This window comes from Devosia sp. MDV22-iso42 (assembly GCF_058629155.1).
On sequence record NZ_JBZVWR010000006.1, the window covers coordinates 846,572 to 1,208,476 of the forward strand.

338 protein-coding genes, 2 tRNA genes and 1 pseudogene (1 of these 341 running past the window's edge) are annotated in these 361,905 nt (G+C 65.0%); 144 read left to right on the forward strand and 197 right to left on the reverse strand.

The features are described 5' to 3' along the window. A protein-coding gene (gene dapA / locus AC4NN3_RS05785) for a 4-hydroxy-tetrahydrodipicolinate synthase (protein ID WP_491926132.1) crosses the window boundary here: on the reverse strand, nt 1-210 show its 5' portion. The gene continues 666 nt to the left of window position 1, outside the view; only the first 210 of its 876 coding nucleotides appear in the window; it begins with the start codon at nt 208-210; its stop codon lies beyond the left edge, outside the window. A gap of 256 nt (nt 211-466) precedes the next feature. On the opposite strand from dapA, the gene AC4NN3_RS05790 reads away from it, so the two are divergent. Then, nucleotides 467-1,399: an alpha/beta hydrolase gene (locus tag AC4NN3_RS05790; RefSeq protein WP_491926133.1), complete on the forward strand. Its 933-nt coding sequence runs from the start codon at nt 467-469 to the stop codon at nt 1,397-1,399. 28 nt (nt 1,400-1,427) lie between these two features. Here the strand turns inward: AC4NN3_RS05790 and AC4NN3_RS05795 are convergent, their stop codons facing one another. From AC4NN3_RS05795 to AC4NN3_RS05805, 3 genes are all read right to left on the reverse strand, one after another. Beyond that, a complete protein-coding gene (locus tag AC4NN3_RS05795) occupies nt 1,428-1,979 on the reverse strand; it encodes a helix-hairpin-helix domain-containing protein (protein ID WP_491926134.1) in 552 nt (183 codons plus the stop codon). A gap of 151 nt (nt 1,980-2,130) precedes the next feature. Then, complete coding sequence (locus AC4NN3_RS05800; RefSeq protein WP_491926135.1) at nt 2,131-5,082, reverse strand: OmpA family protein; 2,952 nt, start codon at nt 5,080-5,082, stop codon at nt 2,131-2,133. A gap of 246 nt (nt 5,083-5,328) precedes the next feature. Then, nucleotides 5,329-6,735, reverse strand: a complete 1,407-nt coding sequence (locus AC4NN3_RS05805) for a hypothetical protein (RefSeq protein ID WP_491926136.1) — start codon at nt 6,733-6,735, stop codon at nt 5,329-5,331. Between the two features lie 437 nt (nt 6,736-7,172). Between AC4NN3_RS05805 and AC4NN3_RS05810 the strand changes: the two genes are divergently transcribed. Beyond that, the gene (locus AC4NN3_RS05810; RefSeq protein ID WP_491926137.1) at nt 7,173-7,916 is read left to right on the forward strand and encodes an SDR family oxidoreductase; all 744 of its coding nucleotides are present in this window, start codon (nt 7,173-7,175) and stop codon (nt 7,914-7,916) included. Nucleotides 7,917-7,987: 71 nt separating this feature from the next. Here the strand turns inward: AC4NN3_RS05810 and nagA are convergent, their stop codons facing one another. From nagA to AC4NN3_RS05825, 3 genes are read right to left on the reverse strand one after another with little or no spacing between them, the layout of a single operon-like run. Next, nucleotides 7,988-9,148, reverse strand: coding sequence for an N-acetylglucosamine-6-phosphate deacetylase (gene nagA, locus AC4NN3_RS05815; protein WP_491926138.1), 1,161 nt, complete (start codon nt 9,146-9,148; stop codon nt 7,988-7,990). Further along, nucleotides 9,145-10,173, reverse strand: coding sequence for an SIS domain-containing protein (locus tag AC4NN3_RS05820; protein ID WP_491926139.1), 1,029 nt, complete (start codon nt 10,171-10,173; stop codon nt 9,145-9,147). Before AC4NN3_RS05820 ends, nagA begins: the two co-directional genes overlap by 4 nt. Beyond that, on the reverse strand, nt 10,170-10,958 hold the full coding sequence (locus AC4NN3_RS05825) for a GntR family transcriptional regulator (protein ID WP_491926140.1): 789 nt from the start codon (nt 10,956-10,958) through the stop codon (nt 10,170-10,172). The genes AC4NN3_RS05820 and AC4NN3_RS05825 overlap by 4 nt, the downstream gene beginning before the upstream one ends. A 261-nt stretch (nt 10,959-11,219) precedes the next feature. Here AC4NN3_RS05825 and AC4NN3_RS05830 point away from each other — a divergent pair, with 261 nt between their 5' ends. The 3 genes from AC4NN3_RS05830 (at nt 11,220) to AC4NN3_RS05840 (ending at nt 14,724) form a co-directional block, all read left to right on the forward strand. Then, entirely contained in the window at nt 11,220-12,122 is a 903-nt protein-coding gene (locus AC4NN3_RS05830; protein WP_491926141.1) for an N-acetylmuramic acid 6-phosphate etherase, read from the forward strand. A gap of 128 nt (nt 12,123-12,250) precedes the next feature. After that, entirely contained in the window at nt 12,251-12,454 is a 204-nt protein-coding gene (locus AC4NN3_RS05835) for a DUF2934 domain-containing protein (RefSeq protein WP_491926142.1), read from the forward strand. 155 nt (nt 12,455-12,609) lie between these two features. Then, nucleotides 12,610-14,724 carry a catalase gene (locus AC4NN3_RS05840; protein ID WP_491926143.1) on the forward strand — a complete coding sequence of 705 codons (2,115 nt, stop codon included), beginning with the start codon at nt 12,610-12,612 and terminating at the stop codon, nt 14,722-14,724. A gap of 66 nt (nt 14,725-14,790) precedes the next feature. On the opposite strand, the gene AC4NN3_RS05845 is transcribed toward AC4NN3_RS05840, so the two are convergent. Then, nucleotides 14,791-16,041 (reverse strand): MFS transporter, encoded by a 1,251-nt coding sequence (locus AC4NN3_RS05845; RefSeq protein ID WP_491926144.1) that lies wholly within the window; start codon nt 16,039-16,041, stop codon nt 14,791-14,793. A gap of 69 nt (nt 16,042-16,110) precedes the next feature. Between AC4NN3_RS05845 and AC4NN3_RS05850 the strand changes: the two genes are divergently transcribed. Further along, nucleotides 16,111-16,554 carry a helix-turn-helix domain-containing protein gene (locus tag AC4NN3_RS05850; RefSeq protein ID WP_491926145.1) on the forward strand — a complete coding sequence of 148 codons (444 nt, stop codon included), beginning with the start codon at nt 16,111-16,113 and terminating at the stop codon, nt 16,552-16,554. A gap of 47 nt (nt 16,555-16,601) precedes the next feature. On the opposite strand, the gene AC4NN3_RS05855 is transcribed toward AC4NN3_RS05850, so the two are convergent. From AC4NN3_RS05855 to AC4NN3_RS05865, 3 genes are all read right to left on the reverse strand, one after another. Then, nucleotides 16,602-16,692: transfer RNA gene (locus AC4NN3_RS05855), tRNA-Ser, on the reverse strand. Nucleotides 16,693-16,907: 215 nt separating this feature from the next. After that, the gene (locus tag AC4NN3_RS05860) at nt 16,908-17,606 is read right to left on the reverse strand and encodes a glutathione S-transferase family protein (RefSeq protein ID WP_491926146.1); all 699 of its coding nucleotides are present in this window, start codon (nt 17,604-17,606) and stop codon (nt 16,908-16,910) included. A 91-nt stretch (nt 17,607-17,697) separates the two neighbouring features. Continuing rightward, complete coding sequence (locus tag AC4NN3_RS05865) at nt 17,698-18,138, reverse strand: glyoxalase superfamily protein (RefSeq protein ID WP_491926147.1); 441 nt, start codon at nt 18,136-18,138, stop codon at nt 17,698-17,700. Nucleotides 18,139-18,469: 331 nt separating this feature from the next. Between AC4NN3_RS05865 and AC4NN3_RS05870 the strand changes: the two genes are divergently transcribed. Next, nucleotides 18,470-19,240, forward strand: a complete 771-nt coding sequence (locus tag AC4NN3_RS05870; protein WP_491926469.1) for a sulfite exporter TauE/SafE family protein — start codon at nt 18,470-18,472, stop codon at nt 19,238-19,240. Between the two features lie 133 nt (nt 19,241-19,373). On the opposite strand, the gene AC4NN3_RS05875 is transcribed toward AC4NN3_RS05870, so the two are convergent. Beyond that, a complete protein-coding gene (locus tag AC4NN3_RS05875; protein ID WP_491926148.1) occupies nt 19,374-21,473 on the reverse strand; it encodes a molybdopterin-containing oxidoreductase family protein in 2,100 nt (699 codons plus the stop codon). A gap of 192 nt (nt 21,474-21,665) precedes the next feature. Between AC4NN3_RS05875 and AC4NN3_RS05880 the strand changes: the two genes are divergently transcribed. Beyond that, nucleotides 21,666-22,139: a hypothetical protein gene (locus tag AC4NN3_RS05880; RefSeq protein ID WP_491926149.1), complete on the forward strand. Its 474-nt coding sequence runs from the start codon at nt 21,666-21,668 to the stop codon at nt 22,137-22,139. A gap of 43 nt (nt 22,140-22,182) precedes the next feature. On the opposite strand, the gene AC4NN3_RS05885 is transcribed toward AC4NN3_RS05880, so the two are convergent. After that, entirely contained in the window at nt 22,183-22,782 is a 600-nt protein-coding gene (locus AC4NN3_RS05885; protein ID WP_491926150.1) for a hypothetical protein, read from the reverse strand. A gap of 343 nt (nt 22,783-23,125) precedes the next feature. Here AC4NN3_RS05885 and AC4NN3_RS05890 point away from each other — a divergent pair, with 343 nt between their 5' ends. Next, nucleotides 23,126-23,530 carry a DUF1801 domain-containing protein gene (locus AC4NN3_RS05890; protein WP_491926151.1) on the forward strand — a complete coding sequence of 135 codons (405 nt, stop codon included), beginning with the start codon at nt 23,126-23,128 and terminating at the stop codon, nt 23,528-23,530. 50 nt (nt 23,531-23,580) lie between these two features. Here AC4NN3_RS05890 and AC4NN3_RS05895 read toward each other — a convergent pair whose 3' ends face one another. The 3 genes from AC4NN3_RS05895 to AC4NN3_RS05905 form a co-directional block, all read right to left on the reverse strand. After that, a complete protein-coding gene (locus AC4NN3_RS05895) occupies nt 23,581-25,527 on the reverse strand; it encodes a DEAD/DEAH box helicase (protein WP_491926152.1) in 1,947 nt (648 codons plus the stop codon). A 246-nt stretch (nt 25,528-25,773) separates the two neighbouring features. Continuing rightward, nucleotides 25,774-26,196: a nucleoside-diphosphate kinase gene (ndk, locus tag AC4NN3_RS05900; RefSeq protein ID WP_491926153.1), complete on the reverse strand. Its 423-nt coding sequence runs from the start codon at nt 26,194-26,196 to the stop codon at nt 25,774-25,776. A gap of 105 nt (nt 26,197-26,301) precedes the next feature. After that, on the reverse strand, nt 26,302-26,670 hold the full coding sequence (locus AC4NN3_RS05905) for a hypothetical protein (protein WP_491926154.1): 369 nt from the start codon (nt 26,668-26,670) through the stop codon (nt 26,302-26,304). A gap of 205 nt (nt 26,671-26,875) precedes the next feature. Between AC4NN3_RS05905 and AC4NN3_RS05910 the strand changes: the two genes are divergently transcribed. The 3 genes from AC4NN3_RS05910 to AC4NN3_RS05920 all read left to right on the forward strand — a co-directional run bounded on the left by AC4NN3_RS05910 (nt 26,876) and on the right by AC4NN3_RS05920 (nt 30,197). Next, nucleotides 26,876-28,738, forward strand: a complete 1,863-nt coding sequence (locus tag AC4NN3_RS05910) for an ABC-F family ATP-binding cassette domain-containing protein (RefSeq protein WP_491926155.1) — start codon at nt 26,876-26,878, stop codon at nt 28,736-28,738. Continuing rightward, nucleotides 28,735-29,166, forward strand: a complete 432-nt coding sequence (locus AC4NN3_RS05915; protein ID WP_491926156.1) for a cupin domain-containing protein — start codon at nt 28,735-28,737, stop codon at nt 29,164-29,166. The genes AC4NN3_RS05910 and AC4NN3_RS05915 overlap by 4 nt, the downstream gene beginning before the upstream one ends. A gap of 113 nt (nt 29,167-29,279) precedes the next feature. After that, on the forward strand, nt 29,280-30,197 hold the full coding sequence (locus tag AC4NN3_RS05920; protein ID WP_491926157.1) for a DUF4344 domain-containing metallopeptidase: 918 nt from the start codon (nt 29,280-29,282) through the stop codon (nt 30,195-30,197). Here the strand turns inward: AC4NN3_RS05920 and AC4NN3_RS05925 are convergent. From AC4NN3_RS05925 to AC4NN3_RS05935, 3 genes are read right to left on the reverse strand one after another with little or no spacing between them, the layout of a single operon-like run. Beyond that, nucleotides 30,190-30,807, reverse strand: a complete 618-nt coding sequence (locus tag AC4NN3_RS05925; RefSeq protein WP_491926158.1) for a YitT family protein — start codon at nt 30,805-30,807, stop codon at nt 30,190-30,192. The two genes, AC4NN3_RS05920 and AC4NN3_RS05925, sit on opposite strands and share 8 nt — an antisense overlap. Then, nucleotides 30,804-31,250 (reverse strand): DNA polymerase III subunit chi, encoded by a 447-nt coding sequence (locus AC4NN3_RS05930; protein WP_491926159.1) that lies wholly within the window; start codon nt 31,248-31,250, stop codon nt 30,804-30,806. The genes AC4NN3_RS05925 and AC4NN3_RS05930 overlap by 4 nt, the downstream gene beginning before the upstream one ends. A gap of 8 nt (nt 31,251-31,258) precedes the next feature. Beyond that, nucleotides 31,259-32,740 carry a leucyl aminopeptidase gene (locus AC4NN3_RS05935; RefSeq protein ID WP_491926160.1) on the reverse strand — a complete coding sequence of 494 codons (1,482 nt, stop codon included), beginning with the start codon at nt 32,738-32,740 and terminating at the stop codon, nt 31,259-31,261. 208 nt (nt 32,741-32,948) lie between these two features. Here AC4NN3_RS05935 and AC4NN3_RS05940 point away from each other — a divergent pair, with 208 nt between their 5' ends. From AC4NN3_RS05940 to rsmA, 6 genes are all read left to right on the forward strand, one after another. Beyond that, on the forward strand, nt 32,949-34,016 hold the full coding sequence (locus AC4NN3_RS05940; RefSeq protein ID WP_491926161.1) for an LptF/LptG family permease: 1,068 nt from the start codon (nt 32,949-32,951) through the stop codon (nt 34,014-34,016). Next, nucleotides 34,013-35,083, forward strand: coding sequence for an LptF/LptG family permease (locus AC4NN3_RS05945; protein ID WP_491926162.1), 1,071 nt, complete (start codon nt 34,013-34,015; stop codon nt 35,081-35,083). The genes AC4NN3_RS05940 and AC4NN3_RS05945 overlap by 4 nt, the downstream gene beginning before the upstream one ends. Before the next feature lie 23 nt (nt 35,084-35,106). Further along, nucleotides 35,107-37,380: an LPS-assembly protein LptD gene (locus tag AC4NN3_RS05950; protein WP_491926163.1), complete on the forward strand. Its 2,274-nt coding sequence runs from the start codon at nt 35,107-35,109 to the stop codon at nt 37,378-37,380. Between the two features lie 159 nt (nt 37,381-37,539). Continuing rightward, complete coding sequence (locus tag AC4NN3_RS05955; RefSeq protein ID WP_491926164.1) at nt 37,540-38,379, forward strand: peptidylprolyl isomerase; 840 nt, start codon at nt 37,540-37,542, stop codon at nt 38,377-38,379. A 50-nt stretch (nt 38,380-38,429) separates the two neighbouring features. After that, nucleotides 38,430-39,428 carry a 4-hydroxythreonine-4-phosphate dehydrogenase PdxA gene (pdxA, locus tag AC4NN3_RS05960; protein WP_491926165.1) on the forward strand — a complete coding sequence of 333 codons (999 nt, stop codon included), beginning with the start codon at nt 38,430-38,432 and terminating at the stop codon, nt 39,426-39,428. Next, nucleotides 39,425-40,285, forward strand: coding sequence for a 16S rRNA (adenine(1518)-N(6)/adenine(1519)-N(6))-dimethyltransferase RsmA (rsmA, locus tag AC4NN3_RS05965; RefSeq protein WP_193336355.1), 861 nt, complete (start codon nt 39,425-39,427; stop codon nt 40,283-40,285). The genes pdxA and rsmA overlap by 4 nt, the downstream gene beginning before the upstream one ends. A 20-nt stretch (nt 40,286-40,305) precedes the next feature. On the opposite strand, the gene gmk is transcribed toward rsmA, so the two are convergent. From gmk to fabD, 7 genes are all read right to left on the reverse strand, one after another. Next, nucleotides 40,306-40,944 carry a guanylate kinase gene (gmk, locus tag AC4NN3_RS05970; RefSeq protein WP_491926166.1) on the reverse strand — a complete coding sequence of 213 codons (639 nt, stop codon included), beginning with the start codon at nt 40,942-40,944 and terminating at the stop codon, nt 40,306-40,308. Between the two features lie 10 nt (nt 40,945-40,954). After that, entirely contained in the window at nt 40,955-41,845 is an 891-nt protein-coding gene (locus AC4NN3_RS05975; RefSeq protein ID WP_491926167.1) for a YicC/YloC family endoribonuclease, read from the reverse strand. Then, nucleotides 41,842-42,942 (reverse strand): endolytic transglycosylase MltG, encoded by a 1,101-nt coding sequence (gene mltG / locus AC4NN3_RS05980; RefSeq protein ID WP_491926168.1) that lies wholly within the window; start codon nt 42,940-42,942, stop codon nt 41,842-41,844. The genes AC4NN3_RS05975 and mltG overlap by 4 nt, the downstream gene beginning before the upstream one ends. A gap of 157 nt (nt 42,943-43,099) precedes the next feature. Next, the gene (fabF, locus tag AC4NN3_RS05985; protein WP_491926470.1) at nt 43,100-44,362 is read right to left on the reverse strand and encodes a beta-ketoacyl-ACP synthase II; all 1,263 of its coding nucleotides are present in this window, start codon (nt 44,360-44,362) and stop codon (nt 43,100-43,102) included. 28 nt (nt 44,363-44,390) lie between these two features. Then, nucleotides 44,391-44,627, reverse strand: a complete 237-nt coding sequence (locus AC4NN3_RS05990; RefSeq protein WP_046138081.1) for an acyl carrier protein — start codon at nt 44,625-44,627, stop codon at nt 44,391-44,393. Nucleotides 44,628-44,844: 217 nt separating this feature from the next. Further along, entirely contained in the window at nt 44,845-45,582 is a 738-nt protein-coding gene (fabG, locus tag AC4NN3_RS05995) for a 3-oxoacyl-[acyl-carrier-protein] reductase (protein ID WP_491926169.1), read from the reverse strand. 52 nt (nt 45,583-45,634) lie between these two features. Then, nucleotides 45,635-46,585: an ACP S-malonyltransferase gene (gene fabD, locus AC4NN3_RS06000; protein WP_491926170.1), complete on the reverse strand. Its 951-nt coding sequence runs from the start codon at nt 46,583-46,585 to the stop codon at nt 45,635-45,637. Nucleotides 46,586-46,910: 325 nt separating this feature from the next. Between fabD and rpsF the strand changes: the two genes are divergently transcribed. The 10 genes from rpsF to AC4NN3_RS06050 all read left to right on the forward strand — a co-directional run bounded on the left by rpsF (nt 46,911) and on the right by AC4NN3_RS06050 (nt 56,452). Beyond that, the gene (gene rpsF / locus AC4NN3_RS06005) at nt 46,911-47,309 is read left to right on the forward strand and encodes a 30S ribosomal protein S6 (protein ID WP_491926171.1); all 399 of its coding nucleotides are present in this window, start codon (nt 46,911-46,913) and stop codon (nt 47,307-47,309) included. An 18-nt stretch (nt 47,310-47,327) separates the two neighbouring features. Further along, nucleotides 47,328-47,582, forward strand: coding sequence for a 30S ribosomal protein S18 (rpsR, locus tag AC4NN3_RS06010; protein WP_408639777.1), 255 nt, complete (start codon nt 47,328-47,330; stop codon nt 47,580-47,582). 129 nt (nt 47,583-47,711) lie between these two features. Then, entirely contained in the window at nt 47,712-48,284 is a 573-nt protein-coding gene (rplI, locus tag AC4NN3_RS06015; RefSeq protein ID WP_491926172.1) for a 50S ribosomal protein L9, read from the forward strand. A 250-nt stretch (nt 48,285-48,534) separates the two neighbouring features. Beyond that, the gene (locus AC4NN3_RS06020) at nt 48,535-50,019 is read left to right on the forward strand and encodes a replicative DNA helicase (RefSeq protein WP_491926173.1); all 1,485 of its coding nucleotides are present in this window, start codon (nt 48,535-48,537) and stop codon (nt 50,017-50,019) included. Nucleotides 50,020-50,021: 2 nt separating this feature from the next. After that, entirely contained in the window at nt 50,022-51,152 is a 1,131-nt protein-coding gene (gene alr / locus AC4NN3_RS06025; protein ID WP_491926174.1) for an alanine racemase, read from the forward strand. 100 nt (nt 51,153-51,252) lie between these two features. Next, nucleotides 51,253-52,653 (forward strand): DNA repair protein RadA, encoded by a 1,401-nt coding sequence (radA, locus tag AC4NN3_RS06030; RefSeq protein WP_193336363.1) that lies wholly within the window; start codon nt 51,253-51,255, stop codon nt 52,651-52,653. Nucleotides 52,654-52,784: 131 nt separating this feature from the next. After that, complete coding sequence (locus tag AC4NN3_RS06035; RefSeq protein WP_491926175.1) at nt 52,785-53,423, forward strand: CvpA family protein; 639 nt, start codon at nt 52,785-52,787, stop codon at nt 53,421-53,423. Nucleotides 53,424-53,588: 165 nt separating this feature from the next. After that, the gene (purF, locus tag AC4NN3_RS06040) at nt 53,589-55,091 is read left to right on the forward strand and encodes an amidophosphoribosyltransferase (protein ID WP_491926176.1); all 1,503 of its coding nucleotides are present in this window, start codon (nt 53,589-53,591) and stop codon (nt 55,089-55,091) included. Then, nucleotides 55,091-55,840 carry an SDR family NAD(P)-dependent oxidoreductase gene (locus tag AC4NN3_RS06045; RefSeq protein WP_491926177.1) on the forward strand — a complete coding sequence of 250 codons (750 nt, stop codon included), beginning with the start codon at nt 55,091-55,093 and terminating at the stop codon, nt 55,838-55,840. Before purF ends, AC4NN3_RS06045 begins: the two co-directional genes overlap by 1 nt. 9 nt (nt 55,841-55,849) lie before the next feature. Next, entirely contained in the window at nt 55,850-56,452 is a 603-nt protein-coding gene (locus AC4NN3_RS06050; protein WP_491926178.1) for a GNAT family N-acetyltransferase, read from the forward strand. Here AC4NN3_RS06050 and AC4NN3_RS06055 read toward each other — a convergent pair. The 4 genes from AC4NN3_RS06055 to guaA form a co-directional block, all read right to left on the reverse strand. Further along, nucleotides 56,449-57,714 (reverse strand): hemolysin family protein, encoded by a 1,266-nt coding sequence (locus AC4NN3_RS06055; protein ID WP_491926471.1) that lies wholly within the window; start codon nt 57,712-57,714, stop codon nt 56,449-56,451. The genes AC4NN3_RS06050 and AC4NN3_RS06055 overlap by 4 nt on opposite strands. Before the next feature lie 193 nt (nt 57,715-57,907). Continuing rightward, nucleotides 57,908-59,359: a ribosome biogenesis GTPase Der gene (der, locus tag AC4NN3_RS06060; protein WP_491926179.1), complete on the reverse strand. Its 1,452-nt coding sequence runs from the start codon at nt 59,357-59,359 to the stop codon at nt 57,908-57,910. A 36-nt stretch (nt 59,360-59,395) separates the two neighbouring features. Next, a complete protein-coding gene (locus AC4NN3_RS06065; protein ID WP_491926180.1) occupies nt 59,396-60,208 on the reverse strand; it encodes a tetratricopeptide repeat protein in 813 nt (270 codons plus the stop codon). Between the two features lie 129 nt (nt 60,209-60,337). Continuing rightward, nucleotides 60,338-61,909 (reverse strand): glutamine-hydrolyzing GMP synthase, encoded by a 1,572-nt coding sequence (gene guaA / locus AC4NN3_RS06070; protein WP_491926181.1) that lies wholly within the window; start codon nt 61,907-61,909, stop codon nt 60,338-60,340. A gap of 149 nt (nt 61,910-62,058) precedes the next feature. On the opposite strand from guaA, the gene AC4NN3_RS06075 reads away from it, so the two are divergent. Then, the gene (locus AC4NN3_RS06075) at nt 62,059-63,285 is read left to right on the forward strand and encodes an acyltransferase family protein (protein WP_491926182.1); all 1,227 of its coding nucleotides are present in this window, start codon (nt 62,059-62,061) and stop codon (nt 63,283-63,285) included. On the opposite strand, the gene AC4NN3_RS06080 is transcribed toward AC4NN3_RS06075, so the two are convergent. The 5 genes from AC4NN3_RS06080 to guaB all read right to left on the reverse strand — a co-directional run bounded on the left by AC4NN3_RS06080 (nt 63,266) and on the right by guaB (nt 67,903). Further along, nucleotides 63,266-63,751 (reverse strand): TspO/MBR family protein, encoded by a 486-nt coding sequence (locus tag AC4NN3_RS06080; protein ID WP_491926183.1) that lies wholly within the window; start codon nt 63,749-63,751, stop codon nt 63,266-63,268. The genes AC4NN3_RS06075 and AC4NN3_RS06080 overlap by 20 nt on opposite strands. Before the next feature lie 57 nt (nt 63,752-63,808). Next, the gene (locus tag AC4NN3_RS06085) at nt 63,809-64,231 is read right to left on the reverse strand and encodes a hypothetical protein (RefSeq protein WP_193336375.1); all 423 of its coding nucleotides are present in this window, start codon (nt 64,229-64,231) and stop codon (nt 63,809-63,811) included. Then, nucleotides 64,228-65,520: an RsmB/NOP family class I SAM-dependent RNA methyltransferase gene (locus tag AC4NN3_RS06090; protein WP_193336376.1), complete on the reverse strand. Its 1,293-nt coding sequence runs from the start codon at nt 65,518-65,520 to the stop codon at nt 64,228-64,230. The genes AC4NN3_RS06085 and AC4NN3_RS06090 overlap by 4 nt, the downstream gene beginning before the upstream one ends. A 9-nt stretch (nt 65,521-65,529) precedes the next feature. Further along, the gene (locus AC4NN3_RS06095; RefSeq protein WP_193336377.1) at nt 65,530-65,955 is read right to left on the reverse strand and encodes an MAPEG family protein; all 426 of its coding nucleotides are present in this window, start codon (nt 65,953-65,955) and stop codon (nt 65,530-65,532) included. 445 nt (nt 65,956-66,400) lie between these two features. Further along, nucleotides 66,401-67,903: an IMP dehydrogenase gene (gene guaB / locus AC4NN3_RS06100; RefSeq protein WP_193336378.1), complete on the reverse strand. Its 1,503-nt coding sequence runs from the start codon at nt 67,901-67,903 to the stop codon at nt 66,401-66,403. A gap of 304 nt (nt 67,904-68,207) precedes the next feature. On the opposite strand from guaB, the gene AC4NN3_RS06105 reads away from it, so the two are divergent. Together AC4NN3_RS06105 and AC4NN3_RS06110 are read left to right on the forward strand one after the other, a co-directional pair. Next, a complete protein-coding gene (locus AC4NN3_RS06105; protein ID WP_491926184.1) occupies nt 68,208-69,620 on the forward strand; it encodes an MFS transporter in 1,413 nt (470 codons plus the stop codon). Nucleotides 69,621-69,622: 2 nt separating this feature from the next. Continuing rightward, complete coding sequence (locus AC4NN3_RS06110; protein ID WP_491926185.1) at nt 69,623-71,014, forward strand: MFS transporter; 1,392 nt, start codon at nt 69,623-69,625, stop codon at nt 71,012-71,014. Nucleotides 71,015-71,134: 120 nt separating this feature from the next. Here AC4NN3_RS06110 and AC4NN3_RS06115 read toward each other — a convergent pair whose 3' ends face one another. Together AC4NN3_RS06115 and AC4NN3_RS06120 are read right to left on the reverse strand one after the other, a co-directional pair. Next, on the reverse strand, nt 71,135-71,875 hold the full coding sequence (locus tag AC4NN3_RS06115; RefSeq protein WP_193336380.1) for an RlmE family RNA methyltransferase: 741 nt from the start codon (nt 71,873-71,875) through the stop codon (nt 71,135-71,137). Then, entirely contained in the window at nt 71,865-73,052 is a 1,188-nt protein-coding gene (locus AC4NN3_RS06120) for a Ppx/GppA phosphatase family protein (protein WP_491926186.1), read from the reverse strand. Before AC4NN3_RS06120 ends, AC4NN3_RS06115 begins: the two co-directional genes overlap by 11 nt. Nucleotides 73,053-73,525: 473 nt before the next feature. On the opposite strand from AC4NN3_RS06120, the gene nirB reads away from it, so the two are divergent. Together nirB and nirD are read left to right on the forward strand one after the other, a co-directional pair. After that, nucleotides 73,526-75,970, forward strand: coding sequence for a nitrite reductase large subunit NirB (nirB, locus tag AC4NN3_RS06125; RefSeq protein WP_491926187.1), 2,445 nt, complete (start codon nt 73,526-73,528; stop codon nt 75,968-75,970). Between the two features lie 8 nt (nt 75,971-75,978). Next, a complete protein-coding gene (nirD, locus tag AC4NN3_RS06130; protein WP_491926472.1) occupies nt 75,979-76,314 on the forward strand; it encodes a nitrite reductase small subunit NirD in 336 nt (111 codons plus the stop codon). Between the two features lie 21 nt (nt 76,315-76,335). On the opposite strand, the gene AC4NN3_RS06135 is transcribed toward nirD, so the two are convergent. Next, nucleotides 76,336-76,500 carry a hypothetical protein gene (locus AC4NN3_RS06135; RefSeq protein WP_491926188.1) on the reverse strand — a complete coding sequence of 55 codons (165 nt, stop codon included), beginning with the start codon at nt 76,498-76,500 and terminating at the stop codon, nt 76,336-76,338. A gap of 347 nt (nt 76,501-76,847) precedes the next feature. On the opposite strand from AC4NN3_RS06135, the gene AC4NN3_RS06140 reads away from it, so the two are divergent. Genes AC4NN3_RS06140 through AC4NN3_RS06150 form a run of 3 tightly spaced genes read left to right on the forward strand, consistent with a single transcriptional unit; the run spans nt 76,848 to nt 79,376 of the window. Beyond that, nucleotides 76,848-78,272 carry a cytochrome ubiquinol oxidase subunit I gene (locus AC4NN3_RS06140; RefSeq protein WP_491926189.1) on the forward strand — a complete coding sequence of 475 codons (1,425 nt, stop codon included), beginning with the start codon at nt 76,848-76,850 and terminating at the stop codon, nt 78,270-78,272. Next, complete coding sequence (gene cydB, locus AC4NN3_RS06145) at nt 78,262-79,266, forward strand: cytochrome d ubiquinol oxidase subunit II (protein WP_491926190.1); 1,005 nt, start codon at nt 78,262-78,264, stop codon at nt 79,264-79,266. Before AC4NN3_RS06140 ends, cydB (AC4NN3_RS06145) begins: the two co-directional genes overlap by 11 nt. Next, complete coding sequence (locus tag AC4NN3_RS06150; protein WP_491926191.1) at nt 79,266-79,376, forward strand: DUF2474 family protein; 111 nt, start codon at nt 79,266-79,268, stop codon at nt 79,374-79,376. Before cydB (AC4NN3_RS06145) ends, AC4NN3_RS06150 begins: the two co-directional genes overlap by 1 nt. Before the next feature lie 28 nt (nt 79,377-79,404). On the opposite strand, the gene AC4NN3_RS06155 is transcribed toward AC4NN3_RS06150, so the two are convergent. The 11 genes from AC4NN3_RS06155 to AC4NN3_RS06205 are packed head-to-tail and all read right to left on the reverse strand — an operon-like array spanning nt 79,405 to nt 94,267. After that, nucleotides 79,405-79,959, reverse strand: a complete 555-nt coding sequence (locus AC4NN3_RS06155; RefSeq protein WP_491926192.1) for a sarcosine oxidase subunit gamma — start codon at nt 79,957-79,959, stop codon at nt 79,405-79,407. Next, the gene (locus AC4NN3_RS06160; RefSeq protein ID WP_491926193.1) at nt 79,952-82,912 is read right to left on the reverse strand and encodes a sarcosine oxidase subunit alpha family protein; all 2,961 of its coding nucleotides are present in this window, start codon (nt 82,910-82,912) and stop codon (nt 79,952-79,954) included. The genes AC4NN3_RS06155 and AC4NN3_RS06160 overlap by 8 nt, the downstream gene beginning before the upstream one ends. Next, nucleotides 82,909-83,193 (reverse strand): sarcosine oxidase subunit delta, encoded by a 285-nt coding sequence (locus AC4NN3_RS06165; RefSeq protein ID WP_491926194.1) that lies wholly within the window; start codon nt 83,191-83,193, stop codon nt 82,909-82,911. Before AC4NN3_RS06165 ends, AC4NN3_RS06160 begins: the two co-directional genes overlap by 4 nt. 11 nt (nt 83,194-83,204) lie before the next feature. Further along, nucleotides 83,205-84,455, reverse strand: coding sequence for a sarcosine oxidase subunit beta family protein (locus tag AC4NN3_RS06170; RefSeq protein WP_491926473.1), 1,251 nt, complete (start codon nt 84,453-84,455; stop codon nt 83,205-83,207). Nucleotides 84,456-84,463: 8 nt separating this feature from the next. Continuing rightward, the gene (locus AC4NN3_RS06175; protein WP_491926195.1) at nt 84,464-86,401 is read right to left on the reverse strand and encodes an FAD-binding protein; all 1,938 of its coding nucleotides are present in this window, start codon (nt 86,399-86,401) and stop codon (nt 84,464-84,466) included. Beyond that, nucleotides 86,398-88,287, reverse strand: a complete 1,890-nt coding sequence (locus AC4NN3_RS06180) for a (Fe-S)-binding protein (protein WP_491926196.1) — start codon at nt 88,285-88,287, stop codon at nt 86,398-86,400. Before AC4NN3_RS06180 ends, AC4NN3_RS06175 begins: the two co-directional genes overlap by 4 nt. A gap of 3 nt (nt 88,288-88,290) precedes the next feature. Continuing rightward, a complete protein-coding gene (locus AC4NN3_RS06185) occupies nt 88,291-90,357 on the reverse strand; it encodes an oxidoreductase (protein ID WP_491926197.1) in 2,067 nt (688 codons plus the stop codon). Further along, complete coding sequence (locus tag AC4NN3_RS06190) at nt 90,357-90,881, reverse strand: DUF5943 domain-containing protein (protein ID WP_491926198.1); 525 nt, start codon at nt 90,879-90,881, stop codon at nt 90,357-90,359. The genes AC4NN3_RS06185 and AC4NN3_RS06190 overlap by 1 nt, the downstream gene beginning before the upstream one ends. After that, nucleotides 90,881-91,852: a dipeptidase gene (locus tag AC4NN3_RS06195; RefSeq protein WP_491926199.1), complete on the reverse strand. Its 972-nt coding sequence runs from the start codon at nt 91,850-91,852 to the stop codon at nt 90,881-90,883. The genes AC4NN3_RS06190 and AC4NN3_RS06195 overlap by 1 nt, the downstream gene beginning before the upstream one ends. Nucleotides 91,853-91,880: 28 nt before the next feature. Next, nucleotides 91,881-93,014, reverse strand: a complete 1,134-nt coding sequence (locus AC4NN3_RS06200) for an FAD-binding oxidoreductase (protein ID WP_491926200.1) — start codon at nt 93,012-93,014, stop codon at nt 91,881-91,883. Next, nucleotides 93,011-94,267, reverse strand: a complete 1,257-nt coding sequence (locus tag AC4NN3_RS06205) for an aromatic ring-hydroxylating oxygenase subunit alpha (protein WP_491926201.1) — start codon at nt 94,265-94,267, stop codon at nt 93,011-93,013. Before AC4NN3_RS06205 ends, AC4NN3_RS06200 begins: the two co-directional genes overlap by 4 nt. 138 nt (nt 94,268-94,405) lie before the next feature. Between AC4NN3_RS06205 and AC4NN3_RS06210 the strand changes: the two genes are divergently transcribed. Then, nucleotides 94,406-95,371 (forward strand): GlxA family transcriptional regulator, encoded by a 966-nt coding sequence (locus AC4NN3_RS06210; protein ID WP_491926202.1) that lies wholly within the window; start codon nt 94,406-94,408, stop codon nt 95,369-95,371. Here AC4NN3_RS06210 and AC4NN3_RS06215 read toward each other — a convergent pair. The 5 genes from AC4NN3_RS06215 to betI all read right to left on the reverse strand — a co-directional run bounded on the left by AC4NN3_RS06215 (nt 95,368) and on the right by betI (nt 100,904). Next, nucleotides 95,368-95,556, reverse strand: a complete 189-nt coding sequence (locus AC4NN3_RS06215; protein ID WP_491926203.1) for a hypothetical protein — start codon at nt 95,554-95,556, stop codon at nt 95,368-95,370. The two genes, AC4NN3_RS06210 and AC4NN3_RS06215, sit on opposite strands and share 4 nt — an antisense overlap. 108 nt (nt 95,557-95,664) lie before the next feature. Next, nucleotides 95,665-97,326, reverse strand: a complete 1,662-nt coding sequence (gene betA / locus AC4NN3_RS06220; RefSeq protein ID WP_491926204.1) for a choline dehydrogenase — start codon at nt 97,324-97,326, stop codon at nt 95,665-95,667. Nucleotides 97,327-97,337: 11 nt separating this feature from the next. After that, the gene (betB, locus tag AC4NN3_RS06225; protein WP_491926205.1) at nt 97,338-98,801 is read right to left on the reverse strand and encodes a betaine-aldehyde dehydrogenase; all 1,464 of its coding nucleotides are present in this window, start codon (nt 98,799-98,801) and stop codon (nt 97,338-97,340) included. Beyond that, the gene (betC, locus tag AC4NN3_RS06230; RefSeq protein WP_491926206.1) at nt 98,801-100,318 is read right to left on the reverse strand and encodes a choline-sulfatase; all 1,518 of its coding nucleotides are present in this window, start codon (nt 100,316-100,318) and stop codon (nt 98,801-98,803) included. The genes betB and betC overlap by 1 nt, the downstream gene beginning before the upstream one ends. Next, complete coding sequence (gene betI / locus AC4NN3_RS06235) at nt 100,302-100,904, reverse strand: transcriptional regulator BetI (RefSeq protein ID WP_491926207.1); 603 nt, start codon at nt 100,902-100,904, stop codon at nt 100,302-100,304. The genes betC and betI overlap by 17 nt, the downstream gene beginning before the upstream one ends. Nucleotides 100,905-101,019: 115 nt before the next feature. On the opposite strand from betI, the gene choX reads away from it, so the two are divergent. The 4 genes from choX to AC4NN3_RS06255 are packed head-to-tail and all read left to right on the forward strand — an operon-like array spanning nt 101,020 to nt 104,443. After that, nucleotides 101,020-101,946: a choline ABC transporter substrate-binding protein gene (gene choX, locus AC4NN3_RS06240; RefSeq protein WP_491926208.1), complete on the forward strand. Its 927-nt coding sequence runs from the start codon at nt 101,020-101,022 to the stop codon at nt 101,944-101,946. A gap of 60 nt (nt 101,947-102,006) precedes the next feature. Then, nucleotides 102,007-102,840 carry a choline ABC transporter permease subunit gene (choW, locus tag AC4NN3_RS06245; protein ID WP_491926209.1) on the forward strand — a complete coding sequence of 278 codons (834 nt, stop codon included), beginning with the start codon at nt 102,007-102,009 and terminating at the stop codon, nt 102,838-102,840. A 4-nt stretch (nt 102,841-102,844) separates the two neighbouring features. After that, on the forward strand, nt 102,845-103,894 hold the full coding sequence (gene choV, locus AC4NN3_RS06250; protein ID WP_491926210.1) for a choline ABC transporter ATP-binding protein: 1,050 nt from the start codon (nt 102,845-102,847) through the stop codon (nt 103,892-103,894). Between the two features lie 30 nt (nt 103,895-103,924). Beyond that, nucleotides 103,925-104,443, forward strand: a complete 519-nt coding sequence (locus AC4NN3_RS06255) for a prolyl-tRNA synthetase associated domain-containing protein (RefSeq protein WP_491926211.1) — start codon at nt 103,925-103,927, stop codon at nt 104,441-104,443. A gap of 35 nt (nt 104,444-104,478) precedes the next feature. Here AC4NN3_RS06255 and AC4NN3_RS06260 read toward each other — a convergent pair whose 3' ends face one another. From AC4NN3_RS06260 to AC4NN3_RS06280, 5 genes are all read right to left on the reverse strand, one after another. Then, complete coding sequence (locus AC4NN3_RS06260; RefSeq protein WP_491926212.1) at nt 104,479-105,363, reverse strand: carbohydrate ABC transporter permease; 885 nt, start codon at nt 105,361-105,363, stop codon at nt 104,479-104,481. After that, entirely contained in the window at nt 105,360-106,238 is an 879-nt protein-coding gene (locus tag AC4NN3_RS06265; RefSeq protein ID WP_491926213.1) for a carbohydrate ABC transporter permease, read from the reverse strand. The genes AC4NN3_RS06260 and AC4NN3_RS06265 overlap by 4 nt, the downstream gene beginning before the upstream one ends. Nucleotides 106,239-106,300: 62 nt before the next feature. After that, nucleotides 106,301-107,578: an extracellular solute-binding protein gene (locus AC4NN3_RS06270; RefSeq protein ID WP_491926214.1), complete on the reverse strand. Its 1,278-nt coding sequence runs from the start codon at nt 107,576-107,578 to the stop codon at nt 106,301-106,303. A gap of 161 nt (nt 107,579-107,739) precedes the next feature. Next, nucleotides 107,740-108,825: an ABC transporter ATP-binding protein gene (locus tag AC4NN3_RS06275; RefSeq protein ID WP_491926215.1), complete on the reverse strand. Its 1,086-nt coding sequence runs from the start codon at nt 108,823-108,825 to the stop codon at nt 107,740-107,742. Nucleotides 108,826-109,015: 190 nt separating this feature from the next. Further along, nucleotides 109,016-110,869, reverse strand: a complete 1,854-nt coding sequence (locus AC4NN3_RS06280) for a glycoside hydrolase family 2 protein (protein WP_491926216.1) — start codon at nt 110,867-110,869, stop codon at nt 109,016-109,018. 130 nt (nt 110,870-110,999) lie between these two features. Here AC4NN3_RS06280 and AC4NN3_RS06285 point away from each other — a divergent pair, with 130 nt between their 5' ends. The 5 genes from AC4NN3_RS06285 (at nt 111,000) to AC4NN3_RS06305 (ending at nt 118,286) form a co-directional block, all read left to right on the forward strand. Continuing rightward, nucleotides 111,000-112,004, forward strand: a complete 1,005-nt coding sequence (locus tag AC4NN3_RS06285; protein WP_491926217.1) for a LacI family DNA-binding transcriptional regulator — start codon at nt 111,000-111,002, stop codon at nt 112,002-112,004. Nucleotides 112,005-112,188: 184 nt separating this feature from the next. Continuing rightward, the gene (gene arfA / locus AC4NN3_RS06290) at nt 112,189-113,703 is read left to right on the forward strand and encodes an arabinosylfuranosidase ArfA (protein WP_491926218.1); all 1,515 of its coding nucleotides are present in this window, start codon (nt 112,189-112,191) and stop codon (nt 113,701-113,703) included. A gap of 362 nt (nt 113,704-114,065) precedes the next feature. Continuing rightward, nucleotides 114,066-115,835, forward strand: coding sequence for a DUF6538 domain-containing protein (locus AC4NN3_RS06295; RefSeq protein ID WP_491926219.1), 1,770 nt, complete (start codon nt 114,066-114,068; stop codon nt 115,833-115,835). A 392-nt stretch (nt 115,836-116,227) separates the two neighbouring features. Continuing rightward, complete coding sequence (locus AC4NN3_RS06300; protein ID WP_491926220.1) at nt 116,228-116,761, forward strand: hypothetical protein; 534 nt, start codon at nt 116,228-116,230, stop codon at nt 116,759-116,761. A 466-nt stretch (nt 116,762-117,227) separates the two neighbouring features. Continuing rightward, nucleotides 117,228-118,286 carry a reverse transcriptase domain-containing protein gene (locus AC4NN3_RS06305; protein WP_491926221.1) on the forward strand — a complete coding sequence of 353 codons (1,059 nt, stop codon included), beginning with the start codon at nt 117,228-117,230 and terminating at the stop codon, nt 118,284-118,286. 66 nt (nt 118,287-118,352) lie between these two features. On the opposite strand, the gene AC4NN3_RS06310 is transcribed toward AC4NN3_RS06305, so the two are convergent. Together AC4NN3_RS06310 and AC4NN3_RS06315 are read right to left on the reverse strand one after the other, a co-directional pair. Further along, a complete protein-coding gene (locus tag AC4NN3_RS06310) occupies nt 118,353-119,657 on the reverse strand; it encodes a HipA domain-containing protein (protein WP_491926222.1) in 1,305 nt (434 codons plus the stop codon). Continuing rightward, complete coding sequence (locus AC4NN3_RS06315) at nt 119,657-119,893, reverse strand: helix-turn-helix transcriptional regulator (RefSeq protein WP_491926223.1); 237 nt, start codon at nt 119,891-119,893, stop codon at nt 119,657-119,659. The genes AC4NN3_RS06310 and AC4NN3_RS06315 overlap by 1 nt, the downstream gene beginning before the upstream one ends. 250 nt (nt 119,894-120,143) lie before the next feature. Here AC4NN3_RS06315 and AC4NN3_RS06320 point away from each other — a divergent pair, with 250 nt between their 5' ends. The 4 genes from AC4NN3_RS06320 (at nt 120,144) to AC4NN3_RS06335 (ending at nt 122,825) form a co-directional block, all read left to right on the forward strand. Then, on the forward strand, nt 120,144-120,548 hold the full coding sequence (locus AC4NN3_RS06320; protein ID WP_491926224.1) for a helix-turn-helix domain-containing protein: 405 nt from the start codon (nt 120,144-120,146) through the stop codon (nt 120,546-120,548). A gap of 3 nt (nt 120,549-120,551) precedes the next feature. Then, entirely contained in the window at nt 120,552-120,740 is a 189-nt protein-coding gene (locus AC4NN3_RS06325; RefSeq protein WP_491926225.1) for a hypothetical protein, read from the forward strand. Beyond that, nucleotides 120,730-121,497, forward strand: a complete 768-nt coding sequence (locus AC4NN3_RS06330; protein WP_491926226.1) for an NYN domain-containing protein — start codon at nt 120,730-120,732, stop codon at nt 121,495-121,497. The genes AC4NN3_RS06325 and AC4NN3_RS06330 overlap by 11 nt, the downstream gene beginning before the upstream one ends. A gap of 812 nt (nt 121,498-122,309) precedes the next feature. Next, a complete protein-coding gene (locus AC4NN3_RS06335) occupies nt 122,310-122,825 on the forward strand; it encodes a hypothetical protein (protein WP_491926227.1) in 516 nt (171 codons plus the stop codon). A gap of 198 nt (nt 122,826-123,023) precedes the next feature. Here the strand turns inward: AC4NN3_RS06335 and AC4NN3_RS06340 are convergent, their stop codons facing one another. Genes AC4NN3_RS06340 through AC4NN3_RS06355 form a run of 4 tightly spaced genes read right to left on the reverse strand, consistent with a single transcriptional unit; the run spans nt 123,024 to nt 129,850 of the window. Next, nucleotides 123,024-126,458: a DEAD/DEAH box helicase family protein gene (locus AC4NN3_RS06340; RefSeq protein ID WP_491926228.1), complete on the reverse strand. Its 3,435-nt coding sequence runs from the start codon at nt 126,456-126,458 to the stop codon at nt 123,024-123,026. Nucleotides 126,459-126,478: 20 nt separating this feature from the next. Continuing rightward, nucleotides 126,479-127,627, reverse strand: a complete 1,149-nt coding sequence (locus tag AC4NN3_RS06345; RefSeq protein WP_491926229.1) for a restriction endonuclease subunit S — start codon at nt 127,625-127,627, stop codon at nt 126,479-126,481. Further along, nucleotides 127,624-129,159 (reverse strand): type I restriction-modification system subunit M, encoded by a 1,536-nt coding sequence (locus AC4NN3_RS06350; RefSeq protein WP_491926230.1) that lies wholly within the window; start codon nt 129,157-129,159, stop codon nt 127,624-127,626. Before AC4NN3_RS06350 ends, AC4NN3_RS06345 begins: the two co-directional genes overlap by 4 nt. 19 nt (nt 129,160-129,178) lie before the next feature. Then, the gene (locus tag AC4NN3_RS06355; RefSeq protein ID WP_491926231.1) at nt 129,179-129,850 is read right to left on the reverse strand and encodes a hypothetical protein; all 672 of its coding nucleotides are present in this window, start codon (nt 129,848-129,850) and stop codon (nt 129,179-129,181) included. Between the two features lie 106 nt (nt 129,851-129,956). Between AC4NN3_RS06355 and AC4NN3_RS06360 the strand changes: the two genes are divergently transcribed. Both AC4NN3_RS06360 and AC4NN3_RS06365 read left to right on the forward strand, forming a co-directional pair. Then, nucleotides 129,957-130,940 carry a restriction endonuclease gene (locus AC4NN3_RS06360; RefSeq protein WP_491926232.1) on the forward strand — a complete coding sequence of 328 codons (984 nt, stop codon included), beginning with the start codon at nt 129,957-129,959 and terminating at the stop codon, nt 130,938-130,940. A gap of 132 nt (nt 130,941-131,072) precedes the next feature. Next, nucleotides 131,073-131,819 (forward strand): hypothetical protein, encoded by a 747-nt coding sequence (locus tag AC4NN3_RS06365; RefSeq protein WP_491926233.1) that lies wholly within the window; start codon nt 131,073-131,075, stop codon nt 131,817-131,819. Between the two features lie 238 nt (nt 131,820-132,057). On the opposite strand, the gene AC4NN3_RS06370 is transcribed toward AC4NN3_RS06365, so the two are convergent. Both AC4NN3_RS06370 and AC4NN3_RS06375 read right to left on the reverse strand, forming a co-directional pair. Continuing rightward, a complete protein-coding gene (locus AC4NN3_RS06370; protein ID WP_491926234.1) occupies nt 132,058-132,441 on the reverse strand; it encodes a hypothetical protein in 384 nt (127 codons plus the stop codon). Between the two features lie 139 nt (nt 132,442-132,580). Then, nucleotides 132,581-132,654, reverse strand: a tRNA-Gln gene (locus AC4NN3_RS06375). Between the two features lie 278 nt (nt 132,655-132,932). Here AC4NN3_RS06375 and AC4NN3_RS06380 point away from each other — a divergent pair. Next, nucleotides 132,933-133,862: an ArsR/SmtB family transcription factor gene (locus tag AC4NN3_RS06380; RefSeq protein ID WP_491926235.1), complete on the forward strand. Its 930-nt coding sequence runs from the start codon at nt 132,933-132,935 to the stop codon at nt 133,860-133,862. Nucleotides 133,863-134,010: 148 nt separating this feature from the next. On the opposite strand, the gene AC4NN3_RS06385 is transcribed toward AC4NN3_RS06380, so the two are convergent. The 4 genes from AC4NN3_RS06385 to AC4NN3_RS06400 form a co-directional block, all read right to left on the reverse strand. Further along, nucleotides 134,011-135,111 carry a M24 family metallopeptidase gene (locus AC4NN3_RS06385; protein WP_491926236.1) on the reverse strand — a complete coding sequence of 367 codons (1,101 nt, stop codon included), beginning with the start codon at nt 135,109-135,111 and terminating at the stop codon, nt 134,011-134,013. Nucleotides 135,112-135,163: 52 nt separating this feature from the next. After that, nucleotides 135,164-135,592 (reverse strand): hypothetical protein, encoded by a 429-nt coding sequence (locus tag AC4NN3_RS06390; RefSeq protein ID WP_491926237.1) that lies wholly within the window; start codon nt 135,590-135,592, stop codon nt 135,164-135,166. 196 nt (nt 135,593-135,788) lie between these two features. Continuing rightward, nucleotides 135,789-137,375, reverse strand: coding sequence for an ABC transporter substrate-binding protein (locus AC4NN3_RS06395; protein WP_491926238.1), 1,587 nt, complete (start codon nt 137,373-137,375; stop codon nt 135,789-135,791). A gap of 69 nt (nt 137,376-137,444) precedes the next feature. Beyond that, on the reverse strand, nt 137,445-138,107 hold the full coding sequence (locus AC4NN3_RS06400; RefSeq protein WP_491926239.1) for a helix-turn-helix domain-containing protein: 663 nt from the start codon (nt 138,105-138,107) through the stop codon (nt 137,445-137,447). A gap of 202 nt (nt 138,108-138,309) precedes the next feature. On the opposite strand from AC4NN3_RS06400, the gene AC4NN3_RS06405 reads away from it, so the two are divergent. The 6 genes from AC4NN3_RS06405 (at nt 138,310) to AC4NN3_RS06430 (ending at nt 143,215) form a co-directional block, all read left to right on the forward strand. Further along, a complete protein-coding gene (locus tag AC4NN3_RS06405; protein ID WP_491926474.1) occupies nt 138,310-139,311 on the forward strand; it encodes an ABC transporter permease in 1,002 nt (333 codons plus the stop codon). After that, nucleotides 139,311-140,210 (forward strand): ABC transporter permease, encoded by a 900-nt coding sequence (locus tag AC4NN3_RS06410; RefSeq protein ID WP_491926240.1) that lies wholly within the window; start codon nt 139,311-139,313, stop codon nt 140,208-140,210. Before AC4NN3_RS06405 ends, AC4NN3_RS06410 begins: the two co-directional genes overlap by 1 nt. Nucleotides 140,211-140,285: 75 nt before the next feature. Continuing rightward, nucleotides 140,286-141,110 carry an ABC transporter ATP-binding protein gene (locus AC4NN3_RS06415; protein WP_491926241.1) on the forward strand — a complete coding sequence of 275 codons (825 nt, stop codon included), beginning with the start codon at nt 140,286-140,288 and terminating at the stop codon, nt 141,108-141,110. Continuing rightward, nucleotides 141,107-141,850, forward strand: a complete 744-nt coding sequence (locus AC4NN3_RS06420) for an ABC transporter ATP-binding protein (protein ID WP_491926242.1) — start codon at nt 141,107-141,109, stop codon at nt 141,848-141,850. Before AC4NN3_RS06415 ends, AC4NN3_RS06420 begins: the two co-directional genes overlap by 4 nt. Nucleotides 141,851-141,877: 27 nt before the next feature. Further along, nucleotides 141,878-142,369 (forward strand): GAF domain-containing protein, encoded by a 492-nt coding sequence (locus tag AC4NN3_RS06425; RefSeq protein ID WP_491926243.1) that lies wholly within the window; start codon nt 141,878-141,880, stop codon nt 142,367-142,369. Nucleotides 142,370-142,525: 156 nt separating this feature from the next. Continuing rightward, a complete protein-coding gene (locus tag AC4NN3_RS06430; protein ID WP_491926244.1) occupies nt 142,526-143,215 on the forward strand; it encodes a L,D-transpeptidase in 690 nt (229 codons plus the stop codon). A 26-nt stretch (nt 143,216-143,241) separates the two neighbouring features. Here the strand turns inward: AC4NN3_RS06430 and putA are convergent, their stop codons facing one another. After that, nucleotides 143,242-146,733 carry a bifunctional proline dehydrogenase/L-glutamate gamma-semialdehyde dehydrogenase PutA gene (gene putA, locus AC4NN3_RS06435; protein WP_491926245.1) on the reverse strand — a complete coding sequence of 1,164 codons (3,492 nt, stop codon included), beginning with the start codon at nt 146,731-146,733 and terminating at the stop codon, nt 143,242-143,244. Nucleotides 146,734-146,900: 167 nt separating this feature from the next. Between putA and AC4NN3_RS06440 the strand changes: the two genes are divergently transcribed. Further along, nucleotides 146,901-147,368 (forward strand): Lrp/AsnC family transcriptional regulator, encoded by a 468-nt coding sequence (locus tag AC4NN3_RS06440; RefSeq protein WP_491926246.1) that lies wholly within the window; start codon nt 146,901-146,903, stop codon nt 147,366-147,368. Between the two features lie 18 nt (nt 147,369-147,386). Here AC4NN3_RS06440 and AC4NN3_RS06445 read toward each other — a convergent pair whose 3' ends face one another. The 3 genes from AC4NN3_RS06445 to AC4NN3_RS06455 all read right to left on the reverse strand — a co-directional run bounded on the left by AC4NN3_RS06445 (nt 147,387) and on the right by AC4NN3_RS06455 (nt 149,760). Further along, the gene (locus AC4NN3_RS06445; RefSeq protein ID WP_491926247.1) at nt 147,387-148,496 is read right to left on the reverse strand and encodes a hypothetical protein; all 1,110 of its coding nucleotides are present in this window, start codon (nt 148,494-148,496) and stop codon (nt 147,387-147,389) included. A gap of 108 nt (nt 148,497-148,604) precedes the next feature. Further along, nucleotides 148,605-149,096 (reverse strand): group III truncated hemoglobin, encoded by a 492-nt coding sequence (locus tag AC4NN3_RS06450; RefSeq protein WP_491926248.1) that lies wholly within the window; start codon nt 149,094-149,096, stop codon nt 148,605-148,607. 4 nt (nt 149,097-149,100) lie between these two features. Beyond that, nucleotides 149,101-149,760 (reverse strand): helix-turn-helix transcriptional regulator, encoded by a 660-nt coding sequence (locus tag AC4NN3_RS06455; protein WP_491926249.1) that lies wholly within the window; start codon nt 149,758-149,760, stop codon nt 149,101-149,103. Between the two features lie 96 nt (nt 149,761-149,856). Between AC4NN3_RS06455 and AC4NN3_RS06460 the strand changes: the two genes are divergently transcribed. The 12 genes from AC4NN3_RS06460 to AC4NN3_RS06515 all read left to right on the forward strand — a co-directional run bounded on the left by AC4NN3_RS06460 (nt 149,857) and on the right by AC4NN3_RS06515 (nt 168,418). Beyond that, a complete protein-coding gene (locus tag AC4NN3_RS06460) occupies nt 149,857-150,459 on the forward strand; it encodes a superoxide dismutase (RefSeq protein ID WP_491926250.1) in 603 nt (200 codons plus the stop codon). A gap of 157 nt (nt 150,460-150,616) precedes the next feature. Continuing rightward, nucleotides 150,617-151,168: a flavin reductase family protein gene (locus AC4NN3_RS06465; RefSeq protein WP_491926251.1), complete on the forward strand. Its 552-nt coding sequence runs from the start codon at nt 150,617-150,619 to the stop codon at nt 151,166-151,168. A gap of 89 nt (nt 151,169-151,257) precedes the next feature. After that, the gene (locus tag AC4NN3_RS06470; RefSeq protein ID WP_491926252.1) at nt 151,258-151,539 is read left to right on the forward strand and encodes a DUF6894 family protein; all 282 of its coding nucleotides are present in this window, start codon (nt 151,258-151,260) and stop codon (nt 151,537-151,539) included. Nucleotides 151,540-151,962: 423 nt separating this feature from the next. Beyond that, the gene (locus tag AC4NN3_RS06475) at nt 151,963-156,642 is read left to right on the forward strand and encodes an NAD-glutamate dehydrogenase (RefSeq protein ID WP_491926253.1); all 4,680 of its coding nucleotides are present in this window, start codon (nt 151,963-151,965) and stop codon (nt 156,640-156,642) included. A gap of 112 nt (nt 156,643-156,754) precedes the next feature. Further along, nucleotides 156,755-158,821, forward strand: a complete 2,067-nt coding sequence (locus AC4NN3_RS06480) for an ATP-dependent helicase (protein ID WP_491926254.1) — start codon at nt 156,755-156,757, stop codon at nt 158,819-158,821. Between the two features lie 79 nt (nt 158,822-158,900). Further along, nucleotides 158,901-159,848 carry a class 1 fructose-bisphosphatase gene (locus AC4NN3_RS06485; RefSeq protein ID WP_491926255.1) on the forward strand — a complete coding sequence of 316 codons (948 nt, stop codon included), beginning with the start codon at nt 158,901-158,903 and terminating at the stop codon, nt 159,846-159,848. 196 nt (nt 159,849-160,044) lie between these two features. Next, nucleotides 160,045-161,316, forward strand: a complete 1,272-nt coding sequence (locus AC4NN3_RS06490; protein ID WP_491926256.1) for an AGE family epimerase/isomerase — start codon at nt 160,045-160,047, stop codon at nt 161,314-161,316. 107 nt (nt 161,317-161,423) lie between these two features. Continuing rightward, the gene (nadC, locus tag AC4NN3_RS06495; RefSeq protein WP_491926257.1) at nt 161,424-162,302 is read left to right on the forward strand and encodes a carboxylating nicotinate-nucleotide diphosphorylase; all 879 of its coding nucleotides are present in this window, start codon (nt 161,424-161,426) and stop codon (nt 162,300-162,302) included. Next, the gene (cysQ, locus tag AC4NN3_RS06500; protein ID WP_491926258.1) at nt 162,299-163,153 is read left to right on the forward strand and encodes a 3'(2'),5'-bisphosphate nucleotidase CysQ; all 855 of its coding nucleotides are present in this window, start codon (nt 162,299-162,301) and stop codon (nt 163,151-163,153) included. The genes nadC and cysQ overlap by 4 nt, the downstream gene beginning before the upstream one ends. Nucleotides 163,154-163,255: 102 nt before the next feature. Continuing rightward, the gene (locus AC4NN3_RS06505; protein ID WP_491926259.1) at nt 163,256-163,804 is read left to right on the forward strand and encodes a PadR family transcriptional regulator; all 549 of its coding nucleotides are present in this window, start codon (nt 163,256-163,258) and stop codon (nt 163,802-163,804) included. A gap of 48 nt (nt 163,805-163,852) precedes the next feature. Further along, a complete protein-coding gene (locus tag AC4NN3_RS06510) occupies nt 163,853-165,070 on the forward strand; it encodes an efflux RND transporter periplasmic adaptor subunit (protein WP_491926260.1) in 1,218 nt (405 codons plus the stop codon). 3 nt (nt 165,071-165,073) lie between these two features. After that, nucleotides 165,074-168,418: an efflux RND transporter permease subunit gene (locus AC4NN3_RS06515; protein ID WP_491926261.1), complete on the forward strand. Its 3,345-nt coding sequence runs from the start codon at nt 165,074-165,076 to the stop codon at nt 168,416-168,418. 59 nt (nt 168,419-168,477) lie between these two features. Here the strand turns inward: AC4NN3_RS06515 and AC4NN3_RS06520 are convergent, their stop codons facing one another. The 10 genes from AC4NN3_RS06520 to AC4NN3_RS06565 all read right to left on the reverse strand — a co-directional run bounded on the left by AC4NN3_RS06520 (nt 168,478) and on the right by AC4NN3_RS06565 (nt 178,965). Next, nucleotides 168,478-169,059, reverse strand: coding sequence for a GNAT family N-acetyltransferase (locus AC4NN3_RS06520; protein ID WP_491926262.1), 582 nt, complete (start codon nt 169,057-169,059; stop codon nt 168,478-168,480). A gap of 33 nt (nt 169,060-169,092) precedes the next feature. Next, the gene (locus AC4NN3_RS06525; protein WP_491926263.1) at nt 169,093-170,988 is read right to left on the reverse strand and encodes an ABCB family ABC transporter ATP-binding protein/permease; all 1,896 of its coding nucleotides are present in this window, start codon (nt 170,986-170,988) and stop codon (nt 169,093-169,095) included. Next, entirely contained in the window at nt 170,988-171,308 is a 321-nt protein-coding gene (locus tag AC4NN3_RS06530) for an ArsR/SmtB family transcription factor (RefSeq protein WP_491926264.1), read from the reverse strand. The genes AC4NN3_RS06525 and AC4NN3_RS06530 overlap by 1 nt, the downstream gene beginning before the upstream one ends. A gap of 90 nt (nt 171,309-171,398) precedes the next feature. Then, nucleotides 171,399-172,970, reverse strand: a complete 1,572-nt coding sequence (locus tag AC4NN3_RS06535) for a LysM peptidoglycan-binding domain-containing protein (RefSeq protein ID WP_491926265.1) — start codon at nt 172,968-172,970, stop codon at nt 171,399-171,401. A 144-nt stretch (nt 172,971-173,114) separates the two neighbouring features. Continuing rightward, on the reverse strand, nt 173,115-174,716 hold the full coding sequence (gene cimA / locus AC4NN3_RS06540; RefSeq protein WP_491926266.1) for a citramalate synthase: 1,602 nt from the start codon (nt 174,714-174,716) through the stop codon (nt 173,115-173,117). A 16-nt stretch (nt 174,717-174,732) separates the two neighbouring features. Then, complete coding sequence (locus tag AC4NN3_RS06545) at nt 174,733-175,230, reverse strand: GFA family protein (protein WP_491926267.1); 498 nt, start codon at nt 175,228-175,230, stop codon at nt 174,733-174,735. After that, nucleotides 175,227-175,706 (reverse strand): GFA family protein, encoded by a 480-nt coding sequence (locus tag AC4NN3_RS06550; RefSeq protein ID WP_491926268.1) that lies wholly within the window; start codon nt 175,704-175,706, stop codon nt 175,227-175,229. Before AC4NN3_RS06550 ends, AC4NN3_RS06545 begins: the two co-directional genes overlap by 4 nt. After that, nucleotides 175,703-177,181, reverse strand: a complete 1,479-nt coding sequence (gene cysS / locus AC4NN3_RS06555) for a cysteine--tRNA ligase (RefSeq protein ID WP_491926269.1) — start codon at nt 177,179-177,181, stop codon at nt 175,703-175,705. Before cysS ends, AC4NN3_RS06550 begins: the two co-directional genes overlap by 4 nt. Before the next feature lie 241 nt (nt 177,182-177,422). Continuing rightward, the gene (locus AC4NN3_RS06560; RefSeq protein ID WP_491926270.1) at nt 177,423-177,872 is read right to left on the reverse strand and encodes a c-type cytochrome; all 450 of its coding nucleotides are present in this window, start codon (nt 177,870-177,872) and stop codon (nt 177,423-177,425) included. A gap of 79 nt (nt 177,873-177,951) precedes the next feature. Then, nucleotides 177,952-178,965, reverse strand: coding sequence for a fumarylacetoacetate hydrolase family protein (locus AC4NN3_RS06565; RefSeq protein ID WP_491926271.1), 1,014 nt, complete (start codon nt 178,963-178,965; stop codon nt 177,952-177,954). 131 nt (nt 178,966-179,096) lie between these two features. Here AC4NN3_RS06565 and AC4NN3_RS06570 point away from each other — a divergent pair, with 131 nt between their 5' ends. Then, a complete protein-coding gene (locus AC4NN3_RS06570) occupies nt 179,097-180,263 on the forward strand; it encodes a DUF2865 domain-containing protein (RefSeq protein WP_491926272.1) in 1,167 nt (388 codons plus the stop codon). Here AC4NN3_RS06570 and gltX read toward each other — a convergent pair. The 3 genes from gltX to AC4NN3_RS06585 all read right to left on the reverse strand — a co-directional run bounded on the left by gltX (nt 180,208) and on the right by AC4NN3_RS06585 (nt 184,301). After that, entirely contained in the window at nt 180,208-181,533 is a 1,326-nt protein-coding gene (gene gltX, locus AC4NN3_RS06575; RefSeq protein WP_491926273.1) for a glutamate--tRNA ligase, read from the reverse strand. The genes AC4NN3_RS06570 and gltX overlap by 56 nt on opposite strands. After that, nucleotides 181,530-183,197 carry an NAD+ synthase gene (locus tag AC4NN3_RS06580; protein ID WP_491926274.1) on the reverse strand — a complete coding sequence of 556 codons (1,668 nt, stop codon included), beginning with the start codon at nt 183,195-183,197 and terminating at the stop codon, nt 181,530-181,532. Before AC4NN3_RS06580 ends, gltX begins: the two co-directional genes overlap by 4 nt. 126 nt (nt 183,198-183,323) lie before the next feature. Beyond that, a complete protein-coding gene (locus tag AC4NN3_RS06585; RefSeq protein WP_491926275.1) occupies nt 183,324-184,301 on the reverse strand; it encodes a hypothetical protein in 978 nt (325 codons plus the stop codon). 197 nt (nt 184,302-184,498) lie between these two features. Here AC4NN3_RS06585 and AC4NN3_RS06590 point away from each other — a divergent pair. Further along, a pseudogene (locus AC4NN3_RS06590) lies at nt 184,499-184,936 on the forward strand (response regulator); the annotation flags it as partial. On the opposite strand, the gene AC4NN3_RS06595 reads toward AC4NN3_RS06590, so the two are convergent. The 5 genes from AC4NN3_RS06595 to rpiA all read right to left on the reverse strand — a co-directional run bounded on the left by AC4NN3_RS06595 (nt 184,933) and on the right by rpiA (nt 191,323). Continuing rightward, nucleotides 184,933-186,834 carry a PAS domain-containing sensor histidine kinase gene (locus tag AC4NN3_RS06595; RefSeq protein ID WP_491926276.1) on the reverse strand — a complete coding sequence of 634 codons (1,902 nt, stop codon included), beginning with the start codon at nt 186,832-186,834 and terminating at the stop codon, nt 184,933-184,935. The pseudogene AC4NN3_RS06590 and the gene AC4NN3_RS06595 sit on opposite strands and share 4 nt — an antisense overlap. 103 nt (nt 186,835-186,937) lie before the next feature. Further along, complete coding sequence (locus tag AC4NN3_RS06600) at nt 186,938-188,314, reverse strand: class II 3-deoxy-7-phosphoheptulonate synthase (RefSeq protein ID WP_491926277.1); 1,377 nt, start codon at nt 188,312-188,314, stop codon at nt 186,938-186,940. A 267-nt stretch (nt 188,315-188,581) separates the two neighbouring features. Beyond that, a complete protein-coding gene (gene gor, locus AC4NN3_RS06605; protein WP_491926278.1) occupies nt 188,582-189,961 on the reverse strand; it encodes a glutathione-disulfide reductase in 1,380 nt (459 codons plus the stop codon). Between the two features lie 115 nt (nt 189,962-190,076). After that, entirely contained in the window at nt 190,077-190,589 is a 513-nt protein-coding gene (locus AC4NN3_RS06610; RefSeq protein WP_491926279.1) for a DUF2059 domain-containing protein, read from the reverse strand. Nucleotides 190,590-190,621: 32 nt separating this feature from the next. Then, the gene (rpiA, locus tag AC4NN3_RS06615) at nt 190,622-191,323 is read right to left on the reverse strand and encodes a ribose-5-phosphate isomerase RpiA (protein ID WP_491926280.1); all 702 of its coding nucleotides are present in this window, start codon (nt 191,321-191,323) and stop codon (nt 190,622-190,624) included. 251 nt (nt 191,324-191,574) lie between these two features. On the opposite strand from rpiA, the gene AC4NN3_RS06620 reads away from it, so the two are divergent. From AC4NN3_RS06620 to AC4NN3_RS06635, 4 genes are all read left to right on the forward strand, one after another. Continuing rightward, nucleotides 191,575-192,168, forward strand: a complete 594-nt coding sequence (locus AC4NN3_RS06620; RefSeq protein WP_491926281.1) for a L,D-transpeptidase — start codon at nt 191,575-191,577, stop codon at nt 192,166-192,168. Nucleotides 192,169-192,272: 104 nt separating this feature from the next. After that, nucleotides 192,273-193,286: a GTP 3',8-cyclase MoaA gene (gene moaA, locus AC4NN3_RS06625; RefSeq protein ID WP_491926282.1), complete on the forward strand. Its 1,014-nt coding sequence runs from the start codon at nt 192,273-192,275 to the stop codon at nt 193,284-193,286. Nucleotides 193,287-193,326: 40 nt separating this feature from the next. Then, nucleotides 193,327-194,001 (forward strand): dienelactone hydrolase family protein, encoded by a 675-nt coding sequence (locus AC4NN3_RS06630; RefSeq protein ID WP_491926283.1) that lies wholly within the window; start codon nt 193,327-193,329, stop codon nt 193,999-194,001. Between the two features lie 2 nt (nt 194,002-194,003). After that, nucleotides 194,004-194,432 (forward strand): hypothetical protein, encoded by a 429-nt coding sequence (locus AC4NN3_RS06635; protein ID WP_491926284.1) that lies wholly within the window; start codon nt 194,004-194,006, stop codon nt 194,430-194,432. On the opposite strand, the gene AC4NN3_RS06640 is transcribed toward AC4NN3_RS06635, so the two are convergent. The 3 genes from AC4NN3_RS06640 to AC4NN3_RS06650 all read right to left on the reverse strand — a co-directional run bounded on the left by AC4NN3_RS06640 (nt 194,429) and on the right by AC4NN3_RS06650 (nt 195,980). Then, entirely contained in the window at nt 194,429-194,824 is a 396-nt protein-coding gene (locus AC4NN3_RS06640) for a VOC family protein (protein WP_491926285.1), read from the reverse strand. The two genes, AC4NN3_RS06635 and AC4NN3_RS06640, sit on opposite strands and share 4 nt — an antisense overlap. Then, nucleotides 194,821-195,300, reverse strand: coding sequence for an Lrp/AsnC family transcriptional regulator (locus AC4NN3_RS06645; protein ID WP_491926475.1), 480 nt, complete (start codon nt 195,298-195,300; stop codon nt 194,821-194,823). Before AC4NN3_RS06645 ends, AC4NN3_RS06640 begins: the two co-directional genes overlap by 4 nt. 143 nt (nt 195,301-195,443) lie before the next feature. Then, entirely contained in the window at nt 195,444-195,980 is a 537-nt protein-coding gene (locus tag AC4NN3_RS06650) for a thermonuclease family protein (RefSeq protein WP_491926286.1), read from the reverse strand. A 115-nt stretch (nt 195,981-196,095) separates the two neighbouring features. Here AC4NN3_RS06650 and AC4NN3_RS06655 point away from each other — a divergent pair, with 115 nt between their 5' ends. Then, nucleotides 196,096-197,622 (forward strand): sensor histidine kinase, encoded by a 1,527-nt coding sequence (locus tag AC4NN3_RS06655; protein ID WP_491926287.1) that lies wholly within the window; start codon nt 196,096-196,098, stop codon nt 197,620-197,622. A gap of 92 nt (nt 197,623-197,714) precedes the next feature. Continuing rightward, nucleotides 197,715-198,800, forward strand: a complete 1,086-nt coding sequence (locus AC4NN3_RS06660) for an HD-GYP domain-containing protein (protein WP_491926288.1) — start codon at nt 197,715-197,717, stop codon at nt 198,798-198,800. Here the strand turns inward: AC4NN3_RS06660 and cobT are convergent. After that, on the reverse strand, nt 198,797-199,819 hold the full coding sequence (cobT, locus tag AC4NN3_RS06665) for a nicotinate-nucleotide--dimethylbenzimidazole phosphoribosyltransferase (protein WP_491926289.1): 1,023 nt from the start codon (nt 199,817-199,819) through the stop codon (nt 198,797-198,799). The two genes, AC4NN3_RS06660 and cobT, sit on opposite strands and share 4 nt — an antisense overlap. Before the next feature lie 58 nt (nt 199,820-199,877). On the opposite strand from cobT, the gene AC4NN3_RS06670 reads away from it, so the two are divergent. Both AC4NN3_RS06670 and AC4NN3_RS06675 read left to right on the forward strand, forming a co-directional pair. Further along, nucleotides 199,878-200,726, forward strand: a complete 849-nt coding sequence (locus tag AC4NN3_RS06670; RefSeq protein ID WP_491926290.1) for an adenosylcobinamide-GDP ribazoletransferase — start codon at nt 199,878-199,880, stop codon at nt 200,724-200,726. A gap of 78 nt (nt 200,727-200,804) precedes the next feature. After that, complete coding sequence (locus tag AC4NN3_RS06675) at nt 200,805-201,491, forward strand: retropepsin-like aspartic protease family protein (RefSeq protein ID WP_491926291.1); 687 nt, start codon at nt 200,805-200,807, stop codon at nt 201,489-201,491. 2 nt (nt 201,492-201,493) lie between these two features. Here AC4NN3_RS06675 and dusA read toward each other — a convergent pair whose 3' ends face one another. Next, complete coding sequence (gene dusA / locus AC4NN3_RS06680; RefSeq protein ID WP_491926292.1) at nt 201,494-202,492, reverse strand: tRNA dihydrouridine(20/20a) synthase DusA; 999 nt, start codon at nt 202,490-202,492, stop codon at nt 201,494-201,496. 143 nt (nt 202,493-202,635) lie between these two features. On the opposite strand from dusA, the gene AC4NN3_RS06685 reads away from it, so the two are divergent. After that, nucleotides 202,636-203,997 carry an FGGY-family carbohydrate kinase gene (locus AC4NN3_RS06685; RefSeq protein WP_491926293.1) on the forward strand — a complete coding sequence of 454 codons (1,362 nt, stop codon included), beginning with the start codon at nt 202,636-202,638 and terminating at the stop codon, nt 203,995-203,997. Between the two features lie 76 nt (nt 203,998-204,073). After that, a complete protein-coding gene (locus tag AC4NN3_RS06690) occupies nt 204,074-205,366 on the forward strand; it encodes an NAD(P)/FAD-dependent oxidoreductase (protein WP_491926294.1) in 1,293 nt (430 codons plus the stop codon). Here AC4NN3_RS06690 and AC4NN3_RS06695 read toward each other — a convergent pair. The 3 genes from AC4NN3_RS06695 to AC4NN3_RS06705 all read right to left on the reverse strand — a co-directional run bounded on the left by AC4NN3_RS06695 (nt 205,363) and on the right by AC4NN3_RS06705 (nt 209,895). Next, nucleotides 205,363-206,280 (reverse strand): DMT family transporter, encoded by a 918-nt coding sequence (locus AC4NN3_RS06695; protein ID WP_491926295.1) that lies wholly within the window; start codon nt 206,278-206,280, stop codon nt 205,363-205,365. The two genes, AC4NN3_RS06690 and AC4NN3_RS06695, sit on opposite strands and share 4 nt — an antisense overlap. Next, entirely contained in the window at nt 206,280-207,194 is a 915-nt protein-coding gene (locus AC4NN3_RS06700) for a DMT family transporter (RefSeq protein ID WP_491926296.1), read from the reverse strand. The genes AC4NN3_RS06695 and AC4NN3_RS06700 overlap by 1 nt, the downstream gene beginning before the upstream one ends. Before the next feature lie 181 nt (nt 207,195-207,375). After that, entirely contained in the window at nt 207,376-209,895 is a 2,520-nt protein-coding gene (locus AC4NN3_RS06705; RefSeq protein ID WP_491926297.1) for a beta-mannosidase, read from the reverse strand. A 251-nt stretch (nt 209,896-210,146) separates the two neighbouring features. Between AC4NN3_RS06705 and AC4NN3_RS06710 the strand changes: the two genes are divergently transcribed. Next, complete coding sequence (locus tag AC4NN3_RS06710; protein WP_491926298.1) at nt 210,147-212,126, forward strand: putative bifunctional diguanylate cyclase/phosphodiesterase; 1,980 nt, start codon at nt 210,147-210,149, stop codon at nt 212,124-212,126. Nucleotides 212,127-212,147: 21 nt separating this feature from the next. Here AC4NN3_RS06710 and AC4NN3_RS06715 read toward each other — a convergent pair whose 3' ends face one another. Continuing rightward, the gene (locus AC4NN3_RS06715; protein WP_491926299.1) at nt 212,148-214,001 is read right to left on the reverse strand and encodes an ABC transporter ATP-binding protein; all 1,854 of its coding nucleotides are present in this window, start codon (nt 213,999-214,001) and stop codon (nt 212,148-212,150) included. A gap of 225 nt (nt 214,002-214,226) precedes the next feature. Beyond that, on the reverse strand, nt 214,227-216,080 hold the full coding sequence (locus AC4NN3_RS06720; protein WP_491926300.1) for an ABC transporter ATP-binding protein: 1,854 nt from the start codon (nt 216,078-216,080) through the stop codon (nt 214,227-214,229). 319 nt (nt 216,081-216,399) lie between these two features. Between AC4NN3_RS06720 and pepN the strand changes: the two genes are divergently transcribed. Both pepN and AC4NN3_RS06730 read left to right on the forward strand, forming a co-directional pair. Beyond that, on the forward strand, nt 216,400-219,042 hold the full coding sequence (pepN, locus tag AC4NN3_RS06725; protein WP_491926301.1) for an aminopeptidase N: 2,643 nt from the start codon (nt 216,400-216,402) through the stop codon (nt 219,040-219,042). Between the two features lie 181 nt (nt 219,043-219,223). Next, complete coding sequence (locus AC4NN3_RS06730) at nt 219,224-220,876, forward strand: sensor histidine kinase (protein ID WP_491926302.1); 1,653 nt, start codon at nt 219,224-219,226, stop codon at nt 220,874-220,876. A gap of 16 nt (nt 220,877-220,892) precedes the next feature. Here AC4NN3_RS06730 and AC4NN3_RS06735 read toward each other — a convergent pair whose 3' ends face one another. The 8 genes from AC4NN3_RS06735 to ccmI form a co-directional block, all read right to left on the reverse strand. Continuing rightward, nucleotides 220,893-223,775 carry a bifunctional [glutamine synthetase] adenylyltransferase/[glutamine synthetase]-adenylyl-L-tyrosine phosphorylase gene (locus AC4NN3_RS06735; RefSeq protein WP_491926303.1) on the reverse strand — a complete coding sequence of 961 codons (2,883 nt, stop codon included), beginning with the start codon at nt 223,773-223,775 and terminating at the stop codon, nt 220,893-220,895. Between the two features lie 75 nt (nt 223,776-223,850). After that, the gene (locus AC4NN3_RS06740) at nt 223,851-225,293 is read right to left on the reverse strand and encodes a sensor histidine kinase (RefSeq protein WP_491926304.1); all 1,443 of its coding nucleotides are present in this window, start codon (nt 225,291-225,293) and stop codon (nt 223,851-223,853) included. A gap of 4 nt (nt 225,294-225,297) precedes the next feature. Then, a complete protein-coding gene (locus AC4NN3_RS06745) occupies nt 225,298-225,969 on the reverse strand; it encodes a response regulator transcription factor (RefSeq protein ID WP_491926305.1) in 672 nt (223 codons plus the stop codon). A gap of 61 nt (nt 225,970-226,030) precedes the next feature. Beyond that, complete coding sequence (locus AC4NN3_RS06750; RefSeq protein ID WP_491926306.1) at nt 226,031-227,560, reverse strand: Do family serine endopeptidase; 1,530 nt, start codon at nt 227,558-227,560, stop codon at nt 226,031-226,033. A 130-nt stretch (nt 227,561-227,690) separates the two neighbouring features. Beyond that, entirely contained in the window at nt 227,691-228,152 is a 462-nt protein-coding gene (locus tag AC4NN3_RS06755) for a cytochrome c-type biogenesis protein (RefSeq protein WP_491926307.1), read from the reverse strand. After that, on the reverse strand, nt 228,149-230,119 hold the full coding sequence (locus tag AC4NN3_RS06760) for a heme lyase CcmF/NrfE family subunit (protein ID WP_491926308.1): 1,971 nt from the start codon (nt 230,117-230,119) through the stop codon (nt 228,149-228,151). The genes AC4NN3_RS06755 and AC4NN3_RS06760 overlap by 4 nt, the downstream gene beginning before the upstream one ends. Then, nucleotides 230,116-230,592 (reverse strand): cytochrome c maturation protein CcmE, encoded by a 477-nt coding sequence (gene ccmE, locus AC4NN3_RS06765; RefSeq protein ID WP_491926309.1) that lies wholly within the window; start codon nt 230,590-230,592, stop codon nt 230,116-230,118. Before ccmE ends, AC4NN3_RS06760 begins: the two co-directional genes overlap by 4 nt. Continuing rightward, nucleotides 230,589-231,713, reverse strand: coding sequence for a c-type cytochrome biogenesis protein CcmI (gene ccmI / locus AC4NN3_RS06770; RefSeq protein ID WP_491926310.1), 1,125 nt, complete (start codon nt 231,711-231,713; stop codon nt 230,589-230,591). The genes ccmE and ccmI overlap by 4 nt, the downstream gene beginning before the upstream one ends. A gap of 123 nt (nt 231,714-231,836) precedes the next feature. Here ccmI and AC4NN3_RS06775 point away from each other — a divergent pair, with 123 nt between their 5' ends. Both AC4NN3_RS06775 and AC4NN3_RS06780 read left to right on the forward strand, forming a co-directional pair. Next, nucleotides 231,837-232,901: a hypothetical protein gene (locus AC4NN3_RS06775; RefSeq protein ID WP_491926311.1), complete on the forward strand. Its 1,065-nt coding sequence runs from the start codon at nt 231,837-231,839 to the stop codon at nt 232,899-232,901. Continuing rightward, a complete protein-coding gene (locus tag AC4NN3_RS06780; protein WP_491926312.1) occupies nt 232,898-234,919 on the forward strand; it encodes an FAD-dependent oxidoreductase in 2,022 nt (673 codons plus the stop codon). The genes AC4NN3_RS06775 and AC4NN3_RS06780 overlap by 4 nt, the downstream gene beginning before the upstream one ends. Here the strand turns inward: AC4NN3_RS06780 and AC4NN3_RS06785 are convergent. The 23 genes from AC4NN3_RS06785 to AC4NN3_RS06895 form a co-directional block, all read right to left on the reverse strand. Then, complete coding sequence (locus AC4NN3_RS06785) at nt 234,916-236,040, reverse strand: hypothetical protein (protein WP_491926313.1); 1,125 nt, start codon at nt 236,038-236,040, stop codon at nt 234,916-234,918. The genes AC4NN3_RS06780 and AC4NN3_RS06785 overlap by 4 nt on opposite strands. A gap of 180 nt (nt 236,041-236,220) precedes the next feature. Next, nucleotides 236,221-236,697, reverse strand: coding sequence for a hypothetical protein (locus tag AC4NN3_RS06790; RefSeq protein ID WP_491926314.1), 477 nt, complete (start codon nt 236,695-236,697; stop codon nt 236,221-236,223). A gap of 57 nt (nt 236,698-236,754) precedes the next feature. Beyond that, the gene (locus tag AC4NN3_RS06795) at nt 236,755-238,128 is read right to left on the reverse strand and encodes an ATP-binding protein (RefSeq protein WP_491926315.1); all 1,374 of its coding nucleotides are present in this window, start codon (nt 238,126-238,128) and stop codon (nt 236,755-236,757) included. Between the two features lie 226 nt (nt 238,129-238,354). Continuing rightward, the gene (locus AC4NN3_RS06800; protein WP_491926316.1) at nt 238,355-239,014 is read right to left on the reverse strand and encodes a response regulator transcription factor; all 660 of its coding nucleotides are present in this window, start codon (nt 239,012-239,014) and stop codon (nt 238,355-238,357) included. A gap of 25 nt (nt 239,015-239,039) precedes the next feature. Then, complete coding sequence (locus AC4NN3_RS06805) at nt 239,040-239,333, reverse strand: hypothetical protein (RefSeq protein ID WP_491926317.1); 294 nt, start codon at nt 239,331-239,333, stop codon at nt 239,040-239,042. Nucleotides 239,334-239,412: 79 nt separating this feature from the next. Further along, nucleotides 239,413-239,724: a hypothetical protein gene (locus tag AC4NN3_RS06810; protein ID WP_491926318.1), complete on the reverse strand. Its 312-nt coding sequence runs from the start codon at nt 239,722-239,724 to the stop codon at nt 239,413-239,415. Beyond that, on the reverse strand, nt 239,717-239,938 hold the full coding sequence (locus AC4NN3_RS06815) for a hypothetical protein (protein ID WP_491926319.1): 222 nt from the start codon (nt 239,936-239,938) through the stop codon (nt 239,717-239,719). The genes AC4NN3_RS06810 and AC4NN3_RS06815 overlap by 8 nt, the downstream gene beginning before the upstream one ends. A 161-nt stretch (nt 239,939-240,099) precedes the next feature. Next, entirely contained in the window at nt 240,100-240,864 is a 765-nt protein-coding gene (locus AC4NN3_RS06820; protein ID WP_491926320.1) for a glycoside hydrolase family 108 protein, read from the reverse strand. Continuing rightward, nucleotides 240,857-244,609 carry a baseplate multidomain protein megatron gene (locus AC4NN3_RS06825; protein WP_491926321.1) on the reverse strand — a complete coding sequence of 1,251 codons (3,753 nt, stop codon included), beginning with the start codon at nt 244,607-244,609 and terminating at the stop codon, nt 240,857-240,859. Before AC4NN3_RS06825 ends, AC4NN3_RS06820 begins: the two co-directional genes overlap by 8 nt. A 33-nt stretch (nt 244,610-244,642) precedes the next feature. After that, complete coding sequence (locus tag AC4NN3_RS06830) at nt 244,643-245,074, reverse strand: NlpC/P60 family protein (RefSeq protein ID WP_491926322.1); 432 nt, start codon at nt 245,072-245,074, stop codon at nt 244,643-244,645. Next, nucleotides 245,071-245,961: a phage/gene transfer agent baseplate hub protein gene (locus AC4NN3_RS06835; protein WP_491926323.1), complete on the reverse strand. Its 891-nt coding sequence runs from the start codon at nt 245,959-245,961 to the stop codon at nt 245,071-245,073. The genes AC4NN3_RS06830 and AC4NN3_RS06835 overlap by 4 nt, the downstream gene beginning before the upstream one ends. Next, nucleotides 245,958-246,578: a phage distal tail protein, Rcc01695 family gene (locus AC4NN3_RS06840; protein ID WP_491926324.1), complete on the reverse strand. Its 621-nt coding sequence runs from the start codon at nt 246,576-246,578 to the stop codon at nt 245,958-245,960. The genes AC4NN3_RS06835 and AC4NN3_RS06840 overlap by 4 nt, the downstream gene beginning before the upstream one ends. Nucleotides 246,579-246,614: 36 nt before the next feature. Beyond that, nucleotides 246,615-247,166 carry a phage tail tape measure protein gene (locus AC4NN3_RS06845; protein ID WP_491926325.1) on the reverse strand — a complete coding sequence of 184 codons (552 nt, stop codon included), beginning with the start codon at nt 247,164-247,166 and terminating at the stop codon, nt 246,615-246,617. Continuing rightward, the gene (locus tag AC4NN3_RS06850; RefSeq protein WP_491926326.1) at nt 247,156-247,347 is read right to left on the reverse strand and encodes a rcc01693 family protein; all 192 of its coding nucleotides are present in this window, start codon (nt 247,345-247,347) and stop codon (nt 247,156-247,158) included. The genes AC4NN3_RS06845 and AC4NN3_RS06850 overlap by 11 nt, the downstream gene beginning before the upstream one ends. Then, entirely contained in the window at nt 247,344-247,658 is a 315-nt protein-coding gene (locus AC4NN3_RS06855; protein ID WP_491926327.1) for a gene transfer agent family protein, read from the reverse strand. Before AC4NN3_RS06855 ends, AC4NN3_RS06850 begins: the two co-directional genes overlap by 4 nt. Nucleotides 247,659-247,689: 31 nt before the next feature. Further along, entirely contained in the window at nt 247,690-248,103 is a 414-nt protein-coding gene (locus tag AC4NN3_RS06860) for a phage major tail protein, TP901-1 family (protein WP_491926328.1), read from the reverse strand. Between the two features lie 135 nt (nt 248,104-248,238). After that, nucleotides 248,239-248,637, reverse strand: coding sequence for a DUF3168 domain-containing protein (locus tag AC4NN3_RS06865; protein WP_491926329.1), 399 nt, complete (start codon nt 248,635-248,637; stop codon nt 248,239-248,241). A gap of 3 nt (nt 248,638-248,640) precedes the next feature. After that, nucleotides 248,641-248,982, reverse strand: a complete 342-nt coding sequence (locus AC4NN3_RS06870) for a phage head closure protein (RefSeq protein ID WP_491926330.1) — start codon at nt 248,980-248,982, stop codon at nt 248,641-248,643. Continuing rightward, a complete protein-coding gene (locus AC4NN3_RS06875; protein ID WP_491926331.1) occupies nt 248,979-249,545 on the reverse strand; it encodes a head-tail connector protein in 567 nt (188 codons plus the stop codon). The genes AC4NN3_RS06870 and AC4NN3_RS06875 overlap by 4 nt, the downstream gene beginning before the upstream one ends. A 217-nt stretch (nt 249,546-249,762) precedes the next feature. Then, a complete protein-coding gene (locus AC4NN3_RS06880; RefSeq protein ID WP_491926332.1) occupies nt 249,763-250,983 on the reverse strand; it encodes a phage major capsid protein in 1,221 nt (406 codons plus the stop codon). Between the two features lie 10 nt (nt 250,984-250,993). Continuing rightward, nucleotides 250,994-251,482, reverse strand: a complete 489-nt coding sequence (locus tag AC4NN3_RS06885) for an HK97 family phage prohead protease (protein ID WP_491926333.1) — start codon at nt 251,480-251,482, stop codon at nt 250,994-250,996. Continuing rightward, nucleotides 251,482-251,610: a hypothetical protein gene (locus tag AC4NN3_RS06890; protein WP_491926334.1), complete on the reverse strand. Its 129-nt coding sequence runs from the start codon at nt 251,608-251,610 to the stop codon at nt 251,482-251,484. The genes AC4NN3_RS06885 and AC4NN3_RS06890 overlap by 1 nt, the downstream gene beginning before the upstream one ends. Before the next feature lie 4 nt (nt 251,611-251,614). Next, nucleotides 251,615-251,803 (reverse strand): hypothetical protein, encoded by a 189-nt coding sequence (locus AC4NN3_RS06895; RefSeq protein ID WP_046170283.1) that lies wholly within the window; start codon nt 251,801-251,803, stop codon nt 251,615-251,617. Nucleotides 251,804-251,848: 45 nt separating this feature from the next. Here AC4NN3_RS06895 and AC4NN3_RS06900 point away from each other — a divergent pair, with 45 nt between their 5' ends. From AC4NN3_RS06900 to AC4NN3_RS06910, 3 genes are read left to right on the forward strand one after another with little or no spacing between them, the layout of a single operon-like run. Next, nucleotides 251,849-252,091 carry a DUF4160 domain-containing protein gene (locus AC4NN3_RS06900; RefSeq protein WP_491926335.1) on the forward strand — a complete coding sequence of 81 codons (243 nt, stop codon included), beginning with the start codon at nt 251,849-251,851 and terminating at the stop codon, nt 252,089-252,091. Then, a complete protein-coding gene (locus AC4NN3_RS06905; RefSeq protein WP_491926336.1) occupies nt 252,066-252,326 on the forward strand; it encodes a DUF2442 domain-containing protein in 261 nt (86 codons plus the stop codon). The genes AC4NN3_RS06900 and AC4NN3_RS06905 overlap by 26 nt, the downstream gene beginning before the upstream one ends. 7 nt (nt 252,327-252,333) lie before the next feature. After that, a complete protein-coding gene (locus tag AC4NN3_RS06910; protein WP_491926337.1) occupies nt 252,334-252,510 on the forward strand; it encodes a hypothetical protein in 177 nt (58 codons plus the stop codon). On the opposite strand, the gene AC4NN3_RS06915 is transcribed toward AC4NN3_RS06910, so the two are convergent. From AC4NN3_RS06915 to AC4NN3_RS06935, 5 genes are all read right to left on the reverse strand, one after another. Then, nucleotides 252,507-253,661, reverse strand: coding sequence for a phage portal protein (locus AC4NN3_RS06915; RefSeq protein WP_491926338.1), 1,155 nt, complete (start codon nt 253,659-253,661; stop codon nt 252,507-252,509). The two genes, AC4NN3_RS06910 and AC4NN3_RS06915, sit on opposite strands and share 4 nt — an antisense overlap. A gap of 69 nt (nt 253,662-253,730) precedes the next feature. Continuing rightward, nucleotides 253,731-253,856 carry a hypothetical protein gene (locus tag AC4NN3_RS06920; protein WP_491926339.1) on the reverse strand — a complete coding sequence of 42 codons (126 nt, stop codon included), beginning with the start codon at nt 253,854-253,856 and terminating at the stop codon, nt 253,731-253,733. Beyond that, nucleotides 253,853-254,083, reverse strand: coding sequence for a hypothetical protein (locus AC4NN3_RS06925; RefSeq protein ID WP_491926340.1), 231 nt, complete (start codon nt 254,081-254,083; stop codon nt 253,853-253,855). The genes AC4NN3_RS06920 and AC4NN3_RS06925 overlap by 4 nt, the downstream gene beginning before the upstream one ends. Before the next feature lie 73 nt (nt 254,084-254,156). Further along, a complete protein-coding gene (locus AC4NN3_RS06930) occupies nt 254,157-255,431 on the reverse strand; it encodes a DNA-packaging protein (RefSeq protein ID WP_491926341.1) in 1,275 nt (424 codons plus the stop codon). Continuing rightward, nucleotides 255,406-255,819 (reverse strand): hypothetical protein, encoded by a 414-nt coding sequence (locus AC4NN3_RS06935; RefSeq protein WP_491926342.1) that lies wholly within the window; start codon nt 255,817-255,819, stop codon nt 255,406-255,408. The genes AC4NN3_RS06930 and AC4NN3_RS06935 overlap by 26 nt, the downstream gene beginning before the upstream one ends. 99 nt (nt 255,820-255,918) lie before the next feature. Between AC4NN3_RS06935 and AC4NN3_RS06940 the strand changes: the two genes are divergently transcribed. Together AC4NN3_RS06940 and AC4NN3_RS06945 are read left to right on the forward strand one after the other, a co-directional pair. Next, nucleotides 255,919-256,194 carry a KTSC domain-containing protein gene (locus AC4NN3_RS06940; protein ID WP_491926343.1) on the forward strand — a complete coding sequence of 92 codons (276 nt, stop codon included), beginning with the start codon at nt 255,919-255,921 and terminating at the stop codon, nt 256,192-256,194. Nucleotides 256,195-256,421: 227 nt separating this feature from the next. Then, nucleotides 256,422-256,739, forward strand: a complete 318-nt coding sequence (locus AC4NN3_RS06945; RefSeq protein WP_491926344.1) for a hypothetical protein — start codon at nt 256,422-256,424, stop codon at nt 256,737-256,739. 111 nt (nt 256,740-256,850) lie between these two features. Here the strand turns inward: AC4NN3_RS06945 and AC4NN3_RS06950 are convergent, their stop codons facing one another. From AC4NN3_RS06950 to AC4NN3_RS06960, 3 genes are all read right to left on the reverse strand, one after another. Beyond that, nucleotides 256,851-258,152, reverse strand: coding sequence for an IS1182 family transposase (locus AC4NN3_RS06950; RefSeq protein WP_491926345.1), 1,302 nt, complete (start codon nt 258,150-258,152; stop codon nt 256,851-256,853). A 149-nt stretch (nt 258,153-258,301) separates the two neighbouring features. After that, nucleotides 258,302-259,627, reverse strand: coding sequence for an MFS transporter (locus AC4NN3_RS06955; RefSeq protein WP_491926346.1), 1,326 nt, complete (start codon nt 259,625-259,627; stop codon nt 258,302-258,304). Next, nucleotides 259,624-260,361, reverse strand: coding sequence for an MBL fold metallo-hydrolase (locus AC4NN3_RS06960; RefSeq protein WP_491926347.1), 738 nt, complete (start codon nt 260,359-260,361; stop codon nt 259,624-259,626). Before AC4NN3_RS06960 ends, AC4NN3_RS06955 begins: the two co-directional genes overlap by 4 nt. Nucleotides 260,362-260,447: 86 nt before the next feature. On the opposite strand from AC4NN3_RS06960, the gene AC4NN3_RS06965 reads away from it, so the two are divergent. Beyond that, nucleotides 260,448-261,107 (forward strand): ArsR/SmtB family transcription factor, encoded by a 660-nt coding sequence (locus AC4NN3_RS06965; protein ID WP_491926348.1) that lies wholly within the window; start codon nt 260,448-260,450, stop codon nt 261,105-261,107. Next, complete coding sequence (locus tag AC4NN3_RS06970; protein WP_491926349.1) at nt 261,074-262,318, forward strand: MFS transporter; 1,245 nt, start codon at nt 261,074-261,076, stop codon at nt 262,316-262,318. Before AC4NN3_RS06965 ends, AC4NN3_RS06970 begins: the two co-directional genes overlap by 34 nt. Before the next feature lie 99 nt (nt 262,319-262,417). On the opposite strand, the gene AC4NN3_RS06975 is transcribed toward AC4NN3_RS06970, so the two are convergent. Then, nucleotides 262,418-263,653, reverse strand: coding sequence for a DUF2254 domain-containing protein (locus tag AC4NN3_RS06975; RefSeq protein ID WP_491926350.1), 1,236 nt, complete (start codon nt 263,651-263,653; stop codon nt 262,418-262,420). 57 nt (nt 263,654-263,710) lie between these two features. Continuing rightward, nucleotides 263,711-264,097, reverse strand: coding sequence for a DUF2147 domain-containing protein (locus AC4NN3_RS06980; RefSeq protein WP_491926351.1), 387 nt, complete (start codon nt 264,095-264,097; stop codon nt 263,711-263,713). Between the two features lie 449 nt (nt 264,098-264,546). Here AC4NN3_RS06980 and AC4NN3_RS06985 point away from each other — a divergent pair, with 449 nt between their 5' ends. Then, entirely contained in the window at nt 264,547-265,167 is a 621-nt protein-coding gene (locus AC4NN3_RS06985; RefSeq protein ID WP_491926352.1) for a TetR/AcrR family transcriptional regulator, read from the forward strand. A gap of 29 nt (nt 265,168-265,196) precedes the next feature. Next, complete coding sequence (gene fabA, locus AC4NN3_RS06990; RefSeq protein WP_491926353.1) at nt 265,197-265,727, forward strand: bifunctional 3-hydroxydecanoyl-ACP dehydratase/trans-2-decenoyl-ACP isomerase; 531 nt, start codon at nt 265,197-265,199, stop codon at nt 265,725-265,727. 10 nt (nt 265,728-265,737) lie between these two features. Here fabA and AC4NN3_RS06995 read toward each other — a convergent pair whose 3' ends face one another. The 3 genes from AC4NN3_RS06995 to AC4NN3_RS07005 form a co-directional block, all read right to left on the reverse strand. Then, the gene (locus tag AC4NN3_RS06995; RefSeq protein ID WP_491926354.1) at nt 265,738-267,006 is read right to left on the reverse strand and encodes an Hsp70 family protein; all 1,269 of its coding nucleotides are present in this window, start codon (nt 267,004-267,006) and stop codon (nt 265,738-265,740) included. Nucleotides 267,007-267,108: 102 nt separating this feature from the next. Continuing rightward, nucleotides 267,109-267,765: a diguanylate cyclase domain-containing protein gene (locus AC4NN3_RS07000; protein ID WP_491926355.1), complete on the reverse strand. Its 657-nt coding sequence runs from the start codon at nt 267,763-267,765 to the stop codon at nt 267,109-267,111. 234 nt (nt 267,766-267,999) lie between these two features. Beyond that, nucleotides 268,000-268,455: a YcgN family cysteine cluster protein gene (locus AC4NN3_RS07005; RefSeq protein WP_491926356.1), complete on the reverse strand. Its 456-nt coding sequence runs from the start codon at nt 268,453-268,455 to the stop codon at nt 268,000-268,002. Nucleotides 268,456-268,564: 109 nt separating this feature from the next. Here AC4NN3_RS07005 and AC4NN3_RS07010 point away from each other — a divergent pair, with 109 nt between their 5' ends. The 7 genes from AC4NN3_RS07010 (at nt 268,565) to AC4NN3_RS07040 (ending at nt 273,359) form a co-directional block, all read left to right on the forward strand. Then, the gene (locus AC4NN3_RS07010) at nt 268,565-270,751 is read left to right on the forward strand and encodes a transglycosylase domain-containing protein (RefSeq protein WP_491926357.1); all 2,187 of its coding nucleotides are present in this window, start codon (nt 268,565-268,567) and stop codon (nt 270,749-270,751) included. 65 nt (nt 270,752-270,816) lie between these two features. Next, nucleotides 270,817-271,104 (forward strand): type II toxin-antitoxin system RelE/ParE family toxin, encoded by a 288-nt coding sequence (locus AC4NN3_RS07015; protein ID WP_491926358.1) that lies wholly within the window; start codon nt 270,817-270,819, stop codon nt 271,102-271,104. Next, nucleotides 271,105-271,407, forward strand: a complete 303-nt coding sequence (locus tag AC4NN3_RS07020) for an addiction module antidote protein (RefSeq protein WP_491926359.1) — start codon at nt 271,105-271,107, stop codon at nt 271,405-271,407. A 42-nt stretch (nt 271,408-271,449) separates the two neighbouring features. Next, on the forward strand, nt 271,450-271,791 hold the full coding sequence (locus AC4NN3_RS07025; protein WP_491926360.1) for a helix-turn-helix transcriptional regulator: 342 nt from the start codon (nt 271,450-271,452) through the stop codon (nt 271,789-271,791). 57 nt (nt 271,792-271,848) lie between these two features. Beyond that, on the forward strand, nt 271,849-272,106 hold the full coding sequence (locus AC4NN3_RS07030; protein ID WP_491926361.1) for a BrnA antitoxin family protein: 258 nt from the start codon (nt 271,849-271,851) through the stop codon (nt 272,104-272,106). Nucleotides 272,107-272,244: 138 nt separating this feature from the next. Continuing rightward, nucleotides 272,245-272,817: a DUF1214 domain-containing protein gene (locus tag AC4NN3_RS07035; protein WP_491926362.1), complete on the forward strand. Its 573-nt coding sequence runs from the start codon at nt 272,245-272,247 to the stop codon at nt 272,815-272,817. After that, the gene (locus tag AC4NN3_RS07040) at nt 272,814-273,359 is read left to right on the forward strand and encodes a DUF1254 domain-containing protein (RefSeq protein WP_491926363.1); all 546 of its coding nucleotides are present in this window, start codon (nt 272,814-272,816) and stop codon (nt 273,357-273,359) included. Before AC4NN3_RS07035 ends, AC4NN3_RS07040 begins: the two co-directional genes overlap by 4 nt. A 95-nt stretch (nt 273,360-273,454) precedes the next feature. Here AC4NN3_RS07040 and AC4NN3_RS07045 read toward each other — a convergent pair whose 3' ends face one another. After that, the gene (locus AC4NN3_RS07045; RefSeq protein WP_491926364.1) at nt 273,455-273,835 is read right to left on the reverse strand and encodes a GFA family protein; all 381 of its coding nucleotides are present in this window, start codon (nt 273,833-273,835) and stop codon (nt 273,455-273,457) included. A gap of 143 nt (nt 273,836-273,978) precedes the next feature. Between AC4NN3_RS07045 and AC4NN3_RS07050 the strand changes: the two genes are divergently transcribed. Then, complete coding sequence (locus AC4NN3_RS07050) at nt 273,979-274,164, forward strand: hypothetical protein (RefSeq protein WP_491926365.1); 186 nt, start codon at nt 273,979-273,981, stop codon at nt 274,162-274,164. A 7-nt stretch (nt 274,165-274,171) separates the two neighbouring features. Here the strand turns inward: AC4NN3_RS07050 and AC4NN3_RS07055 are convergent, their stop codons facing one another. Beyond that, on the reverse strand, nt 274,172-274,477 hold the full coding sequence (locus tag AC4NN3_RS07055; protein WP_491926366.1) for a YciI family protein: 306 nt from the start codon (nt 274,475-274,477) through the stop codon (nt 274,172-274,174). A gap of 110 nt (nt 274,478-274,587) precedes the next feature. Here AC4NN3_RS07055 and AC4NN3_RS07060 point away from each other — a divergent pair, with 110 nt between their 5' ends. Further along, nucleotides 274,588-275,202: a TetR/AcrR family transcriptional regulator gene (locus AC4NN3_RS07060; protein WP_491926367.1), complete on the forward strand. Its 615-nt coding sequence runs from the start codon at nt 274,588-274,590 to the stop codon at nt 275,200-275,202. Nucleotides 275,203-275,280: 78 nt separating this feature from the next. On the opposite strand, the gene AC4NN3_RS07065 is transcribed toward AC4NN3_RS07060, so the two are convergent. From AC4NN3_RS07065 to AC4NN3_RS07090, 6 genes are all read right to left on the reverse strand, one after another. After that, nucleotides 275,281-276,270, reverse strand: a complete 990-nt coding sequence (locus tag AC4NN3_RS07065; protein ID WP_491926368.1) for an NAD-dependent epimerase/dehydratase family protein — start codon at nt 276,268-276,270, stop codon at nt 275,281-275,283. Between the two features lie 86 nt (nt 276,271-276,356). After that, nucleotides 276,357-276,944 carry a TetR/AcrR family transcriptional regulator gene (locus tag AC4NN3_RS07070; RefSeq protein WP_491926369.1) on the reverse strand — a complete coding sequence of 196 codons (588 nt, stop codon included), beginning with the start codon at nt 276,942-276,944 and terminating at the stop codon, nt 276,357-276,359. A gap of 117 nt (nt 276,945-277,061) precedes the next feature. Continuing rightward, nucleotides 277,062-277,535, reverse strand: coding sequence for a VOC family protein (locus AC4NN3_RS07075; protein ID WP_491926476.1), 474 nt, complete (start codon nt 277,533-277,535; stop codon nt 277,062-277,064). An 82-nt stretch (nt 277,536-277,617) separates the two neighbouring features. Beyond that, a complete protein-coding gene (locus AC4NN3_RS07080; RefSeq protein WP_491926370.1) occupies nt 277,618-278,775 on the reverse strand; it encodes an MFS transporter in 1,158 nt (385 codons plus the stop codon). Between the two features lie 93 nt (nt 278,776-278,868). Beyond that, nucleotides 278,869-279,219, reverse strand: coding sequence for an ArsR/SmtB family transcription factor (locus AC4NN3_RS07085; RefSeq protein ID WP_491926371.1), 351 nt, complete (start codon nt 279,217-279,219; stop codon nt 278,869-278,871). Between the two features lie 131 nt (nt 279,220-279,350). Continuing rightward, nucleotides 279,351-280,112 (reverse strand): SDR family oxidoreductase, encoded by a 762-nt coding sequence (locus AC4NN3_RS07090; RefSeq protein WP_491926372.1) that lies wholly within the window; start codon nt 280,110-280,112, stop codon nt 279,351-279,353. A 100-nt stretch (nt 280,113-280,212) separates the two neighbouring features. On the opposite strand from AC4NN3_RS07090, the gene AC4NN3_RS07095 reads away from it, so the two are divergent. Next, on the forward strand, nt 280,213-281,115 hold the full coding sequence (locus AC4NN3_RS07095) for an AraC family transcriptional regulator (protein ID WP_491926373.1): 903 nt from the start codon (nt 280,213-280,215) through the stop codon (nt 281,113-281,115). Nucleotides 281,116-281,124: 9 nt separating this feature from the next. On the opposite strand, the gene chrA is transcribed toward AC4NN3_RS07095, so the two are convergent. Together chrA and AC4NN3_RS07105 are read right to left on the reverse strand one after the other, a co-directional pair. Beyond that, the gene (chrA, locus tag AC4NN3_RS07100; RefSeq protein ID WP_491926374.1) at nt 281,125-282,333 is read right to left on the reverse strand and encodes a chromate efflux transporter; all 1,209 of its coding nucleotides are present in this window, start codon (nt 282,331-282,333) and stop codon (nt 281,125-281,127) included. A gap of 23 nt (nt 282,334-282,356) precedes the next feature. After that, on the reverse strand, nt 282,357-283,181 hold the full coding sequence (locus tag AC4NN3_RS07105) for a hypothetical protein (RefSeq protein WP_491926375.1): 825 nt from the start codon (nt 283,179-283,181) through the stop codon (nt 282,357-282,359). 352 nt (nt 283,182-283,533) lie between these two features. On the opposite strand from AC4NN3_RS07105, the gene AC4NN3_RS07110 reads away from it, so the two are divergent. Continuing rightward, the gene (locus AC4NN3_RS07110) at nt 283,534-284,679 is read left to right on the forward strand and encodes a DUF2336 domain-containing protein (protein WP_491926376.1); all 1,146 of its coding nucleotides are present in this window, start codon (nt 283,534-283,536) and stop codon (nt 284,677-284,679) included. 39 nt (nt 284,680-284,718) lie between these two features. On the opposite strand, the gene AC4NN3_RS07115 is transcribed toward AC4NN3_RS07110, so the two are convergent. Genes AC4NN3_RS07115 through AC4NN3_RS07125 form a run of 3 tightly spaced genes read right to left on the reverse strand, consistent with a single transcriptional unit; the run spans nt 284,719 to nt 288,008 of the window. Then, a complete protein-coding gene (locus AC4NN3_RS07115; protein WP_491926377.1) occupies nt 284,719-285,057 on the reverse strand; it encodes a DUF1491 family protein in 339 nt (112 codons plus the stop codon). Next, a complete protein-coding gene (locus AC4NN3_RS07120; RefSeq protein WP_491926378.1) occupies nt 285,058-286,239 on the reverse strand; it encodes a peptidoglycan-binding domain-containing protein in 1,182 nt (393 codons plus the stop codon). Then, nucleotides 286,236-288,008 (reverse strand): PAS domain-containing sensor histidine kinase, encoded by a 1,773-nt coding sequence (locus tag AC4NN3_RS07125; RefSeq protein WP_491926379.1) that lies wholly within the window; start codon nt 288,006-288,008, stop codon nt 286,236-286,238. The genes AC4NN3_RS07120 and AC4NN3_RS07125 overlap by 4 nt, the downstream gene beginning before the upstream one ends. A gap of 374 nt (nt 288,009-288,382) precedes the next feature. On the opposite strand from AC4NN3_RS07125, the gene AC4NN3_RS07130 reads away from it, so the two are divergent. Continuing rightward, nucleotides 288,383-288,676 carry a hypothetical protein gene (locus AC4NN3_RS07130; RefSeq protein ID WP_491926380.1) on the forward strand — a complete coding sequence of 98 codons (294 nt, stop codon included), beginning with the start codon at nt 288,383-288,385 and terminating at the stop codon, nt 288,674-288,676. Nucleotides 288,677-288,870: 194 nt separating this feature from the next. Then, nucleotides 288,871-289,296, forward strand: coding sequence for a SufE family protein (locus AC4NN3_RS07135; protein WP_491926381.1), 426 nt, complete (start codon nt 288,871-288,873; stop codon nt 289,294-289,296). Between the two features lies 1 nt (nt 289,297). Here the strand turns inward: AC4NN3_RS07135 and AC4NN3_RS07140 are convergent, their stop codons facing one another. From AC4NN3_RS07140 to mbhE, 11 genes are all read right to left on the reverse strand, one after another. Next, complete coding sequence (locus tag AC4NN3_RS07140) at nt 289,298-290,368, reverse strand: acyltransferase family protein (protein ID WP_491926382.1); 1,071 nt, start codon at nt 290,366-290,368, stop codon at nt 289,298-289,300. A gap of 54 nt (nt 290,369-290,422) precedes the next feature. Further along, nucleotides 290,423-290,917, reverse strand: coding sequence for a DUF6456 domain-containing protein (locus AC4NN3_RS07145; RefSeq protein ID WP_491926383.1), 495 nt, complete (start codon nt 290,915-290,917; stop codon nt 290,423-290,425). Beyond that, complete coding sequence (locus AC4NN3_RS07150) at nt 290,907-291,269, reverse strand: helix-turn-helix domain-containing protein (protein ID WP_491926384.1); 363 nt, start codon at nt 291,267-291,269, stop codon at nt 290,907-290,909. Before AC4NN3_RS07150 ends, AC4NN3_RS07145 begins: the two co-directional genes overlap by 11 nt. A 217-nt stretch (nt 291,270-291,486) precedes the next feature. Further along, nucleotides 291,487-291,909, reverse strand: a complete 423-nt coding sequence (locus AC4NN3_RS07155) for a Ros/MucR family transcriptional regulator (RefSeq protein ID WP_193336539.1) — start codon at nt 291,907-291,909, stop codon at nt 291,487-291,489. A 126-nt stretch (nt 291,910-292,035) separates the two neighbouring features. Then, nucleotides 292,036-292,389 carry a monovalent cation/H(+) antiporter subunit G gene (gene mnhG / locus AC4NN3_RS07160; RefSeq protein WP_491926385.1) on the reverse strand — a complete coding sequence of 118 codons (354 nt, stop codon included), beginning with the start codon at nt 292,387-292,389 and terminating at the stop codon, nt 292,036-292,038. Next, a complete protein-coding gene (locus AC4NN3_RS07165; protein ID WP_491926386.1) occupies nt 292,386-292,682 on the reverse strand; it encodes a cation:proton antiporter in 297 nt (98 codons plus the stop codon). Before AC4NN3_RS07165 ends, mnhG begins: the two co-directional genes overlap by 4 nt. Then, nucleotides 292,679-293,158 (reverse strand): Na+/H+ antiporter subunit E, encoded by a 480-nt coding sequence (locus tag AC4NN3_RS07170; RefSeq protein ID WP_491926387.1) that lies wholly within the window; start codon nt 293,156-293,158, stop codon nt 292,679-292,681. Before AC4NN3_RS07170 ends, AC4NN3_RS07165 begins: the two co-directional genes overlap by 4 nt. Beyond that, complete coding sequence (locus tag AC4NN3_RS07175; protein ID WP_491926388.1) at nt 293,155-294,681, reverse strand: proton-conducting transporter transmembrane domain-containing protein; 1,527 nt, start codon at nt 294,679-294,681, stop codon at nt 293,155-293,157. The genes AC4NN3_RS07170 and AC4NN3_RS07175 overlap by 4 nt, the downstream gene beginning before the upstream one ends. 25 nt (nt 294,682-294,706) lie before the next feature. Next, nucleotides 294,707-295,084, reverse strand: coding sequence for a Na+/H+ antiporter subunit C (locus AC4NN3_RS07180; RefSeq protein ID WP_491926389.1), 378 nt, complete (start codon nt 295,082-295,084; stop codon nt 294,707-294,709). Next, nucleotides 295,084-295,509, reverse strand: coding sequence for an MnhB domain-containing protein (locus AC4NN3_RS07185; RefSeq protein WP_491926390.1), 426 nt, complete (start codon nt 295,507-295,509; stop codon nt 295,084-295,086). Before AC4NN3_RS07185 ends, AC4NN3_RS07180 begins: the two co-directional genes overlap by 1 nt. After that, nucleotides 295,506-298,091 (reverse strand): hydrogen gas-evolving membrane-bound hydrogenase subunit E, encoded by a 2,586-nt coding sequence (gene mbhE, locus AC4NN3_RS07190; protein WP_491926477.1) that lies wholly within the window; start codon nt 298,089-298,091, stop codon nt 295,506-295,508. Before mbhE ends, AC4NN3_RS07185 begins: the two co-directional genes overlap by 4 nt. Nucleotides 298,092-298,327: 236 nt before the next feature. On the opposite strand from mbhE, the gene AC4NN3_RS07195 reads away from it, so the two are divergent. The 5 genes from AC4NN3_RS07195 (at nt 298,328) to AC4NN3_RS07215 (ending at nt 304,141) form a co-directional block, all read left to right on the forward strand. After that, nucleotides 298,328-300,412, forward strand: a complete 2,085-nt coding sequence (locus AC4NN3_RS07195) for a S9 family peptidase (RefSeq protein WP_491926391.1) — start codon at nt 298,328-298,330, stop codon at nt 300,410-300,412. Between the two features lie 40 nt (nt 300,413-300,452). After that, nucleotides 300,453-301,442, forward strand: coding sequence for an AraC family transcriptional regulator (locus tag AC4NN3_RS07200; protein WP_491926392.1), 990 nt, complete (start codon nt 300,453-300,455; stop codon nt 301,440-301,442). Nucleotides 301,443-301,501: 59 nt separating this feature from the next. Beyond that, on the forward strand, nt 301,502-302,695 hold the full coding sequence (locus AC4NN3_RS07205; protein WP_491926393.1) for an MFS transporter: 1,194 nt from the start codon (nt 301,502-301,504) through the stop codon (nt 302,693-302,695). A 129-nt stretch (nt 302,696-302,824) separates the two neighbouring features. Continuing rightward, nucleotides 302,825-303,430, forward strand: coding sequence for a superoxide dismutase (locus AC4NN3_RS07210; protein WP_491926394.1), 606 nt, complete (start codon nt 302,825-302,827; stop codon nt 303,428-303,430). Nucleotides 303,431-303,595: 165 nt separating this feature from the next. After that, the gene (locus AC4NN3_RS07215) at nt 303,596-304,141 is read left to right on the forward strand and encodes a response regulator (RefSeq protein WP_491926395.1); all 546 of its coding nucleotides are present in this window, start codon (nt 303,596-303,598) and stop codon (nt 304,139-304,141) included. A gap of 175 nt (nt 304,142-304,316) precedes the next feature. Here the strand turns inward: AC4NN3_RS07215 and AC4NN3_RS07220 are convergent, their stop codons facing one another. Both AC4NN3_RS07220 and AC4NN3_RS07225 read right to left on the reverse strand, forming a co-directional pair. After that, the gene (locus AC4NN3_RS07220; protein ID WP_491926396.1) at nt 304,317-304,874 is read right to left on the reverse strand and encodes an LOG family protein; all 558 of its coding nucleotides are present in this window, start codon (nt 304,872-304,874) and stop codon (nt 304,317-304,319) included. Between the two features lie 2 nt (nt 304,875-304,876). Continuing rightward, nucleotides 304,877-306,367, reverse strand: coding sequence for a helicase HerA-like domain-containing protein (locus tag AC4NN3_RS07225; RefSeq protein ID WP_491926397.1), 1,491 nt, complete (start codon nt 306,365-306,367; stop codon nt 304,877-304,879). Nucleotides 306,368-306,678: 311 nt separating this feature from the next. Between AC4NN3_RS07225 and AC4NN3_RS07230 the strand changes: the two genes are divergently transcribed. Both AC4NN3_RS07230 and AC4NN3_RS07235 read left to right on the forward strand, forming a co-directional pair. Then, nucleotides 306,679-307,131: a PTS sugar transporter subunit IIA gene (locus tag AC4NN3_RS07230; RefSeq protein WP_491926398.1), complete on the forward strand. Its 453-nt coding sequence runs from the start codon at nt 306,679-306,681 to the stop codon at nt 307,129-307,131. A 23-nt stretch (nt 307,132-307,154) separates the two neighbouring features. After that, on the forward strand, nt 307,155-308,927 hold the full coding sequence (locus tag AC4NN3_RS07235) for a potassium/proton antiporter (RefSeq protein WP_491926478.1): 1,773 nt from the start codon (nt 307,155-307,157) through the stop codon (nt 308,925-308,927). A 9-nt stretch (nt 308,928-308,936) separates the two neighbouring features. Here AC4NN3_RS07235 and AC4NN3_RS07240 read toward each other — a convergent pair whose 3' ends face one another. Further along, a complete protein-coding gene (locus AC4NN3_RS07240; RefSeq protein WP_491926399.1) occupies nt 308,937-309,944 on the reverse strand; it encodes an asparaginase in 1,008 nt (335 codons plus the stop codon). 220 nt (nt 309,945-310,164) lie between these two features. Between AC4NN3_RS07240 and AC4NN3_RS07245 the strand changes: the two genes are divergently transcribed. The 8 genes from AC4NN3_RS07245 (at nt 310,165) to cysG (ending at nt 320,351) form a co-directional block, all read left to right on the forward strand. After that, nucleotides 310,165-311,037: an NAD-dependent epimerase/dehydratase family protein gene (locus AC4NN3_RS07245; RefSeq protein ID WP_491926400.1), complete on the forward strand. Its 873-nt coding sequence runs from the start codon at nt 310,165-310,167 to the stop codon at nt 311,035-311,037. A 57-nt stretch (nt 311,038-311,094) separates the two neighbouring features. Beyond that, the gene (locus tag AC4NN3_RS07250) at nt 311,095-311,685 is read left to right on the forward strand and encodes an ANTAR domain-containing response regulator (RefSeq protein ID WP_491926401.1); all 591 of its coding nucleotides are present in this window, start codon (nt 311,095-311,097) and stop codon (nt 311,683-311,685) included. Between the two features lie 10 nt (nt 311,686-311,695). Continuing rightward, nucleotides 311,696-312,907, forward strand: a complete 1,212-nt coding sequence (locus tag AC4NN3_RS07255; RefSeq protein WP_491926402.1) for a CmpA/NrtA family ABC transporter substrate-binding protein — start codon at nt 311,696-311,698, stop codon at nt 312,905-312,907. A 337-nt stretch (nt 312,908-313,244) separates the two neighbouring features. Further along, nucleotides 313,245-314,534 carry a CmpA/NrtA family ABC transporter substrate-binding protein gene (locus tag AC4NN3_RS07260; RefSeq protein ID WP_491926403.1) on the forward strand — a complete coding sequence of 430 codons (1,290 nt, stop codon included), beginning with the start codon at nt 313,245-313,247 and terminating at the stop codon, nt 314,532-314,534. Nucleotides 314,535-314,601: 67 nt separating this feature from the next. Next, entirely contained in the window at nt 314,602-315,495 is an 894-nt protein-coding gene (ntrB, locus tag AC4NN3_RS07265; protein ID WP_491926404.1) for a nitrate ABC transporter permease, read from the forward strand. Between the two features lie 11 nt (nt 315,496-315,506). Then, nucleotides 315,507-316,298, forward strand: coding sequence for an ABC transporter ATP-binding protein (locus tag AC4NN3_RS07270; RefSeq protein WP_491926405.1), 792 nt, complete (start codon nt 315,507-315,509; stop codon nt 316,296-316,298). Nucleotides 316,299-316,303: 5 nt separating this feature from the next. After that, the gene (locus AC4NN3_RS07275) at nt 316,304-318,943 is read left to right on the forward strand and encodes a molybdopterin-dependent oxidoreductase (RefSeq protein ID WP_491926406.1); all 2,640 of its coding nucleotides are present in this window, start codon (nt 316,304-316,306) and stop codon (nt 318,941-318,943) included. Beyond that, nucleotides 318,915-320,351, forward strand: a complete 1,437-nt coding sequence (gene cysG, locus AC4NN3_RS07280; RefSeq protein WP_491926407.1) for a siroheme synthase CysG — start codon at nt 318,915-318,917, stop codon at nt 320,349-320,351. Before AC4NN3_RS07275 ends, cysG begins: the two co-directional genes overlap by 29 nt. Nucleotides 320,352-320,353: 2 nt before the next feature. Here the strand turns inward: cysG and AC4NN3_RS07285 are convergent, their stop codons facing one another. The 10 genes from AC4NN3_RS07285 to AC4NN3_RS07330 form a co-directional block, all read right to left on the reverse strand. Beyond that, the gene (locus AC4NN3_RS07285; RefSeq protein ID WP_491926408.1) at nt 320,354-321,106 is read right to left on the reverse strand and encodes an ABC transporter permease; all 753 of its coding nucleotides are present in this window, start codon (nt 321,104-321,106) and stop codon (nt 320,354-320,356) included. Then, nucleotides 321,103-322,038, reverse strand: a complete 936-nt coding sequence (locus tag AC4NN3_RS07290; RefSeq protein ID WP_491926409.1) for an ABC transporter ATP-binding protein — start codon at nt 322,036-322,038, stop codon at nt 321,103-321,105. Before AC4NN3_RS07290 ends, AC4NN3_RS07285 begins: the two co-directional genes overlap by 4 nt. Continuing rightward, complete coding sequence (locus tag AC4NN3_RS07295; protein ID WP_491926410.1) at nt 322,035-323,228, reverse strand: ABC transporter permease; 1,194 nt, start codon at nt 323,226-323,228, stop codon at nt 322,035-322,037. The genes AC4NN3_RS07290 and AC4NN3_RS07295 overlap by 4 nt, the downstream gene beginning before the upstream one ends. Before the next feature lie 62 nt (nt 323,229-323,290). Next, nucleotides 323,291-324,202 (reverse strand): glycine betaine ABC transporter substrate-binding protein OsmF, encoded by a 912-nt coding sequence (gene osmF / locus AC4NN3_RS07300; protein ID WP_491926411.1) that lies wholly within the window; start codon nt 324,200-324,202, stop codon nt 323,291-323,293. Nucleotides 324,203-324,489: 287 nt separating this feature from the next. Continuing rightward, nucleotides 324,490-324,825 carry an L-rhamnose mutarotase gene (rhaM, locus tag AC4NN3_RS07305; protein WP_491926412.1) on the reverse strand — a complete coding sequence of 112 codons (336 nt, stop codon included), beginning with the start codon at nt 324,823-324,825 and terminating at the stop codon, nt 324,490-324,492. Then, nucleotides 324,822-325,820 carry an ABC transporter permease gene (locus AC4NN3_RS07310; protein ID WP_491926413.1) on the reverse strand — a complete coding sequence of 333 codons (999 nt, stop codon included), beginning with the start codon at nt 325,818-325,820 and terminating at the stop codon, nt 324,822-324,824. Before AC4NN3_RS07310 ends, rhaM begins: the two co-directional genes overlap by 4 nt. Then, nucleotides 325,817-326,794, reverse strand: a complete 978-nt coding sequence (locus AC4NN3_RS07315; protein ID WP_491926414.1) for an ABC transporter permease — start codon at nt 326,792-326,794, stop codon at nt 325,817-325,819. The genes AC4NN3_RS07310 and AC4NN3_RS07315 overlap by 4 nt, the downstream gene beginning before the upstream one ends. Continuing rightward, the gene (locus AC4NN3_RS07320) at nt 326,791-328,296 is read right to left on the reverse strand and encodes a sugar ABC transporter ATP-binding protein (protein ID WP_491926415.1); all 1,506 of its coding nucleotides are present in this window, start codon (nt 328,294-328,296) and stop codon (nt 326,791-326,793) included. The genes AC4NN3_RS07315 and AC4NN3_RS07320 overlap by 4 nt, the downstream gene beginning before the upstream one ends. Nucleotides 328,297-328,524: 228 nt before the next feature. Next, complete coding sequence (gene rhaS, locus AC4NN3_RS07325; protein ID WP_491926416.1) at nt 328,525-329,511, reverse strand: rhamnose ABC transporter substrate-binding protein; 987 nt, start codon at nt 329,509-329,511, stop codon at nt 328,525-328,527. Between the two features lie 39 nt (nt 329,512-329,550). Then, nucleotides 329,551-330,357 (reverse strand): DeoR/GlpR family DNA-binding transcription regulator, encoded by an 807-nt coding sequence (locus AC4NN3_RS07330; protein ID WP_491926417.1) that lies wholly within the window; start codon nt 330,355-330,357, stop codon nt 329,551-329,553. 182 nt (nt 330,358-330,539) lie between these two features. Between AC4NN3_RS07330 and AC4NN3_RS07335 the strand changes: the two genes are divergently transcribed. Then, entirely contained in the window at nt 330,540-332,639 is a 2,100-nt protein-coding gene (locus AC4NN3_RS07335) for a bifunctional rhamnulose-1-phosphate aldolase/short-chain dehydrogenase (RefSeq protein ID WP_491926418.1), read from the forward strand. Nucleotides 332,640-332,649: 10 nt separating this feature from the next. Beyond that, nucleotides 332,650-333,939, forward strand: a complete 1,290-nt coding sequence (gene rhaI, locus AC4NN3_RS07340) for an L-rhamnose catabolism isomerase (protein ID WP_491926419.1) — start codon at nt 332,650-332,652, stop codon at nt 333,937-333,939. Between the two features lie 63 nt (nt 333,940-334,002). Here the strand turns inward: rhaI and AC4NN3_RS07345 are convergent, their stop codons facing one another. Beyond that, the gene (locus AC4NN3_RS07345; RefSeq protein ID WP_491926420.1) at nt 334,003-335,499 is read right to left on the reverse strand and encodes a CoA-acylating methylmalonate-semialdehyde dehydrogenase; all 1,497 of its coding nucleotides are present in this window, start codon (nt 335,497-335,499) and stop codon (nt 334,003-334,005) included. A gap of 94 nt (nt 335,500-335,593) precedes the next feature. On the opposite strand from AC4NN3_RS07345, the gene AC4NN3_RS07350 reads away from it, so the two are divergent. Next, nucleotides 335,594-336,469, forward strand: a complete 876-nt coding sequence (locus tag AC4NN3_RS07350; protein ID WP_491926421.1) for a LysR family transcriptional regulator — start codon at nt 335,594-335,596, stop codon at nt 336,467-336,469. Here the strand turns inward: AC4NN3_RS07350 and AC4NN3_RS07355 are convergent. Then, the gene (locus tag AC4NN3_RS07355) at nt 336,466-337,365 is read right to left on the reverse strand and encodes a LysR substrate-binding domain-containing protein (protein ID WP_491926422.1); all 900 of its coding nucleotides are present in this window, start codon (nt 337,363-337,365) and stop codon (nt 336,466-336,468) included. The genes AC4NN3_RS07350 and AC4NN3_RS07355 overlap by 4 nt on opposite strands. 118 nt (nt 337,366-337,483) lie before the next feature. Here AC4NN3_RS07355 and AC4NN3_RS07360 point away from each other — a divergent pair, with 118 nt between their 5' ends. Continuing rightward, nucleotides 337,484-337,681 (forward strand): hypothetical protein, encoded by a 198-nt coding sequence (locus tag AC4NN3_RS07360; protein WP_491926423.1) that lies wholly within the window; start codon nt 337,484-337,486, stop codon nt 337,679-337,681. 111 nt (nt 337,682-337,792) lie between these two features. Continuing rightward, on the forward strand, nt 337,793-338,266 hold the full coding sequence (gene ybaK, locus AC4NN3_RS07365) for a Cys-tRNA(Pro) deacylase (protein ID WP_491926424.1): 474 nt from the start codon (nt 337,793-337,795) through the stop codon (nt 338,264-338,266). A 328-nt stretch (nt 338,267-338,594) separates the two neighbouring features. Here ybaK and AC4NN3_RS07370 read toward each other — a convergent pair whose 3' ends face one another. From AC4NN3_RS07370 to AC4NN3_RS07385, 4 genes are all read right to left on the reverse strand, one after another. Beyond that, nucleotides 338,595-338,741: a DUF1127 domain-containing protein gene (locus AC4NN3_RS07370; RefSeq protein WP_491926425.1), complete on the reverse strand. Its 147-nt coding sequence runs from the start codon at nt 338,739-338,741 to the stop codon at nt 338,595-338,597. Between the two features lie 266 nt (nt 338,742-339,007). Further along, nucleotides 339,008-339,136: a cytochrome bd-I oxidase subunit CydX gene (gene cydX / locus AC4NN3_RS07375; RefSeq protein WP_491926426.1), complete on the reverse strand. Its 129-nt coding sequence runs from the start codon at nt 339,134-339,136 to the stop codon at nt 339,008-339,010. A gap of 10 nt (nt 339,137-339,146) precedes the next feature. Continuing rightward, nucleotides 339,147-340,295 carry a cytochrome d ubiquinol oxidase subunit II gene (cydB, locus tag AC4NN3_RS07380; protein ID WP_491926427.1) on the reverse strand — a complete coding sequence of 383 codons (1,149 nt, stop codon included), beginning with the start codon at nt 340,293-340,295 and terminating at the stop codon, nt 339,147-339,149. Next, on the reverse strand, nt 340,292-341,899 hold the full coding sequence (locus tag AC4NN3_RS07385) for a cytochrome ubiquinol oxidase subunit I (RefSeq protein WP_491926428.1): 1,608 nt from the start codon (nt 341,897-341,899) through the stop codon (nt 340,292-340,294). Before AC4NN3_RS07385 ends, cydB (AC4NN3_RS07380) begins: the two co-directional genes overlap by 4 nt. Nucleotides 341,900-342,025: 126 nt before the next feature. Between AC4NN3_RS07385 and cydD the strand changes: the two genes are divergently transcribed. The 5 genes from cydD to AC4NN3_RS07410 all read left to right on the forward strand — a co-directional run bounded on the left by cydD (nt 342,026) and on the right by AC4NN3_RS07410 (nt 348,422). Next, on the forward strand, nt 342,026-343,810 hold the full coding sequence (gene cydD / locus AC4NN3_RS07390; protein ID WP_491926429.1) for a thiol reductant ABC exporter subunit CydD: 1,785 nt from the start codon (nt 342,026-342,028) through the stop codon (nt 343,808-343,810). After that, nucleotides 343,807-345,489 carry a thiol reductant ABC exporter subunit CydC gene (gene cydC / locus AC4NN3_RS07395; protein WP_491926430.1) on the forward strand — a complete coding sequence of 561 codons (1,683 nt, stop codon included), beginning with the start codon at nt 343,807-343,809 and terminating at the stop codon, nt 345,487-345,489. Before cydD ends, cydC begins: the two co-directional genes overlap by 4 nt. A 71-nt stretch (nt 345,490-345,560) precedes the next feature. Continuing rightward, nucleotides 345,561-347,813: a heavy metal translocating P-type ATPase gene (locus AC4NN3_RS07400; RefSeq protein WP_491926431.1), complete on the forward strand. Its 2,253-nt coding sequence runs from the start codon at nt 345,561-345,563 to the stop codon at nt 347,811-347,813. Then, nucleotides 347,810-348,220 carry a Cu(I)-responsive transcriptional regulator gene (cueR, locus tag AC4NN3_RS07405; RefSeq protein ID WP_491926432.1) on the forward strand — a complete coding sequence of 137 codons (411 nt, stop codon included), beginning with the start codon at nt 347,810-347,812 and terminating at the stop codon, nt 348,218-348,220. Before AC4NN3_RS07400 ends, cueR begins: the two co-directional genes overlap by 4 nt. Nucleotide 348,221: 1 nt before the next feature. After that, nucleotides 348,222-348,422 carry a heavy-metal-associated domain-containing protein gene (locus tag AC4NN3_RS07410; protein WP_491926433.1) on the forward strand — a complete coding sequence of 67 codons (201 nt, stop codon included), beginning with the start codon at nt 348,222-348,224 and terminating at the stop codon, nt 348,420-348,422. Between the two features lie 378 nt (nt 348,423-348,800). Here AC4NN3_RS07410 and AC4NN3_RS07415 read toward each other — a convergent pair whose 3' ends face one another. From AC4NN3_RS07415 to AC4NN3_RS07425, 3 genes are all read right to left on the reverse strand, one after another. Then, entirely contained in the window at nt 348,801-349,748 is a 948-nt protein-coding gene (locus tag AC4NN3_RS07415; RefSeq protein WP_491926434.1) for a substrate-binding domain-containing protein, read from the reverse strand. 67 nt (nt 349,749-349,815) lie between these two features. Further along, the gene (locus AC4NN3_RS07420) at nt 349,816-350,835 is read right to left on the reverse strand and encodes an ABC transporter permease (protein WP_491926435.1); all 1,020 of its coding nucleotides are present in this window, start codon (nt 350,833-350,835) and stop codon (nt 349,816-349,818) included. After that, the gene (locus AC4NN3_RS07425; RefSeq protein WP_491926436.1) at nt 350,816-352,357 is read right to left on the reverse strand and encodes a sugar ABC transporter ATP-binding protein; all 1,542 of its coding nucleotides are present in this window, start codon (nt 352,355-352,357) and stop codon (nt 350,816-350,818) included. The genes AC4NN3_RS07420 and AC4NN3_RS07425 overlap by 20 nt, the downstream gene beginning before the upstream one ends. A gap of 196 nt (nt 352,358-352,553) precedes the next feature. Here AC4NN3_RS07425 and AC4NN3_RS07430 point away from each other — a divergent pair, with 196 nt between their 5' ends. Further along, the gene (locus AC4NN3_RS07430; protein WP_491926437.1) at nt 352,554-353,579 is read left to right on the forward strand and encodes a LacI family DNA-binding transcriptional regulator; all 1,026 of its coding nucleotides are present in this window, start codon (nt 352,554-352,556) and stop codon (nt 353,577-353,579) included. 12 nt (nt 353,580-353,591) lie between these two features. On the opposite strand, the gene copM is transcribed toward AC4NN3_RS07430, so the two are convergent. The 3 genes from copM to AC4NN3_RS07445 form a co-directional block, all read right to left on the reverse strand. Beyond that, nucleotides 353,592-353,942, reverse strand: coding sequence for a CopM family metallochaperone (gene copM, locus AC4NN3_RS07435; protein WP_491926438.1), 351 nt, complete (start codon nt 353,940-353,942; stop codon nt 353,592-353,594). A 119-nt stretch (nt 353,943-354,061) separates the two neighbouring features. Beyond that, nucleotides 354,062-354,562, reverse strand: a complete 501-nt coding sequence (locus AC4NN3_RS07440) for an SRPBCC domain-containing protein (protein WP_491926439.1) — start codon at nt 354,560-354,562, stop codon at nt 354,062-354,064. An 18-nt stretch (nt 354,563-354,580) separates the two neighbouring features. After that, nucleotides 354,581-354,922 (reverse strand): ArsR/SmtB family transcription factor, encoded by a 342-nt coding sequence (locus AC4NN3_RS07445; RefSeq protein ID WP_491926440.1) that lies wholly within the window; start codon nt 354,920-354,922, stop codon nt 354,581-354,583. A gap of 92 nt (nt 354,923-355,014) precedes the next feature. On the opposite strand from AC4NN3_RS07445, the gene cobF reads away from it, so the two are divergent. Genes cobF through cobM form a run of 7 tightly spaced genes read left to right on the forward strand, consistent with a single transcriptional unit; the run spans nt 355,015 to nt 361,057 of the window. After that, entirely contained in the window at nt 355,015-355,749 is a 735-nt protein-coding gene (gene cobF, locus AC4NN3_RS07450; protein ID WP_491926441.1) for a precorrin-6A synthase (deacetylating), read from the forward strand. A gap of 51 nt (nt 355,750-355,800) precedes the next feature. Further along, the gene (cobG, locus tag AC4NN3_RS07455; RefSeq protein ID WP_491926442.1) at nt 355,801-356,961 is read left to right on the forward strand and encodes a precorrin-3B synthase; all 1,161 of its coding nucleotides are present in this window, start codon (nt 355,801-355,803) and stop codon (nt 356,959-356,961) included. Nucleotides 356,962-356,963: 2 nt separating this feature from the next. Continuing rightward, nucleotides 356,964-357,596 (forward strand): precorrin-8X methylmutase, encoded by a 633-nt coding sequence (locus AC4NN3_RS07460; RefSeq protein ID WP_491926443.1) that lies wholly within the window; start codon nt 356,964-356,966, stop codon nt 357,594-357,596. Continuing rightward, complete coding sequence (locus AC4NN3_RS07465) at nt 357,593-358,333, forward strand: precorrin-2 C(20)-methyltransferase (RefSeq protein WP_491926444.1); 741 nt, start codon at nt 357,593-357,595, stop codon at nt 358,331-358,333. Before AC4NN3_RS07460 ends, AC4NN3_RS07465 begins: the two co-directional genes overlap by 4 nt. Beyond that, on the forward strand, nt 358,330-359,091 hold the full coding sequence (locus AC4NN3_RS07470; RefSeq protein WP_491926445.1) for a precorrin-3B C(17)-methyltransferase: 762 nt from the start codon (nt 358,330-358,332) through the stop codon (nt 359,089-359,091). The genes AC4NN3_RS07465 and AC4NN3_RS07470 overlap by 4 nt, the downstream gene beginning before the upstream one ends. Beyond that, nucleotides 359,088-360,293: a precorrin-6y C5,15-methyltransferase (decarboxylating) subunit CbiE gene (gene cbiE / locus AC4NN3_RS07475; RefSeq protein WP_491926446.1), complete on the forward strand. Its 1,206-nt coding sequence runs from the start codon at nt 359,088-359,090 to the stop codon at nt 360,291-360,293. Before AC4NN3_RS07470 ends, cbiE begins: the two co-directional genes overlap by 4 nt. Further along, nucleotides 360,290-361,057, forward strand: coding sequence for a precorrin-4 C(11)-methyltransferase (cobM, locus tag AC4NN3_RS07480; protein WP_491926447.1), 768 nt, complete (start codon nt 360,290-360,292; stop codon nt 361,055-361,057). Before cbiE ends, cobM begins: the two co-directional genes overlap by 4 nt. Here the strand turns inward: cobM and AC4NN3_RS07485 are convergent. Further along, nucleotides 361,021-361,905, reverse strand: an 885-nt coding sequence (locus AC4NN3_RS07485) for a putative bifunctional diguanylate cyclase/phosphodiesterase (protein ID WP_491926448.1), incomplete at its 5' end; no start/stop codon positions are given. The genes cobM and AC4NN3_RS07485 overlap by 37 nt on opposite strands.

The following is a 361,905-nucleotide window of genomic DNA, read 5'->3' on the forward strand; positions in this document are numbered from 1 at the left end:
GACGCGCTTGTTGGCGACCTCGACGCAGATCTCGACCACGCGCCGGTGTTCTTCATGACTGACAGTCGGGCTTTCGCCCGTCGTGCCCACCGGCACCAGACCATGGGTACCTTCGGCAAGCTGCCACTCGACAAAGCTGGCGAAGGCTTTCTCATCGACGATCCCATTGGCCATGGGAGTGATGAGCGCCGTAATCGATCCTGCCAGCATTTGTCGAAATTTCCTCGGTTTGGGGTGCCCCGGAAGCGCCGGGGCCGATGGTTTGATCCGGCTATTGCGCCGGTTTTTGGACGCCGCACCATAGTTTTTATCGCGTGGGTCCACAACGGCTAGTTGCGCGCGGCGCTATCGGGAATGGCCTTTTTCGTGGCCTGGCGGCCTCACGAACTGGCGCATCGAAGCCGAAACCGCTTGAGCTGACGCGAGCGCTGCCGCACCATGGGCGAAAGTCAAAGGTGCCCTGACCATGCCTCGACCGAGAGTCGTGCCCGCCGATCATGCGGCCTTTTCCGGCCTGCCGACCACCTCCATCTGCCTGACCGAGGGAATTGCTGCCGCAGTGCATGTCGTCGGCACGCTGGCGTCGAACCGGCTGCCGGTCGTCTGCATTCCCGGCTACCAGCGCAATATGAGCGATTTTGCTGCCTTTGCCGGCTATTTTCCCCATGTCGGCGACGGGGCGGTGGTGCTGCTCGATCTGCCAGGGCGTGGCAGGGCTGACAATCGGCGCCGCGCTGAGGATTACAACACGCTTACCGACGCGCGCGATGTCGCCGCCATCCTGATGGCGCTGGGAATCGCGCGGGCGGTGGTGCTCGGCCAAGGCCAGGGCGGACAGGTCGCCATGGCGCTGGCAGCGGCGCATCCCCTGCTGGTGGCGGGCACGGTGCTGCTCGATGCCGGGCCAGTGACCGATCCGCGCGGCATCGTGCGGTTGCGCAACAACCTGGCCCATGTCGAGGGGCTGCGCGGCAGCAAGGCGGTGACAGCGGGATTCCGGCGCATCCTGGGCGGCGACTATCCGGGCCTGCCCGATGCGCAGCTCGATGCCCTGGTGGGGCGCAGCCATTTCCTCGACAAGGGCGGACGCGCCCGGCCGCTCTACGATCCGCGGCTGATAGAGGCGCTGGCCGAGATCAACTTCGATGATGTGCTGATGGCCCCGTGGCCGCTGTTTGACGCCCTCAGCTGCGCGCCGCTGCTGCTATTGCGCACGCAACTCACCGACCAGCTGCGCCGCGAGACCTTTGACGAGATGATCCGCCGTCGCCCCGATGCGCTGGCCTTGACCATTGCCGGACAGGGCTCCCCTGCCCTGTTCGACCAGCGCGAGGAGATCGCCGCGGTGGCCGCTTTCGTCGCGCGCGCCAGCGCCAAGGTGCTGGGCCGGGCGGCCTAGAGGCCGTGCGGGCCGCCGGAATGAACGCTCAGGCGCTCAGCCGGGTGACATTGACGATCGCCTTGGCCTGCTCCACCCAGCGCTCCCGCGTGATCCGTCCCTTGAGGGCCAGTTGCCCGTCGACCCAATCGACATTGGCCGCGGACCAGCTCGCGACCTGATCGAGGTGATAGACACCCAGGGCGTTGAGCGCGGCCTCGAGCTTGGGGCCGATGCCCTTGATCCGCTTGAGATCATCGGCGCCACCAGCACGCGGCCTGCCCATGGCGTCCGGCCGGGGACCGGCGGCAGACCTGGCCGGCGTCGCCGGTTCAGCCCGAGAGGACTGCGCCGGCGCATTGCGCGAGACCGGGTCGTCAGATACGGCGGAAGCCAGGCGCGCCGCCGGGGTCATCGTCCGGCGGGCTCGCGGCGCGGCAGAGGTCGGGGTGAGCGACACGGGGATAGTGGCCGCTGGAACCTGTCGCGTCCCCCGCGCCGCATAAAGCACGCGATGGACGAGATAGCCGATGCTGCAGCCCAGCAGGTAGGCGAGCAGCACCAGCAGGGTCGTTTCCAGGATATGGGTCAAACTGGGCATGGCTGGCCGCTCACGATTTGGGTGGGCTGAAGCTGCGCCAGCCGACCAGCAGGCCGATCACCGCCACGGCCAGCAGATAGGGCCAGTCATATGCCATCAGGAAGCCAATCGACGCCCAGCTCATCGCCCGTCTCCGCCCTGCGCCGCCTGCCTAGAAGTGCGCATCGCTCACCGTTACCACAATACGCCGATTCTGGCGCTTGCCTGCCGCAGTGGCGTTGTCGGCAATGGGCCTGGTCTCGCCATAGCCGACGGCGTAGAGGCGGGCCGGATTGGCGCCGCGCGCCGTCAGGGCGTTGACCACGGCTTCGGCGCGCGCGACCGACAGACCCAGATTTTGCCGGGCATCGCCGTCGGCGTCGGTGTGGCCTTCAACATAGATTACCGCTTCGGGACAGGCATTGAGCAGGATCATCAGTTCATCAAGCGCCAGCTCCGACGCATCGGCGATCAGTGCGGCGCCGGACTGGAACAGGATGGCATTGCGGCCGGAAAAATCGGCGATCGGGCCGGCGCAGGCGGAGACATCGACCTTGGCAGTGGACTGCTCGGCAAGCGGGGGTGCGGCAACCGGCGCCGCCACTGCGGGCGCGGGCATTTCAAGGTTCACGGACCAGGCGGCGGCCGTGTCAGTGGCCACTGCCGCCGTGACGGCGTCGCGGACGGCGGCGTCGGGGGCGATGCCGGTCAGCTGCCAGGCACTATCGGCAAAGTTGAGCTCGCCGGCGCCCAGCTGCCGAAGGGCCAGCAGGCCGGTTTCGGCACTGGCAAGGAAGGTGTCCGGCGCTCCAGTGGCGATGCTCACCGCGGCCGTATCGCCATCGGCAATTGCCAGGAGGCTCTGCAGGGCGGCGTCGCTCGGCACCTGGCCGCTGAAGATCAGGCTACCGTCCGCGGACAGGCGGACGGAAAAGGCATAGGCCGGATCGACCGCCATTGGCGTTGCCGGTGGCTCAACGGCCGAGGCCACGACCAAGGGCGCCGCAGGGGCCGGCTCGGGCACGACGGGATCGGGGGCGGCCGGCGCCGGTTCGGGCGTCGCGGGGGGCGGCAGCAGCGTCAGGCGCCAGTCGGCCAGAGGCGTTGCGGCGCCCGCCAAGGCGGTGTCGATGGCGGCAGCACTGCGCGCCTCGACCAGATTGCCGTCGATGCGCCAGCGGTCACCATCAAAACTGGTCAGACCATCGCTGACATTGGCCAAGGCCTTCATGGCCGCGAGCGCATCCTGGGTAAAGCCGTCAGGGGCGGCAGGATCGATGATGGTCTCGTCGGTAACCGCGTCCCCTGCCCGCTCGGCCAGGATGCGCTTGAGCGTCGCTGCCGGCACGCGACCGGTCAGAGTGATGGCGCCGTTCGGCAGCTTGGTCGCCGACCAGCGATAGGCCGCTCCCGGCGCGGCGGCCGGTGCAGCGACGGTGGCAACAGCGGGCGGCGGGCTGGCGACCGCCATGGACCAGCCCGAAGCGGCCAGTTGGCGCGAGGCAAAGTCGGCCTCGAGGGCCGCCTTGTCGATGGCGGATTTTGCCGATCCCGTCACGGTCCAGCCGGTGCCGTCAAAGACCACCCGCCCGTCAGAGAGCCAGCGCAGCAGCGCGATACCTGTCTGGGCCGTGGCGAGGAAGTTGCGCGGCTCACCGGAGGCGTAGGCCAGGGCGTCGGTCGCCGAGGGGCCGGCCGACGCCAGAAGCGCCAGTTTGGCATCAGGCTGCGGCACCATACCGGAGAGGGTAATAGGGCCGGTGGCAGGCTTGGTGGCGGACCATTGATAGGGCGTCGCCGCGGGGGCCAGGATTTCCGAGGGCGCCAGGCTAAAGCCCTGCGGCACCTCGGACGACAAGGCCGCCAGCAGGCCTTGATAATCATCACCGGACAGGGCGATGCCGCTGAGCGTGAGCCGATCTTCCTGCAAGGCAAAGCGGCCTTCGCTCATGCGGGCGAGTGCGGAAAGACCGAAATCCATTGCCGACTGGTAGCGCTCCGGCGCGCCGCGCCCCAGCTGCAGATATTGGGTGTCGGCGCCCGGCCGCTGCTGCAGGCCGTCGCGGGTTGCGGCATCGGGGGCGTAGCCATCAAAAACCAGCGCGCCGCCGGCCTGCAAGGTGGCGCTGACCCAATAATCATCGATCCGCGGAGGCTCGAGCACGACGATGGAACCGGATGGCTGCAGGGCCTCGGTGACGGCCTGTGCGATTTCGAGTGTCCGAGGGGCGCCGGCCAAAGTGCTTTGACCATCAATGATGCTCGCCTTGCCGTATTCAAGACGTGAGAGTTGTTCGACAAGCGTCTGGGACAGCTCGGCAAAACCGGTCGGTTCACCAGAGCCCAGCGACAGGCCGGTGGCGACTTGCAGGCCGCCGGTCGCGGCCGTCCGGTAGCGCTCGGCCAGCAGGTGATTGGGTATGTAGCCCGTGATCTCGATACGCGACCCATCCGAGCTGGCGCTCCACTGATAGGGCGATATCAGCGCCGGAACGATCTCGACCTTGCCCAGCGTGACGCCAGCGGGCGGACCGGCGCGCATGACGACCAGCAGATCGCGATAGGCGCGTTCGGAGCTGGCGCGGCCGGCGATGTCGACGGTCAGGTCGGCCAGCGTGGTTGTGCCCTGGTCGAAATAGCGCAGCTGGTCGATGGCGAACTGGGCGCCGGCAATCCAGGCGCGGCGGTCGGGCATGCCGGAGCGCAGTTCAAGCGCGCCCTGCTGCAGGTTGGCGCGGGCAAGCAGCCCTTTTCGGGTCTTCTCGTCCGGCACGCCGCCGGAAAGCGTAATGGCGCCGTCGCTCAACGCGGCGTCGAGACGAAAAGGCGACAAGGGCGGGGCCAGGGTGGCCTCGGCCTGCACACTGCGTATGCCGGGAATGAGCGCAAGGCGCTTCACGGCTGCATCGACATAGGCTTGATCGGTCGTGGTGCCAGACAGGGTGACATCGCGCGTGGCGAAGGACAGCTCGGCCCAATCAAAGCCGGCGCGCTGCACCATGGCAGTGGATTGGAAAGCCACATCCCCGGCTATCCGGGCGGAAGTCATTGCGAGGGTCAGCGTCGAACCGCCCAGGACGATGGCGAGCCCCGGCACAATCCACTTAAGGAGATCCCTAATCATAGCTATTCCGATGAGCTGCCCGCATTGGCCGCAAGGCTAGAGCATTTCGGCAGGCGAGGGAATGAAAAATGGGGGCGCAAGCCCTTGGAAGACAACGGTTTTATGTCGCCCGTCGCCGATGCGCCGAGCACCCGGGGTGGTTTGGACAGAATCAGGAGCCGGTCGGCAGGCGGCCCTGAAGAACGAGGGCAAAAGCAGAAAGGCCCGGCGTGAGCCGGGCCTTTCCAATCCGATAAGCGGTAAGGCTTACTTGAAAGCCTTGGCGGCCTTGAAGGTAACCTTGTAAGCGCCGTTCTGCTGAACCTTGGCGCCGATCGAGGAGGTGAAACCACCGCCGGGAGCCCAAGCCAGTTCGGTCGAACCGTAGAAGTCCGAATATGCGCCACCAACTGGAGCAACGGTGTTTTCGCCACGACCATAGACACCGATTTCGCCGGTGACCTTGAGGGTCTCGGTGACAGCAGCAACGAGCTGAACTGCAACCTGGTAGCCATCGCCGATGCCAGCAGTGCCGTCGTTGAAGTAACGGCCGCCGAGGTTGATCGAGACGCCTTCGGTTACAGTCGCACCAACCGATGCGCCGAGACCGAAGTCGGTACCTGCGTCAGCGCCGCCAGCGAGCGTGCCACCGGCAACTTCACCCGACAGAGCAACCTTGAACATGTCGAAATTGCCTTCGGCCGAAGCCAGGCCATTCCAGTACGACCAGTTGCCGGCTGGGTTGTAGCCGCCGCCAGCTGCGAGAGCCGCACGGAGCTTGAACGCGTCGAACGTGCCGGTTGCGCCGGCATGAACGGCATAGGTGTCGCCAACGTTCTGCACGCCGTCGAGAATGCCACCGAGCGAGCCGCTGATGTGTGCAGTGACGGAGTCACCAGCATAGTTCAGCACGCCGATCAGGCTGCCAGCCTGGTTGTCGGTACGGTCGAGAGCTTCGAGAGCGATGCCACCGGCCAGGCCGTTGCCGAATGACGATTCGAGCTGGATGACATGACCACCCTTGCGGACTGGACCTTCCCAAACGCCGACGTCAGCGTCCTTGGACATGAACAGGCCAGTGAAGTTGAATGGCTCGTCGTCGCCTTCGTTGAAGATCGAACCCTTCTTACCGGCGGACAGCACGGTGCCGTCGCCGACCTGAACATAGGCGTCCTGAGCGCGGAGACCATGGTAATCAGGATGTGCCCCGACTGGGTTGCCGTTGGCGGCTGCGATGAACACAGCATCACGCGAACGGTAGTAGTCGCGCTGGCGCAGGTTGATCACGACGCGAGCAGGACCGAAGTCGCTGGCCTGGGTACCGACAAACTTGAGGAAGGTCTCGACCTTCGAGTCCCAATCCTGATTGGAACCAGCGATCGAGCTAGGAGCGTCGACGGAGACGTTGCCGTCGGCGTTCACGCCACCGAACGAACCGGAGAACGGTGTGGCAGCGATAACGGTGCCGGCACCATTCCAGTTGCCATATTCAAACGTGTAGGCAACGCTACCCGAAATCTGCAGGCAGTTTTCGTCGGACGAGATCGTCAGGCCCGAAAGGCCCAGGTCGTCGCAAACGTCCAGCGAGGTGAGGACGCCGAGATCGGCAGCAAAGCCAGCGGTCGAGAGACCGGCAGCAGCAACAGAACCGAGGATAAGGCTCTTGAGTTTCATAGGTTGACCTCCAAAGTCAGTCATTCTTGGTGCCGGTTGCCCGGCTGGTTTGTCGAAACGCGACCACACTATTCGTGGTGCAGTGTGTTGCCGTCGCGTTGCGACCGACAAACGATCCCATGCATGGATTCGCAAGACCCACTCTACGCATGGGCAAAGCCGACGCAATCACGCAAAGGCCGTTTTGCATGGCAGCAATGTGGTTGGGAGGCGGATGTTGCAGATTCAGCACACAGGCCGAAACCCTTCGTTAACCAAACTGAACGCGGCGTTAAGATTGCCGGTTTTGTGGGGGTTTGGCGGCGGACACTGGCGCTGCGGCCGAATTGGGGGCATCAAATGCCCGGAAACGGTCCGCCAATGGGTGTGGCCACAGCGTGGATGGAATCAGGCAAGGAAAAGGCGCGTCAGGCGGCGCTGCCTTAATTGGAGGATGCATGACTGAACACAAGAAGGTCGCTGTGGTGACCGGCGGCGGATCGGGGATCGGCAAAGCGGTGGCACTGGGATTTGCGGCACAGGGCTATGATGTCGCCATTTGCGGCCGTCGCCGCGACGCGCTTGAACCGGTACGCCATGATACCGGTGGCTATGCCGCGGCCTGCGACGTCACCGACCCGGACGCGGTCGCCGATTTCTTCGCCGGCGTCCGGCGCACCTATGGCCGCCTCGACGTGGTGTTCAACAATGCGGGGCGGTTCGCACCGGCCACGTCGTTCGGTGACCTGGATGTAAAAGTCTGGCGCGAGATGATCGATACCAACCTCAACGGCGCCTTCTATGTCGCGCGCGAGGCCTTCCGCATCATGCGGGACCAGGCGCCGCAAGGCGGGCGGATCATCAACAATGGCTCGATCTCGGCGCATGCCCCCCGCCCCGAGGCCGCCTCCTATACGACGTCCAAGCACGCCATTACCGGGCTGACCAAGGCCATCTCGCTGGATGGACGCGCATTCGGCATTGCCTGCGGCCAGATCGATATCGGCAATGCGGCCACCGACATGACCAGCCAGATGAACAGCGGCTCGCTGCAGGCCAATGGCACGATGATGCCCGAGCCGACCTTCGACGTGCAGCATGTGGTGGATGGGGTACTCTATATGGCTGGGCTGCCGCCCAGTGCCAATGTGCAGTTCCTGACGGTCATGGCGACCAACATGCCCTATATCGGCCGCGGCTAGCCATTCGAGCACAACTCTCATGGCGTTCTCCCCTCAGATCGCTGCACCGGAGCAATTTGAGGGGCCTGCTGTCAGGCGCGCCAGACTTCGGCGCCGGCGATCCAGGTGGCGCGCATGGCGTGGCTGCCGGACAGATGCACGAAGCTGGCGACCGCGCCGGGGGCCAGGTGGCCATGGGTATCGGCAATGCCCAGGGCCTGGGCCGGATAGAGCGAAGCCATGCGGATGGCTTCCTCGAAGTCCAGCCCGATGACCTTATGCATGAAGGTGACGGCATCGATCATGTCGAGGTCGGCGCCGGCCAAGGTTCCGTCGGCCAGGCGCAGAGCACCGCCGGAGCGTGTGATGGTGCGACCGTTCAAGGTGAATTCGGTGATGTCGGTGCCGGTCTGCGACATGGCGTCGGTGACGAGGAAAAGCGGTCCCTGGCTGGCCTTGGCGCGCAGGGCCAGTTCGATAACGGCGGGATGGACGTGGATGCCGTCGGCGATGAGGCCGGCGGAAATGGCGCCATTGTGCAGGGCCGCGCCGACCAGGCCGGGCTCGCGATTGCCCAGTTGGCTCATGGCGTTGAACAGATGGGTGACCATGCTGGCGCCAGCATCAAAGGCGGCGGTGGCCACAGCATAGCTGGCATCGGAATGCCCCAGGCTGACGACGATGCCCGCCTTAGCCAACGTGGTGATCTGGGCGGGAGTAACCGTTTCAGCCGCAACGGTCAGCAGCAGGTTGGGCAAAGCGGCGCGGGCCGCCAACAGGCGGTGCAGATCGGCGTCGTCCATGGGTCGGATGAGGGCCGGATCGTGCGTACCCTTGCGGGCCAGCGACAGGTGGGGACCCTCGAGATGGAGGCCGAGAAAGCCTGGAACGGCTTGCGCCGCAGCGCTCTGGCCGGCGGCGATGGCGGCCTCGGTCACCGGCACCGTGTCTGTAATCAGGGTGGGCAGCAGGGCCGTGGTGCCGAAACGGGCATGGGCGGCGCAGATGGTGCGGATGGCCGCGACAGATGGATCGTTGTTGAACAGCACGCCGCCGCCGCCATTGGCCTGGAGGTCAATGAAGCCCGGCACCACCATTCCGTCACCAGTATGAACGACTGATGAATGGGCTGGGACCGCTGCCGCGGGCACGATGGCCGAGACCATGCCGAACTCGATCAGCAGGGCGGCATCATCGTGCCAGAGGTGACCGTCGAATATGCGGGGGCCGACAATGGCCAGCAGATCGCTCATAGCGTTTCGGTGACCTTCTTGAGCGCCACCGGCAGATCGGGATTGAAGCCGCGGTGACGCGAGAGTGCTTCGACAAAGCCATAGAAGGACACGATGAGCGCCAGCGGATCGGTGAGCGGGTGACCGGTAGCGGCAAAGGGCAGTGGCATGGCGGCGCCCGCACGAGAGCTGGTGAGGAAGGCCAAGGCGCCCTGCCCGGCCAGCTTGTGCGTCATGTCGGCCACCGAGGCTTCGGCGGCGTCGCGGGCGGCCAGACCGAGCACGGGATAGCCCTTGGTGACGATGGCGACCGGGCCGTGCATGACTTCGGCGGCACTATAGGACTCGGCCTGGATGTTGCAGGTTTCCTTGAACTTGAGCGCCGCCTCGTTGGCGATCGCGAAGCCGGGACCGCGACCCAGTACGTAGAGGGCATTGTGGCCATCAAGGGCGCCGATCATGCCGGACCAGTCGCATTCCACCGCCTTGGCCAGCGAGTTGGGCAGGGCATTGACGGCGGCACCCAGTGCTTCGTCGCCGCTCCAGCGGGCAACCAAAGCCAGGCCGGCGACGACCGAGGTGACAAAGGTCTTGGTGGCGGCGACCGACTGTTCGACGCCGGCATGCAGATCAATGGTGAAATCGGAGGACTCAGACAGCGGCGAGCCGGCGGTATTGGTGATGGCAATGGCCATAGCGCCGGAACGGCGGGCCGATTGGGCCATGGCGACAATGTCGGGGCTCTTGCCGGACTGGGAAATGGCGATGGTGGCGGCGCGGTCAAGCCGCAGCTCCTTGCCATAGATGGAGGCGATGGAGGGCCCGATCGAGGCGACGGGCAGGCCCAGGGTCAGCTCGATGGCATATTTGAGATAGGCGCTGGCGTGGTCGGACGAGCCGCGCGCCACCGTGGCGACCAGCAGCGGGTCTTTCTCGCGCAAGGCGGCGGCAGTGGCGTCAAGGACAGGACCGCTGCGCTCGAGAAAGGTCGCGACGACCGCAGGAATTTCCTCGATCTCGCGGCGCATATGGGTCTGTTCGGTCATGGCGTCTTGCCTCCTTTGGCGGGCGCATCGCCGAGGCGCAGTTCGGCAACAAAGTCATAGGTATCGCCCCGATAGATGGAGCGGGTGAATTCGATGACGCGGCCGGACGCCAGGTAGGAGGTGCGCTCGATATTGAGGCCGGCCGAGCCGGTGGGCACCTGCAGCAGGCGGGCATTGTCCTCGTCGAGATTGGCGGCGCGAATGCGCTGGATGGCGCGAACCGGGCGATTGCCTGACTTGTCGAGGTGTCGGTACAGCGAGTCGGCGATCGCCAGGGGGTCGGGCAGGACGCGGGAGGAGAGACTGGCGCGCTCGATGGCCAAGGGCGTATCGCCCGTCAGGCGCAGGCGGGAGATGCGCGCCACCTGATCGCCGGAGGAGAGACCCAGAATGACGGTCTCCTCGGGGGACGGCAGATAAAGACCACGCTCCAGCCATTGGGCATGCACATCCATGCCGCGGCGGGCCATGTCCTCGGTGAAGGAGGTGAGCTGGGACAGAGACTGTTCGACGCGCTGCGTAGGCTGGGCAACGAAGGTGCCCGAGCCATGACGCTGCACCAGCACGCCATCCTGCACCAGCTGCAGCACGGCCTTGCGCACGGTTACGCGCGACACGTCCACCCGGGCCGCCAGGTCGCGCTCGGAAGGCAGGGCATCGCCCGGATTGATGGCGCCGCGATGGATGGCGTCCTCGATCCAGCGTTTGAGCTGGAGATAAAGCGGGCCACCCGACGGCAAGGCCACCGGCCCCTCGGCAAAGAAGCTGTTCGACAGATCTGTCACGTATCCCCCCGCCCCGGTTGGCTTTGCCCCTGGCAATGACTATCACGCGCCCGGCGGCGATTTGCCAAGCGCGCCCTTTGTTTCACAATACCAATAAAATACCATTTTCCAACAGGCAATCCATCTCTGCCGCCAATCCACTGCATGGGACTGAAGGCATTGGCTTTTCAGGGGCTAAACCGCGCCTGGCCGTCGTGCGGCGCATGGCTTTGTAGACAAGTGGTATTTTTTTGGCATTATCGCGGCTGACTGGAGAACAGCATGACCACGACGCAAACCGAGATGATCCATGCCAGCGCCGCCGGCTTTGACGCCAGAGCCGCCAGCGAGGCGCTAACGATTCTGGCGGCAGCGCAGCTCGAGGCAGCGCAGGTGGTGCAGGGCGCGGTGGCCGAGATTGCCGTCGCTGCCGAGATGGCGGCGGCAAGCCTCGTGGCTGGGGGCCGGCTGATCTATGCGGCGGCAGGCAGTTCGGGGTTGATGGCGCTGGCCGACGCGGTGGAACTGCCGGGTACGTTCGGCCTGGCGCCGGACCGCATCATCATGCTGCTGGCGGGCGGGGTAAGCGCCTTGCCGGCGCTCCCCGGCGGACCCGAGGACGATGCAGGGGCGGCGCGGGCCGACATGGCCGCAGCCGGCGTGGGACCGGGCGATTGCCTGATTGCCCTGACGGCCAGCGGCTATACCCCCTACCCCATGGCGGCGGCAATGGCGGCCCGGGCCGCTGGCGCACGCAGCATCGGCATCTGCAACAATGCCGGCGCGGCCTTGTTCGCGCAGGTCGATATCGGCATTTGCCTGCCCACCCCGCCCGAAGTGATTGCCGGATCGACGCGCATGGGTGCCGGCACGGCACAAAAGATCGCGCTCAACATGTTCTCGACCATGGTGGCGGTGCATCTGGGTCATGTGCATGACGGCTTCATGGTCAACCTGATCGCCGACAATACCAAGCTGCGCGGACGGGCGCAGCGGATCGTGACCGGCATTACCGGGGTGAGCGAGGCAGAGGCAGCGCGTTGCCTTGAGGTGGCGGGCGGCGCGGTGAAGGTGGCCATCGTGCTGGCGGCCGGCGCCGCCGATGTGGAAACCGCCCGGGGCCTGCTGGGGGCACATCAGGAGCGGCTGCGCCCGGTGTTGGACGCATTGGCGCGACAGCCGTGACCGGCAATGGAAGCGCAGCACCCATGATTAATCTGCGTTAACGGCTGTCATGGTTGTGCGCTAGAGTTTGCTGACGCGGCGCCGCCGTGGCGTCGTGGCCGCCCCTGCCGGGCAAGGAGGATATGGATATGCATACCCCAAGTGACGACGCCATTCGTGACCGCGCCTATGCCTTGTGGATCGAAGCCGGATCGCCCGAAGGCAATGACCTGTATTTCTGGCACGCGGCCGAGCAGGAACTGGCCGGCAGCGAGGAAGAGGCGCCGCTGGACGAGATGAGCCCGGTCGAAACCGTCGAGAGCGAAACGCCGGACCAGCCGACGCAACACTGACATTGCCCCGGGCGCCTGGCCTTGCGGCCGGCGCCCGTTTGCGGCTGCTTTGGGGCTTATCGTTCCAGCAGTGCACAAAAATTACTGCCGGCCGGCGCGGGAACGATTGTCCTGCGACCCGTATTATTCCGCGAGCTATCAGCCCGGAGGCAATCATGGCCCGCAGCAAGAAACCCGACAGTTCAACCAATGTCGTCTATGGCGACCAGACCATTCAGCGTGGCCCAGGCGGCGAAACGCACCAGACGGCCGAAGAGGGCTATGATGTCCTCACCACCCAGCACGGCATGCCGGTGGCGGACGACCAGAACTCGCTCAAACAGGGCGATCGCGGCCCGGTGCTGATCGAGGATGGGCATTTTCGCGAGAAAATCTTCCACTTCGACCATGAGCGGATTCCTGAACGCGTGGTGCATGCGCGCGGCTATGCGGCGCATGGCTTTTTTGAGACCTATAACTCGCTGAGTGCGGTGACCAAGGCCGACATCTTCCAGCGCAAGGGCGAGCGCACCCCGGTCTTTGTGCGGTTTTCCACCGTGGCCGGCTCGGAAGGCTCGTTCGACCTAGCGCGCGACGTGCGCGGCTTTGCGGTGAAATTCTATACGAAGCAGGGTAACTGGGACCTGGTGGGCAACAATATTCCGGTGTTCTTCATCCAGGACGCGATCAAGTTTCCCGACGTGATCCATGCGGTCAAGCCCGAGCCCGACAAGGGCTTTCCGCAGGCGCAGAGCGCGCATGACAATTTCTGGGACTTCATCTCGCTGACGCCCGAAGCCATGCACATGATCATGTGGGTGATGTCGGACCGGGCGATTCCGCGCTCGTTTCGCTTCATGCAGGGCTTTGGGGTGCATACGTTCCAGCTGGTCAATGCCGCGGGGGAAGCGCGCTTCGTCAAATTCCACTGGAAGCCGAAGCTGGGCATGCAGTCGGTGGTGTGGAACGAGGCGGTCAAGATCAACGGCGCCGACCCGGATTTCCACCGCCGCGACCTCTATGATGCGATCCAGGCCGGCAATTTTCCGGAATGGGAATTGTGCCTGCAAGTCTTTGACCAAGGCTTTGCCGACAGCTTTGACTTCGACGTGCTCGACCCGACCAAGCTCATTCCCGAGGAGCTGCTGCCAGCCACGCCGGTGGGCCGCATGGTGCTCGACCGCATGCCGGACAATTTCTTTGCCGAGACCGAGCAGGTGGCGTTCATGACGCAGAACATCGTGCCCGGCGTGGAATTTTCCAACGATCCGCTGCTGCAGGGGCGCAATTTCTCTTATCTCGACACCCAGCTCAAACGGCTGGGCAGCCCCAACTTTGCGCAGTTGCCGATCAATGCGCCCAAATGCCCGATGCATCACTTCCAGCAGGACGGCCATATGGCCTTCAACAATCCGCGCGGACGGGCCAATTACGAGCCCAATTCGTGGGGCACCGAAGCCGGTGGCCCGCGCGAATCCAGGGAACTGGGTTTCCAGACCGTGCCGCAGGCGGCCGAAGGCCCCAAGGTGCGGCTGCGGCCGGAGAGCTTTGCCGACCATTACAGCCAGGCACGGCAGTTCTTCATCAGCCAGGACCTGATCGAACAGCGCCATATCGGCGAAGCGCTGGTGTTCGAGCTCAGCAAATGCGCCTTCCCTTCCATTCGCGAACGCATGGTGGCGCACCTGCTCAATATCGATGCCGATCTGGCGCAGACCGTGGCCGATGGCCTGGGGATGAAGGCCCTGCCCAAGGCGGCCAGTGCGGCGCGGCCGACCAAGATGGACCTGCCGGCTTCGGACCTGCTCAGCATTCTCAAGAACCCGCCGGAGAGCTTTGCCGGGCGCAAACTGGGGATCCTGATTACCGATGGCACCGATGCCAAACTGCTGGCGGCGCTGCTGGCGGCGGCGGCGGCCGAAGGCACGGCGGTGGAGCTGGTCGCGCCGGCGGTCGGCGGGGTGACGCTGAGCGATGGCACGGTGCAGGCGGCGCATCACAAGATCGATGGCGGGCCATCCGTGCTGTTCGACGCGGTGGCACTGCTGCCGGCCGAAGAGGGCATCCTGTCGCTGCTCAAGCTCCCCCCGGCCCGCGACTTCGTCAGCGATGCCTATGCGCATTACAAGTTCATCGGCTTCACCGCCCCGGCGGCCAAGCTCTTCGCCAAGGTCGGCCTGCCCGAGGACCTCGACGAGGGCTTCATCACGCTGGACGGGGCGGAGGATGCCGAGGAACTGATCGCCGCCTGCCGCGCGCTGCGGTTCTGGGACCGGCCCGACGGGGCGTAGGCCGCTTTGATTGAATGAAAATGGGCAAGCGGTGTGGAGACACCGCCTGCCCATTTGCTTTGTCGATCAAGCCTGAGGCGTGACAGGCGGGCGGTGGGCGAAGGCCACGCCGATCGCGACCAGTATCAGGGCACCGGCGAGCAGAAAGGTCAGCCGCAGGCCGGCGCCCAGCGCTGCTACGGTCGCGCTGTCGAAATCTTCCGTGCCGGTGCCCCAGGCGAAGACGGCGCCCATCCAGGAAGCCCCGGCGATCAGGCCGATATTGCGCGACAGGCCGAGCAGGCCCGATACGGTACCCCGGCGGTCCGGGGGAACATCGAGCAGGGCTGCGGTATTGTTGGCGGCCTGGAAGAGCTGATAGCCGGGCGTCAGGACGATGATGGCCATGACATAGCCCCAGACACCCAGCATCTCGGGCAGGACGGCCAGAAGCAGAGCGCCCACCGCCAGCAGGACCAATCCGCCCGCCAGCACGCGGTTGGCACCCCAGAAATCGACCAACCGGCCAGACGGCACGCCGCTGACCATGGAGACCACGGGGCCGATAGCCATGACCATGCCCACCCACGCCGCTGTCAGACCCAGGCCGAGGCTGAGATAGAAGGGGCCGACTACCAGCGTTGTCATCATGACGGCGGCAACCAGAACATTGACGAGGAGGCTGGACGCAAGCTGACGGTTCAGTACCGACACGAGGCCGATGGCCGGCGCCCTGCCCCGCCCCGGCGTCGCGGGCAGTGTGGCCAGAGCGAGCAGCATGGCCATGACGGCCAGCGGCAGCTGCACAAAGAAGATGCCGCGCCACCCCGTCAGCGGCAGCAGGAGCCCACCCAGCGAGGGGCCAAGGGCGGTGCCGAGCGCCGAGACGGTGCCCAGCAGGCCCATGGCCCGCCCGAGATGGGCCGCGCCGGCCGTCTGGCGCATGAACACCATGGACAGCGTCATCAGGAAGGCGGCGCCCACGCCCTGCAGCACCCGGGCGCCGATCAGCAGCCACAGGGTCGGCGCCAGGGCGCAGAGCAGTGAGGCGCTGGCGAACAGCGCCAGACCGGCGACCAGCATGGGCTTGAGCCCAAAGCGATCGCCGAGCCGGCCGGCGATAACCACCGAAACCGTCAGCGCCGCGAGATAGGCGACGACGACCAGCTGTACCTGGGAAAAGGGTACCGCGAAGGCCTGGGCCAGCATCGGCAAGGCAATATTGGCAATGCTGGTCCCCAGTGAGGCCAGCAATGCCGAGAGGGCCAGCGTCACGGTAATGGCCGTCCGAGGGCCTTCCGCCCGAGGGCCTTCCACGCGCGCATCGATAGGATTCATGGTTATTTCCTCTTGCCTGAACCTGGTTTCGACCGCAGGCTACGACTTCAAGTCAACTTGAGGTCAAGCATGAAATTCCTGGATATCGGGGAGGTCGCGGCGCGCAGCGGATTCACGCCGTCGGCGCTGCGCTACTATGAGGAGACGGGGCTGATTGCCTCGGTCTACCGGCACGGCCTGCGCCGGCAGTTTGGCCCCGAAGTGCTGTTGCAGCTCAAGCTGGTGGCGATGGGGAAAGTTGCCGGGTTCTCGCTGGAGGAGATCGGCGGCATGTTCGGCAGCACTGGCATGCCGGACCTGCCCCGCGCGGTGCTCGCCGACAAGGCCGATGCGCTCGACCGGCAGATCCGCGACCTGGCCACGCTGCGCGACCTGCTCCGGCATGTCGCCGAATGCCCCGCGCCGTCGCATCTGGAATGTCCGCGGTTTCGGCGGCTGGTGACCCTGGCAGGCAAGCGCGGCAAAGCGCGCGGGACAGCGTCGAAACGGACAGCACGGGCCAAGGCTGGATGACGGCAAACGCTGCTGCCGGTGACCTATCTCAACAATGTCGTGGGAAGTGGCGGAGAGGATGGGATTCGAACCCACGAGACCCTTTTGAGATCTGCGCCCTTAGCAGGGGCGTGCCTTCGGCCACTCGGCCACCTCTCCGTCGCGGGCTGGATAGCGGGCGGGATGCGCCAAGGCAAGTGGTTTTTGCCCGCAGGGGCCGCGAGCCCACAGGTGGGGCGGTGCTCGGGCAGATTGCGGCGGCGCCCAGACCTCGCCAGTGGCTGCGGCGGGTGCCGTCGAATCAATTCAGCCGCCTGCCCTGCCTGGGCGGCGCGCCGAACCCGAGCAGAGCCGGGCCCGGCGCGCTGTGTCGCTCAGCGCTGGTTGAACAGCACCTTATGGGCTTCCTTGTCGTCGGCCAGGCTCTTCTGGGTGGCGTCCTTGCCGATCTCGAGGCCCTTGGCGACGGCCGGACGGGCGTTGAGGCGCTCGATCCAGGCCAGGGCGTTGGGGTATTCGGCCTTGGTGATGCCATAGCGCTCCCAGGACTGAGCCCAGCCGATGGAGGCGATATCGGCGATGGAATAGGTGCCGGTGATGAAATCCTTGCCGGCGAGCTGGGTGTTCAGCACGCGGAACAGGCGATGGGTTTCATCAGTGTAGCGCTTCTGGGCATAGGGGATTTTTTCGGGGGCATAGACGTTGAAGTGGTTGTTCTGCCCCAGCATGGGCCCGAAGCCACCGACCTGCCAGAACAGCCATTCGTCGACCTTGACCTGCTCGCGCGGGTCGATGGGGTAGAACTGGCCGAACTTGAGGCCGAGATATTTGAGGATCGCGCCGGATTCAAAGATCGAGATCGGTTCGCCGCCCGGACCTTCCGGATCGACGATGGCGGGAATCTTGTTATTGGGGGAAATGGCCAGGAATTCGGGGGTGAACTGCTCGCCCTTGCCGATATCGATGCGGTGATAGGTCCACGGCACGCCCAGCTCTTCGAGCATGATATGGACCTTCTGCCCGTTGGGCGTGGGCAGCGAGAAGGCATCGATAGGCTTGGTCTGGGCGGTCATGAGGGGTCCATCCTGGTTGGAAGTTGCCCCACTTATATCGGCGTTTTACGATGAAGGGCAAGGCGCGCGCGCCCTGCCCTCCAAGGATCAATCAGGCCCGCCTGACGCTCATCTGCGGCTCGCCATTGCCGCGCAGAGCCGGTGTGTTGCCGTGGGCGTCCACCGTGGCGGTGACGCGGTGGCGCAGCGTGGCGAACATGAAGTCGGGCGTGACGTTGACCGGTGTGTCGAACTGCACGGTCAACTTGGCGTGGCCGCCATTGCCGAGCAACTGGACACCGAGCAGGAGCCCGGTGAAGGGCTGGCCAAGATAGCGCCCGCTGACGCGGCGACCGACCTGGAAAGGCGTCGGCAGCTGGCCCGGCAGGGCGGCGCGGGCGGTGTTCCAGTCGCGATAGCCATGGGCGCGGGCCACCTGTTCGAGGGCGGCGCCATGGGTGAGCGGCGTGCCGGCGGCGGCGCGGCTGTCGCGCAAGGCCTTGGCTTCAGACTTGAGGGTCTGGATGGAGGGGGAATCGAGGGAAAACGACATTGCAGGATCTCTCATTTGCATGAGGCGTCTGGTGCATGGGAGCCCGCATTGCCATGAAGCGCCTCGCAAAGATGAACCTGGATTCGCTCTTGCAGAAGGGCTGGACTTCACCATCGGAATTGCTTCCGGCGAGCGGCAGGTGCCAGCGACCGAAGCGGGATATGGGGCTGGCGGCCGGGTTTGTCAACGGGCGGGGCCGCGGGCGATCAGCGGCAGTGATGGGGGCGATCAGCGATTTATGTTGGGCGAACCGGGCTGAGCAGCGTATGTGCCCAGACCAAGACCACCACCCGACCTCCCCCTGAAGGGGGAGGAGAAGAGGCCCGTGACAATGCTTGAAACGCTGTTCCTGCTGCTGGCCGGCCTTGTTGGCGGCGCACTCAATTCGCTGGCGGGGGGCGGGTCGTTCATCGTATTCCCGGCGCTGCTGCTGGTGGGCGTGCCGCCGGTGATGGCCAATGCGTCCAACACCTTTGCCGCCCTGCCCGGCTATGCCAGCGGCGCCTTCGGCTATTGGCACGCCATGGGGGCGCACAAGCATCTGCTGGTGCTCTATGGCGCGATGGCAGCGGTATTCGGCTATATCGGGGCGGAACTGCTGCTGGTCGTGAGCGACGAGCAGTTCGGGCTGGTGGTGCCCTGGCTGATGGGCTTTGCCGTGCTGCTGTTTGCCTTTGGCACGAGGCTCAATGGCTTTGTCGCGGCGCGCAGCGGCGGCGGGCGCGGCATGAAGCTGGTGGGGAGCGGGCTGCTGCTGGCGTTCCTGGCCGGGGTCTGCGTCTATGGCGGCTTTTTCAATGCCGGGCTGGGCATCCTGCTGCTGGCGTTTCTGGCCACGGCCGGGATGACCGATATCCACGCCATGAACGGGCTCAAGCTCTATGTGTCGTCGATCGTGGCGCTGGTGGCGGTGGCGCGCTTTGCCGTCAGCGGCTCGATCGACTGGTATCACGGCTCGATTGCCCTGGTGGGCGTGGTGGTCGGCGGGTACCTGGCGGCGAAGAATGCGCATCACATTCCGACGCTGTGGATCCGGGTGGCGGTGATCGTCTATGGCGTGTTCATGACCGGGTATTTCTTCTGGGGCGCGTATCTGGCCTAGGGCGCGCGCTAACCGTCGGCCCTCTACCTAGCAGACTGCATCTTGTCTGCGCTGCAAGTATAGGGCCCTCGGGTCAAGCCCGAGGGTGACGGGCGGTGGATGACGGGCGGTGGGTGGCCCTACCGCGCCTGCCCTATTGCATTTCTGCTGGCCTCAGCCACACCGCCGCGTCGTGATAGGTGGTGCCGCCGAAGGGGGGCGCGGGAGCCGCGCTGGTGAGGGTATTGATGCCCTTGCCGGTGCGATGGGACTTGTTCTTGTGCAGGCCTTCGGCGATCAGCACGCCGGTGGGCAGGCCGGGGCGGATGCGGGCAGTGAGATCAACCGCACCGCGGTGGTTGCCGACGGTGACGAACTGGCCATCAATAATGCCGAGCCGCAGGGCGTCCTCGGGATGGATGAAGACCGAGGGCACGCCCTCGCGCTTCTGGCTGCCCGGGGTTTCGTTGAAGGTTGAATTGAGGAAGCCGCGCGCCGGGCTGGTGGCGAGGCGGAACGGGTGTTCCGGTGTGGCGGCCTCGGTAATGGCCCAGTGGTCGGCAAAGCGCGGCATGTCGGCCGAATCGCAGGCCCATTGATAGCCCTTCTTGGCCGCGGTGCCGGCCCAGTTGGGGGCGAAGCGGAAGCGCTTGTCGGGCCAGGCGAAGCCGTCCGCAAAGCGGGCGACGGCGTCGGGGCGTTCGCGATCGACGAAGCCGGTTTGTTCGACGGTTTCGAGGCTGGGATAGTTGGAGCGCGCGAAGGTGTCGGCGATGACCTCGCGGTCGGTGGCGTGAAAGCTCGGATCTGTCAGCCCGAGGCGCAAGGCCAGGGCGTTGATGACCTCGTGGTTGGAGCGCGTTTCGCCGGGGCGGGTAATGACGGCCGGGCCATAGAGCACGCGGGTATGGCCACCGCGGGTGTAGTAGTCATTGTGTTCGAGGAACATGGTGGCGGGCAGGACGATATCGGCCAGTTCGGCGGTTTCGGTCATGAACTGCTCATGCACGACCAGGAACAGGTCCTCGCGCGCCAGACCCTGTCGCACCAGAGCCTGTTCGGGCGCGACCGAGGCGGGATTGGTGTTCTGCACGATCATGGCCTTGACCGGACCGCCCTGCTTGAGGGCCTTGGCATCGCCGGTGAGGACGGGGCCGATTTCGGACATGTCGAGCCAGCGCGGCTCGCCCTTTTGCAGCAGCGCCCCGGTGAGGCGGGATTTGTCGAGCGCCCAGGTGCCGGAATTGGAATGGAAGGCGCCGCCGCCGCGATGCTGCCAGGCGCCGGTCATGGCCGGGATGCAAAGCGCAGCGTGCATGGCGGTAGCGCCGTTGCGCTGGCGGGTAAAGCCATAGCCGAGGCGGAAATAGGAGCGCGGCGTGGTGCCGACGAGATGGGCGAAGGCGGTGATCTCGGCCACGGTGAGCCCGGTAATGTCGGCGGCCCATTCGGGGGTCTTGCTGGCGAGGTGTGCTTCGAAGTCGGGGCCGAAATCGGTGTATTTATCCATATAGGCGCGGTCGGCCAGGCCATCGCGCAGCAGGATATGCATGACCGCGACGGCCAGCGCGCCATCGGTGCCGGGGCGCAGCACGAGGCCGAGATCGGCCTGGGCCATGGTGGCGGTCTGGTAGATGTCGATGACGACCACCTTGGCGCCGCGTTCCTTGCGGGCGCGCATGGCGTGGGTCATGACATTGACCTGAGTATGAACCGCATTGGTGCCCCAGATGACGACGCAATCGCTCTCGGCCATCTGCTCGGGATTGACGCCGCCCAGCATGCCGGTGCCGGCGATATAGCCGGGCCAGGCAGTGCCGGTGCAGATGGTGTCATATTGGCGTGAATAGCCCTTGGCGGCGCGCAGGCGATCGATACCGTCGCGCTGCACATGGCCCATGGTGCCGGCATAGTAATAGGGCCAGATGGCTTCGGCGCCGTGTTCGGCTTCGACCTGGGCGAAACGGGCGGCGATCTCGTCGAGTGCCTCGTCCCAGGAGATCGGGGCGAACTGGCCGCTGCCCTTGGGGCCTATCCGCCGCAGCGGCTGGGTCAGGCGCTCGGGATGATGCACGCGCTCGGCATAGCGGGCGACCTTTTCGCAGATGACGCCGGCCGTGTAGGGGTCATCCTTGGCGCCGCGCACGCGGCCGATGGTGTGGTTGTCGATGATGTCGACATCGAGCGCACAGGCGGAGGGGCAATCATGCGGGCAGACCGAACGGACAGTGCGAAGGGCGATGGGCTGGTTCATGGCGACAGGATAGCGGAGGCGCAGACCGGGCTCAATTGAATTGGGGTGATGGCCACCATCTGCGGCGTGAATGGCGTGCCGCCAGTCCTGCCGACCCGGCCAGGATGGTCATTAACGACGATCGCATCGCCATTATGGTAAACACTTCGTAAACGTGTCAGTATGCTGTTGTCATTGCTTGGGGAACTGTAAATGGCAGACCTGAACGCTCAGCTTGCGCGCGCGGTAAAGACCAGCGCGATCTATGATCTTGCCACCTGCCTGCCACTGGCCTTGCCGGGTGTTGCCTGGCTCTATCTGGTCGTGCTCGACACGCTCAACGGCGCCGTCGGCCTGGGCGGCCAGGTCGGGGAACTATCGCCCCTGGCGATGATGTTCGTCAATTTTCTCGGCTCGCTGATCTCGATCTGGGCCGTGATGCGGCTGATCAATCCGAGCTGGGCCAACGGGCTCACCGACATAGCGGTGCGGACCCTGTTCTCGATCGCCATGCTCAATGCCATCTTCAATGGCGTGCCGGGGCTGATCAGCGTGCTCTGGGTATGCGAGATGACGCTGCTGCTGGTGCAGGCCTATTTCGTCCATCGGGTGTGGAGCACGCAGCATGCGGCCAGCGTCCGCTCGCTGCGCGTGCCCGGCTTCCAGGGTCAGGTTCCCGCCGAGTAATCGGCTGGGTCACCCGGCCCGCGCGCTGCAGCCCGACGCCGCGCTACAGCGTGGCGAAGGCCTTTGTCGCGGTCTCGGCATTACGCCGGGCGCGGTTGCTGGCATGCAGCGCAAGCTGGGCGGCGCCGGCATGGAACTGGGAAAAGGTGACGCGGCGGGAATCGTGGGTGGCGATGGTGATGCCGCGCCAGTTGGGACGCACCGCGCGCACATCCGACCAGGCCAGGCTGGTGACGCGGCCCAGCGCCGAGCGGTGCTCCACCAGTTGGTGGTTCCAGCGTACCCGGGTGAACAAGCCGCCCAGGCCGATGCCGAGCGCTCCGCCCCCGAGCAGTAGCGCCGCGAGGAAGCTGGCAATCATCTGCGTGGCCGGGACATGCTTGCTGCTGCCGATGACGATCACCGCCGACATGAGCACGATCGCCAGGGCCGCAGCGCCGTAGCAGGCGAAATATTCAACCGGGGCCGGGCGGAGTTCGGACCAGCCGTCGACATGCACCGCCTCCTCGCTCTGCAACAGGCGCAGCGCCAGAAAGGCAGCGTAGCCAAAAGCGACTACGCCGGCGGCGCGGGCCAGCGGCAGGCCGGCGGCAAAGGGGACATATTTGAGAAGAAGAAGAAGTCCGATAATCGTCAGTGGCACAGCCACTTCCTGCCAGCGCAAAGGCACTACTGCTCTCCAATATCTGCGGCCGGTGACGCGGGACGGCGATGTGGATGCACGAATCTTAGCAAGGTAAAGTGATTTGGCTATTGAGAATTTCGCGCCGCTCGCCAATCGGTGTGCTGCCGCGGCGCAAAAGGCACAATGGCAATGCTGCCGGCCACGTGGCATGTTGAGTCAGCTACCGGCCTCAAGTATCTGAAAATCATACTGAAACGACGTCATGCCCAGGGGCGGCGCTTCCCGAAATGCCCGATCCTGCTGACACCGGCTGTCATGGCATTGTGATGGCCTGGGCCATCCAGAGGTGGAGACCACAGCCATGACGCCTGCCATTGCCGAGGCATTTGCCCGCTATCCGGACGCGACGAAAGCGGAATTGCTGAGCCTGCGGACGCTGATCCTCGACACGGCGGCGGGCATGCCGGGCGTTGGCGCACTGGAAGAGACGCTGAAATGGGGCCAGGTGAGCTACCTGACGACCCAGAGCGGCAGCGGCACGACGATCCGCATCGATCACGACCGGCTCAGCGGACGGCCTGCCCTCTATGTGAACTGCAAGACCGATCTGGTGAGCCGCTACCGGGCGCTCTATCCGGACGCGTTCGGCTACCAGGGCGATCGGGCCGTGGTCTTGTCCGCCGGGGCCGATGCCGACGCGTTGCGACATGTGGTGGCGCTGGCGCTAACCTATCATGCGGCCAAGAAGACCGGCGGGCGGCCATAAAAAAACGGGGCGGCCTGAGCCACCCCGTTCGCCTCAAAACTGTCGCCGCGTCAGATCTGCGGCTTGCGCTTGGCCTTATGGTCCTTCTTGACCGGCTTGCTGCCGTCAGCAGGCTTGGCGGCCCATTTGGGCTTGCCCTTGTCCTTGCTCGGCGGCGCCTTGGTCACCTTGGGCGCGCGCGGCTTGTCATAGTCGGGCTTGGGCGGGCGCGGCTTGTCGGCATCTGGGCTCCAGCCAGTGCTTGGCGGGGCCTCGAGATCGTCGGGCCGCAGGCCTGCCGAACCGTAGCGCGCCTGGCGATCGGCCCGCTCCGGACGCGGCGCATCGGGATCGTAGCGTTCCACCGGACCGGGCGGGCGGCGCTGCGAGGGCGGTGGGCCAGCCGGACGCTCGCCGGGGCCATCGACCGCGGTGATGGTGACACCGCGTTCGCCAGAACCATTCTTGGTGATGCTGCGCAGGAAGGCGTCGGCCTTGGGCGCGGCCACCTCGAAGATGGATTCGGTGTCAAAGATGCGGATCGAGCCGATGGCCGTCTTGGTGACGTCGCCGGCCTTGCACAGCATGGGCAGGATCCAGCGCGGTTCGGCGCGCTGCTTGCGGCCGACATTGACCTTGAACCAGGTGCCGCCTTCGAAGCGTTCGCGGCTGCGGGGGTCGCTGTCGCCGGGCTTGCCGGCAACCGGGTTCTCGGTGACGTCCTCAGGGGAGGGACGCGAGGCCAGCTGCTGGCGCAGATAGGCGGCGGCAATGGCTTCGACCGAATGGCGCGCCATCAGCTGTGCGACGAATTCGATCTCTTCCTCGCCCGCAGGCGGGGCCAGCGCGGCTGCGCTCAGAATGCCTTCGCGATAACGGGCATCGATCTCTGCAGCGGTGGGCGGCGCCATATTGGTGACGTCGAGCTTGGCGGTGCGCAGGATGCGCTGGGCCACGGCGCGGCGGTGCATCGGGGTGATGATGACGCAGGTGCCCTTGCGCCCTGCCCGGCCGGTGCGGCCAGAACGGTGCAGCAGCGTATCGGGATTGGTGGGCAGATCGGCGTGGATCACCAGATCAAGATTGGGCAGATCGATGCCGCGGGCGGCAACGTCTGTGGCGACGCAGATGCGGGCACGGCCATCACGCATGGACTGCAGCGCATTGGTGCGCTCGGCCTGGCTGAGTTCACCCGATAGGGTCACCACGTCGAAGCCGCGATTGTGCAGCCGGGCGGAGAGATGCTTGACGCCTTCACGGGTCGAGGCAAAGACGATCGTATTGGCAGCTTCAAAGAACAGCAGCGTGTTGATGATGGCGTTCTCGCGCTCATTGGCGGGCACCAGCATCAGCTTGTAATCGATATCGGCATGCTGCTCGCCACCGCTGGTGGCGGCGACGCGCAGGGCATTGCGCTGGAAGGTCTTGGCCAGCTGGGCGATGGGCTTGGGGACGGTCGCGGAGAACAGCAGGGTGCGGCGATCCTCGGGGGCGGCGTCGAGGATGAATTCGAGATCCTCGCGGAAGCCCAGATCGAGCATTTCGTCGGCCTCGTCGAGCACGACGGCACGGAGCGCCGACATGTCGAGCGCGCCACGGGTGATGTGATCGCGCAGGCGGCCCGGGGTGCCGACGACAAAGTGCACGCCCCGCTCAAGCGCGCGACGCTCGGTGCGGGCATCCATGCCGCCGACGCAGGTGGCCATGCGGGCGCCGGTTTCGGCGTAGAGCCATTCGAGCTCGCGCTGGACCTGGAGGGCCAGCTCACGGGTCGGGGCGATGAGCAGTGCCAGCGGGGCGCCGGTTTCGGTGAAGCGTTCGGCGTCGCCCAGCAGGGTGGCGGCGATGGCCATGCCGAAGGCGACGGTCTTGCCGGAGCCGGTCTGGGCGGAGACGAGCAGGTCGCGGCCGGCGGTCTCATCTTCGATGATGGCCGACTGCACGGGGGTCAGGGTCTCGTAACCCTTGGCGGCGAGGGCACGAGCGAGCGGGGGAGAAATGGTTTCAGGCAGGGACAATGGGTATCTTTCGGATGGGGTGAGAACCCCCACCCGGGCCTCCCCTTGATCGTCGGGAGGGCGGCAAGGAGTTCTGAAGTCGGTGCAGTATAGCACAAACAAGCAAAAAAGGCCGCCCGGCGGGCGACCCAAGGATTAGTGCGCGTTGCGAGGCCGGTCCGGCCCGTCGCAAGGCTCAGGGCGTTCGCCCCTCAAATCGCTCCACCGGAGCGATCAGCCGGCTGGCAGAGCGCCAGCCGTCGGGCCTTAGCCAACGATTTCGTCGTCGTTGAAGAAGTACTTGATCTCTTCGGCAGCGGTCTCGGGGGCGTCGGAGCCGTGCACCGAGTTCTCGCCGATCGAGAGGGCGAATTCCTTGCGGATGGTGCCGACAGCGGCATTTTCCGGGTTGGTAGCGCCCATGACTTCACGGTTCTTGAGAATGGCGTTTTCGCCCTCGAGCACCTGAACGACGACGGGCGAAGCGATCATCTGCTCGACCAGTTCGCCAAAGAAGGGGCGTTCCTTATGGACAGCGTAGAAGCCTTCGGCCTGGGCGCGCGTCATGTGGATCTTCTTGAGGGCGATCGGGCGGAGACCGGCTTCCTCGAACTTAGCGACGATCTTGCCGATCAGGTTGCGACGGACGGCATCGGGCTTGATAATGGAGAAGGTGCGTTCGAGCGCCATGGGTAGATCCTTGAATGGGTCTGGGAGGGAATTCTGGCGCCTTGTAACGGGAGAGTCTGACGGAGGCAAGACGGGCAGTTCGTCCCGCTGCCCCGTAAAGGCGGGTCAGTTGTCGACGCGTTCGCTCTGGCTGGCGATGGTCGTGCCATCCGGACCCACCAGGGTTACCGTCACATGAGTGACCGTTTCGTCGGCAGAGACGGCCTGGTCGACTTCGATTTCCTTGGCCTGCATGGTGCAGACTTCGGCAGTGCTGGTTACCGAGAAGGTGAGGGCCAAATTGCCGTCGACGACTTCACCCAGTCCCGCCGGTCCTACGGTTTCGCAGGCGCCACCGGTATATTCAAACCCGATAAGCACCTGATTGGCGTTGAGCCGGTCAGCGTCGAGATCGTCAAACTGCTGGCTGGCTTGGGCGAGCGCAGCAGCGGGCAGCAGAAACAAGGTGGCGAGGGCTAGTCTAGTCTGGCGCATGGTTATCCCTTTGGCTGTCTCCAAAGTAGCGCACGAATGCCCAAATGGTTGCATGCAGGGCCAGGCCAGAGCAGCCATGCCGGAATGCCGGTTGCCTTCGCGGTCACATGACCTTATCCAGCGACAAAGACTTTTTGTTGCGGGTACGGGTGCGGCTTGAGCCGAGCGAACGCTTGCCCTGCCCTTTCCATAGATTGCCGCTGCCATGCTCTCGATCAACAACCTTACCTATCGCATTCAGGGTCGCGAACTGTTCGAGGACGCCTCGGTGGTGTTGCCGACCGGTTCCAAGACCGGTTTTGTGGGCAAGAACGGCACGGGCAAGACCACGCTGTTCCACCTGATCCAGGAGCATATCCATCCGGATGCGGGCAATATCGAACTGGTCAAGAAGGCGCGGATCGGCGCGGTGGCGCAGGAAGCGCCCGCCGGCAACGAGACCGTGCTCGAAGTGGTGATGTCGGCCGACAAGGAGCGCACGGCGCTGATGGCCGAGGCCGAGACGGCCACCGACCCGGACCGGATCGGCGAGATCTATATTCGCCTGGCCGATATCGACGCCTATACGGCCGAGGCGCGCGCTGCCACGATCCTGCAGGGCCTGGGCTTCGAACAGGACCGGCAGAACTCGCCGACGCACGAACTCAGCGGGGGCTGGCGCATGCGCGTGGCGCTGGCCGGCGTGCTGTTCAGCCAGCCCGACCTGCTGCTGCTCGACGAGCCGACCAACTATCTCGATCTGGAAGGCACGCTGTGGCTGGAGCGGTATCTGGCGACCTATCCCTATACCGTGTTCATGATCAGCCATGATCGCGACCTGCTCAACAAGTCGGTGAACTCGATCATCCATCTCGAGCATCGCAAGCTGACATTCTACAAGGGCAATTACGACACGTTCGAAAGTACGCGTCGCATGCAGATGGAACTCAACAACAAGGGCCGCGAGAAATCGCTGGACCAGATCGCCCATATGCAGAAGTTCGTCGACCGCTTCGGCGCCTCGGCGACCAAGGCCAAGCAGGCCCAGGCGCGCATGAAGATGATCGCCAAGCTCAAGCCGCCGGCGGCGATGTTCGACGAATATTCGGCGCCCTTCACCTTCCAGCAGCCCAAGACCGAGCAGGCGACGCCGATGATCTCGATGGATGGGGCGTCGGCGGGCTATGGCGACAAGACCATTCTGCGCCACATGAACATGCGCATCGACCCAGGCGACCGCATCGCGCTGATCGGCGTCAACGGCAATGGCAAGTCGACCTTTGCCAAGCTGCTGGCCGGCGACATCAAGCCGATGAGCGGCAGCGTCAACAAGGGCAAGAAGCTGGAAATCGCGCATTTCGCGCAGCACCAGATGGACAAGCTCAAGCCGGAATGGACACCGTTCGAGCATATCGTCGACATCATGCCGACCGACAGCGAATCCAAGCGGCGCTCGCGGCTGAGCCAGATGGGCCTCACCAAATCGCGCATGGATACGCTGGCCAAGAATTTGAGCGGCGGCGAACGCGCCCGCCTGCTGATGGGCCTGATCACCTTTTCGGGCCCGGGCATGATGATCCTGGACGAGCCGACCAACCATCTCGACATCGACAGCCGCGATGCGCTGGTGCATGCGCTCAACGATTATGAAGGCGCCGTGCTGATCATCAGCCATGACCGCCACCTGATCGAGGCGACCTGCGACACGCTGTGGATCGCGGAGGGCGGCACCATTCGCGTGCTGGACGAGGATCTGGACAGCTACCAGAACTCGATCACCTCGGCCAAGGAAGGCAAGGGCGGCACCAAGGCCGAGCGCAAGGCCAACAAGCAGGAAGCCGCCGCGCGCCGCGCCGAGATTGCACCGATCAAGAGCGCCATTAAGGATGCGGAAACCAAGATTGCCCGTTTGAAGCGGGAAATCGACAAAATTGATGCCCAGCTCGCCGACCCAAAAGTCTACAACGGCGATCCAGGCCAGGTGATCACCCTGGGCAAGGACAAGGCACGCTATGGCACCGACCTTGAGCGCACCGAAGAAGAGTGGCTGGCGCTGAGCGCCGAGCTGGAGACCGCTGAACAGGCATGATCAAGCTGACCGCCCAGGATGTCATCTTTACCCTCGGCTTGCAGCGGCATCCCGAAGGCGGCTGGTACGCGCAGACCTTCGAAGACGCCGCCGAGGTCGACGGTAGGGCACGCTCGACGGCGATCTATTACCTGCTCGAAGCGGGCGAGGTTTCGGCCTGGCATCGCGTCGATGCCGTGGAGGTCTGGCACTTCTATACCGGCGCGCCGCTCAAGCTGCGAATTTCCGATGGCGCCAACGTGGATTCCTTCGTGCTGGGCGCCGACATCGAGGCCGGCCAGAGGCCGCAGCTGGTGGTGCCACCGGCGGCCTGGCAATCGGGCCAGAGCATGGGCGCGTGGACACTGGTGGGCTGCACCGTGACCCCGGGCTTCCAGTTCGCCGGCTTCGAGCTGGCGCCTCCCGGCTGGGAACCCGGCCAGCCCTAGAGCGGCGGGGCGCCCTGCCCCGGATCGTAACGACAATCAGACATCCGCGCGGACAAATGGCGCCAATACTGATACCACGCACCAGCCGCCATGCTGGCGCGGGGGAAATCAAGATGACGACGCCGACTGCATTGTTGATCGCGACCGCCATGGCCGCCTTGTTGAGCCTGCCGGTGCAGGCGCAAGATCTGGATGACACGCAGATTGCCGAGGCCATGGACTTTGCCATGCATGATGCGGTGTTCACGATGTATCACGAGATCGGCCACATGCTGGTGGGCGAACTGAGCCTGCCGGTGCTGGGCAAGGAAGAGGATGCCGCCGACGCGCTGGCCACGATCATGCTGCTGCTCGATGACACCGATGAAGACAGCTACAATGCCCTGATCGACAGTGCCGACGGCTGGTACTTCAATGCGGTCAAATCCACCGGCGAGGGCGTGGACGCGCTGTCCTACTATTCGGACCATAGCCTGGATATCCAGCGCGCCTATGCCATGGTTTGCATGATGGTGGGCAAGGACCCGGAGGCTTTTGCCCAGACGGCGGACGCCTATGAGCTGGATGCCGATCGGCGCGAAAGCTGCGGCTATACCTTTGCGCAGGCGGCGTCGGCCTGGGCAACGCTGCTAGCCCCGCACGAAGTGACCGACGCGCCGGGGGCCGAGATTACGGTGACCTATGAGGACGCCGGAGACTATGAGGTGTTTGCCGAAGCGCTCAAGGAGCGACAGGTGCTGGAACGCGCCGCCGCGCTGATCCGCGAGAGCTATGTGCTGCCGGGCCCGGTGACCTTCACCGCCACGCTATGCGGTGAGGCCAATGCCTATTACAGCCCGAGCGAAAGCGCGGTTACCTATTGCTACGAGCTGGCCGATTCCATGTTCGCGCTCTACGTCAACGACATCCTGCCCCTGGCGGAGTCCGAGGCTGACGCGGAAACGGCTGACAGCACGGTGCGGGCAGAAGGCGACGCGCCGCTGCAGGACCTGGTCGGCCGCTGGAGCGATGCCAAGCCGGCGGCTAACTGAAGCCGACATAGCGGCCGGGCTTGTGGTTGAAGCCGATGATCAGGTTGAGCACCAGGGCGCCCAGGATGGAATAGAGCACCCGATCGAGCGGCAGCACGAAGAAGGCAGCGAGCAGGATGACGGCGTCCACGGCGAGCTGGAAATAGCCGGCCCGGATGCCGAAATTGTCCTGCAGATAGAGCGCCAGGATGTTGATGCCGCCCACGCTGGCCTTATGGCGAAACAGCGAGAGAATGCCCAGACCCATCAGGCCACCGCCGAGCAGCGCCGCATAGAGCGGCTGGATGGACGCGATATCGAGCCAGTCGGGGATATGCGCCGTGAAGAACGAGACCAGGCCGACACAGGCAAAGGTCTTGATGGCGAAGGGCCAGCCCATGCGCAGCACAGCCAGCACGTAGAAGGGCAGATTGATGGCAAAGAACAGCCAGCCAAACGGGATGCCGGTGCCATATTGCAGCAGCAGGGCCAGACCAGCCGTGCTGCCGGTGGTGAGCGTGGCCTCGGCGTAGAGGACGATGCCCAGCGAGACCAGCATGGTGCCGATCAGCATGGCAAAGAGGTCCTCGTGCAGCAGGTGGCGGCTGGGAGTCGAGAGGTCGGGGGTCATGCCTTCTTGTTCCAGCGGCCGTCGGCCTCCTGCTGCCAATAGGTCAGGTTGCCGCTGTCCTTGAGGGCGCGCCAGGCGAGGCGGGCCTCGGCGACGGCGTCGGGATCGTGGCCCGAGAACATATAGACCACGCGCTCATAGCCTTCGGTCGATTGCGGCACGGCGCGGTCGACAAAGAAGCGACAGGCGGCGCCATTGGGATTGTCGGTGGCGGTGGTGATCAGGATGGGCTGGAGGGGATCGGTTTCGGAACCGGCCAGGCCATGGGGCAGAAAGCTGTCATCGCGCCAGGTCCAGAGCTGGGCATCGAGCAGTTCGGCCCGCTCGGTGGAGCCGACTTCGACGACGGCCCGCCAGCCGCGCTCAAGCGTCTTTTCCAGCAATTGCGGCAAGACCGCTTCGAGCGGGCGAGTTTCGAGATGGTAAAACAAGACGTCAGTCATGACGTACCCTAGCGCTCGTAATTGTCCCGCACCAGCCGATCGAGCAGCGCGACGCCGAAGCCGGGGGCCCAGGAGGTGTTAACCTCATTGGCCTTGGTGCCGAAGGCGGTGCCGGCGATATCGAGATGGGCCCAGGGCACATCGTTGACGAAGCGCTGCAGGAACTGGGCGGCGGTGATGGAGCCGGCGGGACGACCGACGGAATTGCGGATATCGGCGAACTTGGATTCGATGAGCTTGTCATAGGCCGGCGAGAGCGGCATGCGCCAGAGCTTTTCATTGGCGCTGAGACCGGCGGCTAGCAGCCTTGTGGCCAGCTCGTCATTGTTGGAAAACAGGCCGGCATGCTCGTGGCCGAGCGCGACAATGATGGCGCCGGTGAGCGTCGCCAGATTGATCATGAATTTGGGCTTGAAGCGGTCCTGCGTGTACCAGAGCGCATCGGCCAGGACGAGACGGCCCTCGGCATCGGTATTGATGACCTCGATGGTGGTGCCGCTCATGGCCTTGACGATATCGCCGGGACGCACGGCCCCGCCCGAGGGCATGTTTTCCACCAGGCCGATGACGCCGACGACGTTGACCGGGGCCTTGCGAGTGGCCAAAGCACACATCAGGCCCGTGACGGCAGCGGCGCCACCCATGTCACCCTTCATGTCTTCCATATTGGCGGCCGGCTTGATGGAAATGCCACCAGTGTCGAAGACCACGCCCTTGCCGACAAAGGCCAGCGGCGCCGCATCTGGATCGCCGCCGCGCCACTGCATGACCACCACACGGGCCGGCCGGTCGGATCCCTGGGCGACGCAGAGCAGCGAGCCCATGCCGAGCGCTTCCAATGCTGCGGGTTCAAGAATTTCGATCTCGACGCCCAAAGCGGCGAGTTCGGCAGCGCGGGCGGCAAATTCCACCGGGCCCAGCACATTGGCCGGCTCATTGATCAGGTCGCGGGCGAGCAATGTGCCATCAACCGTGGCGCCCCGGTCGGCAATGGCCAGATCGACGGCGGCCGGATCGGCAACATGCAGGGTGATGGCGAGATTGGCAGGGCCGTCATCGGACCGCACGGATTTGTATTTGTCGAAGCGATAGTGGCGCAGGCGCAGGCCGGCGGCCAGTTCGGCCACGGCTGCCGGCGTGGCGCCAGCTTCGTCGAGCACGACGGCGACGCTGTCAGCCTTGGTGGCGGCGATCTTGGCGAATAGCGAACCGCCCCGATCGGTCCAGCCATTCAGCGGCACCTCGTCCTGGGCATTGCCGCTGCCGAGCACCAGCACATGCATACCGCCCTGCCCGATGATATCGAGCGCCTGTCCCTGGCGTCCCTTGAAGGCGCCGGCAGCGCTGGCCTGCTTCCAGTCGAGGCCGGTGGCGGCCCAGGTAGTGGCAGCGGCCCCGGCAGGGGCGGCGGCTTCGGCAGCGTAGAGAACGATCAGCGGGGCGGAAACGCCCGAATGGGCAGAAGTGCGAATCTGGAGGGTCTGAGACATGAGGGCCTTGATGGGCGAGGAGGCGCGTAGGGCGCGAAAAATGCTGAGCCTACATTGATTTGTTTGGGCGGCGCGTCAATCCCGCAACAGGCTGGCGGGCAAATCGCACGGGGCCGTTTGAGCGCTTGTCTGGCCCGCCGAACTACCCCAAGGTCCAACCCATTGATCGGGACATAATTGCGGCACCTGGAGACGCTAGCCAGACGGTATGAAACGACTGACGGCTTATCTTGCGCGCCTGTTCGTCATCGATGCGGCGATCCTGTTCGGCGTGGTGTGTTTCCTGCTCTGGCTGGTCAACTGCCTGCGCTCGTTCGACGTTGTGTCGGTGAAGGGCCAGGGCGTCGTCACGCTGGCGCTGCAGGGACTGCTGACCCTGCCGCCGCTGGCGGTGTCGTTCTTCTATGTCTGCATCGGCATTGGCCTGGTACGGGCGCTGCAGGCCCTGCAAAGCAATCGCGAACTGCACATCATCCATACCAGCGGCGGCCTGAGTTCGCTCTGGAAAGCCACGGCAATCGTGGCCGGCGCGGGCGTGGTGGGGGTGCTGCTGCTGTCCAACTTCATCGAACCGGAAGCCAATCGCCGCCTCAACGTGCTGAGCGCCAGCGTGGCAGCCGACGTGGTGAGTTCCACGCTGAAGCCGCAACGATTTACCCAAGTGACACCCGGCGTGGTGATGCTGATCGGCGGCCGGTCGGGCGACGGGGAAATCCAGCAGTTCTTCGCCGACGACCGGCGCGATCCGGCAACCCGGCGCACCTATGTTGCCGAGTCGGCGCGGGTATCGACCGATGGCGACAACTATATCCTCGAGTTGCGCGACGGTTCGCTGCAAAACACGGCCGCGGATGGCCGGTTCTCCGAGGTCACCTTTGCCCGCTATGACGTCAATGTGGATCGTTTTTCGCAGCCGGTCGGCCAAAGCGACGGGCTTTATCAAACAGACAGCCTGACGCTGGTGCGCGCCGCGATGGCGACCGGCGTCTGGTCGCCGGAACTGCTGATGGTGCTGGGCAACCGCGCTGCAGAGGGCCTGCGCGTCATCGGTATCTGCATGCTGGTACTGGCCATGGCCGGCTTTCCGAACGGCCGCCGACCGCGCTTCAACCTTCCCCTGGAAGCGGTGGTGCTGCTGATCGCGTTCGGCGAGCGGGGCCTCAGCGCCTATAGTCCGCTGGGTCCGTCGACCGGCGCCCTGGCCATGATCATGATCGGCGGCGGTGCGCTGCTGATACTGAGCTGGCCGCGCCGGCTGCAGGGAGTGGCGGCATGACCCGGATCGACTGGCTGGTGCTGAACCGACTGGGCAGCCGGATCGGGGTCACGGTGCTGATCTTTTACGGCATCATCATGCTGGCGGAATCGCTGGACACCTGGCGCTTCAACTTCGTCGCTGACAATTACGGACTGCCGATGGCGGCGCTGATGGTGGCCATGAGCGCGGTACGCTGGACGATCAAAACGCTGCCGGTCACCGTGTTGATGGGCGCAATCCTGGGTTTTCTCGACCTCAAGGCGCGCCATGAGCTGACCGTGATCCAGTCGAGTGGGATCTCGATCTGGCGGGCGGTACGGGCGCCGACGATTGCCCTGGCCGTGCTGAGCCTGGCGATTGCGCTGGGCGGGGAAACCGCCAGCACGATGGTCAATCGCGGGCTCTATCCGACCCCGCCGGGCCAGGCGAGCCTGCAGACACCGGCAGGGGAAATCTGGCTGGAGCAGCGCAGCGGCGATACGCATTACCTGATGATGGCGACAGGCATGCAGCCGGGCGGCGCGCTGCTGGGCAATGTCACCGTCTTTCCGCTCAGTGGCGGGGACGATACCCGCATCGAGGCGCCCGAGGCGCAGTTGCAGGCGGGCGAATGGCTGTTGCCGACGGCCGTGATCCGCAATGCCCACCAGGCGGCGCGAACGGTCTACAATTATCGCCTGCCAACCACCTCGAGCCCGGCCGAAATCAGCCTCAAGCTGGCCTCCACCGAAGACATGACGTTTTTCGAGCTGGCCGCCCTGCTGCGTGCCGGCGTGGCGGACGAATCGATCCGCAATGCGGCGACCATGCGCACGATAAAATTGCTAGCCCTGCCGCTGGTGCTGACGGGTTCGCTGTTCATTGCCTTTGCGTTTACCGCAGGTTATCGAAGGTCATCTAGTTATGGTCCGGCGGTCCTTTACGGGATCGTGCTGGGGTTTGTCGTGTTCGTGATTACCGAGATGGCCGACCGGGCTGGGTCGACCGGCGTTCTCGACCCTACGTTTGCGGCAGTCGGACCAGCATTTGTGGCCATCGTCATTGGCGTGACGGTACTGCTGCACAAGGAAGACGGGCGCGCGTGAGAAAATTGGGCTGGAGCGATTTATTGACGTCGGCGCTCCGCCTGGCCAGTGCCAGTGCGGTGGTGGCGATGCTCGCCGTCTCCGGCGTGGCTGCGCAGGGTCTGATTCCGGCAGACTTCTTCAACGCGCCGATCGACCCCAGTGCCCCTTCGGAAATTGCCGCCAATACGCTGAGTTTTGATCCGGAAGCCGATGTCATCCGGGCCAATGGCGATGTCGTGCTCAAGCGCGGCGGCTATACGCTGACGGGGCAGGATCTGGTCTATCAGCGCGCCAGCGGCGAACTGAAATTCACCGGCGCGGTGACCATTGAAGACCCTTCGGGCAATCTGACCGAAACCACTGACCTGCAGGTCAATGGCGGGATGAAACAGGCCTTTTTGGAGGCCATGACGATCACGACCTATGACGGCGCCCGGATCACGGCCGACAGCACCGACTATGACGAGGCGCTCGAGACCCTGCTGATCAATGCGACCTATGCGCCCTGCGGCGAATGCATCGACAGCAAGGGACGCCGCATCGGCTGGTCGATGCAGGCCAAACGGGTGATCTCGTCTTCGGATGGCTCGCTCTACATGGATCAACCCAACCTGTCGCTGCTGGGCGTACCGGTGGCGTGGCTGCCGTTTTTCTACATGCCCGATACCAGCGAGAGCGCCCTGTCGCGGATTCCCAAGCCCAGCTATGTCTATACCGAGAAGACCGGTCACACCCTAGCCTTCAACACAACCGTCTACTCCACCCCGTGGACCGATGTGGTGCTGACGCCGGCGCTGATGAGCCGGCAGGGGCTGCTGCTGGGCGCCGGCTGGGTGCAGCGGTTCGATGGCGGCTCGATCAGCGTCAAGGCGTCGGGGATCAATCAGCGCGATCCCGGCGCCTTCACCTTCAGCGAAGCGCAGCGCGCCTGGCGCGGGGCGATACAGACCAGCGCGAGCTTCCAGCCCATCGAGGACTGGACCGTGGGCATGAGCTATTCGGTATTTTCCGATGCGGCCTATCTGCCGGACTATACGCGGACAGACGACAAATCGTCGGTCAACGAGATCTATGCGACCAACCTGACCGACGACACCTATATCGACGCGCGGGTGCAGAGCTTTACCCAGCTGGGCGATGTCACGGCAGCCAGCCAGGGGCAACAGGGCGAGGCCCTGCCGACGGTGCGGTTCAACCACATCGAAGAGCTGGCTCCGGGTCAGGGCCGCATCGAGGTCAAGGGCAAGTTGCTCGGTGTGCATCGTGCCGTGAAGTCGACCACAAGCGCGGGCGGCGTGCCATATACCTTCGGGCAGGATGGCACCAAGCAGCACGCCAATGTCGAGATTGCCTGGCAGAACCAGTATATCGGCGGCGGCGGCTTCGTCTTTACGCCCTATATGGGTGTTCGCACCGATATGGCCTATTACGAAGACAGCAGCGCGGGCGGCCCGGGGCCAACAAGCCTGTTCAGCGCGACGCCCATTGCAGCGATGGATGTGCGCTACCCGATGGTGGCCAGCGATGGACAGACCGTGCATCTGATCGAACCGATCGCGCAACTGGTCTATCGCGGCAACAATACGACGGCGGTGGGCATCACCAATGATGACGCCCAGAGCTTTGTCTTCGATGACACCAACCTGTTCAGCTACAACCGGTTTTCCGGCGGCGACCGGCAGGAGACCGGGCTGCGCGCCAATGTGGGCGGCCGCTACCAGGTCAATTTCACGGGCGACAGCTATCTGGAGCTGATCGCCGGCCAGTCGCTCCAGCTGGCTGGACCGAATGCCTTTGCCGCGGCTGATGCGGCGCAGACGGCGGTGGGCAGCGGGCTGGACAGCAACGCCTCCTATACCGTGCTGGGCGCCTATGGCGCCTTCTCCCCGGGCATCAAGCTGGGCGGCAAGCTGCAGGTCGACACGGCCAAGCCGCGGGTGGCCCGGGCAGGTCTTGGGGCGAGCTTCGCCCTGGACGGCTATTCGGCCCTAGTCGACTACACCTATCTGGCTGCCAATCCGGCAGCGGGGGTGGTCAATGACCAGCACGAGATCGGTGCCGGGGTCGGTGTGCCGGTGGCCGATTACTGGACCATCAGCGCCAGCAGCTACTGGGACCTCAAGGCCAATAGCCTCGCCTCGATCGGCGGCGGCATCCAGTATGACGACGGTTATCTGATGATCGGCGCCAATGCCAACCGCACCGGACCGACCCATACCTCACCCAATGCGACCACGGTCACAGCCAGCTTTGCCATCAAGGCGCCGGCGGGTCTCAATCTGGGCTATACCCGCGACGTCACGCCGGGCCTCTAGCCGCCAAACCGGATTTTGGCCGCAATGTGCGGGCAATTGACAGCGAGGGTTTCCCGCCGCATGGAAGGCGGGCACAAGATTTCGAGGCAGAAGACGATGATGGCAAATGGTTTGTGGGGACGCGCAGTCGGCGCCCTAGTCGTTGGGATCGTACTCAGCGTGGCTGCCGCGATGCCGAGCCTGGCGCAAAGCGTCAAGGTTACCGTCAATGGCACACCGATCACCGACCTACAGATCTCGCAGCGGGTGAAGCTGTTTGCCCTTGAGGGCAATGGCGGCGGCACCAAGGGCGCCACCGAGCAGCTGATCGACGAGGCCATGCAGCTGAGCGAGGCCAAACGGCTGGGCATTTCGGTGTCCAATGCGCAGATCGACGATGCCTTCCTGCAGATCGCCCGCAACCTCAAGATGAATACCGACAATCTGCGGCAGCTGCTGCAGCAGCGCGGCATCAATATCGACACCCTCAAGGACCGGTTGCGGGCCGCCATTGCCTGGAATGCCGTGACCGAAATGGCCATCATGCCACAGGTGCAGATTTCCGAGCTGGACCTCGACCAGCAGGCCGCCAGCAAGGTGCAGGGCTATCAGGGCTTTGATTATATCCTCAAAGAAATCATCTTTGTTGGCCAGGGCTCAAGCGGCCGGACCGGCCAGGCCAACCAGTATCGCGGCGGCTTTGCCGGCTGCGACACCGCGGTCGACCTGTCGCTGAACTTCACCGATGCGGCCGTGGTCGATGTCGGTCGCCGCCACGCCACGCAGCTGCCCGAGGCCATCGCCAAGGAGCTGGCCGGGCTCAATGTCGGTGGCATCACCAAGCCGCGGGTCGTCGAAAACGGCGTATCCATGCTGGCGGTATGCGAGAAGACCCAGGCCGAAGACCTGACCTTCATCAAGAGCGAGCTGCGCTCGGAAGCCGGCGACAGCGCGCTGGGCGGCCAGACGGCCACCTATCTTGAAGACCTGCGCAAGCGCACCAAAATCATCTACAATTAAGCTGCGGGCCCGCCAGTCGGGCCTGCATCCGATCCGCCGTGGGGGCCGATATGCACAAGCCGCTGGCCATCAGCATGGGCGAGCCGGCCGGCGTCGGCCCTGATATCGCGCTGCAGCTCTATGCGCGGCGCGCTGAACTCAAGCTTCCCGCCTTCTGCCTGTTTGGCCATGCCGACTTCCTGGCGGCGCGGGCGGCCCGTCTGGGCCTCGACATCGCCTTCGCCCCCGTCGGGCCCGAAGGCGCCGTGGCGGCCTTTGCCGAGGCGCTGCCGATAGCGGCCATTGACGGCAATGTGCCCGACCAGCCCGGGCAAACGTCGGCCCTATCGGGCCATGTGGTCATTGCCAGTATCGAAGCGGCCGTGGCGGCGACCCTCAGGGGGAGTTGCCGGGCGCTGGTAACCGGCCCCATTCACAAGGCCGCGCTCTACCAGGCCGGCTTCAAGCATCCCGGCCATACCGAATTCCTGGCGGCGCTCTGCGCCCAGGGCGGCAAAGCCAGGCTGCCGGTGATGATGCTGGCGCATGGCGGGCTGCGCGCGGTGCCGGTGACCATCCATGTGCCGATCCGCGACGTGCCGGGCCTGCTCACCAAGACGCTGATCGTGGAGACGGTGCGCGTGGTGGCGCATGACCTGCGGCAGCGCTTCGGCATTGCCAATCCGCAGATCGCGGTGGCCGGGCTCAACCCGCATGCAGGCGAAGGCGGCAGCATTGGCCGCGAGGATCTCGAGATCGTCGGACCGGCCGTGGTGCAGCTGCAGTTCGAGGGCCTGGGGGTAACCGGGCCGGTGCCGGCCGATACGCTGTTCTACCCGCCGCACTGGGCGCAATATGATGCCGTGGTGGCGATGTATCACGACCAGGCGCTGATCCCGATCAAGACGGTGGCCTTCGAAGATGCCGTCAATGTCACGCTGGGCCTGCCCATCGTGCGCACCTCTCCGGACCACGGCACGGCCTTCGACCTGGCCGGTACCGGGCGGGCCTCCCCCAAGAGTTTCCTCGCCGCCATCGAAATGGCGGACGCAATGACGGCGAACCAATGAGCCAAATCGACAATCTGCCGCCGCTCCGCGAGGTCATCGCGGAGCATGGCCTGCGTGCCAAGAAGGAACTGGGGCAGAACTTCCTGCTCGACCTGAACCTGACGGCGCGGATCGCGCGCGTGGGCGGCTCGCTGGAGGGCGTTCGCGTCATCGAGGTGGGTCCGGGCCCAGGCGGCCTGACCCGTGCGCTGCTGGCCGAGGGGGCGCGCGAGGTGATTGCCATCGAGCGCGATGCGCGCGCCCTGCCCGCGCTGGCGCAGATTGCCGAAGCCTATCCGGGCCGGCTGACCGTGATCAGCGGCGATGCGCTGGAGATGGACTACCGGACGCTGGCAGACGGGCCGACGCGGATCATTGCCAACCTGCCTTACAATATCGCCACGCCGCTGCTGACGGGCTGGCTGACGCTGGACCCGTGGCCGTCTTTCTTCGAGAGCCTGACGCTGATGTTCCAGCGCGAAGTGGCCGAGCGCATCTGTGCCCAGCCGAGCGAGGATCCCTATGGCCGGCTCGGGGTGCTGGCGGGCTGGCGCAGCGACGCGCGCATGGCGTTCAATGTCAGCCGCGAGGCCTTCGTCCCCTCCCCCAATGTCACCTCCACCGTGGTGCACCTGGTGCCCAAGGCGGTCGATGCGGACATTGCGGTCAAGCATGTCGAGCAGATCACCAAGGCCGCGTTCGGCCAGCGGCGCAAGATGGTGCGGCAGAGCCTGAAAGCCACCGGCGTGCCGGTGGAGGGACTGCTGGCCGCGGCCGGCATTACCGGCAGCGAGCGGGCCGAAGACCTGCCGATCGCGGTGTTTTTGGCGATGGCGCGCGCCCTGCCCGAGCTGCGGCGGGCGCAGGGCCAGGGCTGACCTATAGAGTCAAGACGCTATCAGAATGAGTCGATCTGGCTCTGCAAGTCACTGACAAAGCTAGTCAAATTCAGCTGGCGCTGGCGCTGCAGGCGGGCCGAGGCGAGAATGGTGCGGACGCGCTGGGTGGAGACTTCCAGGTCCTCATTGACGAGGACATAGTCATATTCGGAGAAGTGCTCCATCTCGATGCGGGCATTGCGCAAACGGGTCTCGATGGTGCCGACGCTGTCCTGGGCGCGGCGTTCCAGCCGGGCGCGCAGCTCCTTGATCGAGGGCGGCAGAATGAACACGGTGACCATGTCCTTACGGCTGTTGCGATAGAGCTGCAGCGTGCCCTGATAGTCGACATCGAACAGGATATCGTTGCCGGCAGCCAGCTGTTCTTCGACATGGGCGCGCGGCGTACCGTAGAAGTTGCCGTGCACTTCGGCCGATTCCAGCATTTCGCCATCGGCCTGCATGCGCTTGAAGGTAGCGACGTCGACGAAGTGATAGTGCTTGCCATCGACCTCGTCGGTGCGGCGCGCCCTTGTGGTGGCCGAGACCGACAGGCGAATATTGGGATCGGCACCGAACAGGGCGCGGGAAATAGACGATTTGCCGGCGCCCGAAGGCGAGGCAATCACCAGCATGACGCCACGACGCTGAAACTCCATCAGCCGATTCCTATTCGATGTTCTGCACTTGCTCGCGTAGTTGATCGATCGCCGCCTTGAGGTCAAGACCGATGGCGGTCAGCTCCACCGCATTGGATTTGCTGCACAGGGTATTGGCTTCGCGATTGAATTCCTGGGACAGGAAATCAAGCCGCCGCCCAACGGCCCCGCCCCCGGCAATCAGCTGGCGCGCGCTGCCGAGATGGGCGCCCAGCCGGTCGAGCTCTTCGCGGATATCGGCCTTGGTGGCGAGCAGCAGCGCCTCCTGGGCCAGGCGGTCCTCGGACAGGGTGACGTCAACGGCGAGATCTGCAATCTGCTGGCGCAGGCGGGCCAAGATGACTTCGCGGCTGCGGGCAGGATGGGTTTCGGCTTGGGCGATCAGGTCTTCGATTTCGGTCAGCCGTTCGAGCAGGAAAGCGGCGATGCGGGTGCCCTCCTGGCGCCGGGACAACACAAGATCGACCAGCGCCTGGGAGACGGCGTCGATGATGGCGATGCCCAGGCCGTCCTCGGCGGCAGCGGTGAGCGGCTGATCGCGCTGTTCGAGGACGCCCGGCAGGGCCAGGATACCATCGAGGCTGGGCGGCGCGGCCACAAGCCTGGCGCCGAGTTCGGCGATCGCCGCCAGCACCGTCTCCAGAGCCTGCTGGTTGAGACGGACATGGCCGCCGGCGCCTTCGCGCTCGATGGCAAGATTGCAGGTGATGGACCCGCGCGAGACCATCCTGCCGATCAGCTGGCGGATTTCGCTCTCGAGGACGTCAAAGCCGGGCGGCAGGCGCATGCGGATATCGAGACCGCGCGAATTCACCGACTTGATCTCGCAGGTGAAACTGGCACCCGGCACCGCGCCGGTGGCGCGGGCATAGCCGGTCATGCTGGCCAGGGCGTGGCTCACTGGGCAGCCGGTGCGTCGGCCTCTTCCCCTGCCTCTTCATCCTCCAGCGCCTGGCGCGCTGCCTCGGCCTCGTCGGCCAGCTTGCGGTACTGGGCAACGTTCCGGCGGTGCTCGGCATAGGTCTCGGCAAAGACGTGACCTTCGCTGGGCGAGGCCCCCTTGGCGACGAAATAGAGATAATCGTGGCTGTCGGGATTGGCCACGGCCTGCAGCGATTCGATGCCGGGATTGGCGATCGGCGTGGGGGGCAGACCGTCGATCTGGTAGGTATTGTAGTCGGTCTTGGCTTCGATCTCGGAGCGACGCAGGCCGCGGCCGAGCGGCGCCTCGCCCTTGGTAATGCCATAGATGATGGTGGGATCGGACTGCAGGCGCATGCCTTCGCGCAGCCGATTGACGAAGACCGCCGCAACCTGGGGCCGCTCGGAAGCGACGCCGGTCTCCCGTTCGACGATCGAGGCGAGGACCAGCAGCTCTTCGGGCGTTTCGATGGGCAGGTCGGCCTGACGGCCGGCCCAGACTTCAGCCAGGGCCGTGGTCATGGCCGTCTGCATGCGGTCGATGACAGACTGGCGGGTATCGCCGGGGACGTAATCATAGCTGCCGGGCAGGACGGAACCTTCGGGCGGCAGGCTGGCCACTTCGCCGATCAGGTTCTCATTGGCGTTAACGCGCTGCAGCACTTCGAAGGTGGACCAGCCTTCGGGAATGGTCACGGCATAACGGATGGGATTGCCTTCGGTCAGCTCGATCAGGATATCGTCCATGCTGGCGCCAGCAGGAATGCGGAAATCGCCCGCCTTGAGCGCCGCGGCGCGCTCAAGGGCGCGACCGCCGAGCTGGAAGACGTAGCGGTTGGAAATCAGCCCCTGCTCCTCGAGGCGGGTGGCGATCGAGCCCAGGCCCGAGCCTGATTCGACGCGGAAGACCGTCTCCTCGGTCAGCGGGCCATCGCCATAGAACTGGGAAGCACCGTAGAGGAAGGCACCGCCGGCCAGCAGCAGACCGAGCACCAGCAGGGTCAGCAGGCCGTTGAGGATATCGACAAAGCCATTGCGCGAACGGCGGCGCGGGCGCCGGGCCTTTGAATCATTCATGGTGCAATTCAACCTTGCTGCGCGATCGCGCCAGCGGCGCGGAAATGGGGATGCAAATCAGCGGCGCGCCGCGACAGCATGGCGGTCATTGTCGGCAGGACGCGTGGCAAAAACAAGAGGCACATCGCATCCGGCGTGATGCACAGGCGTTGAAAATTCAGTGAACCTTGCGCATGACGAGGGTCGCATTGGTGCCGCCAAAGCCGAAGCTGTTGGACAAGGCCACGTTGATTTCCTTCTTGAACGCCGTCTTGGGTACCAGATTGATGACGGTTTCGACCGAGGGATTATCGAGATTGAGCGTGGGCGGGGCGATGTTGTCGCGCATGGCCAGCAGCGAGAAAATGGCCTCGACGGAGCCGGCGGCGCCCAGCAGGTGGCCAACGGCCGACTTGGTCGAACTCATGGCCACGTTCGGGGCGGCGTTGCCCAGCATACGGGTGACCGAGCCCAGTTCGATCTCGTCGCCCAGTGGGGTCGAGGTGCCGTGGGCGTTGATGTAGTCGATGTCGGCCGGGGTGATGCCGGCGCGCTTGATGGCGGCCTGCATGCAGCGGAAACCGCCATCGCCATCCTCGGAGGGCGCCGTGATGTGATAGGCATCGCCCGACAGGCCATAGCCGATGATTTCGCCATAGATCTTGGCGCCGCGGGCCTTGGCGCGCTCGTAATCCTCGAGCACGACGATGCCGGCGCCCTCACCCATGACGAAGCCGTCGCGATCCTTGTCATAGGGGCGCGAGGCGGCGGTGGGATTGTCGTTGAAGCCCGTGGAGAGAGCACGGCACGCGGCAAAGCCGGCCAGGGCCAGGCGATTGACGCAGCTTTCGGCGCCGCCGGCCACCATGACGTCGGCATCGCCCAGGGCGATCAAGCGGGCGGCGTCGCCAATGGCATGGGCGCCGGTCGAGCAAGCCGTGACGACGGAATGATTGGGACCCTTGAGGCCGAAGCGGATCGACACCTGGCCGGAGGCGAGGTTGATCAGGCGGCCGGGAATGAAGAAGGGACTGATGCGACGCGGCCCCTTCTCATGCAGGATGATGGAGGCGTCGTAGATGCCGCCGACACCGCCAATGCCCGAGCCGATCAAAACGCCGGTGCGTTCCTGATCTTCCTGGGTCTTGGGTTCGACGCCGGCATCCTGAATAGCCTGGGTCGCCGCCGCCATCGCGTAGATGATGAAAGGGTCGACCTTGCGCTGTTCCTTGGTGTCCATCCACTCATCTGGATTGTACTTGCCGTCGGCGTAGTCGCCGAGCGGCAAGCGATGAGCGATCTGGCAGGCGATATCGTCAACCTGGAATTCATCGATGCGTCTGGCCCCACTCTTGCCGGCCAATATATTGGCCCAAGTGGCTTCAACTCCGCATCCGAGGGGCGTTACCAGCCCCATGCCGGATACGACAACGCGACGCAATTCCATGTTGAACTATCCCCGCCGGTAGTTAGCCGACAGCCTTGGTGAGAAAGGAAACGGCATCGCCGAAGGTCTGAATGCCTTCTGCAGCGTCGTCCGGAATCTCGACCGAGAATTCTTCTTCAAAGGCCATCACCAGCTCGACCTGGTCGAGAGAGTCAGCACCCAGATCGTCGATAAAGGAGGCCTTCTCGACAACCTTCTCGGCATCCACATTAAGGTGTTCCACAACGATCTTGCGGACCCGATCAGCGACATCGCTCATAGTTTGACTTCCCTTTTCGAAATCGACGTTTCGTTTCGCTTCTATTGGCGCAGTGCCAAATCTTCAAGCACCCTATTGGCTGATTAACCGGCAATGTAGGCGCGCTTTCGGGCGCCCGCAAGGCGATGTGCCAGTGATGCAATCGGGGCCGATTAGCACACTTGTCAAAGCTGCGCCATAAGCCAATGCCCCGGTTTCAGGCGGGTGAACGCCCTTTTTATATCATTGCCATGCCGCCGTTGACGTTGAGCGTATGGCCGGTGATGTAGCCCGCTGCGTCGCTGGCCAGAAAAACCGCGCAGGCGGCCACTTCCCGGGCGGTGCCCAGGCGATTGGCGGGAATCGTCGAGAGGATTCCCTCGCGCTGCTTGTCGTTGAGTTCGTCGGTCATGGCCGAGGCAATAAAGCCGGGGGCAATGGAATTGACGGTGATGTTGCGCGAGGCCACTTCGTGGGCCAGGGCCTTGTTCATGCCGATCAGGCCGGCCTTGGAAGCGGCATAGTTGCCCTGCCCCGGATTGCCCATGACGCCCACGACCGAGGAAATGCCGATGATGCGGCCGAAGCGCTGCTTCATCATCCCGCGCAGCACGGCGCGATTGAGATGGAAGGCGGCGGTCAGATTGACGGCGATGACCTCGTCCCACTCCTCGTCCTTCATGCGCATGAACAGGTTGTCGCGGGTCATGCCGGCATTGTTGACGAGGATGTCGAGGCCACCCAGAGCGGCCTCTGCCGCCGGCACCAGCTTGTCGACCTCGCCGAGCTTGGACAGGTTGCAGGGCAGAATCGGGCAATCCTTGCCGATGGCGGCGGCGGTGTCTTCGAGCGCGCCGACCCGGGTGCCGCTGAGTGCCACGGTGGCGCCGGCATCGGCCAGGGCCTTGGCAATTTCCCGGCCAATGCCGCCGCTGGCGCCGGTGACGAGGGCGCGCTTACCAGTCAGATCAAACATTTAGTGGTCTCCGGTGGAGAAGTGATTCAGGTCGCGGGACCCGGAACAGGGATCAGGCCGAGAGCTCGGCCACGAAGGCATCGATATCGGCCGGGGTCGAGACGGCAGTGGCAACGGCTTCAGCATTGATACGTTTGGCGAGGCCGGTGAGCACCTTGCCGGTGCCCAGTTCGGCCAGATGGGTGACGCCGCCAGGGCCGGTGAGCCAGGTGACGCTCTCGGTCCAGCGCACGACGCCCGTCACCTGCTCTACCAGGCGCCGGCGGATGTCGTCGGGATCGGTGATCGGGGCGGCGAGCACATTGGCGACCAGGGGCACGACCGGGGCATTGACGGTGACGTCAGCCAGGGCGGCCCGCATGGCCTCGGCGGCCGGCTGCATCAGGGCGCAATGAAACGGAGCACTGACGGGCAGCAGCAAAGCGCGCTTGGCACCCCTGGCCTTGGCGATCTCGACCGCGCGCTCGACGGCAGCGGTGGCGCCGGAGATGACGACCTGGCCCGGGGCATTGTCATTGGCGACATCGCAGACGTCGTCACCGGCGGCTTCGGCCGCAACTTCGCGGGCGACGTCCAGATCAAGGCCGAGCAGCGCCGCCATGGTGCCGTGACCGACGGGAACGGCCTTCTGCATGGCCAGGCCACGAATGCGCAGCAGGCGCGCCGCATCGGCCAGGGAGAATGAGCCGGCCGCGCAGAGCGCCGAATATTCGCCCAGCGAGTGCCCGGCAACGAAGGCAGCGTGATCGACGAGGCGAATGCCTTTGGCCTGCAGTACCCGCATGATGGCGAGGCTGACGGCCATCAGCGCCGGCTGGGCGTTCTCGGTCAGACGCAGGATATCGTCGGAGCCCTCGAACATGATGGCCGAGAGGCGCTGGCCCAGGGCCTCGTCGACCTCCTGAAATACGGCGCGGGCCTCGGGATAGGCCGCGGCCAGATCCTTGCCCATGCCGACGGCCTGACTGCCCTGTCCGGGAAATGTGAATGCGCGCTTGGTCATGAAAGCCCTCCAGGATAGCAATTAGACAGTCGGCACTGCCCCTGTCCAGTTGCCCGGCGTTTGCCTTGAGGGTGTGGCGGAGTCAAGGCGCGCGCCGGGTTTCGCCCAGTTTAGCCTTGCTTCGCCGTGCCGGTTATCTTATAGCCGCGCCAGCAATTCGTTTGGCCGGGGGCTGAACGGAGGGTTTGTGCTTTGCACAGATAGGGTTCGTACCCGGCCTCCCGTGTTCCCGCTCTTTGCAAGACTGCTTTGACGCCCTTCCCGGCTTCAAGGAGGCTCCGCGCCAAGCGACTGCAGTGTGTAAACCACGAAGGAAGGCGCATTCATGGCCCTTTACGAGCATATCTACCTGGCTCGCCAGGACGTTTCCCAGCAGCAGGTCGAAGAGCTGACCACGGCGCTGTCCGAGATCCTCGCCACCGGCGGCGGCAAGGTCACCAAGAACGAATATTGGGGCCTCAAGGGTCTCTCCTACCGCATCCGCAAGAACCGCAAGGCGCATTACACCCTGCTCAACATCGAGGCATCGCCCGCAGCGGTCGCCGAAATGGAACGCCAGATGCGCATCAATGAAGACATCCTGCGCTTCATGACCGTCCGCGTGGACGAGCATGAAGAAGGCCCGTCTGCCATGATGGCAAAGCGCGACCGCGACGATACCCGCCCCGACCGCGGTGGCGAGCGTGGCGGTTTCACCGCCGAACGCCGCCCGCGCCGTTTCTAAGACAAGGACCCCAAAGCTATGGCAATCAAAGACCTTACAACCGCCCAGGCCCGCCGTCCTTTCCAGCGTCGCCGCAAGACCTGCCCGTTCTCGGGCGAAGGCGCGCCAAAGATCGACTACAAGGACGTGCGCCTGCTCTCGCGCTACGTTTCCGAGCGCGGCAAGATCGTCCCAAGCCGCATCACTGCCGTTTCGGCACTGAAGCAGCGTGAACTGGCCCGCGCCATCAAGCGCGCCCGCTTCATCGGCATCATGCCCTACGCCGTCGCCTAATCCGGTCGGGCTGGCTGCGGCCAGCCCCTCCACCCTATCGGTGCCTTAACGGGCACATCGCTGGGGCGTGCGGAATGGTCCGACGCTCCTAACCGTCCACGAGACGGGACAGCCACAAGGAATTCCCCCATGAAAGTCATTCTTCTCGAGCGTATCGCCCGTACGGGTTCGATCGGCGACGAAGTCACAGTGAAGGACGGCTTTGCCCGTAACTTCCTGCTGCCCCAGGGCAAGGCGCTGCGCGCCACCGAGAACAACCGCAAGAAGTTCGAAGGCGAACGCGCCAATATCGAAAAGCGCAATGAAGACCGTCGCAACGCTGCCTCAGGCATTGCTGAAGGCCTGAACGGCGCCACCGTGACGATGATCCGCCAGGCCGGCGAAACCGGCCAGCTCTACGGTTCGGTCGCCTCGCGCGATATCGTCGAGGCGCTGGGCGCTTCGGGCTTCAGCGTGCAGCGCAGCCAGGTTGACCTGGTCGATCCGATCAAGTCGGTCGGCCTGCACACCGTTTCGCTGAACCTGCATGCCGAAGTTGCCGTGACCATCACCGTCAACGTCGCCCGTTCGGCCGACGAAGCCGCCCGCCAGGTTGCCGGCGAAGACGTGACCGTCACGGTCTATGAAGACGATGTCGATGGCGATTTCGCCGCCGGCCAGAAGGATGCCAAGCAGGACGACCGCTTCGACGACGAAGCCTAGGCCTCGCAACGCCCCTCAGGAATTGAAAGGCCGGGCGGTTTGCCCGGCCTTTTTATTTGGGCCGCCGCGCCGACTCGGCGCATTATTGCCGCCTTGTCCAATGCAAGCTCGAGCAGTCACAATCCCCGTTGTTCACAGAGTTAACCGTCGCCGGTTATCGGGCTTAACCAATCGCTCACCGGCTGGCCGTTAGGAATCGACTCCGGCCACGTGACGGTTAAGACACGTTAACGTTTGACTCGAGGACCCCATGGCAGAGATCGCACGGCTTCATCCGACCGAAGACAAGTCGTTCCGGCTCGCCCCGCACAATGTGGAGGCCGAGCAGGCGCTGCTGGGCGCCATTCTGATCAACAATGACGCGTTCTACCGGGTGTCGGACTTTCTCGAACCGCTGCATTTCTACGAGCCCATCCATCGCGACATCTATGAGCTGGTGGGCAAGATCATCCGCGCCGGCAAGTCGGCCGACCCGACCACGATCAAGACCCACCTGCCCGAGCAATTGCTGCCCGATGTGACCATGGCGCAGTATCTGGCGCGACTGGCGGCCGAGGCCACCACCGTGATCAATGCCGCCGATTACGGCCAGGCCATCTATGACCTGGCGATCCGGCGCAACCTGATCCTGGTGGGCGAGGAAATGGTGCAGGTCGCCTACGAATCGGACGTCGAGCTGACGCCCAACAAGCAGATCGAGAAGGTGGAAGGCGAGCTGTTCCAGCTGGCCGAAAAGGGCCGCTATGACGGCGGCTTCCTCAATTTCTCGACAGCGCTGAGCGCCTCGATCCAGATGGCCGGCGAAGCCTATCAGCGCGATGGCGGGCTTTCGGGCGTGGCCACGCTGCTCGATGACCTCGACCGGCAGATGGGCGGGTTGCAGCGTTCCGACTTGATCGTCCTGGCCGGACGCCCGGCCATGGGCAAGACCTCGCTGGCGACCAATATCGCCTTCAACGTCGCCAAGTCCTACAAGTCAGAGGTGCAGCCGGACGGCCACCTCAAGACGGTCAATGGGGGCATTGTCGGCTTCTTCAGCCTGGAAATGAGTTCGGAGCAGCTGGCGACGCGTATCCTTGCCGAGCAGGCGGAAATCTCGTCGTCCGACATCCGGCGCGGGCGAATCCATGACAGCCAATTTTCCAAGCTGGTCGATGTCAGCAACATGATGAGCGCCCTGCCGCTCTATATCGACGATACCGGTGGCATCAGCGTGGCACAGCTCGCGGCCCGGGCGCGCCGGCTGAAGCGACAGAAGGGTCTCGATTTCCTGGTGGTGGACTACCTGCAGCTGCTGACCGGCTCGAGCAAGGCATCAAGCCAGAACCGCGTGCAGGAGCTGACCGAAATCACCACCACGCTGAAGGCGCTGGCCAAGGAGCTCGAGGTGCCCATCGTGGCGCTGTCGCAGCTGTCGCGTCAGGTTGAATCGCGCGATGACAAGCATCCGCAGCTTTCCGATCTGCGCGAATCGGGTTCTATCGAGCAGGACGCCGACGTGGTGCTGTTCGTTTACCGCGAAGAATACTATCTCAAGAACAAAGAGCCCAAAGAGGGCACGCCAGAGCACATGACCTGGCAGGGGGAAATGGAACAGGTGCACGGTAAGGCGGAAGTCATCATTGCCAAGCAACGTCACGGCCCGACGGGCACCGTGCAGCTGAGCTTTGAGGCGCAGTTCACGCGCTTCGGCAATCTGGCGCGGGCCGACTATCTGCCGGAGCGTATGGAATAGGCATGGCGTTGACGTCGGGCCTTGGCGGGCAACTCAGCATCGATCTCGGGGCACTGGCCCGAAACTGGCGGGCCCTCGACAAGGTCAGCGCCGGCGCGCTGACGGGCGCCGTGGTCAAGGCGGACGCCTATGGCACCGGTATTACCTTGGCCAGCAAAGCGCTGCATGCCGCCGGCGCCCGGTTCTTCTTCGTAGCCACGCCCGATGAAGGCATCGCAGTGCGCGCCGCCGTGCCGGAAGCCCATATCTTCGTGATGAACGGGCTCTATCCGGGCGCGGCCAATCTCTACATTCGCCAGAATCTGATGCCGGTGCTCAGTTCGGTGGAGATGCTGGAGGAATGGCTGGCCAAATGCCTCGAGCGCAACGAGGCCTATCCTTCCGCCTTTCATTTCGACACCGGCATCAACCGGCTGGGCTTCCGCCTCAACGAGGCCGGCTTCGTGCGCGAGCGCATCGAGACGCTGGGCTATGCGCCGCAGATGCTGATGAGCCACCTGGCCTGTGCCGACCAGCCCAACCACGAGAAGAACCGCACGCAACTGGCGCTGTTCGGCTCGGTGATGACGCAGTTTCCCGGCATTCCGGCATCGCTGGCCAATTCGGCTGGGCTGATGAGCGGGCGCGACTACCATTTCCAGATGGTGCGGCCGGGAATCGCACTCTATGGCGGGCGAGCGGTGAGCGGGCGCAAGAACCCGATGGCGACCGTGGTGACGCTGCATGTGCCGATCCTGCAGGTCAAGGAAGCCCGAACCGGCGAGACCGTCGGCTATGGCGCCAGCTACAGCCTGTCGCGCGACAGCCGGCTGGCCATTGTCAGCCATGGCTATGCCGACGGGTTTTTCCGGAGTCTTTCCGGGACCAATTCGCGCCCGGGCGGCAAGGTGGCGATCCGTGGCAAGCTGTGCCCGGTGATCGGCAAGGTGTCGATGGACCAGATCGTGGTGGACATTACCGAACTGGGCGCCGATATCCCCAGCCCCGGGGAAGGCGCCGAGGTGCTCGGCCCCAATATCAGTGTCGATGACCAGGCCGATGCCGCGGGCACGATCGGCTATGAGGTGCTGACCGCCCTCAAAGGTCGCTATAACCGCAATTATGTGGGCGACGGCAAGCTGCCACCGGAATAAGTTCGCGCTTTGTTCTTGTGCATCAAGCTCGATGCAGTATGATCGCGCGCGATGACGGGCGGCGCGATGGCGCGGCCGTCCGCCTCGTGAAAGGTTTGTCTTGGCCAAATCCCGTTCGTCCTTCGTCTGCCAATCCTGCGGCGCGACCACGACCCGCTGGCAGGGGCGCTGCGATGCGTGTGGCGAGTGGAATACCATTGTCGAGGAGATGACCGATTCAGGGGTCGGCGCCGGGCCGAAGTCGGCCAAGGCCGGCAGCCGGCCGGCCAATCTGGTGCCGCTGTCCGGCGAGACGGAAAGCGCTGCCCGCGTGGTCAGCGGCATTGCCGAGCTGGACCGGGTGACCGGCGGCGGCTTCGTGATGGGTTCGGCCCTGCTGGTGGGTGGCGATCCGGGCATCGGTAAATCGACGCTGCTGCTGCAGGCGGCGGCCGCGCTGGCCAATCTGGGGCGGCGCGTCGTCTATGTCTCCGGCGAGGAGGCGGTGGCACAAGTCCGCCTGCGGGCCCAGCGGCTCGGCCTGGGCGAGGCGCCGGTGCTGCTGGCAGCCGAGACCAATGTCGAGATCATCCTGGCGACGCTGGAAAGCGGCCCGCCGCCCGACCTGGTAATCATCGATTCCATCCAGACGCTGTGGACCGACCGGGTGGACAGCGCGCCAGGTACGGTTACACAGGTGCGCACCTCGGCCCAGGCGCTGACGCGCTTTGCCAAAAAGAGCGGCGCGGCGGTGGTGCTGGTGGGGCATGTCACCAAGGACGGGCAGATTGCCGGGCCGCGCGTGGTCGAGCACATGGTCGATGCGGTGCTGTATTTCGAGGGCGACACCAGCCACACGTTCCGGATTTTGCGCGGGGTGAAGAATCGCTATGGCGCGACCGACGAGATCGGGGTGTTCGCCATGACCGAACTGGGACTCGAAGAGGTCGCCAATCCGTCGGCCCTGTTCCTCGACCAGCGCGACGAAGGCGCGGCGGGCTCGGCGGTGTTTGCCGGCATGGAGGGGACGCGACCGATTCTGATCGAGATCCAGGCGCTGGTATCCCCCTCCCCGCTGGGCACGCCGCGCCGGGCCGTGGTGGGCTGGGATGCGTCGCGGCTGTCCATGGTGGTGGCAGTGCTCGAAACCCGCTGCGGGGTGCGGATCGGGGCCAATGACATCTATCTCAACGTCGCGGGCGGCCTCAAGATCAACGAGCCGGCGGCCGACCTGGCGGTGGCGGCGGCGCTGATCTCGTCGCTGACCAGTTCGCCCCTGCCCTCGGATTCGGTCTATTTCGGCGAGATTTCGCTGGCCGGCGGGGTTAGGCCGGTGGTGCATGGTTCGCTGCGGCTGCGCGAGGCGCAGAAGCTGGGCTTCAAATCGGTGTCAACCGGCCGGCTGGGCAGTGCTGATCGCAATAGCGGGCTGGACGTATCGGAGTATACCAACCTGCAGGAACTGGTGGGGCGCATCGCTGCCAATGGCAAGCCGCGTGAGCCAGACCGCGAGGAGTGGTAAAGCAATGACAGCGCGCCCGATTGTTAGCAGATCGTGCGTGAAGGCGCGGGCAACCCTTGGCAGCGGCATGCAAAGCCGCTAAACGAGGCCCGACACAGCCGGGGACGGCGACAGGAGCTTGGCGAACAAAGATGCTGACAGCGTTCGACGTTGGTGTGGGTGTGCTGGTGCTGATTTCAGCAATCCTGGCAACCGCCCGTGGCTTGACCCGTGAAGTGCTGTCGCTGGCAACATGGGCCGGCTCGGCTGCCATTGCCATCTATATGTGGCAGTATCATCCTGAAATCGCGCGCGGCTATATTGCGGAGCCGCTGGTGGCCGATATCGCCACCGTCGTGGTGACCTTCATCATCGCGCTGATCGTGCTGCATCTGCTGACCATGCGCATTGCCGATTTCGTGGTGGACAGCCGCGTCGGGCCGATCGACCGGACGCTGGGCTTTGTCTTCGGCGTGCTGCGCGGCGTTCTGATCGCCATCGTGATCACGATTTTCGGCACCTGGCTGCTGCCCAACAATCTGCCGCCATGGGCTGCCAACTCGCAGTCGCTGCCGCATCTGCAGACGATGGGCAATACGCTGATTTCCATGCTGCCGCCCGAACTTGAGCAGCAGGTGACGCAGATTCTCAAGGGCGGCACCGGCCTGACCGACGAAAATGCAGCAGGCCCGGCCGCGCCGGTCGAAGATGGCACCGACGCCATTGAAGACAGCACGCCACCATCGACAATCACGCCGCCAGCGGCAATCACGCCGGCGCCAGGCGCCTGACGCCAGAACACTTTTTGGCGAGGGCATAGCGCTCGCCACAACCCTGACCGCCGTGCAAGGCAATGGTCGGGACCCGGAAAATGGTCTAGGGATTGGGAATGTTTCCAGCTCTGGCCCGCTCGCGAAGCGCGACCCCGCGGTAACCGCGGTTGAGGCAGCATTGGCATGGAGAGCCCGTTGAACCATCCCAGCGATGACCGTTTTGATATTGATGGCGACACGCTGCATGAAGAGTGCGGCGTGTTTGGCATTTTGGGGCATAGCGACGCGGCGGCGCTGACCGCACTGGGGCTGCATGCGCTGCAGCACCGCGGCCAGGAAGCGGCCGGCATCGTCAGTTTCGATGGCCGCCAGTTCTATGCCGAAAAGCGCATGGGGCTGGTCGGCGACCACTATACCGACCCCGTGCTGCTGGCCAAGCTGCCTGGCGCCATGGCGATGGGCCATACGCGCTATTCGACCACCGGCGAAGTGGCGCTGCGCAATGTGCAGCCACTGTTTGCCGAACTGGGCGACGGCGGCATTGCCATTGCCCATAATGGCAATTTCACCAATGGATTGACGCTGCGGCGGCAGATCATCGCCACCGGTGCCATCTGCCAGTCGACCTCAGACACCGAGGTGGTGCTGCACCTGGTGGCACGGTCGCGCCACAGCTCCTCGACTGATCGCTTCATCGACGCCATCCGGCAGATGGAGGGCGGTTACGCCATGCTGGCGATGACCCGGACCAAGTTGATCGCAGCGCGCGACCCGATCGGCATCAGGCCGCTGGTGATGGGCGAGCTCGACGGCAAGCCGATCTTCTGCTCTGAGACCTGTGCACTCGACATGATCGGCGCCAAATATATCCGCGATGTCGAGAATGGCGAAGTGGTGATCTGCGAAGTCCAGCCCGACGGCTCGATCAGCATCGAGGCGCGCAAGGCAGCACGCGCCGTGCCCGAGCGCCCCTGCCTGTTCGAATATGTCTACTTTGCCCGACCCGATTCGGTGGTCTCGGGCCGCAGTGTCTATGGCGCCCGCAAGCGCATGGGCATCAACCTAGCCAAGGAGGCACCAGTCGAGGCAGACGTGGTCGTCCCCGTTCCCGATGGCGGCACGCCAGCGGCAATCGGCTTCGCTCAGGCGAGCGGTATTCCGTTCGAGCTGGGCATCATCCGCAACCACTATGTCGGCCGCACCTTCATCGAGCCGACCCAGTCGATCCGGGCCTTCGGGGTCAAGCTCAAGCATTCGGCCAACCGGGCCGAGATTGCCGGCAAGCGCGTGGTGCTGATCGATGACTCGATCGTGCGCGGCACGACGTCACTTAAGATCGTGCAGATGATCCGTGATGCCGGCGCGACCGAGGTGCATATCCGCGTGGCGAGCCCGATGATCTCCTATTCGGACTATTACGGCATCGACACGCCCGACCCCGAAATGCTGCTGGCCAACCAGCACGCGACGCTGGAATCGATGTGCAAGTTCATCGGTGCGGATTCGCTGGCTTTCCTGTCGATCGACGGGCTCTACGAGGCCGTGGGCGGCGAAAAGCGCAATAACAAGACGCCACAGTTCACCGACCATTATTTTACGGGTGACTACCCCACGCCGCTGACCGACCTCGACGGGCGTGGCCGGAATGACCCCAAACATGTTTCCATGCTGAAAGAGGCCGGTTGATGGCTCAGACTTCGGATCAGGCCCGCCAGGACCTGGCAGGCAAGGTCATCCTGGTAACCGGCGCTTCGCGCGGGATCGGCTATGCGGCCGCTCTCGAGGCGGCGCGGCGCGGCGCGCATGTGGTTGCCGTTGCGCGCACCGTGGGCGGCCTTGAGGAACTGGACGATGAGATCCAGGACCTGGGATCGTCGGCGACGCTGGTGCCACTGGACCTGCGCGATGGCGATGCCATCGACAGGCTCGGCGCGGCCATTTTCGAGCGCTGGGGTGCTCTGGACGGGTTGATCGCCAATGCCGGACAGCTGGGCGTGCTCAGCCCCCTGCCCCATGTAAAGCCCGAGGACTTCGACAAGGTGATGGCGGTCAATGTGACAGCCAATTACCGGCTGATCCGCTCGACAGACCTGCTGTTGCGGCAGGCCGAGGCGGGGCGGGCGGTGTTCGTGTCATCCTCGTCGGCCAGGTCGGCGCGGCCGTTCTGGGGGCTCTATGCCGCCAGCAAGGCCGCCGTCGACGCCATGGTGAAGTCCTATGCGGCCGAGCTCGAGCAGTCCAAGGTCAAGGTGAACGTGTTCTATCCCGGCGCTGTGCGCACGGCGATGCGCGCCAAGGCAATGCCGGGGGAAGATCCGGCGACGCTGCCCAAGCCAGCCGACATTGCGCCCAAGCTGGTCGACATGATCAGCCCCGCGTTCAAGCTGAGCGGCAAGCTCTATGACGCCGGCAGCGGCACCACCAGCGATCTCTAGGCGGGCGGCATGGTGACGATCCGCGGCTATCGGCCAGACGACCTGCCGGCGCTTTACGATATCTGCCTGACGACGGGCGCGTCCGGCCAGGACGCGTCTGCCCTGCACAGCGATCCCGAGCTCATCGGACAGCTCTATGCGGCGCCCTATGGGGTGCTGGAGCCCGAACGGGTGCTGCTGGCCGAAGATGACCTGGGCGTCGCCGGCTATATTGTCGGCACGTTCGATACCGACGGCTTTGCCGCACTCCAGGAGCGCGACTGGTGGCCGGCCCTGCGGCAACGCTATGCCGAAGCCTCACCGGCCTTGACGGCGGCCGACCGGCAGCGGATTGCGGCGATCCGCACGCCCGAGCGCAACCCCGCCGCGATCGTGGCGGACTATCCCGCCCATATCCACATGAACCTGCGCAGCCGGCTGCGCGGCCAAGGCGTGGGCACCATGCTGCTGCAGCGCTGGGTGGCCATGGCGCGGGATGCCGGCGTGAAGGGCATCCACCTGGGCGCCAATGCGGGCAATGTCGGCGGCGTGGCCTTCTGGCAGCGCAGCGGCTTCGTGCCGCTCCAGACCATCGGACGGACGATCTGGATGGGCATGAAGCTGGCGAGTTAGGCGGGCAGACGCGTCATCAGGATCTTGTCGATGCGACGGCCATCCAGATCGACCACTTCGAACTTGAAGCCATCATGCTCAAAGGTCTCGCCAACCGCCGGCAGACGATTGATGATGGAGAGCACGTAGCCGGCGACCGTCTCGAACTTGGCGTCGCGCGGGATGGCAATCTTGAGCTTGTCGCCGAACTCGTCCACCGGCATCCAACCGGCGACCAGCCAGGAGCCGTCCTCGCGCCTGACAATGGCCGGGTCATCGCCGGTTTCTTCTTGGAAGACGCCGGTGATGACCTCGAGAATGTCGGCCGAGGTGACGATGCCCTCGAAGTGGCCGTATTCATCGACCACCAGGGCCATGTGCACGGTGGAATTGCGGATGGCGCGCACCACGTCCAAGGCATCGGCATGGTCCATGACCACGGGCACAGGCTGCACGAAGCGGCGCAGTTCTAGCGGCAGGCCATTGGCGAAGACGCCGATAATGTCCTTGATGGCCACCACGCCGATGATGGAATCGGCGTCGCCATCCTGCACCAGCAGGCGCGAGCGGCTGGTACTCAGAATGGTGCGGCGGATGTCCTCGCTCTCGTCGGAGAGGTCGAGCACGTCGACATCGAGGCGCGGCGTCATCAGGCCGCGGGCCGAGCGGTCAGCGAGGCGCATGACGCCCGAGATCATCGAATGCTCGTCGCTTTCGATCACGCCGGCGGTGGTGGCCTCGGCGATCATGGTCTTGACCTCCTCCTCGGTCACCCGCTCCTCGGACTGGCCGGCCTGGCCCAGCAGAGCCAGCACGGCCTTGCCCGAGACGTCGAGCAGCCAGACGACGGGCGAACCCACCGCGGCGATCAGCTTCATGGCGGGGGCGACACGAGCGGCAACGCCTTCGGCATCGCGCAGGGCGATCTGCTTGGGCACCAGTTCGCCCAGGATCAGAGAAATATAGGTGATGGCCACGACAACCACGCCAACGCCGACGATATCGGCGACATTGTCGGCAACGCCGACGGATTCGAGCCAGTCGGTGAGACGGAGGCCCAGGGTGGCGCCGGAAAATGCGCCCGACAGGATACCGACAAGGGTAATGCCGATCTGTACCGAGGAGAGGAACTTGCCCGGGTCCTCGGCAAGCGTGATGGCGATGGCGGCGCCGTGATTGCCCTGGTCGGCCATGGCGCGCAGGCGCGCGGGTCGGGCTGAGACGACGGCCAGTTCCGACATGGCCAGGAGGCCGTTGACGATGGTCAGAACGACGACGATCAGAATTTCTACGAACAAGGGACTATCAAATCATGCGGCCCCGCACTCGGTATCGGGTCGCTTCGGCGGCAATATAGGGGCAAAGCATGGCTTTGCACCATGGCCTGGACGAATAAGTCGCGGGACAAGCGCAGACGCTGCTGAAAAGAAGCGGGGCCCACGATGGGGCCCCACAGAAACGGTTCGGACGACGGGATCAGCCCAGCCGGCGCTTGGTCTTGTCGTCATAGGGATTATTGCTGCCGGCGCGCACCCACAGACGGATGGGCGAGCCCTTGATGTCGAAGGCCTCGCGCATGCCGTTGACCAGGTAGCGCTGGTAGGAGGTCGGCAACACGTCGGGGCGCGAAGCAAAGAGGATAAAGCTGGGCGGCCTGGTCTTGGCCTGCGTCATGTAGCGCAGCTTGAGACGGCGGCCCGACACGGCCGGAGGCGGATGTCCATCGACCATGCCCTGCAGCCAGCGATTGAGACGGGCGGTGGAGATATGGGTGTTCCAGGTGCGCTCGATCTTGAAGATCGCGGCCATCAGCTTGTCGATATTCTTGCCGGTGAGGCCGGACAGGGTCACCAGAGGAACGCCGCGCAACTGCGGCAGCAGGCGCTCGCAGGCTTCCTTCAAGTGCGCCAGAGCGGCGTTCTTGTCCTCAATGAGGTCCCACTTGTTGACGGCGATGACGAGCGCCCTGCCCTCGCGTTCCACCAGATCGGCCAGCGCCAGATCCTGCTTTTCAAAGGGCACCGTCGCGTCGAGCATCAGCACGACGACTTCGGCATACTGGATCGAGCGCAGGCTGTCGCCAACGGCCAGCTTCTCCAGCTTTTCGGTGACGCGGGCGCGGCGGCGGATACCGGCAGTGTCGACCAGGTTGATAACGCGGCCTTCCCATTCCCAGGGGACCAGGATGGAATCGCGGGTGATGCCGGCCTCGGGGCCGACCAGCACGCGCTCTTCGCCGACCATGCGGTTGATCAGCGTCGACTTGCCGGCATTGGGACGCCCGACAATGGCGACGTTGAGGTAGCGGTTGGGATTCCAGCGCAGCGTGGCTTCGTCGCCCTCGCCCTCAAGCATGTCGGGGGTGATGTCGACATCGACAGCCGGCATCAGATCCATGTCGGCGATCTCTTCGGCACCGCGCTCAAGCGCCGCCTTGTCGATGGCCGCCGAGACGATGGAATAGAGTTCGGACAGGCCCAGGCCGTGCTCGGCAGAGAGCGCGATGGCCTCGCCAAAGCCGAGCTTGAAGGCTTCGACCAGGCCCGCTTCGGCGGCGCCGCTCTCGGCCTTGTTGCCAACCAGATGCACCGTCTTGCCGGCCTTGCGCAGCACCTGAGCAAAACGCTGATCAAGCGGCACGACGCCAGCGCGGGCGTCGATCATGAACAGGATGACATCGGCTTCGCGAATGGCCATCTCGGTCTGCTGGCGCATGCGGTCTTCAAGGCTGCCATCGGTGACATCCTCATAGCCGGCCGTATCGAGAATGCGGAAGGTCAGGTCGGCGATGCGGCCCTCGGCCTCGCGGCGGTCGCGCGTGACGCCGGGGGTATCGTCGACCAGGGCGATCTTGCGACCGACCAGGCGATTGAAGAGCGTGGACTTACCAACGTTGGGGCGACCGACAATGGCGACGGTGACGGTCATGAAACTTGCTTCCGATCAGGCGGGAGACGGCAGTCGCTATTGCGCGGCTGGAGCGGTCTCGGTGGGGGCGGCCGATGCATCGGTTGCCGGTGTTGCAGGCGTAGTGGCGGCGTCGGCTTCAGGCGCCTCGTCGTCGACAATGGCGTCAATGGCGATAGCCGCCGCATCGGCATCGGTCTCGACCTCTGGCGCAACCGCGCCCTGGGCGAGCAACTGTGCCAGATAATAGCCCATGCGGTTGCGCGTGCTGGTCTGGGTCAGCGGGTCGTTGATGACCGCATTGAAGCTGGCTTGGGCAGCGGTGAAGTCGCCGGCCTTGTACTGGGCCAGGCCAAGCGCTTCGCGCGCCGCGTTGCGCAGCGGGCTGGCATCGGTAGCGACGCTGCCGACGCGCGCCTCGACATCGGCCAGCGTACCGGCATCGACCATGAGCGTGCCGCCCAGGACGAGAGCGAGCTCGCGCAGGCGGGTGTTGGACTGGCTATTGGCCAGGGCGTCATAGGCAGCGACGGCCTCGGCGACCTTGCCGTCCTTGGCCAGAACGCCCGCCTTGCGGAACTCGGCCAGGACGGGATAATTGCCGGTACCATCGGCGATCACCAGATCAAGCTGGGTCTGGGCCGCGGCCAGATCACCGCCGTCAACCAGCGCAAAGGCGGCGTAAAGCTGGTCAGAAGACTGCGCAGCGTTGTTTGAGTTGTACCAGGACCAACCCTCGTTGACGGCAACGATAGCCACGACGCCAACAGCAGCACCGATCACATAGGGCGCAAACCGACGCCAGAGCGCGCGCATGCGGTCGCTGCGCAGCTCCTCGTCAACTTCGCGGAAAATATTGTCTTCGGCCATGGTCTGCCTAATCGTCGGGTTCGAATTGGAGCGCACGTTTAGCACTTTGCCGGGGGAATGCAAATGTAGCGGGCACGGCGTTACCGCCGTGATCGCTGCAATTCTAACCGCGACGGCAGTGCCCGGGAATTATTCCCACTCGATGGTGCCGGGGGGCTTGCTGGTGACGTCATAAACGACGCGGTTGATGCCGCGGACTTCGTTGATGATGCGGGTCGCGGTCTTGCCGAGGAAGTTCATGTCGAACTGGTAGAAATCGGCGGTCATGCCATCGACCGAGGTCACGGCGCGCAGGGCGCAGACGAATTCATAGGTGCGGCCATCGCCCATGACGCCGACGGTCTGCACCGGAAGCAGCACGGCAAAGGCCTGCCAGATCTTGTCGTACTGGCCGGACTTGCGGATCTCGTCGAGATAGATGGCATCGGCCTGGCGCAGGATGTCGAGCTTTTCCGGGGTAATGCCGCCGGGGCAGCGGATGGCCAGACCGGGACCGGGGAACGGGTGGCGACCGATGAAGCTTTCGGGCAGGCCCAGTTCGCGGCCGAGGACGCGCACTTCATCCTTGAACAGTTCGCGCAGCGGCTCGACGAGCTGCATGTTCATGCGCTCGGGCAGGCCGCCGACATTGTGGTGGCTCTTGATGGTGACCGAGGGGCCGCCGGTGAAGGACACCGATTCGATGACGTCGGGATAGAGCGTGCCCTGGGCAAGGAAGTCGGCGCCGCCGAGCTTTCTGGCTTCTTCCTCGAAGGTCTCGATGAAGAGGCGACCGATGATCTTGCGCTTGGTCTCGGGATCGGAGACGCCATCGAGTTCGCGCAGGAACACCTGCGAGACGTCGACATGGACGAGCGGGATATTATACTCGTCGCGGAACATGGTGACGACCTGTTCGCTCTCGTTGAGGCGCATCAGGCCATGGTCGACATAGATGCAGGTGAGCTGATCGCCGATGGCTTCGTGGATGAGCACGGCGGCCACCGAGGAATCGACGCCCCCGGACAGGCCGCAGATGACCTTTGACGTGCCGACTTGGGCGCGGATCTTTTCGATCATCTTGGCGCGGTAGGTGGCCATGTTCCATTCGGATTTGAGGCCAACGATGTTGTGCACGAAATTAGCCAGCAGCTTGCCGCCATCGGGCGTGTGCACCACTTCGGGGTGGAACATGGTGGTGTAGCGCTTGCGGGATTCATCGCCGGCAATGGCGAAGGGCGCGTTGGGCGAGGTCGCCATGACCGTAAAGCCCTCGGGCAGTTCGGTGACGCGATCGCCATGGCTCATCCAGACCGGATATTTGCCACCGACTTCCCAAACACCGTCGAACAGCGCGCTGGGCTGCAGGATTTCCACATCGGCCCGACCGAATTCGCGGTGATGACCGCCTTCCACCTTGCCGCCCAGTTGCAGGCAGAAGGTCTGCTGGCCATAGCAGATGGCCAGGATCGGCAGGCCTGAATCGATGATCGACTGCGGCGCGCGCGGGCTGCCTGCGTCGGTGACCGAAGCGGGTCCCCCCGAAAAGATCACGCCCTTGGGTTGCAGCGCCGCGAAGGCCTCCGCCGCCTTGTTGAAGGGATGGATTTCGCAATAGACCCCGGTCTCGCGAATGCGGCGCGCGATCAACTGGGTGACTTGCGAGCCGAAGTCGACGATGAGGATCGATTGCTGGTTGTCTGTGGGGTCTGGCGTTTTCATGGCAAGCCCTTAGCTGTGCTGGCGAGATTCCGCAAGATGGTGGCGTGCAGGACGGCCGTGCCGGAGCGAGGATAGCAGTGCGCCGGGCAACCAAATGCGATAGGGAACGTTCCGCGCCATGCGCGTCCTGTTCCAGCCAGAGTTCTCCCGTGTCCCCTCACCGATTGTCCGGCGCCGACTTTCTGCGCGCCGCCGCCTGCATGCTAGTGCTGTTGCACCATGTGGCGTTCCGCCTCGACCTCAACAAGGCGCCCGAGGGCATTCGGCCGGTGCTGGATTTCCTGGTCATGGGCAGCTTTGGCGTGGCGGTATTTTTCGTGCTCAGCGGCTTCCTGCTGGCCCGGCCGTTCTGGCTGGCGCTGGACCGGGGCGAGGCCATGCCTGACCTGGGCGTGTTCGCGCTGCGCCGCGCCGCCCGCATCCTGCCCGGCTTCTGGCTGGCGCTGGTGGTGAGCCTGGTGCTGAGCATCACGGTGAGCGGCAGCGACCTCGATGGCGAGCACGTTATCCGGTTTCTGGCCGGGTTTTTCCTGGTCAGTGACTGGCACTGGCTGACGCTGTTTCCCGTCGACAATAACGGCCCGCTGTGGTCGATCGGCTTTGAGGTCACGTCCTATGCGCTGCTGCCGCTGTGCCTGGCGGGGTTGTTCCTGCTCGGCAAAGGCGGATGGACCGCCCGGCTGGCCTGGCTGGGCGTGATCGGGCTGGTGCTGGTGGCGCATGCGGCGGTGGTCCAATGGGCGCCGATCGACGAGGTCGGGCGCGGCTGGAATCACGGGCTGATCGGCGGGGCCAAGGCCTGGATGCCGCGTTTCAATCCGATCGGCTTTTTTGCCATTTTTGCCCTGGGCGCGCTGGCCGCCGGGGTGCAGGTGCAGGTAGGCCATCTGCGGCACTGGGCCTTCGACGTGCTCGGCGTGCTGGCAGTGCTGGCGGCCGGCTGGGTGATGGCCAGCCATATTGGCGGGCTCAACGAGGGCTTTGGCTGGCTGGGCGTTCCCTATGGCTTCCCGGCCATGCCGCTGGCCATCGGGGCGGCGCTCGTCGCCCTGCCCTCCTCGGTCATGGCCGGACGGCTGCTGGACAACCGCCTGTCGCGCTATGTCGCCGAGATTTCGTTCGGCATCTATATCTGGCACTTCCTGGTGATTGGGCTTTTGGCGCGGCTGGTGCCGCCGGCCTTTGACTCGCGTGGGGACGATGCCTGGACGGTCTGGCTGTGGTCGACCGCGGTGACCCTGGTCATCAGCTTTGCCGTGGCGACGGCGAGCTTCTACCTGCTCGAACGCCCGGCCGTGCGCTGGGCTCGCGGGCTCGAGGGCCGAGTGGGCAAAAAGCCCCTCGTCGCCCGCCCTGTCAGTTCAGCAGGGCAATAGACAGGTTGAGCAACGACGCAAAACCGACCCATGCTGCGTAGGGAACAAACAACCAGGCCGAAAGCCGGTCGACACGCCGTGCCACCAGGATGAAGGCAATGATCAGCCCGAGGATAACCAGGATCACGGCAAAGGCGGGCCAGAGCATCTGCCCGATGAACCAGATGGGCGACCAGATCCAGTTGAAACCCATCTGGGCGAACCAGACCTTCATCGCGGTACTGCTGGGCGCCAGCATCCAGATGCGCCAGCCGGCCACCGCGATCATGACGTAGAGCGTGGTCCAGACCGGTCCGAAGATCCAGTTTGGCGGATTAAAGGGTGGCTTGGTCAACCCCTCGTACCAGGCGCCAGGAATGGATTGGGTGCCGATCAGGCCGCCGACGCCGATGACCACGACGAGGAAGACCGCCAGGGTGACCCAGGTGCGGGGGGCGCCGTAGTCGATGGTTGGTGCAGCGGTCATATCGGGCAGTTCCGTAAACTGGTTCTGGTCTGGTTACGCTGGCGGCAGGGCTACGGTTCACTGCCCCTCGGGCAGGATGCAGTCGGCCAGCACGATGGTCATGGTACCCGATGCCCCCTCATCGGGGGTAAAATCCACGCTGACGCTATCCTCGCCGGCCGACCAGCGGCCCGTAACGGTGGCAAAGAGCGGCGTCGTCTCGGCGCGCTGCGGCAGGCAGCCGCTGCGCCGGTGGCTGCCATCGGGCTGGATGATGTCGGCAATGGTGACGCGCTGGCAGCCCATGGGCGTGCAGCGCTCGGACAGCTCGACAGACCGGTTTCCCGAGGGCGCGGCAAGCACGTGCCTGGTATCGGGGGCCGGCATGGCAAACCAGAGCGCCGCCGCAGCGCTGGCGACCAGGGCCACGCCCGCAATGATGAAGATGCGGATGGTGATGAGCGCGCGCCGTTTTTCGGCCTCGGGCTGCTCCTGCGTCATGCGGCGCGGCGCAGGATGTTGACGTAGAAGCCATCGGTGGCGGTCAGACGCGGGGTCAGGGCGATGCCGCCGCCGGCCGTCAGGGTGCCGGCGGGCGCGGCACTGCCGAAGGCGGTCTGCCAGAGGGCACTCGCATCGGCCGAGCCGAAGCCGGGATGGGCGGCGATGAAGGTGGCAACCTGATCATCATTCTCTTCGGGCAGGATGGAGCAGGTGATGTAGACCAGCGCCCCGCCCGGCTTGAGGAAACGCTGGCCCTCGGCGAGAATGGCGGCCTGTTCGGCGACGCGCTGCGCCAGCAGCTCGGGCGAGAGCTTCCACTTGGTATCGGGGCGGCGCCGCCAGGTCCCGGTGCCGGTACAGGGGGCGTCGATGATGACGCGATCCATCTTGCCGACGAGGTCGTCGAGCGCGCCGGGCAGCGGGGCGCGGACCTGGACATTGCGGGCGCCATTGCGCTTGAGCCGGTCATAGATCGGCGCCAGGCGGTTGCGGTCGCTGTCATAGGCAAAGATCTGGCCCTTGTTGCCCATGGCCGCGGCCAAAGCCAGGGTCTTGCCGCCCGCGCCGGCGCACAGATCGAGCACCTGGTCGCCCGGCGCGGCGCCAGCGAGCGCAGCGACGATCTGGCTGCCCTGGTCCTGCACCTCGAACCAGCCCTTGAGGTAGCCCTCATCGGTGGTGACATTGGGGGTGCGGGCATCGCCCGGGCCGGCCGGCATGGTGACGCCAAGCGCGGCAATGGCGGTGGGCACGGGGTGAAACCGGTCAAGCGACTTGAGCACGCGGTCGCGCTGGGCCTTGAGGGCATTGGTACGCAGATCGAGCGAGGGGCGGCCGGCCATGGCCCCGCCCTCGGCGATCCAGTTTTCGCCAAAGGCGCGTTCGAGCGAGGCGGCGAGCCATTCGGGCACGTCGGCGCGGATATAGGCCGGAGTGTCCTCGGGCAAGGGGCCGGTGACGCGGGCGATTTCTTCGACGCTCAAGGGCGCGGGCGCGTGATCGTCGGTGGCGAAGCTCTCATTGAGGGCGGCGGGGTCCATGGCCCAATCGCGGATAGCGACGGCCAGCACCAGCGCGCGCGGGCTGTCATCGGCCATCAGGGCGGCATGCGAAGCGCGGCGGCGCAGGGCGTCATAGACCAGGTTGCCGATGGCGGCGCGATCACCGGCCCCGGCAAAGCGGTTGGCGATGCCCCAGGCCTTGAGCGCTTCGGAGACCGGGCGCTTGCGCGTCTCGACATCGGTCAACACGGCAATAGCGGCAGAGAGGCGGCCTGGAAGGCGCATGGGGCAAGCTCAGGTAAGGAAGACGCGAAAGAGGACCATTAGCCAGAGGATGACCAGAACCGCAAGGCCGGCGCTGTAGACAGTGAAGCGCCGCAGGACGTGATTGGTGGTGACATGGATGATGGCGTGGACGTAGCGCAGGGCCACGAAGAGCCAGGCAGCGACGACTTCGAGCCAGGTGACGCCGCCCAGCAGAAGGGCCAGCAGGGCCGCGACGTAGAACAGCACCGGCAGCTGGAACTGGTTGTCGAAGCTGTTGGAGAGCAGCCGCGCCCGGAGGGGATAGGCGGTGCGCTCGACGGCAATGTCGGCCATGGGAATTTCGCCCGACATGACGCGCGGCACGCGCTCGCGGCCCATCAGCACAAGGATGGCCACGGTCAGCAAGGCCTGGGCGGCGATGGACAGGATCAGGAGCTTGGCGACGAGGGGCATGAGTGCAGCTCCGCTAAAGTGTCCTATACGCGCGGCAAGGGCTTCTGGATGCATGGCATTTCTGGCAGGGGAAGGATCCGCGCGGCGATAACCGGGCGGTTGGAGGCAGGTGGACGGACCCCGAGGCGGCGATCGCCTCTGGTAAATTTAAAAAATGAGACGACGCTCGCCTCGGGGTGCCGGTTTTTGGGACTGTCCGGTCCTAGGGGTCGCTCGCCCTGTCGCAACCGAACTTGGAACCTGTGGAAGAGGCAAAACCTCCACCCGGCTCACCGCGCCACTGTTCGCCTGCAGGCCGCCCATGCGGGGTGATGGGCCTGATTATGGCACGGGGTCGGGACGCGAGGATAAACGGCACAATGTGACCGACTTTCGGCAAGTGTAGAGCCCTCGGGTCAAGCCCGAGGGTGACGGTCTACAGGTGGAGAAGTCCCCCTGCCCCGGCCTAGCGGCCGGAGCGGTAGTTGGGGGATTCGCGGGTGATGGTCACGTCGTGGACGTGGCTTTCGCTGAGGGCAGCGCCGGAAATCTTGACGAAGACCGCATTGTCGCGGAAGTCCTTGAGATTGTGGGCGCCGGTATAACCCATGGAGGCGCGCAGGCCACCGGCGAGCTGGTGCAACACGGCGCCGGCAGCGCCCTTATAGGGCACCTGGCCTTCAATGCCTTCGGGGACCAGCTTCATCTGATCGCGCACATCCTGCTGGAAGTAGCGATCAGCCGAGCCCGAGCCCATGGCGCCGACCGAACCCATGCCGCGATAGGATTTGTACGAGCGCCCCTGGTGCAGATAGACCTCGCCGGGGCTTTCATCGGTGCCGGCGAGCAGCGAGCCGACCATGACGCAGGACGCGCCGCCGGCCAGGGCCTTGGCCATGTCGCCGGAGAACTTGATGCCGCCATCGGCGATGACCGGAATGCCGTGCCGGTCGCCCTCTTCGGCGCAGGCCATGACGGCCGCCAGCTGGGGAACGCCGACGCCCGCGACGATGCGGGTGGTGCAGATCGAGCCGGGGCCAATGCCCACCTTGATGGAATCGGCGCCGGCATCGATCAGCGCCTTGACCGCCTCGGCGGTGGCGACATTGCCGGCGACGATGCGCACGCCATTGCTCTCGCGCTTGACGCGCTCGACGGCTTCGGCAACGCGGACGGAATGGCCATGGGCGGTATCGATGACCAGCAGGTCAACGCCGGCATCGATCAGCTGCAGCGAGCGCTCGAAGCCGGCATCGCCGACGGTGGAGGCAGCGGCAACGCGCAGGCGGCCGTGCTCATCCTTTACGGCGTTTGGATTGAGCTGGGCCTTTTCGATGTCCTTGACGGTGATCAAGCCGGTGCAGCGGTAATCGGCATCCACAACCAGCAGCTTTTCGATGCGGTGGGTATGCAGCAGAACCTTGGCCTCTTCCTTGGAGATGCCGTCGCGCACGGTGACGAGCTTTTCAAAGGTCATCAGTTCGCGGATCGGCTGGGCCGGATGGGAGGCAAAGCGCACGTCGCGATTGGTCAGGATGCCGACCAGCTTGCCGGTGGCGCGGCCGCCCTTGCCGCCATTCTCGACGACCGGAATGCCAGAAATACGATTGGACTGCATCAGCGACAGCGCATCGGCCAGGGTGGCGTCCGGGCCGATGGTGATGGGATTGATGACCATGCCGCTTTCAAACGACTTGACCATGCGGACCTGCTCGGCCTGCTGCTCGGCGGTGAGGTTCTTGTGAATGACGCCCATGCCGCCGGCCTGGGCCATGGCGATGGCCATGGCGCTTTCGGTGACCGTGTCCATGGCCGAGGAGAGGATCGGCAGGTTGAGCGCGATATCCTTGGTCACAAAAGTGGAAATGTCGGTTTCGGTCGGCAGGATGTCGGACCGGGCGGGCTGCAGCAGCACGTCGTCAAACGTCAAAGCCGCGTCGCCAGTGATCGTTGTAATAATCTTCGCCAAGGCCAGACCTTTCCGGACTTCTGAATGGATCAGAACATGAAGGATGTTGAACCGGGCGGAAGTGGTTTCGTCGGGTTCAGGTTGGCGAGGGTCAATAGCACCGGCCGCGGGGCTTGCATAGGGGGCGCGCCCGCATGACAGTTTTGACATGAAGGCAGCGCTGGCGGATGAGCCAAGCGCATGGTCGCAAAGAGAATAATTCTACCATACAAGATGGCATTGAGGCTTCTCAGGAACGGGTCGCGCGTTCATAGTGCGGGGGTCGCATTCGCGATGTTTCCGATTCCTCCCCGGTTCAACTGTCGTGATCCGCGCCACACCCCTCATCCTGGCGGTCGCCCTGTTCATGGAACAGATGGATTCGACCGTGATCGCCACCTCGCTGCCGGCCATTGCCAGCGATATCGGCAGCGAACCGATTGCGCTCAAGCTGGCGCTGACGGCCTATTTCGTGGCGCTGGCGATCTTCATTCCGATCAGCGGCTGGATGGCCGACCGCTTCGGGGCCAAGAACGTGTTCCGGGCGGCCATTATCGTGTTCATGCTGGGCTCGCTGGCCTGCTCGTTTTCGTTTTCGCTCGAGAGCTTTGTGGGATCGCGCTTCCTGCAGGGCATTGGCAGCTCGATGATGACGCCGGTGGGCCGGCTGCTGCTGGTGCGCTCGACGCCGCGCAACGAACTGGTATCGGCCATGGCGTGGCTGACCATTCCGGCGCTGCTGGGGCCGCTGACCGGGCCGTTGATCGGCGGGTTCCTGACCACCTATCTTAGCTGGCACTGGATCTTCTGGATCAATATCCCGATCGGCATTGCCGGCATCATCCTGGTCAGCATCTATCTGCAGGTGCCCGAGGAGCATGCGCCGCGCAAGCTCGACTTCAAGGGTTTCCTGATCGCGGCCGTGGCGTTTTCCGGCACGGTCTTCGGGCTGTCGGTGGTCAGCCTGCCGGCGCTGCCGATCGCCTATGGCTATGCCACGCTGGCGATCGGGGTGGGTGCCGGGGTGCTGTATTTCTGGCATGCGCGGCGCACCGAGCATCCGCTGCTTGATCCCGCCCTGTTCCGGCACCGGCTGTTCCGCTCGGCGATCATCGGCGGCTCGTTCTTCCGGGTCGGGGTCGGCGCCGTGCCATTCCTGCTGCCGCTGATGCTGCAGCTGGGCTTCGGGCTGACGCCGTTCCAATCGGGCGCCATCACCTTCGTCTCGGCCATCGGCGCCATCATGAGCAAGTTCCTGGCGGAGCGGGTCTATGCGAAATTCGGCTTTCCGCGCACGCTGGGCTTTGCCGCCTTCTTTGGCGGCGGGCTGATCGCGGCGCAGGGGCTGTTCGAGGCCGATACGCCGGTGCCGCTGATGATGGCCATCCTGCTGGCGGGCGGGGTGCTGCGCTCGGTGTTCTTTACCGGCGCCAATGCGCTGGGCTATGCCGATGTCAGCGATGCCGAGGCCAGCCAGGCCACCGCCATCGTCGCCGTGGCGCAGCAGCTGAGCGTAGCCTTCGGCGTGGCGGTGGCCGGCGCCATTCTCGAGATCAGCACGCAGATGCGCGGCAGCGCACTGCAGCTGGTCGACTTCCAGATCGCCTTCTTCGTGGTCGGGGCGCTGAGCGCGCTGGCCAGCTATATCTACTGGCGGCTTCCCGTGGATGCCGGCAGCGACGTTTCCGGCCACATCGCCCTCAAGCGGCGTGACCGGGCGCCAGATTCGGCAGATTGACCTTGTCCCGTATCACCCCCCTCATCCTGGCGACGGCGCTGTTCATGGAAAACATGGACTCCACGGTCATTGCCACCTCGCTGGCGGCCATTGCCGAGGATATCGGCAGCGACCCGATTTCGCTCAAGCTGGCGCTGACCGCCTATCTGGTGGCGCTGGCCATCTTCATCCCGATCTCGAGCTGGATGGCGGACCGGTTCGGCGCGCGCAACGTGTTCCGCGTCGCCATGGCGGTGTTCGTGCTCGGCTCGATCGCCTGTGCCTTTGCCGACTCGCTGACGACCTTTGTCGGCGCTCGGTTCCTGCAGGGCATGGGCGGGGCGCTGATGACGCCGGTGGCGCGGCTGGTGCTGGTGCGATCGACGCCGCGGCATGACCTGGTCAATGCCATGGCCTGGCTGACCATTCCCGGGCTGATCGGGCCGATTGTCGGGCCGCCCTTTGGCGGGTTCCTGACCACCTATTTTTCCTGGCACTGGATCTTCCTGATCAATGTGCCGATCGGCATTCTGGGCATTGCGCTGGTGAGCAAGTTCCTGCCCGATACGGTGCGGGTGGCGCCGCGGGCCATCGACTTCAAGGGATTTAGCCTGGCGGCGCCGGCCTTTGCGCTGTTCGCCTTTGGCACCTCGGTGATCAGCCTGCCGGCGCTGCCGCCCATGGTGGGGGTCGGCGCCACGATCATCGGGCTGGTGCTGGCTTTTCTCTATACCCGCCATGCGCTGGCCACCGACAATCCGCTGTTTGACCTGCGGCTGCTGCGCTTTCCGTTCTTCCGCAGTGCGGTGGTGGCGGGCACCTTCTTCCGGCTCGGCCAGGGCGCCATCCCGTTCCTGTTTCCGCTGATGCTGCAGCTGAGCTTTGGCTATACGCCGTTCGAATCCGGCATGATCACCTTTGCCGGCGCCATCGGGGCGATCGTCGCCAAATTCGTCGCCAATGGCATATTCATGCGCGTGGGCTTTCGGCTGGCGCTGGCGCTGTCGACGGCGATCTCGGCGCTGGGCCTGCTGGCGATGGGGCTCTACACGCCCGAGACCGCCGTGCTGCTGATCGTGGCCATGCTGGTGTTTGTCGGCTTCTGGCAATCGATCTTCTGGACGGGCAGCAATGCCTTCGTCTTTGCCGATATCGAGGACAAGGATGCCGGCCAGGCCAATGTGATCAGCCAGGTCTCGACGCAGCTGTCGATTGCCCTGGGCGTGGCGCTGGGCGGGGGCATGCTGGAGGCCAGCCAGGCGCTGCGCGGCGGCGAACTACTGCTGGCGGACTTCCACTTCGCCTTCATGGTGCTGGCGGCGGTATGCCTGATCTCGACGGTGATGTTCCTGCGGCTGCCCAGGAATGCCGGCCACCAGCTGACGAGCGGGCCGCATGGCGGCGGGGAGCATTAAGGCGCCCCGCCGACTGTCTAGAGCATTTCACCGTTTCTCCGAAACGGCTCAATAGCTCCAGCACTTTGGTTTGTCGCGTTTTCGAACCGGAAAAGCGGAGCCACTTTTCCTGAAAACGCTCTAGCGGTCGTATTCACCCGCGCCGGGGACGGTGTCGTTGCTGCCCTTGAAGCCCTTGGCGATGAGATAGGCCTCGGCGGAATCCGAGCGGCTCGCGGGGGGCTTGGCGTGATGGGTGGTCTTGAAGTGGCGCTTGAGCATGTGCAGCAGCTCATGCTCGGTGCCGCCCTGGAACACCTTGGCGATGAAGACGCCATTGGGCGCCAGCACGTCGAGGGCGAAGGCGGCGGCAATCTCGATGAGCTGGACGATGCGCAGATGGTCGGTGGGGCGATGGCCGGTGGTCGGCCAGGCCATGTCGCTCATCACCAGGTCGGCCTTCTTGCCGCCCATGGCCTCGATCAGCATGGCGGGGGCGTCGTCATCGGTGAAATCCTTCATCAGCAGCTTCACGCCGGGAATGGGATCCATTTCGAGATAGTCGATGCCGACGATCAGGGGATTGGCATCGGTGGAGCCGATGGCACGGGCGGCCACCTGCGACCAGCCGCCGGGCGCGGCGCCCAGATCGACGATGCGCATGCCGGGGCGGAACAGGTGGTGCCGCTCGTCCATTTCCTTGATCTTGAAGGCCGCACGCGAGCGGTAGCCGGCGGCGCGGGCCTTGGCGACATAGGGGTCGTTGAGCTGGCGCTCGAGCCATTTGGTCGAGCCGGTCTTGCGACCCTTGGCCGTCTTGAGCCGGATCTTGAGGTCCTTTTCGGACTTGCGTCCGCCGGTGCCGAGAGCTTTATCCACCATTGGGTGTTCTCCGAGGATAGCGCGAGGCACGCGACCGGGCACGGTCGGCATCCATCAGCGAAATGAGTATGCCTTCGCGCAGGCCACGATCGGCGACGCGGACGCGGTCGGTGGGCCATTCGCGGCGAATGGCTTCAAAGATGGCGCAGCCGGGCAATACCAGATCGGCGCGGTCGCGGCCAATGCAGGGATGGGCGACGCGGCGTTCGAAGGGCATGGCCAGCAGCACCTTCATGGTCTCGTCGACCTGGCCGCGCTGCATCCACAGGCCATCGACCTTCTGGCGCTCATAGCGCTCAAGGCCCAGATGCAGGCCCGCCAGGGTGGTCACCGTGCCCGAAGTGCCGATCAGGTGCACATCGTGGCTGGCGATCATCTGGCGCAGTTTTTCGCGGCCGCGGAACTGGCGCAGGTGCTCGCTGACATGGGCCACCATGGCCTCGAAGATCGCCGGGGTGACGTCGACACCTCCGAACTTTTCGGCAATGGAAACAACGCCGACCGGCAGCGACTGCCAGGAGCGGATGGAGGCCGCCATGCGGCCCTGCGACTTGGGACGGCCGCCGCGGAAATCGAGCCAGGCCAGTTCGGACGAGCCACCGCCAATGTCGAACATCAGGGCGCCGGACGTCTCCATGTCGATGAGGTCGGCGCAGCCGGTGACGGCCAGTTCGGCCTCGGTCCGGCGATCGACGATCTCGAGATCAAGCCCGATCTCCTCCTTGACGCGGGCCAGGAAGGCGGGGCCGTTTTCGGCAATGCGGCAGGCTTCGGTGGCGATCAGGCGCATGCGGGCGGGCTGGTGCTCGCGCAGCTTGTTGCGGCACTGGCGCAGCGCCTCCATGGTGCGTTCCATGGCGGCATCGCCGAGGCGCCCGGTCACCGACACGCCCTCGCCCAGCCGGACAATGCGGGTGAAGCCATCGAGCACGCGGAAGCCGTGATCGTGCGGGCGGGCAATCAGCAGGCGACAGTTATTGGTACCCAGGTCGAGCGCCGCATAAAGCGGCCCGCGATGCTTGCGAGTCGGATTGGGGGCGGGCGCTGTCCGCGTGTCCGTCTGGGCGGGAGGCCTGATGGTCCCTGCCCTCCCCGCCTGGTCAGGACCAGTGGGGGTACGGAGTGCCGGCTCGTCCGAGGACCGAGGTACGGCGGCGGACCGATCGGAATCGGTCACTGTGATCTCCTGATGTGCGCGGTCGCTGGTCCCGGACTGGCCGGTAGCGCCCGATCGCACTTAATTGCGTGTCGGGATCAACGGTAGAGCAAGGGGCGGCCAAGCGCAATGCAATGCATTGCCGGCAGCATGCAGTGGCGGCAGGGCCCTGATGCAGAAGACGGCAAATGCAGCAGCTGCAAACAGAATAGGCAGATTGCTGCAGGAATGGGCGACGCGTCGCCGACGCGCTGGCCATATCGATTCAGCTCTCTCAGGTAACCCATTGCGTTTGCAATTCTTTTCTGGACGAGGAGGCTTGGCACGGTTTGTGCAGTTGGAGCAGCAGGGCTTGATGTGAGCCCGACATATTGGCGTCCAGCGTTGGGCGCCCCCGCATGGCAAAGCTGCCAATCGTTTCGCGACCGGTTCTTCCGGCGCGCCTCGATTGGCAGCTTTTTTTGTTTTGTGCCGCGCCGAACAGGAGAGCACCTATGAGCGAGAGACTGGTCATTATCGGCAACGGCATGGCGCCAGGACGGATGCTGGAGCATCTGTTCGAAACGGCGCCGGGGCGGTTTGCCGTCACCATTTTCAATGCCGAGCCGCGGGTGAACTACAACCGACTGATGCTGTCGCCGGTGCTGTCGGGCGAAAAGACCTATGAAGAGATCATCACCCATGGCGATGACTGGTATGCGCAAAACGGCGTGACGCTGCACAAAAGCGCGCCGGTGACGCTGATCGACCGGGTGGCGAGGCGGGTGGTCTCGGCCAATGGCATCGTCGCCGAATATGACCACCTGGTGATCGCCACCGGATCGAGCCCGTTCATTCCCCCGGTGCCGGGGCACCAGCTGCCGGGTGTGGTCACCTATCGCGACCTCGACGATGTCGACAAGATGCTGGCGGCCGGCAGCGGCTGCAAGGTGGTGGTGATCGGCGGCGGGCTGCTGGGGCTGGAAGCGGCGGCCGGGCTCAAGATGCAGGGCATGGACGTCACCGTGCTGCATCTGGGGCCGACGCTGATGGAGCGCCAGCTCGATCCGGCGGCTGGCTACCTGTTGGAAAAGGCCTTCACCGATCGCGGCATCAGGGTGATCACCCAGGCCAATACAAAGCAGGTGCTGGGAAGCGACCGCGTCGAGGGCGTGGAACTGGCCGACGGCACGGTGATCGACTGCGCCATGGTGGTAATGGCGGTGGGCATCCGCCCGGCCACGGCGCTGGCCAAGAATGCGGGCCTGGCGGTCAATCGCGGCATCGTGGTGGACGACCAGATGCGCACCGAGGATCCGCATGTGTTTGCCCTGGGCGAATGCGCCGAGCATCGCGGCACCTGCTATGGCCTCGTCGCGCCGCTCTACGAGATGGGCAAGGTGCTGGCGGACACGCTGATCGGGCAGAAGGCGGACTACCAGGGTTCGGTGACCTCGACCAAGCTCAAGGTCACCGGGATCGACCTGTTCTCGGCCGGCGACTTCGGTGAGGGTGAAGACCGCGAGGAAATCGTGCTGCGCGACGCCAGCGCCGGCGTCTACAAGCGGCTGGTGCTCAAGAATGACCGCATCATCGGCGCGGTGCTCTATGGCGAGACCTCGGACGGACCCTGGTTCTTCGACCTGCTGAAACGCGGAGTGGATACGCGCGAGATGCGCGACACCCTCGTATTCGGCCAGGCGTATCAGGGGGGCGCCCCCCTGGACCCTATGGCGGCCGTTGCAGCCTTGCCGGATGAGGCAGAGATCTGTGGCTGTAACGGCGTGTGCAAGGGCAAGATCACCCAGACGATTACCAGCAAGGGCCTGACCGGGCTCGATGGCGTGCGCGCCTTCACCAAGGCGTCGGCCTCGTGCGGCTCGTGCACGCATCTGGTCGAGCAGTTGCTGCACCTGACACTGGGTGCGGGCTACAACCCCGCGGCGGTGCAGCCGATGTGCGGCTGCACCGAATACGGGCATGACGATGTGCGGCGGCTGATCATCGCCAAGGGACTCAAATCGATCCCCGCGGTGATGCAGGAGCTGGAGTGGAAGACCAGCTGCGGCTGCGCCAAGTGCCGGCCGGCGCTGAACTACTATCTCGTGTCCGACTGGCCCGGTGAATACGAGGACGACGGGCAGAGCCGCTTCATCAATGAGCGGGTGCACGCCAATATCCAGAAGGACGGCACCTATTCGGTGGTGCCGCGCATGTGGGGCGGCATGACCAGCCCCAAGGAGCTGCGCGCCATTGCCGACGTGGCCGACAAGTTCGCCATTCCGGCCGTCAAGGTGACCGGCGGGCAGCGCATCGATCTGCTGGGGGTCAAGAAAGAGGATCTGCCCGGCGTCTGGGCCGACCTCAATGCTGCCGGCATGGTGTCGGGCGCCGCCTATGCCAAGGGGTTGCGCACGGTCAAGACCTGCGTCGGCTCGGACTGGTGCCGCTTCGGCACGCAGGATTCGACCGGCCTTGGCATCCGCATCGAAAAATTCATGTGGGGCGCCTGGACGCCGGCCAAGCTCAAGCTTGCCGTGTCGGGCTGCCCGCGCAACTGCGCCGAGGCGACCTGCAAGGATATCGGGGTGATCTGCGTGGACAGTGGCTACGACATCCACTTTGCCGGCGCGGCCGGGCTCGATATCAAGGGCACCGAACTGCTGTGCCACGCCGACAGCGAGGACGAGGCGCTCGAGATCATCGTGGCGCTGACCCAGCTCTATCGCGAACAGGGGCGCTATCTCGAACGCATCTACAAATGGGCCAAACGGGTGGGTACGCCATCGATCCTGGCCAATGTGGTCGATGATCGCGACAAGCGCCGGGCCTATTACGAGCGCTTTGTCTATTCGCAGACCTTTGCCCAGATCGACCCCTGGGAAGAACGTGTCAACGGCAAGGATGCGCATGAATTCGCGGCCCTGGCCGAGTTCGGCATGCCGGTGGCGGCAGAGTGATGGAGCAGATCATGAACGGCTGGATCGACATTGGGGCGGTGGACGCCATCCCGCGGCGCGGGGCGCGCTGCGTCAATATACCGGGCGGCAAGATCGCGGTGTTCCGCACGCAGGAGGACCAGATCTTTGCCATGGACAATAGCTGTCCGCACAGAGCGGGGCCGCTGAGCGAGGGAATCGTGCATGGCGCGGCGGTCACCTGCCCGCTGCACAGCTGGGTGTTCGACCTGGCCACCGGAAAGGCGCAGGGCGCAGACGAGGGCGCGGTGCGCATTTATGCCGTCAGCGTGGTGGACGGGCGCATCCTGATGGCGCCCGAACTGGTACTGGCGGCGGCCGAATAGCAGAACCTCCGAGGGCCGGCCTCAGTCCTCGTGACCGGGGCGGGTGATCTTCGGCGGATCGCTGGCGGGAAAAGAGTCGGCGAGCTCGCGGTCGAGTTCGGCATCAAGCTCCTCGTGGGTGCGCTCGCGATGCTCGCTGTCCGTGGCAGGCTTTGGCGTGGCTGGTACAGGCTTGTCGGTGGCCATGAATTGTCTCCTGTGGGTCGGCGATGGTCGTACAACAGGTGATGTCCCGTGACGTCCAATACAACCACCTGCGCCGCCCTGCCCCCGGGCATGGGTGTCGATCTTGCAGGTCGGCCGGCGCCCTTTCCAGGGCCGGCGCCGAGCATGGCCGACTGCGACAACGCTGCAGGCGGCTGCGGCAACAGCGTCGCCGGGGTCGGTTATATCGTTCACTCCCAACTGTTTAACCGGACGACCTGAGGGCCGGGTCGCTGCGTCATCTTGCAGGTTGGAATGGCGGGCATGGCTGCGCATAATGCAGGCAATCCGGAGAACCGCGTTTCATCGGGCAGCATACAGGACGAACCATGACCTTTGGCCTGACCGCAGAACTGCTGGCGCGCATCCAGTTCGCCTTCACCATTTCGTTCCACTTCATCTTTCCGGCCTTTTCGATCGGCACGGCCAGCTATCTGGCGGTACTGAACGGGCTGTGGCTGTGGAAGCGCGACCCGGCCTATCTCAAGCTGTTCGAATACTGGAAGACCATCTTTGCCGTGACCTTCGGCATGGGCGTGGTGTCCGGCATCGTCATGAGCTACCAGTTCGGCACCAACTGGTCGGTGTTTTCGCAGCGGGCCGGCGCGGTGATCGGGCCGCTGATGGGCTATGAGGTGCTGACCGCCTTTTTCCTCGAGGCGGGGTTCCTGGGCATTGCCCTGTTCGGGCGCAAACGCGTGGGCGACGGGCTGCACATGGTGGCCGTGGTGGTGGTGGCGGTCGGCACGCTGATCTCGGCGACCTGGATCCTGTCGGTCAACAGCTGGATGCACACGCCGCAGGGCTTTTCCATCGACGCCAGCGGCAATTTCGTGCCGGAAGACTGGTGGGCGATCGTCTTCAACCCCTCCTTCCCCTATCGGCTGGTGCATACGGTACTGGCGGCGTTCCTCACCACCGCCTTCGCGGTGGGCGCCGTGGGCGCCTGGCACCTGCTCAGGGATCGCAGCAACCGGCAGGCGCAGATCATGTTCTCCATGGCCATGTGGATGGCGGCCATCGTGACGCCGCTGCAGATCGTGGCGGGCGACATGCATGGCATCAATACGCTGGAATACCAGCCGGCCAAGATCGCCGCCATGGAGGGCCATTATGAAAGCCATCCCGACGGCGCGCCGCTGATCCTGTTCGGCATTCCCAACGAGGCGGAGCAGCGCATGGACTATGCGGTGCAGATTCCCAAGCTGGGCTCGCTCATTCTTGAGCACGATCTCAATGCGCCGATGCGAGGGCTGGACGCCTTTCCGGAGGCCGACCGGCCGCCGGTGACGATCCCGTTCTTTGCCTTCCGCATCATGGTGGGTATCGGCTTTGCCATGCTGGGCGTCGGCCTGTGGTCGCTGTGGTCGCGCTATCGCAAGACGCTGTTCACCAACACCTGGCTGCATCGCGCGGCGCTGGTCATGGGGCCATCGGGCTTCGTGGCGGTGCTGGCGGGCTGGTTCACCACCGAAGTGGGGCGGCAGCCGTTCACGGTCTATGGGCTGATGCGGACCTCCGAGAGCCTGTCGCCGGTCGATGCGCCGGCCGTGGGCGCCTCGCTGGTGGCCTTTGTCGTGGTATATTTCCTCGTCTTCGGCGCGGGCGTCTTCTACCTGTTCCGCCTGTTCCGCCGCCCGCCGGTGCTGGACGACGACCACGAGCTCGACAAGGGTCCGACCCGGGCCGCCGGCATCATGCCGGGACCCGCGCAGGAAGACAGCATTCGCGAAGGAGCTGATCGTGGCCATTGATCTGCCGACAGTCTGGGCTGGCATCATCGCCTTTGCGGTGCTCGCCTATGTGGTGCTGGACGGGTTCGACCTGGGGGTGGGTATCCTCTTCCCGTTCTTTCCCGAGCGGCATGATCGCGACATCATGACCAATTCGATCGCCCCGGTCTGGGACGGCAACGAGACCTGGCTGGTGCTGGGCGGCGGCGGGCTGATGGCGGTGTTTCCGGTGGTCTATGCCACGGTGCTGCCGGCGCTCTACATGCCCATTATCCTGATGTTGCTGGGCCTGGTGTTTCGCGGCGTGGCCTTTGAGTTTCGCCACCGTACCATCCGCGGTTCGATCTGGTGGGATGTCGGGTTCTGGCTGGGGTCGACCATTGCCGCCTTCTGCCAGGGCATTGCCCTGGGGGCGCTGGTGCAGGGCATCACCATTGTCGACAATGCCTATGCCGGCGACTGGTGGGAGTGGCTGACGCCGTTCTCGCTGGTGACGGGCTGCGCGGTGACGGTGGGTTATGCGCTGCTGGGGGCCACCTGGCTCAACCTCAAGACCAGCGGCGACCTGCAGGCGACGGCGCGGCGGCTGGCCATGGTCACCGGGGTCGGCACGGTGGTGCTGATCGGCGTGGTCTCGCTGTGGAGCCCGTTCATCGACGCGGTCTATTTCGAGCGCTGGTTCGGGTGGCCGACGGCCTTTTTCTCGGCCTTCGTGCCCATGCTGCTGGCGGTCTGCGTCTTCGCGCTGTGGCAGGGCCTGACCACCGACAAGCACCTGCAGCCGTTCCTGGCGGCGCTGGGGCTGTTCGTGCTCAGCTTTGTCGGGCTGGGGATCAGCTTTTATCCCTATATGGTGCCGGGGGCGCTGACCATTGCTGGGTCCGCGGCGCCGGAAAGCTCGATGATCTTCCTTTTGGTGGGCGCCAGCGTGCTGATCCCGGTGATCCTGATCTATACCGGCTACGCCTATTGGGTGTTCCGCGGCAAGATCGACCCCGAGGAGGGCTACCACTGATGGCGGTCAAGCCGGTGTTGTCCCGGCTCGGCTGGTTCGTCGGCCTGTGGCTGGCAGGGGTGCTGAGCCTGACCGCGGTGGGGCTGGTGATCAGGGCGTTCCTGAGCTGACCCCTGCCCCGCAGCGCGACCTGCCCGATCAGGGCGCGTCGCGGTCGGCCGCTTGCAGCAAAGCCAGCACATAGGGGGCAAAGGAGCGCCAGACCTCGAGGCGGAAGGCGTCGGGGCCGGTGCGCCAAAGCACGATCTCGGCCTTTTCGAAGATGGTGCGGGTGACCATGCCGACGGGAAATGCCGCCAGCGACAGGTCCAGCGGCACGCCCGCATTGAGTACGGCGGCGGCTTTGGCGCCCCCGATCAGCAAGGCCGTCTGGCGGTGCGAGATATCCACCAGCGCCCCGGCAAGGCCGTCGAGCGCCGCCGTCAGGGCCTGATAGAGCGCGGCGGTTTCCGCGGAAGGGGCCAGCAGCAACCATTCATCCGGACCCAGCCAGAGGGCCGAGCGGTCCCCTGACGTGGCGGAGGTGAGCGGGTGGGTGGGCATGGCCACGCCGAAGGCGGCGCCCACCGCTGCCATGGCATCGCTGCCGCGCAGCACGAAGCGGGCGGCAGGTGCAGCTGGGGTCAGGGTCACATTGATGGCCGGGATGGCGATGGGCAGGCTGCCGGTGCGGGCTGAGCTGAGGTCAAGCATTGATGCGGCCCCCTTCCTTGTCGAAGAAGATCGGTTCGGTAACGGTGACGGCGATGCCGCCATGGGGCATGGGGACATGCAGGGTGGTGCCCAGGCGTTCCCTGCCGCTGGCGACCAGCGCCATGGCGATCGAGCGGCCCAGCGTCTCGCTCCAATAGGAGGAGGTGACGTGGCCCAGAGCCGGCGTGCCGGTCTTGGGTGAGGCTTCGAGCGTGATCTGGGCCCCCTCCTCCAGCACGACCTTTGGATCGGCAGTGAGCAGGCCGACCAGGTGCTTGCGGTCGGGCTTCAGCATGTCCGGTCGGCGCAGCGAGCGCTTGCCGACAAAGTCCGCCTTGGTCTTGCCGATGGCCCAGTCGAGCGCCAGGTCGGACGGCGTCACCGTGCCGTCGGTCTCCTGGCCGATGATGATGTAACCCTTTTCGGCGCGCAGGACGTGCATGATCTCGGTGCCATAGGGCGTGAGGCCATGCGGGGCGCCGGCGGCGTGGATGGCCTCCCAGACAGCGCGGCCGTAATCGGCCGGGACGTTGACCTCAAAACCCAGCTCGCCAGTGAAGCTGACGCGGAACAGCCGCATCGGCACACCCAGAATGGTGCCCTCGCGCAGGCTCATATGCGGCAGGGCCTCGTTGGACATGTCGATGCCCTCGACGAGCGGCGCCAGGATGTCGCGGGCCTTGGGGCCCTGGATGGCGATGACGGCCCATTGCTCGGTGGTTGAAGTCAGCCAGACCTTGAGCTCGGGGAACTCGGTCTGCAGGTAATCCTCCATATGCGCCAGCACGCGCGGCGCGCCGCCGGTGGTGGTGGTGACGTGGAAGCGGTCGGCGGCAAGGCGGCCGATGACGCCGTCGTCCATGACAAAGCCGGCCTCGGTGAGCATCAGGCCATAGCGGCAGCGGCCCACGCCCAGCTTTTGCCAGGGATTGGTATAGAGCTTTTCCATGAAGGTGGCCGCGTCGGGGCCGACGACCTCGATCTTGCCCAGGGTGGTGGCGTCGAAGAGGCCTGCGGCATTGCGGGCGGCGCGGCATTCGCGGTTGACGGCGGCGTGCATGTCCTCGCCGTCTTTCGGGAAATACCAGGCGCGTTTCCACTGCCCGACATCCTCGAACACGGCGCCATTGGCGGCGGCCCAGGGATGGATCGGGGTCTGGCGAACCGGATCAAGCAGTTGGCCACGGGCATGGCCGGCCAGGGTGCCGAAGGTGACCGGGGTGAAGGGCGGGCGGAAGGTGGTGAGGCCAATGTCCGGGATGGGCTTGTCGAGTTCGGCCGAGGCAATGGCGAGACCGTTCATATTGCTGGTCTTGCCCTGGTCGGTGGCCATGCCGGTGGTGGTATAGCGCTTGATATGCTCGATCGAATGCATGCCCTCGCGCACGGCCAGCTTGATGTCCTTGGCGGTGACGTCGTTCTGGAAATCGACGAAGGCCTTGATTTTGGTAAGGTCCTGGGTGGTGGGCACAGCGCCGTGGAAGCCGCCGGACGGGGCGATAGCATCGGTGGCGACGTATTGCCTGCTGCCACCGGCACCCTCGTTGAGCGCGGCGGTGAGATCGAAAGTGCCGTTGCAGGCGCCGGCCGAGCGGGCCGCCTGGGCATAGGCACCGGGGAGGTAGATCTGCCGGGCGGCATCATAGGCCAGCTTGCCGCGCGACTGGGAGAAGAGGTGCACGGCCGGGGTCCAGCCGCCGGCCATCAGCACCAGATCGCAGTCGACCTGGTGAAGATTGGTTAGCAGACTGTCAGCATCGAGGGTCCCCAACTGCACGCCGGTGACGCGCTGGCGGCCCGAAACGGCATTGACGACCATGCCATTGGCCATGGGGAGGCCGGCCGCCTTGGCGGCAGCACGGCCTGGGCCATCCGCGGCAGGACGCAGGTCAGCGATCATGGCGATGGCGACGCCGGCCTGATGCAGATCGAGCGCGGCGGCATAGCCGGTATCGTCGGCGGTAAAGACCACGGCGCGTCTGCCGGGCAGGACGCCGTAGCGGTTAGCATAGGTCCGTGCGGCCGAGGCGAGCATGACGCCGGGCCGGTCATTGTCGGGAAAGACCAACGGGCGCTCGATAGCGCCGGTGGCCAGCACGACCTGTTTGGCGCGCACCTTCCATAGGCGCTCGCGCGGCTGACCGGCGGAAGGCGCGGCCAGGTGATCGGTGAGGCGCTCGGCGAGACCGAGCAGGTTCTGCGCGTAGTAGCCGAAGGCCTGGGTGCGCGGCAGCAGCGTCACATTGATCATCGACGCCAGGCGGGCCAGTGTCATCGCCAGCCAGTCGGCAGCGGGCACGCCGTCGATCAAAGCATGGCGCTCGTCGAGCAGGCCACCGCCGAGTTCGGCCTGTTCATCGGCCAGCATGACCGCGGCGCCGGTTTCGGCAGCGGCCAGGGCTGCGGCGAGGCCAGCCGCGCCCGCGCCGACGACCAGCACGTCGCAATGGGCATATTGCTGGGCATAGTGGTCGGGGTCGGCGACCTTGGGCGCCTTGCCGAGGCCGGCGGTGCGCCGGATGGCCGGCTCGTAGAGCCGGTGCCAGAGGCTGAAGGGCCACATAAAGGTCTTGTAGTAAAAGCCTGCGCCGAGCAGGCCGGCGGGGGCCAGGTCGTTGACCTCGAGCAGGTCGAAGCCCAGCGAGGGCCAATGGTTCTGGCTGGTCGCGACGAGGCCCTCATAGAGCTCGACCTGGGTGGCGCGCTGATTGGGCGCCGAGCGGCCCTTGCCGCGATCGATGTCGACCAGGGCATTGGGCTCTTCCGAACCGGCGGCGAGGAAGCCGCGCGGGCGGTGATATTTGAAGGAGCGGCCGACGAGATGGACGCCATTGGCGAGCAGCGCCGAGGCGAGCGTATCGCCCTCGACACCCTGGAGGGCTTTGCCATCAAAGGTGAAGTTGATGGTCTTGCCGCGATTGATGCGGCCGCCGGAAGGGATCCGCATGGTCATTTCGCGCTCTCCGGGCGGGGTTCACCGGCCTTGTAGGTGGTGACGATCTTGTCGGAAATGGTGTCGCGCACGCAGTTGAAGAAGCGGCCGCAGCCATTGGTATGGCGCCAGCGCTCGGCATGCAGGCCCTTGGGATTGGATCGCAGGTAGAGGAAGTGGCTCCAGTCCTCGTCGCCGATGGCCTCCGGATCGGTGGCGCGGACGACATGGGCCTCGCCGGCATAGCGGAACTCCAGCTCGGGCCGTTCCATCTCGCAGTAAGGGCAGTGAATGAGCAGCATTGGTATGGTCCTTAATGCGCGACGGCGGCGGCGGCGGCTTCGTCGATCAGCCGGCCGGTACGGAAGCGGTCGAGCGTGAATGGCGCAGCGATCTTGTGGGGTTCGCCGGTGGCGACGGTATGGGCAAAGACATTGCCCGAGCCCGGGGTGGCCTTGAAGCCGCCGGTGCCCCAGCCGCAATTGACGAAGAGGCCCGGCACCGGCGTCTTGCCGATGATCGGCGAGCGATCTGGGGTGACGTCGACAATGCCGCCCCAGTTGCGCAGCATGCGCAGGCGGCGGACCGTGGGGAACAGTTCGCAGATGGCTTCGAGCGTGTGGGTAGCGATGTGCAGGCCGCCGGTCTGCGAATAGGAGGTATAGGCGTCGGTGCCGGCGCCGATGACCAGCTCGCCCTTGTCGGACTGGGACATATAGGCGTGGATGGTATTGCTCATCACCACGCAGGGCATGATGGGCTTGATCGGCTCGGAGACGAGCGCCTGCAGCGGGTAGCTTTCGAGCGGCATGGAGACGCCAGCCATTGCCATCAGCACGCTGGTATGGCCAGCGGCGACAACGCCGACGCGCCTGGTGGCGACCGGGCCGCGCGTCGTTTCGAGCCCGGTGACGGCGCCATCCAGGCCGCGGGTAATGCCCTTGACCTCGCAGTTCTGGATGATGTCGACGCCCATGGCCGAGGCGGCGCGGGCATAGCCCCAGGCCACGGCATCGTGCCGGGCGGTGCCGCCGCGGCGCTGCAGGGCGGCGCCGATGATGGGATAGCGCACATCGGGGTCGATATTAAGGATCGGGCAGAAGTCCTGCGCCTGCTGCGCCGTCAGCCATTCATTGTCGATGCCGGCGAGGCGATTGGCATGGACGTGGCGCTTGAACACCTGCACGTCATGGATGTTGTGCGCCAGCATCATGACGCCGCGCGGGGAATACATGACGTTGTAGTTGAGCTCGAGGCTGAGATTTTCCCACAGCTTGAGCGCGTGCTCGTAGAGTGCCTCGGACTCTTCCCAGAGGTAGTTGGAGCGGATGATGGTGGTATTGCGCCCGGTATTGCCGCCACCCAGCCAGCCCTTTTCCAGCACGGCGATGTTTCTCATCCCGTGTTCCTTGGCCATGTAATAGGCGGTGGCCAGGCCATGGCCGCCGGCGCCGACAATGATGGCGTCGTAGCTGGGCTTAAGTTCGGGCTGGCGCCATTGCTCGGGCCAGCCGCCATTGCCGGTCAGCGCTTGCTTGAGCAGGTTGGGGAAGGAAAAGCGCATGTTGGGGGTCACCAGTCGATCAGGTTATGGGTGCGAAGATAGGCCAGGATGGCCTGGGCCTTGTCGGCGGGCGAGCCGGTCGTCATGACCGCCCCGCCCCTGGTTTCGGCCACGATGGCCGAGAGCATGCGGGCATGGCCGGTCTTTTGGTCTTTGGCCTTGAATTTTACCGGGCGTTTGGCCGGCTCCAGGCGCCAGGCGGTGTCGAGCGCCGGTGTGGCCGTCGCCTCGCGCCGGGTCACCTGTCCCGCCATGCGGCGGGAAAAAGCATAGAACGGGGTCACCGTCGCCCTTGGATCAACGGCGATCAGTGCCGGCAGGCGGACGCGAACGTGGCGACGCTGGCCCTTGGGCAAGGCCTGGGTGATGTCGGCATGGCCGTCACTGACGGTCACGGCGATGGCCTGGCTGACGACGGGCCAGCCGAGGCGTTCGGCCACCAGATAGGGCACGAGGCCGGAGCCCTCGCCGCCTTCGGCACGGGTGCCGGTGAGGATGAGATCATGGCCGGAGGCCTGGGCGGCGAGGGCCTCGCCAATGTCCTGGCCGGGGACAGCCGGCACGACATCAAGCGTGGCGGCGCCATAGGCCAGATAGTCGCCGAGCGCGGCTTCGTCCGGATTGCCGGCATGCAGCACGCTGGTCTCGCCCAGGCCGCGCGCCATTTCCAGCGCCAGCAGGTCATCGCGATTGGGGCGGGCGGCGCCATTGATCGGGTTGCGGCCGAGGGATGCGAGAACGAGGACGCGCGGGCCAGCCAGGTCGGGTGCCGGTGCAGACCCCCTCCTAACCTCCCGCTGCAAGGGGGAGGGACCGGCCGGTGTCGGGGGCTGAATAGCGCCAGCGTCGCCGTCAAAATTGCGGCTGCGCGTGGCCGCCAGCAGTTCGGTCATCACCGCCTGGGCATCGTCGACCAGGGTGAGGTCGGCGCGGCCGGCTATGGGGGCGCTGGCATCGGTGTTGATGGCGATGACGTGGCGCACCGCCTTGATGCCCTGCAGGTGCTGCACGGCGCCGGAAATGCCCAGGGCCAGGTAGACGCTGGCGCTGACGGTCTTGCCGGTGGCGCCGACCTGCTGGTCGCGGCTGAAGCGGCCATCGTCGACGGCGACGCGGCTGGCGCCGATGGCGGCGTCGAAGCTTTGGGCCAAGGCCCGCACGGTGGGCACGTCGGTGACGCCATTACCGGCGGCGACGATGAAATCGGCCTCTTCGAGACCCAGACGGGCGGCATCGACCGGCGGGGTGCCGCGATCGGCATAGGGGCTAGTGGTCGGTGCCGGGGTATCAATCTGGGTGAGTGCGCCGGCGCCGCGGAAGGGCAAAGAGGTGTCGGTGGTATCGGCATCGAGCAGGATGAGGCGCGGCAGATCGCGCCGCGCCAGTTGCGCGCCGCCCTGGCGATAGGTGGCGACGGCGTCGGGACGGAGCTCGACAACATGGGCGGCTGTCGCGGCGCCGAGCCGCGCGGCGAGGCGCCGGCCGAGATCGCCGGTGCCGCTGGCATTGTCGGGCAGGATGACGTGGCGCGGGTCGAGACGGGCGATGAGGTCGGCTGCCACGACCAGGTCGCGGTCGGGCTGGAACAGGGTGCGGTCGCATGCTGGGGCGACGTGGACCTGGTCGGCGCCCAGCGGGCCCAGATCTTCGGTCAGCGCGCCGAGGACGAGGACAGTGACAGCGGTGGATGAATCGGCCAGCAGAGCCGCGGCGGCAATGGCCTGCTGCGCCTGGGCGTCGAGGCTGCCACGGCTGCTGTGGGCGATGACAAGGATATGGGCCTGTGGCGGGCCGAGGAGGCGCAGGGGCTTGGGGGCGTCAGCGCGATGGGTAGCGAGGTGGACGGCGCCGCCCTGCCCTTCCTCGCCCAGCACGATGCGTTTGAGGCCCTCGGCGGTGACACTGAAGGGGCGGCGCGGATTGATGCGGGCCATTGTGTCGCTCATGCCGGCACCGGCAGGCTGGCGGCGACAAGTTCGGCAATGTCGAGCACTTCGGGGCGCTCGCCCACAACGCCTTCGAGCATGGCGGTGCATTGCGGGCAGCCGACGGCGACGATGCTCGCGCCGGTGGCTTTGGCGTCAGCCATGCGGATGTCGGGGATGCGCTGGCGGCCGGGAATGTCGGTCAGCGGGGCGCCACCGCCGCCACCGCAGCAGCGGCCGCGCAGGCCGGAGCGTTCCATTTCTCGCACTTCGATGCCTATGCCCTTGAGCAGGTCGCGCGGGGCTGCGATCTCGCCATTGTAGCGGCCGAGATAGCAGGGATCGTGCCAGGTCACGGCGCGCCGGTCGGGCGTCGGCCCGAGCTTGAGCTGGCCGGATTTGGCGAGCTGGGCCAGCAGCGTCGAATGATGCAGCACGGTGAAGTGGCCACCCAAAGCCGGATAGTCGTTCTTGAGGCTGTTGAGTACATGCGGATCGGGGGTGACGATGCGCGTGAAGCTGAAGCGGGCCAGATTGGCGATCATGCGCTGCGCCAGGGACTGGAAGGTGGCCTCGTCGCCCAGGCGCCTTGCGGTGTCGCCGGTGTCGAATTCGCTGTCGGCCAGCACGGCAAAGTCTATATTGGCGGCGCGCAGGGATTTGACCAGAGCCCGCAGCGTGCGCTGGTAGCGCAGGTCGAAGGCGCCCTCGCCGGCGACAAGAAGGACGTCGAAGGCCTGGCCCGACAGGGCATGCGGCACGTCGAGGTCCACGGCCCAGTGCTGGCGGGTGGCGATGTCATGGCCGCCCACGGTGGCGGTTTCGCGCAGATTGGCCAGGGTTTCCGGCGCCTTGCCGGGTAGCGCGCCGGTGGTGAGGGTGACGTTGCGGCGCAAGTCGACAATGGCGTCGACATGCTCGATCAGCATCGGGCATTCCTCGACGCAGGCGCGGCAGGTGGTGCAGGAGAAGAGGGTTTCCGGCTCGATGAGGAAGGGCACGATGGGCTGGTCCGGCGCGCCGGCATGGATGCCGAGGGGAATGCCGGGATAGGGGCTGCCGGCGAAATGGGCATCGCTGCCGGTTGCCATGCCGACCACGAGGTCCTGGATCAGCTTTTTCGGGTTGAGCGGCTGGCGGGCGGCGAAGGCCGGGCACGCGTCCTCGCACTTGCCGCATTGCACGCAGGCGTCAAAGCTCAGCAGCTGGTTCCAGCGAAAGTCCTGCGGCTTGGCGACGCCAAAGTCGGTGGCTTCGAGATCGAGCGGCCGCAGACCGACGGAGCGCTCGACGAAACGCTGCTGGCGCGGGTGGAAGCCCAGATGCAGCAGGCCGGCCACGGCATGCTTCATCGGACCGCCGGCGCCGATGCCCAAAGCCAGCTCGGCCGACCCGATGATGAGGAGCAGCAGTAGCGGCAAAGCAAAGGCGGCCGTGATGGCTGAGGCCGGGACCATGGCCACCAGGCTGAGACCGACCAAAGCCAGGGCGAAGGCGGCCAGCGTATAGGGCAGCCGCGACCAGGGGCCCTTTGAGAGGCGGGTCGGCGGGGTATGGCGGCGCAGCCAGATGAAGAAGCTGCCGGCGAGCATGACAAAGGCCGCGGCGAGGATCAGCGCATCGAGCCAAGGCTGGTAGAGCATGAAGCCGTAGTTAAGCGCGACCAGCGCCAAAGCGGCCACGGCGCCGCCGGCAACGGCCATATGGGTATTGGCGATATAGGAATCGCGGGCGACGACGTGGTGGATGTCGACCAGGTAGCGTTTGGGAATGGAAAGCAGCCCGGCCCAGTCGGTCGGGGCATCACGGCCATTGCGCCAGAGGGCCACACGCCGGAACAGCCCGACGCCCAGAGTGGCGATGGCCAGCCAGAACACGAGCGTGATGGCGAGCTGGACCCAGAGCATGGCTCAGAAATCCTTGCAGAGGCGCAGGGCGTCATAGATGGCGCCGTGGATATTGTGCTGGGAGATGCAGTCGCCGACGCGGAAGAGCAGGAACCTGTCGCCCGAAAGATCTTCGCTCAGGGATGGCTGCGGCTCGGCAGCAAACAGGCTGGCATTGTCGGTCTGGCCGAAATTGACAGCGCGTTCCTTGAGGTCCCAGTAGAGGCCGTCATTGGGCAGGATGCCGTTTTCGATCACCACCTGGTCGACAACGCGCTCTTCGAGCGCCTCGGTATATTCGTTGCGCAGCACCGCGATCAGCTTGTCGCCCTCGCGATAGACGCGGTCGAGCCAGTGGTTGGGCGTCATCACTACATCCATAGCGTAGAGGCGGCGGTAGAAGATCGGGAAGGTGGTGCCGCCGACGTCGTCGGCGACCTTGACGTCGGGGGTGACGATTTCGACCGTGCTGCCACGGGTGGCGAGGAAGTCGGCGGTGCCGGAGCCGGAATGGGCACTCATCACGTCATAGACCAGCACGTTCTGGCCGGGGGCGACCTTGCCGGAGAGAATGTCCCAGGCGCTGACCGAGAGGCCCTGGTCAAAGCCCCAGCCGGCCACCTGCCCCATATTCGAGCTGCCGCCGGTGGCGAGCACGACAATGTCGGGTTGTTCGGCCAGGATCATATCCGCGGTCGCCTCGGTGCCGAGGCGGCGATCGACACCGAGACGTTTGGTCTCCATGTCGAACCAGCGGACGATGCCGGCCATCTGTTCGCGCTGCGGGGCTTTTGCGGCGAGGTTGATCTGGCCGCCGACAACATCGCCCTTTTCGAACAGCACCACGTCATGGCCCCGACTGCGGGCGACGCGGGCGGCTTCCAGGCCCCCCGGCCCGCCGCCGACCACGACGACCTTGCGCTTCGGCCCGGTCGAGGGAGTGATGATATGCGGCATGGTGGCTTCGCGCGAGGTGGCGGCGTTCTGCACGCAGAGCACGTCGAGGCCGTTATACTGGCGGTCGATGCAGTAATTGGCGCCGACGCATTGCTTGATCTCGTCCTCGCGGCCGTCGCGGATCTTTGCCACCATGTGCGGATCTGCGATCTGGGCGCGGGTCATGCCGACGAGGTCGATCATGCCGGCGGCCAGAAGGCGCTCGGCCTGGCCGGCGTCGCGGATCGACTGGGCGTGCATGACCGGGATATCGAGCACGGACTTGATGCCGGCGGCCAGGTGCACGAAGGGTTCGGGCGGCAGCGCCATGGGCGGCATGCAATTGGCCAAGGTATTGTGCGTATCGGCCCCCGAGCCAACGACGGAGATGTAGTCGATCAGTCTGGTCTCGCCCATGGCATGGGCGATTTCCTTGAGCGTCTCGTGGTCGAGCCCGTCCTCGTGGAACTCGTCGCCGCACATGCGCAGGCCAACGACGAAGTCGGGGCCGACGGCCGCGCGCACTTCATGGAGCACTTCGCGGCCAAAGCGCATGCGGTTTTCCAGACTCCCGCCCCATTCATCGGTGCGAAAATTGGAGCGCGGGCTCCAGAACTGGTCGATCAGATGCTGATGCGCCGCCGAGATCTCGATGCCATCCATGCCGGCGGCCTGGACGCGTTTGGCGGCAATGCCGAAGTCCTTGATAATGCGCCGGATTTCCTCGATCTCGATGATCTTGGCATTGCCGCGATGCACCGGCTCGCGAATGCCCGAGGGGGTCATCAGATGGGGCCAGTTTTCGCCATGAAAGGCATTGCGGCGCCCCATATGGGTGGCCTGGATCATGATCTTGGCGCCATGGCGATGCATGGTCTCGGCCAGGCGCGCCAGCGGGTCGATGATGCGGTCATTGCTCAAATTGACCGATTTCCACCAGCCTTGGGGGCTGTCGATGGAGACCGGGCTCGAGCCGCCGCAGATGGCGAGGCCCACGCCGCCCTTGGCCTTTTCCTCGTAATAGCGGATGTAGCGCTCCCCGGGCAGGCCACCGGGCTCGGCATAGACCTCGGCATGCGCCGTCGAGACGACGCGGTTGCGCAGGGTCAGCTTGTTGAGCGTGATGGGGGCGAGCAGATGGGGATAGGATGCCATCACGCCGCCTTGGGACTGACGCTGAAAATGCAGTGGTCGTGGCCTTCGGCGGCGCACTGGGTTTCGCGGCTCACCGTGTGGTAGGTATGGCCGGTATCCTGGCCGACCCAATCCATGGCGCCGGCGAACCAGCCCTCGAACATGTAGCAGAGCTTGCCCGCGACCCCGGGCTGCTGCAGCACGAAGGAGGAGTGGCGAAGCGCAATCTGGGCGTTACCGGTCTCGACATCGGCCGAGACGAAGCTGAACAGGCCCCAGCCGCGCTGCGACAGGCGTTTGAGATAATGCTCGAAGACGGCGAGGCCCTTGAGGCCATGGGTTGCCGCTTCCTTATCGCACCAGAAATAAGCGGACTTGTAGCCGGCCGGGTAGAGGATCTCGGCATATCTGTCGCGGCCCAGAGCGGCTTCCACCGCGATGTGGTTATTGGTGAAGAAGTGCCGCGGCACATAGAGCATGGGCAGGCCGTCAGTGGTCCAGACCCCGGTTTCGTCATCGACCGCGATGGGCAGTTGCGGACCCATTACGCGCCCCACACGGTCTTGAAGGTGCGCAGCCAATTGCCGCCAATGGTCTTCTGGATTTTCTCGGTGCTCCAGCCGGCCGCTTCCATGGCCGCAGTCAGGTTCGGCCAGTCGTCGATCTTGCGCATGCCTTCGGGGTTCTGCACGGTGCCGAAATCGGTCAGGCGGCGATGGCGGCCCTTGTCATGGGTGATCCAGTCGAAGAACGGCCGGTCATAGCCCTGGGTGAAATCGGTGCCGACGCCGACATTGTCCCAGCCGACGATATTGCCGATGTAATCAAGCGCCTCGACATAATCGACGACGGTGGCGTCGGTGCCGCGCTTGAGGAAGGGCGGGAACATGGTGACGCCGACAAAGCCGCCATGGTCGGCGATGAACTTGAGCTGGTCGTCGGTCTTGTTGCGCGGATGTTCCTTGAGCCCCATGGGCAGGCAGTGCGAATAGGTGACGGGCTTTTTCGACGCGAGGATGGTCTCTTCGGAGGTTTTGGGGCCGACATGGCTGAGATCGACGAGGATGCCGGTGCGGTTCATTTCGGCGACGACCTCGTGGCCATAGCCGGACAGGCCCCCGTCCCGCTCGTAGCAGCCCGTGCCGATCAGGTTCTGCGTATTGTAGCAGAGCTGAACGACGCGCACGCCCATGTCCCAGAAGGCTTCGATATAGCCCAGATTGTCCTCGAAGGCGGCGGCATTCTGGAAGCCCAGGATGATGCCGGTCTTGTTGTCCTGCTTGGCCTGCTCGATGTCGGCCGTGGTGCGGATCAGGGTCAGGATATCGCTGTTGTCGCGAATGGCCTGCTTCATGGTGGCGATATTGTCGACAGTGGCCTGGAAGCCCTCCCAGACCGAGACGGTGCAGTTGGCGGCTGAAATGCCACCCTTGCGCATGTCCTCGAAGACCGAGCGGTCCCATTTGGAAATGATGAGGCCGTCGATGACCAGGCTTTGACTGTGGAGCGCGCTCAAGAGATATCCCCCGTTTTCAGACAGACAATTAGCGTTCGATCACCAGGTCGCTGGTGGGCTTGGAGCAGCACAGCAGCACCATGCCGGCGTCGATTTCGCGCTGGCGGATGCCGCCCTGGTGGCTCATGTCCACCGTGCCGGAGAGCTTTTTGCTCTTGCAGGTGCCGCACATGCCCTGGGTGCAGGACGAGGGCAGCCGCATGCCGGCGCGCTTGGCCGCCTCGAGCACGGTCATGTTCTCGGGCACGTCGATGGCGCGGCGCGTCCGGGTGAACTCGACCTTGAAGGTCCTGATGTCGGGGGCGGCCTCAAGCATGGCCTCGCCGATGACGACATCAGCCTTGTCGGCGGCCGGCAGGGCTTCGAAGTTGAAGCTTTCCTCGTGATAGTGGCTCATGTCGAAGCCGAGCCGGGCCAGCATGTCGCGCATGGCGGCCATATAGGGCGCCGGACCGCAGACGAAGATCTCGCGCGTCAGGAAATCCGGCGCGACGGTTTCCAGCATGGCGGCCGAAACGCGGCCGCGCAGGCCGGAAAATGCGGCCAGCGGGCTGACGGATTCCACCACCGGGACGAAACGAAATTTGTCGCTGAGCCGGCTCATCAGCTCGAGCTCTTCGCGGAAGATGATGTCCGCTGGGCTGCGGGCGGCGTGGACGAAGACGATGTCTTCCTGCTCACCCAGATCGTGGAAGGTGCGGGCCATCGACATCAATGGAGTGATGCCGCTGCCGCCGGACAGGAACAGGTAGCGCGGCGCGGGATGGGCGTAGCAGGTAAAGGCCCCCATGGGGCCGAGCGCCTTGAGCTGCATGCCGGGGCGCAGATTGTCGTGCAGCCAGTTGGAGACCGGGCCGCCGGGCACGCGCTTGACGGTGATCGAGATGGTGTCGGGGCGCGTGGGGGCCGAGGAAATGGTGTAGCAGCGGTTGATGGTCTCGCCGCCAATATCGAAGGCATAGGTCATGAACTGACCCGGCTGATAGCGCATGCGGCGCGGGATCACCGGGCGCAGCACGAAGGTCTTGACGTCCGCGGTCTCGTCGCGCACGGCCTGGCAGATCAGCGCGTCGTCATTCTCGCTGTCCCACAGTTCGTCGGGCAGCCGCAAAGCGGGCGCGGTCTCGTCGCTCGGGCCGAAGCCGCCTTCGAGAACCTTCATGCGCCGACATGCTCGGCCATGCGGCCGATATACCAACGGACAAATTTTTCGACCAGCATCTCGGTATTGGGCGAATAGGGACCGGGCTCATAGGCCGGGTTTTCCGCACCGCGCTGGCACATTTCCACCAGCGCCGCGTCCTGCAGGTTGGTGGCGGTCCAGACCTCAATGAGGTTGGCGAGGTCGTAATCGACGCCCTCGACGGCATTCTTGTTGACCAGCCATTTGGTGCGCACCAGGGTGCGGCCGGCATCGAGCGGAAAGACGGCAAAAGTGACGATGTGGTCGCCCAGGAAATGGTGCCAGGAATTGGGCTGGGTCCAGAAGCTGAGGCCCCCCAGCTTGGCATTGGTGAAGGCGCCCAGCGGCAGGCGACAGGCGGCGCGGGTATCCATGGTGTGGCTTTCGCCATTGCCATCAAGCGGCAGGCGCTCGGTGCGGAAGCCGGTGACGCGGCTGTCGAGCTCATCGATCTCGCGCGATGGCAGGCCCATGCCCTCCCATTCGGCATGGCTGACCTGGCGCAAAGCCTCGTAGCGCTGGGCATTGGCGAGGTCGATAGGGTCCATCTCTTCAGGGGCAAAGCCGAAGCCATAGGCAAACAGCGGCACCGTCAACTCGGGATGGTTGGCCTCGCAGTGATAGCACTCGCGGTTGTTCTCGAGCGTCAGCTTCCAGTTACCCATCTCGATCAGGTCGCTCTGATAGGCGATCCTGGTCTCGCGCACCTTGTGCGGGGCGATATAGGGCCCCATGCGGGCGGCCATGTCGTCGAAGTCCTCGGGCGGATCATCGGAAAGGCAGATGAACAGCAGGCCTTCGAGCGAGCGCAGGTTGACCGGCTTGAGACCCTTGCAGGAGCGGTCGAAATCAGCGCCCATATGGGGCGCATGCACCAGGTCGCCGTCGAGATTGTAGGTCCAGGAGTGATAGCGGCAGACCAGGTTACCCACCGTGGTCTTTTCCTCGTCGATCAGCCTGGCGCCGCGATGGCGGCAGACATTGTGGAAGGCTTTGACGGCGTTGTCGTCGTCGCGGACGATGAGGATGGAACTTGGACCGATATCGATGGTCATGACATCGCCCGGCTCAGGCACGTCGGGCTCGACGCCAACATAGATCCAGTGGCGGGAGAAGATCGCGTCCATATCCGCCGCGAAGACTTCGGGCGAGGTATAGAAAGGGGCATCGAGACTATGCCCCGGCTGGCGGCCCTGCAGCAGCGCATGAAGATACGAAGCCTTGTCCAGCATAGACGCCTCTCCTCAACAGAGACACGAGGCATGATCGACCTCGACTGGCCTGACAGTTGACTGGATTTCAGCGATCCACTTGAACCGGAACGACAATGGCTTTAGGTTTTCCGACATTGTTCGGTGGCGGGGGCACACATGGCAGGCAGTGCGCAAAATATTGGCTTCATGCTGACCGAGCAGTTCTCGATGATTGCCTTCACCGCCGCGATCGAACCGCTGCGCCTGGCCAATCGGGTGAGCGGCAAGACGCTCTATCAATGGCAGCTGCACTCGGTGGATGGCATTACCGCCCAGGCGTCTAACGGCGTCGAGGTCAAGGTCGACCGGGCCTTCCGCGACGCCAGTTCAATGGATGCCGTGGTCGTGTGCTCGGGCGTCGAGGTCAAGCGGATCGACCACCGCGCGCTGCTGGCGGTGCTGCGCCGCCTGACCAAGTCCGGCGCGGCCGCCGGCGCCGTCTGCACCGGCGCCTATGTGCTGGCCAAGGCCGGCCTGCTCGACGGCTACCGCTCGACCATCCACTGGGAAAACCGGCCTGGCATGCAGCTGGACTTCCCCGATCTCGAGATCGGCGAAGACCTGTTCGAGATCGACCGCGACCGCTTTACCTGCGCCGGCGGCGTGGCGGCGGCCGACATGATGCTCAGCCTGATCAAGCGCGACCATGGCGAGCAGGTGTCGCGGGCCGTCACGGACCAGCTCATCCATCACCGCATCCGCGAGGCCGGCGAGCGGCAGCGCATGGACCTACGCACGCGCCTCGGGGTGGCCCATCCCAAGCTGCTGCGCGTGGTCATCCTGATGGAGCAGACCATCGACCGGCCGCTGACCATGAGCCAGTTTGCCAAAAGCGTGGGGCTGTCCAACCGCCAGCTGGAGCGATTGTTCTGGAAGCATGTCGGGCATCCGCCGAGCCGGCATTATCTCAAACTGCGGCTCGACCATGCCTGCCAGCTGCTGCGGCATACGGCGATACCGGTGCTGGAGGTGGCGGTGGCCTGTGGCTTCAACTCGGCGTCGTATTTCTCACAGAGCTATACAGAGTTTTTCGGGCACAGCCCGAGCGTGGAACGCAGGGGCGCGGCGGCGGCGGCGGCCTAGCGGGTCACGTCGCGCAGCTTCTGCATGATGGCCCAGCGCAGCGCCGATTCACCGCGCGGCCGGGCTGCCAGGCGAATGCTGGAGACCACGGTGGTCAGGCAGGCACCGATACGGGCCGTCGCATCGAAATGCAGCAGCATGGTCACCGGGTCAAAGTGGGCACGCGAAATCCTGATCAATCCCATTGCTAGCCTCCATGCTCTAGCAACGCAGGAAATCAGGCGAGAGTTGTACGCAAACTGAACGGTGAGCGGTCGCGGCCGTCACGTTCGGGTGAGGAGATCGGTGGCTGACTAGCGGTCCGAGCTTTCCCAGCGCGGATTGATCCAGGGGACGTCATTGTCCGCCGGCAGCATGGGCTTGCCCAGGATGTGGTCGGAAGCCTTTTCGCCCACCATGATGGAGGGGCCGTTGAGGTTGCCATTGGTGATGCGCGGGAAGATCGAGCTGTCGGCCACCCGCAGGCCATCGACGCCGATGACGCGCAGTTCGGGATCAACAACGGCCATGGGATCGCTGGCTCTGCCCATCCTGCAGGTGCCGCAGGGGTGATAGGCGCTTTCGGCGTGGCGGCGGATATGGTCGTCGAGCTCGTCGTCGGTCTGGTAGGCCGCGCCGGGCAGGATTTCCTTGCCGCGATAGGGGTCGAAGGCGGGCTGGCCAAAAATCTCGCGGGTGATGCGGATGCAGTGGCGGAAATCGGCCCAGTCCTGCGGCGCGGACATGTAGTTGAACTGGATGCGCGGCGCGTCCTTGGGATCTGAGGAGCGCAGCGTCACCGCGCCGCGCGAAGCCGAGCGCATGGGGCCGACATGGGCCTGGAAGCCATGGCCCTCGGCGGCGGCCTGGCCGTCATAGCGCACGGCGATGGGGATGAAGTGGAACTGGATGTCGGGATATTTGACCCCGGCCTTGGAGCGGATGAAGGCAGCGCTCTCGAACTGGTTGGAGGCGCCCAGGCCATTCTTGAAGAACAGCCATTGCGCACCGATCAGTGCCTTGCCGAGCAGATTCCAGTGCTTGTAGAGCGTGATGGGCTGGGTGGAGGCCTGCTGGATATAGAGCTCCATGTGGTCCTGCAGGTTGGCGCCGACGCCGGGGCGGTCGGCTACCAGTGGAATGCCATGCGCGGCCAGCTGGGCGGCGGGGCCGATGCCCGATAGCAGCAGGAGTTTTGGGGAATTGATCGAAGACGCCGCGACGATGACCTCGCGCCGGGCCCTGACCACCTCGACCTGGCCGCCGCGCTCGATCTCGACGCCCACGGCACGGCCCTGCTCGATCACTATCCTGCGCGCAAAGCATTTGAGCAGCGTGAGGTTGGCTCTTTTCAGGGCGGGCTTGAGATAGGCATTGGCGACCGACCAGCGCCGGCCCTGCCAGACCGTCTGCTCCATCGGGCCGAAGCCCTCCTGCTTTTCGCCATTATAGTCGTCGGTCAGCTCGAAACCGGCCTGTTTTCCGGCCTCGACAAAGGTCTTGAACAGCGGGTTGTCACGCTTGCCGCGCGTTACATGCAGCGGGCCAGCCTTGCCGCGGCGGTCCGGATCGCCGCCATGGCTGCCGGGGTGCCAGTGTTCCATGCGCTTGAAATAGGGAACCACGTCGGCATAGCCCCAGCCGGTGGCGCCGCTTTGGGCCCAGTGGTCATAGTCCTCGGCATGACCGCGCACATAGACCATGCCATTGATCGAGGACGAGCCGCCGATCACCTTGCCGCGCGGCACGCCGAGGGTGCGTCCGCCCAGATGCGGCTCAGGCTCGGTGCGGAAGCCCCAGTCATAGCGCGGCATGTTCATCGGATAGCTCAAGGCGGCCGGCATCTGGATCAGCGGGCCGATATCGGAGCCGCCGAATTCGAGCACGATGACGGAATGCTTGCCGTCTTCGCTAAGCCGCGCCGCTATGGCGCCGCCGGCCGAGCCCGACCCGATGATGACGAAATCAGCTTCCATGCCGAACGCTCCTAATAGGCGGCCGCAACGGGATTGCTGGCGACATAGACCGATTTGATCTGGCTGTAGTGATAGAGCGCGGCGCGCGAATTCTCGCGGCCGACGCCGGACAGCTTGACGCCCCCGAAGGGCGCCTCGACCGGGGTGATATTGTAGGTATTGATCCAGCAGGTGCCGGCCTCGAGCTGGGCGATGACGCGGTGCGCCCTGGCCAGATCGGCGGTGAACACGCCGGCTGCGAGGCCGAATTCGGTGGCGTTGGCGCGGGCGATGACATCGGCCTCGTCGGCAAAGCCGAGCACGGCCATTACGGGCCCGAAGATTTCCTCCCGGGCAATGGTCATGTCGTCGGTGACCTCGGCAAAGACCGTCGGCTCGACATAGAAGCCCTCATTCTGGCTGGGCGGTACCCTGCCCCCGATGAGCAGCTTGGCGCCCTCGGCCTTGCCGGCTTCGATGAAGCCGAGCACCTTGTTGCGCTGGGCCTCCGAAACCAGCGGCCCGACCTGGGTTGCCGCGTCGAGCGGATCGCCGATAATGGCCGTGGCGGTGCGCGCGACCAGGCGTTCGAGGAAGGTCGGGCGGATGGCATCGTGCACGAAGACGCGGGTGCCGTTGGAGCAGACCTGGCCGGACGAATAGAAATTGGCATTGATGGCGGCGCTGACGGCGCTGTCGAGATCGGCGTCGTCGAAAATGATCAGGGGCGACTTGCCGCCCAGTTCCATGGTGACGTACTTCATGCCGGCGGCGGCGGCGGCATAGACCTTCCTGCCGGTCGGCACCGAGCCGGTCAGCGAGACCTTGGCCACGCGCGGGTCGGTCACCAGCGCCGCACCCACATCGCCATAGCCCTGCACGACGTTGAACAGGCCGGCCGGAGCGCCGGCCTCAATGAGGATTTCGGCCAGCTTGAGGGCGCCCAGCGGCGTCAGCTCGGACGGCTTGAAGATCATGGCATTGCCGGCGGCAAGCGCCGGGGCCGCCTTCCAGCAGGCGATCTGGGTGGGGTAGTTCCAGGCGCCGATGCCGACGCAGACGCCGAGCGGCTCGCGGATGGTATAGACGAAGTCGCCGTCACCGACGGGGATGGTCTCCCCCGTCATGGTGGCGGCAAGACCGGCGAAATATTCCAGCGCATCGGCGCCCGAGGCAGCGTCGGCCACCAGGGTTTCCTGGATGGGCTTGCCGGTATCGAGCGTCTCGATCTCGGAGAGCTCCTGGTTGCGAGCGCGGATGATGTCCGCGGCTTTACGCAGAACCCGGCCGCGCATGACGGGCTTGAGCGCGCCCCATTCCTTCTGTGCGCGCACGGCCGAGGCCAGCGCCGCTTCAATGATCGATGGGGTGGCGGAATGGAGTCGCGCTATGACAACATTTTTGGCCGGAAAGATGCTCAGGATCGACTGTCCTGCGACGTCTTCCACATAGCGTCCGTCGATGAAATGGCTGGCGGTCGGCTGTACGTCGCGCATCATTCGCCCCTCGGGAAACGCTTGCTCTCTTCGAGCACATTGAGGTCCATGTGATTGCGCATGTAGCGCTCGGATGCCTGCTGCAAGGGCTGGAAATCCCAAGGATAATAGGCGCCATTGCGCAGGGCGGCATAGACGACATGGCGCCGCGCCTGGCTGGCGCGCACGTCGGCGTCAAAGGCATCCAGATCCCAGATCTCTCGGGCCCTGGCCGCGAAACCGGCAAGCGTTTCGGCATAGGCCGGATCGCTGGCCAGATTGGTCAGCTCGTGCGGATCACGTGACAGATCAAACAGTTGGGTCGGATCGGCCGGGCATTCAATGTATTTCCACTTTCCCTGGCGCAGGCACACCAGGGGGGCGATCGAGCCCTCGGCTGCATATTCCAGCAGCACGGGCGAGGTCCGCGCCACGCCCCTGGCCAGCGGCAGCAGGGTTTCCCCATCGGTCCAGGGGGCGATCTTGTCGAGCGAAATGCCGGCCAGATCGCAGAGCGTGGGCGTCAGATCCATGGTGCTGACCGGGGTGTCGACGCGACCTGCCGGCAGGCCGGGCGCGGCGATCATCAGCGGCACGCGCGCCGAGCCCTCGAGGAAGTTCATCTTGAACCACAGCCCGCGCTCGCCGAGCATGTCGCCATGGTCGGAGACGAAGACCACAATGGTATTGTCGGCCTGGCGCGTGCCCTCCAGCGCGGCAAGAATTTCGCCAATCTTGTCATCGACATAGGATATGTTGGCAAAATAGGCGCGGCGCGAGCGGCGCACATCGTCGGCGCTGATGTCGAGCCCGCGGAAGTCGCAGGCATCCATCAGCCGCTGCGCATGCGGGTCCTGATCTTCATAGGCGATGGGCGCCGTTTCCGGGTCGAGATGCGCACAGTCCTCATAGAGATCCCAGTATTTCCGGCGGGCGACATAGGGATCGTGCGGATGGGTGAAGCTGACCGTCAGCATCCAGGGCCGCTCCTCGAGCCGGCGGCCGAGGTCGTAGATCTTGCGCGTGGCGTTGAAGGCGACCTCGTCGTCATATTCGAGCTGGTTGGTGATCTCGGCTATTCCGGCGCCCTTGACCGAGCCGAGATTGTGATACCACCAGTCGATGCGCTCGCCGGGCTTGTCATAGTCCGGGGTCCAGCCGAAATCGGCCGGATAGATGTCGGTGGTCAGTCGCTCTTCGAAGCCATGCAACTGGTCCGGGCCGACGAAATGCATCTTGCCCGACAGGGTGGTGGCATAGCCGGCGGCGCGCAGGTGATGGGCATAGGTCGGGATGTCGGAGCCGAACTCGGCGGCATTGTCATAGACCCGGGTGCGATGTGGCAATTGCCCGGACATGAAGCTGGCCCGGCCCGGCGCGCAGAGCGGGGAGGCCGTATAGGTATTGGCGAAGCGGGCGGAGCGCCGCGCCAGCGCCTTGAGATGGGGCGCATGCAGCCAGTCGGCCGGGCCATCGGGAAACAGCGTGCCGCTGAGCTGATCGACCATGATGATGAGGATGTTAGGCTGCGCGGACATGGATACCTTTCCGGGCGAGGCTGAGCTCGAGATAATCAAAAACCATGGCGCGCACATCGGCCCGGGCGGGGGCAAAATCCTGCAGTGCGTGGCGGATGTAGAAGCCGTCGATCAATGCGGCGAGCCCCTGCGCCAATGACTCGGCCGTCGCCGGGTCAACGAGCTGGCGCAGGTTGTATACCAGATTGGAGTGCAGCCGGCGGGCATAGACTTGCAGCAGCCGGCTGGCTTCGGGCGATTGCAGCGCCCGGACATAGAAGGTCAACCAGGCGGCCACCACGTCGCGGTGGAACTGGTCGGGCGCAAAGCTGGCTTCGATAATGGCGTCGATGCGCCCGATCGGCGAATCGACGCCGGCGCTGCGGCGGCGGACGCTGGCGCCATAAAGGCGCAGGATATGGCGCATGGCGGCCAGAAACATCTGGTCCTTGCTGCCAAAATAGTGATGCGCCAGAGCCGGCGACATGCCGGCGCGCCGGGCGATCTGGCTCACCGTGACGTCGAGGCTGCCGGCTTCGCCGATCTCGCTGATGGCCGCTTCCACCATGGCTTTTCGCCGTATTGCCTCTGCACCGATTTTTGGCATTTCAGGGGGCTGCCCATAATTTAAGTTTACATTTGCGATTGTCTCGCTTTTGATTGAGCCGTCAATCAAGAAAAAGACTTCGCCTCACTTACCCGCAAACAGGAGACGACGGATTATGAGAAAGACCACCCTTACTCTGACCAGTGCCTTGGCGCTGTCGCTGCTGGCGGGAACCGCTTTTGCAGCCGACTGCGATACCGTGATTTTTTCCGATGTGGGCTGGACCGACATCACCACCACCACCGCAACCACCAAGCACGTGCTCGAAGCGCTGGGCTACAAGGTGAACGTGAAGGTGCTGTCGGTGCCGGTGACCTATGCGTCGCTTGAAAGCGACGACGTCGACGTGTTCCTGGGGACGTGGCTGCCGGCGCAGCAGGGCGCCATCGGCCCCTATCTGGAGACCGGCGAAGTCGAGAAGGTGGCCACCAATCTCGAAGGCACAAAGTACACGCTGGCCGTGCCGAGCTATACCTATGACAAGGGCCTGACCGACTATTCCAAGATCGCCGAATTTGCCGAGGCGCTCAACAGCACCATCTACGGCATCGAGCCCGGCAATGAGGGCAATGGCTACCTGATCGGCCTGGTGGATGCCGATACGCATGGCCTGGGCGGCTTCAAGGTGGTGGAAAGCTCCGAGCAGGGGATGCTGGCCGAAGTTGACCGCGCCGTGCGGGACAACAAGGATGTCGTCTTCCTGGGCTGGGAACCACACCCGATGAATGCCAAGTTTGACCTCAAATACCTGCCGGGCGGCGAGGACTTCTTTGGCGGTGAAGGCGTCGTCGACACCGTGACCCGCAAGGGCTATGCCGCCGAATGCCCCAATGTCGGCAAGCTGCTGGCCAATCTGAAGTTCTCCCTACCGATGGAAAACGAGATCATGGGCAAGATTCTCAATGACGGCGCCGATCCGGCCAACGCGACGCTGGAATGGCTGAAGGCCAATCCGGAAACCGCACTGGGCTGGGTCGAAGGTGTGACCACTCTTGAGGGCGGCGACGGTGCCGCGGCGGTCCAGGCCTTGCTGGACAGCTAGAATGAGCCACAGGCCCGGTCGGCAACGACCGGGCCTTTCTGCTTTCGGGGGATGTGAACCGTGGATTGGCTGACCAACTACAAAATTCCGGTGGGACGCTGGGCGAGCGACTTCTTCATCCTGCTGCGCGACAATTTCCGCGGGGTGTTCGACACCATGTCGGACGCCGCCGAGGCACTGATCGATGCCCTGCTGTGGATATTGCAGACCCCCCATCCGCTGGTCATCGTCGCCATTTTTGTCGGCATCACCTGGTGGCTGCAGCGCAGCTGGGCCACCTGCCTGATAACGCTGCTGGGCATGCTGTTCATCCTCAACCAGGGCTATTGGGAGCAGACCACCGAGAGCCTGACGCTGGTGATTTCGGCCTGCGCGGTGTGCATGGCCATCGGCGTGCCGATCGGCATCGCCACGGCGCACCGGCCGCGGCTCTACCAGTTCCTGCAGCCGATCCTGGACCTGATGCAGACGCTGCCGACCTTCGTCTACCTGATCCCGGCCATCGTGTTTTTCGGCATCGGCATGGTACCGGGACTCATCGCCACGGTCATCTTCGTGCTGCCGGCGCCGATCCGGATGACGCATCTGGGCATTTCATCGACGCCGCCGGCTCTGCTCGAGGCCGTGGAAGCCTTTGGCGGCACGCCACACCAGAAGCTGTTCAAGGTGGAACTGCCCTTCGCCCTGCCCCAGGTCATGGCGGGCCTCAACCAGACCATCATGCTGTCGCTGTCGATGGTGGTTGTGGCCGCGCTGGTCGGTGCGGACGGGCTGGGGGTGCCGGTGGTGCGGGCACTCAATTCGGTCAATACTGCGCTCGGCTTCGAGAGCGGACTGGTCATCGTGGTCGTGGCCATCGTGCTCGACCGCATGCTGCGCATCCGGAAGGAATAGAGCGATGGACGACGCCGTCATCTTCGACAAGGTCAGTATCGTGTTCGGCGCCAACCCGGCCCTGGCGCTGCCGCTGATGGACGAGGGAAAGACGCGCCAGGAGATCCAGCAAGAGACGCGGCAGATCCTGGGGGTGCATGACTGCTCGCTGAGCGTCAAGAAGGGCGAGATCCTGGTGCTGATGGGCCTGTCGGGTTCGGGCAAATCCACCCTGCTGCGGGCGGTCAACGGGCTCAACCCGGTGGTGCGCGGCGGGGTTACGGTGATTGATGGAAACTGGTCGGCCAATCCGGCATCCTGCACGCGCGAAGAACTGCTGCGGTTGCGGCGCAAGTGCGTCGCGATGGTGTTCCAGCAGTTCGGCCTGTTGCCCTGGCGCAGCGTCCTCGACAATGTGGGCCTCGGCCTTGAGCTCGACGGCATGACGAAATCGCAGCGCGAGGCCAAAGCGCGCGACCAGCTCGAGCTGGTGGGCCTGACCGACTGGGCCGACCGCAATGTGGGCCAGCTGTCGGGCGGCATGCAGCAGCGCGTCGGGCTGGCGCGGGCCTTTGCCACCGAGGCGCCGATCCTGCTGATGGACGAGCCCTTCTCAGCCCTCGATCCGCTCATTCGCTCGCGGCTGCAGGACGAGTTGCTGGAGCTGCAGGCCAAGCTCAAGCGTACCATCATCTTTGTCAGCCATGACCTCGACGAGGCGTTCAAGCTGGGCAATCGCATCGCGCTGATGGAGGGCGGGCGCATCGTGCAGTGCGGCACGCCGCAGGAGATCATCGCCAATCCGGCCGACGATTATGTCGAGGATTTCGTGGCGCATATGAACCCGCTCAATGTACTGCGCGCCATGGACATCATGTCGCCGCCGATCGGTAATGGCGAGAATGCCGTGCCGGCGGACAGTTCCCTGGCGGCGGTCATCGAACAGCTCTCCGCCGGGGCATCGTCGGTGTGCGTGCGCGGGGCCGACGGGCAACTGGTGGGCAGCATCTTCAACGCCAACGTCGTGTCGGCGCTGCGGCGCAAGCCGGCGCGCGACAATGCCGGCGTGCATTGATCGACAGCGCTTAATACAGGTGACCAGCGCATGACCCTTTCGGACCCGCGCGCCCCGCTTACCGCGCTGTTTGCCAGGCTGGGCATCACGCCCATCAGCATCGAGCATCCCCCCGTGCACACCGTGGAGGAGGCCCTGCCCTATTGGTCGGCGCTCGAGGGTGTGCATACCAAGAACCTGATGCTCAAGGGCGCCAAGAGCGGGCTGTGGCTGGTCTGCGTGCCGACCGACCGGCGCCTCGACCTCAAGGCGCTGGCGGCGCAGCTGGGCGCCAAGAAGTTCTCCTTTGCCAGCGCGGAAACGCTCGACGCGGCGCTGGGGGTGGCGCAGGGCTCGGTGAGCCCGCTGGCCCTGATCAACGACATAGATCACGCCGTGCAGCTGGTGCTGGCCGCCGACATGCTGGCGCAGCCCCGCGTCACCATGCATCCGCTGACCAATCTGGCGACGGTGTCGCTGAGCAGCGCCGAGCTGCTGCGGGTGCTGGACGCACTGGGCCACCGGCCGGTAATTGTCGACTTCGATGCGCTGGCGACGCCGGCGGCATGAGGGCTCCGGCGGCCAAGGCCGCCGGAGCACAGGGATCAGCCCTTGACGCCGGCCGAGAGCATGATGGCCTGGGTCACGCGGCGCTGGAAGATCAGGTAGAGCACGGCCACCAGCAAGGCCGCCATCATGGCACCGGCCAGTTCGCGGGCATATTGCACGCCAAAGGCGTCGTTGACCTGGGTGATGCCGACGGCAACGTTCATCATTTCCGGGCGGGACACGGCGAGGAACGGCCAGAGGAAGTTGTTCCAGGCGCCGATGAAGATGACGATGGACAGGGCCGTGGTGACGCCCCAGTTCATCGGCAGATAGATGCGGCTGAAGATGCGCCATTCGCTGGCCGAGTCCATCATGGCGGCTTCGCGATATTCCTTGGGCACGGAGTCAAAGAAGTTCTTGTAGACGATGATCACCACGGGGTGGATCAGCTGGGGCAGGATGACACCCATCCAGGTATTGATCAGCGACAGCTGCGCCATGAGGATGAAGTGGTTGACGATCAGGGCGGTGAGCGGAACCATGAAGCTGGCCAGGATCAGGTACCAGAGCACGGTGCGGCCGGGGAAGCGGAGCTGGGACAGGGCATAGGCGGTGAGCGCGCTGGTGGCCAGGGTGATGGCCGTGACACCCAGCGAGGTCACCATGGAGTTGATGTACCAGCGGCCGATCATGGTGTTGACCATCACATGCCAATAGGCCTCGATCGACCAGGTGCGCGGCAGGAATTCCACCGTGGCGGAAATGACCTGGGATTCCGGCTTGAGCGAGGTGACCACGCCCCAATAGATCGGGAAGGCCCAGAGCAGGGCAAAGATCACCGTGATCGCGGTCAGCAGCAGGCCGCCGATATCGAGCGACCGGCCGGTGCCGAAGCGCGCCGGAGCGGCTGCCGCGGCGCGCGGGGTTTCAAGGACGCTCATTTCTCACCTCGCGCACGCAGGAACTGGAATTGCAGGATGGAAAAGACAATGACGATGACGAACAAGGCCACGGAGATTGCCGCGGCATAGCCGCCCTCGTTCTTCTGGAACGCCTGGCTGTAGATATATTGCACCAGCACCATGGAGGGGTCGGGACGACCGCCCTGCACGAAGAGATAGACCTGATCGAAGATCTTGAGCTGCAGGATCAGCTGGATAGTCAGCACCAAAGCGGTGACCGGCCAGATCAGCGGCCAGGTGATGCGGCGGAAAATGGTCCAGCGATTGGCATTGTCGAGCGCGGCCGCCTCATAGATGTCGGTGGAGATCGACCGCAGCCCGGACAGGAAGAGCAGGATATTGAAGCCGCAGGTCCACCAGATGGTGACGAAGGCCACGGCTGGCATGAACATCCACTGGGTACGGAAGACGGGGGTCTTCTCGCCAAAGATCCAGGTCAGCGGATATTGCATGATGCCGAACTGCAGGTTGAACATCCAGTTCCAGATCCGGTAGACGACCGAAACCGGCAGGATATAGGGCAGGAAGAACATGGCCAGGATGATGCTCTGCTGCCAGCCCTTGAGGCGCGACACCATCATGGCAATGGCCAGGCCGATCAGCGTATTGGGGACCACCGTCAGGGCTACAAAATAAGCGGTGTTGCGCACCGCGGTCCAGAAACGGCGGTCATCGAACATTTCGATGTAGTTTTCCAGCCCGATCCAGCTGCCGGGCCCGATCAGGGGCGCATCGGTGAAGCTGAGATAGACCATCTGCACGGTCGGCCACAGGAACAGCACGCCATAGGTCAGCACGAAGGGAAGAATGAGAAGATAGGCGACCACTACTTCGCGGCGTTGGTTCCTGATCATGGGTGCTCCGACCTTGATGGGGGGTCCGGCGGGGTTAGGCCGCCGGACCAGTTGCGGAAGACTTAGTCAGCCTGGTCCTGCAGGTCGGCCTTCATCTCGTCGATGGCTTCCTGCGCACCCATTTCGCCATTCATGGCGGGGGCGATGTAGTTGGCCACGGCGTCGTAGACGGGCGAAGCCACACCGGCGAGCGTCGACTTGGGATCGAACACGGCGGTATCAGCCAGGACCGAATAGGTCGCATTGGGCTGCATGGTCTTGAACTCTTCGCTCTCGCGGGTCGGCGAATAGGCCGGGATATGACCGGCATTGGCCCAGGCCAGCGAGTTCTTGTTCATCCAGGAGATGACTTCGAGCACGGCGGCCTTCTTTTCTGGGGTCACTTCCTTGCCGGCATTGTTGGGAATGGCAAAGCCATGCGAGTCAGCCCAGGTGGCGGGATGGTCGTAGAAGGTGGGGATAGCGACCGCGCCCCATTCAAAGCCCAGTTCTCCCTTGGCCGCGAGATCGGTCATGGTGGGGACTTCCCACACGCCATTCATGTGCAGCGCAGCATTGCCCGAGGTGAACAGGGCCACGGAGCCTTCATATTCGGTCAGGGCTGGCGCGAGGCCGGCTTCGACCCAGCTGGCCATGGTTTCGACGGCCGCAACTGCCTTGGGAATGCTGTCATCGGGCAGGAAGGTGCCGTCTTCGCCGAGGAAGACGCCGTCCTGCTGGCCGAACAGCGAGTAGAAGACGCGCCATGGCGTGCCGTCACCCGAGGTCTGCAGCGAGAGGGCATATTCCGAACCGCCACGGAGCTTTTCCAGCGCCGCGGTGAAATTGTCGGCGCCATCAAGACCGATCGGCAGGCCGTCTTCGTCGAGCAGGCCGGCTTCAGCCAGCTTGTCCTTGTTGTAATAGAGAATGATGGAATGGATATCGAACGGCACGGCATACTGGATGCCATCGCGCTGACCGGCTTCCCAGTTGGCGGGGGCAAAGGTGTCGGGTCCGAGGCCGACGCCGGCGAGGTCAGCCGGATCGATCGGGGCGAGTGCACCCGATTCGACGCCGAGCGGCACGCGCGACAGATGATAGGTCATGACGTCCGGGCCTTCGCCGATCGCCGCTGAGGTCTGCACCTTGGTGTAGAACGGGGTACCCCATTCCAGCGTGGTGGCCTCGATGGTGATCTTGCCGGCATGTTCGGTATTGAACTGCTCGATCAGCGACTTCATGCGAACGCCGTCGCCGCCGCCCAGAAAGTCCCACCAAACCACATTTTCCTGGGCTTGTGCGGCACCGACCGACAGCAGTGCCGTCGACAGCATTGCAATCTTGAAAAGATTCTTCACGTTATCCTCCCTTGGGGTATACCCCGCCGCCATTCCTCAGGCATTGCCTCCGCTGGCGAAGCAGAAGCGCCATAATCAGAGGCCGGTCTACGGCTCTGAACTCTTCCTCAAGCCAGGTCCAAAGACACGGGCTGATACCGGCTCGACCATCAGCCGCCTTGTCAGGCGACGGCGTGATAGGCCTTGCCGGATTCGTCAAAAACCATGGCCGCGTGGCCATCGAGCGCAATGTGCACCGTCTCGCCCGGCTGGATCAGGCTGACGCCCTTGTCCTCGGCGACCAGGGTGGTGCCATCGGGCAAGCGCGTATAGACCAGCGTGCGCTCGCCGAGCCGTTCGACGACGTCGACCACGCCCTGGATGCCGGTGCCATCATGGGTGATGCGCGCGGCTTCGGCGCGGATGCCGAAGGTGAGGCCGGTCGCCGGCAGGACGGCAAATGGCACCGCGGTCTGCACCGGCGGCTGGCCGGCAAAGGTGAAAGACGCCTGGCCACCCACATCGGCGACCGCGGCAACCGGCACGAAGTTCATCGCCGGCGAACCGACGAAGCTGGCGACAAAGCGGGTGGCCGGACGCGCATAGACTTCCATGGGCGTGCCGATCTGCTCGATCTGGCGGTTGTTCATCACCACGATCCGGGTGGCCAGGGTCATGGCCTCGGTCTGGTCGTGCGTCACGAAGATCATGGTCGCCTTGATGCGGTGGTGCAGCTGGGCCAGTTCCAGCCGGGTGCGCACGCGCAGGCCGGCATCGAGGTTGGACAGCGGTTCATCGAGCAGGAAGGCCTTGGGATCGCGCACGATGGCGCGGCCGATGGCGACCCGCTGGCGCTGTCCGCCGGACAGCTGGGCCGGCTTGCGATCGAGCAGGTGTTCGATTTCGAGCATACGGGCGGCATCGTCGACCCGCTGGGTGATCTCGGCCTTGGGCGTGCCGATGTTCTGCAGGCCGAACGACATGTTGTCGCGCACCGTCATATGCGGATAGAGCGCATAGTTCTGGAACACCATGGCGACGCCGCGTTCGCTGGGCGGCAGCTGATCGACGCGGCGACCGCCAAGATGGATCTCGCCCTCGGTGACCTCCTCGAGGCCGGCAATCATGCGCAGCAAGGTCGACTTGCCGCAGCCCGACGGCCCGAGGAAGACGATGAATTCGCCTGACTCGATGTTCATTGACACCTTGTCCAGGACGTTCACCACGCCAAAGGACTTGCTGACCTGTTTCAGGACGATCTCGGACATGAATTTCCTCTCCCGGCGACGCTGATCGCGCCACTTGCCGCCGGCTCGGGGACGGGCCCCGGCCAGCAGTCATTTGTATTATTTTTCAGATGTATCGCTCGGGCAGTCAATCCCATTCCGCATCATAAAACCGGATAAATATCGCCAAACCCGCTTTTAACTGCCCTGCCCCCGCAAAACCGCCCTTCCCTCAATCGATGGGTGAGCTGTCCTGGGCGGCCAGACGCGCCTTGCGCCGGGCATTGTCGATCTGTTCGTGCGGCAGGGAGGCGGCCGGGAGCGTGGTGATGTCATGGAAGGTGGCAAAGGGCAGCTTGGGCTCGCGACCCGCGGTGAGCAGGCCGTTGACCTCCTGCTCGGTATCGGTGACCTGGGTATAGCAGTAGCCGGCGATATGAGGCATGGCGGCAATGGCGGTGAAGATTTCGCGCAGGCGTTCCTCGAATTCCTGCGGGTCCGCCACGGTGGAATAGCCGTGCCATTTCTCGCCCTGCTTGGGCAGATAGCTCAGCCCGCCAAACTCGGTCAGCATGACCGGGGCATCGCCCAGCTCGCGATCACCCAGGACGATGCGGCGCCGCGCCGGACCCATGCCGGTCAGCATGGCCTCGATATCGGCTTGGTCATGGAAGCGGCTGGCCAGCCCGGCGCCATCGGGGGCGTAGTCGTGCACCGACCAGATATCGCTTTCGACCAGCTCCCAGCCGTCATTGGAAATGACGGGGCGGCTGCTGTCGAGCGCCTTGGTCAGGTGATAGAGCGCGCTGGCATAATGGGCCTGGTCGGGCCGATCGGCGATCTGGGACACACCCCAGCTTTCGTTGAGCGGGACCCAGGCGACGATGCAGGGATGGCTCTTGTCGCGCCGGATGGCCGCCATCCACTCCTTGGACAGGCGCTCGATGGCGGAGCTGGAAAAGGCATAGGCGCTGGGCATTTCTTCCCAAACCAGCAGGCCGAGCACGTCGCACCAGTAAAGGAAGCGCGGATCCTCGATCTTCTGATGGATGCGCACGCCATTGAAGCCCATCTGCTTGATCAGCTCGACCTCGCGGCGCAGCGCGTCCGGGCTTGGCGCGGCCAGATGGGATTGCGGCCAGTAGTTCTGGCCCAGGATCATGCGCAGATAATAGGGCAGCCCGTTGAGCAGGAAACGCTGCGCGCCGACGCCGACGCTGCGCAGGCCCAGATAGGTCTGCACCCGATCGGGGCGCTCGCCGCCCAGCACGACCTCGACATCGACGAGGTTGGGCTTTTCGGGCGTCCAGAGCAGGTAGTCGCGGTGCACGCCATTTTCGAGCTGCGGCACCGGGATGTCGAAGCCGAGCTCGGCGTCGTCGAGCAGCATGGTCTGCTCGGCCAGCAGCTTGCCGCTGGCGCTGAGCCGGATGGTCAGGGTCGTGGCGCTGGCCGGCACGGTGTTGAGGCGGATGTCGCAGCGGACGCGGGCATGGGCGAGATCGGGGACGAGATGGATATCGGTCAGGTGCAGGTCGGGGACCACGCTCAGCCAGACCGGCTGCCAGATGCCGCTGGTGCGATGGTACCAGATGGAATGAGGCGCCTCGAGCCAGTCCTGCTTGCCCCGGGGCATGCGGACATCCTGCGGCTGGTCCTCAGCGCGCAGCACAACCACCTGTTGCCCCTCCGTCAGGGCGTGGGTGACGTCGAGCGCGAACGGCACATGGCCGCCCTCATGGGTGCCGACGCACTGCCCGTTGACCCAGACCGTGGCGGCGTAATCGACGGCACCGAAATTGAGCAGCAGCTTTTCGCCCGACTGCAGCGCGGGCGCGGTGAAGGCGCGGCGATACCAGATGACCGGATGAAAGCCGGTTTCGCGCAGGCCCGAGAGCTCGCTTTCGGGTGGAAAAGGCACCAGGATCTGCCGGTCGAAGACCTCCGGACGCTGCCACCAGTTCGCCGCAACGCCGGCATCGGTATCATCATGGGCAAAGCCCCATGTGCCACAAAGATCGATCCAACCCTCGCGCCGGAATTGCGGATTGGGCGGAAGTGTGGTGTCAGCTTGAGTGATCGGCATCGTTCCTCCGGTTCAGCGCAAGCTCGTTGGTCGAGCTTTTGTCCCGCCTCGCGCCGGACTTGCTAAATTTGTTTAGCAAACTGATACAGGATGACGACCTTGTCAAGGACATCGGAAAGCGGGAGGCAGCGTGAAGAAGCGGGTGAAGATGGTGGACGTGGCGCGCGCCGCCAATGTGTCGCGCACCGCCGTGTCGCTGATTCTCAACCAGGTTCCCGGCATGCGCATTGCCGAGGCCACGCGGCAGCGGGTGCTGCAGGTAGCGCGGGAGTTGGGCTACGACCCCGGTCCGCGGCTGGATGAACTGGGACAGGCGCCACGGCGGCTGTTCGGCGTGCTGATCAACGAAATATCGTCCGCCTATCCGATCGACCTGATCTATGGGCTGCAGGGCTGGGCCAATGCGCAGGGCCTGCAGATCGTCATCCAGGTGTCGGACGGCACGCTCGACCGCGAGCTGGCGGCGCTGGACAATTTCAGCCGGTTCGGCGTCGAGGGCGTCGTCTATGCCAGCAGTTTTTCGGCGATCGCCACCCCGCCCGCAGCACTGACCGGCTTTCGCCATGTGCTGCTCAACTGCCGGCGGGAGGACAGTTCCGGGCTGGCGGTGCTGCCAGCGGAACGGCATGGCGGCGCCCTGGCGACGCAGCATCTGATCGATATCGGCTGCCGGCGCATCGCCACCATTACCGGCGAGCCCTGGCAGTTTGCCAGCAAGGAGCGGCTGGCAGGATACCACCGCACGCTCAACAAGGCAGGGCTCAACCTGGGCAAGGCCTATGAGCGGACCAGCGACTGGGGCCATGCCAGCGGCTATGATGCGGCTCGGGCGCTGTTGGCGCTGGCCGAACCGCCCGACGCCATTTTCGGCCAGAACGACATCATCGTGCGCGGGGTGATGGCGGCAGCGCGGGAGGCGGGACTGCGGGTGCCGGAGGACCTGGCGATCGTGGGTTACGATGACCGCGAATTTGCCAAGGACCTCGAGATCAGCACCGTCACCCTGCCCTATGCGGAGATGGCCGAACGCGCCCTGGGAGAGCTCGCCAGCGACAGGGAGCTGGGCAGCAAGACACTGTTCGTGGCCGGGGAACTGATCACGCGAGCGACGTCGCGCCGACCAATCATTGACTGAGCGAGATCGGGCCGCGCCGCAGGGGTGCCCCTGCAGTTCGGCATGGCAGGGTGGACGAGACGGTCTGGGGCATGCCGACAATTTTGCCACCAGGCGGCGACAGCCCCCCTTGCGCCATGTCGGCGCGCGGCATAAACATGAATTGTGATATAAATCCAGAAAATGGAATTAGTGGGAGGGGCTGTTGAAAGCGTCGGTTATTGCGAACAAGGACTACACGATCTCGAAAGTCGACGATCGTGTCTATGGGGCCTTTCTGGAGCATCTGGGCCGGGCGGTCTATGAGGGCATTTATGAGCCCGACCATGCCACGGCAGACGCCAACGGCATGCGCGGCGACGTCGTGGACCTGGTCAAGAAGCTGGATGTTCCGGTCGTGCGCTATCCGGGCGGCAATTTCGTCTCGGCCTACAACTGGGAAGATGGCGTAGGACCGCGCGAAGACCGCCCGACCCGCCTGGACCTGGCCTGGCACACCTCGGAAAGCAATGCCGTTGGCGTGCATGAATTTGCCGACTGGTGCGCGACGGTGGGCACGCAGATGATGCTGGCCGTCAATCTGGGCTCGCGCGGCGTCGACGAGGCGCGCAACTTCCTCGAATATTGCAACCATCCGGGTGGGACCTATTGGAGCGACCTCCGCATCAAGAATGGCCGCAAGGAACCGTTCAATGTCAGGATGTGGTGCCTGGGCAATGAAATGGACGGACCCTGGCAGGTCGGCCACAAGGATGCCCATGAATATGGCAAGCTGGCCGCCAATACGGCGCGGGCCATGCGCATGTTCGATTCCAAGCTCGAGCTGATCGTCTGCGGCTCGTCCAATTCTGACATGGCGAGCTATCCGGATTGGGAACGCATCGTGCTCGAGCATAGCTATGAGCATGTCGACCATATCAGTCTGCACATGTATTTCGCCAATCGTGACGACAATACGCCGAATTATCTTGGCCTGGCGGAAAAGCTCGACACCTATATCGAGACCGTCGCCGCCACCATCAAGCAGGTGAAGGCCAAGAAGAAGTCCAAGAAGGACGTGTTCATCTCCTTCGACGAGTGGAATGTCTGGTACCATTCCAACAAGAAGGACCGGGAAATCCTGGATGGCAACAGCGGCTGGCCGGAAGCGCCGGGCCTGCTGGAAGACATCTACAATTTCGAAGACGTGCTGATGGTGGGGCTGATCCTGAACACCTTCATCCGGCGCTCCGACGTGGTCAAGATCGCCTGCATCGCGCAGCTGGTCAACGTGATCGCGCCGATCATGACGGAAAAGGGCGGCCCGGCCTGGGCGCAGACCATCTATTATCCGTACTACTTTGCCTCGGTGTTCGGCCGCGGCACGGCGCTGCAGCTGCGTACAAGTTCGCCCGGCTATGAGACGCCCCATGCCAAGGACACGGCCTATGTGGACGTCTCGGGCGTGCATAATGAAGAGGACGGAACGCTCAGCTTCTTCCTGGTCAACCGCCACAGCAGCGACAGCATCGCCACCGAGGTCAACCTGCAGGGCTTTGGCAATGGCACGATCATCGACCACCAGGTGATGACCCATACCAGCCTCAAGGCCGTCAATACGGCGGGCAAGCAGGACGAAGTGGCGCCGCGCAAGGGCGACGGCGCGAAGATCGACGGGGCAACACTGACGGTGACTCTGCCGCCCTATTCCTACCAGATGGTGCGCGTGAAGATCGGCTGATCAATCCCGTCGCCGGGCAGCAAAGGGGTCGCGCCATTGGCGCGGCCCCTGTTTTTTGCGGTAGCGGCGTGGCGGGCTGGGGTGTGATTTGTCGGCACACAGACGCTGATTCCGCCAAACAGCTGTCGCGTTCTGGCAACAAGCGTGCGCGGAAACCGGCGCCACATGACAATCAGACAGCTCTAAAGGGGCTCTGCTAAGCCGTTGCATTTGTTGAAAGAAGTGTGGCTGGGGAACCTGGATTCGAACCAAGATTGATCCCCTACACCCAAAATCCGCTCAGACGCTGATATGTGTTGCATAACATGGGGTTGTTGGTAGGTAGTGTGCTACGATCACCTGCTACGATTGATTCAGAATCAATGGCTCGCAATAGCAACCTGCACCGCCGCAACGGCACCTACTATGCCCGCATATACATACCGAAGGATTTGCAGCCCGCGTTCGAAGGCAAAAGTGAGAAGTGGCAGTCTCTTCGCACGAAAGAACATGGTGAAGCCAAGTCGCGTCTAGCGGCCGTTCTCGACCAGTGGGCCGGCACCTTTGCTGACATGCGTCGACGCAGCGAGCTAACTGACGCGGATATCGCCGTGGCGGTCTATGACCACTACACGGCCAAGCTGGAGGAAGGTGACCGCGAGCGGGCGAGCCGGCCGACCAAGGACGACGTATCGGCTGCATTTGATCGCGCGGTAGCATCGAAGAATACGGACCCGGACGCACAGGGCATCTTCGATGTCATCAACAGTATGACCGACGTCGAAATTCTCGCCGGCAAGGCCGCCTGGGCAGCCAACCGCCGCGCCGCACGCCTCAACCGGCTTCGCGCCGATCTGGTGAACGGCGACACCCGGCTCATCGAAGCCGATGCCGACCGCTTCCAGCTCAAGTATGGGTTCCGCACACCTAAGGGCACTCCAAAATACCGTGACCTTTGCATCAAGCTGATCCGGTCCGACATCGAGGCGCTAGAGCGCTACGCAGAGCGCGACCGTGGGGACTTCACTGGTCAGCCGCAAGACCCGATCATTGTGGAGCCCACAGAACGGCTGCAGGCCGTGGGGGCGTCGCCGGCTGAATCGATCATGGAATTGTTCGCCAAGTATGAGAAGGCGAACCCCAAGAACATGCAGGCAGACTCGTTCAAGCAGGTCCGGCGCGACATGGAGAACTTCAATGCTTTTGTGGGGCCGCGCGTAGCACCGACCAAGATCGACCGGGCCATGGTCGCCGCTTGGATGGACATGCTTTATGAGTATCCGGTCAAGGCTGCTGAAATAAACGCCTTCAAGGGCATGACCCCGCAACAGGCCGTAGCGGCCAACAAGGCCCTGGCGACACCGAGGCCTACCCTGAGCGTCAACACGATCCGCCGCTACATGTCGAGCCTAGGCGGTTTTTGCCTCTGGCTTAAAAAGCGCTCGGTGCTGGCCGAGAACCCGGTGGCCGACATGCTGCCCGAGAAGGACCGCAGTAATGCCCGCGCCAGCTTTACCCCGGACGCCATGCAGTCGCTACTGGCTTCGCCATTGTTCATCGGCTGCGCTGGCGATAGCTGGCAGGACATGACGCTGCCTGGCGCCCACCAGATACGCGACCACCGCTATTGGGTGCCCCTAGTGATGGCATACAGCGGTGCAAGGCCTGGCGAGGTCGCTCAGTTGCAGCTGGCAGATGTTCGCGAGCAACACGGCATGTGGATCATGCACATCACAGAGCTAGGTGAAGGCGACAAACGGACCAAGACTGCCGGCAGCATGCGGGTGGTGCCGCTCCACTCAAAGCTGATCAAGCTCGGCTTCGTTGAGCACTGCAAGGCCATGGAGAAGGCTGGGCACAAGCAGGTCTTCCCCGAGGTCCGGGTCCCGGAGTTCGGGCAGATCATCCCCGAGTTCTCGCGTGAGATGAACCGAACCTATCTGCCGAGGATCGGCCTCAAGACCGACCGCAGCATCGTGGTCTACAGCCTTCGGCACACAGTAGTTGATCGGCTGCGCCTCGCCGGCTTTATGGACGATGAAATCGGCATGATCATCGGTCACGACACGGCTACCATGACCGGGCGCTACGGGACCGAGCAGGAAGGCACATTGAATCGTCGCGCTGAACTGGTGGAGGCGATTGTCTACTGATGTGAGCGATGAAATTGATTCTGCGGTTTTAACTCGATCGGTTAGCAAAAACACATGTGCATCTGCCCCCGTGAGAAAAACCGAGCTGGCTGGTCGCCGCGGTGATGAACACCCTCTGACATCCTGAGGATATCTCTAGCGGCGAACCCCTCTGTTTACTTGGGCCTGATCAAGCAACCGCAACTGCAACTACCGTCGATCCCGAAAGAAGCCGCAGCGTTATTATTTACTCGTGTAGGGTCGCATAATCTGCCGAATTGGCGCTCCCCTTAAAAGGCTTTTACAACGAGCCATATCTCCGCGCATATTTCACGATCTGCACAGTTCCGCGAGTCTATCAATTGATACCAAGTGAACACCATCTGAAGATATCCGAGGTCAAGGACAGCGTGGTGCGCGCCGGTCAAAATCTGGACGTGTTCGTAGCAGGGCCCTTCATCAAACATCTGGATCTGAATGATCCACAGAATATGACATCGCCTGCGAAGCGCGCAAGAACCGCCATAGCCAAGCACGTTAGCAACAAAGGATATAATGTATATTTCGGAGAAGATTCCAGGCTAAGCATGTCTGCGGATTTGCATTACGGCGATCTAAACAATGCAGTTATATATGAGCGACATCAAATCAAAAATCATCTAGATGCTGTCATTATTATTCCGGACAGTGCTGGTTCATTTTGTGAGTTGGGCGACTGGGCATCTGACAGGGCAATCTGTGAGAAGATGCTAATTATTGTTGATAAACAATATGACGGGAAAATATCTTACATCACCCAGGGGCCACTAAAGTTGTCCGCAAACATGAATGCGGTTGTCTCTTATATAGAATACTCCAATGAATTGGACCTAACTAATCAGTGCGACGAATTTCTAGGGAATGTGATTTCAAGGAAGCGGATCGAGGCACTGTATGGAAGATCATAGCGGATTATCTTCAATTTTATACTTGAGCACTCTTAGGGTAATTCAGCCTGCACGGGTTCAGGATACTTTTCGGCACATCGAAGAAGTTTGGGGGGCTATTTCGTCTGAGGTGTCTAGAGAGGATATCTACAGAACGCATGCAGAGCTCCGAGCGAATAACATGATCGTCCCCGTGAAGAAGGGATCATATGCGTTATCTCAGCTGGGTCGGCAGGCCGCTGACGCTATAACTAAAACGCGGCGATTGGATAATTTGCGTTTATTCTTGATGAAGAAGCAGCGTCGTGCCTATGTTCGGGATGCGAGGCGGTATGATTAGAGCGCTGATTCAGCGCTCTGGCGTTAAGGTGTAGCATGTAATGGGACGCGCGGTTCGTGAGAGCCGCTTCCCCTTGCTTGATAATCAACCAAGCGAAAGCGGCTCTCACGAACCGCGCATTTAAAGCAGTCTAGGGATTGGCAATACATGCCGCCTCGTTCTTATTTTCTATCTCCTGGGTTATCCGACTACGCGAATCTGCTGTCCGCCTATACTCCGGACAAATACGAAGCCGCTCTGAATTTTCAAATGGAGAGGGCTCTTCCATATCTCCCTGATATCGAAACTCTTGCTCTCTACATAGGCATCGATGCTGCGCTGATCCGCCAAATATTGCATCGAACGAGCTTTCATTACAGAACGTTTCAGCTAAAGAAAAGAAGCGGCCAATTTCGGACTATAAACAGCCCGAGAACTTATCTTAAAGTAACTCAATGGTGGATTTTAGATAATATTTTAAACAGAGTTCCGCTTAACGATAGCGTCCATGGGTTCAGAATTGGGCGAAGCTTTGTAACTAACGCAAATTTTCACCTCGGCGCCAAGCACATACTTAACGTCGACATTGAAAAATACTTCGACAACGTGAGTCAGAACATAGTCAGTGGCCTGTTTTCGTCCCTTGGCTACTCAGATGCTATGGCCTCAACACTTGCGCGAATTTCATGCCTGAACGGCAGGCTACCACAAGGGTCTCCCTGCAGCCCTTATATAGCGAACACCATTTTTGCATCGGCAGACAAAGAAATATATAAGTTATGCGAGAGTTCTGGATTCAAATTCACTCGCTATGCTGATGATATAACCATTTCTGCACCAACATATATTCCGGTTTTATTTCTGGCGGAGATAGAAAGAATAGTCTCCGTTCATGGATTTAGACTAAATAAAGAAAAAACACGATTTTCCGGACTAGGTGATCGTATGGAAGTCACGGGCCTCGTTATTAACGAGCGGGTGTCATTACCCAGAGAATGGCGATACCGAGCAAAAGCCTTGTTCCATCAAGCCTGCAAGAATCCGACGGTTTTCAAAGAGAGGTTGGCCGAAATTCAGGGCACTTATGGGGCTCTATTGGCGACTGATCCAGGTGGCATCGATCCTATTACCCGTAAGGGATACTCCGCGGTCGCAGCTGTTCAATCCACTTTTGGTAGATCACCCCGCACACCGGTCTGGAGCAGACCGCCACCTGAAAAGCAGTAATGCCACGGCCTCAATACTTTATTTGACTGAACGTCCGTAAGACCAGTAGTTGATCATCGAACCATTCTAGCGAACGAAGGCATCGCAGCTTCGCGCCGGCTCTGGCACCTTTCTGTCCAATTTTCGACAGAGCGTTCGAATGTTCGTGCCGATGAGGTCGCCAAAATTCTTGTCGTCCTCGCCGAGCGCCTCGATCCGAGCGTTGAGCGCCTGCACGATATTGTCGATTGAAGCATTGAGAATGCGGGCTCGCCCGGCGGCCGACGCGAAGCCGAGTTCGGCCAGGAACCGATCAAGTTCTGCGCCGTCGAGATCGCTAAGTGACGTCGCCTGCCCCAGGTAATAGGCAAACTCATCTGTGGTGCGCCGGTCCAGCATGGTCGGCATGACATCGTAGCGCGGTGTTGTCCTGATCTTGCCGCCGGACAGATGGAACAGAGCAAAATTCTTGGCATGCCCATCGACATTGCCGAGCAGGATGTCGAACAGGGTTATGTGCAGGAACTTCAGGCGCTCTCCGGCGGGGTTCTCTGTTCTATCGAGGATGGTGCGAATGGCTGCCACGTTGTAGCCGACAGCACCGCGCTCGGGCCGCTGATATTTGTGGCGCGCCGGCAGGCCCAATGCCTGGCAGAAGTCTTCCTGGTGAATGCGCGTCACGCGACCATTCTCGACCCGCCGATCGAAGCGTTCGACGAGCAGCACGGGGACGCCAGCGATCTTGAAGAGCTTGGTGCCGGCTGTATCGAACCAGTCAGACGACAGCGACATGGCGGCCTGCTCCCGCGCCGCATCTCGCTCATAGCGCTCCTGGGGCACCTTAAGGATATGCGTGGTCGGCGCCCCCTTCATGGGCTCCGCGAAGCGTCCGTCCGGCAACACGGTAACGGCGATCTTGCTCTGGACGCCGGCGAGTGGCGACGGATCAGCAAGGTCCTGCGGCAGCGGCTCGCGCCGATAGAGGGCTTCTACGAGCGCGGTGAGCTCCTGGTCGCTATAGGGTCTGTAGTCCTCTCCTAGCGTGCCTGGAACCTTGGTGGGTGGCGACCCCTGCGGCAGGACCGAGACGGCGCCGGCGCAGTCCTTGCCGAGGTGGAAGAGAATGCCGACGATGTCGTCGGTCGACAGGCGATACTTGGCGATGACATCTGCCCGCGCACTGTCACGCTCCTGGAGCAGATTGTCGAAATAGGCCCGTGTGGCAAAGTCGTCGAAGCTGCCCTGAGCCAGCGGAAGCGACAAGGACAAGGCAAGGGCGTCCGGCCGGCCCGCATATTGGTCTGCATAGACAAAGCGGGCCGCGCCACGATCGTCGGACGAGAGCTGGCCGATCGGATCATCAAAACCATCCAGGCGAACATCGAGCTGCATCAGCGGACTTTCAATTGCATGTCGATGCCGAGCGCCGTCAGGACCTGCAGCACCTTGCCTATCTCAGCGGTAGATTTACCGTTCTCCAGGTCAGAAACGAACCGGCGACCGACGCCGGCGAGGTCAGCGAACTGCTGCTGGGAAAACCCCCTGCTCTTGCGTGCGCTGGCTACGGCGAGCCCAAGATCCTCGCTCGAGCGAACCACTCTGGGTGACGAATAGGTATTTTCAGCCACGTGCTGGCATCCTCAAAGTGTTCCCGATCGGGAGCAATACGGGGATATGGCAAGCGTAACAAGCTTAATGTTCCCGTTCGGTATCAAATGAGCTGAAATAGGTATTTTGTTCCCGCTCGGGAGCCGGCGTTGGTTACTCCCGGCTCTGACCAAGTGCGCAGCTTCTTGTGCTTCCCGCCACGCAGTCCCGTCGAGCGCATCGCTATAAAATACTCAAGCGAACATGCTCAATCACTCGACAGGAACTACAATGCCGGCCAACAAGCCCTTTGCGGGCACCCGCCTTACGACTTTCCTCCAGAAGCGCATTCTGGAGCTCCGCTCCATCAAGACCCAGGCCGAGATCGCCAACGAGACCGGTTTCATCAATCCCAACATGCTCTCGATCATCAAGACCGGCAGCAATCGCCTACCCATTGATCGTGTGCCCGCGCTTGCCAGGGCGCTCAACACGGACCCGCGCCACCTGCTGCAGCTCGCTCTCGAGCAGTGGGTCGGCGGAACGGCCGCCAGGACCTTCGATGAGATATTCGGCACCATCGTCACGTTGAACGAAATTGGCTGGCTTAATGAAATCCGCGACGCCTCTAATCACACCGATCCGACGCTGACCACCCGCTCTCGCTCCGCTGTTCGCGCCATCTTCGGGAAGTAGATCATGCACACCACCACTTCATCACGCCCGGGCCGCCGGCCCGGCGACATGCTGATCGAGCGCCTCTGGCTGATGGCGCTGACGCCAGGCCTTCGCATGCCTATGCCGACAGTCGAACGGATCCAGGCCCTCAAGTGCCTCGCGGCCGGGTGGCGGGCCATCGATGACGCCGAGGAATCCCATGCTGAGTAGGCTTAAGACTATCGCCGCTTCCCTGGTTGGTCGGGCGATCCCGCTGCGCCTGCGGTATGCCGTGTTCATCGACGGTGACGGGGTATCGCCCAAGGAGGCGAAGCGGGTGCTCGATCACCTCGCGACCGAGGGATACATCTCCACCCTGCGCGCCTATGGAAACTACAACGGGCGCGCCGCCGAAGGATGGGCAAAGCTCATCCGCAACCGGGGGATCGTCGCACGGCATATGCCATCTCTGGTCCCCGGCAAGAACGCCACCGACATCGCTCTCGCCATTGATGCAATCGAAGTGCTGCTGACCCACTCCATCGACACCTTCGTGCTCATCGTCAGCGACGCCGATTTCACACCACTGGCGAACCGTCTGAGGGAAGGCGGCAAGCGCGTGCTGGGTTATGGAAGTCCTTCCACCCCGGAGTCGCTACGGAGGGCGTGCACAGCGTTTATCGATCTGCGGGCGCCGCACCTGACTGTCGATCACACCGGGACTCCAGCCGCCCTCTGGAGCCGCTTACCGAGCGACGCCGAAGCGATGGTGGTCGCAGCACTGATCGAGCTTGGTTGGGATGACCAGCCAGTGGCTCTACAAATCTTGGGTGAACACCTCGCGCGACGCAATAACGGCTTCGATACCCGCGCCTACAGCAGACGCACTTTGACCGACCTTTTGCGAGGTCTGCCATCGGTCCAGCTGATCGAGCGAGATGGACAACACCATGCTTGTCCTGCTCAGCCAAAAGCTGGGACTGGCTGACTTCCTCAACAGGGAGCCGCCGAGGTCGACAGAGACAGTGGGAGCGAAGTCCTAGAATACCCTTGGTGTAGCGATGGGGATCGATTGGGGTGCCACCAGCACGGGCGCTCCTATCCTCCTCTCCGGGTATTTTGCCGCATTCTCGCCACAAAATGTAAAGGTCGATGTAAACTTACGGGCCAAATATGTAAACTTAGCGCCCAAAAAGGTAAAGCTAGAGCCGCCGGAGGCCCTCTCAATGTAAAACTCATGTAACACTGAGCAGCATTTATCGGCCGTTTTCGGGCTCTAAGTTGTCATAGCTTTACACTATGTTGACATTTTTTCCTCAAGACGCTTTTTTTGATGGCATGTAAAGGTCGCGAGCCTGTCTACGACAATCAAGCGAGGCCCAGCGTCCACCAAAAGCTCCCTATAGCCGCAGAGCTATTCGCAGTCGTTTCAGGATCACCACGGTGACCAACGGCAGAAACAGGGTGGGATTGAAGAAATAGCTATTTTTATCCCGCTGCACCACCCCCTCACCTGTAGCTTGAAGGGATCGCCGCCAGACCAGACCTGCGTCACCAGTGTCCATCCATCCACGTCGTCACGCGTTCACGTCTCGCCACGCGGATAGTCTGGCACCGGCGACAAGGAGGACGCCAGGCGTGCCGAGTGCTCATGCTCTACGGCTCCGCGGCACCTGGCCTCCTCCATGGCGAACGGCGAACAACTCCCCTGAAAGGATCCCCGGCACCATCTGCGTCACTCCGCGGGCGAGTTCGCTATAACTGGAGCGATATAAGGTCATACAAGGATCGAGACTCGCCATGGCTACCTTCCCCGCTAATAGATTCAGCCCGACGCCGGTAGAATTTCGCGCCTGGCTCTCCCGTTGGCCCTTCTCCCGGCTGGTTACGCTTACCCTCAACGAGCCTGGAATGGACATCGGCCGCAGCGCCGATGCCGCGGTCCGCCTCATGCGTGATCGGCTCTACCAGTTCGATGCACGGATGAACCGGAAGCTCATCGGCAGGGACTGGCAGCGTCGTCCTGACAATCGCATGTTCCATTTCTTCGCGCCGGAGAAGTTACAGACCAATCCTCACTGGCACGGCGTCGTTTGCTTCTTCGGAGCGGAGAGTGGGGAATTACGGCGGCAGGAAGAAGTATTTGACCGCTATGCCCCTTCAATTTGGAGCGATCTGGCCGAGAAGGGTTCCGCCGATGTCAAGATCATCAATGATCTTGGCGGCGGCATTGACTATGTTGCAAAGTCACTATCGATGGGAGTAAATTTCGACCATTGCATCTTCCCTGATCAGTTCTGGGCGACGCACCTCTAAGAACCACGATGCATGTCGCCCGCGACGCGGGGACGGCTAGTCACCCATAGAGCAGACTTGAAACTTCCATTGCGGTCGGAAACGACGGCAATCGTATTCTATGGAAGCTCGAATCTTACCGACTTCATCGAGTAGCCGGCGCCGCCAGGCGACGATCAAGGCCGAAGGCCGCGAAGGCGAGCGAAGCGAGTAAGGCCCTCAGGCCACCGCCTCACCAGCGCTCCGATTGATCACATCGATCACGTCGAACAGCTCACTGGTGCGCTTCATCGAGAACACCTGTTCCGGACCAGACGGCGCAATGTCCTTGAAGGGGCTTTCATAAAGTAGCCGCGGATCCATGACGCCCTTTTCGGTCAGGTGCTCGATCACCAGCTCGACGAATTCGATCTGATCGGCGCTGGCAGACTTTTCGGCAATGAAGGTGCTGAAGGCTTCGGCAACGGCGGCACGTTCAAGTCCTACCAAAGACCGGATGAACCGACCCAGGCCGTGGCTCAATGCTGCGGCTTTTTCGATCTGTGTCCGGTCGCCAATGCCGGCCGAGAGCAGCAGCTCGGAGAGCTGTTCGATGTCGGTCTGGGTCAAGGGCAGGCCACGGCGCAGCTTCTGCAGAGTGAGGTTGTCGTCATGCTCGCGCAGGAAGTGGCGGGTCTTGCGCTTGAAACGGATGAAGTCGACCGAGCCGATCTCCGGCAGGTCGACATTGCTGCCGGCGCCGAGCTCATCGATGAAGTCGGAATAGACAATGCCGCGCTTGGTCTTTTCGACGTGCTGGACCAGGTTGCGCAGGCGCAGGCGCACCAGCTCGAGCAGTGGCACGGTGATGCCTTCCCACCAGGTCTCGGCCTGGATCTCAAGGATCAGCACCTGCTGCGCCGCCACGACCGGGATCGAGAACTGCTCCTCGAGCGCGCTGGCGATCAGCAGCAGCTGCTTGCGGTGCCGATCGAAGCTCTTGCTGCCGCGCAGCAGGCCCAGTTGCAGATTGAGCATCAGCAGGTCGAAGCGCTTGGCCGCCTCGCAGCCGAGCTTCCGGTCGGTCGGCAGCGCCGCGACCTCGTCGACTAATTCCTGGCGCGCTGCCTGGTCGAGCGCAAGCCAGGTTTCCGGCCTCTGGAACCTCTCCACCACCCGCCGGTGCGGGCGCACGATGAAGTTGTCCAGGTTCATGCCGGCCACATAGTCGCGAAGGGACTCTACGGTCGCCTCACGCACCTCGCCCTCGGTAGCTGGCGGCGCCACCGACCCATCGGCGCCCACGAAGCTGCCGCCCGCGTCGGCGGCTCCCAGCAGCCCTGCAGTCTTCTCCTTTTCGTCTAGCGCCAGCACCAGGTCGAGCCGGGTTTCGAACAGGCGCTCGGAGATGCCCTTGCCGGTCGAGCCCTCGATCACAGGCAGGTTCTGGCTGAAGAATTCCAGGTTCTGGCAGAAGTCGAAGACGTAAAAGCATTCCTTGTCGAGACCGGGCCCGAACAGGTCCGTGCAGAGGCGCGTGCCGCGGCCGAGGATCTGCCAGAACTTGGTCTTGGATCGGATCAGTTTGAACAGCACCAGGTTAACCACTTCCGGCACATCGATGCCGGTGTCGAGCATGTCGACCGAAATGGCGATGTGCGGGTCCTTGTCCTTGGTCGAGAAGTCGTCGATCAGGCTTTGGGCATAATCGGTCTTGTGGGTGATGATCCGGGCGAAGTGGCCGGCCAGCGATGGGTAGTTGGCGTTGAAGCGCTGTTCGATGAACTCGGCATGGGCCTGGTTCTTGGCGAAGATGATGGTCTTGCCCAGCCGGTCACCGCCCTCGACCTTGAGCCCGTGCGTCATCACATGCGCCAGCACCTTGTCGACGGTGTCGGTGTTGAACAGCCATTTGTTGACCGCCAGGGCATCGACACTGTCGGGGATCTCTTCCTCGTCCCATTCCAGCATGTCCCACTGGTCTTTTTCGAGGTCGCTGAGGTCCTCGTATTTGATGCCTTCGCGCTGGAATTTCAGCGGCACCGAGACCGCTTCGGGCGGCACCAAATAGTCATCGGCCACGGCCTGCTCGAGCGAATAATAGTCGGTCGGCACGCCGTCCTCGAGCTCGAACAGCCCATAGGTATTGTGGTCAATTTCGTCGCGCGGCGTCGCGGTGAGGCCCACGAGCAGGCTGTCGAAATAGTCAAAGATCGCGCCATAGCGCTGATAGACCGAACGATGCGCCTCATCGATGATGATCAGGTCGAAATGACCGACGCCGAACTGCCGGCCTTCGTCGCGCTTCTGATCGATCAGCCCCATCATGGTCGGATAGGTCGAGACATAGACCCGGCCCTGGGTGGCCTTGTCGGTGACGAGGTTCACTGGCGCCGAGTCCGGCAGATGCGCCTTGAAGGCGCCCACGGCTTGATTGACCAGCGCCACCCGGTCGGCGAGGAATAGAATGCGCTTGGCCCAGTTGGCCTTCATCAGCAGGTCGGCCAGGGCGATGACGGTGCGCGTCTTGCCCGAGCCGGTGGCCATGACCAGCAAGGCCTTGCGCTGCTTGTCGGTCTCGAAGCTCTGCGCCACCTTGGCGATGGCCCGGCGCTGGTAGTAGCGGCCAACGATGGACTTGTTGATGTCGGTCTCGACCAAGGCCCGGCGCGCGCGGCGCCGCTCGATCAGCAGCGCCAGCTCGGCTTTCTTCAAAAAGCCCTGAATGGCGCGCGCCGGGTATTCGGCATCGTCCCAGATCCAGTGCTCATAGCCATTGGTGTAAAAGATCACCGGCCGCTGGCCGAACTGGGCTTGCAGCCCATCGGCATAGAGCTTGGCCTGCTGCTGGCCGGCGCGGGCATCGCGCTTGGTGCGCTTGGCCTCGATCACCGCCAGCGGCTTGCCGTCATCGCCCCACAACACATAATCGGCATAACCGACGCCCGCGGTATTGGGCATGCCGGCAATGGGGTATTCGCGATCCCGCACGTCGGCCAACGGCCAGCCGGCCTCACGCAGCAGCACATCGATGTAGGCGTCGCGGGTAGCCGCTTCGCCCAGGTCATGGGCGATGGGTGCGGCGAGGTTCTCGCGCTTGGCCGCGGCGATCTCAGCCTGCAGCGCCTTGATCTGGGCGTCCTGCTCGGCATTGAGCCGGCCCAGCTCGGCAACGCTCTGGCCCTTGGCTTCCAGCTCGGCATTGAGCTGCTGCAGCTGGGCAAAACTGCGCTTGAGCACCTCATCGCGGCGGCTGAGTTCCTGGGGGTCGAATATCAGGTTCGCCGCCGGTCGTGCCCTGCGGGCATAGGTCGAGGCGAGCCAGAAGCAGATATGGAACAGGTCGGTGACGGCCTGGGTGGCGTCGGCCTTGGCGGTTTCACGCGCCTCGTGTGCGGCCTGGTTGCCGATGCGCACGATGAGCTTGGCCTTGGCATGGATAGCATCGCCGGCCGCCGCCTTGAAGCTGGGTTCATGGATCAGGGCGCTGAGGCCTTTCTCATACGGGAAGCGCAGCGCGCTATCGTGCTTGAATACCCATTTGACGGCGGTTTCGAGTGTCTTGCGAGCATAGATCGCCGCCGCACCGGGCGAGCCCAGCCCCTGCCGCTCCGCCTCCCGCGCCAGCGCGAATATCTCGGGGAATTCGTCGGCGAGGAAAGCGAAGTTGGACATGGGCGATGCAGTGTCCGCAGTTAGAGCTGGCCGGAGAAGGCGCGATGCTGGAGGGAGGAGAAAAGGGACTCCGCCATTAATGATGATGATATGGCGGCGGCTTTCGTGTCGTTAATCGTCGACTTATGCTCAGAAAAAGCTCGTTGCTTATCGAGTGGTGGAACTACGATCTCAAGCGGCGCCAAGTCTTGCTTATTCAGCTGCGGCACGGAACTACCGGAAGAAATTTCGGCCAGATTAAACCCCTGAAACCACTGATATAAATATTCACCGTCAACATATTCGGGATTTGCAGCCACGGCCATCACATTTGGATCAAGGATTGCAGGTCGCGAAATCACTCTCTTTTTGTTTGTGGCAATTGCACCCCCTCGCTTGGGGAATATTATTGAACCCGCAGGACAAGTGCCCGCCCTCGAGCCAGGCGCGGAACTCCAAAGTGCGGATGACCTAATAACCTCCTCATTGCCAGGCAAGTTCATATCGGAGACCTTGAGCATCAGATGACCGTCAAGCTGGCCGGTGTAGGGCTCACCTGCCGGGAGACTGTTCCCTGCGTAAAATCTTGCGACTTCTTCAAGGCGTGCAATCCTCATTCCGTGGGGGTTGCCACGCGGATCCCCAAACATCTCGAGAAAGATCGCCTGTGTCAGGCTGTCGAGCAGCGCGAGGACGCGCTTGCGCTTTTGGCGCACGGCCTCGGCCTTGTCTAAGATCGCTGCGATCCGTCTCTGTTCGTCGAGGGGTGGCAGGACCAATTGCACTAAGCGAAGGTCTTTCGCTGATAGGTGCTTCACCGTGACGAACGGTGTTGCATCCTCGATCTTTTGAAGGATGCTCGGCAGCAAATGATACAGATAGTCGACGTCGAGTTGGTCGGCCTTGGGCGTCACTTTACAGACTCGCTGGTTGAGCAATGCCGCTCCACCGCTCCAGCGTTCACGGTTGAACTCTCCGTCCATGCCGATCAGAAGGTCGCCGTTACGTAGTAAAAACTGTGGGTCGAAGTCGCCTTCGTAAAAGGTATTCGAATACCCTCGAGTTACGTCGCGAATGCGGACAAGCGGGTATCCAACGCCCTCTGCGTTGAATTGCGCAGACTTGAATGCAAAGCCGCTTAGAATCTCAACGACTGCGCCGAGTTGAATTGACCTGAAATGCGCCGTCAAAGCATCGCCTCCAGCTCATCCAGCCCCTGTGCGATCTCGGTTTCTAGCGCCTTCAGCTCCGCGATGATCTCCTTGGGCGCGCGGTGCTCGACCGCTGCGTGCACCACCTCCTTGTAGCGGTTGATTGACAGGTCATAGTCCGCACCGGCGATCTCGCCCTTGGGCACGGCAAAGCTCTGCTCGGTGCGGGCGCGCTCGCGCTCGCTGCTGATGCGCTGGCCCCAGCGCGCCAGCACGTCGGGCAGGTTGTTTTTGGCGTGCTCGTCGGCGCTCAGCGCCTCGACCGGCACGGCGCCCAGCTTCTCGACCGGCAGCAGCGGCTGGCGCTTGTCATCAAGGCTGATGCCATCGGCCTGCAGGTCATAGAACCAGACATGATCGGTGCCACCCGAATTGGTCTTGGTGAAGATGACGATGGCGGTCGACACGCCCGCATAGGGCCGGAACACGCCTGAGGGCAGCTTGATGATGGCATCGAGCTTGTGGTCTTCCACCAGCATTTTGCGGATCGCCTTGTGCGCCGTGGACGAGCCGAACAGCACGCCATCGGGCACGATCACCGCCGCGCGGCCGCCTGGCTTGAGCAGCTTCAAAAACAGCGCCATGAACAGCAGCTCGGTCTTTTTGGTTTTGACCAGCTTGAGCAGATCCTTGGCCGTGGTCTCGTAGTCGAGCGAGCCGGCAAAGGGGGGATTGGCCAAGATCAGCGAATAGCGCTCGGCGTCGCCGCCATGCTCTTCGGCCAGGCTATCGCGTGCCACCAGATTGGCGTCCTCGACGCCATGCAGCTGCATGTTCATCGAGCCGATGCGCAGCATCGTGCTGTCGAAATCAAAGCCGTTGAACATCTCGTTGTGGAAGTGCCGGCGCTGGGTCTCGTCGCGGAACAGGCCGGCGTGATGTCTGCGAAGATATTCGCCCGCCGCGACCAGGAAGCCGGCCGTGCCCGCGGCCGGGTCGCATATGACATCGCTGGGCGTGGGCGCCATCAGCTCGACCATCAGCTGGATGATGTGGCGCGGCGTGCGGAACTGGCCATTGGTGCCGGCGCTGGCGATCTTGCCCAGCATATATTCATAAAGATCGCCCTTGGTGTCGCGATCATCCATGGGGATATCGGCGAGCATGTCCACCACCTTGGCCAGCAGCGCCGGCGTCGGAATGGTGAAGCGCGCGCCCTTCATATGCTCGGCATGGCTGGTGCCGGCCTCGCCCATCTCGCGCAGGAAGGGGAAGACATGGTCGGCGACGATGGCGAACATCTCGGCCGGTGCCCGCTCCTTGAACACGCTCCAGCGCAGATCGCGATAGGCGCGACCACGAGCATCCTCGCCAGCGGGGAACACCGCCGGCACCGTGGCCGAGCCGAAGCGGGTGACCTGGTTGTCATGGTTCATCTGCGCATCATCGAGCCCACGCACAAACAGCAGATAGGTAATCTGCTCGATCACCTCGAGCGGATTGGAAATGCCCCCCGTCCAGAAGGCATTCCACACAGAATCGATCTTGGATCGCAGTTCACCGGTCAGCATTGAGATTCCTTTGTGCGATTCAGGCAGCCAAAGCTTGGGCTATGCCACTGTCGTTTAGCCAGTCCACCCAGCGACGCAAGAAAGAACGGAATCCGCCTTCAGAGATCCGAAAAACATGAGAGCCTACATATTTTCCGTCTGCACGGTGTTCACCGATGAACGCCAGCATGGTGGATATCTCGCCATCAGCGCTGAAACCGTCTGCGTTCAGAAATCCGACAACCCCATGAGCAAGCGAGTTGCGCATCGCGCGCACCGCCTCCATAGCATCAACAGATCCTGCCGCTACTGCAGACGATGGGTGGCGAAGACCAGTCGCCAGATCGTGTCGAAGCCCACCGGCGATGTTGAACCGCTGCTCCGTATAGACATAGCGCCAGTCATCGGCAGCATCAAAAAATGGCATGGCGGATAGTGGCGGTTCACCATTAAAGACCGCTCGCAAACGGGCAGCGAGGTTTCGGTCGAGTGGCCGGTCGTCGGCGTTACGATTCTTGTCTCGCCAAGTAAGCATGCGTTCGACTGGTAGGACCACCACCGGTGTCGCCATAGCGAGCAAGAACGTCGTCGTGAGCGGACCACCGTAGAGTTTAGTGTGCTCGTCGACCGCCAGCACATTATCCCAGAGCTTATCGACAAGCTCCAGGCAACGCGCCGGTAGCTCTATGCTGTAATTAGACGGAATGCCCATCGTTGTCCCCCCTGGACCAACTGATCGAAGTTCAAAGAACTGGTCAACCTCAATGTCTTGTTGCGCGCGGCACGCGTTCCGGTGACAGTGCAGCGAGGGGGACTCTATGACCAAAACCTGGATGGTGCGCGCTGGACGTCACGCGGTGTTCGTGGACGACTTCCGTGACGAAGGCCTTGTATCGATCGGCTGGGGTGAGCTCGGATCCCTGGACACCTATGCCAGCCGGGCAGAACTCGCCCGCGCTGTAGCGGCGAATTGGCCGGAGTCGGGCAAACAGACGCAGTCTATGGCGGTCGGCCAGATCTGGCGGTTCAAAGACGAGATCGGCAAGGACGACACCGTCGTCACTTATGACCCAGGTCGGCGTGTCTATCTCGTCGGCACCGTCACCGAAGTCTACCGGTTCGATCCTGCGCACGCCGAACAACCCCACCTCAAAAAAATCCACTGGGACGGTGAGGTCAGCCGCGACCTATTGAGCGCCAGCACCAAGAACAGCCTGGGAGCCATCTCCACCATCTTTCTGGTGCCCAAGGAGGCGGCAGCAGACCTCAAACGCGCCATGGCCTCACAGGCGCCCGCTGACGCCCCAGAGGCCATCGAGGCCGACGAGGCGGTCCTTGCCGAAGACATGCAGGCAAAGGCGCTGGAGTTCATAAAGGACCGCGCGGCAAAGCTGGACTGGGACCAGATGCAGCGCTTGGTCGCCGGCCTGTTGCGGGCGATGGGCTACAAGACCCGGGTGTCCCCAGCAGGTCCAGATCGCGGCAAGGACATCGTCGCGTCCCCAGATGGCTTCGGCTTCGAGAGCCCGCGCATCGTGGTCGAAGTGAAGCACCGCAAGGGCGCCATGGGCAGCCAGGAGATCCGCAGCTTCCTTGGTGGCCGCCACAAGGACGACAAGGGCCTTTATGTCAGCACCGGCGGGTTCTCGAAGGATGCGCGATATGAAGCCGAGCGCGCCAGCATCCCCCTGTCACTGATGGACATCGACGAACTCGTCGAGGCGCTGATCGAGAACTATGACAGCCTCGATAACGAAACCAAGCAGCTCCTGCCGCTGCGCCGGCTGTATTGGCCGATCTAGGTAGCGGTCAGGCGTGGCAACGGTATTAGCAACGGGTGCGAGAAGGCGGCCATGATGCGCCAAACCAGCCGCCCAGGAAACGATAGGGCCGTCACGACGGACCAGTGCAGTTGATCGCATAAGGAGGCCATCTTGGCTCTATCCGCAGAAGCAAAACGTCTACTCACGTTACGGGATCGCCTTGAATCCTTCCCCGGCGGTGCTGATTGGACAGAGATCGGCATAATAACGGGCTACTCTCAGGCAATTAATGGTCACTCTCGACTTCTGCGAAGCCAAAGCTTTGGTGATGATGACTACGGGAGTAGCATCCTCGATGTTCTTAACCGTATCAGTCAGGACGACTCCAGTCAGCTTAGCACCATTGAAGACTACCTAAACCGGCAGGTTGATGGTGGGGGAGTAAATATTGGGGCCACTGCCAATCCAGGCCCAAAATTTTACATTAGTCCAACTGCTTTCAACATTCCTGACACAGGCACCGAACATGATCTGATGTCTGCAATGATGCCGTTCGATAGGCAGTTCGACGGCGTTTATGCGACCATTGGCCGGGTGGCCTCATCAAACTTTATGACCGCCCAACGAGCGGACAACATCTGGCAACACAGCACCATCATACAAGACGTGTTCGCCCTTATATTCAGGTCGTCCATTGTGATCTGCGATTTCTCAGGTAAAAACCCCAACGTTTTCTATGAGGCCGGTATCGCCCATACGCTGGGCAAGCACGTCATTCCGATCGCTCAGCATATCAGCGAGCTACCTTTCGACCTGCAACATCACCGAGCGATTATCTATCAGAATAACAATGAAGGACTAGGCACCCTTGAGCGGAAGCTGAACGAACGCGTTGCCTACTTGCTGAGCTTGTCCTGACCCGTCATTTGCAGCGCGACCTAGCTCTGCGCTGGCTTCCACCCGGCACCGAGCATGCTGTCCAAATAACCCAAGATGAGCGAGGGCGGGCCACCAACATACACGCAGCCGCAATATCCACAGACCCGGGCATCAACCTCTAGCGGTCCGCTAGAGGCCTCAATACGGCGCCGCTCACCAGGTAGCAGCCCGCGCTGCCGACTTGCGCCTTTGCCTGAGCATTGAGTAGGACATGTGGTCATCGCGGGGCAACCTTGCGCTTTTCCACATATGCGCATTCGGCGTTTTGGCATGTCAGTGTGCGCTCTTGATGGCCGAGCGGCCCAAAAATCGGGTCTGGCCTAGAACTCGTGACTTTCATCTTTCCCTCCTGGCAAAGAGGGCAGGCTTCACCGGACGTAAGGGTTGCAATTCGTGCTGTGAGGGCGGCGATCTGTTGATCGCGTTCATGGATAAGTTCGCGGGCATCCGTTAGCGCGATTTTTGCGTCGCCAAGATTGCTGTAAAGATCTGCCATCTGGGCTCTATAGGCCGCCGCGTCTAGGTCGCGCTCAATGTCGCGCAGGTCCTTTGTGATCTTAATTGCCTGCCCTAATGCGGCTAGGCCCGTCATTACGTCCATTACCGAATCCCCCATGGCGATGGAGCAAACAGTGGAACATTTCCTTGGCCTTCGCCATGGCGCTAGTGCTACCAAAAGGTGCTACGATTGCCCGCTACGGCAATCTGCCAAACCATTGATATAACTGGATAAAAGGAATTGGCTGGGGAACCTGGATTCGAACCAAGATCGACGGAGTCAGAGTCCGCTGTTCTACCATTGAACTATTCCCCAGCAGGCCGTTGGCCGGCTGGCGCAGGAGACGGATCGTCCGGCGCGGGGTCTGCATAGACAATGCAGCGGGCAATTGCAAGCGGCTGCAAGGCAATTAGCAACAGCCATTGCCGGCGGGCAGCGCGTGGCGGGGTTGGCGCGGTATCGCCGCCCGGGGATAAGCGCATCAGGGCGTGGCGCGGGGCGACAGGCTAGCGCGATTTGGCGCGATTGTTGATTGCATCATAATCCATGATACACAGTCAAAACTGCATCCTGCCTCGCCCGAAAGAGCCCCTATGAGCCGAAATTTTCTGGTCGTTGATCCTGAACAGGACATGGATGTGCTCAAGGGCCTGGCCTCGCCAATCCGGGTCAAGATATTGAAACTATTGCATGTCGAGGGGGCGATGAACGGCAATGACATCGCCGAGCGGCTCAGCCTGCCGCAATCGACGGTGTCGACCAATATCGGCATTCTCGAAGGGGCCGGACTGATCCGCACCGAGACGCAGAAGGCGCGCAAGGGGAATCAGAAGATCTGCCACTCGATGTTCGACGAGGTGATGGTGATGTTCAAGGAGGACATCAGACCCCTGCGCAATGACACGATCGAGGTGGCCATGCCGCTGGGGCTCTATACCAGCTGCGAGGTCTCGGCGCCGTGCGGGCTGTGCTCGGCGGAGGGGATTATCGGGCTGCTGGACGTGCCGGACACGTTTCTCGATCCGGACCGGATGAAGGCGGGGCTGCTATGGTTCACGCGGGGATTTCTCGAATACCAGTTCCCCAACAATGCCAAGCTGAGCCAGACGCGAATCGAAGCGATGGAATTTTCCATGGAGCTGAGTTCGGAGGTGCCGGGCACCTCGGCGGACTGGCCGAGCGATATCACGCTATCGGTCAATGGCACGGAAATCGGCACCTGGATGAGCCCGGGGGACTTTGGGGACAAGCGCGGCGTCTATACGCCGGACTGGTGGAAGCTCAAGGGCAGCCAGTATGGCAAGCTCAAGAGCTGGCGGGTGACCACGGACGGCACCTATGTCGACGGCATGAAGATCTCGCCGATCTCGCTGGTGGACCTGGACCTGGCCAACCACCACTCGATCCGGCTGCGCATCGCCGTCAAGCCGGATGCCAAGCATCCCGGGGGCATCAATATTTTCGGGCGCGGCTTCGGCAATTACGACCAGGAAATCATCATGCGGCTGCAGACCGAACGGTAGCCTGGGCGGGCGGGGATAGATCACCCGCTCCACAGCCAGCGCCGCGGCGCGCGGCGCCACCGCCACAATGCTGCCACCGGTTCGTCGCCACGGCGTCACCAGTCTGAACGCATGATGACTGCGCGCCGCGGAGGGCGCGCAGTGGGCTTCAGCCGACGGCGACGGCTGTGCGCGGCATGTCGGAGAGGACTTCGGCGGTGCCGTTGCGGATGATGACGATCTCTTCGAGACGCAGGCCGAAACGGCCCTGCAGGTAGATCCCCGGCTCGATGGAGAATACCATACCCTCCTCCAGCAACGTGTCCGAGCTGGCGGTGATATAGGGCGTCTCGTGGATGTCGATGCCCAGGCCATGGCCGGTGCGGTGCATGAAATTGGGGCCATAGCCGGCGGCGGTGATGATGTCGCGGGCGGCCTTGTCGACGGCGCTGGCCGGGGCGCCGGGCACCGCCGCGGCGATGGCGGCCTCGACGGCGCGGTCGAGGATGGAATGGATCTGGCCAAAGCCCTCGGGGGCGGCGCCGAAATAGCCGACGCGGGTCATGTCGGAGGGATAGCCGGCAATGCGGCCGCCGGTATCGATCAGCACGGCATCGTCGGGTTTGAGTTGCGTCTCGCCGGTATGGTGATGCGGGAAGGCGCCATTAGGGCCGAAGCAGACGCTGGTGAATTCGGGCGTGGCGCCATTGGCCTTGTAGAAATCGCGGATGACGGTGGCGACCTCGCGCTCGGTGATGCCGGGGCGCAGGGCGGCAAAGCCGGCCGCCATGGCGGCGTCGTTGAGCACGGCACTGGCCTTGAGCGCTCGATACTCGGTCTGGTCCTTGCGCGAGCGCAGGTAGCCCACCGTGTCATTGGTGAAGCGGCGGCTGGCGCCGGGCAGCGTATCGAGGACCAGGAGGGCAAAATCGGCGCGCATGGTTTCGTCGAGCACGATGGACGGCGCGCTGCGGTCAATGCCGGTGGCGGTTAGAATCTCGTCGAGCGCGGCGGCCGGACCATCGGCATCGGCCCAGGGGAAGAAGGGAAGATCGGTATGCTGGCGGGCGCTGTCGACATTGAGCGCGGGCATCAGGAAACCGGCGAAGGTCGCCGAAACCATGAGCAGGACCGGGCGCTCGTCGCCATGCGGGGCGAGATCGGCCAGATAGAGCATGTGGCTGGAGGGGCCGATGACGACCAGATCGGTATGGGTGGCGGCCATGCGGGCACGTAGGGCGGCAAGGCGGGCGGTGAGGATCGGGGTCATGGGGGCTCGGGTAGTTAGGGAAATAGGGTTGCCAGCGCAAAGGTCGCTAAGTTCATGGCCAGTTGTGCGCTTCGTGCTCAGTATCGAATGCGTGAATGATTGGGTCTGCCAATCCTAGAGTTTGGTAGCAGTAGTCGGCGCCAACAAACAGGAAGTGTTTCGCAGAGCGTTGGAATGGATCTGTATCACGCCAGAAATTCAACAAGCGCGAGTTGCTGGCTTTCTTAATGAAAACTTGGCCACCATATCCGCCGCTGCTATCACTATTGGCTGAAATCGAATAGATCATCTCATCGACAGCAAGGTGGATCTCGCAATCAATCTCGATCCTAAAGTGCCTCCCTGTGGTTCCGCCCGGCGGCGATACGGCAAGACGCAAAACGCCTTTATGGCTGCCCAGATCCAAAGTGAATGGCGGCCGCGAAATGCCGTCGATTGGGGATGGAAAGTCAATCCAGCGAACATCGGGATCGGGAAACATGACGCTAACCTAACTTGCGGAGAGATACCCCACTCTGCTTGATTCAACCGCCTCAGCGAAAGGCTAAGTCCTATGTCGCTTCCCCCCCTACAAGGGGGAAATAGAACGATAGTCTGTAAAAAATGATCGGAGCCGCGCCAAAAGGCTAAGGCGCGGCTCCTGAACAGCGGTGTCTTGGGGACCACCGCCGTTTGACTTAGTCCTTCGTCACAAGACGGTAGTAGACGAAGTCGGAGGTGGCGCCGTTGACGTAACCTTCGACGTTTTCGGCCATGGCGATGGTCAGCGCGGCCTGGAACATGATGACGATCGGGGAAGAGGCCTGGGCCTCCTTCTGGATCTCGATATAGGCCTCGTTGCGCTTGGCCTGGTCGGCTTCGGCCAGGGCAGCGGTGACCTTGTCGTTCAGTTCCTGGGGCACGGCCCAGGCGTTACGCCAGGTGGTGGTGGCCGTGTAGTTCTCGTCGGAATTGTCCGAATTGTAGGCGAAGGCCTTGGCGTTGGAGTGCGGGTCCATGAAGTCGGGGCCCCAATAGAGCAGCATGGCCTGGTGGGTGCGCTCGCGATACTTGGTGATCACCTGGGCCCCCGTGCCGGGCAGGATTTCGAAGTTGATGCCGGCTTCGGCAAAACCGGCCTGCAGCGACTGGGCGATATCGGTGAACGGAGTCGAGTTGATCACGTCGAGGGTGACGTTGATCGGGGTCTCGACGCCGGCATCAGCCAGGATCTGCTTGGCCTTTTCGACGTCATAGGTGAAGGGCGTCTCGTCATAGGAGCCAGGGAAGCCCTTTGGCCAGAAGGCCTGGTGCTTTTCCATCTGGCCCTTGAGGAAGGACTGGGTCATGCCGTCATAATCAACGAGATAACGGGCAGCTTCCCAGACGGCCGGCGGGGTCAGCGATTCCGTCTTCTGGTTGAAGGAGAGGAAGTGCACAGCTGCCTGCGGGTAGGTCTCGACCTTGACCGCATCGGTGGAAAGGCTGGTGATCTGGTCGGGCGTCAGGTTCTTGGCGATGTCGACATCGCCCGAGGTCAGCAGCAGCTGCTGGGTGGCGGCTTCGGCAACGTGGCGGATGATGATCGACTTCATGGCGGGGGCGCCACGGAAGTAGTTTTCATTGGCGGTCAGGCGGACGATTTCAGCCGGACGGTAATCCTCCATCACGAAGGGACCGGAGCCCGCCGAATGGGTGTTGAGCCAGGCATTGCCCATGTCGCCTTCGACCTCGTTTTCCATGACGAGGACTTCATCGACGATGGAAGCCGGGCGCGAGGCCAGCACGTTGAGCACGAAGGCCGAGGAGAAATCACCCTCATACTTCACGACCACCTTGCCATCGGCAATGGTGACCATCTCGGCCATGTTCTCAGGGGTCCAGCCGAGCTGGGCGAGAATGAAGGCCGGGGTCAGGTTGAGGGTGATGACGCGGTTGAAGGAGAACAGCACATCCTCCGGACGCACCGGATTGCCCGAGGCGAAAGCGGCGTCGCGCAGGGTGAAGGTGATGGTCTTGGCCGCGTCGTCGGCGGTCCAGGTGCTGGCCAGGCCGGGGGAGAGGACCGTGGTGTCCTCGGCTTCGTAGCCCACCAGGCGGTCATAGACATTGGTGTTGATCTCGCCCGAGGTGAACTCATAGGCCTGGGCCGGATCGAGGGCGACGATATCGTCGATATTCTGGGCCACGACCAGCGCGTCGGCGGGGGTGGCGGCAAAGGCGGCAACACTGCTCAAGGGCAGCGCCAGCGCCGTGGCCAGCAAGGCAGCACGGAAGAGTTTCATCTGCGTTTTCTCCTGTTGGTGGCACCTTGAAGGACTGGTTCAGCCGAACCTCCCCTGCCCTCAAGGTGCCTATTTGACGAGTTTCTTCTTTTTGACCGGCACGATGCCGATTTTTGCAACCGTCTCGGCCTGGCGGGTGGGCCGGGCCGAGGAACGGAAGAGCGCGAGCGTGCCTGTCCAGAGCAGGCGCGCGGGTTTGTCGGTATGGTTGGACCATGAATGGGGGCGATTGCCGCGGAAATGCAGGCTATCGCCGGCGCTCATGATCATCTCGTCGCCATCGAGCCGCTGGGTAATGGCGCCATCGAGCACGTAGAGAATTTCCTCGCCCTCATGGGCCACCGTTTCGGAGCGATAGCCCGGCGGCACGACCATGATGAAGCTTGAGAGCATGTTGCCGGGAAAATCGGTGCCGAGGCGCTCATAGATGATGGAGGAGCCATCGAGCGAGAACTGGCCGCGCTCGCCGGCCCTTGTCAGCGCCGTCCTGGTGCTGGGGGCGGAAACGAAATAGTCGATGCCGACCCCAAGCGCCCGGGCAATCTGAGCCAGCGTGCCCAAGGAGGGCGTGGCATGATCGCGCTCGACCTGGCTGAGATAGCCGACCGAGACTTCGGCCGACTTGCCCAGAGCCTCAAGCGTCAGATGCAGCTGGCGGCGACGGGCACGGATCAGCGCCCCTACCTTGGGGCGCCCCTCGCTCTGCGGTCTCTGCTGGGCTGCGTCTGTCATCAGGCTACCATAATTTTTTTGATATAAGCAAAGTTTTCTGTATGGTGAAAGCGAAATGTGAAGGCGCTGACGATCTGCAGATGATTCAATCTGCGGGCGTAGTTCCTTGTTTTCCCAAGGGGAAATTGCCTTGAGCGTCACGTCGCAGAGCACCAGTGCAGAGGATAGCGGTTTTGTCACGCGCCGTCGCTGGCGTCGTCGCGTGACGGCGATTGCCGGTTTCGTGGCGACGGTTTTCCTCACCTTTCTGGGCCTGCTGGCCATTACTTTCTTCATCGGCCGGGTGATCCCGATCGATCCGGTGCTGGCAGTGGTCGGCGACCGGGCGAGCAACGAGGTCTATGCGGCGGCGCGCACGGCCATGGGGCTGGACCAGCCGCTGGTGGTGCAGTTCTTCCACTATGTGGTCAGTGTATTCTCCGGCGACCTCGGCCAATCGGTGAGCACCGGGCGCTCGGTGGTGGAGGACCTCAGCCGGTTCTTCCCGGCGACGCTGGAAATGGCGACGATCGGCATCATCATCGGCTTGACGCTGGGCGTGCCGCTGGGGGTGATTGCGGCGAGCCGGCAGGGCTCGGTGATCGACCAGATCATCCGCGTGGTGGGCCTGCTGGGTTATTCCATGCCCGCCTTCTGGCTCGGCCTGGTGGGTCTGGCCCTGTTCTATGCGCGGCTGCGCTGGGTCGGTGGGCCGGGCCGGCTCGACATCTTCTATGACGGGCTGGTCAGTCCCGTCACCGGCATGCTGCTGATCGACAGTCTGCTGGCGGGCGAAATCGACATTTTCTGGAATGCGGTGACGCATCTGATCCTGCCCGCTTCGGTGCTGGGCTTTTTCAGCCTGGCCTATATTGCGCGGATGACGCGCAGCTTCATGCTCGACCAGCTGAGCCAGGAATTCGTGACCACGGCGCGGGTCAAGGGCGTGCCTGAACGGGTGGTGATCTGGCGGCATGCGTTCAACCCCATCCGGGTTCCGCTGATCACGGTGATCGGGCTGAGCTATGCCGGCCTGCTCGAAGGCTCAGTGATGATCGAGACCGTGTTCTCCTGGCCCGGCATCGGCAATTACCTGACCACGGCTTTGCTCAATGCCGACATGAATGCGGTGCTCGGCTCGACGCTGGTGATCGGCGCGGTCTTCATCTTCATCAACAAGTTTTCGGACGTGCTTTATCGCGTCCTCGACCCAAGGGCCCGCTGATGAGCACACGTGACTGGCTGCTGGAAGATTCGCCGCATTCGCGCTGGCAGGCCAATGCGGGACGGGCCTATCGCGTCTTTACCGCCTTGCTGCGCAATCCCCTGTCGGTGCTGGGCGGGATCATAATCCTGGTACTGGTGCTGACGGCGGTGTTTGCGCCCTGGATCGCCCCCTATTCCGCCACGGGCCAGGACCTGGCCAACCGGCTGGCGCCACCTTCGGGCACGCATTTCATGGGGACGGACGAGCTGGGGCGGGACATCTTTTCGCGGGTGATCTGGGGCAGCCAGATCACGCTGACCATTGTGGGTCTGGTGGCGCTGATCTCGGCGCCGCTCGGCCTGCTGGTAGGCGCTGTGGCGGGCTATTTCGGCGGCTGGACCGACCGGCTGCTGATGGGCTTTACCGACATCTTCCTCTCCATGCCCAAGCTGATCCTGGCTTTGGCCTTCGTGGCGGCGCTGGGACCGGGCATCAACAATGCCATCATCGCCATCGCCATTACCGCCTGGCCGGCCTATGCGCGCATTGCCCGAGCCGAGACGCTGACGATCCGCAATTCCGAGTTCATCGCCGCGGTGCAGCTGCAGGGCGCCTCGCCGCTGCGGGTGATCGTGGGGCATGTGCTGCCGCTGTGTACGTCGTCGATGATCATCCGCGTGACGCTCGACATGGCGGGGGTGATCCTGACCGCGGCGGGCCTGGGCTTTATCGGCCTGGGCGCCCAACCGCCGCTGCCCGAATGGGGCGCGATGATCTCGCGCGGCCGCACCTTTATCCTCGACCAGTGGTGGGTGGCGACCATGCCCGGCTTTGCCATCATCATTGTGAGCCTGGGCTTCTGCTTCCTCGGCGACGGGCTGCGCGACGTGCTCGACCCCAAGAACGAGGGCAAGTAGATGGCCGGTCCGGTGCAAGCTGAAGTACCCCCACCCTCGGTCCCTCCCCACAAGGGAGAGGGAGGCGCAAAGCCAATGCTGTCGGTAGAAAATCTGCGCGTCAGTTTTCCGACCCATCGCGGCCGCGTCGAGGTGGTCAAGGGGATTTCGTTCGAGCTTGGCCGCGAGCGGCTGGGCATTGTCGGCGAAAGCGGCTCGGGCAAGTCCATGACCGGGCGGGCGATCCTCAAACTGATCCGCAAGCCGGGCCTCGTGACAGCGGACCGGCTGGAATTTGACGGCGTGGATCTGCGCGCCCAGAGCGAAAAGCAGATGCGGGCCATTCGCGGCGCGCGCATTTCCATGGTGATGCAGGACCCCAAATTTTCGCTCAACCCGGTGATGACGGTGGGCGAGCAGATCGCCGAAGCGCTGGTGACGCATGAAAAGCTGGGGCGGCATGAGGTGCAGGAGCGGATTCTCGCCATGCTGGACTCGGTGCGGATCGATGATCCCAAGCGCGTGGCCAAGCTCTATCCGCATGAAGTGTCGGGCGGCATGGGGCAGCGCGTGATGATCGCCATGATGCTGATCCCCGAGCCGGAGCTCTTGATTGCCGACGAGCCGACCTCGGCTCTCGATGTCAGTGTGCAGGCGCAGGTGCTTGATATCATCGACGATCTGGTGACCCGCAAGGGCATGGGGCTGATCCTGATCAGCCATGACCTCAACCTCGTCAGCCGCTATTGCGACCGGATCCTGGTGATGAATGCCGGCGAAGTGGTGGAAGAATGCGCGGCGGGGCAACTGGAGCAGGCCAAGCACCCCTATACACGCGGGCTACTCGCGGCGATGCCGACCATCAACGAAAACCGGGATGAGCTGCCGGTGCTCGACCGCAGCCAATGGGCGGGCACATGAGCGCGATCACGCTAAGCGACCTCAGCATTTCCTATGGCGACACTACGGTGGTGCATGGGGTGAACCTCGACATTGCCGAGGGCGAGAGCTTTGCCCTGGTGGGCGAAAGCGGCTCGGGCAAGTCGACGATATTGCGGGCCATAGCCGGCCTGGCGCCGGACTGGACCGGGGCGATCTCGGTGCTGGGCCAGGCGCGCAGCCATGGTGTCGACCGGGCCGTGGCGCGGCAGGTGCAGATGGTGTTCCAGGACCCCTATGGGTCGCTGCATCCGCGCAAGAGCATCGATGCGACGCTGACCGAGCCGCTGGCCATCCATGGCATCGGCAATCGCGACAAGCGGGTGGAAGAGGCGCTGGCGCAGGTCGGACTGGACCGGCGCTTCCGCTTTCGCTTTCCGCACCAGCTGTCGGGCGGGCAGCGGCAGCGCGTGGCCATCGCCCGGGCGCTGATGCTGGAGCCCAAAGTACTGCTGCTGGACGAGCCGACTTCGGCGCTCGATGTCAGCGTGCAGGCGGAAATCCTCAACCTGCTCAAGCGGCTGCGGCGGGAACAGGGGCTGACCTATCTGCTGGTGACGCACAACCTGCCGGTGGTGAGCTTTCTGTGCGACCGGCTGGCGGTGATGCGGCAGGGCCGGATCGTCGAGGTGGCCGATGTGAGCCTGCTCAAGGCGGAGACGCTGGTGGAGCCCTATTCGCGTGAACTGCTGGCGGCGACCGAAGGGCGCAAGCTCGCCTGATTTTATCGTAGACCAAGGACTGACTTCATGACTGACCATTCCCAAGCCATTGCCACCTTCGATGCCGCCATTGCCCAGGCCAAGGGCGTCGAGCAGGCGTTTGCGGCGCTGCAGGCGCTGACCGAGGCAAGTGTGGGCGCCAAGCTCTTCACCTATATGAGCGTGGACATGCAGGCCGAGCTGGCGCGGCGGGCCTATACCAGCGATCCCGTGAACTACCCGGCTTCGGGCACCAAGCCGATCCGCTATGACAGCTGGTTCGACGTGGTGCACAAGGAGCACCGCTATTTCGTCGCCAATACGATCGCCGATATCGCCAAGGTGTTTCCGGACTATGAGCTGATCGACTCGCTGGGCTGCCAGAGCGTGGTCAATATGCCGGTGGTGATCGGCGGCGTGCTGATCGGCACGGTCAACATGCTCGATGTTGACGGCTATTATACGCCCGAGCGGGTGCAGATGATCCACGACGTGCTGGCGGTGCCGGCCAAGCTGGCGGCGCTCGTCGCAGCGCGCTAGAGCCTCCGACAGACTGAAACCAAGAACCCGCGGCGCTGGCTGCGGGTTTTTTCGTTTTGAGAGTTGTGACTGGCGCCCGCTTGCCAAACGGCTGCCGGGCGGTCAGGCTGGGCGCTCAGGACGCGGGTTGGTGCCCGTCGGCGGGGATAGTCAGTGATGATCAGAGGCAAGGGTATGGAGAGCGTCGGGGCAAGCACGGCGTCGTCGCCGGGGCTGATGAGCCGACGGGCGTTCATGGCCGGCAGTGCGGCGCTTGGCGCCCTGGCGCTGGCGGGCTGCGTCTCGGGCGGGATGAGCCTGGCGGAAGCACAGCGGGTCTATGGACCGCTGCCGGACGAGCGTTTCCCGGTTCCGGCCGTCAACCTCAACAAGGTCGACCCGAAATATCTCCGGCGGACCGTGCGGTACCCAAGCGACGAAGCGGTGGGCACCATCATCGTCGATCCGCGGCACTATTATGTCTACCGCATCGAAGAAGACGGGAATGCCACCCGCTATGGCGCCAATGTCGGTCGCGCCGGCTTTTTGTGGAGCGGCGAGGCCTATATCGGCCGCAAGGCGGAATGGCCGATCTGGACGCCGCCGAAGGAAATGATCCTGCGCCAGCCCGAGGCCGCCCCCTATGCCGGGGGCATGAAGCCGGGGCTCGACAATCCGCTGGGTGCCCGCACGCTCTATCTCTACCAGGACGGCGTCTACACCCTGTTCACGATCTACAGCACCATCATGCCCGAGACGATCGGCAAGGGCATTTCCAGCGGCTGCGTCGGCCTGCTGACCCAGGACATGATCGACCTCTACGACAAGACGCCGGTCGACACCAAGGTGGTGGTGCTGAAGGCCTAGCGTAGCGCGCGACGGCCTGCCGCCCCCTACCCCGCCTGGGCCATGAGGCTGGCATTGCCGCCGGCGGCGGTGGTGTCGATGCAGACATGGCGCTCGAGCAGCAGGCGACCGGCGTCGTCGGGGCTGGTCAAGAGCGGGATCAGCGCGCCCTGGCGCTGGCTGAGGGCCAGGCGGATGGGGCGCAGGTCGGCGTCGGCGGCAAAGCAGGCCACGGCGTCGAAGCTGTTGCTTTTGGTGAGGGCGTCGAGATCGAGCTGGGCCAGCAGCGCCGTGCAGCCGAGGCTGGCGGCGAGGACGGCCTGGGCCTGCTGGTCGGCCGGGGTCGGGCCGAGGCACAGTACGCGACCGCGGGGGGCAGTGTGCATGATATTGCTTTCGCCGGTCGGGCCCGGCAGGACCAGGGGCGCGCTGTCAACGGGACCTGAAGCACTGGTGAAGCGCGGCACGTAATGCGGGCCGCCGGCCTTGGGACCGGTGCCGGAAAGGCCCTCGCCGCCAAAGGGCTGCGAGCCGACTACGGCGCCGATCTGGTTGCGGTTGATATAGATATTGCCGGCGCACACGGCGCGGGAGACGGTGCGGACACGCGAGGAAATGCGGGTGTGCAGACCAAAGGTCAGCCCGTAGCCGGTGGCATTGATATCGGCGATGACGCGGTCGAGCTGGTCGGCCTTGAACGTGGCCACGTGCAGCACCGGACCGAAGATTTCTTCCTTGAGTTCGCCGATGCCGGAGACCCGCAGCACGGTGGGGGCGACGAAGGTGCCCTGATCGGGCGCCTTCAGGCGATGAATCAGATTCCCCGAACGCTCGTAAGTTTCGATATGGGCAAGGATTTTTGCTCTGGCAGCGTCATCGATGACCGGGCCGATATCGGTGGCCAGATGCCAGGGATTGCCCAGAGTGAGCTCGTCCATGGCGCCCTTGAGCATCTCGATGGTACGCTCGGCAGCGTCTTCCTGCAGGTAAAGCACGCGTAGAGCCGAGCAGCGCTGGCCGGCGGACTGGAAGGCGGCGGCCAGGATATCGCGCACCGCCTGTTCGGGCAGAGCGGTGGAGTCGACGATCATGGCGTTGAGGCCACCGGTCTCGGCGATCAATGGCGCGGTTGGGGCGAGATTTGCCGCCATGGCCTGCTCGATGCGTCGGGCGGTGGGGAGCGAGCCGGTAAAGACGACGCCGGCAATGGCGGGGTTGCTGGTCAGCGCGGTGCCGATCTCGCCGGCACCGGGCAGCAGCTGCAGCGCGTCGGCGGGGATGCCCGCCTCATGCATCAGCTGGACCGCACGGAAGGCGATCAGCGGCGTTTGCGGGGCCGGCTTGGCCAGGACGGGATTGCCCGCGACCAAAGCGGCGGCGATCTGGCCGGTGAAGATGGCGAGCGGAAAATTCCAGGGCGAGATGGCCGCGATGGGGCCGCGCGGGGCGGCCAGCGGCTGACGCTCGGCCTCATCGGCATAATAGCGCAGGAAGTCGACGGCTTCGCGGAGTTCAGCCACGGCGTCGGCCCAGGACTTGCCGGCCTCGCGGGCGAGCAGGGCAAAGATTTCGGCGCTATGGGCCTCGTAGAGATCGGCGGTGGCGCGCAGGGCAAGGGTGCGGGTGGCGACGGGGGTCTGTGGCCAGGACGCGGCGCCGGCCGCGGCGATGGCGGCGGTCACGTCATCGATGGTGGCGTCGGTGACGGTGCCAACGGTGTCGTTGGGGTCGGCTGGGTTCAGCAGGGCATTGGAGCCAGACGACCCCCCACCCTTGGTCCCTCCCCACCAGGGGGAGGGAGACGATGGGGCGGGCATTGGAGTGTCGATGCGTGCCGCGGGGTCCTGGGCGGAGTGGGCTGTGAGCGGGGTAGCGTGCCACTGCGTGGTGGCGAAGGCGTCGCGGGCGGTCTGCATGGCAGGGAAGGCCACGGGGTCGGTGAGGTCGAGGCCGGCAGAGTTGCGGCGCGGGGCGAAGATGGAAAGGGGCGCGGGAATGGCGGGGTTGGGGATGGCGTCACCCAGAGCCAGCACCCTGGCGATGGGATCTTCAGCGACGACGGAGGCCGGGATGTCCTCGTCCGCGATCTGGTAGACGAAGGAGCCATTGGCGCCGTTTTCGAGCAGGCGGCGGACGAGATAGGCCAGCAGATCCTTATGCGCGCCGACCGGGGCATAGATGCGGGTGCGGGTGCCGGCCGTGGTGCGCAGCACGTCGTGCAGGCGCTCGCCCATGCCATGCAGGCGCTGGAACTCATAGCTGTCACTGCCCTGCCCGACCTGCTCGGCTAAGTGCAGCACGGCGGCAGCGGTATGGGCATTGTGGCTGGCGAACTGGGGATAGATATTGCTGGCGGCAAAGAGGCGGCGAGCGGCGGCGATGTAGCTGATGTCGGTGGATGCCTTGCGGGTGAAGACCGGATAGTCGGGCACGCCGAGCACCTGGGCGCGCTTGATTTCGGCGTCCCAATAGGCGCCCTTGACCAGGCGCACCATAATGCGGCGATCGAGCGACTTCGCCGTGGCGTCGAGCCAGTCGATCAAGGGCAGGACGCGCTTGCCATAGGCCTGGACGACAACGCCGAAGCCGTCCCAGCCGGCCAGTTCAGGCGTGGCGAGCACTTCGGCAATGATGTCGAGCGACAGATCGAGCCGGTCGGCTTCCTCGGCATCGATGTTGAAACCCATATTGGCGTTCTTGGCGGCGATGGCCAATTGCCGAGTCAGATCAACCAGTTCGGCCATGACGCGGTCGCGCTGCGCGAACTCGTAGCGCGGGTGCAAAGCCGAGAGCTTGACGGAAATGCCGGGATTGTCGCGCACCGAGGGGGCGGTGCAGCGCGGCGCCAGGCTGGCAATGGCGGCGGCATAGGCGGCGAAATAGCGCGCGGCGTCGGCGCTGGTGCGGGCGGCTTCGCCGAGCATGTCGTAGGAATAGCGATAGCCCAGGGCCTCGGGCTTGCGGGCATTGGCGATGGCTTCATCGATGCTGCGACCAAAGACGAACTGACTGCCCAGCAGGCGCATGGCCTGGCCGACGGCGGTGCGGATGACGGGCTCGCCGAGGCGAGCCACGGCGCGGTGAAAGGCCGATTTGGGCGCCACTTCGGGATCGCCGAGCACTTCGGCGGTAAGGCTCAGCGCCAGGGAGGAGAAATTGACCAGGTGATTGGACGAGGCGCCGAAATGGCCGGTCCAGTTGGAGCCGCCGACCTTGTCATGGATCAGGGCATCGACGGTATCGGCATCGGGCACGCGCAGCAGCGCTTCGGCCAGCGACATCAGCGCCACGCCCTCGTCGGTGGCCAGGCCATATTCGGCGAGGAAGCTCTCCATCAGACCCAGGCGATTGCCCTGACGCACGGTGGTGACCAGGGCTTCGGCGCGGGCCGAGATGGCGTTCCGCGCGGCGGCATCCAGGCCGGTATCGGCGATCAGCTGGCGGACCAGCGTGGTCTCGTCGGCGAGGTAGCGGGTCCGCAAAGCGTGGCGGGCGGCAGCCGTGGCGGCGACGGGATCGGCGGATGCAGTATCGGACATGGCGGCTTCCTGTTGCTGGTGCGTCGCCCTGCCCTGTCGCATGCGGGTGACCGGGGTATTGCACACCGGCATGATCATGCCAGATGTCCAGAAGGCGTATCGCCTGATTGTGTGGCCAAATTCTCCGTCTCAGCGTAGAAATAACGCATCAGACAGGACAAACGCCCATGAAAACCGTCGGCTACGAGACTTTGGATCAGATCGACCGGCATATCCTTGATATTCTGGCGCAGGATGGGCGGATCAGCGTGGCCGAACTCAGCCGGCGGGTGCATCTGAGCAAGACGCCGTGCCAGACCCGGATCAGCCGGCTGGAGAAGGCCGGTTACATATTGGGTTACCGCGCGGTGATCGATCCGCGTCGGCTCGGCCTGCCGCATGTGGCTTTTGTCGAGGTCAAGCTCAGCGATACGCGCAAGGCGGCGCTGGCGGCGTTCAACAAGGCGGTGCGGGCGATTCCAGAGGTGGAACAGGCGCATATGATCGCCTCAAGCTTTGACTATCTGCTCAAGGTGCGGACCAAGGACATTGCCGGCTATCGCGAGGTGCTGGGGGAGCGGATCTCGGCGCTGCCGCATGTGGCCCATACCAGCACGCATGTGTCGATGGAGGCGGTGAAGGGCGACGAGGAATAGGCGACCAACCGCGCGCGGTCAGGCGCGACGCTGGCGGGGGACGTCATCGTCCGCGGCCCCGGGAGCGGCGACGTCGATCGCCGTGCCAATGGCCTCGATGCGCGCCCGGCGCTGGGCGGCGCTGGCGGCCTGGCGCACGTAGAGGGCGTGATAGCGCTTGAACTGGTCCAGGGCAGCCGGGGCGTCGCCCAAAGCCTCCATGATTTCGGCCAGCCTGCCCGCGGCGCTGACGTGGTGCTCGAGTTGATTGCCCGAGTCCGCCAGCTGCACGGCCTGGACAGCGCTGTGACGGGCTTCTTCCAGCCGGCCGGCGCGCAGCAGCACGGCGCTGAGCGTGTCGAGATAAAGCAATTGCAGGCGCAGGCCAGGCTGGTCCAGCAGGTCGGCGCACTGATCCAGCAGGACCAGGGCCGCGTCGGCACTGCCTTGCAGGGCCAGCAGCCGGGCATTGTTGGCCAGCGCAAAGCGCAGGGTCCAGACGTCACCGCCGTGCTGGGCATACTGGATGGCAATAGCGGTGACTTCAATGGCGGTAGCGCGCTCGCGCGCGGCGCGATCGGGCTCGGCGCCGGCGTCGGCCTCGTCAGCGAGCCGGGCGTGGCAGATGCCCAGATTGAGCAGATAATAGGCGGCGCCAGCCGGATTGGCCTGATGGACGGCGATGGCGACGGCCTGTTCCACCAGACGCGCGCCCCGGGCGGACTGCCGGCAGGCGGCCAGGACGAGGCTCCTGGCGCTGAGGGCGAAGGCGAGCATGCCGGCGTCGTCCCTGGCGATGGCCAGGGCCAGGGCCTGGCTGGCACTGGCATCGGCCTGATCGCTGAAACCGAGATCGAGATAAAGCATGGCGGCTACGGCCAGGGCCCGCGCCAGTTCGACGTCATTATCCTGCTGCTGCCACAGGCGCCGGGCGGCCAGGGCGCATTCCAGCCCCTGTTCGGGGTCGCCGATGCGGTAACAGCTCCAGGCCATTTCGCCCAGGGCCGCCGCCATCAGATCAGAATTGCCGTTGGCCCGGGCCCCGGCATAGACCAGCCGGAAGGCGCCCAAGGCCTCGTCGAACCGCCCTGCCCGCAGCAGTTGCGTGGCGTGAATGAAGTCGTCGGTCATGACGCGAGAAAGAGGCATCGGCGCTCGTGGTGTTGGTGGCGGCACCATAGCGCGATTGTCTGGTCAATTTGCTAATATCGCTGCGAAATCTGGCGGCAAGCGTACATTAGCGCCCAAGCCGGCTGGCTAATCGCGCGGCGGCGACCAGAGCGGGGTTTCGCGCGCCAGCGGGGTCATGGTCTTGATGTCGTCGCCGCGGCGCATGGCAATGTTCATGCGGAAGCTGTTGCCGATGCGCTCGGAGCGCTCGATGAAGAGGGCGGCGATATCGGGCGGACAGAGGTCGGTGGCGGTGCGGCGGAACAAAGCCAGCCAGCGCTGGAAATGGGCGTCCGACAGCTCGGGAATGGCCATGTGCTTGGGCATGGGGCGGCCGGCATAGCGGCCGGTACCCAGCAGCATGGAGCTCCAGAAATCGGCAATGGTGGCCAGGTGGTGTGGCCAGGCCTCAGGGGCGATGACGCGGTTGAAGACCGGGCCGAGCAGCGGGTCACGCCGGGCGTCGTCATAGAAGGCGTTGACCACCGCGGTGATCATGGCTTCATCCAGGCCAGGCGGGGTTTCCCAGCCGACGCGCTGGTGCTGCGTGCCGATGGGCGGGCGCGGATTGTCGGTCATGGGTTCAGGCCTCGCGAATGACGTAGCTGCAGCGACGACCGCCCGAGACGATATGCTCGGTGCGGGTGACTTCGGCCGTGGGGCCGAGGACGGCGCGAAACACCTCGAGCTCGGCACGGCAGAAGCCCTGGCAGGCGGTGGCGGCAGCGCAGATGGGGCAGTGGTTTTCCAGCAGCAGCAGCGAGCCGTCTTCCTGCTCTTGCCATTCGGCCATATAGCCCTCCTGGCTGCGCAGGTCGGCAAGGCGGGCGACGCGGTCGCGCAGCACCGTGGCATCGGCCATGGCGGCTTCGTAGGCGGCGCGCGTGGCGGCTTCGCGGGTGGCGATGACGCTGTCGAGGGCGCCCTCGCCCAGCGTGGCGCGGACAATATCGAGCAGCTGCACGGTGAGCGCGGCATGGGTATCGGGGAAGCGGGCCTGGGCGGCGGCGGTGAGCGCCCAGAGCTGGGTCGGCCGGCCGACGCCGCGCGCCTCGCTGGTGGCAATGACAAGCCCGGTCTCGGCCAGGCGGGCGAGTTGCTGGCGCGCGGCCTCGCCGGAGGTGCCCAAAGCCGTGCCGATGGCGGACGCCGACAGCGTGCCGTGCATCTTGAGCAGCATGAGCACGCGCTCGGCCGGGTTGCGGGGCGACCAGGCCGAATTGTCCAAGGCGCGGCTTGACATATCAGGCGCAAGGGTTTTCAAAGTCATGACTTGGAATTTAACCGGCATGGCCGTCAAACGCAAGTGCGGCGCCGTGCCCAACGCTGGAGAAGCCCAATGGCTTTCGAACTCCCCGCCCTGCCCTATGCCACTTCTGCCCTTGCCGATCGCGGCATGGGCCAGGAAACCCTGGAACTGCATCACGGCAAGCACCACCAGGCCTATGTGACGGCACTGAACGGCTTCGTCGAGAAGAACCCTGATCTGGCCGGCAAGTCGCTCGAAGAGATCGTGCTGTTTGCCAAGGACAAGCCGGACCTGGCGCCTGTGTTCAACAATGCCGGGCAGCACTGGAACCATATCCACTTCTGGAATGCGCTATCGCCCCAGGGCGGCCAGCTGGGCGGCAGGCTCGAAGCCATGATCGTCGCGGATTTCGGCTCGGTGGCGGCGTTCAAGGACGCGTTCAAGACCGCGGCAACGACGCAGTTCGGTTCGGGCTGGGCCTGGCTGGTGCTGGGTCCGGACGGCAAGCTCAAGACGGCCAAGACCCCCAATGGCAGCAATCCATTGGCCACCGGCGAGGGCAAACCGCTGCTCGGCCTGGACGTCTGGGAGCACAGCTATTACCTCGATTTCCGCAATCGCCGCCCGGACTATGTGAGCAATTTCCTTGATACGCTGGCGAACTATGCGTTTGCCGAAGCCAATCTGGGCTAAGAGACAGCCAGCCGGCCGGCGCCGTTCATCAAGACGGCGCCGGCACAGACGAGATCACGCTGGCCACAGGCCCCGGCGCGGGCCTAGATTGCCGGCAATGCGCAAGGCCACCACAAACATTACTCCGCCCGCTGCTGCGACAGTCCGGAGAAGGAACTTGACTACACTCATGGCCGATTTTGACCTGCCCGACAGCATGAAGCTGCGCCCGCCCCGCCACCCCCTGGTGGGCAATGCCGAATTCCGCGCCGCCATGGCGGCCATGGCCGCCACCGTCAGCGTGGTGACGGCGCAGCGCGGCGACGAGCGGATCGGCCGCACCGTGACCTCAATGCTGTCGCTGGCCATGGAGCCGCCGACCATCCTGGTGTCGATCGACATCATGAGCCGGCTGGCCGACATCATCGCCAAGACGCAGGGCTTTTCGCTGGCCATGCTGGCCGACGACCAGCAGGCGGTGGGCAATGCCTTTGCCGGCGGGCTGCCGGCCGCAGAACGGTTCGGCGTGGGCGAATGGTCGCGCTGGCCCTCGGGCCATCCGATGCTGGCCGGGGCGGTGACGGCGCTCGACTGCGAGGTGATCGGGGCCATCGAGACGGGCACGCATGTGCTGTTTGCCGGGGCCATCATCGAGGCCGAGACCATTAACAGCCGCTCGCCCCTGCTGTGGCAGCGGCACCATTATCACAAACTCGGCGGGCTCGACTGAGGGCCCGATTGCTGGCAGGCTGCCCAGACTGCCGACAGGGCGGCCTGCAGGCCGCCAAGAGAGGTTTCGGGTTCGCCCGGAAAGAGCGCGTGCCAAAATTCTACTTTCACTACCGCACCGATGACGAACTGATCGAGGACAAGGCCGGGAGCGAATTGCCGGACCTCGAGGCAGCCGAGCACAATGCGGCTGCCCTGGCCAAGGCGATTGTCGAGCACGCCGCCAGCAAGGGCGACGATACGCGCGTGCCGCGCTCGATCGAGATTACCGACGCGGCGGGCGAAGAACTACTCTACCTGGTATTCTGGGCAGGGCCGAAGCTGGGTGAAGGTCCGGGGTCGGCCATGGACCCCGGCACGACGGTGCATTGACGGCGGATGGCCGATCAGGCGTGGCCGGTGACCGTGACGATCAGCACGAGGGATGCGGCCAAGCCGGCATAGGCGAGAAACTTGGTGGTGTAGGTCAGAAACTTGGGCATGTTGGACATGTGGGGTTCCTACTCGCAGCGCATATCTAAGACTACCACATCAGTAGTGTATTGCAAGTGTTACCGAGGGTCGCCAAACGGGTGCGGGAGAAACGCTTTGCTCGAATCGCCGGCAAAGCCAGAAAAACCGCATTGCTGGCGCGCTCAAGCCGACCTTAGCGCAACTTCATTCCAGACTGTTACCGGAGCCTTAATGCCAGCCCGGCGTCATCGGGGTTTGGTTTTGGCCTGATATTGGCCAAAGGCATGGCAGACAGGGGCGCGGGCGGGCCCTAGAGTGGGCTCGAAGCTGAGGAGTCGCCGGATGAATGTGGTACTAGCCAATCGCCCTGTCCTGCTGGAACGCGCTGCCGCGCTGGCGAGCGAGGACGCCGGCTTTGCGCAATTCTTCCGGGCGGCCGTGCTGGCCACCGACAGCGAGGACCTGTCGCGGCAGGCGCCGGACAGGTTCGAGACCATCCTGCGGCAATCCTATGCGCATTTGCTGGCCTATGACGGCGCGGGCAGCCGGCTGAGCGTGACGCAGCCGGCCCAGCCCGGCGATCCGTTGGTGCTCGACATTGTCTCGCCCGACATGCCCTTCATCGTCGACAGCGCGCTGGCCGCGCTGCGGGCCGCCGGCGGCACGGTGCGGCTGTTTGCCCATCCGGTGGTGCGGCAGGCCAATGGACAGGCGCTCAGCGTGCTGCATATCCACAGCGACCCGGTCAGCGACGTGCCAGCGCTGGTGGCGGAAATCGAGACTACCATGGGCGAGGTCGCCAAGGCAGTGCGCGACTGGCAACCCATGCTGGAACGGCTGCGCCGCAAGATTGAAAATCTGGGCAAGCTCAAAGCGGGCCAAGTCGATGAGTCGCTGCGCTTCCTCGACTGGCTGGCGGAGCACAACTTTACGTTTCTCGGGATGCGGGAATACGCCATTGATGGCGACGCCCTGGTGCCGGTGGCCGGCAGCGGACTGGGCATTCTGACCGATCCGGACGTCAAGGTCCTGCGCAGCGGGCCGACCTTTGTGGAATCCACGCCCCAGCACGCCGCCTTCATCGCTTCGGCCGAGCCGCTGCTGGTGACCAAGGCCAATGTGCGGGCGCGGGTGCACCGCCGCCAGCACATGGATTATGTGGGCATCAAGATCTATGACGCGGCCGACCAGGCCGTGGGCGAGCTGCGCATTGTTGGCCTGTTCACAGCGCAGGCGCTGGCAACGCCGCATACGGACGTGCCGATCATCAGGCGCAAGATTGCCGAAGTGATGCGCAAATCGGGCGTCGATCCGATCGGCCATGATGGCCGCGCCCTGCTGAGCGCGCTGGACAGCTATCCACGCGACGAGCTGTTCCAGATCGGCGTCGATCAGTTGTTCGAATTCGCCACCGCAATAGCCGCGCTCTATGACCGGCCGCGCGTGCGGGTGCTGCCGCGCATCGACCGGTTCGACAATTTCGTCTCGGTGCTCGTCTATGTGCCGCGCGACCGCTATGACGGGGCGGCGCGCGAGCGCATCACCGCCTATCTGGCCGAGGTCTATGATGGCCGCGTCTCGGCGTTTTACCCGCATTTCCCCGAGGGAGAACTGGTGCGGGTGCACACGATCATCGGCCGGATCGGCGGCAAGACGCCCCAGCCCAGCCGCGGTGAACTGGAAGCGCGGGTCGATGCCCTGACCAGCAATTTCGGCGACCTGCTGATGGCCACGGCGGCGGATCCCGCCGCGATCAGCGACTATCGCATGGCGTTTTCGGCGGCGTATCAATCGCGCAATACGGCCGAGATCGCGCATGGCGACATCGCCGTCCTGCGGGAACTGGGCGACAGCGGCAGGGTCGCCATCAAGCTGCGCGACCGGGTCGGCGGCGACGGGGCACTGGGGCTCAAATTCTACCACCGCGAGCAGGCCATTCCGCTGAGCGACCGCGTGCCGATGATCGAGGTCTTCGGCTTTCGGGTGATCGACGAGCGCACCTATACGATCGATCCGCGCGACGGGGTGACGCGCTATCTGCATGACATGGTGCTGGCGACGGCCGATGGCAGTTTTTTTGACATTGCGACCAATGGCAAGGCCGTAGAAGACGGGCTGCTGGCCGTATGGGACGGGCTGGCCGAGAGCGACCAGCTCAACACGCTGGTCAGCCGCACGGCGCTCAGCTGGAACGATGCCGCATTGCTGCGGGCGCTGTCGCGCTATCTGCGACAGATCGGGATTTCCTATTCGCAGCGCTATATCGCCCAGGTGCTGGTGAACCAGCCGGCGGCGGCCGAAGGGCTGGTGGCCCTGTTCAACGCGCTGTACGATCCGGCCGAGAGCGACCGCGCAGCCAAGGCCGATGCGGCCCGGGCAGAGATCGAGGCGGCACTGGAGGCCATGACCTCGCTGGACGAGGACACCATTGTGCGCCGCTACCTCAACCTGATGGAAGCAGCGGTGCGCAGCAATGCCTTCCAGCGCGATGCCGAAGGCAATCGCCCGCCGGCGCTGGCGATCAAGTTCGACAGCGCCAAGGTGGACGGCATGGTGGCGCCGCGGCCCTATCGGGAAATCTCGGTCTATTCGCCGCGGGTCGAAGGCATCCATATGCGCTTCGGCGCCATTGCCCGCGGCGGGCTGCGCTGGTCGGACCGGCCGGAGGATTTCCGCACAGAGGTGCTGGGCCTGGTCAAGGCGCAGCAGGTGAAGAATGCCGTGATCGTGCCGGTCGGCGCCAAGGGCGGCTTCGTGCCCAAGCGCCTGGTGGCGGGGATGCCGCGCGAGGCCTTCCAGGCCGAGGGCGTGGCCAGCTACAAGATTTTTGTCGGCGCGCTACTCGACGTCACCGACAACCTGGTCGAGGGCAAGGTGGCGCCGCCGGCCGATGTGGTGCGACGCGATGGCGACGACCCCTATCTGGTGGTGGCCGCCGACAAGGGCACGGCGACATTCTCGGACACAGCCAATGGCATTGCCACCAGCCGGGGCTACTGGCTGGGCGACGCCTTCGCGTCGGGCGGGTCGGCCGGCTATGACCACAAGAAGATGGGCATTACCGCCCGCGGCGGCTGGGAGGCGGTAAAGCGCCACTTCCGCGAAATGGACCGCGATATTCAGAGCGAGCCGTTCACCGTGGCCGGCGTGGGCGACATGAGCGGGGACGTGTTCGGCAATGGCATGCTGCTGAGCCCGCAGACGCTGCTGGTGGCAGCCTTCGACCATCGCGACATCTTCATCGATCCGATGCCGGACCCGGCGACGAGCCTGGCGGAACGGCAGCGGCTATTCGCCCTGCCCCGCTCGAGCTGGCAGGATTACAATACGGCGCTGATCTCGCGCGGCGGCGGGGTGTTTTCACGCAGCCTCAAATCTATCCCGCTATCGCCAGAAATCAGGACCCTGCTGGGCCTGACGGTGGATCATGCCACGCCGAGCGCGGTGATGACGGCGATCCTCAAGGCCGATGTGGACCTGTTGTGGTTCGGCGGCATCGGCACCTATATCCGCTCGGCGCTGGAAACCAATGCCGAGGTCGGCGACCGGGCCAATGACGGCATCCGCATCACCGGCACGGACGTGCGCTCCAAGGTGGTCGGCGAAGGCGCCAATCTGGGAGTCACCCAGCGCGGGCGCGTCGACTATGCACTCAAGGGCGGGCGCATCAATACCGACGCCATCGACAATTCGGCCGGGGTGAATTCGAGCGATCTTGAGGTCAATATCAAGATCGCGGTGGCGCCGCTGCTGGCCGACGGAACGCTGGATTATGAGAGGCGAAACGCTTTTCTCGTCACCATGACCGAAGAGGTCGCCGCGCTCTGCCTGCGCAACAACTACCTGCAGGGGCTGGCGCTATCGCTGGCCGAGCGGGCGGGCCTGGCCGAACTGCCCGACCATCGCGAGCTGATCGCGGGGCTCGAAGCGCGCGGCTTGCTGGACCGGGCGGTGGAATTCCTGCCCAGCGAGACCGTGCTGGACGCGCGGGCGGCGACCGGCAAGGGGCTGGCACGGCCCGAGCTGGCGGTGATCCTGGCCTATGCCAAGCTGGTGCTCTATGCCGACCTGCTGGACGGGCACGAGATGGACGACGCCTATCTGGCCGGCGAGCTCTATCGCTATTTCCCCGACACCCTGCACCGGGTCTATCCCGAGGCGGTGACGCGGCACCGGCTGAAGCGCGAAGTCATCGCCACCGTGCTGGCCAATGCCATGATCAATCGCGGCGGCCCGGCCTTTGTCAGCGAGCTGACGGCCGCGACCAGCGCCAGCCCGGGGGAAGTGGCGCTGGCCTATGCCGCCACGCGTGATGCCTATGGGCTGACCGACCTCAATGCCGCGATCGACGCGCTGGATACGGCGGTGGATGGCGCGGTGCAGCTGGGGCTTTATGCCGAGGTGATGGCGCTACTGCGGCAGGAGAGCCTGTGGTTCCTGCGCAATGCCGATGTAACGCAGGGGCTGGGCGCGCTGGTGGCCCGGCATAGCGCGGGCGTGGCCGCGCTGCGCGCAATGATTGCGCATACCCTGCCCGCCTCGCTGGTTGAAGGCGTTTCGGCAATGGCGCAGGCGCTGGTGGACAAAGGCGTGCCAGAGACCATGGCGGAGCGCATCGCCGAGCTGCCGGTGCTGGGCTATGCCAGCGATATCGTGCTGGTGAGCGAGCGGGCCGGCGTTGCGGTGGGCGATGGCGCGGCGGCGTTTTTCGGCGTGTTCGAAGCGTTCCGGCTGTGGCCGGTGATCGCCCAGAGCCGGGCGCTGCTGCTCAACGACCGGTTCGACCGCATGGCGCTGGACCGGGCGCTGGCCAACCTGATGCGGGCGCAGCGCGACCTGACGGCCGATGTGCTCAAGGCCGCGGGCAGCACGGTGACCGCCAAGCTGGCTGACTGGCAGGAACGCAACGCGGCGGGGATCGCGCGGACGGCCGCGGCGGTGGCCGAGCTGACGCAGGGCTCGCTGACGGTGTCGCGGCTGACGGTGGCTGCCGGATTGATGGCCGATCTGGCGCAGGAATAGCCCGGACTCGCCCTGCCCCATCATGCCGGGGCGGGGCCGGTCTGGACCTTCACGGCTTGCGAACAAAAGCAGAATAGACTCTTTTGGACCGGCAACCCAAAGGTATCGATTCGTGCTTGCCAGCCCCCATTATCTTGACGCGCTCAACCCGCAGCAGCGCCGCGCCGTCGAGCACGGCACGGGCGAAGCCGCGCCGGGTCCGCTGCTGGTGATTGCCGGGGCCGGCTCGGGCAAGACCAATACGCTGGCGCATCGGGTGGCGCATCTGATCGTCGGCGGTGCCGATCCGCGGCGCATCCTGCTGATGACGTTTTCGCGGCGGGCGGCCGGCGAGATGAGCCGGCGGGTGGAGCGCATTGCGGGCCAGGTGCTGGGTACCAGCGCCGGGACCGTAACCGACGCGCTGAGCTGGGCGGGGACGTTCCACGGCATTGGGGCGCGGCTGCTGCGCGAGCATTCCATGCAGATCGGGCTCGACCCGGCCTTTACCATCCATGACCGCGAGGATTCGGCCGACCTGATGAATCTGGTGCGGCACGAGCTCAAGTTTTCCGAGGCCAAGAGCCGGTTTCCCACCAAGGGGACGTGCCTGGCCATCTATTCGCGGGTGGTCAATGCGCAGGACGAGCTGGATGCGGTGCTCAAGGCCAGCTTTCCCTGGTGCGCCATGTGGGGCCCGCAATTGCGCGAACTGTTCAGCGGCTATGTCGCGGCCAAGCAGGCCCAGAACGTGCTCGATTACGACGACCTGCTGCTCTACTGGGCCGGTATGATGGCAGAACCGGCCATGGCGGCCGAGGTGGCGGCGCGGTTCGACCATGTGCTGGTGGATGAATATCAGGACACCAACAGGCTGCAGTCCTCGGTGCTGCTGGCGCTGCGACCGCAGGGGCACGGGCTGACGGTGGTGGGCGACGATGCGCAATCGATCTACTCGTTCCGGGCGGCGACGGTGCGCAATATTCTCGGTTTTCCTGACGCCTTCACGCCGCCGGCGGCGATCGTGACGCTGGACCGCAATTACCGTTCGACGCAGCCGATACTGAGTGCGGCCAATGCGGTGATCGAGCTGGCCCAAGAGCGTTTCACCAAGAACCTGTGGACCGAGCGGCAGTCGGACGCCAAGCCGCTGCTGGTGACGGTGCGCGACGAGGCCGACCAGGCGCGCTATGTGGTGCACAAGGTGCTGGAGGCGCGCGAGGCCGGCATGACGCTCAAGAGCCAGGCGGTGCTGTTCCGGACCTCTAGCCATGCCGGGCCGCTCGAAATCGAGCTGACGCGGCGCAATATCCCGTTTGTCAAATTCGGCGGGCTCAAATTTCTCGACGCCGCCCATATCAAGGATCTGCTGGCCATTCTGCGCTGGGCGGAAAACCCGCGTGACCGGGTGGCGGGCTTTCGCGTGCTGCAATTGCTGCCCGGGGTCGGGCCGGGCACGGCCGGGCGGGTGCTGGACGCCATGGCCAGCGGGCCGGACCCGATCTGGGCGCTGGGGGAAATCCCGGTGCCGCCACGGGCCGGCGAGAGCTGGGGCGGGCTGGTTGAGCTGATGGGGCGGCTGGCGCGGCGCGATGCCGGCTGGCCGACCGAGCTGGGCTATGCGCGGCTCTGGTATGAGCCGCTGCTGGAGCAGGCCTATGACGATGCCATGGTGCGGGTGCAGGACATTCTCCAACTCGAGCAGATTGCCGGGGGCTATCCGAGCCGCGAGCGGTTTCTGACCGAGCTGACACTGGACCCGCCCGACGCCACCAGCGACCAGGCCGGGGTGCCGCTGCTGGATGAGGACTATCTCATCTTGTCGACCATCCATTCGGCCAAGGGGCAGGAATGGAAGGCGGTGCATGTGCTCAATGTAGTGGATGGCTGCATGCCGTCGGACCTTGGCACCGGCTCGGCCCATGAGCTGGAGGAAGAGCGGCGGCTGCTTTATGTGGCGATGACGCGGGCGCGCGACGAGCTCAACCTGATCGTGCCGCAGCGCTTCTTCGTGACGCAGCAGGCCAAGCATGGCGACCGGCACCTTTATGCGCAGCGCAGCCGGTTCATTCCGCGCGCCATGGTGGGGCTGTTCGAGGATATATTGTGGCCGCCGGTGAGCCCGGCGCATATCGAGGGCCTGTCGCCGGCGCCGGTGCGGATGGATATTTCGGCGCAGATGCGGAGCATGTGGAAGTGACCCCATGCCAAAGTCGGATTGTGTCGCGGCCCGGGATGGGGAGAGTGAGGCAGCCCTTCTTCCATACAAAGAGCCGCTCATGACCACCCTAGCCGACTGGCTTGCCGCCCAGAATGTCGATGCGAGCCTCGCCTCGGTAATGACCACGATGGCGACGGCGAGCGTGGAGATTGCCGGCGTGCTGCGGCAGGCGGCAATTTCAGGGCAGACCGGGCTGGCCGGGCAGACCAATGTGCAGGGGGAGGACCAGAAGGCGCTCGACGTGATCTCAAACGATATTGTTTTGAATCACATAGGGCAAAATCCGCACATCTCGATGCTGATCTCCGAGGAACTGGACGAGCCGGTTCATCTACAGAATCAAGGCGCCTATCTGGTGGCGACCGACCCGCTGGACGGCTCGTCGAACCTGGACGTCAATGTCACGGTGGGGACGATCTTTTCGATCCTGGATGCGCGCAAGGGGCTGCTGCAGCCCGGCTCGGCGCAGCTGGGCGCGGGCTATGCCGCCTATGGGCCGGCAACAAGCTTTGTCATTACCTTCGGGCCGGTAGCGGCGGCGTTCACGCTGGACGAGAGGGGCGTCTTCGTGCTGACCACCGAAAGGCTCAGCGTGCCGGCGGCGTCGGCGGAATATGCCATCAACACGGCGCGCGAGCGGCTGTGGGACAAGGCGACTAGGGGCTATGTCGCCGAGAATGTGGCGGGCGAGACCGGGCCGGCCGGCAAGCGCTACAATATGCGCTGGATCGGCTCGATGGTGGCCGATGTGCACCGCATCCTGATGCGGGGCGGAATATTCATGTATCCGCTCGACAGCGAGAACGCGGCCAAGGGCGGGCGGCTGCGCCTGCTCTATGAGGGCAATCCGATGGCGCTGCTGGTGCAGGCGGCGGGCGGGCAATCGACCACCGGGCAGCAGAGCGTGCTCGACGTGGTGCCCAGCGAGATCCACCAGCGGGTGCCGGTGGTGCTGGGTTCGGCGGACGAGGTCAAGCGGGTCGAGGCGTGGTACGCGAAGGGCTGAGGCCGCGCGGCCCGCCTGCACAATAACCGCCTAAGCCACCCCCTTGGTCCCTCCCACAGGGGGAGGGATACGATGAACACAAGCCACGATGACACGAGGCGGGATTTGTCAGCGGGCAAATTGCAACGTTCTTGTTGGGACGCTATAGCTCGCTGTAGTTGAGGTGCCGGCCCCTGTTCGCCGGCCGGGAGCCATGATGACCGACGCCAGCACTACCTTGCCCAAGACCAATTCCAGCCCCTGGTCGAGCCGGCCGTTTCACCGGCAGTACCTGATGCGGCAGGCCAATAACCTGTTCGACTTTTTCGAGGGGCCCTCGCTCAATCCCAAGGGCGGCTTCTTCGAGCTCGACGATGAGGGCATGCCGCTGAGCGAGGACAATGCGGTGCGCCAGATCCACGTCACCACGCGCATGGTGCATTGCGCGGCCATTGGCAGCCTGATCGGCCGCCCCGGCTCGGGCGAGCTGCTCGACCATGGCATGGACTATATCTGGAACCGGCATCGCGATGCCAAGCATGGCGGCTATGTCTGGGGCTTGGATGACAATGGCGTCACTGATGGCTCCAAGCAGGCCTATGGCCACGCCTTCGTGCTGCTGGCCGCGTCGAGCGCCAAGCTGGTGGGCCATCCGCTGGCCGACCAGATGATTGCGGATGTCACGGCGGTGATCAATGCGCGGTTCTGGGACGAGAGCGTCGGCGCGATGCGCGACGAATACAGCCAGGATTGGGCGACGCTGCTGCCCTATCGCGGGCAGAACGCCAATATGCACATGACCGAGGCGCTGATGGCTGCCTATGAGGCGACTGGCGAGCGAGACTATCTGGTCAAGGCCGAGCGGATTGCCGAACTGATCATCGCCAAGCATGCGGTGCCGCTGGGACACCGGGTGGCCGAGCATTTCGACGCCAACTGGACGCTGGACAAGCATTACGACGGCAATGAAATGTTCCGGCCCTCTGGCACCACGCCCGGCCACTGGCTGGAATGGGCGCGGCTGCTGATGCAGCTGTGGATCCTGGGCGACAAGCGGCTGAGCTGGCTGACCGATGCGGCGCGCAACCTGTTCCGCCAGTCGATCGAGCTGGGCTGGGACCACCAGCATGGCGGCTTTTTCTACACGCTGGACTGGGACAACAAGCCGATCATGCGCGAGAAGCTGTGGTGGCCGGTGAGCGAGGCGATCGGGGCGGCGGCGTTCCTGAGCGCCTATGACCGGGATGACTATTTCCAGATCTGGTACCGCAAGCTGTGGGATTATGCGGAGAACCACGTGATCGACCATGCGCGCGGTGGCTGGATGAGCGAACTGACCGAGGATTTGACGCCGACGTCCCGGCTGTTCGTCGGCAAGCCGGACATCTATCACGCACTGCAGGCCTGCCTGATCCCGCTCTATCCGGCCACGGGAAGCCTGACGGCGGCGATCATCACGGCCGACCATACGATCAAGCAGCACCACTGAAGGTGCTCTCGTCGCTGCGTGCCGACCTCTCCCCCCGGGGAGAGGTGAAGCGGTTGCCAGTTCGCCGCCTCCCGCGTACATCAGCAACACAGCTGAGAGGCCCTTCCATGTCGCGTCCTGACCGTCTGCCCGCCCAATTGCCGCGCCATCTGGTGGAGCGGGCCGTTGCCGACGCCCTCGCGGAAGATCTGGGGCTGGCGGGGGATCTGACCAGCCAGGCGACGCTGACCCCGACGGCGCAGGCCACGGCCAGCCTGTCGGCCCGCGAGGCCGGGGTGATCGCCGGGCTCGACCTGGCCGCGGCAGCGTTCCGGCTGGTCGGTGACGGGGTGGTGTTTACCCCGCTGGTGGCCGATGGCGACCGGATCAAAATCGGCGGCGTGGTGGCGACGGTGACGGGCCCTGCCCGGCTGGTGATGTCGGCCGAGCGGGTGGCGCTGAACTTCCTCAACCACCTGAGCGGCATTGCCACGCTGACGCGGACCTATGTCGACGCGGTGGCCGGAACGGGCGCGCAGATCTGCGATACGCGCAAGACAACGCCGGGCCTGCGGGCCTTCGAGAAATATGCCGTGCGCTGCGGCGGCGGCGCCAATCACCGCTATGCGCTCGATGACGCCATCCTGATCAAGGACAACCATATTGCCGTGACCGGTAGCGTCACGGCCGCCTATCGGGCAGCGGCGGCCTTTGCCGGGCACCTGGTGGCGATCGAGATCGAGGTGCAGAACCTGGCCGAGCTGGAAGAGGCGCTGGCGGCAGGCGCCCGCGTCATCCTGCTCGACAATATGGACAATGACCTGCTGCGCCAGGCGGTGACGATCAATGCCGGGCGGGCCAGGCTCGAGGCCTCGGGCGGGGTGCGGCTGGAGCGAGTGCGCTCGATCGGCGAAACCGGGGTGGACTATATCTCGACCAGCCAGATCACCATGGCGGCGCAGCCGCTCGATCTGGGGCTCGACGTCGAGATCGAGCAGTCCGCGTGACAGCGGCGCAGGCGCCGACCGACGCGGCGCTGACGGCGCTGGCGCTGGAGGCGGCAATCGCGGCGGCGCAGGCGATCATGGCGGTCTATGCCCGGCCGATCAGCGCCGTGGCCAAGAGCGACGGCTCGCCGGTGACGGCGGCCGACCAGGCGGCCGAGGCGATCATCCTTGAATATCTGCGGCCCACCGGCATCCCGGTGCTGGGCGAGGAAAGCGTGGCGGCCGGCGTTCTGCCGGCGCTGGGCACACGCTATTTCGTGGTCGACCCGCTGGACGGCACCAAGGAGTTCATCAAGCGCAATGGCGAGTTCACCGTCAATATTGCGCTGGTCGAGCATGGCGTACCCGTGATGGGGGTGGTGCTGGCGCCGGTCAGCGGCGAGGCCTTTATTGGTGACGCGCGTGGCGCCTACGGCTGCGACACAGCCTCGGGCCGGCCGCTGAATGCCCAGCCGATCGCCGTGTCGAACGGGTCGACCCTGCGCGTTGTCGCCAGCCGCTCGCATGGTCATGCGGCCCTGGCACAGCTGTGCGCGGCGCTCGATATCCAGGCCGATGTATCGGTAGGCTCGTCGCTCAAATTCTGCCTGGTGGCACGCGGCGATGCCGAGCTTTACCCCCGCTTTACCCCCACCTGTGAATGGGATACCGCGGCAGGCCAGGCAGTGCTAGAAGCCGCCGGCGGCGCGGTGGTCACCCTGGACGGGGAACGCCTGCGCTATGACACAGGCAGGCCGGGCTTTCTCAATCCCTATTTCGTGGCTGCGGCCAACCTGACGCTGGCGCAACGCGCGGCCATGGAAATGGCTGGTATCCTGGGCTCAAGCGCGAGCCATGCAACCTGGTCTTAACTGATCTGAGCAAACAGCTGGCCCGTAGAACTTGCACGATTCATGGCTGGCATATAATGAACCAGCATATATCGGCTCGGCATATGCCCTCGGAGCGCGTGCATGAACGTCAGGACTTTGTGTCTTTCTGTCCTCTATGAGGGCGAATCCACCGGTTACGAGATCCGGCGCCAGTGCGTCGAAGGCGAGTGCTCATATTTCGTCGAGGCCAGCTTTGGCTCGATCTATCCGGCGCTGGCCAGGCTGGAAGACGACAAGCTGGTCACCAGCCGCACCGAGCAGCAGGACGGCAAGCCGGCCAAGAAGATCTATTCGATCACCGAAGCGGGCCGCGAAGAATTCGCGCTGCAGCTGGCACAGCCGCTGGGCGATGACATGTTCCGCAGCCCGTTCCTGCTGTTTGCCCGTTTCGCCCATATTCTGCCGCGCGAGCTGGTCGAAGCCCGGTGCAACGACTTTCTGCAGGAGCGGGTCGACAAGCTCAAACATCTCGAAGAGGCGAAGGCCAAGCGTAGCTGCAATGCAGCAGACGATTGGGTCATCAATTACGGTCGTGCCATTATGGCGCTTGCTGAACAGCACATGCGCACCCATATGCACGAACTGATCACATTAGCGCGAGCCGAAGCGGCTAAAGACGCGGCTGAGTAAAGGGGCGATTTCTCTATGCGTGCATTATTTTCTTACGGTATTGCGTTGGTGATCCTGATTTTGACAGGCGCCTGGCTGGCCACGGGCACCCTGGTGATGGGTGGCAATGGTCCGGGTGAAGGCGAAAAGCCCATCATTTCGATCATCGAGGGCGAAGAGCATGGCCCGATTGCCACGCGGCTGGCCGAAGCCGGTGTGCTCGCCGAGCATGAGAGCGTCACCACCATCGATCCCCACCTGACCATTGCCCAGCGCACCGAGGCCGAACACGGTGCCAATACCGCGCTGCAGTCGGTTCGGACCTCAACCTATGTGGCGCAGCCCTTCAGCATCGAAGTGCCGCTGCGCGGCCGCACCCAGGCCAAGGCCTCGGTCAGCGCCGTGGCAGAGACTTCGGGCGTTGTCGACACCGTGCATGTGACCAAGGGCCAGAATGTGGCGGCAGGTGACCTGCTGTGCACGCTGGACCAGGGCACGCGCGCCGCTGCCGTGGCCCAGGCCAAAGCCGGCATGGCGCAGGCCGAGGCCGCTTTGCAGCAGGCGCAGGCCGATTTCGACACCAATGCCGAACTGCGCGGCAAGGGCATCGCAACCGCCAATAGCGCCCGCAGTGTCGAGGTCGCCTTGAGTTCGGCCAAGGCCGGGGTGACTGCGGCCGAGGCAGCGCTCGAAAATGCCCAGGCAGAACTCGATCGCACCGAGATCCGGGCCAAGGTTGCCGGCGTGGTGCAGGCGCCGATCGCCGATGCCGGCGCCATGCTGGCACAGGGTGGCCCCTGCGCGACCATCGTACAGCTCGACCCGATGCTGTTCATCGGCCAGGTGCCGGAAGTGCGCATCGGCCTGGCCAAGCTGGGCCTGCCCGCCAAGATTACCACGATTACCGACCAGTCGGTCGACGGCGAGGTGACGTTCATCGCTGCCACTGCCGACTCGGCCACACGGTCGTTCCCGGTGGAAATCGAACTGCCCAATGCCAATGGCAGCATTCGCGACGGCATCACTGCCACCGCCGTGGTGAATATGGGCTCCGCCCCGGCGCATCTGCTGCCGCAATCGAGCCTGACCCTGAACGCCGATGGCGTGCTGGGCGTACAGGCCGTGGTCGATGGCGCGGTCAGCTTCATGCCGGTGCAGATCGCCAGCGATACCCGCGAGGGCGTGTGGGTTCTCGGACTGCCAGTATCGGTCGACGTCATCACCGTCGGCCAGGAGTATGTCATCGACGGCCAGGCGGTCGACGCCACCAATGTAACAGCGAGCTAAGCCATGCTGGATTTCATCGAACGCATCCTACGGATGCCGCGTGTCGTGCTGACGGTCATGGTGCTGCTGCTCGGGGCAGGCTTCATGGCCTACAATACCCTGCCCAAGGAAAGCTTCCCGGCGATCGACATCCCGTATTTCTACGTGTCGGTCAGCCAGACCGGCGTGGCGCCGCGCGATGCCGAGCAATTGCTGGCCAAGCCGATCGAGGACCGTATCAAGGAAATCGACGGGCTGGAGAACTACTCCTCCACCTCGACCACCGGTCATGCCTCGGTATTCCTTGAATTCAACGTGAGCGCCGACAAGGACAAGGCCCTGTCGGACGTGCGGGCGGCGCTGGACGGCGTTTCGTCCGAACTGCCCGATGACGCCACCGAACCGACGGTGACGGAAATCTCGTTCACCGACATGCCGGTCATCTCGGTGGCAATCTATGGGACGGTGCCCGAGCGCGAGCTGGTGAACCGCGCCAAGGACCTGCAGGACGAGCTCGAAGCCATTCCGGACGTGCAGACCGTGACCCTGTCGGGATCGCGCGATGAAGTGCTCGAGGTCACCATCGACCTCAACCGCCTCGAGGCCTATGACCTGACAGCGGCGCAGCTGTTCGATGCGCTCGCCAAGAACAACATGGTGGTCCCCGGCGGTACGCTGGATTCCGGCCAGGGTTCGTTCAATGTCGAAGTGCCCGGCCTGATCAAGAATGCGCAGGACGTCTATTCGCTGCCGCTCAAGACGGTGGGCGACACGGTGGTGACCTTTGGCGATGTCGCCACGGTGACGCGCACTTTTGAAGACGCCACCCAATATGCCCAGGTCAATGGCCAGCCGGCCATCACGCTGGGCGTGTCCAAGCGCCTTGGCACCAATGTCATCGACGTGTCGGACGAAGTGCGCCGCATTACCCAGGCATTCACGGCCGACTGGCCGCGGGCCATCGAGACCAGCTTCCTGATCGACCAGGCCGACACGACCAAGGGCATGTTCCGGTCACTGGAAGCGGCAGTGCTGACCGCCGTGGCGCTGGTGCTGATCACCTGCATTGCCACGCTGGGCTGGCGGGCGGCCATCATGATCGGCATGTCGATCCCGATCTCGTTCATGATCGCCTTCCTCGTCGTTCAGATGCTGGGCATGACCATCAACATGATGATCATGTTCGGTCTGGTGCTGGCGGTGGGCGTGCTGGTGGACGACCCGATCGTGGTCGTCGAATATGCCGAGCGCAAGCTGCAGGAGGGCGTCTCCAAGAAGGAGGCCTTCATCATGGCAGCGCGCAAGATGTTCGTGCCGGTGGTTTCGGCTACCTTCACGACACTGGGCGCTTTCGTGCCCCTGCTGTTCTGGCCGGGCATTATCGGCAAGTTCATGAGCTACCTGCCCACGATCGTCATCGTGGTGATGATTGCCTCGTTGGTTTCAGCGCTGATCTTCATGCCCATCATCGGCGCCTTCATCGCCTCGAGCCATGTGGACGAGAAGGAAAAGGAAGCCGCCGACGTCGTGATGTATGCCGACAAGTTCGATCCCAACAAGGTGCGCGGGCTCACGGGCCACTATGTGCGGACGATGCAGCATCTGATGCATCAGCCGGTGCTCACCCTGGGCGTGGGCTTTGCCATCGTGATCGCGATGTTTGCCGCCTATATGATGAACCCGACCGGCACCGAGGCCTTCCCGGCCTCCGAGCCTGAATTCGGCACCGTTAACGTGATCACGCGCGGCAATTACTCGCCGGCGGAAATCCGCGACCTGCTGATCGAGGTCGAGGACCAGATCCTGCAGGTCGAAGGCATCCAGGACGTCATCATGAGCTTTGCCGGCGGTACCGGCAGCGGTGGCCTGGGGGGCAGCACGCCGCCCGACACCGTGGGTTCGTTCAACCTGCAGCTGATGCCTTATGCCGAGCGCGTCAAGGCAGCCGAGATCTTCCAGAACATCCGCGAGCGGGTGGCGCCGATTTCGGGCCTGGAAGTGCAGATCGCGGCGCAGGAAGACGGCCCGCCCGCGGGCAAGGCCATCAATCTTCGCGTCGAGGGCACTGTCTATGAAGACCTGGCCCCGGCCGTGGCCAAGCTGCGTGACTATATCGAGAACGACCTGGGCAATACCATCGACGTCGAGGACGGGCGCCCTGCCCCCGGCATTGACTGGCAGGTGACCATCGACCGCGAGGCTGCAGCCAAATACGGCATCGGCGTGCGGGAGCTAAGCCCCTATGTGCAGCTGGTAACCTCTGGCGTGAAGCTGGGCAGCTATCGTCCGGACGATGGCGGCGACGAACTCGACATTCGCGTTCGCCTGCCCGAAAGCCAGCGCACCTTCGACGCGCTGGATTCGTTGCGGGTCGTGACCGCGCAGGGCCTGGTGCCGGTGAGCAACTTCATCACCCGCACGGCGGTGCCCAAAGTGGCCAATATTGCCCGCCGCAATGGCGTCTATGCCATGACGGTGGCCGCCAACCTCGAAGAGGGCTCTGCCTCCCAGGACAAGATCGAGCAGATCAAGGCCTGGCAGGCCGAGCAGGAATGGCCAGCCAGCGTCAAGATCGTCTATGGCGGTGCCGCCGAACAGGTGGACGATACCAATGCCTTCATCGTCTCGGCCTTCGGCGCGGCGATGTTCCTGATCTTCCTGATCCTGCTGCTCGAATATAACAGCTTCTATCAGGTGCTGGTGACGCTCTCGACGGTGATCATGTCGCTGGCCGGCGTGTTGCTGGGCATGCTGGTCACCGGGATGAGCTTCTCGGCGATCATGACCGGCCTCGGCATCGTGGCGCTGGCGGGTATCGTGGTGAAGAACGGCATCGTGCTGATCGACACCTATAACCACTATAACCGCGACGAGCATGTCGAGCCGGTCAAGGCCATGCTGATCACCATCAGCCAGCGGGTGCGCCCGGTGCTGCTGACGGCCATGGTGACGGGCCTGGGCGTGATTCCGATGGCGATGAATATCGAGTTCGACTTCATCCGCCGCGAGATCGTGGTGGGCGGCATTGCCGGCTCGTGGTTCATCCACCTCAGCGCGGCACTGGTCTCGGGCCTGTTCGTGTCGACCGCGCTGACCCTGGTCATGGTGCCGGTGATGGTGGTGGCGCCGACGGTGATGGGCGGGCAGCTCAAGTGGCTGGCCGGGCAGGTCATGCGCCTGGTGCGCTTTACCACCGGTCGCGGTGGCCAGCCCGCCATGGCGGTGCCGGCCGGGTTCGACGGCATGGCCGTGGAAATCCCAGCCGATGCGGATGGCGCTAAGCGCTATATCGTCAGCCCCGATGCCGGGCTGGTGGAGAAGGAAGAAAAGGGCGTGACCGTGGTCAGCCGCCCGGAAGCCGCCGAATAGACTTGCCTCCAAAGCAAGAAGGCCCGCAGCGATGCGGGCCTTTTTTTGTTGGGGCCGTGTCAATCTATCCCTGGGCTCAGGCTCGCGGCCACTGCCCGGCGCGTTAGGTTGGCACAGGGCCTCGCACCCGGAAAGCGCGGAAGATCAATAGTGGCCGAACGCGTGCAGGCGCCAGTCGTCACCGTCGAAAGTAATGTCCGACAACGCGGATGATCTGGGCGCCAGGGCCTGGTCCAGAATGCCTGTGCCGGCAGGTTGGCGCGGGGTACGCCGATATGCCAGCGACCGGGGTGTCGTTCGACGATATCGGCCACGGCCCGCGATCCCATTCCATGCCGCCGATAGGATTTGAGTACAAAGAATTCGGCCATGAACCAGCAGGGCGTGGTGCCGGTCAGCGGGCATTCGTCGATCACAAGGGCAAAGCCGGCGATCTCGTCACCGGCGTGCAGCAGATAGGGAAACTGCCAGAAGCGGGCGAGGAAGCCGTAATCGAAGCGCCCATCAGCGCCCACGGGGAACGGCATGAACTCGGTCATGTCGTACAGATAGAGCTGGATCAGATTGGCGATCGTCTGCTTCTGGTCCGGTCCGGCGGGAGTTACGGTCAATGAGGTCATGTCGGGCAGATTGCCCGGCATGACAGAAAAAGACCAGTATCCCCCGCCCCCGCCCTATTCGGCGGCGGGGAGGCCGCGTTTGACGAAGCCGTCGGGGTCGTTGGCGGTCTGGAGGAGTTTTTCCTCGGCCTCGGTGGCCTCGCGCTGGCGGTTCCACATCTGGGCGTAGAGACCTTCCTTGGCCAGCAGGTCGAGATGGTTGCCGCGTTCGGCGACCACGCCTTCGCGCAGCACCAGGATCTCGTCGGCATTGACCACGGTGGACAGGCGATGGGCGATGACCACGGTGGTGCGGTTCTGAGAGACCACGTCGAGGGCCGACTGGATGTCGCGCTCGGTCTTGGTGTCGAGCGCCGAGGTCGCTTCATCAAGGATGAGGATGGACGGGGCCTTGAGGATGGTGCGGGCGATGGCGACGCGCTGCTTTTCGCCGCCGGAGAGCTTGAGGCCGCGCTCGCCGACGGGCGTGTCATAGGCCTTGGGCAGGGTTTCGATGAAGGGGCCGACCTGGGCCATGGCCGCGGCCGCACGGACTTCCTCGGCCGAGGCGCCGGGACGGCCATATTCGATATTGTAGCCGATGGTGTCGTTGAACAGCACGGTGTCCTGGGGGACCATGCCGATAGCCGAGCGCAGGCTTTCCTGCGTGACGTCGCGCAGATCCTGGCCGTCGATGGTGATGGCGCCGCCGGTAACGTCGTAAAAGCGGTAGAGCAGCCGCGAAATGGTGGACTTCCCGGCGCCGGTGGGGCCGACAATGGCCACGGTCTTGCCGGCCGGGACCTCAAAGCTCACGCCTTTGAGAATGGCGCGATCGGGATCGTAGGAGAAGGTGACATTGTCGAAGCGGATGACCGGGCCGGTAATGACCAGGGGCGTTGCCGTCGGCTTGTCCTCGATTTCCGGATTCTGGTCGAGCAGCTTGAACATCTCTTCGATGTCGGTGAGGCCCTGGCGCAGTTCGCGATAGACGAAGCCGATGAAGTTGAGCGGACGGTAGATCTGCATCAGGAAGGTGTTGAGCAGGACGAAATCGCCCAGCGTCAGCCTGCCGGCCAACACGCCGTTGATGGCCATGATGGCGATGACGAGGAAGCCGCCATAAAAAATCAGTGCCTGGCCGAAGTTGAGGAAGCCCAAAGAGGTCCAGATGCGGATGGCGGAACGCTCATAGCCCGCCATGGAGGCGTCGTAGCGGTCGGCCTCCATCTTCTCATTGGCGAAATACTTCACCGTCTCGAAGTTCAGCAGGCTGTCGATGGCCTTGCCATTGGCATCGGTGTCAGACTCGTTCATGTCGCGGCGAATGGCGATGCGCCAGTTGGACGCCTTCACCGTGAAATAGAGATAGGCCCAGATCGTCACCACCAGCACGCCGAGATAGCTGAAGCCGAACATCCAGACGAAGATGACCGCGGTGATGATGAATTCGACAATGGTGGGCAGGATGTTGAGCATCGTGAAGCGCACGATGGTCTCGATACCCTTGGTGCCGCGCTCGATGACGCGACTGAGCCCGCCGGTACGGCGGGCGAGATGGAAGCGCAGCGACAGGCGATGCAGATGATGGAAGGTGCGCAGGGCGAGCTTGCGCACGGCGTTCTGGCCGACACTGGCAAAGAGCACGTCGCGAAGCTGCTGAAAGCCCGCATCGACGATATTGCCGACGACATAGGCGATGACCAGCACGATAGGCACAGCCAGGCCGAGGATCACGGCGCCATTGGGTACCGAGCCATCGAGGCTGTCGATAATGCCCTTATAGGCAAAGGGAATGAGGGTGGTGGCGACCTTGCTGAGAAGCAGCGCGGCAATGGCCAGGACCACGCGCAGGCGCAGATCGGGCCGGTCGTCCGGCCACATATAGGTCCACAGATTGGCAATGGTCGCGAAAACGGAGGCATCGTCCGCGTTGACGGACGGCTTCTTGTCAGCATTGTCGGATGACATCAGGCGGGTTCCGCTTCCATTTGGGGGATGGCCGGGGCCAGGCCGGCCAGCATGCCGGAATAGGCCGAGCCAAGGGCGGCCAGACGATCATGCTGAACGATGTAGCAATTGCGGGTGCCGCGCGGCTTGCGCTCGATAAGGCCGGCATCCAGCAGCACCTTGATGTGCTGGCTGACCGTGGACTGCGCCAGGGTCAGGGAATCGGTCACATCGGCGCAACAGCACTCCCCGCGCTCCTGCCGGGAGATGATGCGCAGGATGTTGAGGCGCACCGGGTGGCCGAGCGCCCGCATGATGGTGGCAATATCGTCGTCTTGCATGGCGTGCACTGAGTTTATCGGCATATTGCGATATATGGGATTATCCGCCGGAATAATCAATGGCCCGCCGGAGGGCGGGCCATGTTGTACTCAGTTGCTTGTGCCGTCGGGCAGATTAAACACCTGCCCGGGATAAATCCGGTCGGGATTGCGGATCTGGCCGGTATTGGCCTCGTAGATCGTGGTGTACTTGATGCCCTCGCCATAGACGCGGCGGGCGATGGTCCAGAGATTGTCACCGCGACGAATGATGGCCTTGCCGGCGGCAAAGCGCTGGTCGTCGACATTGCCGACCGAGACGGCCACCATGGTGGGCACTTCTGCCGCTGTGGTAGCGGCGTCCGCGGTTTCGGTCGGCGCTGGAGCGGTGTCGGCCGGCGCTGCAGCGGCGGGCGCCGCGGCATTTTCCACTGGTGGCGCCACGGCCGCGGCAACCGCAACAGGCGCCTCGGTCACTGGCAGATCGATGGAGAAGTCGACTTCCGCGCGGGCGATGACATCGCTGCTGCCGGTGCGCAGCATATCGACGCGCACGCGCTGGCTGGGCTTGTTGAGCACCTTGCCGACCTCGATCAGCCAGCGGCCGCCCTCGACCGCTGCGTCGGCGATGAAGACGTCGTCGACATAGAGCCGGATGGTGGTGCCGTCGGCGCCGCTGCCGGCAAAGAAGGATCGGTCACCCTCGACCTCGACGGCGTCGATGGTCGGCGGGGTGACGTCGGCAGCGACCGGTGCCACTGGCGCGGCTGGAAGGGCCGGATCGGCGGCGGCGACGGCTGCAGCGGGTTCTGCCGGTGCGGCCGGCTGCGGTGCCGGCGCTGCGGCAGCAGCCGGCGCGGTCACGGGCTCAGGCGGCGCAGCTGGGGCGACCGCCGGGGCAGCGGGTGCCTGAGGCGCTACCGCGGCGGTGGTCACAGCCGGCGCGACGGGTTGGTCGGCAACTGGGGCGGGCTTGGCGGGGGCCGGCACGGCTGGCGCTGGTGCTGGTGTGGCCACAGCGGTTGGTGTGGCCGTGGCGGCAGGTGTGGGCGTCGCAGCGGCTGTCTGCAGCGGCGCGGCACTGGGCAGGCCCTGAAGCACCTGGCTGGCGGCACCGGGGGTGCTTGCAACCACCAGCGGCTCGCTGGTCTTGTCCTGATTGATGGCAACCACGAAGGATTCGGGGGCCAAGCCCTGCTTGCCGGTCTCACCCAGGGTAATCTCGGCGCCGCCAGGGGCGATGCGGACGTCAGGGACGAAGACCCAGTCGCCGCTCGAGGCGACGGTGGTCTTGCCCAGCAGAATGCCATTGGCAAAAACTTCGATCTCGCTACCCGGCGTGCCGCTGCCGGCGATCACCACCGAGCCGTCGGGCTCGGCGCGCAGCAGGCCAAAGCTGGCGGCGACCAGGCTGTCGGGCGCGGCCAAAGCCGCGGCGGCGGCAGCATCATTGGGAACGATATCGAGTTCGGGTTCGACCAACGCGACTTCGGCACTGGCATCCGGCGCGGCTGGCGCCATGGGTTCGGCCGGCGCGGTGACCGCCTCGACCTGGGTCGGGGTGGCGCTGGCCGGCAGCAGGCCGGCATCGCGCATCTTGCCCTGCAGACACTGGCCCATGCCGTCGGCGGCACTGAAACAGCTGACCACGCTAGGCCCCGCCAGCACGCCAAGGATGACCACGATGGTGGCTGCGGCGGCGCCAAGGGCCAGCGCCAGCGGACTGCGCGCGGCTGGCTTGGGAGCGGGTAGCTTGGGAGTTGAATCGGCCAGTTTGTCCTCCCGGACCGTTGTGACGGCAGTGCCGTCCAGTTTTACAAGCTGTGCTCAAGTGCCCGCAGGGCTTTGAGTCTTGAGCAACTTGTAGGTGATCGATTCATACAGAGCTTCAAAGGAAGCATCAATGATATTGGGCGAGACCCCGATGGTGTACCAGCGTTCCCCACTGCCATCGCGACTTTCCACCAGCACACGGGTGACCGCGCCCGTGCCGCCGTCCAGGATACGGACCTTGAAGTCGACCAGCTCAAGATCTTCGATGCGCGACGAATACTTGCCGAGATCCTTGCGCAGCGCCAGATCCAGTGCATTGACGGGGCCGTTGCCTTCGGCCACCGACATCAATAGTTCGCCCTCGACGCGGATCTTGACCACCGCCTCGGTGACAGTGATCTCGTCGCCCTGGGCATTGTGGCGGCGCTCCACCGAGGCCCGATAGGTGTCGACATCGAAGTAATTGGGCAGCGTGCCGAGCACCCGATGGGCCAGAATGGCAAAGGAAGCGTCGGCGCCGTCATAGGAATAGCCGCGCGATTCGCGCTCCTTGACGGTGCCGAGCAGCGTTTCGAGGCGGGCATCGTCCTTGGCGAGAACGATGCCGTGTCGTGCCAGGGCGGTCAGCAGATTGGACTTGCCGGCCTGCTGGCTGACCATGATGGCGCGCTCATTGCCGACGCTTTCGGGCGGCACATGTTCATAGCTGGAAAAATCCTTGGCCAGAGCCGAGGCATGGATGCCGGCCTTGGTGGCAAAGGCGGAGGCGCCGACATAGGGCGCCTGGCGCAGCGGCGCCCGGTTGAGGCGATCGTCGAAAGCGCGCGAAATCTGGGTGAGCCGGCCCAGGCTTTCGGGGCTGATGGCGGTCTCGAAGCGGGTGGCGAAGGCCGGCTTGAGCATCAGCGTGGGGATGATGGTGATCAGGTTGGCATTGCCGCAACGCTCGCCGATGCCGTTGAGCGTGCCCTGGATCTGGCGCACGCCGGCTTCCACCGCCGCCAGGGTATTGGCCACGGCCTGGCCGGTATCGTCATGGGCATGGATGCCCAGGTGATCACCGGGGGCGACGGTGAGTACCCTGGTGACGATATCGCGCACCTCGCTGGGCATGGTGCCGCCATTGGTGTCGCAGAGCACGACCCAGCGGGCGCCGGCATCGAGCGCCGTGCGCACGGTGGCCAGGGCGTAATCGCCATTGGCCTTGAAGCCGTCAAAGAAATGCTCGCAATCGACCAGGGCTTCCTTGTTGGCCGCCACGGCCGCGGCGACGCTGTCGCGCAGATTGTCGAGATTGTCCGCGAGCGGGATTTCCAGCGCCGTGGTGACCTGGTGGTCCCAGGCCTTGGCGACAAAGCAGACGGCGGTGGCCGCCGAATTGAGCAGGCCCTGCACGCCCGGATCATTTGCGGCGGAACGCCCTGCCCGCTTGGTCATGCCGAAGGCGGTAAAGATGGCACGCTTGGTGCGGGGCGTATCAAAGAACTCGGTATCGACCGGATTGGCGCCGGGATAGCCGCCCTCGATATAGTCGACGCCCAGATCGTCGAGCAGGCGGCAGATGGAAATCTTGTCCTCGAGCGAGAACTCGATGCCGGCCGTCTGCGCGCCGTCACGCAGGGTGGTGTCGAAGAGATAGAGGCGCTCTTTGGTCATGAAACTCACTTCAAACTCACGCGGGCCATTGCTCGGTGTCGTGGTCGGGATGCTGGTGGTTGGAGGTCTTGATCGCGGCGGCCCAGGCGGCGCTGTCGCCATCCTCGGTGCGGCCACGATCGGGCAGCGCGAGAATATCGGCGAACCAGGGCATGCGGCCTTCGATGCCGTCATGGCTACGGGGTGGCACTGCGTCAGGGTGATCGAGTGAACCGATGGTCAGGCTGGTATGGCCGGCATTGATGTCGCGATAGTAGAGCGGCGTGCCGCAAAGCGGGCAAAAGCCGCGTTCGACGAATTGCGAGCTCATGAAACCGGTGGGGCCGCCGCGGGTCCAGACCAGGGTGGCATTGTCGGCGCCGACCAGGGCCTCGAAATAATTGCCCACCGCCTTCTGGCACATGCGGCAGTGGCAGAGATGGGCGCTGTCGAGCCGCAAAACGGCGTGATAGCGCACGGCGCCGCACTGGCAGCCGCCGCTCATGGTCAGGGTATTTGGTGTCGTGTCGCTCATCGGGGGGTCTCCGCTGGTGGCCAGTCATCGGTGTCGTGATCGGGGTGCTGGTGGGAATGGATGCCGGCGAGGAAGGCGCTCCACTCGTCATTGGCCTCGGCGCGGACCGGCAGACTGGTAAGGCCATCAAAGAAGGGCAGCTTGTCGGCCAGGTTGACCTGGATCTGCGGCGCGACGACCGTGGGATCGTCAAAGGCGCCGATGGCCAGTTCGAGGCCGAAGCGGGTTTCATAGGCCAAAGGGGTGCCGCAATCGCCGCAAAAGGCGCGGCGGGCGGCATTGGAGGACTGGAACCATTTGGGCGCGCCACGGGTCCAGGTGGCGTTATGGGCGGTGGCCAGGGGCCCGAAAAATCCGCCAAAGGCCTTCTGGCACATGCGGCAATGGCAGATCGAGGGGCGCCCGAGCCGGGTCACCCGGAAGCGCACCGCGCCGCACTGGCAGCCGCCGGTATGGGCGTCGATTTTGTCGGTCATCGCTTGATCTCCCACTTGGTCTGGCGGGCGCCGGATTCGTCCTTGTAGTCCATCAGGGTGATGCCCTGGGTGGCGAGGTCGTTGCGGATCGCATCGGCCTTGGTGAAGTCCCTGGCGTTGAGGGCGGCGAGGCGGTCGGCGATGGCGGTGGCGATATGGGGCGGCTCGCTGGCATTTTGCCTCTCAAGCGCCTGATCGATAAGGCTTTGAAAGCCAAGTAGCTTCAATGCGGCTAAAAGTTCTTTCTCTTTGCCGGCACCTGACCCGACGACCCATCTCAGGTTTCCAAACAGACTATCGTGTAGCGCGCGACCGACGTCCAAATCATCAGCAAGTGCCGACAACAATCCTTCCGGCAAAGATGAACCTGCTGCTGATGATAGTAAATTGGGGGGCAGATCAGATAGGACTCTGGTCCAGTTCGTAACGTGCTTTAGAGCCTCTTCCAGCCGACTTACCGAAAAATCGATCGGTTCGCGGTAATGGGTCATCAGCATGGCCAGGCGCAGGACTTCACCATCCCACTTCCGGCCGCCGAATTTTTCGGTTTCGAGCAGGTCGTTGATGGTGATGAAATTGCCCAGGCTCTTGGACATTTTCTGGCCTTCGACCTGCAGGAACCCGTTATGCATCCAGATATTGGCCATGGCGTGGGTGCCGTGGGCGCAGCGGGACTGGGCGATCTCGTTTTCGTGGTGCGGGAAGATCAGGTCGAGCCCGCCGCCATGGATGTCGAAGGCATGCGGGTACTGGTGCGCCGCGGGGGAAAGCCGGTCCTGGATTTCGTCCCAGAGATAGCGCTCGCTCATGGCCGAGCATTCGATATGCCAGCCCGGGCGGCCGCGGCCCCAGGGGCTGTCCCAGCCGGGTTCGTTATCGGCAGACTGCTTCCACAGCACGAAATCGGCCGGGTTGCGCTTGTGCGCCTCGACGGCAATGCGGGCGCCGGCCAGGTTATCATCGAGATTGCGACCCGACAGGGCGCCGTAATCGGGCATGGACTTGACGTCGAACAGCACTTCGCCGTCCGCCACATAGGCATGGCCGCGCGCGATCAGGCTGGCGATCAGGTCCTGCATCTGGGCGATATTGTCGGTGGCGCGAGGCTGGACGGTGGGGTCGAGGCAGCCCAGCGCGCGGGCATCGGCGACGAACTGGGTCTCGGTCTTTTCGGTGACCTTGCGGATGGCCTCGTTGAGCGGCAGATCGGGGAAATCGCGCAAAGCGCGGGCGTTGATCTTGTCATCGACGTCGGTGATGTTGCGTACATAGGTGACGTGGTCGGCGCCATAGAGGTGGCGCAGCAGGCGGAACAGCACGTCAAAGACGATGACCGGGCGCGCATTGCCGATATGGGCGAAGTCATAGACCGTAGGGCCGCAGACATAGACGCGCACATTGGCCGGATCGATGGGGACGAAGTCCTGCTTGGCGCGGGTGAGCGTATTGTAGAGCTTGAGCTGCGGGTTGGTCATAGGAGCGTCCTGGCCATGCAAAAAGGCGCTGGCAGACGGCTCTTCAGGGATCAGGATATCAGGATGAAGAAGACCGCGCCGCCAACGAGTGGTTAGCAGGTAATGTTGCAGCGGTTAATCAGAATGATCTGGCTCTTCATGGCGCCATGATTGGCTGCCGCGGAAAGGAAAATCAAGCAGAAAGAAAAAAGGCGACCCCGAAGGGTCGCCAAATCGCTTTGGAGGCGAAGTCTGGATTGGTTCAGCTGCGGAACTGCTGGTGGCAGGCGCCGCAGGTGGCGCCCACCGCCTGGAGCGCGGCGGCATAGGCCGCAGCGTCGCCGGCTTCGGCTGCCGCCCTGCCCGCTTCTGCAGCGTCCTGGCCGGTCTTGGCGATGGCGACGAATTCTTCCCAGTTCTCCCAGATCGAGGGCAGCGCTTCGCTGTCACCGACGATCGAGCCCTCTGGAAACAGCGCCGGGATGTGGCTGTAGTTCTCGCTGAGGGTCTGCATGGCGGCGACGGCCTCTGCACCGCTCAGGTTGCCGGCCGAGCGCAGAATGCCGCCGTCTTCGCGCATCAGCGCCTTGCGCATGGACAGCGCTTCTTCCGGCGTGGTGGGCGCGACGAACGCGTCCTGCGCGAAACTGGCAACAGCGCCCAGGGTCATGAACCCGGCCAGCGTTAGCGCAGTGATCTTCTTGAACGACATAAACGGCCCCCATTGCGCCCTTGCAATTGGTGCAAGAATTACATGGGCTTGTGACGCCCCCAATGCTCACACGGTAATGTTATCGGCCGGCCGGGCCGGCGATGACCACGGTCTGGACGATGTCGCCAAAGACCGACTGGGCATCGCGCATAGCGCCGATGCGCACGACGTCATCGGGCTTGAGGAAGGATGTGCGGGCGCGGCCGAATTTGAGCTTTTCGACGGTGCGGGCCTCGGCAATGCAGGCAAAGCCGATGCCGTCGCGCTTGATGGGCAGGCTTTCATCGTGGCGGTTGGAGACGGTGCCGCCGCCGATGATGGTGCCGGCGCCCAGGCTGCGGGTGCGGGCGGCCTCGACGATCAGGTCGGCGAAATCGAAATGCATGTCGGTGCCGGCATTGGGCTGGCCGAACAGGGTGCCATTGACCTCAACGCGGATCGGCAGGTGCAGGCGGTTGTCGCGCCAGGCCCCGCCCAGGCTGTCGGGGGTGCAGACCACAGGGGCAAAGGCGGTGGCCGGCTTGGCATGGAAGAAGCCGAAGCCGTTCTGCAGGTCATCGAGCACCAGGCGACGCAGCGAGACGTCGTTGCAGACGGTAACCAGGCGAATCGCCGCAGCGGCCTGTTCGCGGTTGGCGGACATGGGCACGGCGCCGATGATGACGGCCACCTCGGCCTCGAAATCGATGGCCAGGTCCGGATCGGTGGCCAGAATTGGGGAAACGGGGGCGGAAAGCGAATCAGAGCCGCCCTGGTAAAGCAGCGGCCGGGTCGACTGCAACTGCTCGTCCTTGCTGCCCTTGAGACTGCGGACGCGCTCGAGATGGCTGAGATAGCCGGAGCCGTCGATCCACTGGTAGGCACGCGGCAGAGGCGCCAAAGCCATAGACGGATCAAAGACTTGGCCGGCAATGGCAAAGGCCTCGAGCTCGTCGGCCAGCGCCGACAGCCGCGGCGCCAGCGCGGCCCAGTCGTCAAGCGCCGCCTGCAGGCTGGGGGCAATGCGGCCGGCCGAGACGAAACGGGTCATATCGGCGGAGACCACGACAAGTTGACCATCCGGGCGACCGTTTTTCAGCGTTGCAAGCTTCATGGAGACGCATTCCCTCGCTGGTGTGTCCGCGCAGCGCTACCACGACGCGGGGGCTGTCACTATAATGTTGCTATGGGTCCTAGCGTTGTCTTAAGGCCCAGTTGCGGCGCGCCGGGCGCCAGTGGATTTCGATGATATTTTTCAGCAGCAGCGGCGTCCGCGCCCTCGTCCTTCTGGCCTTGGCCGTCGTGTGCACCATGCTCGACGTCCAGATCGCCTATGCGCAGTCGGCGCAATGTTCACGGCTGGAAGGCGCCCTGCAGCAGTTCGACCGCAATGGCGACTTCCGCCAGATGGGCGGCAATTCGCAGGCAGCGCGGCAGGCGCAGCGCGACGTGCAGAGCATGGAAAGCCGCTATGTGCGAGATGGTTGCAATGACGCGGCCAAGGCGGGCGTGCCCCTGACCGACCAGTGCCGGCAGATCGGCCGGGAGGTGCTGCGCCTGCGCGAGGTCGCCGCCGGCATTTCCCAGCAGGTGGAAACCGCCAATGCAGTGGCCGGCCAGCGCGAGGCGATCCTGCAGGAAATGGCCCGCTTTGGCTGCGGCGACGACAATGGCTCGAGCGCCGGCTTCAGCAATGAGCGGCAGAACCTGTTCGACCGCATTTTCGGCACGACCTCGGAAGGCGACTTTTCCAACGGCCAGATGATCGATGGCGGCGACTACTGGGGCTATCAGGGCTATCAGACGGTGCGCACGGTCTGCGTGCGCCTGAGCGACGGCTATTTCTGGCCCATCAGCTATGCCACGCTGACCGACTATGTGGCCAATGATGCGGCGACCTGCCAGCAGAGCTGCCCGACCACGCCGGTGGAGCTCTATTTCTACGACAATCCGGGCCAGGAGCCCGAGCAGATGCGCAACCAGTATGGCGCGCCCTATACGGCGCTGCCGACGGCCTTTGCCTACCGCACCACGCTCGACACCAGCCCGAGCGCCAGCTGCAAGGTGACGCCGCAGTCAGACGGCTCGATCAGCATGGCCGAACGTGAAGATGGCAGCACCCGCGCCATGATCGAGGTGGCTGGGGTGAGCTTTCCCATGCCGCTGCGCGATCCGCGTGGCGCCGTGCCGGTGCCCGCCTCCGTCGCCGTAGCACCACTGCAGACGGCCACACTGCTCGACATCCCCCTGCCCCGTCCGCGCCCCGCCGGCCCGGGCGAAACGCCAGTGACACGGCCCGCCGATCAAACGGCGGTCGAAAGCCAGCTGCGGCTGGTGAAGTTCGGCGACAAGGTGGTCAGGGTAGTCGGGCCAGACACGCCGTACGCCCAACCAGCGGAAGCAGGGACTTAAGCTCGGGGCCGTCATGGCGCCCGGTCAGGGCCAGGCGCAGCGGCAGGAACAGGGCCTTGCCCTTGCGGCCGGTGGCCGATTTGAGCGCGCCGGTCCAGTCGCCCCAGGTCTCCACGGTCCAGGGCTCGGGCGGCAGCAGCGCCTTGGCGAGCTTGAGAAAATCGCGATCCTCGTCGGCAATGACCGGCTCGACCGGGCCGGTCACCAGACGGGCCAGATCGGTCATGTCGGTGAATTTGGTGAGATTGTCGCGCAGCGACAGCCAGATGGCCTCGCCTTCAAGGCCCAGGCTAGTCAGCCGCGGCAGCGCCTGGGCATAGCTCATGGTGTGCAGCAGGCGGGCATTGAGATTGTCGAGCTCGACCGGATCAAAACGCGCCGGGCCATGCGAGATCATGGAAAAGTCGAGCCGCTCGGCGATCTCGTCGAGCGAGGCATAGGCCTCGATGGGCAGGCTGGTGCCGGTGATCGATGCCATGATGGCAATGGCCAGCGGCTCGTAACCTTCGTCGCGGAAATCGGCGATCGACTGGCTGCCCAGGCGCTTGGAAAAGCCCTGCCCCTGCGCGTCGGTCAGCAGGTTGTGATGGGCAAAGGTCGGGACGGTGCCGCCCAGGGCTTCGATGATCTCGATCTGCGTGCCGGTATTGGAGACGTGGTCCTCGCCGCGGATGACGTGGCTGATGGCCAGGTCGATATCGTCGACCACCGAGGGCAGCGTATAGAGGTAGCTGCCATCCTCGCGGATCAGCACGGGATCGGACATCGACGCCGTGTTGACCGTCTGGTTTCCCTTGATCAGGTCCTCGAACTGCACAGGCCTGCCATCGAGCTTGAAGCGCCAGTGCGGCTTGCGGCCCTCGGCCTCGAGCCTCGCGCGATCTTCCTCGGTCAGCTTGAGCGCGGCGCGGTCATAGAGGGGCGGCTTGCCCAGAGCGCGGGCACGGGCGCGGCGGCGATCGAGCTCGTCGGCAGTTTCGTAGCAGGGGTAAAGGCGGCCGTCGGCGATCAGCTGGTCGCGGGCGGCGTCATAGAGGTCGGTGCGTTCGGACTGACGCACCAGCAGGTCGGGGGTGACGCCCAGCCAGGCCAGATCGACCTCGATGCCGTCGGCAAAATCGCGGGTCGAGCGCGCCAGATCGGTGTCATCCATGCGCAGGATATATTTGCCGCCGCTGCGCTTGGCAAAGAACCAGTTGAGCAAAGCCGGTCGTGCATTGCCGAGGTGAATGCGGCCGGTGGGGGACGGCGCCCAGCGTACAATGGTCATCCGATGGTGTGATCCTTGTAGCCATTGGTGATGGGATATTTGCGCCCCATGCCGAAGGCCTTTGGCGTGAGCTTGGGGCCAGGCGCGGACTGGCGGCGCTTGTATTCAGCGATATTGATCAGGCGTTCGATGCGCTGAACCAGAGCGGTGTCATGGCCCTGGGCGACTATTTCGGCCAGCGACAGCTCGTCCTCGACGATGCCCTTGAGGATGGCGTCGAGCACGGGGTAAGGCGGCAAGCTGTCCTGATCTTTCTGATCGGGGCGCAGTTCGGCTGATGGCGCCTTGTCGATGATGGCCTGGGGAATGACCTCCCCGGACGGACCGTGGCAATCGCCGGGAACGTGGCTGTTGCGCCAGGCGGCCAGGCGATAGACCTCCATCTTGAACATGTCCTTGAGCGGGTTATAGCCGCCATTCATGTCGCCATAGATGGTGGCGTAGCCGACGCCCATTTCGCTCTTGTTGCCGGTGGTCAGCAGCATGGAGCCCAGCTTGTTGGAGACGGCCATCAGCATGACGCCGCGCATGCGCGACTGGATATTCTCCTCGGCCAGGTCGGCCGGACGGTTGTCAAAGATCGGGGCCAGTTCGGCCAGCGCATCGTCGACCGGATTGCCGATCGAGACGACGTCATAGCGGATGCCGAGTTTTTCGGCACAGGCCTTGGCGTCGACGAGGCTGGCCTCAGACGTATAGCGATAGGGCAGCATGATGGCGTGGACATTGTCGGCGCCCAGGGCATCGACCGCCATGGCGGCCACGACGGCGCTGTCGATGCCGCCCGAAAGGCCAAGCACGACCTGCTTGAAGCCGTTCTTGCGCACATAGTCGCGCAGGCCCAGCACGCAGGCCAGCCAGGGGGCTTCGTCGGTGGTGGTCAATTCGGTCACCGCGCCATCGGCACAGGTCCAGCCATTGTCGCCGCGCACCCAGTCGGAGACGATGAAATCGGTGGCAAAGGACTTGCCCTGGAAGACCAGTCGATTGCCCGGCTCGATGGCAAAGGAGGCGCCGTCAAAGACGATCTCGTCCTGGCCGCCGACCTGGTTGAGATAGAGCATGGGCACGTCGTCTTCGGCGACGCGGGCGCGCACCAGTTCCTTGCGGATATGCTGCTTGTTGGTCCAGTAGGGCGAGCCATTGGGGCAGAGCATGATCTCAGCGCCCCGCATGGCCAGGTGCTCGCAGACGCTGGGGTGCCAGATATCCTCGCAGATCGGGATGCCGACGGGCACGCCCTTGATCGTCACCGGCGTGGCCAGAGGACCGGCGGTGAAATAGCGCTTTTCGTAGAAGACATCGGAATTGGGCAGTTCGCGCTTGAAGCGGGTGGCGATGATGGCGCCCTGCTCGGCGACGATGACCGCATTGTGCAGCCCGACCTTGTCCCACCAGACCGTGGGCAGGACCAGCACCACATCGGTGCCAGCGGTGTCGGCCGCCAGGTCGCGCGCAGCCTGCATGGCGTCGCGGATGAACTGGGGCTTGAACAGCAGGTCGTCGGGGAAATAGCCGGTGAGAAACAGCTCGGAGAACATCAGGATGTCGGCCTTGGCCGCCACGGCATCGGCCAGGGCGGCGCGGGCGAGCGCCAGATTGCCCGTCAGGTCGCCGACCTTGGGATTGAGCTGGGCGAGCGCAATGCGGAGGCGGTCTGTCACGATGAATCTGCCCGTTGGCTGAGAGGGTTCGGGCGCCGCGACAACCAGCTGCCGGAACGCGAGCAAGACTTATCCGCTCGCCCCATGCAGGGCAAGCGCGCAAGGCCGGCTGCGCGATGGCTGGGGCTAGAAGCGGCCGGTCGCCTCGAACAGCGCGCCATAGCGGAAGATGCGGGCGAAGTTGCTGGGCAGATCCAGGGTCGCCAGGTTGGCGCCGTTGCTGTTGGAGGTGAACTTGGCGTCCAGCTGGCCCTCGACATACCAGGCGCGGCCGCCGACCCGCAGGGTCAGGTTCTTGGTGGGATGAAAGCCGACCAGGCCCTCGGCCATGACGCCATAGCCGCGACCGCTCAGCGTGGTGGGGGCGCGCTCCTGGAAATTGCCATAACCGGGAAAGTTGAAGCCGGCCGGAGAGCTGCCGCCCAAGGTGCCCGAGACATGGGCATAGGGGATGGCAGCGACTTCGCCCTGCAGGTCGAACATGTCGAAATCAGCCTGGCCCTTGACGCCCAGGCGCAGGGCATGGATGTCGAAATCGTCCTTGGCGGCGGTGTAGGAAGTAGGCGTGCCGGCGCCGTTAAAGGTGGCGCCAACCTGGCCCGTACCGATATCGGGGGCGTCCTTCCAATACTGGTAGCCGATGAAACCACCAAAGGCAGCACCGTCGCGCATGTCGCCGGCGGGCAGCCAGCCGAAATCGGCGCCGGCATAGCCGATGGCGGAGTTGCGGCCAATCGGGCCCGATGCCGAGGGGGTGACGGCATAGGTGCCGCTGGTGGACAGGCCGATGCCGGCCTTGCCGCTCAGATAGGTCTGGGTCGAGAGATCCTCGATCTTGCCGTGCAGCTCGCCGATATGGGTCTGGTCGCGGGTGGAGACGCCGACATTGCCCAGCGTGGTGCCATTGCTGACGGCGGTGAAGCCGGCATCCTGCTCGCCCCAGGACAGCCAGTAGCGGGTGCCGAACTCGAAGCGCAGGTCACTGTCTGGGTTCTGCCAGCCATGCGGATAGGCAGGGCGAATGTCCGGATAGTCGGCTGCCAGGACCGGTGCCGCACTCAGCAGGGCCAGGCCTGCAAAGGCGCCTTGGAGGGAGCGCATCATGATTTTCTCCGGTCTAACAGTCACTTGCCACAGACAGTAGCTATGCAGGATCAGGGTTAACACGCCGCTAAAACCGGATTGGCAATTTGGTAAGGCAATGAGCACAGACTGGATCACGATTGCGGAAATGCGTATCCAGGCCGCAACCGGGTGGGCGCTGACGAGTTGCCCCTAGCCAGTATGCAAAAGTTACCAAGAGTAATGCCATGACGTGCAGAATATTGGTGGTCGAGGACGAGATCTTCGTGGCCACCGAAATCGAACATGTGATCGAGGAAATGGGCTTCATCCCGGTGGGGATTGCCGCGGAGCAGCGCTCGGCTCTAGCCCTGGCTAGCCAGGCCGATGTGGCCCTGGTTGACCTCAACCTCCGCGATGGCGCCACCGGGATCACGATCGGCCGGATCCTGGCGCAGACGCATGGCGTCACCGTCATGTTCATGACCGCCAATCCCGCGCAGCTGGGTGACGGCGTGCCCGGGACGATCGGCGTGCTGCCCAAGCCGGTGACGGACCAGGACCTGCGCGACGCCGTCAACTATATCGTGGCCCGCCGCCGCGCCGCCGATGCCGCCCCGCCGCGCCGGCTGCGCCTGTTTGGCGAATTCGACAGCATGGACATGGTGCAGGGTTAGCCCTGCAGCTTTGCCGACCGGGTGAGCGCATCGCCCGGCAGGTCGATCTCGACGCGCAAGCCATCCTCATCCCAGAACCGCTCCAGCTGCCCCCGCAGCTGACCCTGCACGCTCAGCTCGATGACGCGCGTGCCGAAGCCGCCGGTCTTGCCGCCGGAAACCATGGGGCCTCCCGCTTCCTTCCAGGCCAGATGGTAGCGCCCGTCCGCGTGGCGGGTGCCGGTAAGGATGACGGTCCCCGTCCCTGACGAGAGAGCGCCATATTTGGCAGCATTGGTGGCCAGTTCGTGAAACAGCAAAGCCAGTGGCGTCGCCGCGCCATCGTCAATCACCGCATCATCGCCGGCAAACTGCACGCGGGCAAATTCCGCCGACTGATAGGGCTGCATCAGCCGCTCGATCAGGGCGCGCAGCGAGGTCTGGCTGGTGGCCGGCAGGGAGTCATTGCTGTGCGGGCGGACGAAATCGTGCGCCTCACCCAAAGCATGGATGCGCTGGCGCAGCTCGTCGGCGAAGGGCTTTAGCTCGGGCCGGCTGCGGGCCGACAGGCCGACGATGCCGGTCAGCACGGCAAAGATGTTCTTGATACGGTGGCTGAGCTCCTGGGAGACCAGTTCGCGCTCGGCAGCGGCCAGCTTGGCGGCGTGAATATCGGTACAGGTACCGATCCAGCGCACAATGGCGCCGGCGGCGTCGCGCATGGGCAGGGCCAGGCCGAGCGTCCAGCGATAGTCGCCCGAATGGTGCCGCAGGCGATACTCGATCTCGTAGGGTTGCCCCGTCTCAAGCGAGTGCTTCCAGACCGTACGGGCGCGCTCCTGGTCATCGGGGTGGAACATGCCGTTCCAGCTCTCGCCGTCGGTGGAGCCGACCGGCACGCCGGTGAACTCGTACCAGCGGGCATTGTAATAGTCGTGGTTGCCATCGGGCAAGGTCGACCAGACCATTTGCGGCATGGCATCGGCCAGGGTGCGGAAGCGCAGTTCGCTTTCGGCCAGAGCCTCGGTAATGCGGCGCTGGTCGGTGATATCGACAAGCACGCCGGGGAAGCGCTGGATGGCGCCATCGCCGTTGAAACGCGGCCGTCCGGAAGCGGCTACCCAACGGACAATGCCTTCGCGGCTCATGACGCGATATTCCGAGCGGAAGGTGGCCCGCTCGCGAATGGAGGCGGCAATCTCCTCGCCGACGCGCACGGCGTCATCGGGATAGATGGCCGCCAGGAAGTCCTTGATCGGCACGCCGAGGCCGGCCTTGAGCGGATCAAGATTGAACAGATCGGCAAAGCGGTCATCGGCGGTGACGGTGTCGCCAGGCACATCCCAATCCCAGGTGCCGACGAGGCCCGAACCGCTCAGCGCCAGCGACAGGCGTTCCTCACTGCGCGCCAAGGCCCGCTTGGCCAGGACCTGGTCGGTGGTTTCGATGACCACGCAAATGCCGGCTATGGGCAGGCCGTCCTCATCCAGCACGGGGCTGTAATGCAGATCGAGCCAGCTGGTCTCGGGCTGGCCGTGGCGATCGAGCACCAGTTCCTGATCCTTGAGGGTGACGGTCTCACCGCGCATGCAGCGGTCGACCTTGTCGGCATTGAACTCGGCCGCCTCCGGCCAGGCCTCGACAGCGGGCATGCCAAAAATCGCCGGGTGGCGGTTGCCGGAAAACTGCGCATAGCCGTTGTTGTAGACCAGGATGCCCTGCCAGCCGATGAGCATGGCCATGGGCGTGGAGGCGGCCATCATGACCCGGACGGCGCCCTTGAGGCTTTCGGGCCAGGTGTTGATCGGGCCGAGCGGATTGGCGGCCCAGTCATAGTCATTGAGCAGCTTGAGGGTCGGGTCTTGGTGGAGGCGCGCCCGAGTCTCGGGGGTCGAAGCGGGAAACAGGGATCTGGGCATGCACGCTCTCTCGGCCTCAACGACAGCAGGTCACCAGCAATCCCGGGCCCGCATGTTCCTGCTCAAACGCCGCGCGGGCCGATCCGTTCAGCCACGACGGGGTTTATTTGCCGGCGACAGCGCTCTGCGGCAGCGGCTTCTGGGCATGGACTTCTTCGGCGACGAGGAAGGCCAGTTCCAGCGCCTGGCTGGCGTTGAGACGCGGGTCGCAATAGGTGTGGTAGCGGTCCGACAGCGAGGCCTCGGTCACCGCGGAAACGCCACCGACGCATTCGGTGACGTCGTCGCCGGTCATCTCGATATGCACGCCGCCGGCATAGGTGCCCAGGTCGCGATGCACCTCGAAGAAGCTCTTGACCTCCGACAGGACCTTGTCGAAAGGCCGGGTCTTGTAGCCGGTGGAGGCCTTGATGGTATTGCCGTGCATGGGATCGGAACACCAGACGACAGTGCGCCCTGCCTTTTTCACCGTCTCGATATGCCGCGGCAGGTGGTCACTGATCTTGTCGGCGCCATAGCGCGAAATCAGCGTGATGCGGCCGGCCTCGTCAGTGGGGTTCAACCGGTCAAGGAGCCGCAGCAGATCGTCGCTCGACAGCGAGGGGCCGCATTTGATGCCGATGGGGTTCTTGATGCCGGCAAAATATTCGACATGGGCGGCGTCGGGCTGGCGGGTTCGATCGCCGATCCACAGCATGTGGCCGGAGGTGGCGTACCAGTCATTGGAAATGGAATCGCGACGGGTCAGCGCCTGCTCATAGCCGAGCAGCAGGGCCTCGTGGCTGGTATAGAAACTGGTTTGCTTGAGGGCGGGGGTATTGTCCGGGGTCAGGCCCAGCGCGCCCATGAAGGTGATGGCGTCGTCGATCTTGCGCGCCACTTCCTCATAGCGCGGATACCAGTTGGAGCCCTTCATGAAGCCCACGGTCCATTCGTGGATGCGGGTCAGTTCGGCATAGCCGCCCATGGAGAAGGCGCGCAGCAGGTTGAGCGTAGCCGCCGACTGGCGATAGGCCTGCAGCATGCGATCGGGATCGGGGATGCGCGAGGCCGCGTTGAAGTCGATGGCGTTGATGATGTCGCCGCGGTAGCTCGGCAGCTCGACGCCGTCGATAACTTCGGTATCGGCGGAGCGCGGCTTGGCGAACTGGCCGGCAACGCGGCCGACCTTGACCACGGGCTTGGATGCGCCATGGGTCAGCACGACGGCCATCTGCAGGAAGACGCGGAAGAAGTCGCGGATGTGGTCGGCGCCGTGTTCGGCAAAGCTCTCGGCGCAATCGCCGCCCTGCAGCAGGAAGGCCTCGCCGCGCGACACCGCCGCGAGACGGGCCTTGAGATCACGGGCCTCGCCGGCAAAGACCAGCGGCGGGAAGGTGGCGAGCTGACGCTCGGCCTCGACCACGGCCGCCTGATCGGGATAGGCCGGGACCTGGGAAATCGGCTTTGAGCGCCAGCTATCGGGGGTCCAGGTGGTCATATCGGGTCTCGCTGCCACGGTTTAGGAGTGCTGCGGGCGGAATACCAAGGCTGGCGGCGGGGGACAAGGATAATCGGGTGTGCCGGGCCGCCGCTTCCTCTCCCGTTCACGGGAGAGGGGACCACGCGCAGCGTGGTGGAGAGGGGAGCAACGCGCTCGGGAGAATGGTGGTTAGGCGGTCATCAGCACCATGGTGCAAGCGGCTCCCCCCTCCACCGCCTTTCGGCGGTCCCCTCCCCCGCAGGCGGGGGAGGAAAGAGTGGTGCGCTAGCCGCCGATCTTCTTGCCGTCGCGATAGGTGTAGCTCGGGGCCTTGAAGGTCACCAGTTCCTCGGCAGCGGAAGGATGCAAGGCGATGGTGCGGTCGAAGTCGGCCTTGGTGGCGCCCATGCCCGTGGCGATGGCGACGAGCTGGATCATTTCGGCGGCGCCGGGCCCGAGGATATGGACGCCCAGGACCTTGCCACCGTCCTTGCGGGTGATGAGCTTGAGCACCATGCGGCCGGTGCGGCTGGACAGCGTGTTCATCATCGGGCGGAAGCGGGAGACATAGACGTCGATGTCCTCCAGCATGGCGGCCTCGGGCTCGGTCAGGCCGATGACGCCGATTTCGGGCTCGGCGAAGACGGCGGTGGGGATTTCCGAATGATCGACCGCCAGAGGATTGTTGTTGAACACGGTCTCGGCGAAATACCAGCCTTCGCGAATGGCCACCGGGGTCAAAGCGGCGCGGCCGGTGACGTCGCCCACGGCGTAGATCGAGGGCACCGAGGTCTGGGAAAAGGCGTCGACGGCCACCGTGCCATTGGCCTGCAGCCGTACCCCGGCCGCCTCCAGACCAAGCCCCTCGACATTGGCCGAGCGGCCGGTGGCAAACATCACGGCGCCATAGGGCGCGGTGACGCCATCGCTGAAGGTGGCGGCGATATCGCTGCCATCGCGAGCGAGGGCCGTAATGGTCTTTTGATAGATCAGCTTGATGCCGCGATCGATGAGACCGGCTTCGAGGCCCTTGCGCATGTCGTCGTCAAAGCCGCGCAGCAGGCAATCGCCGCGATAGACGATGGTGGTGTGTACGCCCAGCCCGGCAAAGATGGTGGCAAACTCCACCGCGATATAGCCGCCGCCCTCGATGAGGATGGAATGGGGCAATGTGGGCAGGTCGAAGGCCTCGTTGGAGGTGATGCCCAGCTCGGCGCCGGGAATGGCCGGAATGAAGGGACGACCGCCGGTGGCGACGAGGATGTATTTTGCGCTCAGGTCGCGACCCTGGCCGAGCAGGCGGACACTGTTGGGGCCGGCGACCACGGCACGATCACGGATGATCTCGACGCCGGGCTTTTCCAGATTGGCTACATAGGCCGTCTCGAGCCGGGTGATTTCCTTTTCCTTGTTGGCCACCAGAGTGGGCCAGTCGAAACTGGCATCGACCTGCCAGCCAAAGCTGGCGGCGACGTCAAACAGATCGTGGAAGCGACTGGCATAGACGTAAAGCTTCTTGGGGACGCAGCCGCGGATGACGCAGGTGCCGCCGACACGGAATTCCTCGACAATGGCGACTTTTGCGCCATAGGTGGCGGCCATGCGCGCCGCCCGCACGCCGCCCGAGCCTGCGCCGATGACGACCAGATCGTAAGAATTGCTCATGGGAGGCTCCAGGGGCCGAAGTTACATCGGCAACCAACGATGAATATAGGTCGCGCATCGCACAAAAAAAGACCCCGCACAAGGCGGGGTCGGTGATGCGGGGCGCCAGGAATGGCTAGAGCTCGATGCCCTTGGCGCGCAGATTGGCCCGCACCTTGGCGAAAAATTCAGGGCGCACATTATTGGTGAAAACCTGCATGACGGTCTGCAGCTCGGAATTCACCTCGGTATTGGCCTGGGCCAGCTTCTGCCCGGTTGGGGAGCTGTAGAAGGTGACGATCTGCTGCAGTTCCTCGATGGTGAAGCGGGCGGCATAGACGCGGGCAAACTGGTCGAGCAGTTCACCCTTGCGGCCGCGGAATTCCTCGAGCACCGCGCCAACCGTCGCATCGGCCTCTTCGGTCAGTTCGGGGTTCTGCTGGACGATCTGGCGCATGGTGCCGATGCCGATCTCGACCATGGTGATCTCGAAGATCGAGGCCCGGTCGGTCAGATCGATATATTGACGGGCCAGAGCCAGCTGCTCGGGCGGCAGTTCCTGGGCAGTGGCGGCGCCAGACAGCGTCATCAGGGCAACGCTCGCCGTTACTGCCACCAGCGCCTTGAGGCGCATCATTACACCGGTCATTGTCAAACCACCCATCTTGTCGATTACCATTGTCAATTGCCGCTCGTGAGCGTTCTTACGCCATCGGGAGCCGCCACATAAGCCGTCTTGCACATTTTCAGGAACAGCCCGTGCTGCACGACACCGGCAATATCAAGCAAGTCGGTCGATAGCGCTTCTGGCTGCGAAATGCGGCCAAAAAATGCATCGAGAATGAGATGACCGCCATCGGTGACGAAGCTGTCGCCCGAGGCGGCCTGGCGCAGGCGCAGGTCGCCGGTGCAGCCATGGGCGGCGCAGACCGCCGCCACGGCGCGGCGCGTGGCGCCCAGGCCAAAGCGATTGACCTCGATGGGCAGCGGGAAACGCCCCAACATCTCGACCAGCTTGGTGTGGTCGGCAATGACGATCATGGCGTCGGAGGCCGCGGCGACGATCTTCTCGCGCAGTAGCGCGCCACCGCCACCTTTGATGAGATTGAGGTGGGTGTCGATCTCGTCGGCGCCATCAATGGTGATGTCGAGCCGGTCGAGCGTGTCGAGATCGGAGAGGGGAATACTGAGCGCAGCGGCCTGCTGCGCGGTCGCCTCGGAGGTGGGAACGCAGATGCAATCGAAGCCGGCCGCGACCTGCTCGCCCAGCAGCTCGACGAAGTGCCGCGCCGTCGAGCCGGTGCCCAGGCCCAGGCGCATGCCGGGACGAACCTGGGTCAGCGCCATGGCGGCCGCCTGCCGCTTGAGTTGCTCGATATTCATCACGCCTCTCCTGCCGAGAGGCTGCCATTGCAGGGCGTATCGCGGGAGTCAATGGGCGTTGGCCAACACGATCACGAGTTGGTGAATGAAAACTGTAACCACCTGGCAACACAATTTTGCCATGCTGGGGCAAGTGCGGCGGAATTGCGGTGCAAACCTCTTTTCGCTGAAGTTCAAAGCGCGTAAGCAACGACGATTGTTGACGCGCGAATCGACGGTTCGTTGTTACTTGCAGAGGCCAAGTCTATAAGATGATCAAGTTCAAGTCTGCGATGGTGATCGTGCTGTCGCTCGTTCTATCGGCCGCCACCGTGGCGCCCAGCATGGCCGCGATCGCCTATGATCCGGACACGGCCACCTGGGTAGAAGCGTCGACGCTGCAGAAGCCAGCCCGCAGCGGCAGCGTGATCCGCAAGGAAATCGTGGACTACAGCTCAAACTACAAGCCCGGTACCATCGTCATCGAGACCGGCGAACGCCGCCTCTACCTGGTCATGGAAGACGGCAAGGCGATGAAGTACGGCGTCGGCGTCGGCCGCGACGGCTTCACCTGGTCGGGTACGCACCGCATTACCCGCAAGGCCGAATGGCCAGGCTGGACCCCACCGCCGCAGATGCGCAAGCGGGTTCCCGACCTGCCCGCCTATATGCCGGGTGGGCCGGACAATCCGCTGGGCGCACGCGCGCTCTATATCGGCTCGACCCTCTACCGCGTGCACGGCACGTCCGAGCCCCGCTCGATCGGCCTGGCCGTTTCGTCGGGCTGCATCCGCCTCACCAATGAAGACGTGGCCGATCTGTATGAGCGCGTCGCCGTTGGTGCACAGATCGTGGTCAATCACTGATCGTCGCTGCCAACAGCCATTCAATAGCAAAGGGTCGCCGCGAGGCGGCCCTTTTTGTTGCGGCGTGGCTTTGAAAATCGCGCCCGGGCGACTAGTCTGCTGGCATGACCAGCTCCCTGCCCCCCGCCCGTCCGCTTATCGACCGCTATGGGCGGCACATTTCCTATCTGCGCATTTCGGTGACGGATCGCTGCGACTTCCGCTGCGTCTACTGCATGGCCGAGGACATGACCTTCCTGCCCAAGCGGGAGGTGCTCAGCTTTGAGGAAATCGAGACCATTGCCGGCGCCTTCATCGATCGCGGCGCGACCCGCATCCGGCTGACTGGCGGCGAACCGCTGGTGCGGCGCGACATCATGGACCTGGTGCGCACGCTGGGCAGCCGCATCGGCCAGGGCCTGGACGAACTGACGCTGACCACCAATGGCAGCCAGCTGGCTAAGCATGCGGCGGGGCTGGCCAAAGCGGGGGTCAAGCGGATCAACGTGTCGCTCGATACGCTGGACGAGGCACGCTTTACCGCCATTACCCGGCGCGGACGGCTGGGCGATGTGCTGGCCGGGATCGCGGCGGCGCAGGCAGAGGGCCTGGCCATCAAGATCAATATGGTGGCGATGGCCGGGGTCAATGACGACGAAATCGAGCCGATGATGGCCTGGGCACATGGCCGCGACATGGGCCTGACGCTGATCGAGGGCATGCCGCTGGGCGAAGTCGGGATCGACCGGGTCGACAGCTATCTGCCCCTGCGCGAACTGCATGACCAGTTGGCGCGCCGCTATACGCTGCAAAAGCTCGACAAGAAGACCGGCGGACCGGCGCGCTATGTGCATGTGGCCGAGACCGGCGGCGTGCTGGGCTTTATCACGCCGATGAGCCACAATTTCTGCGAGAGCTGCAACCGCGTGCGCCTGACGGCGACCGGCCAGCTGTTCATGTGCCTGGGGCAGGACGATCAGGTCAACCTGCGCGATGCGCTGCGCGATGGCGGGGCGGCTGCCCTCGACGCGGCGCTGGACCAGGCCATGCTGCTCAAGCCCAAGGGGCACGACTTCGTGCTCGACCGCAGCCGGACCGCCCCGGCGGTCGACCGACACATGAGTGTCACGGGCGGCTAGTGGCCGACACCAACCTATATAAAGACGACTGGAGACCAGCATGGGCGATCGCACGACACTCACCGCCAGCGACGGATTTACGCTGAACGCCTATCGCGCCGTGCCCGAAGGCAAGCCGCGCGGCGGCGTGGTGGTGATCCAGGAGGTCTGGGGGCTCAATCACTGGGTGCGCAGCGTGGTCGACCGCTTTGCCGAGCATGGCTTTCTGGCGGTGGCGCCGGCCATGTTCGACCGCATCGAATTTGGCTATGAGAGCGACAATTACGGCCCCGAGCAGTTTGTTGTCATCGGCGAGTTGATGAAGAAGTTCGACCCGGCCGCCGCGCTGCTGGACGTGGAAGCTGCGGTCAAGGCGGCGGCGGAAGCCGGCAAGGTCGGCATTACCGGCTATTGCTTTGGCGGCACGACGACCTGGCGGGCGGCCCATGCCGGGCTGGGGCTGAGCGCGGCCTCGGGCTATTATGGCGGCGGGATCCCCAATTATATCGAGCTCGACCCCACGATCCCGCTAGAAATGCATTACGGCGACCAGGATAGCGGCATCCCGCTCGAGCAGATCGAGGCGCTCAAGGCGCGGCACCCGGAGGTGCCGATCCACGTCTATGCGGCCGGGCACGGCTTCTGCAACAGCGACCGGCCGGCCAATTTCAACCTTGAAGCCTGCACCAAGGCCTCGGCGCGGACGCTGGACTTCTTCCGCAAGCACCTTGGCTGATCTTGACCGACCTGGCCTTTCATCGCGCCTATCTGGCCGATGCGGTAGTGGCGGCGCAAAGTGCGCCGCTGTCGCGCCGCAAGGCACTGCTGGCCGCGCTGCTGATCGACGCCCAGGTCGATCGACGCTTCGCGGCCGGTGGGCTGGGTGATGATGTACTGGAGTTTCGTGCCGCGCTGGCGGCAGCGTCGCCCGCGCTCAAGCTAGTGTTGGACCTCTGCTCCCAGCGGGTGGGCGGGCCACAGCTGGTGCTCGAAGCGGTGACGGTGCCGATTGCGGACTATGGCGGGCTCAGCGTCGAGGACTTCATGGTCAGTCTCTACAACCACCACAGCGTGCAGCGGCTGCTGCTGGTGGGCAGCGGCAGGGAAAAGCACGACATGATGGCAACGCTGGGTGACGCCCTGGCGGCGCTGGACGACCTGGCCTAACGCCCCGGCGCGCGTTCGATCAGTTCGACGATGATGCCGTCAGGATCGCGGACGAAGGCGACGCGTTTGATCATTTCGGTATTGTGGGCATTGCGGGGCCGCTCGACGATGGGCACGCCGGCCGCCTCGAGCTGGGCGAAGATGGCGTCGACATCGGCAAAGGCCAAGGTCAGGTGGCGCATCCCGGCCTCGCCTGGCGGCACGTCGCGGGCGGTGGTGGCGCCTTCGGGCGGGCCGAACACTTCCAGCATGCCGCCGCCGGCATCGAGAAAGGCCAGGCCGGGCTTGCGCAGGGCCAGGCGCAGGCCCAGCAGGTCGCAATAGAAGGCGATGGTGCGATCGAGATCGCCTGAGGTCATGCCGATATGTTCAAAGCCGACCAGCCCGCTCACTTGTCGTCGTCCACCACGAGAGCGAAGTCGAGCGGCAGCGCCGTGGTATACTTGATCTGGCCCATGGCAAAGGCTGAGCTGACATCGGTCAGATTGATCTTGCCGATCAGGCGCTTGTAGAAGCTGTCATAGGCGCCGATATCGGGCACGACGACGCGCATCAGGTAGTCGACATCGCCGCTCATGCGGTAGAATTCCACGACTTCGGGGAATTCCTCGATGACGCCGGCAAACTTGCGCATCCAGACGTCATTGTGTTCGTTGGTCTTGACGGAAACGAAGACGGTGACCCCGACATTGACCTTGACCGGGTCGAGCACGGCGACGCGGCGCTGGATCACGCCGTCTTCTTCCATCTTCTGAATTCGACGCCAGCATGGCGTGGTAGACAGGCCGACCTTGCGGCCGATCTCGGCGACCGGCATGGTCGCATCCTTTTGCAGCAGCGTGAGGATTTTCCGGTCGATCTTGTCCAAAGCCATATCGCCCCCTGCGAAATCAGTTTTCCAAGAATGGTGTATTTTGCTCTAAATATCGTCGAATAGGTGCCACGTTTGCCCTGTATTAGCAATAATCTTGCGCGATGCAAGTTGAATGCCGCCTTTAACACAAAGGTAACCTAGAGTCCGAACCAACCCAGAAGGCCGTTGCCGCGCGGGTGGTCGATGCGCCAGTCGGCGGGGGTATCGAAGCCGCCGGCCCAGATGCCGCGGCGGGCGCTGCGCGCGGCATTCTGTTCGTCCCAGTAGTCGCCGGCGGAAACGGCCAGTCCCTCGGCCACCAGGGTTGCGCCCAGATCCATGCCATCGACGGCGCAGTGGGCCAGCAGACGATCATAGCGGTCGCGGCCTTCGGGCCGGCAATCGAGGGCGCCGCTAGCCAGCAGACCGGCCATCCGGTCGCGCGCCACACGGCCACACGGCCAGCGGGCGCCATCGGCGCCGGCGCAATCCTGGGCCAGTTCGGGGGCATCAAGGCCAAGCAGGCGCACCCGATCCTCGCCCAGACGGAAGCTGTCGCCATCGCTGGCCCGCCCTGAACCGGCGATGGGCGGGAGCGGGGTATCGAGCCAGCTGGCGACCAGTGCCACGGCGGCCAGCACCAGAATGGCGAGGATTGTGCCGCGTCGGCCAAAAAAGACGGTGGATCGATACATCTGGCCCCATCGGGTTTCACCAGACGTTAACTACGCGCTGCCTAGAGTTTCGCCAAGAGTAGTGCGGCGTGGTGGATGCGCCGTTTTAGTAACGCGTAACGAGTGACGAGTACCCATGTCGCCCCAGTCGGCTGTCATCGACGATGTCCGTTCGCAAATGGGCCGTGACAGCAAGCGCGCGGCGCAGCGCACGGTGCTCGACGCCCGCCAGCGCCTGACCTCGAGCTCGGGCACCCGCTCCTCCTTCGACTTCGAACTGATGCATGACTATGCCGAGTCCCGGCGTGGTGCGGCGCTGCCCATGGCGGCGCTGGTGGGCATCCTGGCCTTTGTCGCCAGCTTCTGGGTGCCAACGCTGTTCGCCGCGCTCTGGGCCGGGCTGGTGCTGCTGAGCATGCTGATCGTGGTGCTGATGGCGCAGCGGTTCAGGACGGCCGATGCGACCAAGTTCAATGCCGCCGAATGGACCACCACCTTTGTCGCCGGGGAGACCCTGCTGGGGCTGGCCTGGTCGCTGCTGGCGCTGTTTACCCTGGTGGCCGACCCCAATACGCTGACCCCGGTCATGTTCGCCATGGTGCTGGTGGCCATTGCCGCCAATGCCATCGCCACCCGCACCCTGCCCCCCGCCACGCTGATGAGCACGCTGCCGGTGACGATAACGGTGTCGGCCAACCTGATCATGCTGGGCGGCACGCTCAACTATACCCTGGCCGCGGTGGCGCTGTGCGGCGAAGTGTTCTTCGTCTATCTGGCGCGCCAGCTGCACGCCTCGGAGCTGCACACCATCACCCATCAGGCCGAAAAGGACGCGCTGATCAGCGAGCTGGAAGAAGCACGGCAGATGTCGGACGAGGCCCGTCGGCATGCCGAGCAGGCCAATATCGCCAAGTCGCAGTTTCTGGCCACCATGAGCCACGAGCTGCGCACCCCGCTCAACGCCATTATCGGCTTTTCCGAAGTGCTGCATTCCGAGCTGCTGGGCCCGCACCAGGTAGCGCAATACAAGGAATATGCCGGCGACATCCATGGCAGCGGCCAGCACCTGCTCAACCTGATCAACGAACTGCTCGACCTCAGCCGCATCGAGGCGGGCAAATACGAGCTCAATGAAGAAGTGGTGTCGCTGGTCGATATCGCTGCCGATTGCCGCCGGATGATGGAGCTGCGCGCCAAGTCCAAGGGGATCGAGCTGGTGTTCAGCATGGGCGACAACCTGCCCAAGCTGTGGGGCGATGAGCGCGCCATCCGCCAGGTGGTGCTGAACCTGCTCAGCAATGCCATCAAGTTCACGCCCCAGCATGGCAAGGTGATCCTGCAGGTGGCCCGCAGCGGCGATGGCGGGCAGATGGTGTCGGTCAAGGACAATGGCCCGGGCATTCCCGAGGACGAGATCGAGACCGTGCTGAGTTCCTTCGGACAGGGCTCGCTGGCGCAGAAGACCGCAGAACAGGGCGCCGGTCTCGGCCTGCCCATCGTGCAAAAGATCATGGAGCTGCATCAGGGCCGGTTCGATCTGTTCAGCAAGCTGCGCTTTGGCACCGAAGTCATCGCCACCTTCCCCCGCGCCCGGGTGATGGACGCGCTGGCGCCGGTGGTGGAAAAGCGCAACCGGCTCGAGATCTACTCTGCCGCCGGCTGAGGCAGCTTCAATCTATAAATACTTCTGTGGAATTTTATTAGCCGGACATCAACCTTCCCCTGTCATAGTTCGGGCAGCGCAGGGAGAATGGTGTGCCAAACAGATCAAATCGCGCGGTGCTGCTTGTCATCGACCATGCGACAGTCACCACCGGCAGCACAGCCAGGGATCTGGGTGCCGAACCGGTGCTGCTTGATGAGCTGTCGGCGCAGCATCTGGACAGCGATCCCTGTATGGTTTTCGACGTCGATCTGCGCCGGGTCGACAATGTCCGCCGGCTCAAGTCGGCGCTGGTGGCGCGCGGCACCGGCTGCCGGATCTTCCTGGTGGATACCGACAATCGGGTGACCCGCGTGCACGCGAATGTGCTGGGTGCCAACCAGTTGCTGCCTCGGCAGGCCAGTGTGGCCGATATGCGGGCAGCGCTGCAATTTCACTTTGGCAACGCCGCCTCGGGCAGCGCGAGGCCAGGCGACAGCGCCACGACCGCCCAACGGCGATCGATCAGCACCGGCGTATTGGCACTTGGCGACAGCTTTGCCGCCATGAGCAGCAATGGCAGGCTGGACAAGGCCGGGGTGATCACTGCCTGCGAGCAGATCGCCGACTCGGTCTGCGTTACCAGCGTCACCGACTGGATGGCAGCGGTGCGCGATCACCACGACGGCACCTACCAGCACTGCATGCTGGTGACCGGCGTTGCCTCGGCCTTTGCCACCAAGACCAAGATGTCGCGCAATGACGTTGTGCGGGTGACCGTGGCCGGACTGCTGCACGACATCGGCAAATCCACCGTCCCGGCCGCCGTCCTCGACAAACCCGGCGCCCTGACACTGCGGGAAACCGACATGATCCGCGGCCATCCGCGCGCGGGCTTCGACTATCTGGTGGCGCACAGCACCATGGAGCGCGACATTCTCAATGCCGTGCGGCACCACCACGAATATCTCGATGGCAGCGGCTATCCCGACAGGATCGTCGCCGCCGACATTGATGAGATGACGCGGATCATCACGGTCAGCGACGTCTATGCCGCACTGATCGAGCGACGCAGCTACAAGGAAGCCAAGAGCCATGTCCAGGCCATCGAGATTTTGACCGCGATGGCGAGTGCGGGCAAGGTGGAAGCCAGACTGGTCCGCGAAATGGACCGGGTCATGGCCCCCAATCCCGGCTAGACCTCGCTGCCGCTGACGCCGGCAGCGGCAAAGGTGGCCATGTTGGCGTGCAGGTGCAGCGCCGTTTTGGCCAGCACGGCGGCCAAAGCCGCACCACTGCCCTCACCCAGGCGCATGCCCAGATCGAGCAGGCCCTTCTGCCCCATGGCGGCCAAGGCCCGGGCATGGCCGGATTCGGCCGAGGTGTGGGCAAAGAGGCAATGGTCGATGGCTGCCGGGTTCACCGCATGGGCGATGGCCGCGGCCGAGGTGGCCACGAAGCCATCGATGATGACGGGTACCTTCTGGTGGCGGGCGGCCAGCAGGGCGCCGAGCATGGCGGCGATCTCGCGGCCACCGACGCGGGCGAGGATGGCCAGCGGGTGGTCGAGTTCGCCGGCATGACGGGCCAAAGCGCGATCGACGGCGTCGGCCTTGCGCGTGAGCCCGGCATCATCGACGCCGGTGCCGCGGCCAACCCAGTCGGCGCCGGTGCCGCCATAGAGCGCGGCATAGATGGCCGCGGCGACCGTGGTATTGCCGATGCCCATTTCGCCGATGCAGATCAGGTCCGGCTTGCCGGCAATGGCTTCCATGCCATAGGCGATGGTGGCCGCGCACATCTTGTCGTCCAGCGCCGGCATGAGGGTAATGTCGCCGGTGGGCAGTTCGAGCGCCAGTTCGAACACGCGCAGATTGATCTCGTGCAGGGCACAGATCTGGGAAATAGCGGCGCCGCCATTGGTGAAGTTGGCCACCATCTGGGCGGTGACCTCGCGCGGGAAGGCTGACACGCCCTGGTCGGTCACACCATGATTGCCGGCAAAGATGGTGACCATGGGATTGTCCAGCCGCGGCTGGGCCCGACCCTGCCAGCGTGCCAGGAACTCGACCAGACCCTCGAGCGCCCCCAGCGAACCGGGCGGCTTGGTCAGTTGCGAGTCGCGGGCCCGGACGGCTGCCACGGCGGTCTCGTCACCATCGGGAACGATGGTCAAAAGCTCCAGAACGTCGGCATAGGCGGGGTTGAGCGAGGGCATGGTGAGTCCGGAATGCTGTGGTAGGAAGGAGGCATGTTGTTGCCTAGAACAGGGCCGAATGCAATTGACCCAAGTGCCACAAAACGATGCGATTGCGCCTGAGGACATCGCGCCCAGCCGCCCGGACGCCCCACCCGGCGGCGTGGGGCTGGTCAACGATCTGGTCATGGCGCTGCGGTTCTTTTCCCGCCTGCCGACCGGTGACCGTCCGCACCAGAAGCCCGACCTCAACCGCATTGCGATGGCGCTGCCACTGGCCAGTCTGGTGATCGGTCTGGGCCCGGCTTTGCTGCTGGTCGGGGGGAGCCTGCTTGGCCTGCCCGCCTATTTCGTGGCTGCAGTGGCCGTGGCCGCCATGGTGCTGGTGAGCGGCGCCATGGCCGAAGACGCGCTGGCCGACGCGGCGGACGGGCTGTTCGGCGGCCACACTCCGGCACGCCGGCTCGAGATCATGAAGGATAGCCGACACGGCACCTATGGGGTGGCAGCGCTGTGCCTCTTCATCCTGCTCCGGGTGACCGGGCTGGGCGCGGTGGCGGCGATCAGCCCGCTGGCGGCCGGGGCGATCTGGCTGGCGGCCAGCATTGTCGGGCGGTCTGGCGCGCTGTGGCTGGCGGTGGCCCTGCCCGCGGCGCGGCCCGATGGCATATCGGCGGCGGCCGGGGCGGTCAGCGGCCGCAGCTTTGCCGTGGGCGGGGTATTTGCCGTGCTGCTGGCGTTTGTGCTGGGCGGACCGGCAACCAATCTGCTGGCACTGGGTTTTGCCCTGGTGGCCGCCCTGGTGGTGACTGCCGGCTGGTCGGCCCTGTGCAAGCGCCTGGTGGGCGGACAGAGCGGGGACCTGATCGGCGCCCTTGGCGGCCTGGTTGAAATCGCTGTGCTGGCGGCCCTGATGGCGTTCGTGTAGTGGCGCAAGGCTTGAAAATTCCGCGCGGAATGCCTTTATCGGAGAAATGAGTTTGCCAGAACCGGAAAGCGCGCCAGCATGATCTTCATTGGAATTGCGCTGCTGATTTCGGTCGGACTGGCTTTGCTGATCAGCGCCGATGCGGGCGCCCTGGCCGGGCTCACACAGGGGCAAACGGCGCAGCTGCTGCCCTTGCTGGTACTGCTCATCGTCTTTGCCGGGGGCCTGTTCACCCGCCGTCGACCGGCCCGCGAACTGCTGACCAGCGTGGTGCTGTGGATCGGCATCTTTGCCCTGGCCGGCCTCACCTATGCCTATCGTGACGAGCTGACCGGCATTGCCGGCCGGGTGGCGGGGGAATTGCAGCCGGGCGTGGCCGTGGTCAATGCACAACAGGGCACGGCGACCTTCCGGCGCGGCATGGGCGGGCATTTCGAGATCAATGCCACGGTCAATGACCATACGACCCCGATGATCTTTGACACCGGCGCCAGCGCTGTGGTGCTGACCATCGCCGATGCCGAGGCAGCGGGGATCGATACCGACAATCTGCGCTTTTCCATCGCCGTGTCGACGGCCAATGGCACCGGCAGGGCGGCACGGGTGCGACTCGATCAGCTCGAGGTAGGCGGTATTGCGCGGCAGGGCATCGTGGCCTTTGTCGCAGAGGCCGGGGCGCTGGAAACCAGCCTCCTGGGCATGACCTTCCTCGAAACCCTCAGCCGCTACAGCGTGACGCAGAACGCGCTGGAGCTGGAAGACTAGGCTCAGCTGGCCTGGTCGAGCGGCTGGCGCATGACGGCGTCGAGGGCGCGCAGCAGGACCGAACTGTCGGCGCCCGGCTTGCAGGCATCGACGCTCATGATCTGGCGGAAGTGGCGGGCGCCCGGCAGGCCGGCGGCGAGGCCGAGCATGTGGCGGGTGATATTGTTGATGCGGGCGCCGGCGGCGATCTCGCGATCGGCATAGGCAACCATGGCGTGCATCACCGATTCCAGCGTCACGTCCGGCGTGGTGGCGCCAAAGAAGCGGCGGTCGACCTGGGCCAGCAGCATGGGATTGTGATAGGCAGCGCGGCCGAGCATGACCCCATCGGTATAAGCGAGCTGGGCTTCGGCGAGCTCCAGGGTGTCGATGCCGCCATTGATGAAGACCGGCAGCGGCGCCAGGCGGGCGCGCAGGCGATAGACCCGATCATAGTCGATCGGCGGGATGGTGCGGTTTTCCTTGGGGCTCAGGCCCTGCAGCCAGGCCTTGCGAGCATGGACATAGAGCGCGTCGACGCCGGCTTCGACCATGGCATCGGCAAAGCGGTCGAGCCCGGTTTCGATATCCTGATCATCGATGCCGATGCGGCATTTGACCGTCACGGGCCGATCGGTGGCGCTGCGCATGGCGCGCACGCAATCGGCGACCAAAGCCGGCTCGGCCATCAGGCAGGCGCCAAAGCGGCCCGACTGCACGCGATCGGAGGGGCAACCGACATTGAGGTTGATCTCGGCATAGCCATAGTCATGACCGATGCGCGTCGCGGCCGCCAGCTCGGCGGGATCGGAGCCGCCCAGCTGCAGCGCCACGGGCTGCTCGACCGGATCGAAGCGCAGGTGCCGGTCGACGTCGCCATGCATGATGGCGGCGCTGGTGACCATTTCGGTGAACAGCAGGCTGTCGCGCGTCAGCAGGCGATGGAGGAACCGGCAGTGGCGGTCTGTCCAGTCCATCATGGGGGCAATGCTGAAGCGGCGGGCGCGGGCAAGGTCGATCATGGGGGCGGCACATAGCGCAGAACGGGCCAATTGGCCAGTCGCTGGGGACAGGGCGGGGTTGCGCGCGCACACTAACATGTCAGCAATAGCCTTTGCCCGCAAATTCCCGTATGGCCACGGCAGTTGCGTCCCGAGTGCCCGCCATGCCCCTGCCCCGCTTCATCGCCGTCATCGATATCGGCAAGACCAATGCCAAGGTGGTGTTGATCGATGCCCATACCCGCCAGCAACTGGCGGCGCGTAGCACGCCCAATAGTGTCCGGCAGGACGGGCCCTATCCGCATGCCGATGTGGAGCGGCTGTGGGCGTTCATGCTGGAGAGCCTGAGCGCCCTGCAGGTCGAGCATGGGGTGGACGGGATTTCCATCACCACCCATGGCGCCACCGCGGCGCTGCTGGCCGGCGAGGCACTGGCGCTGCCGGTGCTGGACTATGAGTTTGCCGGGCCCGAGACGGAAGCGGCAGCCTATGGCGCGGTGCGGCCGGACTTTGCCGAGACGCTGTCGCCACGCCTGCCCAATGGCCTCAATATCGGGGCGCAGCTGTTCTGGCAGCGCCAGCACTTTGCCGACGCCTTTGCCACCGTCACCGCCATCCTGACCTATCCGCAATACTGGGCCTGGCGGCTGACCGGCGTGATGGCCAGCGAAGTCACCTCGCTGGGCTGTCACACGGACCTGTGGGCGCCCGAGCGGGGGGATTTTTCCAGCCTGGTGACCGCCCAGGGCTGGCGCGACCTGTTCCCGTCCATCAAACCGGCGGCCTCGGTGCTGGGCCCGGTCAAGGGCGCGATTGCCAGTTCGACCGGGTTGCGCGCCGAGACGCCGGTGACCTGCGGCATCCACGATTCCAATGCCTCGCTGCTGCCGCATCTGGGCGCCCATGCCGAGCCCTTCACCATCCTCTCGACCGGGACCTGGGCCATCGCCATGACCGTGGGCGGGAATACCAGCCGGCTCGATCCGGCACGCGACAGCCTCGCCAATGTCGACGCGCATGGCAGGCCGGTGCCGACGGCGCGCTTCATGGCCGGACGCGAATTCGACATGCTGGCGCCGGGAGCCGTGACGCCAAGCGAGGCGGATGTGCATGCAGTGATTGCCGGCGACGTGCAGGCTTTGCCCAGTTTCATGCCGGGGGTCGGCCCCTTCCCCGGCCATGTCGGCTGCTGGACCGGCGATGCCGACGCGCTCAGCCCCGGCCAGCGCACGGCTGCCGTATCGCTCTATCTGGCGCTGGTGACGCAAGCCTGCCTCGGCCTCTGCGGCCTGGGCCAGCAGATCATCATCGAGGGGCCGCTGGCGCGCAACGGCCTCTTCGCGGCGGCCCTGGCGCGGCTGACCGGGGTGCCGGTACGGACCTCGGGCGACGCCACCGGCACGAGTCTGGGCGCCAGCATGCTGTTTGGCGGCACGGCGGGCACGCCTGCCGGCACCACCGTGGCGCCGCTGGACCATCCCGACTTGGCTGCCTATGCTGAACGCTGGCGCGGTCGGCTGGCCTGAACGGGGAGCCATCAGGCCGCCGGGGGCGTTGCCTCCCATGACCTGCTCACCCCGGGCAGGGTTGACGGAGGTTTGCATGAACAGGCAACGGCATCGCGTGGTGATCGTAGGCGGCGGCTTTGGCGGGCTGGCAGCGGCCAAGGCCCTCAACCATGCCGATGTCGAGGTCGTGCTGATCGACCGGCGCAATCATCACCTGTTCCAGCCGCTGCTCTACCAGGTGGCGACCGCGGCATTGAGCCCGTCGGAAATCGCCTGGCCGATCCGCCACCTGCTGCGCCGGCAGCAGAATGCACGGGTGCTGATGGCTACGGTGACCGGCGTTGATACCGCGGGACGCGCCGTGCTGCTGGAGGATGGCAGCCGCGAGCGTTTTGACACGCTGATCCTGGCCACCGGCGCCCACCATGCCTATTTCGGCAATGATCAATGGGAAGCCTTCGCGCCGGGGCTCAAGACGCTGGAAGACGCTACCGCCATAAGGCGCAAGCTGCTGCTGGCGCTCGAAGCAGCCGAACGCGAGACCGCCCCGGAACGACGCCGGGCCCTGCTGACCTTTGCCATTATCGGCGCCGGGCCAACCGGGGTCGAACTGGCCGGATCGATCATCGAGCTGGGCCGCGCCAGCATCAAGGGCGAATTCCACTCCATCACCGCCGCCGACCTGCGCGTGGTGATCATCGAGGGGATCGACCGGGTGCTGAGCAATTTCGATCCCGAACTGTCCGACTATACGCTCAAAGCGCTGCGCGACATGGGCGTCGAGGTCGAGCTCGGCCAGATGGTCTCAGGCATCGATGCCGATGGCGTCAGCTTTGGCGACAAGCGGCTCGACACCAAAACCATCATCTGGGCTGCCGGCGTGGCGGCCTCACCGGTCGCCAAATGGCTGGGTATCGACGGCGACAAGGCCGGCAGGGTCAAGGTCGCGCCGGACCTGTCGGTGCCGGGCCTTCCCGGCATCTACGTCATTGGCGACGTCGCCAGCCTGATGCGGGAGAATGGCAAGCCGGTGCCCGGCATTGCCCCGGCGGCCAAGCAGGAAGGCGAACACGTGGCGCGGGTGATCCGCCAGCGCCTCGTCGGCGACACCACCCCCCTGCCCTTTGCCTACAAGCATGCCGGGGACCTGGCGACCATCGGCAAGAGTTCGGCGGTGATCGATTTCGGCTGGATCAAGCTCAAGGGTTGGCTGGCCTGGTGGGTCTGGGGCTTTGCCCATATCTATTTCCTGGTCGAGACGCGCACGCGCATCATCATCACCATGAGCTGGCTGTGGATCTATCTCACCGGCCAGCGCAGCGCCCGACTGATTACCCAGGGCCAGGCCGACGAGAGGGCGCCGATCAAGGAAATCGACGAGCCCTAATCGACAATGGCGGCGACCGAGACAGTCCGCTTGTTGAGGGCGCGCTCGCGCAGCCAGATATAGAGGCCACTGGCGATGATGATGGAGGCCCCCAGAAAGAACCAGCTGTCGGGCGGCTGGCTGAAGACCACCCAGCTGGCCAGGGCCAGGTAGATCAGCTGGAGATAGTTGAACGGGGCCAGCGTTGCCGGGGTGGCAAAGCGATGTGCGACCGAGATCAGCATATGACCAAGCACCCCGGCCGTGCCCAGGGTGAAAAAGGCCACCCAGGAGATGGGCTGGCTGGGCCAGGCCCAGTCGGTGAAGGCGAAGGGGGTGATGACGAGCAGGGCGATGCCGCCGGCATAGATCTGCTGGGTCATGGCACCATCGACCCCGGCCAGCTTGCGGGTGACGATCGAGAACAGCGCCGCAAAGAAGGCCGCCATGAGGCTGAGCAGCGCCGCCGGATGGAAGGCCTCGGTGCCGGGACGGATGATGACCAGGATGCCGATAAAGCCGGCGCCGATCGCCAGCCAGCGGCGCCAGCCCACATGCTCGCCTAGCAGCGGCCCCGACAGGGCGCAGACCATCAGCGGCGAGGTGAAGAGCAGCGCGCCGGTGACGGTCAGCGGCAGGTAGCGCATGGAGAGGAAATTGCCGGCAGTGGAGCCGAGCAGGCAGAGGCCCCGCGCCACTTCGAGCTTCCAGTTGCCCGTGGCAAACAAGTTCCAGCCGCGCAGGGGCAGCACGAAGAGCAGCAGCAGGCCGACATGCATGCCATAGCGGGCGAACATGATCTCGGTGGTGGGCATGCCGGTAATGGACAGCCACTTGGCCGAAACATCGAGAAAGATCAGGACGCTCTGGGCCAGCAGCAGGATGAGGATGGCCCGGTTGGGATTCTCCTCGATGGCGGCGACGGCGCGGGCCATCAGCGTTGCTCGGCGACGAGCGAGACCGGCCGGGCCAGCTTGCGCTCACGCAGCCAGATATAGAGCCCGCTGGCGATGACGATGGGCGCGCCCAGATAGAGCGAGGTATCGGGGAGCTGGGCAAAGATCAGCCAGCCGGCCAGCGCCATGAAGATGATCTGCAGGTAGGAAAAGGGTGCGATGACCGCGGCCGGGGCAAAGCCATAGGCCACGGTGATCAGTTGGTGGCCGACAAAGCCGAAGACGCCGATGGCGAAGAAGGCGACCCAGCCATCGATGGATGAGGGCCAGACCCAGTTGGCCAGCGCGAAGGGCAGGAGCGCCACGGTGGCGAAGATGCCCAGGTAGAACTGGCTGGTGGCCGGGCTGTCGACGCCAGAGGCCTTGCGGGTGAAGATGAAATAGAAGGCCGAGCTGAACGCCGCGAACAGGCAGAGCAGCGAGGCCGGGTGGAAGGCGTCGGTACCGGGGCGGACGATGATCAGCACGCCGACAAAGCCCACGCCAATCGCGGTCCAGCGCCGCCAGCCGACCTTTTCACCCAGCAGCGGCACCGACAGGGCGCAGAGGATCAGCGGCATGGTGAAGGCGATGGCGCCGGTGACGGTCAGCGGCAGATACTGCACGGCGACAAAATTGCCGATCGAGGCGCCCAGCAGGGTGATCGAGCGCAGGATCTGCAGCCGCATATTGCCAGTGCGCAACAGGCCCAGGCCCTGCTGCGGCAGGTTGATCACGCTGACCAGGCCAAGATGGACGACATAGCGCAGGAAGACGATCTGCATGAAGGGAATGCCGACCAGGCCCAGCCATTTGGCGGAGCTGTCGATACCGGTGAACATGAAATAGGCGACCAGCGCCAGACCGATGCCCATCAGACGGCGTTCGGGGGGCGGAGCAAAAACAGTAGACATCACGGATCCGACGGCCGCGGGGAGGCGCGGCGCTGAACCTTAGGCTTAAGGATCGTGCCAGCGGTGTCAATGACCAGTTGGCACAATCTTGTATGGAAGACGAACAAACCCGCCCAGGGCCTTTTCACCTCACTCAACCTCCCCCTTCAGGGGGAGGCTGGGCGGGGGTGTTGGCAGACCGTCAGAACGTCTCGCTGAGGTTGCGCACCTTGAGCGACTGCACCAGTTCCGATGCCGAGGGCGTGGCGCCGTGGCGGGGGGTGAAGGTGAGGTCGGTGGTGCGGCCCGGCAGCAAGGTCACGGCATTGTCGGAGAAATAGCCGGGCGCGTCGACACTGGCGGTGACGAAGAGCGCTGGCTGGTCACTGGTGAGGCTGAGCACCAGCTGGCCGTCGATCTCGGACCAGCCGGCGCGGATCTTGGGCTGGACCAGTTCATAGGCCTTGTAGGGCTTGGGGAAATAGTCGTTTTCACCCAGCAGCTTGCCCGCCGCGTCGCGCCAGGAGAAGAACAGGAACTCATCGGCGGCCAGATCACCGGCGGCGATGGCCGTGACCTCGATGGCCGCATCGGCCGAGATGGCGCAATTGCCCGAGAACAGCTGACGCTCGCCGCCGGACACCTTGACGGCCCGGACTTCGAGGCTGATGGCGAGCGGCGCACCAGTATCATTGATACCCTTGAGCAGGATGCGGCTGGCCGGTGCGTTCTCGACCGGCTTGCCGCGCGAATTGGTGGGCACGGCGTCATGCACTGGCACGGCGACGACATTGACCGGCAGAAAGAAGCGCTTGGCCATATATTGCAGCAGCTTCCACTGCCCGCCGTAATCCAGGCTCGACCAGCTGGCGACCGGCCAGATGTCGTTGATCTGCCAGAACAGCGTGCCCATGCAGCGCGGCTTGGTCGAGCGCCAGTATTCGATGGCGGTCTTGATGGCGAGGCCCTGCTGGATCTGGCTCAAAAACACCATCTGGTCGAAATCGCGCGGGAAGCGGAAATAGCGCGTCATGGTCTCGAGGATGCGGGCATTGCCGCCGTCATTGCGCTGATGGTTTTCCATCACCGGCGAGGACGGGTTGCGGTCCTTGGGTTCCGAGAAGGTCTCGATGACATTCATCGAGGTGAAGGACTGGAAGCCGAACTCCGACGCAAAGCGCGGATTGACGGTGCGATAGGCCTCAAAGCTCTTGGCCGAGTGCCACACGTCCCAATAGTGGGTGTCGCCGCGGGTATCGGCGTGCCAGCCGTCGGAAAAGTCGAGATAGCCCATGGAGGGCGAGGACGGCCAGAAGCGGCGCGCCGGATCCTCGTCCTCGACGATATTGCCGAGCATGGAGTTGAGCCGGTCGTAATTGGCGACATAGCGCTCGGGCGCCGCCTTGGTCTCGGGATACCAGCCGAGCGAGCCGATGACCTCGTTGTCGCCGCACCACAAAGCAATGCAGGCATGGTGGCTGAGGCGGCGCACCTGCTGGGTGATCTCAGTGCGGACATTGTCGAGGAAGGGGCGATCGGACGGATAGCTCATGCAGGCAAACATGAAATCGTGCCAGATCAGGATGCCCAGCTCGTCGCACATCTCGTAGAAATAATCGGGCTCGTACTGGCCGCCGCCCCAGATGCGCAGCATGTTCATATTGGCGGCCTTGGCGCTTTCCAGCAGGTCGCGGATGACGGCGGGGGTGATGCGGCTGGGGATGGCGTCGGCCGGGATCCAGTTGGCGCCGAGCATGGAAATGTCGCGGCCATTGATGCGGCACTTGAAGGAGTGGTCGATCTCGTCCTTCTCGACGATCCACTCCAGCTTGCGCAAGCCGATCTGGCGAGTGGTCTTTTCGCCTTCGAGATTGGTCACCAGCTCATAGAGCGGCTGCTCGCCCTGCCCGGCCGGCCACCACAGTTTGGGGTTCTGGATGGTCAGGTTATGGGTGAAGAGGTTCTCGCCCTTGTTGACCACCAGCTTGTCGGTGATCGTCTGGCCATTGATGCTGTGCTCAAGTTCCACCTCACCGTGAGCGAAGGCGAAAAGCCGGGTCTTCAGAGTCAGTTCGACCGAATGGCTGCCATGGACCTGGTCGACCTGGACGCTCTCCTGGCGGGCCAGGCGTGACTTGCGCAGGGTCATGGTGCCATAGACGCCGATGGGCATAATGCAGATGCCCCAGTCCCAGCCGGCGTGACACGCCGCCTTGCGGATGAAGTTCATCGGAATGCCGGCCAGGCCATTGGTCTGGTAGTTCTTGGTGAAGGGGATCGGGAAGGGATGGGCGTCCGAGCGGGCGCGGGCGACGTCGGGGGCAATGGCGAAATCGATGCGCAGGGTATTGTCCCCTGCCCGCACCTTGCCGGTGACGTCGATGTCGTGACGGACAAAGCTGTTATCGGTCTGGGCGATCACCGCGCCATTGAGCGAAATGGTGGCGATGCAGTCGACTTCAGCCAGGGTCAGCGTCAGGTAACCGTCGATATCGGCGGGGCTGGCGGCAAAGCTGCGCTCGACCGACCAGGCGGTCTCGTTGACCCAGAGCACCTGCTTTTCGTTCTCGCCATAATAGGGGTCGGGAATGCGGCCTTCCGCCAGCAGCGCTGCATGCACGTCGCCCGGCAGGTCCAGCGGCACCGCAATGTCGCTGGTGGGCGAGGTCAGGGCAAAGCGACCGGCCAGGTCGATGGCCGAAAAAGTGGCGGGAACAGGCATGAACGACTCCTCCGAAGGCAGCGCTGTCTGGCTGCCGGCTGCTGAAACGGACGGGTACCGTCCGGTGCAATCGATTTCAGGCGGTTCTATCCGGTCTTGCGGCCGCTTCCAATGGGCCCAAACGACGAAAATGCATCAGTTGCAACGTCCCAAATGGTACCGAAGCCCCGCAAACAGGAACTGCGACGGGCCCGCTTACAGTTCTATTAGCATTTGGCCCGCTAGTTTGAGGCATTCTGGGGGCACAGAAGATGTCGGCACTTGAGTCAATCAGGCGGATATTTGCCGTTCCGGACGATCCGGACCTCATTCTGGCGCAGGCTCGCGCGCTGTCGCGGCAGGTGCCGCTGATGTATGCCACAGTGGTGGTGAACACGCTGATCCTGGGCTTTACCCATATCGGCACGGCGCCCGATGCGCTGACCCTCTACGTGCCGGCAATCCTGACGATCTCCAGCATGCTGCGCATCCTGCACTGGTGGCGGGCGCGGGGCCTACTGCAGGATCTGGTCCGGGCGCGCCACAGTCTGCGGCAGATGATGCGGGTCATGCCCGTGCTGTCGCTTGGTTTCACGCTCTGGACCATCGGCCTGCTCCCCTATGGCGATCCCTATCAGCAATCGCAGGTGGTGTTCTTTTGCGGCATCACCACCATCGCCTGCATGTTCTGCCTGATGCATGTGCGGGCCGCCGCGCTGACCATGGGCGGCCTCACCCTGTTTCCCTTCGTCATTGTCATGCTGACCATGGGCAATGTGGTGCTCACCGCCATCGCCCTCAACCTGGTCGCGGTAGTGCTGGCCATGCTGATCATCCTGCTGGGCAATTACCGCGATTTCGCTGCCCTGGTCTCGTCGCGCTCGGCCATGGCGCAAAAGCAGGCCGAAACGCAGCGCCTGTCGGATGAAAACGACCGGCTGGCCAACCTCGACCCACTGACCGGCCTGCCCAACCGGCGCTGGTTCTACCGGCAACTGAAGGCCATGCTGGACGAGGCGAGCCACAACGGCGCGCAGGTTGCCGTGGCCCGCATCGACCTGGACGGCTTCAAGTCGATCAACGGGATCTTCGGGCAGGTCACCGGCGACCATGTGCTGGCGGAAGCGGGACGCCGGATCATGCTGCTGCGCCCGGCAGGTGCCCTGGTGGCGCGGCTGGAGGCGGACAACTTCGCGATGATCCTTAGCGGCCCGCTCTCGGCGGAGACGCTGGAGAGCCTGGGCGCAGTGATATGCGACGCCCTCAGCCAGTCATTCGAGCTGCCTGGCGCCACCATCCATCTGTCGGCCTCGATGGGCCTGGCGGCGGCGCGCTCCGGCGACACGGCCGAAACGGCCTATGACCGGGCCGACTATGTGACCTCGGTGGCCAAGCGGGAACACCGGGGCAGCGCTGTGGTATTTGCCGAACGGCACGAGCGCGAGATCAGCCAGGTGCGCCGGATCGAGCACGAATTGCGCACCGCCGACCTCGACAGCGAGATTTTCATCCTGTTCCAGCCGCAGTTCGACATTGCCCTGGGCTGCACCACCGGTTTCGAGGTGCTGGCGCGCTGGCGCAGCCCGGTGCTGGGCGACGTGTCGCCGGTCGAGTTCATTCCGCTGGCCGAACGCACCGGCCTGATCTGCAAGGTGACCCAGACTGTGCTGCGCCAGGCACTGGCGGCGTCGGCCCGGCTGCCGCGCCATATGCGCCTGTCGGTCAACCTGTCAGCCCATGACATCGGCTCTACCGCCGCCATCCAGGCCATCGTCGCCATGGTGGAGGCCGCCGGCACGCCCTGCCGCATCGACTTCGAGATCACCGAAACCGCGGTGATGCGCGACATGAACCAGGCCAATGGCTCGCTGCTGGCGCTGCTGGCTTTGGGCTCGCGCATTGCGCTGGACGATTTCGGCACCGGGCATTCCAGCCTCACCCATGTGCAGCAGCTGCCGCTGGACCGGATCAAGGTCGACCGCAGCTTCGTCGCCGAAATCTGCAATGACACGACCAGCCAGGCGATCATCAAGACCACGGCAGACCTGTGCCGCAATCTGAGGATTTCCTGCGTCTATGAAGGGGTGGAGACCCGCGAGCAGCTCGAGGCGCTGGCGGCGCTAGGCGGCACGGTGATGCAGGGCTATCTGTTCGGCCGGCCGGTCGACGCGGCAAGCATGCGGGCGCAGCTGGCGCTGGAGCAGGCGCACTGGCACGCCAAGCCACATCCGGCCTATGGCGCCGCAGGCTAGGCAGCCCGCGACGCCTCGCGCCTATTTCGCGTCCAGATCGAGGAAGCCGCCGGACTGGCGTTCCCAGAGCTGCGCATAATGCCCGCCACTCGAGAGCAGCTGGGCATGGGTGCCCTGCTCGACGATCTGGCCCTGCTCGAGCACCACCAGGCGATCCATGGCGGCGATGGTGGAGAGACGGTGGGCGATGGCGATTACCGTCTTGCCCTGCATCAGCGTGGTCAGCTGCTCCTGGATAGCCGCCTCGACCTCGGAATCGAGCGCCGAGGTGGCCTCGTCGAGCACCAGGACCGGGGCATTCTTGAGCAGCACCCTGGCAATGGCGACGCGCTGGCGCTGGCCGCCCGAGAGCTTGACGCCGCGCTCGCCGACATGGGCATCGTAGCCGGTGAAGCCCTTGGGATCGACCAGGTCCATGATGACGTCGTGGATCCTGGCCTGCTCGGCGGCCCGTATCATCTCCGCGTCACTGGCCGACTGGCGGCCATATTTGAGATTCTCGCGGATCGAGCGGTGCAGCAGCGAGGTATCCTGGCTGACCAGGCCAATCGCCGCCCGCACACTTTCCTGGGTGACCGCCCGCACGTCCTGGCCATCGATGCGGATCGCCCCGTCCTGCACGTCAAACATGCGCAAGGCCAGGTTGACCAAAGTCGACTTGCCCGAGCCGGAGCGGCCGACCAGACCGATCTTTTCGCCCGGCGCCACCGTCAGGTGGAAGGCGTCGATGACGCTGCCCTGCTGGCCGCGCCAGTAGTTGAAGCTGACATTGTCATAGACCAGCTCGCCCTTTGTCACCACGAGGGGCTTTGCCTGGGGCGCGTCGAGCATGGTCAGCGGCTGGGCAATGGTGATCATGGAGTCACGGATATTGCCGATCTGGCGGAAGATGTTGGAGCCGATTTCAAGGATCCAGCCGCTCATGTTCATGATCTGCAGGGCGAAAGGGATGGCGGTGGCCACGGCGGCCGCCGACAGGCTCCCCTCGTTCCAGCCGATCAAGGCCAGCCAGGTCACCGAGACCACCAGGCCCGCATTGAGCAGGAACAGGGTGGACCACATATAGGTGAAGACCCGCATCAGCTTGCGAAAGCTGACAGCGTGTTCATCAATGGAGTCAGCGACATAGCGATCCTCGTGCTCGCCGGTCGAGAAGGTCTTGAGCGTCTGGATATTGGTGTAGCTGTCGACGATGCGGCCGGTCATCACCGATTTGCTCTCCGAAAGTTCCTCGGAATAGCGGGCGATCAGCGGCATGGTGATGGTGAAGAGCACGGCATAGAGCAGCAGCCACACCCCGATGGGGACCAGCAGAACTGGATCGAGCTGGGCCAGCACGACGATGGCCACGATCACGAAGACCAGAGCATACCAGGCGGCGTCGATGGTCAGGTTGACGCCGATCTCGATGGCCTCGCCGGCCTGGATGATCTTGTTGGCGATGCGGCCGGCAAAGTCGTTCTGGAAGAAGGTCCAGCTCTGCCGGATGACGTGCCAGTGGCTCTGCCAGCGCACCAGATCGACCAGGTTGGGGACGATGCCGTGGTTGCGGATCAGGGTATCGAGCAGGAAGGTCAGCGGCCGCACGAGGACGACGACGACGATCATCCAGAGGAAAGTCTGGCCGTGCTCGGTAAAGATGTCGCCGGGATTGGTGGTGGCCAGCATGCCGACCACGAGGCCGACAAAGACGGGCATCAGGGCATCGGCGACCGAGCCAATGGCGACCAGCACGATGCGGATGGCGAAGGCGGCGCGGAACTGGCCGATGAAGTAGCGCACGAAAGGCGTGAGGCCCATGGGCGGCTGCCGGTTTTCGGCGAGCGCGGTGGGGGCATAGAGGTGGTCGAAATAGCTGATGACGCGGTTGAACATGGTGAGCTCATTTGGTGAGCCGCGCCTGACGGAGGTTCTTGCTCAGGTCAGGTTCGGTGACGGTCCAAGGGTTTGCGGTGTGCAAAGCAGGGTGCGCGATGGTCGGGATTGCGCGCGGGATTGGCCGTTTCGATGATGTCACCCATCTGGGATCTCCTTTGGTTGGTCAGGTCTGCAATTCTCCCCCTCTCCCGGTGGGAAAGGGGGAAATCCGTAGGCATCGTATTACTGTGCCGCCGCTTCTTCCGGCTCGTCGAGATCGAGGAAGCCGCCGGACTGGCGGTTCCACAGGCTCGCATAGATGCCGCCGGTCTGCAGCAGTTCGGCATGGGTGCCGGTCTCGACGACGCGGCCCTTGTCGAGCACCACCAGGCGATCCATCATGGCGATGGTCGACAGGCGATGGGCGATGGCGATCACCGTCTTGCCCTTCATCAGCAGTTGCAGCTGGCCCTGGATGGCGGCCTCGACCTCGGAATCGAGCGCCGAGGTGGCTTCGTCCAGCACCAGGATCGGTGCGTTCTTGAGCAGCACGCGGGCAATGGCGATACGCTGCCGCTGGCCGCCGGAGAGCTTGACGCCGCGTTCACCGACATGGGCGTCAAAACCCTTGCGGCCCTTGGCATCACTGAGCCCGACAATGAAATCGGACGCCTCGGCCAGGTCGGCGGCCTCGCGCATCATCGCCTCGGTCGCGTCGGGGCGACCATAGAGGATGTTGTCGCGCACCGAACGGTGCAGCAGCGAGGTATCCTGGGTGACCACGCCGATATTGGCGCGCAGGCTGTCCTGGGTGACCTTGGCGATATCATGCCCGTCGATCAGGATATGGCCGTCGGCGCGGTCGTAGAAGCGCAGCAGCAGGTTGACGATGGTGGACTTGCCGGCGCCGGAGCGGCCGACGAGACCGATCTTCTCGCCCGCGGCGATGTGCAGGTTGAGATCCTCGATAACGCCACCGGTCTTGCCATAGTGGAACGAGACATTCTCGAACTTGATGTCACCCTTGACGGCCGGCAGCGGCTTGGCGTCGGGCTCGTCGGAAACGATGCGGGACACCGAGAGCGAGGAGATGCCGTCGCGCACCGTGCCGATATTTTCAAACAGCGAGGACATTTCCCACATCACCCACTGGCTCATGCCCTGAAAGCGCATGACGAGGCCGAGCGACACGGCCAGAGCGCCAGGCGACATCAGCTCGTTGAGCCAGAGCCAGACGCCTGTGGCGGCCACCGCAAACAGCAGCAGCGAATTGGACCACAGCACCGCCAGATTGAGCACGGTGAACAGGCGCATCTGCCGATAGGCGGTGTCGAGGAACTGGTCCATCGCCTCCTTGGCATAGGTCTCTTCCCGGTTGGAATGGGAGAACAGCTTCACCGTGGCGATATTGGTATAGCTGTCCACGATGCGGCCGGTCATCAGCGAGCGGGCATCGGCCTGCTCCTGGGAGATCTTGCCCATGCGCGGGATGAAATAGATCATCATCGACACATAGGCGGCCAGCCAGACCAGGAAGGGCACGGCGAGCCGCCAGTCGGCAGCCGCGGCCAACACCACGGCGCCGGTGAAATAGACGACGACATAGACCAGCATGTCGAGCAGCTTCATCACTACTTCGCGCACGGCCAGCGAGGTCTGCATCAGCTTGGCGCCGATGCGGCCGGCGAACTCGTCCTGGAAATAGCTCATCGACTGGCGGATGAGGTAGCGATGGCTCATCCAGCGGATGCGCTGGGGGAAATTGCCCAGCAGCGTCTGGTGCATGGTCAGCGTCGAGATCAGCGCGAAGGCGGGCAGCACGAAGACCACCATGGCGCCCATCAGCGCCAGCTTCCAGCCATCGGTCTGGATGAAGGTGGCCCGGTCGGCTTCAGCCAGCCAGTTCACCACATCGCCGATGAAGCCGAAGATGATGATTTCGCCAATGGCCACGGCCGCGGCGGCACAGGCCATCAAGGCCAGCCACTTCTTGGCGCCCTCGCTGTAATGCAGGCAAAAGGCGAGCAGGCCCTTGGGCGGTTCTACCGGATCGCCGGGCGGATAGGGATCAAGACGTCGTTCAAACCAACGCAACATTATCGTTCACCATTGTCAGGTCCGGACACTGATGCCGGCCCGGGCGCGCGACCACCGCTGGCTTGGCAGCGGGAGGGGCGGATTGGACAGCCAGGCAGAGTGCCGTTCGGAAAATTCGTAATCGTGCTCGATACGCCCGCAATTGGCGCAGAGGAGCCACGTGATGAAGCCAAACAATGCCCTCTCCCCAATGCCGTCCCAATTGGCATACAAGAGTGGACCTGATCGGCCGCCGGCGGCAGACTACACGAAAGTGCCGAGTCTGCTGTTGCGGCGCGGCCACACTTCAAATTCAGACCGACTCAAGACGGATCCGTTCATGCGCACCGAGACCGAGCACACCATCTTCCTCAAGGACTATAGGCCGAGCCCCTATCGGATCGTGTCGGTCGATCTGGACTTCGAGATTGGCGAAAACGAGGCGCGGGTACGCGCGCTGCTGACGGTCGAGCCGCAGGCCGATACCGAACCCGGTACGCCGCTGGTGCTGGACGGCGACGGGCTGGTGCTGGATTCCATCGCCATCGATGGCGCACCGCTGGTGCTGTCGGCCTATGCCGCCGACGAGACCGGCCTGACGCTGATCGAGCCGCCGCTGCGCCGCTTCGTGCTGGAAACCGAGGTCACCCTCAAGCCGGCAAGCAATACGCGGCTGATGGGGCTCTATCGCTCCGGCGGCACCTGGTGCACGCAGTGCGAGGCCGAAGGCTTCCGCCGCATCACCTATTATCTCGACCGGCCGGACAATCTGGCGGTGTTCAAGGTGCGCATCGCCGCGCCGCTGGCGCTGGCCCCCGTACTGCTGTCGAACGGCAACCTGATCGAACGGGGCAACGCTGGCGAGGGAATGCATTTTGCCGTGTGGGAGGACCCCTTCCCCAAGCCGAGCTATCTGTTTGCCCTGGTGGCCGGCGATCTGGGCTCGATCACCGACAGCTTCACCACCGCTTCCGGCCGCAAGGTGGACCTGGCCATCTATTGCAGCCACGGCAAGGAGGAGCAGTGCCTCTGGGCCATGGACAGCCTCAAGCGCTCGATGGCCTGGGACGAGCGGCGCTTTGGCCGCGAATATGACCTCGACATCTTCAACATCGTCGCCGTCAGCGATTTCAACTTCGGCGCGATGGAGAACAAGGGCCTCAACATCTTCAACGACAAGCTGGTCTTCGCCCAGCCCGACAGCGCCACCGATGCCGATTATGACGGCATCGAGCGGGTGATCGCGCATGAATATTTCCACAATTGGACTGGCAACAGAATCACTTGCCGCGACTGGTTCCAGCTGTGCCTCAAGGAAGGGCTGACGGTCTATCGCGACCAGGAGTTCACCAGCGACGAGCGCAGCCGCCCGGTCAAGCGCATCTCGGACGTGGTGACGCTGCGCTCGGCGCAGTTCCCCGAGGATGGCGGCCCGCTGGCCCATCCGGCGCGGCCGAGCCAGTATAGCGAGATCAACAATTTCTATACGCCCACGGTCTACGAAAAGGGCGCCGAGATCGTGCGCATGCTGGCGACGCTGCTGGGCGAGGCCGGGTTCCGCAAGGGCATGGACCTCTATTTCGAGCGCCATGACGGCGAAGCCACGACCATCGAGGCCTTCCTCGCGGTCTTTGCCGAAGCCAATGGCGTCGACCTCGAACAGTTCCAGACCTGGTATCTGCAGGCCGGTACCCCGCGGCTGAGCGTCAGCGACAGCTATGATGTGGCAGCGCAGACCTATACGCTCAGGCTGCGCCAGGAGACGCTGCCGACGCCGGGCCAGCCGACCAAGCAGGCACTGGTCATGCCGATCAAGTTCGGCCTGCTCGGCCCCAATGGCAGCGACATGGCCTGGTCCGGGGTGAGCGGCGGCACGGTACGCGACGAGATGATCGTGCTCGACACGGCCGAGGCCGAGATCACCTTTGCTGGCATTGCCAGCAAGCCGGTGCCCTCGCTGCTGCGCGGCTTTTCCGCCCCGGTGATCATGGACACCGCGCTCAGCCAGGCTGACCAGCTGTTCCTGGCCCAGCATGACAGCGATCCGTTCAACCGCTGGCAGGCGCTGCAGGATGTCGGCACGGCACTGGCCGTGGCCGCCATCACTGGCACGCCTTGGAGCGATGAGGCCGTCACGGCCCTCAGCCAGGCCATGGGCCAGACGCTGGCCAGCGAGAGCCTTGACGATGCCTTCAAGGCGCTGGCGCTGAGCCTGCCGGCCGAAGCGCAGATCAGCCGCAGCATCGGCAGGGATATCGATCCGGACCGCGTGCATGACGTGCGCACGGAGCTGCTCAAGGCGGTGTTCGCCCCTTTGGCGCTGGACATGCTCAACGCCTATCTCAAGCTCTCCAGCGACGCGCCCTATGCGCCCGATGCCGCCAGTACCGGGCGGCGCTCCCTGCGCAATCGCCTGCTCGGCCTGCTGGTGGGCAGTGAAGCCGCCGGTGCTGCAGGGCTTGCCGCCCAGCAATATGCCGGCGCCCGCAACATGACCGACCGGCTGGCCGCGCTCAGCGCAGTCGCCCTGGCCTGGACGGGCGATGCCGAGGCCATGCTGGCCGATTTCCACGCCAACTATGCCGCCGCCGATCCGCTGGTCCTCGACAAGTGGCTGAGCGTGACGGCCAGCGTGCCACGCGACGGGGTGATCGAGCGCATCCGCGCGGTGCTCGATGATCCGGCCTTCCCCAAGACCAATCCCAACCGCCTGCGTTCGCTGGTGGGCAGTTTCGTCATGGGCAATCCGACGCAGTTCGCGCGGGCCGACGGGACCGGTTTCCGCTTCGTGACCGGCATCGTGGCCGAAATCGACAAGATCAATCCGCAGGTAGCGGCACGGCTGCTGACCGGCTTCCGCATCTGGCCAATGCTCGAACAGGGGCGCCGCGATGCGGCAAAGGCCGCGCTGACCGGGCTGGAGGCAAGCGGTTCGCTCAGCCGCAACACCGCCGACATCCTTTCGCGCATGTTGGCAAGCTAAATTGCGGAGAATGTTGGAAGAATTTTTCTTCGCACGCTAAGTGATTCTGCCGACTCGTAATTTGGCGGATCAGTACGGTTGCGTACTTTTCGGGGGTCTGGACACCGGAGTCCGGCTGATTCATTGTTCGTTAAGGGCAAATCGGATCGGGCATGCCCCCCGGGCAAAAGCGGAGAATTTCATGCGGTCGGCGGAGACATCCGGCGTCGGCGCCCCTTACCCGGGCGCGGACACGGGACGGAAAAACACACGCCAGGCCAATGACAGCAGCAGGGCTTCGGGACGACAGGACCGCAGCCTTGTTCTGGCACCCGTGACCGCCGCCGTGGCGCTGACGGCCATGGTCGCCGCCACGCTGTTTGTCGCCTATGACACGGTCCGCACCTTCGAGGAGGCCCGGCACGACCTGGCTGTGATCGGCTCGGCCTTTGCCGCCGATATCGCCGAACTGGCCCCCGAGGCCGTCACCCTGGCGGTCGACGCCCTGCCCGCCCGTTTCAATACAGTCACCCGCGCCAGCCTGATCTCGACCGGTGCCGGCGCGCTGCCCGCCTGGCCAGGCCAGACGGTGTCGGCCGGGGCGCATGGCACGCTGGCGCTGGAAACCGCGCCGCAGAGCCTGTGGTCGACCATTGCCCAGCGCGCCGGCATTGCTTTTGCCCTGGCCACCCTGCTGACGGCGCTGGCCTGGCGCCGCATGCAGCGCGACCTGCCCGACAGCCAGCAGCGCCGCAACTATCAGACCATGGCCGCCGCCATCCCGATGGGCGTGGCGTGCTGGACCCGCGATGGCGCGCTGGTGGTGTGCAATGAGCAATATCGCGCCCGGCTCAACCTGCGCGGCAATACCGTCACCTATCATGACGCGGTCAAGCGGATGATCGAGGGCGGCTATATGAAGCTGCTCAACGAGGACGAGAGCAACCGGCTGCTCGAGCTGCACCGGCAGGACGGCTCCTGCCTGCTGATCGACGAGCGCCCGCTGGCCGATGGCGGCTTCATGACGCTGGTCAGCGACGTGACCGAGCGCAAGAAGACCGACACCATGCTGCATGCGATCCGCGAGGAACAGCGCCAGCTGGCCCGGCGCTATCATGAGGAAAAGCTCAAGGCCGAGGCCGCCAGCCGCTCCAAGACCAATTTTCTGGCCCATCTCAGCCACGATATCCGCACCCCGCTCAACCACATTATCGGCTTTGCCGACCTGATGCGGCACCAGGCCTATGGGCCGCTGGGCGATGCGCGCTATGCCGATTACGTGCAGTCGATCAAAAGCTCGGGCGAACACCTGCTGACCTCGTTCGCCACCATTCTGGACCTCGCCGAATTCGAGAGCGGTCACAAGGCCTTGCGGCAGGATCCGGTGGCGGTTGACGAGTTGCTCGACAGCGTCATGGAGCGGTTTGCCGGGCCGGCAGCCCGAGCCCGGCTGCGGCTGACGGTCAGCCAGACCTGCAATGCCACCATCGAAGGCGACCAGCTCGGCCTGGAACGCATGATATCCAATATCGTCGAGAATTCGCTGCGCTTCACCCCGGCCGGCGGCAAGATCACCCTGGCCGCCTTTGCGGCGCGCGACGGCGTCGTCATCGAAATCACCGATACCGGGCGGGGCATGACTGAAGAGCGCCTCGCCAGCCTGGCCCAGCCCTTCGCGCTGGGCGACGCCACCTTCACCCGCGAGGGCATCGGCCCAGGCCTGGGCATTTCGATTGCCCGCGCCATTGCCGAACTCAGCGGCGGCAACATGGCCATCGATTCCAGCCCGGCTTTGGGCACCACGGTCGCCATTTCCCTGCCGCTGCACGTAGCCGATATGTCGGTGGCGGCCTGACAGCCTTGAGCGGCGGCTAGAGCGTCCGCGCCTTGTCGTACCAGGCCGCGGCGGCCGCCGTGACCTCGACCCGCATGGCAGCAAGGTCGAGTTCGAGCCGGCCGAAATCGGGGTAATGGGTCAGCCCGGCCAGCAATTCCTTGAAGGCATCGGGCCAGGGCTCGTCCTTGAGCGGATGGATCAGCGCCGAACTCATCACCTGCAGCACAGTGGAATAGGTGCGGTGGATTTCCGCCAGCCTGGCGCCCTCGGGCACCAGGTCCAGCGCGCCCAGGCGCAGCAGGACCGGCGCGGTCGCCGCCTGCGGCAGGGCGATGTCGAGGCCCGCCACCAGTTGGGCCGACTGGGCGATGAATTCGAGGTCTACCAGCCCGCCCTGGGCCATCTTGAGATCGAATGCATGCCGGGCCGGCCGCTCCTTGGCCATCAAGGCGCGCATGGCCAGCACGTCGTCGATGGCCTTGGCGGCGTCGCGCGGGCGCGACATGACCTCGGTAATGGCGGCATCGACAACAAAGCCGAAACTGTCATCGGCCAGGATGACGCGGGCGCGGCTGAGCGCCAGGTGTTCCCAGGTCCAGGCATTGTCGCGGTGATAGGAGGTGAAGCCGGACAGACTTGTGGCCAACGGCCCGGCATTGCCCGAGGGCCGCAGCCGCATGTCGGCCTCGTAGAGCACGCCTTCGGCGGTGGGGGCGGTGATGGCGGCCACCAGGCGCTGAGTCAGGCGGGTATAGTACTGATTGGTGCTGAGCGGCTTGTCGCCGTCGGATTCACCGTCCGGCGCGTCATAGAGCAGGATGAAATCGAGGTCGGAGGCGACCGTCATTTCCCGGCTGGCCATCTTGCCAAAGGCCAGCAGCGCCACCTTACCGCCAGCCATCACACCGTGGCGCCGCTCGAACTCGCTGCGCACGCTGCCGAACAGGCGGTTGAGCAGGGTTTCGGCCAGAGCGGTGAACTGCTCGCCGGCGCCGCGCGCCTCCACCGTGCCCGAGAGAAGGCCGGCGGCGATGAGGAATTTCTGCTCCTGGCCGATGATGCGGGCGCGGTCGATGACCTCTTCATAGGAGCGGGCATCGGCGAGGAAGGCATCGACCTTGGCGACCAGCACGTCGCGATGGGTGACGTCATTGGCAAAGGCCGGATCGATCAGCCCGTCCATGACATGGGCGCGGTGGATCACAGCCTCGGACATGCGCGGCGCCGAGGCCATCAGCTGTACCAAAAGGGTGCGCAGATTGGGGTGGTTGCGCAGCAGAGCGAAGAGCTGCACCCCGGTGGGCAGGCGGGACAGGAAATTGTCGAACTTGGCGAGCGCCTCGTCGGCATTGCCGGCATTGCTCAGCGTCGTCAGCAGCGCCGGCAGCAGCTCGGTCAGGTGGCCGCGCGCCGCCGCGGCGCGGGTCGCCGGATAGCCGCCATAGTGCCATTTGCGCACGGTCTCGATGACCTTGGAGGCATCGACAAAGCCCATATTGGTGAGGGTTTCCAGCGTGCCCGGGTCGTCGTCGCTGCCGGTAAAGACCAGATTGCCGGTGCCGCTGCCCAGCGTCTCGCCTTCGGTGAACAGCTCGGCATAGTAGGACGCGACGCGTTCGAGCGCCGAGCGATAGTCGATCTCGAAGGCGCGCAGGTCTGCCTGGCCCATCAGCCGGCCGATGACGGCAACCTCGGCCGGCGTGGCCGGCATCACATGGGTCTGCTCGTCGGCCAGCATCTGCAGCCGGTTTTCCACGGCGCGCAGATACCAGTAGGTCTGCGTCAGCTCGGTAGCGGCGCGCGGGGTGATCCAGTTGGCGTCGGCCAAAGCTGCGAGGGCATGGGCAGTCGGCTTGACGCGCAGGGTCTTGTCGCGGCCGCCGGCGATCAGCTGCTGGGTCTGGGTGAAGAACTCGATCTCGCGGATGCCGCCGCGGCCCAGCTTGACGTTGTGGCCCTCGACGCGGATATCGCCGACATTCTTGGCGATATTGATCTGGCGCTTCATGGCCTGGATATCGGCAATGGTGGCGAAGTCCAGATGCTTGCGCCAGATATAGGGGGCCAGTTCCTTGAGGAAGGCATGGCCGACCTGGCGGTCGCCGGCGCAGGGCCGCGCCTTGATCCAGGCGGCGCGCTCCCAGTTCTGGCCGCGGCTTTCGTAATAGGCCAAGGCCGCGTCAAAGGAGATGGCCACCGGGGTCGAGCCTGGGTCGGGCCGCAGGCGCAGGTCGGTGCGGAACACATAGCCATGTGCCTGGCGGTCTTCCATCAGCCCAACCAGCTTCTGCACCATGCGCGAATAGGTCTTGGTGGCCTCGTCAGGATCCTTGAGGACGCCCTTTTCGAGATCGTAGAACACCACGATGTCGATGTCGGAGGAGTAGTTCAGCTCCTGGCCGCCATGCTTGCCCAGGGCAAAGATGGCGAGGCCGGAATTGGCGGCCGTGGCCTCGTCCGGGGGCAGCGTCAGCAGGCCCTTGTCGGCGGCCTGGCGCATCAGCAGGTTCAGCGCGGCGTCGAGCGCGGCGTCGGCCAGGTCGGAGAGCGCGGCCGTGGCCTGGGCAGTGGTCCAGGCGCCGCCGGTCTCGGCAATGGCGGCGATCAGCGCCGTGCGGCCCTTGGCAATGCGCAGCACCGGGCCGAGCGCGGCTTCATCGGCAGCGGTCGCGCCGGCCGCGTCGACCGTCGCCAGGATATCGATGAGGGCGCCATCGGGATTGTCCCGCAGCGCGGCGATCAGCCAGTCGACATTGGCTTGCGCCAGACCGAGCAGGTAGGGCGCCGATTCCAGCAGCGGGCCGATGGCGGCGCTGCTCTTGATGAGCGCCGCACTCTGGGCCCCTGGCAACTGCCCCATCCAGGCAGCAAAGACCGGCATATCGATCGTCGGGAGGGCGTTCAGCTTTGTCACCATGCAGAACCACTAGCTTGGCGGGCACACACGAGCAAGGTCGGTGAGGCCGACATTCGTCTCCCGCCGGACGGGTCGTCAGGCAGCGGGCAGATCGATCACCGCACGGACCCCCGGCGCATTGTCCTCGATGCGGAACGCGCCGCCATGCAGCCGGGCCACGGCATTGACCAGTGACAGGCCCAGGCCCGAGCCATTGTCCGAGCGGCTCTTTTCCAGCCGCACGAAGCGTTCGATCACCCGCTTGCGGTCGGGCTCGGCAATGCCGGGACCATTGTCGGCCACCTCGATCAGCACGCGATCGCCTGCCTGGCGCAGGCCGACCATGATGCGCCCCTGCGTCTGTCCCTCCCCCTGGCCTTCGGGCCGGGCATATTTGACGGCGTTTTCGAGCAGGTTGACCATGGCTTGGCCGATCAGCTCGCGATTGGCGCGCAGGTGCATGCCCGGGGCAATGGCGGTCTCGACAAGGATATTCTCGTCTTCGGCCACCGGGCCATAGAGTTCGGCAACATCGGCGACGATGGTGCTGACATCGATGTCGGTGAGGGCGCCGGAGGGTGCGCCGGCCTCGACGCGGGCGATCATCAGCAGCGCATTGAAGGTCTGGATCAGCCGGTCGCTCTCGGCAATGGTGGTCTCGAGCGCCTGCTGGCGGCTGGCGTCGCTGGCGCCCTCGCGCAAGGCCGACTCGGCCTGGTTGCGCAGCCGGGTCAGCGGCGTCTTGAGATCGTGGGCGACATTGTCGGTCACCTCCTTGAGCCCCTGCAGCAGCTGCTCGATGCGGTCGAGCATGGCGTTTAGATTGGTGGCCAGGCCATCGAACTCGTCGTTTCGCTTGGTGACGGGCACGCGTTCGGAGAGATTGCCCGACATGATCTTGGTGGAGGTATCGCGGATGGCGTCGATGCGGCGCAGCACGCGCTGGGCGGTAATGCCGCCGGCAATCAGGGAAAAGAAGATGATGCCGAGCACGCCGAGCAGGAAGCTCTGCACGATGATGGCGGAAAAGCCGCGCCGCTCGACCACGTCGCGGCCGACCACCAGGCGCATGCCATTGCTCAGCTCGACCGAGCGCACCACGGCATAGCCGGCATTGGGCGGCGGCGGCATGCGCCCCTCGAGCTGGTCGGGGGTTTCGGTAAGGGCGTTGGCGCGCTCATAGTCAAAGCCGTAGGTGCCCGGGCTCAGCAGCACCTCGACGGGCACATCGGTGACATTGCCCAGCAGATATTGCCCGGTGGCGTCGCCCAGATAATAGACGCCCGGCCCCGGGGCGCGGGAAATGCGCTCGACGGCAAAGGCCAGGGCGCGAATGCCCTGGCGCGCATCGATGCGCTGCAGCGCCAGGATTTCGCGGTCGATCTCGTCGGCCTGTTGGCGCTGGATCGAGACGCTCGACTGCCAGCCGATAAAGCCGAGCAGCAGGATCGAGAAGAGGGAGAAGATCAGGATGAAGGTCGCCGTCAGGCGGACGGTGGACGTGCGCCAGAGCTGGGCGAAGCGGCTGAACCGGAGCACGGGCCTACTCGCGGATCATGTAGCCGGCGCCGCGCACGGTGTGCAGCAAGGGGCTGGCATGGCCCTTGTCGATCTTGGAGCGCAGGCGCGACATATGGACGTCTATGACATTGGTCTGAGGGTCGAAATGATAGTCCCAGACGTTTTCCAGCAGCATGGTGCGGGTCACCACCTTGCCGGCATTCTTCATCAGATATTCGAGCAGGCGGAATTCGCGCGGCTGGAGCAGAATGGCCTCGCCATCGCGCTCGACCTTGCGGGACAGGCGATCGAGGGTCAGCCCGCCCACGGCATAGCTGGTGGCGGCTTCCGAGGGGCTGGAGCGGCGCGCCAGCACCTCGACGCGGGCCAGCAGCTCGGCAAAGGCATAGGGCTTGGTGAGGTAGTCGTCGCCCCCGGCGCGCAGGCCGGTGACCCGGTCATCGACCTCGCCCAGCGCGGACAGGATCAGCACGGGGGTCTGGTCACCTTCGGCGCGCAGCGACTCGACAATGCTGAGGCCATCACGGCGCGGCAGCATGCGATCGACGATGAGCACGTCGTAATCCATGCCCGAGGCCATGGCATAGCCGGTTTCGCCATCGGCGGCGTGGTGGGTGATGTGGCCGGCTTCGTCCAGCGCCTGCATCAGGTAACTCGCGGCCTCGCGATCATCCTCGATCAGCAGAATCTTCACCGCGATGCCCCTGGAATTCGGTTGGAAATGACCCCGGCGCAGCGCGCCGGGGCCGTATGGCTTATTCGCTCAGCGGCAGGCCGATGAAGCGGGCTTCGCCGTCGCGGCTGGCCTTGATCAGGGCGGTGTTGAGCCCCTTTTGCTTGACCGCATCGAGAGCGGCCTCGAACTCGTCCAGCGTTGCCACGGGCGTGTTGTTGACCTCAAGGATGGCGTCGCCGACTGCCAGACCCTTTTCGGCGGCTGCAGAATCCTCTTCAACGCTCTGGATCAGCAGACCACCCGAACCGTCGGCATTGGGCACCAGGGTCAGGCCGACGCTGGACTTGCCGGGCAGTTCAGCCGGCGGGGTCGGCTGGGACGGCTGTTCGGGGGTAGCTGCTTCCTCGGTGAGGGTCTGCAGCTTGACCGACAGCTTGGTCTCGGCCCCGTCGCGCCAGATGGTCAGCTCGACGGTGGATTCGGGAGCCTTGCCGGCAATGGTGCGGCTGAGGTCAAGCGCGTCATCGATGGGGTCGCCATCGACGGCGGTGATGATATCGCCCGACTTGACGCCGGCGGCACCGGCAGGGCCGTCAGAGGCCGGCTCGCGCACGATGGCGCCCTTGGCATCGGCCAGGCCGACACCGTCGGCGATATCGCGCGTCACGTCCTGGATGGAGACGCCGAGATAGCCACGGGTCACCGAGCCATCGTCGATCAGCTGCTGGACGATGCCCTTGACCGTGGCGGCGGGGATGGCAAAGGCAATGCCGACATTGCCGCCATTAGGCGAATAGATGGCGGTATTAACGCCGACCACCTGACCCTTGGTATTGAAGGCCGGGCCACCGGAATTGCCCGTATTGACGGCCGCGTCGATCTGCAGGAAATCGCCATAGCTGGAGCCGCCGATATTGCGACCCTCGCCCGAGATGACGCCCACCGTCACGGTACCGCCCAGGCCAAAGGGATTGCCCACGGCCACGACCCAGTCGCCGACGCGGCTGGATTCGGTCTCGAACTGCACGAAGGGCAGATCGGTGCCCTCGATCTTGAGCACGGCCAGATCGGTGCGCTCGTCGGTGCCGACAATGGTGGCGACCGTTTCGGTGCCGTCATCGAACACCACGGTAACCTTGGTGGCGTCCTCGACGACGTGGTTATTGGTGACGACATAGCCGTCAGCCGAGATCACAAAGCCCGAGCCGGCCGCCATGTACTGGCGTGGCTTGGCGTCAGGACCGTCACCGCGGCGGCCCTGCCCTTCCTGACCGAACTGGTCCAGGAAGTCGCGGAAGGGGTGACCCTCTGGGAGATCAGGGAAGTTGAAATCGAACTGGCGCCCACCGCGCTGCATCGGGCTGCCGGCTTCCTGGGCTTCAACGAGGATGGAAACCACGGCAGGCTTGACCGCCTCGACCAGGTCGGCAAAGCCGGCATGGGGCTGGATGGCATCGGGCACGACGATCTGCGCCGCGTTCTGCACCTGTGCATTGGCGGCCTGGCCGGTAATGACGTAGGCGGTCGAAACACCGCCGATACCGATCAGCAGCGCCAGGGCCGAAACCCCGAGCCAGCGACCGGTACGCTTCATGATGGATGAACGCATCGCGAATTCTTCTCCTTCGGACAAGCCCTCAACAGCTTGTGGGTCAGTTATGCAACAGCCCAGCTTGCTGGCAGGTTGCAGCCACATTAAGGTTTGGCAATGTTGACGCCAGCATTGTGGCAACGCCAGCCTATTGCGGCGGATCGAGGGCGTCGAGCGCGGCCTGTTCCTCGGGGCTGAGGGCCTGCGGCGCGGGCGCTGTATGGCGGTTGCGCCCCTGCAGCACCAGGACCAGCAATCCGCCCAGCAGCAAAACCGGCGCGGCAATCCACAGCAGCATGGTGTGACCATTGACCCGCGGGTTGAGCAGGACAAATTCGCCATAGCGGTCGACCAGATATTGCTGCACCGCCTCATCGCTGTCGCCGGCTACCAGCCGCTCGCGCACCAGCAGGCGCAGATCGCGGGCCAGGTCGGCATCGCTGTCGTCGATCGACTGGTTCTGGCAGACCAGGCACCGCAGCCCGGCCGAGAGGTCGCGGGCGCGCTGTTCCAGCACCGGATCGCTCAGCACCTCGTCGGGGCTGACGGCCAGGGCCGTGCCGCTGAGCAACAGGGCCACGGCCAGCATGAGCGTCCGCAGCCAGCTCATCGCGCGGCCACCGTGGCCTTGGCGGCGCGGCGCGGGGCCCCGACGCGCAGCTTGCGGTCAGTCAGCGAGATCACGCCGGCCAAAGCCATCAGCAGCGCGCCCAGCCAGATCAGGGTGATATAGGGCTTGTGCCAGATGCGCACGATATGGGTGTCGTCGAGCGGCTCGCCCAGCTGCAGGTAGAGCTGGGAAAAGCCATAGGTCTCGATCGCCGCCTCGGTGGTGGGCATGCCGCTGGCGACATAGGTGCGGCGGTCGGCCATGGTGCTGCGCGTCTTGCCGTCCGGCGCGGTGATGGTGAAGTGCCCCTCATCGGCCAGGAAATTGGGGCCCGGCACCTGTTCGAAGCTGTCAAAGGCAATAGTGTAGCCCGACAGTTCGGTGGTCTCGCCCGGATTGAGCGTAGTCACCCGCTCGGTCTCCCAGGCGCTGGTCGAGACGATGCCGAGCACCGTCACCCCCATGCCGAAATGGCCCAGCGCAGTGGAAAAGGCCGAGCGCGGCAGACCCACCAGACGTCGCCAGCTTTCCTGCACCGGCAGGCGGCCCAGCCGCGTACGCTCGACCAGTTCGGCAAAGGCGCCGAAGGAAACCCAGAAGCCGAGCAGCAGGCCGAGCGGGGCCAGCGAGATGGAGACCCCGCCCAGAGCCGAGATCAGGATGGTGAAAAAGATCGCCAGCGCCCCCGCCCCCATCAGGCGCTGCGCCGCCGCGAGCACATCGGCGCGCTTCCAGGCCAGCATGGGCCCAAAGGGCAGCACCAGCAGCAGCGGCGCCATCAGCGCGCCGAAGGTCATGTTGAAGAAGGGCGCGCCCACCGAGATGGAGGTGCCGGCCAGCGCATCGAGCAGCAGCGGATAGAGCGTGCCGACCAGCACCGCGCCGATGGCCGTAGCGAGGAAGAGGTTGTTGAGGATCAGCGCGCCTTCGCGGCTGACCGGGGCAAAGAGCCCCCCCTGGCGCAGCGATGACGCCCGCAGCGCGAACAGGAAGAATGCCCCGCCGATGACTAAAGCCAGCAGGGTCAGGATGACGAGGCCGCGGGTGGGATCGCTGGCAAAGGTATGGACCGAGGTCAGGATGCCCGAGCGCACGAGGAAGGTGCCCAGCAGCGACAGCGAAAAGGTGATGATCGAGAGGAACACCGTCCAGATCTTGAGCGCATTGCGCTTTTCCATCACCAAGGCCGAATGCAGCAAAGCCGTGCCGGCCAGCCAGGGCATGAAGCTGGCATTTTCCACCGGGTCCCAGAACCACCAGCCGCCCCAGCCAAGCTCGTAATAGGCCCAGTAGGAGCCCATGGCGATGCCCAGGGTCAGAAAGACCCAGCTCAGCATGGCCCAGGGCCGCACCCAGCGGGCCCAGGCCTGGTCGATACGGCCGGAAATCAGTGCGGCAATGGCAAAGGAAAAGCACACCGAAAAGCCGACATAGCCGGCATAGAGCAGCGGCGGATGGATGGCCAGGCCAATGTCCTGCAGCACCGGATTGAGGTCATTGCCCTCAAGCGGCGCCGGAAAAACCCGGGCGAAGGGATTGGACGTAAAGAGCGTAAAGCCGGCAAAGGCGGCGGTGAGCAGGCTCTGGGTGGCCAGCACCAGGCTTAGCAGGTCATCGGGCAGGCGACGGCCGAAGGCGGCGACCATGGCGCCGAAGGTGACGAGGATGAAGATCCACAGCACCATGGAGCCTTCATGATTACCCCAGACGCCGGAGATCTTGTAGATCAGCGGCTTGAGCGAATGGGAATTGTTGACGGCCAGCAGCAGCGAGAAGTCGGAAGTGACAAAGGCCTGGATCAGCGCCAGGAAGGCCACCGCCACCAGCACGAATTGCAGCAAAGCGGCCTGGCTCAGCACCATGGCGATGCGCGTGCCCGAGCGCCAGAACAGGTAGCCACCAACCGTGGTGACGGCGGCAATGGCAAAGGCGAGGATGAGGGCGAAATGGCCGAGTTCAATGCTCATGGCGTCGCCGTCTCCGGCCGCCATTCGCCGCTGGCCTTGAGCGCATCGACGACTTCCTTGGGGATATAGTTCTCGTCATGCTTGGCCAGCACATTGGTGGCGATGAAGGCGCCATCGGGGCCCATGCTGCCCTCGGCCACCACGCCCTGGCCTTCGCGGAACAGGTCGGGCAGCAGGCCGGCATAGTGGGCGGTGACGTCGGTGGCGCCATCGGTGACGACAAAGGTGTTGTCCTGGCCGTCGCGCAGCCAGCTGGCCTCCTTGACGAGGCCACCCAGGCGGATCGGCTGGCCGACGGCGACCTCGCGAGCGACGATGTCGGAGGGGGAATAAAAGAAGACGATCTGGTCGCGCAGCGCCACCAGCACCAGGGTGGTGGCCAGCGCCAACACCAGAGCCAGCCCGCCAATCACCGCCAGCCGCTTCTGCTTGCGGCTCCAGCGTGCCTTGCGAACGCCAATGGGCATGGTCATGGTTGAGCTCCCGTGATGGTAAGGCCGGCTTCGAGCGCAATGGTGTCGAGATCGCCCCGGTCGAAGGCCTGGGGATAAGCGGCGACGGCGGCGTCAAAGGCGGCCTGGGCCTTGGCCTTGTCGTCCAGCACGAGATAGGCGCGCACCAGCTGGGTCCACTCCTCGACCGAGCCGCCGCTGGTGGCGAGGCGACTGGCAAGGCCGGTGACCATCTGGCCGATCATCTCGGTTTCCTCGGCGCTGAAGGCCTGGGCCGGGGTGCCGGCCGGTACCGCGCCGTCATTCTGCGCCACGGCCAGGCCCTGCCGGGCCGAAGCCAGCCAGGGCTCGTCGCCGACCGACAGGGCCAGCGCGGCGTTCCAGGCATGGACGGCGGCGGGGTAGTCGCCCTGACGGGTCAGTTCGGATGCCAGATAGAGCCGCGACATGACATGGCGCGGATCGCTCTGGGCGGCAGCGCGCAGCAGGGATATGGCCGCAGGCGAGCCGGTACCGTCTGATGCCAGCAGCAGGGCTTCGGCCTGCCGCGTCTGCAGGTCGGGCGTCGGTCCCGACAGCGCGATGATGCGGCCATAGGCCTTTGCCGCGTCGGCATAGCGGCCGATCTCAAGATAGGCCGGGGCGATCACCGTCCAGCCGCGCAGGTCATCGGGATTGGCGGCCAATGCGGTTTCGATGCGGGCAATGGCAGCGTCGAGGTTGAGGCCGGTCGCCGCCAGCGGATCTGGGCTTTCGGCCACGGCGCGACTGGCCAGCGGCTGCGATGGCAGGTCGGGACTGCCCAGCATGGCGTAGAGCGCCAGGGCCAGAACGGCCATGGCGGCGAGTCCGGCCAGCAAGGGGGTGCGACCCAGTTCGGGGCGGCCGGTGGTGGCGGGCCGGTTTTCCGCCTTGAGGCGCAGGATTTCGCGCGCCAGCTCGGCCTTGGCGGCCAGCGCATCGGCCTCTTCGAGCTTGCCGGCGGCAAGGTCCGCGTCAATGCCGGCCAGCACAAGCGCGAATTGGTCATTGCTACCGGCCATTTCCGGTCGCGTTGCGTTGACCGTCCGCGGGCCGGCTGCGTAAACAAGGGCAGCGCACGCAATGGCGGTAACAGCGATGGCGATAAACCAGAAAATCATGGGTCCCGGATGCTGGGCGCCGGCATGGCGCAACTGGGTTCCATCTATAACCGGAATGCGGCGGAAAACTACCCGGACAGCGCCCGGAACAGGGGACGCATTGCCACAGGCAGGCGCCGGCGCATGAGCCAGCACGCCGCCGACTTCCTGATCATCGGCAGCACGCCGCTGGCCCGGCTACTGGCTGGCCTCCTGGCCTCGCAGCATGGCAAGACCGTGCTGCTGCAGGCCCGGGACCTGGTCGGCCGGCGCCTGCGCCCAGGGCTGGATCTGTCGGTGGGGCCGATCACCAGGCCGGAGACCTGGGCGCTGCTGGCCGCCGCCGTGCCGGAAACCGCGCGGCTGGTACGCCGCATCGGCAAGCGCGCCGCGCTGACGAGACTCGACCCGATCCTGTTCGCAGATCAGGCAACAAGCCAGGCAGAACTGGGCCATATCCGTCATATGGCAGCCGGCTTTAGCCTCGCCGCAGAGCGCATCCCGCTGCACAGCCTGGGCCCGGGCCGCGAGGGCTTGGTGCTGCGCGACGCGGTGCTGCTGAACCGGCCGGTGCTGGAGCCGGCGCTGGACCGCTGGCTGGTCCAGCTGGGGGTAAGGCGGCTCGATCCGGACATGAGCGTTGACGTTGCCGGCGATGGACGGGCGGCCGTGACACTGGACGACGTCCCCATCGAGATCGGCCAGACGCTGCTGGCCGATGACGCGGCCATGCTCGCCCATCTGCCCGATTCTGCCTGGCCGGCGCTGCTGCAGCGGCGGGACGCCAGCCTCATTCTCACCCGGCCGGTGCCGCCCATCGCGGCCCCGGTAATGGTCGCACTCGATACCGGCATCGTGCTGGGCCAGCAGGCCGAGGGCGGCGTGCTGGCCCAGGGTGAGGGCGGCATGGTCGGCTTGGCCGGGCAGCTGGGCGTGCTGCTCGGCCTGCCTTACGCCTTCGAACAGGCGGGACAGGCCAGCTTTGTCGACCTCGGTACCCGCGACGGCGCCCCGGCTTTGGGCCGCGTCGGCGGCACGGGCCCCGACATTCTGGCCGGCTTCGGCCCGGTCGGCGCCTTTCTCGCTCCGGCCTTGGCGCGCTGGCTGTGCGGCGTCGCCAGCCCGGCGGAAAACGCCTGGTGCGGGGCGCGGCTGGTCAATCGCGCTGCCGACACAGGCCAGGTCAGCGATATCGGAGCGGCGCCATGAGGGGGCAACCCAATCGCCTGGCGGCAGAGACTGCCGGCCCCTTTGCCGGCAGCGCCATCGACCGCGCCAAGCCCCTGGAGTTCCGCCTCGACGGGCGGCTGATCCATGGCTTTGTCGGCGACAGCGTGCTCAGCGCCGTGCTGGCGGCGGGCATTGACACGGTGGGGCTATGCAGCCACGGCCCCGTGGCGCTGTCGCGCCACTTTGCGCCGGCCATCCTGGCCGCGTCGCATTCCAGCGAAGCGCAGCGGGCGCTGGCCATGGCGCGGACGCCGGCGACCAATGGCGCGGACTATGTGACGCTGCCACAGAGGCAAGGCCCGGCCTGGCTGGCCGGGCTGCGCCGACGGCTGCGACCGGAGACCACATTGGGTCTGGACCTGGGCGAGGGCGCCGCCCTCCCCCTGCCCTTCATGGAAAGCCTCGGCAGTGTCCAGTCTCCGGCCGACCTCATCGTGGTAGGTGGCGGCGTGTCGGGCATGGCCGCATCGGTGGCGGCGGCCCAGGCCGGGTTGCGCGTCATCCTGCTCGAAGCGTCGGCGCGGCTGGGCGGCAGCGCCCAGCTGTTCGGCACGCTGGAGGGCGAGGAAACCGCCGATGCCAGCCTGCTGCGGCTCGGCACGGTCATTGCCGGTTCGGCCGCCATTACCGTGCTCACCCGCGCGGCTGTATTTGCCGCTAGGCCGGGCGCGGTGCGGGTGCACATCACCGATACCAGTGCGGCGCACCCCACGGGCCGCGTGGTTGAGCTGCAGGCCAGGCACATCGTGCTGGCCACCGGGACCAGCGAGCGCCTGCCGGTCTTTGCCGGCAACCGGCTGCCCGGGACAGTGGGGGTGCGGGAAGCCTATGACCTGGCCCAGCATTACGGGGTCTGGTGCGGCCAGTCGGCGCTGGTGGCGACCGCCAGCAATGTGGCCTATCGGCTGGCCATGCTGGCGCGCGATGCCGGCATTGCCGTGCCACGCATCATGGACAGCCGTACCCAGCCGCAATCGCGCTTCATCGAATATTCCAAGGCCTATGGCATTACCCTGGCGGCCGGCACCAGCATTGTCGCGGCGCGCCTGGGGGCCCAGGGGCGCGGCCTGACCGTCGCCCCGCATCTGCGCGTCGACCGTTTCAGCCGCGACGAGCCCCAGCTCACCGCCGACCGCCTGGTGCTCTGTGGCGGCTGGCAGCCCGCGCTCGACCTCTGGCATATGGCGGGCGGCACAAGCATGTGGAACGCCGAGGCGCAGGTGCTGCACGCCGGTTCCGGCCCCGACGGCCTGGTACTGGCCGGCAATGCCGCCGGTCATCGCGGCCATCAGGCCTGTCTGGCCAGCGGAGCGGCGGCGGTCGACCGCCTGCTGGGCCGGCCCGCGGCGGCCGTCACCGAGCTGGAAGTCGATGCAATTTACGAAAGTCGGGATGGCGCAACGCCCGTGGCGCCGGCGCCAGTTGGGGGCGGTGCACCGGCATTCCTTGATGCGGGACGCAGCGGCGTGGTGCGGCCGGCAGAGCCTGCGTCGCGCGGGTCCAGCCGGTTGCCCTGGGGCAAGCAGGCTGTGACCTGGTCGCTGGCCGATGGACCGCTGGCCCTGAGCTGCAGTGATATCGCCGCCGGGGTGCAACTGGGCCTGATCGCGCCCGAGCGCGGCGGCGTCGTGGCGCACGAGCGGGTGGGCATGATCGCCATGGCCACAGCAGCGGTCAGTGCGGTCGCGCCCCTTCCCCTGCCCGCGCCGCCGCTGGTGCCCGACTTCCTGAGCGGTCGGTTCGGTGACAATACGCAATTGTGGCTGATTGCGCCTGATGAGGCCCGCCTGCTCGAGCCTGGCGCGCTGATCCAGGCCAATGCTGACAGTCTTGATCCGCTGGCCGGCATCGGCGTGGTGCTGCGCCAGACCGAGGCTGGGGTCGTGGCGCTGATCGCCGCCAGCCATGGCCGGGTCGAGCAGAGACTGGTCGTGCGCGAGTCCGGTCGCGCAACGGCGATACGGCTGGTGTCGGCCTATGACGGGGAGCGTGGCTAGCTGGTGCGTTCGGCCGAGGCGCGGGCGCGCCGCAGGGTTTCGGCATATTCGGGATTGAAGCGCACTTCGGCCATCTTGATGCCGGCATCGAGTCGGGCGGTAATCACCGGATCGGCGGGATGCTGCCGGATCAGTTCGAGATTGCGCTGCAACTGCATTTCCAGCGCCTCGCCCGACTGGCTCCAGGCCTGGTCAAACACGGCATTGAGGGCCATGGAGGCGCGGGCATCGCGCACGGTGGCCAGCAGGTAGATGCCGTTGATGGCGGCCAGAATGCGATCATCGTCGAGACGGTCGGCGCTGGCGTCACGACCGCGGCGCAGCGCCTGGTTGAGGTCGGGCACCACTTCGCGGAGGCGCGGCTCGATGCGATCGGAGACCTGCTTGGTGAGGCCCGACAGCACGGCGGCCCACTGGCTGCCACGTTCGAATTCGATATAGCCGGTCAGCGCGCGCACCAGGCGGTGGAAACGCTCCAGTCCGCGGCAGACCAGGTCGATATCGGCAAACGGTCCGGTGGGCTGCAGCAGGTGGATCTGGTTTTGCGCATGGGCCAGCATGGCGTCGATCACGGGCGAAAAGCCGCTGCGCGACACCGACAGCTCATTGGCATTGCCGGACAGCTTGATGACGGTGGTGATCAGCCGCGTCGGATTGGCGATCTGCCCCATGGCGGCATGGAACAGCAGCGCGGCCAGCGGCTGGTCATTGAGCGGCATGGACTGCAGGGCGGTGCCCAGGGCGGAATCCTCGCCGATGGCATTGATGGCCTTGCCGAAGGCGACGGCCTTGGGCAGCAGTGGCCGGCCACGCAGGGCATTGAGCAATTGCGGCAGGGCGGCGCGGGCTTCGTCGCTGCCCAGCATGGCGCGCAGGCGGCGACCGACTTCCGGGTCTGCCTCGGCGGCAGCGAGTGCCGCCTTCATCCGCGCCATGATCTTGGCCATTTGCGGCTCGAGCGCGGCGGCGGTCAGGCTGCCATCGGCAATCTCGTCGGCCGAGATGAAATCGGCGCAGAGGTCGCGATGGACCCAGGTCCAGCCGGCCACGATGCTGCTGCGCCGAATCGATCCCTGGAACGAAAAGGTCGCGGGATCTTCGACGACGACAACATCGAGCATGCCGGCAAAAGGCCGCACAACCGGGCGCGCGGCGCGACTGGAGGAGCGGGCTGCGGGGACTGCAGGTTCGGATCGATTGGCAGCTTGGGACATATAAGCAGTCGGTCTGGGAAGCGATACTGCCCCAAGCCTATCTGCCGTTGGTAAATAATCCTTACTGCCCGAGCCGCAGGTTCGCGTTTATGCAGCGCCTTTTTCGACCGTCCAATTGCCGGTCTGTTCGCGGCAGGCCGTGCCCTTCTTGACGAAGTCCTGGCCACCGATCTTGACGGTATGGGTGAAGTCGCGGCAGTCGAGATTGTTGACCCGGACATAGGGGCCGACGGCAACCGAACCGGAGGTGCCGGCCTCGCCGGTCCAGGCGCGCGGGGCGCCGGGACGACCAAACTGCAGCGCATAGAACTGGGCGGTATTGGCGGCGGCAATATCGGTGCTCGACATGCGGGCAGCGGCGGCAGCATCGACAAAGCCGCTCGACACGCTGGTCGTGGCCAGGGCCTGCTGGGTGGTCTGGGCCGGGCTGGCTACCATCGGGGCGGCAAAAACCGGCGCAGCAGCGACAACTGGCGCCTGAACCACCTGAGTCGTACCGGTGCTGCTGCACGCAGCCAGGGTCAGGGCGAGCAGTGGCGTGGCAAGGATGGCGAAGCGGTTCATGTTTTCAGGCCTCTGGATGATTGATGCGTCATGTTGTTGCAATAAGGCGAAAATGCGTCAGCCGGCGGCCCGGGCCACCCCGCCCTGGCGTGCCGTCGGCAGCCGCAGCTCGACCTGCAAACCGCCCAAGGTCGAGCGTTTCAGGGTGAGCGTGCCGCCGTATACATCCACCAGTTCCTTGACGATATCGAGCCCCAAGCCGCTGCCGGGTGTTTTCTCGTCCAGCCTGACACCGCGACGCAACACTTTTTGCGCGTCAGGCTCGCTGAGGCCGGGGCCGTCATCGTCAATGCGGATCAGCAGCATGGTGCCGGCGGTGCCGCGTTCGGCATCGAGGCGCAGTTCGACGCGGCCGGATGACCACTTGCAGGCATTGTCGAGCAGGTTGCCCGCCATTTCCTCGAGGTCGGTCTCATCGCCGCGAAACCAGGGCAAGCCGGCATCGACTGGCGGCTGGGTGATGGCGACATCGGGATGGATCTTGGCCATGACCCGGCTGAGGCGCAGCAGGATCTGGGCGGCATCGGCCTTCTTGCCGACCAGGTCGGTGCGGGCGGTCAGCCGGGCGCGGTCGAGATAGGTGCTGACCATGGCGCTCATCTTGGCGCTTTCGGCCAGCACGACATCGGCGAGGCCGCCCTTTTGCGCCCCGGCCTCGTTGCGCAGCACGGCGATCGGCGTCTTGAGGCCATGGGCCAGATTGCCGACCTGGTTGCGCGCCCGCTCGATGATCTGGGCATTGGAGGCGAGCAATTCGTTGACCTCCTCGGCCAGCGGCGCAATCTCGCGCGGATAGGATCCGGTCACGGCCACGCTCTCGCCCGCGCGCACGCTTTCGATGGCGGCACTCAGCCGGTCGATGGGCCGCAGGGCAAAGCGGGCGACGATGAAGCTCATCACCGCCAGCATCACCCCCACCGCGCCCAGCACAATGAAGGCCTGGCCGCGGAAATCGTCGACGAGACCGAGGATTTCGCTGAGATTGCCGGTGACGACGATTTCATAGGTCTGGGGAGCCACCGTCACCCGGCGCTCGACCACGCGGACGCGCGTGCCAAAGGCATCGTCGGTGATGGCGGTGTCGCGGCCGGTGGCGCTGGCCGGGCCGGCGATGTCGGGCATGTCGATGCCGACCACCGAGGGGGAAAGGTTGTAGAGCGTGCCGTCGGTGTCGCGGATCACCCAGTACCAACCCGAGCGCGGCCGGCCGAAGCGCGGATCAGTCAGTTCGATGGCGTCACTTTGCGGATCGCCGGTTTCGAGCAGCGCCCCGGTCAGGCTCTCGATATGGAAGTCGAGGGTTTCGGTGAGCGAGGTGTCGAGCGCCCGCGAATAAAGGTCGGTCAGCAGGAAGCCGGTGGCCACCAGGGCCACGATCAGCCAGCCGGCCGACAGCCAGAGCAGCGATGCGGCGATCGAGCCCTTGCTCATTGGAACACGGAGGATGGGTTGAGATTTGGATGAGGGCGAGGCGAAAGGGACGGTTTTTGAGAAGTGATGAGCCTCTGAATGAAGGTCCAGTGGACCTTCATGGCGAAGAACGCCCGGAGAGCTACGCTCGCAGGGCTATGGCGCAGCATAGGTTCGCCTATGTGAGCACCGGAAGCGCAGAAACCCGCCGCTTGCAGGCCGACCTCATCCAAATATCGGCCCATCCTCAATCGTCCGCGATCTGGTAGCCCATGCCCCGCACGGTCTGGATGCAGTCCTCGGGCAGCTTCTTGCGCAGGCGGCCGACAAAGACCTCGATGGTGTTGCTGTCGCGGTCGAAATCCTGGTCGTAGAGGTGTTCGGTCAGTTCGGTACGGGAGATCACCTTGCCCTTGTGGTGCATCAGATAGGTGAGCAGACGCAGTTCGTGGCTGGTCAGCTTCACCGACTGGCCGTCGACCGTCACCTTGCCCGAACGGGCGTCGAGCCGGACGCTGCCGGAGACAATTTCATTGGAGGCCAGGCCCGCGGCGCGGCGCACCAGAGCGCGGATGCGGGCCAGCACTTCTTCCATGTGGAAGGGCTTGGCGACATAGTCGTCGGCGCCGGCATCGATCCCCTGCACCTTGTCGCTCCAGCGGTCGCGCGCGGTCAGCAGCAGCACCGGCATGGTCTTGCCGGCGCGGCGCCAGGCTTCAAGCACCGAGATACCATCCATCTGCGGCAGGCCGATATCGAGCACCACGGCGTCATAGGGTTCGGTCTCACCGAGATAGTGCCCCTCCTCGCCGTCAAAGGCCACGTCGACGGCATAGCCACCCTCGGTCAGGGCGTCCTTGAGCTGGCGATTGAGGTTGATGTCGTCTTCGACAACGAGAATGCGCATGTCCGACCCCCGGCTTTGGCTTGGTCTATTGGGCGCTCAGCACCAGGTTCTGGGCTTCCCCGGAAGCGGCCAGCACGCCGATATGGTAGACGAGACGCCCACCCTCGTCACACACGGCGACATTGAGCACCTTGGCGCTGCCGTCGATGCCGGCCGAGGCCAGCACGGCATCGAGCGACATGATCTGGCCGGAGGCCACCGCCTCCTGGATCTGCCGATTGTCGAGGCAGGCCTGCGCCTGCGCCGCGCCAGAACCCAGCAAAGCAAGCGCCAGCGCCAATGCAAGCGGGGCCGGACGGAGGGGGAACAGTGTTTTCATGAGCGCAATCTAGGGCAGCATTGCTGAATGGGACATGAATGGAGCGTCAGCAAACAACGATCCATTGCGGCCGCCATCGCTAGCCGCCAAGCCCCAAGCCGAAGCGAATGTAGCCGAACAGCGCTACACAGAGCGCGATGACAAAGCTGACCATCTGCCAGGTGGTCGGCATGGCATTGACCCGCCCCTTGATCTCGGAAAGGTCGCGCATAATGGTTTTGAGGTCCGATCGGAGCTCTTTCCCATCATCTTCGAAGCGTTTGACTCTGGCTTCCATGCCATCAGATGTGCCACCGCCACCGCCTGCATTCAAGAGCCGATCGTTCTCGGTAGCGAGTTCTGCCAAACGCTTCTTCAGAAGCCCCAGCGCGACATCAGCGGTTTCAGGCATGAACGGCTGCCTCAAGGTTACCTATGAGCTTTTCCATCCGCTGTGTTAGCGCGTCTATGCTGGCCGCCAGTTCGGGTGTTTCAGGCACTGAGGCCGCTGCGCGAATATCGGCAATCACGAACTGAACATCGACAAGGGCGCCGGCGGTCGACAACACCGCGCCCTCCAGAAGATCAACCTTCTTCTTGAGCTGTTCTATTTCAGTTTCGTTCATGTAACAGCCCTCCAGCCGTCAAGTTTTCGCCGGCATTACAAAAAACCGTCAAGGCTGGAGCAGTTAATCTACTTGAAATTCCGTCAAGTCTGCGGGGACGTTGCCGGGACCAGGCCGGTGGAGCAGAATATCGTTCCCACCGGCCACAATGCAAGGCTACGTCACGCCCGGGCGATATCCCCCTTGAGCCCCTGGCGCAGGAAGATCACCGCCAGGGATTCCATGATCAGGTGCCCGGCCGAGCCGCTGTCGAGCGCCGGCAGGTCGATACCCAGTACTTGGGCGAGGCCGGCCAGCAGCATGAAGCCGGCGGTGATATAGGTCTTGTAGCCACTCAAAATATCCATGATCGAGCTCCATTGATCGGGTTTGGATGGGGATGCGGTCGTGGCGGCGGCCAGCAAGGCGGACGCGCGGACGGATGCAACGCGGGCTGACCAGCCCTTGCCGAAGGTGGCAAAGGTCGTGAGCCGGTTGAGAAAACCGAGGCGTCTGTCGCAGAGCGCGCCGATCAGCCCGGCCGCGCCCTCGCGGGCGACGCGGCTGGCAATCGCCGCCAGCGTCAGCGGGCCGATGACGCCGTCCGTTGCCACGCCCAGTTCGGCCTGCAGCGTGGCCACGGCGCGGGCCGGGCCGGAATTGACGGCGAAATCGAACAGCGCCAGGTCGAGTCCGGCCGGCAGTTGCCCCGCCTTGCTCACCTCCCAATAGCTGGCCTGATAAACGCGCGCCGCCTCGTCCCGCTGCAATTGCTGCACCGCGCTTTTGGGCAGCGCCCACCAGGGCGAGATCTGCCGCCAGCGCGCCAGCGTCTTGCGGGTAATGCCCAGATTGGTGGCGCCGCCGGGATCGCTGGGATGGTCGGCATAGCCGCCTTCATGAAGCAGCACCGCGTCCAGACAGATGTCGAAGCGGGTTCTAGCCATCAAAATCTCCTGAAGCAGCAGGCCCCGCGCCCAGCACCGGGCTGAGCTGGGCCACCGAAAAGCTGAAGGCGCCAGGCAGGCTGCCGAAATCGAGCAGCTGGTCGGCAGCGGGATAGACGGCTTGCGGCAACGCCGTCTCCACGACGCGCTTGACGGCGACGCCGTGGAGAATGGTCAGCCGATAGGCCTCGGGCACATGCTCGAGCGGTGCATCGGCCAGGCCCCAGCCATCGCCATCGGCCCGGCTCACCCGCGTCCAGGTCAGGGCAATGTCGCCATTGGCCTCGCGCCGGGCCCGCAGATGCACCGGCGGCAACGGCAAAGTCGGGCCCGGATCGACCGCGAGGGTCAGCGCCGTGCCGACCAGGTCGGTGCTGCCGGCATAGAGCCGCAGCGCCCGCGTCTCGCCCAGCCAGGCCGTTTCCACGGGCAGGGTGACGACCCGGCTATCGAGCAGCATGACCCTGGCGCCGATGGCGGCCGGGCCGATGGCCGGCCCGGTACCCTCGAGGCCACGCAGCAAGAAGGTCAACCGATAGCGCCCCGGCGCGACCAGCGCGGCCGCGGCAAAGCCGATCACCTCCCAGGCGCCCTCGTCGGTCTCGACGGCCAGCCGGTTGCTACCGGCCAGCACGGCGAGGTCTTCCGCCGATGCCAGGTGCCCGGCATGCAATGTCACCTCGACGCCCGGCCCGCGATCCCAGACTGCGCGCGGCCCAGCTGCCAGCAGCGTCGCCAGCACACCCAAGTCGCCGCGCCGCTCGAGGCTTGCCAAATTGGTCCCGGTCGTCTCGTCCACCAGTTGCAGCGCGCCGGGCCAGGGCTGGGCATAGCCGGCCAGCGCCAGCCGCGCGCGGCCCGGTTCACCGGGCAGCGGCGGTAGCTGCGCCAGAGCCAGCAGCGGCACGGCGCGCACGGCTGTGTCGCTGCCGCCGCGCGGCGGGCGATCGCCGCCCACCGCCATGGCCGTTTGCGCCCGCAGTGTCTGCGCCGTCACTTTTCGGGTCAGGCGATCATTGATGGCGGTGATCTCGAACGGGCCTTCGGCCAGCCCCGCGATCGCCACGACATCGCCGGGCTCCAGCGCCAGCTGCGCCGGCGGCAGCTCGAATTCCAGGGTTTCGCGGCGGGCGCTCTGGCCATCGAGCAAGCGCTCGGCCGCCAGCCTTGCCGCGGCGCCGTCGAGCACCAGCGCCATGCTGTCGCCCGCCAGCGGCCCCTCGGCTTCGGTGATCGCCGTCACCGTGCCGGTGAGATAATCGCGCTCGCGGTCGACAAAGCTCAGCGCCAGCCGGCCCGGTCTTTCCGCCGGATCGCCGCGGCGGCGGCTCAGCACCGGGCCCTCGCCCTGCGCCAGCTGCTCGATGTCCAGCGTGACGGCCGCCTGCCGGCTGGCCGTGCCCAGATGCAACCCGCCGGGGCCATGCCGCAGCCCCTGCCCCGTCACGGCGATCAGCGGCTCGAGCGCCGCGCCGCCGGTGGTGGCCGTGCCCAACGTATAGCCGCTGACGAAGGGCAGGCTCGCCTCGGCCGTCAGCGAGACACCATGCTCGGCGGCCAAAGCGACAGCCAGTTCGTCGCTGGCCAGCCCGCCCAGCCGCCCGGTCAGCCAGTGGCCGGTGCGGTGGTTGGCGCCATCCGACCACACCTCTGTGAGCGCCGGAAAAGCAGGCCAGGGCCGCGCGTCCCAGGTCCAATGATAGAGCCGCGCGACATCGACCATGCCGGGGGGATTGTTGGCCGGGTCGCGCCAGAACGCCTGGTGGGCGCGCAAAGCCTGGCGCTGCATCAGCGGGTCGGCCATGCCGGTGGAAAAATACGGCCGCCCGCTTTCGGCGCTCTTGTCGTCGCCAAAGATATTGGGCTGGTTGGCGCCCTTGTCGACGGCGCCGCAGCCCAGCTCGGTAAACCAGATCGGCTTGCTGCCCGGCAGCCACGCGGTCGGGGTGGCGCTGCGCGTGCCATTGGGCCGGTCATGGTGTGGCTGGCTCCACCAGTTGCGCAGATCCTTGAAGCGCCAGATCCAGGCCTCGCCATAGGCGCCATCGGTGATCGGCGTGCGGATCTGCTGCAGCCGGTCGGCGGCACTGGCATAAAACCAGTCAAAGCCCTCGCCGCCGGCAATATTGGCCGCCAGATAGTCGCGGTCATGCGTGCTGGCCCAGAGCGCCGCATCGGCATGGCCGCTGCCATCGCGCCAGTCGGCCAGCGGCATGTAATTGTCGATACCCACCGCATCGACGGACGGCGCGGCCCAGAGCGGGTCGAGGTGATAGATTTTTTCGCCATTGCTCTGATAGCCGGAATACTCGCTCCAGTCTGCGGCATAGGTGAGCTTGGTCGCCTGCCCGACAATGGCCCGTACATCGGCGGCCAGGGTGACCAGGGCATTGACGAAGGGAAAGCTGTTGGCCGCGCCGCGTACGGTCGTCAGCCCCACCATTTCCGAGCCGATGATGAAGGCGTCGACGCCCCCCGCCGCGGCGGCCAACCCGGCATAATGCAGCACCATGGGCCGATAGGCGGCGACAAAGCTGGCCACCTGACTCGCCGCCGCCGTGCTCTTGTCAGGCGAGCCGGGCTGGCCCGGCGCCGGATGGCAGGTGATCCGCCCGCGCCAGGGATAGGCGCCCTGCCCGGTGCCGCCATAGGGGTTGGGCAGACCATTGCCGGCCGGGATATCCATCATCACCAGCGGATAGAGCGTGACGCCGAGCCCGCGCGCCTTGAGATCGGCAATGGCGGCCAGCACGGCGCTGTCCGACGGCGTGCCGCCATAGGCCGGGCCGCCATTGTGGTAGCTGACCACGGGCACATCGGCGCGCGTCAGCCCGGCCACCGACCAGTCGGTGTCGAGCATGGGCCGGCTGGCGCCCTCGACGCGCGGGGTGATGGCGCAGTTGGCACAGCGGAGATCGTTTCCGAACCAGGCGACCACCAGCGCCACATGGGTGAGATTGGGGCAGAGCGCGGTCAGCTCGTCGATCGACCAGGTCCAGTCGCTGACATGGGAGAGCACATGGGTATTCTCGCCCACGCTTGCCCCCGGCCCGGCCAGCCGCACGCGCGGCGTCGGGTCATAGCCGAATTCGGTGGCGCCGGGGATCAGTGTCACGGCGCGAATATCGCGCTCAAGGTCGCCCACCACCCGGCAGAGTTCGACCGAAAGCTGGGGAATGCGGTTGCCGAAGCGGCTCAGCGGCAGCAGCTCAACGACGAGATAGCAGAGCCCGCGATAGGCCGGCGCCGTGCCCTGGGTCGCCTCGATCAGCCCGTCGGGCAGTTGGTCCTCCGTACCGCGATAGAAGCGCAGCGTCAGCCCGGCCGGGTCGAGAAGCTGCCCATCGGCCCAGATGCGCCCGAGTCGGTGCACCTCGCCTTCGCAAAAGGCCACGGCAAAGCTGGCGCCGACCTCGTCCTCGGTCTGGCTTTGCTGCTGGCTGCTACCAAAACCCTTGGCTCCGGCGCTTTCGCTGCTGGCCAGCAGTTCGAGCTCGCGCGCCCAGATGATATTGCCCGAGAGCCGGCTCCAGCCATAAAGCCGGGGCACCGCCCCGCCCTCGCTCGAGCCCTGCAGGCGGATATCGGCATAGGTCGGCTCGGCCGTTTGCGTTTCGCCAAACAGCGCATTGTCCACGGCGCTGCCCGCCAGCGCCCCCAGCGCCCGGCCAATGGTGGCGCCAATCGGTCCCCCGACCAGCCCACCCACCGCCTGCCCGGCCAGCGAGAGTGCAAGAGTAGCCATGGATGTTCCTGTGGTTGTCGATGCCGCCCGGCTTCAGTCGCGCGGCTGATCGGGAAAACAAAACCGCCCGGCCACGCGCCGCGCCCAGGCTTCGGTCAGATTGGCCTCCACCACGCCCAGCCGTTCCTGGGCATGGATGAAGCGGGTCGGCGAGACCAGGATGCCGCAATGCTTGGGATCGACGAGGCTGCCCAGCCGGAACAGCACCACCTGCCCCGCCGAAAATGGGCCGCTCTCGGCGTCCAGCCAGCGCTCGGCCGCCGCGCGCAAGGCGCCGGCATTGAGCGGGTCGCGCAGGTCGGCGCGATAGGGCGGCGGCGTCATGGGCTCACGGCCATAAAGCTGGCGCCACACCCCGCGCAGCAAGCCCAGGCAATCGCAGCCGGCGCCCATCGTGGCCGCCTGATGCCGATAGGGCGTGCCCAGAAAGGCCCGCGCTGCCGCGACCACACTATCGGGGTTCATTTCACCACCGCCCTGCCGTCCATGGCGTCGCCATTGCGCGGGTGGCGCAGCACATAATCGCTGCCCGGAATATGCGGGAAGCCGCGGAAATTGACGGCATTGGCCAACCTGTCGCGGCAGGTGGCAAAGCGCCGGTCGCAGCCGGCCGTGACGCTGAACGTATCGCCCACCACCACCCAGTCGCCGACCCGCTGGGCAAAGCCCAAAATATCGGCGCCGCCGACCCTGGCATGACTGACCACGCCATCGCTTAGCCCGCTGCGCCTGCCGCTGCTCCACTGCACCTTGCCAAAGCCGAACCAGCCCTCGGCAAAGCCCGAAAGCCCGCTGACCACGAGGCGATAGGGATCGTCCAGCGCGCTCACCATGGCCAGGCCGGTCAGTGCCGGCACTGCCAGCGCCACGCCGCAGCGCGCATCGCCCAGTTCGGCATCGCAGAGGCTCTGATAGAGCCGGCCATGCGTGGCATTGAGCCCCTGCTGGGCCGAGCGCAGCTCCGCGCGAAAGATGCCGTCCTCGCGGGTGATCTCGCCGATCGTGTCGCGCCGCAGCAGCAGGCGCTGGCTGACATTGCCCCAGTTGACGCGCCAGGTTTCCACCGCGGCGCCATCATAAAGTCCGAGCAGGATATCGTCCTCGCTGATCGCCTCGGCCGTCAGCACGCCCAGCACCTCGCTGGTTTCGACCTCCGGGCCCAGCCGCGCCGGCACCGCGCCGCCATCGAGCCCATGGGCCGGGACAAAATCCAGCTCGCCAAAGCGCAGGGTCCGGTCGTGGTCGGTAAAGCCCAGCACCACGCCATCGGTGCGGATCAGTTTCCAGCAAAAACACAGCGTGGTCTCGCTCTGTGCCAGATGCGCCGCGAGGCCGAGGTCCAGGGTTCTCATGGCAGGATCTCCACCAGGGGAATGCTGGGCGCCTCGGCGCCGTCAAAGCTGGTCAGTTCCACGTCGAGCCGATCGGTATCGAAGCGCACCGGCACGTCGAACAAAAACCCGGCCGTGACCGCCTGCCCCGCCCCCGGCGGCGTGGCAAAGCTCACGAGGCCAGTGGTCACATCGACGCTCCAGCCGCTGGTTCGCTCCGTCCCCGCCACCGCCACGCGCACGCTGCCGGCCACGGGCCGCGTGATCGGCCGCAGATAGGGGTCGAAACTGGCGCCATAGCGTTTGGTCAGCGCGAAAACGGTCAGCGCACCGTTACCCGTGCCGATGGCTTGATCGAGCGGCGTCGGCGTGCTTCCGCCGCTGGAAAAATCCAGCCCATCGCGCCACAAAAAGCCATGCAGCCGCCCGCGGCGTTCCTCGAAAAAGGCCAGAACCGCCGCCATATCGGCGCGCGACTTGATGCCATAGCCGGCATTGTAACGCCGCCGCGAATGCTGCCACCGCCCATTGCGCTGCTCGCCGCCGCCGGCCAGCGTCACCACATCGGTCTTGCGCTCGGGCCCACCCCGCGCCCCCAGCGCCACATCGAGCGGAAAGCGGATCGCATGAAAGGCCATTTTGAAGTCTCCCTGTGTGGGTCCCGCACGCTGGATTCAGCTGGATCGCGACCCCCGCCTCACCGCCCGCAAGAGCATCGCGCTGAGTTCCGCCTCGCTTGCCGCAAAGCTGCGCGCGTCAGTGGCCGTCACGTTGAAGGTCACATTGATCCCCCGACCGCTGCCGCCGGCGACGCCGAGGCTGCCATCGGGGCCGCGGGCCAGCGGCAGGATCGCCTCCGGCCCGCTTTCCCCGGCAAGGCCGAGGCCGGGCCCCAGCGGGAAGTAGCTCGGCGTCGCGATCACCCCGCCCTTGGCGAAGGGTGTGACAGTGCCGAGCGCGGGACTGGTTCCGGCAAACAGGTTGCTCACCAGCCCGCCGACCAGGTCGCTAAAGGGCTTGATCGCCGCCTTGAGCGCAATATCGGCAAAGCTGCGGGCGATATCGCCGAGCAGGGATTTGAGCGACTTGCCATCGCTGAGTGCCCCGGCAAAGGCCCGGCTGATCGACCGTGATACGCTGTCGGCGAGGTCGCCGATGCGTTCGAGCTCCAGCGAGACGCCGTCGAGCTCGTCGCTGAGACTGGTGCCAAACAGGTTATCGGCCATCGGGAAAGCGCTCCATCATGGTTTCGAGGTCGCGGCGCTGCAGCGGGCTGGTGGAAGCACCCAGTACCGCGCCCCAGGCGGAAGCCAGCTCGCGCGGCGTCATCGCCCAGAACTGGCGCGGCGGCAGGCGCAGCACGCCCAGGCCGAACTGCATCGCTGATGCCCAGGGAAACGGGGTCATGGCGTCTCTCCAAAGGTCGCCTTGAGCAGGCGGGCAGCGATCTCGGCGGCGCCCTTGAGCCCGCCCTCGATGCTGAGCCGCGCCAGGTCGTCATCGCTGATGGGATTGCCGCCGCCGCGCAGCCCGGCGCCCAGAATGGCGGTGAGGTCGCGGGCCGAGATCCGCCCGCCGGCAAAGCGCTCGGCCAGCCCCACCAGATCGCCGGCCTGCAGCCGGCTTTCCAGCTCCGCCAGCGCCCCCAGCGTCAGGCACAGCACCAGCGTCTCGCCGCCAATGACAGCATCGATTTCCCCGCGTTGGCTAATCGCCATGGTCTTGTCCCCTAGATTAAAACGGCTTCGTTCAGATCGCTGCAAAGCTGATCGCCCCGGCGCTTTCCAGCGCCAGGTCGAAGGTCACTTCCCCGGCATGGTCGCCAGAAAATTCCAGCGCCACGATTTGAAACGGGCCGGTCACCGTGCCGAAATCGGGCAGGATCAGCTGCCAGTCGCGGATGGTGCCGGCAAAGAACAGCGTGCGGATCTGCGCGTCGGACGCCGCGTCCTTGAACACGCCCGAGCCGGAGACCGCGGCCCGCTTGACCCCGCCCCCGGCCAGCAGCTCGCGCCAGCGGCCGGCGCTTTCCTGGTCGGTGGTGTCGACGCTGGCCGCGTTGAAGGCCAGAGCCCGCGTGCGCAGCCCGGCAACGGTCAGAAAACTGCCCGACCCGGTCTGGTCGAGCTTGAGCAGCATGTTGCTGCCGCTTTGAGCGGCCATGAGATGATCTCCGAAGGTTTGACAAACGCGGTCGTCACCCTCGGGCTTGACCCGAGGACTCTGCACTTGCGGTGCGCTGGTAAAGTGAAGTGCCCTCGAGTCAGGCCCGAGGGTGACGGTCAGTGGTATGGGCCCCTAACCCGCCTCGCTGAACACCCTGATCGCCACCGCCGCCCGGGCCAGGCCGGAGGCCTCGTCGATCAGCGTGTCCGTCCGCACATGCAGGCGCAGCGTCAGCACCAGGCCCGGTGCGTTCAGCGCCAGGCTGACCGCCACCACCCGCTCGGCCATGTCGAGCGCCCGCCTGCGGCTGGGTTGGTCGCCCCAGCAGTGCAGCTGCAGCCGGTGTTCGTGTCCCGGCGCGGCATCGCCGTCGCGCGGGAGCAGATCATGCCGGGCGATCACCACATAGGGCGGCGCCCTGCCCGTCGGGGCGGCGTCGAACACGCCGTCCGGCCCGGTCAGCGCCAACAGCGCCGGATCGGCCTTGAGCGCGGCGACCAAAGCGGTCTGCAGCAGGCTGATGGGATGCATGGCCTAACCCGTGAAGCTGGTTTCGCTGCAGGCGCAGCTGAGATAAGCCCGCCGGCCATTGAGGTCGGCGGCGCTGACCACGTCGAGATTGCGGCCGCGATAGAGGATGCGGTCGCCCGGCTTGAGGTCGGTGCGAAAGCGCAGCACCACGGCATGGGAAATCTCGACGGCCCGGCCATCGGCGCTGGTGCCCTGGCGGCCGCGAAGCGAGCGCACCCTTGCCCAGACGCTGGTCAGCGGCACGAACAGCGTGCCATGCCCGCCGCCCGGCTCGCTGGTCATGTCGCGGCGCTTGAGCTGCACCCGGTCGGTCAGCGTGCCGATAGGCGGGACTGTCTCGCTCACAGCCGCACCCGCTTGTGATTGGCCACCAGGCGGTCAAAGCCGGAGGGCACCACCGCCCCCGAGCCCGCCATGATCACCGCGTCGCGGTGCTCATGCCAATAGGCCACCAGCACCAGCAGCGCCTGGACGATATCGGCCGGCACATCCTCAGGCTCGGTGCCGAAGCCGGCGACATAGTCGATCTCGATGCCCTGCCGCTCGCGCAAAGCCGGCATGCCGGCCAGTGTCGCCGGTAGCAGCAGCCGATCCGGCGCGCTCAAGAACTGGGCCAGCGGCACGTCATGCGCGCCGCCGGCCGCGTCATAGGCGGTAATTTCGGTCACCGCCATGAACGGGGTCACCGGCAGCCTGACCATGCGGTCTGCCGGCCAGGCGTCGAGCACCACGCGCCAGCTCTGCGCCAGCAGCGCCTGCCCCGTCACCCCCTCGACATGCAGCCGCGCCGCCCCGATCAGCGTCGTGATGAGCGCGTCCTCGGCACTATCATCGACCTTGAGAAAAGCCTTGGCCTGGGCAAGCGAAACCGGCTCCCCGGCGGGCCCCGCCAGAAGATAGGATGTCATGTTTTTTGCCTTGTGTTGGTGTTCATTGACCCACCTTTGCTCCCTCCCCACAGTGGAGGGAGACGACTGGGGTCAGCTGAGCACGGCGCCGCCGAAGGCAGGGCCGTCAGCCTGAGTCAGATGGAGTGGGGCACCGAGCATCGGAGCGCAGCGTACGTTGCGGTACGTGAGCACCGAAGCGCAGGGGCTCTGCTCCAGCTGGCCAGGATCACGGCCCTTACGAGGTGGCGAACTTGAGCAGCTTGATCGCGTCGAAGTCGGCAATCCCGCCGCCGACGCGCTTGGTGGTGTAGAACAGTACATAGGGCTTGGCGCTGAAGGGGTCGCGCAGCACGCTCACCCCCTGCCGGTCGACAATCAGGTAGCCCCGCTTGAAATCGCCAAAGGCAATGGCAAAGGCATTGGCCGCGATATTGGGCATGTCCTCGGCTTCGACCAGGTCGAAGCCCATGAAGCGGGCCCGTCCGTCCGCGGTGGCCGCCGGCTGCCAGAGGTAGTTGCCATCGGCGTCCTTGAGCTTGCGCAGCGTGCCCTGCACCTTGCGGTTCATCACCCAGCTGGCATTCTGCCGGTAGCCGGCCTTGAGCGCATAGACCAGGTCGATCAGCACGTCGCTGGCATTGCTGGCGGGCAGCGCCCCGGCCGCGCCGCTGGCGATATAGCCCAGATTGCCCCAGCTCCAGCTGGCTTCCGCCACCTTGGTGGCGTTGAGAAAGCCGGTCGGCTTGTTGGTGCCATTGCCCGAGACAAAGGCCGTGGTTTCCTGGGCGGCAAAAGCAGCATTGACCTCCTCGGCAATCCACTGGCCGACATCGACGGCAGCATCCTCGAGGAAGCTCGCCGTCGCCGCCGGCATGGCATAGAGTTCCATCGTCGGGTAGCTGAGCTCGGCCAGGGTTGGCGAGCCGGTGATCGGCCGCGCCTCGGTTTCACCCACCCAGCCCACGGCCGGCCCGGTCAGCGATATGGGGCGCTTGTAGACCGCGCCCGAGACCTGTCGGACGCCGGCAATGGCGCGGATCGGCGACACGGCCGTCATCAGCTGGGTGATTTCCGTTTCGGTTTCGGGCGGCACGACAAAGCCGCCATCGGCATTGACGCCGGTAGAGAGCGCCTTTTCCTCGCCGCGCTTCACATAGGCGGCAAAGCTGGCCTTGTATTCGCCCTCGGCCATAGCCGCCTTGCCATCCAGAAGCGGCCGAGCCCGGTCGATCAGCGCGCGGTCCATCGCACTCTTGTTGGCATCGAGCACGGCATTGAGCCGGTCGAGCTTGCCCTCGAGCAGCCCGTCGGCGCTGCCGCGCTTTTCCAGCGCGCCCAGGCGCTGGTCATTGGTGGCCTTGAATTCCTCGAAGGCGCTGGAAAATTCGGCGAACAGACCGGCAATATCGCCCGGCGCGCCGGCCTTGGTTTCAAGCCCGTCACTGGTGGTAGCCATGCAAAGATCCCTATGGTTTGCGGATGGTATGGGTGGCAGCCGCGATGGCGGCGCCGGTATCAAGGCCAAAGGGCGCGATGCGCGCGTCCTCCAGCATGGGAAAGGTCACGATCGAGACCTCGAACAGGTCGATCTGCCAGAGCTGGCGCTGGCCGCCGGAGCGCGTCGCCTTGACGGTGCGAAAGCCGATCGACAGGCCATCGATGGCCCGCGCCTCGATCAGCCGGCGCAGCGCATCGGCGCGCGGCACGCCCGGCACCAGGAGCCCGGCGACATAGAGTCCCCGACTGTCCTCGCCGATCGCCTCCCAGATCCCCACCGGCTCGGTCGGGTCATGCTGGAACAGCAGGCGGATGCGCGCCCGGCGTTTGCTGAGGCTCTGGGCAAACGCGCCCGGCATGACCACATCGCCGCTGGCGTCACGCGTATTGAACAGGCTGGCATAGCCGGAAAAGCGCCCGTCCGCGTCGATGGGAATGGCGCTGGTTCGGTTCGCCATCAGCGCTTCCCGGCCGGCCTGGTCCCCGCCTTGCCAGCCGGCCTGGCGCTGGCCAGCGTGCCCGCCAGGTTCCAGGCAAACTGCCGGAAGGTCTGCTGCGCATTGGAGAAATTATGCTTTTTGTCCATGGGCTTAATCATCCTTTCTGAACAGGCGATTCAAACTGGCAATCTCCTGCACGAAGTCATTGAAGTGCTGATTCACCTTGGCCATTTCACGCAGGCTCCAAACGAGTAGCGCCGAGGCGCCACTGGCCCAGAGGAACAACGCCAGATGCGCGAGGTCACCGCGCTCGATGACGGTCTTGGTGAGTTCGTCCATGTTGAAAAGTTCTCCGTTGGTCGAGGCGCATTCTGGGGACGGCACATGCCCACGATCCTTCGCCTTGACGGCTATCGCTTCTTTTTCTTCAGCAACGAGAACGACGAGCCGCCTCATGTTCAAGTTGAATTTGGCGACAAGCTCGCCAAGTATTGGCTTGAGCCGGTAGAACTGGCATCATCGCAACGCATTCGCTCCCATGAGCTCGGCGCCGTTCAGGGACTGGTCGTCGAACATCGAGATGAATTCCTGAAGGCATGGCATGACCACTTTGACGCTACAGACTGAACCGCTGGCCATTGACGTTGCGGTCAGCGACACGGTTCTGCGCGGTACCCTTGATGATGGCCGCGAGCTCTCCGTCCCGGTCGAGTGGTTTCCCCGCCTGCGCGACGCCTCGGATATCGACCGCGCCAATTGGCGGCTGATCGGCCGTGGCGAAGGCATTCACTGGCCCTCCATCGACGAAGATATTTCCGTGCGCGGCCTGCTGGCCGGTCATCACCAGACCCGCGCGGCGTAAAGCCGAGGTGGACATTCTGACAGTTGCGCTGCTTCTGATGTTTGAGTTCGTCGCGGCCCCTGTCCTGCTGGTGGCAATTGCCAAGGGCGCCTACAAAGTCGCCCTGCCGCTCGGTGTGCTGCTGACGCTGGCCTTTATGCTCGTTCACTTGCCCCCAATGGAGCCGGGCTTACCAGGCGGCTAAATCCCCAGCATGCTCCGCTTCTCCGCGTCGCTCAAAAACTCCGCTGATCCCACTCGCGCCCACAGCGCCGCCCTGTCCTCGGCCAGGGCCTCCACCCCGTCGAAGTCAGGCGCAATCGTCGCGCCGTCAAAGGCCGGGGCCAGCCAGTTGCTCAGTTCCTCGGCGACGCGGATCACCAGCGGGATCAGCGTCTGCCGCCACAGCGCCCGGTTGGCTTCGGCCAGGTTGGCATAGGTATTGTCGCCCGGAATCCCCAGCAGCATGGGCGGCACGCCGAAGGCCAAGGCGATATCGCGCGCGGCGGCGTGCTTGGCCTCGATGAAATCCATGTCGCGCGGACTGAGCGCGATGGTCTTCCAGTCCAGCCCGCCTTCGAGCACCATGGGTCGCCCCGCATTGCCGGCCCCCACGAAATTGGCTTCGAGCTCGTCCTTGAGCCGGGTGAACTGCTCCTGTGTCAGGCTGCCGCCCGCCATCGAATAAACCAACGCGCCGCTGGGCCGGGCAGCGTTGTCGAGCAGCGCCTTGTTCCACTGCCCGGCGGCATTGTGGATGTCGAGGCTGGTCTGGGCTGCCTCGAGCGGGCCCATGCCATAGTGATCGTCGAGCGGATGAAACAGCGCCAGATGCAGCACATTGGGCAGCGGCGCACTGTCCTGGTTCAGGCGCTGCGTGCGCCCGCCGGCGGTATAGTCATAGGCCACGGGCCAGCCATCGGCGCCGGCCACCACCTTCATGCGATCGGGGCGTAGGCAGAACAGCCCGCGCACCGCGCCATCGACCAGGCCGGCCTGCAGATAGGCGTTTCCCGCCGTCTGCAGATAGGCATAGACCGCCTCGAGCAGCTCCCCACCCGATTGGCGCCCATTGGGCCGGCCGAGGAGGCTCAGCAGCGGATGGGCATCGAGGCGCTGACCATTCTGGCTGACTACCAGCGGCACGCGGTTGGCGGTCTCGGCGATCAGCCGCACGCAGCGGTACACGACGGGGTTACGCGCAAAGCCCTGGTTGACCAGGCTGGCAAAGCCGCGATGGCTCCAATTGGCCGCGCCCAGCTGATTGAGGCTGAGCAGGCTGTGCCCGGCAAAATCCTTGCGCTCGGGCGGCGTGCTGCTGCGCCCGCCGAGCAGGCGGTTGATCCAGTTCGGCATGGTGTCTCCGAAAAAACAAAAGCCCCGGGCGGATGCGCGGGGCTCAAGGGTTCAACGATATCGGGCGGTCTATTCCGCCGGATGCTGCCGGTCGCGGCGCTTGAGGTTTCGCAGATGCAGCCAGGCCGCGGCGGCGGCGATTGCCACGAGCAAGATAGGGGCGATGTAAAAGGCATAGATGGCCAGAAAACTCACGATTTCAGCCCTCCGAGAACAATACGCGCAATTAAATGTAGTGCAATTGCTGCCGAAAACCAAATGATACAGATCAGCACAAATGCCCAAAGCGGCATCGCCGCTCCCGTCGCGCCGTAGATCACGGCCGCAATCGGCGCCAGCAAGCCCACCGTCAGACAGGCGGTGGACAGGCGATCGAAGGCATTGGCCAACAGTTTGGTCCGTTCGTTCTCGATCAGGCTCATCGCATGGGCTCGGGCTGGCGCGCCAAGCAAGGTTGGCATAGTGGCTGCGTTGTCGTCCAGAAGCCGGCCTGCCCTAAAGCCCCCTCACCCTCGGCCCGGCCCCGCCCAGCAGCAGTTCTGTCACCGCCCAGACCAGCGCATCGACCCGGTCCGGCGAATGGCCGTCGCTTCGGCCGTCGACGCCGAAGCTGCACATTTCGTCTTCCAGCGCCGTCAGCCCCGCCACATGCGCCACCAGGCCGCGGCCATAAAGCGCTGCGACCGGTTCGGCGCGCATCCACTTGCCCCGCGTGGCGCGCACCGACCGCACCGGCACGCTGGCATCGACCTGGTCGATCACCCCGCGCACCAGGTCGCCGCCCTGGTTGACCTCGACCACGATGGCGTCAGCCTCGTGGGCATGAAAGGCCGCCACGGCGCGCCGCGCCCAGTCGAGCGGCAGAACCTGCTTGAGCGTTGCATCCTCGAGCACTACCGCCCCCTCCCCCAGCCGCCCGGCGACAATGATGCCGCAGGCGTCGGAACGAGCATTGCCGGTCACCGGCGGATCGACCGCCACGACGATGCGCTCCACGGTGCCGTCCGCCGGCCGATGAAACATCCCCCGCTGCCACAGCGCCCCGGGCAGATCGTCGATCAGCTCGCCATCGAGCTCCTGGCGACCCAGGATCGTCCCGCGATAGCGGGCGACGATGGCCTTGAGAAAACCGCGCGCCAGAAACCGGTTATCATCGGTTTTCATGCGCGTTACGGCTGTCTGACTATCCTCCAGCAGGCGCCGCATCAGCTTGGTCGGCCGCGGCGTCGTGGTTGCCATCTGCCTGGGCCGCGTACCCAATCGCAGGGTGAACTGGAGATTGTCCCAGGCGGCTTCCGCCTTTGGCCATTTGCCGACCTCATCGCTCCACGCTGCCGCGAATTGCGGCCCCCGGAAACCTTCCGGATTGGACGCCGAAAGCACCATGGCCTCGACCCCATTGGGCCAGATCAGGCGGTTGTCCCTGAGCAGCGGCCGCTCATCGGGCGGATGCACTCGCAGCAGCCCGCTCTCGCCGCGCACCATGATTGCAATGGCCTCGGTGATCGTCTGGCCGACCAAAGCGATAGGCGTCACCTCTTCGCGGGCCAGCTGCCGCACCCATTCGGCGCCAGCCCTGGTCTTGCCCGAACCACGGCCGCCAATCATCAGCCAGGTCGTCCAGTCGCCATCGGGTTCGCGCTGCGGCGCCTCTGCCCAAAGGGGCCACTCGAAATAGAGGGAGATGGCCTCTGTTTCCTCAAGTGCGTCCAGCAACCTGTCACAGTAGGCGTCATCATCGACCTCATCGCTGCTGTTTGAGCTGTTCAATTCGCGCCGCCAACTTGTTGCGTATGTCGCTCATTTCCTTGCGCTTGGTCGGCCGTTTGGCCTGTTGCGCATTGTCGAGTTCGATCAGCTTTTCGAGCGTCTTGGTCATGGTGCCCAGCAGGGCAGCATTCTTGTCCACCGGCTTGTCCATTTCTTTCTCCAGGGCGCGGACCTGTCCGTCCAGCACCCGCATCATGCGATTGATCAACGGGACAACCCGCAGGCTCCAGTCATTGCGCATCTGCCAGCCATGGCGCTCGCGGCGGAAGCGCAGCTGCGCTTCGGTGATGCCGAAGCGGGCGCATATCTGCGGCAAGGTGCCGATGCTCTGCTCGTAGTCCATCTGCACCGCCGCCCAGTCCACATTGGGCTTTGCTGTGTCATCCATGCCCATGACTCACTTGTGAATCCCCCCGGCACCGCGTCGCGGAACCCTCTGACTCCGCCGCGGATTCCCCAGCAAAGCTGTCCACCTGGGAGAGCCCCGATGTCCGCCGCCATCGCCCATATCCACTACCAGCCCGAAAGCCGCGAACTCTCGATCTGGTTCGGCCCGGCGGGCCGGCGCTATACCTATTTCGACGTGCCCGAAGCGGTCTATGAAGCCCTGTGCGACGCGCCCTCGCGCGGCCGGTATTTCAACCAGGCGATCCGCGACCGCTTTGCCTGCGCGCTGGCCGATGCATCGCCGCTGCGCAACCGCCGCTGGCGGGCTTTGCATCCGGGTTCTTCACCCACTTCTGCGACTGTGCCTGAACATTAGCATGCCGGCGTGACGCGGGGATAAGATGGATAAGTGAGGTTCGAAAAAAGCCGTCCACGCCAGGGCCCGAGGCGCCCTGGATCGCGGCAAGGCGCGGTACAGCACGGATATTCGGCACTTGCCACGGCCGCGCCGACATATTGATTAGACAAGATCAAAGGCCCTTGCATAGGCTCAGCCCGGCAGGCGCCTTTCGGAATCCCGGCAAGCCTGCAAGGAGGAAATGGATGAGAGTTTTGACGATTGCCCTGGCCGTGGTGGCCTCCTGCAGTCTGGCCATGCCTGCGGCTGCGCAGAAAAGCCCCCTCAAGGAGGGCGATTATGTCTGCCGCAACAACGGGCAGATCACCGGCTCATTCCAGATCGACAGCGCCTCGACCTATATCGATGGCGCGGGCCAGCAACGCAGCTACCAGTATGATCCGTCGCTCAACGTCCTCAATTTCGATAACGGGAAGCAGTATTTTATCGGCCGGGAGAACCTGCTCATCCTGGTGGAAAACGGCCAGATCGGCAAGCATGGCTGCATCAAACAGATCCGGTGACGCGCCAGGTGTTCAGCAGCCGGCGACTGCCAATATAAGGCGGCAGTCGGCCCGAGGCCGTGTGAGAACTCGGCGAAGCCGATCGCTCAGGTTGTTTTGCGATAGCAGGCGTCAGCCCTTGATGGTGCCGAAGACATGCTCGACGGTGCAGCGGCGGACCGCCATCGCGTCGGGCATCGCCTCGAACCGGCGCTCCATCTCATCGAGCACCGCATCATGCTCCCATCGCCGGATGCGCTTCTCCTTGCCGGCCGTGCAGAGGGGGCGGGATGGGCAGGCACCACAGGCCTTCTGGTTGAAGTACACGCTGATGAGCTTGCCGCCTTCCTCCCTGGCGAAGCGTTTCTGCAGCTGCTGTCCGGCTGGGCAGCGATAAGTGTCGGTCTGCGGCTCATGCACGAACATGGCCTTGCCCCAGAAGCCACGCGCCTGGGCCGGTGAGGTGTTGGGCTTGGGCACCATGGGGACGATGCCGGCTTGCGCGCAGGAGCGGATCTGCTCGCCCTCATAGTAGCCGCGATCAGCAAGGGCGAGCATTTGGGCAGCGCCGGTCTCGGCCTGGGCGGCCTTGGCCATCTCCAGCAGGTGCGAGCGGTCATGGCCCCGGTTGGTCACAGCATTGGCCACCACAATATGGTGCTCGGTATCGACGGCCGCCTGCACATTATAGCCGACGACGCCGCGATGGTCGCTGCCGGTTGCCATGGCGCGGGCATCCGGATCGGTGAGCGAGATCTGCCCGTCAGGGGAGGCTCCCAGCTGCCGGCCAATCTCCTCGAGTTCGCCAAGGCGGCCGCGCAGTGATGCCAGTCGCTCGGTCAGGTGCTCGATCCGCGGCGTGGCCGGGCCGGTCTCTGCACCGTCGGCTTGCTCGAGCTCGGCGAGATAGCGCGCGATGCTCTCTTCGACATGGGCCCTGCGCCGCGCCAGCTTGCCCTTGGTGTAGTTTTTCTCGTGCGTGTTCACCGCGCGCAGACGTGAGCCATCGATCGCAACCATGCCACCACCGACCAGGCCAAGGGCTCGGCAGACGGCAACAAAGCGCTGGCAGGCGATCTGGATCGCACCAGCATTGTCATGGCGGAAGTCGGCAATGGTCTTGAAGTCAGGTACCAGCTTGCCGGTCAGCCACATCAGCTCGATATTGCGACCGGCCTCGCGCTCCAGCTTCCGGCTCGACGTCAGCTGATGGAGGTATCCATAGACATAAAGCTTGAGCATCGTGCCCGGGGCGTAACCGGGTCTGCCGGTCGCTGCCGGCTGCACGCGCGCGAAGCCGAGTTCGGTCAGATCGAGTTCATCGACAGAAGCATCGATGATGCGGACCGGGTTGTCAGCATCCACATAATCCTCAAGACAGGCCGGCAGAAAGCTCGCCTGCTGTCGGTTAGCAACTTCAACGAAACGTCCCATCTGGCACCTCCGAAGCAGTGCCAGATCATAGCAGAATCGGGAGTTTTCACACAGCCTCGACCCCATTTCGGTCGTAGAGCGCGACATTCTCGATGCCTGAAAGCTGCCATCTGGCGACGTCAACGTGCACCACGATGGCAAGGCATGAGCTAAGCCACGTCTTCCGGGTTAAGCCGTGGATGGGTCTCCTCACCGAATGCCCACAACACCAAGCCAGACACCATCATCGACAGTGCAACGAACCAGAACGTGGCCTCGAGAGCGCCACTGAAATGAGCAACCAGGCCAAGCCCGAGCGCGCCTATGCCGTATCCGAGGTCACGCCAGAATCGGTAGATGCCGATGGCCGAACCGCGCCAGCTGGGCGGTGCAATGTCGGCCACTGCTGCCGACAGATTGGGATAAAGCAGCGCCATGCCAAAGCCAGCGATGGCGGCCGATGCGGCCCACCACCAGACGCCGCCGCCCATCACCACCATGGCGACGCCTAAACCGGAAATCCACATGCCAAGCACATTGGGCCAATGACGCCCGACGTGATCGGAAAGCCGCCCGGTGAAGAGCTGTGAACCGCCCCAGGCGAAGCCGTAGGCGCCGACGATCCAGCCGATGGAGGCGAGGTCCATGCCCTTCTGGAACAGAAACACCGGAAAAATGACCCAGACCAGAGCATCGACGAACTTCTCGATCAGTCCGGCCTGGCTGATCGCGGCCATGCGCCGGTCGCGCCAGGACATCAGCGTGAACACCTCCCAGGTCGTCGGTCTGTCGGAGATGTTGCGGGGATAGCGCGGGCGATAGGCGCTGGCTTTGGCAGTGGCATGCGTCGCAGCCTCCGCCTTGGCCCACGGCAGGGTGTCGCGAACCCAGACCAGGGTGAGCACCAGCGCCGTGATCACTACGGCAAGCCCGAAAATCAGCAACCCTAGCCGGGCGCCGAGCGCCGTTGCAACATAGCCGGTGACAATGCCGGCCACCGCCACGCCTACATAACCGGCAAATTCATTGAGGCCGATCGTCAGACCCCGCTGGTCAGCACGGGTGATGTCGAGCTTGGACGTCTGGGTCATCGACCAGGCCAGACCCTGATTGATGCCCAGGAGCACGGTGGCCGCCACGATCCAGTTCCAATCAGGGGCGAAGTAGATCATGAACGGGACAGGCAGCGCCGCGATCCAGCCGAGCAGCAGCACGCGTTTCCGCCCGATCCGTTCGGACAGCCGGCCGGCAACGAAGTTCAGCACGCCCTTGACCATGCCGAAAGCGACAACGAAGGCGGTCAAGAGGATGAAGGAGCCACGGGCCACGCCGAACTCGGCTTCGGCCAGGGCCGGGACGACTGTCCGCATCATGCCCAGGGCAAAGCCCACCAACATGACCTGGAGAAGCTGATGGACAAACTGCGTCAGGTTCTCCCGAATGCCCCGCGTGAGCGTGCCGACATTGTCACCCGAAAACACTGCACCATCGCTCATGCGGCGATTTCCAGCCCGGCATTGCGGGCACGGCTGGCGGCCGCTTCCGGCGGTGGTGGCGGGATGTCAGCAACCATTTTCGCCACGAACTCGTCCTCATCGGAAATGCGGAATGCCCTGTTGAAACGCTTCTCGAAGCCGATGGTCGAAGTCGGCTTGCCGCTGAGGCTGCGTCCGCACACCGAGCCGGAGAAGGCGCCAGGCAGCACCTCCAAATGGTCAGGCAGTGCCTTGAGACGTTCCACGCTGGCAAACAGCGCCCTGGCACCATCCTCGGCGCTGCTGGCAAGTTCGGTTCGGCCCATGTCGCCCACCATCAAGGTATGGCCGGTCAGCACGAACCACGGGTCTTCGGCGCGGATCCGATCGGTGGCCAGAAGCGAGATGTGTTCAGGGGTATGGCCCGGCGTGTGCATGATGGTGAGCAGGACATTGCCTAGCTCAAGCACGTTGCCGTCGCTCACGCCATGAAAGTCGAAGTTCGCCTTGGCGCCCGCGAACAGGGTGTACTTCGCACCGCTCGCCTCGGCCAGGGCACGACCCGACGAGATGTGGTCGGCATGGATATGCGTGTCGATCACGTAGAGTATCTTCATCCCGGTGGCAGCAGCAGCTTCGAGATAGGGTTCAAGAGGCCCGATAGGGTCGATCACCGCCGCTGACGCCTTGCCGCCGCAGCCCAAAAGGTAGGAGGCCCCTATGGGGTCGAAATGCAGGAACTGACGCAGGATCATGATGGAACTCCGCTAAGACCAATCCTTGCGGAGCGGTCCACTTTGTTATATTCAATAATTCCATTGAATGATCGAGCGATGTGTTGATGTCAAGTCCTTCACCCAAGCTGGCCCTGTTCGAGCAGTTCGCCCTGGTCGCCAAGACGCTGGGCCACCCGCAACGTCTTGAGCTGATCGAGCAACTGGGCCAGGGGCCGCGCAGCGTCGATCTGCTGGCAGAAAAACTCGGCTCGCCCATCGCCAATATCTCGCAGCATCTGCAGACCATGCGCCGCGCCGGGCTGGTCGCAGCGGAGCGCCAGGGCAAATACGTCGTTTATAGGCTGGCCGACGCCAGTGTCCTGGCGGCCATGCAGGCGATCCAGCGTGTGGCAGAGAATAACCTGGCCGAAGTCGACAAGATCGTCCGAGGTTATTTCGAGCAGCGTGACAGTCTGGAGCCGATTACCCGCGAGGAACTTTCAGACCGCCTGCGCGACGGCATGGTCACCGTGCTAGACGTTCGACCGGCAGACGAATTCGCTCTCGGTCACGTTCCCGGCGCGTTGAATGTGCCGCTTGCCGAACTCGACGCCCGCATGGCCACGCTCGACCCCGAAAAGGACATCGTCGCCTATTGCCGTGGAGCCTATTGCGTCATGTCCTTTGAGGCGGTGTCGCGCCTTCGGGTGCAAGGCTTCAGGGCTCGGCGCCTTGAAGACGGCATGCCTGAATGGGCGGCAGCCGGCAATGCCGTCGCGTCGTGATCGCCCTGAACCGGAAAGCAGCAACCATGCAGCCCATGCACCGACAAGTCTTCCTGCTGGCGACGGCACAGGCGCTGTTCCAGATCGTTTCGGTATTGGTGATGACCATTGGCGGCTTGGCCGGAAGCATCCTGGCCCCATCGCCGGAATGGGCGACCGCGCCAATCGCAGCGATGTTTCTTGGAACGGCTGTATCGACGGTTCCCGCTTCCATGTGGATGACACGCGTTGGTCGCAGGGTCGGCTTCGTCACTGGAGCCAGCTTGGGTACCTTGGGCGGCCTGGTGGCCGCAGGCGGGATGATGACCTCGTCCATCACCCTGCTCTGCGTGGGCACCTTCCTGGCGGGATGCTACCAAGGCTTCGCCCAGTTCTATCGCTTCGCAGCCGGTGAAGTCTCCGATGACAGTTTCAGGCCGCGTGCCATCTCGCTGGTGCTTGCCGGTGGTGTGGTGGCAGCCCTTATCGGGCCGCTCCTGGCGCGATGGGGCGGCGAACTCATGCAGCCCATGTACACGGCGTCCTTCCTGTTCCTGTCGGTCGCTTCGGCCCTGGCCGTTGGCGTGCTGCTTGGCGTGAACGTCCCGCAGAGCGTGGACACCGCCGATGAGCGGGCCGCGGTACGGCCCCTCCGTGAAATCGTGCTGCAGCCAACCTATCTCGTCGCGCTCTTCGGCGCCGTCACCGGCTATGGCATCATGATCCTCGCTATGACGGCAACACCATTGGCCATGGTGCACCATCAGCACGACTTGGGGGCCACCTCGACCGTGATCCAGCTGCATGTGCTGGGCATGTTTCTCCCCTCGTTCTTCACCGGTTCCCTCATCGCCCGATTTGGCGTGCTGCAGGTCATGCTGGCTGGCATCATGCTGCTGACCGGCCACGTGCTTTTCAGCCTCTCCGGCACCGGCTTCTATTCCTTCACGGCGGCCCTGATCCTCCTGGGTGTCGGCTGGAACTTCCTCTATATCGGCGGCACCAACCTGCTGACCCGTACCTATGCAACCGCAGAGAAAGGCAAGGCGCAGGCTGCCAATGACCTCACCATCTTCCTGGTGGGGCTCGCATCATCGCTGAGTGCCGGCATTTTGCAGAACACCATAGGTTGGCAGGCGCTCAACGTATGGCTTCTACCCTGGCTGGCCCTGGCCGCTGCGGCGATCCTTTGGCTACGCATGTCGCCGAAGGGCGCCGTAGTCCGAGTTTAGTCTGCAGGCGGAGCGCGGACCAGTGTCCGTATGTCTGACTCCGCACCAGCTGGCCCAAAAGCCGCCAGACCCCTTTCCACCCCATCTCCACCCCGTCCCCTACCCCTCCCGCGCAAAATCCATCGCCGTCTCCAGCGCCGCCAGATCGCTCTCTGCCGTCAGGGCCTGGCGGGCGCGAGCGGCGACGTCGTGGGCCATGGCGAGGGCCGGCGCCTTGAGGTCGGGGCTGCAAAAGGCCAGGGTCTTGAGCCCGACCAGAAGGCGCAGCACCAGCTCGATGGTGGCCGCGCCGTCGCGGGCAATAGGGCGGAAAGCGTCGTTGATCAGGTCGGCCGGGTCGAGCGGGGGCACCGAAATGCGGTCATGGCGCGGCGTCCAGTCGGGGTCGGCGGCGGGACGGTCGATCAGCACGCGCACCAGCGTGCCGACCACGTCGATGGCGGTGCCCGGATCGTTGATGGCCGGTGACAGCGCCTTGGAGGCGATCTCGCCCAGCACGACGAGGCCAAAGCGCGGGTCGCTGTAGAAGGTGCGGCGGTCGCCCACGACAAAGGCCGCCTGCAGTTCATCCACCGCCTCGGCGGGCACCACGCCCTCGATCCGCATCAGCGGGCGGTTGGGCGAGACGTAGGCGCCCGGCCGGGCCGTGATGGCGATGGTCAGGTCATGCGCCTGGGCCAGAGCCTGTAGCTGGCCGGCATCGACATGCTGCACATAGCCCACCTTGGTGGCGGTGATGGGCAGGCCCTGCGGCGCCACCAGCTGCAGCCGGCAGTCGAAGACCGGGTGCTCGCCCGACAGCGCGAAGGCCTCGCGCGTGGCCCGCTCCACCCGGTCAATGGTGTGGCCGACCCGGCCAATGGCCGAAATCTGACCGATCCAGCGGATCAGTGCGGTCACCACCAGCACCACCACGGCCAGGGTCACGGCAAACAGGAACAGCCGCCCGGCCTCGCTATAGAAGCCCGCCGACAGGCCGATAATGCCGACAATGGAGAACAAGAACGCCCCGATGAACATCGAGATCGAGGTCTGGGCGCTGCGATCGGCGGTGATCAGCGCCACGGCCCGCGGCGAGGTCGAGCTCGAGGCGCTCGCCAGCGCCGCCACCATGGTGGAGAGAGCAAACACCGCCACCGTCAGCAGGCTCGAGGCCAGAATGGTCAGGATCGACACCACGGCGTCGGACGGCATGGTGAAGGGCAGGTCTTCAGGGGCAAAGCGGGCCAGAAACCAGGCAATGACGATGCTGAGCACCGCCAGCAGCGAAAAGGCCGCCGGCAGGAACCACATGCGCTGGGCGATCTGGCGAAGCTGGAATGTAAACTGACTCATCGGTCCCCCTGCCCTCAGTAACGCGAAGCGCGGGCAAAGGGTTGTCGATATTGCGCCCTAGAGGCGAACGAATTCGACCTGCTGGCAGGCGATGAGCTGGCAGCCGCGCAGCGACAGCCGATTATGGCTGACCAGGGTCAGCGCGCCATCGACGGTGTGGCCCTCATAGGTCACCACGCCCTGCCACTGGTTGTCCGCTACCGGCCGGGCCTGGCGCACCACCAGCGTATTGAGCTGGGCCAGGTTCTCCGGCGAGCGGGCATCGGCGCGCAGCCAGGTCAGCTTGGCGCAGAGTTCGGTGCCGTCGCCGCACAGGCTCACCGCATAGCGCGACTCTCCCGTCGTGGTCTGCCAGCTGCCCACCGGGCTGGGGTCCTGGGCCAGGGCCGGCACGAGGCCCGCCAGCAGCAAAGCCAGGGCAGCAATGGTCTTGTTCAGCGTCATGACATGTCTCGACTAACAGGTCTGGCCAGCGCCCGGGCCCGACGGCGCCGTGCGGCAGCTTGATGGAATGGCGACCGGGTTACCGCCGGCGCAAACCGGAAGGGGCCCGATCGTGTTATCCATCCAGATTACATCGCCGTGGCGATGATGTGGCATGCCGGTTCAGCACACCAGCCTTGCGGCCCGGCCTCCCCCAGGCACGAGGCCGCTATGCAGGAAGGCCACCAGGCTATGACTCCTCCACCCGCTTCCCTTCGCCCCACCCCCTTCACGCCTCCACGTCTTCCTCCGCGCCCCTCCACGCCTGCACCCCGCCTCTCCCGCCACCGCCTGAAGTACCGCCGCCACTGTTCCCTCACCTCACCTCTGACTCTGCCTCTGCCTCAACCTTGACATCGCCGCGCCTTTGCTTGATTGAATTGAATTCAGTTCAATGACGGATAGACGCGATGGCCGCAAAAATCGGCACGAGGGAGAAACTCATCCATGCCGCCGAGCAGGAGCTGATCGCCGGCAATGGCGCGCTGGAAATGCAGGCGGTCGCCCGGCGGGCCCAGGTGTCGGTCGGGCTGGCCTACCATCACTTTGGCTCGCGGGCGGGGCTGATCGCGGCCGTTGTCGAGGCCTTTTACAGCCGGCTCGATGCGGCCGCGTTTACCCGCGCCCCGCTATCGGGCCGGAGCTGGGCCGCGCGGGAACAGCAGCGCATCGCCGCCTATATCGGTTTTCACTATGGCCATGCCTTCGCGCCGCTGGTCATCGGCGCCCTCAGCCGCGCCCCCGAAGTGCGTGATGTGGAAACCGCCTTTACCAACCGCCAGCTCGCGGCGGGGGCGCGGATGATCGCGGCCGCGCAGCGCGACGGCATTATCGCCAGCGCCATCGACCCGGCTCTCACCATTGCCCTGATGATCGGCGGCATCCGGCAGGCACTGCTCTTCGCCCTGGCGCAGCAGCCGCGGCCCGCCCGCGAGGCACTGACGCGCGAAATCTGGGCCTTCATGACTGGTGCCCTGGGCCTGACCGAGCGCGCCCAGGTGCCGCTGGCGCCGGACGAGCTGCCGAACTGACCCCGCCTGCCCCATTCGAGGAGATTTCCGTGTCCGATCCCGCCGCCTTTCACACGCCGCAACCGTCCTACAGCCAGCAGGACCTGCTCGCCTCCGGCCAGGGCGGCTATTTCGGTCCGGGCAATGCACAATTGCCGGCGCCGCCCATGCTGATGATGGACCGCATTACGGCGATCAGCCGCGATGGCGGCGCGCATGGGCTTGGCCATGTCGTGGGCGAGCTGGACATTGTCCCCGAGCTCTGGTTCTTCGCCTGCCATTTTCCCGGCGATCCGGTCATGCCCGGCTGCCTGGGGCTCGATGCCCTCTGGCAGGTGATCGGCTTCTGGCTGGGCTGGTCCGGCTCGCCAGGCAGGGGACGGGCGGCCGGGGTCGGGGCGGTCAAGTTCCGCGGCCAGATCACGCCGCAGACCAGGATGGTGCGCTACGAGGTCGACATGCGCCAGGTCCGGCGCGGCAAGCTCGTGGTGGGCATCGCCGATGGCCGCGTCTTTGCCGACGATGTCTGCGTCTATACCGCCCAGGACCTCACGGTCAGCCTCATCGTTGCATCCAGCTGAAGGCCGCCCCTCAGCCGAACCGGCGCGCCGCGTCCAGCGCCAGGCCGAGCCCGACGCTGCCCAGCACGTCGGTGCGCACCAGTTCGGCGTCGGGGAACAGCGCCACCAGCCGGCTGGCAATGGCCGGCACCTGGGTGGAGCCGCCGGTCAGGATCAGGCTGTCGACCTGCGCGCTGCCAATGCCGGCGCGGCGCAGAGTCTCTTCTATGGTGGTCTCGATGCGCTCCACCGAATTGGCCAAGGCCGCAGTGAAATCGGCAATGGAGATGGGCGCGGCCAGAACCTGGTCGCGCACCGGAAAGGCGAAATCGGTGCGGTCGGCATCCGAGAGCGCGATCTTGGCGGCTTCGACGGCGCCGATCAGGCGATGGCCCAGCCGGTCCTCGATCAGCGCGATCATGGTGCTGACGCGTTCGGGCGCCTGTGCCTCGCGGCTGGTGCCGCGCAGGTCGCGCAGCGCCTGGGCGGTATAGAGCCGGTTGATGCGGTGCCAGGTGGACAGGTCGTAATAGGGCGCCACCGGCAGATGGCGCTTGCCGTCGCGGGTCAGCGTGCCCAGTCCCAGTTCGGGCATGACCCTGGCCATGGACAGCAGGCGGTCGAAATCGGTACCACCGACATGCACGCCCGCCGTGGCCAGGATATCGGCGCTGCGGTCACTGGCGCGGGCGCGCTCGGGCGACACGCGGACCACGGAAAAGTCCGAGGTGCCGCCGCCCAGATCGACGATCAGCGCCAGCTTTTCGCTGGTTACCTGCCGCTCATAGTCGAGCGCGGCGGCGATCGGCTCGAACTGGAATTCGACATGGCGGAAGCCCTGCGCCCGCACCGCCCCTTCGAGCTGGCCCTGTGCGGCGGCGTCGGCCTGGGGATCGTCATCGACGAAGTGCACCGGGCGGCCACAGACCACGCTGTCGACCGGGGCGCCCAGTTCGGCCTCGGCCCGCGCCTTGAGCGCGGCAATGAACAGGCCGATGATCTCGACAAAGCCATAGCTGACCGCCTTGACCCGCGTGCTGTCGCCGATCAGCGCCGTGCCCAGCACGCTCTTGAGCGAGCGCAGCAGCCTGCCATCGGCGCCGCTGACATATTCGGCCACCGCTTGGCGACCGAAATAGAGCTGGTCATCCTCGAAGCCGAAGAACAGCACGCTGGGAATGGTGGGCTTGCCGTCTTCGAGCGCCAGCAGCTGCGGCACGCCTTGGCCATCGACCCGGGCAAAGGTGGAATTGGACGTGCCGAAGTCAAGGCCGCAGGCGTGGGTCCAGGTCGAGGTCATGGCCGGTCATCCGTGGGAAGGCGGGCGCTGCTGCCCAAGGGATGGCCGTCTTAAGGGGTCAGCCGGCGCGGCGCAACCCGCTGCCGGGTTGCCCGTCAGCGCTCAAGCTGCCTTTTTCCGCTTGCGCTCCTGGGCCGGGCGCAGATCGATGGTCTCGAGCCGGCCGAGCCCCTTGCGCTGGGCCTTCTTGAGGGCCTCCAGCGCGGTCTGCAACAGTTTCTTGTCATAGGCGCCGCGCGGATTGTTGACCGCCAGGCCGATGCTCACGGTCACCGTGCCGGCATGGCTTTCCTTGTGCTCGAGCCCGAGGCGGCGCACGCCGTCATGCATCTTGGCGGCGCTGGAACGCGCCATCAACACCGGCAGGTCGGGCAGCACCACGACAAAGGTCGAGGCGCCCCAGCGCAGGCAGACATCGCTGTCGCGCGGCAGCATGTCGGCCAGGGCCTGCATGACGCTGGCGACGCAGTCGTCAGCGGCCGGCTTGCCATAGGCGGAGAGATAATCCTGCATGCGGTCGATCTCGACCACCAGCAGCGACAGGGACACATGCCGACCGGCAGCACTGGCCCAGCCATTGGCCAGTTCCTGCTCTATGCGCAGGCCCGGCTTGGGGCGCTTGCCGATGGCGCGGGCCATGGCGGGGAGATCGTCAGTGGGCGCATCCGCCCGCGGCGCCGGCCGCAAGGCCTCGAGCGCCCCGCGCACCCGCGACCAGAACGGTCCGCCGATGTCTTTGTCGATCATGGTGTCAGTCATTTGGTTGCCCATCCTAGGCCCAAGAGTCGCTCTGCACGCCACGATCAGGTCACAAGATGGTTAACGACTTATAAAGATGCGCGGGGAAGCTATCGCTGGCTGGTGGGATGCGGTGAACCGAACCCGCCTGTTGCCAGTAACGGCATGCAGAATCGAATGCTGGCAGCCGGCTATGGCCTGGTTCTTGCCACGCGAACACCAGGCTCTGGCCCGGTGCTGGCGGCCTTTGTGCGCCTAAAGCTCTTCGGGCGGTTCCCATTCGGGCCAGTCCACGGCGTGGTCTTCCCAGGTGTCGGGCTCGACATCGCTTTCGAGCACGGTGCGGCCCGAGATCGAGACGCCGACATCGACCACGGTCTGCGGATCGCCCGAGACCAGCGGGTGCCACCAGGCCAGGCCCTTGCCCTCGGCAATGCGGCGATAGGCGCAGGTGGTGGGGATCCAGGGGATTTCGCGCACATTCTTGGGCGTCAGCTTGATGCAGTCGGGCACCTTGGCCTGGCGGCCGGGATAGTCGGTGCAGGCGCAGGTATCGCCGTCGAGCAGCTGGCAGCGCACGTCCGAGGTGATCAGGATGCCGGTGTCCTCGTCCTCGAGCTTGAGCAGGCAGCAGCGGCCGCAGCCATCGCACAGCGCTTCCCACTCCGTCTCGGTCATTTCATCGAGGGTTTTTTCGTCCCAGAAGGCCATCTTAATCCACGGGTGATACTGAGGTGGTCGGTTTGCGCTTGTCTGGCGCTTGGCGCAATCATATTCCAGCGACCGCGTTGCATTGCAGCGTGTCGACGGACAAAACTCTGTGACACGCCGTTTGGGGATATTCGTGCAGGACCCGTTCTATACCAAGGAAAAGCGCAAGAAGGGCTCGGGCCTGCTGGCGGCCGATGCCTGGCTTGACTCCTCGCTCTATGAAAGCGGTCAGTCCATGGGCCGCTTCTGGACGCGTTTTCAGGACGTGATGTCGGTCTTTCATGTCGCCGGCTTCAAGCGCCTCGTCGTGGAGATTCTCTCGGACGGGTTTTCCTTCCTCGCCATCGGCTGCGTGCTCATGGTGGCCCTGGCCCTGCCCGCCTTTGACGCCACCGCGACCGGCGAGTTCAACAAGGCCGAGGATTATTCAGTCGTGTTCCTCGATCGCTTCGGCACCGAGATCGGCCGCCGCGGCATCCGCTCGGACGATTCCGTCGCCCTGGCCGACATGCCCGACTATCTGATCAAGGCGACGCTGGCCACCGAAGACCGGCGCTTTTACGAGCATTTCGGCATCGATGTCGTGGGCACGCTGCGCGCCCTGGTCAGCAATGCCGGCGGCGATGGCGGCACACAGGGCGGCTCCTCGATCACCCAGCAGCTGGCCAAGAACCTGTTCCTGAGCTCGGAACGCACCATCGAGCGCAAGATCATCGAGGCGTTCCTCGCCGTCTGGCTGGAATGGCACTACAGCAAGGACGACATCCTCAAGCTCTATTTCGACAATGCCTATATGGGCGGCGGCAATTTCGGCGTGGTGGCGGCGTCGGACTATTATTTCGGCAAGAAGGTGCAGGACATCAACCTGTCCGAAGCGGCCATGCTGTCGGGCCTGTTCAAGGCGCCGACCCGCTTCGCCCCCCATGTCGACCTGGCGGCGGCGCGCGGCCGCGCCAATCTGGTGCTGAGCAACCTGGTGGCCGCCGGCTTTCTGACCGAGGGCCAGGTAACCGCGGCGCGGCGCCATCCCGCCACCCCGATCGACCGGGTGGCCGATGCCAATTCACCCAACTACTTCCTCGACTGGGCCTTTGGCGAGGCCAAGCTGCTGATCGAGGCGGACTCGCACAACACCAATAATTTCGTGGTCCGCACCACTATCGACACGACGCTGCAGAAATATGCCGAAGAGGCAGTGATCTCCACGGTGCGCGAAGGCGCCGAGCAGTATGATGTCGAACAGGCCGCCATGGTGGTGACCGATACCAAGGGCGCCATCCGCGCCATGGTGGGGGGCATGGATTACGGCAAGAGTCAGTTCAACCGCGCCATCGTCTCGACCCGCCAGCCGGGCTCGGCCTACAAGATCTTCGTCTATTCGGAGGCCTTCGAGCAATTGGGGCTGACCCCCGCCGATACCATTACCGACCGGCCGGTCTGCATCGGCGACTGGTGCCCGCAGAATTATGGCCGCAGCTACAAGGGCAGCGTGACGCTGGCCAGCGCCTTTGCCCAGTCGCTCAATACCGTGCCGGTGACCCTGTCGATCAAGACCGGGCGCGACACCATTGCCGCGCTCAGTCACCGCATGGGGCTTCAGGCCGACTATCCGGTGACCCGCTCGCTGGCGCTGGGCGTGGCCTCGGTCTCGGTGCTGGACATGACCTCCTCATATGCCGTGCTGGCCAATGGCGGCCACAAGACCAAGGCCTATGGCATTACCCAGATGGCCACGCTGAGCGGCGAGCCGGTCTTTGACTATGACGAAGACGCGCCCACCGAGCGCATCCTGAGCGACACCACGGTGGCCAATATGAACACCATGCTGCGTGGCGTCGTCACCGGCGGCACCGGCAGGCGGGCCGAGGTCCCCGGCGTGCCGGTGCTGGGCAAGTCCGGCACGACCTCGTCCTATCGCGATGCCTGGTTCTGCGGCTTTACCGGCAATTACGTCGCCGCGGTGTGGTTCGGCAATGATGACTATCACCCCACCAATAACCTGACCGGGGGCACCCTGCCCGCCATCGCCTGGCAGAAGTTCATGGCCTATGCCCATACCAATATCGCGATCGCGCCGGTCTTCGGCGTCGATTTCGTGCCCGAGCCGGTCATTGTCGCCGACGCCGAGGCCGAGGCCGCCGCCGCGGCAGAAGTGCTGCAGCGGCCGCCCAGCCTGACACCCGACGCGGCGCGCAAGCTGGTGGTCCTGGCCAGCATGTTCCGCGCCAGCCTGACCGATGGCAGCGTCACCACCGAAGCCAGCACGCCGGTCCCCCTGGCGCGCGAAGCGCTGTAGGCACAAGACCTCCCAAGACTCAAAACCCTTGTGCGGCCGCTTGATGTAACTTATAAGTTACAGACATGTTCGAGGTCCGCCAGACGATCGTCTTCCGGGAATGGCATGAGGGTCTGCGCGACAGGCGCGCCGCCAGCAAGATCGCGCTGCGTATTGCCCGGGTCGAAGCCGGTCTGCTGGGAGATGTGAAGTTCTTTGGCGGCATCGGCGAGTTGCGCGTCGACTACGGCCCCGGCTACCGGGTCTATTTCACACGCCAGGGCGCTGTCCTCATCATTCTGTTGTGTGGCGGCGACAAATCCTCGCAGGCGCGCGACATCAAGTTGGCCACTGCCATGGCCAAGGAGGTCTAAATGAAAATTGAAACAGTCCCGTTTGATGCCGTTGCGTTTCTCGATGATGTCAGATCGCAGGCTGAACTGATCGACGACGCCTTCGACAGCGGGGACGCGCGCTATATTGCCCATGCATTGGGGCTGGTGGCACGATCGCGCGGCATGACCCAGGTCGCCAAGGATGCCGGGGTCACCCGCGAGGCGCTCTACCGGGCCCTCAGCCAGGAGGGCGACCCGCGACTGTCCACCCTGCTGGGCGTGATGAAGGCACTTGGCCTGTCCCTGCACGCCGAGGCGCAGGATAGCTCAGAGGTGGCCTGAACAGGCGCCCGTGACCGCATCGTTCAATAGAGGAGGTTTATTGTGACGGAGACCGTTACCATCACCCGTGCCGAATACGAACGCCTACTGGAAGTTGCTGAGGCGATGGATGATGTCGCCGCCTATGACCGGGCCAAGGCGGCTTTGACCGCAGGCGAGGAAGAATTGATCCCTTCCGAATACGCCAACCGCATGATCGACGGCGAAAATCCAGTCCGCGTTTTCCGCGATCTGCGCGGCCTCAGCCAGACGGCGCTGGCGGCCGCTTCCGGCGTCAACCGCGTGCAGATCGCCGATATAGAGGCGGGTCGCAAGACCGGCTCGGTGGCCACGCTGCGCAAGCTGGCTGACGCCCTGGCTGTCACTCTCGACGATCTGGCCTGACCTCCCGCGCAACGCCACCCAGCGCCGCTCGTCACGTCATATCGATGAGGAAGGCCAATGACCGAGAACAAGCCCGTTACGCCCAGTTCCTGGGTTGATCCCGACGATGCTCCTGAGCTGACCGATGACTGGTTCGCGCAGGCCGATCAGCATGAGGCCGGTACGCTGATCAAACGCGGTCGCCCCGCTTTGGCCACGCCGAAGCAGCATATCAATATCCGGCGCGACGCCGACATTGTCGATCGGCTCAAGGCCGAAGGCCCCGGCTGGCAGAGCCGCGCCAACGCGCTGCTGCGCAAGGCTGTCGGTCTCTGAGCCTCACCCTCGACGATCTGGCCTGAGCGCCTGATCCACCCTTCCGCCTCGGGCACCCCCTTGCTATAGGCTGGGAGCAAGCCCCTCTCGCGCAGGTTCGTCTCGCCCATGCCGATTTTGACTCCGAGCCGCTAGACCGTGCGCTTTGTCCTCTATCTGCTGATGATGATTGCCGTGGCGCTGAGCGTCGGCTTCGGGCTGAGCTATTATGCGCTGACCGACGGCAGGCTGTTCGGCGCGGTGCAGGTCGGCCCCTGGCTCGCCTGGCCCGATGTCGGCGCGGCCGCTCCCAACCCCTATACGCGGGGCCTGCTGGCGCGGCAGGCGCAGCTGCAACTGGGCCAGGCCGAGGGCCTGCGCTTTGTCGCCAGCATGGATGGCGACGACCAGCCGCTGACGCGCGACTGCAGCTATCGCGTCGCCGGCATGACCCCGCTGGCCACGGCCTGGACGCTGGTGGCGCTGGATGCCGATGGCCGAAATGTCGCCGCGCCGGACACCGCTCAGGCCATGCGTTCGAGCGGCCTGGTCCGGCGCAATGACGGCAGCATCGAGATTGCGGTGGGGACGCGGCTGATGCCCGGCAACTGGCTCGAGCTCGCCGGCAACGGCCCCTTCAGCCTGGTGCTGACCCTTTACGACACCGCCGCCTTTTCCGGCTTTTCCAGCGATGCGGCCATGCCCATCATCGTGCGGGGGCGCTGTTCATGACGCGTTTCCTGCTCTGGCTGCTCGGCGGCGTGGTGCTGGGCGGCATCATCCACCTCATCGTCATTCTCACCCTGCCCCTGCTGGATGAAGATACGGTGTGGACCAGGGTCGCGGCGCTTGGTCTGGGCGATGGCATGGTCATCCTGCCCGAGATCGCGGCGGGCGAAGCCAATCCGCTCGGGCTCGATCCCGAAGTGATCTATGGCCTGTGCCGGCTCGATCTGGCGCAGGGGCCGGGCTATCTGCGCGGCGTGCTGCCCGACGCCCCCTGGTCGGTGGCGCTGTTCAACCAGGCGGGCCTGGTCACCTATTCCACGACCAATCGCGATGGTATCGGTCAGACCCTCGATCTGGGCATTTTCAACGCCGCCCAGACGCGGCTGCTGGCGCAGCAGCAGCTCGATGTCGCCGAAGGTGTACTGGTGGTGGAATCGGCCGCCGACAGCCTGTTTGCGGTGGTCCGTCTGCTGCCACCTCACCAGGCCATGCGCGCCCGCTTCGCCGCCGTGCTGGCCCAGGCCAGCTGCGGCAACCGCGGCTGATCGGCGACAATCCTTCAGGCTGGCGGCCAGGCCCGCCCTGCATCCAACTTCCGCTTAAGAAGCCGCCCGCCCTGCACCACCGCGTGGCGCGCCTGCTATTGCAGGTTCTGCGGTACCCCGTCGGCGAGCGTGTAGTAGTCGCCCTTGTCGGCGACAAAAATATGCAGGCCGATCCTGGTATGGGTCGGCCCGTCGAACGCCCCCAGCATGATGCCGATCCAGTCGCGCTGTAGCGGATCGAAGAATAGCGACGAGCCGCAGGTGGCGCAGAAGCCGCGCCGCACCTTTTCCGACGAATGATACCAGGTGAGCGCTTCGGCGCCGCTGATACGCACCCGGTCGCGCGGCAGGTCGACGCCCGCCTCGTAGTGCCCGGTATGCTTGCGGCACTTGCTGCAGTGGCAGGCCGCGCCCTCGGGCAGTTCCCCGTCGACCTCGAACCGCACCGCGCCGCACAGGCATGATCCCCGATGCATCAGCCGCCCTCCCCGCCGGCGTGCCGCTCAGCGCGGCAGCCGTCAGCCTATCTGGCCCGGCCGTAAACCATAAATCAAGCTCACCCCGGACTCTTGGCCCGCTGCTGCGTTAAGCTTTGGTAAACCATAAGCCAGAGGCTGACATGCGCGTTCCATCCACCGGCCAGCCGCTCGACGAACGCCGCATCGTGCGCGAGGGCTATCGCCTTGCCGAGCGGATGATGGCCAATTACCGGGATCCACCGGGCCTGATCGAGACCCTGGCGATCTGGCTGGCCAGCGCCCGCCAGACCGCCCGCACCGCCTTTCGCGCCGTGCTGCGCGGCTGAGGCCCGCCTACATGGCCATGGTCTCGGCGACCTCGATGGTGCCGCGCGCCGAAAAAATCGGGCAGGCCTTAGCGTGCTTGAGCGCGGTGGCCATGCTGTCGGCCTCCACCAGCATATAGCCCGACACCGGATCGCCCACCGGGGCGGTCTTGCCATCGGCATCGAGGAAACTGGATTTGCCCAGGCCCGCGCCGGGATCGAGCACCGCCTGGCCCATGCCGGCCAGCCAGGCATTCCACTCGGTCATCATTTTCTGCCCCGCTTCCGGTCCCTCGGGCATGCCGCCGCGGAAGACGAATATGAATTTAGTCATTGCTGTTCCTTTCCCGTGTTGCAGCCAATGCGCGCGAGATTAGGAGTCGGCAAAATATGCTCAAGAACATATTCTGCGCGGATCTAGGGTAGCCAGACGGGAGGCCAGACATGCCCTATGCCAAGGACCACAAGCTCAATACGAGGGCCCGCATCGTCGAGGCGGCGCGCCGGCTGTTCAACACCCATGGCTATGACCGGGTGACGCTCGACATGGTGATGGCCGAGGCCGGCCTGACCCGCGGCGGCTTTTACGCCCACTTCGCCAGCAAGGAGGCCTTGTTCGCCGAAGCGGTGGACAGCTTCCTGATGGGCCGCGGCCTGCAGTGGCGCAACGAAGCCGGGATCGATCCGACAAGGGGTGAGCGGATCATGGCCGAGCGGATGATCGACGCCTATCTCAGCGACGCGCACCTGACCGATCTGGCCGGGCAGTGCCCGATGATCGCGCTGTCCTCCGATGTTGCCCGCGCCTCCGGCGCGGTGCGCGAGAGCTACCAGAAGCTGCTGGCGGCGATGATCTGGCTGTTCGAGGTCAATAGCGACGAGCAGGGTCAGGCGGCACGCGAAAAGGCCATGGCGATTTCGGCGCTCTGCGTGGGCGGCATGATCCTGGCCCGCACCCTGCCCGAAAGCGGCCTGGCCGACGAGGTGCGCCACGCCGCCCACGCCATGGCCCGCGATTTCTGCGCCCCGCACGAGGTCACGGGGCTAGCAGCGGACTGACAGGCCGGCGACCGGCCAGTGCGGGAGGATCGTATCGATTGCCGCAGCGAAGCGGCGGTAGTCCGAGGACTGACACTCCTATGCCGCTGCTGACCGTGCCGCCGCCATTTCCGCCAGACCCGCCTCTATGCTGATGACCGGGCGATAACCCAGCTCGCGCTTCGCCTTGCCGATATCGAGGCTGATCTCCACCGCTGAGGTGGCATAGACCTGCAGCGTGATCGGCAGGGTCACCCTACCCCCGGTCAAATTACCCAGCACATCGCCGATCCGCGCCATGGCATGGAGCAGCCCGCGCGGCACCGTCTTGTCGGTTACCGCCACGCCATTGGCCTCCAGCAGACCCGTCACCAGGGCCCGGAAGGTCCAGGGCGTGCCGTCGGTGATGAAATAGGCTTCGCCCCCGCGTCCTTTTTCCAGCGCCAGTGCCACCCCGGCACAGAGATTGGCGATATGGGTGCTCGAATTGGGGTAATTGCCCCCATCGATCCAGGCCAGCTGGCCCGAGCTTGCGGCGGCCAGCAGCTGCGGCAGGGCCGTGGTGTCGTCGCGGCCCCAGACCATGCGCGGCCGCACGGCCACGACGGCAAAGTCCGGCGTGCTGGCCGCCAGCGCCAGCCGCTCCGCCGCGCCCTTGCTGGCCGAATAGCTCCCGGCGGGTTGGCGCGGATAGGGATGCTCCTCCGTCACATGGACCAGCGGCCGGCCGTCGAGCAGCACGGATTCGCTGCTGATATGCACCACCCGGCTGACCCCGGCGCGCTGTGCGGCGTCCAAGACCTTCTGCGTACCATCCAGATTAGTCGCTAGCTGAGCCGGCGTGCCGCGGCCATGGTCGGTATCGGCGGCGGCGTGGATCAGGGCCGTGCAGCCGCCCATGCCCGCGACCAGATCGGCGGAAAACAGGTCGCCGCGACAATACTGTGCCCCGAGGGCCGTGACCGTCGCCGCGGCGGCATCGGTGCGGGCCAGCGCCACGACCGGCCAGCCCAAAGCGACGAAATGGCGGATCAGGTTGCGGCCGACATAGCCGCTGCCGCCGGTGATGAAGAGTTTTTCGACTGTCATGGCTGTGGTCCTTCCGGAATGGGAGCAAGGCTCTGCCGGCGCCGGAACGGGTCCGGCCTGGGCAGGTGATGGATGGGGTGAGGACTTTAGTCTGGTGGCGGAGCCGGCTTGGGCGGGCCAGCACCGGGCGCCGCATCGACCAGCCAGGCTATATCGGCCAGGATGGCGGCGCGCTCCGCCTTGGGCCATCTGTGATAGTCCAGCGATTCCAGCAGCTTGAGCCCTTCAAGCGCCAGATAGGCCAGCAGCGCCCCGCGTGGATTGGCCGAACCGGCCCTGATCTCGCCGATCACCGCCTGCTGGTTGGCCTTTATGGTCTGGCGCAATTCGGCATCCTGCGCCAGGGCGGCGCAGAGGTTGAGCGCAACATCACGGAACGCGTCGGGCAGCGGCTCCTCGGCCGCCAGGATGCGCCCCTTGATGGTGGCATTGTCCACCGGCCCCAGGCTCTCGATCTTGCTCTGGTTGAACGCATTGTCGGCGGCGACGCTGCGCTCGACCAGAGCGGCGATCAGCGCTGGCTTGGATTTGTAGTCATAGAGCACGCTGGCCTTGCTGATGCCGGCCTCGCCGGCCACCGCATCCAGCGTCAGCCGCGCCGCCCCATCCCGCGCCACCACGCGCTCGGCGGCGTCGAGCACGGCTTCCCGATCAATACTGCGCTTGCGGCCCATGCTGCACCCGTCGTTTATTTCCGACCGGATGGTTATAAATAATGCGAGCGCAAGTCAAGACCCCTCCCGAGCAGGACTTTGCGCCCTCAGAGAGAGGGCTGCTCTGCCGACCCCAGGCTAGCCCCGTCGCGCCGCGTCGATGGCGGCAACGTCGATCTTGCCCATGGTCATCATGGCCTCGAACGCCCTTTTGGCCTCATCGCCGCCGGCGGCCATGGCCTCGACCAGCGTGCGCGGGGTGATCTGCCAGTTGACGCCCCAGCGATCCCTGCACCAGCCGCAGGCGCTTTCGGCACCGCCATTGCCGACAATGGCATTCCAGTAGCGGTCGGTTTCCGCCTGATCGTCGGTGGCAATCTGGAAGGAGAAGGCCTCGCTTTGGGAAAAGGCCGGGCCGCCATTGAGCCCCAGGCAGGGAATGCCGCAGACGGTGAATTCCACCGTCAGCACATCGCCCTGCTTGCCCGCAGGATAGTCACCCGGCGCCCGGCTGACGGCAGAGATCGCCGTGTCGGGAAAGACCGTCGCATAAAACCGCGCCGCCGCCTCGGCCTCGCTGTCATACCAGATGCAGATGGTATTCTTGGGTATCGTCTTGGCCATGGCCTGTCCTCCCTATGGATGCGCCCCGGGCAGGCAGTATAGCCACCATCGGGCCGCGCCAAAAAGGGGGCTAGTCCCTTGGCGCCACCCGCCCCTGCAGCAGGACCAGCGGGATCACCAGCGCCAGCACGCCGACCAGGGCGCCCAGCGCCAGGCGAAGGCCGAAGCCGTCCGCCACCAGGCCGAGCAAAGCCGGCCCGGCGAAGAAGCCGGTATAGCCGATCACCCCGACCGCGGCGACGGCGGCGCCGCGGCGTTCCGGTGCCGCCAGGCGGCCGGCCAGACTCAGCGCCGAGGGCGCGATCACCGAAACCCCAGTGGCGGCGATGAACAGCGCCAGCAGCGCCATGGCTGGCCCCGTCGCCAGCGCCAGCAGCACGCCGCCGGCCATGGCAAGCAGCGTCGCGCCCACCAGCATGGTGCGGTCGCTGATCCGCTCGGACACCGCCTGCCCGCCCAGCCGCCCCACCGCCAAAGCCAGGCCGACTATGGCCGGGCCGGCGCTGCCCAGCCAGGGTTGAGCGCCCAATTCGCGTTCGAGGAATAGCGCGCTCCAGGATTGCCAGCCATTCTCGGCGATGAAGGCGGCACAGACGATCAGCCCGAGCAGCATGACCGTGCCGTCGAAGCGGCGCGGCGTGCTGATCGTCTCGGGCAACGCTGTCGCGGCTTGCTGCGCCCCGCCCCACACTCCCGACAGCAGCGCCAGGCCCGCCATGGCGGCACCGGCCAGCAGCAGCACGCTGAGCGGCGCGACACCAAGGCTGCGGGCGAACCCGGTGGCGAAGGCGGCGATCAGGTACATGACCGCGAAGAGACCATGCGCCAGATGCATGGCGCGGCGCCCCGTCGCCGCCTCGATGGCGCTGACCCGGGCATTCATCACCACATCCATCAGGCCCGAGCCCATGCCGACCAGCAGCAGCGCCGCGCCCAGGGCGACAGGCGTCTGGGTCAGGCCGGGCAGCAGCACGGCCAGCGCAAACAGCAATACGCTGGCCGGCAGCAGGCGTGGACCGATCCGGTCGATCAGCCGCCCGCCGACCAGCATGGCCGGTACGGCGCCCAAAGCGACGCAGAGCAGAGCCAGGCCGAAGACCCGGTCATCAGCGCCTGCATTGGCCTTGATGTCGGGGATCAGCGCGCCCCAGACGCCCCAGAAAATCCCCATGGCCAGAAAGCCCATCAACGGGGCGGCAATAGCCCGAAGGCTGGCAAAGGCAAACATGGCAAATCCAATTCATAAGCATCTGCGCATAGGCTTATGTTAAGAAGTGGCACGAGTCTATCTTTGATCAGGCGCTGTCGCAGACAGGTCAGCTCAGATTGTGGGCAAGGCGGCAGCCAGCCGTTGCAAGGCCGGCTCACTGCGCCGGTAATAGGCGAACTGCCCCTGGCGCGTGACCGTGACCAGATCGGCGTGGCGCAGCCGCGCCAGGTGCTGGGATACGGCCGGCTGCGTCATGCCGAGCTGGCGCGCCAGGTCGGAGACATGGATGCCGACATAGCCCTCGATATGGCGGCAGCTCTCATGCCCCAGCCGCAGCGCCGCCAGGATACGCAACCGCGTTGGATCGGCCAGCGCCACCAGCCCATTGACCAGCAGTGGATCGGGCGCGGCCACGTCAAGCGCGGCAGGCAGGCTGGCAATGGCGGCGGGGGAGCGAGTCATGCTCTCTTTTCCACCCTGGGCGCGACAGCGTCAACGTATCGACGGCAATGGTCCGCACAACGGCACCGGCGCCCTCCCCTGCCTGGGCGGTCCGCCGCCGCGCTGCGGCGGCAGCGGACCTGGTGGCAAGACTAGTGTGCCGGGCTGACCGCGGCGGCCGCAATGGCGTCAGCGCCGGCAGCCAGGCGCCGGGGCGCGCTGGTATCGGTGACGGCGCGCCAGACGGCTTGCGCCACGTCGGATGCCTCGGTCAGCTTGCCGGTCTGGCTCTGCATATGGCCGATGACGGTCTGGGCATAGTCGGCATAGGCCTCGGGGAAGCCACCATGGCCCTGGATGCGCCCCATCGCCGTCTTGCCGAAGCTGGTGCCGGGGGCAGCGCCGGGCAGGACGAGCCGCACATCGATGTTGAAGGGGGCCAGTTCCAGCGCCAGGGAGTCGGTGAAGGCATTCACCGCCGCCTTGCTGGCGGTATAGACCGAGAGCAGCGGCAGCGGCGCATAGGTGACGCTGGAGGTCACATTGACGATCATCCCCTCCCGCCGCGCGCGGAACTGCGGCAGCACCGCCTGGATCATGGCCATGGTGCCGAAGGTATTGGTCTCGAAGACGTCGCGGACCATGTCGAGCGGCGTGCCCTCAAGCGCATTGAGCCAGCCGATGCCGGCATTGTTGACCAGCACGTCGATCGGCCCGGCGTTGGCCACGGCCTGGCTTATGCTCTCGCTATCGGTGACATCGAGCGGCAGGATGCGCAGCTTGTCGGAGGCGGGCAGCAGACCCGCCTGCGGCGTCCGCATGGTGGCGATGACATTCCAGTCCTCCGCCAGAAAATGCCTGGCGATGTCGAGGCCGAAGCCAGAGGAGCAGCCAGTGATGAGAATGGTCTTCATGTCAGGGATTCCTTGTTTGTGTTGCCACGCCCCTGATGTGGACCTGCTCTGCCAGACTTGCTATCATGGATAGTCCAGCATTCATTAGCGATAGTCCGGAATGACCGATCCCTTTGCCGAAGTCGTCGCCCTGCTGCAGCCCAGCCTGCCCTTTTCCAAGGCGGCCAGCGGTTCGGGCTACTGGAGCCTGCAGGCGTCGGGCAGTGGCGTGCCCTTCTTCTGCGTCATCCTCGAGGGTGGAGTGCGCCTGGCCGTCAATGGACTGCCGGCGATCGAACTGTCAGAAAACGACTTCATCCTGGTCCCCGCCGCCGACAGCTTCACCATGGGCAGCATTGGGGCCGAGCCCGTTGCCGGGGTCGATCCGTCGGCCGTCACCATCAGGGCGGACGAGACGCGGCACGGCGATCCGGACGGACCGCCCAATATGCGCGCTCTGGTGGGGCGGCTGGAATTCGGCTCGCCCGATGCCGGCCTGCTGGTGGCGCTGCTGCCCAGCATCATCCACATCCGTGGGCTGAAACGCCTCGCCACCATGGTGCAGCTGATCCGGGACGAGGCACTGGCGGCCCGGCCGGCGCGCGAGATGATCATCGAGCACCTGCTGCAGGTGCTGCTGATCGAGGCCTTGCGCTCGGCCGCCGACGCGGTCAGCGCGCCCGGCCTGCTGCGCGGCCTGGCCGATGCCAATCTGGCGGCAGCCATCCGCATGATGCACCAGGCGCCGGCGCGCGACTGGAACGTCGAGCAGCTGGCCAATGAAGCGGCCATGTCCCGCTCGGCCTTTTTCGAACGCTTCCGCAAGGAAGTCGGCCTGGCGCCGATGGCCTATCTGCAGTCCTGGCGCATGGCCATGGCGAAAAGCCTGCTGCGACGCCGGGAGGGTGGCATCAAGGAAATCGCAGAACGCGTCGGCTATGGCTCGGCCAGCGCCTTCAGCGTCGCCTTCACACGCCTGGTGGGCATGAACCCGACGCAATATGCGCGCGAGACATCGACCTAGCCGGTCCTGTCAGGCCAGCACGCCGAGCAATCCGCCAGCCGCCGCCAGGCCGACAACCACCATCCAGGGCGGCGCCTTGAAGGCGACCAGCGCCACAAAGCCCGTCGCCGCCAGGGCAAAGTCGAGCGGGCTGAGCACGGCGCTGACAAAGACGGGATTGTAGAGCGCGGCGGCCAGAATGCCGACCACGGCGGCATTGGCGCCGGCCATGCCGGCCTGGGCCAGCGGCCGGGCGCGCAGGCTGTTCCAGAACGGCAGCGTGCCGACCAGCAGCAGCAGGCCCGGGGCAAAGATGGCGACCAGCGCCAGACTGGCGCCGAGCAGCCCATTGGGGCTGGGCGTGCCGGCGGCGCCGAGAAAGGCGGCAAAGGTGAACAGCGGGCCGGGCATGGCCTGGGCCGCGCCATAGCCGGCGATGAAAGTGTCGGGGCTCAACCAGCCTTGCGCCACTGTCTCGGCCTCGAGCAGGGGCAGCACGACATGGCCGCCGCCGAATACCAGCGCGCCGGCGCGGTAGAAGCCGGCAACCAGGTCAAGACCATGGTTGTCGATGAGGCCCGCCAGCAGCGGCAGGCCAAGCAAGAGGGCGGCAAACAGCGCCAGCGCCAAAAGACCGGTGCGGCGGCTGACCGGGAAATGCAGCCGGCTCTGGGGCGGCAGCGCGAGGTCACGGCAGAGCCAGAGCCCGCCGCCCACGCCCAGCACAATGGCCAGCACCTGCCCGATCGCCCCGGGCAGCAGCACTACGGCGGCCAGGGCCAGCAGGGCGATGGCGGCGCGCGGCCGGTCGGGGGTCAAAGCCTTGGCCATGCCCCAGACCGCCTGGGCCACCACGGCCACCGCGACCAGCTTGAGCCCCTGCAGCACGCCCTGGGCCAGCGGACCATCTAGGCTGGCCGCGGCCAGGGCAAACAGGACCAGGATGATGGCCGATGGCAGGGTGAAGGCGGTCCAGGCTGCCAGCGCGCCGAGCGGGCCAGCGCGCCACAGGCCGAGCGCGAAGCCGACCTGGCTCGAGGCCGGGCCGGGCAGGAACTGGCAGAGCGCCACCAGGTCGGCATAGGCCGCCTCGTCGAGCCAGCGCCGGCGCAGCACCAGTTCATCGCGGAAATAGCCGAGATGGGCGATGGGCCCGCCAAAGGCGGTCAGTCCCAGCTTGAGAAAGGCGAGAAACACTTCGCCGGGCGATCCGGCAGGGCGGGCGGTGGATGTGTCCAAGGCGGGCTCCCGAAGCGGTCGTGCTACTTGATCTGGATGATCTCGTTGTCGCCGCTATGCTGGAAGCGTGACGGGATGACGACAGTGCCCCTGCTTTGCTGGCCGTGGCCGTCGCCGCAGAAATCGCGGCGATTGGCGCGCACGACAAAGATGGACATGCGCTGCAGCGCGTCATCGACGGCCAGCGACTGCTCATGCGGGGTCTCGACCACGAGGCTATCGAGCGCGAAGTCATAGCTCTCATGGCGGTAGTTCAGCGCCCGCACGAACCAGGCGATGAAGGCGTCATTCTCGTATTTGCGGGCGGCGACGTCCGCTCCGGCACTGCCGGGCAAGTCATTGCGCAGGCTGGCCAGGGCCATGGCCCGCTGCCGGTCGACCTCGATTACCGCGCAGATGGCGGCAAAGGTGGTCGGTATCGTGTCGATATCGCTGGTGATATTGGCGCCCACCGTGCTGTAGCGGGTGCGCGAGGACTGGTATTGCGTGCCCTTGAGCCAGGCATAATAGCGGTCGGTGCGATAGCGCTCGTCCTTGGGCGGCACGATGCGGGTGCGCTGCAGTTCCACCGAGGTGTCGAACAGCCAGTCCTTGGCATGGGGGGCAATCAGGAACCGCCAGACGCGGTCATGCATCAGCTTTTCCTGGTCGGTCTGGTTGAAGTTGGACACGGGGTCGCCGCGCAGTTGCGCGATCCTGTCCCCGGCAAAGGGCATCATGGTATCATGCAGCACGCCGGGCGGGGCCCGGCCGAAATCGCCGGTCGGGCGGGCGACGCAGGCGGCGAGCAGGCCGGTGAGCGCGACAAGGGTGACCAGGCGCATCAAGGGGCGACGACGATCAACCACGCTTGCGCTTGGGCCGGGGGCCAACAGTCTTGCTGGGCAGCGATGGCGTCCCGCGTTCATAACGCACCCCGGTAAACATCAGTATCTGGGCCTCTACAGGGCTGGGTTTGCCAGCGGCGCGCAAGCTGCGTCGACCATCGATTTTGACGAGCTTTCCCAAGGTATTCTCCAATCGAACTCGCTTCCCCTTCCCTGGAGACAGCGTCTCGTGTTGCAAACCGGTCAGCACGACGCCCCTCGTGCTCCTTATCCCCATTAAGAGATCGTCAAGGTTAACAGTCTGCTAACGAATTGGCGGCAAAGGTGGTCACACATCGAATGTGATGCGATTCCGACGAGACGGTTGTTCAAAATGCTTGGTTTTCAGCCCTACGAGACGTTCAATCTGCTGATCGAAAGCGGCGGCATCGACCGGACGAACACCTTGTTGATCGCCGCGTGCGACGCCTATACCCGCCGCGGCAAGGCCACTGCTCCCGAAATGGAACAGTTTGAAGCCCTGGCCAGCCGGCTGTTCCCGATCGCCGGGCCGCAGGCCAAGGCCAAGGGTGCCGCGATCCTGGGTCGCGCCGAAGTGTTGTCGCCGGCGCTGGAGCGCCTGGTGGTCGACAATATCGGCGAGGACCTCAACACCTTCCTCAGCAATGCCCGGGAATTGAGCGAGCAGACCATGCTGGGCATCGTCGCCCGCTATGATGTCCCCGGCGCCGCTACCATCGCTGCCCGGCCGGACCTGTCCAATGCCGTGCTGGCCAAGCTGTTCCAGATGAATTCGCGCAAGGTCTATCGCGCCCTGGCCGCCAATGGCGCCATCGTGCCGCGCGGCGCCTATCTCAGTGCCCTGGCCCGCTCGGCCCAGATGGACCACATGGTTGCCGAATCGCTGGCCAAGCGCAGCGATTTCGACGCGGCCCTGCTGGCCCCGGCCTTCTTTGATCTTTCCGACGCCGACCGACTCAAGGTCATCCAGGCCTTTGCCCATCGCGAAACGCCGGTGGCGCCGATCCGCAAGACCATCGAACAGCTGACGGTGGCCAATGCCGAGCTGACCCGGGCGCTGATGAAGCTCTATTCGGAAAATCGCCGCCCCGAAGTCACCAAGCTGCTCAGCCAGATCACGGGCCTCGACGAAGTGCGCTGCGGCCAGATCGCCCATGACGTCACCGGCGCGGCGCTGTTCGTCATCCTGCGCGCCTTTGGCTGCAGTGCCTATGACGGGCTCAAGGTGCTGATCCACGCCACCAGCCACGACGCTGACCGCTCGCGGGCACTGGCCGATTTCGCCACCATGTTCGGCAATGTGACGCCCGATTCAATGGCTTACCTGATGAGCGCGTGGCGCGGCGAGGTGAACCTGCTCGATCTGGCCAAGCCGGAATACAAGCCCTTCACCGAAGTCAGCCGCCGCACGCCGCAGAGCCTGGCGCCGGCGCACAATCCGGTGGTGGAACAGGCCATCGAGGCCCTGGCCCGCATCGGTATCAAGCGCGCCAGCTAGATCTGCCCCTGCCCTGCTGAGCGGCCTGGACTGCGCCGGTCAGCTGGCGAGGTCGATGCCGATATCGTCACCGCGCAGGTCGAGGCTGAGCACCCATAGATCGGGATCGAACTCGACCTCGCGTGCAATGCGCTCGCGCACCTTGGGCGGTTCGACGCGATGCAGCCGGCGCTGGAAGACCAGGCCAGCCGTATCGTCGCTGCGGCTGAGCAGCGGCGCTGGCGTATAGAGGGACTGTGTGCCGTCGAGGTGATCGACCTCGATGAAGACCTGGCCGGCAATGGGGTCGCCGCGACGCGAGACCACGCACATATGACCCAGGTCATTGTGGCGCCTGACGAAAACCCCGCACCAGATATCGCTGCGCAGCAGGCTCACCTAAAGCGCGGCGCCGGCATCGCGCAGCAGCACCAGCAGGTCGGGCTTGACCTGGCCGGTCAGCTTGTAGCTGTGGAAGTTTTCGAATTCGCGGATGGCGCGGGCGGTGGAATCGCCGGGATGGCCGTCGATCGAGCCGTGGTAGAAGCCCAGGCTGGCCAGGCCCCGCTGGATCTTGCTGACCAGTTCGACATCATTGGCCGGGGCAAGTTCGCGGGCAGTCGCAACCTGCTGCGGCGCCACTTCGGCGACGGGGGCGGCGACCGGGGCGCTGACAGGCGCCGTCATGGGCTCGAGCGAGGCGACCTGGATCGGCTTGGGCTGGGGCGCAACCGGGGCAGAACTGCCCAAAGCCACGGCCGGACGGGGCGTCGTGCCCTGGGCGGCGGGCGTCGTCGTGGTGACCGCAGCCAGGATGGAATCGATGGTCTGGGCGGCGGCATTGCCCACGGTATCGACGGCCGTGTCGACCGGGGTGAGGCTGGCAATGCGGGCGACGGTCTCGACCTTTTCGGGCGGGACAATGGCAGCCTGCTGCACCGGGGCGGGCCTTGCCGCGACCGGTTCCGGCGGCGGCGCGACGGCGGCTGCCTGCTGGGCCGGCATCATGCCGCCGGCATCGGCCTTGAGAATGGCCTCGACCACGGCCGGGTTCAGCGCGCCGGTCGGCTCGAGCCCGTTGCGCTCCTCGAAGGCGCGGATCGCATTGGCGGTCATGGGGCCGTAAAAGCCGTCCACGGTGCCGTTGAACAGGCCCAGTTCGGTCAACTTCTTCTGCACGGCAAAGGCGTCGCGATTGCCCACCGGCGCGGCGGGGATGACCGGGGCCGGCGCGGCAATGCCGCCCGTGGTCTCGGTCGTCGTTCCGGCCGCGGGCTGCGGCGCCGCCACGGCGGTGCGCTCGCTGGGCAGCGGTGGCAGAGCCGGCGCGTCAGCGGGCGCGGTGACGGCGACGGGCACGTCGCGGGCCGGGGCGAAGAACGGCGCGGGATGGCGCGCGGTCTGGAAGTAGAGGGCATTGCTGGCCGCCAGGGCGGTCATGGTCACCAGCACCAGCAGGCCGGTGGACGCCAATGGTGCCCGCAGGTAGCGGGCCAGCAGCCACAGGCCGGCGCGACCGAGTGAGGCCGCGACAGCGCTGCCTGCCGCCAGGGGCAAGTGGGTGAAGGTGGTTGCTGTCATTGCGCTCTTCTTTTTTCGTCTGGCCATGGGGTGCTGCGTTCGGCGGCTGATTCTCTGCGGAAGGGGGTGATGGTGGCAGTCTCTTCGGTCTTTATTGCCGGACCGTTTAACGGAAGCAAGACCGTGACGGTTGTCCCCGAGCCAATCTCGGACATGGCGCGCAGCGTGCCGTCATGCAGGTCGACCAGGCCCTTGACGATGGACAGGCCGAGCCCGGTGCCCTCATAGGGGCGGGAATGCCCGCTCTGGGCCTGGAAGAAGGCTTCGCCGATGCGGGCCAGCGATTCGGGCGCCATGCCGACACCCTGGTCGATGACCGACAGGTTCAGGCTCTGCCCCTGCCGCCGCAGGGTGACGCTCACCGTGCTGCCGGGATAGCTGAACTTGATGGCATTGGAGACCAGGTTGAGCAGGATCTGCCGGCAGGCCCGTTCATCGGCATGCAGCAGCGGCAGGTTGTCCTCGATGGAACTGATCAGCCGCACTTCCCGATCCTTGGCCATGGTCTCGACCATGGCAAAGCAGGGCTCGACAATATCCTGGGGCCGGAAGGGCTCGCTCTGCAGCTCGAACTTGCCCGCCTCGATGCGCGACATGTCGAGCAGCATGCGCACCACTTCGAGCAGGTGCTTGCCGCTCTGGTGGATCAGGCCGGCATATTCCTGGTGCGTGGGCGACAGCTCGCCGCCAATGCCGGTGCTCATCATTTCGGAAAAGCCGACAATGGCATTGAGCGGGGTGCGCAGTTCGTGGCCCATGGTGGCCAGAAAGCGCGACTTGGCGCTCGAGGCCTCCTCGGCGGCGCGGCGCGCCTGCTGCATGGCGGCCTCGTTGTCCTTGCGCTCGGTAATGTCGCGGAACAGGGCCACCACTTCGTGGCGCAGCCCGGCCGTGTGCTGGTCGATGACCGGCGACAGACTGATTTCCACCCACAGAAAGCGCGGCACCGAAACCGACGTGTGCGGATCGTCCTGGCGCATGCGCACCTCGATCAGCCGCGTCTCGCCGCCCTGGTTGGCATCGGCAAAGGCGGTGAGATAGGCGGGCCGATCCATGACATGCATGCGCTCGCCCAGGCTGGCGCCGGTCAGCTCGTAGCGGCGGCAGCCGAACAGGGCTTCCGAGGAACGCGAGGCCAGCAGCACTTCGCCATCGCTGGAAAAGCGGATGACGGCGTCCTGCACGTGTTCGATCAGGTGGCGATAGGCGGTCATCTGCGCCTTGTCATAGACCTCATAGGCCGAATTGATGCGGTTGGCGGTGTGGATGACGACGCCGACGCCAAACAGGAAGGTGATGCCGGCAGCCAGGGTCATGATGCCGGTTGGCGGCAGCGCGGGTATGCCGAGGGCGGCCGCGACTAGCCCGGCGGCCACGACCGCGACCACGGCCAGCCAGCTGTGCCGGCGCAGCGCGGCGCGGCCCAGCAGCGCGGCCAGCACCGGGCCCATCAGGGCCACGGCCAGGCCGGTATCGCCGATCTGGCCATCGGCCAAAGTGAGCAGCAGGCCGAGGCCGAGCAGGGTGTAGACCTGTCCGGCCGCCGCCAGTTCAAAAGCGTGGCGCTGATGCAGGGAAAGGGTGATGAGGCCGCTGGCCAGGGCGGCTGCAGCCAGCACGAAGGGGAGCACGGTGCCCGTCACCAGCCAGTAGATGGCCAGCGGCATGACCAGGGCACTGGCGATAATGGCGATGCGCGAATTGTTGGCGAGCGTCTTGCGACGCAGCATCTCCGGCCGATGGCCGGAGCCAGCGATGGCCAGGGGCATCTCTTTGCTTGCGCCGTAAGAGAAGAGGCTACGCATATACACAATACTCACTATCACGACGCCTGCGGTGACGGTGCTGAAGCACCCCCGAACCCGGCGCACCGCGCCTGACCCGGCCCGAATGAACTTCGGGTCCTGTTGCCAGTCACACTGGCGCCCAAGAGCTAAGGCCAGCTTAAATCTGGCCCTGCCAATGGCTTGGCCCGCGCCTGGGAGGGTCCTTTCTGGGGTTAGCGTAAACAAGGTGTTGCAACTGCTGCCGCAGCGGTTGGCATTTGCCTCAAATTTTATCGAATTGTCCCAGCACGGCTTAATCGGGCCGGCCTAGTCTGGATCCTGCAGGCCGCATAACCTGCTGGAATCAGGATTGTCTCATGTTTGTCGTCGTTCGTTCCGTGTTCTGGCTTACCGCCGCCTATATGGTGATTGCGCCCGGTGTTGACCTGCCCGATGGGCAGGCGCTGGCAGCGCAGGCCATGGCCGCTGGCACCCAGGCGGTGAGCCAGCAGATCGACAAGGTCGAGTGCGCCGACATCGCCTGCCTGGGCGGCAAGACGGTGATCGCCGCAGCGCTCAATGCTTCCCCGCCGGTCGGCACGCCCATGCATGCTGCGCCGACCACACGTCTGGCCCCGATGCCCCGGCCGCGGCCGGACTGGGCGGGTTAACGGGCGCCCCCGCCCGAAACGACACCAGGGTTCGCCTCGCTTCCCCAAGCGGGTCATTCCAGCAACCCTGGCCCTGGCCCCAAGCACGCTGCCCCGTGCTTGGGGCTTTTCTTTGCCGGCCGATCGGATCACGCGACCCATCGCCGCCGCGCTTGCCGCTTGCGGGTCCGGCGCGCGCGACCTAGATAGACCTTATGACCGAACCCGCTGCCTTCCAGGACATTGCCGAGAACCTCTCCTTCCTTGACGACTGGGAGGATCGGCTGAATTATCTCATCGAGCTGGGTCAGGCCCTGCCCCCCATGGCCGAGACCGACAAGACCGACACCAACAAGGTCAAGGGTTGCGTCTCCAATGTCTGGCTGGTGTCGAGCGCCGACCATGCGGGTGCCACGCCGGTCATGACGTTCCGCGGCCAGTCCGATGCCATCATCACCAAGGGCCTGGTGGCGGTGCTGCTGGCGCTCTATTCGGGGCGGCCGGCAGCAGAAATCGCCGAAACCGATGCCATAGAGTGGTTCAGGAAGGTCGGCCTCAGCGAGCATCTGGGCATGCAGCGTTCCAATGGCCTGGTCGCCATGGTCAACCGCATCCGCGCCGAGGGCAAGGCGCTGAGCTGAGCTATTCGGCCGGGGCGACCGCCGGTACCACCGGCTTGCGCCCGCCGACGAGACCGGTGACCAGCGCCAGCAGCGGCTGTTCCACGCGGCGATAGAGCACCCAGCCGACGGCAACGCCACCGACAATGGTCAGGCCGGCAATCGCCAGGTCGACCAGCAGATTGCCCGGATCGAGCAGCTTGAAGGCCACGCCTGACAGGATGGCGACGACATAGATATGCGACAGATAGATCGAGTAGGAGGCGTCGCCGATCCGCTCGAGCAGGCCAATACGGGGCAGGCGCGGCTCGAAACGCACCGCCAGCAGCACCAGCGCCGCAGCAAACACCAGCAGGCCGACAAAGGCCCCGCCATCTTCGACCAGGTGACGATCCCAGACAAAGCCCTCGACAAGGGCCGCCACGCCCAGCACGGCGATCACGGCGGTGACCGGCAGGGACAATCGACCCAGCGTACCGCGCAGGGTGGCCAGGCCCAGCCAGGCCCCGACGCAGAAGGCCAGCGGCATGAAGCTGGTATAGAACTGGGGAATGGCCGCCTGCGGCTGCAGCAGCAGGCCCAGCCCGGCCAGGCCGGTAAAGGCCAGCGTCAGCCAGAGCACCCGCGGCCCGACGCGCAGGAAGCCGAGCAGCGCGAAACAGACATAGAAGAACATCTCGTAATTGAGGGTCCAGCCCAGCTTGTAGAGCGGATGCAGCCCCTGGCTGGCCGGGTTGTAGAAGGGGATGAACAGCAGCGACAGCAGCAGCTGGGTGCCGTCATAGACGGTGGTCTTGAACAGCTGCGGCGCGGCCAGGGCCAGGCCCGCCGCCAGCAGCGTGGCGATCCAGTAGAGCGGCACGACGCGGATGAAGCGGCGGCGCAGGAAGTCGCGCGCGGAAAACCGCTCCTCGCCGGTCACCATCACCATGATGAAGCCGGAAATGACGAAGAACAGGATGACGCCGAGCCAGCCGAGCCGGCCATAGCCGAGATGTTCGCCGACCAGCGGGTAGAGCAAGGCATGCGAGGCCAGCACGAGCATTGCCGCCAGGCCGCGCAGATATTGGATCGTCAGAAACCGGTGTCGCATGGCAAATGCCTAGCATGAGACCGGCGAAAACCCACATTACCGATCATGACGTAGTTAAAAACCGGCATCGGGAATAATGGGCAGCCGCTCGCTGCGCCAGCCGCGTGTCGGCCCCTGCTCGGCCCCCCTTGCCTGGGGCGCCAGTCCCCAATGGGTGGCCAGCTGGCTGAGGCCGATGCGCAGCACCAGCTTGGCGCTGCGGCGCGGCCAGCGCCGCTCGGTTTCGACCGTCTGCAGCCCCTTGCCCAGGCCGCAGACGTCAAACAGCACGCCCCAGCAGTCGGGCGGCACGGCCAGTGTCAGCTGGTTGAGGCGCTGGCGCGCGTCGCTGGCGCTGTCGGCAATGTCGGCACTGCCGCTGCCGGCCTGCCGCCGCTCGCCGGTCCGGCCCGGGTCGTAGGACATGGTCAGGCGCGGCGCCAGCTGGGCCTTCTGGATCAGCCGCTCCAGCCGGCTGGCCGCCAGCAGGTGGTGCGCCTGCAGAAAGCCGATCCCGTCGCCATCGCGCGTGCCGGCCAGCCGCGTCATCGGGCTCTCGTCAGTGGGCATGGGGGGCCTCGCCGTCGCGCCTGGCTTCCAGGTGCCGCTCGAGCGCGGTGACCTCGGCGTCAAAGGCCGGGTCGTCGCGCAGGTCCTCGATCACCGCGCAGGCATGGGCCACCGTGGTGCGGTCGCGGCCAAAGGCATCGCCGATCTCGGTGAGGCTGCGTCCCAGCACCACATGGGAGAGATACATGGCCAGCTGGCGGGCCCGTGCCGTGTCGGTGCGGCAGCGCGAGGGATGGGTCAGCAGGCGGATCGGCACATGCCGCACGCGGGCAATCAGCGCGATGACGTCGTCGCAGGCGCAGGGACTGACCGTCGGGCGAGCAAGGGCGGGAACGGCAATGGAGTGAAACATGAGCGGCCTCGTCGAATACAGGAATTAATTCCTATATCCTGAGGCTTGGCAAGCGGCCGGGGATAAGTTGCATAACTGCCCCATGGCAGCGGGCACAAATTCAGAAGGCCGCCCGGGAGGGGCGGCCTTCTGAATTGCGTTGTCGCCGGGGCCCAACCGCAGCTTGGGATGCGGAAAATGGGCGCGACGTCTCGGTGCGTGGAGCCTGGTATTGGGCTCAGGCGGCCTTGCGGCCCAGGCCATTGTCCTTGGCCAGCTTGGAGCGGGTAGCCGAATAGCTCGGCGCCACCATCGGGTAGTCGGCCGGCAGGCCCCACTTCTCGCGGTACTCTTCGGGCGAGAGGTTGTAGTGCGTGCGCAGGTGGCGCTTGAGCGACTTGAACTTCTTGCCGTCTTCCAGGCAGATGATGTAATCGGGCGCGACGGACTTGCGGACCGGTACGGCCGGCTTGAGTTCTTCGACCTGTAACGGGACTTCATTGTTCGACAGCGTGCGCAGCGCACCATGAACATCGGCGATCAGCTTGGGCAGATCGCTAGGGCTCAGTGCGTTGTGGCTGACATAGGCAGAGACGATTTCGGTGCTGAGCTCGATCAGATCTTGCTCATATCCGACCGTCGCGCCGGTGGTGTCACTCATATTTCAACCTTCCAATTTTTTTTCCTGGCAATGATCTTACGACCACGCCGATACAAGACTACTAGGACTGTTTATTAATCACTGCAACCCGATTAACCGCAGCTGTCCTGCTACTAACTACTAAGCCTATGCAGGAGGATTTGGGCTCCTTTGAGACGTCAGTTCATCGGAGACCATGTCCACTGCAATGTGGTCGCTACTGCTGTGATGAACCCGCGCCAACAGGTGCGCCGAGACCGGGGTGGTGAGCAGCAGGAAGCCTGTGCCCAATAGGGCGCGCAGCGCCACGGCACCATCAAAGCTGATCAGCGCCACGGCGACCAGAATCATGCCGCCACCCAAGGCGCCAGCCTTGGATGCGGCGTGCATGCGGGCATACATGTCAGGCAGGCGGAGCACGCCGACCGCCGCCAGCAGAGCAAAGGCGGCGCCGAAAATCAGGAAGGCGCAGCCGAGATAGGTGACGATATCGGCAATCATGATGGCCGCTCCTCATGCTGCAGGCGCGACAGCATGTAGCGGGCAAAGGCCACGGTGGAGAGGAAACCCAGCAATGCCAGGCTGAGCGCGATATCGAGGTAAAGCGTGAGCCCGGTGCGAATGGCGATGGCGCCGACAAAGCCCATGGCGAGCACGGTGATCAGGTCGAGCGCCAGCACCCGGTCGGCCAAAGTCGGGCCGATCACGACGCGCACCACGGCGATCAGCAGGGCCAGGATCAGCATGACCAGGGCGATCATGGTACACAGTTCAACCAGCATGGCGGGGCTCATTGAAAAATCTCCCGAATGCGGCGTTCAAAGCCGTTGGCAATGCCGGCGATCAGTTCATCGCGATCGCCCAGTTGCAGGACATGCACATAGAGCACGCTGCGATCCTCGGCGACATCGATGCTCAACGTGCCGGGGGTCAGCGTGATCATATTGGCCAGCAGGGTAATCTCGGCATCGGATTTGACGGTGAGCGGAAAGGCGATGATGGCCGGGCGCAGTGCCGACTTGAGATCGGGCGTCAGCACGATGATGGCCACCCGCACCGCGCTGACCACCAGCTCCCAGGCAAATACCAGGGCCAGGCTGACAATGCGCTGCAGGCGGCGCAGCAGGCGCGGCGAGGCAAAGGAATTGCGCAGCAGGAGCACCGTTACCGTGCCGATGCCGGCGCCGAGCAGCAGGTTGAGCGCGGTGAAATTGCCGGTAATGGCGGCCCAGACCACGGCGAGGCCAACGATCATCAGCGCCACGTTCATGGGGTCACCTCCGCCAGCCCGAAGGCCGCACCATAGCGGGCCGGATCCACCATATCGCCGGCACCGATGCGCACGGCCTCAAACAACGGGTTGGGCCAGAGGCCGGCCGCCACGATCAGCAGCGCGAGCCCGCCCGTGGCCAGATAGTGCAGCCGGTTGGGCTGGGCGACCGGGCCCGATTCGGGGACAAAGTCGGCCCGCCAGAAAATGTGCGCCCACAGGCGCGAGCCGGCAATCATGGTCAGTACGGCATTGACCAGCAACGCCCCGACCAGCAGGCCGCCGGTCCAGCTGGCCTCGGCCAGGCCGGCCTGGATCAGCAGCAGTTTGGGCCAGAAGCCGAGCAGCGGCGGCACGCCGGCCGAGGCCAGGATCAGCAGCAGGAACAGCACCGAGAGCGGCGCGCTGCTGGCATAGAGCCCGCCCATGCGGCGGCTGTCGGTTTCCCCGGTCTGCTTTTCGATCAGGCCGGCCACCAGATAGAGCGCCGTCATGGTCAGCATGGCGTGGAAGATATAGAGCCCTGCCCCGCCGATCCCGGATGCCGATGGCATGGCAATGCCGGCCAGCACGGCGCCGATGCCGCCGATCACGACAAAGCCGATGGCGCGGCGCAGATTGGTTTCGGCAATGGCGCCGAGCGGGGCGATCACCAGCGTGGCCACCGCCAGCAGCACCAGCACCGGCTCCAGCACGTCGCGGGTAGCCGGCAGCAGCACCACCAGGGTCCGCAGCAGGGCATAGATGCCGACCTTGGTCAGCAGGCCCGCCATCAGCGCGGCCACGGCGGCGGGCGGCGTGTGGTAGGAAGCGGGGAGCCAGGCATTGACCGGAAAGGCCGCCGCCTTCATGCCGAAGGCCAGCAGCATCAGGGCGGCGACGCCGACCATGGCCGCCGGATTGGCCAGCGGGGCGACCCGCATGATGTCAGCCATGTTGAGCGTGCCCAGCAGACCGTAGAGCAGGCCCAGCGAGAGCAGGAAAATGCTGGTGGCCAGGAAGTTGAGGAAGCCGTACTTGACCGCGCCATCGAGCTGGATGGGCCGTCCGCCAATGACCAGCAGCCCGAACGAGGAGATCAGCATCACCTCGAACCAGACATAGAGATTGAACATGTCGCCGGTCAGGAACGATCCGGTGACGCCGCAGAGCAGCATCAGCACCAGGGCGTGAAAGCCATCGCCGGCGGCCGATGCCGGCCGATCGGCCTCGGCATAGAGCAGCACGATGAAGGTCACCACTGCGGCCGCCAGCGCAAAGCTGGCGCCGAAGGCATCGGCCGTCAGGCTGATACCGAAGGGCGGCAGCCACTTGCCCATGGTCATGCTGACCGGACCTGATTCAACCACCGTCTGTAACAGGCTGATTTCGCAGGCGATAATGGCCGCCACCACGAGCAGTGCAAGGGCAAAGCCAAGCCGGGGTGTCTGGCGCAGGATCAGCGCCAGCGCCGCGCCCATCAGGGCCAGCACGACGGGCAGCACGATGACCCAATCGGCCGGCCGCGTAAGGGTGTCGATCATGGCAGTCGGCAGGGCGGCGTCCACTTCAGTAACTCAATGGCGGGTTGGGCGCATGCTCGGGCTCGGCCACGCGCATGGTGTCGGTATTGTCGGCGTCCAGCGTCTGGTACGCGCGATAGGCCAGCACCAGCAGGAAGCAGAATAGCGCGAAACCGATAACGATGGCGGTCAGGACCAGCGCCTGCGGCAGGGGATTGGCGATCGGCCCCTCGGGCTGGTCGAGTCCGGCCGGAACGATCGGCGCAATGTCGCGCATCAGCCTGCCGGCGGTGAAGATGGTGAGGTTCACGCCATTGCCCAGGATGACGATACCGAGCAGCATGCGGATCAGCGAGCGCGACAGCAGCATGTAGATGCCAACGGCGACAAAGCATCCCACCAGAGCGGCGACAACATAATCCATCATAGTTCTTCCGTGTCATCGCCTTCGAGTGCCAGGGCAATCGAGGCGAGGGTGCCGAAGACGACGCAATAGACGCCGATATCGAATACCAGGGGGGTGGAAAACGGCACGGTGGCGCCACCGATATCGAGATAGAGCCAGATGCTGGTCATGAACGGATTGTTGTTGAACACCGACAGCAGGCCCGAGAGCCCGGCCAGCAGCACGCCGACCCCGGCTATGGCCAGCGGATCGACATGCAAGGCCCGGCGGGCTTCGGCCGCACTCGAGGCCATGCCCAGAATGGCGATGGCCGAGGCGGCGATCAGGCCGCCGATAAAGCCGCCACCCGGCTCGTTGTGGCCGCGCAGGCAGATATAGACGGAAAACACCAGCACGGTCGCAACGATCATCGGCGCAATGCTGCGGAAGATGACCGTGTTCATGGCGTGGTCCTCTTGCGACGGGCGGCAGCGGCCGGCTTGGCGGCTGGGGCCGATTTGGGCTTGGCAGCTTTGGCGGTGGCGGCAGGCTTGGGCCTGGCGGCTTTGGTCCCCTGGGCGGGGCCCGATTTGGCCGGGCTCGCCGCGCGTGTGGACGGCACGGGTTCGGCGCGTGCCATGCTGACCCAGCCGCGTGCCGGCGCGGGCGGCGGCGTGGACGGGGACAACAACCGGCCCTTGTGGCTGCTGCGCACCAGCACCAGGATGGCGATGCCGGCGGCCATGAGCACGGAGATTTCGCCCAGCGTATCAAAGCCGCGATAGTCGACCAGGATGACGTTGACGATATTGGCGCCATGGGCGATCGGCACGCTGGTGGCGATGAAGAAATCGGACAGGCGCGTGTCGAGCGTACCGGAGAGCACGACCATCAGCAGCAGGCTGACGCCGGCGCCGCAGACCAGAGCCAGCGTGCCGTCCCTGGCCAGATCCTCGAAGGGGCGGTGGTCGCGCTCGTCGAGGTTGAGCCGGGTCATGACCAGCGCCAGGATCACCACCGAGAGAATTTCCACCATCAACTGGGTAAAGGCCAGGTCGGGGGCGCCGAACAGCAGGAAGACCAGCGCCACGCTGGTGCCCTGGACGCCCAGAGCCAGGATGGCGAACAGCCGGTTGGGCGCCGCAACGACGGCGCCAAGCCCCAGCAGCGCCAGCACGACCACGCCCCATTCATAGAGGTGCAGTTGCGGCCAGGCCAGCTTGGCGCTCCAGTCGCCCAGTTCGGCCGTGGGCCAGAGCGCATTGATGCCCCCCAGGCCAAACAGCGGCACGACCAGCGCCAGCGCGAGCATGGAAAACACCGTCACCATATAGAGTTCCAGCCGGCCGTGATGCAGCAGCCGTGTGAGCGCACCGGCAAAGCGGATCAGCCCGAACATGACCGAGTCGAACTTGGTGTCGGCAGTCCAGCCCAGAGCCGTATCGAAACGGCGCAGCAGGGTGCGGATCTGGCCGGCCTGGCGATAGACCAGCACCGCCAGCACCCAGGTGAGCACCGAGAGCCAGATGACCGGGTTGGCAAAATTGAGCAGCCAGGTCAGGTGGCTTTCAAAGGGCTCGCCGAGAATGGCCGTGGCGGCCGGCTCCAGCACGATCGTGCCGAAGCCATCGAGCAGCAGCGCCGCGACAATCCCGGCCACGCCCAGCACGACCGGTCCGGCCAAGAGGCCGAGCGGGGCTTCGTGCGCCGATTTGGGCGTGGCGGTGGCCGCGCCCAGAAACGGCTTGATCACCACCAGAGCGCCGACCGCGGCCAAAATGGCATTGCCGGCGATCAGCACGGCGAGCACGGCCAGATCCTGCCAATCGGGCGAGAGCAGGTAGAGATACATTTCCTCCTTGGCAAAGAAGGCGATGGCCGGCGGCAGGCCGAACATGGCAATGCCGGCCAGGGCCGCGGCGGCAAAGGTGACCGGCATCTTCTTGGAGAGCCCGCCCAGGGCAGTGATGTCGCGGGTACCGGCTTCGTGGTCGATGGCGCCGACCACCATGAACAGGCCCGCCTTGTAGAGCGCATGGGCGACGAAATAGATCACCATGCCGGCAATGGCGGTCTCGGTGCCCAGGCCGATCAGCAGCACCAACAGGCCGAGCGAGGCAATGGTGGATTGCGCCAGCATCTGCTTGAGGTCGGTCTGCTTGAGCGCACCCAGCGCGCCCCAGAGCAGGGTCACGGCACCGAAGCCGACCAGGATCGTGGTCCAGGCGACCGTGCCGCCCAGCCAGGGCGTGGTGCGGGCCAGCAGGTAGACGCCGGCCTGCACCATGGTGGCCGAATGGAGGAAAGCCGAAACCGGGGTCGGCGCCTCCATGGCATTGGGCAGCCAGAAGTGCAGCGGAAACTGCGCGGATTTGGTAAAGGCGGCGACCAGGAACAGGGCCAGCACCGCGCCATAAAGCCCGTGCCCCTGCAGCCCGCCGTCAAGTGCGCTCAGGCCGCTCAGTTCCCACTGCCCGGTCAGTTGCTGCACCAGGATGACGCCGGCCAGCAGCGCCATGCCGCCGATATTGGTGATGACCAAAGCCTGGATGGCGCCGCGCCTTGCGGCGGCGCGGACCGCGTCAAAGCCGATCAGCAGGAAGGAGGTGACTGCCGTCAGCTCCCAGAACATGAAGAGGGCCAGCATGTTGTCGGCCAGCACCAGGCCCAGCATGGCACCCATGAAGGCGAGCAGGAAGGCAAGGAACCGCCCGAGATGGGGGTGGCCGGCCAGATAGGCCCCCGAATAGACCACGATCAGCGCGCCGATGCCCGAAATGGTCAGCGCAAAGGTCAGGCTCAGCCCGTCGACATAAAAGGACAAGTCCAGGCCATAGGCCGGCACCCAGCCGATTCGCGCCGAGATGGCGCCGGTGGCCACAACAGGCTCAATCAAGCCGAGCAGAAAGACAAATATGGCAGCGGGCACCAGCGCCAGAACCCAGCCTGTCAAAGGCGCGGTGAAGCGATGCAGCAATGGCGCCAGCGCAGCGGCAACAAATGGCGCGATGGCCACCAGTGCAATGCTCGCGTCAATGTTTGGCACCAAGGGTGAAACTCCATGATTTATCAGGCTTTGCAGCCGGTTTGTTGGGGGGCAACCTTAACGATTGAGCGCGCCGGGACAAGACCAAACGGTCCAGGTGCGACAATGGGACGGCATCAGCTGGGGATATCGTGGTGCTGGCAATCGGGCCGGACGCACCCTATGTCTGGGGCCGACGCCTTCCTTCGGCTTGATCCTTCCCGGTTCCGCCGCCCAGCCATCATTCCGGATCTGCCATGACCAAGACCACGCCCCCGATCGCCGCCCGCAAGTCCCACGTCGTCACCGTGCATGGCATCGAGCGCGATGACCCCTATCACTGGCTGCGCGCGCCCAACTGGCAGGAGGTGATGCAGAAGCCCGAGACGCTGGATGGCGAAATCCGTGCCTATCTCGATGCGGAGAATGCCTTTTTCGAAGCCGAGTTCGGGGGCCCCACCGCCGATCTGCAGGAGAAGATCTACAAGGAGATCCGCGGCCGCATCAAGGAAGACGACAGCGGCATCCCGAGCCCGGACGGCCCCTATGCCTATAATTCGCGCATGCTGGAGGGCCAGCAATATCCGCAGATCGTGCGCACGCTGCGTGACGGCGGTCCCGAAACGGTGCTGCTCGACTGCAATGTCGAGGCCGGCGCGGGCTATTTCGGCTTTGCGGGGGCCGAGCATGATCGCGGCCACCGCTACCTGGCCTGGGCCGCCGACCGCGCCGGCTCGGAATATTACGACATCGTCATCCGCGACCTCGAGACCGGCATCGATAGTGCCGAGGTGATCACCGAGACCGCCGGCTCCTATGTCTGGAGCAATGACAGCACGGCCATCTACTATACCGAATATGACGACAACCACCGCCCCTACCGCGTCCGTCTGCACACCATCGGCACGCCCCAGGCCGATGACCCGATCGTCTTTGAAGAACAGGATCCCGGCTTTTTCGTCGGCGTCGGCCGCACGCAGAGCGACAAATATATCGTCATCGACGCGCATGACCACCAGACCAGCGAATGCTGGCTGATCGATGCCGAGGCCGGCGGCGCGCCGGTGCTGGTCGCGCCCCGCGTCACCGACCGCGAATATGACATCGAGGAGCGCGATGGCCTGCTCTACATCCGCACCAATGCCGATGGCGCCGAGGACTACAAGATCGTCACCGCCCCGGTCGACAATCCGGGCGCCGAGCACTGGACCGATCTGGTGCCGCACCAGCAGGGCGTGCTGATTCTGGACACCATCGTCATCAAGAACCACCTGCTGCGGCTCGAACGCTTCGAGGGCCTGCCGCGCATCGTGGTGCGCGACCTGCGCACCGACAAGGAAGAGACCGTCAACTTCGACGAGGAGGCCTATAGCCTGGGCATGTCGGTGGGCTACGAGTTCGACACCTCGGTCTTCCGCCTCTCCTATTCCTCACCCACCACGCCGTCGCGCACCTATGATGTCGATCTTGAGACCGGCAGCCGCACCCTGCTCAAGGAGCAGGAAGTGCCCTCGGGCCACAATCCGGACGACTACGAAACGCGGCGCCTGTTTGCCACCGCGCCCGATGGCGAGCAGGTGCCGGTCACCGTGCTCTACCGCAAGGGCACCAAGCTCGATGGTTCGGCGCCCGCTTTGCTCTATGGCTATGGCGCCTATGGCATGTCGATGCCGGCCAGCTTCTCCATCTCCGCCCTGTCGCTGGTCGATCGCGGCGTGGTCTATGCCATCGCCCATATCCGCGGCGGCATGGAAAAGGGCTATCGCTGGTATGTGCAGGGTCGGCGCGAGCACAAGACCAATACCTTTACCGACTTCATTGCCGCCGCCGACATGCTGGTGGCCACCGGCCATGCCGCCCCGGGCCGCATCGTTGCCCAGGGCGGCTCGGCCGGCGGCATGCTGATGGGCGCCGTGGCCAATCTGCGACCCGAGCTGTGGGCCGGCATCCTGGCCCAGGTGCCCTTTGTCGACGTGCTCAACACCATGCTGGACGAGACCCTGCCGCTGACCCCGCCCGAATGGCCCGAATGGGGCAATCCCCTGGCCTCGGCGGTGGACTATGCGCGCATCGCCGCCTATGCGCCCTATGAGCAGGTCACCGCCCAGGCCTATCCGCCGATCTTTGCCCTGGCGGGGCTGACCGATCCGCGCGTCACCTATTGGGAACCGGCCAAGTGGGTGGCCCGGCTGCGCGCCACCAAGCTGGGCGACGCCCCGCTCTACCTGCGCACCAATATGGGTGCCGGCCATGGCGGCGCCTCGGGTCGCTTCGAGCGCCTCAAGGAAACAGCCATGTGCTACGCCTTCGCCCTCGACGCCGTCGATCTCGCCGAGGGCTAGGGACTTGCGCTGCTGGACGATCAGGCGGTAAATTGCCCGGATGAACCACCATTCGTCCGCGATATCGCAACAATCGGTCAACCGGCCCGATGCCCTCAGCGACGTGCTGCAGGATTTCCGGCTCAGCGGCGTCAACTACAGTCGCTGCGCGCTGCGGCATCCGTGGAATTTCTCGGTGCCGCAGCAGGCCCTGTTGCGTTTCTACTTCGTCAGCGAGGGGCCCTGCTGGGTCCATACCGAGGCCGAAGGCTGGCAGGATCTGGGTGAGGGCGGCCTCGTCCTCCTGCCCCAGGGCGTGGCGCATCGCCTGGCCAGCGCGCCGGACTGTAATGGCAATGGGCTGGAAAAGTGCCTGGTCACCCAGCATGGCGGCAATGTCTGCGAGGTGGTGCAGGCCGGCGAAGGCCTGGCCAGCACGATATTCTGCGGCTCGATGGATCTGGGCGCCTATGCCCTTCATCCCCTGCTCAACCTGATGCCCCACACGATCCGTGGCTGCGACGCGGCCACGCATGATCCGCTCGTCATGCCGCTGATCGAGGCCATGACGCTGGAGGCCAGCCAGGCCGAAATGGGCAGCGCCACCATATTGTCGCGCATGGCCGACCTGATTACTGCCCGCGTCATTCGCTGCTGGGTGAAAAGCCATGAAAGTACCGCCACCGGCTGGCTTGCCGCGATCCGCGATCCCCATATCGGCCGCGCTTTGGCTGCCATGCATCGCGACCCGGGCAAGAACTGGACCCTGGCGAGTCTAGCCAGCCATGCGGGCCAGTCGCGCTCGGTCTTTGCCGAGCGTTTTACCGCCATTCTGGGCGAAGGCGCGGCGCGCTACCTCGCCCGCTTGCGCATGCAGCTGGCGCAGGAATGGCTGGGCCAGACCGACATGACCACCGCCGATATCGCTGCCCGGCTGGGCTACGAATCCGAGTCCAGCTTTGCCCGCGCCTTCAAGCGCATTACCAACCAGTCACCCGGCAGCGTGCGACGCGGCACTTCCGGACGAATTGATATGGAAGCCGGATTTTAGGGCACAGATCGTCTGACAGCTCTCGCCTATGACATCTCTCCAATTCTGGAGACAACCTCATGAGCGATACTACACTTGCAGCCAACGACGTTCCGGCGGCGGAAACCGGCTGGAGCGCCAAGATCTGGATGGCAATGCTGGCCATGCTGGCAACGAGCTTTGCCCTGGTCTCGGCCGAATTCCTGCCCGCGGGCCTGTTGACTCCCATGGCCGCCGATCTGGGCATCAGCGAGGGCATGGCCGGCCAGGTGGTTACCGTTACCGCCCTGGTCGGTGCGGTCACCGCGCTGCTCAGCAATATCCTGATCGGCAATCTCAACCGCAAGGCGGTGCTGGTCGGCCTCAGCGTGCTCGCCATTGCCGCCAATCTGCTGGCCGCCACGGCGGGCGAATTCTGGCTGCTGCTGATCGGCCGGGCGGGGCTGGGCATTGCGCTCAGCGCTTTCTGGGCCCTGTCGGTCGCGGTGGTCGTGCGTCTGGTTGGTCCATCGGCCATGGGTCGAGGCGTGGCCCTGGTCAGCCTGGGCGTCTCGCTGGCCACCATTGCCGCGCCCTCCATGGGCGCCCTGATCAGCGACTGGATGGGCTGGCGCAGTGCCATGGCGCTGACGGCGAGCCTGTCGGGCATCGCCCTGGTGCTGCAGCTGATCAGCCTGCCCAGCCTGCCCGCCACCGGCAGCAACAGCCTGGGTGATCTGTTCGCCCTGCTGCGCCGCCGCGGCATCCAGCTGGGCATGCTGGCCATCGTCCTGCTGATGGCCGGGCACATGGCCGGCTCGGTCTATGTCCGGCCATTCCTTGAAGGCGTGACCGGGCTGTCGACCAATATGGTGGCTTTGGCGCTGGCCGGCTTCGGCCTTGCCGCCGTGCTCGGCAATCTGGTCGGCGGTCGGCTCGCCGATATCGAGGCCGGGCGGGCCCTGGCCATCACCGGTGCCATCATGGCCCTGTCGGCGCTGGCACTGGTGCTGTGGGGCGCCCAGGTCGGGGCCGCCTTTGGCTTCGTCACCATCTGGGGGCTTTCCTTCGGCATGGCACCGGTGACGCTGCAGGCCAATCTGTCGCGCGCCGCCCCCGATGCGCTCGAAACCACCGGCAGCCTGATGGTGGTGTCCTTCCAGGTCGCCATCACCACCGGCGCGCTGGTCGGCGGCTATGTCGTCGACACCTATTCGGCCACCGGCAATATGATGCTGACGGCAATCCTGGCCGGTCTCACCCTGCTGCTCGCGCTGCTGCAGCCGAAGTACTGAGGCGCTGCGGCGGTCGGCCCGATGCCGACCGCCGCCTGACGCTTTCCGCGGCAACGAATTGTTCTGTCGTCACAATCGGCTTATAGGTTCTGTCGAGTTTCCCCATCGAACACCCTATCGGAGGCCAATATGTCGACCAAGTTCATCCTGCCACCCCTGCCCTATGCCTATGATGCCCTGGGCCCCTACATGTCGGCCGAAACGCTTGAATACCACCACGACAAGCATCACCAGGCCTATGTGACCAATGGCGAGAAGCTGCTGGAAGGGTCGGGCCTGGAAATCCTGCCGCTCGAGGACATCGTCAAGGAATCGCACGGCAAGAATGCCGGCCTGTTCAACAATGCCGGCCAGCATTACAACCACGTGCACTTCTGGAACTGGATGAAGCCCAATGGCGGCGGCAAGAGCCTGCCTGCCAAGCTGGCTGCCGCCATCGACAGCGATCTGGGCGGCTTTGACAAGTTCCGTGCCGATTTCATCGCCGCCGGCACGACCCAGTTCGGCTCGGGCTGGGCCTGGCTGTCGCTCAAGGATGGCAAGCTGGAGGTCTCCAAGACCGCCAATGGCGAGTCGCCGCTGATCCACAACGCGCATCCCCTGCTGGGCGTCGACGTCTGGGAGCATTCCTATTACATCGACTACCGCAATGCCCGGCCGAAATACCTGGAAGCCTGGTTCGACAATCTGGTGAACTGGGAACATGTCGAGCTGCTGTTCGACCAGGCCCGCTAAGCGTTTCATTTCGCTTGCCTTTAAGCCCGTCAGCGCCCCGCGCTGGCGGGCTTTTTCGTGCCCCGTCCACACGGTTTTCCCCGCTGATTTTGCCTGTTTGCCCGGCACCCCTTCTACAGGCCGGCAGAGCATGGTAACGCTTTGTTTACTATTCAAGGGGTGCCCGTGACACAACCAGCCAAGGTCGTTGCCATCATTGCGGCAAGCCCAGCATTATCGTCCCTGCTGGGGATGGTGGTGGGCGGGGACAGCCAGCTCAAGGTCCGCCTGTTCGAGAACGAGCTTGAGCTGATCGCCTATATGCGGCTGGCGCCCATCGACATGCTGGTCTGCGATTTCGACCGCGAAGAGCGTCCTGCCCATGAGCTGGTCGAGAGCATAAGGCTCAATGGCGACCTGCTCAGCCAGGACGTGCCGGTCATCGCGCTGACCCGCCGCATCACCCCGCCCATGCGCCACCAGGCGATCAGCGCGGGCATTGACGAGGTCATCATCAAGCCGATGTCGCCGCGCCACCTGCTGTCGCGCATCCAGATGCGGCTGCGCAGCCGCAGCGTGGTGGGTGTGCTGGGCGGTTATCGCGGGCCGGAACGGCGCGACCGCATCTTTGCCCCCATCGCCACGACCGCCCCCAAGCGGCGCGCCAGCGACAATGTGGTGCCGCTGTTCCCCGACCGTCGCCGCCCGCTGCATCCCGGCCTCGAGCACTAGTAGGGTTCGCCCGTCACCGGAGGCGAGGCCTTGCGCCGCCCTCCCCTTGCGGGGCTTGAGAACGGCCCGAAGGGTCAAATTGCTCCGGTGGAGCGATTTGAGTGAACAAGGCCATGAGAGCTACGCTCGAATGGCTGGATCGAGGGTGGGGTCCATTCTTGGTCATGAGACGGGCTCAGCGCGCCTCGACCATGCGGCTGATGCGGCTCCACAGATCCTCAATATTGTCGGCGAACTGGATGGCCTTGTCATAGCCCGGCAGGCCGGGCGCCAGCACGTCCAGCGCATAGCCGCGCATCACCTCGAAGGCCTTGTGCCGATTGAGCATGATCACCGGCCGGTTGCGGCCGACCAGCTTGCCGGCCGACCAGACGCCGAACATTTCGGTGGCCGAGGCCAGCGAGCCGGGCAGCGCCACCAGGCCCTCGGCCAGTTCGGAGACGCGGGCAAAGCGCGCCGGCTGATCCTCGATGACCTGCATGTCGACGCCGCGCAGAGCCGGCGGCAGCACGATGGTGGCATCGGCCACGATCTGCACCGTGCCGCCGGCGGCGCGGGCGGCGGTGATCAGCGGAATGGGCAGGTTGCCGTTTTCCGCCAGGCAGACCAGCTGCGCCCCGCGCTTGGCAAAATAGCTGCCGGTCTGGCTCATCAGCGAGGCGCGCTCGGCGTCGCCGGGGCCTTTGCTGGAGGCAAAGATGGCCAGGATCGGTCCGGTCTTGCTCGGTTCCATGCTCATCGTCCCCGCTTCAGGCTGCCCAGAATGCCTCGTACCAGCGCCGATCCCAGCCGATTGGCCACGGTGCGCGCCAGCGAATTCATCGCCGCCTCGGCCGGGGTCTGCCGGCTTGAACGGCGTGGCGCCGGGCCGTCCTGATAGGTTCGCTCCGCCGTCTTGCGCTCGGCCTCTTCGATCTGCTGGCGCTCTTCGGCCAGCTGCTGGTCACGCGCCTTGCGCGACAGCACCTCAAAGGCGGAATCGCGGTCAATGGCGGTGTCGTAGAGCCCGGAGACTGGCGAGGTCGCCATGATGGCACTGCGCTCGGCGGGCAGGATCGGCCCGACCTGGGCCGAAGGCGGCCGGATCAGCGTACGGCCCACCATGGAGGGCACGCCCTTGCTTTCGAGCACCGAGACCAGCGCCTCGCCGATGCCGAGCTGGGTGATGACTTCTTCGGTGGAAAAAGCCGGATTGGGGCGGAAGGTCTCGGCGGCGACGCGCACCGCCTTCTGCTCGCGCGGCGTATAGGCGCGCAACGCGTGCTGCACGCGATTGCCCAGTTGCGCCAAAACCGATTCGGGGATGTCGACCGGGTTCTGCGTCACGAAATAGACGCCCACGCCCTTGGAGCGCACCAGCCGCACCACCTGCTCGACCTTGTCGATCAGCGCCTTGGGCGCGTCGTCGAACAGCAGATGCGCCTCGTCGAAAAAGAATACCAGCTTGGGCCGGTCGAGGTCGCCGACTTCGGGCAGTTCTTCAAACAGCTCGCTCAGCAGCCAGAGCAGGAAGGTCGAATAGAGCCGGGGCGCCTGCATCAGGTCGTCGGCGGCGAGGATGGAGATAAAGCCACGCCCGTCGCGGTCGGTGCGCATCAGGTCGGCAATATCGAGCGCCCGTTCGCCGAAGAAATTCTCGCCGCCCTGCTGCTCGAGCACCAGCAAAGCGCGCTGGATGGCGCCGATCGAGGCGGTCGAGACATTGCCATAGCGGCTGGAAATCTCGCTGGCCCGTTCCTGCACCTCGACCAGCAGGGCCCGCAGATCCTTGAGGTCGAGCAACAGCATGGCCTCGTCATCGGCCAGCTTGAAGGCGATGTTGAGCACGCCTTCCTGGGTGTCGTTGAGCGAGAGCAGGCGGCTGAGCAGGAGCGCCCCCATCTCCGAAATCGTGGTGCGGATCGGATGACCCTGGCGGCCGAACAGGTCCCAGAACATCACCGGGAAAACTGCGTCCTTGAACTCGGCAAAGCCGATGTCGCTGGCACGCTGGGTCTGCCAGCCCTGCGCCTGGCCCAGCTTGCCGACACCGCTGAGATCACCCTTGATGTCGGCTGCAAAGACCGGGACGCCGGCAGCGGAAAACCCTTCGGCCAGCACCTGCAGCGTCACGGTCTTGCCGGTACCCGTCGCGCCGGTGACCAGGCCATGCCGGTTGCCATATTTGAGCGCGATATATTCCGGCTGCGTGCTGGTGCCCAGAAAGATCTTGTCATCAACGAGCATTGGCAACCACCTTGAAAGTTGCGTCCTTATAGCCGCCCGGGCTGGCGGGCGACAACTCGTAACTGGGTTTTCCAAGAACCATGCGGCAGTCGCCAGCGCCGCCTGCAGCATCCTGTAGCGCAATCGATGGTCGACAGGGGCGCCGCGACGTCCTAATGGCTGATGACCAAAGCGACGCGACGCGTCATCGCGGCGCTGGCAGCCCTGCCGGGGCTGTTCCCCGGCCGGCTTTGCCCATGGCAAGGACCGGCATCTCAATGAAAGGCTCGGCGGGCGCCAGCGCCGCCGGGCACTCCAGCGGAGACGACACAATGGGCATTACCAATCTGCTGCAGGCCGCCGATGTCTATCTCGACGTGGACCTGGCCAGCAAAAAGGATGTGCTGCGCTTCCTGTCGGACCGAGTCAGCGAAAAGTGCGGGTCGCGCGCCGATCTCTGCCGCCATGCCCTGGCGGCGCGGGAAAAGCTGGGCTCCACGGCGATCGGCGCGGGCATTGCCTTTCCGCATGCCCAGATGGAGGGACTCGACCGGGCCATGGCCATCTTCGTGCGACCGGCCACGCCGGTGCCCTATGCGGCGGCCGATGACGGGCCGGTCGACCTCATCATGATGCTGCTGACGCCGGCCGGTGACACCAAGGCGCATCTGGAAGGCCTGGCCAGTTTCGCGCGGGCCCTGCGCGCCCCCGAAACGGTGCAGGCCCTGCGCGACGCCAGGACGCCCGACGACATAATCGCCGCCTTTACCAGCCACAGCACATAGGAGGACCTCCCCTGGTCGATTGGATTTACCTCATCATCCTGGTCAGTTCCGGGCTGCTGGTAGCATCGATCTTCACCAGCCTGGCCGCGTTCCGCTTCGGCGCGCCGCTGCTGCTGGTGTTCCTGTTCGTCGGCCTGGTGGCCGGCGAGGACGGGCTGGGGCTGCAGTTCAACGATGCCGGCTCGGCCTATTTCGTCGGCAGCCTGGCGCTGGCCGTCATCCTGTTTGATTCCGGCTTTGGCACCTCGATCCGCTCATTCCGCCAGTCGGCCGGCCCGGCCATTACGCTGGCGACCCTGGGCGTGGTCGTCACGGCGGGCATTGTGGGCGTCGCCGCCCACTTCTTCCTGGGTCTGGGTATCCTGCAATCGCTGCTGATCGGCGCCATTGTCGGCTCCACCGATGCGGCGGCGGTGTTCTTCCTGCTGCGCATCGGCCAGATCACCGTCAAGGACCGTGTGCGCTCCACGCTGGAAGTCGAGTCGGGCTCCAACGATCCCATGGCGATCTTTCTGACCATGATGCTGGTGGAGATGATCGCCGCGGGGGTCACCACGCCTGATCTGGGCGTCATTGTCGGCTTCATCCAGCAGATGGGCCTGGGCGTCGCCTTCGGTCTGGGCGGCGGCCTGCTGATTGCCACCGTGGTCAACCGCGTCGAGCTGGAAGGCGCGCTCTATCCCGTCATGGTGCTGGGCGCCGCGCTCTTCCTGTTTGCCCTGACCGGCATTCTGGGCGGCAGCGGGTTCCTGGCCGTCTATGTGGCTGGCCTCGTCGCCGGCAACCGCAAGCTGCGCGGCGCCGACGGGCTGCGCCGCTTTCAGGGCGGCATGACCTGGCTGGCCCAGATCGTCATGTTCGTCATGCTGGGGCTCTATGCCGCACCGTCCGACTTCATGGCCGCCGCCCCCGGGGCGCTGCTGCTGGCCGGCGTGCTGATCCTGGTGGCGCGGCCGCTGGCCGTCTGGCTGTGCCTGCTGCCCTTCGGCTTCCGCCTGCGCGAGCAGGTCTTTGTCGGCTGGGTGGGCCTGCGCGGCGCGGTGTCCATCCTGCTGGCCATCCTGCCGGTCATTGCCCAGTTGCCCAATGGCCAGCTCTACTTCAATACCGTCTTCATCGTGGTGCTGGTCTCGCTGGTGGTGCAGGGCTGGACGATCCGGCCGATGGCGCGCTGGCTGCGCCTGATCGTACCGCCCACCGTCGGGCCGCTTGATCGCGTCGAGCTGGAACTGCCCGGCACCGCCAATCACGAACTGGTGGTCTACAAGGTGGTCAAGGGCAGTCCGGTCACCCGCGGCGCCCGCCTGCCGCGCTGGTCGCGCCCCTCGCTGATCATCCGCGACGGGCAGTCCATGCGGTTCCAGCATGTGCGCCAACTGCAGCCGGGCGACAATGTCTATGTCTTTACCGCGCCGCGCTTCGTGCGCCTGCTCGACCGGCTGTTTGCCGGCCCGACGGCGGTCGAGCCCGATGATCGTGATTTCTTTGGCGTCTTCGACATCGACCCCGCCCAGGCGGCGCATACGCTGGCTGAAATGTACGGCGTCACCCTGCCCGCCGATGCGGCGGAAACCAGCATTGCCGATTTCATCGCCAGCCGCGTCGGCGGCCATGCCGAAATCGGCGATCGCGTGGGGCTGGGTTCGGTGGAGCTTGTCGTGCGCGAGGTCGACGAGGCCGGCAGGACCATCGCCGCGGGCCTGGCGATTGTCGAAGAAGACCGCGCCCGCCCTTCCCGCCGCGGCCTCGGCCTTGGCGCCAAGCTGCTTGACGTCTATCGGCGCCGGCGCGGCTAGGCTGGCCTGTCAGCCCTGCCGTGCAACGGCCCGCAGGTCGCCCACGGCCACGCCGCGCACGCTCTTGATGGGCTGGTTGGCATAGCCATCGAGCAACGCGCGCTGGCTGGCATCGGGCTCGGCAATGTCGAGCAGCAGCGCAGCCACCATGGCCAGCGAGGCGGCAATATTGCCGTCATCGCATTTGAGCGCATAGCCCCAGCCCTTGTCGCCGATGGCGCCGCACTGCACGCCGTCGGCGCCATATTTCTGCATCACCCTGCCCTTGAAGGCGGTCATGATCAGCGTATCGGGATGGCCGGTGCCGGCCACCAGATGCGGATGGGTGGTGGCGGCATCGAACAGGCGCTGGGAGGCGTTGGCGAGTTCGGTCGACAGGCCATGGCCGGTAGCCATGCGGGCAAAGCCGCGGGCAAAGGCGCGCAGCGGCGCCGCAAAGGTGGGAATGGAGCAGCCATCGGTGCCGCATTTGGCTTCGCTCAGCGGCTCGCCGATCACCGCCTCGATCACCGCCCGCACCTGAACCTGCACCGCATGGTCGCGATTGACATAGCCCGCGGTCGGAACGCCCATAGCCTTGGCGACGCTGAGCATGCCCGAATGCTTGCCCGAGCAGGAATTGTGCAGGCTCGATGGCGCCTCGCCGCGCTCCCGCAAAGCCGCGCGCGCCGCCGCATCGAGCGGCTGGTGGGCGCCGCATTCGAGGTCGGCGGCCGACAGGCCCAGCCGCGCCAGCAGGCCGCTCGCCACCCCGACATGCACGTCTTCGCCGGTATGGGAAGCGCAGGCCAGCGCCAGTTCCTCTGGCGTGTGATGAAACTGGCTATCGGCATGGCGGGTAAAGATGGCCAAGGCCTGCATCGACTTGATGGCCGAGCGTGGAAAGATCGCCCGCTCGATATCGCCGGCCGAGGCGATGATGATGCCGTCGGCGTCGATCACCACATAGGCGCCGCGATGGCGGTTTTCGACCCAGTTGCCCCGCATGGTCTGGGCGAGAATGGGGTTGGCATCCATCAGCATGATCTCCGGTCCACGCCCCTGTCAGAACGGGCGGCGCCGGAAAAGTCAACATGGTTGGATGGCGCAGCCGCTTTGGTCATCAAGCGTTCATCGTGGTGACCGAATGGCGGCAGCATGGTTGGCAGCGCCCGGCTTCCGTGCCACCCTGACGGCAGTGAGGAAAATAGTCCCCGCTTCGGGCAAGACTATTCCCCGGTTGATGGAGGAGGCGGAGATGGCCAAGGTATTGGTGACGGGTGGCAGCGGCAAGCTTGGGCAGGCTGTGCTCAAGGATCTGGTGGCGCATGGCTATGACGTGCTCAATCTCGATCAGAACGCCCTGCCCGACAGGATCTGCCCCAGCATCAGGATCGACCTGACCGATTTCGGCCAGGTGGCCGGCGCGATCATGGGCGGCGTGGACGAACGCGGCGGGCCGTTCGACGCCGTGGTGCATCTGGCGGCCATTCCCGCACCCGGCATTGCCCCCAATGCCACCACCTTCGCCAACAATGTCCCCGCCACCTACAATATCCTGGAAGCCTGCCGGCTGGCCGGCATCACCAATATCACCCTGGCGTCAAGCGAGACCGTGCTGGGCCTGCCCTTCGACACGCCGCCGCCTTATGCCCCGGTCGACGAGGACTACTATCCCCGCCCGGAATCGGCCTATTCGCTAGGCAAGCTGCTCGACGAGACCATGGCTGCCCAGTTCTGCCGCTGGAACCCGAAGCTGCGCATTTCCTCGCTGCGGTTCTCCAACGTGATGAACCCGCAAGACTATGAAAAGTTTGGCAAATTCGATGCCGATCCCCTGGCGCGCAAGTGGAACCTCTGGGGCTATATCGATGCCCGGGACGGCGCCCAGGCGGTGCGGCGCTGCATCCAGGCCGAGTTCACCGGCTTTGAGGCTTTCATCATCGCCAATGCCGATACGGTCATGAGCCGCTCCAATATGTCGCTGCTGGCCGAGGTGTTTCCCGGTGTGGAGATCAAGGGGAACCTCACCACCAATGGCACCCTGCTCTCGATCGAAAAGGCCAAGCGCATGCTGGGTTTTTCGCCCCAATTCAGCTGGCGCAACGAGGCTTCCGCGACAACTGCATAGGAAATGTGCAGAATACGGGCTTGCGATTATTGCGGGCATCACCCTTAACTGTCCGCGATGACCAAGCCCGACCTGTCCATTCTGATCATCGATGAAAACCGCATCCGCGCCGCCATCATCGAAGATGGGCTGCGCGATGCCGGCCATACGCGCGTCGCCACTATCCACGATGTCAACGAGGTGGCGCGCACCATTGCAGCGACATCGCCGGACGTCATCGTCATCGATCTGGAAAATCCCAAGCGCGATACGCTGGAGCATTTCTTCTCGCTGTCGCGCGCCATCCAGCGGCCGATCGCCATGTTCGTCGATCGCTCCGATACGAGCATGATCGAGAAGGCCGTCGAGGCCGGCGTCTCGGCCTATGTGGTGAACGGGCTCAAGAAGGAGCGCGTCAAACCCATATTGGATATGGCGATTTCGCGTTTCAACGCCTTTGCCAAGCTGACGCGCGAGCTCGAGCAGGCGCGCAGCGAGCTCGAAGACCGCAAGCTGATCGACCAGGCCAAGGCCATCCTGATCAAGAATCGCGGTCTCAGCGAGGCCGATGCCTATGCCCTGCTGCGCAGCACCGCCATGAACCAGAACCGAAGGATGGTCGACATCGCCCAAAGCCTGGTGACCGCCGCCGATCTGCTCGGCCCATAGGATTATCCCCATGTCCACGACCCATCTCACCGCCGGTTTCCTGCCCCTGCTCGATAGCGTGCTGCTGGTGCTGGCGCGCGAAAAGGGCTTTGCCGAAGCCGAAGGGCTCGAGCTGCACCTGGTGCGCGAGACCAGTTGGGCCAATATCCGCGACCGCGCCGAACTGGGCCATTTCGACATTGCCCAGATGCTGGCGCCGATGCCGCTGGCGGCCAGCCTGGGGCTGACGCCGCTGGCCACGCCGATGATCGCGCCTGTGGTGCTGGGCCTGGGCAACAACGCCATCACCGTCAGCGCCGCCTTGTGGCAGAGTCTGGCTGACCAGGGGGCGCCGGGCGATCTGGCGGCCGGGCCGGCCGGCGCCGCACTGGCCCGCGTGGTCGCCGCCTCGCCGCGCAGGCTGCGTTTCGGGGTGGTGCACCAGACTTCCTCGCACAATTACGAGCTGCGCTACTGGCTGGCGGCCAGCGGCATCCGCCCGGACCGGGACATCGAAATCGTCGTCCTGCCGCCGCCGCTGCTGCCCGATGCGCTGGAAAGCGGCGGACTGGACGGCTATTGCGTCGGCGAGCCGTGGAACAGCATCGGCGTCGCCAGCAAGGGCGCGCATATGCTGACCACCAAGGGCTCGATCTGGCAGTCCAGCCCGGACAAGGTCATCGGCATGCGGACGACCTGGGCCGCCGAGCATCCCGATACCGTCGCCGCCGTGATCCGCGCCATCTATCGGGCCGGGCAATGGTGTGCCGATCCGGCCAACCATGCCGAAACCGCCCGTATCATGGCCGGGCCCGCCTATCTCGAGGCCAGCCCCGCCATTGTCGGGCGGGCGCTGAGTGGTCAGTTCGATGTCGGCAATGGCGCCCTGGTGCAGGTGCCCGACCACTTCATCCCCCATGCCAGCGCCGCCAACTTCCCCTGGAAGAGCCATGCGCTGTGGTATTATGCGCAGATGGTCCGATGGGGCCAGGTCAGCGCCAGCTCGGACCATGCCGCCACCGCTGCGGCCTGTTTCCGCCCCGACCTCTATCGCGCCGCCCTCGCGCCGCTGGGGGTCAACACCCCCCTGGTCGATAACAAGACGGACGGGACCCATGCCCAGGCCCATGAGATCGCCGGCACGGCCGGTCCCCTACTGATGGGGCCGGACCGCTTCTTCGACGGGCAGGTTTTCGACCCGGCCGCGCTCGACGACTACATCGCCCGCCAGGCGTCAGAATAGACCTGCCATTATTTAGGCTGCGCCGCCAGCTGAGCACAAATTGTGCAGACCGGCGCTGTTTTGAGCCGCGACATCGCTGCTGCGGTTTTTCAGGAGAGTCGGGGAATTCTGCTAACTTGCTGTCAAAAAACGATTAAATAGCGCCGCAGGGACTTGGCACGCTTCGTGCAATGTTCTCGGTACAAGGCGCTCCTCCCAAGACGGCTCCTTCGATCGACGTCCAGAGCTGGGCGTCACCAGGCAAAGCTGCCAACAGGTTTCGCTCGTGGTCATCCGACCCGGCGTCATCCAGTTGGCAGCTTTTTTGTTTTTCCGATTGGTGCGAATGGAGAACACGATGACGCAGACCAGGACCACACGGCGCGGCTTCCTCAAGGGTGCGACGGCAACCGCTGCCACACTGGCCGCCGCCAGGGCCCTCTTCCCCTCGGGCGCCTTCGCCCAGGGCGCCGGCCCCGAAGTGACGGGCGCCAAGCTGGGCTATATCGCCCTGACCGACGCCTCGGCGCTGATCATTGCCAGCGAAAAGGGCCTCTTCGCCAAGCATGGCATGCCGGACGTCGAAGTGCAGAAGCAGGCCTCCTGGGGTGCCACGCGCGACAACCTCGTGCTCGGCGGCGCCGCCAATGGCCTCGACGGCGCCCATATTCTCACCCCCATGCCCTATCTGATGAGCGCCGGCACCGTGACCAATGGCGTGCCGGTACCGATGTCGATCATTGCCCGGCTCAACCTCGATGCGCAGGGCATTTCGGTCAGCCAGGCCTACAAGGATGCCGGCGCCGGCCTCGATTCCAGCCCGCTCAAGGCGATCTTTGCCGAGCGCAAGGCGGCCGGCCAGGAGGTCAACGTCGCCATGACCTTCCCGGGCGGCACGCATGACCTGTGGATCCGCTACTGGCTGGCTGCCGGCGGCATCGATCCCAATGCCGACGTCTCGCTGATCACCGTGCCGCCGCCGCAGATGGTGGCCAATATGAAGGTCGGCACCATGGACGCTTTCTGCGTCGGCGAGCCCTGGAACGAGCAATTGGTCAACCAGGGCATCGGCTTTACCGCCACCACGACGGGTGAGCTCTGGCAGGGCCATCCGGAAAAGGCGTTCAGCCTGCGCAGCGATTTCATCGACGCCAATCCAAACGCCACCCAGGCCATGCTGATGGCGGTGATGGAAGCGGCGCAGTGGGCCGATGCGCTGGAAAACAAGGAAGAGCTGGCCCAGATCCTGGGCAAGCGCAGCTGGTTCAATATTCCCGCCGCCGACGTGGCCGGGCGCCTCAAGGGCGACATCAACTATGGCAATGGCCGGCTTGAGACCGCTACGGGGCTCGAAATGAAGTTCTGGAAGGACCACGCCTCCTATCCCTTCAAGAGCCACGACGCCTGGTTCCTCACCGAGAACGTGCGCTGGGGCTACCTGCCCGCGACCACCGACATCGTCGCCGCCGTCGATAGCGTCAACCGCGAGGATATCTGGCGGGATGCCGCCACGGCGTTGGGTATTGCCGCTGCCGATATCCCCGAAACCACATCGCGCGGGCCGGAGACCTTCTTTGACGGCAAGGTGTTCGACGCCACCGACCCGTCGGCCTATCTCGACAGCCTCGCCATCAAGGCGCTTGTCTGACCTGCAACCGCTGGTGCGGGGCCTGGCCCCGCGCCCTTTCCCGGACCCGTCCCCGAAAGGACCGCTCATGAGTGCCACCATCCAGTCCCTGCCGATACCGGCCAAGCCGCCCGCCCCAGCCGAGGCGGCCGTCTTCACCCTGCCCACGCCGGCATCGCGCCCCAGTTCCTGGTCCAAGACCCTGGCGAGTCTCGCCGCCAATGTGGTGCCGCCTTTGCTGGTGCTGACGCTTATCCTCGTGGTCTGGCAGATCCTCTGCGCCAGCCCCGGCGCCAACCTGCCATCGCCCAGCCAGGTCTGGGCCGATTCAGCCGAGCTGATCGTCAGCCCCTTCTTTGACTATGGCCAGGGCGATATCGGGCTGGGCCTGCGGGTGCTGACCTCGCTGCAGCGCGTCGCCATTGGCTTTGGCATTGCCGCCGTGGTGGGCGTCGCCGTTGGCGCGGTCATCGGCCAGTCGATCTGGGCCATGCGCGGGCTCGACCCGATCTTTCAGATCCTGCGCACCGTGCCGCCTTTGGCCTGGCTGCCGCTCTCGCTGGCCGCCTTCATGGATTCGGGGCCCTCGGCGATCTTCGTCATCTTCATCACCTCGGTCTGGCCGGTGGTGATCAATACGGCCGTGGGCGTGCGCAATATCCCGCAGGACTATCGCAACGTCGCGCGCATCCTGCAGCTCAACCAGGTCGAGTTCTTCTTCAAGATCATGATCCCGGCCGCCGCCCCCTATATCTTTACCGGGCTGCGCATCGGGGTGGGCCTGTCCTGGCTCGCCATCGTTGCCGCCGAAATGCTCACCGGCGGCGTCGGCATCGGCTTTTTCATCTGGGATGCGTGGAACAGCTCGCGCCTCTCCGACATCATCGTGGCCCTGGCCTATATCGGCGTCGTGGGCTTCATCCTCGATCGTCTCGTGGCCGCCGTCGGCAGCTTTGTCACCCGCGGCACCAGTGCCAGCTAAGGAGCGCTTCCATGTCCTATCTTGCTATTGAAAATGTCGACAAGCACTTCGACCGCGGCGGCCAGCGCTCGGAGGTGCTCAAGGATATCTCGCTCGATATCGCCAAGGGTGAGGTGATCTCCATCATCGGTCATTCCGGCTGCGGCAAGTCCACCTTGCTCAACCTGATCGCGGGCCTCACCGAAGTCTCCTCGGGAGGCATCCAGCTTGAGGGTCATGAGGTCAACGGCCCCGGCCCGGACCGCGCTGTGGTGTTCCAGAACCATTCCTTGCTGCCCTGGCTCACCGTCTATGAAAACGTCAATCTGGCCGTCACCAAGGTGTTCGGGCGCACCAAATCCAGTGCCGAGCGGCATGACTGGATCATGCAGAACCTTGACCTCGTGCAGATGAGCCATGCCAAGGACAAGCGCCCCACCGAGATTTCCGGCGGCATGAAGCAGCGCGTCGGCATTGCCCGGGCTTTGTCCATGCAGCCCAAAATCCTCCTGCTCGACGAACCCTTCGGCGCGCTTGACGCCCTTACCCGGGCCCATCTCCAGGATGCCGTCATGGATATCCAGAAGCGCCTGGGCTCGACCATGATCATGATCACCCACGACGTCGACGAGGCGGTGCTGCTCAGCGACCGCATCGTCATGATGACCAATGGCCCGGCCGCCCGGATCGGGGAAGTGCTCGACGTCCCGCTGGAGCGGCCGCGCCATCGCATCGAGCTGGCCGCCGACCGCACCTATCTCAAGTGCCGCGAATCCGTCCTTAAGTTCCTCTACGAGCGCCATCGCTTCGTCGAGGCGGCGTAACAGCCATGACCATGCCCGTCGCCAGCCCGACCATACGCACCACCTGCCCCTATTGCGGGGTCGGCTGTGGCGTGCTGGCGACGTCCAAACCCGATGGCAGCGTCGCCATTGCCGGCGATCCCGAGCATCCGGCCAATTTCGGCCGCCTCTGCTCCAAGGGTTCGGCTCTGGGCGAGACCCTCTCGCTCGACGGCCGCCTGCTCCATCCGGAAAGCGACGGCGCCAGAGTCACTTGGGACGTCGCGCTCGAGCGGGTCGCCAATACCTTCACGCAGGCGATCCGCGATTTTGGCCCCGATGCGGTGGCCTTTTATGGCTCGGGCCAGCTGCTGACCGAGGACTATTACGTCGCCAACAAGCTGATGAAGGGCTTTATCGGCTCGGGCAATATCGACACCAATTCGCGGCTCTGCATGGCCTCCTCGGTGGCCGGGCACAAGCGCGCCTTCGGCTCGGACACCGTGCCGGGCAATTACGAGGATCTCGAGCTGGCCGACCTGATCGTGCTGGTCGGCTCCAATCTGGGCTGGTGCCATCCGGTGCTCTACCAGCGCATCGCCAAGGCCCGGGCCGAGCGCCCCACTATGCGCGTCGTGCTGATCGATCCGCGCCGCACCGTCAGCGCCGATATTGCCGACCTGCACCTGCCCCTGCAGTCCGATGGCGACAGTGCGCTGTTTGTCGGCCTGCTCGCCCATCTCATGGAGAAGGGCATCACCGCCCCCGACTTCATCACCGACCATACCAGCGGCGTCGACGCCGCCCTGCTCGTGGCGGCCGACTGGACCCTTGCCCGCGTCGCCGCGGCGACGGGTCTCGCCGAAGCCGCCATTGCCCAGTTCTACGCCTGGTTCGGCGCCACCGAGAAAGCCGTCACGGTCTATTCGCAGGGCGTCAACCAGTCGGCCTCGGGCAGTGACAAGGTCAATGCCATCATCAATTGCCACCTGCTGACCGGCCGCATCGGCCGGCCCGGCATGGGGCCCTTCTCGGTCACCGGCCAGCCCAATGCCATGGGCGGGCGCGAGGTCGGCGGTCTCGCCAATACCCTTGCCGCGCATATGGATTTTTCGCCTGACGCCGTGGATCGCGTCTCCCGCTTCTGGGGCAGTACCAGCGTCGCCACCCAGCCCGGCCTCAAGGCCGTCGATCTCTTCGCCGCCATGGGGCGCGGCGAGATCAAGGCGATCTGGATCATGGCGACCAACCCGGTCGATTCCATGCCCGAGGCCGATCTGGTGCGTGCGGCTCTGGCCGCCTGCCCCTTCGTGGTGGTCTCCGACATGAGCGCAAGCACAGATACCGGCGTCACCGCCCATGTCCGCCTCCCCGCCGCCGGCTGGGGCGAAAAGGACGGCACCGTCACCAATTCCGAACGCCGCATTTCGCGCCAGCGCCCCTTCCTGTCCTTGCCCGGCGAAGCACGCCCCGACTGGTGGATCATCAGCCAGGTTGCCGGCCGCATGGGTTTTGCCGCGGCCTTCCCCTACGCCAATCCCGGCCAGATTTTCTCCGAGCATTCTGGTCTCACCGCTTTCGAAAACAACGGCAGCCGCGACCTCGACCTTTCCGGCCTTGTGGGCGCCGACTATGCCAGCCTGGCGCCCACGCAGTGGCCAATCCGCCAGAAATCCACCGCGCGCCTCTTCGGCAATGGCCAGTTCTTCACCCCCGATGGCAAAGCCCGCTTCGTCCCCGTGCAGCCACCGCCGCCCTTCGCCCCGGCGCCGGGCCGCTTCATCCTCAATACCGGCCGCGTGCGCGACCACTGGCACACCATGACCCGCACCGGCAAAGCGGCACGGCTCTCGGCCCACTATGCCGAGCCCTTTGTCGAGATCCATCCCGCCGACGCCGCCCGCCTCAACATCCACCGCGCCACGCTGGTAAAGCTCTTCAACCGGCATGGCAGTGCGGTGGTGCGGGCTTTGGTGACCGACCGGCAGCGGCGCGGACACCTCTTCGTGCCCATGCACTGGACCGACCAGTTTGCCTCCAATGGGCGCGTGGATGCGCTGGTCACCGCCAAGGTCGATCCCGTCTCGGGCCAACCCGCGCTCAAAATGGCCGAAGTGCATGCCGAGCCCGTCCATACCCGCCTCTATGGCTTCTTCGTCGCCACCGCCCGGCCCCAGCTCGACACTGCCTATTGGGCCGTGGCCGAGGCTATGGGCGGCATGCGCGGCGAACTGGCCTGGCGCGACGAGTCCGAAGACTGGACCGCCTGGCTGCGCCACGCCTTTGCCCTGCCGGACGATGCTGAGATCGACACCCTGCACGACGCGCGTTCGGGCCGCCACAACTTCGCGGTGCTGGCCGACGGTCGCCTGGTCCTGGCGCTCTACACGTCGCCCGATCCGGTGCTGGTCTCACGCCAATGGGCCGTCGACCTGTTGACCGAAGACGGCCTGAGCGCCGGCGCCGTGCTGGCCGGCCGCCCCGGCGCCGACATGCCCGATCGCGGCGCCATTGTCTGCGCCTGCTTCTCGGTGGGCGCCAATACCATTGCCAGTGCCGTTACCGGCCAGGGCTGCACAACCGTCGAAGCCGTCGGCGCCTGTACCAAGGCCGGCACCAATTGCGGCTCCTGCCGCGCCGAAATCAGGGGGATCATCGATGCACATCGTCTCGCCGCCGCCGAATAGACCCCGCATTGCGCCGCTGGCCGTGCTGCCGGTCTTCTTCGATCTGGTCGACAAGCGCGTCGTCGCCATTGGCGGCTCCGAGCCCGCCACCTGGAAGATCGAGCTGCTGGCCGCGGCTGGCGCCCATGTCCAGGTGCTGGCGCCCGTGGAAGACTGGTGCGATGCGCTGATCGCCCTGGCCGAGAGCGGCGCCGTGGCCGGCACGATCAGCCTCGTCGATTGCCACTGGGCCCCGTCCGACCTCTCTGGCGCCGCCATGGCGGTGGCCGATATCGAGGACGACGCCGAGGCTGCCGCCTTTGTCGAGGCGGCCCAGCGCCAGAGCGTGCCCTATAACGTCATCGACCGGCCCGCATTCTGCCAGTTCCAGTTCGGCGCCATCGTCAACCGCTCGCCCCTCGTGATCGGCATTTCCACCGCCGGCGCGGCGCCCATTCTGGGCCAGGCGGTGCGCCGCCGCATCGAGACGCTGCTGCCGCCCACCCTCACCGCCTGGGCGCAGCTGGCACAGCGCCTGCGCGGCGCGGTCATGGACAGGCTCGCGCCCGGTCCGCAGCGCCGCGCCTTCTGGGAGCGCCTCATCGAGCGCGCCTTTGGCGATAATGCGCCCAGCGCCATGGACGCCGATATCGACACCATCGGCGCCGCCCCGCCGGTCGGACGGGTGACGCTAGTCGGCGCCGGTCCGGGCGATGCCGACCTCCTCACCATCAAGGCCGTCCGCGCGCTGCAATCGGCCGATGTGATCCTGTTCGATGATCTGGTCTCGTCCGAGGTGCTCGAAATGGCCCGCCGCGAGGCCAGGCGGATGCTGGTAGGCAAGCGCGCCGCGCGCGACAGCTGCCGCCAAGAGGACATCAACGCCATGATGCTCAGCCTCGCGCGGCAGGGCAAGCATGTGGTGCGGCTCAAGTCGGGCGATCCGATGATCTTCGGTCGCGCCGGCGAGGAGATCGAGATGCTGGAGCGGCACGGCATTGCCGTCACCGTTGTCCCCGGCGTCACCGCGGCTCTGGCGCTGGCCAGCCGGCTCGGCCTGTCACTGACCCATCGCGACCACGCCCAGTCCGTCCGCTTCGTCACCGGCCATTCGCGCCAGGGCGTGCTGCCCGACAGCCTCAACTGGCAGGCTCTGTCCGACCCGGCCACCACCAGCGTCTACTATATGAGCCGGCGCACCCTGAACCAGATCGTCGACCAGCTGACAGCCCAGGGCATGGCGCCCTGCACGCCCGCCGTGATTGCCGGCAATGTCGGCCGGGCCGACGAGCAGGTCTGGCGCGGCACCATTGGCGAGGCGGTTGCCGCCGTCACCGCCTTCCCGCTCTCGGCGCCGACCATCTTTGCCGTGGGCAATGCGCTGGCCCAGCGCGCCGTCGCCAGCGCCGCCATGGTCGCCAGCGCTTAGCCTTAGGCTGTCGCGCGCCGCGCCTGCCCGGTGCGGGCCATGAGGAAGCGCTCCAGCGCCGACAGGCCGTCATAGATCAGCACGGCCAGCACGCCCACGATCAGCCCGCCCTGCAGCACGAAGGCGGTATTGCCCGACAGCAGCCCGGCAATGATCACCTCGCCCAGGGTGCGCGCGGCGACGGTCGAGCCGATCGTGGCCGTGGCCAGCGAAATCACCACCGAGAGCCGGATCCCGGCCAGGATAACCGGCAGCGCCAGCGGCAGTTCCACCTTGATCAGCCTTTGCCAACCGGTCATGCCCATGCCGCGGGCGGCATCGACCACGCTGGACGGCAGGTTGGTCAGCCCGGTCAGCGTGTTCTCGAAAATCGGCAGCAGGCCATAGAGAAACAGCGCCACCAAAGTGGGCGCCGTGCCGAAGCCCAGCATGGGCACGGCCAAAGCCAGCACGGCTACCGGCGGAAAGGTCTGGCCGATATTGGCGAGGCTGCGCGACAGCGGCAGGAATTCGGCCCCAAAGGGCCGGGTGACGAAGATGGCCAGGCTCACGGCGATCAACGTGGCCCCCGCCGTCGCCGCCGCGACAATGCCCAGATGGTTCAGCGTGATGTCGAACAGGCTGCCTTGGTTATAGATCGCGGGCTGGCCGTTTGTCGTAAACAGGCCGAAAAAGCCGGCGAACAGGTTCGGTTGCGCTAGGAACAGCACGAGCACCAGCAGCGCCACGAGGCGGAGGAGATTGCCGACCTTCATTGCGGCCGGGCCGCCAGGCGCGCCAGCGCCGCCAGACTCACCTGCCCGACGATCTGTCCGTCGCGCTGCACCGGCAGAGCCGGCCGGCCCGACCACAGCAGTTCGGCATAGGCGTCGCGCAGCGAGGCACTGGCCTCGATCGGCGTGCCATCGGCCTGCCCCGGCTCGATATGGTCGGCCACCCTGAATAGCGACAGCAGCCGGAACGGGCGCTCGCTGGTGCCGATCAGCTCGGCGACAAAGGGCGTCGCGGGCTTGCCGATGATCTCGGCCGGGCTGGCCGATTGCAGCAGCTTGCCCTGGTCCATCACGGCAATGGTGTGGCCGAGATGGATGGCCTCTTCCATGTCATGGGTGACCAGCACGATGGTGGTGCCGAACTGGCGCTGGATATTGAGCAGGTCTTCCTGCGCCTTGGCGCGGATCACCGGGTCGAGCGCGCCATAGGGCTCGTCCATCAGCAGGATATTGGGCTTGGCGGCGAGCGCCCGCGCCACGCCGACGCGTTGCTGCTGGCCGCCGCTGAGTTCATGCGGCAGCCGGTCGCGGAACTCGGCCGGGTCGAGCTGGAACAGCGTCATCAGCTCGTCGACGCGGTCGCGCGTCTTGGCCTTGGTCCAGCCCAGCAGCTTGGGCACGGTGGCGATGTTCTGCCCGACCGAGCGATGGGGGAACAGGCCATGGCCCTGGATGACATAGCCCATGCGGCGGCGCAGCTCATAGGCCGGCAGGCCGGCAATATCCTCGCCATCGATGCGTACCGATCCCGATGTCGGCTCGACCAGCTTGTTGATCATGCGCATCAGCGTGGTCTTGCCCGAGCCGGACGTGCCGACCACGACGCAGATCGTGTGCGGCTGGATGGTCAGGGTCACCCGGTCCACCACGGCCTGGCCATTATAGGTCTTGGTGATGTCGTCGATCTCGATCATGGACGCTTTCCTTCACGACTCGTCATCTCGACCATGGCGTCCAGCACCACGGCGGCGACAAAGGCCAGCACCACGGTGGGCACCGCGCCCAGCAGCACCAGGTCCATCGCCGTCTGGCCGATGCCCTGGAACACAAAGACGCCAAAGCCACCGCCACCGATCAGCGCGGCAATGGTGGTCAGCCCGATATTCTGCACCAGCACGATGCGGATGCCGGTGAGGATGACCGGAAAGCCCAGCGGCAGTTCCACCGCGATCAGCCGCTGCCAGACCGTCATGCCCATGCCGCGGGCGGCATCAATGGCGGCGGGCGAGACATTGTTGAGGCCCACCACGGTATTGGAAACAATTGGCAGCAGCGAATAGGCGAACAGCGCGACCAGAGCCGGGGCCGTGCCGATGCCGGAAATACCGATCGCCGAAGCGCCCGGCACATTGGCGGCGATCCAGGCCAAAGGCGCGATCAGCAGGCCAAACAGGGCAATCGAGGGAATGGTCTGGACGATGTTGAGCACGTTGAGCACGCCGGCGCGCAGCGGCCTGACCTTGTAGCAGAGGATCCCCAGCGGCACGCCGACCACGGTCGCAATGACCACCGAGCCGAAGGCCAGCACCAGATGCGCCCTTGCCTCGGCCCAGAAGGCGGGCGCGCGGTTCCCATATTCCTTGAGCAGCGACAGCTGGTTCCAGCCGCCGCTCCAGAGCAGCAGCGCCATGACGGCGAGCACTGCGGCCAGGATGGCGAGGCGCCAGAGCGGCGCCAGCCGCAGCCGGGTCAACGCATCGGTCACCAGCAGGGCAAAGGCAAAGGCCAGCAGCCAGAAGCCGGCGCCGGGGGAGACGCGGGCAAAGGTATCGTCGGGTGGCGTGAGAAAGGCTGCGGACTGCCCCATCAGCACGAACAGCGCTGCCAGCACGGCAAAGCCGACCAGCAGCTTGGTCAGGGCCGGAAAGCGCAGCAGTGCCACGGCAAAGCCGGCCAGCAGGCTCAAGCCGAGGATCACCGCCAGAGCCGGTGACAGCGCCTGTGCCAGCGCCACACTATCGCCCGACACGATGCGGTTGGCGCGGAACAGGGCAAAGGGCAGCGATGCGCCAGCTGCCGCAATCAAGGCAATCAGCACCCCGAGCTTGTCGAGGGCGAGCCAGGCGGGACGCGACGACACCGGGGCCAATTCAGCAATGGACATGCAGCCTCCGGTGTCGCTCAGCGGTCAGGCGAGCCCCTCCCCAGCGGGGAGCGGCGATCGCCTTAGTCCAGGAAACCGCCCTGGGTCAGGTAGTCGGTCGCCACGGTGGCGGAGGCTTCGCCGCCCACCTGGACGCGGCCATTGAGCTCCTGCAGCACTTCGAGCGTCAGGCCCTCAAAGACCGGCTTGAGCAGCTCTTCGATCTGCGGATACTGGGCCAGCACGTCGCTGCGGATGATCGGGGTCGGCTGATAGACCGGCTGCACGCCCTTGTCGTCCTCGAGCACCTTGAGGCCCGATGGGGCAATGCCGCCATCGGTGCCATAGACCATGGCAGCGTTGACGCCATTGGTCTGCTGGGCGGCCGCGGCAATGGTGGCGGCCGTGTCGCCACCCGAGAGGGTGATCAGCTGGTCCGGCGTCAGGGTGAAGCCATAGACTTCCTGGAACTTGGGCAGGGCAGCGGGCGAATTGACGAATTCGGCGGATGCGGCCAGCTTGACCTCGCCACCGCCCGCGACCCAGGCGCCGAACTCGCTGAACGTCGTCAGGTTATTGGCCTCGGCCACGTCATCGCGCACGGCCACGGCCCAGGTATTGTTGGCCGGCGACGGCGTCAGCCAGACAATGTTGTTGGCCTCGAAGTCGAGCTTGGCGGCCTCGGCATAGGCCAGGGCAGCGTCGTTCCACAGCGGATCATCGGCCTTTTCAAAGAAGAAGGCGGCATTGCCGGTGTATTCGGGATAGATGTCGATCTCGCCGGCGGTGATGGCCTGGCGTACGATGGGCGTGCCGCCAAGCTGGATGCGGTCCTCGACGGCGATATCATTGGCCTCGAGCACCTGCTTGATGATGTTGCCCAGCACACCGCCTTCGGTATCGATCTTGGACGACACCACCACCTGGGCGCTGGCGCCGGTGACGGACAAAGCGAGCGCGGCGACGGCGCTCAATAGCGTGGTTGTGAGGCGCATTGGATTCTCCGATTTGTCCCTGACTGGCAGAAGCCAGCATCTTGATCTGTCCGCTGCAGCGGTAGGATGACGTGGTGATCAGCAGCTGGCCCGCGCAAAACGACCCAAATGACGCTGAACATGGGCAAAGGCCCGTTCATCAAAAGTCATCAACGACGGCAAAGGTTCCGCCATTCGCCGCAGGTAGCATTGCCTCCTGACAGCGCGTGTCAGCATGCCCGTGCGAGCGCCCGGGTTCAAGCAATGATACGCATGGTGGCTATGGCTGGATCAGCCGGTGGGTCGGCCTATTTCATCCAGAACATGGGCGTCAGATCGGTCGCGATCGGCTCGCTCTTGTCATTGGTCGCCATGACGTCGGCCATATGCGCCCACCAGCGCTGCATCACCGCCGTTGCCGGCAGGTCCGCCATGGTGTGATCGGTGCGGCGCCAGAGCACGCCGAAGAGGATATTGGTCTCGTCATCGAGATGGATGGAATAGTCCTTCACCCCGGCTTCGTGCAGCAGGTCGACGAGTTCGGGAAAGATCGCGTCATGGCGCTTCTTGTATTCCGCCGCCATGCCCGGATTGAGCTGCATCTTGAAGGCATGCTTTTCGTAATCGCCATCGGCAATGATCATGCGCGCTGCCTCCACATGCGGAACAGGATGGGCAGCGCGATCACCACGATCAGCAGGCCCCCGATAAAGATCGACATGACGATGCCGGGCACGTTGAGCAGGCCCAGGCCGAAAGTCACCAGACCCATGATCAGCGCCGCCAGCACCACGCCGATGATCGAGCCGGCGCCGCCCAGGATCGAGACGCCGCCCAGCACGACCATGGTAATGGCCTCCAGTTCCCAGCCCTCGGCAATGGATGGCCGCGTCGAGCCCAGCCGCGCCGTCAGCAGCACGGCGGCGATGCCGCTCATCAGGCCGGTGAGGCAGAACAGGATGAACTTGATCTGATCCACCCGCACGCCGGAAAACTGCGCCGCCACGTCATTATTGCCGATGGCAAAGACGCGGCGGCCGAAATTGGTGCGGTGCAGCAGGACCCAATAGGCGATGGCGCAGACGACAAACAGCACCAGTTCGAAGGAGATCACCCAGAACACATAGCCCTGGCCGAACCAGGCAAAGCTCGGCGGATAGCCCTTGAAGCTCTGGTCGCCCAGGATGATGAAGCTGATGCCGCGGAACAGGCTCATGGTGCCGATGGTGACCACGATGGACGGCAGCTTGAGCCGCGTGACCAGCAGGCCATTGAACGCCCCACACAGCAGGCCGGCCCCGACGCCGATGACGACCAGCACCGGCGTATCGGCGCCATATTGCAGCGCCAGGCCCATCAGGGTGGAGGCCAGCGCGATGATTGCAGCGACCGAGAGGTCGATCTCGCCCGAAATGATCAACAGCGCCATGGCCAGCGCGATCAGCGCCTTTTCGGTGAAGTTGAAGGTGAGATCGCTCAGGCTCCAGGCATTGAGGAAATAGGGCGAGGCAAAGGAATTGGCGATAAAGATCGCCACCGCCACGAGAACCAGCAGGCTCTCCCAGCTCAGCACGGCTGATTTCAGCGGATTGTCGAGGCGATCTGGCAGCTGGCGGCCGGTCGAGGAGATGTCGGTCATGCCGCTTCCGCCTTCTTGAGAATGATACGCCCCTTGCTGGCTTCGCCGCGCGCATTGAGCACCACGGCGAGCAGGATGGCCGAGCCCGAAATGGCCATCTGCCAGAACGGGCTGATATTGATCACCGGCAGGGCATTGTTGATGACGCCGAGAAAAAGCGCGCCCAGCAGCACGCCGGCCACGCTGCCAATGCCGCCGGCAATCGAGACGCCGCCGATGACGCAGGCGGCGATGATGGTCAGCTCATAGCCGCCGGCCACTTCGGTCGAGGCGATGACGTATCGCGAGATCCAGAGATAGCCGCAGAGACCAGCCACCGCGCCGGCAATGGTGAAGGCGTAGAACTTGGTCTTGCCGACATCGATGCCGGTATAGACCGAGGCCGTGGGGTTGACGCCGATGGCGTAGAGCGAGCGCCCCAGTGGCGTGCGGGTCATCAGCACGTAGAACAGAGCCGCCACGACGATGGCGAACCAGCTCAGCACCGGCAGGCCCAGGAACACCCCGCGCTGCAAAGCGATGAAGTCGGGGCTCATCTGGGCCGCATTGACCCAGGCGCCGCCGGAAATGACAAAGACCAGGCCGCGGAAAATAGTCAGCGTGCCCAGCGTCACGACGATCGGCGGAATGTTGAGCTTCCACACCAGCACGCCGTTGAAGGCGCCGAGGCCCGCGCCGATGACGACGCTGAGGCCGAGCAGCAGCGGGATCGGCACGCCGGGAAAGGCGGCGTTGAGCATGGCGACGATCATGCCGGTCAGCGCCAGGTTGGACGCCATGGAGAGGTCGATCGAGCGGGTCAGGATCACCGCCATCTGCCCCAAAGCCAGCATCATCAGGATCGAGGTGTCGTTGAAAATGGTCAGCAGGTTCCCCGGCTGGGCAAAGCGCGAAAAGCGCAGCATGACCAGCACGATGACGAGCAGGATGGCGAGCGCCAGCCAGGTTTCGCGCTGCTTGATCAGGTTTCTCATGCCGCCTGCTCCTCGATTATACCGGCAGCCAGGCGCACCAGCGTTTCGGGCTTGAGCCCTTTGTTGTCGATGGTGTCGACCATGCGGCCCTCGCGCATGACGACGATGCGGTCGCTCATGCCAAGCACTTCGGGCAGTTCGGACGAGACCATGATGACGGAAAGACCCTGGGCCACCAGCTCGGCCATGAATTCATGCACCGCCGCCTTGGAGCCGATATCGATGCCCTTGGTGGGTTCGTCGAGGATGATCACCTTGGGCAGCGTCGCCAGCCATTTGGCGATCACCACCTTCTGCTGGTTGCCGCCCGACAGGGTCGAGACATTCTGGCTGAGCGAGGAGGCACGCAGGTCGAGCCGCTCGGTATAGGTACGGGCCAGCGCGAACTCTTCGGCCAGCCGCAGGAGGCCGGATTTGGATGTCTTGCCCAAAGAGGGAAGCGAGACATTCTTGAAGATGGGTTCGCCGGTAATGACGCCCTGCTTGCCGCGCTCTTCGGGCACATAGACGATCCCCGCCTCCACCGCATCGGCGGGCGAACGCGGCGTGATGGTCTGGCCATCGAGCACCAAGCTGCCGGCGCTGGGCTGGGTCAGCCCGAACACCGCCTGCATGACCTCGCTGCGCCCGGCTCCGACCAGGCCATAAAAGCCCAGGATCTCGCCCTTGCGGACGGCAAAGGAGATGTCGTCGAATTCGGTGGGATGGCTGAGGCCCCTGGCCTCGAGCACGACGTCGCCGATCTGGGCATTGCGGGCCGGGAAAATCCCCTCCACCGGGCGGCCGACCATGAGCTGGACGATCTGGCTCTGGCTGGTGTCCTTGATGAACCCCTTGCCGACCTGTTCGCCATCGCGGAACACGGTGAAGCGGTCGGCGATGCGGTAGATCTCGTCGAACTTGTGACTGATGAACAAGATCGCCTTGCCATCCTGCTTGAGCAGTTCGATGAGCACATAGAGCTCCTCGATTTCCTTCTGGCTGAGCGCGGCGGTCGGCTCGTCCATGATGACCACGCGGGCATCGATGGAGAGCGCCCTTGCCACGGCCACCAGGTGCTTTTTGGCAATGCCCAATTCCTTGAGCTTGATATCGGGGTCGATGCCGGCGGCCATGGCGTCCAGCGTCGCGCGCGCCTCGGCGCGCATTTTGCGCCAGTCGATCAGGCCGAAGCGATTGCGCGGCGCGTGGCCCAGATAGATGTTCTCGGCCACCGTCATTTCGTCGAACAGCACGGTTTCCTGATGGATGGCGGTAATGCCGACGGCGGAAGCCGAATGGGCGGTTGGCAGTGTCACGACCTGGCCAGCCACTCGGATCTCGCCGGCGTCGGGCTGATAGATGCCGGTCAGCGTCTTGACCAGAGTCGACTTGCCCGCCCCGTTCTCGCCGATCAGCGCGGTGACCTGCCCGGCATAGAGCTCCAGCGACACCTGGTTGAGCGCCTTGACGCCAGGGAAACTCTTGGTGATGCCGGTCAGCGTCAGGATGGGGTCGGTCATGGGATACTCGGTAGATCTCTCAGTCGGCATCTCCCTCCCCCTTGTGGGGAGGGAAGCGAGATAGGACTTGGCGTTAAGCCAAGTCCGTCAAATCGAGCAGGGTGGGGGTGGTGCCGCAACGCGTGGTTGCTGCCCTCCCCCACCCTTGATCCCTCCCCACAAGCGGGGAGGGAGACGACTGGGGAATCGAAGAATGTTCCTCGATCGCCCCGCCCGGGTCCCGTCAGATCAGTAGATCTTGGAGAATTCTTCGATGTTGGACTTGTCGAAGGTGAAGGGTGCCGCCATGGCGCCCGAGCTGGTGTCGTCAAGCGTCAGCTCGCCCATGCGGCCCATGGAGAGGGTTGCGCCAGGACCGGCTTCTGCGCCTTCGACCAGGTCATTGGCCAGCATGACGGCCGAGTAGCCCAGGTCGATCGGGTTCCACAGCGCCACGGCCTGGCTCGCGCCATTGTCGATGAACTGCTTGAACTCGCTTGGCAGTGCCAGGCCGGTCACGTTGATCTTGCCGATCAGGTTCTGGTCGGTCACGACCTGGGCGGCCGCCACGACGCCGACAGTGGTCGGGGCAATGATGGCCTTGAGGTCGGGATAGGAGGCGATCAGGCCCTTGGCTTCGTCGGTCGACTTGACCGAGTCGTCGTCGCCATAGACCACGGCGACGAGGTTGATATTGGCGAACTTCTCGGGCAGTGCGGCCTTGGCGGCTTCGATCCAGGCATTCTGGTTGGTCGCGGTGGAAGCGGCCGACAGGATGGCGACATCGCCGCCGTCTGGCAGGTAATCGGCAGCCAGCTTGATGATGGTCTCGCCGATCAGGTTGGTTTCCGACGGGTTGAGGTGGAGCTGACGGCCTTCAGGCGCGACGCCCGAATCCCAGCTGATCACCTTGATGCCGCGTTCCATGGCCTTCTGCAGCGCCGGCACCAGGGCGTCCGGATCATTTGCGGAAATGGCAATGGCGTCGACCTGCTGGGCGATCAGCGCATTGATCACTTCGATCTGGGCTTCGGCCGTCGCCGCAGTCGGGCCGGTATAGATGACTTCGACGTCACCCAGTTCGGCGGCCGCTTCCTGGGCACCCTTGTTGGCGGCGTCGAAGAAGCCGTTGCCGAGCGACTTGACGACCAGCGCGATGCGGGTCTGGGCGAAGGCCGGGCTGGCCAGCAGAGCGGCGATGGCGGTGCTTGCCGCCAGGATTTTCAAGAGTCTCATAAGGTAGTCCCTCCCTGGGATGGTTTTCGTCTTGTTGTCTCAGGCCACGAAGGCTTGTCGGTCGGCCTGAGCAGTCGTCTCCGCCACGATGAGCCGCACGCCTGCCGTTTCCAGCATTTGACGGTCTTCGTCGCGGATGCCGGCGTCGGTGACGACGGCGGCTATTCGGTCGAGGCCACACAGAATGAGGCTCGATCTGCCCGAAAACTTGGATGAGTCCGCCAGCACGATCAGCTCGTCGGCCTGCCCGATCAGGCCGAGCTCGGACTGGACGACCATGGGATCGGCCTCCATCAGTCCGTGCGCGCCGATGCCCTGGCAGCCGATGAACATGCGCTTGGCGTAGAAATGCGATGCCACCACGCCGCCAAAGGGCGAGAGGATGACATTCTGCTCGCGATAGACCGTGCCGCCCGGAATGACGACCGAGTTGCGCGAATTGTGAATGAGATATTCGGCAATGGCGAAGCTGTTGGTGAAGACGCTCAGCCGGCGCGAGGTCAGGAAATGCACCATCTGATAGGTGGTGGTGCCGCCATTGATAATGATGGGCTCGCCATCGGCGCAGAGCTCGGCCGCGGCCCGGGCAATGGCGCGCTTCTGCTCGATATTGATGGTCTCGTTGACCGAGAAGGGTCGTCCCATCAGTGCCGACTGCTCGGGCGGGTTGATCGCCTCGGCGCCGCCGCGCACCCGCCGCACTTCGCCGCGCAGGTCGAGCGCCGCAATATCGCGCCTTATGGTCGCTTCGGATGAGCCGGTGAGCTCGCAGATGTCCGCTACCGTCACGACGGGACGCGTCTGGACGGCGGCGATGATGACGCGGTGGCGTTCGGTTTCGTGCAAGGCAGCCATCCTCCTGGCGCATTACTACTCATCCAATTCAATCAGTGTCAATCATCAAACCGTCAACTTCGAAACATGTCAGTCGCCTATGCTTGGTTATGATCGTTTCTGATTGACAGCTTGGCGCGATCGTGGCCATGTCCGGGCAATATTCATAACCGCTACCCTCTGGGAGGAGTCTCATGTCCACTTCCGCGCCCAAGCGCCTCGCCAATCTCTGGGACGACGCCAAAGCCGCCGCCATGAGCGAGCCGGAACGCCTCGTCTATCGCTCGAACCTGCTGGGCAGCGACAAGCGCGTCACCAATTATGGTGGCGGCAATACCTCCTCCAAGATCATGCAGCAGGACCCGCTGACCGGCGAGACCGTCGAAGTGCTGTGGGTCAAGGGGTCGGGCGGCGACAGCGCATCGATCAAGCTCGACGGCTTTTCCACGCTCTATATGGACAAGTTGCGCGCGCTGAAGGGCCTCTATCGCGGCGTCGATTTCGAGGACGAGATGGTCGGCTACCTGCCGCACGCCACGTTCAACCTCAATCCGCGCGCCGCCTCGATCGACACGCCGCTGCATGCCTATGTGAACCACGCCTATGTGGACCACATGCATCCCGACGCGATCATCGCCATCGCCGCGTCGAACAACTCCAAGGAACTGACGCAGCAGATCTTCGGCGACAGCATTGGCTGGCTGCCCTGGAAGAAGCCGGGCTTCGAGCTGGGCCTGTGGCTGGGCAAATATTGCGAAGAGAACCCGAACGCCAAGGGGCTGATCCTCGAGAGCCATGGCCTCTTCACCTGGGGCGATACGCCCAAGGAATGCTACGAAACCACGCTTGCCATCATCAATCAGGCCATCGAATGGTTCGAGCAGCAGACGGAAGGCAAGACCATTTTTGGTGGCGAAGCCGTCAAGGCCCTGCCCGCCGAGCAGCGCCGCGCCATCGCCGCCAAGCTGATGCCCAAGATCCGCGGCCTCATCTCCGAAGACAGCCACAAGCTGGGCCATTTCGATGACTCGGCTGCCGTGCTCGAATTCGTCAATTCCAACAATCTGCGGCCGCTGGCGGCCCTGGGCACCTCCTGCCCCGACCATTTCCTGCGCACCAAGATCCGCCCACTGGTGATCGAGTTCGATCCGGCCAATCCCGATATCGACGCCGTCCTCGCCAAAATCCCCGCGGACATCGCCGCCTATCGCGTCGACTACCAGGCCTATTACGACCGCTGCAAGCACGACAACTCCCCCGCCGTGCGCGATCCCAATGCCGTGGTCTATCTGATGCCGGGCGTGGGCATGTTCACCTTCGCCAAGGACAAGGCCACCGCCCGCATTTCCGGCGAGTTCTATGTCAACGCCATCAATGTGATGCGCGGCGCCTCGACCGTCTCCACCTATGTCGGCCTGCCCGAGCAGGAGGCCTTCGATATCGAATACTGGTTGCTCGAAGAGGCCAAGCTCGCCCGCATGCCCAAGCCCAAATCGCTGGCCGGCAAGATTGCGCTGGTCACCGGCGGCGCCGGCGGCATTGGCAAGGCCACCGCCGTGCGCCTGCTGCGTGAAGGCGCCTGCGTCGTGCTGGCCGATATCGACGAGACCGCATTGGCTGCGGCCAATGACGAGCTCGCGGGCGCCTTCGGCGAGGATTTCGTCCGCCCCGTCATCGTCAACGTCACCAAGGAAGAAGCCGTCATTGCCGGCTTTGCCCATGCGGTGGTCGAATTCGGCGGCCTCGATATCCTCGTCTCCAATGCCGGCCTCGCCTCTTCGGCGCCGATCGAGGAGACCACGCTCGAGCTGTGGAACAAGAACATGGACATCCTCAGCACGGGTTACTTCCTTGTCTCCCGCGAAGCCTTCCGCCTGTTCCGCAGCCAGAAGACCGGCGGCAATGTCGTCTTCGTCGCGTCCAAGAATGGTCTGGCCGCTTCGCCCAATGCCTCGGCCTATTGCACGGCCAAGGCCGCCGAGATCCATCTGGCGCGCTGCCTCGCCCTTGAAGGCGCCGGCGAGCAGATCCGCGTCAACGTGGTCAATCCGGACGCCGTTTTGCGCGGCTCCAAGATCTGGGCCGGCGAGTGGCTCGAACAGCGCGCCTCGACCTACAAGACCGACAAGGATGGCCTTGAGGAAATGTATCGCGAGCGCTCGCTGCTCAAGCGCAGCGTCTTCCCCGAGGACATTGCCGAAGCCATCTACTTCTTCGCCTCGGACGCCTCGGCCAAATCGACCGGCAATATCATCAATGTCGACGCGGGCAATGCCCAGTCGTTCACGCGGTAAGGATCAAGCGATGACCGAACACATCATCGACGCATCCGTCGTCGAGGCGGAAAACGCCAAGCGCATTGCCGATCTCAATGTCGATTACGACACGCTGGGCGAACGCCTTGACCGGCGCGGCGTCGACATCGACGCCATCAAGGCCAAGGTGGCCGGCTTCAACGTCGCCGTGCCCTCCTGGGGTGTCGGCACGGGCGGCACGCGCTTTGCCCGCTTTCCGGGCCTCGGCGAACCGCGCGACATTTTCGACAAGATCGAGGATTGCGCCGTCATCGCCCAGCTGACCCAGGCCACCAATACGGTCTCGCTGCATATCCCCTGGGACAAAGCCGATCCCAACCGCCTCAAGCAGGCGGCGTCGCGTTTCGGCCTCGGCTTTGACGCGATGAATTCGAACACCTTCTCGGACGCGCGCGGCCAGCTGCAGAGCTACAAGTTCGGCTCGCTCAGCCATGCCGATGCCGGCACCCGCAGCCAGGCCATCGAGCACAATATCGAGTGTATCGAGATCGGCCAGACCCTGGGCTCCAAGGCCCTCACCGTCTGGATCGGCGATGGCTCCAACTTTCCCGGCCAGGTCAATTTCGCCGACCAGTTCGGCCACTATCTCGACTCGATGAAGGCGGTCTATGCCGCCCTGCCCGACGACTGGCGCATCTATACCGAACACAAGATGTACGAGCCGGCCTTCTATTCCACCGTGGTGCAGGACTGGGGCACCAATTACCTCATCGCCAAGGAACTGGGCGACAAGGCCTATTGCCTGGTCGATCTCGGCCACCATGCGCCCAACGTCAATATCGAGATGATCGTGTCGCGGCTGGCCCAGTTCGGCAAGCTGGGCGGCTTTCACTTCAACGACAGCAAATATGGCGATGATGATCTCGATGCCGGCGCCATCGACCCCTATCGCCTGTTCCTCGTCTTCAACGAGCTGGTCGATATCGAGGGCAAGGATGCCGATTTCCATCCCGCCCATATGCTCGACCAGTCGCACAATGTCACCGACCCCATCGAGTCGCTGATGCTGTCGGCCTCGGACGTGCAGCGCGCCTATGCCCAGGCGCTGCTGGTCGATCGCCCTGTGCTTGCCGCGGCGCAGCAGGGCAATGATGCCCTCGCTGCCACCCAGGCCTTGCGCCTCGCCTATCGCACCGATGTCGAGCCGATACTGGCCATGGCCCGCTATGACCAGGGCGGCGCCATCGACCTGCTCGGCACCTACCGCGCATCGGGCTACCGCGCCAAGGTCGCCGCCGTGCGTCCCGCCGTCGAAGGCGGCTCGGGCGGCATCGTCTAGAAGGTTCAACGCTCCTCCCAGAGCGAAAAGGCCCGGTGAGCAATCACCGGGCCTTTGTTTGATCTACTTCATCGTGGGCATCTGGAATTCCGCCCCGTCCTTGATGCCGCTCGGCCAACGGGCCGTCACCGTCTTGGTGCGGGTCCAGAAGCGGATGGCGTCGGTGCCGTGCTGGTTGAGATCGCCGAAGGCGCTGGCCTTCCAGCCGCCGAAGCTGTGATAGGCCAAAGGTACCGGCACGGGCACATTGATGCCCACCATGCCGACATTGACCCGCGCCGCGAAGTCGCGTGCCGCGTCGCCGTCGCGGGTAAAGATGGCCGTGCCATTGCCATAGGGGTTGTCCATGGTCAGCTTGAGCGCCTGCTCATAGGTCTGGGCGCGCACGACGCTGAGTACCGGCCCGAAGATCTCTTCCTTGTAGATGTCCATGTCGGCGGTGACGTGATCGAACAGCGATGGCCCGACGAAATAGCCGTTTTCATAGCCCTGCAGGGTAAAGCCGCGGCCATCGACGGCCAGCGTCGCGCCCTGGGCGAGGCCGCTCTCGACCAAAGCCGCGATGCGCTCCTGGCTGGCCTTGGTGATCACCGGGCCCATTTCGCTGGTCGGGTCGGTGGCCGGACCGACCTTGAGCGCGTCGATGCGGGGCTTGAGCGCGGCGATCAGCCGGTCGGCCGTGGCGTCACCCACCGGCACCGCCACCGATACCGCCATGCAGCGCTCGCCGGCCGAGCCATAGCCGGCGCCCATCAGCGCGTCGGCGGCCTTGTCCATATCGGCGTCGGGCATGATGATCATGTGGTTCTTGGCGCCGCCAAAGGCCTGCACGCGCTTGCCCTCGCTGGCCGCCGTCGCATAGACATAGCGGGCGATCGGCGTCGAGCCGACAAAGCTCACCGCGCCGATCTGGTCGTGATGCAGAATGCCATCGACCACGGCCTTGCCGCCATGCACGACATTGAGGATGCCCCTGGGCAGGCCGGCCTCGATGGCCAGTTCGGCCAGCATGACCGGCACCGAGGGATCGCGTTCGGACGGCTTGAGGATGAAGGCATTGCCGGCGGCGATGGCCGGCGACAGCATCCAGAGCGGGATCATGGCCGGGAAATTGAACGGGGTAATGCCGGCGCCGATGCCGACCGGCTGGCGCATGGAATACATGTCGATGCCCGGCCCGGCCCCGTCGGTGAACTCACCCTTGAGCAGGTGCGGCGCCCCGGCGGCGAATTCGGCGACCTCCAGCCCGCGCAGGATATCGCCCTTGGCGTCTTCCACCGTCTTGCCGTGCTCGGCGCTGAGCCGTTCGGCCAGTTTCTGCATGTCGCGATTGATCAGCGCGACGAAATTGAAGAAGACCCGCGCCCGGCGCTGCGGATTGGTAGCGGCCCATTGCGGCTGCGCTGCGGCGGCCGAAGCCACGGCGGCATCGAGATCGGCCTTTGTCGCCAGCGCCACGCGCGCCTGCACTTCGCCCGTCGCCGGATTGAACACATCCTGGAATTCGGCGCTGTTGCCGGTGGTCTCAGCGCCGTCGATGAAGTGGCCAATGGTGCGCATGCGGGTCTCCCTTGTTACCGGGGAGACTAGGCGCTACAGTTTATGCATCGCAATGCGATAAATTTGGCATCGGTTGTGCAGGAATTATAGCACGATGAACTGGGACGACGTGCGCATCTTTCTGGCCGTGGCGCGCAATGGCCAGATCCTGGGCGCGGCCAAGGCGCTCAACCTCAACCATGCCACGGTCGCCCGGCGTCTCAGCGCGCTCGAATCCGCGCTGGGCAGCACGCTCTTCACCCGCAAGACCAATGGCTCGGATCTCTCGGGCGCCGGGGAGCGCTTTCTCGTCCATGCCGAGGCGATGGAAAGCGCCATGCTGGCGGCCAGCGCCTCGGCGGGCGCCGATAGCCGCATCGAGGGCACGGTGCGGGTCGGCGCGCCGGACGGTTTCGGCGTCGCTTTTCTCGCGCCGCGCCTAGGCGAGCTGACCGCGCGCCACCAGGGCCTGCGCGTGGAACTGGTGCCGGTGCCGCGCGCCTTTTCGCTGTCCCGCCGCGAGGCCGACATCGCCGTGACGCTGGAGCGCCCGCGCGAAGGCCGGCTGGTGGCGCGCAAGCTGACCGATTACCGCCTCGGCCTCTATGCCGCGCCAAGCTATCTCGACGCGCGGGGCATGCCCGCCGACCTGGCGGCGCTGGCCGATCATGCCCTGGTCGGCTATGTCGATGACCTGCTGTTTACCGCCTCGCTCGACTATACCGGCGAATTCCTGCGCGGCTGGCGCTCCAGTCTGGCCATCTCCTCGGCCATGGGCCAGACCGAGGCGGTGCGCGCCGGGGCCGGCATCGGGATCCTCCATGCCTTCATGGCGCAACCCGATCCCGGACTGGTCCAGATCCTGCCCGACCATACCCTGACCCGCAGCTACTGGACGGTGGTGCATGAGGATCTGCGCGCCATCCGCCGGGTGACGCTGGTGGCCGAGTTCCTGGCCGAGATCGTCGACCGCGAGCGGGCGATCTTCTAGCTCTGCTGCAAAGCCCGCAGCGGCGCCGTGGCGTCGATGATCCAGTCGCGGAAGGCCTTGATCTTGGTCCAGTTGCGGCGGCTTTCGGGATAGACGAAATAGTAGTGATGCCCGACCCAGCCGACCAGGTCGAAGGGCTGGGCCAAGAGCCCCGCCGCCACTTCCTCGGCGTAGAACAGCGGCGTCAGCATGGCCACGCCGCTGCCGGCAATGGTGGCGCGGGATTCCAGATATTGCGAGCCGAGGCCGATAAAGGGCTTCTGCACCGCCGCTGCGGCCGGCACGCCGGCCATTTCCAGCCAGGCGGGCAGCCAGGGGTCGTCGGGCGAAATCTGCGGCACGCGCAGCAGATCGGCCGGCTCGCGGATGTCGTAGCGTTCGATCAGGCTGGGCTTGAGCATGGGGGCGAATTCCACCCTGGCCAGAGGATGGCCGATCAGCCCGGGCGGGATATGGCCGGTGGCCCTTATGCCGGCGTCGAACTCCTCCTGGGTGAAGTCGACCAGCACATTGCTGGTGTCGATCTTGACCGCAATATCGGGGTGGCCGAGCTGGAACTGGCCGATCTGGCTGGCCAGCCAGCCGGTGGCGAAGGTATTGGTCACCGTCAGCGACAGCATGCCCTCGGCCCGCTCGCCGGTCTCGGCAAAGCTGGCGCGCAAGATCTCGAAAGCCCGGCTGACCTCGGGCGCCAGCCGGGCACCGGTCTCGCTCAGCGCGATCTGGCGCGGCCGGCGCAGAAACAGTGGCGTGCCGACCCGCTCCTCGAGAATGCGGATCTGATAGCTCACAGCGGCCTGGGTCATGCCCAGTTCGGCGGCCGCCCGGGTAAAGCTCAGATGCCGGGCCACGGCCTCGAAGGCGCGTATTGCGGTCAGCGGCGGCAATGTGCTCATGGATCAAACCTCCTTATGCCTACCCGCTGAGCTTTAGTTGGAAAATCGCCAGTCTTCCAGCCATCTTGTGATGACCATACAGCCAACAGGAGGCATCCGCATAAGGATGTTCATGGCCATGATCACACTCTTTAGGACCTCGGCTGCGCCTTTTACGAGCCCGCCCGGACTGGTCTCGCAGCTGTTTGACGCGCTCCGCAACCGCGCCCTGGCACGGCGCCGCCGGCAGGCCACCGTCGACCTGATCCACGCCTCGCCGCATCTACGCCGGGACATCGGCGCGACGGAAGAACATTTTCCGGGGCGGGGACGATAGGCTTGGACACAGCGACCTCAGCGGACTTCCTCTCCCGCAGGCGGGAGGATTCCCACTGTCGGTTCGGCGCCACATCTTGCCTTCGCTCACACCTGCACTCAAACTACCGCCATGTCCAAGACCACGCCCGCCACAATGGCCCTGAGCAAAGCCGGCTTTGCCTTTGCCACCGCCACCTATGACTACGACCCCGATGCAGACCGCGTCGGGCTGCAGGCGGCCGAGGCCATGGGCGTGCCGCCGTCCATCGTGCTCAAGACGCTGATGGCCGAGGTCGATGGCAAGCCGGTCTGCGTGGTGGTGCCCTCCGACGAGGAGGTGAACATGAAAAAGCTCGCCGCGGCGTTTGGCGGCAAGTCGGCGCAGATGATGAAGCCGGCCGATGCCGAGCGTCTGACGGGGTACAAGGTGGGCGGGATCAGCCCGTTCGGCCAGAAAAAGCTCGTGCCCACGGCGATCGAGGAACTGGCGACGCTGGAGGAGGAGGTCTTCCTCAATGGCGGGCAGCGCGGCTTGCAGATCCGCATGAAGCCGGACGATCTCCTGGCAGCCCTGGGCGGCAAGGCGGCGGACCTGATCCGGTAGGCAGCGCAATCCACCAGAACTGTCTGGCGATAGACCTGTGGCTCCCGCCACCCCACCCTCGGTCCCTCCCCATTGAGAGCTTGCACTCTGGCGCGCCAAGGCGCGACCCGGGTGGGAGGGAGGCGCAAGCTTCCCGGTCTCAGCACTGTCTTCTCCCTCCCCCTTGTGGGGAGGGTGGCCCCGAAGGGGTCGGGTGGGGGAAAGTCTGGCCCGGCCCAGGCGCGACCCGGCCGCTGGCAACGCGTGCAGCAGAACCAGATAGTAGACAGACAAAAGGCGCCCAAGTGGACGCCTTCATCTCAAGTCTGATTTTTTGCGGCAGGCTCGATTAACGAGCGAAGTTGCCGCTGGCGATGTTCTTGATGTCGCCCTTGGTGATGCCCAGATCATTGAGCTGGCGGGTGTCGAGAGCATTGAGCTCGCGGACGGTGCGCTGATACTGGGCAAACTGTGCGATTTTCTGGCGGATGTTCATTTTCGGTTCCCCTTCGTTTTCGATGACTAATATCTATAGCCGCGGGGTCGTGATTAGAAGATGGTCTTTGTGCACATCCGTTATGCACTGCGTGCAAACAAAACAGGCAGATTGGTCACATCCGTGCCTTACTCGTTAACGGCCCAGATTGCGTTTTCAGGCGAAAGCCGTTTTCTAACTTCTTGTCAAAACTGAAGAAAAACGGGGCCGCGCCATGGCGCGACCCCGTTAGTGATTTCTTGACCATCCGGACAAGAGCCATGCGTCTAGCGCGATACGGGTTGCCCCGCCTGCCGGGCCAGCCGACGATCTTCGCGCATTTCAAACCACATGGCGTTGAGGATGGCGAAGCTGCAGGCCAGTCCCAGGCCGAGAATCCAGGCAAAATACCACATAGCGAGCCTCCTAATAGGCGTTGGGGTTCTTTTCGAGCGACTGCGTCGTCACCGGTCCGCGCATGACGCGGAAGACAAAGGCGGTGTAGGCCAGGATGATGGGCAGGAAGACCACGGTCGCCAGCAGCATGATGAACAGCGTCAGGTGGCTGGACGAGGCGTCCCACAGCGTCAGGCTGGCATTGGGCACGGTCGACGAGGGCAGCAGGAAGGGGAACAGCGACAGGCCGGCCGTGGCGATGATGCCGAAAATGGCAATGCTCGATGCCACCAGGGTAGGCACGCCGGCCCGCCCCTGCAGGCCGAGCACGGCCCCGACCAGCCCGAGGAAGCCGAGCACGGGCGCGGCGATCATCCAGGGATAGAGGCCGTAATTGCTGACCCAGCCGCCCTGTACCAGTTCCACCGTCTTGCCCAGCGGATTGATCGCCCCATTGGGGTCGATGACGCTGGTGACGGCATAGCCCTGCATGAAGAAGGTCACCCACAGTCCGCCCAGCGCGAACAGCACAATCGTGGCCAGGGCCGCCCAGGTGCCGTAGGTGCGGGCCCGCTCGGCCACCAGGCCATCGGTGCGGCCGGCAATGACGGCAGCCCCCTGGGTGACGATCATGCCCAGGCTGACCAGGCCGCCCACCAAAGCGAAGGGCATCAGCAGCTGGAAGAAGTTGCCGGTATAGAAGGCGCGCAGCGTGTCATCGAGGTGGAAGGGGGCGCCGAGCAGCACATTGCCCACTGCCACGCCGAAGATCAGCGCCGGCACGAAGCCGCCGACAAACAGCGCCCAGTCCCAGGTCGAGCGCCAGCGCGGGTCGGTGATCTTGTTGCGGAACTTGAAGCCCACGGGCCGCAGGATCAGCGCCAGCAGGATCACGATCATGGCCAGGTAGAAGCCGGAAAAGCTGACGGCATAGAGTGGCGGGAAGGCGGCAAAGATGGCGCCGCCGCCCAGCACCAGCCAGACCTGGTTACCTTCCCAGGTCGGGCCGACGACATTGATCACCACGCGCCGTTCGGCGTCGGTGCGGGCGACGAAGGGGAGCAGGGCCCCCACGCCCAGATCGCGGCCACCCATCACGGCAAAGCCGATCAGCAGGATGCCCAGCAGTGCCCACCAGATCAGGCGGAGCGTTTCGTAATCGAGCGGTAGCGTGCTCATGATACCAGATCCTTGTTGGCTGGGGTGGCAGGCAGGGCGGCGATGACGAAGTCGTCGTCGTCGCCTTCATCGAGGGCGGCGAACAGCTTGTCCTGCGGGCCGGCCTTGATGATCTTGACCATCAACATGACCATGATGATGAGCAGCACGGTGTAGAGTGCCACAAAGAAGGTCAGCGAGATGACCAGGTCCCAGAAGTTGAGGCTAGAGGCAGCGTAGAAGGTCGGCAGCACGCCCTCGACCACCCAGGGCTGGCGGCCATATTCGGCGATGAACCAGCCGGCTTCGATCGCGACCCAGGGTAGCGGCAGCACGGCAACGCCGATCCACAGCATGGTGCGGTTGGTGCCGATCCAGCCGCGCGAGGCGCGGTAGAACCAGATGCCGAACATGGCGATGAAGAAGAAGCCGACCGCCACCATGATGCGGAAGCTCCAGAACAGCGGCCAGACATCGGGCACGGTATCGAGGGCGGCCAGGGCGATTTCCTCGCCGGTGGCGTTCTGCACGTCCTCGCGATAGCGCTTGAGCAGCAGGCCATAGCCCAGATCGGCCCAGTGTTCGTCAAAGGTGGCGCGGGCGGCCATATTGGTGCCGTCGGCGCGGATCTCCTGCAGGGCGTTATAGGCGATGATGCCGGACTGGATGCGGGTGGCGGCGCGTTCGGTCAGCTCGGTAATGCCGGGCAGATCGCGGTCGATCGAGCGCGTGGTGATGATGCCGAGCAGCCAGGGCAATTGCACCTGGAAGGCCGGTTCGCCGGGCGTATCGCCGGGAATGGCAAACAGGGTCAGCGCCGCCGGGGCGGGCTCGGTGTGATACATGGCCTCCATGGCCGCGATCTTCATCTGCTGGTGTTCGGTGGCGACATAGCCGCTTTCGTCACCCAGCACGACCACCGAGAGGGCCGCGGCGAGGCCGAAGCTGGCGGCCACGACCATCGAGCGCTTGGCCAGTTCGATATGCTTGCCCTGCAGCAGAAACAGGCAGGAAATGGCGAAGATGAAGACGGCACCCGAAACATAACCGGCACTGACGGTATGCACGAACTTGGCCTGCGCCACCGGGTTGAAGATCACCGCCACGAAGTCGGTGACTTCCATGCGCATGGTGTCGGGGTTGAACTTGGAGCCCACCGGGTTCTGCATCCAGCCATTGGCCACCAGGATCCACAGCGCCGACAGGTTGGCGCCCAAAGCGGTCAGCCAGGTCACGGTCACGTGGCCGACCTTGGTCATGCGGTCCCAGCCGAAGAAGAACAGGCCGACAAAGGTGGCTTCCAGGAAGAAGGCCATCAGCCCTTCAATGGCGAGCGGCGCGCCGAACACGTCGCCCACATAATGGCTGTAATAGCTCCAGTTCATGCCGAACTGGAACTCCATGACGATGCCGGTGGCAACGCCCATGGCGAAGTTGACGCCGAACAGCGTGCCCCAGAACAGGGTCGCCTTGCGCCAGATGTCGCGCCCGGTCATCACATAGACGCTCTCCATGATTGCCATCAGGAAGGAGAGGCCCAGGGTCAGGGGTACGAAAATGAAGTGATACATGGCGGTGGCGGCAAATTGCCACCGCGAGAGTTCGACGACAGTCATGTCGATCATAGCATCATTGCCTTGTGCTGGTTGGCACGCCGACTCGTAGGCGTTATGCCCTGTTTGCGCCGCAATTGCCGCCTGCGCATTGACTCAGATCAATGCGGCCAGGGGGACAAAACCTAGAGTGCGGCCATGCCCCACACCCCTGCCCCCGCCACCGACCCGACACCGTCCCACCCAGACCCGTCCGCCGCGCAGACGGCGCGCGACACCGGCAAGTCGCTATCCGGCCTGCGCCGCTGGAGCGGCCCCTTTCTGGGGCTGGCCGTCGTCGCGCCATTGCTCGGCGGCGTGCTGCTGCTGCTTCAGGCCTGGACCCTGGCGTCCATTGTCGGCCCGGTGATCGAGGGTGGCGCCGCCATCGACACGCTGACGCCCGCCATTGTCCTGGTTGCCGGCCTGCTGCTGGTCCGCGCCGGCCTGTCGGCTCTCGGCGACCGCGCCGGCACGGCCGCGGCCGAGGCCATCAAGGCGCAACTGCGCCAGGCGCTGTTCGCCCAGTTGCTGGCCCGCTCGCCGCGGGCCGACGAGCAGCCGCCATCGGGCGCCGCCTCGTCGGCCATCATCGACCAGGTCGAGGCGCTGGACGGCTTCTTTGCCCGCTATGTCCCGGCCATGGTGCAGGCGAGCCTGCTGCCGCTGGCCTTTGCCGTCTTCATCCTGCCGCTCGACTGGGTGGCGGGCCTGCTGTTCCTGGTCACTGCGCCGCTGATCCCGCTGTTCATGGCGCTGGTGGGCTGGGGCGCCCAGGCCGCCACCACGCGGCAGGCCCGCGCCCTCTCCCTGCTCAATGGCCGCTTTGCCGACCGGCTGCGCGGCCTCACCACGCTCAAGCTGTTCGGCCAGGCCGCGGCGGAAACCGCCGGCATCGTGGCGGCCAGCGACGAATTGCGCCGGCGCACGCTGCGCGTGCTGCGCATCGCCTTCCTGTCCTCGGCGGTGCTGGAATTCTTTGCCGCGCTCGGCGTTGCCGGCATTGCGCTTTATGTCGGGCTGACCTTCATCGATTTCCTGCAGTTGCGCAGCTCGCCGCTGACGCTGGAACTGGGCCTCTTCCTGCTGCTGATGGCGCCGGAAATCTACAATCCGCTGCGCCTGCTGGCCGCTCATTATCATGACCGGGCCTCGGCCAAGGCCGCCATTGGCGAGATCGAGGCCCAGCTCGGCCGCCTGCCCGACGGCGTGCTGCCACTGGGCTTTGCCGCGCCCGGCGCCGGCGCCGGGCCGCTGCGGCTGACCCTGGCGCAGCTGACCCTGCGCACGCCCAACCAGTCGCGCCTCATCCTGCAGGCGGCCGATCTGGCCATCGCGCCCGGCGAGCATATCGCCATTGTCGGCCAGAGCGGCATCGGCAAGTCGACCCTGCTCGAAGCCATTGCCCGGCTGCGCCCGCATGAGGGCTCGATCCAGCTGGGCGGCGCCGACCTGGCCGCGTGGTCCGAGGCCGACCTGCGCCATCGCGTCACCATGCTGGGCCAGAAGCCGCGCATCTTTGCCGGCTCCATGGCCGACAATATCGCCCTGGCCCGGCCCGATGCCTCGCGCGCCGCGATCCGCAGCGCCGCCGAGCGCGCCCATGTCGCGAGCTTTGCCGACGCCCTGCCGCAGGGGCTCGATACTGCGCTGGGTGAAGGCGGGCTGGGCATTTCCGGCGGCCAGGCGCAGCGCATTGCCCTGGCGCGCATCTATCTGCGTAATCCGGGCCTGATCCTGCTCGACGAGCCGACGGCGCATCTGGATGCCGACCTCGAGCAGGCCGTGCTCGATGACCTGCTCGACTTCGCCCGTGGCCGTACCCTCATCGTCGCCACCCATTCGCTGGCGGTTGCCGCCCGCATGAGCCGCGCCTACCGCATCGTCGGCGAAAGCCTGCTGGTGACCCCGGTGGCGGCCAAAGCCGACAGGAGTGTCGCATGAGCGCCTTACTCGCCTTTCGGGGCCTGTTTGCCAAACAGACCAAGGGCTTTGTCATCGCCCTGGTGCTATCGCTGATCACCCTGGCCGCCGGGGTGGCCCTGCTCGGCACCTCGGGCTGGTTCATCACCGCCACCGCGCTGACCACATTGGGGCTGGGCTTCAACCTCTTCGTGCCCTCGGCCGGGGTAAGAGCCTTCTCCTTCATCCGCATCCTGGCGCGCTATGGCGAGCGGTTGAGCGGACATGACGCCACCCTGCGCCTGCTCGCCGACATTCGCGGCTGGCTGTTCGGCCGGCTGTTCCCGCGCCTGCCCTTCAACGACCGCAGCCTGCGCCATGGCGATCTGGTCAGCCGGCTCACCGCCGATGTCGATGCGCTCGATACGGCTTTCCTGGTCGCCATCGGGCCGATTGCCGCGGCCGTGATCATCGGCGGCGGACTGACTGCCGTGCTGGCCTTTCTGCTGCCCGCCGCCGCCTGGGTCTATGGCGTCAGCTTTGCCCTGGCCGTCATCGCCGTACCGGCTTTGCTGGTCTTGGCCAGCCGCCGGGTCGGCAGCGATGTGGTGGTCCGGGCCGCGGCCGCCCGCACCGCCGTGCTGGACGGCATCGAAGGCCATGCCGATCTCGTCCTGTTCGGCGCCCTGGGCGATACCCAGGACCGCTTTGAGGGCACGGTCGACCGTCTGGCTGCCGCCCGTGGGCGTCTCGCCACCCTGACCGGTTTTGCCGGTTTCGCCGTCCAGGCCCTGGCCGCCCTGGCGCTGACCGGCTCGCTCTGGCTGGGCCTTGCGGCCTATGGCGCTGGCGCGGTCGATGGCCCGGTACTGGTCGGCCTGCTGCTGGCGATCCTGGCCAGCTTCGAGGCGAGCAGCGTCATCGTGCGCAGCGTGGCCAAGCTGACCACCGCCATGGCCGCGGCCGAGCGGCTGATGGCCATTGCCGAGGCCCCCATCAGCATTGCCGACGCGACCCATCCAATCGCCCTGCCCGCCAGCCTGCCGATCGGCCTGTCGCAGGTCAGTTTTGCCTATGACGGCGGTCCACCCGTGCTGGTCGACCTCGATCTCAGCGTCGCGCCGGGCGAGCATATCGCCATTGTCGGGGCCAGCGGCATCGGCAAGTCCAGCCTGCTCAACCTGCTGCTGCGCCTGGCCGAGCCGCAAGCCGGCCAGATTACCCTGGGCGGCGTCCCCCTGGCCCAGCTGGCGCAGGCCGATCTGCATGCCAGCATGGCCCTGCTCAGCCAGGACAGCCCGCTGTTCAACGACACGATCCGCGCCAATCTGCTGATCGGCCGCCCCGGTGCCGATGAGCCGGCCTTGTGGACCGCCCTGCGCGCCGCCGGCATCGAGGGCTTCGTTAACGCCCTGCCCCGCGGGCTCGATACGCTGGTGGGCGAAGGCGGGCGGACGGTTTCGGCCGGCCAGGCGCGCCGGCTGTGCCTCGCCCGCGCCTTGCTCAGCCGGGCGCCGATCCTGCTGCTCGACGAACCGACCACCGGCCTCGACCGGTCGGCCGAACTGGCTTTTTTCGAGATCCTGCGCAGCGCCGCGGTCGGGCGCAGCGTCATTCTGGTCACCCATGCCGCGCTCCCCGAGGGCACGGTGCAGCGCGTGCTCAGCCTGCGCGACGGGCAGCTGCATGCCGACTCGCGCCCTTCCGCAAGGACACATTGACGTCAATACAGGAGACGCCTTGACCTTACCATGATGGGAAGGTCTATATGCTGCTGGACGAGGTGATTGAAATGAACGAACACGTCCATCCGAAGTCCATCAGCATCGATATCGACGGCATGACCTGCGCGTCCTGCGTGGCGCGCGTCGAAAAGGCGCTCAACAAGGTGCCGGGCGTCGAAAGCGCGGCGGTGAACTTTGCCACCGAACGCGCCAGCGTGACGCTGGCCGAAACCGGCACGGTCGCCGACCTGCTGGCGGCCGTCGAGAAGGCCGGCTACGGCGCACACCAGACGCCGATGGCGAGCGAACATTCCGGCCACCAGCATCATGACGAGGACGCCGCAATCCTGCGCCGCGACGTGATCCGCGCCGCCCTTCCTACCCTCCCCCTCTTCGTGCTGGAGATGGGCAGCCATCTCTACATGCCCTTCCATATGGGCCTGACCGCCCTGGTCCCGACGCCGATCCTCCACATCATCTATTTCGTGCTCGCCAGCTATGTGCTGTTCGGGCCGGGCTGGCGCTTCTTCAAGTTAGGCATTCCCGCCTTGCTGCGCGGCGCGCCGGAGATGAATTCGCTGGTCGCGCTTGGCGCCGGCGCGGCCTGGCTCTATTCGGTGGTGGCGACCTTTGCGCCGCAGGTGCTGCCCGCCCAGGCGCAATATGTCTACTACGAAGCCGCCGCCGTCATCGTCACGCTGATCCTGGTCGGCCGCTGGCTCGAGGCCATTGCCAAGGGCCGCACCGGCGACGCCATACAGCGCCTGGTGCGCGAACAGGCCAAGACGGCCCGGGTGCAGCGCGACGGGACCATCACTGAAATTGCCATCGAGCAGGTTCAGGCCGGCGACATCATCCTGGTGCGGCCGGGCGAGAAGATCGCGGTGGATGGCGAGATCACCGAAGGGTCCAGCCATATCGACGAGTCGATGATCTCGGGCGAATCCCTGCCGGTCTCCAAAGCCGTCGGCGCCGGCGTCATTGGCGGCACGCTCAATACCTCGGGCAGCTTCAGCTTCCGCGCCACCAAGGTGGGCGGCGATACCATGCTGGCGCAGATCATCCGCATGGTCGAGGAGGCCCAGGGCGGCAAGCTGCCGATCCAGGGCGTGGTCGACCAGATCACCGCCTGGTTCGTGCCGGCCGTCATCGCCCTGGCGCTACTGACCTTTGCCATCTGGACGCTCTGGGGTCCCGCACCCGCCTATGTCTTCGGCCTGGTCAACGCGGTGGCCGTGCTGATCATTGCCTGCCCCTGCGCCATGGGCCTGGCCACGCCCACCTCGATCATGGTGGGCACCGGTCGCGCGGCCGAACTGGGCGTGCTGTTCCGCAAGAGCGAAGCGCTGCAGCAATTGCGCGACGTCGCGGTGGTGGCGCTGGACAAGACCGGCACGCTGACCGCGGGCAAGCCGGCGCTGACCGACCTCATCCTTGACGATGACTTCGATCATGACGAGGTGCTGGTTTTGGTTGCGGCCGTCGAGGCCAAGTCGGAACACCCCATCGCCACCGCCATTGTCGCGGCTGCCGAAAAGGCCGGCCTGGCCTTGGGCGCGGTCACCGACTTCGTGGCCGATCCCGGCGGCGGCGTCACCGCCCGCGTCGATGGGCGCCTGGTGAGCGTCGGCTCGCAGCGCCATCTCGGCCATCTCGATTTTACCGATTTCCAGGACGCCATCGACAAGTTCGCCGACGAAGGCAAGACCCCGGTCTTTGCCGCCATTGACGACAAGCTGGCCGCCGCCATCGTCGTTGCCGACACCATCAAGCCGACCAGCGTGGCGGTGATCGCGGCCTTGCACGCCATGGGCCTGAAGGTCGCGATGATCTCGGGCGACAATCGCCGCACCGCCGAGGCCATTGCCCGCCAGCTGGGCATTGACGAGGTGCGCGCCGAGGTGCTGCCGGCCGACAAGGTCGCCGCCATCAAGTCGCTGCGCCAGCTCGGCAAGGTGGCCTTTGTCGGCGACGGCATCAATGACGCCCCGGCTCTGGCCGAGGCCGATGTCGGCATTGCCGTGGGCACCGGCACCGATGCGGCCATTGAAAGCGCCGACGTGGTGCTGCTGGGCGGCGACCTCAAGGGCGTGCTCGATGCGCTACGCCTCAGCCGGGCGACCATGGCCAATATCGGCCAGAACCTGTTCTGGGCCTTCGGCTACAATGTGCTGCTGATCCCGGTGGCGGCCGGCGCACTATATCCGGCCTATGGCATCCTGCTCTCGCCGATGATCGGCGCCGGCGCCATGGCTCTGTCCTCGATCATGGTGGTTTCCAATGCCCAGCGCCTGCGCGGGGTAAAGGGGGTGGTGCTATGAATATCGGGGAAGCCGCCAGCGCCTCGGGCGTTTCGGCCAAGATGATCCGCTACTACGAATCCATCGGCCTGATCCGGCCGCCGCACCGCACCGACAGCAATTACCGCATCTATGGCGCGGACGAGGTGCATGTGCTGGCCTTCATCCGCCGCGCCCGCGACCTCGGCTTTTCGGTGGATGAAACCGCCACCCTGCTCGGCCTGTGGCAGGACAAGAGCCGCGCCAGTGCCGAGGTCAAGGACATTGCCGTCAGCCATATCGCGGCCCTGCAAGGCAAGATCGAGGCGCTGCAGTCCATGGTCAGGACGCTGCAGCACCTGACCGCGTGCTGCGGTGGCGACCATCGCCCCGACTGCCCGATTCTCGACGACCTGGCCGGCACCCCACCCCCTTCCAAAGGACACTGACATGACCGACAAAACCACCCTCGCCGTCAACGACATGACCTGCAACCACTGCGTGGGCACGGTGCGCCAGGCCCTGGAAGGGGCCCTGCCCGGCGCCGATATCAGCGTGGATCTGGCAACCCACCGCGTCAGTTTCACCGGCGACCGCGCCAAGGGCGAAGCCGCCATCCGCGAAGCCGGTTATACGCCCCAAGCGATTTAGGTTGTTCGTCTCTTGCCGGGCGCCGGCCCTTCCCTCCCCCTTGTGGGGAGGGAAGCGAGATAGGACCTGGTCTCGGCCAGGTCCGTGATCGAGCAGGGTGGGGGTATCGTTCCGCAGATCGCATACGGCCCCCACCCTTGATCCCTCCCCGCAAGGGGGAGGGAGACGACTGCAGCTTTTGGTGGCAAAATGTCCAGGCCGTCGCGGAGCAGGCTTCCTTCCCCCTCGTGGGGAGGGAATGAGGGTGGGGCAGGATGACCCACGACGATGTCCGTCCCTGATCCGCCCCTTCGGGGCACCTTCTCCCTCAGGGGGAGAAGGCAGCAAAAACAAAGGGCGCCCCGCGGGGCGCCCTTTGCCGGTCCGTTCCGGGGAGGCTCAGAACGGGCTGTCGGGGAAGTAGAACTGCGCGGCGTTTTCCTGGGTGATCAGGGGCGAGCCCAGGATGTAGGAGCCGGTGACCGGGCCGTTGGACACGAAGTGGTTCACCGTCACGTCCATGGCCGTGGCGATCTGTGCCGGCGGATAGAGCACGTCGACGGGGACCAGCGGATCGCCATCCATCACGCCCTTGACGATTTCCTTCATGCCGGCGCCGCCGACCACGAACATCTCGCTTTCGCGGCCCGCAGCCTTGACGGCTTCGACCACGCCCAGCGTGATGTCGTCATCCTGGGCCCAGACGCCATCGATATCGGGGAAGCGGGACAGGAAATCCTGCATCACCTCGAAGCCGTCATCGCGGTTCCAGTTGGCGAACTTGTTGTCGAGCACGTTGATGCCGCTACCCTCGATCTTGGCCATGAAGGCATCGAAGCGTTCGGTATCGAGCACGGTGGGAATGCCGCGCAGGATGACGATATTGTCGCCCTCGCCGAGGCGGGTCATCATGTATTCGGCCGAGACTTCACCCATCTCGGTGTTGTTGCCCGAGACATAGACGTCCTGGATCGACGGATCGGTCAGGCCGCGGTCGACCACGGTGATGAAGGCGCCCGAATCCTTGACGGCGCGGACCGGCTCGGTCAGCGGCTCGGATTCGAACGGCAGCACCACCAGGGCCTGGATCTGGTGCACCGAGACGAGGTCTTCCAGATCGCTGGCCTGGTCGGCCGGGCCGTCAGCGGTGACGATGATGATGTCGATATTGGGATTGGCGGCTTCGAGGCGCTTTTCGGCTTCCGCCGCGTGCCAGTTGAGGCCGCCCATGAAGCCATGCGTGGCCGCCGGAATCGAGACGCCGATCTTGATCTGGTCCTGCGCTACCGCCGTCCCGGCCAGTGCGCTGCTGACCAGCAGGCCCAGGGCGATTGTTTTCAAAGACATAGCTTAGTCCTCCCTCATGTTCTGACGCCCATCCGGCGCCGGTGCTCCCGCCCGTTTCGGGCTCGGATTATTCGGCCTTCTTGCGTGCCGCGCGGAACGAGCCGCGCTGCAGGTAGACGGCCGCCACGATGATCACGCCCTGCACTGCCCCATTGAGGTAGTTGGAGATGATCTCGGTGAGATTGAGAATATTGCCGATCGAGGTCAGGATCAGCGCGCCGATCACCGTACCGCCGATGCGCCCGAAGCCGCCCTTGAGCATGGTGCCGCCGATGATCACCGCGGCGATGGCCTCGAGCTCCCACAGCACGCCGGTGGCCGAGGAGGCCGAACCCAGGCGCGGCACATAGATGATGGTGGCCAGCGAGACGCAGAGGCCCTGCAGGATATAGGTGGCGGTCTTGACCTGGTCGACCTTGATGGCCGAATAGCGTGCCACGTGCTCATTGCTGCCGATGGCCATGCAGTAACGGCCGAAGGCGGTGCGGTTCATCAGCACCCAGCCGACAATGGCCACGGCGATGAAGACCCAGACCGGATAGGGAATGCGCAGGAAGCTCTCGTAATAGACCGGGCGATAGATGTCGCGGGCGCCATTGTTGAGCGACAGCGTGCCGCCATCGGCAAAATAGGTTACCAGCGAGCGATAGATGCCCATGGTGCCCAGCGTCACGATGAACGCCTCGATCTTGCCCTTGGTGGTGAGAAAGCCGTTGATATAGCCCGCCCCGATGCCCAGGATCAGCGAGCTGCCAATGCCCAGCAGCACCGTCCAGATCGAGGCGCCCATGGCCTCGACGGCGCTGTTCATGATGATGATCATCACGCCGGCGATGAAGGCCGCCATCGAGCCCACCGAGAGGTCGATGCCGCCGGCGGTGATGACAAAGGTGGCGCCCACCGCGATGATGCCGATAAAGGCCGAGCGGGTCAGGATATTGGTGATATTGCCTTCGTTGAGGAAGGCCGGATTGAGGCTATAGCCCAGGATCACCAGCAGGATCAGCGCCAGCAGCGGCCCTGCCGTCTTGAGGTCGATCCGGAAGCTGCGGCCGGTCTTGGCTGCCTCATGCGCTGATACGCTCATCGTCCCCATCCTGCCTGATGCCTGCGGCGTACCGCATGATTTGTGCTTCGCCGATTTCGGCGCCTTCGAGCATGCCGGCCAGCCGGCCCTCGCGCATGACCAGCACGCGGTGGCTGAGCCCGATCACCTCCTGCATCTCCGAGGAGATCAGGATGATCGATTTGCCCTCGGCCGCCAGCGCCGCGATGATGTGATAGATCTGCTGCTTGGTGCCCACATCGATGCCGCGCGTCGGCTCATCCATGATGATGATGTCGGGTTCGCTTTCCATGGTCTTGCCCAGCATCAGCTTTTGCTGGTTGCCGCCCGAGAGCTGGCCGACCCGCACCGAGGCGTCGCGCGCCCGGATATCGAAGCGGCGCACCGCCCGCTCCAGCGCTGCCGCCTCGCTCTTGCCGTCGAGAAAGCCATGCTTGAGGTGCTTGCTGAGCGTCAGCAGCGTCAGGTTGGGTTCAAGGCCCACATTGAGCAGCAGCCCCCGTCCCTTGCGGTCCTTGGTCATATAGGCCAGGCCCGCATCGACCGACTGGGCCACTTCGGTAAAGTCCCGCGCCATGCCATTGACGCTGATCTCGCCGGCCACGCGCTGGACGAGGCCCACCACCGCTTCGGCCACCGCCGTGCGGCCCGAGCCGATCAGGCCGGCAAAGCCGAGAATTTCGCCGCGGCGCAGGTCAAAGGAGAATTCCTTGACGCCGGGCGCCACCAGATTGCGCACCGAGAGCACCACCGGGGCATCGACATCGGGCTCATGCTTGGGCGGATAGAGGTTGGAGAGTTCACGCCCCACCATCATCTGGGCGATGGAATCGGCGGTCAGCGCCTCGGTGCCCACCGTGGCGATCAGCTGGCCGTCGCGCAGCACCGTCACCCGGTCGGCCAGTTCCATGATCTCGCCGAGCTTGTGGGAAATGAAGACCACCGCGACGCCGCGCGCCGTCAGCCGGCGGATCTGGTCGAACAGGGTCGCCGTCTCGCCCGCCGAGAGCACCGCCGTCGGCTCGTCCATGATCAGCACCCGCGCGTCGCGGCTGATCGCCTTGGCGATTTCCACCATCTGCTTGTCGGCGACCGAGAGCGTATGGATGCGCGCATCCGGGTCGACATGCACGTGCAGCGTCTCAAGGATCGCCGCGGCCTGTTCGCGCATCTCCTTGAGCTGCAAAAAGCCGTGCTTGGTCAGTTCGCGGCCGAGAAAGATCGAATCGGCCACCGTTAGGTGTTCGGCCAGCAGCAGTTCCTGGTGAATGACGACAATGCCCATGGCCTCGGCCTGGCCATTGGGCGGCAGCACCACGGTCTTGCCGTCATAGGCAATCGAGCCCGATGTCGGCTGCTCGAGGCCGGACAGCACCTTGATGAGGGTGGACTTGCCGGCGCCGTTCTCACCGATAATGGCGTGCACCTCGCCCGGCTTGATGTCGAAATCCACGCTGAACAGCACCGGAATTTCGCCAAAGGACTTGGAAATGCGGTGCGCCGTCAGGATGGCGGGCGTGGTTGCGCCGTCAGCGATGGACATCTCGAACCCCTCCCTCGAACGCGGCGGGGTTGGCCCCATCTCTTCGTTCACTGCTCCATGATGTAAAGGTTTTCATGGATCATGTAAAGGTTTACAAGGATGGAAACGGCACAAGCCGTGCGGAGGGGTCTGGCGCTGCCCGCGCCATCTGCTACAGGCAGCACAGGCGGGCGCCAGGGAGCGTGCGAGGCACAGATTGCAGCACCGGAAACTGGCCACCATAGAAGACGTCGCGGCGATCGCCGGCGTATCCATCGCCACGGTCAGCCGCGCCATCAATGAGCCCACCAAGGTCGCGGTGGAAACCCGCCGAAGGGTGACCGAGGCCGTGGCCCGCACCGGCTATACCACCAATGCCATGGCGCGCTCGCTGCGCATGCGCCGCTCCAACATGATCCTGATTCTGGCGCCCGATGTGGGCGACCCGAACTTTTCCAATATCCTGGTGGGCCTTGAAACCGAGGCCAGCAAGCGCGGCTATGGCGTGCTGATCGGCAATACCCAGAACGATCCGGCGCGCGAGACCGACTATCTGCGCTTCATCAATTCCAACCAGGCCGACGGGCTGATCCTGTTTACCGGCCACCTGCCCTATGGCATTGCCGCGGCCGGCAGCGAGCTGCGCCTGCCGCCCATGGTGGCGGTCAACGAACCGGTGGCCAATAGCGACGTGCCCTTTGTCGGCGTCGACAATTTCGAGGGGGCGCGCCTGGCCGCCGAGCACCTGATCGCCCAGGGTCATCGCCGCATCGCCTTTATCGGGCACTCCACCGCCAAGGCCGTCAACCAGCTGCGCGAAGCCGGCTATCGTGCGGCCCTCAGCGGCGCCGGGCTGGCGCTCGATCCGCGCCTGGTGCTCGATGGCGACGGCACCACCGAAAGCGGCCGCGCCGCCACCGAGCATATGTTCGTGCGCGACGTGCTGCCGACCGCCTTCCTGTGCGTCAACGACGCCACGGCGCTGGGCGTCATCATCTCGCTGAGCGCGCGGAAATACGATCTGCCGCGCGACTTCTCGGTCATGGGCTTTGACGACATTTCCTTTGCCAGCTTCGTCACCCCGGCGCTGACCACGATGAAGCAGCCGCGCCTCAAGATCGGCGAAGAGGCCATGGACCTGCTGCTGGCTTTGCTGGCCGGCGAGACGCCGGCCCGGACCGAGGTGCTGCTGCGCGCCGAACTGATCGTGCGCAACTCGGTCAGCGGGCCAAGGCGAGCCTAGGGTCCGGCTGGATCAGAGCCCCTTCTCGGCCAGCCAGGCCTGCATCCAGGCGATCTCGCTTTCCTGCGCCGCGATCACGCCTTCGGCCAGGGCTTTGACCTCGGGATCGCTGCCATGTTCGAGCACGATCCTGGCCATGGCGACGGCGCCCTGGTGATGGGGGATCATGGACTTGATGAAGTCGACATCGGCATCACCGGAAAACTCGATCGCCATGTCGGTATGCATCTGCATATTGGCTTCTTCATAGGCCATGGTGGCCGGATTGTCTGATGCCATGCCCGCCATGGCGGCGTGATCCTGCCCGATTGCGGGCAGGGTCAGGGTCAGGGCAAGGGTGGCGGCGGCAAGAAGCAGTTTCATCGCAGGATCCATTCGCTTGGAGACCAAACCAGCCTGCCGGCTTGCCATCTGGGAAGGTCAAGCCGCTGCCGCGCCGCGCGCGCAACCGTGATCAATGGCTATGCGGCAGCGGGCCGCGCCTAGCGGCCGCCCAATCGCCGCAGCAATTCATCGACCTTGGCCATGGAGGTATTGGCGCCCTGCTCCATGCCGCTGTCGATGACGCCCTGGCGGGCTTCGAAACTGTCGAGCTTGGACACCGAGCGGTAGAACACCTTGCCGTCGCGTTCCTCGAACTGATGCTCCTCGAAGAAGCGGTCATCCTCTTCGAACATACCCTCGACCACGAAGGTGTTGCGGATCATGGTCTTGGGCTCGACCGCCAGATAGGTGCCGAAGAACACCACTTCGGTGCCGTCTTCCATGGACGAGACAACGCGCCACTTGCCGCCGGTGCGGACGTCCATCTCGACCACGCGATTGTCCTCGCGCGGCCCCCACCAATACGCCACGTGTTCAGGCTGCGTCCACACCGTCCAGAGCAGGTCGAGCGGCGCGTCAAAGGTGCGGGTCATGATGATCAGCGGTTCATCGGCTGGCAGTTCGGTCTTGAACAGGTTTGGCGTCATCGTGTCATGCATGGGTCTTCTCCTCTGTTGCTAGTTCTTGCTGTCCGATTGGGGGGTCTGCAGGGTCTTGAGGTAGCCATCGAGCTGGTCGAGGTTCTGCTCCCAGAACTGCCGGTAGGACTGGATCAGGCTGGCGACATCGCGCATCGGCGCGGCCTCCAGCCGGCAGGGGCGCCATTGCGCCCGCTTGCTGCGGCTCACCAGCCCGGCGGTTTCGAGCACCTTGATATGCTTGGACACCGCCGCCAGCGTCATGTCGAAGGGCGCGGCCAGTTCGTTGACGCTGGCCTCGCCGAGGGCGAGACGGGCCAGAATGGCGCGCCGAGTCGGATCGGCAAGGGCGGTCAGAGTGGCGCTCAGCGGGTCGGACACTTTTATTCTACCATTTTGTATAATACTGATTGGTTTAATACAGAAGGACGCACCGCTTGTCAACGCCCCTGCCCTGGGGCAGAACGCCAGCCATGAAGACAGTTCTCGTCGTGGGCATCGGGGCCGGCCATCCCGAGCACATCACCATGCAGGCCATCAACGCGCTCAACCGCGCCGATGTGCTGTTCATCCCCGACAAGGGGGCGCGCAAGGCCGACCTGGCCGAGCTGCGCCGCGACATCATCGCCCGCCATGTCACCAATCCGGCCAGCCGTACCCTCTCCTATGACGTGCCGCAGCGCGATGCGGCCCATCCCGATTATGCTGCCGGGGTCGACGCCTGGCACGCAGCGCTGGCGCAGCTGTTCGGCACCCTGCTCGACGCTGTTCCCGAGCACGGCCATGGCGCCTTCCTCGTCTGGGGCGATCCGGGGCTCTACGATTCAACCATCCGCATTCTCGAGCGCCTGCGCGCCAGCCGGGACTTTGCCATGGAGATCATCCCCGGCATCACGTCGGTGCAGGCGCTGACCGCCGCCCATGGCATTGCGCTCAACCGCATCGGCGAGCCGGTGCTGATCACCACCGGACGGCGCCTCGGGCCGGTCAGGGACGACACCGTGGTCATGCTCGACGGCCAGACGGCGTTCACCGAGGCCGATCCCGACCTCTGGATCTTCTGGGGCGCCTATCTGGGGACGCCAGACCAGATCACGATCTCGGGCCGCCTGGGCGATGTACGCGAGCAAATCGTCGCCACCCGCCAGGCCGCCCGCGCCCGGCATGGCTGGATCATGGACACCTATCTGCTGCGCCAGGCGGATTAGCGGGCAAAGCGGATATTCCCCCGCCCGCTGCAATGGGCTAAACCACTGCACATGTCCCAAGCTCTTCCCCTTGCCCCCAGCCGGCGCGGCGCCTGTCCGACGCTGGAGGCGCCAATGCAGACCGGCGATGGCCTCCTCGCCCGGCTGCGCGTCGCCGAAGGAATGCTGACCCCGGCGCAACTGGGCGAGATCGCCCGTCTCGCCGCGCTGCATGGCAATGGTCTGGTGGAAGTCACCGCGCGCGGCAATCTGCAGGTGCGCGGCCTCACCGCGGCCAGCACGTCCCCCTTTGCCAATGCGGTGCGCGCCGTGGTCGAGATCGAGACCGGCCTCGTGGTCGAGACCCCGCCTCTGGCCGGCGACGATCCCACCGAGCTGGCCGACCCGCGCCCCCTGGCCGCCACGATCCGCGCTCTGGCCGCGCCGCTGGGCGAGCGGCTCGGCCCCAAGGTCACCGTGGTGGTCGATGGCATGGGCCAGCTCAGCCGCGCCGCGCTCAAGGCCGATATCCGCCTTACCGCCAGCACCGCCGAAAGCTGGGTGCTGGCACTGGCCGACCAGAAACAGGCCAGCCTGAGCACGGACGAAGCCGCCGCCGCGGTCTTTGCCATCCTCTCCGAACTGGCCGCGCGCGGCCCGACGGCCCGGGCCAGCGACCTGGTCGCGGCCGGTCCGGCGGCGACGCAAATCACCCGGCCACCCATTGGCAGCTTCACCCGCCGCAGCGGCACCGCCAGCGGCATTGCCCTGCCCTTTGGCGCCAGCGACAGCGCCGCCCTCATGGCCCTGGCCGCCCTCGCCGCCCGCCATGGCATTGGCGCCTTCCGCCTGGCGCCGCAGCATGCGTTGCTGGCGCTGGACGCCCCGCCCGCCTTTGCCCGCGATGCGGCGGCACTCGGCTTTGTCACCGACCGGGCCGATCCGCGCCTGCGCATCAGCGCCTGCATCGGCAGCATGGGCTGCGCCTCCGGCCATATCCCCGCCCGCCTGCTGGCGGAAAAGCTGGCCCCGGCTTTGCCCGCCGACCGGCAGCTGCATGTCTCGGGCTGCGCCAAGGGCTGCGCCCATCCGCGGCGCGCCGCATTGACGCTGGTCGGGCGGGACGACGGTTACGGTCTTGTCATCGATGGCACGGCAGGCGATACGCCACAGTCAGTGTTGCGCCCGGACGCCAGCGAGTCCGTTCTGGCCGCAGCCATCCGGCAAGGATGACGATGATCGACTACGACTATATCAAGGACGGCGACGCCATTTACCGGCAGTCCTTCGCCATTATCCGCGCCGAAGCGGATCTGTCGGCCTTTGCGCCGGCGGAGGCGGAGCTCGCTATCCGCATGATCCACGCTGCCGGCGCGGTCGAGGCGGCGCAGCATTTCGAATTCGGCCCCGGCTTTGTTGCCGCGGCCCAGGCTGCTCTGGCGGCCGGCGCGCCGATCTTCTGCGATGCCGAAATGGTCGCGCGTGGCGTCACCGCCGCCCGCCTGCCCGCCAGCAACGAGGTGCTCTGCACGCTGCGCGATCCGCAGACGCCGGTCATCGCCGCGGAGATCGGCAATACCCGCTCGGCTGCCGCGCTCCGCCTCTGGCTGCCCCGTCTTGAGGGCGCCGTCGTCGCCATCGGCAATGCGCCGACGGCTTTGTTCTACCTGCTCGAACTGCTGCGCGACGGTGCGCCCAAACCGGCCGCGATCATCGGCATGCCGGTGGGCTTTGTCGGCGCCGCCGAATCCAAGGCGGCTCTCGCCAGCCATTCCTATGGCGTACCCTATGCCATCGTGCGCGGGCGGCTGGGCGGCTCGGCCATGACGGCCGCCGCGCTCAATGCGCTGGCAAGGAGCGGCATATGACCGGCAGGCTGATCGGCGTCGGCACGGGACCGGGCGATCCCGAACTGCTCACGCTCAAGGCGGTGCGGGCGATCCGGGACGCCGATGTCGTCGCCTATTTCGCCAAAAAGGGTAATTCCAGCAATGCCCGCGCCATTGTCGCCGATCTCATCACCAGCCAGATCGAAGAGCCGCTCGGCTATCCGGTGACCACCGAGATCGACCGGCGCCACGATGACTACAAGAGCGCCACTGCCGGCTTTTATGCCGAGGCCGCCGCCCGCGTCGCCGCCCATCTCGATGCCGGCCGCACCGTGGCCGTGCTCAGCGAAGGCGATCCGCTGTTTTACGGCAGCTATATGCATATCCATGTGCGGCTGGCCCACCTCTACCCCACCGAGGTGGTGGCCGGCATCACCGCCATGTCGGGCTGCTGGTCGCAGGCCGGCCTGCCTTTGGTGCAGGGCGATGATATCCTCGCCGTCCTGCCGGGCACGCTGGAAGAGGCCGATCTCACCGCCCGCCTCGACAATACCGATGGCGCCGTCATCATGAAGGTGGGCCGCAACATGGCCAAGATCCGCCGCGCCATTGCCGCCGCCGGCAGGCTCGACAGCGCCGTCTATGTCGAGCGCGGCACCATGGCCAATGGCCTTTCCATGCTGCTGGCCGACAAGCCCGACGATATCGCCCCCTATTTCGCGCTGATCCTGCTGCCCGGCTGGCGCACAAAGCCGGTGGCCGAGGGCGCAGCATGAGTGGCAAGCTCGTTGTCGTCGGCACCGGTCCCGGCAATCCCGACCAGGCGACGCCCGAGGCGCTGGCCGCCATTGCCGCCAGCCATGTGTTTTTCGGCTATGGTCCCTATCTCGATCGTCTGACCCTGCGCGATGACCAGCGCCGCGTCGCCTCGGACAATCGCGAAGAACTCGCCCGCGCCAAGGATGCCTTGATGACCGCCGCCTCGGGCGAGCAGGTCTGCGTCGTCTCCGGCGGCGATCCGGGCGTCTTTGCCATGGCGGCAGCGATCTGCGAGGCCATCGAGGCGGGCCCGCCGGCCTGGCGGGCGCTGGAGCTGGTCATCGTGCCCGGCGTCACCGCCATGCTGGCCGTCGCCGCCCGCGCCGGCGCGCCTTTGGGCCATGATTTCTGCGCCATGTCGCTCTCGGACAATCTCAAGCCCTGGACGGTCATCGAGAACCGTTTGCGCGCCGTGGCCGGCGCCGGCCTCGTCATCGCGCTCTACAATCCCATTTCCAGGGCCCGGCCCTGGCAGCTGGGCAGCGCCTTTTCCATCCTGCGCGAAGTGCTGCCCTGGACCACGCCGGTGATCTTCGGCCGTGCCGCCGGCCGGCCCGACGAGGCGATCAGCGTCGTCACCCTGGCCGATGCCGATCCGGCCAAGGCCGACATGGCCACCTGCATCATCATCGGCTCACCCGAAACCCGCGTCATCGAGCGGCCTGGCCTGCCCCCGCTGGTCTATTCGCCCCGCTCGATCGGTGAAGCCAAATGAGCTGGCTGTCCGTCGTCGGCATTGGCGAGGATGGACTCGATGGTCTGGGCGCTGCCGCCAAGGCCGCCATTGCCGAGGCCGAGCTGGTGTTTGGCGGCACCCGCCATCTCGAGCTGGCCGCGTCCCTCATCACGGGCCAGAGCCAGGCCTGGCTCTCGCCCTTCTCGGCCTCCATCGACGCGGTCCTCGCGGCGCGGGGACGAAAAGTCTGCGTGCTGGCCTCGGGCGATCCGTTCCATTTCGGCGTCGGCGCCACGCTGGCCCGCCATATCGATGCCAGCCAGATGGCGGTTTTTCCGCATCCCTCCTCCTTCAGCCTCGCCGCTGCCCGCCTCGGCTGGCCTTTGCAGGAGGTGGTGACGCTGTCGCTGCATGGCCGCCCGCTCGAGCTGATCCGCCCGCATCTGCATGCCGGCGCGCGCATCCTGGCCTTGACCTCGGACGAGCATGGCCCGACCCTGTTGGCGACCCTGCTCACCCAAACCGGGTTCGGCATTTCCATCATCAGCGTGCTCGAAGCCCTGGGCGGACCCGACGAGCGGGTGCGCAGCCAGGTGGCCATGAGCTTTGGCCTCGAAACCATCAACCCGCTCAATATCTGCGCCATCAGCGTCGTCGCCCTGCCGCAGGCCCGCGTATTGCCGCTGACGCCGGGCCTGGCTGACAGCCTCTTCGAACATGACGGGCAGATCACCAAGCGCGAAGTCCGCGCGCTGACCCTTGCCGCCCTCGCCCCCCGCCGCGGCGAAACCCTCTGGGACATCGGCGCCGGCTCGGGTTCGGTGGCCATCGAGTGGATGCTGGCCGATCCGAGTCTGACTGCCGTGGCCGTGGAAGCCGATCCCGAGCGCGCCGCCCGCATCGCCTGCAATGCCGGCAGTTTCGGCGTGCCGGACCTGGCCATCACCGTGGGCAAAGCCCCCGAAGCCCTCAGCGGCCTGCCCCCGCCCCATGCCATTTTCATCGGTGGCGGCGGCTCCGATCCGGGCGTGCTCGATGCCGCCATCGCTGCGCTACGGCCGGGCGGGCGGCTGGTGGCCAATGCGGTCACACTCGAGCTCGAAGCGCTGCTGCTGGCCCGCCATGCCGAACTGGGTGGCAGCCTCACCCGCATCGCCATTGCCCGCGCCGACGCCGTGGGCAGCATGACCGGCTGGCGCCCGTCCATGCCGATCACCCAATGGGTCTGGAGCAAGCCATGAAGGTCCATTTCATCGGCGCCGGTCCGGGCGCCGCCGACCTCATCACCGTGCGCGGCATGAAGCTGCTGCAGGCTTGCCCGGTCTGCCTCTATGCCGGCTCCATCGTGCCGCCGGACATGCTGGCCTGGTGCGGTCCCGGCACGCGGCTGGTCGATACCGCGCCAATGTCGCTCGACGAAATCGAGACCGAATATGTCGCCGCCCAGGCGGCTGGCCAGGATGTGGCACGGCTGCATTCGGGTGATCTATCCATGTGGAGCGCCGTGGCCGAGCAGATGCGCCGGCTCGATGCCCTCGCCATTCCCTATACGCTGACCCCCGGCGTGCCGGCCTTTGCCGCCGCCGCCGCGGCCTTGGGCCGCGAGCTGACCCTGCCCGCCACCGCGCAAAGCCTGGTGCTGACCCGGATTTCCGGCCGCGCCTCGGCCATGCCGGAACGGGAAACCCTGGCCGACTTCGGCGCCACCGGGGCAACGCTGGCCATTCACCTGGCCATTCACGCGCTCGATCGGGTGGTGGACGAGCTCACGCCGCATTACGGCGCCGACTGCCCGGTCGCCATCGTCTTCCATGCCTCCTGGCCCGACGAAAAAATCATCCGCGGCACACTGGGCAGTATCGTGGAAACCTTCGCCGCCGATCGGGTGGAGCGCACGGCGATCATCTTTGTCGGCCGCACCCTGAGCGCCGAAAATTTCCGCGACAGCGCGCTCTACGACCCCGACTATCAGCGCCGGTTCAGGGACCGCAAGGGCGTGATCTGAGCGCTGGGCAGGCCGGCGATTTCGGCGCTGCTCCAGGTCATGGCCCCCGGCCGCCCCAGCAGGAAACCCTGCGCTTCGGTGCAGCCCTCGGCGCGCAGCACGGCGAGCTGGGAGGCCGTCTCGACGCCCTCGGCCAGCACCGGCATGGACAGGCTCTGCCCCAGCGCCAGAATGGCCCGCACGATGGCGCGCGACTGGTCGTTGTGGTCGACCGAGGTCATGAAGGAGCGGTCGATCTTGATCTTGTCGAAGGGGAAGCTGCGCAGCGTGTCGAGCGAGGAATAGCCGGTGCCGAAATCGTCGATGGCGATCGAGACGCCCATCGCCTTGATCTGGCGCAGCATATGCAGGGCGCGCTGCTTGTCGGCGATGATCGAGGTCTCGGTCACCTCCAGTTCGAGGCGGGACGGCGCCAGGCCGCTCTGCAGCAGGGCGTCGCGCACGGTTTCCACCAGTTCGATCTGGCCGAGCTGCACGCCCGATATATTGACGGCAACCTTGTGGGCTTCCGGCCAGGCGGCGGCGTCCTTGCAGGCGGTATGCAGCACCCAGGCACCGATGGCGCTGATGGCGCCGCTTTCCTCCGCCACGGGAATGAAGTCGGCGGGCGGCACCAGGCCATGGCCGGGCCGGTCCCAGCGCAGCAAGGCCTCATAGCCGGTGACCAGATTGGTGGCGACCGATTTCTGCACCTGGTAGACCAGGTGGAAGCCCCCGGTTTCGTGGGCAATCCAGAGATCGCGCGCCATTGAGCGGCGCTGCCGGGCGTGCTCGTCCATGTCCTGCTCATAATAGCAGATGAGGTGGATGGCTCCCGCTCCCGGCATCTGAGTGCCAAAGTGGGTTTG

Bases quoted from the DNA above. Each gene is read 5' to 3' on its own strand.
- AC4NN3_RS06980 (WP_491926351.1), bottom strand. From the start codon at position 264,097: ATGACGCTGAACAAGACCATTGCTGCCCTGGCTTTGCTGCTGGCGGGC.
- AC4NN3_RS06905 (WP_491926336.1), top strand. From the start codon at position 252,066: ATGACCACTTTGACGCTACAGACTGAACCGCTGGCCATTGACGTTGCG.
- rsmA (WP_193336355.1), top strand. From the start codon at position 39,425: ATGAGCCAAATCGACAATCTGCCGCCGCTCCGCGAGGTCATCGCGGAG.
- AC4NN3_RS07150 (WP_491926384.1), bottom strand. From the start codon at position 291,269: ATGTTTCACTCCATTGCCGTTCCCGCCCTTGCTCGCCCGACGGTCAGT.
- betI (WP_491926207.1), bottom strand. From the start codon at position 100,904: ATGCCAAAAATCGGTGCAGAGGCAATACGGCGAAAAGCCATGGTGGAA.
- AC4NN3_RS05925 (WP_491926158.1), bottom strand. From the start codon at position 30,807: ATGACCCCCGACCTCTCGACTCCCAGCCGCCACCTGCTGCACGAGGAC.
- AC4NN3_RS06880 (WP_491926332.1), bottom strand. From the start codon at position 250,983: ATGGCTACCACCAGTGACGGGCTTGAAACCAAGGCCGGCGCGCCGGGC.
- AC4NN3_RS06475 (WP_491926253.1), top strand. From the start codon at position 151,963: ATGAATGTGGTACTAGCCAATCGCCCTGTCCTGCTGGAACGCGCTGCC.
- AC4NN3_RS07085 (WP_491926371.1), bottom strand. From the start codon at position 279,219: ATGACTCGCTCCCCCGCCGCCATTGCCAGCCTGCCTGCCGCGCTTGAC.
- AC4NN3_RS05945 (WP_491926162.1), top strand. From the start codon at position 34,013: ATGACCCGGATCGACTGGCTGGTGCTGAACCGACTGGGCAGCCGGATC.
- fabG (WP_491926169.1), bottom strand. From the start codon at position 45,582: ATGTTTGATCTGACTGGTAAGCGCGCCCTCGTCACCGGCGCCAGCGGC.
- AC4NN3_RS06080 (WP_491926183.1), bottom strand. From the start codon at position 63,751: ATGACCGCTGCACCAACCATCGACTACGGCGCCCCCCGCACCTGGGTC.
- AC4NN3_RS07145 (WP_491926383.1), bottom strand. From the start codon at position 290,917: ATGCCCACTGACGAGAGCCCGATGACGCGGCTGGCCGGCACGCGCGAT.
- AC4NN3_RS06655 (WP_491926287.1), top strand. From the start codon at position 196,096: ATGTCGCCCCAGTCGGCTGTCATCGACGATGTCCGTTCGCAAATGGGC.
- AC4NN3_RS07240 (WP_491926399.1), bottom strand. From the start codon at position 309,944: ATGGATGCCAACCCCATTCTCGCCCAGACCATGCGGGGCAACTGGGTC.
- cimA (WP_491926266.1), bottom strand. From the start codon at position 174,716: ATGACCAAAGAGCGCCTCTATCTCTTCGACACCACCCTGCGTGACGGC.
- AC4NN3_RS06685 (WP_491926293.1), top strand. From the start codon at position 202,636: ATGCCCCTGCCCCGCTTCATCGCCGTCATCGATATCGGCAAGACCAAT.
- AC4NN3_RS06155 (WP_491926192.1), bottom strand. From the start codon at position 79,959: ATGCTTGACCTCAGCTCAGCCCGCACCGGCAGCCTGCCCATCGCCATC.
- AC4NN3_RS06785 (WP_491926313.1), bottom strand. From the start codon at position 236,040: ATGCTCGATGTTGTCGTCGTCGAAGATCCCGCGACCTTTTCGTTCCAG.
- AC4NN3_RS05800 (WP_491926135.1), bottom strand. From the start codon at position 5,082: ATGATTAGGGATCTCCTTAAGTGGATTGTGCCGGGGCTCGCCATCGTC.
- AC4NN3_RS06085 (WP_193336375.1), bottom strand. From the start codon at position 64,231: ATGACGCAGGAGCAGCCCGAGGCCGAAAAACGGCGCGCGCTCATCACC.
- AC4NN3_RS06185 (WP_491926197.1), bottom strand. From the start codon at position 90,357: ATGGCATCCTATCCCCATCTGCTCGCCCCCATCACGCTCAACAAGCTG.
- fabD (WP_491926170.1), bottom strand. From the start codon at position 46,585: ATGACCAAGCGCGCATTCACATTTCCCGGACAGGGCAGTCAGGCCGTC.
- AC4NN3_RS07335 (WP_491926418.1), top strand. From the start codon at position 330,540: ATGTCCACTTCCGCGCCCAAGCGCCTCGCCAATCTCTGGGACGACGCC.
- AC4NN3_RS06135 (WP_491926188.1), bottom strand. From the start codon at position 76,500: ATGGCCACCGACAAGCCTGTACCAGCCACGCCAAAGCCTGCCACGGAC.
- AC4NN3_RS06380 (WP_491926235.1), top strand. From the start codon at position 132,933: ATGAGCCGAAATTTTCTGGTCGTTGATCCTGAACAGGACATGGATGTG.
- AC4NN3_RS07050 (WP_491926365.1), top strand. From the start codon at position 273,979: ATGCGCGTTCCATCCACCGGCCAGCCGCTCGACGAACGCCGCATCGTG.
- AC4NN3_RS06505 (WP_491926259.1), top strand. From the start codon at position 163,256: ATGAACGTCAGGACTTTGTGTCTTTCTGTCCTCTATGAGGGCGAATCC.
- AC4NN3_RS07425 (WP_491926436.1), bottom strand. From the start codon at position 352,357: ATGTCCATCGCTGACGGCGCAACCACGCCCGCCATCCTGACGGCGCAC.
- AC4NN3_RS06180 (WP_491926196.1), bottom strand. From the start codon at position 88,287: ATGCTCTGGGTCCAGCTCGCCATCACGCTCGTGTTCTGGCTGGCCATC.
- AC4NN3_RS07350 (WP_491926421.1), top strand. From the start codon at position 335,594: ATGAACTGGGACGACGTGCGCATCTTTCTGGCCGTGGCGCGCAATGGC.
- AC4NN3_RS06525 (WP_491926263.1), bottom strand. From the start codon at position 170,988: ATGTCATCCGACAATGCTGACAAGAAGCCGTCCGTCAACGCGGACGAT.
- AC4NN3_RS06845 (WP_491926325.1), bottom strand. From the start codon at position 247,166: ATGGCCGATAACCTGTTTGGCACCAGTCTCAGCGACGAGCTCGACGGC.
- AC4NN3_RS06715 (WP_491926299.1), bottom strand. From the start codon at position 214,001: ATGTTCAACCGCGTCATCAGCTATTTCGACCACCTCTATGCCCCCACC.
- AC4NN3_RS06035 (WP_491926175.1), top strand. From the start codon at position 52,785: ATGCTGACAGCGTTCGACGTTGGTGTGGGTGTGCTGGTGCTGATTTCA.
- choX (WP_491926208.1), top strand. From the start codon at position 101,020: ATGAGAAAGACCACCCTTACTCTGACCAGTGCCTTGGCGCTGTCGCTG.
- AC4NN3_RS07440 (WP_491926439.1), bottom strand. From the start codon at position 354,562: ATGCATGACACGATGACGCCAAACCTGTTCAAGACCGAACTGCCAGCC.
- AC4NN3_RS06695 (WP_491926295.1), bottom strand. From the start codon at position 206,280: ATGGCCCGCGCCGTCGCCGCCATCGAGGAGAATCCCAACCGGGCCATC.
- AC4NN3_RS06355 (WP_491926231.1), bottom strand. From the start codon at position 129,850: ATGGGCATTCCGTCTAATTACAGCATAGAGCTACCGGCGCGTTGCCTG.
- AC4NN3_RS06175 (WP_491926195.1), bottom strand. From the start codon at position 86,401: ATGAGCGACACAATGGCCCGCATCAATCCGCGCCGCCCCTTCAGTGTC.
- AC4NN3_RS07290 (WP_491926409.1), bottom strand. From the start codon at position 322,038: ATGATCGAGATCGACGACATCACCAAGACCTATAATGGCCAGGCCGTG.
- AC4NN3_RS07355 (WP_491926422.1), bottom strand. From the start codon at position 337,365: ATGAGCACATTGCCGCCGCTGACCGCAATACGCGCCTTCGAGGCCGTG.
- AC4NN3_RS06670 (WP_491926290.1), top strand. From the start codon at position 199,878: ATGCAATTGACCCAAGTGCCACAAAACGATGCGATTGCGCCTGAGGAC.
- AC4NN3_RS07125 (WP_491926379.1), bottom strand. From the start codon at position 288,008: ATGCCCCTGGCCATCGCTGGCTCCGGCCATCGGCCGGAGATGCTGCGT.
- gor (WP_491926278.1), bottom strand. From the start codon at position 189,961: ATGAGCAATTCTTACGATCTGGTCGTCATCGGCGCAGGCTCGGGCGGC.
- AC4NN3_RS06595 (WP_491926276.1), bottom strand. From the start codon at position 186,834: ATGCCCAGATCCCTGTTTCCCGCTTCGACCCCCGAGACTCGGGCGCGC.
- AC4NN3_RS06690 (WP_491926294.1), top strand. From the start codon at position 204,074: ATGAACAGGCAACGGCATCGCGTGGTGATCGTAGGCGGCGGCTTTGGC.
- AC4NN3_RS06985 (WP_491926352.1), top strand. From the start codon at position 264,547: ATGGCCGCAAAAATCGGCACGAGGGAGAAACTCATCCATGCCGCCGAG.
- AC4NN3_RS07205 (WP_491926393.1), top strand. From the start codon at position 301,502: ATGAGCGATACTACACTTGCAGCCAACGACGTTCCGGCGGCGGAAACC.
- AC4NN3_RS06395 (WP_491926238.1), bottom strand. From the start codon at position 137,375: ATGAAACTCTTCCGTGCTGCCTTGCTGGCCACGGCGCTGGCGCTGCCC.
- AC4NN3_RS05930 (WP_491926159.1), bottom strand. From the start codon at position 31,250: ATGACTGACGTCTTGTTTTACCATCTCGAAACTCGCCCGCTCGAAGCG.
- AC4NN3_RS07310 (WP_491926413.1), bottom strand. From the start codon at position 325,820: ATGACCGACATCTCCTCGACCGGCCGCCAGCTGCCAGATCGCCTCGAC.
- AC4NN3_RS06565 (WP_491926271.1), bottom strand. From the start codon at position 178,965: ATGAAGCTTGCAACGCTGAAAAACGGTCGCCCGGATGGTCAACTTGTC.
- AC4NN3_RS06350 (WP_491926230.1), bottom strand. From the start codon at position 129,159: ATGCTGACCGGTGAACTGCGATCCAAGATCGATTCTGTGTGGAATGCC.
- AC4NN3_RS07195 (WP_491926391.1), top strand. From the start codon at position 298,328: ATGACCAAGACCACGCCCCCGATCGCCGCCCGCAAGTCCCACGTCGTC.
- cysG (WP_491926407.1), top strand. From the start codon at position 318,915: ATGCACATCGTCTCGCCGCCGCCGAATAGACCCCGCATTGCGCCGCTG.
- AC4NN3_RS06360 (WP_491926232.1), top strand. From the start codon at position 129,957: ATGACCAAAACCTGGATGGTGCGCGCTGGACGTCACGCGGTGTTCGTG.
- AC4NN3_RS06190 (WP_491926198.1), bottom strand. From the start codon at position 90,881: ATGGGTCCGCAACTGCCCATCGCGGTCGATGACGAAACCGGGGTCTGG.
- AC4NN3_RS06215 (WP_491926203.1), bottom strand. From the start codon at position 95,556: ATGGGATTGATCAGGATTTCGCGTGCCCACTTTGACCCGGTGACCATG.
- AC4NN3_RS06550 (WP_491926268.1), bottom strand. From the start codon at position 175,706: ATGACCGACAAAATCGACGCCCATACCGGCGGCTGCCAGTGCGGCGCG.
- cobT (WP_491926289.1), bottom strand. From the start codon at position 199,819: ATGCCCTCGCTCAACCCCGCCTATGCCGACGTTCTGGAGCTTTTGACC.
- cueR (WP_491926432.1), top strand. From the start codon at position 347,810: ATGAATATCGGGGAAGCCGCCAGCGCCTCGGGCGTTTCGGCCAAGATG.
- AC4NN3_RS06825 (WP_491926321.1), bottom strand. From the start codon at position 244,609: ATGGCTACTCTTGCACTCTCGCTGGCCGGGCAGGCGGTGGGTGGGCTG.
- rhaI (WP_491926419.1), top strand. From the start codon at position 332,650: ATGACCGAACACATCATCGACGCATCCGTCGTCGAGGCGGAAAACGCC.
- AC4NN3_RS06835 (WP_491926323.1), bottom strand. From the start codon at position 245,961: ATGAGAACCCTGGACCTCGGCCTCGCGGCGCATCTGGCACAGAGCGAG.
- der (WP_491926179.1), bottom strand. From the start codon at position 59,359: ATGACCGTCACCGTCGCCATTGTCGGTCGCCCCAACGTTGGTAAGTCC.
- dusA (WP_491926292.1), bottom strand. From the start codon at position 202,492: ATGATCGACCTTGCCCGCGCCCGCCGCTTCAGCATTGCCCCCATGATG.
- AC4NN3_RS07410 (WP_491926433.1), top strand. From the start codon at position 348,222: ATGACCGACAAAACCACCCTCGCCGTCAACGACATGACCTGCAACCAC.
- AC4NN3_RS06560 (WP_491926270.1), bottom strand. From the start codon at position 177,872: ATGTCGTTCAAGAAGATCACTGCGCTAACGCTGGCCGGGTTCATGACC.
- AC4NN3_RS06760 (WP_491926308.1), bottom strand. From the start codon at position 230,119: ATGAGCATTGAACTCGGCCATTTCGCCCTCATCCTCGCCTTTGCCATT.
- cydC (WP_491926430.1), top strand. From the start codon at position 343,807: ATGAGCGCCTTACTCGCCTTTCGGGGCCTGTTTGCCAAACAGACCAAG.
- choV (WP_491926210.1), top strand. From the start codon at position 102,845: ATGGACGACGCCGTCATCTTCGACAAGGTCAGTATCGTGTTCGGCGCC.
- AC4NN3_RS07420 (WP_491926435.1), bottom strand. From the start codon at position 350,835: ATGAGCGTATCAGCGCATGAGGCAGCCAAGACCGGCCGCAGCTTCCGG.
- AC4NN3_RS06600 (WP_491926277.1), bottom strand. From the start codon at position 188,314: ATGACCACCTGGACCCCCGATAGCTGGCGCTCAAAGCCGATTTCCCAG.
- AC4NN3_RS06675 (WP_491926291.1), top strand. From the start codon at position 200,805: ATGATCTTCATTGGAATTGCGCTGCTGATTTCGGTCGGACTGGCTTTG.
- AC4NN3_RS06700 (WP_491926296.1), bottom strand. From the start codon at position 207,194: ATGTCTACTGTTTTTGCTCCGCCCCCCGAACGCCGTCTGATGGGCATC.
- copM (WP_491926438.1), bottom strand. From the start codon at position 353,942: ATGAAACTGCTTCTTGCCGCCGCCACCCTTGCCCTGACCCTGACCCTG.
- AC4NN3_RS07185 (WP_491926390.1), bottom strand. From the start codon at position 295,509: ATGAACACGGTCATCTTCCGCAGCATTGCGCCGATGATCGTTGCGACC.
- AC4NN3_RS06490 (WP_491926256.1), top strand. From the start codon at position 160,045: ATGACCGACGCCAGCACTACCTTGCCCAAGACCAATTCCAGCCCCTGG.
- AC4NN3_RS06705 (WP_491926297.1), bottom strand. From the start codon at position 209,895: ATGCCTGTTCCCGCCACTTTTTCGGCCATCGACCTGGCCGGTCGCTTT.
- AC4NN3_RS07090 (WP_491926372.1), bottom strand. From the start codon at position 280,112: ATGAAGACCATTCTCATCACTGGCTGCTCCTCTGGCTTCGGCCTCGAC.
- AC4NN3_RS06450 (WP_491926248.1), bottom strand. From the start codon at position 149,096: ATGACCGACAATCCGCGCCCGCCCATCGGCACGCAGCACCAGCGCGTC.
- AC4NN3_RS06795 (WP_491926315.1), bottom strand. From the start codon at position 238,128: ATGAGCAAGGGCTCGATCGCCGCATCGCTGCTCTGGCTGTCGGCCGGC.
- AC4NN3_RS06170 (WP_491926473.1), bottom strand. From the start codon at position 84,455: ATGCGCTTTTCCTTCCCCAACCTGCTCAAGCAAGCGCTGACCGGCAAT.
- AC4NN3_RS07135 (WP_491926381.1), top strand. From the start codon at position 288,871: ATGACCGAACCCGCTGCCTTCCAGGACATTGCCGAGAACCTCTCCTTC.
- AC4NN3_RS07070 (WP_491926369.1), bottom strand. From the start codon at position 276,944: ATGGGCCGCAAGCGCAGTATTGATCGGGAAGCCGTGCTCGACGCCGCC.
- AC4NN3_RS06895 (WP_046170283.1), bottom strand. From the start codon at position 251,803: ATGGACGAACTCACCAAGACCGTCATCGAGCGCGGTGACCTCGCGCAT.
- rplI (WP_491926172.1), top strand. From the start codon at position 47,712: ATGAAAGTCATTCTTCTCGAGCGTATCGCCCGTACGGGTTCGATCGGC.
- AC4NN3_RS06390 (WP_491926237.1), bottom strand. From the start codon at position 135,592: ATGTTTCCCGATCCCGATGTTCGCTGGATTGACTTTCCATCCCCAATC.
- AC4NN3_RS07270 (WP_491926405.1), top strand. From the start codon at position 315,507: ATGTCCTATCTTGCTATTGAAAATGTCGACAAGCACTTCGACCGCGGC.
- AC4NN3_RS06820 (WP_491926320.1), bottom strand. From the start codon at position 240,864: ATGGCTAGAACCCGCTTCGACATCTGTCTGGACGCGGTGCTGCTTCAT.
- AC4NN3_RS06755 (WP_491926307.1), bottom strand. From the start codon at position 228,152: ATGAGCTGGCTGCGGACGCTCATGCTGGCCGTGGCCCTGTTGCTCAGC.
- AC4NN3_RS05845 (WP_491926144.1), bottom strand. From the start codon at position 16,041: ATGAATCCTATCGATGCGCGCGTGGAAGGCCCTCGGGCGGAAGGCCCT.
- AC4NN3_RS06330 (WP_491926226.1), top strand. From the start codon at position 120,730: ATGCTGAGTAGGCTTAAGACTATCGCCGCTTCCCTGGTTGGTCGGGCG.
- AC4NN3_RS06650 (WP_491926286.1), bottom strand. From the start codon at position 195,980: ATGTATCGATCCACCGTCTTTTTTGGCCGACGCGGCACAATCCTCGCC.
- betA (WP_491926204.1), bottom strand. From the start codon at position 97,326: ATGGAAGCTGATTTCGTCATCATCGGGTCGGGCTCGGCCGGCGGCGCC.
- AC4NN3_RS06800 (WP_491926316.1), bottom strand. From the start codon at position 239,014: ATGCGCATTCTCGTTGTCGAAGACGACATCAACCTCAATCGCCAGCTC.
- AC4NN3_RS07275 (WP_491926406.1), top strand. From the start codon at position 316,304: ATGACCATGCCCGTCGCCAGCCCGACCATACGCACCACCTGCCCCTAT.
- AC4NN3_RS07465 (WP_491926444.1), top strand. From the start codon at position 357,593: ATGACCGGCAGGCTGATCGGCGTCGGCACGGGACCGGGCGATCCCGAA.
- AC4NN3_RS06275 (WP_491926215.1), bottom strand. From the start codon at position 108,825: ATGTCCGAGATCGTCCTGAAACAGGTCAGCAAGTCCTTTGGCGTGGTG.
- AC4NN3_RS06515 (WP_491926261.1), top strand. From the start codon at position 165,074: ATGCTGGATTTCATCGAACGCATCCTACGGATGCCGCGTGTCGTGCTG.
- AC4NN3_RS07210 (WP_491926394.1), top strand. From the start codon at position 302,825: ATGTCGACCAAGTTCATCCTGCCACCCCTGCCCTATGCCTATGATGCC.
- osmF (WP_491926411.1), bottom strand. From the start codon at position 324,202: ATGCGCCTCACAACCACGCTATTGAGCGCCGTCGCCGCGCTCGCTTTG.
- AC4NN3_RS07040 (WP_491926363.1), top strand. From the start codon at position 272,814: ATGACGCGTTTCCTGCTCTGGCTGCTCGGCGGCGTGGTGCTGGGCGGC.
- ybaK (WP_491926424.1), top strand. From the start codon at position 337,793: ATGTCCAAGACCACGCCCGCCACAATGGCCCTGAGCAAAGCCGGCTTT.
- AC4NN3_RS07015 (WP_491926358.1), top strand. From the start codon at position 270,817: ATGTTCGAGGTCCGCCAGACGATCGTCTTCCGGGAATGGCATGAGGGT.
- AC4NN3_RS06460 (WP_491926250.1), top strand. From the start codon at position 149,857: ATGGCTTTCGAACTCCCCGCCCTGCCCTATGCCACTTCTGCCCTTGCC.
- AC4NN3_RS06400 (WP_491926239.1), bottom strand. From the start codon at position 138,107: ATGACAGACGCAGCCCAGCAGAGACCGCAGAGCGAGGGGCGCCCCAAG.
- AC4NN3_RS06945 (WP_491926344.1), top strand. From the start codon at position 256,422: ATGAGAGTTTTGACGATTGCCCTGGCCGTGGTGGCCTCCTGCAGTCTG.
- AC4NN3_RS05850 (WP_491926145.1), top strand. From the start codon at position 16,111: ATGAAATTCCTGGATATCGGGGAGGTCGCGGCGCGCAGCGGATTCACG.
- AC4NN3_RS06610 (WP_491926279.1), bottom strand. From the start codon at position 190,589: ATGACCGGTGTAATGATGCGCCTCAAGGCGCTGGTGGCAGTAACGGCG.
- AC4NN3_RS07000 (WP_491926355.1), bottom strand. From the start codon at position 267,765: ATGACTGACACCATGATCGACAAAGACATCGGCGGACCGTTCTGGTCG.
- AC4NN3_RS06545 (WP_491926267.1), bottom strand. From the start codon at position 175,230: ATGAGCGACACGACACCAAATACCCTGACCATGAGCGGCGGCTGCCAG.
- AC4NN3_RS06860 (WP_491926328.1), bottom strand. From the start codon at position 248,103: ATGGCCGCTCAAAGCGGCAGCAACATGCTGCTCAAGCTCGACCAGACC.
- AC4NN3_RS05805 (WP_491926136.1), bottom strand. From the start codon at position 6,735: ATGAAACTCAAGAGCCTTATCCTCGGTTCTGTTGCTGCTGCCGGTCTC.
- AC4NN3_RS06295 (WP_491926219.1), top strand. From the start codon at position 114,066: ATGGCTCGCAATAGCAACCTGCACCGCCGCAACGGCACCTACTATGCC.
- AC4NN3_RS06855 (WP_491926327.1), bottom strand. From the start codon at position 247,658: ATGGCGATTAGCCAACGCGGGGAAATCGATGCTGTCATTGGCGGCGAG.
- AC4NN3_RS05840 (WP_491926143.1), top strand. From the start codon at position 12,610: ATGGCCCGCAGCAAGAAACCCGACAGTTCAACCAATGTCGTCTATGGC.
- AC4NN3_RS07285 (WP_491926408.1), bottom strand. From the start codon at position 321,106: ATGAAGGTCGGCAATCTCCTCCGCCTCGTGGCGCTGCTGGTGCTCGTG.
- nagA (WP_491926138.1), bottom strand. From the start codon at position 9,148: ATGAGCGATCTGCTGGCCATTGTCGGCCCCCGCATATTCGACGGTCAC.
- AC4NN3_RS05870 (WP_491926469.1), top strand. From the start codon at position 18,470: ATGCTTGAAACGCTGTTCCTGCTGCTGGCCGGCCTTGTTGGCGGCGCA.
- AC4NN3_RS06900 (WP_491926335.1), top strand. From the start codon at position 251,849: ATGCCCACGATCCTTCGCCTTGACGGCTATCGCTTCTTTTTCTTCAGC.
- betB (WP_491926205.1), bottom strand. From the start codon at position 98,801: ATGCGCGACGTACAGCCGACCGCCAGCCATTTCATCGACGGACGCTAT.
- AC4NN3_RS06710 (WP_491926298.1), top strand. From the start codon at position 210,147: ATGTCGGCACTTGAGTCAATCAGGCGGATATTTGCCGTTCCGGACGAT.
- AC4NN3_RS07255 (WP_491926402.1), top strand. From the start codon at position 311,696: ATGTCCACGACCCATCTCACCGCCGGTTTCCTGCCCCTGCTCGATAGC.
- AC4NN3_RS07020 (WP_491926359.1), top strand. From the start codon at position 271,105: ATGAAAATTGAAACAGTCCCGTTTGATGCCGTTGCGTTTCTCGATGAT.
- cobG (WP_491926442.1), top strand. From the start codon at position 355,801: ATGTCCCAAGCTCTTCCCCTTGCCCCCAGCCGGCGCGGCGCCTGTCCG.
- AC4NN3_RS06140 (WP_491926189.1), top strand. From the start codon at position 76,848: ATGACCTTTGGCCTGACCGCAGAACTGCTGGCGCGCATCCAGTTCGCC.
- AC4NN3_RS06255 (WP_491926211.1), top strand. From the start codon at position 103,925: ATGACCCTTTCGGACCCGCGCGCCCCGCTTACCGCGCTGTTTGCCAGG.
- ntrB (WP_491926404.1), top strand. From the start codon at position 314,602: ATGAGTGCCACCATCCAGTCCCTGCCGATACCGGCCAAGCCGCCCGCC.
- pdxA (WP_491926165.1), top strand. From the start codon at position 38,430: ATGCACAAGCCGCTGGCCATCAGCATGGGCGAGCCGGCCGGCGTCGGC.
- AC4NN3_RS05790 (WP_491926133.1), top strand. From the start codon at position 467: ATGCCTCGACCGAGAGTCGTGCCCGCCGATCATGCGGCCTTTTCCGGC.
- AC4NN3_RS06090 (WP_193336376.1), bottom strand. From the start codon at position 65,520: ATGCGCCTTCCAGGCCGCCTCTCTGCCGCTATTGCCGTGTTGACCGAT.
- AC4NN3_RS07230 (WP_491926398.1), top strand. From the start codon at position 306,679: ATGGGCATTACCAATCTGCTGCAGGCCGCCGATGTCTATCTCGACGTG.
- AC4NN3_RS06750 (WP_491926306.1), bottom strand. From the start codon at position 227,560: ATGCGTTCATCCATCATGAAGCGTACCGGTCGCTGGCTCGGGGTTTCG.
- AC4NN3_RS05990 (WP_046138081.1), bottom strand. From the start codon at position 44,627: ATGAGCGATGTCGCTGATCGGGTCCGCAAGATCGTTGTGGAACACCTT.
- cysS (WP_491926269.1), bottom strand. From the start codon at position 177,181: ATGACCAACCCGCAGCTCAAGCTCTACAATACGCTCACCCGCGCCAAG.
- AC4NN3_RS06305 (WP_491926221.1), top strand. From the start codon at position 117,228: ATGCCGCCTCGTTCTTATTTTCTATCTCCTGGGTTATCCGACTACGCG.
- AC4NN3_RS07060 (WP_491926367.1), top strand. From the start codon at position 274,588: ATGCCCTATGCCAAGGACCACAAGCTCAATACGAGGGCCCGCATCGTC.
- cobM (WP_491926447.1), top strand. From the start codon at position 360,290: ATGAAGGTCCATTTCATCGGCGCCGGTCCGGGCGCCGCCGACCTCATC.
- gltX (WP_491926273.1), bottom strand. From the start codon at position 181,533: ATGACCATTGTACGCTGGGCGCCGTCCCCCACCGGCCGCATTCACCTC.
- AC4NN3_RS06940 (WP_491926343.1), top strand. From the start codon at position 255,919: ATGTCCGCCGCCATCGCCCATATCCACTACCAGCCCGAAAGCCGCGAA.
- AC4NN3_RS07250 (WP_491926401.1), top strand. From the start codon at position 311,095: ATGACCAAGCCCGACCTGTCCATTCTGATCATCGATGAAAACCGCATC.
- AC4NN3_RS07370 (WP_491926425.1), bottom strand. From the start codon at position 338,741: ATGAACATCCGCCAGAAAATCGCACAGTTTGCCCAGTATCAGCGCACC.
- AC4NN3_RS07295 (WP_491926410.1), bottom strand. From the start codon at position 323,228: ATGTCCATTGCTGAATTGGCCCCGGTGTCGTCGCGTCCCGCCTGGCTC.
- AC4NN3_RS07110 (WP_491926376.1), top strand. From the start codon at position 283,534: ATGCTTGGTTTTCAGCCCTACGAGACGTTCAATCTGCTGATCGAAAGC.
- rpsR (WP_408639777.1), top strand. From the start codon at position 47,328: ATGGCAATCAAAGACCTTACAACCGCCCAGGCCCGCCGTCCTTTCCAG.
- AC4NN3_RS06815 (WP_491926319.1), bottom strand. From the start codon at position 239,938: ATGAACGAAACTGAAATAGAACAGCTCAAGAAGAAGGTTGATCTTCTG.
- AC4NN3_RS06370 (WP_491926234.1), bottom strand. From the start codon at position 132,441: ATGGACGTAATGACGGGCCTAGCCGCATTAGGGCAGGCAATTAAGATC.
- AC4NN3_RS07260 (WP_491926403.1), top strand. From the start codon at position 313,245: ATGACGCAGACCAGGACCACACGGCGCGGCTTCCTCAAGGGTGCGACG.
- AC4NN3_RS05920 (WP_491926157.1), top strand. From the start codon at position 29,280: ATGACGACGCCGACTGCATTGTTGATCGCGACCGCCATGGCCGCCTTG.
- AC4NN3_RS06805 (WP_491926317.1), bottom strand. From the start codon at position 239,333: ATGAAAACACTGTTCCCCCTCCGTCCGGCCCCGCTTGCATTGGCGCTG.
- AC4NN3_RS06570 (WP_491926272.1), top strand. From the start codon at position 179,097: ATGATATTTTTCAGCAGCAGCGGCGTCCGCGCCCTCGTCCTTCTGGCC.
- rpiA (WP_491926280.1), bottom strand. From the start codon at position 191,323: ATGAATATCGAGCAACTCAAGCGGCAGGCGGCCGCCATGGCGCTGACC.
- AC4NN3_RS05810 (WP_491926137.1), top strand. From the start codon at position 7,173: ATGACTGAACACAAGAAGGTCGCTGTGGTGACCGGCGGCGGATCGGGG.
- AC4NN3_RS06955 (WP_491926346.1), bottom strand. From the start codon at position 259,627: ATGAGCGATGGTGCAGTGTTTTCGGGTGACAATGTCGGCACGCTCACG.
- AC4NN3_RS06520 (WP_491926262.1), bottom strand. From the start codon at position 169,059: ATGCCGGGCAATCTGCCCGACATGACCTCATTGACCGTAACTCCCGCC.
- putA (WP_491926245.1), bottom strand. From the start codon at position 146,733: ATGTCCGATACTGCATCCGCCGATCCCGTCGCCGCCACGGCTGCCGCC.
- AC4NN3_RS05835 (WP_491926142.1), top strand. From the start codon at position 12,251: ATGCATACCCCAAGTGACGACGCCATTCGTGACCGCGCCTATGCCTTG.
- ccmI (WP_491926310.1), bottom strand. From the start codon at position 231,713: ATGATTTTCTGGTTTATCGCCATCGCTGTTACCGCCATTGCGTGCGCT.
- AC4NN3_RS06020 (WP_491926173.1), top strand. From the start codon at position 48,535: ATGGCAGAGATCGCACGGCTTCATCCGACCGAAGACAAGTCGTTCCGG.
- AC4NN3_RS06445 (WP_491926247.1), bottom strand. From the start codon at position 148,496: ATGCCTCTTTCTCGCGTCATGACCGACGACTTCATTCACGCCACGCAA.
- AC4NN3_RS07385 (WP_491926428.1), bottom strand. From the start codon at position 341,899: ATGATCGACATGACTGTCGTCGAACTCTCGCGGTGGCAATTTGCCGCC.
- AC4NN3_RS05830 (WP_491926141.1), top strand. From the start codon at position 11,220: ATGACCACGACGCAAACCGAGATGATCCATGCCAGCGCCGCCGGCTTT.
- AC4NN3_RS06310 (WP_491926222.1), bottom strand. From the start codon at position 119,657: ATGCAGCTCGATGTTCGCCTGGATGGTTTTGATGATCCGATCGGCCAG.
- AC4NN3_RS07345 (WP_491926420.1), bottom strand. From the start codon at position 335,499: ATGCGCACCATTGGCCACTTCATCGACGGCGCTGAGACCACCGGCAAC.
- AC4NN3_RS06410 (WP_491926240.1), top strand. From the start codon at position 139,311: ATGAGCACACGTGACTGGCTGCTGGAAGATTCGCCGCATTCGCGCTGG.
- AC4NN3_RS07130 (WP_491926380.1), top strand. From the start codon at position 288,383: ATGTTTGTCGTCGTTCGTTCCGTGTTCTGGCTTACCGCCGCCTATATG.
- AC4NN3_RS07180 (WP_491926389.1), bottom strand. From the start codon at position 295,084: ATGGATTATGTTGTCGCCGCTCTGGTGGGATGCTTTGTCGCCGTTGGC.
- AC4NN3_RS07245 (WP_491926400.1), top strand. From the start codon at position 310,165: ATGGCCAAGGTATTGGTGACGGGTGGCAGCGGCAAGCTTGGGCAGGCT.
- AC4NN3_RS05940 (WP_491926161.1), top strand. From the start codon at position 32,949: ATGAAACGACTGACGGCTTATCTTGCGCGCCTGTTCGTCATCGATGCG.
- AC4NN3_RS07400 (WP_491926431.1), top strand. From the start codon at position 345,561: ATGAACGAACACGTCCATCCGAAGTCCATCAGCATCGATATCGACGGC.
- AC4NN3_RS06830 (WP_491926322.1), bottom strand. From the start codon at position 245,074: ATGAACCCCGATAGTGTGGTCGCGGCAGCGCGGGCCTTTCTGGGCACG.
- AC4NN3_RS06780 (WP_491926312.1), top strand. From the start codon at position 232,898: ATGAGGGGGCAACCCAATCGCCTGGCGGCAGAGACTGCCGGCCCCTTT.
- AC4NN3_RS06430 (WP_491926244.1), top strand. From the start codon at position 142,526: ATGATCAGAGGCAAGGGTATGGAGAGCGTCGGGGCAAGCACGGCGTCG.
- AC4NN3_RS07460 (WP_491926443.1), top strand. From the start codon at position 356,964: ATGATCGACTACGACTATATCAAGGACGGCGACGCCATTTACCGGCAG.
- AC4NN3_RS05905 (WP_491926154.1), bottom strand. From the start codon at position 26,670: ATGCGCCAGACTAGACTAGCCCTCGCCACCTTGTTTCTGCTGCCCGCT.
- AC4NN3_RS06925 (WP_491926340.1), bottom strand. From the start codon at position 254,083: ATGAGCCTGATCGAGAACGAACGGACCAAACTGTTGGCCAATGCCTTC.
- AC4NN3_RS06320 (WP_491926224.1), top strand. From the start codon at position 120,144: ATGCCGGCCAACAAGCCCTTTGCGGGCACCCGCCTTACGACTTTCCTC.
- AC4NN3_RS06485 (WP_491926255.1), top strand. From the start codon at position 158,901: ATGACCACCCTAGCCGACTGGCTTGCCGCCCAGAATGTCGATGCGAGC.
- AC4NN3_RS05880 (WP_491926149.1), top strand. From the start codon at position 21,666: ATGGCAGACCTGAACGCTCAGCTTGCGCGCGCGGTAAAGACCAGCGCG.
- betC (WP_491926206.1), bottom strand. From the start codon at position 100,318: ATGTCCGCGCAGCCTAACATCCTCATCATCATGGTCGATCAGCTCAGC.
- gmk (WP_491926166.1), bottom strand. From the start codon at position 40,944: ATGGAGTTTCAGCGTCGTGGCGTCATGCTGGTGATTGCCTCGCCTTCG.
- AC4NN3_RS06935 (WP_491926342.1), bottom strand. From the start codon at position 255,819: ATGGATGACACAGCAAAGCCCAATGTGGACTGGGCGGCGGTGCAGATG.
- nadC (WP_491926257.1), top strand. From the start codon at position 161,424: ATGTCGCGTCCTGACCGTCTGCCCGCCCAATTGCCGCGCCATCTGGTG.
- AC4NN3_RS07470 (WP_491926445.1), top strand. From the start codon at position 358,330: ATGAGTGGCAAGCTCGTTGTCGTCGGCACCGGTCCCGGCAATCCCGAC.
- AC4NN3_RS05860 (WP_491926146.1), bottom strand. From the start codon at position 17,606: ATGACCGCCCAGACCAAGCCTATCGATGCCTTCTCGCTGCCCACGCCC.
- AC4NN3_RS06995 (WP_491926354.1), bottom strand. From the start codon at position 267,006: ATGACCTCGACCTGGACCCACGCCTGCGGCCTTGACTTCGGCACGTCC.
- AC4NN3_RS06425 (WP_491926243.1), top strand. From the start codon at position 141,878: ATGACTGACCATTCCCAAGCCATTGCCACCTTCGATGCCGCCATTGCC.
- AC4NN3_RS06205 (WP_491926201.1), bottom strand. From the start codon at position 94,267: ATGCTGGACAAGGCTTCGTATCTTCATGCGCTGCTGCAGGGCCGCCAG.
- AC4NN3_RS05915 (WP_491926156.1), top strand. From the start codon at position 28,735: ATGATCAAGCTGACCGCCCAGGATGTCATCTTTACCCTCGGCTTGCAG.
- AC4NN3_RS06850 (WP_491926326.1), bottom strand. From the start codon at position 247,347: ATGACCCCGTTTCCCTGGGCATCAGCGATGCAGTTCGGCCTGGGCGTG.
- ndk (WP_491926153.1), bottom strand. From the start codon at position 26,196: ATGGCGCTCGAACGCACCTTCTCCATTATCAAGCCCGATGCCGTCCGT.
- AC4NN3_RS07095 (WP_491926373.1), top strand. From the start codon at position 280,213: ATGACCGATCCCTTTGCCGAAGTCGTCGCCCTGCTGCAGCCCAGCCTG.
- AC4NN3_RS06280 (WP_491926216.1), bottom strand. From the start codon at position 110,869: ATGCCGATCACTCAAGCTGACACCACACTTCCGCCCAATCCGCAATTC.
- AC4NN3_RS07200 (WP_491926392.1), top strand. From the start codon at position 300,453: ATGAACCACCATTCGTCCGCGATATCGCAACAATCGGTCAACCGGCCC.
- mnhG (WP_491926385.1), bottom strand. From the start codon at position 292,389: ATGATTGCCGATATCGTCACCTATCTCGGCTGCGCCTTCCTGATTTTC.
- AC4NN3_RS07080 (WP_491926370.1), bottom strand. From the start codon at position 278,775: ATGTTTGCCTTTGCCAGCCTTCGGGCTATTGCCGCCCCGTTGATGGGC.
- AC4NN3_RS06585 (WP_491926275.1), bottom strand. From the start codon at position 184,301: ATGATGCGCTCCCTCCAAGGCGCCTTTGCAGGCCTGGCCCTGCTGAGT.
- AC4NN3_RS05910 (WP_491926155.1), top strand. From the start codon at position 26,876: ATGCTCTCGATCAACAACCTTACCTATCGCATTCAGGGTCGCGAACTG.
- AC4NN3_RS06095 (WP_193336377.1), bottom strand. From the start codon at position 65,955: ATGCCCCTCGTCGCCAAGCTCCTGATCCTGTCCATCGCCGCCCAGGCC.
- AC4NN3_RS06200 (WP_491926200.1), bottom strand. From the start codon at position 93,014: ATGAAGGTTCTCGAAGGCGGCTTCGGCCCGAGCGACGAGACCGCGCCC.
- AC4NN3_RS07120 (WP_491926378.1), bottom strand. From the start codon at position 286,239: ATGACAGCAACCACCTTCACCCACTTGCCCCTGGCGGCAGGCAGCGCT.
- AC4NN3_RS06160 (WP_491926193.1), bottom strand. From the start codon at position 82,912: ATGACCATGCGGATCCCTTCCGGCGGCCGCATCAATCGCGGCAAGACC.
- AC4NN3_RS06790 (WP_491926314.1), bottom strand. From the start codon at position 236,697: ATGAACCGCTTCGCCATCCTTGCCACGCCACTGCTCGCCCTGACCCTG.
- AC4NN3_RS06810 (WP_491926318.1), bottom strand. From the start codon at position 239,724: ATGCCTGAAACCGCTGATGTCGCGCTGGGGCTTCTGAAGAAGCGTTTG.
- AC4NN3_RS06630 (WP_491926283.1), top strand. From the start codon at position 193,327: ATGGGCGATCGCACGACACTCACCGCCAGCGACGGATTTACGCTGAAC.
- AC4NN3_RS07170 (WP_491926387.1), bottom strand. From the start codon at position 293,158: ATGAACGTGGCGCTGATGATCGTTGGCCTCGCCGTGGTCTGGGCCGCC.
- AC4NN3_RS06730 (WP_491926302.1), top strand. From the start codon at position 219,224: ATGCGGTCGGCGGAGACATCCGGCGTCGGCGCCCCTTACCCGGGCGCG.
- AC4NN3_RS06065 (WP_491926180.1), bottom strand. From the start codon at position 60,208: ATGGCCGAAGACAATATTTTCCGCGAAGTTGACGAGGAGCTGCGCAGC.
- AC4NN3_RS06970 (WP_491926349.1), top strand. From the start codon at position 261,074: ATGGGCGGCAGCCGGCAATGCCGTCGCGTCGTGATCGCCCTGAACCGG.
- AC4NN3_RS07175 (WP_491926388.1), bottom strand. From the start codon at position 294,681: ATGATCGACACCCTTACGCGGCCGGCCGATTGGGTCATCGTGCTGCCC.
- rpsF (WP_491926171.1), top strand. From the start codon at position 46,911: ATGGCCCTTTACGAGCATATCTACCTGGCTCGCCAGGACGTTTCCCAG.
- AC4NN3_RS06420 (WP_491926242.1), top strand. From the start codon at position 141,107: ATGAGCGCGATCACGCTAAGCGACCTCAGCATTTCCTATGGCGACACT.
- AC4NN3_RS07225 (WP_491926397.1), bottom strand. From the start codon at position 306,367: ATGCTCGTTGATGACAAGATCTTTCTGGGCACCAGCACGCAGCCGGAA.
- AC4NN3_RS06965 (WP_491926348.1), top strand. From the start codon at position 260,448: ATGTCAAGTCCTTCACCCAAGCTGGCCCTGTTCGAGCAGTTCGCCCTG.
- AC4NN3_RS06840 (WP_491926324.1), bottom strand. From the start codon at position 246,578: ATGGCCTTTCATGCGATCCGCTTTCCGCTCGATGTGGCGCTGGGGGCG.
- AC4NN3_RS06890 (WP_491926334.1), bottom strand. From the start codon at position 251,610: ATGGACAAAAAGCATAATTTCTCCAATGCGCAGCAGACCTTCCGGCAG.
- cobF (WP_491926441.1), top strand. From the start codon at position 355,015: ATGAAGACAGTTCTCGTCGTGGGCATCGGGGCCGGCCATCCCGAGCAC.
- AC4NN3_RS07415 (WP_491926434.1), bottom strand. From the start codon at position 349,748: ATGTCTTTGAAAACAATCGCCCTGGGCCTGCTGGTCAGCAGCGCACTG.
- AC4NN3_RS06210 (WP_491926202.1), top strand. From the start codon at position 94,406: ATGGCAGGCAGTGCGCAAAATATTGGCTTCATGCTGACCGAGCAGTTC.
- nirB (WP_491926187.1), top strand. From the start codon at position 73,526: ATGAGCGAGAGACTGGTCATTATCGGCAACGGCATGGCGCCAGGACGG.
- AC4NN3_RS06950 (WP_491926345.1), bottom strand. From the start codon at position 258,152: ATGGGACGTTTCGTTGAAGTTGCTAACCGACAGCAGGCGAGCTTTCTG.
- purF (WP_491926176.1), top strand. From the start codon at position 53,589: ATGGAGAGCCCGTTGAACCATCCCAGCGATGACCGTTTTGATATTGAT.
- AC4NN3_RS06885 (WP_491926333.1), bottom strand. From the start codon at position 251,482: ATGGCGAACCGAACCAGCGCCATTCCCATCGACGCGGACGGGCGCTTT.
- AC4NN3_RS06720 (WP_491926300.1), bottom strand. From the start codon at position 216,080: ATGTTGCGTTGGTTTGAACGACGTCTTGATCCCTATCCGCCCGGCGAT.
- AC4NN3_RS06735 (WP_491926303.1), bottom strand. From the start codon at position 223,775: ATGGTGACAAAGCTGAACGCCCTCCCGACGATCGATATGCCGGTCTTT.
- AC4NN3_RS07360 (WP_491926423.1), top strand. From the start codon at position 337,484: ATGATCACACTCTTTAGGACCTCGGCTGCGCCTTTTACGAGCCCGCCC.
- AC4NN3_RS07045 (WP_491926364.1), bottom strand. From the start codon at position 273,835: ATGCATCGGGGATCATGCCTGTGCGGCGCGGTGCGGTTCGAGGTCGAC.
- AC4NN3_RS06335 (WP_491926227.1), top strand. From the start codon at position 122,310: ATGGCTACCTTCCCCGCTAATAGATTCAGCCCGACGCCGGTAGAATTT.
- cydD (WP_491926429.1), top strand. From the start codon at position 342,026: ATGCCCCACACCCCTGCCCCCGCCACCGACCCGACACCGTCCCACCCA.
- AC4NN3_RS07315 (WP_491926414.1), bottom strand. From the start codon at position 326,794: ATGAGAAACCTGATCAAGCAGCGCGAAACCTGGCTGGCGCTCGCCATC.
- AC4NN3_RS06440 (WP_491926246.1), top strand. From the start codon at position 146,901: ATGAAAACCGTCGGCTACGAGACTTTGGATCAGATCGACCGGCATATC.
- AC4NN3_RS06385 (WP_491926236.1), bottom strand. From the start codon at position 135,111: ATGACCCCGATCCTCACCGCCCGCCTTGCCGCCCTACGTGCCCGCATG.
- AC4NN3_RS06150 (WP_491926191.1), top strand. From the start codon at position 79,266: ATGGCGGTCAAGCCGGTGTTGTCCCGGCTCGGCTGGTTCGTCGGCCTG.
- AC4NN3_RS06775 (WP_491926311.1), top strand. From the start codon at position 231,837: ATGAGCCAGCACGCCGCCGACTTCCTGATCATCGGCAGCACGCCGCTG.
- AC4NN3_RS07220 (WP_491926396.1), bottom strand. From the start codon at position 304,874: ATGGAACCGAGCAAGACCGGACCGATCCTGGCCATCTTTGCCTCCAGC.
- AC4NN3_RS05935 (WP_491926160.1), bottom strand. From the start codon at position 32,740: ATGTCTCAGACCCTCCAGATTCGCACTTCTGCCCATTCGGGCGTTTCC.
- AC4NN3_RS06975 (WP_491926350.1), bottom strand. From the start codon at position 263,653: ATGAGTCAGTTTACATTCCAGCTTCGCCAGATCGCCCAGCGCATGTGG.
- AC4NN3_RS06165 (WP_491926194.1), bottom strand. From the start codon at position 83,193: ATGCTGCTCATTCACTGCCCTTACTGCGAGATGGAACGGCCCGAGCTG.
- AC4NN3_RS06050 (WP_491926178.1), top strand. From the start codon at position 55,850: ATGGTGACGATCCGCGGCTATCGGCCAGACGACCTGCCGGCGCTTTAC.
- AC4NN3_RS06455 (WP_491926249.1), bottom strand. From the start codon at position 149,760: ATGTCAAGCCGCGCCTTGGACAATTCGGCCTGGTCGCCCCGCAACCCG.
- AC4NN3_RS07155 (WP_193336539.1), bottom strand. From the start codon at position 291,909: ATGAGTGACACCACCGGCGCGACGGTCGGATATGAGCAAGATCTGATC.
- AC4NN3_RS06340 (WP_491926228.1), bottom strand. From the start codon at position 126,458: ATGTCCAACTTCGCTTTCCTCGCCGACGAATTCCCCGAGATATTCGCG.
- AC4NN3_RS06960 (WP_491926347.1), bottom strand. From the start codon at position 260,361: ATGATCCTGCGTCAGTTCCTGCATTTCGACCCCATAGGGGCCTCCTAC.
- AC4NN3_RS06045 (WP_491926177.1), top strand. From the start codon at position 55,091: ATGGCTCAGACTTCGGATCAGGCCCGCCAGGACCTGGCAGGCAAGGTC.
- AC4NN3_RS06620 (WP_491926281.1), top strand. From the start codon at position 191,575: ATGATCAAGTTCAAGTCTGCGATGGTGATCGTGCTGTCGCTCGTTCTA.
- AC4NN3_RS05795 (WP_491926134.1), bottom strand. From the start codon at position 1,979: ATGCCCAGTTTGACCCATATCCTGGAAACGACCCTGCTGGTGCTGCTC.
- AC4NN3_RS06115 (WP_193336380.1), bottom strand. From the start codon at position 71,875: ATGGTGGATAAAGCTCTCGGCACCGGCGGACGCAAGTCCGAAAAGGAC.
- AC4NN3_RS06865 (WP_491926329.1), bottom strand. From the start codon at position 248,637: ATGCATCCCATCAGCCTGCTGCAGACCGCTTTGGTCGCCGCGCTCAAG.
- AC4NN3_RS07165 (WP_491926386.1), bottom strand. From the start codon at position 292,682: ATGAGCCCCGCCATGCTGGTTGAACTGTGTACCATGATCGCCCTGGTC.
- rhaS (WP_491926416.1), bottom strand. From the start codon at position 329,511: ATGAGACTCTTGAAAATCCTGGCGGCAAGCACCGCCATCGCCGCTCTG.
- AC4NN3_RS06875 (WP_491926331.1), bottom strand. From the start codon at position 249,545: ATGACATCCTATCTTCTGGCGGGGCCCGCCGGGGAGCCGGTTTCGCTT.
- mltG (WP_491926168.1), bottom strand. From the start codon at position 42,942: ATGAATGATTCAAAGGCCCGGCGCCCGCGCCGCCGTTCGCGCAATGGC.
- guaA (WP_491926181.1), bottom strand. From the start codon at position 61,909: ATGAAAACGCCAGACCCCACAGACAACCAGCAATCGATCCTCATCGTC.
- AC4NN3_RS05865 (WP_491926147.1), bottom strand. From the start codon at position 18,138: ATGTCGTTTTCCCTCGATTCCCCCTCCATCCAGACCCTCAAGTCTGAA.
- cydB (WP_491926427.1), bottom strand. From the start codon at position 340,295: ATGAGCACGCTACCGCTCGATTACGAAACGCTCCGCCTGATCTGGTGG.
- AC4NN3_RS06265 (WP_491926213.1), bottom strand. From the start codon at position 106,238: ATGATCAGGAACCAACGCCGCGAAGTAGTGGTCGCCTATCTTCTCATT.
- AC4NN3_RS07030 (WP_491926361.1), top strand. From the start codon at position 271,849: ATGACCGAGAACAAGCCCGTTACGCCCAGTTCCTGGGTTGATCCCGAC.
- pepN (WP_491926301.1), top strand. From the start codon at position 216,400: ATGCGCACCGAGACCGAGCACACCATCTTCCTCAAGGACTATAGGCCG.
- AC4NN3_RS05890 (WP_491926151.1), top strand. From the start codon at position 23,126: ATGACGCCTGCCATTGCCGAGGCATTTGCCCGCTATCCGGACGCGACG.
- AC4NN3_RS06325 (WP_491926225.1), top strand. From the start codon at position 120,552: ATGCACACCACCACTTCATCACGCCCGGGCCGCCGGCCCGGCGACATG.
- AC4NN3_RS07005 (WP_491926356.1), bottom strand. From the start codon at position 268,455: ATGGCCTTCTGGGACGAAAAAACCCTCGATGAAATGACCGAGACGGAG.
- AC4NN3_RS05875 (WP_491926148.1), bottom strand. From the start codon at position 21,473: ATGAACCAGCCCATCGCCCTTCGCACTGTCCGTTCGGTCTGCCCGCAT.
- AC4NN3_RS06530 (WP_491926264.1), bottom strand. From the start codon at position 171,308: ATGCAAGACGACGATATTGCCACCATCATGCGGGCGCTCGGCCACCCG.
- ccmE (WP_491926309.1), bottom strand. From the start codon at position 230,592: ATGACCATGCCCATTGGCGTTCGCAAGGCACGCTGGAGCCGCAAGCAG.
- AC4NN3_RS07320 (WP_491926415.1), bottom strand. From the start codon at position 328,296: ATGACCGACCCCATCCTGACGCTGACCGGCATCACCAAGAGTTTCCCT.
- cydX (WP_491926426.1), bottom strand. From the start codon at position 339,136: ATGTGGTATTTTGCCTGGATTCTCGGCCTGGGACTGGCCTGCAGCTTC.
- AC4NN3_RS06415 (WP_491926241.1), top strand. From the start codon at position 140,286: ATGCTGTCGGTAGAAAATCTGCGCGTCAGTTTTCCGACCCATCGCGGC.
- AC4NN3_RS07065 (WP_491926368.1), bottom strand. From the start codon at position 276,270: ATGACAGTCGAAAAACTCTTCATCACCGGCGGCAGCGGCTATGTCGGC.
- AC4NN3_RS06915 (WP_491926338.1), bottom strand. From the start codon at position 253,661: ATGCCGAACTGGATCAACCGCCTGCTCGGCGGGCGCAGCAGCACGCCG.
- alr (WP_491926174.1), top strand. From the start codon at position 50,022: ATGGCGTTGACGTCGGGCCTTGGCGGGCAACTCAGCATCGATCTCGGG.
- AC4NN3_RS07055 (WP_491926366.1), bottom strand. From the start codon at position 274,477: ATGACTAAATTCATATTCGTCTTCCGCGGCGGCATGCCCGAGGGACCG.
- AC4NN3_RS06260 (WP_491926212.1), bottom strand. From the start codon at position 105,363: ATGAGCGTCCTTGAAACCCCGCGCGCCGCGGCAGCCGCTCCGGCGCGC.
- moaA (WP_491926282.1), top strand. From the start codon at position 192,273: ATGACCAGCTCCCTGCCCCCCGCCCGTCCGCTTATCGACCGCTATGGG.
- AC4NN3_RS07140 (WP_491926382.1), bottom strand. From the start codon at position 290,368: ATGCGACACCGGTTTCTGACGATCCAATATCTGCGCGGCCTGGCGGCA.
- cbiE (WP_491926446.1), top strand. From the start codon at position 359,088: ATGAGCTGGCTGTCCGTCGTCGGCATTGGCGAGGATGGACTCGATGGT.
- rhaM (WP_491926412.1), bottom strand. From the start codon at position 324,825: ATGATCATTGCCGATGGCGATTACGAAAAGCATGCCTTCAAGATGCAG.
- AC4NN3_RS05820 (WP_491926139.1), bottom strand. From the start codon at position 10,173: ATGACCGAACAGACCCATATGCGCCGCGAGATCGAGGAAATTCCTGCG.